Origin of the sequence: Candidatus Defluviibacterium haderslevense (assembly GCA_016712225.1) — a bacterium.
Classification (GTDB): domain Bacteria; phylum Bacteroidota; class Bacteroidia; order Chitinophagales; family Saprospiraceae; genus Vicinibacter; species Vicinibacter haderslevensis.
Genome location: JADJRL010000003.1, coordinates 2,646,271 through 3,107,643, shown reverse-complemented (window position 1 = coordinate 3,107,643; position 461,373 = coordinate 2,646,271). Strand labels below are relative to the sequence as shown.

The window sequence follows — 461,373 nt, the reverse complement described above, 5'->3', positions numbered from 1 at the left end:
TTTGTAAGTCATCATTTGCATTTGAGTGCTTTTCAAATTATGCTCCACAGACATATCAATAATATCACTCCAAATCTTAGCCTTTTCAACAGAAGCGTTGCCTTGCATAAGTTTTGTCAATGGCAATATTTGTTCATTCATTGAATTTCTCCAAGTATTATACATATCCCAGATATGCGTTGCATTTGGCATTCCTGAACCAGACATATTGGGCATTTTAAAATTTAAACCATTGGAAGGATTCAGATTCATTTCACTCATTTGCTTCATTCCTTGTAGAAATCCTTGACTCATTTGATCCATAAGTTTTTTTGCCTCGTCCGGTAAAAATTTAAAACTACTATCAATAAAACTTTTGAATTTTTCAGCATCAAACATTCTTGCAAAATGATCCATCGAAAATGTATTATTTTGAATGCTTTTTATCATTGGACTCCACAATTCAAAAAATTTACCAAAACTCTCCTTTAAACTACCCATTCCTTTAAAAGACTCGGCGGAAGTCATATTTTGGAACTGTTTATACCAATCCTGATCCTGGATATTCATAGCATCAAAATACTGTTTAGTAAATGTTCCCCACTGGTTCAAACCCTCCTTCATTTTAGATGATAAGTCTCCCATATGGGATAATGGATGTTGGTCCATCAGAGAATGGTATGGATTCCCTTTCATTAGATTAGTCCAGGAAGAAAAATCGCTGTTGGTCCAATCTTGCCATTTATTGATCCAATCATCTGTATTAGACTTAGGCTGACCTTCTTTGGTTTCATTATTGTTAAACATTTTTTTACTCCATTCCATCTGGTTATCAAACCATTGTTGAAAAAAATTTGAATTATTACTATCCATTAAAAATATTTTATTTGAAAAAATTGACATGAAATGATTGAATTCAGGCGAATTCAACAAAAATTTATATTTTGTGGCGCAAATATACGACAAAAGGAAAAAAAAGACCCATTTACTGATAAAATAAGCTTATCATGATTCAGTTAGGAGACCAATTCAAGCATCAATTCAAATTTACCCAGGAACAAGTAAATCTATTTGCCCAAGTTACCGGTGATATCAATCCATTACACATTGATCCCATAGCAGGTGCCCAGAGCCCATTTGGTCGCAATATAATTCACGGCTTTTTAGGAGGCAGTGTATTTACTAAGATATTTGGTGCCCTTTGGAAGGCAGATGGTCATATTTATATGAAACAAACCATGCAATGGCTCAAACCCATGTTTGTCGATATTGATTATGAAGCCATAATTACAGTAAAAGAAATATTTCCTGAAAAGAACCGTATTCTCTACGATTGTGCTATTTTTGACGTCCGGAACGGTGAAAAAACCTTTACCGGTGAGGCCTTACTAATGAACAAAAAAGAATACATTTGGAATCATTAACCTTATATTAAGTAACTAATTATACTACTTCTAGACAACCTACGTTCTTTTATTTATTAATTATAACAAAAAAACTTATTAGTACATATTTAATTTTGGTCTATTGTATTACTCAACACATTAAACATTAATCAAAAATCAAATAATTTGTTAATAGAAAATAGATTTTAACCTAATTTTAATGATAACCAATTTAAGTATTTTGATATATAATAGAGATCCTAGTAACTTTGCTGTATTATTGGTATTTTGGATCTTTCAACGGAAACATTTTTTTTAATCACATAAATTTAATTCAATGAAAAAGTTTTTTTTATTATTAAGCGCTTTTTGTTTTTTTGCTGCAGTTCAAGCACAAACTCCAGCAGCTACTACAGCTCCTGCGACAACTACTAAAGCGACAACTACTAAAGCGACAACTGCAACACCTGCAGATAAAGAAGTTGCTAAACCAGTTGAACACGTTTGTACTGCTGCTTGCAAAACAGGAACTCACGTATACGCTCATGGAGAAAAAGGTCATGCATGTACATCAGCATGTGCTGCTCCAAAAACAACAAAAAAAGCAGTAAAACCAACAACTAAACCTGTTGTAACTGACTCTAAAGCTGCTGCGCCTAAAGCTAAGTAATTTCAATCCAATTTTTAATCTTAATACGGTTTGTTTCAAATCGTATTAAGATTTTTTTTTGCCCTAATTTTCAAAAAAGATAAAGATTTATAGATCTTCAATTTCAATCTTATATATTTAAAATAAATTCTTTAAGATCTATTTAAATTATTTTTGCTTCCACAAAATTGAACCTTAAACACCTAAAATTAGTTTATCGTATATTCCTACACTAATACAAGGTTCATATGATTTTTTTCTTCCTACTTATTATTGTTTTAATACTTATAGATGTTTATGCCTTGCAAGGAATTAAGGTTCTTACAACCAGTTTAAATAACTCATCCTGGGCGCTATTTATCCAGTACTCATATTGGTTTATTACTTGGGGAAGTTTTATTATCTTGTTATATGGAATGTACCAATTTCGCCAAACGCATTCAATGAGTGCTATATCGAAGTGGGCATTAAACATGTTTGTCACCCTTTTTGTAACGAAAATATTTTTCATTATTATATTATTTTCTGAAGACCTCTTTAGATTAATCCAGGGCACAGTATCACAATTTTCTTCTACAAATCATTCCGATTCACCATTTTTACCATCAAGAAGATTATTCTTTAGTCAAGTTGCTTTAGGGATTGCCAGTGTGCCATTTGTAGCTTTTTTATATGGCGTCACCAAAGGTAAATACAATTATAAAGTTCACAGACAAATTTTATATTTCGACAATTTGCCGGAAACATTTGAAGGATTTACCATTACACAAATATCAGACATTCATTCGGGTAGTTTTGATGATATAGAAAGTGTAAAAAAAGGTGTTGAATTGGCAAAGGGACAACAATCTGATTTATTTGTTTTCACAGGCGATCTAGTCAACAATGTAGCAACAGAAATCGAGCCTTATCTTGATCTTTTTTCTAAAATTGAAGCACCACATGGAAAGTATTCTATCCTAGGAAATCATGATTATGGAGATTACATCTCTTGGCCCAATGATGCTGAAAAAGTAGCTAATTTGAATTTATTAAAAAAACAACATTCTAAAATGGGTTTTTCACTCTTGTTGGATGAACATATTACAATTGAAAAAAATGGTGAGAAGATCTATTTACTTGGTGTAGAAAACTGGGGAGTTGGCTTCGGCAAAAGAGGAAATTTGGAAAAATCATTAAACGGACTCAATGCTACAGATTTTAAAATTTTATTGTCACATGATCCTTCACATTGGGAGCAGGAAGTAAAGCAACATCCCAACAAAATCAATTTAACTTTATCCGGACATACTCACGGCGCCCAAATGGGAGTTGAAATTCCAGGATTCAAATGGAGTCCAGTACAATTCAGATATGCGCATTGGGCTGGTTTAAAAACAGAATTTGAACGATCTATATACATTAATCGTGGATTTGGATTTCTTGCTTTTGCAGGTCGGGTTGGAATCTGGCCAGAAATTACGGTTTTAGAATTAAAGAGAACCGCTTAAAATATTTTTTGTACTGTTTAAAATTAAAAAACCAATCTCTTTTGACTTAGTAAGTTTCCTCATGATGAATCAATTCAACAATATCTCTTCGAATTTAATTTGAATTTCTAATTACTGTATGGTAGGCATTTTTCAAGATATCTACAAATTCAGCCAAAAATGTGTTCTTACTCCGAAAGTTAAAAGGGACTCATAGTAAATACAATAGAATAAATGGGAAAGATTGAATTCAAAACAGGTATAAAACTGCACTTTTCAAGGAAAAGGCCTCAAAAGATCAGTTAACCATAAATAATTCCCCAAAAGAAATAAAAATTTTATTAAAATAACATACATATATAAAATATTTATATATATTTGTATCTTTAATATGACCTTTGCCGATGCGTCAAGATCTATTTCTTTATTTATACCCTATGCCAGATGATGTGGCTCAGTCCATGTTGATTTCAGAAACGGAGTCTCATATCCACATCAGACCACTCAATGCTAATGCAAAAAAAATATGGCTGCACAATAAACTTATCCGAAATCTTATAACCTCCAGAAAAACACTGATACTTGTAGATAGTGCAGAAGATGTAACATTAATTAAAGAACTCTTAGATCAATTCAATATTAACCATTTAAGTCTGTTTTTTAAGCATTCTCGTTCAGAAATTGAAAAACACTTAATCGAATTTTCCCCTAAAACGATTGCCGGTAAACTCGATATTGACCCTACTCATGAAATTCTTGATCAAATTGCCATTCAATATCATCACTTAGCTAAAATTTATGAAAATATCTATCATAAAACCAATCCATCTCATGAAAACTACATAGAGCAACTGTGTCGATGGATTAAACTTAATACCACCCAAATCAACTTTCGCTTATTTTCAAATGAATTGATCAGCCACCATCAATATTTGCGATTAAAAAAAGGTATCGAATCTGCAACTTCCATTCATCAAGGAAATTTACCGTTGAATCATCCTTTAAATCATCTCAATGACAAATTATTTGAACTCTTTTTACCAGAAGAAGCCTGGACTTACATTACCCATTTTATAGATTCATGGATTAAAACCGGAGAAGCCATTTTATCTCATTTAGAATTATTTTTAGATGAATGGACATTGAGTACTTTAAGTCATATTCAAGATCATTTGTTACCACTATATGATACATTGGTCCAAATTAAAATAAATCAAAAAGTTAAATATGACGCAGCTTTAAAAATAAAATATGATTATACTTTAACAAAATTTAAAAATAAAATTCTGGAATTCATCCCTCAACAACATCAACTTGCTGATTTATCATGGATGCAAACCATAGAAGAATTAAACTTATCCCAAATTCAACAAATCATTTATCAACATACGCTTTCATTACAACTAAACATTAATCCAAGTCAACTACTTTCTCAAACTCATAAGAGATCGTTTGAATTGATCTTATCCGAGGTAAATGACTGGCTGAAAGACATCAATAATATTTCGATACTTTTACAGCCTATTGCACTGAAGAGTACAACGATCCACGAGTATATAAAAGATATCAAATTTACAATTTCTAATGCAAAAGAAATATTAAATTCAAAAACTTACTTTGAAGTCTATTTTAATTGGAAGCAGCACTATCAGTCTTTTAATGAAATTGAAAAAAATATTCTAGATCAATTACGACAAACACCCTATTCTTCATGGGGACTTCAACTGGATCTTTTTTATTACAATCAAGGTATAAGTTCTAGCTTTATTCATGATTCTATATACCTCAATGATCATACAAATCGAATAAAAGAACATATCAAAAAATTTAAAAATCATTTACCAACTTATATACAATCTTTATATGAACAAAAACAATTTGAGGCTATACAAACTCTAACACAATCGAATCCAAATTTATATGAATCGGTTAAAAATAATCGAGTCAATTCAAGTTCATTACAAGAATATTATCATTCCTTACCAACGCTTGCCACACTCTTTCCAATTATTATTTTAGAACATCAACATCAGGAATATTTCCCACAACTTAATCATGTAGGTTGGGATGAAGTTTGGAACTTAAGTCATAAAGAAGACGAACTTTATGAACAAAAATTAGAAAAATCCAGCTACCATTATATTACCATAAATGAAGGATTGTCTGCTAAAGCACATTTCAATATCGCAATCAGTCAAGCACCTCCGATCAAATTAAAAAACCTATTGACAGAATTGCATCCTTCTGAAATGAATAAACACATTTTTGCACTGTCAAGTTTTATATTATCTAATGTTAATCACATCAGAATCTGGATTAATTCTAACCAACTATGTTTAAGTTTTTTGCCAAAACAAATGGAATCCATTATTCTACCTCTGACCGGTTTAGATTGGAATCTAATGCATATGGATGGCCATAACTCAATAGAGAAATTTAGTGAATTACTTATGCATAAAGGCACTCACAAATCCATTTGGATCATTGATCAATTGTTGGTTCACCATAACTTGTCTTTGCAGCAAATAGAATGGCAATGGCATCTGATTAAATGCCTCGAATATGCCGGATTTGAAATCATCCATTTTGACAGTCATCTATTTATGCAATATAAAAATTATTGGCCTCGCAACACCAACTCCTTATTCCGGTCCACTTCAAAACTATTCCATGAAATAAAAATACATGAACGGGCTTAACATTGATTTCAACAAATTTATCCCAGTATTAAAGAGAAATAGTCAACAACAAATATTTGATCCCATTCGGCGTAAATGGATACATGAAAATCCGGAAGAAATCGTCAGACAAGTTTTTATTTTATACCTCAATCAAGAGTTAAATTATAGTCTGGCCCGAATTGCAGTAGAAAAACAACTGATCTATAATCAAATGAAACGCAGATTTGATTTAGTGGTTTATAACAAATCTGCTGAACCACATATCCTTATCGAATGTAAAGCTCCTATGGTCGATTTTGGTCAATCTACCTTTGATCAGGCTGCAAGATATAACATGATTCTAAAAGCGCCCTATCTATGCATTACCAATGGGCTCTATACCTATGCAGCAGCTATTCGATTTGAAACACAAAGTTTTGACTTTATTACCGCATTACCGGAATATCCTTTCTGACTAAAAGTTAATAATATTTAAGCGAAAGTCATGCCTGAATCTCTTTTAGCAAAGTTATCACGTCAATTATGTAATTTAACTTTAAACATTAGGGAAAAAATTTCACTCACTGTTGTTTAAGATTGTGTTATAGCGTAATTTAATTAATTTTGAGATCTCCATGTCCTTTATACAAACAACTGTCATTTCGTTCAAAAAAATAATATATTCTTACTATTTTATCTGATGCCGAAACAACATCTTTTACATTTATTAAAACAGAATTATTATAGATAGAGTCTAATGATCTAATAATTTTCAAATTCTTATTAACAATCCTAAAGCTAAATCGCACATCAGATTCTTTTGAATAGTTAAATATTATTGATGAATTTGTTGGATTTGGAAATGCTGGAGAAATTTGAATATTTGAGTATTTTTCAAACCCTTTTGTCAAATTTTGAAATTGTGGAAATAAATTTTCTTCACATATTAACCAATTTGTATCATTAACCCAATCAGTTGAGTCATATAATCCAGTTTGTATTCCTAAGATGTCAGTTGATGTGTAATCAGAAAACACAGGAAAAAATGATGTGTTTCCACATATTTGATTACCTGAATCATCCACTCTACACTTAAACATGCAAATAATTAAAACAACTACTACACATATACGATTTTTTATCATTTTATAGTTTCTTGAGATATCTATAACACTTTATAGTAACCAATTAACAATTCCTATTAAATTAATCCAATAAGTATTTTGTTTTGCTTTTGATACGAATTAATTCTCCATTCCAGAAAGTACGACATCATGTTCATACTTCCTAAAATCCACAGCAGCCACATTAGAAATACCCTGCTGTTCCATGTAAACACCATACAATACATCTACTTCAGCCATGGTTAATTTATTATGAGTAATGATAATAAATTGAGAGTCAGAAGAAAATTTACGGATAATGGTGTTGAATTTTTCAATATTAATATCATCCAGCGGTGCATCTACTTCATCAAAAATACAAAATGGTGCCGGCTTTAATAAGTACAATGAAAACAATAGTGCAATCGCAGTCAAAGTCTTCTCCCCTCCAGATAATTGGTGGATGGATTTTGGTCGTTTACCCTTAGGCTTGGCCACAATATCAATATCACATTCTAAAGGATCATTCTCATCCAACAAGATTAAATCACAATCATCATCACTTGTAAATAAAGATCTGAAAACATCTTGAAAATGAACCCTGACCTGATTAAATGCCATTAAGAAATTAGCTGTCGCAGTTTCTTCAATTTCTTTAATGGTTTCTAATAAACTAACTTGAGCAGTTTGTATATCGAGACGTTGTTCTTGAATTTTATCAAACCGCGTCTTCATTTCTTCATAGGCTTCTAATGCCAATGGATTTATTTCACCATAATTGTCAAGTCGTACTTTATAATACATCGCACGATCTCTCAATTGCTCTTCCTCCATGCCTTCAGTCTCCTGATCAGGAACAAAATCATCAATATTGGTATTAAATTCAATCATGGCTTTCTCATAACTAGATTGAATTCTATAATTGAATTCTGAGCGCTGATCCTTTAGTGAATTCGTCATAGACTGAATATCACTGATGTTTCTTTGAGCTGTACGAATTTTACCTTCGTATTCAGAAATAGTATTTCGTATGGTATAATATTCTTGTTCCAAACTGGAAAGGTCTGCCTCCATATTTTTCTTGAATTCAAATCGATCTTCAAGATTTTTTTTCAACTCCATTAAATCCAAATCCAATTGTACCAATTCCGATTCCTGATTATTTAAATTTTTTAAATCATGATCCAATTGACGACTTGATTCATCAATCTGTCTGGTTTTGTATTCCAGATCTTTGGTTATATTATCCAGTGTGTTTTGCCACTTCATAACTTCCAATTTAGATTGATTAAATGCGGCTGCACTTTGGGACAATTCAAGTGATACTTTATCAAATACTTGATCAGATTGACTAATACTATTTATTAATTCTTGATAGGATGATTTCGCTTTAGACAAATCAATGGACTTTTCTTCCTGATTTTTTCTTAGTGTAATTTGCTTTTCAGTATTATCCTGAATCCTTAATTCAATTCGTTCCTTTAATTCATTAAAGTGTTGTTGTTTCGTAGAAATCTGAGCTAATCGTTGTAAATATTCTGACTCCTGCTTACGAGCAGCAACCAGTTCCTGTTGCTTATTAATGAGATCAAATTTCTTTTGTTCATTCTTTAAATAGGTCAATGCCCTATCCATATCCAACACTTCAGATTCTAAAACCTTAATATCTTGTTCTAATTTTTCAAGGTGCTTCTTACGACCCAATTTTTTGCCTTCGAACAAGCCAACCGAACCTCCTGAAATTGTGTTTTTTTGTTTAACTATGGATCCGCTTAAACTAATGACAGAAACTTCATCCGGGAATTTTATTACGTCTTCTAATTGACTATCGTGTTCCTGAATATAAACATCCTTGAGCAGGTAATTCAACAAAGGTTTATAAATCGAATCGACCTCAATTAAAGAATAAGCTGAAATACATCCGGGAATAACGACAGGTTCAGTTATTTCATTTTTAAACTTGTCGAGAATAAAGAAGTTCGCTTTTCCTTTTGCATTGCTAAACAACAGTCTGATCGCATGAACCGCTTCTGATTCAGAATGCACTACGTAATAATTGAGTGTAGATTCCAAGTACAGCTCTATCGCCGATCTATATTTCTCATCTGTATAAATCAGATCTGTTAATACAGGGACATCTTTCCGCCAATTCTGATTCAAAAAACGAATGGATTCCGGGAAACCCTCCATTTTTTCAACCATTGATTTTAATAATTCATATTCGTTTTTCTTAGCGTCTTTACGTCTGTTGATTTCACCAATTTTTTGGGTCTGCGTATCAATTTGAGAACGCAAGGTAACTAAGGTAGCTTGTCGCTCTTCCTCAGCTTTAGAAATGTCTGCTATGACAACTTGTATATCCTGAATACGTTTATTTGAATCGTCAATTTCTTGCTGTATGGATTTAAACTCATTGGTTCTTTGCTCCAATTCATCCTTATTTCTGTTGGTGTCAGCATCAAAATTTTCATATTGATTAAGTTGGATGGCGATCTCTTTTTCAAGATCGAATACTTGTTTTTCCAATTGTTGCTTTTGGGCATAATATTGGTCAACTCCAATTTTCAATCCATCATACCTCGATTGAATTTCAGTATATTCGAGTCCTAATCCGGAAGAATATGCATTTACTTTATCTACTTCAAGTGTTGTTTTTGCAATTTCTGTCTCAATCAGAAGGATATCTTGTTTTAAAACTTCAATTTTTGATTTAGCATCCATTGAAGATTTTAAAACATGTTCTTGCTGATTTTTGATGAGCAATTTTTTCTGTTCTTTGATTTGGATCTCGCTTTCTGTTAAGCGAATACTATCTAATATTTCATTAACCTTTCTTTGGAAATCTCCCAGGTTTTTTTCCTGATCGAGGTGAGATTTTTTAAACTTCTCATGATCCGCTTCAGATTGGTGTAATAATACTTCCTGATCCTGTACTTTAATTATTTCTGCTTCAATCTGGGTATTTAGACCTTGGATTTTTTCTTTTAATCGTTGTACTGAAATATGTGCTAATAACAACCCAGTAGATTTGTACTTGTCACGCATCTCGAAATACTTCTTCGTGCGCTTGGCTTGCTTCTCTAATTCGACTAAATTATTATTAATTTCAAATAATAGATCTTCAATTCTAGCTAAATCTTCATTGGTAGCCTTTAGCTTATTAATGGATTCCCGCTTTCTTGCTTTGTATTTTGATATCCCTGCTGCTTGCTCAAACATCTTCCGTCTGGCATTTTCCTTATTGGATAAAATATCCTCAACCATCCCAAGAGCGATAATGGCATACGAATCAGACCCCACACCAGTATCTAGAAATAAGGATGTGATATCTTTCAACCTGCAGGTAACATTATTTAGCCTGTATTCACTTTCTCCGCTTCTGTACAATAACCTTGAAATAGAGATATTGTGATAATCCAGAGGCAAGAGATTTTTTGTATTTTCAAAAGTCAGGGTTACCTGAGCAAGTGGAGCTTCTTTTCGTTTTTTAGTACCATTAAATATAACATCAACCATGTGCTCCAGACGCAACTCACGGCCTTTTTGTTCACCCAAAACCCAACGAATGGCATCTACTATATTGGATTTACCGGAACCATTAGGTCCAACAATACCCGTTACAGCTTCATTGAAATGAATTACTGTATCGTCAGCAAAACTTTTAAATCCTTTAATTTCGAGGTTTTTCAATCTCATAAGGGTGCAAAAATAGAGAAAAGATTTATATAAAAAATCTAAATATAAGAATATACTTCAATGGTGACTCATTGATAATCAATCATATATAAATATAATTACTATTTTAATAAGCTAATATCAGCTACTTATCCCCTATTAGAAAAAATATCAGGATCGATTAAAATTTTATAAAATACCACTTTCCTGACTTCAAAACCCACCATGAAAGGGAACATTGGATACCCCAATAGACGATTTCAGAACCCCAAGCCCAACTCAAGCCCATACTTTCAGGATATCTAATGGCTATATAAGTGATCCCTAAGTAAAAGATAGAACTGAGCACCTGAATGTTTAATCCCTTGATGGTTTCCCCGGTTCCAATTACGGCATTAAAAAAAATGGTTGAAACCGAATACATCAGCAATATGATGTAGAGTAATCTAAAATAGGGAATTGTAGCATTAAATATCATAACATCTTCACCTCCTAAAAAAGGATACAGGATGTGGTGAGAAAAAATCAAAAAAGGAAATGTCAATATAGCCGATGTTATGAATGAAATAAAAGATGAATGGTACACCTGTTTAAGAACCCGCTGTTCTTTACCCCGCCCGATTGTTTTACTTACCATAGTATTAATAGCTGCCGCAAATCCCCAACACGGTATTGAAAAAATCAAATAAACGACTCTTAGCAAATTTGAAATTGCCAATGCCCGCTCTCCAAGTTTTTCGATAAAACTAAAGAATACAAACCAACTTCCAATAGCAATAACGGATTGTATAAGAATGGGGATGCTGACACTATATATGGTTTTAATCCAAGAGAATTCGATGTGAGGAATTTTTAATAATTCGAATTGTTTTAATTCTTTGTCAAATAACATATACACTACAAAAAAAACAAACGCCGCAATTTCTGCCAATGCGCTGGCAAGACCTGCCCCAGCTATTCCCATTTCTGGTAAACCGAAATGTCCATAGACTAATGCATAACATAAGATTAAATTCATAAGTCCAAGGAAAACAGTATCCAGTAAAATAATCTTAGGCTTACTGATTCCCATGTATAATGAAACCAAGGCTAAGCCAACATACGAAAACATGATACCATAAATTCTATAATGCAGGAATGCCAAAGACTTTGCTAAAATGACTTCAGAATCTAGAAATAAACGTAAAATGGGTTCACTAAAAAATCTTAATATAAAAAACATCAGAAGACCAATCACGAATTCAAAAAATACAATTGCGTAAAAATACTTTTTGACAAAATCATTGGACCGCTCTCCATATTTTCTAGCAATTAAAATCTGACCGCCTTTCGCAAATCCATAAGAAATTGCAGCTATAACCAAATAAAAGACACTAACAAAACCAACTGCCGCAAAATCATTTTCGTCATATCGATACAAAAACAAACTGTCTGTCAATGCTATGACATTCTGTCCAGCACTACCCAACATAATGGGGACCGAAAGCAAAAGCAGGCGTTTAGCATTATGAAAAAATTCCCTCACGATTCGATAGACACTTTGTGGTATAAAGATAAACCATCATGTCCAATTGCAAAGTAATATTTTAGTCTGGATCAATTCTGATCTTTGACGATATATAATGGTCTTTTTCTAATGTTATTACCCATTCGACTGATGTATTCCCCAATGATTCCAATTGAAATTAATTGCACTCCCCCTAGGAATAAAACACAAATCATAATGGAAGCCCATCCCGGTACAAAATGCTTGGATACTAGACGAGAATACAACGCATAGAGAATTAAAAGAAAAGAAAAAAATGAAACTACAAAACCTAAATAACTGGCAACTTTCAATGGAAAATTGGAAAATGATGTAATCCCATCTAATGCAAATTTAATCATCTTAGAATAGGTGTACCCTGTAGTTCCTGAAAGTCTTTCATCCCTATCATATTCTACATACGTTTGATTAAATCCAATCCAACTAATCTGTCCTCTTAAAAATTTATCTTGTTCAGGCATGGACTTAAGCACGTCAACCACTTTTTTATGCATAATTCTAAAATCACCTGTATCCAACGGAATAGAAATATGTGTAATGCTGGTAAGTATTCGATAAAATAATTTGGCAGTTACTTTTTTTAAAAAATGTTCCCCTTTCCTGGATCTTCTTCTGGCATAGACTACCTCAAAACCTTCCTTCATCTTCTCATACATCTCTGGAATCAATTCCGGAGGATCTTGGAGATCAGCATCTATAATCACAACATACTCTGAATGTACTGCATCTATACCTGCAGTCACAGCAATTTGATGACCAAAATTTCTACTAAAATCTATATATCTTACATTTATATCATGTTCAGCCAATTGCTTGATGACTTGGATGGATTGATCTTGACTGCCGTCATTGACAAACAATAATTCATGCTCCAATTCAATACCATTCAATACTTTTTTCAATCGCTCATAAAGTACCTGAATATTGGTTTCTTCATTGTAGATGGGAATAATAACGGATATTTTACTCATAAATTATAATCATTACACAAATATAATATTAAAATGACAAACTTTAGATATGCTATTTAATGGTGCATTAAATTTAAAGAATATCCCAAATTCAAAATTATTCATTTAATTATATTCATTAAACGAAAATCCACATCTACTCCTCAATTAAGTCTACCAAAATAATTATGTCTGTGAAAAATAATTCAATTCATTCAGATAAAAATGAATAAAATATTTTAATACTCTTCAACATTTTAGATCTATTATTTTATACTTTTTTATTGTTTTATTCTCACTTATCAATTCATAAATATAATATTGTTCAATATATTGCTTTACATTGGATTGACTTGCAATAATTAAATCCCCTTTTTCTAAAAATACCCAATCCTTAAATCCTATATTTTGCCCTAAATCATTCAATTGATTTAAATAAAACAATATATGGGCATGATACCCATCATAACAAATATTATAAGCTCGGGTCTCTTCTAATTTATTAAGTGCGTGCTTTAAATAATAACTCAATTGATAGAATTCATCGTCCCAAGGATATTCTTTAGGTAAATAAACTTTGTCCACCATTTTAGTATATGGTACAAAAGACAAACTAAAAAGAAAGAGAAAACTCATCACCGGAAATAAAAAAATGGTTTTAAGTTTGGGTTCAATCAACAAATAATAAAATATTCCAAATATGCCCATAGCTATGAGCATGGCTAAAAACGGAAAAAGAGGAATTTCATACCACTCTAATTTAGTTTTAGAAATAGAAATAATTAACCAATAGGATAAACTTATAAGAGCTGAAAAATAGGTTAATTTCCTAAATAGAATATTCCTAAAGCTAATCCCAATAATAAATCCAATAGGAACTAACCAAATCCATTCTTTAAAGTGATGTTTTAATAACATATTATAATAGAAAAGAAATTCCCCTGTGTGTTCCTCCACAGTATTCATATATCTTCCACCCAATTCATTTTCCCATACTGCATTTAAATATCCAGGATTGTACATTTCTCGTAATAAATAGTATGCACCAATAGTAAACACAAAAAGAGCAATTCCCTTATATACATTTAGATCTTTGAATATAAAAAACTTTTTATCAATTAAAGTATATATGAACAAGGCTGGTAAGAATAATAATCCCTGAATACTCTTTGTCATTACGGCCAATATCAAAGCTATAAAAAAGAATATTAAATTACGTTTATTTTTTTGCTCCAGATATAAAAAATAGGACAGCGAATATACGACCAGAAACAAACACAATAATGAATCATAATCACCCGTTCTAGTACCATGAACGTTGATAAATCCATAAGATGTCACTAAGACTATACATGTAATCAATCCGAACCAAAAGTTTTTTAGATATCGTTTTGCAAAATAAGATAAGAAAAGTACGAGTAAAAACGCAGCAATAGCAGATGGCAACCTCATGGCTAACTCTGAATAACCAAATATTTTTGAACAAAGGACTTGCATCCAAATCATCAGTGGCGGTTTGGTATTCCACATATCAGGCTTACCTTCAAAATATGGAATTAACCAATTGTTGTTTTTAAGCATTTCATAGGCATTGATGCTTAATCTCGATTCATCCCAAATCCTTATGGGTAAAATATCTAAATGTATAAAGATTGGAAAAGAACAAAATAAACTTAAAATGAAAAGCTTAAAGGCAATTACAAGAATTTCACGTTTTACCTTCATTTGAAATGGTAACGCAAAATCTACAATTAAATTACAAAGAAAAATAATTTTCGAAATGGAACAGCCTAAGCCAAATTAGAAAGAAAGTTTAAACTTTAGAGGAAATTTAATAGCACTAAGTATTCAATTGGATCACTTCGTCCACTAAATCAAAATCAGCCGCATCGTTAGAAGCAATAATGATCAATCGATTCTTTCGAAATTTTAACAATAATTCCTGATACCATTGTTGGGCGAAGGTATCTAGATTAGATCTTGGTTCGTCTAGAAAAATAACCTCACTTTGTGTTAAAATAGCCAAACACAATTTAAGGCGTTGTTTCATTCCTGAAGACAAACTTTTGATGGTAGAATGTTTGTTGGGTTGCAAATAACAGAGATCTAGAAATTGCGTGGCATCCATATTATCATAGAATGATTTACACTTTAAGTGAAAGTCAAGAAGTTCAGTAATGGTTAAATATTCAAATAGGTCGGCATAGGGTGCTGCAATATTTAAATAGTGAAACCATTCTTGCTCTGATAAAACTTGTTCTTGATGAATCCATTTAATTTTACCTTGGGTAGGAACTAAAAGTCCAGACATCATTGATATCAGTGTGGTCTTCCCTGATCCGTTCTGACCACTTATTCCATATATAGTACTGGAACTACATTGTAAATTCATATTCTTAATAATCCAACGATTGGTTACAAATCGCTTGGAAAGATGTTCTATGTGGATGTTCATATCAATTATCTGCGGTGGCCCTTCATAATTCCTCGGGAAGAATTGCGGACAAACTCTAGAATTTGACGGCGTTCTTCAGAATCGGGAAGTTCGGCTTCAATCATTTTAATACCAATGCTGATATTTCTATTTTTAATAAACAGGTATCTATAGATATCGTGGATTCGATCTAATTGTTCTTTAGAAAATCCCCTACGTCGCAATCCAATGGTGTTTACGCCTTCATAAGTTAGTGGTTCTCGGGCAGCTTTGGCAAAAGGCGGTATATCTTTCATAACCAAAGATCCACCTCCAACCATGACATGAGGTCCGATTTTAACAAACTGATGTACGGCAGTCAAGCCTCCCAAAATAGCGTAATCGTGGATGTCAATGTGTCCGGCAAGTGTAACATTATTGGCCAAAATAACATGGTTTCCAACGAAACAATCATGAGCTACGTGCACATAAGCCATCAATAAGCTGTGTGAACCAACTTTTGTGGTCATTGATGCTTTGGTACCCCTATTTAAGGTACAATACTCTCTGATTATGGTGTGATCCCCTATTTCTAGCAAACTGGCCTCTCCATTAAACTTCAAATCCTGAGGCACCGCGCCTAAAACAGCACCCGGGAATATCTTACAATTATTTCCAATGCGAGTGCCATTCATTATTGAAACATAGGGTCCAATCCAACAATTTTCTCCAATAATTACATCGGATTGAATGGTGGCGAATGGTTCCACTATGGTACCATGACCTATTTTTGCTTCGGGACTAATATTTGATTGACTGAAATTCATGCATCTCTTTTGACAATTTGGGCCGTTAAATCAGCCTCACAAACCAGTTTACTTCCTACATAAGCCGTGCCAATCATTTGAACCAGTCCACGTCGGATTGGCGAAGCTAATTCCATTTTTAATATTAATGTATCTCCCGGTACAACTTTTTGTCTAAATTTCGCAATATCGACCTTAAGGAAGTATGTATCCCATAGATGTGGCTCGTCTTGCTGAGCTAAGGCAAAAACACCTCCGGTCTGAGCTAAGGCCTCTAATAGTAACATTCCGGGAAAAACAGGATTGCCAGGAAAATGTCCTTGAAATATGCTTTCATTCATGGTGACATTTTTAACACCAACGACAAATTTGTTATTGATTTCAATAATTTTATCAACCAATAAAAATGGATATCTATGAGGGAGCATTTGTTGAATCTGGGTCGAATTATAAAGCGGAGCTTTATCCGGATCATATAGTGGTATGCCCTTCAACTTGCGTTGATCCAACATCTTCTTTTTTAAAAATTTAGCGAATTCAACATTCGATTTATGACCTGACTTCTTAGTAACGATCTTACCGAGTATGGGTTTACCTAAAAGTGTTAAATCACCCAATACATCCAATAATTTATGGCGAGCCGGCTCATTCGAGAAGTGTAAAGTAAGGGTATTCAAGACACCTTCCCGTTCCACCTTGACCGAAGGTTTATTTAATTTTTTCGCCAACTGATCTAAATCATCCTGGCTCATTAATCGATCTACGATAACTATAGCATTATCCAAATTTCCCCCTTTAATGAGGTTTTGCTCCATTAATTTTTCCAATTCATGAAGAAAAACAAAGGTTCTGCATGGGGCAATTTGTTGAGCATAATCTTTTATATTGTCCAAGGATGCAAACTGCTGACCAAGATTTTTTGAATTAAAATCAATCATGGTTGTCAGTTCGAATTGGTCTGAGGGCATCGCCAAATATTCAGCTCCAGTGTCAGGATCTTGAAATGACATGGTTTCTGAAATTACAAAATAGTCCTTTTCAAAGGGTTGTTCTATGATACCACATTCCTGTAGAGCTTCAACGAACTGGATAGCACTTCCATCAAGAATTGGAATTTCTGGACCATCTAGTTCAATAAGCACATTATCTATTCCAAGCCCGGTTAAAGCGGATAACGTGTGTTCTACAGTCCATACCTGAGCCACTCCATCTTGTAATGTTGTTCCCCTGTTGGTCGCAATAACCTTGGAAACATCCGCAGGTATATAGGGCTGATCCGGCAAATCCATTCGCCTGAATTTAATCCCATGATTTTCAATTGCAGGGCGAAAAGTCATTACAACTTTAGCACCGGTATGCAAACCGACTCCTGCTATTTGGATATCTTTTTGAATGGTTTTCTGATTCATATGGTTTCATCAGGTTTTTTTGCTTGCTTCAAGTAAAGCCTCAAGTTCTTTTACTTTTAATACAAGATCGGGTAATTTCTTAAACGCTGCATAGGCTCGAAGGTACGAATAATAATCAATTGCAGGAGACCCATACCATTTGCCATTTTCTTGCTTAAGTGAACTTGCAATTCCGCTTTGGGCTTGAATCATGGTTCCATCTGCTACCTGCAAATGTCCTGCGATACCAACCTGACCACCAATCATGCATCGATTCCCGATTTTAGCACTTCCCGCTATTCCGGCTTGTGCTGCAATGACAGTATGTTCACCGATCTGAACATTATGTGCAATTTGAATTAAATTATCTAATTTGCTCCCGCGACCGATTAATGTGGAGCCCATAGTTCCTCTATCAATGGTGGTATTAGCCCCTATTTCAACATCATCTTTTAACTCAACATTACCAACCTGGGCTATCTTTTGATAATTACCATATGGATCGGGCGAAAAACCAAAACCATCACTACCTATAATTGCATTAGCATGGATGACACAACGGTCGCCAATAACGCAATCTCTATAAATTCGAACTCCAGGATAAATTACCGTGTGAGCCCCTATTTTAACATTTGGTCCAATGTACACTTGAGGATGAATAATCGTAGATTCTCCAACTAGGACATCATTTTCCAGAACGGTGAAAGCTCCAATGGATGCTTTCTGTCCCAACTGCGCTGTTGAATGAATGATTGACTGTGGATGTATACCAGAGGTAGTTTCTTTAGACTCATCGAATAAAGACAATAAATGACTTACCGTTAAATACACATTTTCAACCCTTAATAAAGCAGGAGTTATTTTAGATTTGGGAACAAAATGTTGGTCTACGATAACTACAGACGCTTTCGTTTCGTATAAAAAATGTTCATATTTAAGATTAGCTAAAAAGCAAATACTTCCCGGAACCCCTTCTTCAATTTTACTTGGTTGGGTCAATATCATAGTAGGATCCCCTTCCAATACGCCATTGACCATAATAGCCAATTCGCCAGCTGATATCTTCATGAAGCAAAAGTACAAGATTTGCTTCAAATTCCTTAACATTGCACCTACTATTCATGTGTTTTAATGCGGATTGAATTCAAAAATCAAATGCAGTAATTGATGTAAATTTGCTAAATATTCATGCTTTATGAGCAAAAAAAGACAAAACCTACCCGTTAAGCCGATAATTAGTAAACCCATCCATAAAGAAGTCCCAACTTCCTCTAAAGATAGATATTATATACTCTTCATACTTTTTATTAGTTTTTTGGTGTTGTCTCCTTCCATAAAAAATGAATTTGTGAATTGGGATGATGACCGTAATGTTTATGAGAACCCTTATGTCTCTGAATTAAACAAAAACAATGTCAAAGCCATATTTACGCATGACGTTATTGGAAATTATAACCCTTTAACCATATTGACATTCGCTATAGAAAAACACTTTACTAAAGAGTTCAAACCTCATGTTATGCATTTCAACAATCTTTTGTTGCATTTGCTTTGTGTTTTTTTGGTCTTTTATATATTTAGATCGCTAGGTCTGACCTTGCTGTTTGCATCATTAGGGGCATTACTCTTTGGAATTCATCCAATGCGGGTTGAATCTGTAGCATGGATTACGGAACGTAAAGACGTTTTGTTCGCCAGTTTTTTTCTGAGTGCCTTGTACCTGTATATCAAAAACTTAGATCAACAAAAATCTTCAAGGACGTTTTGGATTTTTATATTATTTGTTTTAGGACTTTTTGCAAAAATTCAAATGGTAGCGCTGCCTTTGTCCATGCTGGCCGTAGACTACTGGAAAAACAGACCACTAGGGTGGAATTTAATTACAGAAAAATGGTTCTATTTTATAGGTGCATTGTGTTTTGGACTTTTAGGAATATATATGTTAGACAAGCAAGGATCTCTTGAATCTGCAGCAGTCCATTCAGGAATATTGAGGCTATTTATTGGATCTTTTAGCTTCATTGTCTATCTCATAAAATGGGTTTTTCCTTACGAATTATTACCCTTATATCCTTATCCGGAGAACATAACTGTTTGGCATTATTTATCATTACCGGTAGCTTTAGCAATACTTTATATTAGTTATTGGGCCTTTAAAAAAAATTACAGGGCATTTGTTTTTGGAATGGCCTTTTTTCTGTTCAATATTGTTTTTCTGTTGCAAATTTTAGGAGCAGGACAGGGATATATAGCTGATCGGTTTACCTATATAGCCTATATTGGATTGTTTTTTATATGCTGTTACTATGTACAACAATATGTTGAAACGCATGCAACTCAAAAATCGATGGTGCTAACAGGATTTGGGTGCTATCTCGCCATTTTTGGAATCATGAGTTATAAACAATGTGGAATTTGGAAGGATAGCGGTACACTTTGGACTCGGGTTATTGAATTCTATGACAACACACCACTCCCATTTAATAATAGGGCCAATCATCTTAGAGACTTAAAACAATATGATGCTGCACTTAAAGATTATTCTAGAGCCATTGAATTAAAAGCTGGACATGCAACGTATAATAGTCGTGCCAAATTATTTTTTATTCGCAATGAAGATCAGAAAGCGATTTTGGATTACAATAAAGCCATAGAAATGAATCCTATGGCAGAATATTATGTCAACCGAGGTGCAGCAAATGCAAAATTAGGAAATTTACCCAATGCACTATCTGACTTAACGAAAGGATTAGAATTAGATCCTACTTGGAAAGTAGGATATTTAAATCGATCCATAGTTTATAACCAACAAGGTCAATACGATCTGGCACTCGGAGATTTAGATAAATATTTGAAATATGATCCTAAGAATGCAGATATCTGGTATGAAGGAGGAAGATGTCATAGAGCATTGAACAATCCAACTAAAGCCATAGAATATTATAGCCGCGCCATTCAATTCAATCCAAATTCAGGTTTGTATTATTTGGAAAGAGGAAAAACATATATAGCTCTTGGTCAACAAGCTGCTGGCAAAACGGACTTGACTAAAGCTCAACAACTTGGCGAAAAAGTTGATTTTAATTTATTACAATAATATAAAAATTATAACACCGGATCAACATTCATGTTAACACAACTCCACATAAAAAATTACGCCATTATAGATACATTGGACATCCAATGGCCACCAGATTTTATTGCTATCACCGGTGAGACCGGAGCCGGAAAATCTATAATGATTGGTGCTTTACAATTCGTATTGGGAGCGAGAACAGATGCAAAGGTGTTGCGTAATGCAGAAGAAAAATGTGTTGTAGAAGTTTGTTTTGACATTCCACTAAGCTTGCAGGAAAAAATTACTGCCAGCATTGATATCGATGATCCTAAACAAATTATCATTCGACGGGAAATTTTACCCAATGGGAAATCTAGAACTTTTATTAATGATACACCCGCATTAGTAACTGACATAAATCAAATAGCTCCCATGTTGATTTCCATTCATCAACAATTTGATCATTTAGATATTATTGATCCTATATTTCAATTAAATTCATTGGATGCATTTGCAGAATTGCAAACGGAAGTAAAAAAGTATCAAACTCAATTTAAACAATACGAACAATTAAAACGCAATAAAAAAGAACTTCAGGAACTGCATATCAAGGCACAACAAGAGCAAGATTTTTTGCAATTTCAATGGGAAGAATTACAACAAATAGATCTTAAAGAAAATGAATTCGGTACTCTTGAAGAAGAACTTAAAATAGCTTCCAAGTCCGAAGAAATTCTTAATCAAACCAACCATGCTTCGACCATCTTAAATAATGAAAAAGGCGTAATAGATTCTGTACAGGATATTTTACAATTATTAAGATCCGTTCGAATAAATCCCATTGTAAATACCTTGTACGATAGACTGGAACTGATTCAAACTGAAATAAAAGATATAGCATTAGAATTAGAATCTATATCCGAACACATTGATACCGATCCAAAGAAATTACTTGCCCTTCAACAACGATTTGATCTGATCATCCGTTTGATGAAAAAACATCGGGTTCAGTCCGATCACGAACTCATTCAATTTAAACATGAGATAGAATCCAAACTCAATTCCATTTCTCATGGTGAAGATCAAATCAATCAATTGGATGTTGAAATTAAAGCAATACACCAAGAACTAAAGTCACAAGCTTTAAATATTTCTAAGACTAGAAAACAAAAATCCTTAGAATTGGTAAAGCGAACTTCTCCATTATTAAGATTACTCGGAATGGAATTTGCCCAATTTGATATTAAATTTGAAGAGACAACGGAACTCAATCAATTAGGTATAGATGCTATCGAATTTCAATTTACATCTAATAAAGGTAGTTCACCAAAAGCTTTAAAAAATCAAGCTTCAGGAGGTGAGATCTCTAGACTTAATTTGGTCATTAAATCTTTGGTTGCCCAAAAAGCAGAATTACCTACTATGATTTTTGACGAGATAGATACCGGAGTATCTGGACAAGTTGCTTTACAAATGGGAAATATTTTAAGAGACATGTCAGTACATCATCAGGTCATAACGATTACCCATTCTCCACAAGTTGCATCCAGAGCCAAGCACCATTTCTTTGTTTACAAAGACTCCACTTCAAAACTCACAAATACCAAATTAAAAAAATTAGAAGCTGACGAACGATATGTGGAGATAGCCAAAATGCTAAGTGGTGATCCGCCGAGTTCGGCAGCATTAATCAATGCTAAAGAACTTATTCAATTATAAAAGAAATTATTTTACAACTATAAAAAAATAAAAACATGTCAAATCAATTATTAGCAGGAAAAAGAGGCATTATTTTTGGTGCATTAGATGAACAATCTATAGCATGGCACGTCGCTAAAAAGTGTGTGGAACAGGGAGCTAAAATAACATTAACCAATGCGCCTGTCGCTATGCGTTTTGGTAAAATATTTGATTTGGCTAAAGAATTAAATGTTGAAGTTATCCCAGCAGATGCGACACTGGTTGAAGATTTAGAACAACTCCTCACAAAATCTATGGAAGCCACTGGTGGTAAATTAGATTTTATACTTCACTCCATAGGGATGTCTCTTAATGTTAGAAAAGGCAGACCCTACACGGATCTTAATTATGAATTCATGCAAAAGTCATTTGACATATCTGCAATTTCATTTCATAAATTAATGCAGACGGCACTTAAATTAGATGCGATCAATGAATGGGGATCTATGTTGGCACTTACATATATTGCTTCCCAGCGTGTATTTCCAGATTATAACGAAATGGCAGAATCCAAATCATTGTTAGAATCATTTGCTAGAAGTTTTGGCTACCATTTCGGAACACTTAAACATGTACGTGTGAATACGATATCGCAATCTCCAACCATGACTACTGCCGGATCCGGAATAAAAGGATTTCAGGAATTCTTCGATTATGCGGATAAAATGAGTCCATTAGGTAATGCAAGTGCCGATGCTTGTGCGGATTATTGTGTAGTGATGTTTTCAGATCTCACCAGAATGGTGACCATGCAAAATTTATATCACGATGGTGGATTTTCATCTATGGGAATGAATCCTGCAGTTTTAAACCTTTAACATGAAATTCTTAGTCGCACTGTTTGTTATTAGTATTCATTTACCACTGTATTGCCAGCCAGTCAAAATGAAATTATTGGGTCATTGGAGAGATTCTCTGATTCCAGGATCATCGGCTCATAACAATGCTTTTAATGAAGCATGGGGCGTATGGAACAAAGGCAGAGAATATGGTATTATTGGTTCGACATTAGGCATACATTTTATTGATGTTACAGATCCTACTCATCCTAAAGAAGTGGCAAGAGTTTTAGGGGGCACGAGTAATGCAAGTGTTATTCATCGCGATTATGATGATTACCAATGTTACCTTTATGCTGTGTGTGACGAAGGTGATAAGAGCTCATTACAGATTATGGATTTTAGCCAATTGCCAGATACAGTCATTACAGTTTATGATTCTAAAAAGCTTTTGATTAGATCCCATAATATTTTTTTAGATATTCCAAAAGGAAGATTGTATTCCTGTGCAGAAAAAGCTGAGAATGGATATTATGCATTGAGTATTTATGATTTAAAGAATCCAACCAATCCTATATTATTAGGACATTTTAATCAATTTGGTGATATTAAAGCAAGCCATGTTCATGATGCGTATGTTAGAAATGACACGGCCTATTTAAATTGTGGGAATGATGGATTTGCTATTATGAATTTTAGTGATATTAATAATCCGGTTGCACTTTTTACACTCAAACCTAATGAATATAAACAATCAGGATACAATCATTCAGGATGGTTAACTCCAGATGGAAAAACTTATGTAATGGCTGATGAAAATCATGGTTCTCCTGTTAAGATTTTGGACTTAAATGATTTTTCAAATATAAAAGTAATTTCAACTTTACCCATTGAAAATGATAACATTGCCATACCGCACAATCCATTAGTTAGTTGTCAATATGCTTATGTTGCCTATTATTATGATGGTTTACAAGTTTATGATATTTCTAATCCAAAACATCCTATAAAATCATATTATTATCCGACTTCAACAGAGACTAACGATTTAAGATACAAAGGAGCGTGGGGCACTTATCCCTATTTACCTTCTGGAAATATTATCGTTGCAGATATGCAAAACGGAATGTTCGTTTTGGAAGGAATAGAAAAGCCTTGTAATGTCATCAAATCATGTGCACAAGCAGTTTCGAATCATCATATACAACACTTTGAACTTACCATAATTCCAAATCCTTCTAAAGAATATATTGAAATATCATGGGAAGCGGCATCCGAAGTCCATTCATATCAGATATTAAAAATAGATGGAACAACTGTACTTGAATCTTCAACGATTACTCAGGGAACTATAAGAAAAAAAATTGATGTATCGCATTATTTACCTGGTCTATATTTAGTTCGAGTAGTCAATAATTATGGCAGCTCAATCCACAAAATAATTATAGGAAATTAATAGAATGATCATTCGCAAAAAATCAACAATTAATTTCATAGCAATATCCATTCTGTTACTTGGCTACAGTTTCCAATTGACTGCCCAGGATCGAATTAGAGATAGTATTAAATTACGGGAAGATTCAATTGCTAAAATTCCATTAATGATGTCAGTGACCTATTCGGGTCATACTAATGATATTTCACCAATACGATCCATTGAATATTTAATTCCGCGGTATGATCCATTTGGTCAAATTACTTTAAATAATTATGGCTCACCAATCTTGTTCAATAGAGCAATATTCAAGGTAAACGAACATCTAAATCACGGTTTTGGAGGTACTTCATTTTTTCACAAGGACATTGACCATTTTCCCATTTATCATAGCAACAAATTATATTCTGAAGTAAGTGTATCAGAAGGAAAAGCTTTTGGAAAATCACAATCGGGATTGGTAAATAATCTAACAGCAGATGCATTATTTACAGGATCCTACAGGAACAATATTCATTGGACGTTAATATATAATCGAATTAACCAACTCGGCATTTATCAAAACAGTAAAAACTTGCTGAGTTCCTTTGGAACCGGTATTCAGTATTACAGCCATGACCAACGATTTGGATTCAACATTTGTTATGTCAATAATCGCGATTTGATTGGACATAATCATGGGATCATCGACAGTATCATTCCGAAACTTATTCTAGTAGATTACGGTATACGAGAATCCGTTCCAAGTTATTCCACCACTGCTTCTACAAGTATTAAGAATAGTCAATATGGTTTTCACAGTTATTATACATTTAATCACACCACTCCTTTGTTTAAACCTACGATACACTTATCTTCAGCCTATCATAGTTATGAACATCTTTTTGCGGATGGGAACATTTCCAGTTCGGGAAATTATTATCCCTACGCTTTAATTCTGGATACAGGATCTATCCATAGAATATATCATCAATATTCATGGGATTCAAAGTTAAAACTTACACTAAACAACTACTTCAGTCTATCCTATGGATATGAAACAAATCACGTTTCATTTGATTCCAGCATCACAGAAATTCCGATACATCATCTTGGGTTAGAAGGCCATTTAAAATGGTATGGCTACCACTTTAATGTTGAATATAAAAATAAAAAGCAACAGAACAAAAATGAAACGGGAATATCTTTGGAATTGGTAAAACCCTTTACATCTTTAGGTCAATTTGTAATGCGATTCAATCAATCTTCACAAATTCCTTCCTTAGTTTTTCAAAAATTTTATTTGCAGGGATTTTTGCAATGGGATAATCAGTTTAACAATGTATCGATTCAATCCTTTGACTTTAAATGGTTATCCAATATATTCTTGATTCCTAACCTTGATTTTAATATCAGTAACATAAAACATCTGATTTTTTTTAATTCACAAGCCAGACCGGTGCAATACAATGATGCACTCAGATATATTCATTTAGCAGCAAGCAAACAATTCAATGTAAAACATTTCAGCACACTACATAAAGTAGATGTTCACAGCATAACACCTAATGTTACTGGATGGTCAGCATGGCAATCCTATCATGATCTTTCCATAAATGGTTTTATCTTTAAAAAATCATTAGATGCTCGTTTTGGTGTTGCAGCTCTAATTAATGCGCCAAGCACCCAATTCAAATATCAATCCTACACAGATCAATTCTATCCTATAGGAAGCTATAACGAAACCCTAGTTCCTACAATTAATGCATTTCTGACATTACGAGTAGATGAATTTACTGCGAAAATAAATTTCGAACACATCGATTCCTTTTGGGAAAAAAATCGACCCAATTATATTTTTGGATATCCCGAATATGATTTTTTTGCAAGAATCATACTTCAATGGAAATTCATAAATTAACTATCCTATTTTTGATCTGTTGATGGGCAACTGATGTTTTTTTTGCTTGAATTCTCTTTATAATCCCAACAGATTACCATTCCAACCGATTACGCGATTACCTCTCAAACCGATCACCCGATTACCATTCAGACCGATTACCCGATTACCCCCCAAACCGATTACCATTCAAACCGATTACCTTTTCAGACTGATTACACAATTACCACTCCAACCGATCACCATTCAAACCGATTACCTCCCAACTACCCGTACAACTCCTTCAACTGCTCCTTAACCCTTGAATCTGCTAGATATTCTTCATAGCTCATATTCTTATCTAAAATACCCTTTGGTGTTAATTCAATAATGCGATTCGCAGTAGTATTATTAAATTCGTAATCGTGAGAGTAAAACATCATCATCCCTTTGAAATCAATGAGACCATTATTTAATGCAGTAATAGATTCCATATCCAGGTGATTGGTAGGATCATCTAATACTAAAAAATTTGCATTGGTCAACATCATTCTAGATAACATACAGCGAACTTTCTCGCCTCCAGAAAGTACCTTACATTTTTTAAAAACATCATCTCCAGAAAACAACATTCGTCCCAAGAATCCTCGAATATAATTTTCGTCTTTTTCTGTGGAATACTGTCTTAACCAATCTACAAGATTATCTTCATTGTCAAAAAAGGCGCTATTGTCTTTTGGAAAATAGGATGAAGTGATCGTAATTCCCCATTGAACTTCACCTGTTGATGGTGGGATATGTCCGAAGAGCATTTCAAAAAAAACAGTAATGCTCATAGGGTCTTTAGAGATCAATGCTATTTTATCACCTTTATTTACAGAGAAACTCACATCTTTAAACCAGGTGATACCCTCTTTAACATAGGACAATTGTTCTATCTTTAAAATTTGGTCTCCTGCTTCACGATCTTGTTTAAACATAATACCCGGATACCTCCTTGTAGATGGTTGGATATCATCTATGGTTAATTTTTCGAGATGTTTTTGTCTTGAAGTAGCTTGTTTGGATTTGGAAGCATTAGCACTAAATCGTGCAATAAATTCCATGAGTTCTTTACGCTTTTCTTCAATCTTTTTATTGCTATCTGATCTCTGCCTGGAAGCTAATTGACTGGTCTGATACCAGAAAGAATAGTTTCCTGCAAACAATCTTATTTTATTAAAATCAATGTCTGCAACATGAGTACACACTTGATCTAAAAAGTGCCTATCATGTGATACTACAATAACCGTATTTTTAAAATTGGCTAAAAATTGTTCAAGCCACATCACTGCATCAATACTTAAATTGTTAGTAGGCTCATCAAGGAGTAGAATATCTGGATTTCCGAATAAAGCCTGTGCTAATAATACACGAACTTTATCATTACTTTCCAAATCTTTCATATAAACATAATGTTTATCTTCTGTCACACCCATACCACTCAACAATTCAGCTGCTTCATATTCAGCATTCCAACCATTCATTTCAGCAAATTCACTTTCCAGTTCTGATGCTCGAATCCCATCAGCATCAGAAAAATTTTCTTTAGCATATATGGCGTCCTTTTCCTGAATTAATTCATATAATTTTTTATGACCCATGATGACTGTTGTCAGTGCTTGGTAATCATCAAAAGCTGATTGATTCTGATTCAAAACCGCCAAACGTTCTCCAGGACCTAAGGATACATGCCCGGTTTGTGAATCCAGTTCTCCGGATAAAATTTTAATAAAAGTCGTTTTTCCGGCTCCATTGGCACCTATAATTCCGTAACAATTCCCTGGTGTAAATTTTATATTTACATCTTCGAATAAAATTTTTTTTCCGTAACGGAGTGATACATTATCTACTGAAAGCATGAAAGGTATATTTAATGAGGGCGCAAATGTAGGACTTTTTTGGGATATGACATAAATGAATTATATCCATATTCAATCCATTAAACATTAGATGTGCGATGACTCACTAATAAATATTCAATTAAGTAAAGCTTCCTGTACTTATTGAAAAATTAAATTATAGGAAAACTGATTATATTTTGTAGTAACAGAAATTTGGAACGGCCTTAAGAGATAAGCCGTTAAAAAATGATGTAATGAAACCGTTAAAAATTCAAAACTGTATGAGCTCAACAGAATGTTAAAAAAAAAGAACAGGAAAGCGAAGTGAGCAAGTGTTGGGCCAAGCAAAAGTAACAAGGGAAATGGCGAGTTTTTTGAATTTAGGTTTCATGAAATCATTTTAGGCTTAGATCTTACAGCCTAGAATTTTTGGTTCTTTTTTTTCATGAAAAAAGAACAAAAGTTGTTAAATTAAACTTGTAATTAATCTTTTATATGAATGTCAAATAACCAAAATGATTTTTATTTCACTTATTTAATTTGCATAAGTAGTTGTGTATTAAAAAAAATTAAAATTGTAATGCTTCAATCGAGGATCTCGTTCGAAATGAGACAAATTCCATAAAGCAAACATGTCAGATATTTTGTGACTTGGACCTTTAGGCAATGGTTTGTATCTTTGTTTTGTTGGCTAAAGCCAAGTTACCAAACCACTATTTATTCAAATAATACCGAAGACCTAAATTAAGGGTATATGCTTTCGTAAAATTATCCGGATTGTCAAAAAACAATGTTGCTATGGGTTCTATTTCAAACTGTGGTAAGATAAACCACTTGTAACCGATTCCAATTTGATAATAGGCATCTGCAAAAGTGCTACGATGCACTTGATTATTATAATAATTTTTAGAAATTGACCATCTTATTATCGTTGCTTGGCTTAACAAATAGACAAAATGTTTTTCATTAATTTTTATTCCAGGTAAAAAACTTACGGGTATTCCAATGACTAAATAAGAGGATTGATTTTTGCGGAATACGCCTCGTTCAATATTTTCAAATTGAATTCCTAAACTTGAAAAAATTTGTAGTCTTTTGTAGTAGTTCGAATAATAGATTTCAGAAGTCCATCCTATTCCATTCCAATCTATATAATCTTTACCATTCTGTCCAGATAAATCCCTACCGAGTGGCAAACTTAAACTATGATTTAAACTAAAATGCTTAAATTTTGCACCTAGGGAATTCCGTAAAATGAATTCACATGCTGTAAACCTATTCCTATAGTATGTATTATTTTCAAGATCCGGAATTTGAAATTCAAAATGCTCCACAAAACGAACCTGTCTATACTTAAGCCTTAGACCAACATTAACTTGATTATTCAAGCCATATATTATGGATGGATAATAACTTAAAAATTCAGTGGAACTAGAAGCAAAAAAATCAACATTAGATCTGTAATAATTCGCAAATAGTCTAACATCACCGGATTTTTTAGGATACATTCCATAAGCAACAAATGCATCCTGGGCATTGAGTTTAATAATTAACAATAATAAAATCCCAAGATAACTACATTTCATGCTTAATGTTATATGGCCAAATTAAATGTCTGATTGCTGCTCCACTCCAGGCTCCAAGTCCTGCTGTTACACCACCTATCAAACCAGTAATATAAAATAGTGAACTCACACTCAACCCTTGAAATATTTCTCCTATCATCCCAGTCAATGGTGAAAAACTTGTCCAATGATAAAAATAGGATACTCCCAACCAAACCATATTACCTGCAATAAAACCAAAAGCAAATGCCCTAATTAAAGAAATCTTCATAAAAAATGCAGCTACTCCAGATAAGATTAACATCCAATAAAAGGGAAGATAAAATCCAGCAAGGAGCAATAGCATAACAAAAACAATTAAATTCAATGAATGCTTCATCATCTATTTTTTAAATTCATAAGTAATAAGTGGCGTGAGATCATGAATCGTGTTAGCATAATTCAACGAATTATATTTTCCCTGACTCCAATCCGACACCATGCTTCGATAATAGGGACTGCCTGGACGTCCATCCTGGCCACCTGGATAAATACCATAGGCATGAGGTCCATCTTTTGTCAACTCAACGATCATACGCCATGAAGGACCAAATGTTCTGGCATGTGCATTAATAATATCTTTGGATCCTGAAGTCGAAACAAACGGAATTCCAAATGCAGGAATTCTGGCCATATGATCTATGGACGCATGTTTGTAATCAGCCCATTTTTTAGTTAACAATAATTTATCTTGTAACTGATTTAATAAACTATCATAGGATATCCTTACTACATCTGATAAACTTTCCTTTCCGGGACTTGATAAGATATCAAAATATTTTAAATTCACTTGTTCCTTCATCAGCCTTATGGTCGTTTGATCTGAAGGCATTGCTGTGTATTTCTTTAAAGTATCCTGACTTATTTCATCCCATACCAAACGATGAAATATATCCATCCATAGATCAAAATAAACTGGAGCGACAGCGTTTGAATCATACATGTAATTCCATGATTTCAATTCATGATACACTTGTTGATTCACAATATTCATAGGGGTGGTATCCAAATATTTCAATAATGATGGCAAGGCTGTTTCCGCTCTTAAACTATATGCATTATATTGTAAAGCTTTCATATCATCCACATTCCATAATTTTTTTTCACTGAGATACCGATTGATCATGGTTCCTCTATAATCTCTAAAATCACCATCATTGTAATACACCGGAAAACCACGATCTGTTGATTTTTGATTCGCTGAAGAAACAAATCCCCGAATAGGATTTATCGTATGAGGTGTAGATGAAAGTGGAACAAAACCATGCCATGCATTTTCTTTTTTTGTGCCATCCATAACGAATCGACCCTGTTGATTTACTTTAATAGGCATCTTACCTTGAACGGTTAATGCAATATCTCCAGTCTTGCTAATAAAAGCGAAATTTTGAGCTGGATAAGGAAATTTTTGAATGGCATTTCTATAATCACCTACATTTTTTCCCTGATTCAATAAATCAAAAACATCCATTTCGCAATAGGCTGAAGGGTCCTGGATAATCCAGTGCATGGCCAAACCATATTTAGCATGCGAAATCTGATTGTAAACGACAGGACCCCAAACCGTCAAAGGCACAGTATCTAATACATCTTGTTGTCCTTTGACTTTTATTCGTTCGATGCGATATTCAGTATTCTTCCATTCATTGTTATAAAAATACGATGTCATGGATTCATCTTTCCATTTAATTTGATACCAATCCATAACATCCCAGCCACCATTGGTAATTCCCCATGCTATATCTTTATTGAATCCAATAATTACACCCGGAATACCTGGAAAAGTAACCCCATAAACATTGCGATCAGGTGTGACAATTTGTTGTTCATACCAAATACTTGGAAGACTTAAATTCAGGTGTGGATCATTACACAATATAGGATTTCCGCTAACAGATTTAGAAGGACCCACTGCCCAATTATTGGATCCAAGGCCTGGATCCTGAATGGTCCTTTGAATGGGAATAAAACCTAAGTCTTGATTCGAATTCTCTACCTGATTTATCAATGAGTCTACATTAAAATCCCATTTCGTTCCTTTGGGAATCACTGGATCAGAGAATGGATCATATTCAGGAAATAATAAATCAAAATCAGCACCAAAAAAAGTTTTTGCATTCGTCATTTCAATATCCTGATCTCGTCCACATAAAACTTCAGCCATGTTTTTATGAAACAGGGAAGATCGATATGGTGTCCATAATTCGGGTTCGAAATTCATCAATTTATATTCGATGGGCAGATCTTTGTAATCTAAATGTTGAATATAATAATTAACCCCATCGCAATAGGCTTCTACCAGTTTATACGCCTCTGGAAATTTTTTCCAAACTTCTATACTTTGTTTTGCGGATTCCGCCAAACCCTTTCTTCGTTTGTTCCTATCAAAATTCAGAGCCTTACTCCCAATGATTTCGCTGATCCTTCCCTCTGCAGCACGAGTAGAAAAGTCCATTTGCCATAAGCGATGCATGGCATGAACATACCCTTGCATAAAATAAGCATCTCCTGTGGACTGAGCAAAAATATGGGGCACCATTCGATCATCAAATAAGATACTTCCTTCTTTATGCATTTGGTTTAACACTGTATTTTGAATACTTTTAGTAGCCCTTACATTCTGCCAAAATCCTGTAAAAGGTGACATGAATTTTCCTAAAGGAGGAATGGCATTATCCCCAACAATAATTGGTTTTTGTAAAAAATAAATCCAAAGTATAGAGAGAAGAATGGGTATAAAACATTTAATGATTTTCATGAAAGGAAGTTAGCGAATAAAAAATAAATCTGTGTCTGTTGATTTGGATTCATCGTAAGAATAATGATCCAGATTGAATGATTTCACATGTTTGATGGTTGAAGCCTTCATTTGAGCCAAATGTTTGATCATTAGTCCACGGGCAACTTTAGCGGTGTATGATACAAAAATAAGCTTACCGGCTCTAAGTTCTCTAAAGTGTATATTGACTATTGGCGCGACAACATGTTTGGGTTGAATGGCATGAAAGTATTCATTGGAAGCGAGGTTGACTACAAAAGGAGCTGAATTTGCATTAATATCATCATTCAACAAATCAGTAATTTGATTGCCCCAGTATTTATATAAATTGGGTTTTCGTTTGACATTTAAAGTGGTTCCCATTTCCAATCTATAGGCTTGAATTAAATCGTTGGGTCTTAGCAGACCATATAATCCGGATAAGATGCGCACATGATCCTGACAATAATCCAATTCGTTCGATTTCATGTGATAGGCATCAATTCCGCGATATACATCACCTGAAAAAGCAAATAGAGCGGGTCTGGAATTATTAGCATCAAATGTCTGATTGAATGCCTGATTTCTAGATACATTCTCGTCCGCTAATTTAACAGAAATATCCATCAGTTTTTGAAGATCCTTGGACTTCTTTTTCTTTAACACCTCCACGATCGGCCATGACTGTTCCCACAATCTAGGAATTTCACTGGATGTAATAGGAAAAGGATCTTTGTAATTCAGATCTTTAGAGGGCGAAATCAAACAAATCATAGGCAAACTTTGTGCATAATTAAGGGATTAAAAGGAAATTTTAAAATGAAATGATAAATTAGATATATGCATAATTATTTATTGTACTAAAAAAGTCATATAATCTTAAAATTTAAACATTAAAATAATTAAAAAGTTAAACTCTTAAATTACATTCTAGATTTTTAAATATTATATTCAATTTACCAATGAAAATTGAAGATTTTATTCCATTCACTTCTAGAAAAATACAAATTATTTTACTACAATTTTAAACACAATCTCCCTGCCCTCACTAAAAGCTTTTCCAATATAAACTCCTGTTGGTAAACTGTCAAAATAAATTTCATGCTCTGATGTCTTTGGTCTTGATTCCTTACCTGAATTTACTTGCTTTCCTGTACTTGAAAAAATCTTCAATTGATTTAATCTGTTTGGACTTATAATCCGGAAAGTGCCGTTATTAGGATTGGGTAAAATTTGTATGGATGATATTATAAGATCAGAATTCAATACAGGATTACATGTTATGCTGTAGACTTTCTTGCATTGATTGGAATCAGTTATTGTAAGCATGACTATTTTCTCTGATGTTTCAAGGGTATCACTTTTGGAGCCATTGCTCCAAACATAAGTATATCTTATCGATGGATCTTCAGGAACAAAATAAAACTTACATAAGGATGCTTGAGAACCTGGCATTGATTCCAGAATTCCTTTGATTTCGGAAAACTGATTGATGTCCTTAAAGGTGCTTGATATACATCCGTTTTCATCTGTTACTTCAAGCTCATACTTTCCTGATTGTTTCACTTGTATACTTTGAGTTTGTTCGCCTGTACTCCATTTGTACCGTTTAAATGGATCAGATATCAATGCTATACTATCGTATGGGCAAAAAGCATTCGGACCTATAATTTGTGGCTTAGGATTAGACCATACAAGGACATGTATTTGATTTCGAATGATTGAGTGTTGATTACAATTCAAATACAAATCGAAGGTATAAAATCCCGCACGGTCAAAACTTACAATAATTTCATGCGCATTCAATGTATTGATGTTCGGTACGTTTGCAGAAACTTCATGTTGTTCAAAAGTATATCCTAATTTTACTAAATTAGAATCATTAAGTATCAGTTTTTGTCCTTCGCAAATAAATAAAGTATCCGTTCCTATCCAATTGGATTGGAAAATAATTGGACTATTGTTATTAACCGTAATAACATGATGTGAGCGATTCAGATTATAGTCATTGTCATTGGGTAGTTCTACTTTTTCTTTGCTCATCAAAAATCCCAAAGCATCATATCGCACTACGAGAAAATAATTTTGCTTACCAATTGCTTTTGGGAAAAAAACTCCTGCCTTAAAATTAGTATCTACCAAAACACTATCTGATCTCAACAAAGCCGCACGTCTGTCTATCATTTTTGTACTATCTAAAGGATCTCGTAATTCTACCAAAACCCATCGGATAATATCTGCCGGTATGGTACTTATTTTTTCCATTCCCTGATAGTTGAATGGGGCAGTATTGAAAGGTTGGTTTTTTTGGATCGTTGGTCTATTACCTGAAAAACACTCAGGGTCATGCGGTATTTCCATTTTCGCTACTGCAGGTGGCGGAAAACAACGACCAGGCAAATTAGCATCCATCCATGTTAGACGATTTCGAATCCAATTTTTTAATCGGTTCATTTCATCTGGATATGAACTTGCCACGTAAGCATTAAATCCTCCTGGATTGGTTCCCAATATTTTCCATTTTGTAAAATGTCTCTTTTGGGCTGCGTCTAGTGTATCAAAAGCATATTTATTTAAATATTGGAAAAGATAGCTTGTATCCCATATTGTTTTTCTTAATTCAAGATAGCGGCACTTCACCATATTGACATAATTACTATCTGCGAGTAATCTTCGCCAAATAATGGGCGTAGGTAAAGTTGCCGGGACACAACCATCATACATCCAACCATTCGTTTGTCCACCAGAACAAAAACTAGCATTTCCGAATGCAAAATTATAATCCCATACCGGGCCAGCTTTCAATTTACCTTCACTTCCATCTTCTGCTAGTTTCTCTTTATAAAAATAACTACTCGCTTTATAAGCATCTATATTTCTCGAAAATTCACTGATCAGAAAATAATCTATGAATGTATTAACTCCAAGATATTTCTTATATCCATTTACAGGATCAGCAAATTTTGAAGATGCCATCAACAATTCAACGGTATCTATAAAATTGTGTATATAATTCTGCTGGACAGGCTTAATATCCTTAGAATCCGGGTAATGATAAAGCCAGGTGATGTCTTGATTTGTAGTCGACTTTACTTTAGAAACAAAACTCAGATCTGAAGCATTATTTTTCTTATCTACCTTCATAATATATCCTCCAGTAAGGTCCAATCCTGAGGTATCTGCAGTTGTCATTTTGGAAACATCCACACGATTGGGATCCCGCTTAATCGATTCCATCATAATATAAACACCCACATACTCATTATTCAAAACCAATTCACATAATCGAGTGCGAGGGCCCCAATGTCCCATTTCATTCCAAAAATGATAGGTCATCACATTGCGCAACAAACTAATATCATTATAAGGCGCATATAATACCCAATCCTCTTCTTTGGGCATGTCCAGAATGGAGGTATCCAAATCATTACCCGTGACACTATCACGCAATTCAATACCGTACTGCTTTTGTGGATAAGATTGAGAACTATTACCTCGAATTTCTATAGCAATAAAGTTATTGTAATTATATTTTAAATCTTTAATGCTATTGGTCTTCCCGGGGCCATTGTATATAATCTTCATATGTGCCAATATTTTTGGTTCATTGGCTATGGTTTTACCTCTGGTATCTATGATACATATGGGTAAATTGGATGAGTCCAGTTTAATGGTTTGCGCCTGAATAAAAAAACAAAACAAGCTAAAAATGAAAGATAATATGGATTTCATAAGTATAAATTCAACTAAGGAATTAACAAATGTAAAGTCTTTTAGCAAAATTTTGACTTTAAATCAAAACAGATCATTGGGTTTAATAAATAATACCTATTAATCAACATTTTTGATAAAACATAGGTTAATATTCATTTCAAATTGGAATTAATTAAAAGCAAGCCATTTAAATGGAAAACATCAAAGACAAACATTAAAAAAATATGAATCTATTGTAAATTGTTAATGCAAGCTAATTGTATGCAAACTATACTTTAAATGATTGTTGAAAAATAATATTCAAAATTCGATTAATACAATTCAATACAAATAATAACCCAAAATAGTAACTTTGCCTTATGGAACCTTTACATATTAAAACACCACTTCTTACGATTCGTCACCTAAAACCATCAGATCTCGATGATTTTCATCTCTACCGTTCCAATCCTGAAGTCACAAAATATCAGGGATTTGATGTCATGACCTTAGTACAAGCAGCCGAATTTATATTGGAAAATGAATCCAAATATTTTGGTAATGCAGGTGAATGGGTACAATACGGCATTGAACATAATAACTCTGGTAAATTGGTTGGAGATTGTGCGATTAAACTCGATGTACTTGATCCAAGGATAGCAGAAATTGGTATTACCATATCTCACTTAGAACAACGAAAAGGTTATGCCAAAGAAACCTTAATAAATCTGTTGAAATTTTTATTTGATACTAAAGACATTCATCGCGTTGTTGAAATAGTAGACACTGAAAATATAGCATCCATCGAATTATTAAAAAGCATCGGTTTCAGGCAAGAAGGCCACTTTATTGAAAATATCTTCTTCAAAGGTAAATGGGGAAGTGAATACCAATATGCAATGTTAAAACGAGAATGGGATAAAAGAAATGAAGGGTAAAGTGATTAACATTATTTTGAAAAAAAAATTATACGCTGAATACTATATTACCAAACAATTTTTAATGATAGTAAATTCTAAAAATTGTCTGAACTGGGATTACTAGGATTTTGAGGATTTTTGAGATTTTTACCAAAGAACTAATTACATTAATTATAAAATATTTATTTTGCAACATGAAATTTGAAGCATTAACTGGGAGTATTATCAATTGTGCTATGGAGGTACATAATATATTAGGAAGCGGCTTTCAAGAAGTGATTTATCAAAGAGCTTTGGAAGAAGAATTTAGATTAAGAAATATTGACTTTATACGTGAATTTGAAATGGATATTAATTATAAATCTGTTTTAATAGGAACTAGAAGAGTAGATTTCTTTGTCGAAGGACAGATTAGTGTCGAATTAAAAGCAATAACGCTACTAGAAAATCTTCATCTTGCACAAGCAATGAATTATCTAGAAGCATATAATTTAGAAATAGGTCTATTAATTAATTTTGGCAACTCAAAGCTTCAATTTCATAGACTAACTAATAAAAAATATGTACCAAAATAGAGAATATATGTATTACTCTAATAAAATAATTTCTAATACATCCCATTCATCCCATAAATCCCAGTTCAGACAATTTTGTAACATGCTTTCAGATAGCTATAACAGAAATTACAATTTAGTATTTTAAAAACTTTATATGTCAATTAAACGAACGCTCCTCCGCGAATTTGAAGTCGCCTTTTCAAGAAGCGCACAACCTCTTTGGTTTAGACTTATTAAATACCTTATATTGGGAAGCCTGATTTTATGTTTTTGGAAAAGTCAATTGTTTTTAAAAATAATAGCTATAATATTTATTTTATCACTTACAGTTCATTTTTGGGTTCGTTATAAAACAAAAGCCTGGACTCAGAGTTATGGTTTATGGGATTATAAAGAAAATAAATCCAAATTAAAATAAAGTATTGAAATGAAATTGCTTTAATATCGTCCTAATGTTCAAAAATTCAAACTATACCCAACATTTAAACCTAATAATCGTAATCCATTTGTATAAAATCCATCATGAGTCAGCCTATCATTTTTTATATCATACAATTTAAATCTATCGGTCGCTTCACCACCACGTCTAAATTTATAATTCACACCTACAAATATATTTGGTGTAATATAATAACTGTAGTTTAAATTATAACACCATATGCTTCCGCCATGTTTAAAGTTTCTATCTGAATCGACAATATAGGCATAATATTCAAAATCTGTAAATATTTCACGCGTACTACTTTCTACTCTTTTTAGTGGCATACTGTTTTCAATACCAATTTCAATTCTTGATTTAATTTTAGGCATATAATATGCCAATTCCAAACCTAATGCACCATAATAAATGGTTTGATCTACTTTTAAGACTAAAACAGTAATTACCCTTGATTGCAATGGATTAAATGAATAATCATGTTTTATTTTGGTTTTCTTGATTCCAAATTTTAAGCCAATATCAAGCCTATTATTAATCAAAAACTTACGAATAATAATTTCTGGTTCATATGCTAAATAATCATGCGGATCAACAATACCAAAGATTGGTTTGTACGAAAGAGTAGTATCGGTATCGAGGCCATTAGTTTGAACTTGATAAGCATAAACAGTATTATATTCGTTTGTAGAGTATTGATAATTATGCTTTACAAATGAATAATAACCATTAAATTTTAATTCCACTTTTGAGATAACCTGACTACTAAGTAGTGTAGGTAAAAATAAATAAAATAATATTCGTACTTTCATAAATCTAAATATTCTAAAAATAATAAGTCAGTTTGTTGACTGGTCTATATTTCAAGTTAATGAATTACAAAATATAAACATTTCCTTATATTTCTACTCATTACTTTAAAAAATCAAAGGTATCATGCTTGTGCAGTTTTGTCAAGTACTTTTAAACTAACGCAGGGAACTTTTAAACGAGCGTATAAATTATGGCTCGATTTATGTCAAAATGTCATTTTATAATGGAAAAATATTTGCGAGCCGTTAATAAATACGTCTACTTTAATAAAGCCTAGTTCATCTAGCTTTATCAAACTAAACATTCTTGTATCTAACTATGAAGCTTATGAATTCACAGGCTGGCTTAAATTCTGGTATTTTTATTGTTTATAAACTAATGAAAATAAATTGATTGGTTTAGATTGATTCTTGCCTTTGATCATAACTATTTTAGATTAGAACATCTGCCAGATATTGAATTGAAGATTTTTTACCACATACTTCGATCGTTTTGCATTGGAGTCAGAGCCATCGCCGTTAGTAAATTTAAGATATTAGTTGGTATTATATGCAATCGAAGTCAGAGACTTCGACGATCGTTGTTATTAGTAAAAGTTGATCAACTTAATTTGTAAATTAGCATAAATATTAACACCTTACCAACTGTTGAAGATAATACTATCAAAGGAATAGGGAATATTGACAATGAAGAATTGCTTCAAGAAGTTTATACTCAATTAAAAGACATTCAAGAAACAAAGCAGATTATAACTTTAAATTCCGAACAAAAATTAAACATTGAGGGGGTCAGAAATGATTATAGAAATAATCTTTTTTATACAACCGACCAAGTATTTAAAGATATATTAGATGGCTAAAATAGTTGCCTGGTCTGAAAGATCAAAAAATGACTTAAAAAGGATTAAGAAGTTTTAAGACTTAAGAAACCAGTCATCTGCTTACAGCAAAAAACTATTAAAAACTTTTCGCGACGCCGCCCATTTAATTTAAAAGTCCCCTTTATTATTGATTCCCAGGATTCCGAAAATGTTAGGGGTTTTGTTATACTTGAGTATATTAAATTTTAAGAAATCATGAAAGACCAAAAACTTATAATTTTTTTTTTGGGATTGCAGACGTGATCCAAATCAACTACTAGATATATTGTCAGATAGAAAGATTTGTTCAAGGCCAGTATATTAGCTGATAGACACCAATTCAATCGCATTCATCACTCCATTCTTCAATGGATACAATTGCCCATTAACTTCTTGAAGAAAACTCACTTTCAAAACTACAAACAAAATACCTGCTCCTGTCGGCAGCTGAGTTGGATTTAGCACAACCTCACTAGGAGTTAGATCTAAAGCTAAAGTTACCACAAGACTCTTTGAAGAATTAAAAGCACCTGTCATAAAATCAATTTTGGACCAAGCAGCTTCAATGCTACAATGTGTTGCACCAGAAGGACAAACCAAATCCTGTTGAGGTAGAAAATCAGGAATGCGCACAACCCCACGTGCTATATCCACATGATAATTAGATTTGAGTACTTGACTCAATACAGATTCAATGTTAAAGTTAAATCCCTTTAAATGTGCTTTGCCTTCCACAGTAGATAACCCAACCCCTACTTTTCTACTTCCTCGCAGATTAGAGTTATCCAATTTTATTACCTGAGCTAGTTGCTTCACCATTCTGCTTACCACCAAAGCATCAGATTCTTTGGCAGTAATGTTTCGCAATGAAGTACGAATCCATTTACCCGCATGATTCAGTTCAGCGAACTCTTGATTATTTTCTCGAGTTCTAGCGAAGGCTGGATCCGTTTTTATCCGGGTCCCACTAGCTCCACCTTTTGTTCGAACGATATACCCGTATTTGCTTTTGAAAAAACTTAAATCATTGAGTTTACCTGAAATTTTAATCAGGCCGATTTGGTGTGCCATGTCTAATAATTATAATGTTAAAATATTTACAATGCTATTTGACTAAGGTCAAAAACATTTTGCTCTCATTGCTTAAACGAATTTGAATATGGAAATATTATTTTCATGGAGAGATCCCAGTTCTATAAAATATGAGAATGAGACGAGGATAATTCGTGGAAAACCCGTGAACAATTCGTGATGAAATATTCTTTAAAAGTTCGAAAAAAATTAGTTTCCTTAGTAAAATAGAATAATAGAACTATACTAAACCCTAGATTCAGAAATACGTAAATTGCCAAAAGAAGAATTAAAACATTTAGACAAAAGTTGGTTAAGAATTACTGGCCCTTATTTCGAATAAATTCTTCTAATAGACAGATAATCTAACTTTTAGAAGTATATCAATTCCTATGAATAGATTCATTGTTGAACCTACAGTAGAATTTAACAAAATAAAAATTGACATTTTATCCAATGCCATGAAATTTATTTAGAGACAAATTACCAACTTCAAATAAATATGCATTATATCTGTTTTAGAGAGGCTTGGCTTAATATTTTAGAAAAAATAGGAGGTTCTTGTCTTGAATTTGTGTTAGATTGGTATTCTGCAAATATGGACAAAATTGACGAGGCTTCAGTTGAAGGTTGTTTATTGACACAAGGCAGTGTTGAAAGACCTTGGATTCTTTAAGAAGCAGGTGTTGCTAAAGGAAAACGTGGGTAAAAAGTTATGGATTATGGAATTTTGAAGAAAATAAAGTAATGAAATGAAATTGCTTTAAAATCGTACTAATGATCAAAAATTCAAACTATACCCAATATTTAAACCTAATAATCGCAATCCATTTGTATAATATCCTTCGTGTGTAAGTTTAGTCTCTTGATTTATAAATTCTTGTAAATTAAATTTGTCTGTAGCATCACCACCACGACTAATTTTATAATTAAAACCAATAAATAAGTGAGGCGTAATAAAATAATTATAATTAATAAAGTAACAGAAAATACCCCCTCCATGCTTAAAATTTCGTGTTGGCTCCACAGTAAAAGCATAAAACCGAAAATCTGTAGTGATTGATCGAGTACTGCTTTCAATTCTTTTATGGGGCATACTATTCTCAATACCAATTTCTATTCTTGATTTAATTTTTGGTAAATAATAAGCTATTTGAAGACCTAATGAACTATAATAAATAGTTTGATCTACTTTCATAGGTACAATAGCCGTAATTCTGGCTCGTAAAGGATTAATGGCAAAATCATGCTTTATTTTAGTCCTCTTAATTCCATATTTAAAGCCGATGTCTAGTCTTTCATTAAATAGGAATTTGCGTAAAATAATTTCAGGCTCATAGGTTAAATAATTGTGTGGATCGACAATCCCATAAATCGGCTTGTAACTAAAACCTGTATCTGTTAAATTTCCATTGGTTTGAAGTTGATAGGCATATACTGTATTATATTCATTGACAGTGTATTTATAATTATGCTTTACAAATGAATAATAACCATTAAATTTTAATTCTACCTTTGAAATAATTTGACAATTGAGTACAAAGGGTAAAAATAAATAAACAAATAATGTTTTAGTTTTCATGTATTTAGATTTTTTAAAAAACACCAAGCCAGTTTGTTTGCTAGCATATTATTCAAGTTAATTAATTACAAAATATAACTGTATCCTTATATTGAATCTCTTAATCTACAAGATCAAAGATATCAGGTCTATGCGTTTTTGTCATGTACTTTTAAACTAACGCAGGGAACTTTTAAACGAACGTATAAAATATGGCTTGATTTAACGCAAATTGTTAGTTATAAAATGAACTAAAACCAAAATTCTGGCGATTGCTAACAAGTGTAATATAAAATTTTTGTATATAGTTAATTTATATTTGAGCACAACACACTCATTGGATTTATGTTATAGATTATAAACTTTACTTAAAACAGGTAAAACTTAAATTAGCTTGAAAATAAATGCAAATCAAAGATTCGTTGAAATTATATTTAAAAGGTCCCAGTTTAATAATTACTTTTACATCATGGATCCTAATGAATCAAAACCACCCAGACGTATTAGATACAAAGGCACCCACCCAAAATCATTTAAAGAAAAATATAAAGAACTTCAACCGGATCGCTACAAAGAAGATATTGACAAGGTTTTGGAAAAAGGTCGAACGCCTGCAGGAATGCATCGCTCTATATGTGTAAACGAAATTCTAAACTTTCTAAACATTACACCAGGTCAGATAGGATTAGATGCCACCTTAGGGTATGGCGGTCATAGTCTCGAAATACTCAAATGTTTGTCACCTGGAGGCCGTCTTTATGCCATTGATGTAGACCCCATTGAATTGCCCCGCACCAAAGAACGTTTAGCTTCATTAGGTTTTGGTGATGAGGTGCTCGTTATTAAGAAAATGAATTTTTCAGAGATAGAACAAATTGCTGCAGAAGCCGGACCGCTGAATTTTGTATTAGCCGATTTAGGTGTTTCTTCCATGCAAATAGATAATCCCGAAAGAGGATTCTCCTTAAAAATGGATGGACCTATGGATCTTAGATTGAATCCAAAAAGTGGACGACCTGCATCAGCATTATTAAAAAATATTTCACAACAGCAATTGGAAGACATTCTTATCCAAAATGCAGATGAACCTCATGCTGCCATCATTGCGAAAAGTATAATTGCTAAAATGGCGAAAACTAAAGGGATTGAAACTACGAATCAACTAAAAGAAGTTATTGCAGAAACACTTGGATTCCTTCCAAACAATAACAAAATAGACCAGATTAAAAAATCTTGTCAACGGTGCTTCCAAGCATTACGTATTGAAGTCAATAATGAATTTGGTGTACTAGAAAAATTTCTTGAGAAACTTCCTGCAGTGCTTGATACTGGCGGGCGTGTCGCAATTCTCACTTTTCATTCCGGTGAAGATCGTCGTGTTAAAAAATCATTCCAAAGTTTATTTCGCTTGGGAATTTATTCTGAAATTGCAGCTGATCCGATACTTCCATCCTCTCAGGAAATATACAATAATCCGCGCTCGAGATCTGCAAAATTGCGCTGGGCCATTAAAGCATAAATAAGTATTCAGTAAGTTTGGTATAGAATAAATGAGATTCAAATAGGTTATTATTTACCTGTAAATACTTTATGGTTGATATAAATTGATGCATTGCTATGCTTGATTACCTATTGAACAATACCAAGAATAATATGTTGAAATATCAAAAATATCAAACATGAAAAAGATTGGAATTGTTGGATCAGGAATTGTTGCTAAAACATTGGGTAAAGGATTTATAAAATATGGTTATGAAGTTATGCTAGGGACTAGCGATCCATCAAAACTCCAAGACTGGAAAAACATTACAGGACCAAATGCACAAATTGGTTCATTTTCAGAAACAGCTCAATTCGGCGACATCATAGTCCTTGCCGTAAAAGGAAGTAAATCTAAAAATGCATTGGAACTTATGGGTCACGACCATCTAAAAGGTAAAACTATCATAGACGCAACTAATCCAATTGCAGATGCTCCACCGACTAATGGTGTGTTGAAATTTTATACCAATCTGGATCAATCCCTAATGGAAGAATTACAACTTGAAGTGCCAGCAGCTAACTTTGTAAAAGCGTTTAATAGTGTAGGAAGTGCATTTATGGTAGATCCACATTTTGAGAGTAAACCAACTATGTTTATTTGTGGTAATAATGAAGATGCCAAAAAAGAAGTTTCATATATTCTGGATCAATTCGGTTGGGAAGCAGCAGATTTTGGAAAAGTAGAATCCGCAAGAGCTATTGAACCATTGTGTATCTTATGGTGCATACCTGGAATGTTGCAAAATCAATGGTCTCATGCTTTTAAATTACTTAAGTAATCGACAGTATACAGGACTATATGTTGAATGGACAACTTAAATATGAATGCCAATTTAATTTATTGTAATAAAAGGTAATTTTCATTACAAATTGATCATAAACATAAGTAGAATTGCGCATACTCTTTTAGAAATATATTTGTCTTTAATATGTGGTAAATGAATATCTTTAACTTAGAAATTTAATTTATGAAAAGCAATATCAACAGAAGACATTTTTTTAGCAAATGGGCAATCGGTTTAACCAGTTTAATAACATTACCTGCAATTGGAATCATAAAAGCAATGAAAGATATGAATGAACCCAATCCAAACGAAAACAAAAAAAATCCCATCAAAAACATCAAACCATTAGGATTTCAATGGGACACACAAGATCCATTTTTATTTTGCGTTCATCATGAAGACAAATTTCCAAAAGGCAATGATGTTATGGGCCCAGCCACTCCTATCGATGACAGACCATTGGGCGATGATTTTATCATTAAGGATGGTTGGAGAATGTACCATGGCAGAACAGTTCCGGGATTTCCTGAACATCCTCATCGAGGTTTTGAGACCATCACTGTAGTTCGAGAAGGTATTGTCGATCATGCCGATTCATTAGGTGCTGCAGGAAGATATGGTCATGGGGATGTTCAATGGATGACTGCAGGTAAAGGGGTCCAACATTCTGAAATGTTTCCATTGATCCATAAAGACAAAGAAAACCACATGGAATTATTCCAAATATGGTTGAACCTTCCGAAAAAAAATAAAATGGTGGATGCCCATTTCAAAATGTTATGGAGCGACACCATTCCAAAGTATATGATTACAGACCAAAATGGCAAACAAATAAAAGTTGAAGTCATGGCTGGGCATCTGGATCAATATAAAGCACCTACCCCACCACCCAATTCATGGGCTGCTGACCCAAATAATGAAGTTGCTATTTGGAATATTAAACTCGAACCCGGCGCTCAATGGACCATCCCCAAAGCATCCGCCGGAATAAACAGAACACTATACTATTACGAAGGCCAGGAAATAAATATCTCCGGCACACCAATTTCAAAATATCAAGCAGTTGAAGTCCATTCAGATTTTGATATTATAATCCACAATGGAAATACACAAGGCCGATTGTTAATTTTACAAGGTAGACCCATTAATGAACCCGTCATTCAATACGGTCCATTTGTTATGAATACCAAAGAAGAAATCAATCAAGCTTTCGAAGATTATCATAAGACCCAATTCGGCGGTTGGCCCTGGAAAAAAGGAGATCAGGTTCACGATAGAAATGCAGGTAGATTCGCATTACACGCAGACGGCACGAAAGAAGTTAAATCATAACATTTAATAGTTCTTATAAAAATGAAACACATTTTTTATTAAAATAAGGAAAAGACTTTAACAAAAAAATCTCAGGGTTTACACTGATTTAAATTCACCCCTACTTTGTCAGGGTCTTCCCTGATTTTTTATTAATTGTAATAATTAATATCCCACTTGTTAAAAGTATTCCTATTTTTGAGCATCGTACCTTTTAAAATTGAAATCATATGGTTAAATATCTATTTGGGATTTCATTTCTCCTGATATTATTTGGCAATCCATCTTATAGCCAGAAAGTAATCCTTGGCGGAAATAATGCAGCAAATGTTAAAGTTTCTTCCAGCGATCATTGGCACCCATTATTTTGGAAAGATAGTGCCAGTTCACGAAATACATTGAATGGATCTGGTCTTAATTATGAACTTTTTGACGCCAGTCGATTCTTGTGTCAGGCAACTTTGGGTGCTAACCTTCAAGAAATTCAGCGAACTTCTTTAATGAGTAAGGATGCATGGATTGAAGAACAGTTTAAAGTAAATCCAAGGTACATGTCCGTTGAACTTGATAAGGTATATAAGGAAGTTCTGGATTGGTATTATTTAAATGGAGGGGATTCAACCAACCAACCTGGCCTGTATTGGAATCAATTCCAATATGCCTGGTGGAATCTCAATATGACCAATCAGGATAAACTTAGACAGCGTGTGGCTTTTGCTTTGAGCGAGTTATTCGTTATATCTATTAATGCAGACATTGGTAGTTATGCTGTAGGATTGGCTAATTATTATGATGTATTAACCCGGAATTCTTTTGGAAATTTTAGAAATTTACTTAGAGAAGTTACCCTTCATCCTGCCATGGGTTCTTATCTCAGTCATTTGAACAATCCAAAATCCAATGAAGAAGAAAATATTCATCCCGATGAAAATTATGCACGTGAAATCATGCAGTTGTTTTCAATTGGGCTGTATGAATTAAATATTGATGGTACTTACAAATTAGATTCGCTTGGAAATCAAATTCCGACCTACGACCAAAATGATATCAAAGAATTTGCAAAAATATTTACCGGTCTTTCCTTCTCGGCTATAATGACCAACAGATGGATAGACACAGCACAATTCGGTGTTGATATTTATTTAGGGGATCTTACAAAACCTATGAGAATGTTCGATGAATATCATGAGCCGGGATCAAAATATTTGTTAAATGGTTTAGTAACTCCTGCACGTCAATCCGGAATGGCCGATATTGAAATGGCAATTGATAATTTATTCAATCATCCAAACGTAGGTCCTTTTATTTGCAAACAATTGATTCAACGTTTAATCAAATCAAATCCTACTCCTGCTTATGTGGCACGAGTAAGTCGCATTTTTAATAATGATGGAAAAAATGTACGAGGAAATATGGCAGCTGTAATCAAAGCCATATTATTAGATCCAGAAGCTCGGGATTGCGACTGGTTAAGTGACCCAAAAAATGGTCAGTTAAGAGAGCCTATATTGCGATACAGTCAGTTTGCCTCAGCGAATGAACTTGAGCAATACTATGGTAGGTTTTGGAATACAGGTTATGAATTTTTAGATAATGCAGGTCAACTTCCATTTGCGTCTCCAACAGTCTTTAATTTCTTTTCTCCTTTTTATAAACCCAACGGCCCGATCGGAGATCAAAATTTAGTTGGACCTGAATTTCAAATACACAATTCAAGAACCAGTATTGGATTTATTAATCAAGTCAATAACTGGGCTTTGTATAGTTACGTGTTTTATTCCTGGGAAAGAGATGATCCTTACACGACTTTAGTTACTACTGAATTAGAAGCATTGGCCAGAGATCCTGAAGCTTTGGTTAATCGCCTGGACGTTCTATTTACTCATGGTAATTTAAGCGATCGCACCCGATCTATTATTAAAAATTCAATGACTACTTTAACCGGAGGAGATTATCGTGAAGATCGAGTTAGACTTGCATTATATCTCATTATGATTTCACCTGATTATGCCATATTTAAATAAAATGAACATGAATCCAAAATCAAATTCGCGTAGAAAATTTATAGGGCAGATGAGTTGCGCTGCCTTAGGATATACCACATTCTATAATTCCTTTATCAACTTACAAGCGATCAATGCTTTGTGTGCATCTAATAGTGCCTTGGATCCTGGTTATAAAGCCCTTGTGTGCATTAATCTATCAGGGGGAAATGATTCCTTCAATATGTTGGTACCTACCAGCACAGAAGAATACAAAACCTATAGTAAAACAAGAGCCAATCTGGCTATTCCTAAAAATGAATTACTAAAGTTAAACACATTAAATACACCTGGCCGTGAATTTGGATTACATCCATCATTAAGTGGTTTGCAAAGTATGTTCAATAAAGGTAATGCAGCATTTATTTCCAATGTTGGTACGCTATTGGAACATACCAATAAAACCGCCATATATGATAATAAAGCGAAATTACCATTAGGACTATTATCCCATTCAGATCAGGGGATGAGTTGGCAAACAGGTATCCCACAATCCAGAGGTAATGTGGGTTGGGTTGGACGTATGGGAGATTTAATTCAGGATATGAATAAGTCTAAAGATATTTCTATGAATATTTCCTTATCAGGTAGCAATTTACTGGAAACAGGTAAAGAAATCGTAGAATATGTTTTGGATCCAACTCAGGGAAGTATCGGCATCAATGGTTACCGTCCAGATAATATGTATGATATCGTAAATATTGCGAAAACAAAAGCAATAGATAGTCTTTTGGATCATCAATATTTGGATGTCTTTCAAAAAACCTATGTAGATGTAGTTCGTAACGCTCGGGATGGAAATCTACTGTTTCAGGGCGCATTAGAAAATGGTCCTGAAATCAAAACAACATTTAGCGATAATGACTTTTCTAAGTCTTTAAATATGATCGCGCGTACGATTTCTGTTCATGAACAATTGGGATTCAAACGACAAGTATTTTATGTCAATTTTTATGGTTGGGATCATCACGATGAAGTTCTCCAAAACCAAGTGGACATGTTTAATATTGTTAATGATGGTTTGGTTGAATTTTATGCAGCTATGGAAGAACTCAATTTAACCAAACAAGTTGCGACATTTAGTATTTCAGAATTTGGTAGATCGCTTACATCCAATGGTAATGGAACTGATCATGCATGGGGCGGAAATTCATTCATCATTGGTGGTGATTTAAATGGTTCCAGAATTTTTGGTGACTACCCGGCCTTGGATTTGGAAAGTGATTTAAATATTTACGATGGTGTAGTCATTCCTACAACTTCTGTGGATCAATATTTTGGTGAACTCGCCTTGTGGATGGGCGTCATGCCTTCTGATATTTCCTATGTACTTCCTAATCTAAGTAATTTTTACAACATTAATTCAGGTAAAGCCCCTTTGGGTTTTCTTAAAATATAAAAATCGATAACCATGAAATTAATTTATATTTCTATCTTAATGATGAGCTCATACTTACTTTCTGCTCAATGTTATCCTGACCGACATTCTACCAATTGGTTTGATGGATGGGTGTCTTGTCATTCAAAAACATCACCCAATCCAAGTAATACTGCAGGTCATTGGTTGCTGTATGACCTAGGCAATCGCTACAAAATTGATAAACTTAAAATATGGAATTCAAATGATCCATCTCATTTGGATTGGGGCATGAAAGAAGTTAAAGTGGACTATTCCAAAGACAGTATTGTTTGGAAAACCATAGGTATACTGGATATAGAAAAAGCCACCGGAACCAATCGTTATGAAGGTATGGACTGGTTGAATGTAACCATTCCGGATGCTAAATTTATTTTGCTAACTGCTGTTTCTAATTTTGGAAGAGATTCATGTTATGGTCTTGCTGAAATTCGCTTCTCGGCAGAGAAATTGAACCTTACTCAAGTTAATGAAATTGCAGATCATGAAAACATTCAAACGTCAATTTCTCCGAATCCATTTACAGAACTTTTCTATGCCAATATTGCCACAACTAATCCTGAAATGCTTACCTACCAATGCACTGATATTACTGGAAAAATATATACATCTGGTTCTATTCAAATGGAAAAGTCTAATTATATTTTAAAAATAGAAACGAAAAATTGGCCTCCAGGAAGTTATGTATTATCTGTTAGAAATGGACGTGATTTAACTAAAAATTCAATCATTAAGTTATAAAATCTAGGTTGATTTATTTTATTGATTGTTTCAAAATTTTTTTTTAAAAAAAGAACCTTTGTAAGATTTACTTTGCTTTATTATTCCTTTGTGAAATGGCATAATATGAAAGTGCTTTATTCATATTCCCCATACTCACATAAGTCAAACTTAAGAATTTTAAATTTTCTTCATTTGTAGAATCTAATTCAAATGCTTTGTTTAAATACAATAACGCATTCGAGTAATCCTTAGAATTAGAATAAGCCCCTCCAATATTGATATAAGCCTTAATGAATTTTGGATCTTTTTGAATGGCTTTTTTACACATATCCACTGAAGAATTAATGTCACCTTTATTTAAATATACAGCGCCCATATTCACCATGGCTTCAATATCCTCAGGATTCATTTCAAGAAATTTTTTGTAGTCATTAATCGCATCATCATATCGCTTTATTAAAACGTATGCAGCTGCCCTATTTTTATAGCTCAATTGATAGGTAGGATCTTTAGTAATAGCAAGACTAAAATCCGCAATGGCTAAATCTGATTTATTGAATTTTCCGTATACAGATCCTCGTCCATTTAAGGATTCTAAATGATTGGGATTGATGGCTAGAGCCCGATTGTATTCATACAATGCCAGACTGTCTTTATCCTGTGCATAATAAATAGAACCTTTATTGGCGTAGACTTCCGGATCTGTTACATTATACTTAATGGACTTGTCATAATACAATAAAGCTTTATCATATTCACCTTTCAACTGATGAATATAGGCTCTATTGGTATAGGCTTTTGCACTGGGATAATTTTTTATTGCTCCGTCCCATAGAGCTGCTGTATTATTCCATGTTCTTACTTGTTGATTACTTAGATATGTAAAGAAAATGGCAATGAGCATTATACCTATAAGCAGAAACTTTTGATTTTGAACCCATCTGGAATCCAACCACCACCCTATACTAAAAAATAATCCGATGTATGGTATATAGGTATATCGATCGGCAATGATAGCACTACCAACAATAAAAAATTGCAACACTAACAATAGATTAACTGTAAAAAATAAAATTCCAAAACTAAAAGATCTATTCTCTTTCCATCCCTTCCAACACAAATAAGCTATACCTAATGTAAAAAATGGTGCAAAAAAATAAATTTTCGATAAGTTCTCATTGATTGGTGGAAAGGGGTAAAATGTAGCTAAATTAAAAGGCCAAATCATTTTAACTATATACATCATATGTCCGTACGATGCAAATAATATTCGTTTACTAATATTAAAGTAATTCGAAGTGTCCGTAGCTCCTGCAGTTTTTTGAGCATGCAAAGTCAAATAAACCATGAAGGCAGCACATAGGAAAAATGGAATTTTTTCATAAATCCATTTCATAGACCATGTTCTGCTTCTTACATAATCTAAAGTAAATAAAGCAACTGGAAAAATAATAGCAGCAGGTTTTGAAGCCAATGAAAGAATAAACCAAAGAAAGGTAATCCAATAATATTTTTTATTCCCTGTATCCAATAATTTAATATAACTCATCAAACCCATTAAGAAAAAGAGTGTATACAATACATCTTTGCGCTCGGATACCCAGGCCACAGACTCAACATGCAAAGGGTGAATCCCAAAAAACAAAGCGGTAAAAAAAGCGATGAAATAATTATCCTTAGTGAGTATACAAATGAATTTAAATACTAAAACTACATTGATCAAATGAAAGATGATATTGAATAAGTGATATGAGGAAGCATCATCTCCTGAAATAGCATAATTAATGGCTAAACTGATCATGGTGATCGGATGATAATTTCCTTGAATGGAAGTTGTAAAAAATTTACTAAAGTGATCAAAATTTCGAATGATCTCATTGTCCATGACATAATCACCATCGTCCCAGGTTACAAAATCAGCAAATAGATTTGGAAAATAAGCAACAGAAGTTAATAATAATGCAATTCCAACAAACCACCAATAGTTTTTTGAATCAATGAATGAGGATTGAACACTTGTATGGGTTTGCGGAATGAATTCACTTTTTACTTGCTTCTTTGGTTTCATATATAACAAAAAATTATGAATTATCTGATTGACCAGAACTTATTTCAAGTTTTTAATTTGGATGTTTTTTTTTAATTCAGCAATATCAATTTTTAATCCTTCTTTTCCTAGTATCGTGTTCTCAAAAATGGTTTTGCATTCTTCCAATAATGGATACAATGATTTATATCTTGATGAATAATGACCCGTCACCAAGGCTCCAACACGAGCTTTCAACGCTAAAGTTGCAGCTTGATAAGCTGTAGCATGTCCGGTAGCTTCAGCTTTATCAGCCAATTCATTTAAGTAGGTTGTTTCATGATACAGTACATCAACTTGATCAATCAAGGGTATTATTGCTTCATTGTATTTTGTATCACTACAATAGGCATAGGAACAATGCCAGGATTCAACAGATGATAAATCTTCTGCATGGTATACGGTACCTTCTTTATCTGAAATATCTTCACCTTGAGTAATTTTTTTGAATTCATGAACAGGGATAGATAACGATTCCATTTTATCCAAATTAAGTTTCCGGGTTATCATATTTAATTTGAAGAGATAACCCACAGTTGGCACGCGATGGTTTAATGGGATGGTTTGTATGACCAATTCTCCATCATCAAAAATACACTCGGTATTCAAATGATTGACTTTAATATACTTAATTTCAAAAGTCAAATGTGAATGACTATATTGTATGGAGGCATTCAGAAATTCTTCCAATCCCTCAGGTCCGACCAAAATTAAAGGTTCTTGCCTTCCTAAATGGCAGAAGGTTGTTATTAAGCCCGGCAATCCAAAAACATGGTCGCCATGCATGTGAGAAATTAAAATATACGTTATTCTGTTCCAGTGGGTTCTATGCTCGAACAATCTGTTTTGTGTAGCCTCACCACAATCGATAAGGAATAACTCTTCTTGAATATTAAGGACTTGAGCACTTGGAAATCTGTCTGCTGAGGGCATTGCAGAACTACTCCCCAAAATTAACAATTCAAAAGTTCTACTATTCTTCTTCCTCATTTAATTCCCGTTCTAGATCTTCCATGTGAACGTATTCTACGGCTTCTTCAATGGTGGGAATTATAGTAAGTATACTGTCTAACTTCGAAATTTCTATTAGTTTTTTTACACTTTCACTATTCATATTAACCAGTACAAACGCACCATAATCTTTCCAAATACGATTGGCTGTTAATATTGAACTCAATCCGCTTGAATCAATATAATCGACATCCTTTAAATCGAAAATAAGATTTCTTACACCCTCATTTCTAAAGAAAACAAACTCAGATTTCAATTGTGGGGCAATAATCGAGTTTAAATTGGCCTCTTCCAAGCTAAAAATGGAGTAGCGTTCTTGTTTGTCTATCTGATATTTCATGAAATATATTTCTAAATCAAATATTTAAAATATTACTAATTAGTTATTTATTTATTAATTTACTAACTATTTTGTTTCCAAAAACCAAAAAAGTATTAATTTTGGGAAAGCAAAAGTAATAAACTTTAAAGCGATTCTTTGAACTAATAGTATCAAAATGTACTTTATTGTTAAACTTTGCCATTAAAGACTTTGAGTTTGATTAAGTTTTTTGAACTTTATTGGATAAAAAAAATTATTATTACGAACCCTTCTAAATTTTAAAATGAATAAAAGGTTTTCTCAAAAAGTCAAAAAAGTGTTGTCCAATAGCCGCGAAGAAGCATTGCGCTTGGGCCACGATTATATCGGTACTGAACATATACTTTTAGGCATGATTGCTGAAAAGGATACCGTAGCCATTTCAGTATTAAAATCACTTAAGATTGACTTAAATCTATTAAAAGAACGCATCGAAGAGGCTATTCCGGTTAAAAAAGGTGAAGAAGCCGCTTTTCAGGTTGGGAATCTTCCCTTGAATAAACAGGCAGAAAAGGTACTAAAATTCACTTATCTTGAAGCTAAAATAAGTAAGGAGGATGAAATTTATCCTGAGCATCTACTATTGTCCATATTAAAACATCATGATAATCTAGCTTGTGTGATATTGGATCAATTTCATGTTGATTATGAAGCCTATAGATCTGAGTTAGATTATATCTCACAACACTCCAATATTGAAGACATCCCTGAAATTACATCATCGTCCAGTGATTCTGAATCTTTTGATGAAGAACAAAGCTCAAGTTCAACCTATTCTAAAAAGCCAAATACCAAGTCTACCACGCCTGTTTTGGATAATTATGGTCGTGATGTAACCCGCCTTGCAGAAGAGGGAAAATTAGACCCAATTATCGGGCGAGAAGAAGAAATTGAGCGGGTTTCTCAGATATTGAGTAGGAGAAAGAAAAATAATCCCATTTTAATTGGTGAACCGGGAGTAGGTAAAACAGCCATTGTTGAGGGATTAGCCTTAAGAATCATGCTAAAAAAAGTCTCAAGGACCCTATTCAATAAACGAATTGTTATGTTGGATTTGGCTGCACTTGTAGCGGGAACCAAGTATAGAGGACAATTCGAAGAACGAATTAAAGCCATCATGAATGAATTGGAAAAATCAAGAGACGTGATCTTGTTTATTGATGAAATTCATACCATCATTGGTGCTGGTGGCGCAACAGGTTCCTTGGATGCCTCAAATATTTTCAAACCTGCATTAGCCAGGGGTGAATTGCAGTGTATTGGCGCATCTACATTAGATGAATACAGACAACATATTGAGAAAGATGGTGCTTTAGATCGAAGATTTCAAAAAGTCATGATCAACCCACCAAGTGTGGAGGAAGCGTATCAGATTCTACACAATATCAAGTCAAAATACGAGGAATTTCATTCCGTTACCTACTCTGATGAGGCCATTAAAGCTTGTGTAAAATTGAGTGACCGATATATTTCTGATCGATTTTTACCGGATAAAGCTATAGATGTTTTGGATGAAGTTGGAGCAAGAGTCCATTTAAAAAACATCCATGTTCCCAAACATATTGAGGAAATTGAAGCACAGATAGATAGTATCAAAGAGCAAAAAAATATCGCGGTAAAAAGCCAGCAATATGAAAAAGCAGCCGATCTACGGGATATTGAATCTAAACTTCAAAAGAAACTGGAACAGGCTAAGCAAGAGTGGGATGATGAAGCTAAGTCTACCCGATTCCCGGTTAATGAAGAAGATATAGCAGAAGTAGTGGCCATGATGACGGGCATTCCTGTTAAAAAAGTAGCCCAAAGTGAAAGTATAAAATTGGTCAATATGGGTGACCAACTCAAGAAATCTATCATTGGTCAGGATGAAATCATATCTAAAATTACCAAGGCTATTCAACGGAATCGGGTTGGTTTAAAAGACCCTAAAAAGCCCATAGGTTCATTTATATTCCTGGGGCCTACGGGTGTAGGAAAAACGGAAATGGCTAAAGCTTTGTCAAGATTCTTGTTTGACTCTGAAGATGCATTGGTCCGATTAGATATGAGTGAATATATGGAAAAATTCACAGTATCACGTTTAATAGGAGCTCCTCCGGGATATGTTGGCTACGAAGAAGGTGGACAATTGACTGAGAAAGTAAGACGTAAGCCATATGCTGTAATTCTATTGGATGAAATTGAGAAAGCACATCCGGATGTATATAATATCCTTTTACAGGTTTTAGATGAAGGATTATTAACGGATGGTTTAGGACGAAAAGTAGATTTTAAAAATACGATCATAATTATGACCTCCAATATCGGAGCTCGTCAGCTTAAGGATTTTGGTCAGGGAGTAGGTTTTGCTACCCAAACGAGAATGGAACATGCCGATGATCATGCTAAAGGTGTTATCCAAAATGCACTCAAGAAAACGTTTTCACCGGAATTTCTAAATCGAATAGATGACGTCCTGGTGTTTAATAATCTTGAGAAAAAAGATATGCTACAAATTATCCAAATTGTAGTAGCCTCCCTTTTGAAAAGAATCGATCAAATGGGGTTTGAGTTAATCCTCAATGATGACGCTGTTGATTTCTTAGCTGATAAAGGTTTTGACCCACAATTTGGAGCTCGCCCTTTGCACCGTGCGGTTCAAAAATACTTAGAAGATCCACTAGCTGAATTTATCTTACAGGAAAATCCACCTGCAGGTAGTAAACTGAAAGCTGTAATGAACGAATCAAAAGACGGAATCAACATCATTCTAGCAACTAAAGTAGGTACTGCGAAAAAATCTTAGAAATCTTTTTTAGATTTATGCGACATAGCGATTAAATTTGCAGGCGTTAATAATAAAAACCATAATTTGAATATTAGAAAAAAACCATCCTACCTGGACGAATTAAGAAGCCAGTTTCGAATTAATGATCAAATCCGTAACCACTCCATAAGACTCGTTGGTGATAATTTTGATGAAATTAGTACTTTAGTTGGAAAACCCGTTGAAGCAGGTATTGTTGATACCCAGACCGCTATAAAGTGGGCTTTCGATTTGGGTATGGACTTAGTAGAAATTACAGCTAAATCCGATCCTCCGGTCTGCAAAATAACAGATTTTAACAAATTTCTTTACTTAAAACGTAAGAAAGAGAAAGAAATTAAAGCGAAAACGGCTAAAGTCGTTATTAAAGAAATACGTTTTGGCCCAAATACAGATGACCATGATTTTGAATTCAAAGTAAAACATGGAATCAAATTCCTTGAAGAAGGGGCTAAAATTAAAGCTTATGTTCAGTTTAAAGGTCGTGCTATAGTCTTCAAAGACCGTGGCGAGTTGATTTTACTGCGATTTATGAAAGAATTAGAACCCTATGGTTCCGCCGAAGAACTTCCTAGATTAGAAGGAAAAAGGATGTATGTAATCCTTACTGCAAAAAAAGGTACTGCAAAAACATAAATGAATATGCAAAAGTGTGTAAAAGATTAATTATCTTTGCGCCCTTATAAAAATAAAGCCATGCCAAAGGTAAAAACCCATTCAGGGGCAAAAAAGAGAATGAAGTTGACAGGAACTGGAAAAGTCAAGACTTTTCAAGCTAATACCTCTCACTTAATGCGTAATAAAAGCAAAAAAGCTAAGCGCCGTAATCGAACTAGCACCGTGGCACATCCATCAGAGCAAGCTCGGTTGAAAGCCTTATTAGGAATATTTTAATCATTGTTTCATCCGTTCTAGAGGTTAAGCGCTCCTTTTTATTGGAGACCCTTTAGTTCATAAACAAATCACAATATGCCTCGTTCAGTAAATGCAGTAGCATCCAGACAAAGAAGAAAAAAAATCCTCAAAGCCGCAAGAGGTTATTTTAGCGGTCGTTCTAAAGTTTATACTGTAGCTAAAAACGCCCTTGAGCGTGCTATGAAGTATGCATTTGTTCATAGACGTCAGAAAAAACGTGCCTTCAGACGCTTGTGGATTGCAAGAATAAATGCAGCAGTAAGAACTCATGATTTAAGTTATTCAAGATTCATTGATATGTTACACAAAAACAATATCAACTTAAATCGTAAAGTGTTAGCTGATCTAGCTTTACACCATCCAACGGTGTTCGCTGCAATAGTAGCTAAGGTCAAAAAATAAGACTTCTATTTATTTACGCATTGCTTCTACTGGATCCATGTTTGATGCATGATATGCCGGTACTATTCCTGCTATTATTCCAATAATAACTGAAAGTAATAGTCCGAGCATCACATTTCCAATAGACATAAACATTTCGAAATCCATGAGTTGGGTCACTAATGTGAGTATGAGCCATACCAACAGTAGTCCTGCTATCCCACCTATTATACATAGAATAATGGCTTCCAATAAATATTCTAATAAAATATAATAGCGTTTGGCGCCTATCGCCATTTTAATGCCTATTAATGGCGTTCGCTCTTTTACCGAGACAAACATAATATTGGCTACCCCGAAAGCACCAACCAACATTGCAAATAAGCCTATGATAAAACCAGCTACATTGACCACCCCAAAAACACTGGATACGATATTGGTTAACATGGTCAATTGGTTAATAGCAAAATTATCATTATCCTTTGGCTTTAAACCTCTTGAAGGCCGAAGTATACTGGCCAATTCATAACGCATTTCTTCAAGATCCGCACCGCGTTTTGCTTTGACATTCAGCATAGTCCCCCAAGTCGAATTTTGATTAATGCTGATGAGTTTACGCATAGTATTCCATGGGAAGAAGACCGCTTCATCCATTGGCATAATATTGATTAATGACTTACCCTCTTCCTTTAATATGCCCGCAATAGAGAAGTATTGTCCGAATATCTTTACCTCCTTTCCTACCCCATCATGATTGGGAAATAGAGAAGTTGCTAATTTATTTCCCAAAATAACTTGATTGCCCCCTATAAAAAATTCATGATTTGAAAAATATCGACCATCCTCAAAATCTAACTTAATGACTTGGTTATAATCCTCAGTAATTCCTGAAACGTATGCTCCTTCTACATAATTATTCCCCGCTTTTATAATTCTTCCGGGTGCAAAGACCGATAACGAGGCATATGCCGCTAATTTGGATTTTTTCTGGATAGTCGTTAAATCCTGAATACTAGGATTTGGTCGCGATAAGTATTTCCAATAATTTTTACCGGGATCTTCCTGCCAGGACATTTTATCTATATATAATACGTCATTGCCCAATTTTTCAAAACTCTCAAGAATGTTGTTTTCTAAAGAATCAACGGCTGATAAGACAGCAATGACACAAAATATTCCAATAGTAATACCCAATAAAGTTAAAAAACTCCTTAGTTTATTACCTACAAGCTGTTGTTTGGCTTGATGTAAGCTTTCTGATAAAATTCTAAAAAATACCACAATCCTTTATTAATTCACCTCAATATATGCCTGATTATTGACATGCCTTGAGATTTTACATTGATTTACAAATTTAAATGCTATTACACACAACAAAATTAGATAAATAACATTTCCATAATATTAACTGAAATAGCTTCAAAAGTACTTGCATTTGGGGTGTTCAATTGATTACTTTTGCAAAAATCTTAAGAAGAACTAATACATGCGCACAAAATTATCACAATTCGTTTATAACTTACCAAAAAACCTAATCGCACAATATCCAGCACCAGAGCGTTCTGAATCCAGGTTGATGGTTGTTAATCGCCAAACCGGAAAAATAGAACACCGAATATTTAAAGATATTATTGATTATGTTAATGATGGTGACGCCATGATTATTAACAATACTAAGGTTTTTCCAGCCCGGATGTACGGTCGAAAGGAAAAAACAGGTGCCAAAATAGAAGTTTTTTTACTCCGTGAATTGAATAAAGCTGTTGGATTATGGGATGTTTTAGTAGATCCAGCTCGTAAAATCAGAGTAGGTAATAAACTTTATTTCTTTGATAAAAACAATAAAGAAGTATTGGTAGCTGAGGTAGTTGATAATACAACCTCCAGAGGTCGAACCATTAGATTCTTACATGATGGCGACGAAGCATCATTCCAAAGCATTATCCGCAGTTTGGGCCAGACCCCACTACCTAAATATATAACACGTCCTACTGAAGCCAGTGATACGGAACGATACCAAACGGTATTCGCCAAAGAAGTTGGCGCTGTTGCTGCTCCTACAGCAGGTCTTCACTTTAGCCGTGAGCTTTACAAGATGCTTGAAATCAAAGGCGTTAATTTTGCAGAAGTGACCATGCACGTTGGTATGGGTACCTTCAGATCCATTGATGTAGAAGACCTCTCCAAACATAAAATGGAAGCTGAATATTTTAGAATAGATGAGAAAACGGCCGATTTGGTTAATAAAACCAAAGATGCTGGTAAAAATGTTATAGCCATAGGTACGACCACTATGCGTACCATTGAATCATCTGTTACTGCCTCTAAATATTTAAAACCAACTGAAGGATGGACTAATTTATTTATTTATCCACCCTATGATTTTTCAATCGCAAATATGATGGTAACTAATTTTCATTTACCTAAATCAAGTTTATTGATTATGGCGTCAGCTTATGCCGGGTATGAATTACTCATGGATGCTTATGAAATGGCCATTAAAGAGAAATACCGTTTCTATAGTTATGGAGACGCCATGTTAATTATTTAATTTAATTATTGGAACTTTTTTGTATTATTTGTATTTAGTGTTAGTATTATTAATCAAAATAAATTTTAGGAGCATATGTATTGGACGTTAGAATTAGCACATCATTTGGAGGAAGCACCATGGCCGGCAACTCGCGATGAGTTAATCGATTATGCGATTCGGAGTGGATCACCCATTGAAGTTATTGAAAATCTTCAAGAGATGGAAGATGAAGAAGAAATATATGAATCTATGGAAGATATTTGGCCGGATTTTCCTAGAAAAGATGATTTCTTATTTAATGAAGACGAATATTAAAAAATTCATCCAATTAAAAATATGACAAAATCCCATTGGTATGATTCCATTGGGATTTTTTTTTAACAAAAAAACAATTCATCAGCTTTGGATTCTAAGAAACATGTTGTTATTGCTATAGATGGTTATTCATCTTGTGGTAAAAGCACCTTGGCCAAAGATATTTCAAAAGCCTTACATATACTCTATGTAGATAGCGGTGCTATGTATAGAGCCATTACATTGCATTGCCTACAACATCATATTAATCCCGAGGATAAAGATCAAGTTATCCAACAATTAGAACTTATCAATATCCGATTGTCATCAACCTTACCTATTCAGGTTTATTTAAATAATATAGATGTAAGCGATGACATTCGAAGCTTGCATGTAGCCAGATGGGTAAGTGAAATTTCTGCGATTTCTGAAGTTAGATCTAAAATGGTTGACTTACAGCGGCAAATGGCTAATCACCAATCACTGGTCATGGATGGCCGGGATATAGGTACTGTAGTATTCCCCAATGCAGATGTTAAATTATTTATTACCGCTGATCCATATATTCGTGCTAAACGACGACAAGAAGAATTGATCCAGAAAGGAAACATAGTAAATCTTGAAGAAATCATGGATAACTTAATTCATAGGGATCATATCGATTCGACCAGAGCAGATAGTCCTTTGAAACAAGCCTCTGATGCTATTCTTATCGATAATTCGAATCTGACTATGAGTTCACAACTCGAACTTGCACTTCGTATCATTAAAGAAAAATTATCTTAGGATAAAAACAAAAAGTCATCGTCGCTAGAAATTGAATTTAATTTTATAGCGGAACTCACTTTAGAAAAATATTTATTACTAGCATTCATTACTTAGTCAACATACCTGATTTCGCACTTTAACCTCTTCTCATAAGTTGACTCAACCCATATTCCCAATTCATGATACATACACGTTTTTAATTGTTTAAAATCACCGACAATACCAAGGGGAATTCCTGTACAGTAAAGTGTATTTCTAGATGCAAAAAGGGAGTCATAAGTTATACTTGTTTCATATTTCAATACTTCATTGTTATGAGACTTGTATTGAATTATTTTTTCATATCGATTTTGTTTGATACGATGTCCGTTAATAATTGTTGTATCGAAATAGAAAGATTCCCAAGGATCGTATTGATATTTCGCAGATATAAACACATATAAAATATCAGAATTCCAAATTGGTTCTCTTCCCTCGCATAATTGATTCATCCATTCAGCGCTCCGTCGAAATTCAGGTTTAAATTCATTAGGATTATTTAAGTTTACTAAAGCGTTTTTATAAAGTTTATTGGTGTCTTGAATTATGAAATTCAGATTTTCGACCCAATACCATTCCTTTAATATTTTTATATGGTAAGTCTCAAATAATGCTTGTTCTAATTTAGAAATCAATTCAGATCTTGAATTGCAATGATTCGCAGTAAATGATAATGAAATAGGCCCTTTATCTAAATTTTCATCCATACACTTAATTTGAATTCCATACAAGGTATGTATTAAATAATACAAATATCCGGAGAACTGATAATGATTACCTGTTTGTTCAAAAAAATTATCCTTTGGGTTAGGTATATCTTGAATTTTTATATCACATAAGTTTATCGATTCAGTTTTATAAGCGACCTTTTTTAAACTACAAAATGATAAACAAAATAAAATACACGTTAAAAATATAAAAAAAATAAATTTAAAATTTAAGCCCATAAGATAATAATTGAATGATCAATATTTGTAATAAGTTCTTTACCACGAAAAATGGTTTTAAATATTGCAGGATTTTCATTTATGATATATCTATGTGCACGACCAACTAGATTTATGTAAACAACATGCCCAAAGCAAATCTAAATTCTTTAATGATTAGATATGAAAAAAATTTCAACATCTAGTCCATTTGTATCATAGAAATAAATTGTGCTTAACATCCAAGCTGTGCTCAAATTCTTCACAGAAGCTAATCTTCCACAAAATAAATTGGATTACATATTTAAATAAATCGCTATTTTTTGACATATATAATCCGTTATTCAACAAAAATTCTGCACGAACTAAATTTTAATAATATTTACCAATGTCTATTTGATTCAAATCACAAAACAACTATCTTACAACATGAATTTAAATGAACACTTTTTAAATTAATCTAATAATTACCTAAAAAATGCCTTCAATTATATGCTGATTTGAAAATCTTTGTACCTTCGGCAATTGTCGTATCCAATAATTATTAATGATCAAATATAATAAAAGATTAATATAATGTCCAATTCCTATTCAAAAAAATTAATATATGCTGTCTTGTTTTCGTTATTCTGCATTCAAGGAATAATGGCCCAGCATTCCGTCGCAAGAATGTGGAATGAAGCACAATTAGCAGCAATAAGAAAAGATTTTGGAAGACCTACTGTACAAGCTCGCAATTTGTGGCATGTTTCTCTAGCTATGTATGATGCATGGGCTGTGTTTAACCCTGATGCAGAAACATATCTTCTGGGTAAAACACTAAACGATTTTAAATGCCCTTTTAAAGGATTTCCAAAGCCCTCTAATATTAATAAAGCAACTAATGAAGCAATAAGTTACGCAGCTTATAGAGTATTACACCATAGATATAAAGGTTCACCCAATTATAATAATATTACAAAAATTCAATTTAATAAACTGTTTAACCAATTAGGTTATGATACCACGTTTACATCAACCGATTATTCCACAGGATCAGCTGCTGCCCTGGGTAATTATATTGGACAATGTGTAATAGACTATGGCCTTCAAGATGGATCAAATGAATCAGCTAAACACGCAAATCCATTGTATCAACCCATTAATCCCCCAATGGTGGTTGCCCATTCCGGTAATCCAACCATAATAGACCCTAATCGCTGGCAACCTTTGACATTAGATCTCTTTATTGACCAGAATGGAAATGTAATGACTGGAACTACACCACCTTTTTTAAGTGCTGAATGGGGGCGAGTATTACCATTTGCATTAAAATCAAGCGACAGAAAAACTTTATCTCGTGATGGTTTTGTATATTTTATTTATGATAATCCAGGTCCCCCGCCCTATTTAGATACCAACAAGATGGCGCCATCTTCAGAAGCTTTTATATGGAATTTTGAATTAGTGGCATCATGGTCCGGTCACCTGGATCCAAAAGATAGCGTAAAATGGGATATTTCACCTGCCAGCAGGGGTAATATTAAATCTTACCCACTCAAACAAGAAGATTATCCTGATTTTTATAATTTTAAAGAAGGTGGCGATCCGGGAAAAGGATATTCAAAAAATCCAAAAACTAAACGTCCTTATGTTCCCCAAATTGTTCCAAGAGGAGATTATACCAGAGCATTGGCAGAGTTTTGGGCAGATGGTCCAGATTCCGAAACGCCTCCCGGTCATTGGTATACTGTGTTCAATTATGTGTCAGATCACCCTAAGACCAAAAAGAAATTTGGTGGTAAAGGGCCCACTCTTAATGATTTGGAATGGGATATCAAAGGTTATTTTACACTAGGTGGCAGTATGCATGATGCTGCCATTACTGCGTGGAGTATAAAGGGTTATTACGATTATGTTAGACCCATTTCTGCGATTCGTAAACTAGGTACTCTGGGACAATCCTCAGATCCAAAATTGCCAAATTATCATGTCGGTGGATTAAAACTCATTCCAGGAATTGCAGAACTTGTTCTAATTGGAGATTCTCTGGCAGGAAAAAATAATGAACATGTAGGAAAAGTCAAATTATATTCCTGGAAAGGTGGCAAATTCATTACCAATCCTAAAACCCAACAAGCTGGAACAGATTGGGTATTGGCAGAAAACTGGGTACCATACCAACGGCCTACATTTGTAACACCACCTTTTGCTGCTTATATCTCAGGGCATTCTATATTCTCAAGAACTGCTGCGGAGGTTCTAACGTACTTGACCGGAGATCCATTTTTCCCCGGAGGAATGTCTGAATTTGTTATAAAGAAAAATGAATTTTTAGTATTTGAGGATGGCCCTAGTGTTAATTTAACTTTACAATGGGCCACTTATAGAGATGCATCAGATCAATGCAGTTTATCAAGAATTTGGGGTGGAATCCATCCACCTGCCGATGATATCCCAGGTCGGTTACTTGGCATAAAATTAGGAGAGGCCGGATTTAATAAAGCAAAAGAACTATTTTACAATAAAAAAGAATAGCTTATCCATTGACGCTTTTTCACAAAAAACTTTCTTTGTTAATTCTAAAAGTGTTCATGATTTACAAAGCTGCAGGATTGCAAACTAATCCCTTAGCGTAAGGTATATAAAGCTTAAATTAAAACACATTCAGTATTTCTGATTAAATACGAAAATTATGTAAAAAGGTATCGGATAAAAAAGTTCTTTCGCTAATTGTAATTCATCAATATCCCTAAATATTCTGCTTGAAAGTTTTAGTTTCCAATAAATATTTTTCCTTGATGTACAAATTCATCTCCTGATATTCTGTAAATGTAAATTCCACTAGTAGAGGCTTGAACAGTTTTATAGTATGCACCTGAATTTAACGCACCTTCATCAACTGCCCAATGATAAATTTGCTGACCATTTAAATTATAAATTTCAATGTTTTGGATATTTACTTGGTAAGGAATTTCAAGTTTTATCATTTGGCTTTCAGGAAGATATTGTAAGTTCATTTCTAATTGATTCGCTGTCGCTTCGGAATTAAAAATCGAATTCAAAAGATTGGATGATATTCCTTCTGTTTTAGTTTTTTTCTTAATTACTGAAAATTGATCTACATCCCCAGTTTTAACCAATAGGTAATTTTTTTGCATAAAGTGATCCAGATGAGGTTCAATCGTCATATTCAATTGACTTACCTCGTCCCAAGGTTGTAATGGATTTTTAAAGATATAATCCAATGGCAAAGTATAATAATGATGATAAGTTTCTCCAAGTGCTAATTGACCAGCCACAATTTTTTTGAGTAAAAGGACATCTTCAACATTAACAACTCGATCGTGATTTACATCTGCAGCCAATAACCTATATGGGTTTGTGATAGTCAAAGTTCCTGCAATTAATTTTTCAAGTGTATTGATATCTTTTGCATCTAATCCATTGATATTTGAATTTAAAGTCTCAATATGAAGGCTATATTGATGATCATTTCTTAAGTCGATAAATGCAAATTCATCTTGAGCTGATCTAATAGATTCACTGGTCCATTGATTGACCATGTCTGTAGCGCCAATTTTTATTTGCGTAACTCTTTTTTTATCCCATTCTCCCGTTAAAATACAGGACAATTGATACCTTTTAGTGATGAGACTATCTTTCCTTTTACAATCTGGAATCTGTGCACCATTATTTTGTATGGTAATCGTAGTTTTACAAAAATCCTGATTTCCTAAAGAATCCGTAACCCACATTTCTATGTCATTTAATCCTAAATCATCACAAGTGAAGGTTCTAAATCGATCATTAGGATCTGAAGAGAAGGAAAAGCGCAATTTTTGTTTTGGACATTTATGAAAACTACCTTTATTCAAGTCAGAAGCCCAAACATCCACCATTCCGGCATCTACAGTGCCGTTGTTATCTGAATCTATGGGCATTAGTTCCACAATTACACCTGTAAGACAATATGGAGTTGGTTGTAATTTATTATTGACCTGAATGGTGACCTCACATTTTATTTCTGTTCCACAACCATACTCTGCAATATAATAAAATGTTGTTTTACCATTAGGATAGAACCCACTGGCATCATTCCCTTTTTGATCAGAATATAAAGAGGTGTTATAAATACGATATGGTATATTACAAGCAGAAATAAAAGCAGCCGTGTCTATCTGTACATAGGCCCCACCGCATTCTTTAGTAGCATTTACTGTTAAATTATTTTTACAAATAATTTTAGCAGATGTATCTATAGTTATCAATTTGATGACCTGCACTGCTGAAAATATTCCGCGGGTAGGATATTTATATGGATCGTAGACGCACCAATCCAGAATTTTCCAAGTGCGAATAATTTTCATACATCCTTCATTAACAGTAAATTTTACATCTGTATAGCCAGCTATAGGTTTACTGCACTTATTCGTCTTCCAGGTAGGTTTATCGTAAGGTCTTGCTAATTTTTTGAGGTCTTCAGCAGGATTACAACTTTCTATATTGATATCCAAAGGCCATGTTATATCTGCATAACCAAATGCATTGGCATTTGATAATGTGATAACCTGGGAGCAGGTAAGCCAATGCCATTCCGGGTCCTCTACTCCCCAAGTTCGGGTAATTGTTCCAACACCGCAATCATTTATATTGTAAACTATTTTACAATCGTGAACCCATTTTTTTTCACCATTTAATATGGTGTATGCCTTCCCGTATTGTGTCAAATCAGAATAATTGTCTGTACAACTAATAGTTATATCTCCGGGACAGGTAAATGTAAAATCGTTAGGGGCTCCAAGAATTCCACTAATATTAATAAAATAGATTAGAAATAGCAAATACTTCATTATTAAGGCTTTAGAAAAGTTATAGTGGTGAATCCAATGCAAATATATGTGAAAAATATATAAATACTAATTTTATATGTAACTTTTTATACTACTTCAATAAATGATAAAAAGCTGCATGACTCAACAAGAAAATGTAAAAAATTAAGACTTGGAACTTATAATCTTATTGAACGACCCATTTACGAGTCATCTGATAGCCTCCACTTTGAATAACTACAAAATAAATTCCGGGTTCATAGTTGTCAAAAGACATAGAATAATGAATGAAATCCCCGTATTTATGATCAGAATGAATCAATCTGCCATTTGCATTATACAATTTAATCTTAAGATCCTGTTTTGAATTCAAATGCACCGAAATGATTCCGTTTTGATTGACCGGATTGGGTTTGATTTCAAATTGTGAAAATAGTTCGGCTGACTTTGTACTGGTCAATTCATTCACTTCGAATGGGCCAAAATTCTTTTCACATGAATTCGCATCAAGTACTTTAACATGATATGTTCCAGCAGCCAAATCCTGAATCGTTGATGTTGTTGCACCCGTATTCCATTCATACCGATATGGTGCATATCCTCCTGCAATATTAATTTCTATACTTCCGGTAGCACTACCTGATATGGTGTGATTGATCTTTTGATTGGCTAATAGGATGGCACTCGGTTCATCTATAGAAAATCCTTTATTGATTTGACTTCCAAGTGCATCTTGAATAGTTACAGAATAATTTCCTTTTTTCAAATTACTAATCAATGCTGTGTTAGCTCCGGTGCTCCATAAATAACTATACGGTTTTGTGCCACCCTCTAAATTCAATTTAATTTGTCCATCTTGATATCCATTACAACTTACTTGTCTGACTTCCCAGGATGATAATGAAAGCACAGCAGAATTAGTTAACACTACATTTTGACAACTTTTGTTGATTCCACATTCATTCGTTATTTCTAAACATACTTCATATTCTCCTTCCTTCGAATATAAATATATCGGATGCTGTTCTACACTAGTCGTTCCATCTCCAAAACTCCAATTCCAGGATGTTGCAATACCTTGAGATGCATCCGTAAAATTCAGTTCAAAATTATTTTTAACAAAAGTAAATTGTGCCCTGGGTTGTGTTTGCTCTTGTACTTTAATACTGTCCTCTGATTCACAATCATTCTCCGTATTTTTTACGTTCAAAATGTAATTTCCTGCTTGATTAATTAATGGTTTGAGTGTGTTGGAACCATTCAAAATATTACCGTTGATGGTTTTCCAAAAGTAATTATATTGAGACCCTTGTGATGAAATGGTACCATCCAAATTTAAGGTCATGGTAATACAACCTAGATCATTAGAACTTCCAGCTTCTGCTATCGGGTGTATTCGATCTTCAATTATCTCTACTTCTTTGGACGTGGTACAACCATTGATTTTATTTTGAATATTCAAAGTTCTAAATGCTGCTTCCTTAAGCTTTAAGGTCAAATCTTTAAGACCAGCTATTATGGATCCATCTTCACGGGTCCATTCCACATTGAAATCAGGACCTTGATCTGATTGACTTGCATCGATAGTCACTTCATCATATTTACAATTAATGTCATTGCTCTTATTTAATATAACTGTGGGGTATACCTTGTTTTCGGTAACAACTACCGTATCCTTAGAGACACATTGATTAATCGTATCTTTAACATTAAACACATAACTTCCCTTGTGAATAACTTTAATGAATTTCGAAGTATCATTCAAGGTATCATTAAGTTTTGTCCAATAATATTTAATCGCTAGGGCATTCGTTTTACCTTCCAAAATTCTATCTGGTTCATAACAATTTACATGGCCATCTCCTGTAGCTAAAACATCAGGATATTTGCGAAGATCTTTGACGATTACTGAATCTGAGTTTTCACAATGATCCACTGTATTTTCTATTTTTAAATTATAAGTCCCTGGTTTTGCAACTTTAATTGCCGTAGAATTGAAATCTCCTATAATCGCACCATTTCGGGTAGTCCAGGTATAAATGAATTCATTTCCTGAGGAGGAACCAATCGATGCATCAAAAAAGATCGTGTCTCTACCACAAATTAATGGAGTCGAAACTCCTGGTTTAACCACTGGTTTATGTGTACCATTAATGTATAAAGTCTGACTTAGTGAACAATTATTTTTATCTGTAACGGTTACCGTATACGTGCCTTGTTTTAATTTAGAAAAAACAGCATTGGATTGTTTGCCATTGCCTCGATCATAACTGTATGGAGGGACTCCTCCTGTGGCAGATGTTGCGATATAGCCATTTTGTCCATCACAAGTTTCATTAAAAGTTGAAAATTTGGCGGTTAATAAACTTGGCTCAGTGATAATATATGTTTTAACCACTGTACAAGAACTTGCATCGGTTACGGTCACTGAATAATTACCTGCAAATACATTGGAAATAATATTCGTATTATTTCCATTACTCCAATTGTAGGTATATCCCGGAGTTCCATAATTCACCCCTATTACTATTTTACCTGTACTTTCTCCAAAACATTTGACGTGGGTGATACTTTGGCTAACGATATCAACCCTTTTATTAGGGCCATTAACCGTCCAAGGTCCATAAGATTCAAAATACCCATTAAGATCAGTTACAGTTACTGAATAAGTACCTCCGGGAATATTTATAAGATCTTTTGTAACAGCACCATTGCTCCATTTATATTTTAATGATCCAAATCCACCAGTTACGTTTAAAACTACTTTTCCATCATCACCACAAGGGGAATGGGTTACCGAACCTGTGGCATTTAATGTAAAACTGTTTATTATCCAGTTGTAATAATTTTGATAGGACCGATCCCCTATTTCCCAAGTCCTGAAATCGGGCGAAATAACGTATAAAGTAGGGTAATAAGTAACATTATACTCATAAGCAACAGTCTCACCATTTCCTGGACCAAGATCGGCTTGTGGATAATTAACTCCAGAGACCCAATTTCCTTGAGTTCCCCTACCTGTACATCCACTTGGACCATAGAAACAAGGTGTATTTGTAGCAAAATCAGCTTCCATCATAACGACTGATGTCGTATAACCTAAGTTAGTTTGGACATCTCTGAGTACATGACTGCTATGGAATGACCAGCAAGGTCCACACCAAGTTGCAAAAAAATCAATACAAGCTGATTTTCCACCTGACATGGCTGCATAGAGGCTATAACCATTCCCATTAATATCCGTAATAGCAAAATCAGGAGCAGGACTACCATCCGGTAGTTGAGCCGCTAAATGATTAGAGACAAAAATCAACAATATTAAATTAAAAATGATTTTTTTCATTCTAGTGAATTTGCTATAAAGATAATAGAAAAAAAAGATATGATTAAAGATCTTTTTTTGAATTTCATATGGAAATTCATTTGAATGTATATCAATGGATGTAATGAATGTTTAAAACCAATCCACAGCATTAAACCCATTTTCTAAAATAAGTCATCACTCCATTACTTTCAAAATGGAAACCGAAGCGATACTTTTCAAAACTTAGCTTGATTGTGAGTACTCAATTTGTTCGTGCTTCATTCTAAAGCATAAATTAACTACTAATATATTGTATTACAACACAATACAAAATATTTAATAAAAATATACGACATTAGTCTAATCCTCCAAAACTACTACTTCCGCATATTCTGCATCTGCTTCATCATATTTCCCATATTTTGCCCTTTACTCATCATGAGCATCATTTTTCGCATTTCGTCAAACTGTTTGATAAATGCATTGACCTCATGAATGGTACGACCACAACCATTAGCGATTCGCGTTTTTCGCGCCATATTGAGGAGTTCTGGATTTCCACGTTCTTTGGGTGTCATGGATTGTATAATAGCTTCGACTTTCTTGAAGGCTTTATCATCAATATCTATGTCTTTTACCATTTTACCCACTCCAGGCATCATACCAAGGATACTCTTGATATCTCCCATTTTTTTTATTTGATTCAACTGTACTAAAAAGTCATTAAAATCAAATTTATTCTGGCGGATCTTGCTTTCAATTTTTTTAGCCTCCTTCTCGTCAAATTGTTCCTGAGCTTTTTCAACCAAGGAAACAATATCACCCATTCCAAGAATTCGTTGAGCCATACGATCCGGATAGAATATGTCGAGGGTTTCCATTTTCTCACCTTCTGACACAAATTTGATGGGTTTTCCAATGGTATATTTTATTGAAAGCGCGGCTCCACCTCTTGAATCTCCATCCATTTTAGTCAAAACGACCCCATCATAATTGATTCTTTCATTAAATGCAAGCGCCGTATTTACAGCATCCTGTCCAGTCATTGAGTCCACTACGAAAAGGGTTTCAGTAGGTTTTATGGTGTTTTTAATGCGTTCGATTTCAGACATCATTTCTTCATCCACAGCTGTTCTACCTGCGGTATCAATGATTACTAAATCAAGTTTATGCTCTTTGGCATAGGCAATTGCCCGAAGCGAAATATCGACCGGATCTTTACTTTCTATGTCTTTAAATATCTCTACTCCGACCTGTTCCGCAATTACCGTTAATTGATCAATAGCTGCAGGACGATATACGTCACATGCTGTTAATAGAACTTTTTTATTTTTTTTAGTTTTTAAAAACAAAGCAAGTTTACCTGAAAAAGTAGTCTTACCTGAGCCTTGAAGGCCTGATACTAAAATGACTGCCGGATTTGCATTAAGATTAAGTCCTTCAGCCTGTCCACCCATTAAATCGACCAACTCATCAAGGACAATCTTAACCATGAGTTCCCCTGGTTTGACTGACTTCAAGACATTTTTTGAACCAAGTGCCTTTTCCTTTATTTTATCTGTAAATTCCTTAGCTATTTTGTAATTTACGTCCGCACCTACAAGCGCTCTTCTGATTTCCTTAATTGATTCCGCTACATTGAGTTCAGTCAAAGTGCCCTCACCTTTGAGCCCTTTGAAGGCTAATTCTAACTTTTCACTTAAATTTTCAAACATCCTGACTTATTTTTTGTGCAAATATATTCAATTTTGAAATGGTCTAGACCAAGGATTAAACGGTTAGTTCCCTAACTTGTTGATGTTCTATTAAAAAAACTCTTTTTTGATCTACATGAAAGGAATGGGCATCAACATTTGCCATAATTACTGTAAGATTTTCCCTGATATAATAATCATGAATCAAATTCATAGCCATTAAATAATGCTCTGTATCAAATCCTAGAAAGGACTCATCCACAATCAGCAATCTTGGTTTATTGATTAAAGCACGGCAGATCTTTACCATTAGTTTCTGGCTCAAAGATAATTGGGCGACCTCTTCCTTAATGAGTGCCTTCAATCCAAGTTTTTCTAACATTTGTTCTATGAGTGCATCACTATTTAGATCTCTTATTTTATCTGCTGCCGATAAAGCAAGAGCTAAATTAGCTCTAACCGTTTTATGTTCCATTAAAGGAATGTGAGTACTAATAAAACTGCTCTTTCTTCTTAATTCAGATAAATTACTAACACTTATGGGATTAAGACTATAATCCAGCACATGAAGCAAACCTTGAATATCATTGTGAAGACCATAAAATGTATTCATTAATGTACTTTTTCCTGAATTGTTCGCTCCTACAAGGTCAACCCAATCATTCATTTGGATATCAAAATGAATATCTTTCAATATGATCGTTTCGGAATACTTTACATTTAATTTCTGTGCTGCGATTGCGCTATTAGACATATTCAATGATTAATTCACAAAGGTATTCAGATTCATAAATTAATTGAATTAAAATACAGTTTACTTAAGAATAACCAACATTGAATTTTAATATTATGTTAATTATAAATGATTTATAAATCAATTGAAATAATTACTTGCTTCCAAAAAAATAAATCAAAATTCTATAAATTCAATCTTGAATTAATTACTGATATCATCAATCCAAAAAAAAAATCAAAAAATTGGATTGCCATTTCCTTAAAGCAAATGCTTAATTGAAAATTCAAGGTTTAATCAGATAATGCTCTTTCAATGTTCTTATCTGGTATCAACCAAATTACAGATTGAGCTAATACCAGAAACAATGAAACAAAAGGATTGAGATAAGCTACAATAACTGCTGAAAAAGAACAAATCGTAGAAAAAAGTACTTTCCCTTTTTGCTTTTCCAGCGCTTGCTTCAATTCAGATTCGTCATTTACAGTATTAAATATAATTTTTTGCAAAATGGCATAAGCTATTCCACACATACAAAATACAATCGCGTAAAGCGCAACCGGATTAGGAGCAAAGTGATTCTCACCCATCCATCCCGAAGCAAATGGAATTAAAGACAACCAAAATAATAAATGAAGATTGGCCAATATAATTTTTGAATTAACCTTCCGGATTGTATGTAATAAATGGTGGTGATTTCCCCAATAGATACCGACACAGGTAAAACTGATCAAGTAACTTATACCCACAGGAATCAATTCTTTTAATTGATCCCAATCACTGCCGTGGGGCACTTTCATCTCCAGAACCATAATGGTTATGATAATGGCTAATACCCCATCGCTAAAGGCTTCCAATCTTGATTTATTCATAAATTATGATTTAACTTTATTGGCAAAGGTACATATCAATATTTACTTTAAGATATTCAAGTGAATCATGAAATCGATGCTTTCAAAACTATTTAAGGATAAAAGTCAATTTTATGTATTTTTGTAAAAATTAAGCATAAATGCAAGGTATTAAAAACCATACAATACTTATAACAATAGGTTTAGTATGCTGCTTCTTAATTTTAAATACGAATTTTATTGGGTTGAATTTACTTCACGTCAGGAAAATATATCATCAAAACTCCCAATTCAAATCCTTGCATTCGTTTACAGCACAAAAAAACATACAGGTACTCAAATTTACGATCTCTGAAATCCACAAAACCATACAATGGAAAAAACAAACAGAATTCAGGTTTAAAAATAAAATGTATGATGTCATTTATTCTGAATCAACATGTGATCTATTTATTGTATGGTGTGTTCAGGATGAAAAAGAAGATCATATCAATCATTCTATAGAAAATTGGGTCAGTACCTGCTGGAAACCCAATGAAACATTACCCATTTCAAATATTTATAGTTTTTTCAAGTTTACATTTGATGGAATTTTGTTCTCAATAAAAACCGAGCTGGAAATATCCTTTATTAATTCTAAAAATTTTCATTTTCTATATCCCCGCTACCAAATAATTAAAAACACCAGTATCCCACCACCAAAATTTTCATGTTAAATTTTATTATTAAAAACTGAATACCGATCCCGAATGGGATGGGCTATTATTACTATCATTTAAAATAAATTAAACATGAAATATAAACATATAAATAAAATCTTATTGGTTTTATTATTCTTTATTAACATTTCCATAATTTTTGCGCAATCTGAATTGGATTCATTAAATCTGGAAGAAGTTATCATTTCTGCAAACAAAGAAGCACAAAACAAAAGTCAGGTTGCACAACAATTTACCATTTTAACCAAAAAAAATATTGAAAAAATAAATGCAGCCTCAAGTGCTGATCTTATTTCATCTCAAGGCATCCATGTTCAAAAAAGCCAGCAAGGCGGAGGAAGTCCGGTTCTAAGAGGATTTGAAGCCAGTCGCGTATTACTTGTAGTAGATGGGGTTAGACTCAACAATATCATTTACAGAGCTGGTCATTTACAAAATATTATCACGCTTGATCCAAATATGTTGGAACGAGTTGAAGTTGCATACGGTCCGGCATCCACAATTTATGGAAGTGATGCACTGGGAGGTGCAATACATTTTTTTACTAAAACGCCTCAACTTTCAGACGGTGAAAAAAAATCATTACTTGGGAATGCTTATTTTAGATATGGATCAGTAAACAATGAAAGAACAACACATCTTGATGCACAAATTGGTTTTAAAAAATTAGGAATTTTATTATCCGGAACGTTTAGTCAATTTGATGATTTGAAAAGTGGTAAAAATGCGAATCCATTTTATAAAAATCCAATCGGTTTAAGACCCTACTATGCTGCAAGAATAAGTAATAGAGATACATTACTTGTAAACGATGATAAATATCTTCAAAAATTTAGTGGTTACGAACAATTGGATTTGTTAGCTAAGGTTAAATTTCAACAAAATAATAATAACATCCATTTGCTCAATGTTCAATATTCTAACAGTGGAGATGTTCCCAGGTATGATCGATTAACTGATCCAAAAGGTACTGGCCTAAATAGTTCAGAATGGTATTATGGTCCTCAATTAAGAATGTTAGGGGTTTATACTTACAAATATCTTAATCATAATAGAAAATGGCTTCAACAAGTCACTTCTAATTTGAGTGCACAAAACATCGAAGAAAGTCGACACAATCGAAATTTTGGGAATGACAAACTCAATCATAGAATTGAAAAGGTCAATGTTTTTGGCTGGAATTTAGATTTTGATAATAAATTTAATAAACATGACTTTCGTTTTGGGGTAGATATTCAATACAATACATTAAAATCTACTGCTCATCAAGAAAATATAAAGACGCAGATAACTGTTCCTCTGGATACCAGATATCCGGACGGAATCAACAATCTTTTTAATGGAGCTATTTATGTTAGTCACACTGCCAAAATTTCAGAACGTTTAAGTATAAATGATGGGATAAGGCTTGGGTACAATAAATTATCTTCCAGCTTAAATGATACTACATTTTTTAAATTTCCATTTAAAGAAATCAATCAAAGTACACCGGTTTATTCAGGAAATATTGGCCTCATTCATCAAGTGAATCAAAATTGGAGATTGAGTTTATTTGTGAATACAGGATTCAGAGTACCAAATATTGATGATTTAAGTAAGATTTTTGAATCAACCCCTGGACGGATCATTGTGCCGAATGAAAACTTAAAACCAGAAAAAACGATAACTACCGATTTCAGTATCACAAAAACAACTCCAATTGGTTTGAATTGGGAAACAGTACTTTATCATACTATGATTTATGATGCTATTATTGTTGACCAATTTAAATACAATGGTCAAGATTCCATAATTTATAATAATACGCTATCTCAAGTTGTATCTCCACAAAATAAATCAGAAGCCTATATTTACGGAATTAATACTCATTTGAAATATCCCCTTTCCGAAAATATGACATTTAACTTTGGCATGGATTATACTTTTGGACGAATAAAAACGGACAGTACTGATTATCCATTAGATCACGTTGCCCCATTTATTGGTACTTTGGGCTTAGACTATACGATTAACAAATTCAATGCAAATTTTACAACGCTCTACAATGGTTGGAAAAAATTAACGAATTACAATTTGTTAGGCGAAGATAATCTGCAGTATGCTACCAAAGATGGGACCCCTGCTTTTATAGTATTTAATATTGGAACTCAATATACTGTGAATCGATATTTAAAAATTCAGTTAGGTGTGAATAATATCCTGGATACCCAATATCGCACATTTGCGTCTGGTATCAATGGAGCTGGACGAAATGTTTATGCAACGTTGAGAATTTCATATTGATGTTAAAATAATTTTAATTTAATAAAAAAAAACTGCATCATGAATTCATGATGCAGTTTTTTTTTGATAAGAAATAATCCCTTTATCTTCTTTTTGTGGTTCTAGTTTTCTTAGTTGTTGTTACTGTAGTTTTACCATGACCTCTTTCTACTTTAGTTGTTTTTTTAGTCGTTTTAACGGTGGTATGCGTTCTTCTATGCTCAACATTTGTTCTGTACTTGGTATGCACAACAACTGAATGTCTTCTGGCAGGAACATATACCCGATGTGCCCTAACAACTCGGTGAACCGGAGCTATTCTAAAACCAACATGAACAGGTCTATGCGTGCGGAAAAATAAAATTGGGTGAGGTCTCCATGGTCTCCAATATGATGGATAAACTCGCCATCTGAAAGGTGAAATCCATGGTCTGTAGCTTGGTGCATAAATATATCTGACTGATGGCCATAACCAAACATTGACAACAGCTGGTTCTGAAGCTGATTGTTTTGTTTCATACTGTTTTGTATCAGGATTATAAAACGCATCATCATAGGGTTCGACTATTGATTGAGAACCATAAATATCTTCGTCACCCACTATTTGAACGGTTGCTGATTCCTTTCCATCTTTTTCAATTTCAATAACTGCAATGTCCTGAGATTCTGATTCACTAACAGCTACTTGCAAAACTAAAACATGAATATCTCCATCCATTTTCTCAACGACCTGGATGTAATCAATGTCCCCATCTCCATTCAAGTCCAGGTTATTCACAAAATTTCCCTCTGTATTTAATGCTTTCTCGAAGCTTTCAGGAGATTCGGATTTTTTGAATAGGTCAAGTGCGCCATTAAGATCAAAATGATCACCTGGAACTTCCATTTCAGATTCTTGAGCAGAAATCTGGAAATTGATTCCGGAGATTAATAGAAAACATAAAACAAAGAAATTTTTCATACTATAAAATTTTAATTGGTACAAGCAATAGACTTATTTGAAATTCGAAAGTTTAAAACGATTGAAATAAAAAATCTCAAAAAAAATTGAACAGATTTCATTATTTCTTAAGTTTTCCTTTAAATTTTTTCTTAAATTGTTCAAATCTTGGTATAGAAACACTCGATACATAAGGATTTTCAGGATTATGTTCGATGTAATCCTGATGGTAATCTTCAGCTTGATAAAAGACCTTTATGGGCAAAACTTCAGTTACAATTTTCTTCTTAAAGGCTTTCGAAAGTTCTAAATTTCGAATGGTTTTCTCTATAGTCAATTTTTCATCTGTATTAAAATAAAAAGCTATGGACCGATATGAAGACCCATGATCAGGCCCTTGTTGGTCTTTTGTTGTTGGATCATGGGAAGCAAAAAACACATTAACTAATGATTCAAAACTTACCTTTGATGGGTCATAATAAACCAAGACTGATTCTGCATGACCAGTATTTTCAGCAGAAACTTGTTCATAAGTTGGATTCTTTGTCGTACCTCCAGCATAACCCGAAATTACTTTTTCAACACCCACAACTGATTCAAAGATATGCTCGCTGCACCAAAAACACCCTTCAGCAAAAGCAGCAATCGCCTTCCCTTTAGGAGGTATTAATGATATAGGTTTGGTTTGGGCATCCACCGCGACATAACCAAAAAGAAATAGGCAAAAAATATATAATTTGTACATAATAAAGATAAGCAAAATTATTTAAAAAAGTTCATCCAATTAATTCACAATAAACTCCTCCCAAATGCCTCACAAATATTCCAAATAGAATTGAGTCTATGAGATTTCATTATCTGTAAAAATAATAAACAGGGACTTTAAGGTAAATCCCTGTTTAAATAATTTTTATAATGTCTATTATTTCTTTTGCCAAGCTCCTAATATGGCGCCCATCATAGTAAATAATAAAAAAGCATAAGATCCATCAATCATGGACAAATTCATCGGTGCTTGTGAAAACATATGCCCTACAAAAATTCCAATTAAACTTATCAATCCTATTGAAGCTCCAACCTGAGCGCCAGAAGATAATGTGTGTGATCCAGTCCTGTTCAATAACCAATTGATTATTAAAGCATACACTATCATAGCTATTGTATTGACAACCATTGGTGTAGGCGATTCTGACATTTCTGCTCCGTTTTTCATCATTTTCATAGTCGTCAAATCCTGTGTTATGCCATTTCCAGCCATCCATTGGGATTGAAATAACATTCCATAAAATAAAAATCCGAGTAACATACCTCCTATAGCACATGCTATAATAGCGAGCCAATTTGTTTTAGTTTCCATAAATAAATATTTTGTTGGTTAAAAAAATCGTTGACATGGAATATTCAATTAATGGTGATCTTGTGGCAAAGTATTGGATGCTGTCAAGAAATAATATAAAATCTTTTCTTGTATTTCTATAGGTTCTAAATAAACGCGCTTTTTAAATGCCTTGTAATCTATTGATGCTCCTGATTGATTTAAGACATAGGTAGACCAATCAAATAAACACCACCCAAGTCCATGTTGGATGGTTTTTTTATCAATGCTTTTCTCAAATAGGGTCTTTGTTCTAATATTTAAATAGGAAAGTGCTCTTAACACAATTTCGATATCAGCCTTTGATTCGTAATCCACTATATGACTTAATTCATGTCCTATCAATCCTACAAGAGCATTAAAAGGAACTTTTTGCAAATTAATGAATCCGTTTTGGTGCAATTTATTGATCCGAACTACATATTTTCGTTTTTGGGGATCTAAACTCATCATCGATAAAAGTTGCGGTCTAGAGTTCATTGAAGTGGAAATATTTCTATATTTAAAAGTTATAGGTGTTTGTATCAGTTCAGGATAAAATGACAAACTTACAAGAACTGCTAGCCTATACTCATGCGGAATTTCTTTATTAGTGCCATATAATCTTTCTAGGCTATCTAGTTTTGAACTGTAGTATAAACTATCCAATTGCCGCAACATGGACATTTCTTGCCCATAACTTAGTGCACCGTTTAAAAATAAAATGATTCCAATATAACAACGCATAGCTTACAGTCAAACATTAAAAACTGAGTTCAAAACTAAGAATTTATATAATTTATTTTCAACTAAATTATTATAAGGACTCCATTTGAAACAAATGAGCCCTCATTGTCGAATTATACTGCAAAATTTTTCCATATTATACTTAGCCCTAATTAAGTTTTTCCATTCCAAAATAGCCTAAATCATTGTGTTTTGTAAAAAAATAACCCATGCTACGAAAAAAATCGTAGTAAAATTTGGAATTTTGAATATCCCAACATTATCTTTGCTACGAAAATAATCGTAGTCTTATAAAAATATATGGATCAAACAAATAAAAGCCTTATCACTCCTACTGCTTCTGAACTTGAAATACTCCAAGTGTTATGGCAACATGGATCACAGACCGTACGCTTCGTTAATGATGAACTTAATAAAATCAGAAATGATGTCGGATATACCACCACCTTAAAAATAATGCAAAATATGCTCGATAAAGGGATATTAAGACGTGAGATCATTGACAGAAGTCATATTTATTCTCCCGTTATGCCAGAGAGTATGACCCAAAAACAACTACTTGAAGAATTTTTAGATTCAACATACCGCGGATCAGCTGCTTCATTAGTTATCCAGGCTTTGGGACACGGAAAGACAACACGGGAAGAATTAGAAAAAATAAAAGCCCTGATTCAAAATATTGAAAACAATAAATGATAACCAACAAGCTTCATCATCATAAAATCAAATCTTATGGAAAATTATTTGGAATTTCTTTCCCCCAATTTGAATCATGCACTAGCATGGATGGTTATCCATTCTTTATGGCAAGCTACAATCATAGCACTTATTGTTGGTATTTTTATGATTATAAATAATAAAAAATCACCACAGTTTCGATATGCCTTAGGAAATGTTGGTCTCCTACTGATAATAATAAGTTCAATAACTACCTTTCTATATTATTATTATCAATCAGTTGGAAATCCTAATGTTTCCTATATTCCCAATACATTTGATGTACAAACCAAAGCGCAATTAACCATTACCCCTGAACAAGCATCATTGTCCATTTCAAATGTTGATGAAAGTAATCTCTTCAATAAAACGGCACTAATCAATTATTTCAATCAGAATATTTATACCATAGTTCTGATATGGCTTTTTGGGATGGTGCTATTTTTGATGCGACTACTTGGTGGTATTTCCTATGTTTATTATTTAAAACACAGGTTGAATTTTCCGGTTGATGAATACTGGTCACAATTACTGAATAACATTAAGACAAAACTTAATTTTTCAAAGACTATAGAATTTGTAGAATCTGCATTAGTCAGATCCCCCATGGTCATTGGACATTTAAAACCTATTATACTATTTCCGATTGGCTCCATTAACAAATTAGAAGTGAATGAAGTCGAAGCAATCCTTGCACATGAAATTGCTCACATACTTAGGAATGACTATTTAATCAATATATTACAAACGATCCTTGAAGCTATTTTTTATTTTCACCCGGCTGTTTGGTGGTTATCATCTCAAGTTAGAATAGAAAGAGAAAATTGTTGCGATGATGTTGCCGTAAAAATTTGTGGAAACTCTTTAACCTATGCAAAATCTTTGGTACGTGTTCAGGAAATGACCTATATACAAAATCCGCAAATCGCTATGTCAGCCGGAGGTCAAAAAAGAAGTCTACTCTTTCAAAGAGTTCAAAGAATATTAAATCATAAGCAACACAAAACAACCATTTTTGATAAACTTATTTCATTTGGCGTCATACTGTCCATTATTTTATGTGTTTCATTTGTCGATAGTAAACTTAATAATAATAAAACGTATGGAGCAATTAAAAAACTTGAATCAACCATTGCACTGGATTCCACTTCAACTTATATCAAATACTATAATAATGCTGGGGAATTAGATTCATTTATCATAACCGGTAAAATCAAAGATGGCATCTATGATTTTACTGATCGTCTATATACTGCTATTCTGGAAGTTAAAAATAATTTCGTAATCTCCTTCAATATCAATGGTCTCCAGGTTGACAAAAAAGATTTTCAAAAATTTTCAGGTATCATCAATCAAATCATTTTAACAAACAATGAACAAAACAATAGTGAAGTTAATGCCACATCATCTGAACATTCAAAAACTTTGTCTTATTCATACAACCCCTATTCCAATGAAATTCAATCCTCAATTGAACATAATAGTCAAAAACGCTCAGAAAAAAATGCAAGCTGGTTTTTAGAACATGCCAAGGAATATCCAGGAAATTATATAAAAAGAAATAACGGTTCACTATTTCAATTACTTACCAATGACGGTTCATTTTATGAATTTGATGAACAAGGAACTATTGTACAAGAAATTCATCCCAATAAAAAAATAAATACACCCCAAATTGCCGATGCTTATATACCAAATATTAACTCAATTCAAATAACCTCAGATCAAATCATTGAAATGATTGATGAGCAAAAAAGTCATATTGAAGAATTGAGTGACATTGCAGCAGAACTATCACGAACACGAAATAATAATCATGAAATAAAACGAACAGAAAATGAATTGAATAGTCTGGAAAATGAATTGGAAGGGATAGAAAATGAACTAAATCAATATACAAATCAATTTTCAAATTTTAAAGACCTCGAACAATCTAAGAAATTAAATAATGAACTAAAAAAACTTGAAAAAGAATTAGATAAATCTAAAATAAAAATTAAACATAACCATAATAAATTATTACAATTAAACGCTGATAAAGAACGAGGTACCGTTTGTGGGCAAACCAATTCCTATATGTCTCCTGAATGGGTAGAATCAATTGGAAAAGAATTAAAAAAAGATAAATTGTTGCATTCAGAGTATAATTCGATTTCCATTCAACATAATTATATGCTAGTCAATAATCAAAGATTAAAAGATAAAGATTTTAAGAAATATAAAAAACTATACGAAGACATTACTGGAAACCAAATAACTTCAGGTACTAATATTACGATGTGCTTCAATGGACCGAAACTCTTAACTGAAAATATTTATCAAAATACGAATGATGTCACATATTCAAATAATGACATAGAATATAATTATCCATCTTTTATGAATGCCCTAATAATAGGTTTGAATCAAGGTGGATATATTGATTTTGGCAAACCCATACAATTTGAGCTATCGAATAAAATATTTAAGATTAATGGAAATAAATTAAATACTTCGGAATTAAATGTATACTTGAAACAAGCCACTGAAGATTCCAATAATGACGTAGCTCCTAATTTCAAATATACTTTTAACGGAATTATAAATGGCATAGATGGTTTCAATGTCAGATTGTCGGGGAAATTAAATACGGACACTAGCAAATAAAATGCGATCATAATATATAGATTATATTTACCGATATGTATTAAGGACTCAAATCTCCATTTGATTCTTTAGGTTTCAAAAAACACTTTTTAAAAAAGCTTTTTAATTAGATCATAAAAGATATCTACATGTATTTAATCAAAGGTATTATTGTATTTATAACCGTTTTATTTATAACTAAAGGCATTGGTCAATCTTATAATTCATTCGTCAAAACACCAAAAGAATATGCTATATTACGTACTAACATAGCCCCTCATATTGATGGTTTGCAAAACGATGTAATTTGGAAAACAGCCTTTGCAACGGATAGTTTCATACAATATGAACCAAAACCATTTCAATGTGCTTCATTAGATTCCAAAGTAAAACTTTGCTATGATGACAATGCCATTTATGTTTACGCTCATTTATATGATACTCCATCTAAAATTAGAAAAGAATTGAGTTCGAGAGATGCTGTTCAGTACTCAAATTCCGATTACTTCACTATAAGTTTTGACACTTACAACGATGATCAAAACGGAACAAGATTCATAATTGGAGCGAATGGGGTACAATCTGATTCAAAAATTTTTAATAATTATAGCGATTTTAATTGGAATGGAGTGTGGGAAAGCAAAGTAAAAATTGTTGAGGATGGATGGATAGCTGAATTAAAAATACCTTATTACAATCTTAGATTTCCAAAAAAAGAAAAACAAATTTGGGGCCTTCAATGTGCACGATATATCAATAGATTGGGGGAAACAGATACCTGGACACCCTTAGATCCAAAAATAAATGGCCATGTAAACCAATGGGGGAACTTGACCGGACTAGAAAAAATAAATCCGCCTATTAGAATCCACCTATCGCCTTATTTTGCAGCTAACTATCAACAAAACGAAACTGAAACCAATCAAGGAATAAAAACCAATGAACATTCTAAATCAATATCAGGTGGTCTGGACATGAAAGTTGGACTCAATGAATCATTTACTATAGATGCAACACTCATACCTAACTTTGGTCAGGTAAAATCAGATAACAAAAGATTAAATACTACGCCCTTTGAAATATATTATGAAGAAAACAGACCTTTTTTTACTGAAGGTACCGATTTATTTAATAAAGGAGATATATTCTACAGCAGAAGAATAGGAAGTGAGCCTAATAAAAAAAATAATGTTTATGAAACCTTGTCCTCTTCAGAAGTATTAGAGGCTAATCCAAATGAAACACAACTGTATAATGCAACAAAATTTTCAGGAAGAACTAATCACAAACTGGGAATCGGAATACTTAATGCTATAGTAGCACCAACCAATGCACGTATTCGAGATACACTTTCGAATCATAACAGGACATTTCAAACCTCTGCTTTAACGAACTATAATGTAGCTGTAATTGATCAAATACTAAAAAATAATTCGTCCGTAAGTTGCATTAACACCTCTACTTGGCGTAATCAAAATGAAAGGAATGCAAATGTAACAGCACTATTATTAAATATAAAAGATAAAAAAAACAAATATGAATGGTCAACTATGGGCCGAATGAGTCATGTGTTTACACCCGATCAAAAAAAATATTCTGGGTACACAGCCGATTGGTCATTAAATAAAATTAGCGGTAATTGGGTTTGGTCTATAAGTCAAGCCCTCAAAGATAAACGATGGGATCCTTCTGATCTTGGCTTCAGTCAACAAAATAATTATCTACAGGAAAATGCAAATATCTACTATAATCAATATGAACCTAAAAAAATATTTCAACAAACTAATTATTGGTTAGGCGTAAATTACATCAGCAGATTAGAACCATTTTCGTATCAAAATGTAAATTTCAATGCTGGCTTTTGGGGCAAGCTAAAAAACCAAATGACGCTTAATTATTGGTTCAATATTTCACCTAAGTCTATAGATTACTTTGAAGCTCGCCAAGAGGATAGACAATTCAAATATCCTATAAATTATAATGCTGGCATCAACTTTCAATTAGATCCAAGAAAAAAATTGTCAAGTGCTTTCTTTATTTACCTACTTCAAATTCCAAAATGGAAAAATTCCTATTACGAATTTAGTATAAGTCCAATTTATAAAATAAACAGCCACCTAAATCTCAGCCTGAATACAAGTTTTGGCTACGGAAACAATGAGTATGGGTACAATTTCACTATAAGTGATGGAAGTTTTGGCAAAAGAAACACACAAACACTAAACAATAGTATTTATATTGCCATCAATTTTACACCGAAAAGTAATCTTACCTTTGGAACTAGACATTACTGGTCTAAAATTTGGTACTACTCCTTTTATAAACTAAATGATGATGGAAGCCTGAATATTGATCCTGAATACAAGCATAATGCAGATCTTAGCCAAAATTATTTCAATCTGGATTGTATATATACTTGGGAATTTGCACCTGGAAGTTTTCTTAATCTTATATGGAAAAACAGTTTAAACCGATATCAGGAATCAAATGATATAATCAAATCTGAAAATTATATCGATAATGTTAAAGGCACATTTAGCAGCCCTCAACATAATGCAATTACCCTAAAACTAATTTACTTTATAGATTATAATCAAGCAAGAAAAGCACTTAATAAAAAACACTAGAAATAAAATTTATGTAAATCATCTCAAGACAATTTATAAGAATTAATAAACTAATGTATTTGTTACAAATCTCTTAGCTCACTAAATCAAAATAATTTTATAGAAATATTGATATAGACAACACCTAGACCGAATGAGCATTTAGCATATAATGCATAATTATAAGAAATCAATCTAATTGGAATTAAATTAAACCCAGAATTGTCAATAGGATTAATTTCTAATGACGGCCATTAGGAATATTGATAAATATATGATTGAATATCAATAACATATATAATAATTTGATTAATAAAAAAGTGTTAATTTGCGGTAAGAAAAAGTTACATTAAAACATGGATTTAAAAATTGATTTTACAGATAAAGAAATCAGCCCATGGTCTGGAGTATATCTACTAAAAAAGATGCTAGATAGAATGGAATTTGATGAGATCTTAAGTGCATTGAATTTACCAGAAACTGGATCAAATAGAGGGTATCACCCCCATCAATTAATCAAGCAATTTATTACAAGTGTTTGGTGTGGTGCAAATAAATTTGAGCATACAGAAGTCACACGTCAGGATGAAGTAATAAGGCAATTTTGGGGTTTTGATAAAATGGCTGGCCATAAATCATTTCAGCGATTTTTTCAAAATTCGATCTGAGTAAAAATCAACAAGTATTTACACCACTTTATCAATGGTTTTTTAATAAATTACAATTTGACAATTTCACACTAGATGTAGACAGTACAATACACACAAGATATGGATCTCAAGAAGGGGCCAAAAAAGGATACAATCCAAAAAAACCAGGCCGTTTGTCCCACCATCCATTAATGGCTTTTATAGCGGATTGCAAAATGGTAGCCAATTATTGGCAACGCAGCGGAGATGCCTATACTTCAAATAATATAGAATCTTTTTTAGATGATACGTTCGAAAAATTAGGAAAGAAGAAGATCGGATTATTTAGAGCTGACAGCGGCTTTTATGATAAAAAAGTATTTAACTATTTGGAGAAGAAGTCCATCAACTACATTATCGCAGCAAGAATGTATGCTCCTATCCAACATAACATTGCATCACATCATAATTGGTTAAAAATGGCCGATGGATTAGAAATAGCAGATACAAACTACAAGAGTCCAAATTGGCAAGATTCAAAAAGAATGATAATTATTCGACAGTATGTACCCACCAGGCCTAAAGCTACAGGAAGAACCCTAAGTCTATTTAAGGATGAAGGAATTTACAGGAAATATCGATACAGTTGTTTCATTACAAATTTGAATTTACCTGCTGAACAAATTTGGACACTGTATAGACAAAGAGCTGATGCAGAAAATAGAATAAAGGAATTAAAGTATGATTTTGGATCATCAAGTTTTAATGTAAATGGGTTTTACGCAACAGAAGCAGCTTTAAACTTTGTTATGATAGCTTACAATTTTATAAGTTTATTCAGGCAAGTTGTTCTTAATACAAAGGTGCACGAACAGATGAAAACCTTGCGATATAAAATATTTGCAATAGGAGGTTACATAATTCAAAAAGGAAATCAAAGAATTCTTAAACTTTCTTTAGCTATGAAAAGAAGAGAATGGTTTACAGGCCTTTGGATGAATACTAACAACTTAAAAGCTCCTTTCATTTTTGATTCCTAATGACAATTCTGGGTTAAATTAAAAAAAATAGGCCCGGAAATCACCCCGGGCCTGATAAACCAATCTCATGAAAAGATATGAAAAGACGAAGCTTCTTTAATCAACGTTATCGTGGAGAAATGAATTCTCAGCGCGGATTTCCAATTTGTTCTCTTCATCCATAAAAATACGAGTACGTGAAATATTAGTTTCTGCTGATCCATTGATACGATCTAAACGAATATTTTTTCGTTCATAGGCAGGTGTATTTTCTGCATCAGCTAAATTTTTTCCTTCTGTAAGTGGTTTACTTACGACTGCGGGTTTGGCAATACTCAATGAACCCAAATCTGAATTTCGACGCTCTTCTTTCTTTTGAGTAAAGTCCGTATCATAAAAACTCAATGTATTCTGCATAACCGGCGCAGATGATTTGGGTGAGCTTGAAAAATCATTTTCAAATTCAATAGTTGTAGCATTAGATACTACTTCAGCAACAGAAGTTGTGACTTGAGGTTGATCATCATCATTCAAATTCAAAACAATCTTGTTTGATGTAACATCATCCGCTACACGTTTTTTATAACCCTGTCCAAATCCTGTTGCAATAAGTGTAACACTAATATTATCCATTAATGATTCATCGACACATGAACCCCATATGAGGTCAGTATCGAATCCTGCTTCTTGCTGAATGTACTCCGTAATTTCACCAACTTCATCCATGGTAATTTCCGGTTCTCTTCCAGTAGTTATATTTAATAAAATATGTTTTGCACCACGAATATCATTATCTTCTAACAAAGGAGAATTTAAAGCACTTTCAATGACTTTGCGAGCTCTGTCTTCTCCGGAAGCTATTGCACTCCCCATAATAGCTACACCGCTATCCTTCATAACAAAATTCACATCTTCAAAATCCACGTTGATATAACCCGGAACTGTAATAATTTCAGCTATTCCTTTAGCTGCAGTGGCTAAAATATTATCAGCGTTAGAAAATGCTGTGGACATTGAAAGATTGCCATACATCTCACGTAACTTATTATTAGAAACAACAATTAATGAGTCTACATTTTGTTTCAATTGTTCCAATCCTTCAAAAGCTAATCGACCTCTTCTTGGACCTTCAAATTGAAATGGCAAAGTCACAATTCCAACAGTTAATATTTCTAATTCTCGAGCTACTTTTGCTATGATTGGGGCAGCACCTGTTCCGGTTCCACCACCCATTCCTGCAGTAATAAACAACATTTTAGTGTCCGGCTCAAGAAATCTCCTCAATTCTTCGATGGACTCAATGCAAGCCTGTCGACCAACTTCAGGATTATTTCCAGCTCCTCTTCCAACAGTTAATAATGGACCTAGTTGAATTTTATTTGGCACTGAACTAATATCAAGACTTTGTTGATCTGTATTACAAACGGCAAAATCAACGCCTCTTATCCCAAGATTAAACATCTGGGTTACAGCGTTAGTACCCCCGCCGCCTACTCCGATGACTTTTATTATGGACGGTTGACTCATATAATTATTATTTATATTTGTTTGTGACGTAAAGATATGCATTTATATATTATAAATAAAAATAAATTATGAAATATTTTTATATATAACTAAATTTTTTTTAAAATTCTGAATCTGGACTTGCTTCAAAAAATTCTCTTACAGAGGTATATCCTTTATTGATCGTTCTGCCAAACCAATTTTCCTTTTTTGCATATACTTTTTCATCTTCCACTACAGGTTCTTCCATGGATTCATCAAGATTGAACACATCAAGTTTGTTAAATTTTGGAGCTGCAATCTTAGGCTTAATATTTCTTAAACCTTCATATAATAATCCAATACTCGTTGCGAACATTGGATTCGAAACTTCATCCATATAATGTGAAGACAAATGTTCTGTAGGATATCCAATTCTAGCGGCTAAACCTGTTTGATACTCTGTTAATAGATCAATATTTTTTAATAATGATCCACCACCAGTCAAAACAATCCCAGCTACTAATTTTTTTTCAAATCCACTTCGGTGAATATCCCACATCACGTAATCAAATATTTCTTCCACTCGGGCTTGAATGATTCTTGCAAGATTCTTTTCAGAAATTTCTTTAGGCTCTCGTCCCATTAGTCCAGGAATGGTTATGATTCGATTATCAACAATTTCTTCAGATAACGCGGATCCAAATCTCACTTTTAATTTCTCTGCTTGCTCTAAAGTTACCGAACATCCCGCCTTGATATCTTTTGTTATCATGTTACTGCCTATAGGAATTACAGAAGTGTACCGAATGATTCCTTCATTATAAATAGTAACATCCGTAGTACCACCACCAATATCAACCATAACAACACCAGCTTCTTTTTCTTCTTTAGACAATACAGATTCCGCAGAAGCCAAGGGTTCTAATGTCATTTTTTCACTTGTCAATCCCGCCTTTTCAATACATCTCAATATATTATTCGCAGCTGAAGTATTTCCGGTAATGATGTGAAAATTTGATTGTAATCTTGACCCAGACATACCAATTGGATCAATAATTCCTTCTTCATCATCTACAGTGAATTCTTGTGGTATTACATGTAGAATTTGGTCACCGGGTGGTAATGCAATTTTATACATATCTTGAATCAGTTTATCCACATCTTCTTGGTTGATCTCTTCCTGTGGATTATTGCGATATAAAACACCCTGATGTTGGATACTTTTAATATGTTGACCCGCGATACCAACATAAACTTTTTGAATTTCTTGCTTACTCATTTTTTCTGCAAGATCAATAGCATCACTAATTGCTTTAACTGTTTTATCAATATTGGATACCACACCACGAATGACACCTTCAGAATTGACTTTACCAAATCCAAGAATTTCAATCTTATTGAGAATGTTCTTTCTTCCGACAACAACACTCACTTTGGTGGTTCCAATATCCAATGAAACTACGATGTCTGAATTTTGATGAATTTGATTTTCCATAAGAACGAATTTTAGCTATTTTAACAATTATGATTCAGTTTGGTTTTTGCGACAGACGACTTGATCTTTATTTTTTAAGTCTATAGTTTGATAAACATTCCATCCTTCGTATCGCAATCCTTCCTGATAAAAAAACTTTAGTTTATTTAATTTTTCAGAAATATTTTCATTTCCTCCAACCAATATCTTTTCATTACCAATTTTTGGGACCAAAACAAATTCTGCATTTGGCAACACATCAATTTGTTCAATCAAAGATTTTATAAATGGATCTGCATTTATTTCAGTACCAATATTAAAAACAGCACGATATGCAAAATTGGCTTTCTCTGCAATGTCTATTCCCTGCATTGGATTTTGAATTCCGGTTACAACAGGAACTCTTGCAGAATATCTATTTGAATTGGGAATTTTTCGACCTTCCACATCAATATAATATTGAGCTCCCTGGGCCTCAACGATCCTCAACAATGGATCCCGTTGATACATATCTACATGAAGATTTTCCATTGCATCGATATATACTTCAGCATGATGTACCGTTGGTTGCATTTCAAGAAAATGTTCCAACTCTGTGGCGCGTAATGCAAACACCGGCATTTTTCGCCAATCTTTTTTATAAAAAACAGAAATTAATTCCTTAATATCTTGTTCGGAAATCAATTGATTTTCTACCGACGGTTTAATGATTTGAATTTTTAAAACTTTCGATTTCAAAACCCTTTGTTCCCGAATACCATTCATCCATATTAACCCAATAATCAATAATGACATGATATGAAGTCCTATAACCAATCCTATTTTAACTCGTGCATTCATCTTACTTTAGGATTTTGATTAGGTCTGGAATCAATGTATCTAAATCACCTGCCCCTAAGGTTATTAATACATCCAATTCCATTTTTTTTAATTCATCTACCAAATTTATTTTTTGGATCATGAATTTATTTGGATTGATACATTTATCAAAGATAGTAGCGGAACTTATATCTTCAATCGGTTCTTCTCTTGCGGGATATAATTCAACTAAAATAATGCGATCCAATTGATCCAAAACATGAGCAAATTCTTGAGCAAAATCTTTGGTTCGCGAATATAAATGGGGTTGGAAAATTCCGGTAATATGACGAGATGGATAACAAGATCGTACTCCCTCAATGGCTGCTTTTAATTCTTCCGGATGATGTGCATAATCATCGATCAACACCTGATGTTGCCCTTCAAATTTCCATTCAAATCTTCTTTGAATTCCCAGAAAAGAATTTAAAGCGGTTCTGATTTGCTGTTCTTTTAAACCTAATGCTACTGCTACACGAATTGCTGCTGTTGCATTTTGAATATTGTGATTGCCGGGCATTCTTAATTTCAATTGTTTAAAATGATTTCCCAAATCATCTTGGTAATCAAAATTTATCCAACCGTTATCATTATTTGAAATGACACAAGAAACCGAGCCCAATTTAAATCCATACGTAAGTAATTGAACAGATGGATTAAGTTTGGATTTAAATAATTCTAGATCGGAAACTTGAATATGATCACTCATTAACAGCAAACCCCCTTCCTGTATCTGACTTGCAAATTCGACATAGCTTTCTACCATGTTTTCCCGACTTCCATATATATCTAAATGATCTGCATCTAAAGATCCAATGATGGCAATGTTCGGATATAATTGTAAAAAAGATCGATCATACTCATCAGCTTCTTCAATCATCCAATCGTTACCGACATCAATGTAATTACTATTATAATTTTTTGTAATTCCTCCAAGGAATGCCGTAACTGGCATTTTGGAGTCAATTAATACATGTGCTAATATAGAACTTGTCGTTGTTTTACCATGGGTTCCTGCAACTGCAATATTTTTTACGACCGATGTTATTTCTCCTAATACTTGAGAACGCTTTTTGACAGGTGTACCCAACTTAATAAAATGTTTATATATGTTCATTGATTTTGGAATAGCAGGAGTCATGACCACCAGATCTATATCTGTTGGAATCAATGTCATGTCATCTGTATAATGTATCTGCATTCCTTCTAAAATCAATTGTTTAGTTAGTATTGTTTCTGTCTTATCATATCCATAAATAAAAATACCTCGTTTATTAAAAAAACGTGCTAATGCACTCATTCCAATTCCACCTATACCCAAAAAATATATTTTCTTCAATTGATCCAACATCACTTAATTTTTCTCCACCAATTGATCAATACACTTAGCAATTTCTTTAGCCGCTTCTGGTTTTGCCAAATGCTTTAAAGCACTTTTTATTTTCTCTTGTGAAAGTTGATCATCCAATAGTGACATCACTTCTTTCCACAAACCCTGTTTTGCATCCTTATCCAAAACCATTCTTGCAGCACCCTGACTAATCATGGACTCAGCATTCTTCCGCTGATGGTCTTCTGCAACATTTGGCGAAGGCACCAGTACAGCAACGGTATGAGTCGCTGCCAATTCAGAAATGGTTAATGCACCTGCTCTAGCTATTGCAACATCAGCTATTGCATAAGCTAAATTCATACGATCAATGAATGCAAGCATTTTAACATTCTTTAGTTGCGCTATTGGAGTTAATGCAAACTCATCAATAAATTGTCGACCTACCTGCCACAAAATTTGAAGATCATCACGATGCTTTAACATTTCATATTGCTCCGCAATAACTTCATTTAAAGTTCGTGCTCCAAGACTTCCTCCAAATACACAAATCGTTTTTTTGTTTGGATCTAATCCATAATATTGAAATGCATCTAGCCGATTTACAGGAACAATAAATTCTCGTCTAACCGGATTTCCAGTGTTTACCAATTTACTCTTTTCAAAAAAGCGATCCATTTGTTCAAAAGCCACACATATGCGACTAGCCTTTGATGCCATAATTTTATTGGTAACTCCGGCATAAGAATTTTGTTCTTGAATCACAAAAGGTATATCATTCCAAGCTGACATTCTCAATATCGGACCACTTGCATACCCTCCTACTCCAACTACCACATCTGGTTTAAATGATTTCAATATTCGATTTGCTTGTAACAAAGATTTTATCAATCTATAAACTAGTGTTACATTATGCATGGTAAATTTCCTTTGAAATCCACCTATATCTAATCCAATAATTTTGTACCCGGCTTTCGGTACTTCCTTCATTTCCATCTTACCCTGTGCTCCTACAAATAATATATCTGCATCAGGATGCAATTCTTTAAAAGCATCCGCAATGGCTATGGCAGGAAAAACATGCCCACCTGTTCCGCCGCCACTAATCAATACCTTCATTAGATGAAACATTTTGATCCAAATCCACATGAGTATCTGGTTCCAACTTCAAGGCATTTATATTTTTACTTACACTGATAATCATTCCAAATGCAATGCTTGTGAATAATAATGAAGTCCCTCCCATACTGACAAATGGAAGTGTTAATCCAGTTACTGGAACAACACCTAATGATACTCCCATATTAGCAAAAGCTTGCATTACAATATTAAATCCAATACCAATGGTTAACATAGCACCAAATGCTTTTGGTGTTTTTGTAACCACACTTACACAATGACCTAATAACATTAAATAAATAACGATCAATCCAATGCCTCCCAATAAGATTCCCCATTCTTCACAAATGATGGCATAAATAAAATCTGCATAAGAATATGGAATAAAATTTCTTAACATACTATTTCCTGGTCCCTGTCCAAATAATCCACCTCTAGCAATTGCAATCTTAGCTTGTTGAACTTGATACCCTCCTTCTTCAACATAAATAAATTCATTTATCCTGGATATCCAAGTACTAACTCTTATCGAGTCGGGTAAAAATTGTCCAATAAAAATTAAAAAAGCAAACATCAGAATTCCAAATAAACCCAATATTAAAATATACTTTATGGAAACACGGCCCACAAATAACATCATAATACAACATACAAAAAGTAATGCTGAAGTCGAAAAATTAGATGGTGCTATCAAGCCACAAACAACTAACACAGGTAACATAATCGGAACAAAAGCAGTTTTAAAACTTTTGATATAATCCTGTTTTGCTGAAATAGACCTTGCAACATAACATATCAATGCAATTTTGGCAAAATCAGAAACCTGAAACGTTATATCCAAAAATGGAACTTGAATCCAGCGTTTTGCCTGATTCACATTAACACCAAAAAACATTGCCCACACCAATAGTATAACTGCAATGATCAATAAAACAGGTGCCAAACGGCTAAATTCTGAATATTGAACTTGACTTACTATCCAAGCTAATACCAAACCACCTAAAATAAATGGAACATGCTTAAATAAAAAAAACAAAGTATTATCAGAATTGTATTTTGTCAATGAAATAGAAGCACTATACACAGCCAATAAGGAACATAAAGACAATAAGATGATGATGGTCCATAAGAACCTATCACCTTTTATTCCTTCTTTTATATGTGCAAAATCAGTTATCATTAGTTTATACTTAATTTTAATTGCGCTACTTCACTTTTAAATAAATCACCCCTATGCATATAATTTGTAAACAAATCAAAACTTGCACATGCCGGAGATAGTAATACAATATCTCCTGGTTGTGCATGATGAAATGCTTCCTTAACAGCATGTTTCATATCATGTGTATCAACACTTGTGACTTCTTGTCCAAATGTATCTATTAATTTCTTGTTATCTTTTCCTAAACAAATAAGTGCTTTCACTTTTGTTTTTACTAAAGGCTGCAAAACCTCATAATCATTTCCCTTATCTTGTCCACCAGCGATCCAAACTACATTAGATTTCATTGCATCCAATGCATAATATACAGCATCTACATTAGTTGCTTTACTGTCATTTATAAAATGTACCTCATTAATTTTATCAACCCATTCCAAACGATGTGGATCGTTTTTAAAACTATTAACAGCTTCTTGAATCTGATCAATGGTTAAACCCAATTCTAACATGGCGTGACCTGAGCAACCTACATTTAATGCATTATGCTTGCCTTTTAAATTAGAATGCTCCAGCGTTAAAAAAACCTGATCCTGTTCAATAATCTGATCGCTTTCATTTAATAAAACGTCAACTGCTATTTTTTCACTTTCAATCGGATGGTCTACTAAATAATTTAATACAACAGGATCTTGACTATTATAAATAAAAACATCATCCTTACTTTGATTCATAGCAATACGAAACTTAGATTTAATATAAGGTTCGAATTGATATCCGTACCGATCTAAATGATCAGGAGTAATATTCAAAAGAATCGCAATATCTGGTTTAAATAATTCAATACCATCTAATTGAAAACTACTCAATTCAATGACATAATATGCAGCATCTCTTTCTGAAAGACTTCTTGCAAATGAATAACCTACATTTCCAACTTTTTGGACATCATATCCATTGGCATTTAAAATATGGTAACACAAATTAGTTGTAGTGGTCTTACCATTGCTACCTGTAATTCCTATAATTTTACCATTACAATATCTAAAAGCAAATTCAATTTCGGAAACGATTTTAACTCCAATTTGATTAAAATGTTTCACAGGCGCCGCATGATCCGGAATTCCGGGACTCTTAATAATTAGCGTTGGAATAATATCATAAATAATCTGATGCCCATTTTCTTCAAAGTCTATTTCTAATTCTATTAATTCATGTTTAGCAGCAGCTGATATTGGTCCCATATCACTTACAAAAACAGGCAAGCCATGTTTCCTGGCCAGCTTTGCTGCACCCATTCCACTTTCACCGCTTCCTAGTATTATGATCAATTTATCTAACTTTTAAAGTAATGATAGTAATAACCGCTAAAATCAATGACACTATCCAAAAACGCATAGCAATGGTTGATTCATGCATTCCCTTTTTCTGAAAATGGTGATGTAAAGGTGACATCAGAAAAATTCTTTTGCCCTCACCAAATTTTCCCTTGGTATACTTAAAATAGCTTACCTGAATAACTACTGATAAGGTTTCAATAATAAATACACCACACAATACGGGAATTAATAATTCCTTTCTCAATAGTATTGCTAAAACAGCAATAATTCCTCCTAATGTCAGGCTTCCCGTATCACCCATAAATACTTTCGCAGGATAAGCGTTGTACCAAAGAAAACCAACACATGATCCTAAAAATGCAGCTGCAAAAATGACCAGCTCTCCCGTGTATGGCAGATAAAAAATATTTAAATAATTTGCTATAATTGAATTACCAGATACGTATGCCAATATCGCCAATGTTGCTGCAATAATTGCAGAGACACCTGTGGCTAATCCATCAAGTCCATCTGTCAAATTTGCAGCATTCGAAACAGCGGTTACAATAAAAATTACAAATGGAATAAATAATATCCACAAAAATGAACCTGTATTATCTCCAAAAAAAGCAGTCAACCATGCATAATCAAAACTATTACCTTTAAGAAAAGGCACATTGGTCAATGACGACTTAACATAGACATATTCTATAGATTTATTTTTTACATTGTCAAAAGAAATAATTTCTTGCTCAATAGTATAATGGTATTTCAATGCTTCTGCTTTAGGCATTCGAACAACAACTTTCTCATGAAACAACATCACTACAGCAACTACAATACCTAAAACTACTTGACCTAATATCTTAAAGATAGCCTTTAGGCCTTGTTTGTTTTTTAAAAATACCTTGATGTAATCATCTGTGAAACCAATTATTCCTAACCATAATGTTGTGAATAACATGACTTGAATGTATACATTATCCAACTTAGTTAATAATAAACTTGGCACCATGATCCCAAGAATAATAATCAATCCACCCATAGTTGGTGTCCCCTCTTTTTCTTTTTGACCAGACAATCCTAAATCACGAACCGTCTCGCCAATTTGCAGCCTTTTCAAAGAACGTATGATGCGATTTCCAAACCACATCGTTATAATTAATGAAATAATTACAGCAAGTCCAGCTCGGAACGATATGTATTGAAACAATCGTCCGCCTGGAAGATGAAATAATTTTTCAGTAAATTGAAATAAATAATATAACATGCCTTTTTTGTTAAACGAAAACATTTAACAGTACAGCAGGGATTCAAGCCCGTTGGTTGAATGGGTCCTGCTGTATCTGTTAAAACCAACCTGAGAATGATAATAGAACCTACTCTATTTTCTTTTATATCTTAAACAAATATGTTTTTAACTTTTCTTTGTCATCAAATGGATACTTTTTTCCTTTGATTTCTTGATAAGATTCATGGCCTTTTCCAGCCAATAAAATAATATCATTTTGTTTACTTATCATGCAAGCTGTTTTAATAGCTTGTTCCCGATCTTCGATAATTAGATATTTTGATTTCATTGATTCATCAATTCCAGCTTCCATATCTGCAATGATTAACAATGGATCTTCATCTCTTGGATTATCAGAAGTCAATATCACCTTGTCACTTTTCTTTACTGCAATTCTTGCCATTTCTGGTCTTTTTGTTATATCGCGATTTCCGCCGCATCCTATAACTGTTATGATTTGTTGTTCGCTTTTGCGCAACACTAATATATTATCTAATACTTTTTCTACAGCATCCGGCGTATGGGCATAATCGACGATACCCACCTTACCATTTTGCTCATTTCTAATCCATTCAAATCTACCTGCGACTGATTTTTGCATAGATAATTTTTCTAAAATATCCGATTCATCTTCGCCCAGAAGTAATGCAATACTCAATACAGCTAATAAATTATATGCATTAAATTCTCCAATAAGTCTCGAATACCATTCATGAGTATTGTATTTTAAATGCAAGCCTATAAAGCTGTTTTCAATAATTTTAAATTTATAATCTGCCAGAGTACGTATGGCATAAGTATATTTAATTGCTTTTGTATTTTGTAACATGACTTCACCATGTATATCATCAATGTTAGTTAAAGCAAAAGCTGTTTTATCAAGTTTATCAAAAAATAATTTTTTAGTATTAATATAATTTGAAAATGTTTTATGATAATCTAAATGATCATGAGTAATATTTGTAAAAACGCCACCCGTAAAATACAAACCACCAATACGCCCCTGATCAATGGCGTGTGAACTTACTTCCATAAACACATGACTGCATTGTTCTTCAATCATGGCATTTAACAATTTGTATAATGAAATGATATCAGGTGTGGTGTGTGTAGAAGGTATTTCTTTATCGTGAATTCTATTAGTAACCGTTGATATTAAACCAGATTTGTATCCCAATGATTCAAATAAATGGTAGCACAATGTCGCTGTTGTTGTTTTACCATTGGTTCCTGTAATTCCGACCAATTTACATTTCTGTGAAGGATAATCAAAATAATGATTGAGTATGTCGGGTAAAATACCTTTAATACTTGTAGTCATTACATAACAAATTCCATCTATCTTCTTTGACGGTTCTGATTCACATAAAATGCAGACTGCTCCATTCTCAATGGCTTGCTCTATAAACAAATGACCATCAGAAAGCAATCCTTTTTGGGCAACAAACAATGATCCTGATTTTACAAGACGTGAATCCTGCTGAATATCAAGAATTAATATTTCCTGATTTCCATAAACAGTGATATCTGTTTGCCCCGTTAATAATTCTATTAAGCTTTTCAAAGAACGATTTTATTCTAATAATAAATCAATACTTTTTGTAATTCTTGGATCGTAGGTTCCAGTCTGTACACTTTGCCAAACTACTTTACCCACACCTTTTATTCTTGTCTCAATACCGAATTCATCCATAATAAATAAAGCATCTCTCAAACCCATACCGGTTAAATCCGGCATTTGGCCTTTCACTTTTTGTTGTGGCAAAGTGTAGACGCCATCATGATCTGAAATGGTACGGACCCAAGAACTTGTTTGTTGATTATGATACGGTAATCCAATAAATGAAAACAGTTTTTCAAAATCCTTTGCAAAGCCATGATTACCTATAGGCAAAACATTCACTGCCAATACCGGATTAGGTTGTTCATTCACCTGATAAGCTACCCGATTGATATCACGCATACAACGATCTGCAATTTTTCTAAAAACCGGAGCTGCTGCTTCACCACCATAAAAACCACCTTGAGTTGGATTGTACACTACCACAATGCAACTATAAATAGGATTTTCACTTGGAAAAAAACCACAAAAAGAAGCTTGGTAATCCTTTTTCTCAAATCCAGTTACGAAATAATTCGTTACTGCTGTTCCGGTTTTTCCGGAAATCGAATACTGCTCAGACTTTATGGCCTTTGCAGTACCAGATTCCAAAACACCTTTTAATAAAGCATTAATTTGCAACAAAGCAGATTCTGATGCTATTGAATCTACTAACACTTTGGGTCTGTAAGTAGATATTTCATTATCATCATCAACTACACTAGAAACAATTAATGGCTTCATCATTTTTCCACCGTTTGCAATTGCATTATAAAAATTAAGAATTTGCAATGGTGTCAATAACATTTCATAGCCCACGCTCATCCATGGCAGAGTAGTACCATACCATTTATCTTTAAAAGCTACAGGATTTTTAATTAATGGTTTAGGTTCACCTTCCAATGCGATTCCAGTTTTCTTAAGTAATCCAAACTTTTCATAATACTGGGCAAACTTTTTTTGTCCTTCAGTAGAACTAAACACACTCCATGCTAATTTTGATATACCAACATTTGATGACTGTTCGAACGCAAATTGAAGATCTACATTCGTGTAGCCGTGCATTTTGGAATCGTTCATCTTTTTATTGTAGAAGTAACATGAACCACCGTTAATATCTACTGGTGTTTTTAAATCGACATGACCATCATCTAATAATGCAAGCGTTGATGCTAATTTCATGGTAGAGCCTGGTTCTGTGGAAAGCCCTACGGCATAATTAAAATCTTCCACATACTCACCAGCCGGGTTTTTACCCAAATTCGCTATTGCCTTTATAGCGCCTGTTTTTACTTCCATGACAACTGCACAACCCTTATCTGCATTATGTTTCGTTAAGGCTTCTGCCAATGCTTCTTCAGCTACTTCTTGTATACCTACATTAATGGTTGTTACTATATCACTTCCTTTTTTTGCCTCAATTTGATTCACATCATCTACTGGTAAATAAATTTTATCACCAACCTTTTTCATGAGACATTGACCTTCCACACCTTTAAGAAAGGAATCAAATGAACTTTCCAAACCGATCGATTGAGCGTTCTCTCTGTTCAATCCTATGGTTCGACTGGCTAAAAATTTAAATGGTTTTTCACGTCGATCTTTTCTAATAACGATCAGTCCACCTTTATTTTGACCACCTCTAAAAATAGGAAATGATTTGAGTAATTCATACTGTTGGAAATCCAATGATCTAGCAATCAATAAGTATCGATTTTCTCGTTGTCTTTCTTTGATTAACCAATTCTTAATTTCTGCAGGAGTTTGGTCCAACATAATGTCGTTAGCTAAACAGATTGCTAAAGAGTCCACATTTTTTTTGAAGACTTCTTTAGTTAGTCCTTTCGCTTTTGTATCCATCCGTATTTCAAAGAACGGTAGGGAAATCGCCAATGGACTCCCATCATCTGCCAGAATTTTGCCTCGCTCGGCCTCAATGGAGATTAATTTAAAATACAATTCATCTGCCATTTTACGCCACTTATCCCCTTCTATATTAGAGATGATAAATGCCTTGCTTGCTAGTATTATTCCGACAAGAATAAACCCAGCCATAACGACATACACCCTAATTAAGAATTCCTTCTTCCGGTCCATAATTTTAATTCTCCACGCGCACTATTTTTTTAGGTGCTTGTTCGCGGATATATATTTCTTTTTCGGATACCTTTTTTGAAATTTGTCCTTCTGTACTATTAAACATAATTCCAGATTTCAATGTCCAGTAATCCCATTTCAATTCTTTTATTTCTTCGCTTAAAACTTGATTTATGCGAATATTTTTTTCTGCATAATGACTATTAGCAATGTATAGTAAACCGAGAATAAAAATCAAAAAGATGTACGGTAGATTTTTGTAAATCATCATCGTACCTACATTGCTGTATTTCTTTCGATCTATTTTAGGCGGTTTATTATAATCCATATTTATATTCGTTCACCAATACGCATTTTACCAGAACGCGACCTTGGGTTTATTTTTATTTCTTGTTCATCAGGCACAATTGCATCTTTTACGATTAGTTTGAATTGTTTTGTTTGCTTCCCAAACATATCGTGCGGATCTTCTTCAAGTTTTCCTTGCTTTAAGAATTGCTTCACCATTCGATCTTCCAAAGAATGATAACTGATCACTACCAATCGGCCACCCGGCTTCAAAATATCTAAAGATTGTTCTAACAATTCCTGAAGACTTTGCAATTCTTCATTTACAGCAATCCTTAATGCTTGAAATAATTGTGCTAAATATTTATTTCGTTTACCATAAATAAATGGAGCTGCCCAATCTGCAAAAAATTGACATCTGGTGAATCGAATTTGCTTGCGGTCTTTAACCAGTTGTGCTGCGATTTTTTTAGCATTGGTTACTTCACCATAATTGCCAAAAATGTTCGCTAACTCAGCTTCACTCGAATTCATAATGATGTCTTCAGCAGTGATTTCCTGGTCTTGATTCATGCGCATATCAAGTGGTGCATCCGAATGAAATGAAAAGCCTCTTTCGTAAGCATCAAAATGATAAGATGAAACACCAAGATCTGCCAAGATGCCATCGATTTTCGTTTCTCCATAATACCTTAGGTACTTCTTTAAATACCTAAAATTTGATTTTATTAAAATGAGTCTTGAATCTGGGTTTGCATTTTTCAATGCTGCTTCATCCTGATCCAAAGCATACAATTTACCATTTGAAGTCAATGATTCAAGAATGCATCGACTATGTCCTCCACCACCAAAGGTTACATCAGCATAAACACCATCCTTGTTGGTTATTAAATGGTTTACTGACTGATGCAGTAAGACAGGTTCGTGACTATATTCTGTTTCAGACATCTTTATGTCTAAACACTTCTTCAGCGAGCTTTGCAAAATCAGCTGGCTCTTCCTGAATCATTTTGAGATAAGCATCTTTAGACCAGATTTCTACCTGATTATGGTATGCCAATAAAATGATGTCTTGCGTTATTCCAGCATGTTCTAATAATGATTTAGGAATAACAATACGAGATGATGAATCAGGATCAACCTGAGTAGCACCGCGGAAGAAAAAGCGAGCGAACTCTCTGTTCTTAATATTATAAGGATTCAGCTGATTGACCTCTTTAGATTTTTCTTCCCATACACTTTGGGGATAGAGGATTAAGCATTTTTCAAAACCACGATTTAACATGAAGCTTTTGTCCAAACCACTTTCGAGTTGTTTTACGAGTGATGAAGGCAGTCTCAATCTGCTCTTTTCATCTAATTTGATCTCGTATTCTCCACTCAGTTTGTACATTCTGTGCGCTTCTTGTTGGTTTGTGGCTCAAAAATACGATAACTTTCCACTTTGCTCCACTTTTTCCCACAAATATGTAAAAAATTTACATATTATTTCCCTTGATTACTAGCGCATAAGCAAAAAAGTGATGCAGTATTCGCAAAATAGTTACAAAAAGAAGTAAAATTGTCCAAAATCATAGAATAAAGTATATATAAATAATACTCAAATATATAACATATATAAATACCACCACTTAAAGATTATAATTATATTATATATGAACAATCGTTTCAAGCTATTCGCTTGAAAACGAGTGACCAATGTGACTCGTTAGATTGTGAACTGTCTCGTCCATGACGAGACGAACAGCAGGTTTGCCCTATTTCTCAATAATGTAATTCTAAATGTCACTCGTTAGATTGTGAACTTTAGTCTCGTCCATGACGAGACGAACAGCAGGTTCAGACTACGTCTCAATAATGAAAATGTAAATCGTTAGATAGGTTGTGGTCATAGATGAAATTTTATAACCCACCTAAATCCTCCCTTGGAAAGGGAGGACTTGTTCACGTTAAATTATAATAGTTCTCATCTCTATTCTAAATGTACTTCCAGTGATTCTGAATTGTATCATCAGTTATGGGCCGAAGTGAGGTCAGACTTAACTATAAATAATGGAAATACTAAATGTCACTCGTTAGATTGTGAACTGTCTCGTACATGGATGACAGCCTAGAACCCACCTAAATCCTCCTCCACCTTTTTGAGTTGGACAAGCTTTGAAAGGGAGGACCTGTTCACGTTAATTTGAATTTGTTTACATCCATTAAATTAAGGTAAAATAGAGGCATACTTTTATAACTAATTTTAGTTCTAAATATGAAATGAAGTACTGATACACTCCCTTCCCTTTCCAGCGGAAAGGTTGGGGATGGGTTCATAATCTTGCCCTAAAATAGTTATTCAGGTTAATAATTAAAGCCTATTTCCCTGCATCGGCAGGATCATTTGTAATCTTCTCATACTTCTCCCCTTTACCGCCAAATACCGATACATGAATGTATCGCTTTGGATTTAAGCGGAGGTCTTGCAATAATAGGTCAAGGTTTTTAGAAGTGCGATCCAGATTATTATAAAGAGATGGATCTTTGATGAGTTTGGTTAGACTACCATTGCCATTTTGAACCTGATTGAGGACATTATTAAGTTCTCCTAAGGTTTTCTTTCCTTCAGCGATGGTTGTGTTTAACGTTCCAACAGCCTGATTAGCATTTCCAACCAATTTACCAGCGTCAGCATCTTTAAGTTGCTTAGTAATACCTTCGATATTGTTTAAACTAGCTCCAATTGAATTCGAATTTTTGGCTAAAGCTGTCGTCAGTTGATCAATATTCTGTAATGATTGGTTGATGTTTTTTGATGACAAACTAATCAAGGTATTCAATTGATTAGAGAGTTGTTCAAGGTGTCGCATTGTTGCATCCAAATTATTTACAATGTGCGCTACCTGTGAGTGAGAATAAGGACCTGATAATGTATCAAAGACATTTCCCAGGCTTTTCCCTAATAATTGAACATAATCTTCAAGTTCGTCTTTAGGAAGCATATTGCTAAGCATACTCTTAACTTCACTTGGGATAGTACCTCTATTCGGAATACAATCTTCTGTACAGTGATGATCAAACCACAAGTCAATAGCCTTTCCACCTAATAATCCTGTTGACACTAAAACAGCTCGAGCAGATTGAGGTAATTTGATATCGCTCTTTACATCCATAGTTACGATAACCTGGTCCGGATTCTTAGGATCCAGGGCCACTTTTATTACACTACCTACCTTAATCCCCCGGGTTAATACTGGTGCAGAGGCATCCAACATTTGGACGTTACTAAATGTAGTATAGTATATTTTAGATTTATCGAACACATTGCTACCCTTAAGATATTTATATCCTATGATTAGTACGGCCAGCGTGACAGCTGCTAGAATACCGATTTTTACTTCACTTGCGATTTTCAAAGATTTCTCAATTTGGAGTGCAAAATTACTTTAATTTTTTAAGTCAAGCCGGAATATTCCAAGATAACTCATACTAATGAGCCGATTTAATAATAAAAGCATCACTAAACCCTATTTGTTTCAATCGTTCACATTCCATGGCCGCATCGGCTTTATCATCAAAATGACCAGTAACATATTGATATAATTCACCCTTTTGTATGATATCATATTGAGGAACGAATTGCCATGCCGGATGATCTTGCACCATGGCACAGGATTTAGAGGCCGCTATTTGGATTTGATAAGTAGATTTATTGATCAATTCCTGATTTAGTGAATTGATACTATAGCCTGATGCAATTCTGTTTATTTTATTGACACCTTTGATATTTAATGCTAATGGTTTTTCTTCAAAATACCTAACTATAGCCTGGCTGATTTCCATAGCTATCTCAATTTGGCCGGCTTCTGAGGCCAAATAAATTTCCTCAGTGGGATTACTCAAATACCCTACTTCAACTAAAATACTAGGCATATTAGCTTGGTGTAAAACTAAAAAACCTGCCTGTTTAACACCACGACTGCCTCCGGGATGATTCAGCCGAAATTGTTCTTCACAATATGAAGCTAGACTAAGACTTTGGCTCAAATATTGATTCTGAAATTGACTCAATAATATATGAGCTTCAGGTGTTTCTGTATCCAACATGGGTTCATATCTGGTTGCATCCTCTTCAAAATGTATAGACTGATTTTCACGTTTGGCTACCAATAAATTCTCCTTTAATTTGTGAATACCCATAACGTAGGTTTCAGTTCCACGCGCTTTAATATTAGTAGAAGCATTACAATGAACGGAAATAAAAAGATCCGCCAGATTCTCATTGGCTATTTCAGAACGACGATGTAATGGAATAAATTCATCCTTGGTTCGGGTTTGAATAATTTCCGTTGATGGCATGGATTCCAATAATATTTGAGCTATTTTAGTACATATAGACACCGTGATATCCTTTTCAGTAGCTATTCTCCCCTTGGCCCCTGAATCATGTCCTCCATGTCCAGCATCCAAAACTATCTTTGGACCACCAATAAATTGTACTTTTGAGTCGTTATTAGCCGATCTAAGGCTGTATGGTAGTAGCAAAAAGACATAGCAATAGCATACAACTTTGGCTTGAAATTCGTAGTTTTTCATGTTTTAGCCTTATTCTGTAAACAAAGATAAACATATTAAACTAATTTATATATATATTTATAAGTATTTTTTGACATTGAGAGTATTTTTTAACATTTTTTGGATCATCTGCTTGTTAATGAGCCTTAATTTAGTGGCTCAGGATACCACTAAATCAGTTAGTCTTTTGGATTCCACTATTCTAGATTCATTACACCAGGATTCATTGCACCAGGATTCATTGGTCCTACGAGGTTTTTCGCTTTATGTTTTGTCCGCCGATTCCATTGAGATTCCCGTAGATTATGGGGCACAGGACAGTATTGTGTTTGATTATGATAAAAAACTTATTTATTTGTATGGTACAGCGTTTATTAATTACACAACAATCCAATTAAAGGCTGACTACATAGTTATTGATATGAATTCCAGCATAGCTACTGCTGAACCCAGAATAGATACATTTGGTCATAAAATTGGCGTCCCGAAATTCAAAGATGGTGATCAAACCTTTGATGCCCAAAAACTTCGCTATAATTTCAAAACCAAGAAAGGCATCATTACTGAAATCGTTACTAAGGAAAATGATATATTCATTTTAGGAAATACCACAAAATTCATTTCAAAACAAGCAGAACATTCTGAAGGGGATGATATCATTTATAACAAAAATGGCATTTTTACAACTTGCGATCAACCGATACCTCATTTTGGTATTTATAGTAATAAGCAAAAAATCATTCCAAATAAATTAATCATTATTGGACCATCAATCGTAAAAATTAAAGGTGTTCCACTTCCACCCCTGATGTTACCTTTTGGTTTTTTTCCAATCTCCAAAAATAAATCGGCTGGTCTTATCATCCCAAAAGATTATGACTATGATGATAAAAAAGGTTTTGGAATCAGAAACATAGGTTACTATTTACCCATCAATGATCATCTGGATGCGACAATTCTATCTGACATCTACTTCAAAGGTTCTTTTGGAATAAAAGTCAATTCGAATTACAAAAAAAAGTATAAATACGACGGAAATTTCGAAATCGGATACAGTCGATTCAAGGAAGAATTAAATGATTCGTATAAAACCAATATTATAAGTCCCATAAGCATAACATGGTATCATAGGCAAGCTCAAAATGCACATCCCTATCAAAACCTTGGCGGAAATATTCATATAACAACGAGCGGTTATGATCGTGCCAATACTCGGGATGCTTATAATCAGCAAAATAATATTCTCACTTCGAATTTAAATTATACCAGAACATTTCCAAATTCTCCATGGTCACTTACAGCTTCGATGAATCATTCCCAAAATCTACAAACCAAAATCATCAATATCACACTTCCCCAATTGGATATCCGAATGAGACAAATCAATCCACTAAAAAACAAAAGAAAGGTCGGTGGGTCAGATAAATGGTATGAACAAATTACATTGAATTATAACACTTCATTTAAAAACAGTGTCACAACTTTTGACTCCATATTATTTGAAAAAGAAATTTTAGACAAACTTCAATATGGTGTTAAGCATAGTCTCAGTTCCGATGTATCTTTTAAATTATTAAAATATTTCAACTTAAGTCCAAGTGTTCGGTATGATGAGGAATGGTTTTTTCGGGCACAGGAGTTGAGTTTTAATCCAGATTCCATATTCAATCCTATTCTGGATGATTCCATGAAATTAATCCGAATAGATACAATCTATGGAAAAATTGACACCCAAATTACCAAAGGATTTTATCCATTGCGAACCTTTTCTGCTAATGCAAACTTGAGTACACAATTGTTTGGTCAGATACTATCTAAGAAAGGATGGTTTAGAGGAATCAGACATCAAGTTATGCCTGCAATTAATTTTAATTTTGCGCCAAATTATCACAAAAGTCCCTATAATTATTTCAAACAAGTAGATACAGATTCCAGAGATAGTTTCAATAAATCATTGGATTACTTAATTTATACACATAGTCCTTTTGGTAGTGCCGGAGTCCCGGGTGAAAATTTTAATATCAATTTTAGTTTAAATAATAGAGTCGAATTAAAATACTATTCTAAAAAAGATTCCACTGCAAAAAAAATAGCCATCATAGAAGGCCTTGGGTTTAATGGTTCGTATAATGTATTTGCTGATTCATTCAAACTCTCTTTGATTTCAGGATCAGGTAGAAATACCTTCTTTAAAGGTCATACCAATATAACATATGGAATCAGTTTAGATCCGTATGAACATCAGATCATCAATGGAAAGGATGTTCGAAAAGACAAATATGCGATTAAAACTCAGGGCAAATTAGCCTATATTTCATTTGCAAATCTTGGCATATACAATAACATTACGATTCAACAATTAATGGCATTTTTTAAAAAGGGAAAACCCAAGGATGAGAATTTGCCTTCATTGGGTGATGTATTTAGTAATTTTTCAATACAACATAATTTACAATACTTATACACAAGGCTAAACTCCGGAAAAGATACCTTATATCAAAGTGTACATTCCATAAATCTCAATGGTTCAATCCCTTTAACTAAAAACTGGAAAGTTAATGTAGGGCAGATTGGATATGATATCTTGCGTAAAGGATTCAGCTATCCGGATTTTGGTTTAGAACGCGACTTACATTGCTGGACTATGAAGTTTCAATACTATCCTTCTGCTAAAGCTTTTTCATTCTTTATTGGAGTTAAACCGGGATCACTAGAATTTATCAAAATACCAAATAATCAGAATCTTACCGGAGGGGGTCGATAGTTCCAATGAATTATTTTTCTTTAGTAGAATATTTACAACTTAAAAACACCCCAAATAATAATAATGCGGGATCTATTTTTTGGGCATCATATTCTACGATCCAATCTCTTAAATCACGACTGTACTCATTGTACATAAATGCAATAACTTCTTCTTTGGAATTGTACAATGACCAATTGATACCTTCATTATCCACTGTATAGCTCAAAGAATAATTGGCACTGTTATTTGTTATCCGCCATTTATCAAATTGCTTAGGCCACACAGGTGCCGCATAATAGCTGATCTGATTGAATAAGTAGTCCCATTCATTAGGATTCTCCTTCCAATGCAATTTCACTGAACCTGATGATTCTCCAAAGCGAATATTCCAATGATCCCGCACTGTCTTAAAAGATTGAAAAGACTGAATGGATCCCAACTCGACATGATTGGAATCCTGTAAAACCCAATGACTAAAATCATCTGAATAAAAAGATCTTACAAATAATAGGTCTTGACTAAAACATGGTTTCAGAAAACATAAGAAAACAAAAAGGTGGATACCTTTCACATTTTAAAATGGTAAATCATCAAAGGATTCTCCACTTGTAGCAAAAGGATCTGGCGTATTACCTTCAGATACCACAGATTCTCCAGCTGTAGCTGTAGGAGCAGCCGAACCAGCTTCCACCTTCCAAGCTTGCAGATTGGTAAAATATTTTTCTTGCCATTCGCGACCTCTTAGATCAAAATGAACGGTAATTTGTTGGCCTTCCTGAAATTGATCAATGACCCCAGTACGGTCCTGAACCAATTGAAACTTAATGTATTGTGGATATTGTTCTTCCGTCATAATGACGAATTCACGGGTTGAAAAGGTCGCTGTTTTGCTTTCTACTGCGAATTTCTTGTGTAATTTTCCATTAATGCTAAAACTCATGAGTTTGGTATTTATCTGCAAAAGTAATAAAATTCCAGGGCTGAACATCCTAGTTCGTAAAAAATCGTCCTAAATTCCTTGAACTGCATATCCTTAAACTTTTTGTCAATTTGGCAAACTGAAAGATAATCAAAATACATAAATCACGTTGATGAAGTAAAGTATTACCTAAAATCATCACAATGGATATTTTTTTCAAACAAAATAAAATTTTACCCCACATTACCATCACAGACATGGTAAATAAAAATACTACCAAATCCATGATATTAATAGAAAAAAAAATTAACCAACCCATTTTTAATACAAAATGATAAAAAATCAAAATTCAACTCAATACTAATTATGAAACCTTCGAAAAATAAACCGATAGCCGTTTAATTTCAACTTTAAACAAAATTTAATTACTTAGTGAAATTCCACCTTATCATTTTTTTTTGGTTGCTTACATATTTAAGTTTTGGCCAACAAAATTTAGTTCAATATACGGACTCCATTCTGAAACTTGTTTATCATGATAGTATAATTTCAGGTGATCAAGAAGATGCACAATTAGGAAAATTAGATTCAATTATATCATTAAATTGCTTTATCAAAGACTCAAATTTGGAGGAAAGACTAAATAAATATATAGAATTTATAAATTCTATTGGTGAATTAAGTCTTTATGATTATAGGTTTTTTCCATTCGAGAGCCGTTTTGACTATACAGCACAAAACTACCATAAACTACAGTTATTATCAAATATTCCATATAATCAAATTCCTGACACGCTATCCCAAAATGGGAATTTGGAATTATTATATTACCATGAAGCAATAAGAGATACCCATTTTTTAATGAATTTATTTAGAGTAACCCAATCATATGATAATAAAATTTTTGCATATGGTAGTCTTTTGACACTGGATTCAATTCAATTTCAAGAATTTTATAATAACCATTTTTCATATATTAAAAATGATACCAATTTATTTTTACAAACAGTAGTTTATAGCAAAAAATATGGTAAGCCTTTTCCATTTCCTGATTTAGCAAAAGATATATTTGTACTATATATTGATACAACAAATAGAGTAAATAAACTTAATTATGAATATTATTTTGGTATTGGTCTAAATCCAAACATCATTCTGATGGATGAAGAGTATGAAGCCAATAGACCTCAAAGAGAGCAATTTGAAAGAGAAAAGGAGGAAGCAAATCGCATATTAGAAGAAGAGTATATGAATGTTAGAGATTCATTAAACTGGATATCATTAAAAACGAAAGTCCCACAATATTTTAATGCAATTGGTGATACTACATTATGGGATGATAATGGGGATTATCCTATGTGGACAGGAGATGATGGAATGAGATTTGATACTTTTAGTACTGAAGAAATATTTAATCGACTTGCTCAAATTAATTTTGTAGCATTGTATGATACGATTAAAAATGAAGGTGATTTGAATGCTAGTGCAACAGCTATACATATGAGAAAAATGTTGCAAATAATTGGAGACCGAAATATTTATAGAGGATATATTCCTAGTTCTTCTCAAATGTTACTATTAAATCAACTGATTGATTTATATACAGAATATTTAATGCAAGACACACTAGAATGTATGTCTAGGGAATCTATTTTGCAAATGCAACGACTTTGGAATCTTGCAGAATATAAATACATAGATTGGCCAATTCTTAATAATGAATTTTTAAACTTTCAATTTGTTAATGCTGTTCGCATTCATGCTACAGAAAGTTTAATACTAGCTATGATAGGTAGAGCGGATGCATATGAACTTGCAGGTAATCATGATTTAGCATACAGATACATAAAGCCTTTAATGTCGATATATGAAGCTAAATTTATTGAAAATATTGGTTATGCAATACCTGCAAGAAGACCTTTCAGAACATTAGAGGATTCCAATCGATGGTGCTTTGACTACATTATTCCAGCTCTACAACGATATAAATTCATAGACTAATAATATAATTAAACAACACTTAAATTCTTAGTTAAAAAATTCAATTTTCCTCCTCTCATCAATACAAAAAACCCTCCCTGCAGAGCAGAGAGGGTCACTGTAAATATAATATTAACCTTGAAGCCTAATTTATTGATTCATCATTACAAGTTTATAACTCTTGTTGAATCCTGAGGCTTCTACCCGCAGTGTGTAGACACCAGCTTGATTTAAATACTGGCGTTTAATTTTGATATATTGTTTGCCTGGATTAGCCAGTTCTGTATTCGTATAAATTAATGATCCATTGAGATCAAATATTCGATACGTATAAGTCATCGCTTTTTTAACTTCTATAGGAATCATCGTCATGTCAAAGAACGGATTTGGTATAGGTGTACCGATCACAACATCTTCTTTTTGTAATGGATTGCTATGTTCTGACCATCGAACGTTGACTTCTTCTTGTTCTGCATTATACATTTCTGCATTCAACACTTCTGAACTAATATAAATGGATTCCAACGCCTTTTGAGCAGTAGGTTGTTGCAATTCTATGTAAAACAATACTTGATCTTTATTAACATGAATTGGTTGATCTGCTGTCCATGATACCAATATGATCCCATCATTGAGATAAGTATATCCTAAATTACTCGGACGAATGGATAAAATACCTGGCTTGATATCAGCCAATTCATGAATCTTGGTATCCAAATGCAAAGTAAATTGCATCCCTTGAATGTCTAAATCATTCATAGACTTAATGGCAACCATGTGGTCATCCTGAGTTGTCGAACTATAGAATTCAACGGTCTCTTTAGTTCTTACTACTGCAGTTTTCGCACTATCCCACACTGTCTGACTAACATCACCTACTTTGATTCCAACGAAGTCCAAATACATCATATTTCCTGGTAATTGTTGGATCGAATAAACATCAGGAATGGGTTGCGACCATGGATTGTATGGATCAGGAAATTGATATGTTGCAGATACAAAACGCCATGATAAAGAATTCTTGAATTTATAATCCACTCCTAATATTAATTTCCTCAAAGTAGAAATGTCTGAAGCTGTAATGTTGTGATCATTGTTAACATCAGCAGCTAATTTTCTCCAAGGTGATTGTAAATCCTTCCTGCCTAAAATATGATTCTGTATTTGTAAAATATCATAAGTGGATACACCCTGGAGGTATTGTTTATCTTTTTTAATTTTAACTAAATAATTAGATCCGATGTATAAATCAAGAAATGTATAATTTCCATTGAATTCTGCATCAATCACTGTGCTTACTCCTTCTACAGTAAGCGATACCTCTTGTATTGGATCATTGAATGGTGTCATAATAGTTCCAGCAATATTTCCTCTTGTCAAAGTCTGCGGACATATTTTATTATTGTCTTGAACTATGATCGAAGTTCTACAATAATCTTGTAGTCCTGTAACACGATCTGTCACCCAAATTTCAACATTCCGCTGTCCTAAACTATCACAATTGTAAACTCTGTATTTATCTGATGAATCTCTTGAGAATGATAAAGTAATTGGGTTACCACAGAATTGGTAACTACCACGATCCAAATCTGAAGCCCATACTTGTATGACACCTTCTAATTTACCATCACCATTGAGATCAACACCATTTAAATTAATAGCTATACCTGTTAAACAATACGCTGTTGGAACTTTACAATTGACTATGCGAACGATTTGATAACACACTTCCCGGTTGCCACATTGATCTTCAAATACCCAAATAAATCGATGTTCTCCTAATGGTAGTTCTCCATCAAAAGTCACAGAATTACCCAATACCGTATAGGTGCTATCGATAAGACTATTATTGAATAAATCCAGTTTAAATGATGATCTCAATAATGCATCCGGTGTGCAATCATCCGATGCTTCATGAGTTAATCGCACACGTTCTCTGATACAATTATTATTAGAAATGCAAACATTCACGGTATCACAATCATCTTTAATTTTTGGTGGATTCTTATTAGATACTTTGATGATTTGTTCATGATGCCATGAATTAAATACCAGGTCTCCATTCTCATTATAATGTTGTTGGCACCAATCAATGACTTTCCATTTTCTTAATAGCTTAAAACAAAGTGATGAATCTTGTATATAATTAAATACATGATCTTCAAAACTAGAACCTGGCAATGAACAATCAACCGATAAAAAATCAGGATAATTATAACCTTTAGGAAGATTTTTTGGTTCTAAATTAGCTCCACAACTGTAGATTACGGTGTCTCTAGGCCAAATGATATCGTATTCATCTAAGGAATCTATCGGATAAACAAATATTCTCTGGCGGCAAGTATCTCTGCGGCCCATATTATCTTCGATGACAAAATTTCTTCCCAAATGTCCAATACCACATTGATTCAAATTTGTGTCAACATATTCGTGCATATGAACAATACAATTGTCATAATAGTCAGGCTTGCCGAATCGCTGTAAATCTACAGTATCAATGTGTTTACTACAAGGAATACTGTAATCGTGTGGACAGTGAATAATTGGTGGCGTTTTATCTTGAATTTCAACTTCGACCATGCATTCATTATAATTCCCTGCCTTATCCTTTACTCTGAGTTGAACCATAACTTTCTTGCCTGCATCTTCGCAACAAAATCTTACGAACGGTTGAAAGAAATTATCCTTAAATCCACAAGGTGCACCACCATCCATTCTCCTAACCAGAAAACTATCTATGTGACATTCATCATAACTGCTTTCATTAAATACTTCTGCATATACATGTACCTCATCATCACGAGTTAATGTAACAATAATACCTTGGTCACATACTACAATAGGTGCTGTTTTATCTTCAACAGTCACTGTCATTGTGCATGTATCAAAATTATCACAATAGTCATAAGCATAATACGTCAATTCATGCACTCCTTCGGGTAGTTTAGCATATCCTCCATTTGTTGTCAACAAAGTATTTCCATCATAGCGAACGACAACTCTTATGCTATCTTGACAATCATCTGATACTATTGCAGGTGGTAATAAAAATCGAGCTGAACAATCATTATAACCACTCGACGTACTTACCGTAATATTATAGGGACAGTGAAGATGCGGTGGACGACTATCAATGATTTCAATAATTTGAGGATGGGAACGTACCACAGCAGACCCGCACCACCATTCTACAACACGCCACATGCGGATAATTTTTTTCTTGCACGGATTATCGATGACAACAACATCTTCATAAGTTGTTCCTAAGTTGCAATACTGATTATTTGTTGGCCATAAGGGGAGTCCATCAATGGTTGGAACATGAGTTGTATCAGGATGTGGATGTCCATTGGCATCTAGTGGCCAAACACCATTACATTCCAAATGACAATTTGTAAAATGAACAAAATCTTTTGGATACTTTACAGAATCTATTGGAATTCTCTTAACCCAAATCGTATCTCTACAAACCGGTGATCGGTTACCATAATTATCTGTGGCAACCCATGATCGTAGGACCAATTTTAAGAAATTAGGATCACACGGGTAAGGTATAATGCCCTCATCTACCAACTGAATGGTTGGATAAGGATCACAGTAATCTATAAAATATGGTGGTGTATGTATTAATGTATCATTACAATACAAGGTATCATTTTTACATCGAATTACAGGAGCGAATTTATCTTCGACATATAATTTTCCCCAACACGAATTTCTACTTGTAGAGTCATAGATCATAACGGTAACCGTCATCCGGACATAATCTTCTGTTATGATTGGACTGGTAGGAATTAATTTCATATTATAGTCCATAACATCAACCCGATAACGTGCATCTGGACAATCCAAACCGTCTGTAAGTAACACACTGGGTTCGACTTTAGCTTCACAATTGTAACCAAGAGAAATGTTTCCCTTACCCCTACATGCTAGAGCACATTGTGCATTTAAAACATTAATGATATTACTGCCTATAAGGAAGAAGGCCAGTATAAATGGTGTCAAAAAGGACCCCGTAGGGCATAGTTTTCTTATTCCAGAACAATACGTAGTTGCCGGTTTCATAAGCATCAAGGTTAAAAGGTTAGATCAGTAAATGCATTAAAAGAATGCACTAGACAGACCAATAAAATATTACAGTACAGTTGTTTTCAGTCCGCAGAAAGAGCTTCAAATCCTCCAACGAATTGTTTTTTTGGCAAGTCTATTATCTTATGAAATATGGCTCAGGAATATGAGCGATCAGGTGGTGGGTGATCTACCAGAATAAGTATATCACGGCACAAATATATAATGAGGGTATTAATATTTCCTAATTATATATAATAAAAATTTTAATATTTTTTAATTATATATATAATATATACATTATCAATATTTTATATACATTAAATAATTAACTATAAAATTATTATAAAGAGTAAAATATCATAGGATCCAACATTATTCAAGAGCTTAACCCAACAATTCTGAAACCTTGTCGTTTATTTGAAAGTAAAAATCATTTTGGGTGAGATACAAAATGGAGCGTTAATTTTGGCCACTTTTTAAATATTAAAAACATCAAACATGCAATTAAAAATAAGTTTACTTCATACTATCTATATAATGACCTTAGGATTGATGATAACTAATAATACGCACGGTCAACAACAAAGATTCTTTGGTGGAATAAAGGCAGGAATGAATTTTGCACAAATAGATGGCGATGGGGTATTTGGGTTTAATAAATTCGCCTATAATGCAGGATTTATGGGAGGATTCAAATTAAAAAAAATAACAGAATTGCAAATAGAAATGCTTTATAGTCTAAGAGGATCACGATATGGTAGACACGATCCACCATTTACCCAATTTTCACTACACTATCTAGAAATTCCTGTTATTTTTTGTGTAAAAGATTGGTTAAATGACGAAGGAGAAACACCTTATTATAGAATGCAATTTCAGGGGGGATTTTCATTTGGAAGATTAATTAATAGTTCCAGTTATTCCGGCGATGATCAATATTTCAAAAAAAATGATTTGAGTTGGATCGGTGGAATAAACTACTATTATACCCGTAATTGGGCAGTTTCAGCACGATATACCAGTTCATTAACTCCATTATATCGATATATTAAAAATGGTCAATCGATTAAAATGATCAGTTATTTTATATCTTTGGGCCTTAATTATCGTTTTAATTAATACCAACATGTCCAGATATTTCACCTTATTATTAGTACTAAGTGCTTTAGTACTTTGTTGCAAACCTAATTCAAAAAGTGACGGTTCCAATTCATCAACAGCAACCAACAGAGCTCTGGAATTCGAGCCATTAAGTGCAGCTATTCTTAGTGATATGAATAAATCGATCACATCAATAGATATTATCTCTCTTAAAAAAGAAGTAAATGCCAGTATGAGTTTTAGTGATGCACAGGCCATACAATATGTGATCTCCTTTATTTCAGAAGAAAAGGGAATTCTAACGGCATGCAAGCCAGAAGGTCATTTGGTATTCCAAATCAACGGTGAGATTACACAAGAAGCTGATATCTATTACAATGATGGCTGTAATGCAATAGTCTGGAATAAAGGAAATAAAATTTCGAATATTAATAAGATTTCCAATGAAGGTGTGGACTTCTTTAAAAATTTCTTAAAACCTCATCCCAACGGCATCAATGATAGCACCATAAAAGCTAACACGGTGTCTCCTCAAAAATAAAAAAGACTTCATTTTTTGTGTATTGAAGGCTTTGGAACAAATTCCAAAATAGTTTCGCCTGCTTATTCATTTATGAAATAAGTCTTAATGGAATCGGTTATAATTCTCAAGTCTGATTCATTCAAATCAGGATATAAGGGCAATCTCAATATGTGTTCCTGCCAATACATCGCGTTTGGCAAATCGATAAATTCTATTCTTCGATAAAAAGGACTGTTGTGCAGGCACAAATAATGAAACCCGGCTTGAATTCCCAGCTGATTCAAATATTGCATCAATAAATTTCTATGCTCACGTTCCGGAAGTTCAATAAAAAAGGATGCCGACTTAAATGAACAAAAATCAAAAATTTTAGGTATTCGTATGTAGCCTTTTAGTTGTAATTCTGCAAGTTGATTTTCATATAATTCATAGATGCTTTTCCTTCTTTCTAAAATAATATCCATTTCTTGTAATTGGGAATATAAAACAGCTGCTTGCAATTGTGATGCACCAAAGGATGATCCCACATCTTGCCAATCATAAGAAATCGCCATACCTTTTTTAAACGCCAGACGATTCGTCCCTTTCTCTAATAATAGTTCTGCCCGTTTCCTAAAGATCGGATTATTAATGACCAATAATCCGCCTTCCCCGCAACTGATCTGCTTGGTATCGTGAAATGAAAAACAGGCCAAATCCCCTATACTACCTAATTTTTGACCAATGTATGATGATCCAAATGCTTGAGCTGCATCTTCTATTAATATTATCTCTTTGGCCTTACATATTGCAATTAATTCCTCCATATCTACTGCCATCCCAGCATAGTGCACCACAACAATAGCTTTCGTCTTTTCATTCACTAAACTAATGATAGATGCTACATCGACATTCGGATGGTCAGCTCTTGAATCTGCAAAACGCAAGGTAGCACCTTGCATGACGAATGGGTTTGCAGTGGATACAAAAGTATAGGAAGGCAATATGATCTCATCCCCATTCTGAATATCTAATAATAATGCAACCATTTCCAATGCATCCGTACAGGTATGCGTCATCAGACACCTAGATCCAAAAAAATAATTTTCAAAAAAGGACTCACACAACTGACTAAATTTTCCGCTCGATGATAGCTTTCCTGAATCTAAAACTTCCTTAAGAAACTTGATTTCATGAGTGGTTTGATAAGGCTTGCAAAGTGGTATATCGTATAACGACATGAATCATTTATTGGATACACAAAGAACGGTGATTTATAGTATAAGCTTTGAATCTTTTGCTTTAATTTTTTTAGAATTACAACAAACCAAAATAATTTTTAATAAGATCATGATAATAGTCCTACTCCATAATTATGAAGTAGGACTATTTGTCGAATGTAATTTATTTATAAAATATCACCCTTCCTCCTGCTTTATGCCAAGGGAACTAAGTTATATATAAACTATCATTAAAATAACATTTAAAATTCTTGTAATCCATGACTCTACAATCTTCCTTAACCAATTGGAATTCGAATCGTATTGTATCCACATCTCTTTCGACACCTTGATTATTTACTAAATGAAGATAATAAGCCTTCTTTATATCATATCCTATGCTATCTCTGTCCTTCACAACTAATGGGAAAAACATCTCACCACCAGTACCAATTGTATTTTCAGTTCTTATGGTATCTCCCCTTTCGTTGACCAATACAAAAGCATTATTACTATATTGACAATTTACACAAAGACCAACTACGGTTTCTTTTGTTTTCAAATCATACACATAACAGAAGAAATTTCTTTTAAATATGATAGTTTCTCCACCGCAAATTTCCCCACATTCAAAGCAGCAACTATGAAGGATGAGTACTATACCCAACAATAGAAAATATCTTATAAATATCATGGTAAATAAATCAATTTTAAATAATGCCAGACCCAGGGACAAAATACAAAAAAAGATATCTTATTCCCAACAATAAAATCTAAGGCAAGCAATCCTATCTAAAAATAGAAAGAATCCTACTCCATAAATATGAAGTAGGACTCTTTGTCATACGCAAATTATTTATAAAAAATTACCCTTCCTCCTGCTTTATGCCAAGGGAACTCAGCAATATATAAGCTATCATTAAAATAACATCTAAAATCCTTGAAATCCATTACTCTACAATCATCTTTAACCAATTGAAATGTAAATCGTATCGTATCAACATCTCTTTCAATTCCTTGATAATCTACTAAATGCAGATAGTAGGACTGTTCGATATCATATCCTATACTATCCCTGTCCTTTACAACTAATGGAATCCACATAGAGCCATCTTTTTTGATTGTATTTTCAGTTCTTATAGTATCACCTTTTTCATTACTTAATACTGAAGCTTCATTACTGTAGGGACAGTTGACGCAAAAACCAACTACAGTTTCTTTCGTTTTTGCATCGTACACGTAACAAAAGAAATTTTTTTCATATATTCTAGAATCTCCACCACAGAGTAATACACAATCCACACAACAACTATGAAGCATAATTGTAATTCCAGTTAATATTATAATTTTAATATATTTCATGATAAAATAGATTAATGGTTAATAACAATTAATCTGGAATAATTGAATTCGCTACTATTCCAATTTACATAATAAACACCGTCCTGCAGCAATGAAGCATCAACTTGAGATACAATTGTGGTTGGATTAATTTGCAATTTAATATTTCCATATTGATCTAAGATGGTAATAATATGACCTGAAAGATTAGTAATTTCTTCTGATAATGAAATGTAGAAAAAACCATTATTTGGATTTGGACTCACTATAATTTCGGGACCCAGCTTATCACAGTTTTTTACTTCGATGGACAAGGTTACACTACGAGATTGGTAACATGGGTCAGTATATATAGCAGTCAGGTTTATTGGCCCTGTCCGATCAGGTTTTACTGAAGTAAAAAATCCATAATCTGGGATTGCAGTACCATGATCGATCGACCAATCTACTTCCAATTTAGGATTTGTCTCATAATAGCCTGAAGTGTAAATAATACCATGAACTTTACAAGGAGCTTGCTTTTCTACTATAGTAAAATAAGGTGCAGGATCCCCGGAAGTTCCATGAAATATTTTCTCTATCGTTTCTGTACATCCACCATAACTAATAATTGCTTTAACTGTCAATGGTGGTTGACCAAAAATATTGGTAACTGTTGGTGTAAGCAAAGTAGGATCATTGAATATTATACCACCAAATAATCCAGACCAATAGACAGTTGCACCTGAAGGAAGGTTATCAATGGATAATACATCTCCAACGCTTAAACAATCTTTACCCGCATTACTAATGCTAAAATCAAGGCTTTTTCTTAAGCTGGCTATATATTTACCTTCATCTAAATTATTTCGAATCACTTGGATTAATATTCCATCAAATTGAGAAGTAATTTCGTCGCATTGAATTTCAAATCTTCTGATCCCATTATTTGAAGTCCGTGTAGTTTGGATTTCAGATCCAGCGCTACCATCAATATTTCTATTAAAAACCTTAACAGCATCAACAGGGTTATTACTATTTAATGCATCTTCTATCTCGAAATAATAGGAACCAATAAATTGCCGAGGAGTTACAAATAACCAATCAAAACCATCCCTGCAATAATCTTGCATAGAATGACATTGAGATTCGTTTAATCTAATTTCATGAGCTGTCAAGGCTAAATTATCAGGTTCATACCTGTCAGGATTCAGATTTTCTGCATCTAAATCCAACAATTCACTATGTTTATTTATTAAATTATACCATATAATACCTTTTTGACCAGGACTCAAGGTTGTCCTGTGGCAACCTGCTGTAATAAAATAAGACATAATATTAGTTTCATCTGGATGAAAGTTTGCACCATCTACATCTGTTTCAGTTCCATTATATGGACAATTATATTGCAGAATGTCATTTGGATCAGCAGGGGTGTCAAATAAAGCATCACCAACAGTAGCACACATCTTTCCAAATAACAAATGATTAAAATTACAATTTAATGAAAATCTTTTACTCCTACTAACAGGCTCTCTATAACATCCAAGTCCATGGTGAATATTTCTATTCGTATGTTCTAATCCAAAAAAATGACCTAATTCATGAAAGAGTGTACTCGCTCTATCTTGTGATTCGAAAATGCTCTTTTCAACAATAATAAAATCTCCAACATCATTTCCTAAATGGTCAGGGTAATAAGTACCAGCAGCGTCTCCAGTTATATCATCAACTACATAAACATTGATGGCCTCAGTGTGATGATTAGCTAAATACATAACATAGGCTTCAGTGTTATTATTAATAATTAAATTATCAGGTGATTCATACTCAATGGAACACCCACTAAAAAATTGAAAAGGCATTCCGTTTTGTTGGTAAAAATCATTTATTCTATCAATTAATTCTCGAATTAAAATTGCCGAAGGGCCTAATTCACCATGATCTACAACCCAATAAAACTGAATTGGAAGGAATAGAGGGCCATCAATTTCAGAACAGGTGTTTCCAGTTCTGGAGTTAAGAGGTATGTTTAGTTTTAAACGTTTTTGTCCTTCCACTATGAAGGAATCTAAGATCTCATTATGATCATACCACGGCAGAGTAGCCATCATAGAATCTGATGCTTGAACAGTACCACATGGTTCAAAATTCTGACTGAACAATTGAAGATTTAAAAAAATTGGACTAAGAAATACTAGAGAGAGAGAGAGAGAGAGAGAACATACGAATGTCTCTAATTGTTTTAGTAAATAAATTTACTTTACCGGGGTTTAAATAGATGCTCATATTAAATATATTTAGTTATGAATAAAATAGTTACATAATAGATAAATTTATAATGTGTTATTGAAATAAGGTAAAATGGTTACTCATTAAATGTCACCTTGTTTGTTCAAACAAGATCATAAAGCAAGATATAAATATAATTTATAAATTTCATAATTTTTTTATTTTATTTTTATAGTTTCATGATTTTTTTCTTCTGACTATTATTTTAATGATGAAATTTTTTAGACATACATGAATCTAAAAAATCACAACGCCCATTCCCACATATTTTGCATTTCTTTGTAACTCCAATGAAACAAGTTATCCAAAATCAAAGTATAGTTTATAGCATCATTAATTATTTTGGTGCCTTCATTGGTGTTTTTAGTACTTTGTATATTTATCCATCGGACCTGAATCTATATGGTCTGTATGGCTTTCTGACGAATACTGCATCATTGTTGACACCCTTTATTACATTAGGATTCGGATCAGTACTCTTGCGATATTTTCCTTATTTTGAAAATCGATCCAATGGGCATGGCGGATTCTTTTTTTTTATTTTGAGTGGATATGGTATAGGCATTTTATGTTTTAGTATTATTTTTATTGGAACGCTAACTTGGTTGAAATCCTTTTTTCCGGAGGACACTTCGGACATTTCAGAATATTTTATCTATTTGTTACCACTAACTATCCTGTATGTGATTTTTGAATTGTTTAGTACCTATTGTACAAATTATAAAAGAATCGTAATCCCGACGCTACTTTCTAATAGTATGAAGATTCTACTTCCTGTTCTATTTGTACTTGCGTTAAGACATTATATCAACACATCACAATTTATTTATGCCATTTTGGGATACTACGGCTGCATTATTGGTGTCGTGATCATGTATTTATATCATGAACGTCTATTATTCATGCGTCCTAATATTAAGATCTTTACACATCCTATGCGACATCAAATGGTTGTGTTTGCTTTGTATTCTATTCTGGGTGGTGCAAGTGCAATTATCGCTTTAAGAATAGATACTTTAATGATCAGTTCAATTTTGGGAACCGCAGCAAATGGAAGTTTTATATTAGCTGTTTTCATGTCTAATGTTTGTTACATACCAGCACTTGCTATTACTGAAATTTTGAATGCTCCGGTTGCCACCGTTTCCAAAGAAAAAGATCAAGCAGGTTTGCTATCTTATTATAAAAAATCTACAGTCAATATGTTAATTCCAACTTTGTGGCTGGCTTTGATACTTTACATAAGTTTTGATTCCTTGGCTATGATTATGCCCAACACTACAACAATAGATACCATTAAAGTGAGTCTAGGTTTATTACTCATCGCCCGAATTGTAGATGCCGGAACCGGTATAAATAGCCATATTCTCTCCTTTTCTAAATACTACAAGGTGGAATTATATTTACTGATATGTTTAGCAATATTAAATGTAATGTTCAATTGGTTTTTAATTCCCATCTATGGAATCACTGGTGCAGCACTAGGAACATGTATTTCAGTCATAGTATATAATATTGCAAAAACCTTTCTGATCTACATTACTATGAATATCCACCCTTTTGATTTCAAAATTGTACGACTTTTATTTATTGGATTGGTGTTGCTGATATTTAACTATTGTCTACCAAATCTCGAATATCCATATTTCAATATTGCATTTAAAAGCATATTGGGAAGTATCTTATTTTTTAGTGCCGTTTTTTATTATAGGATTTCTGCAGAATTAGAGCAACTGCTTTTGTCAAAATGGAAACAATGGAGTAATCGGGTTTGAATGGTAATCGGGTTTGGATGGTAATCGGGGTAATCGGTTTGAATGGTAATCGGTTTGAATGGTGATCAAGTAATCGGTTTGAATGGTGATTGGGTTGGATGGTGAAAGAAAAGTAAGAAATATTATTCAATATTAAATAGAGGTAAGGGTGATTACAAAAAAAATCTGCCCGATTTTACAACCGGACAGACCCCAATTTTATTACAATTTTATTATGAATAACCTGTTTAATTAATTTTTACGAGTTTCTTTATAATCACTTGATCACCAGATTCAATTCTAACAAAATAGCTTCCTGAATTGATGTGTTGTGTTTCAATAACATAAGCATTTATTCCTGCTAAAGCATTATAATTGGAATGGCCTACTTTTTTACCGAATACATCAATGATTGAAACATCTACTTGTTGATCTTGTTTTGAAGATAAACTGATCAATAAATTCTGGTCAAAAGGATTTGGAGAAACAACCACTTGCTCCATATTTAGAATTTGATTTCTTGGACCTTCAAGTGTTCCAGCAGCTACGATATTTACAGAATAATCTTCTACTTCTCCGTATGCGAATGTTTCACATGGTGAAGAATAACCACTATACTTTAACGAAACTCGCATTCTTGTTGATCCTGTTGAAGCACCTGCAGGTACAACAAATGTTGAAGTTAACAATCCAGTACTGGCAGAAGATCTGGATATCACTTGCTCACCTGCATCTGTAAATACATTGTTTCTATTATAATCGATCCACACTCTCCAATACAAGGTTCCTGAAGCACCCGTTGTTCCAGCTTGATAATTCATAGTTTGTGTACTACTCTTTGCAATGTTTGTGCTTAATGCAGTTCCATTATAATAACCACCATCACTTCCTGAAGTACGATCTATAGTCCCTAATTTTACTCTCTTAATCCATTCATAAGTTGAATTATTCCCTTTAGAAACACAGTATGAAGTATTCAAAGTTGTAAATGTTATAATACTAGTAAAAGCACTTGTTCCACTTGGACAAACTGCCTGAACTCTTATTGTATAACTCGTATTAGGTGATAAGCCTGTTAAATTAACAGTTGTAACTGTTACATTAGCTTGGCTCCATGTAGAAGAACTCGCCAATTTATATTGAAAATTATAAGAAGTTGCTCCACTTACTGCAGACCATGAACTTGTTGCAGAATTACTTGTGATATTAGACACAGCAAAATTCGTAGGAACACCACATGTTCCGCCAGAAGACGTTGTAAAATTTACGGTAGCAGAATTAGCACTTGAGTCTGCACCACATATCGTTTTTACACGTGTATTATATAATGTGCCAGCAGACAATCCTGTTAAATTGTATGTTGGATTAGTAGTTGTCACCGTTGTCCATGTAGTACCTGCATTTGTTTTGTATGAAAACTTATAAGAAGTGGCACCAGAAACTGAATTCCAATTTGCAGTAGCTGTAGTTTGTGTAATTCCACTAATAGCTAATCCTGTTGGAACACCACAACCTCCACCTCCACCACATGAAGTACCTAAACATGTTGCTGCAATAACTTCAGCTCTAATTTTATCTCCAGGTTGTGTTCCAAAACCATTGTTAAAATTAATACCATAACTGGTAAGATGGCAATAACTCATAATTGTTCCGCCACCTGTCGGTGGTGGGCCAGGCGCACATCCACCTTCTGTAGTATAACAATTATCTAACGCACCACCAGTCCAACCACACCATTGAGTATGATTAGATCCAATATTATGTCCCATCTCATGTGTCATCACTTCAATAGTCCATGAATAAGTTGGAACAGTACTATAAGAAGCACTAATGTTACTGTATGCATATTTGTAAGATGAACATAATGCATCAACCCACGCTACACCACCAATATTTTGTCCACCCAGAGCTGCTAGATGAGCCAAATCACCATTAAATGTACCACGATCTGTTCTAAATTTATTCAAAGCATCTATGGAACTGGTTTTGCTATATGCATCAGGTGTGGTCCAAACATAAACTTCAGAAACGGTAGTATTAATACTTTCAGCTGTATATAAAGTAGCGACGTTATTGTAAACCGATGTAATCCAGTTTGTAGTAGCAGTTACATTTCCTTTGTTTTGAAATAATGCATAGTCACATTCTATGTAAACCCGAATACAATCACCAGCAGCCATTTCAGATTTAGGTGCTGGGTCTATCAAAACATTAGATAATTCATCAGTAGAACAATTAAATGGCATGTTAACTGTAATATCTTTATCGTTGTAAATCAAGATCTCTTCTTTTGTATCTTTCATTGGATACAATACGGTGTTGCCTTCATCAGTCGAAAACATACCTATGATCTGATCATTAAACACACTTATAGCAGCTGTTGAAGAACCTTCTTTTCCTCGAACAACACCTCTATAAAACACGCCAGGATCATATTCAAAAGCTTCATTTGGAAATTCAGAAATAAATACATGGAAACCTTCTGCATAAAGATCTACACGGATTAAATCCAAAACAACTTTTTCACGATCGTTTATTGGTAATAGAAGAGACAGATATTCAGATTTGTCAGCAACCATTTGTGGCAATTGCTTAAGATCTAATTTTAAATAATTAGCCTTTGACAGATTTTTAAATGTATTTGAAGAATATACTTTATTACTTAGGCTTAATGGAGCAACCTCCTTAAATTGGGCAGCATCCATTCGTGCATCGACTACTTGCTGACCTAGCTTGTTCAGTGGTTGGGTTAGGTAGGTAAAGTAATCAATTTGCGCAACACCTTGGGCAAATAAACCTGAGGTCATCAGCAGGCAAATCCATGCCATCATATGTTTTTTAACTTGATACATAATCTAATAATTTAATATACGTGAATGAAATAGTAAGTACTTGAATGTACCGAAAAGAATATGTCTAGGGGTAAATGCTATGCAAAGATAATACAGAATAAGTAACTTACAATAGGTGAAAACCCCGAATTTTTTAAAATAAGGGTAAACATGGATGGTTTTAACTTGCATTAACATGGCACCAAAATTAAATCTTTAATAGCTTAAATTGTAATTTCATTTCACATATTGATTTAACTTATATTGTATTATCTTAATAAGATATGAATCAATAAACATAAAACACTTAACATGAGAGCTATTTATATTTAAAAAAAAGTAAATTATTTTCTAAGATCATGAATTAGGTTTCGTTATGAAAACAAATTCATCAACCTGCCCGCATACTCAGCAGGTTGGAAAAAACCGGTGATCAAGGAATATTCTTCCCACAATAATAGTCACTACTTTGATGCTGAATAAAATAGGATCTCGTATCGTATTGTACGACACCAGACGAATTTGAAGATGTATTAATTCGTAATAGAAAATCTAATGCATGATCTGGGATTATAATATTAATCCTCTTTTAATCCTCAAGTTTCTTGTAAAATGGTTTGAAAACTCAATTTGTTATACATTGAAAAATTATTTTTCTTAACCATAATGGTCAATTAATTTAAAGTTGAATTCCTCATAATCAAATTTATGATTTGGGAGGTATGAATGATAACGACAACAGAGCAAGCCTCAGGTTTGAGTTAATTGATATTGTATAGCTATTTTAGGACTAGACAACATTTTAACTTCAGTCGAGGAATAGTCGTGGATAAGCCGTGGAATAGTCGTGGATGCTTGCTGGTGAATGGTAGTTAATTTATTGGCATACAAATATTGCATAAATCGCCTAATAGACTATTAAATAAACTTCAAATTTATCCAAGTGAACCAAAATGGAATAATTACCAATAGAACTGATTCTCTTAACTTACTACATTCATTCATTTTAATTGAATACCTTTCTGACTTTGAAAAATTCAGGCTTGATACTCTTAGCTTTTAGTAAATATCCAGTAATTACATACTGAATCTACGATTAGTCCATAATGAATAAAATAAACATTAGGTAATTTGGAAAAAAATGCAAGTCATTTAGAAAAAAAAAGCGCCCTTGATAAATCAAGAAGCGCTTTTCCAAATTTTTTTATAATGATTTACTTTATTTTACTTTATTCAAAGTATTGATGATTTTCGCACCAATTAAATAAGGATCTGCATTAGATGCTGGTCGGCGATCTTCAAGATAACCTTTCCATGTTTTTGATGTATTCAAAGGAATACGAATAGATGCTCCTCTATCCATTACACCCCAACTAAATTTATCCATACTCTGAGTCTCATGCTTACCTGTTAATCTCAAATGATTATCGGAACCATATACCGCTATATGCTCTTTGTGTGATTTTTCAAAGGCTTTGAAAATTCCATCAAAGTATGCTTTACCACCTTTTTTACGCATGCGCTCATTTGAAAAATTAACATGCATTCCGGATCCATTCCAATCACCACGAACCGGCTTAGGATGTAAATCAACCGTTACTTCATATTCTTCAGTGATGCGGAATAAAAGGTATCTTGCTGCAATTAAATCATCAGCAGCCCGTTTCGCGCTTTTTCCAAAAATTTGGAATTCCCATTGACCCAATAATACTTCAGCATTTATACCTTCGATATCAATACCCGCATCGATACATGCATCTAAATGATCTTCTATGATTTGTCTGCCATCCACATTTCCATGACCTACTGCACAATAATACGGACCTTGTGGACCAGGATAACCTTCTTTTGGAAAACCCAATGGCTTGCCATCTTTCATCAATACATATTCTTGTTCGTATCCAAACCAAATTTCATCAGAATCCGATTTAATTTTTGCTCTTGAATTTGTTGAATGAGGTGTTCCATCAGGATTGTTTACTTCGCATATCACGAGATAAGCATCTTCACGATGTGGATCCACATAAATTCTTACTGGTTTTAAAATACAATCTGAAGCCCATCCTTCAGCTTGGCGCGTTGAACTTCCATCAAAAGACCAATTCGGCAGACATTCAACTGTTCCGTCAAAATCTTCTACTTTAATTAATTTAGTCTTGCTTCTTAGATTTGCTTCCGGCTTATATCCATCGAGCCAGATGTACTCCATTTTTAATTTATTTCTCATTACAATTTGGTTTTATAAAAAATGATTTGATGATTTATTGCCCTTTAAAATTCAATTTCGAAATTTGAAATCCATTTTATTTTAATTGATGGGTCAAAAGTAAGTGCAATTCAGCGCCTAAATAAATTAAAAAAATGGTTACCTTGTGGTGGTCACAATATTATTTAATTATATAAAATACTGACAACCAATAATTTATATTCAATATTTGTGTTATGCCCATTACTCAAACGGACGCACTTTTTGGTTTGATTAAAAGTCTGAATAAATCTGAAAAAAGAAATTTTAAACTTTTTGCCAACCGATTATCCAGTCATGAAGAACTAAAATTCATTCAGCTATTTGTCATTCTTGATAAGATGAAAGTCTATGATGAGACCCTCATTTTTAATAAAATCAAAAGACTAAATAAGTTACAATTAACCAATCTCAAAAGACACTTATATAGTCAAATATTAAAAAGTCTTCGGATGATTCATTCTCAAAAACACCCTGAGATAGAAATTCGAGAACAACTGGATTACGCACAGATTTTATATGACCGTGGTTTATTTATACAATCATTAAGATTGCTTGAACGAATAAAGCCACTAACGACGGTTACCAATCAGCACATATTATACCTTGAAATTCTGGAATTCGAAAAACTGATAGAGGCCCGACATATTACCCGAAGCCGCAAGGTTAAAAACAAAATGGAAAATTTGATTCAGGAATCCACAAAGGTTAATCAGACGGCATCACAAATGTCCTTGTTGTCTAACTTAATGTTAAAAATTCAGGGATTCTACATCAATTTCGGATTTGTAAAAAATGATAAAGATGTCATCCTCATAAAAGATTATTTTCAATCCAACTTACCTAATTACTCCATTTCAGAACTCAATTTTTCCAGTCAAATTAATCTAAATCTTAGTTATTTATGGTATCATTATATACTTTTGGAATTTGATCTCTGTGCAGATTATGGAATTCGATGCATTCGGTTATTTGATTCTGAACCGGTAATGATTGAAAAAGATCCTGACTTGTACATGCGTATGCTTCATTATACTTTAACTTCCTTATACTATAAGGAGGATAAAATCCAATTTAATGAATTCTATAAAAAATTAGATGCTTTTTACAAGCGGAAACATAATGGTTTTAATACAACGAGTAAACTACTTTACTATTCCTATGGCTTGAATGCCAAGATGAACTATAGTTTACTTCATCATGACTTTCAAAAATGTCTGCTTTTAATTCCGGAAATCAAAAAGGAGATTGAAAAATTCGATGATTATGTAGATCCACACAGACACATTATCTATTATTATAAAATTGCGTGGATCTACTTTATCCAAGATAAGTTATCCTTGGCATTGGATTATATAACAAAAATTGTGCGTGACAAAAACAATTACCTCAGAGACGACCTATACCTTTATGCCAGACTTATGCAATTGCTCATACACTTCGAATTAGGGCATGATGCTTTAGTAGGATCCTTGATGTTATCCATCCAACGACAGGCCCAATTATTGAATGACAATAATCAAATCATCAACCTAATTTTGAATTATATACGGCTGACAATTAAAGATCCTTCAAAGGACAATTTAGAAAATGCTTCAATTATGCATAATAAGCTAACCAAACTTAGAGTGGATCGATTTGAGAAAAGAGTCTTTATTTATTTTGATTTCGTATTTTGGGCTCAGAAAAAAGTCAACAAATTAAATGTATGATCTTATTGAGGTATTTGTTCCTAATCCAGCTTCTTTTTCTATTTAACATTGCAGTAGCTCAAATTGATCCGAATCTCCCAATTGATGAAACGGATATTATTGATGAATCTAATGCTTTAAGGATTTCTGAAGAACTTCCGATTGAAGATCATTCTGTATACCTCACCAAACATCCCATATCTATAAATCAATGTACATTGGACGAGCTTAGTCTATTACCCAATTTAAGCTCCATAGAAATTCAATTGATCTGGAATTATGTTTTGACACACAGACCACTCATTTCAATTTTGGAATTACAAAGCATTCCGAATTTTGATTTGGATAAACTTCGTAAGGTTCTACCCTACCTTCAAATACGTGACACAGAGTTTTCATTGAGACGTATCGGAGATCGTCTATTGAGTGATGGGCGAAAGCAAATCATTATAAGATGGAGTCGGGTTTTACAAAAACAACGTGGTTATTTATTATCGGATTCTTTGAACAATGCCTATTTAGGTTCACCTGATAAATTATTTCTTAGGTTTCAAAATTATAAACCCGGTTCCTTTTCTTATGGGCTGGTCGCAGAAAAAGATGCTGGAGAAAAATTATGGGATAACGCTTCTAAGACCAAAATAGATTATTTAACAGCTCATTTGTTTATTGAGAGATTATCTCCTCAACTTACTGCTTTGGCAATTGGCGATTATAAATTACGTATTGGACAAGGCTTAATACTTGACAATGTTTTTCAAAGTGCCGGAAATCAAGAATTGGGTCTTTATGTTAAATCACCTGATATACTCAAACCCTATAATTCAGTACAAGAGAATAATATGTTTCGTGGCATTGCTTCAAAGATTAAAATCAATGGTCAACTCAAAGCTTTGTTGTTTTTTTCAAAAACCAAGGTTGATGCAAATCTTGTCTTGAGTGATAATGGTAATAATGAAAATACTCCAAGCTCATTCACAAGCATTCAATATGCTGGATTGCATCGGACAAAATCGGAACTTCAAGATCGAAATGCCTTGGGATTAATGCACTCAGGTGGTTCACTTATCAAAAACTTTAACAAGGGATATGTTGGCCTAGGTGTGGTATATTCACATGTAGATTTGCAAGAAGCTAAAAATAGTGCACCATATCAGGTGTATGAACCAAGTAAGAAAAATCAATTTCATAGTTCAGTTTTTCATCAATTTCAAGTGAATAAATTGCTTTTATTCGGAGAGTTAGCCTCAGATGAAAAAGGCCATCTAGCACTACTCCAAGGCATTTTGAAAGGTCTTGGTAAATATGCTGAGTCTATTATAATTTATAGAAATTATAGTTCACAATTTTATACTAAGAACAGTCAGACGATTTCTTCCACAGGAAAAAGTCAAAACGAGCAAGGCATACTCTTTGGATTTAATTTTTTGCCAAATAAAGCCTGGAAGTATAATTTATATTACGATTCCTGGACCCACCCATGGTTGAGATATTCAAGCGATCTTCCTTCTAAGGGCAATGAATGGTCCGTCAAAATGACCTATACCAAGAGAAAGAAATGGTCTATCTATTTACAATATAAAAATAATATACACGAAGAAAATCAAAACGATTTGAATGAGAGCAGGCTCCATCAATTGACAAACCATTCAGCTAAAATTCACTGGGAACAAAAACTAAATTCCAATTGGACATGGAGATCAAGAATAGAATGGCATGGATATGGAACGAATGAACACATTGAAATGGGATATTTGATTTATCAAGATCTCATTTATAAATCATTGTCCTATCCGATTTCATCCACTTTGAGATTTTCTATTTTCGATACGGATAGCTATAATAGTAGAATATATGCTTACGAAAATGATTTGCTCTATCAGTATTATATACCTGCTTATTTTGGTCGTGGCACAAGATCATACATCAATTTGAGATATAAAACAAGATCAGATTGGTCATTTGAATTGAGATATGCTATAAGTTATTTTCCAGATCAATCATCAAATGGTTCATCAGGTGATATGATTGAAGGATCATATCGCACAGAAATTAAACTTCAATTGAGCAAATACTTCTAATTTACTTTCATATTCTTATATAATTTTTTTAAAAATGATTCTCTAAAAAAGTCTAATTCATTTTATTTTTTCAAAAATAAAAAGTCAAATCAGAGATTTATTTCAAAAAAAAATGACTTTTAACAATTATTTTGAAAAAAAATAGCTTTTTTTAGAAAAAAATATTAAAATTTATTTGCATATGTAAAAAATGTCATACCTTTGGAATGGTTATTGATATCATACTAATTTGATATTTATAATTAAAAAGTAAATATTGATTTTGTTAACTAAAAAAACTAAACATGGCAACTACAAGTAGTGCAAAAAAAACTACCGGTAAAAAAGCAACAGCTAAAAAAGCAGCTCCTAAAAAAGCAGCAACAAAAAAAGCAGCTCCTAAAAAAGCGGCAACAAAAAAAGCAGCTCCTAAAAAAGCAGCAGCTAAAAAAGCAGCTCCTAAAAAAGCAGTAGCTAAAAAAGCAGCTCCTAAAAAAGCAGCAGCTAAAAAAGCAGCTCCTAAAAAAGCAGCAGCTAAAAAAGCAGCTCCTAAAAAAGCAGCAGCTAAAAAAGCAGCTCCTAAAAAAGCAGCAGCTAAAAAAGCAGCTCCTAAAAAAGCAGCAGCTAAAAAAGCAGCTCCTAAAAAGGCAGCAGCTAAAAAAGCAGCTCCTAAAAAAGCAGCAGCTAAAAAAGCAGCTCCTAAAAAAGCAGCAGCTAAAAAAGCAGCTCCTAAAAAAGCAGCAACTAAAAAAGCAGCTCCTAAGAAAGCAGCAGCTAAAAAAGCAGCTCCTAAGAAAGCAGCAGCTAAAAAAGCAGCTCCTAGAAAAGCAGCAGCAACTAAAGCAGCAGCACCTAAAAAGGCAGCTCCTAGAAAAAAAAGTGGTTCTAGAAAAGGTAGATCTAAGGTTACAGCTCCAGAAGTAACTCCAATGGCACCAATGGGTGGTGAGACTTCAATGGAATCATAAGAAATTAAGTTTTCAATTTAAAGAACTCCGTTAGATGATATCAGCGGAGTTTTTTTTTGCCCTAAATATTACAAATTAATTCCGTGCCGTGTGTTCGAAAACTAAACCCAACATTAGATTTCATGCACCAATTTCAAATCGGCTAGTGCGATGGCGGTCATCGCTTCAATGACTACCGGAGCTCTCAAGGCAATACATACATCATGACGACCTTTAATTTCTAATGAGTTTATATTACCCGTATTCAAATCAATCGTTGATTGAGGCTTGGAAATACTACTCGTTGGTTTTATGGACACATTAAAGCTTATAGGATTTCCATTACTTATACCACCATTAATTCCACCACTGTAATTTGTCCTTGTTGTTCCATCCATTGAAATGATTTCATCATTATGCTCCGAACCAAACATTTTTGCGGCACCAAATCCAGATCCAAATTCTATACCTTTTACAGCTGGAATAGAAAAAACTAAATGGCTGATCATAGATTCAATACTGTTAAAAAAAGGTTCGCCCCAACCAATTGGAATTCCAAGCACTTGACAATTAACTAATCCTCCTACAGAATCATTTTTTTGAATTGTTGCTGCGAGTATAGCTTCAAAATCTATATGCCCACCAATTTCAATCAATTTAGCTTCAATCTTTATGGGTTGCAACAATTTCTTTGCAATAATCCCAGCACCAACTATTGCTGTAGTAAGTCTCCCGCTAAAATGTCCCCCACCCCTATAATCATTGTATCCCAAAAATTTTCTATGGGCAACAAAATCAGCGTGACCTGGTCTTGGTAAAAGTTTAGTGTCTTCATAATCTTGAGATCTCACATCTGAATTTCTAAAAAAAATATTCATGGGAGCGCCAGTGGAAAAATGCTTAAACACACCTGACAAAAATTCCGGAACATCAGATTCTACACGTTTAGTGGTCCCCAAATGACCTGCTCGCCGTCTGGATAGATCATGTTCAAATTCTTCTAAATGAATTGGTATTCCCGGAGGTAAACCATCAATGATTATTCCTACTCCAAGGCCATGTGACTCACCATAAATCTGCACTCTGAATTTTTCACCAAATGAATTCATCTTTTAACTTTTCTTAGAATTAACAACCATCTCCACATCGAATATGTTTGAATGATCTGAATTAACTTAATCATCGAAATGAAAGCTATCCTTTCAATGGTAATATTGAAGCGTAAAATATATCCTTTACAAAGAATACAAACTTTGCTTTTATAAAAAAAAATGAATCCTATATTTCATTTGATTTACAATACATTAAATAATATAATAATATATAAATAAATACAATGTAATTCATTAAGTCTATTTTAGGAATTTTGAAAAACGAGTTGGAATACATCCAGAAAAAAAATAATAGCTTATTTCTAAATACTTATCTTTACGAATTAATAGAATTATAAATATACCTTGAATTTGACAAAAGTTTAAGCAATTTTATTCAACGATTAAATAATCAATCTTATGGCAGTACTTACTGAATCTCAAAAAAACATTACCGCAACTGATGCTTTTCCTATTCTAGGAACGGACCACATTGAATTCTATGTAGGAAATGCCAAACAAGCCGCCCATTTTTATCAGACCGCTTTTGGATTTGAATTGGTAGCTTATAAAGGACCTGAAACCGGAAACCGCTCTTATTGTTCTTATGTGCTTCAACAAGATAAAATTAGATTTGTCCTTACTTCATCTCTAGAATTAGATCATGAAATTACGAAACATGTTGCATTACATGGAGACGGAGTAAAAGTTCTGGCTTTATGGGTGGATGATGCTAAAGCTTGTTTTGATACAGCGATAAGTCGAGGTGCCCAAATAGCTTTTGAGCCGATCACATTGCGCGATGAACAAGGTGAAGTAGTCATGGCATCTATCAAGACCTATGGCGATACCATTCATACTTTGGTAGAACGCAAAAATTATTCAGGACCATTTTTACCAGGTTATGTTACTAAAAAGAGTTTGTTAAAGACGAAATCTGTGGGATTAAAATATGTGGACCATTGTGTTGGAAATGTGGAGTTGGGCGCAATGAATCAATGGGTCCAGTTTTACCAAGATGTCTTAGGTTTTAAATTACTGATAACATTTGATGATAAAGATATTTCTACTAAATATACGGCATTGATGAGTAAGGTAGTTTCCAATGGCACCGGATATGTGAAATTTCCAATCAATGAACCAGCTAAAGGATTAAAAAAATCGCAAATAGATGAATATCTTGAATTCTATAAAGGAGCAGGAGTACAACATATTGCCATTGCCTGTGATAACATCATTCAAACCATCAGTGATTTGAGAGAGAATGGAGTTGAGTTTCTGTATGTTCCGGATAATTATTATGAGACTGTAATGGATCGGGTGGGACATATTAATGAAAATCTTGAAGAATTAAAGCGCCTGAACATTTTGATTGATCGGGATGAGGATGGTTACTTGCTGCAAATATTTACTAAACCACTACAAGATAGACCAACTGTTTTCTTTGAAATCATAGAACGCAAAGGTGCCAAATCATTCGGCAAAGGTAACTTCCAAGCATTATTTGAAGCCATCGAACGAGAACAGGAATTGAGGGGGAATTTATAGATTTATCCTTTTTTACTTTGGAGGATTAAGATCGTTTCTTAATTCGAAAGGCGTAGCTATCATCCAGTTTTTTTATTTCAATAATTACTAGATTGTTTTTACTAAGGTATTTTAAAAAACTTTTTGCGGATATTCTCTTTTTGCATTGATCATAATCTATATATTCTTCTTCTTTTTCATTAGAAATATCCTTGTCTTTACAAATTAAAGCGGTATCAGTTTGAATACTGTCCTTCTTCAAATCTATATGGTTGTCCTTAACCATTTTATTAAAGTCATCTTCTTTAATGAACTTAGGTTTATTTAAATGTTCAATGATTATTAACTCTGTTCTATCATCCATCGATTTTATAATAGAATTAAGCATATCATTTTTTTTTCGAAAATGATGAAATGATTGTCGAATAAGTATTTTATCAAAAATCAAATGTTCTACTCCAGTATTTGTATCATAACCATCGACCAATGACCACATGAAAGGCAGATTATACTTTTTCAAAAATTCCAGATCATTTCTCATGAAGCGCACCAAATTTGGATTTAATTCAGTTAAAACTATGGATTGATTTTGGTAAATCAATCCTAAGAGTATAGAAAAAAAACCATCACCAGCTCCGATATCTACCATTTTATCATTTGGATTCAAATGGCAGAATTTCAATTCCTCGTAAAGTGTGGTATCATATATTAGTTTGTAAGGAGCTTCATCATCAATAAATCCATTTGACATCATATTAAGAAAATGTCCATGACGATTAACAACCTCCAAATCAGTAGGAAGAAAATTAATTCCTTTTAAGTCGACACCATATTTCCTTTTAAGATTTTTGGACATTTCTAAATAATTTCCATCAACCATTTTACAATATGCATAAATTAATTCCATAAGCAATCCCGGACTCATGGCTGTGTTTATGTCATCAAGTTTAGTTGCCAATTGAAAAAATGAAGTGTCAAATAAACCTCTATTAAATAAATAAAGCTCTCTATACGTATTTAAACCTCTAATAATCTTAATGGTATTCGAATCTTGTCCATTTGAATGGGTCGTTGCTATTATAAATACTATCAGAAAATATAAATTCTGCAATTTAAATTTTAATTTTCTCATATTTAAACAAGAATTGACATCAACGAATTAATGTAACATCACCCGATTTGCTTAGCGGTTTTCCATTCTTACACACGCCTTTGAAGATATAATAGAAAACTCCCGGATTTACATCTTTACCATGTGAAGTCCCATCCCAGCTGGGATCTAGCCTATGATCAGAATAAATAAGATTACCCCATCGGCTGTAAATAAATAAATCCGTAATCTGTGCAACATCGGTATAGGATTTAAATAGATCATTGATTTGATCTCTATTTGGTGAGAATACATTGGGAATATAAGTACCACAATTGAGACTATCACAATAAGCATCAGATTCTACCAAAACATGAGTGACCAAAATACTATCGCAACCCCAAATGCTTGAAAATTTTTGTTGAAAAACTCCAGTGCTTGAATAATTAGCAAGTCCTACTTGTATCGATTCACCAGGACATATCGTGAAATCATAACTAATTAATGCAGAATCATGGACCCCTATCCTGGTCATTACAATACTGTCACATTGATTTACATTCGTAAGTGTATCCATATAAGTTCCTTCATCAATATAAGAATGTCCATTGATTTCGAACGATTCACCATAGCATAGATCAATATCCAAATCAACATGAGATCTAGGAAGTATAGCAATACTATTAGCTATTATACTGTCACAATTGGATATACTTTTCAGGGTATCTTTAAAAATACCCGCTTTGTCAAAAATATGATTTCCTACTTGAATAAAACTACCCTCGCATATGGAATAAGAATATCGCTTTTCATAAATAGGATAAACTTCCAATTGAGTTATAATTAGGCTGTCACATAAATATCGATTGGATATAAGGTCAAAATAACGTCCAGATTTGGTGTAACGGCTACTTCCAACTTCAATGAAGTTTCCATCACAAATCTTCTGATCATTTAATAGGGTATCCTTCTTATATACATTTACCTTAAGGTTTATAATACTATCACATCCATATTTAGTTTGTAAAGTGTCTTCATATATTATGGATTGATTGATGTTTTGACCATTAAAAACCAATGGATCACCTTCACAAATACTCGTATCAATAGCGAAATAATAGGAATCAGACTGTTGGATATCTGATATAATAATACTATCACATTGCGTGTGCGATTGTAATGTATCAACATAGATACCTGATTTATTATATACATTAATGCCAACTATTATGGAATCATGGGGACATAGAATTACAGGATTAGCAATGGTATATCGTGGATTGACTTTTAATTGGGTAAAATGGATACTGTCACAACAATATAAATTAGAAAATACATCCTTATAAATTCCAGTATTCGTATATCTATTTGTACCCACATCAATAAAATCACCTTCACAAATTTCAATAAATGCTGTATCTGATTTTATTTCAGTCCTATCAAAAACTTCAATACTTAGTTCAGCTGAAACACACCCAAATTCATCTTGACTTGTTAACTTATGTATACCTGGTGTTAAATTACTAAACTCACCAGAAGCTTGTAAAGAACCCTGATCCATTTTATAATAATAAAAAGGTATAGACCCAGATGCGGTTACAGTTACAAAGGTGTTCGGACTACAACAGGTAATTTCCAAGTCGGCAGAATCTTGAACCAAAGTTATGGTATTAATAAAATCAAATATTTCAACATTTCTTACGGACTCACAACCTGTGACGTCTCGAGTTGTGATGGTATAATTACCTGGTAATAAACCATCGAAGATACCTGATGACTGAAATAAACCGTTGTCCAATTTGTATTCATAAGGCGGAATTCCTTTTATGCCCGTAATCACAACTCGACCTGAATCTTTACAATTCAATGAAGACAACCATAACAGACTGTCAGATAAAATATGTTGATTAGGTTCCAAAACCAATTCAGTGGGTAGAATACAATTCCCATATTTGGTATACAAAGTAATACTACTGCCCGCTTCAAATTCGTAGAATGTGTTGGTCGAATATTGTCTTCCATCAATAGAATATTCATTCCCAATAGTGGTGCTATCTGACTTAATGTGTAAAATAATAATACTAGAACTGGAACAACTATCTACATAGGATAATGAATAATCAAGTTCTATTTCTTTTACAAAAACAGTCATGGTGTCTAAGTACTTAAAACCACAATTATCAATCAATTCAACAAAATAAGTAGTTGTAGTATCAGGACTGAATATAGGATTAAATACATCCGTATGATTTATTCCATAATTTGGACTCCAATTATATTTTGAAAATTCGGAAGGAACAGCTATCTGGATAGCTTCACCTTTACAGATTGCCTGATCTTTTAATTGATTTACGGAGGTGACATAGTTAAAACAAACTTGATGCACATTCACAGAACCTCCAGTGGCAGAAGTAAAACCAAAATATACATTTGGATCATTGTTAAAAATATTTTTTACGATATCTCCAGTATAGCTTAATCTCAAATTACAATCGACATAAACATTTAAAGTCCTGGATGGTGCATTCCATCGAATGAGGACATTATGAAATTTACAATCTTCTGCATTTCCAAAATTTGGAAAAATACCTAATGGGCCTGCTAAATTATCTGCAGATAAATGATTTACGTTACCGTTTTTAATGATTGCAATATGATCGAATCCCGGATCATTATAATTAGGATTTTGCCAGGTATCAAATTCAACTGCTAAACTAGGAGTTACTCCTTGATATCCAAGACCTCCACCTCTGACACCAATACTAGTAGATATAGGTTGAAACAAAAACGCGATACCATCTGCTCCTCCCTTATCGATACAACCTAGATTAATATCAAAATAGATGTCAAAACTCTGATTCAAATTCGTTTTATCTTCATACCAAACAGAGCCAACCTGATCAGTTTTGGCTTCGGTCAATCGGTAACACCCATTCCCCTGGTAAAGGGCATCGCCATTTGAAATAAATTTTTTCGGTGCTGTAGAAAAACAACTGTCCTCGACGATAACTGAAACGGTATCTTGACATCCATTAGCATCTGTAACCGTAATACTATATTGACCATAAACCAATAATTGAAAAAAAGGATCTGTTTGAGAAAATGCGTGATTGCTAATGTTATATGAATAAGGAAGAGTACCACCTTTTGTATTTACTAATATAGTACCATCGCTGATACAATGTGATCCTGTACTGCTTACTTTTTCTAATTCCAATTTAGTAAAGGTTTGAAATGTAGCAGTTAGCATGTTGTTTGACAAATAAAAGTCCTGATTACCATTTGGATTACCAATACTAATCTGAACGTTGTGATTACCATTTTGTACCGGAATGCATGGAATTATGACATCAAATGTTTTGTTCGGTCCTAAATTTCCAACCCAATTTAATGACTGAATAGAACCACCATCTATTTGATAATTTATAACTGCTGAGTTAATGGTATTTAATCCTTCATTTTTAATTTTTAATGTCAGGCATAATGAATCTCCACATAAGTATCCTGTTGAACTAATTTGTAGAGCTGCTATATCCCAATTCCCTAAAGGAATACATCCTTTTGAAGAAATTAGAGATTTTCTGGAAGTTTCTAAAGCAGCCACCATTCTTACTTGTTGCCCTGCCGTAAAATGAACTGGACTACACGATGAGTAATCCATATAATTTGTGTTATCATCTTGCAAATCAGGAATATCTGTAGAACAGGAATTGGTATTACATGGAGCAAAGGATGCTGAATTATCTGGTGGCGTATCACAAACCTGGTCACCATCTAATAAACAATTTGCATTTGAACAACCCCCGTTAAAAGTATGGTTGAGTGAAAAAAAATGGCCCATTTCGTGTGAGGTCACAGTTGTACCACCAACTGAAGTCCAAAAAGCAGCTTCTTGCATAATCCCATCTACACTACATGGAGCGCCAGGGAAATATGCAAATCCTGCCAGACTGCAACCAAAATTTCCATTAAATAAATTAGTAACCAACCAGATATTAATATATTGCTTACAATCCCAATTCACTAATTGCTTGATAGCAGCATCACTGTTTTGATTGGTTCCAGGAAAACAAGTTGGATCTGCAACCAAGATACTCTCTGTCCGTGTTATACCGTTTGTGGGTTTTCCGTTTGGATCTCTTTTTGCTAAGCAAAATTGTATCCCAACATCAACTCCTGTAGCACTCCTGAATGGTCCTTGATTGGCAAAAGATTGATTTAATAAATCCAAACCAGCTTCTACTTGCACATCCGTTAAATTATTCAATTGTCCAATAGCAGTACCTGGTGGTACGATCAAATGCACTACAACTGGTAAGGTGTAATTGGCTTTAGCTCTTTTCAGATTATTTGGAGTAGAATAATATGCAGTAGAGTAGTTGTAGATGTTTTGTTGATTTTGAATAAAATGAGCTTTATACTCAGGATCAGTCAACATTAGAGCAGCGTGTTTAAGATCTGTCGCGCAGTAATTAGATTGACTGTAGCTTGGAATATAATATCCAACAAAAAAGAAAAAGCAACACAAGACTTGTTTCATCTTAGTACAAATATAAAACTAATTATTATATAGCTAAGAACGCAGATAATAGATATAAGTTCCGCAACGATAATTGAGGAGAATAAAAGGCTGACTTATCCAAAATGGAAACCAGTGCTAATCTGTTTCAAAGAGGTATAGAAATTTCTTTCCAATTGGTTTGCAATAGCTCAACACAAAATACAATATTTGATTTGATTTGATTTACTATAGTCAACTTGTTACAATAATCAAGTAAAAATTCTATATGAAATAGATTGAAGCAAGCCACAATAAACTAATTATCTCTATAAAACCATATGACGTAAAAACACTCTTTTTGAGTTCGTAATAACTATAAAATACAATATTAAGTAAGATGCAAAACAAATACTATTCTAGAATTAACTAATAAAATTTAGAAACGAATCATCATTTAAAATTTTACAAATCCAACTGTATCCTTCTACCTAGCGAATGCTGTGGCTCTCTTTTCACGAATTACTGTGACCTTAACCTGACCTGGATATTGCATTTCATCTTGTATTTTTTGGGAAATCATGAATGCTAAATCATCAGCATATTGATCGGTTACTTTTTCACTTTCAACGATAACACGTAATTCACGACCAGCCTGCAGCGCATAAGCTTTCTGAACGCCTTCATAGGCCATAGCCAATTCTTCTAATTCAGTGATACGTTTTAAATAAGATTCCAAAATCTCACGACGAGCTCCTGGTCGAGCTCCTGATATTGCATCACAAGCTTGCACGATTGGAGAAATAATATTATTCATTTCTACTTCATCGTGATGTGCTCCCACTGCATTTATAATGACCTCGTGTTCATTGTATTTTTCACAAAGTTTCATACCAAACAATGCGTGAGATAATTCTGATTCTTCTTCAGCAACCTTTCCAATATCATGCAGAAGTCCGGCTCGTTTGGCCATTTTTATTTGCTTAGGATTCAAGCCTAACTCTGCAGCCATTACAGCACAAAGATTAGCCGTCTCCATAGAATGTTCTAATAAATTCTGACCATAAGAAGATCTGAAACGCATTCTACCAATCATTCTCACCAAGTATGGATCAAGTCCATGTACATCTAAATCAATGATAACTCGTTCTCCGATTTCTACTATTTGTTCATCGAGTTGTTTTTTAACTTTCGCAACAACTTCTTCAATACGAGCTGGGTGTATACGTCCATCAGCAACTAAACGTTTTAATGATAATCGGGCAATCTCTCTGCGAATAGGGTCGAAACTTGAAATTACGATTGCTTCAGGGGTATCATCTACCACGATTTCAGCACCTGTTGCTGCTTCCAGAGCACGAATATTTCTTCCTTCCCGTCCGATAATTTGACCCTTGATATCATCACTATCCAAATTGAATACAGAAACAGAATTTTCGATGGTATATTCAGCACACATTCTCTGAATGGTTTGAATCACTATTTTTTTGGCTTCTTTGTTGGCATTAACTTTAGCATTTTCCAAAACTTCTCTTTCAATGGCCATCGCTTCATTAGCAGCTTTAGCACGAACTGCTTGGAGTAATAATTCTTTAGCCTCTGACTCAGTTAATTTAGCTATTTGTTGAAGTTCTTTAATTCGCTTCTCATTAGCGCCATCAAGCTCTTCTTTTTTCTTTGCAATAATTTTAAGCTGCAATTCTAAATTTTCACGGACAGTCTTTATATCCGCTTCTCTGTTTTCAACTTCTTGCTTTAGTTGTTTAATATCTTTTTCAATGGCCTGAAGTTTCATTTCCTTTTCCTTCAGGTCGACCATCTGAGTTGATTTTTGAGTTTCAAACTCAGATTTCAAACGATTAAAATTATCCTTAGTTTCTTGAATTTTTTGCTGCTTGATGCTTTCATTTTTTGCTTCAGCGCGAGATACTATTTTTTCAGCTTTGTTTTCAGCTTCAGACATAATCCGATCTGCTGAAAGTCTGGCTTTTTCAAGTTCAAGATCAGATATCTTGTTGATTTCGTCAACTTTATGCTGATTAGATTTCTTGATTAATGTCCGGACAATAAAATAACCTACACCCGAACCACCTAATAATCCTACAATTGCTCCTATAATAGATTCCATAAAAAAGATTTATTTGGCTTGATTTCTATGGAACAATATGGGTAGAGACGTATAAACCAATGATTTGGTTAATAAAACAACATAAACTTCAGATCTTACTTATTAAATCTTTGATATGCGTATGCCATTAAAAAACACTATATTATACGATATGAATAAAACTTGCTAAACTCACTCCTCTATCCTTTTGCCCCAAGACAAAACTATAATAATTTATAGTTCAAGCCTTTATATATTAAAAAATAAAATTATATAAAACACGAACTAAGCCACTTTTAGCATTATTAAGTGTTTGGTGCAAATATAAATAAAAATTATGTAACATTTTATTCTTTAACGTCGAATAATTGCCCCTACTTTAGATTCAAATGCTTTAATTAAACGTTCCATAACCTTCTCAATTTCCTCACTCGTCATCAAATGATCCAAAGATTCAAATATAAAGCTTAAGGCATAGGATTTTTTATCTGCTCCGAGTTGATTTTCATTCTCATAAATATCAAATAAATCAATATGTTTTAAGAGATTGATATTTAGACTAAAAGCCTCCTTCTTTAATTGATCAAACGAAATGTTTTTGTCAAGTATTAATGCCAAATCCCTTGATACAGAAGGATATTTACTCACATCCTTATACGTTACTTTTTGTTGACTCTGAGTTATTTGTAACACATCGATAGAAAATTCCGCATAGAATACTGGTTTCTTGATTTGAAATGTTTGAAGTAAGTTTTGATTCAATAATCCCGCCTTGACTAGATTCTTTTGATTTTTGGACCAAACAAGATGATATGCCCAAACCTCTTCAGCCCCACCGGTATTTAATTCTACATTATGAATACCTATTGAACTCAACAATCCTTCAACCAATGACTTGATATTAAAAATGGAATTGCTTAATGGTTTCGGATTACTCCAATGGATTGCAGTTTCAAAGCCAGTCAACCAAATACCCATTTTTTGAAGTTCAATGATTTCGCTTTCTTCTCTTAAATAGGATTTACCAAACTCGAAAAATGCAAGGTCGTTTTGTTGACGATTTTGATTTAGAAGTATAGTCGATAGTCCCCCTAACGCCAGTGAAGGAGACATTACATCTAAAGATACATTAGAAGTATTATTAATATATATGAGTTGATTTTTATCCCAGATAGATGATTTTATACACATTTCTGATGACGTTAATGAGATGTTCATAATCTCATTTAAACCTCGGGCAACCAACCAATCTGAACAATATTTTCTTAAGGGATGTCCAGATAATAGTGGTATTGGAAATGACATCTTAATTTGATCTGGGACAGGAATCTGATCATAACCATAAACTCTGGCAATTTCCTCTATTAGATCAGCCGATCTGCGAACATCGGGTTTATTTGTTGGAACCTCAACAACATACTGCCCATTTCTATGATCTGTAACGGACATATCCATAGCAAATAAAATTTGTTTTAATTGCTCTCCATCAAGATTAATTCCTGTTAATGTTCTTACTTCTTCTAGACTAACTTGAATTTCTGGATTGACCATTTTTTGAGGATAGACATCTATCCAATCAGAAGCAATCTCTGCATTACAAACAGATTGAAGTAAATAAACAGCTCTTTCTAAGGCTGTCAGGGTAATATTTGGATCTGTACCTTTTTCAAAACATTTTGCTGCCTGGGTACGGATCAAGTGAAACATACTCGATGTTCTAACTTTTGAAGCGTTAAAATGAGCTGATTCTATAAAAATCGTTGAAGTTTGTTCACTTATACCGCTTCCTAAACCTCCTAAAACACCGGCAATACACATAGGTATTTTGTTTCCATCACAAATCATTAGATCAGTAGAACGCAACTTCCTTGAAATGCCATCCAATGTAATAAATTCTGTAGATTCATCTTGAGTCATTACATGGATGGTGTGTCCGGGTATTTTATCATAATCAAAAGCATGTAGTGGTTGTCCCATCTCATACATGACATAATTGGTTATGTCCACTACATTATTAACGGGTTTTTGATCCATAGCCAACAACCTTTTCTGTAGCCAATCCGGAGAAGGTCCAACTTGAATATTGGTTAGACAAACACCACTATATCTGGGACAATGGTCAGAATTAGAAACCACAACATTCATTTCTTTTAAATGATTAACTAAAGAATGTTCAGCTATTTTAGGAACTTTTAAAACCCACTGACCTTCACGATGGATTCGGTACCAGGCAAGAATATCTTTTGCTACACCAAGATGGTTGGTTGCATCTGCTCTATTTGGCGTAAGTCCTATTTCAAGAATGGTGTCAGAATTTAAACCTAGATATTCGGAAGCTTTTTGGCCTATCCTTGCATTTTTATCTAAAACTTTAACCCCATCATGGCTTTCGCCAATTCCTAATTCATCTTCAGCACAAATCATACCTTGAGACTCCTCACCTCTGATTTTTCCAAGTTTAATGGTTAAAGGATCTTTCCCAAGAGGATGTAGAGTAGTACCTACAAGAGCAACCAAAACTTTCTGCCCTTGAGCAATATTTGGAGCACCGCAGACTATCTGTAAAAGGTCTTCATTACCAACATTTACTTTAGTTAATTTTAATCGATCAGCATTAGGATGGGGCCAACACTCTAAAACTTCACCCACAAGAACTCCAGACAAACCACCCGGAATATCTTCGATAATCTCCAAACCTTCCACTTCAAGTCCGAGTGAAGTTAAAATATCTGCCACTTGTTCAGGCGTATCTTTTAAATCAATAAAATCTTTCAACCAATCGAACGATATCCGCATAATTTATAAATATAATGCAAAGACACGGAATTTTTAGTGAACTGCCAAATGGATGTCTGTTTAAGCAACAATTTCAAGCGACTACTTTAAACAATGCATCTTTCAATATTTGAAGATACATATCAATTTCACGAAGGTGTGTTCTAAAACTTAGAATTGCAATTCGGATCCAAAACACACCATCAATGGTAGTCGATGAAACAAACAATCTTCCATCTTTTAAGACATATTCAACGATCTTTTGATTTGTTTTACTTGGATCTTCATTGGGCTGAATGTATCTGTAAATACAAACCGATAAATCCGGATAAGGGCCAACCAAAAATCCCAATTCCTGGACTTTCTGATAAAAATATCTACATAATAATAGCTTCTCATCCAAACACGCTTTAAAAGGTTCAATTCCGTGTAATTTCAGCGGAACCCAAAGACGCAAACCTCTAAAATGCTTTGTCAATTCCGGAGATAAATCGGCCGGACTCAATTCCTCCTGAGAAGTTAAAGTGTCCTGCATATAAGCAGCTTTATAATAATGCGCTTTATATTGCGAAGCTACATCCTTAATCAGAACAGCACCCAAACCATAGGATAAAAATAAGCCTTTATGTGGATCGATCGCGATGGAATCAGATCGCTCGATGCCTTTAAATAGATCCTTCATTGACTTATTATCATGTGCTTTTAATTCTGACATAATAAAAAATCCACCGTATGCAGCATCCACATGATACCAAATATTATATTGCTCTGCCAGGACCGCAATTTCATTTAAAGGATCTACAGCCCCTGTATCTGTTGTACCGGCGCTTGCAACTACCAAAAAAGGAGTGAATCCAGCGTTCATATCCAATTTTATTTGTTCTTCCAATGCTTGACAGGACATTTTATAAGACTCATCCATTGGAATTAACCGAATTAAGACCTCAGACATGCCTGATATGCGGATCGCTTTATGGACACAATGGTGGACCTGTGAAGTCAGGTAGATACATTGTTTAGGAATCTGAATACAAGTAATTTGCCTTGCTTCTCTTGCAGTAACTATGGCTATTAAATTAGCAATAGAACCTCCACTTGTTAAATTTCCTAAACTGCCTGCAGGATAACCCATGAGATGGCACATCCAGCGTATCAATTCATTCTCCATTTTAACTGCCCCCGGACCACCATAAAATATTCCAGCATATTGATTGGTAACAGCAGCCAGATAATCGCCCAAAGCACCTCCATAAATTCCACCTCCTGGAATATAACCCAAATGACCTCCTGATGCTGGATTCAATCCTAGTGATAATACATCTGAGGAAAGATGATCTAATATTTCTGTAATGCTCTCTGTAGATTGGATTGGATTATTTAATTTATCTCCTACATTGATATCAACATGAAAAGCTTTTGATTCAGGTAATTGATCTATAAATTCAAAGGCAAATTGGGTAACTTTTCCAGTCCATTCAGCTCTTTGATTTGGATTGGGAGCTAATTGAATTGCAATTTTTTCTAAATCTAAAATTTGTTGTTTCATCTATCTTTCATTGAGGGTGCAAATTAATTCCTTGTGATAAAGTTATTTTGATTTTTTTTATACAATAATTTGCTAATTTTTTAAAATGACTAAACTATTTCAATAATTCAATGTATATTTAAACCTTAAGCAGTTGTTCTAATCTAGATCATTGCTCAAACAACAAATTAATACATGTTTACTAAAGAAAATATTAACGAGGCTCTTAAATATTATTTTGGATTTGAGTCCTTTAAAGGAAATCAAGAAGATATTATTTTATCATTATTGAATGGGAAAGATACATTTGTAATAATGCCAACTGGCGGAGGTAAATCAATGTGTTATCAATTACCTGCCTTAATGCTTCCCGGAACTGCGATTATTATTTCGCCACTCATTGCTTTAATGAAAAATCAGGTGGACGCGATTCGTGGGTATGGCCAAAATGATGAGATTGCACATTTCATGAATTCATCATTGAATCGATCCGAAATAAAACAAGTAAAAGAGGATATCGTAAGGTCAAAGACCAAATTATTATATGTTGCACCTGAGACCTTGCAAAAAGACGAAACTATTGAATTTTTGAATTCCGTAGATTTATCCTTTGTAGCTGTTGATGAGGCACATTGTATTTCTGAATGGGGTCATGACTTCAGACCTGATTATCGTCGTATTAGGGACATGATCAATTCAATAGATAAAAAGATACCTATAATAGCTTTAACTGCAACGGCAACACCAAAAGTCCAAATAGATATTGTTAAGAGTTTGGAAATGGTGGATCCAGATATTTATATGGAATCTTTTAATAGACCCAATTTATATTATGAGATTCGTCCTAAAATAAATAAAGAACAAACATTTAAACAAATCATACAAATTTTAAAAGCGCATCCCAAGCAATCCGGAATTATCTATGTACAAGCCAGAAAAACAACAGAAGAACTGGCACAAATTTTAACTGTTAATGGTATCAGTGCTGCCCCTTATCACGCTGGGATGGACCCTAAGTCAAGAACTCAGGTTCAGGATGACTTTCTGATGGAACAAATCGATGTTATCTGCGCAACCATAGCTTTTGGAATGGGAATTGACAAGCCAGATGTTCGAACTGTTATCCATTATGATATACCAAAATCACTTGAAAACTATTATCAGGAAACCGGAAGATCTGGTCGGGATGGTTTGATCGGTGATTGTTATGCTTTTTTTGCAAATGCAGATTTACTCAAATTAGAAAAATTCTTACGAGACAAACCAGCATCAGAAAGAGATATGGGAGCCCAATTATTAGAAGAAGTGGAAGCTTACGTCGATAGTTCTGTGTGTCGTAGAAAATTTGTACTTCACTATTTTGGAGAAGAATATGACCCTGGTATGTGTCGGGGTATGTGTGATAATTGCCGTAACCCTAAACCTAAAATTGAGGTTAAAGATGAAATGGTTTTAGGATTAAAAGCAATCGTTGCTTTAAATCAAAACTTTACTATCAAACCGATCGTGGAATTCCTGTGTGGAGTAAAAACTAAGGATGTTTTAGATTATGAACTTGATCAACATGAATTATTTGGTCAAGGCGAAGAAAAAGGAAATTTATTTTGGTATTCACTACTACGTCAAGCCATATTACTAGGTTTTGTAACAAAAGATATAGAGACTTATGGTATCCTAAAAATGAATGCCAAAGGTTTAGATTTTATTAAAAAACCTGTACCAGTAGAAATTACCATTAATCACGATTATAGTAATACAAGCTCTACAGATGATGATGCGGCTCCAACACAAGGAGTAGCTCTTGATCCACAACTCTTTAATACCCTTAAAGAAATTCGCCTGGATGTAGCCAGAAAAAACAAGGTTAAACCTTGGGTCGTATTCTTTGATCCTTCACTTGAAGAAATGGCTACCCAATATCCTATCTGCATTGACGATTTATGTAAAATATCCGGAGTCAGCCGAGGCAAAGCTGAGCGTTATGGTCAACCCTTTGTAGAATACATTAAAAAATATGTAGAAGAAAACGAAATTGATCGACCCGATGATTTTCAAATTAAACAGGTTGCTGACAAATCTAAGTACAAGGTGGAAATCATTAAATGCATAGACAAAAAAATGCCGCTTGAAGATATCGCACGAAATGTTCAAATGAACATGGAAGATTTAATGGAAGAGCTTAACATTATTGTTAGTTCAGGTACTCGGATTAATATTAATTATTACATCAAAGATTCTATTGATGAATCCATACAAGAGGAAATTTTTGATTTCTTCAATTCGGCAGATAGCGATTCTTGTGAAGATGCCTATCAAAATTTAAAAGAAGAGGACATAACCTTTGAAGAAATTCGGTTGGTGCGTTTGAAATATTTATCAGAAATGGTCAATTAAGGGTAAGTGGATCAAAAGCCAAAGCTTAAAGTATTGATTATTAATGGTCCCAATCTCAATTTATTAGGGACCCGTCTGCCTGAATTATATGGGACTTTAAGTTTTGAAGATTATTTAGAGGATCTTCGTACAGAATTTGAAGGTTGTATCCTTGATTATTTTCAATCCAATCAAGAAGGTGATCTCATTGATGCTATACAAAAATGCAAAATCAATCATGATGGCCTAATCATTAATCCAGGCGCATTTACTCATACTTCTATTGGAATTCGTGATGCTATTGAGGCCATTAATATGCCTACTGTTGAAGTTCATATTAGCAATATACTTGAACGTGAAGCTTTTAGACAAAATTCGCTCATAAGTGATGTCTGTTATTTCTCAATTATTGGCATGGGAATGAAAGGTTATCAACTGGCAGTTTTGCGTCTTAGAGAAATATTAAGTTAATTTATATATAATAAAATTTGGAAGTTTAAAAGATAGCTTTTACATTTACAAAATTATTAAATCAATTTATTCAACCAAAACGTATTTATTATGAAAAAGCAGTGTTTATTTTTAAGTCTTTTTGTGTTAAGTTTATTATCTACTTCAACTTTTGCTCAAGACCACAAAATGTGGATTGGTGTTGATTTAGGCTTTAATTCCCACAAAGTTGGTGATGCAGATAATACATCCCAATTTTCAATTGCTCCAACTTTTGGATACCACCTTAGCGAAGCTATGGCAATAGGAATAAGAGTTGGTTATGCAAGTCCTGGAAAAGATATTTCAGCTTTCGGTGTTAACCCATTTTTCAGATATGGTAAGAGCATAGGTGATAAAGCTACATTATTTGGTGAATTAGGAGTAGACTATGTTTCAGGTTCTGATAAAACAAATGCTTCAACTGAAATCAAAACAAGTGCCTTTGGAGTTGGAATTAGCCCAGGAGTAACTTATATGTTTGCTGACAATTGGGGACTAGAAGCTCATTTTGGACATTTGGGATTTGATTCTGAAAGCGAAGAAATTGGATCAGCTGATGCTGTAAAGACAACTAATTTTGGATTGGATTTAACCATGAGCTCATTATCATTTGGTTTAACTTACCACTTCTAAACATAAAATTTAAGAATATTATAAAAAACCTGTCAATTCATTTTGGCAGGTTTTTTTTTTGAATTCAAATGAAATTATTGGTCTTTCTCGTATAGGATGCCAAGGAGGAATACAACGGGCGCTAAAAGTGGGACGCAAAGAGCGCGAAGAGGGATAACGCAAAGTACGCAAAGAAGGAACGCAAAGGGGGCGCCAAGGAATATTTATATTCGGTTCAGACTAAATTCCTTTGAGTACTTTGCAAATATTCCATTGTCTAATTTCCATTTAATTCTTTGGGAACTTTGCGTCTCTTCTTTGCGTACTTAGCGTCTCTTCCTTTGCGTACTTTGCGTCTCTTCCTTTGCGTACTTTGCGTCTCTTCCTTTGCGTACTTTGCGATAATTCCTATGTGTACTTTGCGATAATTCCTTTGAGTAAATTCCTTCTAAAATTTGTAAATTAGAAAAATAATACTTGAAAGAAAAACAGAAAATATTTACAAAAGCTGAATAAAATCAGAGACCATTAACCATTCTATGGATCCCTTCCTTTAATTTAACGGTGTTAAAATTCATAAGGAGTCCTAATTTACAATTGCATAATTTTAAATAAGTGAGCACTTGGGCATAATGCACACCTGGCATATAATCTACCGCTTTAATTTCAATGATTACTTTCCTTTCAACGCGCAAGTCAAGTCTATAGCCACAATCTAATCTTACATCTTCATAAATTAATGGTATGGGTACTTGTTGCTCTACAAAAAATCCGAATTTTCTCAATTCATAAGCTAGTGTATGCTCATAAACGGATTCAAGTAATCCAGGTCCAAGTTTTGAATGCAATTCAATGGCTATGCCAATAATCGCATAAGAAATTTCATTCTCTGTCATAATGTTTGTGGGGTTAGTGTTATTTTAAAAACTATTTAGTTAGGGTAAAGAAAATAGCTTTAGGTATTATATTTTTTTTAAATCATATTTATTTTTTAGGTTTTATTCCCAGACTGCATTTTTCTGAAGTTCATTCAAATAATCATACAATAATTCCAGGCCTAGCGTACCGCCTTGTTGATAATCCATTATTTTATAAGTGATACTATTTTGTCTGGCTATTTGTAGTGCATTAGCTTTATCAGCACTGCTATCTCCAAACTTCATTTCTAATTTATCTAATTTCAAATATTGCAATAACTGTTGCAATTTTAGAAAAACACTTAATTCGCAAGTTGATTTTTGAATCCCTGGTTCCGAATTCGTATTCTTAATATTATTGATAATTATTCTTCCAGAACTGTCTATTTTTATAATATAATCCGGACAACCACCAAACTGACAGTATGAATGCAATTGAAGATATCGAAGTGGAATTTTGCTTGGCATGGAGTTATATTCTATAATTCCATTAAATTTATAAACCAGGGTATCTTTTCTAATAAAACCCATTTTATAATAATCACTAAAGATTTTAGGATATTTTACTTCGCGACCTTTTACGGTAGTTAATTTTTGTTCTGTTGCGAATTGTTTATAAATGATCAGTGGTCCATTTTTTGTTTCTTCTATGATTGGAATGTTTAAATCCCCTTCAACGATCATGGGTTGAACATGAACTAATTCAAACACATCGGCGTCTTCTTTTGCAATAATGAGATAGGTAACATTCTCCTTCTTTTGATTTCCGGTAACAAATAAATCATTGAGACCATCGTCATTAAAATCACCAACAAACCAAGAGGAATATTCTATAGAATCAAGATATAATTGATTATCATCATTTTTAACTTTGATTCCCAATTGGAAATCCTTCAAATCCTTAAATTGCTTTTTAAGAAAAATGATGACCTCTTTATCGATGGTAAAATCTTCAAAGTCCTGACTGTAAATCGGAGAAAGCAAAGCATTTAACAAAACCAGAACAATTACAAAAACTGACTTCATAATAGACTTAACGAATGAGTGTAAACGTTCCTTTGTATTTGCGGACTTCGCCGTTAAGATAAATCGCCACCATTCTATAGATATAAGTATCTGAAGGAGCAGGATTACCATCTACCATCCCATCCCATTTAGCATTTTTATCAGTAGCAGCAAAAACTTTATGACCCCAACGATTAAAAATTTCAAATTCAATATTATTAATGTTCGCTGAATTCATCATGCTGTAAACAGGATTGTAATCCTTATTGATAACATCATCGCTTGATGGAACGAATATGTTTGGAAATTGGATACAATCTAATTCAGCTAAATTATAAGTAAGTGTACTTATTTCATCACAATATTTAGTGGTTACTGTCAATGCATCACTTGGAATTGTTACATTAACAAAGGCGCCATCTCTTGGACTATTGGTTTTTCCACCAGTCCAGTTAAACATCACATATGGATTACTCAAATCTTGACTACTGTATAAAATAGGCTGGACTCTAAGTACTTTTATATCACCAACACAACCCATCTCCATTGCTGCACCTTGTTTAAAATCAAAGTATGTGCATTCACGCCTTAAACTTATTGAATCTGATTTAAGAAAAATAGAAGAATTATTTCCTTGAACTGAAACGATAGATAATTTTGCATTGATAAAAGTATCTTGTTTTAAATCGGGAACCAAGTAGGTAAAGTTAAACGGAGCAGAAATGCACTTCATATCATTTATGCGCAAATCATTAGCTAATTTGCTGTTAAAATATAATATAGAATCAGCAAGAATAACTCCAGCAAATACAATATTTTCTTCAAGAACAGAATAATCACTTGAAATACTTTTTATATAATCTAAATGATGAGATCTGGAAAAGAATGCTGTATTTCTAATTGTTAGATCGCTATTGAAACGAATAATAGCTATATCGGAAGTATCTTTTCTTAGACTATTTGCTTTTTTAGAAAAACTCATTAAATAACCATAAGAACCTTGACCTTGTTCAATAAAAGATGTAATCCTAGGTTCAAGTTTTGCATCATAAGTATAGGCTTCAGGAGAATGATTTATAGTTTTTCCCTCTTTATCAATTCTTACTATAATTATTCCATCTCCTTTAGCATCGACAAAATGGCCACTGCAAATTACTTCATTATTAGTAGCATAATCCAAACCTCTGTTAAAATGTATAAACTGAGAATCTAACTTAGCTGCGTATTGTATATCTAATTGATCATTCAATCCATAGATTAAATTAGAATCTACGGATATAACTATTTCTCCATTCCTTTTAATAATAATATCTTTTACCAACTTATTTGAATCTAATAATACTGATTTTGTTTGTTGAAAATTTCCATCTAGCAGTATTACATGTCCAGATAACTTGTTTGAGTCTGTTCCAGAATTAAACGAAATTAATCTTTGATTACCACTAACACTTATGCAAGGATTCATAAAAATAGTATCATTAGGTATTGTTGTTATTTTAGGTAATCTAACATCTCCTTTGTACGGATGAAGTTCCAGACAAAAAATGCCTGAACCTAAACTATCTTTTGTTATTGCAGTAATTAATATGGTGTCACTCAAGGAAGGATTTGTTTTATCCATTGTGGTCCTCATATTGGATAAAACATAATTCTGAACTTTAAATTTTTTGGTATATAATTGGCGGCCGCAGTGATCGTATTTAATTACAATAATTGCTGAGTCCGCGGTAGTTCCAACATTCACCCAACCAGCATCGGAAGTATAATGCACATTAATTTCTCTTAGATTAACACTATCTTTTGCATCAAAATATTGCAATGGCTGAGCTTCCAACATAGTAGAAAGACAAACCAAGAAAAAACAACTAAGTAAAAAATTAAACTTATTTAACATATTCATAATTAAGAATTATAGTAAAATCAGGCAAAGTTAAGAAGATCCACTTAAAAGAAACGTTAAAATTAGAATATTAACACCTTCTATGTGAAGTTCATATTATATTTGTTGTCCATATATAAAATTGATATAAAATGAAATATACATATGCATATATATTAATATGTATTTTTGTATTGATTCAGTTTTCAATGACTGCTCAAATCAAAAATCATGTAGAACTCCTATCTGTAGTCAAACCTCCTGAAAATTCCAGTAGCATTTGGGGTTACACATCTCCTGCAGGTGAGGAATATGGCATCCTTGGAACCAGCCAGGGTGTGAGAATCTATGCTTTATCAGATCCGACACAACCCAAAGAACTGCTCTTTATAAAAAGCAACGAATGTCTTTGGCGAGAACTCAAATCCTATGAACATTATATTTATGTGGTATCTGAATGTAACGATTCCTTACTCATCATAGATATGTCACAAGTTGATAGTATTCGCTATAAATATGTTGGAACTCTTTATAATAAGAATAATGAACCTACCCTCATGCTAACCTCACATACGATCTATATTGATGACAAGGGATACATTTATTTATGTGGCGCAAGAGATATTGGCAATGGATTCGCAATCTTAGATCCACATCAGGATCCATGGCAACCTACCATACTTTTTGATTATAAGGACGCTTACATGCATGAGGTACATGCTTATAAAGATGTTTTTTATGGTGCAGAACTTTTTAATGGCGTTTTCAGTATTTGGGATATCAAAGATCCCACTTCACCTCTTCGTTTATCAGATCAACAAACCTATAAGCATTTTACACATTCTGTTTGGGTTGAAAAAGACAGACCAATACTCTATACTGCAGATGAAACCAACAAAGCCATCGTTGAAGCTTGGGATGTTTCTGATCCAAACGACATTAAACGTACTGACTATTTCCAAGTTGAAAATGATACAGATCCATTGACGATTCCACATAATGTATTTCACCTACAGGATCACCTTTATATTTCCTGGTACACAGAAGGGGTACGAATACTTGATACCAGATTTCCGGATAATTTAGTTGAGGTGGGTTATTACGATACCTATCCAGATAAGGAAAAAGGATTTCATGGATGTTGGAGTGTATATCCTTATTTTAAATCCGGACTTATCATTGCTTCTGATATCGAATTTGGGATGTATGTAATGCGTTTTGATGGAAATCGAGCTGGATATATTCAAGGCAAAATTCGTGATCAACAGACCGGATTACCGATTTATAATGCATCCATTAAACTGAGCAATGGAACCATAAAACATCAACGTTTTAGTCAACTCAGCGGAATTTACAAAACAGGTTTAAGTGAATCCGGATTAACCCAAATTCATATTGAAAAACCAGGATATCATTCCATTGATACGGTAGTTGATTTAAAATCATCTGAAGTACTGAATTTAGATTTTTACATGCGAGAATTAAATCGGCATACTGTTCAAGTTGTCCTTCAAAATCAAATCACTAATGATCCTATTCCGAATGCTAAAATTCGTTTATGGAATGACTACTTCAGCTTTGATGCAACGACAGATCTTAATGGAGTATGCACCATTAGTAATGTCTATGAAGGCCTTTGGAATGTATTGGGAGGAACATGGGGAATGTTACATACCGGAGATAGTACCATAAATATTGAAAATGACAAAACCATAAATTTAAAAACTGAAGCAGGATATGAGGACCAATTTGTTATTGATTTTGGCTGGTCTGTAAAATCGGAAGATTCATTGGTCACATGGAAAATTGGAGATTTCAAAGAATTAGATCCTCCACCTTCAAATTATCCTACAAAAGACATTGCTGAAGATTTTGGAAATAGTTGTTACTATACAGATAATTTTAATGATGGTAGTACACTAAATCGGATCAAGAAAAATATTTATTTAAATTCTCCTGTTATGAATTTACAACCCTACGATGAAATTCAATTGAGTTATCATGCCTGGGCTTATGGAGGGTGGAATGATGCCATCAAAGAAATTTATTTACAATTAAATCAAGAGCTCATACCCCTGGAACAAATTTCTGAAAGACTAGATGGAAAATTTAATACAAAAAGCATATTCAAATTAAATCTAAAAGGCAAAAGCAGAGATAGTGTCCAATTTGTATTCCATCTATATAATAATCCGGATTCAACAGATATGGCCATTGGCTTGAAAGGTGCTCTTGATGGATTTAAATTGGTGGGTACTATATTAAATGAAACGGAAAATACAACTAGTCATCCTTTAACATTCTATCCCAATCCTATAAACAATGAATTATCAATAGTCAATACTCATGATACGAATGAGACCATTTACCTTTATAATTCAATGGGAAAATTAATTAAAAAAATAAATGTTGGACCTCACCAAAACAAAATGTTATCAATGTCCAATATGAATTCCGGGTTCATTTACGCTAATTATTATTCTAAAGAACAAAAGCAAAATGTCACCGTTAAATTATTAAAAAAATAACTTATTCATTTTAATTGGAAACTATAGTACAAAATGATCCATTTATTAATGAAATAGAACTAATTACAGATAATAATTATTTAACAGCTTGTATGTTGTTTAAAAAATAGTTGTTCTTATAATTGATATCCTACTCATTCAATAAATTATTCAAAATTACCTTTGATTTATACTTGAATCAATCTGTGATTTAATATATATTTGCAAAAAATTAAAGCATGGAATTTAGAATTGAAAAAGATACTATGGGTCAAGTCAAAGTACCGGCTCATGTATATTGGGGAGCACAAACACAACGATCAGTAGAAAATTTTAAAATTGCTGAAGATATCAATAAAATGCCACGTGAGATCATTATTGCATTCGCGTATTTAAAAAAAGCAGCTGCACTTACCAATAAAGATGCTGGGGTATTATCGCATAAAACTTGCCAACTGATTTCTGATGTATGTGATGAAATTATTGCCGGTCAATGGATGGATCAATTTCCATTAGTGGTTTGGCAAACAGGTTCAGGAACTCAATCGAATATGAATGTCAATGAAGTTATAGCTTATCGAGCACATGTAAAAGAAGGCGGTTCATTAATGGATGAGAAAAAAATCATTCATCCAAACGATGATGTTAACAAATCACAATCATCCAATGATACATTTCCGACGGCAATGCATATAGCAGCCTACAAAATATTAATAGAAACAACAATACCTGGCATTAAAAAACTAAGAGATACCCTACTCCAAAAATCAATTGAATTTAACAAAATCGTTAAAATAGGTCGTACACATTTAATGGATGCGACACCACTAACATTGGGTCAAGAAATTTCAGGCTACGTATCACAATTAAATCATGGAATCAAAGCTATAGAACATACCCTAGCCCATTTATCTGAACTTGCTTTAGGTGGAACAGCAGTTGGAACTGGGATCAACACGCCTCCGGGTTATTCCGAAAACGTTGCTCAATATATAGCATCTCTTACAGGCTTACCTTTTATAACGGCTGAAAATAAATTTGAATCACTAGCAGCACATGATGCAATAGTTGAGGCACACGGCGCATTAAAAACGGTAGCTTGCAGCCTCATGAAGATCGCCAATGATGTGCGTTTATTAGCATCAGGTCCAAGGTGTGGTATTGGCGAAATCTCTATACCGGATAATGAACCCGGATCTTCTATTATGCCGGGAAAAGTTAATCCTACACAATGCGAAGCCCTAACTATGGTTGCAGCTCAGGTACTTGGAAATGATGTAGCCATAAATGTCGGAGGATGCATGGGGCATTTTGAATTAAATGTATTCAAACCTGTGATGATATATAATTTTTTACATAGTGCAAGATTGATAGGTGATGCATGTATTTCATTCAATGATCGTTGTGCAGAAGGTATTGCACCCATCGCAGAAAACATTAAAAACAATCTGGACCACTCACTCATGCTGGTAACTTCTTTGAATACAAAGATCGGATATTACAAAGCCGCTGAAATAGCTCAGACCGCCCACAAGCAAGGAAAGACCTTAAAACAAACAGCCGTAGAATTAGGATATGTTACGGCAGAAGAATTTGATCTTTGGGTTAGACCTGAAGATATGGTTGGAAAGATCTAATTACTAGTGACATTTAAAATAATCAAAGGGCTCCAAACAATCTTCACACTTATATAATGCTTTACAAGCTGTAGAGCCAAATTGCGAAATCAACTTAGTGTGTGTTGAATTGCATAATGGGCAATGAACATTTTCCTGACTTGATTTTAACCAACTGGAACAAGAAGAATGCAAAGGTGCAGCTATTCCAAATTTTCGCAATTTTTCTTTAGTAGTATCAGACATCCAATCCGTAGTCCACGCCGGTGAATAGATTGTCGTTACTTTGATATTTGGAATGCCGTTCTTTTTGAGTAAGGCAATAATATCTTGTTCAATAATGTCCATAGCTGGACAACCAGAATAAGTTGGAGTGATGATCACTTCACAAGTATCTTCATAAAGTTTAACATCCCTGAGGATGCCCATTTCATGAATGGACACCACGGGAATTTCAGGATCACAAATGTCATCCAATAATTTAAAAATTTCGTCCTTCGTATGTATTAATTGCTTTACCATTTTGCTCCTGGATGTGCTCTTTGTAAAAATTGCATCTCACATAATATATGCCCAAGATGTTCTGTATGAATGCCATGAATACCACCTTTTACTATATTGTCAACATCAGGTATTTCTATTTTGCATGCATTAAATATTTGGTCCATATCAGATTTCCATGCAGCATAACAAGTATTTAAATCCACACTGATTCCAGATGATATTAATGCCCTATCTATCTCATTCATTTCAAACATATCGTCAACAAAACGCCATAATTCAATCATTGCATTTATTATCCTTTGCTTACTTTCTTCAGTTCCAAGACTGAGTCGAACAACCCAATCGCAACTGTGTCTATAATGATATCGCACCTCTTTAATACCTTTTGCAGCTAAGTCTGCGATTCTGTGATCTGTACTATTTAGCAAAGATGTATAAAGATGTTTTTCAAAACAACTAAAAAGCAACAGCTTTACCATGGTATTTGCATAATCACCATTGGGTTGTTCAACTAACAAGCAATTTAAATAAGCTCTTTCGCTTCTTAAAAATGCTAGATCATCTGCACATTGATTTACACCTGATAGTTCAACAGCATAATCATAAAACAGTTCTGCTTGTCCAAGTAAATCCAATGAAATATTGGTTAAGGCTAAATCTTCTTCTAGAATAGGACCTCTACTACACCATTCAGCCATTCGTTGGGCCATTATCATATTATGATCTGCCAATCTCAAAACGAATTGATACAATACTTTATTTGGTTCCATATTTAAATATTTTTGGCGCCTTCCGGAACTGTGTAAAATGTTGGGTGTCTATAAATTTTATTATCTGCCGGATCAAAGAATTCACCCTCATCATTGACTGTAGTTGAAGCAATACTATTGGCGGGAACTACCCAAATGGTTCGACCTTCACCTCTGCGGGTATATACATCACGTGCATTTTGAAGGGCCATTTTAGCATCAGAAGCATGTACACTTCCTTCGTGTTTAAAAGGACCTCCGGATTTTTGTATAAAAACTTCCCATAATGGGAGTTGATCACTATTATTTTCCATATTAATTCATTTTAATTTGTTCATTTAATTTAGCTCCATATTGAATAACAGCATCTCGAACCCATTTTCCTTCATTGTGAAATTGAATATGATGTGCCATTCTTTTGTGATTACATAAACCATTTCCTTTGACTACATTCCAAAATTCATCCCAATTGATAGGTCCTATATCCCAATGTTTAGTTTCTTCATTGAATTTTAAATCTTTATCCGGAACGGTTAATTCAATGACATGTGCTTGGTCAACCGTCTTATCAATAAATCGTTGACGCAAATCATCATTACTTGCGCGCTTTATCTTCCATCGCATAGACTCCTGTGTATGCCATGAATCTTTATCATGTGGACCAAACATCATTAATGATGGCCACCACCAACGATTCATCGCATCCTGGGCCATTTCGCGCTGTGCATCGGTTCCATTCATCATTTTAGCCATAATTTCATAACCTTGACGCTGATGAAAACTTTCCTCCTTACAAATTCTGACCATGGCTCTTGCATAAGGACCATATGAAGTTCTTTGTAAAGAAACTTGATTTACAATGGCTGCACCATCAACAAGCCATCCAATAGCTCCTATATCTGCCCAATTTAAAGTAGGATAATTAAAAATATGAGAATACTTAGCTTTACCATCATGCAATTGCTGAATCATTTCTGATCGGTCCTCACCTAAAGTTTCCGCAGCTGAATATAGATATAAGCCATGTCCACCTTCATCTTGAATTTTTGCAAGCAAAATCTTCTTTGCTCTAAGAGTTGGAGCTCTCAACACCCAATTACCTTCTGGTTGCATGCCAATGACTTCTGAATGGGCATGTTGGGTCATTTGTCTTAGAACCGTTTTTCGATATTGATCAGGCATCCAATCATTAGGTTCAATTTTTCCATCTTTCTCGATGGTTGCATTGAATTGTTCTAGTTTTTCTTCCTCTGTCATAATATACATGTTATATTCTAATAAATAAATCTAAATATTTTTTTGTTGATTGTAAATGAGCAATGCTCCAAAAATAAAAACCAAATTTTTTATAATATACTGACCAACCAAGGTTAATCCATATGGAGGATTTGTGAAAAATAATTCAGGTAAGACAAATGCAGGTGTAAGGGTACACAACATGTGAAATAACATAATGCTAATAGCTATTTTCAATTGCCAATTCACCAATAGAAGAATACCAATTGCAACTTCTAGTGCAGCTAATAATTTAACAGCTAGAACGCCTGTAAACAATTGAAATGTAATAATGGAAATGGTCTTTTCAGATAGTTCTTCAGCAGGACTGAGATGCGGAAAAAATTTCAACATTCCAAACCATACATATATAACTCCAATACTGATTCGTAAACCGTTTAAATAAAAATTAGAAAGATTCATGCATTGTAGTTTTAAAAATTAAACGATTCATTTATTTACTATTCCTATTGAAGGTTCTTTACCTAATTCAATCAATTTACTAATATGTGACCATAGTGCACTTCCAAAAGTAGATTTCAAATTATAAGGTATTCCGTATTCCTCAGCAGTTCGTTGAACGATTGGAGCTAATTTTGGGTAATGAACATGACAAATCGTAGTAAACAAATGGTGTTCAATTTGAAAATTAAGTCCTCCAACAAACCATCCAATAAACTTATTATTTCTAGCAAAATCAGAGGTAGTTCTAAGCTGATGAACGGACCATTCTTCGTTCATATTATCGGCTGGTAAAGGCTGTTCCGCACCTTCCACTACATGAGCCATTTGAAAAACAAAACTTAGAATAATACTTGCCACCCAATGCATAATGAAAAAACCAACTAATATTTGCAAAAAACTAAAGTTAGTAAAATATAGAGGTAGTCCTAAAATCAAACTTAAATAAACCACCTTTCTTAATAACATTTTAATAAACTCATTTCTTAAAGCATTACCCTTACCGACCAATCCCAATTTGTTATAATTAAACAAACGAAAAAAATCATTCAGTAACATGTTTATAGTCATAAGACCATAAAAGAAAAAAGCATATATAAATTGAAATCTGTGATATTTTTTTAATGGTTTATTTTCAGATAGACGAATAGGCCCTTTATCATCAATGTCTTCATCAAAACCAGAAATATTAGTATAGGTATGATGTAATACATTATGTTGAATTTTCCAATTAAGCACATTGCTACCTAATAAATATAAACTTCCGGACACTAAATTATTCACCCAAGGTTTATCAGAATACGCACCATGACATGCATCATGCATTACACCCATACCAACACCAGAAATACCTATACCCATAATCACAACCAACAAAAAAAGCAAACCCAAGAGACATCGGAATGCTTAACAGAATAATAAATGGAACCAGGTACAAGGCTAACATAATAATGGTCTTAATGACCATGGTAGAATTTGCTTTAGTTGAAATATTATTATTAACAAAATAATCATTTACATTTTTTTTAAGTGCAGCGGTAAAAAGTTTTTCTTGTTCGTCCTTACTTGTAAATCTAATCGTTTTCATTTAAACATTTTATATCTTAAAAATTGTATTTATTATAAAAAAAATATTAAGGTGAAAGTCTGTTTAATATCCACTTTCCATCTTCTGAAGTAAACAGTAACCGATCATTCAAACGATTCTCACGTCCCTGCCAAAATTCAATAGATGATGGTACTAATATATATCCACCCCAATGATCTGGCATTGGGATATGCGCAACTGTTTCGAATTTTTTTTGATAATAAAAAAAAGATGCATCTAATTGATCGCGGTCAGCTATTACCTCACTTTGATTCGAAGCCCATGATGCTAATTGAGAATCTCTTGGTCTGGTATCAAAATAGGCTGCAGATTCTTCTTTTGAAAGTTTGTTTACCTTACCAACAACCATTACTTGTCTTTCGAGATCTTTCCAAAAAAACAATAATGAAGCGTACTTATTTTGGTTCAAAGATTTAGCCTTATTACTATTGTAATTTGTGAAAAAAGTAAATCCATTTTGATGTGCGTCTTTTAGCAACACGATTCTACTAGATGGAATATTTTCAGCATCTACAGTGGATAATACCATAGTATTTGCCATCTTATCTCCCGCATCGTAAGCTTCCTGCAACCACAATCCAAATTGGTTAATGGGATCAGCAAGAACGGTACTTTCTAACAAAAAGTTCATTTGATATTCCTGCCGATCTGACTTTAATCTATAATTTAACTCGGGATTCACGGGATGGCCATTTAATCATTGAATAGTTTATAAAGATCATCAAAGTTAATCATTTAGCAAATTAGTTTATCAAATAATATTATAAAGTTCCTCTACGGGCTTGTTCTGCTTCAATAGATTCAAACAAAGCCTGAAAGTTGCCTTTACCAAAAGATTTTGCACCTTTTCTTTGGATGATTTCAAAAAATAAGGTTGGGCGATCTTCTACAGGTTTTGTAAATATTTGGAGCAAATAACCATCTTCATCACGATCCACCATAATACCCCATTTTTTCAATTCATTTAAATCTTCTTCAATAATACCTACACGATTTTGGACCGTATCATAATAAGTACCTGGTACATATAAAAATTCAACACCACGTTTGCGCATTTCTGAAATGGTAAAAATAATATTATCTGTTGCTACAGCAATGTGTTGACAACCAGGACCACGATAGAAATCCAAATATTCTTCGATTTGGGATTTCTTTTTACCATGTGCAGGTTCATTGATTGGAAATTTGATTCTTCCATTACCATTAGACATCACTTTACTCATGAGTGCTGTATATTCTGTTGAAATATCTTTGTCATCGAAAGTAATTAAATTAGCAAATCCCATGATGTCACCATAAAATTTAGCCCATATATTCATGCCCCCTAATTCAACATTTCCAACCATATGATCAATATATTTCAATCCGGTTGGTGTAGGTTTATATTCCGTTTCCCATTTTTCATAACCAGGCATGAATATCCCTTTATAATTTTTTCTTTCTATAAAAAGATGCACTGTTTCACCGTAGGTATGAATACCTGATTTTACCAATTCACCAAAATCATCACGCATGACGACAGGATCCATATATGGTTTTGCACCTCGTGAAGTTGTTTCTTCGAATGCTTTACGAGCATCGTCAACCCACAGGGCTATAACTTTCACTCCATCACCGTGCTTGCGAATGTGATGTGAAATGTCACTTTCAGGATCAAAAGGTGTAGTTAAAACCAATCGAATTTTATCTTGAACCAATACATAAGATACACGATCTCTTAAGCCTGTTTCTAATCCGGCATAAGCTAATTCCTGAAAACCAAAAGCAGTCTTATAAAAATGTGCCGCTTGTTTAGCATTGCCAACATAAAGTTCTACGTAATCGGTACCATTAATGGGTAAAAAATCCTGTGCTTTATCAAAAACTTTTTCACCACTATAATCATAATTTTTTACTGCAGTTAAATCTGTTGTATTCATTTTAAATCAATTTATTATTGAGAAAAACATTTATTTTTTATTTTATTTTTAAATTTATTTTTATCAGGTTTGTTTTTGTCATCATTTTTGCAAAATCAGGCAAAAATGTCGCCAAAAACCAATTCCATTTAATTTATGCGACGGATTTCATCCGTCTACAAATAGGTTACCCTTACAGGGTAATTTCCTCTTTTGCAAGATTTTTTTATAAATCATAATGCCATGATTTGTAATAATCTTTTATTTCAATGTTTAATGCTTCTTTAGTGATTTGAACTGGTTTAAACGGATCTATCATTACAGCAAGTTCGTTGGTTTCTTTTTTACCAATACTTCTTTCAATAGCTCCCGGATGTGGACCGTGTGTCAAACCAGCAGGATGAAGTGTTATTTGTCCTTTTTGAATATTATTTCGACTCATAAAATCTCCATCTACATAATACAATAATTCATCACTGTCTATATTACTATGATGATAAGGTGCCGGAATAGCATGTGGATGATAATCATACAGGCGAGGCACAAATGAACATATTACAAAATTTGTTCCTTGAAATTGTTGATGGATAGGAGGCGGCATGTGGATCCTGCCTGTAATCGGTTCAAAATTAAATATGGATATCGCATAAGGATAAGAACATCCATCATATCCGACAACATCAAAAGGATGTGTTTCATAAATATATGGATAAATCAATCCGCGTTTCTTGATATTAATTAAAAACTCACCTTTTTCATCATGGGTTTCTAAATTTGTTGGAAGTTTTAAGTCTCGCTCACAAAAAGGTGAATGTTCAAGAAATTGACCATATTGGTTTCTATATTTGGCAGGTGTTTCTATTGGACTAAACGACTCAACAAATAACAATTTATTATCTTCTGATGTAAATTCCAATTGATAGACTGTACCTCTTGGAATGATAACATAATCACCATATTCAAAATTAATCTGACCATACATGGTTTTTAGTACACCTGAACCACGATGAACAAAAATCATTTCATCTGCATCTACATTTTTAAAAAAATAATTATCAAAACTCTTTTTTGGTGAAGCAACGCCAATGTGCATGTCATCATTTACAAACAGCACTTTTCGACTTTTAATGTAATCATTTTCCGGCGTTGCGTCAAACCCCAAATAACTCCTATTCTGCAAATTATCTTCAATAGCTACCTCAGGACGTATACTGTATGGCTTTCCTTTTTCTTTAACCATAGTGGGTGGATACAAATGATAGACCAAAGATGAAATACCACCAAAACCTTCAGTTCCAAATAATTCTTCATGATATAAAGAACCATTGTCTTGTCTAAAAACGATGTGACGCTTATGAGGAATCTTTCCTACTTGTCTATATACGGGCATAAGATTATTTTAAAAATTATAGTAATGTGGTTGGACATACATATTTTGTTTTAGGGACCTGCGTTTTTGAAATTTCCGCAAATCCGCCGATCACGTCAGTAAATTGATGCCATCCTTTTTGTTTGAGAATTGAAGCGGCTATCATACTGCGGTAACCACCGGCACAATATAAAATGAATGGTTTGTCTTTAGGAAATGAGGCTAAATGGGCAGTTAATTCATTAAGAGGAATATTGAGCGCATCTACCACATGTTCAGCGTTAAATTCACTTTTCCTTCTAACATCTATGATTAATGGATTGGTGGCATATTGATCTATAAAAGTTGCAGCACTCATTCGTTGTATTTTTTCTACAGGTTTAGCTGCATTTTTCCATAGATCAAATCCGCCTTGTAAATATCCAATAGTCCCATCATATCCCACTCTTGCTAATCGGGTAATGGCTTCTTCCTCCTTCCCCGGATAGCATATTAAAACTATTTTTTGTTGAATGTCGCTGATTAATTCCCCTACCCACATGGCAAAACTCCCGTCCAGGGCTATATTTAGGCTATTGGGAATAAAACCAAGGGCAAAATCGCTTGCTGTTCGAGTATCCAAGATAAGTATAGTCGGATCATTTATTAGAGATTCAAATTCACTTAAATTAATACCCTTTAGACCTTTGTTCATGACCTGATCAAAACTTTCATATCCCTTAATATTCATTAAAACATTTTTTGGGAAATAGGCCGGTGGCGGTGCCAAACCATCTAAAACCACCTTAATAAATGCTTCTTTAGTGAGTTTTGGATCCAAGGCATAATTGACTAATTTCTGGTGGCCGAGGGTATCCGTAGTTTCTTTGCTCATATTTTTACCACAAGCGCTACCAGCTCCGTGATTTGGGTAAACGATGAGATCATCTGCCAGTGGCATAATTTTGTTGCGTAATGAATCATATAATTTACCTGCAAGAATTTCTTCTGTTAATTCTGCAATGACGTGTTGCGCCAAATCCGGACGTCCTACATCACCAATAAACAAGGTATCTCCGGAAATAATACCATGATCTTTTCCGTGTTCATCAGTAATCAGGTAAGTTGTACTTTCCAAAGTATGACCAGGGGTATGTATGGCTTTTACGGTACAAGCTCCAACACGGAATACTTGACCATCAGATGCTATGATAGCAGAAAAATTTGGTTTTGCCGTTGGCCCATAAACGATTTGAGCACCTGTTTTTGCGGCTAAGTCAATGTGTCCACTAACAAAATCTGCATGAAAATGCGTTTCAAAAACATATTTGATATGTGAATGATCTTTGGCTGCCCGGTCTATATAGGGTTGGACCTCTCTTAGTGGATCAAATAAGGCTGCCTCTCCATTGCTTTCAAGGTAGTATGCTGCGTGGGACAGACATCCTGTATAGATTTGTTCGATTTTCATATCATCTCAATGAGATCACAAAGATAATAAATAAATTATATTAAAAGACCTTTATATCTTTATATAATTTTTATACTTAGCTGTTTTTTATATAACACGCTTAATTTCAACAATTTAATAATAATATGAAAAAATAAAAAAAATAGCAGACTATCCCATTCCCCAACAAGCTATCTAAAAACAAGTCAATCGATTAAAAAAAGACGGACTATAATGGGTGCTTAATCGAAAACCAATAATATGGACTCCCTTCATCAACAAAACTTTCAATAAAATTTAGCCCTGCTTTTTTCAAAACATTTGCAGAGGCAATGTTCAGGGCATCAGTGGTCGCAAAAATTTCTTCTACTCTCAAAGTATCAAACCCATGATGTATTGAGGCTATGGCCCCTTCAGTAGCGTATCCCCTGCCCCAAAATTTACGGACCAATCGATAACCTAAATCATAATAATTAATGTGGTGATTGAATTCTTCTTTTACCAATTTTAAGCCAGTCCAACCTATAAATTGGTTCGTCTGCTTTTCAACCATTGCCCAACGCCCTATTCCGTTATCTACATACTGTTGGCGAACGAATGCTATGACCTCTCTAATGCGTTCCATATCCTTAACTGGTTGATTCCCTAGAAAACGATGCACTTCAGGATCTGAATCTAACTCAAACATTCCGAGTTCGTCTTGAGGCAACAATTCTCTTAAAATCAATCGATCTGTTTCTACAAATATTCTCATTTTGAGGGCGTTTTGAAATCAAATATATGCAAAATAAATTAATTGTAAAGCTACAGAGCTATTGAGGATTTACACATTTAAAACGATTCTTGAATGTCAATTAATTCTTAAAACAAAGCAATGCACTTTTGGACCAATAAATCGTCTTATATAAAACAATTCACTCACAGCAAAAATACAAATTAAAATCTATGGCTAATATTTTCCTTCACAGTAGTCCATTTGAATAAATAGCCTCATTTATTATATAAAACGCTACTCAAAAATAAAATAAAATCCTATAAATGCTAGAAGTATTGCAATTGAAGTTCCACCATAAAGAAAACATGAATTAATAAAATGATCATCAATTAGCATCGAAAAAACACAGCTAACAAAACCTAATACCCCACCAATACCTAGATAAATAAAACCAACTCTGGTCCTTAACATTTTAATATTTTGTTGATATTTACTAAATGCATTAGCTTTTTGAATTTCTGACAATTGAAAATCGTTCAGTAAATTCAATACCTGATCATTTGAATATCCAGATCGAATCCATAATGATATTTTATGATTAATTTCTTTCTCGAGATCCATTTGCAAATTATATTGTGTAATGAAGTAATCTGTCAAAAATAATGAAATTAAATATAAAAACAATACTAATAAAAAATTTATTTTTAAATGCTAATAAAAGATTTTTATTAGGGTAATTAATTAATCTGAATCATTGGAAAAATAAGTATCTAAAGGTACCGTGATTGCTCATTGCAATTAACTTATTCAACCTATAAAATGTGAAACATTATGGCAATGTAAACTGTTTAAACCATTCCCAATTATGCAAAGCGCCATTTAAAGGATGATTAATTCCATTGGGATATTCGTGATGTAGATTTTTTATTTCTACGATTCTAAAAGTATTAGCTGCCATACCACTGACACCATAATAATTAGCATAAACCACAGAATTGGTATCACCTAAAACCTGATAACTTTTATCATTCAACTCAAAACACCGAACATAAGGATCGATCTGAACTTTATATAAAAAGGGATATTTAGAATACACGGAATCAAATCCCATAGGTATAGAAGCATTTGAAGGAAGACCTAAATGACTCAATATTTTTCCATCCTGATTGCCAAATATTAACATTACAGGTAGCTTTCTACTTGGGATGATTGTAGTGTCTCTGGGCATAGCACCCCATCCTCCAGTAGAGGTAGAAGCGGCAAGTTCGTTGGATATTTCGAGTGCCGTTCTGGCAGCAAATTCACCTCCATTTGAAAATCCCACGGTGTAAATTCTATGTGCATCAACATTATAATTGTTTTTAAGTTGCTTGATGATTTCGCGCACAAAATGAATATCATCTGATGGTATTACGCCATTACAATAAGTGTATCCGGCCCCGATAACATTCCATTTGGTAGACGGTTTGGTTATGCCATCCTCTGTTACACAATTTGAAAGCGCAGAAGGAAAAACGGTCAGAATATTATGAGCGTCGCCTACTTCCTTCCATCCAGAAATATAATAAAATTGTTCACCCGTTTGATCAGTTCCATGAAACATAAATACGACGGGAGTTTCACGATCATGGGAATAACCAGCAGGCACATGGACAAAATAAATTCTCTCCTTTCCATCTACTTGGATTTTAAATTGATTTTTTCCAATTGAATAAGATGGTTTATCAGATTTATCTTTCGAGCAAGACCATAATAAAGATATTAAAAGCAGATTAAATAAATAAGATAGTTTCATAATTCTAACGCTTGTTAAAAATTCAAGAAAAAAATAACCCTGCAAAGTTGAGCTGACATTTTCATGAATGGATCACCCATATGGGTGATTTTTCAAGGACTAGAAATTTACTTCTTTAATATAATGGCTAATATCAAGATATCGATCGTCTGTTAATCTAAATTAAAACTAGATTTATAAAAATATAGATAAGAAATCGTTAAAAAGATTTAAACATATTTTAATTGTTGAAAATTGATCCATATCAAACAAGCAAAGAGCATTAGAGGCAACCAAAACAATTTTAATAGAAAAAAAGAACTTTGTGTTTGTTCTTGAAGTAGATTATTTCGATTTACTTTTTCAATTGAAATGTAAGATCCACCAATAATACAATTACCAAAAAAATCAGAGACCTCAGTACTCAATGGCTCCTTATAATAAATCCAAAAGTTATTCTTCTCCCATATGTAGTATTCCACTTTTTCATCTTTTATAATGTCTAAGATTCTGATGAATGCCCAAAATCTAACATGTTCAATCAAAGTAATATGAATTCCATTAATTGTATCCTTGGACATCCACAAATTTTTAATTAATGAGCGAGCAATTTCTAAGCTATTGAAATCTTCTTTGTCATTTCCATTCAAAATTACTTTCTTATAGTTTCTAAATTTATTTATATCATATGGAAAAATCTATCCAACTCATCGGCAGAAATTTTACCCATATCTATTCCCTTAATGGATTCAAAAACATTACTCGAAAATAAATAAATAAATAATACAAAATAATGGCAATAAAGTCAAACTAATTATCCCAAATGAAAATTTCAAATACCTTCTTTTTTTCATTACATATAGATCATAAACCTATTTTGAAATTATATAACTTCTGACTTATAAAAACTTTCAAATAAACTAGCTTACAATGCCTTTCCTCCTTCCAAAGTTTTAATCAAGCCTTCCATATTCTTCTTATCTTCTGGTGTAGGCGCTTGGGTGAGTGCTACTTTACCATGCTCCAAGGCTTTTTTCAAATTACCAAGAGCAGAATAGCCGCGCATCATGCCTACATTGGTTGGCCAAGCCCCGGCATGTTTTTTGAAATTCTTTTCGAATACGATCATGGCTTCCTGATATTTTTTTTGATTCAACAAACTTCTTCCGTACTGATGTAAATCAATAGCACCGCCTAACTCAATAGCTTCCGCCATCATTTTATCAGCTTCTGCTTGCTTCCCCGTTTTACCTAATAAACCAGCATGTGTAGAAAGTGCCTTGAATGTTCTAACACCACCCAAATTTGGATTGGTTGCAGAGTTAATCCAATTCAATGCTTCATCGAAATTGATATTATGATTTAAACACCAATTAGCACCCGCTTCAAGACTTGGAGGATCAAAACCCATTCCGCTGCTGAGTTGGGTTCTAATGGAAGCCAGAGTAGTTTTTGTCAATTCAACTTCTACCTTCATGGGAATGCGCCAATGTTCCCATAACAAAGCGATTTCAACTGAGTTTTCTGTTTGATTTTCAAAGACATATTCCAGTCGCTCTTTACTGTCTTTTACATCTTTATTTTGTCGAGTGGATACTCTTAGAACATCCAAATCTTTATTATAAAAATAACTTCCCCATGCTTGGGAATTTCTATTGAAAATCAAAACACAAGAATCTGGATAAACGGCAATAAAAAATCCATATTTGCCGGCAGCTAAGTTCTTGCCATTTATACTTACATCAGTGGTAAATGAAATGGTTGTGTTCTCATCTGCACCTGCACGCCATGGAGACTCCACATTCGAACCGTAGCCAAGTACTGAAAAACCATAATATACCAGATCACCCCAGACTTTGCCTTCACGGCCTTTGACACCCGGGGAATTCCAGGTCATGTCAATCTGAGTTAAACCAATGGTTCTGCCGATACTGCATTTGTAATTTGTGCCTCCATCTGGCAGTTTTAACATTTGGGCATTCACAATGAAAAAACTAAGAATACTTAGTATTAGAGTTAAAAATGAAATCAGAAGTTGTCTACTTTGGTACATTTGCAAACATTTAAATGAACGATAAATTGATCCGAGAATTAAAATTACATACATTATTACTATCAACATAAAATTAATGCAACTTTAACTAAAAATGATTAATCATAAGAGTCCGCAATCATCAAGTAATCCTCACTATGCAACAATCAAATTTTTTTAAAAAAACATTTCAAATTTTACAAAAAGACATTATTACTTTATATAAAATAAATCGTAAATTAATTCACCACTGACTATTTAATCATTTCAATTTTCTTTATCAGGTAATCTTTATTTTTCTTTAGGCGAACAAAATATATACCAGAATACAATGTTCTAGTGTCAAAATATGCAATGGTACTTCCTTGATAAATCATTTCAGATTTTAAAATTTTTCCATACCTATCCATTAATTCAATTCTTAAATTATCAGTTGAAATTCCATTTAGTTGGACCGCTAAAAACTCATTGGACGGATTAGGAAAAACCTGTAAATCAATTTCCTCTTTGCTTTGATTGGAAAAGCCTGTAGGTGAAGGAATATAAGTTGTAACCGCCTCTGTTATTGAAGTAACTTTCGCAGGAGTGCGCACACCATAGAAAGTAGGTCCAATCAAATAAGGATAAGCTGAATTCCAACCTTCATCAACGGTCGCAAAATAACAATATATCCCTTTTGGATATTCAGGTGTTACACATACTCTCCCATTATGTTCATCCAGAAAATCAGGGGTAGTAGCTGAAGTTGGAATGTATTCATAATCTTCTCTAAAATACCCCAGTGGATAGGTGGCACTTACATCAGGACCCGGTGTAACCGAGCCGCCAGTTGAAGAGGTATTTCTTTGACTTATTTTCCGGAGTTTAAAACTTGATTTCATCCGTACAACACCACCAGTTCCATCCAGATTCTTATAAGCATAGGCTCCATACACAGGGAACCCATCATACGCAAATCCAATCAACGGCGAATGCTTAGTACTATCGATGACATACAATCCATCTGAATCATATAAATTACAAACTGTACTAATCACATTTAAATCTAATTTAAAAGCACTGGGATTCTGATGGTGATGATAATTTCCCATAGCAGGATGAGCTTTCGAACAATCGAAACCCAGTCTTTCTCCCACTACAGCATCTCTATTCCACATACCATCTCCCATTCCTCCGAGGGGACCACCTTTAAGTGATTTGGTTGAGTTTTGCCAAGAAACACCATCTCTATAATCAAACATGGCTACACCATTTATAAAGATTCCAATGTTTCCTCCTGTTGTATTGATTGGTGTACCAGCATTTTTAATTGGGCTTAAGGTAAACTTAAATATTGCATTTTGCGCTGTTGCAATAGATGGATTGCCATCTAAAAATGGGCCTGTAATATAAGCCGGAATTCCATTTGTGGCGATGTAAACCGAGGTTGCTGAATATTTAACAGACTGTACATTGGCTAACACATTATCATTAATCGGTGTCGAATTACCTTTGACATAATGACGCCCCATAATGTTAGTGGAATTCTGGATCCATGCAGTTATTGCAGGATTAGTTTGTCCCATAGTATTAAAATAATGAAGAAGTACAAAACTTAATATAAAAATATGTCTCATTTCAATCCAATTAAATTATGATTTAAAAAATTATTTTAAGAACAAAGATATTATTCCTTAAGGAGTTTTATAGTTTGATTTCTAATATTTACATTCTTCAAGACGTACAATCCTTTTGGGAGATTTGAAAAATCTTGATGTATAATATCATTTCCAATAAAAACACTCTGACCCATTCCATTGATCAAATGAAATAAATCCCTTTCATATTCTGGAAATACATGTATTTGCGAAATAAAAGGATTTGGATAAGCAAACTTATTTAATGTATGAATAACTTGTATTCCTACTACTTGTTTACATAGATTACCTGTTCCTAATAAATTGGTCATTTCATTACACAAATAATAATAGTTCGCTACATCTTCATTATTCCATGATCCTTTAAGTAAATCTACATGTTCTTCTGGATCATTCTTCAAATGATAAAATTCTTGTCTTCCATCATCAAAGCGAAATAATTTGTAGTCAAAATTTCGTATGGCTTTTCCATCTCGGGAATCCGGCATAAGTCTAAATATTTCACAGAAAGACCATGGACGAATTTCAGTATTTGTATTTTTTAAAATTGGTAAGATACTTTTACTATCCACCGGCTTGTTTGGTTGAATTAGTAATGACCAATTACTCATGCCAAATAATTCAAGAACTGTAGCAAAAATATCAACTGTATTAACTAATGCATTACTTGTCCTGTTTGGATCTACAACGGATGGCCCAGCAATTATAAATGGCACATGAACTCCATATTGATAGATTGTTCCCTTGGCTCTGTCGCTATCGACAATCTGAACCGTTCTGATTTCATTCCCATTATCACCAATAAAAATAAAGTCAGTACTATCTAATCTATTCATTACTCTAAGTGAATCAATCAACCTTCCCAGTTCAGTATCCATAGCTTGCATTGCCGCTTTGAAATACGATTTTGGATTCTGCATGATATCCTGATTGGTTCCACTTAAATTAGAATATTTATGCAAATTCGCTGGTGGCAAATGATATGGTGCATGGGGTGCATTAAAAGCCAACCAAAGAAAAAAAGGATTGGCTTTTTGTAGTTTGATCCAACTGACTGCATTGTCAACATTCTCAGAAGTCGCATAATTAGTAATTGTACTTGCGATACCATTTGTATGTTTAGTCCAATTGGTATAACTCGTCAACTGGCCGATAAATCCACCTTCGTAATGGTTATAACCAAGAACATTGGGAAATTTTAGATTAGCGATAGGCATGGCTTGATGTAAGTGCCACTTTCCTATATTGGCCTTCGCAATATTTGGATTAAATATGTCCAATAACCTTGCAATTGTTATCTCTGAAGTATCCAAGGGGTTCGATCCACCTTCACCGCCGACTATTCCACCAACTTTTGTTCGAAAACTATAACGACCCGTGAGTATTCCTGCACGTGTTGATGAACAGACAGGATTTGACATAGCATTTGAAAAACGAATCCCTTTTTTTAATAAGCCACGAATATTTGGGACATCAACAGTATCTTTACCATCTTCATAAAATCCAAAATAATCTGTACCAATATCGTCAGCGATAATAAGGATTACATTGCGTTGAGATTGGACATTAAAACTAAAAACATAAATAATAAAAAAGTAAAATATTCTAGTCATAAAATATAATTTAACCATAATTAACATAAGAAGAATTAATAATTATCCCATTTATTCTGTTTGTTAATATTTAAAAAATGATATCTGGTTCTGATCATAAGATTATACTTTATTTCCAATTCTATAATAGTAAAGTCCTCTAAAAATTTGACCTTTCCCTATTTTAATCTTACCTAATTGGAAACATACTAAATTTTATTACAATCTGAAACTGATGATTACAGAATTCGAACATTTATATTTTGTAAAGATATGTAAAATTGAATCCATTTGAAGTTGAAAATTACAAATACCAGTTGCGTCTACTAATAAAACAATCAACCATTCCATTTATTGAATTTGCAATTGTATCTAGAATAATACACAAAATCTGAAAAACAACAAAAACTTCTTAATTTTCTAAAGAAGCCTACCTTTGTTATTCATAATCTTAAGAACTAAAACAAGAACTAAGCAAAATATATTATCTTTGCTCCTATGAATAATGACAAATTAAAAGAACGTTGCGGGGATCTATGTGAATTGTGCAGTCTGACAGCACCGAATCATGAATATATAGTTAATGCAGAGAAAGGATATGATATGAACAATATCGTTGCCCTTTGTGATTATTGTTATAATAGCATTGAAAATAATGATAAAAATGATACATCCCATTGGCAATGTCTGGCAGCAAGTATTTGGAGCGAGCAAACACCTGTACAAGTACTTACTTATAGATTGTTACATCTTTATAAGGACCAGGAATGGGCTAATGATATTATTAATTCTGTCGAATTAAGTGATTCTGTGATTGATGACGCGATACGCATGTATGAAATCAAAGAAGTGCATAAGGATTGTAATGGCATAGTTTTGGAAAATGGAGATAATGTCGTACTAACTCAGGTACTCAATGTAAAAGGGGCTAACTTCATGGCACCTAAAGGAACCATAGTCAAGAAAATTAAACTGGTTCCAGATAATACAAACCAAATAGAAGGAAAGGTTAATGACCAGACTATTATTATACTTACTCAGTTCGTGAAGAAAGGGTAAACTTTGTATTTATTCTAAATTAATATTTCAAACTAATAAAAAAAAGCGCAGTCCTACAAATTGCAAAACTGCGCCTTTAATACAAGACAAGTTATCCGTTAAACTTGTTGATTAAACGGATAAAATGCCTAATACTATTTCCTCATATTGGCTTTTGCATAATCATACATTCCATGAAAATCAATAACCACAACAGGTTCCTTTCCTACAACCCATGCATCATGACCCATCGGTAAATAGGATACGTCACCAGGCTTACAGTCTAAAACAGTTCCGTCATCCATCTTTATTCTGAGAATTCCGGAAACATGGTATTGAAAATGGGGCGCCTCGCAACTTTCTGTCTTTGCAATAGGTTTCACAGATTCAGACCATTTCCAACCCGGTTGAAACACGGCACGCCCTATCATGGCACCGCCAATTTTTGCTAGATCCACTTTTCCAAGTGGAAAGGTTCGCACGTCATCCGGTTTAGAAAAATCAACCTTTGCTGCTTTTTCATCGTGCATATGATTTTGAGCTTGAGCAAACTCAAATGAAAGTAAACTTCCAATATAAAACAAAGAAATAAATAATAACTTGACTTGCATAACATTAAAATAAATTGGTGATAAAATAAATAACGATGCAAATCTATTGGCGAATTAAGGTACAGGCTATGTACTTATTACGTTAAGATATGTATAAATCAGAGTACTTGCCTTAAGGCAACAGGGCTCATCCCCGATTTTTGCTTAATGAAGTGACTAAAGTGTGCTTGATCATCAAATTGCAGATCAAAAGCAATTTCTGAAATGGTTTTATCAGTGGAACCCAACTGCACCTTGGCTTCTAATAATAACATATCGTTAATGAAATCGCGAGGTGTTTTTCCGAATGTTGCCTTAACCACATCATATAAGTATTTTGAGCTTATATTTAATTCACTGGCATATTTTTGAACGGATCTGTTTTTAATAAAATCTCGCTCCAACATGTGCTTGAATGTATTTGCCAAACGTGTGGCTCTGCTACTGCTCATCATGAATTGCTTTACATAGGGTCTGTAAATTTCTCTGATTCTCAATAATAATATATGTATTAGATTGCGAAGTATGGAATCCTTTTCATTTGATGTGGACTGGTACTCAGATATGATATTCTTAAATGCTTGTTGAATCAGTAGACTGTCCTTATCATTGAGATTTATGATATGCTCGGCTTCAAAATGAAAAAATGGAAAATCTTCAGTTAAAGGTCCGTTGATTAAATTTTGAACAAATTCTGTCTTAAAGTGAATACAAAATCCCTTGCAATTTCTAATGTGCTGAGATGCATATACCATGTTCTCAGGCACGATGACTAAATCATTGGGTTTTAACCATCTATAGTCAGCTCCCAACATGACATCATGCTCCCCTTCAGTCAATAAGTAAATCAAATTAAACTGCCGTCGCAGTGCCCTTATACCTTTCACAGGATCGATGTCTTTATGCTTATCCTCCAAAGTGCCAGGCATGACCATCAAATTCAAATCAAAAAACTGTTTGTTTTGATTGACCAGATTCTCAAAGGAAGCAAGATCTTTGATCAGTAAAACATCTTCTTTATTCATAGTTTAGAGTATGAATTTTTTATGAATGAGTATTCAAATATACAAAAAAATAATTACTTTATTAAATTAGACTTAATCAAATACTCTTGAATTGGGATAATTAGTAAGACGAAATGCCTATATGTATTTAAACCTCGACTAAGGAATTCAAAAATCAATTACGTACTTTTTTCAGAATAACATTTAATAATTTACTCTTAATAACACTCATTGAAATTATTGCGGATTTTGTTATCACATAACATAAATATTCGGATTGTAAATTCATTCATGGTTTGGCAGGAATGCTTTAGAAACAAAAAGATAAAAATTGTTATTTGTAATGACCAAATGGATACCCATGCCTTGGATCAAACAAAAACGTCTTATCTGTCAAGGTCAGTAAAAAAGCCATCAAGTCCACTTTATCATTAGAACTTAAAAGCATGAGTTTTTGAAGTTGCATTGCAAGCGTTGGTTGTCGTTGGATCTCTGAAGCATAATGTTGGATCACTTCACCAAGTCGCTTGAATCGTCCATCGTGCATATAAGGATAGGTAAACTCAATATTGCGCAGTGTAGGTACTTTGAATTTCAAAGAATCAGTTGATTGATGTGTAATACTTATTCTACCAAAATCATTTAATGAAGTATCAACTGGTAATCCATTATTTTCAAACTTTAAATTTGTAAACAAAGGTTCCGTGTGACAACTGTTGCAATGCTTTTTAAATAATTTATATCCTTTAGTTTCTTGTTTAGTAAATAAGGCTTGTTTGAGAATCATGCTATCATATTTAGAATGTGAACTGACCAGTGAAACCATGAATGCAGAAATGGCTTTTAAAGTGTGCTCACCTGTAATTAAGGAATCACTGTAGACTTTAAAAAATAATTTAGGATAAATGTTCGTTTGCTGTAATTTAGACATTACATGTTCCAGGTTCTCATCCATCTCTTTAGGATGTGTGATTGGAAATAATGATTGCATGTCCAAATGATTGATAGCCCCGTCCCACATAAATGATTTTTGCCAAGCAAGATTCAACAAGGCAGGAGCATTACGCGTTCCAATCTGATCTTTAATCCCATGACTTAAGGCATGATCCACATGCGCAAAAGCATTATACTGTGAATGACAACTTGCACATGATATCGTAGAATCCCTTGAAAGAATGGGATCATAAAACAATGCTCTCCCTAATTCTATTTTTTCAACAGTTATCGGATTAGTTGAAAATGAATAAATTGGTTTTGGAAAATGTTTCGGAATTTCAATTGGATCATTGAAAGGAATACCTGAAAATGCTATACAAGCAAAAAACAACATCCATAAAATTAATCCTTGTTTCATACCTACTCAATACTAAAAGCAGTCACTATTTTTTTTGAAATTTCTACCGCATCCAATTGTGGTGACATCACATGATTGAGAATAGATAAGTCAATCTTATCCATCAATTGCTCCAAATCAAATACAATGGTACATGAACCGACTTTATTAATAGGTAATTCAATTTTTTGAAGAGTAGTAAATGGATTCATATATCCACCTATGTGAAATTGAAATTCATTGTTTCTGGTTTTGCATAATGTGCTTTTTCCTTCTAACTTAAAATTGATATAGCCGTTTTGCCAAGTCCAATACATACCTTTTGTAGGATCTAAATCTCCACCCATCGCTCCTGAAACATTCGTTGTGCTATCTATACCTAAATTAAAACTTAAATTACGGATATCACCATTTAAACTATCAGAAACAGAAACATGTAAGGAATTCCGATCTTCCATATCTATTAAATGAAAGCTGTTTTTTTCGATGAATGTATTCTCATTATTAAGATTAAATCTCAAGTTCGAAATATAGAATTTAAGAGTCTCGAATTGTATGGATTCTTGATTATTCCTAACGTACAAACTGTCCATTATCAAGTCCCGTTGATGATAAATAAATTTAAAATCTACGTTTATCGTTCTTTGAGCTGTAATTACAACTTGATTCTGAATGAATAAAAACAAAATGAATAAAAATTTAGTATAAGGCATCATGCAAATTGTAAGATATTTTCCATTCATCTAGGTTAAAACCAATATGAAATTCTATATTTTATTCAACTTAAATATATGATGAATTGATCCATTTATGTTAAGATAATAGATCCCTGAAGGAAGAGTTGATAAATTCTTTTCTTCAATACTTTGTCCAGAAAAATGAATCCTACCATAGACATCATACAATCGAAAATAATGATTTTCATTTTGTGGGTAAACAAAAATATGGTCTGTAATAGGATTTGGATAGACCTTAAAATCAATATCATCACTTAAGTCATTTACTTGTGTTGTATTCTTTATGAATCTAAAAACATCCGAAATTTCAGATTCGCAACCACCAGTATTGGTAATGATGACTTGAAATTTTCCACTTTGTGTTGGTGTATATTCCCGCTCAGTCGCTCCATTTATTTTTAAACCATTGAGATACCATTGATAAGTTGAAGCATCAGAGGACATTAACAAATCTCCAACTTTAGAAATAACAGGTTTATCGGCTAAGGTCCCTTCAATATAACATTTACTATACCGAAACGCCTGAGAAAGACCACCGTTTACATTAGTAGACCATAATACTTTTTCATTGGCATCCACTTCATAAACATATCCTGCCTTTGCCACACAAACAATCATATTCCCATTAGGTAATTGTTGAGATCCGCCCTCATTACTTGTAAAACCATTTGCAGCATGGCGATAAGTATAAGTAGTTGGTTCGAATGCTGCACCAGGAGTTTTACTGTAATTGCTATCCTCTGTGTAAGGTGGTGCAATGATATCTACTGATGATTTAGTATTTGAAACCCCTTGATTATTAAATCCAACCAATGAACCGGCACGAGGACAACCTGCAGGAACCCAATGCGCATCATGAACTACTTTAAAATTAGCGGCTCCGGATGCACCATAAGCTTGTGGATTTCCCCAACGATATAGTATGTCACCTCCTTTACCATATTTTCCACCACTATGAGATGAAGCCTCTGCCATAGTTGTGCTGTGATCTATAATATAAATTTCATTTAAATTATGCGAACTAAAGGCGATCTGATCTAACTCCGCATTATAATCCACACCATTCATGTGCAACCAATCTTTAGTAGTTTTATAATTGATATCCAAGAGTTCGGGATGATCGGAAATGGAAGGATAATAATTTTTTTTACTTGGGTCGACATTTTGAACTAAGTGATCAAAAGATTTCCATTCCCACACTACTTCCCCCGTAGTGGCTCCTGTTGGTTTGACTTCCACAATTTTGTCAGGCCACATGATAAGATTTGATTTACTACCTGCAGCTACAACCTCCGCAGCTGTTCTTAATTCATATGCAATCAATAGAACATTTCCATTAGGCATTGGGCAAATATCATGGTGCGAACAATAATTTACAGTGGAGTAAACATAATCCCAGATGACCTTTCCATTATAATCTGTTTTCTGAACCTGGCCACATTGAGGTCCTGCATTAAAATAATTACCGGCATGTTGTACCGCTCTGACAATCGTTCCACCTGGTATCAAATGAGCAGAATATCCAGTGTTACCATTCAGTTTCCAAGTATGGTAGGTATTCCCCAAGGTGTCTAATAAATAAGCATTAGTGGAATTGGTAGCCGCAATAAGCGTATATCCAGGCCACTTTTGAGCGTTTGAGGTTTGAATATAGGAAAATAAATAAAATACCAATAATAGGTCATTCCTAAAAATTGAAAATCGTTTCATATCATTTATAAATTTAATAATCTTTCCGTTAAAGCGTCAAATATAAGCCAAAGTTAAACATTACTCATTTTACATTTGATCCAATTAAATTGATCTATATCGAGATTTTATAAAGCATTTAAAGGGACATTTAAATACATACATATTTATTTAAACATGATTTTTTTACTTTAAAATCTCAATTTTCAAATCATTATTAACAACTGGTTCATGACTCCTTCCAGAGCGATACTAATTGTAAAAGCACAAAAGTTTTCAATTGTACTCATTTTATCACCAGAAATATTCTAAAAAGCAAGAATAAATTAACCAATGAAAAAAAATTACAAAAGTAATGCAACGCCATGCCATCAAAATGTATATACTTAACATACATCAATACTTAATTAAAATAATTTATTCATGAGATCTAAAAAAATAAACTTAATAAATATTTAAAAACTTACTTTAATTAATATGATCCATAAAAATGAGCATACGTAAATCTTCACTTTAAGATTAAAATATCTACACTTTAAATTTCTAGACGTTACTATAAAAGAAGAAATCAAATACAAAATTTTATTCAATATAATAAATTCAATATCATGAAAAAAATAGTACTCATCCTAATCACCAAAATCCTTTGCTGTATTGATCTCACAGGTCAATGCACACCACCCGCTGCTGATAATTGTCAAGACGCAAATGTGATTTGTAATCTTTTTGATCTAGATGGATATACATGTTCCAATGCAAATTATTCCAACCCAACAGGATGTACCCCGCTATGTCCCTCCGGAGGTGAATCACATAATACTTCATGGTGGGCATTTAATGCAGCAGCTGGACCGTTAAGTATTACTGTGACCTATAGTAATTGTACTGTAAATGGGACGGGCGTTCAGATGGGTATTTGGGGAGATTGCAGTTGTGTTGAATCATTAGCCTGCAATCCAAATTGTATTGGTCCCGGATCTTATACAATTGACATGATGTTACCCGAATCGAAAACCTATTATTTGTTTGTTGATGGGTGTTCTGGTGATGTATGCGATTTTACCATAAATATCAATGGCAATAATAATCTGCCACCGCTTGAAGATGTATCATTAATCAACAATGATCCTGATTCAACTATTTATATCTGTCAAGGTGAATACAATTATTCTTTTTTTGTAGACACTGTTGAAACGGCAAATTATATTTGGACCCTTGATCAAATAAAATTAAATAAATATCGCTCTTCAATTAAATTAGACTTCCCCAATTTAGGTGAATTTGAACTCTGTGTGAAAGCCATACGTGGCAATCCAGTTAATAATCAAATTTGTCAACAAACGGCATACCGTTGTGCAAAAATTATAGTCAATCAAGATGCTAATCAATGCCTATTGAGTTCTACTGCTTCAGGCAAAGTTTACATTGATGAAAATAATAATGGAATATACGATGCATTGGATACACCTATACTTAATAGAACTATTCATTCATTACCTAGAGACGTGTATATTTCTTCAAAATCATTTGGGTACTTTATTAAATTAGATACTCAAACAACAAATACCTTATCCATAGATGCTTTCGATCAAAATTTATGGAATATTGATCCAATCATTCATACGATTGCAACAACATCACCATCCTATTTATCCAATAGTTATGATTTTAGATTTAGCAGTAAGAACATTACAGATTTGGAATTGGCAGGAACAATAAAAGGACGACTTAGACCAGGAAATATTTTAAAAATTAAAATGCAAATCAATAATTTAGGTTCTACTAAGCCTTCCCCTTATACGGTCAAATTAGTTGCACCACAGAACTGGACCTATGAATCAGGCACACCTGTTAAGGATACTATTATTCAGGATACCATAATTTGGTTTTTCAATCAAGAAATTCCTTATTTTGGAATAAGGTCCATTGAAGCTGAATTCAAAATACCACAAAATACGCCCTTAGGTGATTCATTCAATATTTTTGGAATTGTAGAAACTTTAAATGATATCAATACCATAAACAATTCCATAAACCTTCAAGGAGTTATTGTAAACTCCCATGATCCAAATTACAAAACAGTGAATGCAAATACCCTCCCGCTTAATTATCCAAACAATCAAGAATTAATCTATACCATACATTTTCAAAACACAGGAAATGACAGTGCGTATCATGTAATGTTAGTGGATACTTTATCTCCGTTTTTAAATCCAGGCACCATTAGAATAATTAATTCAAGCCATACTAATGAATTCACCTTGTTGGGCAATAACATATTATCTATTTCATTTCCTGATATTGCCCTGGTGGATAGCTTACACAATTTTGATGCATCTTCCGGATTTATACAATTCGCTATAAAGCCACTTCCAGGTTTACCGGTTGGAACCTTTATCCAAAATACTGCATCTATTTATTTTGATCAAAATAGTCCTATTTTAACCAATTTAGTTCAGACTGAGATCTTAGGGCCTTCTGGCACTTCAATCCTTAATTCATCAACAGATATTGTTTTATTTCCAAATCCAACACAACAATATTGTACCGTTATTTCGAAGAAACTTTCAGAACAAAGTCATCTCGAATTATTTGATATCTATGGTAAAAAAATAAGTCGGATTGACATACATGAATCAGGATATACAACTATAGATCTAACGAGCTATATTCCTGGAACCTATTTAGTTTGTCTGGTATCCCTAAATAAGACTATAACCCGAAAAAAATTAATTCGATATTAGGAATATATATTTATTGCATTTTAGAGTGAGCATTTCAATAATTTATTGAAATGCTCTTTTTTATTTAATTGTCGCAAGAAATATTACTTTTGTTCCATCAAAAATACTTCTACACTGAATCCGTACACAAGAATTACCTTAGACAATGGACTTACTGTGTTGTTATTACCTGATAACAGCACCAAAATGGCATGCGTCAGTATTTTATATAAAGTGGGCTCCAGAGATGAGCAATCCCACAAAACAGGAATAGCACATTTGTTTGAACATTTGATGTTTTCCAATTGTGGCATTGATGTCAATTTTGACGAAATTATGCAAAATGCCGGCGGTGAAAGTAATGCCTTTACAACACCTGACACGACTCAATATTATAATATAGCACCTGTCCAACAATTGGAACTTATGCTTCAACTTGAAGCTTTACGTATGCAAGGTTTCAATATTGGTAAAAAGGAATTTAAAATCCAGCAAAAAGTTGTTATCGAAGAATTTAGTGAACACTATTTAAATAATCCTTATGGCATGTTTTCACATTGGATCTTTGATTTGTCTTACCAAAAACACCCCTACAAATGGCCGGTTATAGGACAAAACCAAGAAGATATTGCCAACTTAGTATATGATGATGCAGTAGCCTTTTATGATCATTATTATCATCCATCAAATGCTATCCTGGTTATAAGTGGAAATATTAATGTCGACCAAACCATTAAGTTGGTGAACTTGCATTTTGGAACAATTGGATCCAAATCCGTTATTCAAAAAAAATATCCTTCAGAAGATCTTCAAACAGAAAAACGTGAACGTACTATATTGGGAACTTATCCTGAAGAAGCACTCTACATTTCATTTCATTGTAGTAATAGAAAAAATCCAGACTTTTATGCATTAGACTTTTTAACGGATATACTTTCAGAAGGCAAATCTTCTATATTATATAGTTCTTTGAAAAAAGAAAAAATGCTATTCTCATCTATTGATTGCTATCTAACGGCAACTACAGATCCCGGACTCATTATCATGGAAGGTAAATTGAATACCGGAATCAATATTCAACAAGGCCAAGATGCTTTTTGGGAAGTGATTAATAAGCTAAAAAATCAAGAAATTTCGGATCATGATTGGCAAAAATATATGAACAAAAATGAATCCGCATATTTGTTTTCTCAGCTAGGAACCGTCAATCAAGCTTTAAATCTGTCTTATGCAGAATGGCTTGAAGATCCTGATCTCATTTATACTGAACTCGATCACTATACTCAACTCACACGTGAAGACATCCACCGGGTTCTAAATCAATACATAAATCCTCAACAAGGTAATTATTTGTATTTAAGCAATCATTGATTACTTACGGAGGTATAAATAAATGAGATTATTCTACGATCAATTTTCCGGTTGAAATCGTTTGGTTTTTTGGCCCTACTAATATATAAACATACATACCCTTTGAAACATGGGACATATTGACTTGGATCACATTCGAAAATTCAAAGATTCGTTGTTTGTAAACCTCTATTCCTGATTCGTTAATCATTTTTAATAACACAGGTTTAGTTGTTAATGATTCCATCTTAAGTATGAATTTTCCGGAATTAGGATTTGGAATAATTTGAACTGTTTCATTCAACACATCGACAGTTGACAAAGGTATTAAATAAATGGAATCCGATTTCTCACTTTCACATAGATTGGAATCTATTACACTGACCTGATACCATCCTTTTTCCTGAATAACATATTGTGGTATTAATGTTCCAGCCTTTAGTGTTCCATTCAAAAACCAACGGTAAGAAGAATATCCGGGAGATGCATTTAATGTATCTCTTTGACCGCTAATTGTTGGTTTTGGAGGTAATGGAAAAACAGTAATCTGTATTCCTAAGGATAAAGAAGATTTACATCCTGATGAATTAATGGTTTGAGTTTGATAATATCCTGATTGATTGACAAAGACTCTTTTATTTGTGAGGGACGGCACGACAACAGAGTCCTTATACCATTGATAATTAGCACCTGGAGCAGCATCACATGCTATTAAAATAGCAGAATCCGATGCACAAATTTCAGCTCTAAAAATAGGTGTAATACAAATGGAATCTTGTTTTGGTGCCTGAATAATAAATTCTTTCTGTGTCGTACAGGCTCCTACAGTAAGGGTAACTTTGTAATTTCCAGCGCCCAGATTTAATAAATTAGAAGTTGTGTCTCCGGTACTCCATAAATACCTGATATTAGGTTGACCAGAAACAATGGAGATCATTCCATCTTGTGAATTAGAACAAGTAGGCTGAACAAGAGTATCTTTATATACTATATTGCATGCTTCACAAATTTGGTATAAACTACCCTCTGCAATAGCTATCATATACAATTCTCCATTAACATCTTCACCAAATGAAGAAATCTCACTGCGTTTAAAAAAATAAGCTTGTTTATTAGAAAACATCGTATCGCCTTTGTTTTCAATTTCCCAAATTAAACCACTGCAATAATCGCCAAAAAAATATTTACCAAACAATGATGGACAATTCTTCCCTCGATAGACGTACCCACCTGTTATTGAGCAACCTTGATTGTTTTCATCCGACAAATAAACATGTGCCGGAAAAGTAAATGTACTTTTTGGTTTACAACCTGTAGTATTAAAGTTTGCATTTCCTTCATAACACCTCCAACCATAATTTTCACCACCTTTACTCGTTGCACTTTGGAAGTCAACTTCTTCCCATGTGCCCTGTCCAACATCTCCAATCCACATATCACCAGTTAAACGATCGAAACTAAATCTCCATGGATTGCGCAATCCAATGGCCCATACTTCATCTTTAACCGTGCTATCTTTTACAAATGGATTATTGGCAGGCACACTATAGTTAGCTGCAGTATCTATATCTATACGCAACATTTTCCCTAAAAGGGAATTCCCGTTCTGTGCATTATTATTTGGGTCATTAGCACTTCCACCATCTCCCATTCCAATATATAAGTATCCATCTTTACCAAACTGCAAACATCCACCATTGTGATTATTAAAGGGTTGATCAATAGTTAGAATTACTTTTTCAGATGTACTGTCTGCTTTATTCGGACTAAATGAACTTAATTTGTATCGTGCAATAACCGTTTGATTTGGTGAATTGTTATTAATATAATTTACAAAAAAATATCCATTATTTTTAAAATCTGGATGAAATGCCAATCCTAATAATCCTTGTTCATTTCCCCTGGAATTAACTTTCGAAGCAATATTCAAAAACACAGTATCTTGAATTTTTCCATTATTGAAAATTTTTATTCGGCCTGCTTTTTCAACAATAAAAATGCGTTCATCTCCAGCATGAGTCATATAAATTGGAATAGAAAGTCCTCCAACTATTTTCTTTAATGCAATGGTATTTTGAGATAACAATATCCCTTGTGTTATCAAACACATGGTAACAAATAGTATAAATTTCTTTTGTCGCATTACGGTTTTTTAGGATTTAATACAAATTAATTTTTTAACATAACGTCTACCAGAAGAATGGATTGCATTTAAAAGCAAAACACCTTCAAAGTCTGGCAGGGTAATATTGACTTCATCATATAATTTTATATCATTCAAATGAAGGGATTGCAAAGATCTTCCATCTGATGCATACAGTGTAATGGCCCAATCTCCAGTTCCATTTCGAAATCTTATGGTAATATCTCGTTGAGCCGATACTGGATTAGGAAAGACATCAAACCCTACATCTTGATCAACATCTTTTGTCAGTGTATTTAGCTTAACGAAAAATGTAAATATTTGAACACAATTATTGGCATCTGTAACCGTGACTGAATAATTTCCAGATTTCAAATTCAATATGATAGGGTCCTTTGAATTATTATTCCACAAATATTTGTAGGGTAATTTTCCACCCTTAATAAAAATACTAATAGAACCTGACCCAGATCCCTTATCGGCGACAATAATAGAATCAGAAACGAACATTCTACTATAGGACAATAGGTTTAAATTAATAATGCTATCGCATTTATTTGCACTACCATCTTCAATAGTAATTTGATAGGTACCCGGAACTGCATAATTTTTTCCAAGAAATAAATAATTAGTACCAAAACATGCTGAATCAATTTTACTCTGGTATGATCTCGGCTTAGCTTCAACTGCGATACAATCTCTTGCAGTACACCCATTAGATCCTGTTACAGTAACACAATATATTCCTCCGGTATCTATACTTAGTGTTGAATCAGCAGAACCATTGCTCCATAAATAGTGTAAAAAAGATTGATTTAAAGTAATCAGGTTATTTTCTCCGGTACAAATATTATCTGGGCCTTTTGTTACTACTAAAGGGGCTTCAGAACTATCTATATGAACACAATTTGTTCCAACACAATTGGCATCATTAGTCACAGTAACACAGACATCGCCAGTTTGCTTAATCTGTGCAATTCTTGTAGTATCTCCATTTGACCATTTATATTGTAAATGGTTCTCACCCGCGTCAAGTAAGGTATTTTGACCTGCGCAGTGATAATAATATCCTGTAATTTGAGGAACAAATTTATTGGTAAACGTCATTTTTACCTGATCCGTACCTGTACAATATTTATTGGATCCTTCAAATGCAAATACAAAAATGCCTAGAGAATCTACATTTACAGTAGTTTTAAAACTATCGATATTAATAATATTCACTTTTGAGGGTCCGGATATTAATTTCCATTTTCCGGATATAAAACTTCCACTACTCATTAATTCACCATTTAATTCACAAAATGATCTGTCAGTACCTGCAAACACAATGGGCTTCGCCCTAAAATAGACAACTTGTGGAGATGAAATGCTTAAACATGGGTGACCCAAATTAATTTTCCCTGAATTATTAGGCCGACTGATCGCGTATGAAATGTAAAACGGTATATTAAATTTAAAATTACTTGGATCATAAGGGAATAAACCTGAAGTACTGGTTTTTACAATACTGCCTATTGGATTATTGATATTTGAATAAATAATAAATACAGAAACATCTCCTGAATCCTTTATTTCATTTCCAGAATTCTTTACTGTAAAATTTTGACCTTCACATACCATCAAAGTATCATTAGGCATTGTGCCGGCACTGGAATGACAATTACAATTCTCGAACCCAGACACTTTTATAACACATTCACGTTTATCCCTAATTTCAAAATTATATGCCGTATTACATAATTGGTACTCTGATACAAATACATCATTTAATGAATCCAGAATTCCAAATCCTTTATCAATTGTATATGGTTTTGTTCCACCTGTAACATTAAATTTTACTTGATATATAGAATCTCTGCCAGATTTTTGGATATCAAAATTTGTAGTATTTAATGTTGGAAAAACTTGAAACGTTGTAAAAGATTCTGTGGTCGTATCACAATAATTAAATCCTCGAACTGAAATTTTGTAAATGCCTGATTTAATATTTTTAAGTACAATAAATGTATCTGCACTTATTTTATTCAAAGTATCATTAATACTCCACAAGTACTGTTCTGCACCTATGACTTTTGAAACACTAAATGTGTGTTCCAAAGTATCTGGACAAAAAGCACGATCACCATTTATAGTCCCTGGGGTTTTAAAATTAAACGTAGACTTTCCTGCTATAACTTTAATTTGATATTCGCAAAAGCTACCTTCACATCCATCTATAACTAATAAATATCTTTCACCCTCCTTAAATCCCTTACCACCTATAAAAAAAGGTTGATCCTGACAAATGGATTGGCAATACAACTTCTCATTTTGAGATTCCTTGCAAGTACTCCAAATACCAGCTTGCAGTCCTGAATAACTTTTGCCATCTATTATACTTTCCTGACAATTAATGGGAAATATTTCAAATATAATACTATCAACCGAGGCAACAAATGCAATCCAATTTGGATTTTCCAATCTTCCCGTTGTATCACAAATAAAATCTTTATTGTTGATGGTATCATTTTGACCAAGACTACCACAATAGTTATGCAAATCTTCAGTATTACAAAACGCAGCAGGTTCGTCACAATATTTTCCTGCAGCCGGCTTATTACATTTTTCTAATTGATTTACTACGACTCGTGTTCTTGCAATTTGCAATTCAAATCCGGGTATCAAAGGATTACCGACATTACCAGAATAATATCCTTCATCACTTTCCGAAACCTGAACCAATTGGTATGAATTCTCATTGGTAATATAAATTACTGCAGAATCTTTAAACCACTTATAATTACTATCAGTAATGGATGGATCTACATAAAGTCTAATTAAATAATTCGAACCTTTTTGAATATAAAGTATAGGGTCTATATAAATGGGTTTCTGTGGAGTAAAATCAAAATAATAATTAGGGGGTAATTTTTGCAAAGGAATTAAATCTTCGAAAGTAAATAAATTATTTTCAATCACTAAACCAAATGGAGCACTATTACCCCAAGTTCTCAAAACACTATAATCAGGAATATCTGTAAATAAATTATTTTCAATTCTTAAACTACTCAATTGAGCAGAAGTCATATCAGGTACTAATCCTGTAAACTGATTATTAAACAGCCAAACATGTTTTAATTGAATTAAATTTGACATGTTTTGAGGTAAGCCGCCACTAAAATAATTATTTTGTAAGTAAATTTCACGCAAATTAGTCATCGTTCCAATAGAACTCGGAATACTTCCTTCAAAAAAATTATTACTCAAATTCAAATATCTTAATGAAGACATTCGTGACAATTCTACCGGTATTGTACCTTTTAGATTATTATTACTGAGATTGATTTCAAATAAATTGGTATTATTGGTAAGTGACAATGGAAAGTTGCCATTCAGTAAATTATTGGTGATAGAAATTAATTTGATTGAGCTTGAATTTCCAAAACTAGCTGAAAGATTTCCAGTCAATAGGTTTTCATCCAAGTTTATTTCTTCAAGGGCTGGAATATTTCCAATGGAACTCGGAATTACACCATGCAACTTATTTTGATACAAACTTAAATATCTTAAATTCATGAGTTGGCCTAATTCCACCGGTATTTCACCATCAAGGTTATTATCACCCAATAATAAAGAACGCACACACCCAGAGGCAGGATCAAGGCTGACACCAAACCAAGTGGTCATGGGTTGATTTAGCTTCCATGTTATCGACCAAGAAGCACCGTTAGTAGCATTGTATAGTTTGACCAGGGTCAAGGAATCAGCTGATCTTGAACACATACATAAAGGGGCATTGACCTTAGCCTCTACCGGATATGAATAAACTAAAAATAAAAAAATAGCAATGACAAACTGCATTTTTATGATTTATGTTATACAATGGAATTCCTATTCGAATTGAATTCGAAATAAACATGGGATTACACTCAATATTGAAATTAAGTTTGAGTTTGCGTTTAAAGTTATGAATTTTTAAAATAAAAGAAAAAAAAATTTAAAATTAAATAATAAAATAATATATAAATTACTCTATTTTAATATTATATAAATATTTTATTGAAAAAATGAAATCTTAAAAATCCTCGAAATTCACACCATTAAGCCATTTAAGAAAGTTGGTGAATGAATTAATACCCTCAAAAAGTCTTGAAGATTTCAAAAAGAATGATCCTAAGAAATATCCTTAAAAATTAAAAAAAATTCAATTCCACAAATTCACTTCCATAGTCAAGCGAACACCAAATTTCTGTTCTACACTTGCTATAATTTGCAAGGCAAGGTCGTAAATGTTCTTTCCTGAAGCATTCCCATAATTTACTAAAACCAATGCCTGTTTTTCATGACATCCGGCATCTCCATACCTATAACCCTTCCATCCCGCTTGTTCAATGAGCCATGCGGAAGGTATTTTGACCGTATCATCATCTACCGGATACATAGGGATAGTTGGGTAATTCTTTAAAAGCAAATCGTACTTATTTTTGCTGATGGTCGTGTTTTTAAAAAAACTTCCTGCATTACCTATTATAGCAGGATCGGGTAATTTTTGTTTGCGAATTTTTGTTACAACTTCACTGATATCCTTTGCAGTCGGAGTAAATATATTTAATTGATCAAGTTCTTGCTTTAGTGCAGCATAATCAATATTTAATTTAGGAATCTTAGATAACTTTAAATGTATATGGGTAATAAAAAAAACATCTTTCAATTCATGTTTAAAAATACTATCCCTGTAACCAAATTGACATCCGACATTATTAATGGTCATTATTTTGCCTTCCGTAATGTTTACACCTTCAACACGGACCAAAACATCTTTTAATTCTACTCCATAAGCCCCTATGTTTTGTACCGGTGCAGCTCCCACTGTCCCGGGAATCAAACTTAGATTTTCAATTCCAGAATAATGATGTTCTACACTCCATTGAACCATATCATTCCAGATTTCTCCTCCACCAACTCGCAGTACAACTTCGTGATCGAGATCATGAATAAGCTCAATCCCTTTAATCTCATTTTTCAAAATGATTTTATGAATGTTATCAAGTAACAATACATTACTTCCACCTCCAAGTATGTAATATTGATCGGGCGACATTCCAAAAAACAATTCCAAATCATTCACTTGTTTAATAAAGTGAATTTCTTGACACGTAGCGTCTATATTGAAGGTGTTATATTTTTTTAATGAAATCTCTGACATGTATAATGATTTAACATTAAGTCATACTACTTAATTTTGGTTTCTTCGGCACTTTTGTTTTGGTTTTATAAAGATCAACATTAAAAATCAATCCACTATTAAATGAAAATGCATCTTGGGCAGCAGCACCGACTCTAAAATAAAGTATTACATTCAATCCACTAACACCTCCACCGACCCCTAATTCACCAACATATGTTGGAAAAAAATTTCGTTCTAAAACGTTATATTTTTTTGTCAATCCGAATAATTCAGTTCTATTGAATTGAATTCCACCACCAATAGAATATCCTAACAATTTGTTTTTGCTAAATCCACTTAATGCACCGAAATTTAATTTGGCTAACAATGGAAATGATAAAGCACCCAGCCCTTTGTATTGACCAGCATCAAATGCCAAGGGCGCTATATTGGCACTGGCTTCAGCAGAAAATGAAACATTATTCTTTCCAATGGCTAAACTATAACCAATAGGTATTGCTAAAATGACATTGCCTGAAGATCTTGAATCATCATTAATCTTAGATTCCTGAGGGTTTCTATATTTTTGATAAAAATCAAATCCAATAATCATTTTATGGCTGAATTGACCATACGTAGACACGCAGCATAAAAAAGAAATCATGATAAACAATTGCTTTCGCATAATCGTCATTTTTTTTGGAAAGATAATTGGATTCTCTATATTAAACAAAAAAAACTAAGACTCAGATTGACTTAATTGTAAGTTAACCAAATTCTTGTATATTCCATTAGGCTTATCTAATAAGAGTTCGTGAGTTCCGGATTCTGCGATGGTTCCATCTCTAAGAACATAAATGCAATCAGCTTCTCTAATGGTGGACAATCGATGTGCAATAATAATTGATGTTCTGTTTTTCATTAATTTATCCAAAGCATCCTGGACTAACTTTTCAGATTCTGCATCCAATGAGGAAGTAGCTTCATCCAAAATAAGAATAGCGGGATTACGCAAAATAGCTCGTGCTATCGCAATTCGTTGCTTTTGTCCACCACTTAATTTTATGCCTCGTTCACCAACTATCGTTTGAAAGCCATCAGGAAATGATTCAATAAAATCTAATGAATTAGATTGGTCCGCTGCTTGGAGGATTTCCGCTTCGCTTGCATCAGGCTTACCGTATAAAATATTTTCACGTATGGTCCCACCAAATAAAAGTATTTCTTGAGGAACTATAGCAATGTTTTTTCGGTAAGCAGTAATATTATAATCATTGCAGTTTTTTCCATCAATATATATAGCTCCGCCGTTACAATCATAGAACCTCATGAGCAATTGTATAATGGTTGATTTTCCAGCTCCACTGGATCCGACCAAGGCAATTCGTTGACCCTTGGTAACCGTAAAACTTATGTTATGCAATACTTCAACATCCATTCGTGAAGGATAAGAAAAACGAACTTCCCTATATTCAATACTACCTTCAATATCTATTCTAGGAATCTCAGCTATTTGTTGATCCGAATAAGGATCCATATCAATCTCCTGGCCTCTATCCAAAATATCCTGAATACGCTCCGTCGCACCTATTGATCCTGCTAAAGTCGAATATAAATTACCAATTCCTGCTATTGCGCCACCAATAATTCCGGTATAAATAATGAACGAAAATAAATCTCCGGCTTGCATTTCTCCGGCTTGAACTAAAAGGGCACCACGCCAAAGAATAAAAAACAGTCCACCGAATAATACTGTAATTATGAAAATAAAAAACAGACCACGCATCTTTGCATAATTCATGGAAATAACAACCATTTCATCAATCGCTTTAGAAAATCGATGGAGTTCAAATCGCTCATTAGTAAAGGCTTTCACGGTATGAAAAGATTGAAAACTTTCCTCCACAATGATATTGGTTTCTGCCAATCGATCCTGACGAGCTTTTGATAAAGTTCGAATATACCTTCCGAAATACATGGAACAAATAACGATCACCGGAAATGTAAGCACCATAATCAGTGATAATTTAGGAGCCATCCATGCAATAATAATAATGCCTATGACTAGCACAACAATTTGCCTGATAAACTCTGCCAGAGTTATCGAAAATGCGGATTGCAATTGTTCTACATCCGCTGTCAATCGACTGGTCAATTCCCCTACCCTGTGTTGTTCAAAATAACTTATATCCTGTGTTATTAATTTCTGGTATAAAGCTGTTCTGACATCCGCAACGCCTTTTTCACTTACTCTTGCAAAAAATATGGTTCTAAAAAAAGATAGAACTCCTTGAATAATAAGAATCACTAAAAAAATCAGACCAAATTTTTCAACTGAAATATTCCAGGTACCCTTACCAATAGCTGCATTAGCCATTTCTCCAGCTGCTCCGGGAAAAATCATAAACATAGAACTGGAAACAACCAAACACAACATCCCCAACAAAAAAGACCATTTATAGGGTTTTATAAATCTAAGTATACGGTATGCCTTTAATAAGCCCTCTTTACTGATTTTCGGTTTTTCTGCCATAAGTTAAGAGAACAGCGAATTTTGAAAAGAGTTGAAAATCTTATACAATTACGCATGATCCATTTCGATTTACAGAATTAATTACGAATTACGAAATCAATTACCAAATACGAGAATAAATTCATCAAATCACAGATCACAATTTTTAATTCATAATCGTAATTGACTTTTTTTCAAAAAAAAAAGAGCCGCTTGATGTCTCAAACAGCTCTTATATATTAAAGTAGTAGATAGTTTATAATCGTTGAAACTTTTCTTTGGCTATAATTGCACCATTATAATATAGATAAACTAAATAAGTACCTGGTCTGAGGTCTTTAGTTATTACCTGTACTTTATTTAATCCGGCTTCTAAGTCAACGAGTTGTTTTTTCATACTCACTCCATTGACATCAGCTACTACAAGTGTTACTTGAACTTTTTGATCACTTTTAATAACTACTATGGCATCATCTATTACTGGATTTGGCTCTACTTCTACTATTTCGATACTTACGGGATTAGGATTGATGCCATTGGAGATTTTAATGATTTTCTCAATTCTACATTCTTTTCCATTAAATACAGCAACTAAAACGACACGGTATTCTCCTGCTTTAGGATATTGATGTCCCGGATTTGCGTCTGATGATGAACCCCCATCTCCAAAATACCAAATAAATTTTTCAGGTTTCTCTTTAAACGTAGATTGGAACTGTGCTTCTAAACCAGAGGATTTAAATTGAAAATCAAAAGGACAAACTGAAGGATTCACACCTGTGGTAACCTTAATAATTTTTTCAATACTACATTCCACACCATTAAATACTGCCCTTAAGATAACTTTATACTCACCTTCTTTGGCATATTTGTGACTAGGATTTAAATCTGATGATGTCGTTCCATCTCCAAATGACCATTCAAATTTGTCTGGTTTGGCTGTAAAGTTGGAAGCAAAAAAGGCTTCTAATCCAGAAAATTTAAAATTAAAATCTATAGGACATGGGTTCGGTGTTACGACATCAGACACATGCAACCAATTTTTAATTTCCACTTTACAGAATTCACCTGCTATTGTTGCAGTCACTAAATATTTTCCTGGTTTAGCATAGGTGTGAACCACCTCTATTCCGCTGCCTTTTTCTCCATCGCCAAAATCCCAAGTTACTTCACCTATTTTGTAGTCACCACGAGCTGTAAACTTGAATGTATTGGATGATGTATTTGTAGTACTAGGTGCAGATTGAATCTGTATTGTTCCACAACAGTGAGCTTCTACATTTACTTTAGGTGGTTTAGGTGGATTGGTCACTACAGTCTCTACTTTAACTTCTGCTTTATAATCACCAACGCATGTTGGAGATTCTACATGAAGCACAACAACATAATTTCCTTCTTTTGCATATTTATGAGTTGTTTGAAAACCTTCCCCTACTTCGCCATCACCGAAATCCCATTTGTAGGTCGCGCCTTTAATTTCCGGTTGTGCGAAAAATTCTACAGCTTGGGATCCTTTTATTTGACTAAATTTAAAATAAACTCGACAAGGATTTCCGGAGTTAATTGCACAGATAATAAAATCCCTAAAGTCTGAACCAGCTTTAGATTCCATTTTTTGAACGATAGGTGCTCTTGAACAAGGATCAATCACAGTTATTTCAAATACAGTAGATGGTTTTTCAGGTACAGACACTAATTGTTTGTAGAATCCGTTTTTATCTGTTTTTAAAGTCCAAATTGCTTTATTATCGCCTTGGATTGTTACTGGCCATTCAGCAACAGGTTCTTTATTGGTATTGTATACCGTACCATACATTTTAAAGTCAACCAAATTGGGTTGGCTAAAAGCCATTAAAGGCAGAAGTGCAGTAAGGATAAAATGAATAAACTTTTGTTTCATAATTAACTTTTTAAAATTTAGATGAAGGTTATTATACATACATAATCCAAGATACTGGTCTTTTGTTGCTTCGCAATGTCAAAAAATCCTAGTTTTTCCAAATGTTTTTTGAAAAAAATTAAAAAAAACATATTAATGGGCAATTTCAAGAAACGTTGAGCCCTGTTTTTGACCTTTCTGATCGTATACCACAAGTTCATAAAATCCCTGACGGAGATCACATACTTCAATGGACTCTTCGCTGCATCCTGCAGAAATCCTGTGATCCTGAACACATTTTCCATTGATATCGTATAATACAATTTCATTGATTTCGCTTTCCTGAAGACCGCTGACGGTCACTGAATGAACAGCAGGATTAGGATAAACATTGATTTTTACTTGTAGGTCATCATGAACTGCATTTGGAACGTGATAGCCATTGGCGATAGCATATTCACCAGGTAATAATTGATCTATTCTTAAAAATCCCTTTCGATCGGTTTTACCCAATACTATTTTGGTATAGAATGGGTATTCATGCCACGTCTCGGTCCAATCTTTTCTATACACCAGCAAAACACTATCTTCAGAAACAAAGACTACATCGTTATCCAGACTATTCTTGTCAGCACCATTATACTCTACCCTGCCTGTCATTTTATAAGAACCTTGCGAAATAGCACTTACTTGCCAAAAATGATTCGTTGATAATTTAGTGATATTGTTTGCTAGTATACCCTCCGAAGGTCCGACCAAATGATGAACCATATTCACCCAAAGGGTATCTGAAATTTCAGAAACAGCAGGAGTCATGCTTGCATATGAAAAGTCAATACTACCTGTTTTAGTAACAAAGGAATTGCTTTGTAAACTTGCCAAATTCAAACGTTGATCTTCGTTCAATAAAATGACTTCTGGTTTGTATTGGTCCGGAATTAATAGTGTTACATTTGTTGTTGATCCACTTAATTTTTGCTTATATAATATACGATTAAAATCCTTGTCATACATACTGATTTCTACAGGTACCTCAGTATATAAATGATTGGCATGATGTTTTTTTTGTTTTATGTTTAAACTTACAAAATGCTGGCCATTACTTGTTGCTATTTCGAAAGTATCAATATAAAAAGTACAATACCCCGGATTAAATATGTAATCTTCAAAATAGTTCGTCATATCAATGCCACTTCTTCTGGTTAAGAAATCTCTGAATTCATAAGCATTCATAGACTTCCCAGTCAAACTGTCAAATACCATATGACATGTCTTGCGATATAATGAATCTCCAAGATAGCCTCTTATATTATGTATCATGGCTGCACCTTTTCTATACGTATGCGTACCATAAGTTTTCGAATAGGGCATTGGAGAAAGTGCTAAATAGGAACTATCACTAATGTGGGCTTTAGCTAAAATATCACTTAAATTAGATTTGACTACTTGAAGGAATTTATCTCGCCCATATACATATTCATGAAATAAATGCATGCTATACTCAGCAGTTCCTTCTTTGATCCACATATCTCTGGCATCATCTAAAGTGGTAAGATCACCCCACCAGTGATGTCCAAATTCATGCGCATATAGATTTTCATTCTGACCTAGATCACCTTGCAAAACAGTAGATATGGGATAGGCAACATTAGTCGGATGTTCCATGGCGCCTACCGTTGTGGCTGCAAATCCTACCCGCTCAAATCGGTAAGGGCCAAACCAGAATTCAAAGGCATCAATAGCTTTTGGTAATTTATCAAATTGAGTTACCATCTTGGCTTGATCTCCCGATTTAGATATAAGTTCTATAGGAATATTTTTAGTCAATCCTTGATGATTTGTTTTAGTAACACTATAATCTGCTACTGCAATATTGGAAAGATAGGTCGGTATTTGATCCAACATATTATAATGTCGTTCCACTTTAAAAGAATCGATTTGTGTTTCTTTAATAAAGGTTCCAACACAATAGGCTCTGGCAGGTAATTTCGAAGTAATGTAATAGTCATACATGGTTCGTTCTACGAAATTATCAAAACAAGGAAACCACACTTTACCAAAATTAGGAGGTGTAGAAGACAGACCAATACCCAAATTATAAGTGTAGTTGTCTGCAAAATAAAAACCTCCCCATACCGGATCTCTTGTAGGATTTCCATGATAATAAACATCAATAGATGCTACGATATTTTGATCTAGTGATACGCCGAAATAGGCAACAATGATATTATCTGAATATGAATAATTTATTTTAGAACCTCGAAAATATATGGAATCCACGGTCAACTCTTTTAAATCCAAAACGATCCATTTTAACTGATCTAATTTGGTTTTAAACTCAACATTAGTAAATCCTTTAATTGATTTTCCACTGTAATCACTAACATCAAGATGAATGGCATAATTTAAAATATCAAAACTGTCACTTCGACGATTTGAATTTTCCATTAACACTAATTCAGCTTCTGTTGGCTCAGACACTCCCAATGCTGCAACTGTATAATTATGGCATCCGATAGGATATAATTCCAGATTGGGTTGACTAAAAACCAAGATAGAAAATCCTGAAAAAACAAAACACAGTAAACTAGATTTCAATTTCATAATTGCTTATTAAAAAATGTAAGTTTAAAAAATAAATATCATTTTTACTCTATAGGTTTTGATAACAATCTAACAGTTAAAAAAAGCGCGATTCCAGTAAGTAAGAACGCCATAAAAAATGGTGCACCTGGAAAAAATACAAATGCGTTTACTTCAGTACAGGAATTGAATAGTTTAGTCATAATTAACGGACCAATGATAGAAGTTAAACACATTAAGGCAGTCATGCCACCCTGTAATTCACCCTGACCATTAGCAGGTACTTGATTAGCAATTAAACCTTGTATAGATGGACCACTGATTCCACTTATTGAAAAGGGAATCATAATCACGTACATAGACCACCCATTGGGCGCAAAGGCATATGCCAAATAACCTGTTGAAGCTAAGATTAGACCCAAATAAATAGATTTATTTTGTCCCAATCTTGGGATAATAATTCGGGTCAACCCACCTTGTACGATGGCCATCATTAATCCCACAAAAGCCAATGAATAGCCCACCATTTTATGATCCCATTTAAATTTATACATGGTATAAAAGGACCACGTACTTTGTAAAGAATAATGTGCAATATAGACCAATACCAATATTAACAGAAAACTTTTAAGAACTGAGTATTTGGTCAATACCCGTAAGGTTCCAATAGGATTAGCTCTACGCCAATCGAATACCCTTCTGTTTTCTTTTTTTAAGGATTCGGGCAAGATAAAGTATCCAAAAATCAAATTAACTCCTGCAAGTATGGCTGATCCGAAAAACGGAACGCGCAGCCCATAATTACCTAATATACCTCCTAACATAGGACCTATGATAAATCCTAAACCAAAAGCAGCACCTATTATCCCAAAATTCTGAGCTTTCTTGTCCGGTGTACTTAGGTCTGAAATGAATGCACTGGCAGTAGAAAAGGAAGCGCCGGTTATCCCTGCTATAATTCTACCCACAAACAGCCAGGACAAAGAAGGTGCAAAACCTTGTAAGACATAATCAAGACCAAAGAAGAAAAGTGAAATCAACAATATAGGTCTTCGTCCATATTGGTCACTCAAAGCACCCATTATTGGCGCACAAACGAACAGCATAACGGCATAACAAGCTGCCATCCAGCCTGAATACTTTGAAGCAGTGGCTAAATCAGTATTCGTCAAATTCATGATTAAATCAGGAAGAATGGGTATAATAATACCCAATCCTATGACGTCAATTAATACCGTAATAAAAATAAAAACAAATGATTTTTGCACCTTAAGAGCTAGCTAATAGGGTGCAAAATACGAAAATTTAAGGAAAACAGACTGAATGAAACCCATACATTCAATCATGGTTTAAACCCTAAACCGACCCTATCTTTACTTAGGTGCAACTTCGATATCACCTGATTTTACAGGCCCGGTTCCATATGCGATACGTGAACCATTGCGGTCGTGAATAGCAAAACCCACAATATCCGGAGTACCACTTTGTTGTGCTGATTTGTTATTAGCAATCATGACCCAATACCTACAACCAAGTGCATCAGGTTGCGTATCATCTGCACATTGACCTGTTAAATATACTGTTGGATTATGCTTTCCATAAGAATTGATCAACTCAATGCTGGTTGCTTTAAATGAACCTTTAGTTCCATCACTTAGATCAACTTTAATAAATAATGAACCCACTGGATAAAGATCAACTGATGGATCAAATTGTGCAGAAATTTTGATTGAAAACACTCCTGAACTCAATGCATCTTGTCGACTTGCAATAAAAATATCTGCGCCTCCTTTAACTTTACTTTTATCAGAAATGTGAAATGCCGGAATACTTAGACTACTCATAATTTTAATTTTTAAAAGTGAAATAATTTCACAAAACTAATTGTCATGGACGTCCGTTTCCAGAGGAAATATCCCCTTTCAATAGGGTTTAAACCCTTGAAATTAAAAATAAATTTTAAATAAAAAAAATGAAAGTATATTAATTTACATTTTAATTTTTATGATTATTTTTTAATCATTTTAATAACTTGAATTTGATTCAAATGATTTATTGTTTTAATAAAATAAATTCCATCCTGCAAGCCATCCAACACAATTTTTACCTCATTGGAATGACCTATTGCACTTTTCATTTCTTGCCCTTGGCCATTATACAAAATATAAGATTTGATTAGTTGATCACACTTTAAATAAATGAAATCATGACAGGGATTGGGATAAGATTCGATATTAATTTCATTAGCAACCGATTGAATGCCAACATGCAAAAAATAGGTTTGTCTTCTTTTTTCAATAAATGGTTTAATACCATAAGGTGTATGACCGTCTATGGCAATGTTCAATGCATCATGAAAATTTTTAATCGTGTATTGATAATCATAGGTCCTATACAAATCCAACTCAGCAGCCGGAGTAATGAAAAGGTGTAAGGAATCAATATAAGGAAAGATTCGACTCGGCAATAATATTTGATTGGCTAATGTATCCAAATACTTTACATATAGTTGATTAAACTCTGCAACTGCTAATAATTTAGAAATAAGTGGTCGTTTCTCATTAGACTTCGTATTATACCATTTCCGATGATCTCTTACCGCCCAATCCACACCGACCCAATCAATTCCAAATGTATTATCTGCATCATAACTTACAAAATTAAATTTCAAGGTAGTACTATCATGATAAAGAAAATAATTATTCTTATTGTATCCATAATCATCCCAATGACCACACATGACTTCTAATGCATAGGCTTTTAAAAAATGCTTTACATTCAATGCAGCATTTATTTCTTTGACAAATAGGTTGTCTGAACTTTTATTAATTAATGCTATCAATTGAGCCAAATCCGAGTAATTATCAGCCGTCTTATTCGTTTGTAATTCATAAGCTCTGCCTCCTGTTGTTGCCGAACTCATGATGGTTTTATAAATATTCGGATCTGTACCTTTACTTACTAAATCTGCCGGATAGGTACATTTATACAAATTGCCATTATTATCATTAAAGTTTTTCTGTAACCAATTCTTATCAATTTCTTCAAGGCAAGTATATAAACCATAATATTCATTATTGACAAACAATTTAACGAATGAAGTTCTTCGCTCCGGCAATCCAAATTGTTTCCAACAATCATAAAATAATTTTTCACGAATCAAACTGGGATCATTGACCTGTGCGTTAAAATTCAATTTTTTAACACCCTGGTATTCTGCTCCCTTGATAAATTCATTGAATGAAATTTTGAATGATTTCTTCGCAGATTTTCGGGAAGAATTTCCCCTCAACCGAAGTCCCACCGATTCCATTCTATCCCCGCCATTGGGATAATTAAAGTTCACTGCGGCCTTAAAATAATAATCTGAATAAAGTTCACTTAATAAAACATCAAAAGAGTCTTTAGGAATAGTGATCCTCACTTCAGGAATGTAGGTATTTGAAAAAATAGATAAAGATTGGGCGTCTGCTGTGTTAATACTATACAATAATGCAAAACATATTTGGAGGAATGAATTTACTTTTTTCATTTTAAAGAGCGTTAGTATTAATTACTTAATAATTATCAAATATAGATAAATTAATTCTTTTGTAAGTTTAAATCTAAACCAGTATTTTTTTTGATCCATACAATACTGTATCTATAAAATATACTACAAAAAACAAAGTCTATACATATCAAACTTACAGTTAACATAATTCCATTTCAATACTATTATCACAAATTTAAATGAGTCAGTTTTACTTTGAAATTCCTTTGGAAATTTAATTTCCAATGATTTTTAAGTAAACGCAATTGCAAATTTACCAAGAATATAATCTGTTGACAGTGATTTTAACTGAACCCTTTGTAGTGTTCATTATCTGTAGGCATTCTCTAATATGTTGCCTAAATATCCCATAAACAAAAAAGTCTCCCTTGTTTCCAAGGAAGGCTTCTGCGGATCTCGTCTCATTCTTCGACGAGAGACTCGAACCCAAATATCATCTTGCCGAGTTTTTATATAAAATTTGCCCAAAATGATTAATGGCTGAAATTATTATTATGACTTTTATTCTTTTTGTAATGAATTTTCAGAAGATTCAATGAGTTTATATAAACTCCTACGATTCCATTTCTTTATTCTTCTCTCAAATTTTAATGCTTCTGATTTATTTGGAAATTCCTTTAGAAATATAAATTCCCATGACTTTTTAGAGGAGGTAAATGTTGATTTTCCCAGGTTATGATAAATTAATCGTTCATAGGGATTCTCACTGAACCCTTTGTAAAGCTCAGCATCAGTAGCATTCTTCAAAATGTATACAAAATATCCCATAAACAAAAAAGGCCTTCTTGTTAACACAAGAAGACCATTTATGCGGATCTCGTCTCATTCTTCGACGAGAGACTCGAACCCATATCATTTTGCATAAATTATATTAAACATAAACTTTGGCCTAAATAATTAAAGGCTGAAATTATTATTATGACTTTTATTCTTTTTGTAATGAATTTTCAGAAGATTCAATGAGTTTATATAAACTCCTACGATTCCATTTCTTTATTCTTCTCTCAAATTTTAATGCCTCTGATTTATTTGGAAATTCCTTTAGAAATATAAATTCCCATGACTTTTTAGAGGAGGTAAATGTTGATTTTCCCAGGTTATGATAAATTAATCGTTCATAGGGATTCTCACTGAACCCTTTGTAAAGCTCAGCATCAGTAGCATTCTTCAAAATGTATACAAAATATCCCATAAACAAAAAAGGCCTTCTTGTTAACACAAGAAGACCATTTATGCGGACCGGACGGGACTCGAACCCGCGACCTCCGCCGTGACAGGGCGGCATTCTAACCAACTGAACTACCGATCCAAAATTCTTATATTTCATTTATCTATATAAATGAAATTTTCTGTTTACTTCCTTAATCCCGTCTCTTCGAAGCTACTGCAGAGACTAGAAACTACCGATTCAAAATTCTTATATAACATTCACCATATGGTGAATTTGTAAAATTTTGTTGTTGGTCCACCTATTTTAAAACCTTTAAATACTATTATTTAATAAGCTTTTAAATAATTCGGAGCGCAAAAGTAAGCATCTTATTTATAAAATCTAGATATTTTATAAAAAAAATTAATTCCTGGTTTTGAATACACCAAGTATCACAAAGTACTAATTTAGCTTCGTTTTAGAAAATCCCTTTTTATTACAAGCTTATAGCTTTAAACTGCTGATATTATGATATTTATGGAATTTGAAAAACCACTGGAAGTGTTGTTTGACCAGCTGGAACAAGTCAAAAAGATAGCTTTGGAAGGAAATATCGATATGTCAGATCAAATATCCGAACTCGAATTGCGAATAAAAACAAAGCGAAAGGAAATATATTCCAATCTTACAGGCTGGCAACGGGTACAATTATCCAGACATCCGGAGCGTCCTTATACCCTAAACTACACCAGCCTCATTTGTAAAAAATTTATAGAGCTCCATGGTGATCGGAACTTCAAGGATGATAAAGCTATTGTTGGCGGCCTGGCACAAATCGACAATCTTTCATGCGTAATCATTGGCCACCAAAAAGGTAATTCAACCAAACAACGGCAATTTAGAAATTTCGGAATGCCCAACCCTGAGGGATATCGCAAGGCGTTGCGACTTATGAAGCTGGCTGAACGCTTTGGATTGCCCGTCATTACTTTTATTGATACTCCAGGGGCGTTTCCAGGGATAGAAGCTGAAGAACGTGGACAGGCAGAAGCTATCGCTCGAAATCTTTTTGAAATGGCGCAGTTGAAAGTACCTATTATCTGTTATATCATTGGAGAAGGTGCTTCCGGTGGAGCATTGGGAATTGGTGTCGGAGATCGGGTTTTTATGCTCGAAAATACCTGGTATTCAGTCATTTCCCCTGAATCTTGTTCCTCGATTTTATGGAGAAGTTGGGAATTTAAAGAAACCGCAGCAGAAGCCCTTAAATTAACAGCAGATCATATGGAATCCTTTGGACTTATTGATGGGATTCTCAAAGAACCAGTCGGCGGAGCACACGCAGATCACGAGGCAATGGCCAAAACACTCAAAAAACACATCAAAGCTACCTTAGAGGAATTAATACCAATGGATCCAGATGCCAGAGTCACACTAAGGATCGAAAAATATTCTAAAATGGGTAAATTCCATGAAACAGCTCAATAAAACCATTCAGTATGCTTGATTATACTCATTTAAGTGGAACGGGTGTAGCACTTATTACACCCTTCAATAAAGATAAATCGGTCGATTATGATTCTTTGGAAAAGATAATCGAACATTGTATTCAAGGTGGCGTGGAGAGTCTCATCTCTATGGGAACTACAGGAGAAGCAGTTACTTTAAGTGCTCAAGAACAAAAAAAAATAATACATTTTACAGTAGAGAAAACAAAAGGTCGAACTCAAGTAATAGCTGGCATTGGAGGTAATAATACAGCTGAAGTCATCCGCGAAATAACAGAATTAGACACCAGCGGGATTACAGCCATTCTGTCCAGTAGCCCCTCCTACAACAAACCCTCCCAAGAAGGCATTTATCAACATTATATGGCTTTAGCCGAACATGCTCCATTACCAATAATTATTTATAATGTTCCTGGTAGAACGGCATCCAATATTTTGGCAGAAACTACATTAAGATTGGCAACTCAATCTACAATATTCGCAGGCGTTAAAGAAGCATCAGGAGACCTTGTTCAAGCTACTAAGATTATTAAAGATAAGCCCAAACATTTTCAAGTTCTATCCGGGGATGATCCTCTAGCATTACCATTAATTGGAATAGGCGGTGATGGTGTCATAAGTGTTATTGCTAATGTATTTCCCAAAGCTTTTTCAACAATGATTCGCGAAGCCAGAAAGGGTAATTACGCTATCGCCCAAAAAATAAATCTGATCTTATCCGATTTACATAAATGGTTGTACATAGATGGCAATCCTGCCGGAATCAAAGCTGCAGCTTCCATAATTGGATTGTGTGATAATGAACTCCGCTTGCCATTAGTTCCAATGGCTCATCCCAATTTTATAAAATTGGAAATGGAGTTGAAACAAATCCTGCAAGAATTAAACTAGCTCGAAATTATTCTTCATTTAAATCACCTACCAGTTTTTTTGAAGGGAAACTGGCTTCAATATTTTTCATTTTTACACTGGTGAAATTTTGATCTGATTCGAATCCATAACCTTGCACCGTTTCATCTAATCGCGTTAATCTGAAAAATTTATCAGTAATTACTTTACCATTGCGTTCATCCCATATCAATTCTGCTGTTTCTAATTTTTCTCCCCTATCATTGAACAAAACAACTTGATCTGATAGATAAGTTTTACCCTCCTGAACTACACGTATGGCATAATTTGCCTTCAATGTATTGTTTAATATATTATTGGTGTAAAAGAAAGCAGTTAGTCCTTTTGTAAATTCATCCTTAGAGTCACCCCCTGAAATATAGCGCAACATTTCTGGAGCTGTGATGCGCATTACTGTTTTTCCGGAATCACTATACGATAATGATATATTGTTGAGTAATTCCTTATTCACCAATTGTACTGCTTCCTGATCCGTTAATTCAATTCGTTTATCAGAACAACAAATAAAAAAACAAAATATGGATAGAACGAAAAGTATCCTCATCATAATAATAAAGTCACATCACCACTAACGGTCTTAATGGTGCCATCTATAAATCTAGCCTGAATTAAATAAACATATACCCCGGGATTAACTGGTTTGTTTTTTGATTTTCCGTCCCAACCAGATTTAGTGTCATTCACATTGATATTCTTAGAACTAAAAATAAGACCACCCCATCTATCATAAATTTGTAATAAATCAACTCCAGCTAATCCTTTGGAATCTATTACATTAAAAAAATCATTGATGACATCCCTGTTTGGGGAAAAAACATTGGGCACATGCACGGTATAATTCTTAATAACTTCTACAGAAATAGAATCAATACCTATACACCCATTTTGATCGGTAGCAGTCACTACATAATAACCACTATTATAGGGTCTGTCCTTAAAAAAAGAACAATCCTGACAAATGATGGAATCACGATTTCTCCATTGATAAGTATAAGTATTATTAGGTTGGGCATTAGCAGAAAATACGACCTCATCCCCCAATTCGATTTTTGAAAAATCAACACTTGGCGTTACTACTACAGGCGGCGGCTCATTGATCGTGATTTCTATAGAATTCGTACATCCATGTGCATCTTGAATATAAAGTCTATATGTTCCGGCTGCTAAATTGCTTAGATTTTTTAATGGTGCAAAATTGATCCCATCAAGGCTAAATTGATAAAACTTTTCTTTAGAATCAGCATCAATATACGGTGTTCCATCCATCCCACTGAATACGATTCGCCCATCATTGGATTGAAAACAAGTCAAATCGACAATACTGTCGATCAATAATTTCAAAGTAGGTAAATCTTCACAACATGGCTCAACATCAATTCTAAGTACCTGTGTTACTTTACATCCCAACTCAGTCTCTATGGTTAATGTTATATACTTTTCACCAAAGGAATAATAATTCACTGCATGAGGCCCGATCGACGTTGATGTAGCAGGAATGGCATCTTTTCCAAAATTCCATACCCGACTTTTTATATTTCCACTTGGAAAAAAAGAGGAATCCGTAACTGTAAATGTGGTTTCACACTTGAGACCAAACCGGGGATTAACATCAAAAGCCGCAGTTGGCCCAATAAAATCACATCCACCCCAATCCATAGAAAATCCTATACCCGAATTTGTAAAATTATTGATACAAATAGTATAAGCCCTTCCTGCAACCATATCTATATATTTCGAAAAACCATCTTCTCCAGGATTACAATTAAAATTTTCAACGGTATCATTTGCCGTCAAACTTAATCCCGTGGGGCCAGCACAAGGAGGTGCCGTAGCATTACACCGCAATAATTTTTTATCGGAACAATTGTGTATTCCACTGGGCAGTTCATAGACTGCAAAATCAATATCATCAGCCGGATTCAATGGTGTTAAAACAAAGGTCAATTTACAATCCACACTTGCTATCCATGAATACCAGGTAGACTGAGTCTCGGAAGTACTGCTACTATTTCCTTCACCTAAACAAGAGCCAGCAGCTTCATTGCAATTAACTCCACATCCACGTACACTTTGCGTAACAAAAGGCTCGTTGTTACAAATTACAGTTGCATTATTACAATCCTGTTCCACCTGCGCTGGTGGGAAATAATTATTCAGACACAATTGAAAAGTTCCTGTCGCTCCATTCACTCCATCAACTCTCAATAAATAGTCCTGCCCAACTACCAATCCTCCTTCATACAAAGCTAAAATTCCCTCTGCTTTTGAATCAATAGAACAGTTTAATTCTGCAATCGTTCCACCACAAATTCCTGAATACAATGCTGCCTGAATAGATCTCAACGTTCCACCGGGCGATGCTGGACTTGCCAGCCTGTTTGTTCCAATGATCGTTACACTTATATCCGAAGCAAATGCCTTAAAAGAAAACCAAACATCATTTGAAGTTCCTACCCAACATGTCGCTTGGGAATAACCTGAAGGGGTAGCATTGATATTATTAAATTCACCAACTTTACTACAATATTTTTGAATTTTATCGATTTTTTGAGGGGTGTTGCAATTATCGTATGATGGTTGGGTATAAGCTAAAACGGTGATTAGACAAAATAGAAGGCTTAAAAGGAACCGAAAGTTCATGCTGGATTATTTAATTCAAAAATACAATACCTTTAGAGTGATCCATTATAACTGATAAATGTGGTATGAAAGTCTCTAATCTAGCATAAATTTACGTTAATTTTATAAAAACTGACTTATTTAGCTTGAATTCTTCTGTTTCAAGCCAAAATTAGGCTTAGTTTTGCCCAAAATCCAGGCTAAGTGTTTACTATAGCAAATCTAATTACCGCATGCAATTTGTTTTTTGGCTGTGTCGCCTCTTTAATGCTCATACAAGAACATTATTGGACTGCATTTTTATGCATTTTAGGTGCGATGATTGCTGATTTCCTAGATGGATTTATTGCAAGAGCATTACATCAGGAATCTCCTCTCGGTGTGCAACTTGATTCATTAGCGGACATTGTCTCATTTGGCCTTGTTCCAGGCCTTATTTGTTATCAATTATTGATGACTCATCAGGCACAGTTTCCATGGATTCAAGGTTTTGCATGGATTAGTTTTTTGTTGCCCATTATGGCAGCATTCAGATTGGCGCGATTCAATATTGAGACCCAAGGTGCTTCCAGTACTTTTTCCGGCTTGCCTGTACCTGCTATGGCCTTGTTTTTTTGTGGCTTATTAACTGATTTCATAGCATCTACATATTGGTCCAATCTCTTAGTTCAACCTTGGTTCATTGTGTTCTACATCCTTGTATTTTCATGGTTGATGATTAGCAGACTACCCATCATCAAGTTTTACATTTCGAAACATTGGATCCAGGAACATATTATTTTAGTGATCAGTGGTTTACTATGTTTCGGTGCTGCAGTATTGATTAATCTCATGTTTATTAGTTTCATCATTGTGATACATATCATTTACAGTTTGATATATTCAAGTCGACAAAAAAAAATCATTTAAAATAAATCTTATGAAAAAATATCTTGCTAAAATTATCATCATGCCTCATAAAGAACTTCTGGATCCACAAGGCAAAACGGTAGCAAAAAATATCGGTCACATGGACATCCAGGGCATTCAAGACGTTCGCATTGGCAAACATATTGAAATGAGTCTATTAGCAGAAAACGAAGAATTAGCACAACAAACCGTAGACCTTTCCTGCAGAAAATTATTGACCAATCTGATTACAGAAACCTATAGTTTTCAAATCCAGGAATTAGCTCATTAATGCTGTATCTTGTTCCAACTCCCATTGGAAATCGCGGTGATATGACACCACGAGGGATCGAAGTGCTTTCTAAGTGCGATCTCATTCTGGCAGAAGACACCAGGGTCAGCAGACCTTTTTTAAAGTTTTTAGGAATTGACAAGCCCGTTCAAAGCTTTCATTCCAATAATGAACATAAAGTCACGGACCAAATTATTGAAAAATTGAAGTCGGGTCAAACCATCGGCATGGTGACCGATGCGGGAACTCCAGGCATTTCAGATCCTGCCTTTTTGCTGGTTCGAGCCTGCAGAAAAGAATACATTGAAGTCATAGCATTACCCGGTGCCACAGCATTTGTTCCTGCATTAGTAGCTTCGGGACTGCCCTGTGAGAAATTTTTCTTCCAAGGATTTCTGCCTCCCAAAAAAGGACGTCATACCCAATTGCTATGGTTAACTGAACTTCCGTGCACCCTAATTTTATATGAATCTCCTCATCGATTAATTAAAGGGGTGGAGGAACTCAATACTTATTTTGGTTCGGAACGATTGTGTTGTACTTCCAAAGAAATCAGCAAACTATTTGAAGCCCATTATTACGGCACGCTTGGTGAGGTATTAACAACACTCAAAGCACTACCTAAAATTCTAGGTGAATGGGTCATTTGTATTGAAGGAAAGCCGCATTAATGTATCACTTGTCAGGGTTTAGCTACATCAGGACATTTATTCAATAAAACAAACATTTGAATGATCAACCCTATAATTAAAATGATCTTATTTTATTCAATATCCAAATTCATAAGCAATCCCTTTAACTCAGCCAAATCATGATGCGCTTGTTCTTGAGTACAAATTTCTATCCCCTGATTCAAAACAAGTCTTGCCTCGTCTATATTTTCTTGCCTCATATGCAGACTGGCCAGATGGTAATAGACTCCCGTATAGTTTGGATTAAGCTGAATTAATTTTTCAAACCATATCAAAGCTTCAGGATCATCCCCTTCCCTTTCGAACTCCTTTCCTAGTGCGTACATCAAAAACGAATCTTTGGGGTCCTCATCCAACATTTTAATGAGGGTTTCTTTTCGGGTCATATGTCGTGTTTTTAAACCATATATAAAAAATAAAAAATATATCTTTGCAGCGTAAAATTACATGGAAATCTATGAATATTCTTGTTTGTATTAGCAAAACTCCGGATACTACTTCGAAAGTTTCTTTTGATGGATCGGGTCAGCATTATATAGAAGATGGGGTACAATTTATCATGAATCCCTATGATGAATGGTATGCATTGGTGCGTGCCTTGGAACTTAAAGAACAATTTGGTGGACAAGTTGATGTGATCCATGTAGGTCCGGCTACTTCTGAAATGATCATTCGCAAAGCTTTGGCAATTGGTGCAGATGCTGCATATCGTGTTGATGCCGTTGCTAAAGATGCCTATTTTACCGCGTGTCAGATTAGTGATTTTGCACAGAAAAAAAATTACGATATTCTTTTCGTTGGAAAAGAAACCATAGATCATAATGGATCAGAGGTTGGATCGTTTATTGCTGCGATGCTGGATTTACCATTAGTGTCTTATACTACCAAACTGAGCATTAATGATCGACTGGTACAGGCAACCAATGAAATAGAAGGCGGTATTGAAGTAGTTGAAGTTTCTCTCCCTATAGTCGTATCAGCAGCCAAAGGCCTTGCAGAACAAAGAATCCCTAATATGAAGGGCATTATGGATGCTAAGAAAAAGCCTTTGGAAATTATACCTGCAATAGAAGTAAACACAAACATTGAATTGGTGCGTTTCGAATTACCACCTAATAAATCTTCAGTCAGAATGATTGACCCCAACAATATTAATGAATTGCTGTCCGTTTTCAGCGATGATCTTAAAATAATCTAATCTTCGATTTATGATATTAGTCTATATAGAGCATTCAGAAGGACAGATCAAAAAGTCCAGCTTAGAAGCTTTAACTTTTGCTTATAAAATGGCCAAATCGAAATCCATGTCGGTTCATGGATTTTATATTGGAGATACAGTTCTATCTGATGAACCCGGACATTATGGCGCTACATCGGTTTTTCAATATAAGTCCAATTCCTATTTTGATTCAAACCAAATCGTTCATTTAATCCAAAACGCTCTTCTTAAAACTGGGGCAAATTATTTAGTGCTAGGTAATACCAGCCTAGGAAAAACGATTTCTGGTCAGATTGCGTATCGATTAAATTATGGACTCATATCCGGTGTAACAGATTTAGCAGGTGATCATCAGAATCGTTTTCTCTTTAAAAAGAATGTGTTCTCCGGTAAGGCATCAGCTTTCTATTCCTTTAATGAAAACAAGGGTGTCATTGCTATTATGCCAAAAAGCATTAACGCTGAAAAATCCGGCTCCGATGCTGCTCCCATTCATGTTCTTGAATTAGAAGTACCGTCATCAAAAATAAAATTAATAGAACGGAATTTGATCAAAGGAAAAACACCATTAACAGAAGCAGAAATTGTAGTGTCTGCAGGTAGAGGGATGAAAGATCCTGCCAACTGGGGAATGATCGAAGAATTAGCAGATTTACTTCATGCGGCAACTGCATGTTCAAGACCTGTTGCTGATATTGGTTGGAGGCCGCACCACGAACACGTAGGTCAAACCGGTATTGCCATTCGTCCGAATGTATATATTGCTATCGGAATTTCCGGAGCAATACAACATTTAGCAGGAGTGAACAATTCAAGAAAAATTATTGTCATCAATAAAGATCCGGAATCACCGTTTTTTAAAGCTGCAGATTATGGCGTCTGTGGTGATCTTTTTGAAGTGGTGCCTAAACTCAATGAAGCCATCAAACAATACAAAGCTGCAAAATAATTCGTTAACTATTAAAAACAATTCATCATGGCAGCAAACGATATGAAAAAGGTAGAATTAGAAATTATAGCCTTGTCACACAGTGTTACCCAAACACAGAATTATGCTGTCGTATTAGGTGAATTAAATGGCAATAGAAGGCTGCCCATAGTCATTGGTGGATTCGAAGCACAAGCCATTGCTGTGGTATTGGAACGCATGAATCCCAACAGACCATTGACTCATGATTTATTCAAGAATGCCATGTCCGCTTTCGGTGTAGACATCAAAGAAGTTGTGATCAATGATTTAGTTGATGGCATCTTTTTTTCAAAATTAATCTGTGAAAAAGATGGTGAAATCATCGAAATTGATTCACGGACTTCTGACGCACTAGCTATGGCCGTACGATTCAATTGTACTGTTTCTACTTTCGAATTTGTAATGGAACAAGCAGGCGTCATCCTTGAAGAATCCGAAGAGAGTTTAAAAAAATCCACCACCAAAAAAATAAAATCTTCCCAATCCTACGACCGCCTTTCTTCTGAAGAATTACAAACCATGTTGACCCAGGTATTAACGGATGAGGACTACGAGAAAGCTGCTAAAATTCGCGATGAATTGAATCGTAGGAAGTAGGATTTAATTCACATTATGTTCCATTTAAGATTCATTTATTAGCAGGTAGAATAAGCCCACTAGCATTCATTAATAAATTTAATTTTAATTAAATTGTATTGATTTTGTAAACATTAAGGTTTAATATTGAATCAGTGAATGAATACGGTCAGCACTGGGATTTTTGAGATGAATAGGATTTTTGGGATATTGCATTTTGGCTTGATGAATAATTCTGCAACCGCTTATCCATCTCTCTGGATGGAGGGTATCAAACCTACCCCACAGCCGTGGATACGTGTGGTATAGGTGCTTCTAACTGCCAATTTGATGCTATGCTTAGTTGTGGATGAACTATTGCAAAAACTGTACTCCAAAACAATGGTTGTTATTTTATTCAATGAGGTGCTTTTCAATATCCATTTTTTGATGTAAAATTCGGTCAATATAAATTTTTTCATTTACTATTTTGTAAACAATCATATGTGACTTTACATTTATTCTTCGATGTCCTTTTTTTACCTCATCTATTGACTTTCCAAGTTCTGAATTATTGCAAATTTCATTTATCAATTGAAAAATCTCCTTGTAATATTTGTTTGCTTGCTGTTTTGACCATTGTTGAGCCGTGTACTTCCAAATTTCATCTAAATCATTTAATGCTAGTTTACTTATTTCGAAAGTAAATCTCATTGCTTGAAATTTTTATTTAGTTTTTCAAGATGTTTGACCGGGTCAAAGTCTTTCACATAGCCACTTTTTTCACCTGCTTCAATAGCGCCCCTTAAAATATTTATTTTCTGTTCTCTTTCATCTACTAATCTAAGACCTTCTCTAATTACTTCGCTAGCAGAAGCATATCTTCCAGATTCAATACTTTTCTCTATTATTTGTTCGAAATGTTCGCCTAATGTTACCGATGTATTCTTTGCCATTTCACTGTTTTATTACAAAGATACCAATATTTGGTATTTATGCCAAGTTTTTTTAATCCTTTGTGACTTTATAATTAGGTAAAATATGATAAATAATCATTCGAAACTGTTTAAATTCGGTTTATGTATTTAGTTAAGGATTACCTTGGATTTAATTTCTTCTTTTTTAGGTTTTATACTGAACCAATGTGTGAATATTGACTGAACCCAGTCCCTAAACTGATGGATGGGATTTTTGGGATGATAAGGATTTATAGGATTCAAAATATAGACATCCATTTTGTTACTTGCTTCCTTAAATGTATCTTAACTTGTGTCATAAATGTATAACTAGGTAATCCAACTCCCTAGTTAAATACCTGATATGAAGAAGACATTACTGCTATTTATTGCGAGCATACTACTTATTGATTTCATCCATGCACAATATTTTAGCAAAATCATTGATCATGATACCTTTGGACAAAGTCAGCATTATTCAGTATTCCCCAGACAAGACTATATTTATGTAATTGGTGATTATCAAGATTCTTCTAGATCTAACCTTATTCCATTTTGGACAAAATTTGATTATAATGGAAATCGAATTGGTTTTGACACGTTATGGGATCCATTGTATGATTATAGGTTTATTGCTAATAATTTCTTTCAATTTCTCAATGAATCGGACAGTATCTGTTATTTTTCACAACATAGATTTGTTAATGATACTGGTGCTTACCTAAGTTACATATTAAAATTGAACATTCAAACTGGTAAAATTCTAAAAACTAATTCTTTTATAGATGATACCTTTGGAATAGTGATAAGTTTAAACTATGATTCGACAAAAAATACACTTATCATTGGAACATTTTCATATAATGAACAGAATAAGATTGAGATTCTTGAGCTGAATAATGAATTGAACTTAATAAATAGAATTATAATTAAAGAAATAGATAGTAAAAGAATTGCTCCATATTGGATTAAAAGATTATCAGATAGTTTGTACCAAATAGTTGGAATTAGTCATGATCTGCAAAACATTTATTCGTCTAGAATGACTCAATGGATCGTTGATAGAGATGGAAAAATTTTATCATCAAAACTTTTAAATTCAAGTGTGCCATTAAGTCGTTATATTCTGCCAGATCGGATTATTCATCAGAGGAAAGATGGAGATTTTGTAATGGCACCAGATTTTTATGTTGGCTATAAGAATAATGTAAAAATTGACAAATTATTCTCTCACCCCGTACGAGTAAGTTCAAATTTTGATACCATACGTTGGGAAGTCATGATGTATAATAAAGCAGAAACAGAAATTCCATCTCCATTACAATTTTATTGGGAATTAATTAGTACTAAGCATGATTCAGAATATATAGTGCTTGGTCAAGGTAGTTCAACATATGGAACCATGATTCTTTATAAATTTTCATATATTGGAGATAGTCTATGGTATAAACGGTATATTCCTGGTGATGCTGTTAAGGATAGCCTTGGGTGGGTGTCTGGTTCGCAAATAGCAATTAGTCCAAGAGGTGGCTTAGTTGTAGTTGGTGCATTATATGATGATAGATATAAACGAATAAGATCTTACATCATGCACTTAGATGATGATGGATGTCTAATCCCTGGATGTAATGAAGTTGTAAGTACACAAGATTTAAAGCTTGGTAAGGCAAAGCCATTTAAAATATTTCCGAATCCATTTACAGACCAATTACAGATATTATGTAGATGGCATGAAGCAGGTCCTTTGCATTTTCAGCTCATTGATCTCAATGGAAAAACAGTCTGGTCCAGCACACATTATTGTCAAAGTGAGGATCAGATATTTTGGTCTTTAGAACGTGTTCCAGCTGGTAATTATATTTTACAAATTACAGATAGAAATAATAAAATATTACAGAGTGAAAAGTTAATTAGGATTTAATTAATTTACAAGGATGCACCAATATAAATTATTTTGATCGCATTTTAGATTATTACATACTGTTGAATTCTGGTTCATCCCTAAAAATATATTTCTAATCCTTTCTATCATTTTTTTACTTCGAAATAATCAAGCTAATATTTTATCTTTTTCTCCAACACTTCACAAACTTCCTCAATCATTGCATCATCAATATCCAGATGCGTCACAAATCGCACCGATTGTTTGCCAAATGCTGATGCATTGATGCCATGTGATCTTAATTGATCAATAAAAGATAGAGGACTTAAGTCAGGTATTAAATTAAAAATGATAATGTTCGTGCTCACAGGAATAACCAAACTGACATAGTTGGTGCACTGTAATGCAGCTTCAATGACTTTAGCTCGGCGATGATCTTCCTTTAATCTTAGAATGTGATGATCTAATGCATAGGATCCTGCTGCTGCGAGTAACCCTACCTGACGCATGCCACCGCCCATCACTTTACGTATCCTACGACAATATTGAATCCATGGTTTATTTCCTATAAGTACTGAGCCAATTGGTGCCCCTAAGCCCTTAGACAAACAAATGGATATAGAATCAAATATGGGGCCTATATCCATCGCTGATTGTCCTGAAGCAACTATTGCATTAAATATTCGTGCACCATCCAAATGCAAGGTCAATTGATGTTGCTTACAAAATTCAGCTATGGATTGCATCTCAGACAATGCGTAATAATTGCCACCGGCTCGATTACATGTATTTTCTAACACCACAAGTTTGGTCCTGGGCAACCAATCGAATGGTGCTTTGACCTGATCTTGTAGCAGCTTTACAGATAATTTTCCTTGGTCACCATGTATTGGATTAACTGCTATCTGACTGTGGAAGGCATAGCCTCCGACTTCGTACTGATAGACATGAGACTGGACATCACAGATCATTTCGTCCAGCGGTTGGGTATGTGCTTTAATCGCGATCTGATTGGTCATCGTACCGGAAGGGCAAAACAGTCCTGCTTCATGTCCAAACATCTGCGCCAATCGATCTTCCAATTGTTGGACTGTGGGATCTTCATTAAATACATCATCGCCGACTTCTGCATGCATCATCGCCTCAAGCATTCCTTGGGTAGGCTTCGTCACTGTATCGCTGATTAGATTGATATTCCAACTCATTCATCCAATTTTTTATGTTTAATTTCAACAAATGTCCCCAAGATTATAGCATCTTTGTCACATCTAATTCTAAACGCAAGATATGAATAAAATCGTAAGCAGTGCAGATGAGGCCATCAGGGACATCCAGAGTAATATGACGATCATGTTAGGAGGTTTTGGCTTGTGTGGGATTCCTGAGAATTGTATAGCAGCACTCGTTCGCAAAGGTATAAGTGGTCTAACTTGTATATCGAATAATGCTGGGGTGGATCATTTTGGACTGGGCCTTTTACTCCAAAGTCGTCAGATCAAAAAAATGGTATCATCTTATGTAGGAGAAAACGATGAGTTCGAACGACAAATGTTGAGTGGAGAATTGGAAGTGGATTTAATTCCTCAGGGATCCTTAGCTGAACGCTGTCGTGCTGGAGGAGCTGGTATACCTGCATTCTTTACACCAGCTGGATATGGAACTGAGATTGCTCATGGCAAAGAAGTTCGGATCTTCAATGGCAAACCACACATACTCGAAATGGCGCTGACAGCTGACTTCGCTATAGTCAAAGCCTGGAAGGGTGATACAGAAGGCAATTTAATTTATAAAGGAACAGCCCGGAATTTCAATCCACTAATGGCTATGGCCGGTAAAATAACCATAGCTGAAGTCGAAGAACTCGTAGAACCGGGAATGCTAGATCCCAATCAAATACATACTCCGGGAATCTTCGTCCAACGCATCTTCCAGGGAGCGCATTATGAAAAAAGAATTGAACAACGAACCGTCAGACCAAGACCTTAAATTAGAAATATATGCTAGATAAAATAGGAATCGCTAAACGTATAGCACAGGAATTACATGATGGCATGTATGTGAATCTCGGTATCGGAATTCCTACCTTAGTGGCTAATTATGTTCCTCAGGGAATGAGTGTAGAATTCCAATCTGAAAATGGAATATTAGGCATGGGCCCCTTCCCTTTTGAAGGTGAAGAAGATGCCGATATGATCAATGCCGGAAAGCAAACGGTTACATTGAAACCCGGCGCATCCTTGTTTGATTCTGCCACCAGTTTTGCCATGATCCGAGGCCAACACGTTCACCTTACTGTCCTTGGAGCGATGGAAGTATCAGAACGCGGTGATATCGCCAATTGGAAAATTCCTGGCAAGATGGTCAAAGGTATGGGCGGTGCTATGGATCTTGTAGCGTCAGCAGATAATATTATAGTGGCCATGATGCATGTCAATAAAGCCGGCGAATCGAAACTTCTCAAAGAATGCTCCCTTCCTCTTACCGGAGTAGCCTGTGTCAAAAAAATAGTTACAGAATTAGCCGTATTGGAAGTAACTGAAGATGGTTTTAAATTATTGGAACGCGCACCTGGCGTTTCAGTGGAACATATTATCCAATCCACGGAAGGTAAATTAATCGTAGAGGGCGATATTCCGGAAATGAAGATAGATTAATCTGTTTATCATAATTACTCCATTGCAGTTTTAAACAAAAATCAAAGCATTTTGTTAAAAAAGACAAATTAGTCCTAATATAAAATTTTTGGGAGTAAATCAAACAACATAGATTTGAAATATCTTTATCAGGATTTATTCATTAATTGATTATCTTTGTAAAACGTCATACTTATTTTTTTATGAAATTAATAATGTCCATATTTCTAGCCATCTTGATCCTCATGCAGGGCTTTGGCAAGACGTGGATCATTCTTTCATTCAAATTAAATCAACAAACTATTTCTAAAAATATTTGTGTTCAAAGAAATATTCCTAACAACAAGTGCAAAGGTAAATGTCATCTAAAAAAGCAATTCAAAAATTCTGAAAATAAAGATCAAAATCAACTTCCGAATTTGTCTAACCAATCCCTTGCGTCAGATTATATTGTTCAACCCTTAGATTTTCATCTTAAGCTAATAAATATTCAACATCATTCGGCTAATCCAATAGTTCAAGATGAGCATTTTATCCCTAAAGCCTGTATTCTTGGCATCTTCAGACCACCCAGACCCACATTGGTATAATAAATTTATGCCGGAATGGATGCACAGTATTTTATTCTAATTTTTGTATTATAGGCTTTATAAAAGGTTTATTCCTTATACCAAGTTAATACTGAAAGCTTGTAATCTGAATTAAATTTCATGGGTGCACATTCTATAGATGATTTATTATTGAGTTTTACCCGTTTTCAGATATTTCAATTTTTTGAGATTTTTTACCAGTGTGATTATTACTTAGTTCAATATGTATTAGCTTAATGTAGACGCCCCATGGGAGTTCAGCATTCAGATTAAAGCATTCGAATGATAAACAAATTTATCTTTTAACATTAGACCCAATTGTTTTTCGCAGCAGTATTAATCCACATTTTATTTAAAATTTTATTTACTAATATACTTAAATTCATTAAAAAAAAATTAATTTATGAAAATCAAATTCCTTTTAACATTAGCATTGTGTCTCACACTGACTTCAATTATTGTATCCTGCCATCACCATGATGAAGATGATTCCAATCCACCAGTCTTATTGATCACATCCCCCTCTGATAATGCTTCACTTCCGGCAAGTTCTCACGTTCATATAACTGGAACAGTGACAGACGAAAGTCTTCATGAGATGAATATCAAAATCACAAATGACAGCAATGGCTCTGTATTATTCAATAAAGATCTTGAAGTTCATGATGCCACAAACTACACCATTAATGAATCCTATACGCCTACAAACATTACAAGCGTTACCCATGTAACTATGTTCGTCGTTGTTAGCGATCACAGTGAGCATGAAGTTAGAGATACCGTGCATTTCGTATTAAATCCTTAATCGTTTAAAAATTCAAAGCTTGCCGAAACAATGCTATACAACATTGTTTTGGCAAGTTTTAAAAGTATACTTATGAAAAAAAATTACCTTATTGCCTTCCTCTTTCTTATTGGTTTCCATATACAGCTTTCTGCCTGTGATATTTGTGGATGTGGAATTGGGGGAACTTATTTTGGAATTCTTCCACAATATCACAAACATTTTTTCGGATTGAATTATACTTACCAATCCTTTAAATCTGAACACCCAGTATATGATATTGAAGATAATAAGTATTCTTCTGAACGCTTCCAAACCTTAGAGATTAGAGGAAGATATCACATAACTAAGAAAGTTCAATTATTTGTATTTGTACCCCTTGGATTTCATGAACAAATTGACCATGGATTGAAATCTTTTGTAAGTGGCATAGGAGACGTATCAACTATTGCGAATGTAACGCTGTATAATTCTGGTGATTCTTTAAATAAAACTTGGAAAAATAATTTACAAGTGGGTGGTGGGATTAAATGGCCTACCGGAACATATAATGAATTAAATTCAGAGCAACAATTAAACCCTAACCTCCAATTAGGAACCGGATCTACTGATATTATTTTGGATTTTATCCACACCATTCGACATCGTAAAGTAGGACTGAACACAAACATCCTTTATCAATTCAACAACGTCAATTCCAATCACTTTAAATTTGGAAATAAATGTTCAGTGAATACAAATTTTTTTTATTGGAAAACGATACAATCCTATTCCCTTTTGCCAAGCATAGGTATTCACTATGAAAACAATCAATACAATAAGCACTACAAAACGGTGCTCAATACAAGTGGCGGTCAATCACTACAGACAAGTCTGGGAATAGACTTATATTTACGAAGAGTATCCATTGGAGTGAATACTCAGGTTCCCATTTACCAATCGAATCATTTAATAGATAATAACTTCAAACATAACATACATTTACTTTATAATTTTTAGATCATGAAAATATATTGGATTATCATTTTTACTTTTATTTGTAGTATTGGCGTTCAAAGTCAAAGTTTGATTTGGTCAAAAAAATCAAACCCATATTTTAATTCCATAAACAGCATAGCCTTCAATGGTGATGGCACAAAAGTAATTAGTGGCACGGATTGTCACCCCGCCGCAATAAGAATGTTTGATGTAAACACAGGCACATTATTATGGGATTATGAAGTCGGATCAAATTTTATGTGCATTATGGGGATTGGCTTTAGTTCAAATAATCATTACATTGCCTCAATTGAAGAGCTTGGAAATATACTAATTTTTGATAATACTAAGGCGATTCCCACACTCATTAATACGATCAAAACTGGCGCTAGTTATGGTTTTTCAATTGCATTTTCACCTAATGGAAAAGAATTAGCAGTAGGGTGTTCTAATGGAAAATTAAAAACCTATGATATCTCTTCGGGTCAACCTATTTCAGATATAAATGCTCATTTAAATTTTGTCAATTCAGTGGCTTATTCTTTAGATGGAACCAAAATTGTTTCTGGTGGTGCAGATGATAAAATTAAAACCTGGGATCTAACTGGTAAACTTTTAAATACCTATACGGGACATGTATCTGATGTGAATTTCGTAAAATTTACTCCTGATTCCAAATCCATCATCTCAGCCTCTAGTGATAAAAAAATAAAAATATGGGATGCCAATTCAAGTACTCTAATTCAAACCATCTCAGGACATAGAAATGCGGTTAATCAGATTGACATTTCTCCCGATGGAACAAAAATTGTTTCAGCCTCATCAGATTCAACTTGTAAAATTTGGGAATTTGCAACTGGAAAAATGATTTCAAGTTTTGGAATATCTGATAGTGGTAAAATTAATGCAGTCAGCTGGTCGCCAATTGGTGACAAAATTTGTACCGGAAATGCTATAAGTGATATGAGTCTTTGGAATGTTTCAGGTTTGCTTAAAACAGCTGAAACTCATGCTGAATTTACATTCGAAATATCTCCAAATCCCTTGAGTCGTTTGAGTCATATAGATCTTCCAAATGGCCTGATCCCTAAATATTACCGCATTATTGATGTTGTTGGTAATGAACAACAATTTACAACTGATTTAGCTTTAAAGTCAGCCATATGCGCTCTAAAACCTGGAAATTATATACTGCAAATTACTTGTCAAGATCAAAAGTCAGCTTTAAAAAGATTCACAAAAATCTAATGTTTTAAAAAATAAATATATGGAATGCCTTTTCATTTTGTGACTTATAGTTTCCAAATTAAGCATATAAAATTGTTTTTGTTGTTATGCTTCTACAACAATTGCATATTGCTTGGTCAATTTAATTCTGCCACTATACATATAAACGGGCTTACGTGCTCAGCTTGTTCCTTCGCTGTCCAAAGGTCGATTTCAAAGATAGATTTTGTGGAACGGATTGACATGGATTTGAATGAAAATATTGCAATGATTGTTTTTAAAAAAAATAAAGCAATTGACCCATCAAAATTAATACAGGGAGTAAAAAATGCAGGTTTTTCGGTTGGTAAATTAGAATTAAACTATTCAACTCAAAACACCTCACAAAGCACTAGAGATTGTTTTACAGAAGGCGGAACACGATATTTGATCGTTGATGACTCAGACACTACCTTTCAGGGCAATGTAACGTTTAAACTCATTCATAAATACATCGTACCAAAAAAAGAATATAAAAAATACAATAAACAGGCACATCAATTGAGTTATGAAACATGCAAACCCAACTTTTTGTTAAGTTTGAGATGAAGCTAATCAACACCATATCACTTGTTATATTGAGTTACATAACTGGTATGGCGCAGGAATTATTTATCCATACAGAACCTGCTAGTAATATTCCCAAAGGAGTTCTTAATGTAAGTTTACTCAATGAATCTTATAAAGAAGTGTCCATACCCAGAAACATGACAGTCATTGGACTCAACTATGGAATACATCCCAATGTATCATTTAAACTCCAGTTTTCAGCATCTAACCATCATGATAAATCTTTATCGAATAGTATTCTGAACCATTATCACAATGGGAACAAAACCATTTTTTACACCAGAAATAGAATTTATGGTACCAAATACAAGTATCAATTCAATGGACTTCATGGAACCATTAAATGGAGACTTTTTAACTCAGATCATTTACATGAACATTTCAGAATAGCAGCATTTCTTGAAGGATCATATGTACGTTCGGCTCATGATGAGACCGAACCAAGATTATTGGATGATTGCAGTGGCGTAGGTGGCGGTTTGGTTTTCACAAAACTGTATCATAAAATGGCCGCATCTTTGACTCTGCATTACATCAAACCTAGCCCATTTACAGAATTAGCAGACCAACAGACCCATACTCTTTATTATGGGGATGCTATTGGTGCCGATGTATCCTTAGGCTATCTTATCTATCCAAAAAAATATTCAAATTATGAAGAGGATAATTATAATTTGTATGTTGAATTCATCAGTAGAATGTATCAAAAGGGAAAATATCAAATCAATCATGAAGACATTTTGATACAGAGCTCATCGCTTTTTGCTGGCCATTACGTAGAAACATACTTTGGAATTCAGCGCATCATCCGATCCAACTCCCGATTAGATGTATCTATCGGAATTCCGCTTTACAATCAATCTTTCATACATTTCTACCCTATTTTTACTATTGGGTGGCGACACCAATTCTTTTTAATGAAACGTATGTAGCTTATATTCTATGATTCGATTTAACTAGTGACCATTCATATAATCGAATACACTTTTTAGAATCTATTTAGCTTTTTATTGACTGTTGCTTCGTTGAATTTGAATAGATTATAATTAATAATTTTTTGAATCCTAGATCAATTTCCATTGATTATTTTGAAATTTAATATTTATAAGACCATTATCAGAATTTAATTTGGCAATTTTATTTTATTGTAATTTTATTGCGCTTTTAAATAAAGAATGTCTTAACTTTCGAAATCTTTCCAAAGTTAAAAAACCAACCAATTATGCCAAATAATACATGTCTAAAAGGAGGATTACAACCTTACGTTCCAAGTCCGGAAAAGCCTTGGGATGAAAGAAGAATTCATCATTTGTACAATAAACTAAGTAATGGCGCACCGCTCAACTTGATTAACGCTGCTAAAGCAAACACACCTTCTAAAATAATAGACTATCTTTTTACCACAGCATTATCTCATCCTTTACCCGGTGAAATCAGATCCGGTGTAAAAACCATAGATTATAGCTATCCCTGGAAGGAACAAGACATAGCCGAAGATCCGGATGCCTATTACAAATATCTGGAATTAGTTCATATGTGGTTTAATGGCATGGTAACCGAAGGCTTACGCCATAAATTGGTTTTATTTTGGTCCAATCATTTCGTGACTACTTCTGATGCCACAGGAAATAGACCAACATGGGTATTCCAATATTATTGGATCCTTCATAATTATGCTTTAGGTAATTTTAAAGAATTTGTAAAAGCAATAGGTCTTACCCCAGCTATGCTGATCTACCTGGATGGCAGATACAACTATGCAGGTAATCCAAATGAAAATTATGCCCGCGAACTCATGGAACTATTTACAATGGGTGTGGGAAATTATACTGAAAAAGATATTGCTGAAGTAGCGAGATCTCTTACCGGATGGAATATTCTGTATTATGAAAAAGTTGCTGGCAGTGGAAATTATTTTGTTGGCCCACTTAAAGTTGGTGAATATAAAATATATCGCTACAATCATGACTGGAAGAATAAAAACATTTTCGGCAAATCGGTTGGAAATTTTGGAGGTGTAGTTCCTGCTGATGATGTTATTGCAGCGACAAAAGCAAAAACAGAATACGACTCCTTACACGATGTTATATTTGATGTTAAAAAAAGAGAAATAGCAACATTCATATGTAAAAAATTATACAAATTTTATTTGTACAATGATCCGCCAACCGACATCATTAATGGTTTGGCAGATGTATTTATTGCTTCTTCATTTGATATTACTACTGTATTAAAAACATTATTCAAGAGTGAACATTTCTTTGATGATGCAAGTATTGGTATATCCATTAAAAGTCATATTGATAATCAAATTCATTTCTTCCGTAGTTTAGACTTAGAACCCGGAAAAGATTATTATAAATATAAATGGATCAATGGCGCATTCAAAAACGAAGTTCCTGATCCAGTCAATTATCCAAATGCAGGAAATAGAGATGCCCTATCAGGTCTCTATTATCAAACAGCCAATCTTGGACAAACTTTGTTCAATCCGATCAACGTTGCCGGCTGGCCTGGACACAGAGCCTGGCTCAATGAATTTACTTTAGTCAACCGATGGCGATATAATCGGGATCAATTCGATTACTACTTGTATTATGATTGGACCAAAGAGAAATATCGTTCTTTCTTAAAGTCATTGACCAACAATTCCACAGATCCGGATTTTATTGTTAGAAAAGTGTTAGCCTATTTCATAACGATAGATATGCCAATAGAAATAGTAGAAACTGCAGTTGGTGTATTCAAAGCAACGGTTCCGGCTAACTATTTCTTAAATGGTACCTGGAATCTTGATTACAATATGGTGCCAAGACAATTTATGGATTTGATGAAATATATCATCACCTTACCTGAATACCAATTATTATAATTATTAAAGCAATTGAAATGAGCCAAGATAAAATAAAAAATAAAGAAGGTCAATATCAATCATCATTGGGTGATCGTCATAATGAAGAACATATACAATGGAATAGGCGTCAATTTTTAATGACCGGAGGGCTAGCAGGATTAGGTACTGTACTTTTAGGTGGTCTACCCATTAGTGCATCGATGGCAGCCAGCGGATTATCAGCTGCAATGAATCCGGGTGACGAAAATATCCTGGTGCTGGTCAAAATGTTTGGAGGTAATGATGGGCTAAACATGATAGTTCCACATTCAACCGCTGCAGGAAAAGACGAATATTTACAACTTCGTAAAACGATAGGATTACAATACGGCACAGATTATAACGATAAAATGTTATTATCTGGTTTTGGTCAGACCGATTTTGCAATGCCTCAAACCATGGAACCATTGATGCCACTATGGAATGAAGGCAAGATGGCTGTGCTTCAAAACGTGGGTTATGCTGATCAAAACTATTCACATTTCTCATCTATCGAACTTTGGTCTAGTGCTGCCGATAATACTTTTGATCCCAGAGTAAATTCAGGTGTCATGGGTCGATATTTGGATCAGGATTTTCCATCATTTAGAGAAACACCGCCTATTGTTCCACCAGCTTTGCGTATTGGTTATAGTTCTGATAAAATTTTTACAGGACCAGGAAACCAACAATTGGAATTGGTATTCAATGACCCAAATGAATTCTATAGATTAGCTCAGTATGGAAAATTGTATAATACCGATGGTTACGGAGATTGTCCTCAAGGTGAAGAACGAGCTTTCTTACGCCAATTAACCAATAATTCATTGCGTTATTCTCAATCCGTTACCACTGCATACAATAAGGCAAGTAACAAAATTGCATTTCCTACCAATACAACCAGCAGAATAGCAGAACAACTGGCTATTGTTTCCAGATTAATTAAAGGTCGATTAGGCACGCGAATTTACTTAGTGAATGTTGATGGATTTGACACACATTCTAATCAAAAAGATTACCATAAAAATTTATTGGGCCATGTCGCCAGCTCCATCAAAGCCTTTTATGATGACTTGAAAAAAGATAATGCACAGTCCAATGTATGTCTCATGACCTACTCAGAATTCGGCAGAACGATCAAAGAAAATGGATCTCAAGGTACAGATCACGGTAATATTTCTCCAATGATGATGTTTGGCGATGGCGTACAAGGAGGATTTAAAGGAAATCCAATTAACTTATTCGATCCTATTCTTAAAAACGATACGGTAGTTTATTTTGAAACACAAAAATGCATTGACTATAGAAGCATGTATGCTACCATTCTAAAAGATTGGATGTGTCTAGACAATGAATTGGTGGATTATTCCATGGGAAGTACATATCCCGGATTACCACTGTTTAATTCACCTTGTGGCTCAAACAAAGGCTCTAATTTGAATTCCATTTTGATAGGACATAATCCTAATCCACTTCAAAGTCGAATCATTGATATCAAATTTACTGCTTTAATCAGCAGCGAAATGATCCTTAGTATCAAATCCATTAATGGAAAAACGATTGCTACATTATTGGATAAATTTATACCAAAAGGATCCTATACGATACCATTCGATCCAGTAACATGGAATGTTCCTCCAGGGGAATACATCTATCAATTGAATGCTGCTGGAAAAACATTTATGAGACGTTTTAATATTATCTAATTTAAAAACATTCCGACATGAAATATTTCTATTCCATAATCTTCTCCATGATATCTTGTTGGTTGATTGGCCAAAATAAAATCCAATTCGAAGGATTTACAAATTGTCAACTTCCAAGCGGATGGAATGTAAAACCCTTGAATGGTAGTTATGTTTTTAACATTGTTAAAAATAATGAAACGATTCAACCCGATGGTTCATGTATGGCACAATACAAACAAACCGATCGCTTGAATACCGCCAGAAGAAAATTTCAACTTATTACTAACCCAATCCCAGTATCAGGTTCTGATCGGTATGTTTTATTATTTAGACTGAAATTCATCCGTCCAAATACTGGGTCAATACTAACCATTTCCACAAACAACGGATCAGCAACTGTGATTAATCAAACCATCTTCACAGAATATAAGGATCTAACACCTATAACCATTAAATTAACCAATGCTTCTAAAGTAACAGCATATACCGTAACCTTTGATTACGATTGTGCCACAAATGATTTTGGAACAGAAATAGCTATAGATGATGTCTTTCTGAGTATTGATAACGATGCATGCGCAAATCCAATTCGCTTAAATTTAGATCAGGATTGTACCAAAGGTCATATTTCTACTACCAATGCCCAACAAGCCAATTTAATCAACTGTACTAATGATTTTCAAGGCGCCATTTGGTATCAATATGATGCAGATTTCAGTGGCATTCTACAAGTGAATGTGAATTCACAATACAATGATGGATTATTCATTTATACTGGCCCTTGCAATGCTTTAACCAATGTCACTTGTTCAGATAAAGATGAATATGGATTCCAAGGAGAACATGAAGAACTCAATGTAGAAGCTGGCAAAACCTATTATTTTAGATTTGCTAAGAAAATCAATCATTATGGATTCGAAAATGGATTTCATTGCATTTCACTGAAAAAAATCAACCAATACACTGCTAAACCAGTACATGATTTATGCGATAATAGAACTGTACTTACTGTAAATGGAACTTGTGCAAGTACTTCAAATAAAAATGCATTGATGGAAAATAATCTTCCATCACTTAATTTGAAATCAAAAGCAGATGTATGGTACAGTTTCACAGCTGTTTCCACAAAGCCTCATGAAATCACTACGAATACAGATTTTGCTGAAGTAATTTCTGTTTATAAAGGTACTTGTGGATCTCTACAGGAAATTCAAAGTGAAGACCTGGGCAATAAAACAATAATCAAAGATCCAATTCCTGGTAAAGAATATTTTGTACAGGTATCAGGTTATTTTGCTACCATTGAAGGAAATATTTGTTTAACGGTTAAAGAACAAGTCAACACTGTTCCTGCCAACGATGAATGTCCACTTTCATCTGCAATAAACCTGAATACAACTTGTCAGGAAATTGATTTTTTCAATAATAATACTTCTTCAAAAAAACCTTCTTGTGTTGTTTATAACGCCCCGGACGTGTGGTATAAAGTTGTAGCACCAACAGAAAAAACAATAGCTCTAAAAATTCAGGCTGGATTTATTTATAATTATGGATTGTATAGTGGATCATGCAATAGTCTTGAAGAAGTAACTTGCGGTAAATCTCCAGATCCATGCGAGGGATTTATCAAAATAGAAAACCTGGTTCCCGGTAAAACTTATTATTTACAGATCCTTTCTGCTGTCAACCCTTTAAAATCTGGTGAAGGAAAACTTTGTGTCCGAATCGATGAGTTTAGTAAAACAGCTCCATTCCAAAAATTGAATCTTGATTTACATACAGATTGTCTTCATGGTGTGCTTGGACAAGTGAGTTATTCTACTTCAGGAGGTCAGGGAAATATAAAATATACCGGACCTAAAAACACTGAATTATTTTATCCAGGTACACAAGTCGATGCTTTTGTAGAAGACGAAAATGGATGTAGAGATTTTGCGTCATTAGTCGTGGGTTGTATGTCACCATCAAATTGTAAAAATTCGACTCTTGATATAGAATTTACAACAGAATGTTTGAAAGATACTATTGGACGTCAAACCGGCGAAGTTGTCGTTTCTATTAAAGGCAAAGGAGGATCAGGAGCCTATTATCTCTATGGAACTCCAGACGGGTCTAAATTAAAAGACAAAGATTCATATAAAATCATTTTGATAGATTCAGACTCTTGCTATGTTATCGAAGAAGGCCAGATCAATTGTCCTGCATTTAATTGCAGTCAATCCACTTTAAAATTGGATGTTAGTTATGACTGTATTGATACCTTGCTGAAGGCAGCACTAAAATTAGATGTATCCGGAAATTTAGGAACCTATAATTTCAGTGGAAATAATGCTGGTGATTTACTAGATCAGGGTCAAGCCTATTCTGTAAAAGTTACAGATGAAGCCGGTTGCGAACAACTTAAAACCGGAACCATTACATGTCACTTTGATTCCTGTGCTTATTCAAGACCTGAAATGGACATCAGCATTAAGTGTATCAAAGATGCAAACGGAAATGATGCAGGAAAAGGAATTTTGATCGTCAATGGCTCCAGTAAAGCCGGAGGTGTACATTATCTTGGCAATCAACCAGGTGATACTTTGGATCATTTGCAATCATATAATATAGAGCTACAGGATGCCTTTGGATGCGGAGTCCAAAAGAATGGTGTTGTCTTATGCGTTCCACTTTCCAATCAAGATGAAAAGTCTTTTGAGAGTATAACCATAAATCCGAACCCAACTTCAAGTAAATTCTATATCAATTTAAATATGAATGTTGCTGAAAACATTACCACAACTATTTATAGTATGGAAGGAAAATATATTTTATCCAAAAAACATAAATTAAATGTTGGACAAAACACGCTATCTTATGATTTAAATAAAAATTTGTCAGGTGTATATTTAATTAAATTGGAAGGAAAATCGATAAACAAATTAATTAAAATAATAAAAATCTAATTTCAAAAAATAATAGCTTAAGCCCTATTGAAATATATATTTCAATAGGGCTTTTTTATTATTCGTTAAGTGCTTTTTTAAATACCTCCAGACATCTTGCTCTCGCCATTTTATGATCTACAATAGGCAATGGATATTCGGGAGTCCCAAATTCCGGGATCCATTTTTTAATGTACTTGAATTGCGGATCAAATTTCTTTTGTTGAGCATCCGGACTAAATATTCTGAAATACGGTGCAGCATCCGTCCCGCATCCTGCAGCCCACTGCCATCCGCCATTATTACTCGCTAAATCATAATCCAATAATTTAGATTCAAAATAAGCTTCACCCCAACGCCAATCAATCAATAAATGTTTTACTAAAAAACTCGCTACCACCATCCTAACTCTATTATGCATAAAACCTGTAGCATTCAATTCCCGCATACCAGCATCGACCATTGGAAACCCGGTCCTTCCTTGACACCAGGCAGTAAATTCAGATGTATCATTTCTCCATTGAATTCGATCATAAGCCGGTTTAAATGATTCATGAACTACTCTTGGAAAAGATTGAAGTATCATCGAATAAAAATCCCGCCAAATCAATTCACTTAGAAAAGTTGCATTTAAAACTGATGCTAATCGGGCTTTTTCACGAATGCTAATTGTGCCAAAACGAAAATGAATTCCCAGACGTGATGTTCCCAATAAAAATGGAAAATCACGATTTTGTGTATAATCTCGAATTCGTTGTCGAATTATTTTTTTTGAGGGTATTGGTATTGATGAAGGAACAAACCCAAGGTCACTTAATTCAAAATATTCAATTGGACCTGTTTTCCACAAAGAGTCTAATTTTTTTTCAACAGGATATGATTTAAAATAAAATGAAGTATCTATTGTATAATCATGTTCCATTAATTTATGTAACCATTTCTTTTTGTATGGCGTAAAAACAGTGTACGAAGTTTGATCATCTTTACAAACTTCATGTTGTTCAAAAATGACCTGATCTTTGTATTGAAAAAAATCAATTTGTTTTGAAGATGCTAACTGTTTAATTTCTGAATCACGCTGAATGGCATAAGGTTCATAATCACGATTTGAAAAAATACTGCGAACTCTATAATCTGTAAGTAATTTTTCCCACGCATGTTTAGGAGTATCACAATATACCAATAAATCACTTCCAAATGTTCTTAATTGCAGTTTTAATTCAAGTATCGTTTCATAGATAAAACTAACTCTAGGATCATCCTTTGACTCCAGGGAATTCAAAATATTAGAATCAAAAATAAAAATTGGAATAACTGGAAAACCTGATTGAAGTGCATGATAAAGTCCTGCATTATCTTCTAATCTAAGGTCCCTCCGAAACCAAAACACTACATACTCCATCGCGAATTAACAATATTTTTATATTCAATGTTTAAACAGTATGTTAATTTAATTATTTATTGAGGAGCTTGAATGAAATAGTTTAATTTTGTGAAAAATAAAATATATGACTCGTATATTCATCGCTTGCATTTGTATTTTTTGTCTATTCCAATGGTCGTGTAAAAATAAAATAGGCGGGAACGATCCTATTTTAAATGAATTAGAGACCAGCTTTAATACCAGTCCAAATGAAGATAATTTTAATAAACTAATTAACAAATATTTAGAAATGATTCAGAGCGCTCCCAAGGGTTCTGATCTAAGTGAACTTTTTATTAAGGCTTCCAATATTTGTTCAAAAATGGATAAGCCGGATCAGGAGATCGTATTTATCAATAATTTAGTAAAAAACAATCCAAATCATCCTAATATAAAAGAATATATATTTAAGATGATCCAATTATTATTTAAAACAGAACGACAAACAACAGCAGAAATCATGGCACTTTGTTATGTTAAAGCATATCCCAATGATCCAAAAATTGCTGAACTAAGTTCTAAACTTCCAAAAATTAATAACCCCGAAGAATATATTTTTGAAATTGGAAAGTCCATTTTTGCGGATACAACTACGGGTTTTAATGAAAAAAACGCAATGGTCTATGTTGATGCGTGTGAAGCGTATGCCATGGTTTTACCTAAAGATGCTCAAACCCCTGAATATATTTTTAAAGCTGCAGAAACTTCAAACACCTTAAAAACTTATGAGAAATCTTTCTCACTTTACGATTGGATTATCGATAAATATCCGACTCACGAAAGAGCACCAATCAGTTTATTCATGAAGGGATTTTTATTTGATGGAACATTGAAAGATTCAGCAAATGCCAGTAAGTATTATACTGAATTTTTAACTAAATATCCTAATAACAGTTTTGCTAAGGATGCTGAATTATTAAAAAGTAATTTAGGCAAATCCGATGAACAAGTTTTGGACGAATTGATGAAAAAGAAAGCTCAATAAATTCATTTTATTTATTTTGTTCTCCGGGTTTTAATTCCTCTTTTTTTCCTGATTGATCCACTTTATCCATGGCCTCTTGGGTCTTTTGCCAGAACTCACTAAAGAAGGGTTTTATTTTATCTAAGGCAACTTTAGAGCGATAAGGAACCGACTCTAGAAAAGGATAAGTAATGGATGCAGATTTAGCTTCAGAACTTATAACTCTAACCTGATTAAGAAACCATATGAGTGAGCTATACACAATAATGGTTATGCATGCAGAAGCAAGACCACCGGCGATTTTATTGAAAATATTTAAATGTACCGTATCCAATATATTCTCTAAGCCTTTACCAATCATTCTAATGCCAATCAGAATCATTAGAAACGTTATAACAAATCCAAAAATAATAATGATTCTGGGATCTAATGTTAGAAATAATTCCAGAAAATCAATCGTCAGATATGAAAATTTTAATGTTACAAGGAGCGCTATAATTATAGATAAAATACCAAAAACACTTTTAATGATTCCCTTAACATAACCCAAATAGAAACTCGTTCCAACTAATAAACCACAGACAATATCAATTACCATTTTATAAAATTTTATTCATCTTGATTTGCAAAATTAGCTTAAAAAACATTCAGAAACATAAAAAAAGACCAAGGCCTTACCCTCTCATGATTTTCTAAAGCACTATCTTTTTAGAAAACCAAATTACCTGAACGTTCACTTATTGATATTAAATTTAGCAAAGACTCAATTTATCCTTTATAATTTGTTGCACTTTAACTAACATTTTCGAAATAAATATTAAAATTCAATAATATTTAACTTATAAAACGTCCTATTATTTTGGATTCTCCCGTTAAAGCTATAGTTTTGTTACCGTTATGGCCAACTTGAAAAAATTATTATTTATTGTGTTCTTATGGAGCCATATAAGCCATATTATAATTGGACAATCAAACATTACTTCAAATAAAAATCAGGATTTACCAAAATTACCGAAATCTTTTTTAATTGGTGAGTACGAACAGCCTTATGAATCATTGCTCAATATCTATGACAAGATGTTGGTTAGTATGTTCAATGATGATAATGAAAAAGCTTTTGCACTTTGGACTTCCATACTGATAGCAATGGAAGATTATTCCAAAGAAATGAATATAGATTTAAATGGCCTTAAATTATGGATGAACGTTTTCTTTAATACAGATGGAAGTATTCAACATATTGTATATTTTCCTAAGCCCAATTCCAAAAACATGGAATACAATACACTAACTGCTTTCTTCATAAGTTTTTGTAAAACATACCGGATGAAAGAAAATCTGAATTCCAAGTGCTTGTTAAATGCAACGGCAACCTTCCCAATTCACAAATAAGCCAAAAATGACTTATTTGCTTAAAATCAATTACTTTCTAATCAGTATTTTATTATTTATTTTTTCTTGCTCCAAAGAGGAAAACGCTTCATTTACAACTTTCCAAACTCCGACACAGGATGAACTATGTGGAATTTATTTTTGGAGTCAAATGGACGGCATTGCGGTTGGAGGGAATACATGGACACGAGCTATCAGATTGTCAACAAATGATGGCGGATTAAGCTGGAAAAAAGATTCTTTATTTGATAAACAAATTTTTTGTTTGGGATCAAACCAACTAGGACTCTTAATTGGACTCGGCATTGAATTCAATTGCTATCAATTTACCACACAACAAACCACCATTTCTAAATTAGGAAACTTTAGATTTTTTAGAGCTTTGGATGTTTATAATCCAGAGCTCATAATCGCAGCTGGTGGTGAATCATTCGGAACCGGCTATCTTGAAAAAATAAATACTAAATCTCTAACTTCTCGACAAATATTAACGATCAATAAAGAATTGGATGCAATACAATGCATTGATAGTTTAAATTGGGTTGCGGCAGGTTATGGCATTATTTTAAGATCAAGAGATGCAGGTGAACACTGGGATACTTTGGATTATTCAGGTGATCATTTTCGTGATTTGTCTTTTGTTGATTCCATCGGCTACATTATCGGAATAACCGGTACCATTTTAAAATCTGACGATGCGGGTTATACGTGGAATAAAATAAGAAAGTCACAAAGCATTTTTGTAAAAAATTTTCCTTTGCGTACTGTTTGTTTCAAAAACAAATGGGAAGGCATCATTGGAGGTGAAGATGGACTCGTATGGCGAACAAACAATGGCGGAACTTCATGGATAACATTAAATGGTCTGCCTGATTGTAATTATTTAGATAGCTTTTGGGATGGTTCTCATTTTTGGCTATGCGGATCTAATGGTGTCGTTATCAGATTAGACTAAGCCCAGATTATGCATTAAAATTTCTATTCCAAGTCAAAATACCTTCAAATACAATCACTTCCTCGATTTTTCTCCGTCACCATAGGGATGACTATGTAATTCCAACAATTCATCTTTCGATGTTCTTTCACTTAATGAACTGTCGTTCATTACTTTGATAGTAATCAAAGTTCGTTCATTCATCTTTCATCACGAAATCCTAATGCATAATCTGGGCTAATTATTTTTAGGTTTAAACTTGGAATCTTCCAATATCTTTTGTGAATCAGACATCTGAATTAATTCTTCCAAACTCAATTGGGGATGACGTTTCATGAATTCTTTAATAATATAATATCCAATATAAGCTCCTGTTTGTCCCGGAGCTTCCGATGGCATTCCTGGTGAATTAGGACTTGGATTGATATATTTATTAAACTTCAAACTTTCAGTAGAATACAACAATCGTTCTGATAAAAAATAAGTCCATATCCCAACTTTATTTTCATTGCACCAATTTAATCTTTGCTGCGGATATTCGAATAATACAGAGTCTTGAATTTGAGGTATAAGTTTTGACAGTATGAAAAGTTTTTTTCCATTATAAATGATATAATCTAAAAATTGATTTCCTGTCTCCGGTCCCAACATATCTTCAACATACACTTGCCAGGTTTTTTTTAACAAATGTTCCTTATTAAATGTCCGATTCAAATAATCTGAAAATGCTGGATTTTTTGGATCTACTAATTTATAATTGACTTCATTACCTAGAAAAAAGTCAAGTCCAATTCCTAAAACATCTTTTTTATTTTTCTCCTGATATATAAAATTTCCTACCGCATAACCACTAATTAAGGTAACGAAATCTGGTTGCTCTCTTTTAGGAAAGTAATATTTTAAATTCTTACATGTTTGGATGAGATCTTCTTCTAAAATCTTATAATCGGGAAATACTGTTTTGGATTTCTGATATACATCTCTCAGAAATGTATCCTGTAGCATTTGTTTCACCGTTTCTATATATACCGAATTCAGAGAGTCCACATCCATTTCAATGCCCATGATTCGATTAAAATAAAGAGAAGCCCATTCTGGGTATTGTTTATTGATTTGATCCAATCCAGTTTCTAAATGCAAAGTATCAAGCTGAAATAATTCATCTGCAAAATGATGAAGATTAAGTTGAACTGAAATATTACTCACATCCGGAGCTTTTTCTCGGTCATTGGAACAATTGAACCCCAGGAATATAAAAAAAAGTAAATAGAAGTACCTCATGGTGTATTTTTACAACTGCAAAGTTGGATTATTTTTTTGAAATTCTAAATACTATTAATCATGAGAAACACATTAATCCTTGGACTAATTCTCATACCATTATTGGCATACAGCCAGTTTGACAACTTAAAAGTGAGTATTTTGACAGGCCCTTCATTTGGCCGAATTGGCACAGATAATAATAAAATTAGCTCGAAAGGAATAAACTTAGGATACAAGTTACATATTCAGGGAGAATACCTATTGAATGACCGTTTCAGTATTACCATAGGCTTAGGCTTGTCTTTAAGTCAGGGAGGCAGTTTGGTATTTGACCAGGGAGGCCATTTGTGGTCTGAATCAAAACTAAGTATTTCAAAACCGGATTCACTGCCTAATGGTGTTAAATTAGGTTATAATATCAACTATTTAGAATTTCCGATAGGTTTTAAAATGAGAACCAATTCATTTGGTAAATTTAGATTTTATGCCCAAATGCCTGAGTTCTCAACAGGTATCAGAACTAAAGCAAAAGGGTCTATAGCTGGCATTGATGTTAAGAGTAGTAAAGAACAAATAAAAAAAGAAATCCAATTTTTGAATTTATCCTGGGCTCTTGGTTTAGGTACAGAATACAGTGTTTCCGAAAAACTTGATCTGATCTTTGGAGTGAGATTTTTTCAGAGTATAACAGATATTACCGATGATTCAGGACGCTACTTCGATAACTCCAAAGAAAATTCAAAAGGTATTTTGAACAGTTTGGATTTACGATTTGGTGTTTTATTTTAAATTTATCTTATGAATAACTGGAATTTACAAAAATATATACAAGATAGCCTTGAAGAGGATATAGCTCAAGGAGATATTACATCCGAGGCATGCATAAGTGATACCAGCCGTAGCCGTGCTAAATTATTAATTAAGGATGACGGAGTCCTTTCAGGTGTAGCATTCGCAAAAAGTGTATTTCATCAAGTTGATCCATCGATGGTATTTACACCCTATTTAAAAGATGGTGATTTAATAAAATACGGCCAAATCGCATTTGAAATCGAAGGTAAAACACGGGATCTTTTAAAAACAGAAAGATTAGTTCTCAATGTCATGCAGAGAATGAGTGGTATATCAACTTTAAGCTATAGATATGCTTCTGAACTCCAGGGACTATCAACCAAAATACTTGATACCAGAAAAACAACACCTTTAAACAGATATATTGAAAAATGGGCAGTTCGAATTGGCGGATGTTATAATTATAGAAACGGATTATATGATCGATATATGATTAAAGACAATCATATTGAAGCTTGTGGAAGTATTTCTAAATCAATAAAAGCGGTCTTGAAACATCAGGAAGAAACCAATCGCAAAGCCTATGAAATCACCATAGAAGTGAAAAATCTTGTTGAACTTGAAGAGGTATTGAATATTGGTAAAATCAATCGTATCATGTTTGATAATTTTGAAATACCATTGCTAAAAGAAGCCATTTTAATGACTAAAAAACGCTTTGAAACCGAAGCTTCCGGTGGAGTCAACCTAGAAACTTTAAGACAAATTGCACTCACTGGAGTAGACTTTATCTCTGTTGGTGCACTCACACATAGTGCCGGAAGCCTCGATTTAAGCTTGAAGATACATCGATAATAGATTTAAGCCGGGTAGGTAGCGATCAGGAAAACAATCAAAACCATGGTAAAAACCATTACTAGCCAAAATCGTGAATCTTTGTAAAAAACCGCTGGGGTTTGGTCTGTCTTCATACTTTCTCAGAATTTGATTTATAAAAAAATAAAATAGCCTAATTTTATTCATTTTAATGGAATAATCTTTTTACTCCATAAAATGAATCATGTTCATCATTGTTATTAAGCGATTCAGACAGACTAATAATTACGGTCTTTGTTTTTCTTGTTTCGGTATACTATTACTTATTCAAAAACGATGCCATAGCAAAAAGCTTTAATATGACTTTGTTTACAGGCTTCTTGAACGATGATGCTCAAAAAATCATAATATGATCGTTCATAAAATGTCTAAAAAAATAAATACCAAGGTGAAATTGTATCCTTGCGCACTTAGGGCCTTTCGTGAAACATGGGTTATTTTGATAGGCTTAACACGGATATTGTTTACGATTTGCATTAGATGCTGGTGTGAGGAGCGAGTATGGCAAAGCATACCCAAAGTGTGCTAATAAGTTCATTTATCCTATTGCAGACTCAATTCAGTCTCAATGTTGTCTCAATTCAAGATAAGATAACATTAGAAATAATAAATAACCTTATCAATAAATTCCTGCCCTCTTATTGCTGGACATATCACAAGAATTGGCAAGCAGTGATAATTACAAATATCGATAAAATAATTCTTATTTCCTAGTAAATTTTAAATAATACTCTGATTAACGAATTAATGTCACATCTCCTCCTTTTACTTTACTATCAGTATTGTGCAGTTCGTATTCCATTACATACACATTAACTCCTGTAATCATTTGGACCCAATTACCTAAGCCAGTAGTTGAATATATTGCAATGCAAAATATGTCTTCCTAAACCGAACTGGGTGAAGTATATAAGGTTCAGTTAGTGTTGTGGTAAGTCATGGTAAATATCTTACCTTAACAAAGTAACATCCCCATTAATTAGGAATCTTTGCCCTGCTGCATTCTCCCAATTAATTAAATAAATATATACGTTAGGCAGACATAGTCGGTTATTGACCATCCCATCCCAGCCATTACAATTCGATCCCATTCCATTCGGATAGGAGTCACAAGAGTAGACTTGCTGACCCCATCTTTCGAACACTTGTAAAGAAATTATTTTACTTTTGGAATCTGAGAATGTTATATTCCAAGTGTCATTTTTGGAATCTGCATTCGGTGAGAATATATTTGGAATAAATATTTCAGATCTTTGATTCTTAACATGAATAAATATAGAATCTATTGCTGTACATCCATTAGCATCACTTACTTCAAGATAATAAGTTCCATCTTGAATAGCCTTTATTTTTGGATTCGGACAATCAGTGCAAGATAAATATTCTGTCGGGAACCATCTGAATCTAGTCACATTCATGGCATGTAAACCGCTTAATGTATGTGTGCCTCCCCGAATTAATTCTAAGGTATCATCAAGATCTACATATAAATCTTCGTATGGAATAACTCTATATTGGATTACTGAATCACAGGATTGTATACTCGATTTATGGACAGTGAATTCGCTTGCTGTAGTATACCATAATTGCTCAATCTGGACTGAGTCTCCTATACAGAAATAGAATGTAATAACTGTGGGTTCAGGAATAGGATAGAGTTGTACTTCTGTCATATGGAATGAATCACATCCATATTGATTATTGAATTGAGTTATTAAGGTACTCGAGTCATGATACCAGATATTATCTATTTGTATAGAATCCCCATTACAGATTTTATGTATAGTGTGGGTAGCTGGTGAGACAGGATAATTAATGATGTTAATACTTACAATAGAATCACATCCATTTGAGTTTATATAAGTTCTATTTAATTGAATGGTATCTTTATACCAATGTCCGTCAATATTGATTGAATCTCCAAGGCAAATTTTATAATTTAAAATTCTTGGTTTTATTTCACTTACAAAATGAATATTTACCGTGTGAGCGGAATCGCAACCATTTTGATTATTCTGTAATGATAAAATAACGGTATCTGATTTAAACCACTTTCCTTTAAATTGAATTGAATCATTAAAGCAACTGGACAAGAATTCTTCGGTTGGATTTGATTCTGGATAATTTAGTATTTCAACTCTATGAAATGAATCACACAATGTATTAGATTGATATTTTTTACTAATTATAATTGGGCTTGAATAAAAATTACCACTATAGAATATTGAATCATCTTTACATTTAAATATTTTTTCTATGGTTTCATATTTTGGCAACTTTGAAATATGATAAAATATGATTGAGTCACATCCATTAATAGATTGCCAGTTATCTTTTATATCTGAATTATCTTTGATGTTGATTATTTCACTTGGCCTTACTATCTCAATTGAATCACCATCACATAATGTATAAAAAATATCTTGAGTTGGCAATTTCGGTTTTACATTAATTGATACTTCTATCAATGAATCACAAATTCGATTCGTTCTAATTGTATCTATAAAAATAGAATCTTCTTTGTACAACTTATTATTATATAATACAGAATCTCCATGGCATAATTGTATTATATGCTTAGTTAATAAGGCTCTATTTTCGAATACAATATTGTATTCTATTATTGAATCAATGCAATTTGAAGAAGACTTATATGATTCTATTAGCTTTTGTGCATCACTAATTTTTTTTCCTCCAATAATCGTGGTGTCTCCTTTGCAAAAATGAAGTTCAATTCTAGTCGTATCAATCACTTTGAAATTAATTTTAGTTTTAATTATTGAATCGCATTGATTGATATTTTTATAATAAGTATCATATGTAGTATCATTTCTAATCCAAAATCCATTTAGCAATATAGAATCTCCCATACATAATTGATAATTGTGAACTGGGTTGTTTTTATTTTGAACTTTAATGCATATATCTATTATTGTATCACAATAACTCGGATACTTAAAATTAATTTGAAAACATGTGTCTTTCACAAGAGAATCTAATTCGATAAGATTACTAAAAACTTCAATATTATTAATCAATACATTTGAAGAATTTGTATTAAATATAAATTTGGCGTTTCCTCCTTCACAAACTAAACTATCATATTCTAACCATTGAATAAAAGAATTACATTCGCATTTCTTGACATCAATTGTAAAAGTATCTGTTTTAAGAGCGCAATCTGTCTCATAAGCTGCCCTAATTCTGTATTTTCCAGGTTTGTAGAATTGTACATTTATGCTATCATTTCGTATACTAGTGATAACAGGCCCATTATCGAGGATACTCCATTGTGTCGGGTTATGATCACAAGGGTCACTAATTGTAAATTCCACCGTAGAATCTGGGCAAATCTTTTTGGGACCTCTTATGAATAATTTATTCGGCCACATTGATCTTCCTGGAATATAAGGTGTTCCAAATCCCCCAATACACTCACGACTAATTCCTTTAATCTGAAAGTTGCAATTTATACCTAGTTCATTGGGATTATGAATTATACTTAGACTCGTATCACCACCCCATCGTCCAAGATAAATTTTTCCATCTGGACCTAAAGCTGCTGATCCAAAAGCGTCAGTAATCCCTTGAGGTCTTATCCATTGATCAAGTAGGATAGTAGTTTTGTCACATAAATTGTTGGCATTTAATCCATTTAGGTCTAATTGCTTAACATAAATGGAACCATAGTATAATTTAGAAGCATCAGGGCTGAATTCTGAATATAAAACATCATCTTGAGTAATTTGATTACAGTATAAATTTGGCCTAAAAGCATTAATTATTACCAAGCCATTTGTAATTTCACCTGTTGAGGAATTAAAATGATATAGTTCTAGGCTTTCCAATCCTGTTGAAGGAACATATGTGGGTTCACAAAGAAACCTTCCATCTGGAGATATTTTCAATTGCCCTTGCTTTGAATTCAAGGTTACTTTAAGATTTGGTGGGAAACTATAAATAGTCTTACTAATAACAGGATTTGATAAATCAATACCCTTATCAGTTAACAACCATGCATAAAAATCTTCTCCAAATTCTTCTACTTCTTGGCCAATTATCCACCAATCTTTGCCATTACAATGCCTTGTGGCACATACACTTGAAGAAGAACCGTTTAGAAGTTTTATTGCATTTTGAATAATCTTCCCTTTGCCAGAATTAGCGTTTAGATCAACAACACTCATCCATAAACTCCGAATATCATCTCTTGAATTCTGTGAACCTTCTGGACTGATTACATATATTATACTATCATTTCCAGGAGAAGGTACCATTACAATATTGTGGACAGCACCCCATATTCCAAATGCTGGTCCCGGATTAATTATTTTCTGGTGAAATTTATTATATAAATTAATATGATCACAGTATAAAAGTAGCTCTCCATTTCTATCGCAAATAGATGCATATGCTTGATCTGATACCTTGCTATTAATTCCAAATCCTTTAATTACTTCAGGTTTTCCATTATTAAAGTCAAATCCATTTGAACCTAAGAACCAGATATTGTGCTCCTTACCTGTAGGACATGAATCTTTAACAAAATTAGGTGAATTCAATACCTGTGCAAAGCAGTTTTCAACTTGAATTTGTAGAACACAAATCAATGATACATATATTACAAATATAACTTTAAGTCTAAAATTAATTTTCAATTTAAAGTATTTTAAACAAAGATAAGACTACAAGCTTTAATTAAAAATATTCCTTTTATAACTATGCTTAAATTTAGAAATGAAAAAATCTCAGAAATAAGTGGATTTCATTAATCTTCCTTATTACAAAATTTATTTAGAACCTATGAATGCCGGGAAACCAATTAGACTTTTTAGTACAATGACATTATACATAATCAATATTTTAATTACCTAATCAAAGTCATATCCCCCCTCTCAATTTCCTATCCATAATGTGCAGTTCATATTCCAAAACATACACATAAACTCCTGAATTCATTTACACTCCATCTTATTTACCATTCCAGCCTAAATTTTTGTTCCTTGATTCAAACATGAGATTTTCCCAACGATTATAAAATTGGTTAATGTAAAACACGATCAATTTCTATTCCTTATTAATTTGGCAAAACGATACCCGATTCCTAGATTACAAAATAATCCTGTCCCTCTAGATTCAAATACAGCTGTCTTTTGTGTAACGCCTTTAAATGCATATTTAAAATATAGATTTTGATAGGATTTAAACCCATAAGCTCCTTGGATGTATAAAAACAAATCGATTCTGTGAAATAATAAAATTCCTGTCCTAAATCCTAATGATGGAACCAGATGTGTTTTGTTATAGGATATTGATGTAACTGGTTCTAGTTCAAAATATTCTGGACCATTTATTTGAAAAATTTCACTATAAATTTCAACTCCTGTTTTTTTGGAAGTTTGTATACCAACAATTACAAATGGTTTAAAATAGTACATAAATCTTTTTGGCATTACGTTGTAATTAAATCCAATGTCAAATCGAGATACATTTACTCCCGAAAACCCAACTCCTATGAGAGAATTGTCGCCATGAAGAACACTACCCTCCCTAAATTTTATATTAGTCTCTCCTTTAAACTTAATAAATGTTCCTGACAAACTAAATTTACTATTTTTCAGATAATGTTCATATGTATAATAATAAATGGCATCAGAATTCATAAAATCAGATTTACTTTCAACCATTCTTACAGACTGATATGTTGCTGTATATATAAGTCCATAGCCAACTGATAATTCTTGACATTCAGAGAAACTAATATTCAAAAAACTTATAACTATTAATCCAATAAATTTAATTATTAATTTAATCATAATAAAGACTCACTTTAATCTAACTTAGACTTACGGACACCGTTTACACCATAATTAAAAATATTATTATCAATCGTTAACATTTTTATTTTCAATAGTATTTGTGGTTTTTAAATAAGAAATATTTAATTTATTATATTAATGTACTTTAATTATTTTTTTTGAGAAGTATTTATTTCCATTATTGATTAAACTAATAAAATAAATGCCATCAGGATAATCATTAATATTAATAATATCTTGTGGCCAATTTAGTTTTTTAGTGATAAGTCTTTTTCCAAATAAATTATAAATTTCGATGACAATATTTTGCATTTCATTTTTCATTTCAAATACTATATTTTCAGAAGTTGGATTGGGGGAAATAATCATTTCATCTGTCTTATCTAAATTAGATATGGAATTAATTAATGTATCGCATAATGTGGTATCAACTCCTAAATTATAATTTGGATAGCTTGGTAAATACCAAAAATTGTAGGTTGGTAGAAGTATAACTCGTTGATGAAAATTACATAATGTCCCTTTTAAATTAGGTGATTCAATAACATGGTAATAGGTTGATGTTCCTGGAGAAGACACATAAATTTTCCCATCTGGTCCAATTTGACCACCATGGAATCTTGTATTTTTAATTGCTCCATCCCATTCTGCAACTAGTTCAATTGAGTCTTCTAATTTTGGAGTTGTAATATCTAACTGCCAACATTTACTCTGATTAAACAAATATAAGTATTTAGAGTTAGGGGAAAACTCACATTCGGATGAAGTCAAACTTTCACTGTGTAATTTAATATGATCTTTGAAAGTCAATTTACCAGTGCATCTTTGAAAATCAAAAAGGGTTAAACCAGAAATAACATTACTAATAGCAAATTTATTTCCATTTTGACTAAACTTAGTAGCACCAAGCCCTGCACTCAATGAATATGGCAAATCAAAACAATGCTTTCCATAATTTGTAAATGTATTCTCAGAAAAGAGAACAATATTTATACAATTTGAATCAATACATGGAAATAAGAGCCACCAATCCTTTCCATTTGCATGTTTTACCATTGCATTACCTAGCGCTGTGAATCTGCCTTCAATTACGATATTTGTTTTAGAAGTAATTTTACCATTACTATTTATAGAATCAAATTCAACTGAATGATAAAATATGGTTGAAGCTCCAATTGCAGTATCTTCTGGCGAAATTAAAATCTTAAAATCAGGATTAATTAGGTAATATTTTGTGTCTGTAATAGGAATAATTAATGAGCTCTGTGCTATGTTAAAACTGGACTCGTTCTCACAAAGCCTGGAATTTGGTACTAAATCCCTACCATTAATAAGTAGTTTATTATTATTGTCATAAATTTTACAACCATTTGAATAAAATATTAATTTTCCTGATTCTGTACTAATTGCAATATTTTGATCCATGTCCATATCAGAAATAATTGTTGATATAGACAAGCTATCGTTATTAAAATTAAATAAAGTATGAACATCATTAGCCCCATATCCTATTATCCAATTATTATCATATTTGTTTTGTGAAGATATTGGACTATTAGTAAGTATAAGACTCAATATACAAAGCCCTAAATAAAATTTACTGAGTTTTAAAAATACCATATTTTGTCCATTTTTCCAAATTCTTGAATTGTCTAAATTATTAGTATGAAGTATTGAGTAAACTCCATAATGAAGGTGTAAGTCACGAAATAAATTTCTTTCAACAATTATTGAATAAAAGTTACCACTTTTCAATAACCTAAACAAATAAAATATTACTAGTCAATAGCCAATTCTTTTATAATTTATATTAAAATAATATGATAAAAATACTAAAATCCAATTTTTTAAACCATTCCGACACAAGTACTTTATGTAATGACCTTGCTTGTCATCAAAATGCTGCTTTAAGAATTCAATCATTTTTATTTATTTCGAAAAAATTGATTTGATTTCTGAAATAAGTATTTCCAAATGAACAAGAGTAAAAAATAAAGTACAACTCGTAAGCAAGTATCTACGGTCGATCCACCCTCGAGGTACCACCGAGGTATCAAGCCCGGTTGCTCGACTTATAGATGTGATGGCTTAACTTGTCAATTTCATGCATCACCAAGCATTAATATACAAAAAAAAAGCTACACCATTACAGTGTAGCTTTTTTTTCTAACTTAATTCTTATCAATAAATAAGAAGCAATGTATGTATCTTTTTAGCTTCTTTTGTCATAAACACAACTCTGTAGATTCCTGCAGCAGAAAACTTAAACTCGCTCTTGTTTATTTTAACATTCGAAGTGACAGAAGTAATCTCATGACTCCACACTTCTTGTTCCAATAAATTATAAACTTTTAGATATCCTTCTTCTACTGGATTTTCAAAATAGACTTCAAACTCTCCACTATTTGGATTTGGATAAATCGTAAAATCCCAATCTGATTCAGGAATAAATTGATCAGGATCTGTAGCATCAATCTCATTCAGAAGTCTATCTTCAGAATATGATAATTTTATCTCACCTTGATTAGACCCATCAACCAAATTATGACCACAAGCAATACAAGGTCCTAAAGATTTTTTAGCAGGCATAGGATTTGTTAAAGTAGTATACAAGACACAAGTCTTCGTACAAACATTATTCGCATCAACTGTCGCGATATAAACTTTTTGTGGTTTAGTTCCGCATTTCCAACTTGCTAAAATGGAAGCAAATGGTGGTGGATATTTACAATCCGGAAGTCCATCATTGTTGTTATCCACAGAATCGTCACCCTTAGGACAAACATCGCACGCATTCCCTACTCCATCACAATCTTCATCTTCTTGATTTGGATTACTCACATTTTTACAATTATCGCAAGGATCATATATACCATCACCATCCGCATCATTTGTGATGGTAACTTTTGCTGTACAAGTTGAGCTATTACCGTTAACATCAGTAATTGTAACCGTCACATTTGTATTTTTTGTACTCGCACAATTGAATGTATTTGGAGTTACCGTTTTAATTAATATTCCACAATTGTCCTTGATTTTTGAAAGTACACTATCAGCTGTAATTGTTTTTACTTTACTTGATGGCAATATGATATTAATGTTTTTACATACAATATCCGGTGGTGTAACATCCTTAACAAATAAAGTATCTGAACACATACTCATTAAACCCGATGAATCTGTCACTGTAAGCTTAACAATTCGCCAAGGAATATCATCACAAGTATAAGTGTAGCGATTCAAAGTTTTTGTTTTTATTGCACAATTATCTGTCGAACCGTTATCTATGTCATTCGCTGTTATAGTTTTTAATCCTAAAGTATCCAGATTTATAGTTATCTTTTTGCATCTTGCAACTGGCGGTTCTCTCTCAAAAACATTAACTACTACAGTACATCTCGATACATTACCACACACATCGGTAGCCGTCCAAACTATATTATGAAGGCCTACTCGTAATTGTTCAGAATTTAATGAACTTGTGAAATTGACATTATTACTCAAAGTAACAGAATCAGAACAAGCATCTTTCGCAAATGGGTCAAATTCATTTCCAATAACAGTATAATAGCAAAGCATTGTATCTGCCTTTCTTTGGAATGTTGAACCATTTCCAGGGCAAGTAATTACAGGACCAGTAGTGTCCTTAACCGTGATAATTTGTTTACCCGTTCCTGATGATGAATTTCCGCAAAAATCTGTTACATACCATGTTCTGGTAACTTTTGTGTCATTGATACATGTACCTCCAGAAATAGAATCTGTATATTCTACTATTGGATTAGCATCACAAGGATGATTAACGTTTGTTGGATATCCTGTCAATGAAGGCAAATCTTCATATGCACAAGAATCAGCTAATCTCGTACCCTTGATTTGGAAATTATCAATATACAATTCCTTGGTTTGAGGATTAGTCCCTCCTGTGTATCGTACTCTGATAAATAACTGAGAAGGGAATGCCAATCCGTTAATTGGAGAAGTACATTGAATCCATGTTCCGGTAGTTAAAGCTGTTGAACTAAAATTAGTCCAATTAGAACCATCCGTACTGTAATCCATCAATAGCGTATTTGCACTACCCACCCCATTCTTTCTAGCTTGGACGTAAACTGAAAAATTATTAAAGAGTGGCAGATTATTTCCACCCACATTAAATCTCCAAATTCCCGGAAGCTGAGAATCATTAACCTTTAAGGCTTTTCCAGCTAAAGTATTAGGTGTGAAAGCTAAATTACCACTTATTACTCCAGTGGTAGTCATATACATGTTTGAACTGGTATCCACTTTTGAAGTAATACCTGTATACAATTTAGGCCTTAGGTTATTATATGATGTACCCGTATTGAAGTCATAATTAACTATAGTCTTCACACCAGATGGAATCACACCTGTATACAGTGTAATATTTGGAGGTAGCGTAAAGTTCGGCTTAGTTGTATCTATAACCGTAATCAACTGATTACAAACGTCAAAATTATTACACTTATCAGTTGCTGTCCATGTTCTGGTTATTGAATAATTTCCAGGACAATCACCCAGGTTCACCTGATCACTATATGTGATTACTGCTATTCCACCGCAAGCATCAGATGCTGTTGCCGTACCTGTAACAGGAGGCAAGGTTGAAACATTACAGTTTACAGTAATCGGATTCGGACATGTAATCACAGGAGGTGGGAAATTCGAAACTGTGAACATAGCTGTACAGTTCTTATTCGTCTCACACTTACTTGTTACTGTAAATGTAACCACTCTACTACCACCACATTCCGGAGGTGCTCCTGAATTATTATTGCTTAGACTAGCATTGCATCCACCTGTTGCTGATGCTGTTGCCAACCATACCGCAAATAATGAGTCAATAGAAGCCTGGCTTTGACAAGATGTAACCGTAGTATTAACCGGACATGTTAATACAACTGCCGGTGGTGCTGTCACTGAAAAAGTTGCACTACATGTAACATTTGGTTCACAAGAACTGGTTACTGTAAATACAACCGTTTTGGTTCCACCACATGAATTCGGTGCTCCGGTACTATTATTTGTCAACAATGGATTACAACCACCAGTTGTTGTAGCAGTTAATAACCAAGCATTATAAGAAGAATCAATTGAAGCCTGACTCAAACAAGATCCTTCTGTTTTATTACTTGGACAGGTTAAAGCAACTGCAGTAGTATTACTTACAGTAAAGGTAGCACTGCAAGTTATATTAGGTTCACAACTACTTGTTACCGTGAATATAACTGTTTTCGTACCACCACAAAAACTTGGAGCACCATTATTATTATTTAAGATGGTTGCGTTACAACCTCCTGATAATGATCCTGAAGCCAACCAGATGTTAAATTTATTGTCAATCTGGGCTTGAGTTTGACACGCTGATTCAGTTACGTTATTAGCGCATGTAAATACGACAGCAGGCGCGGCAGTAACCGTAAAGCTGGCCGAACAAGTTACAGAGGCTTGACAAGAACTAGAGACCGTAAATGTTACGGTTTTAGTTCCTCCAGTACAAGCATCCGGAGCACCAGTATTATCGTTACTAATCGATGCATTACAACCTCCTATAATTGTTGCTGATGCAAGCCAAGTGTTGAATTTTGCATTGATCGAAGCTTGAGTTTGACACGCAGCTTCTGTTGTATTATTAGGACAATTGATAATCAATGGTGGGTTGGAAGAAACTGTGAATGAAGCAGTACATGTTTTGTTTGGTTCGCAGCTACTTGTTACTGTAAATGTAACGGTTGTCGATCCTCCGGTACATGAATTTGGTGCACCGGTATTATTATTGGATAAACTTGGGTTACAACCACCGCTGGTAGTAACAGTTGCTAACCAAATAGAGAATTTGTTATCAATAACTGCTTGTGTTTGACATGCAGCTTCTGTTGTGTTGACAGGACATGTCAGTACAACAGGTGAACTATTTACTGTGAATGTCGCTGTACATGTTTTATTTGGTTCGCAGGAACTTGTTACAGTGAAAGTAACCGTTACTACCCCACCACACGCACTTGGAGCCCCAGTATTATTATTACTCAAAGAAGCATTACAGCCTCCACTCGTTGTTACTGTTGTCAACCATGTATTAAACTTGGTATCAATTGCAGATTGGGATTGACATGCATTTTCTGTAACATTTGCTGGGCAATTCAAAACAACAGGAGATGAATTCACTGTAAATACAGCACTACAAGTCTTATCAGGTTCACAAGAACTGGTTACTGTGAAAATAACCGTCTTCGATCCACCGCAGGCACTTGGTGCACCACTATTATTATTTGATAATAGTGGATTACATCCGCCACTCGTTGTTGTTGTTAATAGCCAAGCAGCAAATGAAGCATCTATAACCGATTGCGATTGACAAGCCACTTCCGTTTTATTGGAAGCACAATTTAACACTACAGCCGATGAAGCTGTAACTGTAAATGTTGCTGAACATGTGGTAGTTGTTGGAGCACAAGAACTTGTGTAAGTCCAGGTAACTGTAGTACTTCCACCACATCTGCTAGGCGCCATTGGTGTCGCCGGAGATGTTGTCAATAATCCATTACAGCCACCATTTGCAGTAGTTGTTAACAACCAAGCAGCGAAAGAAGCATCGATAACTGCTTGAGTCTGACATGCAGCCTCTGTTTTATTCACAGCACATGTAAAATTCACCGGAGGTGAAGGACTGACTGTGAATGTAGCTGAACAAGTGGTTGAAGTAGGTGCACATGAACTGGTGTAATTCCAGGTCACAGTAATACTTCCACCGCATTTATCAGGTGCAGTAGGATTTGCAGGGATGGTCGTAAGTAGACCATTGCAACCTCCATTCGCAGTCGTTGTGGCTAACCAAGCGGTGAATGATGCATTAATTGCCGCTTGAGTCTGGCAAGCAACTTCTGTTTTATTAACAGCACATGTAAAATTCACCGGAGGTGAAGCAGTCACTGTAAATGTAGCTGAACATGTGGTTGTTGTTGGTGCACATGAACTGGTATAAGTCCAGGTCACTGTTGTACTTCCACCACATTTATCTGGTGCTACAGGTGTAGTTGGAGATTTAGTTAACAAACCATTACAACCGCCAGTTGCTGTTGTTGTTGCCAACCATGCTGCAAAAGAAGCGTCTATTGCCGCTTGAGTTTGACATGCAGCTTCCGTTTTATTCGTAGCGCATGTTAATACAACAGCTGGTGAAGCTGTAACAGTAAAGGTAGCTGAACATGTGGTTGTTGTTGGTGCACATGAACTGGTATACGTCCACGTAACAGTAGTACTTCCCCCACATTTATCTGGAGCCACGGGTGTAGTTGGAGATTTAGTCAATAGCCCATTACAGCCGCCTGTTGCAGTAGTGGTTAACAACCATGCTGCAAACGATGCATCTATTGCTGCTTGTGTTTGACAGGCTGCCTCCGTTTTATTAGTAGCACATGTTAATACAACTGCTGGTGCTGCGGTTACAGTAAATGTAGCTGAACATGTTGTAGTTGTCGGTGCACATGAACTTGTGTAAGTCCATGTCACTGTGGTACTACCTCCGCATTTATCAGGTGCAACAGGTGTCGCAGGAGATTTAGTTAATAACCCATTACAGCCCCCACTTGCAGTAGTTGTTAACAACCAAGCTGCAAATGAAGCATCGATAGCTGCTTGTGTTTGACATGCAGCTTCCGTTTTATTCGTAGCGCAAGTGAAAACAACAGCTGGAGACGCTGTGACTGTAAATGTTGCTGAACAGGTCGTTGTTGTTGGTGCACATGAACTGGTATAGGTCCATGTCACAGTAGTACTTCCACCACAGGCATTAGGAGCAGTTGGTGTGGTAGGTGAAGTAGTCAATAAACCATTACAACCCCCGCTTGCTGTGGTGGTCAACAACCATGCAGCAAAGGATGCATCTATTGCTGCTTGAGTCTGACAAGCAGCTTCCGTTTTATTTACTGCACAATTAAAGACCACTGGTGGCGATGCAGTCACTGTGAATGTTGCGGAGCACGAAGTGGTAAATGGAGCACAAGAACTTGTATAAGTCCATGTAACTGTGGTACTACCTCCACACGCATTAGGTGCAACAGGAGTAGCTGGTGAAGTAGTTAAAGATCCATTACAGCCTCCACTTGCAGTTGTGGTTAACAACCATGCTGCAAATGATGAATTTATTGCCGCCTGAGTCTGGCACGCTGCTTCGGTTTTACTGGTAGCGCAAGTAAATACAACAGGTGGTGATGGGTTAACTGTAAAAGTAGCAGAACAGGTAGTAGTTGTTGGCGCACAAGAACTCGTATAAGTCCAAGTAACTGTAGTACTTCCACCACATTTATCTGGTGCTATCGGGGTAGCTGGTGAAGTGGTCAATAAACCATTACACCCACCGGTTGCTGTGGTTGTAGTCAACCAAGTAGCAAATGAAGCATTAATTGCTGCCTGTGTTTGGCATGCTGCTTCTGTTTTATTGGTAGCGCAAGTCAAAACAACTGGAGGTGAAGCAGTTACTGTAAAAGTCGCAGAACAAGTGGTTGTGGTTGGGGCACATGAACTGGTATAGGTCCAGGTTACCGTTGTACTTCCTCCGCATTTATCTGGTGCAATTGGATTTGTTGGTGATTTAGTTAATAGTCCATTACAACCTCCTGTTGCGGTAGTTGTGAGTAACCAAGCTGCAAAAGACGCATCAATGGCTGCTTGAGTTTGACAGGCTGCTTCAGTTTTGTTTACGGCACATGTCAATACAACTGTTGGCGCTGCGGTTACTGTGAAAGTAGCTGAACAAGTGGTACTTGTAGGTGTACATGAACTGGTGTAAGTCCATGTCACTGTAGTACTTCCACCACATTTATCTGGGGCAACAGGAGTTACTGGCGATTTAGTCAATAAGCCATTACAGCCTCCTGTCGCGGTGGTTGTTAATAACCAAGCTGCAAACGAAGCATCGATAGCCGCTTGTGTTTGGCAGGCTGCCTCTGTTTTATTTGGCGCACAAGTTAAAACTACCGGTGGTGCAGGGTCAACAGTAAACGTCGCTGTACATGTGGTCGTTGTTGGGGCACATGAACTGGTATACGTCCAAGTTACCGTCGTACTTCCACCACATTTATCTGGAGCAACCGGGTTTGTTGGAGATTTGGTTAATAAACCATTACATCCACCACTTGCAGTAGTCGTTAATAGCCATGCTGCAAAAGAAGCATCGATAGCAGCTTGCGTTTGACAGGCTGCTTCTGTCTTATTTGAAGCACATGTAAATACTACTGGTGGCGAAGGATCAACCGTGAATGTTGCTGTACAAGAAGTTGTTGTTGGAGCACACGAACTGGTATACGTCCAGGTTACCGTGGTAACTCCGCCGCATTTATCTGGTGGTGTTGGTGTTGTTGGTGAGGTTGTCAACAATCCATTACAGCCACCGCTTGCTGTCGTGGTCAACAACCATGCTGCAAAGGACGCATCGATAGCTGCTTGTGTTTGACATGCAGCTTCTGTTTTACTGGTTGCACAATTAAACACGACAGGCGGTGAAGGATTCACTGTAAATGTTGCAGTACATGATGTTGTAGTTGGTGCACATGAACTGGTATACGTCCAGGTTACCGTTGTACTTCCTCCGCAGGCGTCTGGTGCCATAGGGTTACTTGGCGATGTAGTCATCATTCCATTACAACCTCCAGTAGCAGTGGTGGTTAATAACCATGCAGCAAAGGAGGCATCGATGGCAGCTTGTGTTTGACAAGCCGCTTCTGTCTTACTTGTAGCACAGGTAAATACTACCGGTGGTGATGGGTCAACTGTGAATGTGGCTGTACACGTGGTCGTTGTTGGTGCACATGAACTTGTGTAAGTCCATGTTACGGTGGTGCTTCCACCGCATTTGTCAGGGGCAACAGGGTTACTTGGTGATGTCGTCAACATTCCATTACAGCCTCCTGTAGCCGTAGTCGTTAATAACCATGATGCAAAGGAAGCATCGATGGCTGCTTGTGTTTGACAAGCAGCTTCTGTTTTACTCGTTGCACAAGTTAAAACTACAGGTGGTGATGGGTCAACTGTAAATGTTGCTGTACATGTAGTTGAAGTAGGTGCACATGAACTGGTATACGTCCAGGTTACCGTGGTACTTCCTCCGCATTTATCCGGTGCAACCGGGTTATTTGGTGATTTAGTTAATAAGCCATTACAGCCTCCAGTAGCCGTTGTTGTTAGTAACCATGCCGCAAAAGAAGCATCGATAGCCGCTTGTGTTTGGCATGCTGCCTCCGTTTTACTGGTAGCACAGGTCAATACTACAGGTGGTGCAGGGTCAACAGTAAAGGTTGCTGTACATGTAGTTGAAGTTGGTGCACATGAACTGGTATATGTCCATGTTACGGTCGTACTTCCACCACATTTATCCGGTGCGACCGGGTTCGTTGGTGATTTTGTTAATAAACCATTACAGCCTCCTGTCGCAGTGGTTGTTAATAACCATGCAGCAAAGGATGCATCGATAGCTGCTTGTGTTTGACATGCAGCCTCCGTTTTATTTGTTGCACAGGTTAATACTACCGGTGGTGATGGATCTACGGTAAACGTTGCTGTACATGTGGTCGTTGTTGGCGCACATGAACTGGTATACGTCCAGGTTACCGTGGTAACTCCGCCACATTTATCTGGTGGTGTTGGTGTTGTCGGTGAGGTTGTCAACATTCCATTACAGCCTCCACTTGCAGTTGTAGTCAATAACCATGCTGCAAAGGAAGCATCGATTGCTCCCTGTGTTTGACATGCAGCTTCCGTCTTACTAGTTGCACAATTAAACACTACTGGTGGTGATGGATCTACGGTAAATGTCGCTGTACATGATGTTGTAGTTGGAGCACATGAACTGGTATACGTCCAGGTTACCGTTGTACTTCCTCCGCAGGCGTCTGGTGCCATAGGGTTACTTGGCGATGTAGTCATCATTCCATTACAACCTCCAGTAGCAGTGGTGGTTAATAACCATGCTGCAAATGAGGCATCGATAGCCGCTTGGGTTTGACATGCAGCTTCTGTTTTATTTGTAGCACAGGTAAATACTACCGGTGGAGATGGATCTACGGTGAATGTTGCCGTACAAGTGGTCGTTGTTGGCGCACATGAACTGGTATACGTCCAAGTTACAGTAGTACTTCCTCCACAGGCATCTGGTGCCATTGGGTTACTAGGAGATGTGGTCAACATTCCATTACAGCCTCCTGTAGCCGTGGTCGTTAACAACCATGCTGCAAAGGATGCGTCAATAGCCGCTTGTGTTTGACAAGCTGCTTCTGTTTTACTGGTCGCGCATGTGAACACTACCGGTGGTGATGGATCTACAGTGAATGTGGCTGTACATGTTGTTGTCATCGGTGTACATGAACTGGTATACGTCCAGGTTACCGTGGTACTTCCTCCGCATTTATCCGGTGCCATTGGCGTTGTTGGTGATGTTGTCAACATTCCATTACAGCCTCCAGTTGCCGTGGTGGTTAATAACCATGCCGCAAAAGAAGCATCGATAGCTACTTGTGTTTGGCATGCTGCCTCCGTTTTACTGGTAGCACAGGTCAATACTACTGGTGGTGCAGGGTCAACAGTAAAGGTTGCTGTACATGTAGTAGAAGTAGGTGCACATGAACTGGTATACGTCCAGGTTACTGTTGTACTTCCACCACATTTATCTGGAGCAACCGGGTTCGTTGGTGATTTAGTTAATAAACCATTACAGCCTCCTGTCGCAGTTGTTGTTAATAACCATGCTGCAAAAGAAGCATCGATAGCTGCTTGTGTTTGACATGCAGCCTCCGTTTTATTTGTTGCACAGGTTAATACTACCGGTGGTGATGGATCTACGGTAAACGTTGCTGTACATGTGGTCGTTGTTGGCGCACATGAACTGGTATACGTCCAGGTTACCGTGGTAACTCCTCCGCATTTATCTGGTGGTGTTGGTGTTGTTGGTGAGGTTGTCAACATTCCATTACAGCCTCCACTTGCAGTTGTGGTCAATAACCATGCAGCAAATGAGGCATCGATTGCTGCTTGTGTTTGACATGCAGCTTCTGTTTTACTTGTAGCACAATTAAACACTACTGGTGGTGATGGATCTACGGTAAATGTCGCTGTACATGATGTTGTAGTTGGAGCACATGAACTGGTGTATGTCCAGGTTACTGTGGTAACCCCTCCGCATTTATCTGGCGCCATTGGGGTCGTTGGTGATGTAGTCAACATTCCATTACATCCTCCGCTTGCAGTTGTGGTTAGCAACCATGCTGCAAACGAGGCATCGATAGCCGCTTGTGTTTGACATGCAGCTTCTGTTTTATTTGTAGCACATGTAAATACTACCGGTGGCGATGGATCTACGGTGAATGTTGCCGTACAAGTGGTCGTTGTTGGCGCACATGAACTTGTATACGTCCATGTTACAGTAGTATTTCCTCCACAGGCATTTGGTGCCATTGGGTTACTTGGTGATGTCGTCAACATACCATTACAGCCTCCTGTAGCCGTGGTAGTTAACAACCATGCTGCAAATGATGCGTCAATAGCCGCTTGTGTTTGACAAGCTGCTTCTGTTTTACTGGTCGCGCATGTGAACACTACCGGTGGTGATGGATCTACGGTGAATGTGGCTGTACATGTTGTTGTCATCGGTGTACATGAACTGGTATACGTCCAGGTTACCGTTGTACTTCCACCGCATTTATCCGGTGCCATTGGTGTCGTTGGTGATGTAGTCAACATTCCATTACAGCCTCCAGTTGCAGTGGTGGTTAATAACCATGCTGCAAAAGAAGCATCGATAGCTGCTTGTGTTTGACAGGCTGCCTCTGTTTTACTGGTAGCACAGGTCAATACTACTGGTGGTGCAGGGTCAACAGTAAAGGTTGCTGTACATGTAGTAGAAGTAGGTGCACATGAACTGGTATACGTCCAGGTTACTGTTGTACTTCCACCACATTTATCTGGTGCTACCGGGTTCGTTGGTGATTTGGTTAATAAACCATTACAGCCTCCCGTAGCTGTGGTTGTTAATAACCATGCTGCAAATGAGGCATCGATAGCTGCTTGTGTTTGACATGCAGCCTCCGTTTTATTTGTTGCACAGGTTAATACTACCGGTGGTGATGGATCTACGGTAAACGTTGCTGTACATGTGGTCGTTGTTGGCGCACATGAACTGGTATACGTCCAGGTTACCGTGGTAACTCCGCCACATTTATCTGGTGGTGTTGGTGTTGTCGGTGAGGTTGTCAACATTCCATTACAGCCTCCACTTGCAGTTGTGGTCAATAACCATGCTGCAAAGGAAGCATCGATTGCTGCCTGTGTTTGACATGCAGCTTCCGTCTTACTAGTAGCACAATTAAACACTACTGGTGGTGATGGATCTACGGTAAATGTCGCTGTACATGATGTTGTAGTTGGAGCACATGAACTGGTGTACGTCCAGGTTACTGTGGTAACCCCTCCGCATTTATCTGGTGCCATTGGGGTCGTCGGTGATGTCGTCAACATTCCATTACAGCCTCCACTTGCTGTCGTCGTCAACAACCATGCTGCAAACGAAGCATCGATAGCTGCCTGAGTTTGACATGCGGCTTCTGTTTTATTTGTAGCACAGGTAAATACTACCGGTGGCGATGGATCTACGGTGAATGTTGCCGTACAAGTGGTTGTTGTAGGCGCACATGAACTTGTATATGTCCATGTTACAGTAGTACTTCCTCCACAGGCATCTGGTGCCATTGGATTACTCGGTGATGTGGTCAACATTCCATTACAGCCTCCTGTAGCCGTAGTCGTTAATAACCATGCTGCGAAAGATGCATCGATGGCTGCTTGTGTTTGACATGCCGCTTCAGTTTTACTGGTCGCACATGTGAACACTACCGGTGGTGATGGGTCTACAGTAAATGTGGCTGTACATGTTGTTGTCATCGGTGTACATGAACTGGTATACGTCCAGGTTACCGTTGTACTTCCACCGCATTTATCCGGTGCCATTGGTGTCGTTGGTGATGTAGTCAACATTCCATTACAGCCTCCAGTTGCAGTGGTGGTTAATAACCATGCCGCAAAAGAAGCATCGATAGCTGCTTGTGTTTGGCATGCTGCCTCCGTTTTACTGGTAGCACAGGTCAATACTACAGGTGGTGCAGGGTCAACGGTAAAGGTTGCTGTACATGTAGTTGAAGTTGGTGCACATGAGCTGGTATACGTCCATGTTACCGTCGTACTTCCACCACATTTATCTGGAGCAACCGGGTTCGTTGGTGATTTAGTTAATAAACCATTACAGCCTCCTGTCGCAGTTGTTGTTAATAACCATGCTGCAAAAGAAGCATCGATAGCTGCTTGTGTTTGACATGCAGCCTCCGTTTTATTTGTTGCACAAGTTAAAACTACCGGTGGTGCAGGGTCAACAGTAAACGTCGCTGTACATGTGGTCGTTGTTGGCGCACATGAACTGGTATACGTCCAGGTTACCGTGGTAACTCCTCCGCATTTATCTGGTGGTGTTGGTGTTGTTGGTGAGGTTGTCAACATTCCATTACAGCCTCCACTTGCAGTTGTGGTCAATAACCATGCAGCAAATGAGGCATCGATTGCTGCTTGTGTTTGACATGCAGCTTCTGTTTTACTTGTAGCACAATTAAACACTACCGGTGGTGATGGATCTACGGTAAATGTCGCTGTACATGATGTTGTAGTTGGGGCACATGAACTGGTGTACGTCCAGGTTACTGTGGTAACCCCTCCGCATTTATCTGGTGCCATTGGGGTCGTCGGTGATGTCGTCAACATTCCATTACAGCCTCCACTTGCAGTGGTGGTTAACAACCATGCTGCAAACGAAGCATCGATAGCTGCCTGAGTTTGGCATGCAGCTTCTGTTTTATTTGTAGCACATGTAAATACTACCGGTGGCGATGGATCTACGGTGAATGTTGCCGTACAAGTGGTCGTTGTAGGCGCACAAGAACTAGTATATGTCCATGTTACAGTAGTACTTCCTCCACAGGCATTTGGTGCCATTGGGTTACTTGGTGATGTCGTCAACATTCCATTGCAACCGCCTGTTGCAGTGGTAGTTAATAACCATGCTGCGAAAGATGCGTCAATAGCCGCTTGAGTTTGGCATGCAGCTTCCGTTTTACTGGTAGCACATGTAAAAACAACAGCTGGAGATGCTGTAACTGTAAATGTTGCTGAACATGTAGTTGTTGTAGGGGCACATGAACTGGTATAAGTCCAGGTTACTGTGGTGCTACCGCCGCATTTATCTGGTGCTACCGGAGTAGTTGGTGATTTAGTTAATAATCCATTACAACCTCCACTAGCTGTAGTTGTAGTCAACCAAGTCGCAAATGATGCATCTATGGCAGCTTGAGTTTGGCAAGCCGCTTCTGTTTTATCTGTAGCGCAGGTAAATACTACTGCTGGAGATGCTGTAACTGTAAATGTTGCTGAACAAGTTGTAGTTGTTGGAGCACATGAGCTGGTATAGGTCCACGTTACGGTGGTGCTTCCACCACATTTATCCGGAGCCATTGGCGTTGTTGGTGATGTGGTCAAAGAACCATTACAACCTCCAGTTGCTGTGGTTGTAGTCAACCAAGTAGCAAACGAGGCGTCAATTGCTGCCTGTGTTTGGCATGCAGCTTCGGTTTTATTTGTGGCACAAGTAAATACAACAGCTGGTGATGCTGTTACTGTAAATGTAGCTGAACAGGTTGTAGTTGTTGGAGCACATGAACTGGTATAAGTCCAGGTTACTGTAGTACTTCCTCCACATTTATCTGGCGCCATAGGGGTTGTTGGCGAGGTGGTTAGAGCACCATTACAACCTCCTGAAGCAGTGGTCGTTAATAGCCATGCTGCAAAAGAGGCATCTATAGCAGCTTGTGTTTGACATGCAGCCTCTGTTTTATTAGTTGCACATGTAAATACGACTGCAGGGGATGCAGTTACTGTAAATGTCGCTGAACATGTTGTGGTTAAAGGTGCACATGAGCTAGTATAAGTCCAAGTTACTGTTGTACTTCCTCCACAAGCATTTGGTGCCATTGGTGTCGTAGGAGATGTAGTCAATGATCCATTACAACCTCCAGTAGCAGTAGTCGTTAATAACCAAGCTGCAAACGAAGCATCAATAGCTGCTTGTGTCTGACATGCAGCTTCAGTTTTATTAGTAGCGCAGGTAAATACCACTGCAGGTGAAGCAGTAACCGTAAATGTAGCAGAACAAGTCTGAACCGGTGAACAAGAGCTTGTAACTGTAAACGTTACCGTTTTAGTGCCTCCACAAATAGGTGGAGGTCCTGAATTATTATTGGTCAGTGTGGCACTACAGCCTCCTGTAAAACTGGTCCTAGCCAACCAATCATTGAATGCGGCATCAACTGCAGATTGTGTTAAGCAAGCTGCTACTGTAGTATCATTGGCACAAGTAAGAATTACAGGTGAATCGGTAACTGTAAAGCTTGCACTGCAGGTCACAGGATCTCCGCAATCACTATCTACAGTAAATGTAACCGTGACGGATCCACCACATTCTGAAGGAGCGCCCATACTATTATTGGACATAGATGCATTACAACCACCGCTGAAACTGGCGGTCATTAACCACGCATCAAAGGCGGCATCAACTTCTGCCTGACATGCAGATAAGGTCGTATCGTTAGGACAAATTAAAAATGGACCTGGTATAGGTTCAACTGAAATAAGTTGTATACAACTGCTTTCATTTCCACATGAATCTGTAGCTGTCCATTTTCTATAAATTAATTGATCTACAGGACAAGTTCTTATTACTACAGAATCTGAAAAAACAATCATTGCAATGGTATCTGAACAATTATCATAGGCTGTAGCATATCCTAAACTATCAGCACTTGTTGATTCTTCACAAGTTACGGTAACATCATCAGGACAAGTAATGATAGGTCCCGTAGTATCAATTGCCATTATTATTTGAACACCTGAATTGGAATTATCACAGTCGTCTGTAACGGTCCAGGTTCTGTGGATTATCATTTCATCTGGACAAGACCCTACAGTTATACTATCTGTGTATCTTAAAGTTGGCAAAGAATCACAATTGTCCATAACATTGGTTGGCCATCCAGTAATATCAGGGGAAGCATCATATCCGCATGAATCATAATTGACAAATGCTCTCAATTGGAAATTATCAATTCTTAATTGTTTAGGACCAGCACCCATGGCTCCTTTATAAGTGATCCGCAGGTAAAGCGAATCTGTAAGTACATTTATAGGAACTGTGGCTGTATCTTGAATCCAGGTACGATGAGCTAACATTGTGGAATCAAACCTTGTCCAGGTAATATTATCCAATGAGTATTCATACCTCATAGTATCCGCGCTTGCGCTATCTTTCATAAAGGCCTGACAATAAACCATAAAATTGGTACATAAAGGCATTGTTGGACCTCCAATGTTAAATTGCCAATGGCCAGTTAAGTGAGATGAATCGGTACAAAGTGATCTTCCGGCAATTGGATTATTGGTGAAAGCTAGATTTCCGGTAACAGTTCCAGTATCTATTTTAAACATATTAGAACTGGTATCTATTTTAGATCCAATTCCAAAATATAATCTAGGCGCTAATGCCAAATATGATCTTCCTCGGTTGAAATCATAATTGACTAAAGTATTCGTATCTGAAATAGCAGATCCTTTATATATGGTGGTATCGTTTGGAATTGTAAAGGTTGGTCTTGTGGTATCACTAATGGTTATAATTTGAACTTGATCCTCAGCTGCATTACCACAACTATCTACTAATGACCAAGTACGTGTGATTACATTTGATCCATCGCAAGGTTCTACTGAAATAGAATCACAAAATGTTGCTAACAGTCCTGTAGAACAATTATCCATTTCATCGGTAACATCTCCTGTTACAAAAGGCGATGCTTCAAAAGTGCAGCAAACAATGGATCTTACTTGAAAATTATCAATGTATAAATCACTTGTTCCTACCCCACTTCCCCCTGAGTAAGCTACTCTAACAAATAATGAATCTGGATTAGAAACATTTGGAATGGTAGCCGTATCCTGAACCCAAGTTCCCAATGTTAATGCTTTAGATCTAAAATTGGTCCAACTCGTTCCGTTGGTACTGTATTCTAACTCTAAAGTTGTAGCACTACCTGTACCATTTCTATAGGCTTGAATATAGACACCAAATTGTTTTCCTTTCGGAATACTATTGCCTTTTAAATCAAATCTCCAAAAACCTGGTGAACTAGAATTGGTGACCTTAAGTGCCCTTCCTGCATTTGCATTGACACTGTAAGCAAGGGAACCAGATGGGGTACCAATTGTCGTTAAAAATGGATTTGAACTGTTATCAACCTCTGATTCAATGTCTGTAAATAATATGGGACATAGGGTGGCATAAGAACTGCCTTTGTTAAAGTCGTAATTAGCTATGGTAGCTGTATCCGGGATATCCGGACTCTTATATATAGTAATATCCGGAGGTGCAGTGAATGTTGGAATCAGGGTATCAAGGACTGTTATTAATTGAGTTTGATCAGGTGCTTTATTCAAACAACTATCGATCAGGGACCATTTTCTATAAATTAATTTAGATCCTTCACAAGCCCCGTTTACCAGTGAATCTGCAAAGGTGGCTTCTAACTCTGAAGAACAATTATCATCTTCATTAGTGACATCACCAGTAATTGAAGTGTCAGCATTATACGTACATTCTGAATCCGTATATATGGTAATATCCATCGGAGCAGTAAACGTAGGTCTTGTGGTATCATCAATTTGAATAATCTGAGGAATGTTTACACTCGTATTATTACAAACATCAGTAACATTATAAATTCTTGAAATCACAATTGGGCAAGTTCCAGAATTGGTTTCTGTACTGGACACAATTAAATTAGCATCAGGCGTACAATCTGTAATTGTAACTCCCATATCTTCTAATTCCATTACTGTTGTAACTGGAGGAGGAAGATCTGAAATATTACATCCATTAACAAAAAGTGTATCTAACATACCAGTTACCACAGGGGCTGTATCTGTTGTAACTGTAAAAACAGCACTGCATGTTTTATTGGCTTCACAACTACTAGTTACTGTAAATGTAACCGTTTTAGAACCTCCACATCGATTTGGAGCACCGTTATTATTATTAGTTGTTGCCACATTACATCCACCTGTAGTGCTGACTGTAGCTAGCCATCTTGTAAATCTGGCATTAATAGAATCCTGTGTTTGACATGGTACTTCAGTTTGATTTATTGGACATGTCAAAACTATTGGTAAAGCAGGTGTTACTGTAAAAGTAGCACTGCAGGTTTTATTAGCTTCACATGAGCTGGTTACTGTAAAAGTAACCGTTTTGGTACCTCCAGTGCAAGCATTAGGCGCACCAGTATTGTTATTCGTTAAGACAGCATCACAACCACCGGTTTTAGTTGCTGTTGCCAACCATCGATTAAAACGAGCATCAATGGAATCCTGCCGCTGACATACAGGTTCAGTTTGATTGGTTGGGCAGGTAAGTACCACGGCTGGCGCTGCAGTAACTGTAAATGTTGCACTACACGTTAAATCTGCACCACAGGTTACATCTACTGTAAAAATTACAGTTTTAGTTCCTCCACATTTATCAGGAGCACCGGTATTATTATTCGATAATCCATTATTACATCCGCCGGTAACCGTAGCTGTAGCCAGCCATCTAGTAAATCTGGCATTAATCGAATCTTGGGTTTGGCATGAAACTTCAGTTTTATTCGTTGGACAAGTTAGCATGACAGGAGCAGCTCCTTCTACAGCAAAAGTAGCACTACAGGTTTTATTGGCTTCACAGGTGCTGGTTACTGTAAAAGTTACCGTAGCCGTTCCGCCTGTACAAGCGTCTGGGGCACCTGTATTATTATTAGTTAAGACAGCATTACAACCTCCAGATTTTGTTGCTGTTAGCAGCCATCTATTAAATCTTGCATTTATGGTATCTTGAAGTTGGCAGACCGGTTCACTAACATTTGCAGGACAAGTTAATACAACCGCCGGAGCAGTTGTAACAGTGAATGTTGCAGAACACGTTTTATTTCCTTCACAAGAGCTGGTAGCCGTAAAAGTTACTGTTTTAGTGCCTCCACATTTATCTGGGGCTCCATTATTATTGTTTGTTATGGCTACATTACATCCCCCTGAGGATGTTACTGTGGCTAACCAAGTTGTAAATTTTCCATCAATGGCTGCCTGGGTTTGACAAGAAGCCTCAGTGGTATTTGTTGGACAGGTTAGAACAACTGAAGTGGCGGCTGGAACCGTAAAAGTAGCCGAACATGTTTTATTAGCTTCACATGAACTGGTCACAGTAAAGGTTACCGTTTTAGTGCCACCGACACAAGCCAAAGGAGCTCCATTATTATTATTAGTTATTAAGGTGTTACATCCTCCTGTTACTGAAACTGTTGCAAGCCAGTTGGTAAATGCCGTATCTATTTGAGCTTGGGTATAACAAGCGGGTTTAGTAACATTGGCTGGACAAGTCAGAACTACCGTTGTACTACTAACGGTAAAAGTAGCAGAACAGGTTTGAGTTGTACCACATGTAGCAGTGGCTGTAAATGTAACTGTTTTTGTTCCCCCGCATTTATCCGGAGCTCCGGTATTATCGTTGGAGATCATTCTCGGGGAACAGCCTTGCACTATAATACCCGTAGCCAGCCAAGCATTAAATGCAGCATCAATGGCAGCCTGTGTCTGGCAAGCAGCTTCTGTTTTGTTGACTGGACACTGGATAACTAAATTTGAATCTGCTACAGTCAATGTAGAAGAACAAGTAGAAACTAGTGGTTCACATGTACTCGTATAAGTATAAGTTACGGTAACTGTGCCACCACATTTATTGGGTGGACCTGGATTAGTATGACTTAAATTACCGATACAACCACCTCCTCCGGAACCACGTGTTACCCAGTTATTATATATAGCATCAACTTGAGCTTGGGTTAGGCATCCGGGTTGTACTGAAGGTTGAGGGCAATTTAATTCCACACATCGATAATCTTCTACTTCACCATCTGTAGCAGAAAGAAAAGATCGTTCATCAACATTAATGGTTAACCCATTATCTGAAAGGTTATTGGTAGTTAACCTGATTCTCATATAATGTTCGCTCACATTACTTACGATACTTATATTACTCCAAGTTAAGGTCTTTGTACCCATAAAACCATTGGCAACAGTAACACTGGTAAATTCGGTAGCTTGAAACATACCATCTCCACTTAAATCAATCCAGGCATAAAGTGTGGCTACTTTGCCTGTGGTATTCGTAATATTAATTACGTCAACAGAAATCGTCTGGGGCCCACCAAATGCGAAAGATGGTGGAACAACTATACCATCCTCATCGTCTACACCTGTCGTATCATCTGTTCTTGCGAAAGTACTAGGAACTGCTCCAACCTCACTATCTACAAGCAAACCTATTCTTAATCGATCACAATCAATCAAGTGTTTAGGGGCTCCATAGGTAGCTGGTGCATCAGAAAAATCCTCTATAAAGATATTACTCACACCAATTGAAAAAAGGACGTGTGAATCGTTTGTTGTGTTCGTTTTGGTACTATCAAATCCATGGCCTTGTCCGGAAACAGGTACGATGACAGGTTGTACAAGACCTCCACCAGTATTTGGACTATGGGATGTTGTTCCAACGAATATATCACTACCAATAACCGATAGATGATTAGCTCCTCTGGGGTTTCCGGTATCTCCAAGATAATCTGCTTGGTTTCCTCCAACATAAGTACCATAAGTTAATGTGTTTAAATTACTTGTGAATCCAGCAAAAAACATATCCTGACCACCACCATTAAATGTGGCATCGTAAAATGGTTCAGATCCAATATTAAGCGTCGGTAATCCAGTACCTCCAACTGTACCCCAAAGTAATAAAAAGGATTCACCTGATCCATCGCAGGCATTCGAGGTAACTAGTTTGAGCCCATTACCAATATCTGCAAATCCAGATCCATAAAATGTAGCTCGATATCCAGTTGTACCACCAGAAAACACCTTGCCAAGTACTGCATCTGTATTTCCGTTTTGAGATGCATCATAAGTACCTGTTGTAACAGGAAAACCGGAACTAACATCTCCAGTAAAGTATAAGGTATCTTGAATAATCTCTACATCATTAATACGATCAGCATTATTTCCGCCTATTTGATCTAAATAGTTAAACCCTGTTCCATCTGCTTTGAGTACACCTATTACACCATCTAGGGAAGTATTTCCTCCTGCACGTTTGGCTGCAGCTGAATTGGTTTCTGTAATATCTCCAGTACCAATTGTCCCACAAAATGCAACTCTTTCATTCGAGAACAATTCCAAATCATTGATAAAATCTGTACCACCTGCACCAACAAAATTTCCCCAATACAATTGATTTATATTGTTGAACCTGGCAATATACAAATCACTCCCCCCCCCAAAAGTAGTATCAACAAAGTTTGTTCCTGAAAAATAACGTGGAGCAGTGTGGGGCAAATCTGATGTAGCAGTAAACCCAATTGTGTAGGTGGTATCCGTAGTCGCCTTTATGGTTGTAACTCCTCGTCCATCTGCACCTGTACCTCCGATGTAAGAAGCATAAATCAAAGTATCTAGGGCACGATTAAATACAGCAACAAATCCATCCGTCGAACTTCTCGTATTATCAAAAGGGGTTCCTGCCATGGGTACATCCACCTCGGTAAATCCACCAATGAATACCCTGTTTGGAGAAAGGGCCAAACAGTGTGCATTGACATCCTGTTCATTGGTTATGGTACTTGGACCATACAAAGTAAGATCCATAAGTAAGGTACCTGAACTATTCACCCTATAAACTATGGCTACGGATTCCCCCGTGTTTTGACCACCTCCATTTCCTCCACCTGTTGGCCAAGTAATGACATTACGCCATCCATCAGCTTCATAGGAAACGGTATCATTGGGATTGACATTTATGGTAATGTTTTTATTGGTTGCACCAGCACAGTAAATGACTCCGTCTAGGGTATCAATTTGGATGGCATACAAATATTCATCAAAGGTTCCAGAATCATCATCCATAAAAGTACCCCAGTTTAATGTTGGGTCAATGATCAATGGATATTGGGCATCTAATTTAGATTTTGTATGAAAAGAGATGATGTTATCTTTATTTTCTTTGAAGGTCATTTTGACGGGTATTTTACCGTTTTCTGTGACCTGATAAGATTCCGGAATATTGAATTTTACATCTGAAAATCGTAAACCAACAGTTAATCCTCCATCCTTGTCTATTTTTAAATTATCCTGCCCGGTGAACTTTAATTTGATTTGTTCATAGTCGGCACCGGGTTTCATGATCCAGTCAAATTCCAATGCACCATCTTTGGTACTATAAAGTCTTAAACCAATTCCAGGATAAATTTCTTCTAGGGTTAAATCTTTAGCTGCGTGTACTCCTGAAACCCAATTTTTAGGGTTAAGATCCTGGAAGAAATTGTATCTGGTTCCAAATGAATCTCCCAATTTCAAATTTGGTAATGGGTTTGCACCATCCATTTCTAAGGTAAAGGTGTGGAGACTTTTAAGGACATTATTGACTTCAGGTAAAGCATTAGTCAAAGAATCAAATTTGAAAGATTCATCTTCCATTTTTACGTATTCCTGAGCTATAAATCGTATTTTATTTCTTTCGATATATACTGATCCTTGTTTTCCATTGAAATAATACAGAACATTGGGGTTTTTAACCTGTCCTTTATTCTCCATGAATCGCAGGGTCTGACCATTTTCTTTAAGAGTCTTTCTGACTTGTTCCTCCATAGAAACAGGTGCCTTTTCTTGCGGAATACCCTGACTATGTAGATTGGAATTAAATGGAAACAAAAATACCAGACAAGTCAGATACTTTAGCCCATTTAAAGACCACGACAATAAGTCTTTAGTGAAAAATTTTGCGGCTGCTGAAGTGTGGTACATATAACTTTTTTTCATACTGTAAATTCTTGAATTTGAGTAGTATTTGGGAACATGCTACTCATTATTGAAATACGATTTTTATGGACTTGGGGTTGGTCGCTGCTTGAATTAATTTGCAACAGAAAAACCTTGAAATGATTAATTATTTGGTCTATTAGACCGCTCTTGACTAGAAACTGAAAAAATAAAGGGGCAATAAAGGTATGATTCAAAAAGAACTTTTTGAAAAAGAATAAGCACTTAAATGATCTCAATACCATTCAGGTTCAGTTTGGTTAATCCTAAGAAAAGCCTCAAAATTAAATATAATAAAAGAATTTAATTAATAAGCTTTTCACAATGTATTAGTTGTCTGTGAATTATAATTTATTTAACGCACAAAAAACTAAGGTCAAATATACGAAAAAAAACACCTAGGTGTCATTATTTATTAGCAAATTTCAAATTTTTGTTAAATAAATGAAATGTCGTAAGTTGTGCTAATAGTCGGTGATCGGGTAATCGGGTGATCGGTAATCGGGTAATCGGGTGATCCGGTAATCGGTGATCGGGTGATCGGGTAATCGGGTGATCGGGTAATCGGGTAATCGGTAATCGGGTAGTCGGGTAATTGGGTAATTGGGTGATCGGGTAATCGGGTAATCGGGTAATCGGGTGATCGGGTGATCAGGTAATTGGGGATTTGGTAATTGGAGGATTGGATGATCGGATAATCAGTCATCAGTCCAAGTGTATTCAAACATTACAGTTGAAAATAAGGTAATCGGGGATTTGATAAAATATTATCTTTACTTTATCAAATCGCTATCGTATGTATAAATATTTTTACTTTTTCATGTTCCAATGTTTCCTTATAAATATTGAAGGACAAGAATTACCCTCTAAGATTAATGATTATCAATTCACTACAAAAAAATTGATCGGATCTACATCAGTTAAAAACCAAAATAAAAGTAGTACTTGCTGGATTTATTCTACCCATTCTTTTTTAGAAAGTGAACTTATCAGAATGGGCAAACCACCTGTTGATTTAAGTGAAATGTTTGTTGCACGGGCAGGATATCTGGATCGGGCTGACCTGTATATGCGAAGACAAGGCAATACAGCCTTTGGACAAGGAGCTGAAAATGGGGATGTCATGAATCTCATCAAAAAATATGGCCTAACACCACAATCTGTATATTCCGGAATGCCCGTTGGACAAGACAAACCTGTTCATTTCGAAATGGAGGCTGTACTTAAAGGCATACTTGATAACATGCTGAAATTGCCTGATGGCAAATTAAGTCCAAATTGGAGAAATGTCTTCAAAGGCGCATTGGATGGATACTTCGGGGCACCACCTGAGAATTTTGTCTATGAAGGAAAAACCTATACTCCAAACAGTTTTGTTAACAGTTGCGGTATTAATCCGGATGATTATATTGCCATAACTTCATTCAATCATCACCCTTTTTACAAACCATTCATACTTGAAGTAGCAGATAACTGGGCCCAAAATTTATTTTATAATGTTCCTCTGGATGAATTAAAAACAATAACTGATCATGCACTCGAAAATGGATATTCCGTTATTTGGGCTACTGATGTTAGTGAAAAAACATTTTCAAGGGAATTTGGAATAGCTATAAATACTTCCATTCCATGGGAAGACATGGAAGTGAAGTATCGCGACTCCATTTGGAAAAAACCACAAGCAGAAAAATTAGTCACTCAGGAAGATCGTCAATATAGCTTCGATCAATTATTAACAACCGACGATCATGGTATGCATATTATTGGAAATGCAGTGGACCAAAACGGAACTTCATATTACATCGTAAAAAATTCATGGGGTACGAGCAATAAAATAACAAACGGCTACATCTATGCTTCTGACGCCTATTTCAGACATAAAACAATATCCATAATGGTTCACAAAAATGCAATCCCAAAAGCGATTCGAAGTAAGTTGGGGTTGTAATTAAATTACAAGGTAATCGGTTTGAATGGTAACCAGGTAATCGGGTTTGAATGGTAATCTGGTAATCGGTTTGAATGGTATTCAGGTAACATGGGGAAAGGTAAAAAAGGTAATCGGTTCGAATGGTAATCTGGTTATCCGTTTACAGGTAAAAAGGTAATCAGGTTGAATGGTAAATAATTCGAATAAAAGCTAAACCGATTACCATCCAAACCGTTTACCATTCTCGCGCAGGATCGATACTGGCATGAGGAGTTCTTCGTATTAACATCAATCTAAACCTCTACCACCCTCTTGTCTTAGTTGATACCAAACCTACCCTATAGTCGTGGATACTGGTGCTATGCTTGTGCCTAAGGTCATGGAAGCCTATGATTCAACTATTTGTTCAATAAGACATAAATATCCAACAATATCTTTTAAGCAGGTATTCCATAAGCTCTGATGGCCACATTTGATTTACTAGTTGGAGGATTTGGAAACCGGTGATTTTTATTTCAAATAAATCACCTTTTATCCATTTGCTCCCCAACTTTATCAATAAAAATAGTTCCCAACTTTCAAATTTAAATTCAAATTCATATTTGCTCTTTGTTATCAATATGTGTTTATTATTTCCATATTTTGGCCATGAGCTAAAAATATCTCAATATAATATTTTTTATTATTTTTACTCCACCACAAGTTAAATACTAATCGATATGGATCGGAGGAAATTTATTATTAATAGTGCGGTTGCCAGTAGTGCTATTGTGCTCAATCATCAGTCCTTACTGGCAGGACAATTAAGTAAAAAACTTCCTAAATCAGTTATTGTGATTGGTGCCGGGTTTTCTGGATTAGCAGCTGCGTATGAACTCAAAAAGAAAGGAATCGCCGTAACTATTTTAGAATCCAGAAATCGGATTGGCGGAAGGGTATTTTCACATGCACTTAATGATGCGAGTAATCAAGTGATTGAATTGGGCGCAGAATGGGTCGGCGAATCGCATGAAATTCTAAAAGGATTGTGTAAAGAATTTGACTTGAATTTATTGGATAATAGATTCGACACTCATTTGACTTACAATGGTGAATATTCTAAAGCTGCTGATTGGCATTTTAGTCAGGCTTTTGAAGATTTTTGGAACAATAAAGAATTGATATGGAATAGTTTTGCACCAGCCTCCAAAAAGAAATTAGACAAAATGGATTGGTGGCGATTTCTATCCAATCAACAATTCGAACAAAGAGATCTGATGCTTCGCGAATTAATAGACAGCACCGATTTTGGAGAAAGTATTAGACATACTTCTGCTTATGGTGCATTTGCTGAATATGCAGAAAGTAGTGAAAAGAATGAAATGGATCTTAAAATAGAAGGAGGAAATGGCAAATTGGTTACCAAATTAGCAGATGCCATAGGAATGAATCATATCCTTCTTAATCATCAAGTCACCAACATTGATCAAACTACTTCAAAAAAAGTCGTTATTAAATGTTCCAATGGTTCAACATTTGAAGCTGATAAAATAATATGTACCATTCCTACATTTGCCATTAAACAAATTCAATGGAATCCCGTCCTTCCTACACAAAAAATAGATGCGATTCATTCTTTGCAATACGCCAGAATTGGTAAATTCCCTATAGTATGTACAGAGCGGTTTTGGAAAGATGAGAGCTTTGATATGGTTACCGATACACCAGCCCATTATTTTTATCATGGCACTAAAAATCAACCCGGAACTCAAGGTGTATTGATGTGTTATGCCATCGGTGAAAAAGCTGATACATTAGCTTCAGTGCATAAGGATCAACGCGAGGAAATCATTTTAAATGCACTTAAACCGGCTTTTGGAAATGTAAAGCCCTTCATTAAAAATTCTCTAATGTATTATTGGGGTACAGATCCATTCTCCTATGGAGCCTATGCGTTTTATGGTAAAGATAAATGGTTTGATGTCATGCCTACTTTGAAACAAGCTTTTATGAATACTCATTTCGCAGGAGAACATCTCGCAGATTGGCAAGGATTCATGGAAGGTGCATTACAATCCGGGCTGGATGCAGTAAGTGAGATCATAGATTAATATTTTACTTTAAAAAATTAAACTGATATGACTTACAAAAATTATTTGTCAGTAGCTGTTTGCGCTCTGCTAATTGCATTTGGTGTTAAACCTGTTTTTGGAAATACAAAAAATAATTTAAATCAAATATTTAATACTAGTAACGACACACTAATCAAACCTAAAATACAAAACCAATCCATTCCTAAATGCCGACCTTTCAATCTAAGCTATTTGGAATTAATAGCCCGGGAAAAATTACACCAATTGAACGCACTTTCGAACACTGAATTTAAGGCTTATCAAATAGAAGGTATAGATGCTTTCTATGATCCCTTATATAAATATCATTTTGTGGATAGTGTTTGTGTAAACTCAAATGGCTCATTAATTCTAATCGCCCGAGAATACGACAATGAGAATATTATTTGGCTTTGCAATTATGATAAAAATAATATACTACTTCATACGAAACAAGTATTCTACGATAACGCAGAAGGAAATTTCCAGATAGAATCTAAACTAATTTCCAATATATTGACACTTAAAACTGATGATGTCAATGAAGGCAAGGGTCAGGAAAAATATAAAATTACAACTGAATTAAAATTGGTTAAAATCAAATAAATGAACCCTTTATTTTATGTCCTATTTTATGTTACTTTAAATCCTCTATTTCAAATGAAAGAAAATGTAAAAACATTAGATGGTGAATATCTATTCAATAAAATGGAAATGTCAGCAGGTTTTCTTTTTAAAAAGGATGGAACCTTTCTTTTTTATTTTAGCTATGGTGCATCGGATCGAAATGCAAAAGGAACATATACCATCATTGGAGATACTTTAAAACTTCACAGTGACAAAGAACCCGGAAATGATTTTACAATTGACCAGCAATCCAAAAAAAACGGACCGATAGAAATTCATGTTAAAGGCCCAAATAAAATGTTGACTTCAAGTGCGCTGTGCATTTGTTTCCATAAAGATGAGCGCATAGATTATGAAGCAGATCAAGAAGGTATTATCAGGCCGGAGGCTACGAAATGTGACAAAATATTCCTCAAACATCAATATTATCCAGATATTCCTACTTTAATAAAGGATGAAGGAAATGAAAATAATTATTTTGAAGTCACTTTAAAACAAAGCCTGCAGCAAGTAAGTTTCAAAGGTATAGATTTTGTCATTAAGGAAAATACCATATCTTGTTTGCCGAATTATTTTATGCCTTTCGACCATATCGTATTCACTAAAAGTAATTAAGACGCCTAGGCATGGAACCGAATTTTGGAAAAATCATTATTGAACATATTGAAAATATTTGGTCTCCGAATATTTCAAAAACAGATTTCAAAGAGTTCGATATGAACCATGTCAATTATGTGTATTATCCAGATTGCCAGCAACTCATAATGTGGTTACCGAATGAAGGATACAAATATCAAACATTCAAAATGATCGATTTGGATCGTTCGCAAATGATTATTGAAGATCCAGTACAAAATAGATTAAATGGGAGTATACAGATTGTTATGGATAGTTTGGAATTTCTTCCAGCACATTATTGCATTGAGGTAGATATGGTAGGAATTATTACGCATAAACTTTATTTTCAAAAACTGGAACCTAATATTGAAGTAATAGAAAAACCTTTAATTGCCCCAATAATAGAGCCCGTCTCTGATTTACTAAAAGATCGGCGAAGATATTATGATTCTGCTGGAAAATTAATTCCTGATGACATAGATTTTCGCGAATCCAAGATGAAAGAATTGTATCCAGCTCAAGATAAAAAATTAGAGATTGATGAACAAGGAAGATCAGGCACGATTCATTATATTGAAGGAAACATAAACATACCCTTTGATTATGAATTCGGAGGGGGGAATTGCATTGTCTATATTTTTATTCCCACTGAAAATCAGTGGTTTGCAGCGACAGGAATCCCACTGGAAAAAAGAAAAGAAATTATAGAATTTGTAGCCGTAACCATTAAACTTCAAAAAGTTCCTAACAGTAGTGTGATCATTACAGATCAATATATTTCTTATTACGAATCATGAGGAAATTCATTATACCAACTTTCGCAATATTAATCATTATACATCTTCCAACAATTGGTCATTGTCAATTAGTCAATGCAGAAAAATTCAGAATAAGAACCGATTCCAATGGCTGGTTTGGTGAAATCGGAATGAATGGTTCCTTTATACAATCAACAAGTAAAGTTATTCAAGCTGAAGGTAATCTTTTAGCTGAATACAAGCGAAACAAGCATTTATTTATTGCAGCAGCTTACTATGGATTCCTCAAAGGTGATGAGGTCCAACTTGTAGATGAAGCCATGTTGCATTTAAGGTACAATATCAAATGCAACAAATATTTAAGATGGGAAGCTTTTGTACAATTCCAACAAAATGAAATCCTAAATTTAAAATCTAGATTTCTACTTGGAACGGGACCACGATTTAAATTGGTGGATAATAAAAAAATCAGAATGTATGCAGCCTCGTTGATGATGTATGAACACGAAGAAGAAGTATCCCAAAACCAAATAACACATGAAAATTTCCGAAGTAGCAGTTACCTATCATTCAGCTTATTCCCCTATGAACGTACAGAATTTATAACAACGACCTATTTTCAACCCTTGGTCAATGAGTTCTATGATTATAGAATTTTAAATCAATCATCCTTAAAATATGGAATAAATAAACATTTTTTTATTTCCATAAATTATAACCACTTCTATGATCGAAGACCTCCAAACGAAACCCTAAAACAAACGTCAAAAGTGACTACAGGGATTTCCTATAAAATTAAAGTATAACTAAAAGTTTTGTATTTTTCAGAAATAATTCAATCCATAAAATGAACCTCGAAACCACCCGCCTCCTCCTCAGACCATTCAATTTAGACGATGCTCCATTCATTATAGAATTACTGAATAGTCCCGGTTGGCTGAAATATATCGGAGATCGGAATGTGAAAAACATAGAACAAGCTGAGCAATATTTGCTAAAAGGTCCTTTAAAAAGTTATCATGAGCATGGATACGGACTATCAATGGTAACATTAAAATCTGATCAAACTCCTATAGGAATGTGTGGTTTAATCAAAAGAGACCATTTGGAATTTCCTGATATTGGATTTGCCTTTTTACCTGAATACATGGGTCAGGGATATGCCTATGAAATAGCTCACGCTACCTTGGAATTTGGGATTCACACATTGAAATGTTCACCCATTTTAGCTATCACGGTATTGAATAACGATTCTTCTATAAAACTATTAAAAAAAATCGGCATGCAATTTCAAAATAATATTCATCTTCCACAAATTGAAGAAGAACTCATGCTATTTAGCACCTAATCCTATTTATTTTCCTAATTGATACTTTATCCCAAGACCTGCATGAAAGCCATATGGCTGATATCCAAAACTCAATCCCATTCTCGGTGTGATATATAATTTCCGATTGTATTGATAACTTGCATTGATGCTCCAAAGATTATTTTTATTTGGAAAATTTTCCCAGATAGATGAGTGATGCAATGAAATGAGTTCCCATTTTTTGAGACCCAAAATTTTGGGATTGATATTTAAGAATAGATTTGCAATTGAAGGCCCTACCCCAATTTGTTCACCGTTCCAAATACCAAATCCTACGGTAGCATAATCTTTATTACCAGTCCACACTTTTATGGTTGGCAATATCTTGTGATTGGTATTGACTTCGTCTTCATAGCTGAATATCGAACCGACCCGCATTCCAACCGTTGCACCAAAATATTTTGAAATTTCAAATCCAGCATACCCATGTATATTATATCTGGAATCCTGCAAGAGTTTATAGGGTGAGTCACTATAATATCGTTCCATTTGACCTTCGATACCAAGAATATAATTAGAGGTTTTTTTAACTGGAATATTGGCTTCATATCCTAAATTATAGCTTGTATAATATGGGCCATGTGCTTGTGTACTATCTAATATGGCACAATAACTGGTACATCCCTGATCCACCATTTTACAAGGGTAACGAGTACCTCTCAAATTATTATAAGTTGCATTAGCCTTAATAAAATGTTTTGTTTTTCTTCTACTAGGTTCTGATTCAACTTTTGATGTTTGACTCATCAGCACAACGGCAAATACCATCATTATAACCGGACTGATCGGAAATGTATATCTAGAATAAGATTTTACAAAACTGATAACCGTAACCATAAGCGAAATGATCAACAAACTCTTTAGAATCACAAGTTCTTCTGCTGAAAAAATATTTTGAAAAATTAAATAAAACATAGACAAAAAAAACATGAGACTGGTATTATGCATATGCCTTACAGGTTCTATTACACTTATGCCTACTTGTTGATGTTCCTTTTTGACAAATCCAAGAACCGCAATAACAAAGAAGCCTAACAATATCCACTGCAATACTTTTATTCCCAAAAACATATCCGAGAAATGATGATTCGTCACCGGATCTCGAAAAAATTCTATACAAAATCTAAATCCAAGTAGCAGTGAAATACTTAATAAAATTAAACTCCCTGGGTTGTTTAATCGCTTTTTGACAAATAGCAAAATGATTAATGTCAACAAATTACCAAAAATAAAATATAAAGGTACCGGATGAACGGGCACGCTGATCCAAGCAGACTGATCTATCAATGCATTTGATAATTGGACCTCTCTCAATAATCCGGGTCCGGCATAGGAAATTCCAAGAGCACTATCCGTACAAGTTCCGAAACAACAGCCTGCACAGAGACAAGCTAATCGTTGAAAAATCATTACTACGGGAAGAAAAAAAGCGAAAGCATCCATGATTGGAGCTCTGAAATTCAACAATTTCTTAACAACATACATACTTAATAGTCCCATAACAGATCCCCAAATCGCAGATTTAGAGGATATGATGAGCTCTTCAGAATTAAAAACTAAGGACCAATCTGCAATCGGAATGGATCCCAATTTTGATCCAAGAATTATTGCAGTAAATACAAAGGCTAAAATAAGCATCCAAGTAGATATGGGATACTTTCTGCGGTATCCTTCATAAATTAATAATAAAAATCCTATGGCCATAGCCAAAACATAAAAGCTCTGGTAATAAGGACCGGTTTGGTCTAATGGAATTACAATGGTAATTGTTTGAACTAACATAAATTTAGGGATTGGTGTTATAAAATCTATAATTCAAAAATAATAAAAAAATGGTATAACCAAATTTTTAATTAATTCTTTTTTGATGGATGTTATCCATCTACAAAGAGGTTGCTCCGCTGGAGCAAGGACGTATGCTAATCAATTACTTTAATTCTTACCATTCATTTTTTCGATGGATGATATCCATCTACAAAGAGGCTGCTCCGCTGGAGCAAGGACGTAGGCTAATCAATTATTTTAATTCTTACCATTCATTTTTTTGATGGATGTTATCCATCTACAAGGAGGTTGCTCCGCTGGAGCAAGGACGTAGGCTAATCAATTATTTTAATTCTTACCATTCATTTTTTTGATGGATGTTATCCATCTACAAAGAGGCTGCTCCGATGGACCAATGACCGACAGCATGATATTATTTCCAAACTTTATAAACCTTTATTTCACCATTTATTTCAACAAAAACTAAATACAATCCAGAAGTCAGAAGATTCCACCCTAAAATATCTTTTGCTACGCATTTTCCCTCTATGTTATATATTTTATAATTCTTAATTGAAGCTTTTTGGAGAAATGTTTCTACATTCATGCTTTCAGCTTGGAGAAATACATTACCAAAATCTCTGCTATCTATTAAATTACTTCCCTTATATAAATCACAAGATTTCCAATATCTGCCTCTCCAGATACATTCACCTTTTCTGACTTCTACGGTTAAGGTATTATAATACGGAGCCATAATATGGACATAAGAATTGGTGCTACCATTAGACCAAAGAATTTGATATGCATTGGGATCAATCAATGTTCCATTTTCTTCAAATAATGCTACGATAATATTACAAGATCCACCACAAACAGATTCACATAATGCAGGCGGAAAATTCAAATTATTTTTGACATCGTAATCATCCAAGCAACTAGATAGTATGAATTTCATTTCTGTGCATGGACCTTCACATTTGACATTAATGGTATCAATGATTCTTCGTTCACAAATTTTTGCATACTCTATAGACTTCGGAACTCCCTTGGGCCAAGTATATATTTTAGAAGTAATACTAAATATATCTGAAGGAAATAATAATACTGGATTTTTATTTTGCAAAATATATTTGGCATGTTGCGAAGATTCTTTTACATCCCAAAACAATTCGTGCAGCCTTTTAGCAGATTGAATCAGATTCCCAAATGCATCTAAAATACGGACTTCTACCATACCACTTGGCAGACAAACTTTTTTAATTTGGATAGCACAACTATCTACAAAGCAACTGGTAACTTTAATATTAACGGTATCTGTTTTGTTGCAATTGCCATATGTACTAGTAAGTATATATTGAGTATTACTTATAGGTCTTGCAACAGGATTGGGACAGGTCGAACAAGATAGTCCAACAGTAGGACGCCACATATAGGTTGCACCTGTACTACTAAAGTTGGCCAACAATACTGAATCACCCTTGCAGATCTCATGATTTTTTGTTGGAACTTTAGCAAGCAACCAAGATATGGGAATTGTTTTTTGAATAGTATCGCGGCATGATTCTTTAGATTGAACAATCAAACGTATCGTTGCAATTCCTGTGTCATTAATCTGTATTAATGGATTTTTATCCGTACTGTTGTATACATTACCATTAAGCATGATCTTCCAATTCCATGAAATAATACTGGAATAATTATCCTTTGATAAATCAGTAAGTTTAAGTAGTTGATTTAAATCACAAGGGTCGATACTTGCATCAAAATGAGCTTCAGGCAATGATTTACACAAACGAACATTAATCTGAAAGTCCCGTCGAATGACAGAAAGTAATACACCCTTGCGATATTCCTCCACACAATATGCGATCAAATATTGAGCAATAATCGGTTCTGCAAAACCAGTCATACGCCCTGTCATTGGATCCATTTGCAAAGCAGGTTTTCCACCGATCATATCCAACAAACTAAATGGTGGTTTAAATACAACTTCTACAAAGGGTGGACTACTTGGCCTTGTTGGACGAGGATTGATAGAATCTGCTCCTTCGAAAGGGGTACATAATTTATATACCAGCGAATCACCTTCAGCATCATAGGCCTTTAAATTGAAATCAATTGGATAATCTCCACAGATATATATGGGTGGATAAGAACTCAATACCAGACTTGAATTACAAACCCTTAAAGCCTCTTCCTTTATTTCTAGAGAATAGGTGGCACCAGTGCCCAGTGGATTAATAATATTAGTGATCGTAAAATTTCTGCAACATCGCTGATAGGCCAGAATATAACCGCCTGAGCGGAAGGGCAACTTGATGGTATCTCTGTATTTTGTAGTGTGCACACAGACATCACCTCCTATTAGACCACAATTCTTAAACATAAATTCATCTAAGGTGTCATTGTTATTATAATTCATTCTCAAAACACCCGAATTTCCAAGGGTCGTTAATAATAGCCCTTGTGCATCGAAGATACCAACGTTGGCAGGATCATCAAATGGCGCTTGCTGACTTCCATTAATACAATCTCTTCGAAGTGTAAGCGTAATTTCGTAATCATTATTACCTAGACACCGATAAGCCATATCACCTCCTACGATATGTGTCGCACTAACATCTATTAAATAACAAAAGACCAGTAAAATTGAAATGAAATATTTAAACATCAATAACTAATTTAAAGTAATCTACAAAAGTGCTTAAAGATATTCAATAAACTTCAAATACGAACTAAGGTGAACAACTTTAACATTTATTCATGATTTTGGTAGCATTTAAATTTGGCTTGATTTGTCTCATTTATGGCTATTATAGTATATTTAATCGATTACCTTTGCTAAATCAATTAGCCTACCGTGCCAGTAAAAATAATATTTCTTATTCTTCCAAAAGTACATCTCATGGATCTTGCAGGCCCTGATCAGGTATTTTTTGAAGGCATTGAATATGGCGCTGATCTATGCATAGAATATGTGACCATAGGTAAAAGCATAATAACATCAGCTGGTTTGCATCTAGGAACCATGAAACATTTTTCAGAAATAAAACTTACTAAAGGTGATTTTATTATTATTCCCGGAACCCAATTAAGTTATTTCCAATCCATTGCCTATAAGTCTAACACGAGCCTGCATCAGTGGATACGTAATGCATATGAACTCAAGGTCAACATTTGCTCCATTTGTAGTGGTGCATTTGCTTTGGCTCATATTGGCATACTTAAAAATAAAATGTGTACTACACATTGGAAACGGACCGGTCTTTTAAAAGAATTATATCCTGATATAGAAGTCATAGAAAACGTATTATATACTGAAGATTCGGGAATTTATACCAGTGCAGGTGTTGCATCTGGAATTGATTTAGCCTTACACATCCTCGAACAATTGTATGGGAAATATTTTGCTCATAAAGTAGCACGTGAATTGGTCATTTACAAGAGACGAAGCGGTCATCAAAAACAACAAAGTGATTTATTGGAATTTAGAAATCATATACATGCAGGCATCCATCGGGTCCAGGACAGGTTGCAAAATAATATCCATACAAAAACCAGTATAGAAGAATTGGCGGTAGTAGCACATATGAGCAGTAGAAATTTTACGAGGATTTTTAAGAAAGAAACCGGACTTACGGTACATGAGTATCTTCAACTCCTTCGACTTGAAAAAGTGAAAGAGTGGATGTTTAATCCGAATATTTCAAAAAAACAAATGGCAGAAAAATGTGGTCTCAAGAGTGAACGTCAAATCAATAGAATCATCCAACAAATCGACCAATGAGCATCATTAAAACACGATACCAAACAAGACCCATTCGATTTATTGAACTTCACGAGCATCAAGATTGGATGATTAAAATCTACAGTATATCCATAAAAAACGAACGTGTCTCGTCAACTCATATTGAACTTGCAAAACAACAACTTAATGAATGGCTTAAACTATCAAAAAATTATCCATTAACAACATACCGGATAGCAACGCTTATCATACATGAAGGTAGGGAAGGTTGTTTTGCGATATTAAATTGGTGGATTGATGACAACATGTTGCAAAATCATGTTTTCGTGGCCACTCAAGATGATCCTTTACATTTTAAATTATTCTCAGATAAAGGTATCATTACATGTGTTTGGGAACTCGCTGTAATTTGGTTCGAACGGAATGCATGGGTGGAGCATGTTCTAAAACAATCGGACCAACCAAATTTTGATGCCTATCTCAATTCCCAACTCAATGCAGATGTCTAAATTAAACTACACACTCAGATTTGCAATGCCGCAGGACATAGATGAAATCATTATTCTGTGTCAAGAACATGCTTATTATGAAAAAACAGTTTACAACCTTGAAGGAAAATCAAAACGCTTGGAACAACATCTCTTTCATAGTACACCCACCTTGTATTGTATTATTGCAGAAGGCGAACAAGGAATTTTAGCTTATACAACATATATGAAAGAATTCTCTACCTGGGAGGCCGATTATTATTTACATATGGATTGTGTTTTCGTTAGAGAGTCTGCCAGAAATCATGGCATAGGATTGGCAATGATCCAAAAAATGATTTCCCATGCTGTAGAACTCAATATTAGATTGTTGCAATGGCAAACACCGGAATTCAATACCCGAGCCATTGAGTTCTACAACAGATTAGGAGCCCAATCCAAAAAGAAATTGCGCATGTATTTAGACCTTGAACAATTTTTAAATAAAAACAACTAAATTAAAATATATGAAACGATCACAATTACCTACATTACCGGAATACTTTGACCGATACATCAACATGACCGATGATGTAGAATTACTCGATGCCATTCAAAAAAGTATTGATGAATTGGATACCATACCAATACAAAAATGGAGAGCCCTTGGTGATAAGGTTTATGCTCCGGGCAAGTGGACCATCAATGAAATCATTCAACATCTTATTGATGCAGAACGTATTTTTTCATATCGCGTACTGGCATTTTCAAGAGGTGAAACTCAAAAAATGCCATCCTTTGATGAAGATGAATATGCAAAGGCATCTAATGCCAATAATCGAACATTGGAAAGTCTGATCGATGAATTAAAAATTGTACATTTTAGTTTATATACACTATTCCATTCTTTCACACCTGCAATGCTTGAAATAATGGGGCAAGGGTTCAAAGGTTCTTATTCCATAGCCTCTATCGGATTTATGTTGCCCGGTCATCAGCGCTGGCATTTTAAATTGATCGAAGAAAGGTATATGCCTTTATTGTAAAAACTATATATCTATCCAAATCTATTTCCTTTAAGTGTAAGCTATTTGTAAAGTAATTAAATAGTTATATTATGTATTTGGCTAAAAGCAACAATCAAGTCAGAGCCGTATAGTTTGCCCCTTTTGAAAACATGATAACACTTATAAAATGATTTAGTATTAAATCGAATAGTTACATTTATTCAAAAAATATTTTCTTAGACATCATTTCTCCGTTCGCATGAACCTGAATATAAAATAGTCCCGTGCCTATTGTTTCTTTATTCAATACTATAGAATGATTGGAATGATTACTTATACGATATACCAATTGACCTGAGCTATTAAACACATTAATTTTCCAAATATCATAAGTGTTATTATTATTTAAACTAATTCGAATAAATTGGGAAGAGGGATTTGGAAAAATATCAAAGTCAATTTTATTATTTATAGAATTCATATTGACCGTTCTTTGATCTATTTTAAGCACAAATTGATCTGAAACACCAATAGAAGTATGTTTTTCAATACCCCAATCAGGATTAAGGTCACAGGTTCCCTTAAAATTACCTGTTGTGATTATATTTAAATCATGATCTAAGGTAATAGAAGAGGGAAGTCCACCATTTAATAATTCTATCGATTTTACCCAAAGAAATTGACCTAAATTATCAGTTTTGGAAATGTAGAAATCATATGGCCCTATTGATGATATTTCAAAAGTATCAACACCTGGATTGAAATCGACTGTCCCTTCAAATGTTCCAAAGCAATATGTATTTCCCAAATCATCAAGTGTTAAAAAACTACGACCTGTATTAATATCTATTGCCCAAATTAATTGACCTGTGTTATCAAATTTAGCAACAAAATTATTAAATGTAGATTTTGATTTTAAATTATAAATTCCAGTATCCGGATCAAAATCTAATGTTCCATTAAAAGTACCATTGACATATATATAACCCGAATTATCACATAATATTGAATGAGCTTCTTCAAATTCATTTCCACCAATTACCTTAACCCATTCGAATTGACCTAACGTATCAAGTTTAGAAATAAAAATATCACTGTCACCATTTGTATTTAACTCCAATGAATCATTCTTAATATTGAAATGATTAATACCTCTAAAATGACCAGTTATATAAATGTGTTCAAAGCGGTCTACTGCTATTGATTCAATCATTGCATAATCTTGTGAGCATATAGTCTTAGCCCATTTAAAACTTCCTAATAAATCTAATTTAACAATAAACCCATTATAAAAACCGCTGCAATACAATTCATTAACTCCCTTTCCTGGATCGAAATCAACTAAGCCATTAAATCGCCCAACTAAATAAACATTAAAATAATCGTCCAATGAAATTGCAGAACTTGCATCCTCATCTACTCCACCAAAAGATTTAGCCCACAAAAAGTTGCCGAACGAATCCAATTTTAATATGAAAACATCCCTGCTAAAAGCTTTAGATGTTAAATAAAGAATTCCAGCCCCAGGGTCAAAGTCTACATTCTTACGGAAATCACCTGTAATATATAGATTACCTAATAAATCAACTTTTATAGAAGAAGAAAAGTCTTCCGAAGGACCACCAATAGATTTGGCCCATTGAAAAATTCCGAGAGCATTTAATTTATAAACATATATATCGCTCCCACCTCCTTCAGAACTCAAATTAAAAATGCCTACTCCAGGATCAAAATCTATAGTCCCATAAAAATGACCAGTATTATAAATATTTCCCTCCGAATCTATTATAATTGAACTTGAAAAAATAATTCCTGTACCACCGACTGATTTTGCCCATGAAAAAGACTGAGCTTTAATCTCTAAAATAAATAATAGGATGAAAATGAACGATACAAGCTTACATTTTTTCATTTATTCATGATGACATTTAATCCATTTTTTTGTAAAATTACCATATGAGGTTTTTAGTTGAATAAAGTAAATACCATCAGGATATTGTGTTAGGTCCATTTGATATGTTTCTTTTAACTGATCAACTTTTAAAAGCTTACTACCTTGAGAATTATAAATATCTAAACGTTCAATTTTAGTATTAGCTGCTTTTATATTTAATATTCCATCAGACGGATTAGGATAAATATTAATTTTTTTATCACGGTTTTCAAATTCATTTGTACTCGTCACAACAGATTGTTTAAAAAATTCCCAAAATATCTTTGGTGCTGATAAAGGATAATTCGCACCATTAGGATATTCATGGGTCATATCTTTGATCAAGGTAAACAAATATGGTTTAGAGGTCATACCAGCTTGAGCTTCATTAAAAATGTACGTAAGGGTAATATTTGATTCTTTTTTAATAAATGTTTGAGTTAAGCCTTGACAAACTAATGCTCTATTGAGAAATACACTCAAATAGGCCAAAATGGAATCACCTCCAAATGGCAATGAAGTAAAAGGCGGGACTATATATCGATCATCTAGTGAACCTACCATAAACCATGCAGGAATTCTATTCACAGGTGTTATAGAATCTAATTCAGTGAGTGGACCACTGCATCCAGCTACAGCAGCAAACACATCACCAGCATCATTTGCTAATTTATGAATCATCACAGAACCATTCGAAAATCCAGAAGCAAAAATCATTTTGGAGTTCACTTGCAAAGTATCTTGAATTAATTGAACAATTCGTTTAAGAAACTTAACATCATCAACATAGTCTTGAGGTTTACCAGCACAGGGTATGCTTAACAGATCACCATTCACCCATTTCGTATTATGTTTTTCTATTCCATCCTCAACAAAACACCAGGACAAGGAAGATGGAAAAACCGTAATAAAATTTTCTTCCTCACCCAATTCCTTCCATCCTGAAATGTTATAAAACTTCTCTCCGTCACCACTGGTCCCATGCAACATGAAGACTACAGGATATCCTCCAGGTGGAGCCGAATGACTTGGCTGGACAATAATAACATCACGCAATTCATTATCGACCGTAATTTTTAAATCAAAACGCCTTTGACTATTAATTGAAATTAAACTCAAGCAAAAAACAATAAATAGTAGTAATTTTTTCATAAATCTTTAGTTTCTTTTATTATTATAAAATGGATAATCAAATATACATACTAATTTTAAAAATTATTTAATTAAAGTCTTTATTATTTACAAATATTTCATGGTATCACACTGGATGTCAATCACCACAATGTCCTAATAACTTATATAAATTTCAACATATTATTACTCAGAAAATACCCAGCATGAATATTAAGGTATTGATTCATGATGAGGAATGGAAATACTTTCAAGTTAAAAAATGTTACAACCAATGTTTAAAACTCAGTAAAAATAACATTCTCAGTATCCAATGAAGTAAAATAAATCTTTGATTACAACTTAACAAATCTTCCTATACCATCCTCGGTTTTTACTAAATAAACGCCACTTGATAAATGTTGAACTCGAACCGATTTACCATTTCCTGACATTAAATGCCTACCCCATTGGTCAAAAATACTCCAGTTGAGTTCTTTTTGAAATAGGACTTCATCTTTTATTGGGTTGGGATATAAAATCAATGGATTCACTTCATCGAAAGGCTCTGAAACTCCCGTAGTACCCGTGTTATCCAAAGTGTATTTTTTCATCCATTCCCAATGTCTAGTAGGAGCCCAATTGGGATAATTATGTTCTAACCCTTTTACCAATACGTATAGGAATTCTCGATTCGCATTCATTTCTATTGGCAAATAATATGCGAACACTGCGAAATTGGTATCTCCTATTATTTTATGTTCTTTTTTATAACCAAAATTATTGGTATAATTAACTGCAACACGGTAGAATTTTCCATTTCTATAATTTATTCCTGGAGTAGAAATAAGAGAATCAAAAAATATCATAGGCACTTCAGGTCCTTCATTACCAGGACCATAATCTTTATTGCCTACCTGATACAACACAGGTATTTTCCTTTTAGGAACATAGGTCGTATCGAGATAAAAAGATCCGGCACTTGCAGCTACAGCTGCTAAGACATCACTCATTTCAATAGAACATTTGGCTGCCATGGAGCCTCCATTACTAAATCCATTGAGATATACTCTTTTGGTGTCAATATTATACATGTTTATAACTTCATCCAAAGCTCTTCGTAAAAATTTGATATCATCTTTTTCAATTTCTCCAGCTTGGAATGTCCAATCCGCATCAGGTGTATGATTCCATTTGGCTATTGTTTTATATTCTCCTCCATCGATAATTTTGTGTTTTAATGAAGATGGAAATATTGCAATAAAATTTTCACTTTCCGCCAATTCTGCCCAACCAGAGGTTTCATACATTTTCTCACCATCTCCCCCAGTACCATGCAACATAAATACTAATGGTACTGATGAATTTCCATTATATTTTGTTGGAATGTGCAAAAAATACTCTCTTGTGACACCTTCAACAACAGTAGTCATCCTCAATTTTCCACTTACAAATGGGCAATGACTTCTGTTGGCTAGTACCATTTCACTACAGATTGCATTTATACTCATTACATAAATGGAAAAAATAAAGAAGGTTACAATTCTTTTCATGGTAAATAATTTTTGAATGTAAATAAATTTAATGATCTAATAATTTTACGAATTAATGATGTGACAAAAGTAATTTGTTCTTTATGATCTTTGGTAAAATTTCGATATCAATCTTTGAAAAACAACCCCAAAACACTAAAAATCACCCTTAAGGGTTATTCCTCAATATCATTATTATAGTAAATTTGAGTTTTATTTTGAATACATACAATCCAATTCGTTGAAATATATATTTCTATTCATAATTCATATCACAATTAGTGCTCATATTCTGAGTCAATCTATTTCGTTTAATAAAGTAGAGGAGCTCAATCATTATGCAGAACAATTAATGAGTAATGATCCTGATTCAGCTATAACGGTTTTTAAAAATCTTTCTTCCCAATTCGAACAGACCCACAATATTTTTTATAAATCTTGTGTATTGTATTATCAAGCCCTTACTCTTTATAAAACAAATGATCTCCATCAAACTGAATCCATTTTAAATGAAATTTCATTTGACACAAAAATGGATTCCCAAATTATATTTGAAATAAAAAAATTACAATTACTAGGGCATATAGAATATCAACAAGTACATTACGCTAAAGCAGCACAATATTATAAGAAGGCTTTGGAATGGGCCAAACAGATCAATCATAATGTAATGCGTGCCGAGTTGAACGAAAACCTTGGACAGATTTATGACAAAACAAACAATGCAGATAAAGCGATCCCTTTTTATCTCAGGTCATACAAATTAAATACACTTATTCAAAAAATTCCTTCCATACAAATGTGCGCTTTATCTTTAGGCAGACTGTATCTTTCTCAAAATAAAATGGACTCAGCATCCTATTTTATTGCTAAATCTAAAGAACTAGCTTTTGAACTTAATGATACTTCCATGATTGCTGAATCTACTATAGAGGAAGGAAATCTAAATTTACAGATCAAAAATTTTGACCGCACGAAGGCATTGATTACGCAGATTGATAAACTGCTGCATAACCAAAACAATCCAAATCTTAAAGTCAGACAATACGTTCTAGAAGGTAATTATTCATTACTAACTCAAGATGAAAATACTGCGGTAACCAAGTATAACAATGCCATAAACTATACAAAAAAAGGCTTTACCTTTTATATAGAATATTACATTTACTCTAATATGGCAGATGCCTATTTTAAAGTCGGTAACTTTCCAAAAGCATTCGAATATTTAAAATACATTACCAAACTTAAATTAGCTTACTCCAATAAAGAAAATAGTAACACCGCCAACGAAGCCAGAAAAAATTCAGAAATTCAGGTTCGAGATCGAGAAATAGAGTTTCTTCAATTACAAAATGAACTCAAACAACAAAAACTTCAAAAAGAAATAAAAACAAGAGAGCTATTAACCATAGAAAATAGATTAAAAGAGCATAGTTTACAAAGTGAGAAGTTATTAACTGCCTCCATGATACGTGAACAAACACTTCAAAATGAACAATTAAACAATGAGAAAAAATTGAATGCCGCATTGTTAAGAGAGAATGAACTTAAATTAATTAATTTAAAAGATGAAAGCAATATCAGAAAATATCTTTGGTGCATAATTGCAATACTTTCAATTCTTGGAGGTTTTATATTCCTCCTTTTCAAAAAATTGAAATCAAATCATACCCTTATCGTTAAACAAAAAAATGACTTAGAATATATTAATAAGGAAGTACATCATCGGGTCAAAAATAATCTTCAAGTTATATCCAGTTTATTAGATATCCAATCACAGTCTAATGTCGATGAAAAAGTAAAAGAAGTGCTCCAAGAAAGCAAATTGCGTGTCCAGTCAATGGCATTTATTCATCAGAATTTATATGAGGATGAAGGCATGAATTTGGTGGACATGAAGAATTATATCCAAAATTTAATAGATCATTTATACACTACCTTTCATAAAAATAGTGAACGCATTAACATTGAAACGAATGTAAGTCCAGTATTATTACACATGGATATCGTTGTCTCCGTAGGAATGATCATTAATGAGTTAGTTACGAATTCATTAAAGTATGCTTTTCTCAATAAAAAAGAAGGCACTATTAAGGTTCACCTCAGTGAACGCAACCATTTTATTACCTTTATCGTCGAGGATAATGGACAAGGCTTGCCACCTCAATTGGATGTCTTTACCATTAAATCTTTCGGTTATAAAATGATCCGGGCTTTTGTTCAAAAGCTAAAAGCGCAAATGACCATAGAAAGTGATGCAGGCACAAAAATTAGTATTGTTTTCCCAATAAAAAAAGAATCTACTCATGACAGAAATAAATCATAAACTAAGAGTAGCCATAGTAGAAGATGAACCATTGATTGCTGAGAATCTGGCTATGTATTTGAATAATATAGATTTCGAAGTTGCTGGTATTGCCTATAATTATGAAGATGCATTACAATTAATCATCAGCGAACATCCTGATATTGCATTATTAGATATCAATTTGGAGTGTGAAAAAGACGGCATCGATCTGGGTGAATATATTTTTAATCATCTTCACATTCCATTTATTTTTTTAAGTTCCTATTCCGATCGCAGCACCTTGGATCGTGCCAAAAAAATACAACCTTCCGGGTATTTAGTCAAACCTTTTAATGAAAAGTCATTGTTGACCACTTTGGAAATCGGACTGGCTAACTACGCCATGCAGGCTAATCAAGTTGTGCCAACACTTCAATTAAAACAATTAAATAAACACCTGATAAGCCCCATTTCAGACCGTGAATTTGAAGTTATATCGTTAATCTATGCTGGAAAAACCAACCAACAAATTGCACAGGAACTTTACATTTCACTGAACACCATTAAAAGACATATCAATAATGTTTACACTCGATTAGATGTCACGTCCAGATCGATGGCAATTGCCAAAATGAGGGAATTGATGCTGAAGTGATTTCTACATATTAACCGCAAACTTGATTATACTAAATCCATTATTCCATTATTTTTTATGGAACGGACCAAATTTTATTTTCTATTTATCTTATGGATTCACTTTACCATTTGATAAACTTAATAAGTTCATTTTGATGATCCTTAACTAAACTTAAAAAATAAATTCCCGCTTTGCATGAACTTAAATCAATTGTTACATCACCATCTGAATAGCTTATCCATGCTGGAATGGATTGACCATTGATATTCCACAATCGAATCAGATCAGAATTTTCTATGATATCATCCAATATACTGATTCGGATTTTTTGTTGTATGTGATCCTGATAAACAAGAACTTTGTGACCATTAATAGCTCTATCTAAATGGGTAAGACAGTCATTGAATTTTGGATCTTCGGGCAATAGACAATGACCACAACTATCTAATTTATACGGCCCATAAGCTGAACCTTTACAATCGCAAATCGATTTAAATGTTGCCGGATCAATATTGCTCGATATGACTTCTATCTCACCTAAGGATGCTGCATTCCAATGATATATACCTCCGGTTACTTTTATAAATTCAACTTGCATGGATTGAATTTTTTCTACTTGATTTAATGCTAACCGAGTCCCCATGTTTGAGAGCTTTTCATTGACATCCATGGTTGTGATCAATTGCTTAAATGAACTATCTGCGTATAATCTTACAATGCAGTGCTCAACACGAAGACGATTGGTATCCGGAATGTTATACAGTTTAATTTGCTTCACATAAATAGGTTCTAACCACTTTAATTTCAACCATTGTCCGGTCGGATCGACCCCTTCAGGAGTAAACCAATGTTGAGTGGCTGTTCTGTTTTTTTTATCGATTACATTTCCTGGTGGGTTCATACTTGATGAGGCCATAATTTTTGCTCCGGGAGCTAAATTGGTAAAAAACAATTCATCCGGCTGATCCGGAACCGGAATCACAGAATGCCCTGCATGACAACCTACACAGGTAACGTGCTGACCAGGACGTCCATAGTTGAATCCAGTAACATGTGCAGCGCCATCCATAATTCCTCCTCCCGTTCTCGGTACTTTATATCCAAGCGCCACTGAAGATCTTCCTTGTTCAAACAATGGGACATGTGCCGGCGCATTTTTTTCAAAAACACGATTGTATGCATCCACATTAATCTCATTATACAACAAAGGATAATCCAACATCTCTAATGATCCATATTGTTGATTTAAAAGTGGCGCAGCGTAAAATCTAACCGTAGACATATTTCCAACTGCAGGAGCAGCAATGATTCCATCATCAATAGGTGAATTAAAAAATATATTTCTACAATCAAATTCGAAACTCCCTTCCTTTTTTAAATCTTGGATCCCTGTTGGTGGCAAAGGATCTGCAACTTGACTTACTTTATCCAATAATATTTTTGGAAGCTTTCTCGGTTCCACTATCTGCGCATTTAATTCAGTTGTTCCCGGATGATCATAAACCAATTGAGGCGAACTACCATCAGCATTCATGATATAAATTCCATAATCCTGATTTGGATCCTTAGCCATTGAAAACAATATATTTCCGTCAGACGCAACACTAGGTTCTGCAGCATATGATCCTTTAAAAATACCATAGGATGGCGGATCCTTAATGTAGTAATCAAAGTTACCATATTGATAAACTCCAATTAAACCAACGGGCCTTTTAGCAGTTCCCCGATAATATCTTTTCAATCCTCCAAATCCGGAAGATTCAGATTGATGCTCTATCGGAAACCAATTACCAATAAAGTTTCCGTCTACATCAAAACAACCACCATATGCATTATTATTAGAAACTTCCCTATAATGTGCAGAAAAGAGTTTCATTTCCGTCCCATCCGGATTAATCTCCGTCAATAAAAAAGCATTATTGTTAAACATAAAAGATTGACCATCCAGAGTACTATCCAAATAACTTGTTAGGCCGTCTTTGTATGACCATCCATCAGTATAAACAGGGTGTTGTTTGGTCGTCATTGGATCGTATGGCCAGTAAAAGTTTCTCCACCATCTGGCGAACACAATTTTACCAGTTACAGGATCCAAGACCGGTTTGTCAGCAGCATTCTTATCACTGGTAATCCGATGCAAGCCTGTACCATTTTCATGGATCACATACAGATTAGATGTGCGGGTTACATTGTACATGCCAATACCTGGAAAACGGGTACTGCTAAAACAAATTCTACCATCAGGCAACCAAATGGGATGTGTATCATCATAACCTTTTAAAACGCCTCTTGCAAAAGGATTGAATTGATTTAAATTGAGCGGAGCTTCATCAAAACTCACTTGTGATAAATGACGTCCATCTACAGAAATAATATAAATTCTCCAGGCATTGGGTTCATCTGGCGTCATGTTATTATTTCCTAACACATAATTTCCCTTTTTTAATCCTGCAAAAACAATTTTCTTCGCATCCCAAGATAAACAAGGCGAACTAATATCTATTAATTGAAATGGATTGGATTCAGGTCGACTACCATCAATAAGCGTATCAATGGAATTGTCCGGATTGAGTATACATAAAAATGCCGGAGCCGCAACTTGATATTTTGAGAATCCTCCGATACCTGGAAGAGCATTTGCAGCCGACATATAGACACTACCACAGCATGGAATTTGTCGCGATACAAACAGGACAGATTTCGGTAATGGATTCTGCGGTAAAAAACTACTTTGTAAACTCATGGTCAACAATACACCACCTAAAAGAAACAACACCACAGTGAAATGCTTAAAATAATTCAGCATAAAAAATTATTTATCAGTTATTGAATAGGACATATAAGATTTTCATTTTTATAAATAACAAAATGCAAAATCTTGATCTGATCTATTGATGTAGATCATCACAAATAAGTACCTGTTGCTTCGTTAAAAATCAAAAAGCACTTATTTGTATATCTAATTTTATGTCATGAGATTGAAACATGGGATCCATCGGACCTAATTCAAGTCCCTCGTCTTATCATAATCAAACATGTCTTGATCACAATAAGGTTTGAAGGACTATGCAAGATATGAAACTTTCCAAAACAAAACAATATCAAATACTAATTCAACAAACTATATTTTGATCCATACTCCAACATTTGTGCTTTGAAGTCTGCTGGATATTCGATCTTTATATCCTTGATCATACCTTGTTTGTCTTTAATCGGAACCAGTCTCGGATTGATAAATCCGGCATATGGTGCTATGTTGAGATGTTCAGCTCTTTTCAATATTTCACGATGCAAATCGATATCCACTTTAACACCATAATCTTCTATGAGTTTTCTCCCGGCGGCATAATCCCCTTGTGACTTAATTCGTTGTACTTCTTTAAGAAGTTCTCCAAATAAGCCGCGAAGTTTGTTATAATCTTTGATGTCAAAATAGGTTTTACCATCACGTACTACTTTTTCTATGATGTGTTCGGATTGTCCTTTTTGAAACACCCAATTAGATATCATAAGCCGGTTACGCATATGTGCTTGTTCGATATTATTTCCCGGAATAATTCTTCTTAGTTGAAGGATCATTCCATTTTTAATATATTGATCATACTGGGTCTTTCCTACTTCCACATTTGGTATTAATCCCATCTCCACCAATTTAGGATCCATGATATAATACAAAGCAAATAGATCTGCTCTGGCTTCCTCTAGAGGTGATGCATAATTTTTCAAACTAATATGAGGGTCTGCAACACCTTCTTCCAATTGGCCTGAGGCATGTCCTAATACTTCATGTAAAGCGGTATGCATTTTACCAGCCAATTCTCCATATTTTATAGATCGGTCTTTTTCTTCCTGATCGTTGGCATATTCATCTAATAGACCACTTCCCGTAGATTGATTATTGGCATTTTCTATATTGCTAAAACTTACGGATTTCGACCCATACAATTCACCCAGCCAGTTTGAATTCGGCAAATTCTCACCAATTGGTGTTACAGGGGAAGCATCCCCGGATTCTGATACAACATTAACCATATTATAGCTAATACCTAACACTTTTGATTTTTTGTGCTTAGGGTCCATTGGTCCGTGATCTTCAAACCATTGTCCGTCCTCACTCAATTTTTTCATTTTTGCACTCAATACAAAATCATTGATATAAACGATACTTTGAAATGAACCACGCATGCTACTTGGATCGTGATAAACTTCTACAAATCCGGCATTATAATCAATATCTCCTTTGGTAGCTTGAACCCAGGCAATGTTGTAATCTCTCCATGTAGCAAGGTTTCCAGTCTTGTAATAATCAATTAATAATAACAATGCCTTTTTCTGCGGCTCATTTTCAGCTACATGGCTTGCTTTCTTGAGCCAGTAGATCATTTTATCTACAGCAGCACCATACAGTCCACCAGACTTAATAACGTGCTCGACCACTTGACCCTTGGCATTTTTTTCTAAACGACTGTTGAGCCCCCATTCTAAAGGCATTGAATCATGCTTATCAAGAATTGGTTTATAAAATTGATCCAAATCTTGTTGTGTAATTTCGGGTGCATGAAAATTCACAGCTGATGCTAATATCATATCTATACCATCCCGTTGATCCACTCGCTTAGCATCAACATTAGGGTCAAACATAACAGTCAATATTTCATTCGATAAATTGACCTTATTTTTTTTTATGACCCCTTGGAACCACGTTTTACTAAACCCTGGTATGAATTTATCTCCGGAATAATGATGGTGTATGCCGTTAGAAAACCAAACTTGTTTGGTGTACAATTCAAAGGCTTTCCAATCAGAGGTTTTATGATTTCCTTTATCATTCGCAATGATTTTTTCTAAAGCTTTTCTTATGGGAATATTAAATCTATGTTTTTGTGCCCAGTCTATATCTCTACCAGCTAATCCTGCCATACTTAGATAATACACCAACTCTTTTTGTTGAAGTGTAAGTTTGTCAAAGCCTGGCACCTGATATCGAAGTATTTTTTTATCACTGAAAGACTCTGTTTGAACCACAAATTCTTTGGACGCCTGACTTGTATTTTTCTTTTTTTCCTGAGCATGAATTCCATTGGCGAATACAAGAGTGAAACATAGGATCTGGGCTATTAACTGTTTAACTAACATTGATTTTTAGATTTAATGCCAAAGATAAATGAATAAATTGGTAACTATTTATGTGATTACCCTTTAGAGTGTTAATTTAAATGTTGTGAAATATAAAATCTGTGGTTAATAGTTATTAATAAGTGTTGTTTGCTGCTTTTCCCAATCAAAGCTGCGGTTAATATTGCCTTTTTTTTGAAATACTGTATATAACTCTAACATCTTTACACGATCTTATGAAAAGTTCTAAATTAACAAGTTTAGAGCACCTTTACTAGTTCAAGAATAATGTGATATGTGTTTAGCTTGTTCGCAAACTAAAATCAGGTAATATATAATTTTATGAGTTGTAATAGAAATTTGTTTCGGCCTTAAGGGATGAGCCGTCAAAAAATGATGTAATGAAAACGTTAAAAATTCAAAACTGTATGAGCTCAACAAAATGCTTCAAAAAGAACAGGAAAGCGAGCTGAGTAAGTGTTAGGCAAAGCAAAAGAATTATAGTTCAAAGCGAGTTTTTTGAATTTAGGTTTCATGAAATCATTTTAGGCTTAGACCTTACAGCCTAGAATTTTTGGTTCTTTTTTTTCATGAAAAAAGAACAAAAAGTTGATCATAAGAACACATAATTAAAACATCAACAAAACTTCAAAAAGACAAAATGACATTTTATAGCGTATTTATTATGCCAAAAGCAAATGGCTCTAAGGTTATTTCTTAACTAATTACAGTCAATTCCTATGACCATACATAAAATAATCCATTTATTATTGAAATACATGAAATGCTGTCACTTAAATGAATTACATTTGGTCAAATAATTTGACCCAAATAACAATGATTAATCTAAAAAATATCCAGACCGAAGTTGATGCCAGTTTTCTCTACAAAGTATTGGCAGACAATGAAAGTGATGCCAATGTTGCTGAAGTATTTCGACAAATGAGTGAGATTGAACACAGTCATGCTATTGCTTTTATGAAAGCCAACCATTTGGATCTATCAAAATTACCATTACCATCCAATCGTGCTAAAATTCTAAGAACGATTGGTAAAGTATTTGGCAATGATTACATCCTTGGTGTACTGATGGATACTGAAAAAAGCATCTCCTCCTCTGTCCTCAGTGCAAGAAAAAAAACCAACACACCAGTTTCTATTTCTGATACGGCACATGTTACCATACTTCAGAATATACTAAACAGCAGTCCTACAGTATCAGGATCCAGTCTGGCCCGTTTTGAAAAAAGACATCGATCTGTGGGCGGCAATGCATTAAGAGCTGCAGTTCTGGGTGGCAACGATGGATTGGTGTCCAATTTTAGTTTGGTCATGGGAATAGCAGGTGCAACTGGTGGACAAAAAGAAGTATTGCTCACCGGAATTGCAGGATTGTTGGCTGGAGCACTGTCTATGGCTTTGGGTGAATGGATTTCAGTCCAAAGTTCAAAAGAACTTTATGAGAACCAAATGCAATTGGAAATGGAAGAACTCGAGACCAATCCAGAGGGCGAAGAAAAAGAATTGGCACTCATCTACTTCTCCAAAGGCATACCGGAAGAACAAGCCAAGAGAATGGCCCACGAAATCATGTCAGACAAGGATCGTGCTCATGAAGTACTTATCCGCGAAGAGCTGGGCATCAATAAAGAAGACCTTCAAGGCTCTGCTATGGAAGCGGCAGTTAGTTCATTTGTTTTATTTGCCATCGGTGCGATTATTCCAGTCATCCCGTTTTTCTTTATTGGCGGAACTAAGGCTATTATTTTTAGCACCGTGCTCAGTGGATTAGGTTTATTTTTAATCGGCGCGTCGATCACATTATTTACTGGAAAAAATGTTTGGTATTCCGGATTCCGGCAAGTTGTATTCGGACTCATTGCTGCAGCTATAACTTTCGGCATTGGCAAACTTATTGGTGTATCGGTATTGGGATAATTTGACCAATATTATTTTGGGCGTGCCCCTTCGGGTCAGGCCATCCATTACAATAGTATCCTTCCTGCGTCGGCTACTATTTTCATTGCTATCCTTCACGCAAAAAAAGGCTTATACAATGGATTAATTACATTGTCTTGTTTACACTTTAATTAAATGAAAGTCTAGTTACTCGTGTTTTTGTGTTGTAATATGTAAATAGCCGTTGGTTAAAAAAATCGACCGTTTGTAGAACACTATATTTCTGTTCATCAAATATTATTTACGATTAACAAATCGGAATAAATTAGCCTTTAACATAATAATAATTTTGATTCATTATTTAACTTTTAATTTTTAAAAAGATGAACAAAATTAAATTGATGCTATTAATCCTTTCAGTTGTAATAAGGTTTAATTCAAATGCACAAAAGTACACGCCGAATTATTTACAACAACCCAATGATTTTATTGAAAAAAATTGCACTATACTGGATCCTTCTGGTTGGTTTATTTTTAATAAAAACACAAAGGTCCCATCTGATAATTTTTTAATTGATTTTAAAGAATATTTTGGAATGAGCAGAGATGATAAATTTACATTATTAACTTCTAAAACTGATGATTTTCCATTTTCAAATGATGAAAATCGATTAACTCATGATCGATACATACAGACCTACAAAGGTCTTGAAGTTGAATTTGCAGAATTTTTTATTCATTCACAAGATAACAACATCAAATTTATCAACTGTAAGTTAGTAGAACATTTAGATAAAGATGTAAATCCGGCCATTACAGAAGAACAAGCATTAGCAAATGCAATTAATACTTTAGGTCTTAATAATACTTATTCTTGGCAAATAGATGAACTAGAAAGTGAACTAAAAGATCAATTAAATGATCCTTATGCAACTTACTTTCCCACTGGCAAATTATTATTAGCAAAAAACAGTGTTGGACCAAATTATGACCCATCAGAGTTTACATTAGCATGGAAATTTAATATTTATTCAGTAGAACCTGAATTACATGTTGATATTTATATTGATGCAAAAACTGGTGATTTATTAAAGACACAATCAAAAACTTGCGAAAATGGAACTGCAGATTTATTATATTATGGCAATCAACCAATAGATACTAAATGGAGAGGTTTTCCAAATTATAATTTCGCATTGAATGCAGAGGACAATAGTAGAAATATTATTACTAAATATCAAGGCAATATCGTAACTGGTTTTAATGGATGGTCAAATGTGACTGATGGAGATGACACATGGGGTTGGGGTGATCGAATGGCTACTACACCTCATTGGTGCGCTATTCAATCTTGGGATTACTTTAAAAACAATTACAATAGAAATGGTTGTAAAGGCAATGGCAGAAACATTAATGTTTGGGCTAATTGGAATGATGCAAATGCTCAATATGTTTCAGTACCAGGAGCAGATGTCATTAAAGTGGGAACTATAACTGGAAATTATCTAGCAACATCTGATATTATAGGACATGAATTTACCCATGGCGTTACAGAGTTTACAGCTGGCCTTGTTTATTCATATGAGTCTGGAGCCTTAAATGAGTCATTTTCTGATATTTTTGGTTTCATGGTAGAACGGTTCACTCAAGGTGGAACTATTAATGACTGGGATTTAGGAGAAGATGCACTATTGCTTAGAAGAATGAATAACCCTTCTAATTCTCCAGCAGGAGCCCAACCAAGTATATATTTAGGGGCGAATTGGTTTACAGGTTCCGGTGACAATGGAGGAGTACATACTAATAGTGGGGTTCAAAATTATTGGTTCTATCTTTTATCACAAGGCTCTACAGGTGCTCCCGATGGAACTTTTAATGGCAGAACTGTAAATGGTATTGGTGTTGTAAAAGCAGCTAATATTTCATATTACAATTTGACTAACATTCTAGGTTGTAATTCTAATTATGTGGATGCAGCGAATGGTGCATATATGGCCGCTTATACAATTTATGGAAATTGTTCCATGGAGTGGGAACAAACCGTTAATGCATGGGCTGCAGTGGGAATTGGTAATCCTTTTGTTCATCTGAGTATTTCAGGTCCATCAACAATATATTATTATTATAATGGAAGTCCAAGCGGTAGTATGCCTAAAATATTTACAGCACATGGAAGTATCAATGCTAGCGGCTATAATTGGGTCTATATTGGACCTTGGCAATATGCTATATCAGGAGTATTAAATGAAAACTTTTCTATTACAAATTTTCAAGGAAATTTCACATCAGGCACGATAAATTTAATGGGTCAATGTGAAAGTATAATTAAGCCAATAAATTTCAAGTGTATAGATTGTCCAATAGTTTATAATGGACATGTAGGAGATTTAGATTTGATTATTAGTCCAAATCCAACTAAAGATTTAATCCATATAAAAGCAAATTTCATCGACCAAAAATCAGATAAACCCATTATGATTACTATAATTGATATAAATGGCAACTATATGTTTCAGCAATATTATTATCACTCTTTACCAGATCAAATAAATGTGAGTCATTTTGAATCTGGTGCTTATACAGTCATTGTCCATCAAGGAAGTAATATTCAACAGTCCAAATTTTCTAAAATATAGATTATTTTTCAGCAGTCTAGTTGATCTAGACTGCTGATTTCTTCATTAATTTAATGTATATTTGGTATTTTATATCTATAATGCGAAATGCAATAATTCCAACAATATGTAAAAACTCTTATTTGCATTTTATTTAAAAGTAGTACTTTACCAATGTGTTTAAAGTAATATAAAAAATTGATTTACCTTTGAATAATTGAAAAATTTGGGTATTGCCATTTTATCACAAACTTAACCAATATTTTGCCATATTTTTACGTGAATCAACCGATAACATTAAATAAAATCAAAATATCTGGATCTGATGAAAAAAATAAATTGGAAAGAAATCTTTAAATTCTTATCAGGAGCATTCTTTGTTACATCAGGAGCCAGTTGGTATTTTGCCTGGCATCAAATAGATCTACCCTTTATGGGAGGGACCATGTCGCACGAATTTTTAGCCATCCGGGGATGCATACATTTTGTTCTATTTTTGATAACGTTCTATTTCGGATTTATCAAAAAATAAATGCTAAAATTATTTATAAAAATAAATAACAACATAAAACACCTGGATATTTAAAAAATATAATCAAACACATAAGCAATTTAAAATCATTGAATGACTTCGTAAACTTATTATCAGGTGGCGACTTGCGATCCATAGGAAAAAGCAATTCCGTAGTCTCGCTCATTGTAAACCAACAAGACTTCGATGAATTATTTAAATTGATCTTTCTCGATGACCAATTGCTAGTCATGCGAGCCATAGATGCCATTGAAAAGATCACCCTAAAACATCCCAATTATCTAATCAAACACAAACATGAAATTCTTGATTTAAGTACTGTCGCTCATGATAAAGAACTTAAATGGCATCTGGCACAAATAATTCCTCGCCTATCCTTAACCCCTCCTGAATTGACTAAGGCCTGGAAATTATTAATGGATTGGGCTCTGGATAATAACAATTCCAGAATCGTTAGAGTTAATTCCATTCAGGGACTTTTTGAAATGCAAAAAGTGCATAGCGAATTAACCCAGGAATTTTCTAAGACATTAACCGAACTTGAAAAAAAACATATTCCTTCCATCAATGCCAGAATAAGATCTATTAAATATAAAATATAAACAATTCGATCATTGATCGTCGCAGTTTTCAACTGTGATGTTTCATTAAACCAAGGATCATCGCAGTTTGCAACTGCGATGTTTCATTCGATAATTTACTTTGCAAATAACATCTGATATTACAACAGCATCGAAGTCAGAGACTTCGACGATCGTTGTAAAAAAAATTTATATTAGTCTTATCTTTGAAACTTTAAAATAGACCCATAAAAATACAATATATAATGAAAAACAACTTATTTTTAGCCTTTGAAGGCATTGACGGTAGTGGTAAAAGTACTCAGGTCAAATTATTGGCTGACCAATTAATAAAAGCAGGACATAAAGTGTATGCCACTTTTGAACCGACCGACAGTCCTATAGGCGCCCTTATCAGAAGTATTTTCAATCATCAGCTTGAAGCAGATCACCGAGTCATTGCAGGACTTTTTGTTGCTGACCGATTAGACCATTTGCTAAATAAATCCAATGGCATATTAAAAAAACTAGAAGAAGGATATACTGTAATTACAGACCGATACTACTTTTCTTCCTATGCCTATCATGGAACACATATGGATATGGATTGGGTCATTCAAGCTAATTCATTAAGTGCCGACTTGCTTCGTCCCGACTTAAATATCTATATTGATATTTCGCCTGACCTGAGTATGGAGCGACTCAAGAAAGGCAGAACTTCAATAGAACTATATGAAACTATTGAAAACCTAAGAAATGTAAGAGAAAAATATCTGGAAGCATTTGAACAATTAAAATTCAAAGAAAAAATATTTATGACTGACGGTAATCGTTCCGCTGAATCCATTGCTGCTGATATTTGGAGTGAAATTTCGGAAACCCAAATGTCAGTACATATATGAAGCAATTGATAATTACTTTTTTTTTAAGTCTTCCATTAATTGGCTGTGTAAAAAAGAAATTTTTACCAGATATAACATTTATTAAACTTGGACGTGCTGAAATTTTATCCAAATTAGATTCATTATCACTTGGCTCTGCATTTAATTTACAAACAAATTTTCAACATGATTCATTATACATCAAAATAAATGTTCAGCCAGATGAAATTGATTCCATTTATTCAATTTGGACTCTGATAACTTTAAAAGCAAAAATTGTAGATGAGATAAAGAATACATGCATAAGCTTTATTGATTATTCTAAACATTTACCAAATGGCAATTTACCAAATGCTTATTTCGACGAACCTGCGATTTATAATGGAGGTACATTCCTGATTTACTATAAAGACGAATATGGAGCAGAACACTATTTTTCTTATGTATTAAAAGATCTTAGTCCCGAAACACAGAAACTTCATAATTTATTTATGAATTATTATCACGAAAATGGTTTAAGTAATAGTTATAAAAGAAATTTTAATATAAATTCTGATTCTATCGCCAGAATTATATGCTTAAAAAAGGAGATTAAAATAACTAATCCAATTGTACCAAAAGTTGAACCACCTCCATTAGCTAATTAAAAAAAAATATTGTTACAATCAATTTTTTATTTTTGCATCTAGTCAAAGACTTCGACCATCGTTTTATGATATGCACATAAACATCGGAGTCGGAGACTTCAACCAGTTATGTTAAGCTGCATCACAATGGTGTTTGCAAAATGAATAAACTGGATTTTTTCTTTTATAATTGACCCTATGTTACCTCCAAATAAGCTTTATTTAATCTCATAAGAGCTTGTTTTAATTTATCTAACAATTAGGCAATTAAAAAAATGCTTTGCCCATAGCTCGTAAAACAACGTTACCTGAACTCCCACAAAGTGTTTTTTGGATTTATTAATAAAAAAAAGGGTAATTTCACACCCTGCAATTTAAAAGCCAGCCTATTTTAAAATAATAAGTACATGAATACCGGTGAAATAATAATTTATCAAAATGCGGAGGGTAACATTAAAATTGATGTTAGATTGGAGGAAGAAACGGTTTGGTTAACACAATCTCAATTGTGCGATTTGTTTCAAAAATCAAAATCAACCATAAGCGAACATATAAAAAACATATTTGAAGAAGGTGAATTGGATGAAAAAGTGGTTGTTCGGAAATTCCGAATTACCACTCAACATGGTGCTATACAAGGAAAAACACAACAAAATGAGGTAAATGCCTATAATTTAGATGTCATCATTTCAGTGGGTTATCGCGTAAAATCTACTCAAGGTACTCAATTTCGAATTTGGGCAACTCAACGCTTAAAAGAGTATATCATCAAAGGTTTTGCTCTTAATGACGAGCGTTTTAAAACAGGTAGTTCTATGAATTACTTTAACGAACTGCAAACACGCATTCGTGAAATAAGATTATCAGAACGTTTTTTTTATCAAAAAATTAAAGACATCTACACTACCAGTATTGATTACAATGCTAAAGACGAAAAAACCATTGAGTTCTTTAAAATCGTACAGAACAAATTATTATGGGCCATCTCTAAAAACACAGCTGCTGAATTAATTTATAGACGTGTTGATGCCACTTTGCCATTATTAGGCATGCAATCATTCGACAAAAAACAATTAACCGCTATTCAAAAAATAGATGTTAGCATTGCTAAAAATTATTTAAACGAAGATGAAATACAATTATTAGGCTTGTTGGTTGAGCAATATTTGGCATTTGCCGAAATCATGGCACAACAACAAACTCCCATGTATATGCAAGATTGGATAGAACGACTCGGTCGTATTTTGCAACTAAACGGAAGAGAATTGCTAACACATGCCGGTAAAATAAGTCATCAAATGGCTGTAGACAAATCAACTGAACAATATCAAAAGTTTAAAGAAGGCGAGCGAAATCAACAAATTGAACAAAGCTTAAAAGAAATTGAAAACGATATTAAAAAAATGAAAAAAAATAAATGAGGCACTAATACATTTTAGGATGAAACAACAACAAAAATAATTAACTAAATTTCCATCAGACCACTGTCAGATATGATTATGACACACTACAGCTTCACCACCTTCTCACTCCTCACCATAATTCCTCTCTCTCTAATCTCCACAATGTAAACCCCTGCATTCACATCCTCCAAGTCAATCACATTACTTCCCTGATACAATCTCTTGTGTAGCACTTCTTTGCCTTGTATGTCATAAATTGTCATAAGCATTTTTGAAGGAAGGTAATCCTCTACATTGATTATTATAAGATCGTGAGCAGGATTAGGATGCATCTGAATATCAATATTGGAATCATGGGAATTTATTCCTGTAGTCCCTAATTTAATTTCTTTACAGACGATATGCTCTCCATTTATATTCTTAGCACGAAGACAAACTTGATAGACGCCATCTTTGGCATAAGTGTGAATAATCGATGAATCCCATACTGTAGTATAATACATAGCACTTCCATCGCCCCAGTCCCACCAGTATTCATCTGGTTCATACCAACTGAGGTTGGTGAATTCTATCTTCTTGTATTCACTCGTGTCCTGATCATAACGGAATTCAGCAACAGGAATGTTATTAATGCCAAGGGTATCACAAGGTGATCCGTCAATTGGTCCAAGACGGTAATTTGGATGATTGGGGATGGTTTCTTGCAACCCTGATAGACGGATCGAATGTTTTTTACTATACATGCTTTACCTAATAGATTGGGTTTATCAATAACATTGATCATTCTTCTGAAGGTCCCGGAAACATTATATATCCGACCATCCGGGCCACGCTCCATTGGACCAAATAATACATAACCTGTAAAACCTCCCCCCAATATTTCAATAAATGAATCTACGGTGTCAATTTTAATAATTTCCTTTTCTTTGCTAAATAGATCTATTTGATATAATGAATATCTACCAGATACATATAGAAATCGTGAATTTGGTGAAAAACATCCACCGAGTGCAAGAGCTGAATTGGGGATTTCATATTTTTTGAGATAGGTAAATTTACCAGAACACCGATCAAATTGTAATAGATCGATTATGGTTCCGACGCTATCTTGGTCTATTGTCACTTTAGCATAATACTTTCCATTGCTCGAAAAACATGCTTGAGTGTAACCATTATATAAAGCAGTATCAATTCTTTCAATATTAAATAAAGATATCGTTGTATCCTTAATAAGAAAATTAATCATCTCATTTCTATCAATTGAGGGTTTAACCAACCACCAGTCTCGACCATTGGCATGCCGGACAGGACACATGGCACTCATTTGAACTGTATCGTTGTAGAATATTCTAGATTTTTTTTCAGCTATACCATATTTTAAGTTAGGAGGAGTATTCACAACTCTCAAAAATAGTGGTATAGCAGCAGCACCCATACCGGTGGAAATATTTGTCTCATGTAATATTAGATATTTATTTGAATCGTAAAAAGAAGGAAGAATAGCACAGCTAGTAGGGAACAACGCTGCCCAATTACTAGGTTGGGGATCAATGTCAAATCCATTAATCATTGTTTTACCAGAAGCGTCAATGATTCGAGTACTATTCGTAGCAAAAATAAATTTACCATTTTTATCTGAAATACACGAACTTGCTCCATCGAAGTCCATATATAAAGTAGTATCTAAGTAAATCTTAGGATTCAAACTGGATGTATTAAAATCCATTCTGGAAATGCCAAAAGTGTCACCAGCTGAACTTACACCATTATCATATCCGAGTAACCAAGTGTAATCATATTTTTGAGAATACAATAAGCCAGCACTAATAAAAAACAATAATATTAAAATATATTTCATAATTATTATTTATATAAAATGACTCCATCAATAATTTGATGGAGTCATAAATTTAATTACTTTAAATCAAGAATGATAATCTTATCAGAATATAATTTCTTTTTGTGATTATAGAGTTGAATTAAATAAATTCCTGAAGGGATTGAATTATTAAGATTTAATTCAATCTGTAATTCACTATTGATTTGAACTTTCTGCCTCAACATTTGATTTCCTTCTAAATCAGTCAAAATCATTGAAATTATATTCCCTTTTTGATCTGCAGGACAATGTACTATAAAATTACCAATGGAAGGATTAGGACGAACGCTATAGCCACTTTCAGGAATATCATCTACTTCCAATATTATCGGTTGTGGAGGTGAACATAACATGTCATCATCGAATTGATTATTACCTATCATTCGCATTAATTCTCTAGCCATTAATACACCCCTGCCTCCTGTCAGAAAACATTGATTTGCTATTGGTTCTACTTGACTAATTTGAACTGAATCTAAAGTATCTATTCCATGAAGAATAGTAGCAATAAATACCTCATGAGCAGTGCGTCTATTTTGTTCAACAATACCTATAGGAATGATTTCATTATTCCATGACTGTATACTTAATAATAATTCTGATTTTTCTGCATTAATTAGATTCAATGTGCTGTCAGACTGATTGATTAAAACTAATTGTTGAAGGATCAAGTTATACTTTTGTGTAGCAATATTAGTTCTTTCTAATTCAGTATTGGCAATATTGTATATACTATCCAATTGTCGTATAGAATTTTGCATAACAGAAATTGTGGAATCAAGAGCATATATCATTTCATAATGTATACCCTTCAATGTAAGGAATTCATGAATCGCACTATCTAGCCTATAGAATTTATAAATATTCGTAGATGAATTCATCGCAAAAAATGAATCTACACTGGTATTAACTCCTAGTAAATTTGGATTAGCCTTAAGCTTGGTGAATAGATCTGTTGACATTTCAAAAACCATAGGAGAATAACTCCCAAATTGTCCTTGTGCTGTCCATATATCATTATCATTTAAATTATCATCATCTGATGGAACTGGGTTAATAGGTATTGGAAATGGTGCTGCGCATGCTATATTGTTAACCCCTTCCATTCGTAAACGAAACCATAAAGATGCATCATCAAAGCAGCCTTGATTTGGAGAAATACTTACTGGCCATTGAGGTGAGTTGCATGTGTTAATGGTGAATTGAGATTTAACTCTTTCAAGACCTGAAGAGTTGCCATTAATGGCAGCTTTAGTTGAGTAAGACCCAGACCACTGATTACCTAGATATTCTTGTATACCCAATACACTTTTATCAAAAACATATAACCCACGATCATGATTTTGAATATTATTACTTCTAAAAAGATTATTAGAGGTACAAGTACCAGCAATAGCAAATCCTTCCTTAGAATTATTGCAATCGTTTATACAATATTTATTATTAGAGGAGCCATTAATAGAAAAACCTCTTGTAATGGTTGTTGGATTCGGATTATTCCCAAATACATGATTATTAAATATTATACTAGACTTAGTACTAAATAATGATATACCTGAAAAATCACCAGTAAACCCCATGGGATCATAGATCTTCCGGACATAGCTAAATGAAAAAGTATTGTCTTGTAATCCTACAAATTCGCAATTAGTTAAAACTATTCCAAATCCATTATCATTATGATTAATAACATTGTGTTGGATTTTTGAATAAATAGTCGGCTTCGAACTTTTTTGAGTAATATGCTTTAAGCCACTGACAACTATTCCAAACTGTGAAGAATTACTAACAGAATTGACTACACTTAAAAGCGTATTTGAAGAGATTTCAAATTGATTAATTATTCTTGGTTGAGACACTTCGATTCCATTACTTGAGTAGGTAATATTATTATTGTTTGCTAAGATTACTTTAAACCCATCTTGTTCAATTATCCCATGTCCTACATGATTTATCATATTATGATTAGTAACAGCCCTATTGCATGTCTTTAAAAATATTGCCGTTTTGGCAAAATCAATATTGTTCCAATTCGCATCAATATAGGATTGTTTACCATATATTGCCATGCCATTTGGAATTGTAGCTCCTTGGGATCCAGTTAATATAGGTACCATATTGGTAAATTGAGCATTAAATACAGATACTTTACTAGTGGTAGCAAATATACCATTAGTTAGGTTGATAAAATAATTTTCAGGACCATCCTCAAAGTCCCCACCTATTTGTATTGTAGCATTTAAAGATTCTATACCCGCCTTACCTATTCCAGGGGTTGGAGCACCTCCATAATTGGGCAAGAACCCAGGACTAATAGACTCAAAAACATTTTCCTCCATAAATGATGGTGTATTCACAATTCCTCCTTCTGCATAAATACCTATTTCATCATTATAAAAATGATTGTTAAATAAATTCAAAGTGGTGTTACCGATGGAATGGATACCCTTGCGAGCATCATAAATATATGATGATTTACAATTAAAACTTGAACCATTTGGTATGGTAATGCTTTTCCACATCTGGGAACATCCTCTGAATGTAGAACCAATTGAACTTAAATTCAATCCAGGGTTTAAGTAGATTTCAGCACCTGGTTCTAGATATACATTACAATTATCAAATTGAATATTATTAATATCGATTTCTAATCTTCCAGCGATCGAAACACAAGATCCTGTCGGGATTGTATTTAGGCCATATTCGCTTAATTTAGTAAAATTTGGGTTAGTTAAATTAATTTGAGATTGATTGGGTTGACACAAATTACAAAAAGGCATAATGCACTCTATTGTTATGTCGTCAACATAAACATGATTGCCCCTATCAGGTACCGGATCAGAATTCTCTTCTGGATCAGTTATACAACGAAACCATAATTGTGTAAAATTCATAGTAGGAGTGAATGAAATCTCAATTTGTGTCCATGATCCAATATTAGTAAAAGGTAAAGGGGGGACTAAAACATCACTAAGAGGCGGGATGTCAGGAACTATAACATTTGGGTGACAATTTTGATAAGTTCCATTGGGTTTATTGGGCAATGAAATACTAGGAAGAATCCAAGCATGAGTAAATATTCCTGGTAACTTTCCTATCCATAAGTCTCTCTTTATGAAATAGGTAATTTTATAGTTTTGCCCTTGAAAAAAATTGTAGTTTAAAGCCATACCTTCTCCAATTCTTTTGGGAGCGCAATTAACTCGATATAAACTATAAACATGTGCAGCATGTGAGCCAGTATTAAACTCACCAGCTATGTCATTACATGCAGAACCATGAGTATTTATCCACTGAGGTACGCATCCATCAAAAAAAGATGTAGAAGAATAACAGGTACAATTTTCAAAGCCTTCATTAAAACAAACTTGAGATTTAAGATTTAGATTTAGAATTAAGTTAATAGAAAATATAAAAATATATTTATTATTTTCATGTAAAAAATTTTTTATTGTTAAAATAATATTAGTTTTCATAAAATTAAATTTATGGTATAAAAGAAAATATGCCCAATTCATATGAGCTATAAGAATTTGTCATTTAGGCTGTAAGGCCTTTACAGTAAGGTGTTGAAGGATCAGCTTCCTTCGGCGTTGCGCATTTCTGATGGTGTTAAATAATACAATATACTGTAATATTAAGCTTAGATTCAATTATATATTAACTAATCTAAACAAATTACTTTACGAAGATATTACAAACCATTTAAAAATGCAAATAAAATACAACATTTAACTAAAATTTCAGTGTAAACCCTTAGGTAATTGCCTAAATATTCAGGGTATTCCCTTATTGAATAAAAATAACTATTTCATTTGGATAGTAGGTATATTTGGAGTTAAAATGCAAAATAATACAACGTCCCAATTCTAGATTTTTGTAAATAATTATATACTATATCAATTTCAAGTCTAAATAAATCTTTTCAATTCGTTGTCATTCATTTCCAAATTGATGTTTTCATTAAAATGTAAAATCAAGAGTTTAACGGTAAGCTTCCATGAACTCAATAAATTTATATTAAACCAATTATCAAGTATTTTTCCAGTAACAGGAGAATATACATCACGTATCTCGTTTCAATTCCAAGGTGGTTCGATTAAGAGCATTAATTGTCATGACCCAGAATAATAACACAGTACAGTTTCAAATACAATGTGTTTCGATTAAAAGACAGATAACCAGGATCAATGCAAATTAACTACAGGGGTTTCAATTTCAATGTGGTTCGATTAAAACAAAGATTGGAGGAGTGCAATGAAGAAATAATTCATGGTTTCAATTTCAATGTGGTTCGATTAAAAAGTTTCAATACCTGAATCGTCAATATTGCTCACCCTGTTGTAGAATCTAAATAACACAGCTATTTTATTTTATAAAAAAGATTTATCAATGATCTTTGCAGTTTGCAACTGCATTGGCTTATTCAATTTTTTAGGCTTGCATCGAAGTCAGAGACTTCGACAATCGTATATTAAAAACAATTAACCGCTATTCAAAAAATAGATGTTAGCATTGCTAAAAATTATTTAAACGAAGATGAAATACAATTATTAGGCTTGTTGGTTGAGCAATATTTGGCATTTGCCGAAACCATGGCACAGCAACAAACTCCCATGTATATGCAAGATTGGATAGAACGACTCGATCGTATTTTGCAACTAAACGGAAGAGAATTGCTAACACATGCCGGTAAAATAAGTCATCAAATGGCTTTAGACAAATCAACTGAAGAATATCAAAAGTTTAAAGAAGGCGAGCGAAATCAACAAATTGAACAAAGCTTAAAAGAAATTGAAAACGATATTAAAAAAATGAAAAAAAATATATGAGGCACTAATACATTTTAGGATGAAATAACAATAAAAATAATTATACTAAATTTCCATCAGACCGCTGCCAGACATGATTTTGACACTACAGCTTCACCAACTTCTCACTCCTCAACATAATCCCTCGCTCCTTAATCTCCACAATGTAAACCCCAGCATTCATATCCTCCAAGTCAATCACATTACTTCCCTGATACAATCTCTTGTGAAGCAATTGTTTGCCTTGTATGTCATAGATTGTCATAAGCATTTTTGAAGGAAGGTAATCCTCTACATTGATTATTATAAGATCGTGAGCAGGATTAGGATGCATCTGAATATCAATATTGGAATCATGGGAATTTATTCCTGTAGTCCCTAATTTAATTTCTTTACAGACGATATGCTCTCCATTTATATTCTTAGCACGAAGACAAACTTGATAGACGCCATCTTTGGCATAAGTGTGAATAATCGATGAATCCCATACTGTAGTATAATACATAGCCCTTCCATCGCCCCAGTCCCACCAGTATTCATCTGGTTCATACCAACTGAGGTTGGTGAATTCTATCTTCTTGTATTCACTCGTGTCCTGATCATAACGGAATTCAGCAACAGGAATGTTATTAATGCCAAGGGTATCACAAGGTGATCCGTCAATTGGTCCAAGACGGTAATTTGGATGATTGGGGATGGTTTCTTGCAACCCTGATAGACGGATCGAATGTTTTTTTACTATACATGCTTTACCTAATAGATTGGGTTTATCAATAACATTGATCATTCTTCTGAAGGTCCCGGAAACATTATATATCCGACCATCCGGGCCACGCTCCATTGGACCAAATAATACATAACCTGTAAAACCTCCCCCCAATATTTCAATAAATGAATCTACGGTGTCAATTTTAATAATTTCCTTTTCTTTGCTAAATAGATCTATTTGATATAATGAATATCTACCAGATACATATAGAAATCGTGAATTTGGTGAAAAACATCCACCGAGTGCAAGAGCTGAATTGGGGATTTCATATTTTTTGAGATAGGTAAATTTACCAGAACATCGATCAAATTGTAATAGATCGATTATGGTTCCGACGCTATCTTGACCAGTTGTAACTTTAGCATAGAATTTTCCATTAGTCGAAAAACAACCTTGTGAATAACTATGGTACAATGCAGTATCTATTCTTTGCTTTTCATATAATAAAATATTGGTATCACGAATTAAAAAAGTATAAATATAATTTTCTATTAATCCAGGTTTCGCAAGCCACCAATCTCTACCATTGGCATGACGGACAGGACTCATAACAAGAGGTTGAATTGTATCGTTATAAAATATTTTAGATTTTTTATCGGCAATTCCTAAACTGTTTGGAATATTCAAATTAACAATTCTTGACAATAGTGGCTTTCCAGCTCCTGAGCCCTTCGCTAAAATAATTGATTCATGTAAAATCATATACTTATTGGTATCAGAATTTAAAGGTATTGATACGCTAGTTTGAGGATAAATCGAAGCAAAATTACTTCCGTCTGGATCAATATCGTATCCATTGATCATGGTCTTTCCAGTAGCATCAATGATTTTAACACTATTCGTAGCAAAAATAAATTTACCATTTCTATCTGACATACATGAACTTGCCCCATCGAAGTCCATATATAAAGTAGTATCTAAGAATATCTTAGGATTCAGACTTGGAGTGTTAAAATCCATTCTGGAAATGCCAAAAGTGTCACCAGCTGAACTTACACCATTATCATACCCGAGCAACCAAGTGTAATCATGTTTTTGGGCTTGTGAATGATACGCAAGCCCAAAAACCATTAAGATTAATATGAATTTCTTTAAGCGCATAATTATTTAATCAAAACTCTTGCATCATTTTTGACTGATACTAATCTTCTACTAACAACAATCATGATAAATCTGGATAAATATACGGTTATTCTGATAACAATAACATCATCTCTTTACAAACCTTTCCATCCATCGCTTCCCGGTCCGATCACGCACTATAATAAAATAAATTCCTGAATATAGTCTGCCAACATCTATTGTTTGTTCATCATTAAGTGATAAATAGCATTGGTGTAAAACCATTCTACCTTGAATATCATAAATGAACACCTCAGATTCAGAAGAATGATCTCTAAGGATTTGCAAATGTAACAGGTCTTCAGCAGGGATGGGATATATCATAAGATCATTGGATCTATAGACACCTTCTTCTTGGTCTTGAGTTCCAACATTGAGGTGAATGGCGATGGTACTATCACAAGGATAAGGATCATCTACTCTATAGTGAGGGTTATTTGGAATGGCGAATGAATTACGGGATGGTAATTTTAAGCCTCTGTTGATGAGCTGACACGCCTTCCCCTTATTATTTGGATACATGATCACGTGCAGGTATCTATTACCACCATATGTACTGATATAGATTCTGCAATCAGGTCCCAATGCCATTTGTAAATAGGTGGTAGGATAGGGTTCAAAGAAATTATCAAACACACCAACAGTGTCAATGGCTTTTGTACTATCTGATTCATGAAGATCTATTTGTAATACCTCTGTAGGATTACACACATACACAAATCTAGAATCCGGAGAAAAAGAAAGTCCTACTCCCACATTGTACGGATATTTAATATTGTAAAATCGAAAGTTACTTAATTGTCCATTCAATCGATTAAAGTTAAAAACCTGCATCCCACCATATGGACTATATAAAGCATAATGTCTGCCGTCCGGTGAAAAATATCCTTGTCCGGCACCTGATGATAATGAATCATTAATAATTCCTATATTGTTTTCGATTTTTTGAATAACTCCCTCTGATGAATAAAGAAAAGTCCAAAATTTATTAACATTGTATTGGGGGCAGATGATCCACCACTTATTAGCATCGATTGCTGATATTGCATGTAATCCATGATAAAGTGTATCTTGAATAATTAATCTATCTTTATAAATTAAAGAATCTGTTGGTATATAAATTTTTGCACTCAATAAGTATTTATATTTTATCTTAAGTCCTATTGTATCAACAACTAGATAAATGTAATTTATAGTAGAATCATCCGTAGGAATAAATAAGCCTGCTTGAACCACATTATTACTGTTAGGACAATTAATTGACCAAACTCTACTAAATCCAATGGTATCAGCCCCTTTTAAATTATTTGCGTATTTATCAGTAAGACTACAACCATTAGATAGATACATAAATTCACCAAATTTATTGGAATAGGTGTTAGATTGGAATCTAATATCAAACGATCTATCTTGAGGATAGAAATGAATAATATTATCATTAAAACTCATTATTGCTCCACCGAAATAATTCGTATCGTTATATATTCCTGTACCATAACCAAAGGCCCAATTGTAATCATAATGTTTTTGGGCTTGTGAATGATACACAAGTCCAAAAACCATTATGATTAATATGAATTTCTTAATGCACATAACTATTCTATAATCACCCTTGTCACAATCTGTGGATGATCTTGAATATGAATAACGTATACACCAGCATGAAAGTTGCTGATATCTATTTTGTTAATAGCTTTTAAATTAAACTGTTGAACTATTTTACCATTTAAGGAAGCCATAAAAAATAGTTTATTCAATTTTTTAATTTTAACATGATCGATTAAAAGTCTGTAGAATTTTTGAATGAAGTAGGTCAAAAGAGCGTTTCAATTCCTATGTGGATCGATAATCTATCAATTCAATTACTTTTCGTTACAACAGTGCTTGTTCCAATGTCGGTCGGATAATAACTTAACCAATGTAAGTACTCTTGTATTAGGGGTAAGATCACTTTGCTTTTTTTTCATACTGTATTAATGCCACTCCATCATGGATTTAATAATATCAATGATTCATTTTTTCTAGTTTAAATTAAAAATCCATAACTAATACAAAAAGCCCAAGTCATTAAGTGTTATTAGATTAAAAGTGAAACTAATGTTATTTAGATATACTTTAAAACGTAATGCAATATTTATCTTTATAACATTTGTAAGAATGTATAAATCAACTTCTTAAATCATGAACCCTATCCTATAAAAAAGTTAATAAATGGTTTACTTTCAAGTCTCCCTTTACAAGCCAATTCAGAATCAGCAAAACTATTTTAATTTTGTATCATCAAAACAGGGGAAAAATCCCCATTTATTAACTTCAATTATAAATTTTATAAATAATAAGCCCTCATGAGTTTAAAAAATTAGTATTACCTTTAATTAAATCATACAAACACTATGAACTATCATTTCCTCCATAGATCCCTATCTAAGATTTGGCATTTGATTCGATACCAGATTCCATATTTTTTTCGAAATATATATTTTTTTCGAAAAGAACTCTGGCAGTATAATAATTTTGACTACATACCAAGTCTTATGTTGTTCAAAAGATCGCTCATTGATTTGAGAATTACGAATGCCTATTATTCAGAAATACATGTCCATGGTGACTTAATTCTAAACCAAATGGATCGGGTCATAGAAATTCTTAACTACTTCTGTGAAGATCAATTCAAGGAACTGGCGGAAAAAGAATTGAATAAAAAATATACCCACATATCATTTGATTTAAAAAAATCCCTTGGCGTAATGCTAAATTCCTTAAGTGAGCAAGAAGAAGCAGATAATCATGAAATCATGAAACTTGAAAATAAAATTCAACAAGATGCATGGATTGAATTATGGAGCATCATTCAAGGTTCTCCTATTTTGCAAAAATATCTGAATGAAAATGAGGGTCATGATGATCATATTTTTGATGGCACTGACATTCGCAATTGGTGGAATTAAGCATTAAACCATTACCGATTCCTTGATTAAGCAACAATTGTTAATGGCATAGGATAGGTGCCAACTTAATTTGCTCTAATAACAATATTCTGTTTCAAGATACACCCTATTCGTGCTTGATGAATCTGTCATTAAGTCAAGCTAAATGGACTATCATTTCAGGTTCATAAGTATATGCATTAATCGCTCTACATGTCTCCCTTCTTGTCTTTCCAAATATCTACCAAGCTAATAATATTCGATACCCTAATTTATAAAATGGAAATGTGTCCTGAGAATTAGAACTATGTTATTGGTTCAACAAGTGTAAATGAACATCGAAGTCAAGGAATTCAACGATCGTTTTGTTTTAAGTTCATAAGCCTTAAAGTCTGATATTGGTAAAATACACTATCAGTACAATCTTTCACGAATTGTTCACGAATGATCCACGAATTATCCACGGCTTATCCACCATGAATCAGATTCTTGTCTTGTCCTAAAATAGCTATACAGGTTAATCAATAAATCCTAAAATGACTACACAAATAAATTTTTTAGTCCATTTGAATCGAAGTAAGGGACTTCGTCGATCGCATTAAGAAGGGGACTTAAGCATCGAAGGCAATAATCGTTGCTGTTTTCAACTTCGATGTCTCATACATTTTTTTACTCAAGCATCGAATTCATAGTCTTCGTGGATCGTTTTATGTTAAATAAATGAGCATCCTAAGTCGGAGACTTCGAGCATCAATGTTTTTTAGGCTAGAACTTGATTTAATTTCGGAATACAGAGTAATACGTCGTTTATATGGTAAGACGTTTTTTTAAGTGATCTGTGGAGCTAATATTCCTATAACCAAATGAACGAATCAGATTAAAGGAAGGCAACAAAATCCATATATTTGTTATCTTATTATAGTAAATTCAAGAATTAGCTTGATTTTATTTGACAAAAATTTTGTCTTTTTGCATCGAATTAGAAAATTATGAATGGTTTAAGATGGATTTTATGGTTGGGATGGATGATGTCGATGCAATCCTTATGCGCTCAAGTTTATATAGTGAATACCGCCGATGATACGGATGATGGTTCTTGTACTACTGGACACTGCTCTTTTCGTGAGGCTATTCATGCTGCCAATGGTGATGGTGTAGCCAGTAGGATTGAATTTAATATTCCAGGTATGGCACCGCACCAAATTATTCCCAACGGGCCCTTTCCTAATGTAACGGATCCTTTTTTGACTGTAGCCGGGGAGACCCAACCAGGCCCTTTGGGAAGTATTGTTATTAATTTTGCTTTTCGAAACTTTTCCGGAGCATCCTTTTGGAATATTTTAAGTACAGATGTTTTTATTAGTGGATTGACGTTTTCTAATTTCGGGTATAGCACAGCAGGAGATGAAGTCCTCAGAGTTGGTGATTTTGGAAGATCTGCAGATCGCTTTAGTCTTTACAATTGTGCATTTACAAATGACAATCTCATTGTAAACTTTATAGATTTGGCAAATGTCCATATTTTTAATAGCAGCAATGCATTGGTCAGAAAAAATATTTTTGGTTCCGATTATGGTAAATCTACTATAAACACTTACTTCTCTTCTTTAATGTTGAATCAAAATCTGGCACTAAAACCATGTGTAATAGATAGCAATATTTTTGTTTCTAGTCGCACGGCACTCAATGCACGAGGAGGAGACTTAAACATTTCAAAAAATATTTTTGGAGCTCTAGATACGAGTAAGGCTAATACCTTTACTAATCAAGAGACTGGCATTGCCTTTGACCTTTTTGGAAAATATTCGGTCACTGATAATTTTTTTATTTTTCATATTCACAATGCCATAACAAACAGGAATTTAGGAATAAATGATAATGGCATTAACATTTCTGGAAACCGTTTTTTTAATTTTAAGACTGCCATTTCTTTATTTGCTTCTGCTCAAATAAACAATAACTATGCAGCGAATATTCTTGGTGGATTTAATGGAAGGTTTTCAACCATTTCCAGCCCTCCTTTTTTTAATATTTCTGTTGACCTTGAAAATAATCAAACAGAGAATCTCCAAAATTTCTATGAACTATTTGGAAACTCTAACCTTATAAGATCTAAGCATAGCAAGAACAGAATTTATTGTAATGAAAATAATCCTGTTAATATAGCGCCTTTCATTGACGCCATAAAGCCTCCCGTGCCGGTCATTGTTAGTGTTAATCCCAATCTGATTAAAGGCACGGCTCGCCCTAATGATTCAATAAGTATTTATGAAAATACTCGTCGCAATTGTCCTACTGCTGATTGCAGAGGGGGTGTAGAAATTGGTCGCAGTTTGGCAGATGCAAGTGGCAACTGGATTCTTGCCCGTAATTTTACAGTCGGTGCTAGTCTATCAGCCTATGTTTGGAATAATAATAATGTTCCCTTAGTTTATTCAGAATTTTCTAATTGCTATCGTTGTACGCCAAGTGCTCCCATTCCGGTGACCGCTGCTATCTGTGAAGGAGAGACTTTTACCTTCCGATCCAGAGTATATAGTGCTTCAAAGACCAGTGATACGATCACCATACCAGGTGATGGAATAATTATTTGCGACTCCGTCTTCCATGTTAACTTAACTTTGTTAAAACCAAATCGAGTAACCCAAAATGTGAATGTTTGCTTTGATGATACCTTACGCATTGCAGGAATAAAATTGTATGCCGGAAAATTAATCGATTCTGCAGCACTTAAGAATGTTAATCAATGTGATAGTACTGTTGTATTTAAAGGGACATTGGTCGGATATCGCAGTTTAACCCAAACCATTTGCTCGAACAGCAGCCTTACCATTGGCAATACGACCTTTGATAAAAACACAACTACGGGTCGGGTGCGTTTGGCAGGTCAAGCTTCTGGAGCTTGTGATAGTATCATCGACGTAAACATAATCATCAAAGATTATGCTGAACATTTTTTAAATCTCACCAAATGCCCGGGTGAAGATACCTTACTCAATGGCAAGCTCTACAATGCAGGTAATCCTTCCGGAATTGATACCTTGAAAGGAGCTTCAACTACTGGCTGCGACAGTATCATACATGTAGACTTAAAATACCCGAATACAACAGGTACTTTTAATACAACTATCTGTATCAGTGATAGTGTGTTTATTGTCAAAGAATATTTTTCTGCGAGAAAGCCCAATGGTCAGATTGTATGCCATAATGGAGAGGCCTGTGCTTCTGTTTTTGGATGTGACAGCATTATTAATGTGACGCTTAATTTTATACCGAATGCGATAGGATCGTATCGCGCTGATATTTGTGGAGGTGATACACTCACTCTTCCCGGATTTCCAGGTGAACCATTTTTTAGCGGACATACTACCGGAACATTGAAAATGGTAAACGGTGCAAATAATGGTTGTGACAGCATTATCAATGTGTCGGTTAATATTATACCTGATGCCATAGGAACTTATCGCGCTGATATTTGCAAAGGTGATACGCTCACATTTCCTGGATTTCCAGGTGAGCCATTTTTTAGCGGCCATACCACCAGAACATTGAAAATGGTAAACGGTGCTGCTAATGGATGTGATAGTCTCATTGAGGTTAACCTGAACGTTTTACCTGATGCCATAGGATTATTCGATACCGTGTTGTGTGATAATCAAACGCTGAATTTCTATGGAAATCTGCTAGATATAAACAAACCCTCAGATACGATACAGTTAAAAAAACAGGCAACATTCGGATGCGATAGTTTCATTTTGGTACGCATACAGTTTAACAGTGAATCCGTTGGAATATATAATCCACTCCTCTGTCCTAAAGACAGTGTAAGAGTTGGAAATCAATTTTATTCTGCCAATCATCCGAGCGGCTCTGAAAGATTGCCTAATGCATCCGCAACAGGATGTGATAGCGTTGTTAAAGTCAACATAAATCTTATTCCTGACATTGTATTGGATTTCCGAACGAACGGTTTATTGTGCAACAGAGCTAATTCCGGTCAACTGATCATTGACAAAATCATTGGGGGAAATGGCACACTGCTGATATCTATTGACAATGGTACTGCTTTACCCTATCAAGCAGGGATGGTTGTTCCTGCATTGTCTCTAGGAAATCACAGTATTCGGGTTTTGGATCAAATGGGTTGTGATGCAATCAGTAATTTTACCATTAATAATGCAGCACAACTGAATCTTAGTTTACCTCAAGATACTACCATTAAAAAAGGAATCTCAGTGGATATAACAGCTAAACTCAATTTTAATCCCGGAAGTATCAGTTGGATCCCTACTGACTTTTTAAATTGTACCAATTGTCTCGATCCTGTTTCTACACCGGACCAGACCATTACCTACACATTAATCCTAACGGATGAAAATGATTGTGAAATCCAAGATCAAATTACAATAACGGTCATTGCTGAACAAACAGATGTATATTTTCCAAACGCATTTTCTCCAAATGGAGATCAGGTTAATGATTTATTTTTTCCAGTTTTCAAATTTCCCATTACAACCACGATTCAGTATTTCCAAATATATGACCGATGGGGCGAGTTGATTTTTGAGCGAAGAAACGGACTCAAGGGTGAAGTTTTTGAATGGAATGGGATGTATAACAATCATCGCGTTTTGCCGGGTGTATATGTTTACAGTATTCAATTTATGGGAGATGACCAAACCCCTCAAAATCGAACGGGTGAAGTAACCTTATTACGTTAATATAAATTTTTAGTTGCAATTTTTAAAATACAACTCCCGAACAGGAAATGCAAGAAGAATACATGAATCGAATCAATAAAGTACTGAGCTTTATTGACCATAATTTAGATGCCGATTTGTCATTACAGACTATAGCTCATATTGCCTTTTATTCACCCTTTCACCTTCATAGACTTTTTAAAGCAATTACAAATGAGACTTTGAATTCATATATTATAAGAAAACGTATAGAACGAACTGCAATGATGCTCATTCACAATAAGGAATCCAGTATAGCTGAAATTGCAAATAAATATGGTTTCAAAAATGACTCAACATTTTCAAGAACTTTTAAAAAAATATACGGTCAAAGTCCAACAGAATTTCGAAAATCAAACCAAGGCAATTTTAGCAAGATTAGTAAAGTGGATAGCAATAATGGTAAAAAGAGTTTTATTACTGAAGAATACCTTTGCAACATTATTAATCTTAAACATTGGATCAACATGAATGCAAAAATTGAAATTACCGAAATGCCAAAAATGAATTTGGCTTATGTCACACAAATTGGAGTAAATGGTATTGAGGATGCTTTTCAGAGAATTCTTAAATGGGCCACACCTAAAGAACTACTTACTAAAAACAACACCCATGTATGTAGAGTTTTTCACGACAGCTTTAAAGTTACGGATGCAGACAAAGTAAGAATGAGCATTGGTATTATTACAGACCAAGAAATAACTGTGGATGGTGAAGTTGGACTAACTACCATTGAACAAGGAAAAAATATAGTAGGACATTTTGTAATCGAACCAATAGAATTCGAAAAATCCTGGGACAGTTTATTTATTTGGATGAACGAAAATGGTTATAAAAAAGCTGACCGATATCCATTTGAAATTTATCGCAACAATATGAATGAACATCCTGAAAAAAAGTGCATTGTGGACCTTTGTATTCCAATTGAATAAAACGTAATAAGAAAAAAATGCCACTAAGAGAGCAGTAGACTAAAGCCAATTTTAGAGCGCACTTGAGCCTATTGAATTTTAATAATTTTTAGAATCATTACCAAGCTGAGGTTCTATTAAGATCCAAAAGCAGGCTTATTTGCAGAACATCTAAATCAATATCACACTATAAAACAATCAATGATTTTAACAATTTGTAAAAGCTATGTCCTGTTTAATGTATAATTTTGCACTTATTACCAATAAATTTAATTAGAATTGCATCAAAGTCAGAGACATCAACAATCGATTTGTCGAATTGGTATTTGAGCGAAGTAGCGGGCTTAGTTGTGAAATCATTAAATGGAACGAAATGTATAACAACCATCACGTTTTGCCAGGTGTATATGTCTACAATATTCAGTTTGTTGGTGACGACAATATCCCTCAAAACCGAAAGGAAGAAGTAACTTTATTGCGTTAATAACTTCGTTTAATTCAATACATTCATTGATTTTTGATCCTTTTAAGAATATGTTGATTTCCATTTATGATACATTCAAGGAAATACATTCCACTGCTGTCATCAATCATTAATTGAATGGTTGAAGTATTATAATAAGTGCTATTACTTATTTTTTTTCCTAAACAATTAAATAAATTGATTTCAATGTTAGAAGCGATTTCATTGAGTTTAATATTTAAAAGTTTATTAAAAGGATTTGGAAAAACAATTATTGGGATTTCATCCGCATCATTATTATTAACAAGAATGATTGAATAACAAAATGAAGTATCTAAGCATCCTTGATTTCTGATTTCAACAGCATAATTTCCACTTTTAGTCGGACTAAAAATCCTATTATTTTCTGCGAATATTGGCTTGTAATTGTCTTCACAATCCAACCATTGATACATTGAACCCATGGAATGCGCTGTTAAAGTATTCCCATTTTGAAATACGGCAGTATCACTTTTGGTAATGACTAAATCAAGAACTGCAATACTATCACAGCCATTCGAATTTTTAGTTTTATATACATAGGAACCGCTTTTGTCATAAGTCAGTCCATTCCAATAGTAACTATCACAATAACTAATTATCTCGGTTGAGCTTGTGTTTGTACACTGATTATATCTTGCAATAAAAAAATCGCTTTTCCCATTTGAAATAATTTTTGCTGAATCAGGGCGATTGAAATTCGAAATTAGTTCAAAAGCTCCTGTTAGATATAAATCATTTGAATTATTAATACATAATTTTGATCCGTCATCATTACCTTGTCCACCAATAGATTTAGCCCAAACAAATTCACCAGCTGAATTAAGTTTTTCTATGAAGATATCTCTATTCCCCTCAGAAGTAAACTCATAAACGTTTAGGTTTGGATCAAAATCTACTGTAGAAGAATAGAAGCCTATACAATATACACCATTTGATCGATCAACGATTATTGCATTTCCCCAATCTAATCCAAAGCCACCAATCCTTTTGGACCAAATATGATTTCCATCTGGATTAAATTTAGATATGAAGATATCTTGCAAGCCCGCTGAAATCATTGTAAAATTTAAAGGTCCTGGATCAAAATCCACTGTATCACTAAAAGGCCCAGTAATATAAAAATAATCATCGATATCAGTAGTGATTGCCCTACTTTGATCATTGTCATCAGATCCGATACTTTTAGCCCAAAGGTATGTTCCATCATTGTCATATTTTGCTATAAAAATATCACGACTTTCCTCAATAGAATTCAATTTATGGGTTCCTGTACCAGGATCAAAGTCGGTTGAACCAAAAAAGAAACCAGTAACTCCAATGTTATTTTTACTGTCTATGGTAATGGAAGTGGCTACATCTTCCTTACTTCCCCCAATACTTTTGGCCCAAATATAATTACCTAAAGAATCGAGCTTACAAATAAAAATATCATTGAGTCCATTCGAGACCAGATTGTTTACACCTACTCCTGGATTGAAGTCCACACTCATATTAAAATACCCCGTAATGAAAATATTTTTATTAGAATCAATAATTAATGCATTTCCACTCTCACCATCCGGGCCACCCATACGCTTAGCCCAAATAAGTTCACCAGAGAATTTAAATTTAGCAACAAAAACATCCCAATATTTTTCGGCAACCAGTTCCATTTTATTAGGACCTGGATCAAAGTCAACTGTTTCTGAGAACAATCCTGAAACACAGAAGTAACCTGAATTATCCAATGCAATAGAATAAGGAACATCAAGTGAGGTACCTCCAAATGTATTAACCCAAAGCAAATTTCCAAACTTATCCGTTTTAAGAATAAAAATATCTCGATCACCTGAAGAACTCCATTGGACTACTCCCGGTCCTGGATCGAAATCAACCGTTCCACTAAAATAACCTGTAGTATATACATTTCCTTCAGCATCAACAGCAATAGCCTGTCCCACATCACTTTCTGTACCTCCAATACCCTTTGCCCATTGATAAACTTGGGCTTTAACAGAAAGTATAAGCAGGAACATGAAGATTACTTGGTTTAAAATTCTCATAAATTAGATTTTATTATTAAATTGAATGGTATTAGCGCAATTAAATCAATTAAAACTTTAATCAAAAGTAAACACTTTGCAATGAGTAGTCAATGATATCTATTATGTTTTGAAATGATAGTATTACAAACAATAATTTATTAGCCTGACAATATTTTATAATTTTGCTAACTTTTATGAATTGGCACTCCATTGATATCTTTCAGAATGAATTAATTATTATTTGAGGTATAAATGAAAAATATTTTGTATCCAAAATTATTTCATGATTGATATTAAATGGTCAATAAAAACGATCAAGATTTTGTATTTTTAAAGGGTCTAAGAGGTACTATTAAAATATAAAATCAACAGAATAAATAAAGTTTACGTCAACAATGATCTTTGAAAAAAAAATTGAAATAACTCGAAACAATTTCACTCAACATTATAAGAAATGATCGTCGCAATTTTCTACCGGGATACTTTATTCAATCGTTTACTTTACAGATATTTCTGGCACCAAATTTTATTACAATTGCATCGAAGTCAGAGTCTTCAACGATTGGAATTAAGTTGTTGACTACCATTTTGGATTAATGATCCGACCTTCGCACATGTGTCACACCTGGAAGTTTAGATAAGGATTGAATGATGAGATTGATTTGATTTTTATTTGAAACAACTAGGCTCATCTTGCCTTCGAATGTGCCTTCATGACTGGCTATACTGAAAGATTTAATATTGACCCCAAGTTTGCCAGAGATATCATGGGTCAACCGTTGGATAACTCCAGGACCATCATCTATTCCTGTGATGATCAGATCAGCTGTAAACGCACTACCTAAATTATTGGACCATTCTGCTTTAAGTATGCGATAACCATAATTGACCATCAGGTTTTCTGCATTGGGACAATTGCTCCGATGAATTCGCATTCCATTGTTGGACGTGACATAAGCGAAGACGGTATCGCCTTGAACAGGATTACAACAATTAGCGAAGGTGTATTGGTAGGTATCTCCGGGTTCGCCATTGATCATCAGTCTGCCGGATGCATCGGGGATGGTATCATTTTTCTGATCATCTTCCTTGATGATTTCTTTGAATTCGGTTCTGGAATGGATTAATTTTCCGTTTTCAAAGGAGAATTTTTTTACGACATCTGCCCAAGTTATTTCCTCTTTTCCAAAGGCACAAAGCATTTCTAATTTTGTTTTATAGGGAAGTGCTTTATGTAAGATGTCGATGTTTTCATCAACAAGTAATTTGTTGTTCTTAAATTTTCGCTCAAGTATTTCTTTACCGTAATCTGCAATTACTTTTTGTTCTTCCCGCAATGCCGATCGAATTCGTGATTTTGCTTTTCCTGTGGTGACCAGTTTGAGCCAATCTTCATTGGGTTTTTGTTTGACATTGGTTATGACCTGAATTTGATCCCCGCTCTCTAACACATATCCTAGTGTAACCAATTTATTATTGATCTTAAAGGCACTGGCGCGAATACCAATATCGGTATGTATACTAAAGGCAAAATCAAGCGCTGTGGATCCCTTAGGCAATACCTTCATCTCACCTTTTGGAGTATACACATACACTTCTTCACCGTACAAATTGGATTTGAAATCATGCAGGAATTCCAGGGCATCATTGTGTTTGATTTCCAGCATGTCACGAATACTGTCGAACCAATGATCATAGATCCCATGAATATTAGTGACCCCCTTGTATTTCCAATGTGAGGCATATCCATTTTCAGAAATATCATCCATGCGCTGACTTCTGATCTGGACCTCTACATACCGGCCGTGTGGTCCGATAACAGTGGTGTGTAAGGATTCGTAACCGTTGGACTTAGGTGTGGTAATCCAGTCACGCAATCGTTCCGGAATCGGTCTATGGACATCAGTAACTATAGAATAAACTTGCCAGCACACTGATTTTTCACGTTCCTTTGGAACATCAACCACTACACGTACAGCAAACAAATCAAAGATTTCTTCGAAGTGTACTTTTTTTGTTTTTATTTTATTGGCAATGGATGATATGGATTTTGGACGTCCAAATATTTTATATTCTATATTTAAATGGTCTAAGGCAGCCTTGAGCGGTTTGATAAACTCATTGATAAATTTATTACGATCCTTTTGTGTTTCCTGAAGTCTCGAAACAATTTCATGATACAAATCAGGTTCAGTAATCTTTACACATATATCCAGAAATTCTGATTTCAGATTATATAAGCCAAGTCGGTGAGCCAGAGGTGCATAGATATATGTAGTCTCAGCAGCTATTTTAAGTTGCTTGTGTTTCGGCATGCTATCGATCGTACGGAGATTATGCAAGCGATCCGCCATTTTGATGAGGATCACCCGTACGTCGTCAACCAAGGTGCTTAATACTTTTTTAAAATTTTCAGCCTGGGGACTTTCGACATTGTATAAACCATCTAATTTGGTGAGCCCATCTACGATTTTTGCAATTTTATTTCCAAAATGTTTGTCGACCTGTTCCAGAGTAACCGGCGTATCTTCTACCACATCATGCAAGAGTGCTGCAATCACCGACTTATACCCAAGGCCCATTTCTTCATAACAGATACGGGCTACTTCAAGTGGATGTGTGATATAAGGTTCTCCAGATTTTCTTCGTTGATTTCCATGGGCTGTTAGAGCAAATTCAAAGGCCAATCTGATCTCATTCTTTTCTTCATCCGTCGGCGGGGTCTCCCTGGTAGCCCGCAATAAACGTCTATAGGCAGCCTTAATCAGTAATTGATCCGGCTCGGGCCACGCAAAGGGCGTTATCGGTAAAGATTCTAATGTTAACATGGACTATATTACAAAATTAATCAAAATCAGGCCAAGTTCCTATTAATCAACGATATTAAATTATAAATTGTTCTAAAAATCAATTTTTACATATTATAATTAATTTAAATATTAAAATATTTATCAGCCTTTTTTAAGGGTCAGAAATTTTCAAAAAAAACCACATTTTATTATGACTAAATCAACACTTCCCTTGCCTAAGCTCAAGGCTTAAAATATATCTCGGGCTTGATCGCTACTTCCTAACAGCTTGAATAATAAGCTAAATCGTACAATTTCTGAAAACACCCTCATGACGCGTTAAAAAAAATATCTAAAAATAAGGTTCAAAGTAATAATATTAATGGGTATAGCATATCTTTGCGGCGTTTCCGCGGATGTGGTGAAACTGGCAGACACGCTAGACTTAGGATCTAGTGCCGAAAGGTGTGTGGGTTCGACCCCCTCCATCCGCACTTTTTTTCCCTCTTTGGTTCATTTTTCTTGAACCATTTCAGTCCTTAACCCTTAGTATGTACTTAAGATCATAATTTATGGATATAAGCCTTCATTCAATAGCACCACAGCATGCTAATTTGCGCCTCAAATTGGAACCTAAAGATTATGAGCCCCAGATCAGTCAGGAATTAAAATCACTTCGCAAGAAAGCGAATATCAAGGGCTTTAGACCCGGTACGGTACCCGAATCGATGATCAAAAACCTTTACGGGGCAGCTGTCAGAGGAGAGGTTCTGAATAAATTGATTAATTCCGCCATTGAAGACTATCAAAAGAATGCTGATGTTCATTTCTTAGGCGATCTGTTGCCCGTAAAGGATGATGGCGAACCTTCTTTGGATCAAACGGAGTTTGTTTTTGAAGTTGGCATCGCTCCTAAAGTAGATTTACAAAAACATTTGGGCAAACTCACTGTACAACGACATAAAGTAAATATTTCAGAAAGTCGAATCGAAGAAGAAGTCAATTATATCCTAGAGCGATTTGCTGAGAATGCTGAAGTAAGTGAACCTGTATCCGAAACAGATTTGGTTGAATTAGAAGCTCAGGAGTTGTCCAATGGTCTGGTTAAGGAAGATGGTGTAAAATCTGTATTTACAGTAATCGTGGATTCTACATTAACCCCAGCATTTAAAGATCTATTGATAGGCAAAGAAGTGAATGCTTCGTTTCACGGAGATATTACTCAGGTGGAGCATGATATGGATGCTAAAGGTGTTCGTAAATATTTTCTAAAGTTACAGGATGACGATCATCGTGAATTCGAAAACCAATTTAATTTTACTATTGTAAAAATATCCAGAAAAGTAAAACCTGAATTCAATAAGGAATTATATGCTAAAATTTTTGGACCAGATACTACAGTAGATTCCGAAGAATCCATGCGGATTCACATTAAGGAAAATCTGGAACTGTATTATGAAAGTGAATGCAATAAAATTTTCGAGATAGATCTGATCAAAAACTTGCATCAGGAAATGGCACTGACCTTCCCCGATGCTTTTCTAAAAAAATGGTTGGTGCTATCTTATGAAGAGTGGCAAAAAAAAGATGAACATACACTCACGCATGATCTCATTCACTTCAAAGAAGGATTAGCCTGGCAAATGGTACGAAAAGATATCGTTGAACAAAATGATATCAAAGTAGAATATGAAGATATGATTCAGGCTGTCATCAAACAATTTAAAACCATGTACGGTGGCATAAATTTTCCGGAAGAATCATGGAGACAGGTCGCACAGAATGCTTTGAGTAAGGATAAGGACAAGGCTCAGGAATATTATCTGAATGTACTCAATGATAAATCCATAGAATGGCTTAAATCCAACATCATTGTCCTCGAAGATGAAATCAGTCTGGATGAATTCCGCGACTTAGTCAAAAAAATCCAGGAACACAATCACGATCATGAGCATCATCACCATGAAGCTCACGATCACCATGAGCATGAACATCACCACCATGAAGGTGATGACCATGATCACAAACATGAATGAACCATTATTTAATTGATAAAAAATTTTAATTATGTTTCCAAAGAATGAATTTCAAAAATATGCAAAGCAACATTTAGGAATGTCGACGATGCATTTAGAAAAATATATTAATTCGACCATACCGCATATTACAGGTTTTACGCCAACAGTTATAGAAGAACGCTCTATGAATATAGTTGGGATGGATGTCTTTTCACGATTGATGATGGATCGTATCATTTTTATGGGGGTTCCTGTCAATGATTATGTGGCTAATGTGATCCAGGCTCAATTATTGTTTTTGGATTCTGTAGATGCCAGACGTGATATTCAGATGTATCTCAATAGTCCGGGTGGATCGGTAATCGATGGCCTGGGTATTTATGATACCATGCAATACGTAAATCCTGATGTGGCCACTATTTGTACCGGTTTAGCTGCTTCTATGGGTGCCGTACTGTTATGCGCAGGGGTAAAAGGAAAGAGAACCTGTCTTAAACATAGCCGTGTCATGATTCATCAACCTTCAGGAGGGATGCAGGGACAATTCACAGATATGGAAATCTCGTATAACCTGATAAAAAGCATGAAACACGAATTGTACGAAATCATGGCCCTACATACCGGACAGACCGCAGAAAAAATTGAAGCGGATTGTGATCGTGACAATTGGATGAGTGCGGAAGAAGCAAAAGCTTATGGCTTAGTAGACGAAGTATTGACCCGAACCAAATCAACAATGAATGTCCAAAAGTAATAAAACAGCGGATGATTCATGTTCGTTTTGTGGACGCACCCGCAAGGAAGTTTTGGTATTGGTCCAAGGAGAAGACGTAGCAATCTGCGAAGGTTGTACCCTTCAAGCTAATAAAATTGTTGAAGAAGAATTAGGTGGTAGTAAAATAAAAAGTCCTAAAAAGAAAAAAACACCATTCAATAAAAGCATGACGCCAAGAAAAATCAATGAATTCTTGGATCATTATGTTATCGGTCAGGACGAGGCCAAAAAAACACTCTCAGTAGCTGTATATAATCACTATAAAAGATTATCGGAGACTTCCATCAATGAAGTAGAAATTGAAAAATCCAATGTACTTTTTATCGGCCCTACGGGTTCCGGAAAAACATTAATGGCAAAGACCTTAGCTAAGTTTTTAGAAGTGCCTTTTGCCATTGTAGATGCCACTTCATTTACGGAAGCTGGTTATGTAGGTGAAGATGTAGAAGGTATGTTGAGCCGATTACTTCAGTCTTGTAATTACGATATTGAATCTGCAGAACGCGGTATTATTTATATCGACGAGATGGATAAAATTTCCAGAAAGAGTGAAAATCCATCCATCACTAGAGATGTATCGGGCGAAGGTGTGCAACAAGCTTTATTAAAAATATTGGAAGGCGCTGATATCAATGTACCTCCAGCCGGAGGACGAAAACATCCGGAACAACAATTTCTAAAAGTCAATACTCAGAATATATTATTTATTTGCGGCGGTGCTTTCGATGGTTTGGAAAAGATAATTGCACGCAGATTAAATACAAATGTAATAGGATTTAAACAAGACCACCTGTCTACAGAACAAAAGGTAAATTTGTTGTCTAAAGTCAACCACCATGATCTTAAAAAATTCGGTATCATACCTGAATTATTGGGACGTCTTCCGGTCCTGGCGTACCTTGAAGAATTGGATCTGGACGCTTACGTAGATATCCTCACCAAACCAAAAAATGCCATTCTAAAACAATATGCTAAATTGTTATCTATCGATGGCATCGATTTAGAATTTACAAAAGATGCTTTGGATAAAATAGCTTCCATCGCACTAGAGAGTAAGTTAGGTGCCCGTGGATTGAGAACGATCTGCGAATCGATACTTAAAGATGCTATGTTTGATCTGCCATCGCACCCTAATCAGAAGAAACTACTTATAGATGTAGATTTTATAGAACATCAGATGAAGCGTCAGGCAAGTTGAGGGAGCACGATCGGATTATAAATTTCTATTAATTATTACGCCCTTTCAGGGCTGTTTGGAATCTTTGAGTTTCCCGATGGACTAACACCCATCGTTAACCTATAACGCCCTTTCAGGGCTATTAGGATTAGAGTGATTATTCAAGATGGGCTGATACCCAACGTTTGCTTATTACGCCTTTTCAGGGCTGTTTAGGTTTTTGGAGATTCTCGATAGGTTATTACCTATTGTTAACTTACCTCGCTCTTTCAGAGTTGTTCGAAGACGTTTGGTTATACATAATAGGCTAACTACCTATCGTTAGCTTATGTCGCTCTTTCAGAACTTTCCAATACGTCTGTTTAGTAAGCGCGAGTAAATTCAATATATTATACATACCAAATATGTCTAATATGTTATTAATATCCAAATCATTTACAAATCATATGTAAAAAAAACATATCAAAAATATTTATATATAGAACTTTTGTGCTATATTGCAGGGTGATTTTTCTTTTCAAACAAACAAAACAACTTTATTATGAATGCAATTACAGGACTAGGTAAGTACATTTTTGCGATTCCAATGCTCGTATTTGGACTTTTTCATTTTATGAATGCCGATGCTATGGCAGGTATGGCTCCTTTCGGAGGTGCCATTATTGTTTATCTGACGGGAGCGTGTTTAATCGCTTTTGCGCTCAGTGTTTTTATTGGAAAATATGATAAATTAGCTGCCATATTGCTAGCCATATTTTTATTGTTGACCATGTTTATGATTTTCTTAAAAGGAGTAAGTGCAAATGATCAAACGGCTACGACCATGTTTTTAAAAGACCTTGGATTGGTAGGTGGTGCGCTCATGTATGCTCATGGTTTTGCAAAAGATAATTCGATTATTGGTTAAACACACACATTAAATAAATTAAAAATTAAAGTAGGAAGCAATTCCTACTTTTTTTTTGTAACTATTTTTTAATTGCCTAGAATGGGCAACCTATTTGTAGACGGATGAAATCCGTCACGTCATGTAAATTATTATTTTTTTTGGCGAAATTTTTGCATGTTTTTTTGCAAAAATTGTGACAAAAATAAAACGCTTCTGTTATTATGATAGTAGTTATTTTTTTTGAATATTGAGTTTTATTTAAACACTATGCGGATTTTTATTGAAATATGTTTTGATGGTACGGCTTATTGTGGTTGGCAAAAACAACCCAATGCAACATCCGTTCAACAAACTCTGGAAGAGCGCTGGAGTGAACTATTTAATATTCCCGTCACTTTACTAGGCTGCGGCAGAACGGATACCGGTGTTCATGCCTCCCAATTCTATGTACATCACGATGTATTGAATGAAGATTACATTGACCGGCTGACTGTTGCCAAATTAAATGCAGTGCTACCTCCAGATATTGCAGTCAAACAACTATTCAAAGTGGAAGATCACTTTCATGCGCGTTTTGATGCTAATAAAAGAAGCTACATCTATCGATGTACATCCATTAAAAATCCATTCAATAGGCATTTTACATTTTATTATCCTTTGATCCGAGAGATGAACATCGAGGCATTACAAGAAGCAGCACAATTATTATTCTCAGTGAATTCATACCAATCATTTACAAAAACGAATTCAGGCGTAGAACACTATCAATGTCTGTTGTATCAAGCAGAATGGATGCAAACTGAAGATGGATTAGAATTTCATATTTCAGCCAATCGATTTTTGCGTGGGATGGTTCGACTAATTGTAGGAATGTGTTTCAATTATGCCCTTGGAAAAATTTCTAAATCCCAAATTCTGGAAGATATGAAACTGGGAACACAGATTCAAAAAAGTTGGAGTGTACCTGCAGAAGGTCTTACACTAGAAAAGGTAGCATATCCAATACAGCTGGATGTATTAGGCACCGATTTCAGGATATAGCGGAAATTGTTCCATATACTGATTCACTTTTTTCTTAATCGACTCGATCATGACATCATTCGATCTATGTATGACCAACTCATTGATCCATTCACTGACCTGCACAAAATCTTTTTCTTTAAATCCTCTGGAGGTCATTGCAGCGGTACCCAATCTAATTCCCGAAGTAGTTATAGGGGGTTGTGGATCGTTGGGGATCATATTTTTATTGGTCGTGATATCGGCTTTGATGAGTAAATGTTCCATTTCCTTTCCGGTAATATCTTTATTGCGCAAATCCAATAAAAACAAATGATTGTCCGTACCACCGGAAACCAAATTGTAATTTAAGGCCTGAAGTGCATGGGCGAATGCCTGCGCATTATCAATAACTTGTTTGGAATAGGTCTTAAAAGCAGGACTTAATGCCTCACCAAATGCGATGGCTTTGCTCGCGATAATATGTTCTAAAGGACCTCCCTGTGTCCCAGGAAAAACAGCACTTTGAAGCAAAGAGGACATGGGTAATAATTTTCCTTTTTTATCTTTCTTACCTATGGGATTATCAAAATCCTGGCCCATCATAATAATTCCCCCTCGTGGACCCCGCAAGGTCTTGTGTGTAGTGGAAGTAAGAATATGACAATGTTTTATAGGATCATTGAGGAGTTTGGAAGCGATCAATCCGGCAGGATGTGCAATGTCAGCCCAAAGCACGGCATTCACTTCATCAGCGATTTTTCTAAATCTTGCATAATCAAAATCTCTAGAGTAAGCTGAAGCCCCACAGATAATCAATTTGGGTCGATGGGCTAAAGCCTTATCTGCGACGTCATTCATATCGATTCGGCCATCTGCGTCGACTCCATAAGACACCACCTTGAAGTACTTACCGCTGATATTAACCGGTGAACCATGGGTCAAATGCCCTCCGTGCGCCAGATCCAAGCCCATAATGGTATCTCCAGGACTCAATAAGCTGATTTGTACGGCCATATTAGCGGATGCCCCTGAGTGTGGCTGCACATTGGCATAACTCGCCCCAAAGAGCTCGCATAAGCGATCTATGGCAATCTGTTCAATTTCATCCACCACTTCACATCCACCATAATAACGTTTTCCGGGATAACCTTCAGCATACTTGTTGGTTAACCATGAACCCATGGATTGAATGACCTGTAGACTGGCAAAATTCTCAGAAGCGATGAGTTCCACGCCGCGGCGCTGGCGATCTAATTCCTGATACATGTATCCCCGGATAAGCTGATCTTGAAGTTGCATGGGTCGATAATTTGGTCAAAAGTAAGAATTGTAATTCTAATATTTAGGAAAAGGTAATCGGTAATCAGGTTTGAGGGGTAATCGGGGTGGAATGGTAATCAGGTTTGAAGGGTAATCGGGGTGGATGGTGATCGGGTTTGAATGGTTAATCAGGTGATCGAGGAAATAGTCATCATTGGTCGGTCGTCAGTGAACAGACTGAAAAAGGTAATCATTCGCAGATTTAAAGCGACAATGTCCTTTTTTATTTAATTTGACAGATGTGATAAAAATCATTTTTTAATAAGTAACTTTGTTGATTGTCAGAACTAAATAAAAAAGGAGTTACCGCTTAAAAAATAAATTAAAATTTAAATTAATACTATGAAAACTAAAATTTATCTATTCTTATTAATGCTAATTAATTTTAACTCGAATGCTCAGTTGAGTTGGTTACAAATGCCAGATTTTCCTGGAGGAAAAAGGTGGGGAGTTGCATCGTTTTCCATAAATAATAAAGGATATATGGGCCTTGGAACAGATGCTAATAGTGTTTATTATAGCGATTGGTATGAATATGATCCCATAACTAATCAATGGACTCAACTTGCAAATGTTCCCGCAAATGGAACAGCATTTAGTGTTAGTTTTTCTATAGGATCAAAAGGTTATGTAATAGGGGGAGCATCAAATGGCAGGTACTCAAATGCTGTTTATGAATTTGATCCTGTAACCAAAACGTGGACCATTAAAACACCTATGCCAGATGGTGGCAGACAAAATGCGGCAGGATTTAGTTTAAATGGATTAGGATATGTCGGGACTGGGTCCAATGGTACAAGTTTAAATGATTTCTATGCATTTGACCCGGTAGCCAATACATGGACACCTAAAGCATCCTTCCCTGGCATTGAACGCAATGGCGCTTCTGGATTTACTGCAGGGGACAAAGGATACATAGGAATGGGTAACAACTCAAATGCTACTTTTTACCCAAATGATTTATATGAATATGATCCAAATCAAGATGTTTGGACACAAAAAGCAAACTTCCCCTTGTCCAGTGTTAATTCACCGACTACCTATTCCTCGTCAAAAGATGGCTATGTGTTGTGTGGCTATTTTTATCAGTATGCCGGTATTACTCATAATCCCATGAATATGTTTTATAAATATGCTCCATTAACAGATACATGGACGCTTTTAGGTACGTTTCCAGGTTTGCCACGTGGTTATGCTGGTGGATTTACTTTAATGAATGATATTTATATCGGAACAGGCGCTCAATCCAATGGTGGCAATCCTCGTTTTTCTGATTTCTGGAAGCTGAGTAATGGACTTTCACTTTTTGTAAAAGACCATGACAACTTACTTGACTTTGATATTTTACCAAACCCTTCATCCAAGTATATTTATATTGGTGACATCAAAGGGAAGCAGCCTAAATCTATTCGAATTTATGACTTCAGTGGAAAATTAATAAAAATACAATCCATTAAAGATGTCAAACAAGCCATCGATATATCTACTTTCAGTAGTGGATTGTATTTTATGGAATTGACAACTAAAGACGGTTATGTTCTGGATTGTCAGTTTATGAAAGAGTAAAGCATTGCTACCAATCTTGGCATTTATTCTAATTTTCAAAACCTTAATGATAGCATTTAATGAAAGTGCGTGAATTCAGATTTTTTTTCAATCAGCTTTTATTGTGATTTTATTATCGGAGGTTTTCCTTTTTATATTGCCTTAACAATTTCAAGGTATGATCTAATGAAGTATTATCTGTCCAATTCTGATGGCCGGGAATAACGTAATTGGGTTTGCCAAATTTTCTCTTAATCTTTTTTATGGTCGAAGGCCACTGTTTTGGATCAGCGTCATTGAGATTACCGAGGTCAATAGCTTCGGTACTTTTAACTAAACATCCACCATACAGAATTTTATTTTTTGGAAACCAGATGACGATGTTGTCTGGCGTGTGTCCTGCACCAGCATAATAGGTTTGAAAAGAATATTGACCCACAGTAAATACGGTATCTTCTAGCATTAAAAACGCTGCTTGTTTTTCATTTCTGGATTTACTGATTTGATCGGTTTGCAGGCTCGTATAAGTTTTAATTCCCTTTTGTTTGTAATACTCAAGTCCACCCGTTCGATCTTCGTGCGAATGAGTAGCAACACATATCACTACATTTTGATTATGCCTGATTTTAATGCTGTCGAGTAAGGGTTGAAATTGAGTGGTGTCCCAGGGTGTGTCTATGAGTACTACACCATCATGAGTTACTACATACATACCATTGGAAGGAAATGGTGTTCCCTTAAATTCCCGATACGTGGTAAACACATAAAAGTCCCCGGACAAATATGTTATGTTCAAATTATTTTTATGGGTCTGTCCGCAAAGATTAGATAAAAAAATAATGCAAAATAAAAATGTTGTAATTGTTTTCATTATAATCCGTCTTATAACATGGATTTACCAGAGGATAGTTTTTTTTAATTAATTTGTTTATTATAGTTCTCTAGGTATTATGGAATTTGCCAAAAGAGTTTATCATTATTGGTTTTAATTTTAATCCAGGTAGTATTTGTTTTTTCATCTTTATTCTCCGACTTGTCTGGGGATTGCTTATAATAATCTAAAGGAAGTAGTTGAATATAATTAAAAACTCTGCCGTTTTCTACAGTCTCCATGTTGTATTCACTTACTACCGGACATTCCAATAGGTATAGATTCTTTGCCATATAATTCATTAGGTAATATTCTTTCGTTTGAAGATTCCGATTGTTCCAATTGGCATCTGGGTTTATGATTAAAGTTTGGTTTTGGATTATCCGGGTACGCACTTCTTCAATACTCAATAATTCTCCATGTTCGTTCATTACATAAGCATTGAAGGTAGGATCTATCCAAAGCCATTTTTTAAGCGTTTCGGAATAAACGGAATTAATCACATGACAATCATTATCGATTTTCAAACTGTCTTTAGGGAGGCAAGTAACTATTCGTGATTTTATTCCTAAAGATAAATAGCATTCATTTAAAACAGTAGCAAGTCCTCTACAATTTAATCCTCTGTTGTCGCGCTTACACTCAGCTATCATACTCATTGCATTTTTGACAACCGGGTTGTTATGATTGCCGTCATGTGGAATTAAATTGTGCATCCAATGCAATAGGTTAAGTATTTTTAAAACGTCTGTACCTTTCCCAGCAATGCTGTCCAGGTTCAATGCATTACGCAAATCCTTTAAATTTTGATTTTCGCTGGATTGATAAGTAAAGCTTGGAAACAATCTGTTGTCGTTACGATTGTATTGATCTGCTTTTTTTAAAATGTACAGATAGTCGCCAATGCTCCTAAGATAATTATTGAGATCAAGAAATTCTTTCTCTTTGCGGATGCTATTTAGATCAGAGTCCTCTTGAATGTGTTGATAATTTGTATAGCCAGCGTCAATGGATTTCTTGAGATTTGCTATGGCCATCTGTTTGTTGCCCAATAACGAGTGGGTACAACTTAGATTGTAATACGCTCCACTAAGATACCTAGAAAAATTCTTTTTTTCGTTCGTTGATAATTTGTCGTATTTTGATAAAAAGTCAGTCAATAAATTATTGTAAGTATTTACGTCTCTTTGTTCGTATGCAACAATAAACAAACTGTCTTGCCTAATGGCAAACTTCTCAAACATGTCGCTCACACCTTGTCCAAATGCAATGGACGTAGTGAGCAAATAAATACATAAAAAAAGTGGTCGAAATTTCATGGGTTAATTTGATTTTTGTCCTTTTGTTTAAAGTTCGTTTTGTACTAAAAGCTAGATATTGCCAGAAACTTAATATGAAAAATATTAGATCGCTTAACTGGTAGAGCAATATGAGTTAGCTAAGCATAAATTATAACGACCAATTCTAATTCCTATTATTGTTCAAATAAATATTCTTTTTATATCCAATGAATAGTGATTTTGACAAATTTCACTACGTGTAATGGATTGGAACTTGAGGCCCTTGAATGTATCTTTTAATTTGTTGGCTAAAGCCAAGTTACCAAGCAAGTTACCAAGTAAGATACCAAGCAGGCTCCTAAGTACGTTTCCAAGTATCCTTAGGAGTGCAATATATTTTATCCCTTCAGGACTAAGAACTGAATGGGTAACATTAATCCAAATAAAAATAGTAATCTTTATTAGCATCCAATGCCTTCGTCAACTTGTTGAAATTTTCTGTTGTGGGTGATAGGTTAATATATTTGTCAATGATGGTTCTATTTCGGTAAATAATAAATGTATTTTCAACATTGGGGTTCAACTTATTGAGGTAAATTTCGCTTGCTGTGTCAGAAAAAGAGGGAACAAAAGTCAAGGCCAATTTTTTTAAATATAATTCACTGCCCAAATGTTCTAAGTCTTTTTGGCGTGTGTCCTTAGTATAGTTAAGGTCGTTGCCATATACGAAATAGGCTTTCAAGTATTTGTTTCTTTCTACACTTTGTTGTTCCAAAAAGCTCAACCATTTTTTAATGTCATTCCAATTCGGATGGCGACCAACAAAATAAATGATACCGTGATAGCGACCATATTTACACACAGGACAGGCTCTGGATCCTTGGTCGGGACCATAGGCATGATATGGGATAAAGGAAGGCTGGTCTTCACCAATTTGAAGTCCTGATTGAAATTTTGTTTTCAGGGTTTCGGGATAGTTTGGAATGTTAAGACCCAAAATAATATTGTGTACTGCGATTTGCAGGTCGTCCTTTGTATAAGATCTTAAAATACCACTGCCGCATCGATTAGGAAGTTTTTTTCGCTTTTCTGCTGTCAATAATGGATCATCGTCAAAAACAAATTCGTCAATGTAATACTCTTTATCTATGTTTGGTTCTTTTATGGAAGGATGGACATGTGCTTCAAACTTACTGTTCGGATAGGGTGCGGGCCTAACCGTGTAGATGGCATATTTTCCATAGGCATCTGATTTTACCCAACCACGAATGTAGCCATGTCGCACTACTCTTGGATCTAATGCTTGCTTGGCAGCATAAAATCCATTCACATCAGTATGATAATAATAAAGTATGACATTCGGTGCCGGAGTTATTCCATCTAACTTATAAATGGTTCCAGTGATTAAAAGTTTTTGCCCTTTTTGTGGCCATCCTGCACTGGTATCTATAGCCTTGATGTGTTCAGGTATGCCAATATACATAAACTCACCATTTTCAAATGGTCCACCCACAATGTCGACTTTGTCTGAAGCAGTTTTGGAGTTTGTTTTTGGCTGTCCAGTACAGCAAGTAAATAAAGCAGACAATATGATTAAAGGAATAATATAAGATTTAGGTTCCATCACTTTTTTTTGCAAATTTCGTTTGTGGACAGCACTAAATTAACGGATATGTTGTAAGCTGAGGTTATTTTGTGGTAAGCTGATGGGTTTTGTTAAACTGGTTTTTGAAATCCGTTGCATAATTTCTACTAAGTCGAAGTTGCACATTATTTTTCAATGTCAGATCATAATCACCATTAAGTCTGGTGGTATAACTTACTACCCTATTGATATTTACAATCGTTGATTTGTGTATCCTAACAAATTGGTTTGGATTCAATCTGAAGGAAATAGATTTCAGCGTTTCAGCATGCAGGTATTTTTTACCATCAAGATGAAGCGTAATGTACGGTGGGTTAGCAGAACAATATAAGATTTCGTCAACAGCAATATGGTGCTTTTTATTGCCTTCAGATACTATGAGCGTATTTATGTATTGGGTACTGGCACTTTCCTTTTGAGATTCAGAAACGGTTTCGTTAGGATGTGTTCTATTGGTGAAAAACTGAAATACTAACACAGGGATAGCGTACAACAACACCAAAAGATATACATACTCAGATATGGCATATCTTAATGTTTGTTGAATGGAATAAGTATGGTAATAAAACATCTTTGAAAGCATCCAAACTAAGAGGGGAAACGCCAACAGATGAATAAAGATGGGCAGTGAGATTACTGCAAATTGAAATCCAATGTGTTTTGATTTATTATAGTTAACGACAACATATTGCAAAAATAATAAGGGTGTAAACAGCCACCAAAAAGAACTGAAGATCAATGATTCTGAAAAATAGTATGCCGTATCTTTTAAGTCCGACCTTAAGAAATCTTGAGTCATCGTCAATACTATAAAAACCAAAACCATTTGTAGCAAAACATAAGCGACGCGTCTATCGAGTGTATTGAATTTTGGTATTAGTAGATTGTTCATAATTGTGGTGTGATGTTAATCGGGTTTTACATTTCAATGGTTATGATTTGTCAAGATCAAGCAAGATGGTGTTTAAACGCTAATTGTAATTAATTTATTTTTTATGTGTTTATTTCGAATTGCTCTGCATGTTGTGTATTGCGATAATAGGATCATGCTGGTGTGTTTTTTTGTTGGCTAAAGCCAAGTTACCAAGCAAACCACCAAGCAAGCCACCAAGCAAGTTACCAAGAAGGAACTAGAAGCTCCCTAGGATAAAAAAATGAGCTATTTTTTAAAGCAATATTGTATTAGATGATTTCATTCATAGAGGTGTTTTTCAATATCCATTTTCTCATGTAAAATGCTCTCTACTTCAATAATATCATTTTGTATAAGTCTATAAAATATTATATGTTTATTGCTACTTATTGCTTTTAAATCCTTTATTATATTGTCATAATTTTTACCAGTCAAAGAATCGATCAATAATTCATTTGATCTTTCAATTAGTTCACTATAGTATTTATCTGTTTGCTTTTCTGGCCAATTAATACAGGTATATTCCCAAATTTCTTTTAAGTGAGCTACTGCTTTTTTAATTGATTCCGAGTTTATTTATTTGATAACGATTAAAGACAAGAATAAACGATTCTCTCTCTTGCATTTGAGGAGAGAGTTATCATGCGACAGCATGATAAGTGAGACTTGTCCGATTTTTTATCAGAGAAGATCATTAGCATCCTTTAGGAAGTCGCTATTGGATGAAAATTTATTTGATAACTTAGGAATGATCTCGTTTTGAAAGACATCATCGAGAATCATCATTTGATAAAGTAGGTCATTTTCTATTGAAAAGATGGGTCATTTTAATAAAGATCTTGTAATCATTGACTCATTTAAATTCCTGTTTATCTAAAATAAGGAACTTCACATTAATCCAGATTTGAAAGGTCAGAAAAGTTCCCGCTTATGGAGATTCTAAGAACTCAATGCGTCAACTTAATAATCTGTCTAGCAAATTCTGGAATGTCATCATTATTTTTTGGTTCATTGTCAAGGGAAAGTTGCACCAATATGGGTTGTTCGTTTACAATCCCATAAGCAATAATCTGATACTGCATGCTACCTTCAGATTCATAACTTATTTTATAGCCTTTCATTACTTGATCAAGTATGTAAGGGTTAATCATTTCTTTATGAAAAGCTTGCTTTTGTCGCTCAAGCTGTGAAACTATGGTATCAGGTAACATCTTCATGATTCCGTCACTCATATAAAACCACTGGATAGTATAGTTGTCACATTTAAGTTGATATGATGTTTTGGCTGTGCAACCAATTGGTGTTTTATATTTGTTGTTCAAAAGTATTAAAGAGTCGTATTGTTTAGCTGCCTGCCCGTTAGCCATCTTAGCTGCTGCAAGAAAGATTAGTACTAATAGTTGTTTCATAGAACGTTATATTCTTTATTCCTAAGAAGTTAAATGTATTAATCCACAGGTCATCATAGTTCTAAATAAAGTATGTAAATATCTGAGCAATTTCTATTTAAAAATTATTGATTTAAAAATTTTGTTTTAATGGAAGCTAGAATTTTGTTTTTCGATTGAATTACTAAAATATAATTTCCACTTCTCAAATGGTTTGGGACTTCGATTGGAACTTCGATTTGACCCGCGTTATAGATTCTATTTGGAACTAATTCAGAAATGTATTTCCCTGACTCATCAAATAATCTGATACCAAATTCCAATGATTCATCCAAATTCATTTCTATAGTAGCATTATGCTGAAATGGATTTGGAAAAAATTTAGTCAGGGAAATGGTTTTATACTGATCTATGATCCCAACATTAATTTTGTTCTTCAATTTAAGTATAATCGTTTTATCATCAATGGAGTCTTCTGAAAATCCGGCAGCAATAATTTGACCTGTGGGGTATATGAAGAATGAATTGAAATGATCTGTTCTGTTTGATCTGTTGAATTGAAATACTCCATTTACTGCAAAGCTAGAGTCTATCGTTCCTTTGCTAGAAATTCCAACTATGCATGCATCCGGGTAACCTGATGTTGATATTCTACCTGACAACCGGAATGATTTGTCTGATGTTATTTTCATTGATGTAGGTGTCATACTAGAGGATCCTATTGCGTTAATTGAGATGCCCTTATTTCCGAAATTAGCATCTAAATGTCCGAGCGAATCCAATTTAGCAATGATTAATTGATCTCTATTACTTTTTGTGGTATACCCACCAATCCAAAATGCACCATCTGCTTGAATGATACTACAAGCCACATCAGTTTGATTATTAATATCAATCATTAGTTTTCCATTGACACCATAAGTTGAATCTATGGTACCATTTTCATTAATTAAAAAACAATTGATATTATAGCTTGTTGAAGTTTCAGCATAATGATTAACTAAAAGTAATATTTTATTATTATTGATTATAAGAAAGTCAGCAACATAACTTCGATCCTTTGGCCCAAAATTGAGTACCAAATATCCTGTTTGATTAAAACTTTTATCTAAATTTCCTGAATGATCTAATCGTGAAATGAGAACATCGGTATAAAAACCATCGCCTGTTGTACCAGCCACCACATACCGCCCTTTTGAGTCTTCTTTTACCTTTTTTGCCACATCTTCCTGATCATTAAAATTAATTTCCTGAATTCCATCACCACTAAATGTTTTATCATAAGTTCCATTTTCTAAAATTCTAGCTATTACCATATTCTGATTCAACAAACTTTTTGCTCCGGTAACAATAATGTTGTTATTGGCATCTTCATAAGAATCATAGATGCTATAGAATGTTGAATTGATGATGGTTCCGGTAGAATTAAAACTGCTGTCAACCAAACCGTTAACATTCAGCCTTGTAATGAAGGCTCTATCACTAGAACTAGTACTAGAACCACCAGATACATATATTTTGTTTTTAGCTGATAAAAAACACGAATTAGCTTTTTCATCGTCATTTCCAAGGTCTAGAAGTTTATATCCAATCTTGTTAAAACTTGAGTCAAGTAGACTATTTACTTGCCCGTTAATCATAAATGGCAAGGTCAACATAAAAACAGTAAGTATTCTATTCATAATTATTAAGTTTAAAATTACAAAAATAAAAGCTTAAATATCATTGTGTTTAAAAAGTTTTTGATCTGGGTGATTCATTTCAATTATCTAGGTCTGTTCAAATAATCATTGATCGTTATAAAACTTTCTTTGATTTTAGATATCGAGACGACAAAAATAATGTAAATACTTTAATTCCAAGCCATAGGAATAAAATAAATGCTGAATCCAAAGATTTTCCTTCCACTTCGTTGGGTTCCCATCCATAGCTATTTATCAACAATAATTAGCAAATTAAGGATGATAAACCTTACATCTGATTTATTCAAATAAAAAAATCCGCAAAACTGGTAAATGTAATTTCCTTTTATTTTTAACCAGGGGTTAGAATGATGATTGCAACATTCATGCAAATCAGTTCAAAACTAGTCGATCAATTTTAATCTAGTTTTAGATTACTCTTTAAAAAATACATATCATTCTAAGGGTAATGATTAAAATAATACCCGGTTGATAACTACTTGATGCCTACTGGCTTTATACTTGATAGATGGTTCATATGGAGTTCATGGGAGTTCATTGGAGTTCATTGGAGTTCATGAGCGTTCATGGAAGTTCATGCCAAATAAGGATGAGCATGCCCAATTAAGCTTTCCTAAAAGCCAGATTAAATAATTTAGGTAGTTCAGAATTTTCTTGCACTCTTTGTACAGGACTATTCCAGGTGTATTCCACGAGTTATCCACGACTAATCCGAAATTTTTCTTGTCGTGGGCGAGAGGGCCAGTATCACTGGGACGAGTCGGCTGATATTGTCTGTAAGACGAGATAATCAATCAATGACATTTTATCTGAAATCTAAGCTATAATTTATATCAAAATCGGAAAAATCCCTACGCTGGTTTAAAAGTTCCCTGCGTTCGTTTAAAAGGTCTTGACAAAAAGGGATGAGTATAATACCTTTGATATTGTAAATTAAAAGAGTAAAATGATAAGACTTAGGCTGACTGATCCTATGGTTTTTAGAACTTAGATAGTTAGATGGTATTTGATATGAAAAAAAGTGAATTATATGTAATGGTCTTTAACATTTTAGCAATTGTTAGTTTTGCTGGTTGTTTTGATCCAGAAGATTGTCCTGATAGATTTCATGTACCTGCTGAAATATTACCATATCATAGAGACTATCATATTGGTGATACAATAACATTAATTTCTAAGTTTGATCGTCATGTTCATGAAATAAAAACCGATAGAAAATATGATATGGTAAATATAGATTGGTTTCCAAACGCATTTATTCAATATCTAGATACGATTGGCTACAACAATTCTAAAATTTCAAAATATTTTAATTTAATTTTGGATAAAAATTGTGATGAATTTCTTGTAAGTTTTAATGATCATAGTGTTATAGATTGCAAGTATTTATATTTCAATGATACCTTTTCATTAATATATAAATTTATTCCAAAAAGGACTGGAAATTATTTTTTATCACAAAAATGCGCAATTGGACCAAATTTCAATGAACAAAATTTTACAGGAAAATGTAAACATGATGGTTATGATGTCATAGTAGATATGAATTCAGGAAAGGATGGAAACATAGATATATTGAAATCAAGTCAAGATTCATTATACAATACTTGGGTATTAGGTGATCCGAAAAGGAACTTCTATGATAGAGGAGGTTTTTGTTTTAGAGTCATCCCATAAATTTGTAAGAAAATACCAATTCAATGAATATAGAATTAACGCCTGTTGGACATTTGGGCTAGTAGTTACATAACTGGACTAACTAACCAGTACTCAAGGGTTTTTAGATATAATATGGAAAATAGATAACCAATTGAATTGGTATTACATTGAATTGCCTGATCAAAATATAGCGGATATGCTTCAAGCCAAACAATTTTTAATTTAATTATATTATTTGAACATACCTATGAAACTACTAGATATTACAATTGTATTTGTATTCTTTTTACCTAAATTTATATTTAGTCAAAGCTTCATCTACAACTCCCCAGCTGCAGAAGACAGCTGGGGAATTATATCGGTACTTGAGTTGCCAAATCATTACTTAATTACGAATAGTGATTATAATCTGACCAGGGATAGTGTTTACTGTAAGATGAGCAGCATTTCTAAAGATGGACATTGGATATCTGATGAGTATTTTGTCTATTCTGCCATTTCAAGATCAGAATTTTTTACAAAAATAAATCAACAGAATTATTTGACCATATTGGCTTTGGACAAAGACCCAAGCATAAATCAGTTTGTTGAAATTAATCTTGAAACTCAAGAGACACTAATTTACCCATTGAATCAACGAATAGATATTACATATAATGATATTTTAACAACTAGTGGTACGACGTATATCTTTCCAATTTTCGATACCAAAAACCAAATACCAAGACTCGTAAAAGTTAATAGAAATAATGGACAGTTAAAGTTCAGTCGTATTCTGAAAGCAGCGCCATTGGATATTAAAATGACTCTAAATAACCAGAATATTATGGTTAAAGGAGGCGGTGATATTGACATTTTTAACTTTAATTTAGATACCATTCTTGTCAGTTATTTTAGTCAATATTATGGTGATCTAGTTGGAGATATTAAACCTTTGCCTAATAAAAATAAATATATTAATTCCGGAGGACAACTCCAGGATGTTTATCATTTTGATCATCAGGATACCGTTGATTTAGGTATATGCTTATTAGATTCCAACTTAAATGTTTTAGAGAACTATACTTTTGGAAGAATCGGAGACACCGTTGATATTCCAGCTAGAACTCAAAGTATTGCAGATACGGAAGGAGGCTTCTATTTTGGAGGTACATCGAATTTCAAAGTATGGACGTATCCTTATGGATTCGAACCTTCTTGGTATATGATTATCAAAACAGATTCTACCTTAAATGTAAAATGGAAAAGGGAATTCGGTGGTGATGCATATTACTTCATGACTGGTATCATTGGTACTTCTGATGGCGGATGTTTAGCTTATGGAACAAGACAGGATACTGCTAAAGGAAACCATAATAGAGATGGTTTTATGATAAAATATGATAAAGATGGTTTGGTTACTTTTACTAAAACCATTCCTTCCGGGGTTAAAAAAAATTTAATCGTCTATCCTAATCCTGCATCGAGTCATATTACCATTAAAGGAATAGATGACTTAAATCATTACAATATAAAAATTTACAACGATGCAGGAATCCAACAAAATGGTTTTACAATTCAAAATAATAAAGACTCCGCTGTCATAAATGTATCCGATTGGTCAAGAGGAATATACATTATTAGTATGTATAACAAAAATGGAATATTAATGGCCTCGGAAAAAATATTGGTAAAATAAATTCGGGAATAAGGTTAGTTTTTGTCATCATTTTTGCAAAAATCAGGCAAAAATGCTGCCAAAAACATTATGCATTTCCATTTTACGACGGATTTTATCCGTCGCAAAAAATTCATCGTCCCTACAGGACTTGCACATGAATAGTTACGAATTAAATAATAATTACCTTACAAAAGGATAAAATCTAGTTACTCCAATGCATTCTATAGCGTAGTTTTCATTTCAGTTGGTTGACCTTCAAACTCCCAATATTTAGCTTTGTGGATATCGTTACACCATTTAGGTTATTATAGACTAAAAATATATTTTAACATCCTGTCCCAATTTCAAACCCTCATTCGTCATTAGGGTGTAATTCAATTATTAAACGCTTAAAAAACAACAAAAATGGCTACAAGCACATTAACAACCCAAGAGGTTGCAACTAGATTAGTGGAATTTTGTCGCAAAGGACAGGTTCTCGAAGCACAGGAAGAGCTTTTTGCAGATGAGGTAACAAGTTATGAACCTGCCCACTCGCCTACACCACCAGCTATTGGAAAAGATGCTGTAATGGCTAAAGGGAGACATTTTGCAGCTTCCATTGAAAAACGTCACGGCGGTTCTTTTGAAGATCCCATTGTTGCGGGTAATTACTTCAGCTTTGTATGTAAATTTGATGCTGATTTGAAAGGTATGGGTCGTGTGGTATGGGATGAGATTTGCGTTCTTGGCGTAAAAGATGGCAAAATCATATCAGAACAATTTTTCTATTAATCAACATTTAATAAAAACAAATAAAGATGAATGAATATTTAATGATTTTCAGAAGTGAACGCATGGATGGCGAAATGCCCTCACCAGAACAAATGCAAATCGTAAAGCAACAATGGCAAAAATGGATTAGTGGGATTGCAAAAAGTGGAAACTATTCAAGTACTAATCGTCTTTTGTCCGAAGGAAAAACAATTCATGGAAATGTCATTACTGATGGTCCTTATATGGAAGGCAAAGAAATGATCGGTGGCTATCTCATCGTAAAAGCCATTTCACTAGACGAAGCCCTTTCTATGGCTAAAACATGTCCGGGACTTGCTATGGGTGGCAAGGTAGAGGTGAGAACCATCATGGCTATCGATGACGATCCGAATTCGAACCAATTTTTAGACCCAAAATCTTGATACCTAGAGAAAGATGAAGGAATATCTATTTTTATTTAGAGGAGGCCTTCAGGAGTTGGAACAACAATCTCATGAACAGGCACAACAACACATGCAAAAATGGGTGCAGTGGATGCGTGATTTGCAAGAAAAAGGATGTTTACTGAATGCCCAACCCCTTGATCATAGTGGCCGCAAAATTACAGGAAGCAAAAAAATAGTTACCGATGGAGCCTTCATGGAAGGAAAGGAAATGGTGGGTGGTTATTTAATGTGCAAAGCCGATCATTATGATTCAGCCATTGAAATGGCTATGAGTTGTCCACTTTTAGACTTCGATAGCGGCATCGTTGAAATTAGACAAATTAAAGAAATGTAATTGAATAGTTCACCCCATAGCATCAATACATTAACAGACCATCTTTTCCGTCATGAATCGGGAAAGATGGTTGCTGTTTTAACCAAGATATTCGGTACAGAAAATTTAGAAACCGTCGAAGATGTGATTCAACAAACTTTTATGGATGCCATACAAGTTTGGAAACTGAAAGGCATTCCGGAAAATCCTTCTGCATGGTTGTTTCGAGTAGCAAAAAACAAAGCGATAGACATCATTAGAAAAAACAAACATTCATTGCAATATGATTTTAACGATAGCGAACGGGCTTTATTGAAATCGGAATATACACTTATGAGCACCATGGACCATTTATGGAAAGATGAAATGATCAGTGATGATATGTTGCGAATGATGTTTGCTTGTTGTCACCAAGATATTTCACAAGAAAATCAAATCACGCTTATACTTAAAACGCTATGTGGTTTTAGTACAGCTGAAATTGCAAAAGCATTTCTGACATCGGAAGACACCATTTCAAAAAGACTTTTTAGAACCAAAACATTTTTCCGCAATCAAAAAATAAAATTGGAAATTCCCTCATCTCATGAATTAAAAAATAGAACCGATGCTGTAATCAATGCCATTTATCTTTTATTCAATGAGGGATATAACTCAACACATTCAGACGAATTAATTCGGAAAGATCTAATCGATGAAGCTAAATTGTTATGTCAATTGTTATGTGATAATCCGCAAACACAACAACCGGAAACGTTTGCACTCATGGCATTGATTTGTTTTCATTCTGCGAGAAGCGACAGCAGATTAACCACAGAAGGTGAAATCATTTTGCTGCCTTACCAAGACCGCAAATTATGGAATTGGGATTTGATTAGAGAGGGAAATGATTTCATGAATAAGGCTGCTGTCGGAAATACTATTAGCACCTATCATTTAGAAGCTGCCATTGCATATGAACACTGCACGGCACCAACGTTTGAACAAACCAATTGGCCACAGATCCTAAACTATTACGAAATGCTTTGCACTATTGCTTATTCACCCATTACAGAAATGAATAGAGCAGTCGCCGTCATGCAAGTACATGGTGCACATGAAGCCTTGCAATTTCTTCAAAATATGGCTGATCATAAAAAATTAGAATCCTATTATTTGTATCACAGTTTACTTGGTGAAATTAAAACAAGGTTACATAACTCAAATGAAGCCAAACAACATTTTGAAAAAGCGATGGGACTAACCCATTCAGATGTCGAAAAGAAAATGTTGAAAGTGAAAATGGGTGCGTTGTTGAATTAGGAAAGTCCCAATACAAAATGGGTTTGATTATTACAATGATTAGAAATATCATCTAATCCATACGAATAATTAAGTCATAGTAAATCATTGCCCTATTTACAACAACCAAGAGTATTCCAACAATTTTTCGATAATTACAATCCTCCAAAATCGATTATTTTTATTTTATACAATGCCCTAATTATGATAAATAAATGGTTAGTATTATCTTTAAATTGTTAAACCAGAATCAGGTTTCTGTCCTTAAATGTTAAAAAATAAACCAAATAGATACCCACCCACACCCAAACAATAAGACCTATGATTTTCAAATTAATGGTTGCAAAGACAAATCAATTGATCAACCAATAAAAACGACCAATAACACAAAAAAATAATATGGATATTCGCAAAAATATACACCACCGTAAGTCTATTCGCCTAAAAGGATACGATTATTCCAAAGCGGGTATTTATTTTATAACGATTTGTTGTGAAAATAGAGCACATCGTTTTGGAAAAATTGCAGTTAATGAAGGGATTGATAAAGCCCAAATGATATTGAATGAATTGGGACAAATAGCATACCATGAATGGGTAAAATTGCCCGATAGGTTTCCGAATATAGAATTGGGAGAATTTCAAATAATGCCAAATCACATGCATGGCATCATAATATTAAACGACGCACCCGTAGGGGCAAGGTTTACCCTTGCCCGAAATGATGTAACATCCCAAAATGATTCAACACCCCAAAATGATTCAACATCCCATAAAAATTCATCATCCCAAAATGATTCAACACCCCAAAATGATTCAACATCCCATAAAAATTCATCATCCCAAAATGATTTTACATCCCATAATAATGTGGTTAATCAAAATAATCCAAATGTTCCAAATATTTCGTTTGCCAATAATGATTTGGGTGTTAATAATGATTTGGATGTTTATAATGAATTGGGGATCAATAATGAATTGGGTTTAGCAACCGCAAGGGTTGCGCCTACGGTATCTGACATTGTTGGGGCATACAAATCATTGGTGGCAAATGGTTGTTTGAATATATATAAATCTAAAAATGAAAAAATGGGAAAAATATGGCAACGTAATTATTATGAACACATTATACGCAACGAAAAATCATTTAATAACATTTCAAATTACATAATTAACAATCCGGAAAAATGGAATAATGATAAATTTAATATATAATGAATTCACCGAAGTAAAATGAATGAGAACTTTTATAGAATATTTTGAAATGCAAAACCCTAATAATGATTTATTTATTTCTAATACTCAATAATAAAATTAGATATTCAAAAAGAATATGCAATAAAAAAGATTCCCTACTTAATCACAATAAGTTTCTTGGTACTTTGCTGTTCATTAAATTGAATAGTACAACTATAAACCCCAACAGGGAGTTCACTAGGAAACCATTCCATTTCATGATGTCCACTTTCCTGGTATTCATTCAACAATTCACTGCAATGCATTCCAGAGGCATTGAAAATATTAATTTTAACGTGACTATTGGATGGAATTTGGTACTTAATTTTTGTGCTATTGTGAACAGGGTTGGGAACAATTTCAATCCATTCATTGGAAGATGCAGTTGGACCTGACACTGAAGTTGGCACGGCCAAAACACTTGTGTTCCATGAGTTGCCTACCCTGATTCCATCAATAAATATTCTACATCCTTCTAAACCGGTCTGGGCATAATTATTATTGATATATACAGATGCCTGACCAGTAAAATCAATACCATTATTTGTTGAACTCAATGGAATGGAAGGCTCAACATTAGGGACCCCAGTTTCAAACGCATATAAACTGGATAAGTCATTATCATTTCCGGCTATTATAGAATATTTTAATACAATAAGATATGTTTTATTAATTTCGAAAACTGAATTTGAATAATCTATAGTACCAATTTTCCGCACACCGAGATTAAAGTTTGAGGAAGGTAATCGTTTGATGTATAATGCTGTATTGAGATTAGTACCTCCAGTATTCGGATTGTACGAAATGCAATATCCCTGTGTGAAAGTAGTTGGCAAGCTGTCTAATTTAAGCATGAAAGACATATACACTGATCCTGAAGTTATTGGCTCGGTAAAATTTCTATAAACGATGTCCCCATTTCCAGAATTACTGATCAGGCAACTATTTCCCTTACCTGATCCGACATAACCCAAATACTCAAGACCAGGAGAAACAACTTTAATATTGTAATTCGTATTGATACCACTTCGACCCCACAATCCTGAATTTTCAAGACTATCTACAGGCATAAAATTAAAATCTTCCGTTAACACATTCTGAGAAAATCCATTTATGCAAAAAGCTAAAACAATGATTAGAGCCAGGTAAATATTTTTCATAAGCTATATCTTTTTAGTAACAATTGTATATATTTGAATTAATTCAAAACCAAAAAAAAGTCAATTGATCTAGTTTCTTCAATGGCGCTAATTTACACACATTATGAAACAAATTCTAATAAATTATTACTAAAAAACACTTTAGGCAGGTCAAATAATAAATTATAATAGATAAAGAGATCTTATTAGCGCTAATTTATTCTAATCAGTTTTATAAAAGATCTAACAAAAGTTATATTTTAAAAAGTTAGAATGATTATAACTTTGCATTTAGGTAACGGTCAAAATTAAAATGTTTCAAATAATCATTTTTTATTACAAAATCATTATTTTTACAAATCCCACCGATGAACTAACCAATTGTAAACCATTTAAACAGAAGTTTTATGCACTTTCCAGTTATTTTTGATGTAGCGATAGGGATCGTTGTTATTTACTTTATATCTTCCCTGATACTTTCCTTTGTGATGGAGTTTGTCATTGTCAGACGCAATTGGCGGGGCGACTTTTTGTATAACAAACTGTCCAACATGTTCTACAGCAGTCAGGGAGGTTTTTATAATATCATAGAAAAGGTTTACCGTCATCCATTGATCTCAAAAATGCAACAGTATGCTTTTAGGCGACCAGAACAAATAGATTCAGCCATTTTTTCGAAAGCTTTTGCTCAAGTATTGAAAGAAGTAGGCGAGGAATATATAAAATGCAAGCCAAAAGAAGAAGATGTAAAAGGTGCTACAAATGATGAAAAAAAACATGATCCAAATGTAGAAAAGAACGTAAATACGAATTTGGCCAATTCTCACTTAATTGAATCGTTACAATCAGCTTTAGAAAATGAAAAATACCTCGATGGGGATGGAAAACGTCTAGTGGAGTCCTTTATGATAGGTCATGAAACGGATCCTGAAAAAATCAATACTAATATCCAGGAATGGTTTATCGGATTTCAGTCCCGACTGGATTATTTATTCAAAAGAGAAGTGAAATGGTATTTGTTTTTTTATTCATTGGCCTTTTGTGTTCTGGCAAATATAGATACCATAAAGATATATCAAAAACTTACCGTGGATGAAAAAGCCAGAGGAAATATGATTGTCATGGCGGAGGGATTTACATCTGTACCTTATGATTCTATTAAAAACAGAATCTTTAACGACTTGCAGGTTTCTCTGAATAAAATGGTCGTTTTGAAGGATAGTTTGAAAAATAGCAATGGAGTAAATGTACCACCAACAGATACTTCAGGAAATCAACTAAGCCAGGTCAATGACACCATCATAATTAAAATCATTCAGGAACTGGAAGCCTCAATCCAAAAAACATATGGCGATGGCTACGAATTAATTGGTTGGACTAAAAAAGAAATAGATGAATTATTTAAAGGCAAGAATATAAAAGTTGGTGATAAAGCTGTATTTTCCAATATCATGTATGAATTGTTTTTTAAATTAATTGGAATCCTGATTTCTGCATTTGCATTGATGTATGGCGCCCCATTTTGGTATGAATACATGAGGTCAATGTTAGCCATTCGGAAAGTCATTAATCCCAATCAAATGACGACTAAGAGTTAAACAAGTAAAAGGATAGTAGTATGAAAACGTATTACAATAGTCATGTTCACATTTTTAGTAAAAAGTGTATCCCTGTTTATATTCTTGGAAACAATTTGTCCTATTTGATTAAAGCCTTAGACTGGCTTCAAATGAATCGATTCGTAATATTTATGCTAAGTGTTTTTAAGGTATTACCAATAACCAGGGAAGCGATACCAAGGCTAAAAATGTTTTTTCGGTCTTTTGCTCAAGGATCACAACATGAAGTTATTGAACACCTATTGTACCAAGAGTATGATCGATTCAGTGAATCCGGATCTTTCAAAATAGTTTTGCTTTCTATTGATTTTGATTCTCAAAATGCCGGATTAGCACCTTTAAACTATTTAAATCAAATCAATGAAATCGCGGAGTACAAAAGATTAAAACCCTATCGCGATAGAATTTTACCATTCATAGGAATTAATCCATACCACACTATTTTTATAAATCTACCTATTGAAAATTTTGTAAAAGAGTACATAGAAGTTCATCAATTTGTTGGAGTGAAATTGTATCCTGCTACCGGCTATTATCCAAACGATTCCAGAATGGACAAACTATGGGAATATTGCGAAAAAAATGATATTCCTATTATGAGTCATTGCACTTGTGGTCGGATACACTATCAGGGAGATGCAAGTGAACGATTAAGAACACCGAGTTTGTTTCCGAATATGACAGGAGACGATCAACAGGTTAATTTTACCGATACAGAAAATTTTAAAGCCTTACTAGTTAAGTATCCCAAACTAAAAATTTGTTTTGCACATTGTGGTGGGATCGTTTTTTCTAAATACAAGCAAAACGAGTTGGAACAAAAACTAATCTCCAAAAATTTTGATTCTCCACGAGTCATTGAATACAAGTGGTACAAACAAGTATTATCATGGTGTCAGAGTACTGACTATCCAAATATATATTTAGACATTTCATGGATTAACCATGACAGAAAGACTTTAGAAGATCTCAGAGATGAAGTTATAAAACATAACATCATGCATAAAGTACTCTATGGTACAGATTTTTTTGTCAATATAGATAAGACCACTGAGGAAGACGCTTACTTATTGTCTAAACAAATATTTAATATGGATATCATTGCATCGGAAAATCCTCAAAAATATTTACGGAGTTTAATTCATGATAATTTGTAAATAAACTCCTATGGCATACGATCAAATTTTTAATAATTACCAATCAAAAAAAGGCGTATCTTGGTTTTCTGCTAGTATTCTGATTCAAACCCTCATAGATTTATATACTTCTAGCAAGGCAAATGATCATAGGGAAGAAGACGCACCGTATGAAGCCTTATACTTAGATCACCTGGAAGATAACTATGAAGATGGTAGTTTTTGGATGGATTATATTTCTGATACAGGAGATGGTTTCAATGAAACATTATCCGTTCTCTATAAATGCCTTCAAGATCAAAAAATTCAAAGCCATGAATTAAGAAAAGGAAATATAGTTTTTTTTGGAGGCGATGAAGTATATCCTGTGGCCTCTTCAGAAAATTATGCCAACAAATTATTTGGTCCTCTCATGACAGCCCAAGGACTTCACAAAGTCACTAAAACAAAGAATGATACATCAGATTCAAAGTCTTCTTGTGCAGAGGATAGAGAACATTATATCCATGCTATTCCAGGAAATCATGATTGGTATGATGGACTTTTTGCCTTTAAAGAATATTTTTGTACAAATAGGCAGTATGGCTCATATTTTACTGGTCAATCCCGGTCGTATGGCGCCATAAGACTTACTAAAAATGTTTGGTTATGGATGTTGGATATTCAATTAGCAGGAAATTTTAATAAAGATCAAATTGAATATTTTAAAAATTTTTGCAATACTAAAAAAACATTTAATAAACATAATAATGAGGAAGAATGGAATGTTATATTAGGAATTGCACAACCATATTGGTTTCAAAAATCGGTAGATAAAGAAGATAAGTTGTTTACGGTTGTAGACCATTTTATTAGTGAATTATTTATTAATAATAATCCATACCTTGTCAACATAGAAAAGCCAGGAAAAAAAGGAACCAAAATTAAATACAAATTAAAAAGGTTTATTAAGCTCAAATTAATACTAACAGGAGATATTCATCATTATACCCGATTCAATTTAAAGCTCAACGAAAAACTAAATACTTATGGATCAGAAAAGAAATTTCAAGCAACCAAAAATCCACCCATTGATCCTCATTTAAACCTAATCACCTCGGGTGGAGGTGGCGCATATTCATATCCGACACATTACCTTGAAGACAAAGTAAACAATAGAGCTTTTCAGAGTAAGATCAATAATCAATCCATCCATTTGGTTAATTATTATCCTAAAGCATATGAATCACATCAAGAAATGCCGACAGCAAGTTACTCTATCATTACGGAAAACTTTTCTTTTATTCTATTTCCATTATTGATGAATATGTTGTGCTGGCTACTTTTTTATAATTACATACCACTATTTATAAATGTGCCAGTTGTATTAAAAATTAATCATTTTCCTTTAATGCTAGGATTTCATGTTTTGGGATATTACGGTTTCTCCTACCTATTAGCTAATGCCTTGGATAAATATTTTCATTATATACCAACTTACCATAAGTTTTCTTGGAATATAATGGTTATACTTTTTGCTTTAATAAATATGGGTATATTTTTATTAGGTGGCTATTTTCAGAATGCGTTTATTAGTACTTTCAAGTATCCAATAAACGATCTTTTGATCCAATTTAAGATTGGAATCTTGTTTTCAATCATTGTGTTTAGTTGTGCTTTGATAAATACTATCTTATTTGGCCTTTATTTATATTTATGCAATTCACTATTTAGACTTCATGACAATGAAGTTTTTTCAATTTCAAAGGTCAATAAATTTAAAAATTACCTTAAGATTAAAATTGATAAAGATAATATTACAGTCTTCCCAATAGGTATAGATCACATTAATAACTCATTACAAAAATCATTTGATAATAAAATATATGATAAATTGCATAAAGACCTTGATCAAACGAAAACAAAAATGATTGAGGAACCGATAGTGATATCATTGAGGTAATGATAAAAATATTAGGTTCGTGCAAATGATTTACTAATTATTAGATCAAAATTATTGATTATAGATTTTACCGTTGAACATTAATATTCTATTTATCAATCAAAATAAATTGGAATTTTATAATACTTTCTTTGATGCTTGCATTTAATTTTCTTTAAAATATATAGATGTTATTCTAAATAAAGTTATTCTCCTTTCATATTCATTCTCAAGACCTTGTCTAATTGCATCAAATATTTTCTCAAATATTTCTTTTAAAGCACAACTTTCTCCTACTAATATTTCATTACTAAATTGTTCGTTTCCAAAAAAAGTTAATCTTATTGGGTTAATTCCATTTCTTACTAAATATTCACCAATTAATTCAACTTGAATTTGGGATAACATTGCGACATCTTTTGATATAGCTTTTTCTCCCCAACGTTCAATTTCAATAGTAATATTTTTATTTAAAGTTAAAAATAACAGTAATGAATCGAGAATGGGAAAAGACCTTTCCATAATATTATCATTGATGCTATCGAATAAAATTTCCTTTGTTGCATTATATTGATCTGTACAAAAAAGACTATCTCCAAAATTAAAAATGTCTGGCAAATCAAAATTGTTGATAAAAATATATTCATCAACTTGCATATTATGCCTATCCAAAATAAATAGGGTATCCCATTCAAGTTTACTAGAATCCGTTCTATAAATTTCTACATCACCATTAATATACTCATAATAACCAGGATAATAATTAATTATAATACTGTCCTCTTTAATACAATAATTTCCTATACTTAAAGTCTTTCCAGTACAACCTGAAATACTGAATTTAACAATGCCAAGGCTATCAAAATTATAATAATGATACAGACTAAAACCTTTCCCAAATTTCCATTCACCAATTACATTAGCTTTCTGTCCAAATGTCTGAGCAGATAATGTAATTAAAGCTATCATAAATAGAATGACTTTCATATCAAAAGTGAGTTATGAAATGGGTATACACAATATTGCTGGCAGTCCAAAATACATATGAAAAACCAACGAAAATAATTTTAACATATTGCAGCAATATTTAAAATTATGATGATCTGAATCATACCTACAATGTTCCAACTTATTAACAAATATTAAATTCGTCATTAATTGAATATGTAATTCAACTAAAAACATGCTTTCATATAAGCACTTGTTAATATTATGCCGATTAATGCTGTAAAGGTCGTTTTTTAATCATCCCGCCTTTGGTATCCTTTACACTATTCATGACAACAAAGGCATCAGGTTCGATTTTTTCAATTTCAGTATTTAATTTATTGAGTTCAAGTCGGGTAATTACTGTGTAAATAATTTCAACATCACTGGTCTCACCGCGTTTTCCATAACCACTTTTGCCGGTATACACCGTTACGCCGCGACCCATTTTATTAATAATCATTTGTCTGATTTCTTCACTTTGAGAAGATACAATTGTTACACCAATATATTCATCGATACCTTCTACAATAAAGTCTAATGTTTTAGATGCAGACAAGTAAGTAATCATGGAATAAAGTGCAATCTCCACACCAAGGAAATAAGCGGCTGCACCAAAAATTAGGACATTGATAACAATAATGATATCACCAATTGTAGCACCAACTTTGCGGCTTAAAAAAATCGCAAGAACTTCTGTTCCATCAATAACAGCACCACCCCGAATAGCAAAACCTATTCCAGCACCAAGGAAGAAACCACCAAAGATGGCCACCAACAAATTATCATCAGTTACATTAGGAAAGCTAACGAAAGCCAATACAAGTGCGAGTCCAGCTATTGCCATTGCCGTTTTAATTGCAAATGGTCTACCCATAACCTGATGCGCAAGAATAATAAATGGGATATTGACACAGATGATAAGAATGTAAAGTGGAATTTTAGTTAAAGCTGAAATAAGCAGTGAAATACCTGTTGCTCCTCCATCAATAAAGTGATTGGTAAGGAGGAATCCTTTAAATCCAAATGCAGCAGAAAAGATACCTAATGTAATGAGTATAAAATTTTTGATCTGTCGTTTTAAATCAATACGATAATTTTTATTTCTATCTACATTTAATCGGGTAACATCCTGATCGGTGTATTCCTGATTTGTATCTCTTTTCTTATCTTTTGCCCTCCTCATAATTAGTGTCCAAAATGGATTAATATTAAATGATCATGGTTTGATGGTTAATCCAAAGGAACTGATCTAGGTCATAAACACCAAACTAAAGTCAAAAATAAGTAAATATTGTTGCAATTATTTGAATGATTAGCAAACTCATACAAAATGATCACATTGGATCAATCTTATTATCCTAGATGATGCAAATCAATCAAAAATTTGTCAGAAATTCATTTGACAAAAAGTATGTAGATAAAAAGGATTAATTCTGCTTGATAAATTCTATTTTATTCTAATAAACAAGGCTCATTTAATTTAAAATTTAAATTGATTTCAAGCTAAAATTATTTTTAATTATACTGAATCATAGCGAGGACTTCTGATCAAAACTAGACTAAAAATCAGGATGAAGCTCTTCGTTTCTCATCTTCGACGCCAGATTGTCTTTGTCTGGCACGTGCAACAGTTGTTTTTCCAAACCGATGTGAAAAACTTAGATTAGCCACAGTGGAATCCCAATTTCTATCGGTGTGAAATTTTTGATTGTCATAGTCTACAATGACTCTGATTTTATTGGTATGTAAAATATCTGTCACAGCAAATTTAATGACGGATAATTTGTTTTTACTTTGTTTTTGGATACCAAATGAAAGTTGGCCAAGGTCTCTAATAATGAATTGTCCCCAGGCCATTTGTGATTGATAGTAATAAGATAATTCAGTAGCCCATCCTTTGGTACCAATGGGTACATTATTTTGGAAACGAGCATACCAACTCAAACTATTGTTTCGCAAATTAGCCGAACCTAATGGACCCTGATAATCATTATAAAAAACAGTAGCATCAAAATTGGATTGTAACCATTTCTTATACTTAATTGGAAAACTTAAGGTTAGCGAATAGGCATTTACATGAGCAATATTTGCAGGAATTTGGTAAGAAATTTTTGTGCTGTCATCTTGCGAAAACACATCAGTGATTTCATTATTTGTTTTACTATAGTTGAAACTTGTGATTATTTTGTCTTTAAAGGTATGGGTAAGGTCAAAGGAATGCGTTAGGCTCGGCAATAAAGATGGATCCCCTACGACATAAGTGTACGGATCTACAAATATTCTAAATGGATGTAATTGTCTAAAAGTGGGTCTGTCAATTCTGCGACTATATGACAATGCGATGGATTGATTTTTTATTTTTTTATAAATGCATGAAAGACTTGGAAATAAATGAGTTAATTGTCTATCAAAATAATCCTCTGAATTGATTTGGTCTCCCTGTGAATTCGTGTTTTCCAAACGCAATCCGAATTGATATTCGAAACCTTTCCATTCATTTCCAATAATGGCGTAGGCAGCATTAATATTCTCCTCATAATTAAATTTACTCGAACGTGTGGAATCATATTCATTCTGATTATTGACCACATTGTAAAAGACAATATCATTTTTAGTTTTGACTAAAGTGGATTTGCCCCCCATTTCGAATTTATATGTGCCAAAAAATTGGGTGTAATCGGCCTTAGCTGAATGCACATAAATATCGCCAGCTTGATTGGCATTTAGTGCATACGAATCAAATAAGATTTGATCCGGATTAAAAAATCGATTTTCAAAATTTTGATTGGAGGAGTTTGAATAATTTCCATAATCCAAATCGACGGTTAGTTCTTGTCCTTTCTGATTAAATTCATGTTTAAAATTTACATTCAGTAAATTATTCTGTTTTTGGTCATCATAGGTATTCGCAGTATGGGTAGTATACAACAATTTATTGTAGGCATCCGTGATGGTCGAATTGGTATAACCTTCCCGATCACTTGAACTTAGTATCGTATTAGCTAATACGCCAATGATTGTTTTCGCATTAAGGTAGAAGTCCAATCCTATTTTTGCGTTGTGATTTCTAAGGGGTTGTTTTGCAAAACTGGTTTGGTCGAAAATGGATAGAACTTGATGAGCGGAATCAAAGAATTGTCTGTTGATATAGAAATTGGTAAAATTGTTGGGTTCGCTGTAATTGTAGTTTCCGTAAAGATTCCATTTTTTGTTCCTATAGTTGGCATTTATACCTCCGCTGGGTTTAAAATATACACCTTGACCTAAGTTAACATTCACACTACCATTAAACCCTTCATTTTTATCTTTTTTAAGTCGAATATCAATGATTCCTGCATTTCCTTCCGCATCATATTTGGATGAAGGCTGTGTAATGATTTCAATTCGTGAAATGGTACTTCCGGAAATACTTTTTAAATAACTGGTAAGATCTGCGCCTGAAAGATTTGTGGGCCTTCCGTCGATCATCACGATGACACCTTGTTTCCCTAAAATCTGGATGGCTATATCCTGATTAACCAGTACACCTGGAGCTTTTTCAATCAGTTCTAAAGCCGTATTTCCAGCACTTGAAATACTACTTTCAACATTCATAACCATGCGATCCAATTTTCTTTCAAGGAATGGTTTTTTATGCGTAATATCAATGGCGTTTAAGTTGATACTTGATGGAGTTAATATAATGTCCGGCAAGTTTAGGGCATTGTTTTGTTCCTTCAATTCCACTTTTGTAGAAAAATGCGATGAGTAACCGATTAGGTTAATATGTAAATGATAAGCTCCCGATTTGATTCCTTGAAATAAATAGGTTCCTTGATCATCCGAAAACGCAGCCTTTGCTAAACTGGAATCGCTGGCAAACAAAAGTTGGACAGCAGCAAAAGAGATGGGTTTTCCATCATTTGATTTTACTTGGCCGGCTATAGAAGACAGTGATTGGGCATGGGTGTAAGAAATAGTAGTAATTAGAAGAAAACACAATAAATGATTTTTGATACTTATCATTTTGAAGATTTGAATAGTGATACAGAATTAATAAAATCAGTTAGTTTTTACTGATTAATAGCACAAATATACGAAGTCTTTCGTATATAATTTGTCAAATCCTGCTAATTTTGATTGGTAAATATCAGAATGGTAGTTGAAGTCCCATTACAATTTTAAGATTGATAATAAACAGTAAAGGTTTTTCCAAAATTCCAATGGCTAGTCAAATCAAAATACACCATTAAAGCTTTTGGAAACTTGTGTTAAAATCTCAAAATACGTGTTTAAAAACTAGAGCAAGCTACTATGTAACTAGATAAGATGAGTAAACTGAAATTATGTATTAGATGATAAAGTTCTTAACACATAATTTCAGTTTACGATGAAACATTTATAATAAGCTATATTGGTTTTGGATTTAATTTTTAAAAACTTTACTATGATAGTTTGGTCCAAACCCATTATTTATTTCATTTTTATAAATCTGTTCTTTTTCGTAAAATGCTATGTTTCTTGCTGTATCCAAAGTAAATAACAAAACCAATAGCTAGCCATACGAACAATCTCAACCAGGTATCCAATGGCAAGAACACCATCATGAATAAGCAAGTAATGATTCCTAAAATAGGAATTAATGGTACCCATGGAGTTCTAAAGGCCCTTGGAGCATCCGGTTGAGTTTTACGCATGACCAATACACCTACACAAACTAAAATAAAGGCAAACAAAGTACCAATACTTGTCATTTCACCCACAACTCGTGCAGGAATAAATGCCGCGAAAAGGCTTACAAAAATCATAAACAAGAAATTGTTTTTTGATGGTGTTCTAAACACCGGATGCACATATGAAAATATTTTAGGTATTAGTCCATCTTGTGACATACTAAAAAATACTCTGGATTGTCCCATTAACATAACCAAAATAACGGACGCATAACCACCTAATATAGCAATTATAATAGCTCGATTAAGCCAAGGATAGTCAGGAATCAAACTACCATCAGCACCGACAGTACCCATATGATCTATGGCAACGGCAACCGGTGCTATTCCGTCTTTACCTGCAAAAGAAGTATAATGAGTAACACCCGTCATAACATGTGCAAAAAGAATGTATAAGACCGTACATATAATTAAAGATCCCAATATCCCTATTGGCATATCTTTACCCGGATTCTTAGCTTCTTGTGCTGCAGTACTCACCGCATCAAAACCTATGTATGCAAAGAATACTATAGCAGCTGCCCGTATAATTCCACTGAACCCGAATTCACCAAAAGTTCCAGTGTTATCAGGGATATAAGGAACATAATTGGAATAATTAATATATCCCCAACCAAGGAGTATGAAAATTAAAACTACAGTTACTTTTACAACTACTATAAAGGTATTGAATTTAGCAGATTCATGAGTACCCTTGATCAATAACAAACTGGTCAAAATAACGATAAACACAGCAGGCAAATTAATCATTCCACCATCCCATGGACCAACCATATATTTTTCAGGAAGATGGATATCAAATCCTTCAAGGAATTTACCAAAATACCTACTCCAACTAATACTCACAGTAGCAGCTCCAACCGCATATTCCAATACCAAGTCCCATCCAATAATCCATGCGATAAATTCTCCCATAGTAGCATAAGAATAGGTGTAAGCACTACCAGCAACCGGAATCATAGAAGCAAATTCGGCATAACATAAGCCTGCAAATGCGCAGCCAAGTCCGGCAATAATAAATGAAATCGTGATGGCTGGACCAGCATTAGCGGCAGCAGCACCACCTGTTATAGAAAATAATCCTGCCCCAATTATGGCACCAATACCAAGAAATATAAGATTTCTGGGACCTAGGGTCCTCTTCAATGAAACTCCGTCATCTGCGGCTTGTTTCATTAATTCATGAAGCGGTTTTTTGATAAATAATGACATATTGTTTTGTTTTTGTTTTGCTTGAAAGGTACAAGGTAGAAAATATGTTTGAATCCAAGGTAAGACCTTATAAAAAATGTATCCTCGTCTAAATATTCTGAAACTTGAATAAAATTCATACCTTTCGATTCAGTAAAAACGAAGAATGACAAAGAAACTATCATTAACCGATGGAATCATGCTGGTAGCAGGTTCCATGATTGGTTCAGGAATATTTATTGTAAGCGCTGATATTGCTCGAAATGTTGGGAGTGGCGGTTATTTATTGCTCACCTGGGTACTAGCCGGATTTATGACCATTATGGCTGCCCTGAGTTATGGCGAACTTTCCGGTATGTTTCCAAAAGCCGGGGGACAGTATATCTATTTAAAAGAAGCTTATAATCCATTGATTGGATTCCTCTATGGCTGGACTTTATTTACAGTGATACAAACCGGAACCATTGCCGCTGTAGGTGTAGCGTTTGCAAAATTTACCGGAGTTTTTATACCATTTTTTAGTGAGAAAAATTACTTACTCGATTTCGGTTATATTAAAATTACTGGAGCACAATTGTTAGCCATATCGAGTATCGTATTATTGACTTGGTTTAATAGTCGGGGCATTCAGCAAGGGAGTTTACTCCAACGCATATTTACGACCACTAAACTCATAGCTTTATTTGGACTTATCATTATTGGTTTTGCATTTTTTAAATCTGATGTGTGGTCATTAAACTGGAATAGTTTTTTTGCATCTGCAAAAACTGCAATGAATGCAGATGGCCAATGGTCGGTCACAAGTCTGAGCGGTATCACATTAATTAGTGCAATAGGCATATCGATGGTAGGAACCTTATTCTCCAGTGATGCGTGGAATAACGTAACATTTGTATCCGGTGAAATGGAAAACCCAGCAAAAAATGTTGCTAAAAGTATGGTCATTGGTACTTTAATCGTTACCCTAATTTATCTTTTGGCCAACATCGTTTACTTAGGTTTACTTCCTGTGGTTGGGTCACCAGATGGAGCGAATGTGTTGGATCGCGGATTACAGTTTGCATTAAATGATCGGGTGGGAACAGCTGCTTCGTATCAAATATTTGGATCGGTTGCTGTATTCTTAATGGCCGGATTAATTATGATCTCTACTTTCGGTTGTAACAATGGTCTCATATTATCCGGGGCAAGAGTATTTCAAGAAATGGCTAAAGATGGTTTGTTTTTTAAAAAAGCTGCGATACTCAATAGTCAAAGTGTACCAGGAAAAGCGTTGTGGTTTCAGTGTCTTTGGACTTGTGCATTGTGTTTATCGGGAACTTACGGGGATCTCTTAGACTATGTTGTTTTTGCGGTGTTGATTTTTTATATATTGACTGTCGGTGGTGTTATTTTATTACGCATCAACAAACCGGATATGGTTCGACCATATAAAACATTTGGGTATCCATTTGTACCCATTATTTATATCGTTCTAGCGTTAACGGTATGCATCATTTTACTCATTTACAAACCTAGTTTTACCTGGCCAGGATTGATGATCGTACTTGCAGGAATACCAGTCTACTATTTAATTCACAATGCCAATAAATCAAAGACAGTTTGATAAAAAAATCTCTAATATTAAATAAAAAAATTTGGTAACTATTCAGGCAACAAATAATAAAGTTTGTTTTTGTCATCATTTTTGCAAAAATCAGGCAAAAATGTACCGTTGTTACAAACGGCACAAGCCGACAAAAACATTAAATATTTAATATAGACAACGGATTTTATCCGTCGCAAAAAATAGTTCGCCCCTACAGGGCTAAGACTTGGATAGTTACCAAAATTGTTACATTATTTTATCAATGAAAAGGGTAAAAAAAATACTTAAATCGATTATACTTTTATTTTCAAAAATTGAATTGTTTAAATTTATTTTTGGCATTGAACATGTAGTTAGACGATTGCGAACTTGCAGACCATTTCTCATTGCTCCAATACTAAAAAACAATGGCGCTCATATCGGCAATGACATAAACTTTAAAGGGAATTATACTTTTGACAATGTGTATGAAGACGAATCGTCCAAAGGCGATTTCTCTAACTTAACGATTGGTAATAAATGTGTCATCGGCAAAAATGTATTTTTTGATTTGACAGATCAAATTATTTTAGGAGATGACGTAGGTATTGGAGCGCAATCCATGCTTATGACGCACATGGATATTGGACGTATGCCTATGTCGGAATATTATCCACGACAAAAGGCCCCAATAAAAATTGGATCGGGAACTTTTCTAGGCGCACACGTCATTATACTTCATGGTGTTGAATTGGGAACATGTTGTGTTGTTGCAGCCGGAACGGTTATTACTAAAAGTTTTCCGGATTATAGTTTGATAGCTGGTGTGCCTGGTAAATTGGTAAGGAATCTTAATGAAAACACAAAAGTTCAACTATAATTTCAAAACTTCTTGCCTTATTCAAGAAAAATGGGACTATTCTTGGCTTGTTCTCAAACTAAATTCTTGTAACATGTAATTTTAATGAGTTGTCATAGAAATTTGGATCAGCCTTATGATGAACGAGCCAAATGACATAGAGATGTCATTTGGTGAAGTGAACCTTTATAATTAGCGTAGTTTACGAAGCTAATTATAAAGGCTTGGAGCTAGCTGCAAAAAAAATAAAGTGCAAAATTCAAAACTGTATGAGCTCAACAGTATGCAAAACAAAAGAACAGAAAAGCGGGGTGGGCAAGTGTACCGCCAAACAAAAGAAACAAGGCCAATGGCGAGTTTTTTGAATTTAGGTTTCATGTAATCATTTTAGGCTTAGACCTTACAGCCCTGCCTGCGTGGCTAGCCAGGCAGGCTAGAATTTTTGGTTCTTTTTTTTCATGAAAAAAGAACAAAAAGTTATCCATAGAAACAAGTTTTAAAACTTGGTAGTTTCCTCGTATTTTCACTAAGTAACCCTAGATTCTAACTTGAAAATAAAATCAATAAATCATATTTTTTTACAAATGTCCTTACCTCCCACCCTTCTTAATATAATCAATGATTAATAATCTAATATCTCTTCTGATATCACTTAAATCATCAGGTTTGGCTCGATTTATATTTTGCAAATCTGGATTTTTAGCCGAAAAAAATTCTAAACCAGATTCATTTCCTGTCAATAAAAATTCATTAACCGCAACGTGATACATTCGTTTGGGTTCAATTTCTTTACCATTAATCAACCAGATGTATTTAGGAGTTCTTTCTATGTTGGCCCATTGTAAAAAACCGCCTTTTGATTTATTGTTCCATCCGGCTTCTAAGACCTTGGATAACAGACTTCCCGGCATATCCAATTCAACAATACCACCACCATACGGCAGAGCTCGCAAAATATCATATTGGGATAATTGTTTTTCGATCATATCATCCATGCGAATGCCTCCAGAATTAAAAAAAGCGCATTCACTTTTTGGTGCAGCACGCAACATAGCTCTGGCAATCATTTGACCAAAATAGGTGGGTTTATTTCTTGTAGATGTCTCTTTTACATCTATTGGCGTCGGTAATGTCATTAATAATTGTTCTGGATCAAATCCCATCTCACGCATGACTTTATTTTCAATGCCTTTCCATTCCTGTACAATTTGATCCACTTCCCCATCTAATGCAACGGAAGCATCCAATGCAATTAATTCTGATTCGATCTGTACTTGTTTTGTTTTGGTATTGTATTTAAATCGATGTGCATAAGCTGTTCTGGCGTTAGCATCTGCCTTAGTAATTCTGCAGGTGGGCAACACAATATTCATGTGATCGTGTTCATGCCCACCCATGATTAATTTGATGTCCGGATATTGCTTTGCTAATTGAGTGTCTTCTTCTTTGGATAAATGACTTAGTGCAAGGATGATGTCAACCTTATTCTGTTTTAAGTCATAATATGAAGGTGCAATTGAAACAAACTTATTTATATCAATATAATCAGGCTTATTAGAATCAATGCAAGGTGCAACAATTCCTACACGAACTTCTTTTCCCTGAGCGTTCTTAAAAGTTAAAATTTTATATTCAGGAATATTGATCTTTTGGCCATTCACCACTTTATAAAATGGAATTAATTTATTATCCTCCTTTAATTTAACATTCGAAGAAACCCAATCAAAATTCGATTCATTGATTCTGGCTTTCAAAGTCTTTACATCAAAATCAAATTCGTGATTTCCAAAAGTGACCAGGTCGATACCTATTTTGTTAAATACCTGAATGATTTGTTTACCCTTTATGGATTCACCATTCCACTTTAAGGTACCCAATAAAGAAGGACTGATAAAGTCTCCAGCCAGAACCGTATATAATTGGGGATCTTCTGCAAGTAGTTTTTTTCGAATCGTAGCCATTTTAGCAGCACCACCTATTGTACCATTCTCGAGAGGTGCGATATCATAGAAATCATTAAATTGCAAAAAAGTAAATGATATTTCATTTTTGTTTTTTGCTGACGTACTGTCAGATTTCTTATGTAAACTTCCACATTGGATGAAAGTAAATAATCCTAAGAGTATAAATAAATGAGTAAGTAATTTCATGTAATTATTGTCATTTTAATTAACCAAAATTAGTACGGTTAGTTTTTGTCATCATTTTTGCAAAAATCAGGCAAAAATGTCGCCAAAAACTTTATAAATTTTCTTTATACGACGGATTTTATCCGCCGCAGCAACATTGATCGTCTTTACAGGACTCAGAATTAAATTGTTACCAAATATAAATCATTTCATCTAGAATAATAAAAAATAAACTATCAATAAAACTCTTTTAAATCAATAATTCATTTAAATCATATAACTAAACCAGCAATAGCAGCCGTTAAAAAACAAGCCACAGAACCACCAATCAATGCTTTTATTCCCAATTGAGCAAGTGTAGATTTTTGATTTGGCGCCAAAGCTCCAATTCCACCAATTTGGATACCTATGGAAGCAAAATTGGAAAAACCACAAAGCGCATAAGTACAAATAATTAAACCTCGTTCAGACATCAGGCCATTAATTTTCAATCCGCCCATAGTCGCATAAGCATAGAATTCATTCAAAATTGTTTTTTCACCCAACAACTGACCAGCATACATCATATCTACCGATGGCACACCTAAAAGCCAAGCTAAAGGAGCACAAATACTTCCCAGGATAAATTGTAATGAAAAACTGGTATACTTTCCAGCAGTCAAAGTGTTAACATATTCATTTAAGCCAAACCAATTTCCTAATGAATGTTGCAGTGTGTAATTCACCATATAAATAAGTGCCGTAAATACAATCAACATGGCTCCAACATTTACAGCTAATTTTAACCCATCAGAAGTACCATTTGCTATAGCTTCTAGCATATTAGCACCAATCTTTTCTTTTGAAACCTCTATATCATGATTGATATGTTCCGGATGCACTTCAGGGAGAATCATTTTAGTGGCTACTATAGCGGCAGGCGCAGACATGATAGATGCAGACAATAAATGTGTGGCATAAAGTTGTTGTTGAACGGGATCGGTTCCACCTAGAAAGCCAACATATGCGGCAAGAACTCCACCAGCAATAGTCGCCATCCCGCCCACCATAACACACAATATTTCAGAACGGGTCATTTTAGCTAAATAAGGCTTAATTAATAAAGGGGATTCTGTTTGTCCCAGAAAAATATTCCCTGCTGTAGATAGACTTTCAGCACCGCTTAATCTCATAGACCGATTCATCACCCATGCTATACCATATACTATTTTCTGAAGTATTCCCAAATAATACATCAATGATGTAAATGCAGAAAAAAATAAAACAGTGGGCAAAACCTGAAACGCAAAAATATACCCATGGGTTGGAATATTATCTATCATTTCTTTTCCGAAGAGGAAGCGACTACCCTCTTTAGTAAAATCCAAAAACACAACAAATATACTTGCAATGCCTTCAAACATACTCTTAACCATAGGGACTTTTAGGACAAGTAATGCAAAAATAAACTGCAGCAACAGACCGGTACCAACTAATTTCCAATCGATCCGCTTTCTATGTTCACTAACCGCATAACAAATGATCAGTAATACCAATACACCCAGCAAGCCTCTTAAACTATCCAATACCATGATTATTTTTTAAAATGAGCATGAAAAGTAGAATATTTTGCTGACTTTTACGAAATTTTTTAAAACTAAAGATTTTATTCATGTTCATTGGGGTATCAGGAGGTAGCGGATCAGGCAAAACGGCTTTTATAAAAGCACTTAGAGCATTATTTAATGAATCGGAATTGGGTTTGATCTCTGAAGACAACTATTACAAAGCCAAAGAATTACAAAAATTAGATGCTGCAGGGGTCATCAACTTCGACATTCCTGAAGCCATAGATCATGATCGATTTATCCAGGACCTCAACAAGCTGAACAATGATCAGGAAGTTCGGTTTTTGGAATACGCTTTTAATAATTCTCATTCAGAAGATCGGTGGATCACCATAGTACCTGCAGACATTTATATCGTAGAGGGTTTATTCATTTTTCACAATCAGGATGTCAACAAGATGCTCGACCTCAAAATCCTCATTCATGCTAACGAAGCTATAAAAATCAAACGAAGAATCAACCGAGATAAAAATGAACGGAACTATGATCTCGAAGATGTGCTCTACCGTTATGAGCACCACGTAGCTCCATCCTATGCCAAATACATTGAACCATACATAGAAGGTATCGATATTATCATCAATAACAATACTTCATTCGCCAAAGGTGTTGATCTGCTGAGTGCTTATATCCGATCAAAACTGGATGCAAAAAAATCGAAATCATGACCCTACTTCAAACGATCATCATAGCTATTATTGAAGGTATAACAGAATTTCTACCCATTTCATCCACAGGTCACATGATACTCGCAGATTCACTCATGAATATTGAAGATCCTGCATTCGTCAAAACATTTGAAATAGCGATTCAGCTCGGAGCGATCAGTGCTATTGTCATTCAATATGCTGATAAGTTGTTTAAAAGTATTGATATATATATCAAACTTTTTATTGCTTTTATACCAACAGCTATCATAGGTTTTCTTGCTTACAAGATCATTAAATTATATTTATTTAATCCCCTAGTAGTAGCCATAGCGCTTATCTTAGGAGGTATAATCATAATTGTTATTGATCGTAAGATGATAGAGAAAAAATCAAGCTACATCCATTTAGAAAACATAAGTTATACCAATGCCTTCTTTGTTGGACTGATCCAATGCTTATCCATGATTCCAGGTGTTTCACGTGCAGCAGCTACCATCATCGGAGGTGTGTATAATGGATTTGATAAAAAACAAGCGACTGAATTTTCATTTCTTCTAGCTATACCTACCATGCTTGCCGCTACAGGTTATGAATTATTAAAGACACCCGTTGTATTCACACAAGATCATGTCTTTAAATTAGGCATTGGAGCTATAGTTGCTTTTATTACAGCCTGGATAGCTGTTAAACTTTTTTTGAAAATTATTGATCAGTATGGTTTTAAGTTCTTTGGGTATTATAGGATAGTTTTGGGAGTGATATTTTTGTTGATTGTGGTATTATAGATTTAATTTACATATTGTATAGTTCGTAGGTCAGTCTAATAAACATGATAATATTTAAGAAAATAAATATCAATATTTAAGAATTTAATGATTGATTTTATTTTGTCACTTTATCCCAAGTTAATAAACAATATTTAAAAGAAAATAAAATTACAATCGTTAAATAAAATAAAATGTTAAATTGTCAAAAATCACTATTCCAATTGCCCGATGATATTCATTATATGAACAACGCTTTTATGTCGCCATTTATGAAACAAGTGGAAGAAGCGGGAATCGAGGCTATTCGAAAAAGAAGAAATCCCAGTGTGCTAAAATCATCTGATTACTTCACAATTACAGAGCCACTGCGACTTCATTTTGGCAACATCATACATTCAGATCCTAAATATATTGCTGTCATCCCTTCTGCTGCATATGGATTACAAAATGCGGTCTCTAATCTTCCAATCGACACTGGCAGTTATGCTCTTTCTGTAACCGGTGAATTTCCCAGTGATTTGTACACCATTCAAAAATGGTGCAATAAGCATTCTAAAAAACTAAATATCATCTCTCCGCCACAAGAATTTGAAGATCGAGGAAAAAAATGGAATGCCAATATTATTGAAGCCATAAACGATGATACTGCTGTAGTTATCATGTCTACTATTCATTGGCAAGATGGAACACAATTCGATTTAAAAGCCATTGGGCAAAAATGCAAAGAACATCAAGCCATATTAATCGTTGATGGAACACAATCCGTGGGCGTACTTCCCATTGATGTTCATGAATGTCAAATCGATGCATTAATATGTGCAGGATACAAATGGTTGCTCGGTCCTTATTCTTTAGGCCTTGCATATTACAGTGATTTTTTTGATACCGGAATTCCCATGGAAGAATCATGGATGAACAAAATCAATGCTCAGAATTTCGCACAATTAACTGCAGATGATGAGTATGCTATTGGTGCACAAAGATACAATATGGGTGAATCGAGTCAGTTTATTCAAGCCCCCATGTTAGCTCAATCCTTGCGACAAATTGTTGAATGGAATCCAGTCCATATTCAAGAATATTGCCGCCAATTGATGCAACCATTAATACCTGTCATAAAATCTAAAGGTCTTTGGATAGAAGATGAGTCTTACAGAACCAACCATCTATTCGGTATATTGGATCCAGAACAAAATAATTCAGAACAAATATTTGAAGGCTTTCAAAAAAATAAGATATTCACTTCACTTCGAGGTCGAGTAGTAAGAATATCTTGTTATCTATACAACACAGAACAAGATATAGAAATACTTTGTAAAACCATTTCAAATTTATAATGGCGGAATCATCGTGAGAAACTCAAAAAATGTTTTTATTTATTTTCTATTATTTTTAAATAATTTATGATGCTAGTATACAATGTAACGGTCAAAGTGGATCATCAAATAGCTGATGAGTGGTTGGAGTGGATGCGTACTATTCATATTCCCAATGTACTGGCCACAGGAGCTTTCAACAAATGCAGATTATCCAAACTGGATATGAAAGAAGATGATGGTGTGACCTATGTATTTCAATATGATTGTTTTTCGGAAGATGATTTGAATCGTTATATGATTCATGATGCCCCGGCTTTACAAAAAGAGGTGATTGATAAATATGCTACTCGCTTTGTTGCATTTCGCACCATACTCAATGTAGTGGAAGAAATCTATCGACATGATCAGCAATCATAGTGGACCATTAAGAATCATTTAGTATCCATTTGAAATATTAATTTATATTAAAATCATTTTCAAAATATCACGCTTCTACTTTCCTAAATAATACATACTTTAGCGACTCAAATTAAAAAAATGAATCGTAGACAATTTCTTAAAAACACATCTTTGACCGGAGTTGGCATAGGAGTTACATCACATATAAAAGCATTCGCTCCTGTACATAAAAGTACAGTAAACCTGGGCATGATTGCAGTAGGCTTCAGAGGACAAGCACATCTTGAAGAATTCTTACAGAGAGATGATGTGAATATATTAGCCATAGCAGATCCAAGTGAACGAATGATCAATGATGCCTTATCATTGTTTCGAAAATTCAATAAAAAGGAACCTGCCATATATAGAAATGGAAATTATGATTACCAACAATTATTGAAACGAGATGATATAGATGCTGTGATGATATCCTCACCATGGGAATGGCACATTACACAAGGAGTAGATGCACTAAAAGCCGGAAAAATAGTTGGTATGGAAGTATGTGGTGGGATGTCTATCAAAGATTGTTGGAATATTGTAGATACTTCTGAAAAAACCAAACTTCCTGTCATGATGATGGAAAATGTGTGTTACCGTCGGGATGTTATGGCCATATTGAATATGGTACGAAAAGGAATGTTCGGTGAATTAATTCATGGACAGGGAGGTTATGAACACGATCTGCGAGGTGTTTTATTCAATGATGGAAAGACTGCATACAATAGTGGTGTGGAATTTGGTGATAAAGGATACAGTGAAGCGCAGTGGCGGACCAATCATTATGTAAAACGCAATGGTGAATTGTATCCTACTCATGGCTTAGGTCCAGTAGCAGTCATGATGGATATCAATCGAGGAAATCGCATGACCAAATTATCTTCTGTATCAAGTAAGGCACGAGGATTACATAAATATATACTTGATCATGAAAAAGGTGGCCCCAATCACCCTAATGCAAAAGTGGAATTTAAACAAGGCGATATCGTTAATACACAAATTCAATGTGCGAATGGCGAGAGTATATTATTAACGCATGATACCTCATTAGCGCGTCCCTACAATCTGGGTTTTAGAATTCAAGGCACAAGAGGCTTATGGCAAGATTTCGGATGGGGCGATCCCAATCAAGGTCATATATACTTGGAACAAGAAATGAAGCATTCTCATCGATGGGATAATTCCGAACAATGGATTAAAGATTATGATCATCCATTATGGAAAAGATATGAATCTAAAGCTGAAGGTTCGGGACATGGCGGTATGGATTTTTTTGTGGATCATGCTTTTATTGAATGTATTAAACGCGGTGTTGATTTTCCTCTTGACGTATATGATTTAGCATCGTGGTATGCGATTACACCACTTAGTGAACAATCCATCAAAGAAGGAGGTGCAGTTATGAAAATTCCGGATTTCACCAGAGGGCAATTTAAGAAAAGAAAATCTGTGTTTGGATTTGGGGATGAATATTAGATTGATATTTATTCTTAAAAAAGAAGTTGATCAAACATCCAATCATTTAAGAAAATCTAAAACTCAACCTATTTGAATTTAATTCGTTATTACTAATAGTAATTTCTAATTACTGATAAAAAATATATCTTAATTTAACATTCAAGCCCTTAATTATGAGAAATAATTTTTTCTTCAAAATATCATTACTGGTATTTTTATTTATAAGCTTTAAGCTTAAGGCACAACTCTATCTAAATTCCAACAAGAGTTTAACTTTATTGAATGAGAGCAATTTATCACATACAACAATTGTGGACTTTAACGAAAAGCTTTATACCGGAACTTTCTTTTTAGATAGTAACCAATTGATCATCCCTTCAGATTTTAATAATATATGGGTATATAATACCAATGGTTTGTTTATTGAAAAAGTACATTCAAACATCCAAAACTTGCAAGCTGCACATGACCTTATAATTCAAAAGGCAGAATCTTTTATTTATTTCAGTATTCAAAATAGATTATTGAAGTCGGACTTAGAATTCAATCATCAAGAAGTATTGATTTCTTCAACAAATGAAATATATGGCCTGGCTGTACACGAAGAAAGCAAAAGAATATTCTATTCTGAACCTGACAATAAAAAGATCTTTAGTGCTAACTTAGATGGATCAGATTTAAAAGAACTTATTTACATTAATTCAGGTTTGGCATCAATTAAAGGAATCGATATTGATCCAATCAATAATAAATTGTATTGGGCTAATACGGGTCAAGGTAAAATTCAAAGGGCAAATTTAGATGGAACTGGAATCGAAGATATAATAAAAAATATAACTCAACCACAGGACGTCATTATTGAAGCCAATACAGGAAATATATACTGGACTGAAAGAGGTCAAATTGCTTCTTCAAATACCAACGGATCAAATGTGAAGATTCTTGTCGATTCAACTATTTATTCTTCAGGATTCTTATTGTTAGATTCTATTCAACATTATTTATATTGGTCTGATCCATTAAAAGGAAGCATAGAAAAATATGATATTATAGCTAATAAAAGAATAGGACTCATATCAAACTATCATCCTATATACGACAAACAAGTAGCTTATGATGGCTTAAATGAAATTCTATATATCTTATCAGAAGGCTTTTTAGTTAAACATAATCCGGACGGAAGTAATGCAGATAAAATATCCGCTAACGCTCCTAGCAACCATACCAATCTAAACATTATGTGCTTAGATGTATTAAATAAACGGGTATACTATTTCGACATTAATGGAAAATTATTGTATCGAAATTATGAAGGAAGTAACGAGCAAGAAATCGTCAAATCACCAGATATTGGAAGATTTAGTGCTTCGGATTTAATATTTGATGGCAGGAATGATAAATTTTATTTTAGAGATGAAAGAAAAATGTATTCAATGAATACGAATGGGTCCGATCTAAAGTTAATTTTAAATAATAATAATACAAATATTAAATTAGTAAACTTAGATCCAATTAATAATAAATTATATTTCTACGATGAAACATTCGTTTACAAAATGAATACCGATGGTTCCGGTGTAGAGCCTATTATAAAGGCAGCTATCACTGCAATGACTGTAGATCCAATAAAAGAAAGAATATTAATTGCTAAATCTACCGAATTATATTATACTGATCTTGAAGGCAATAATGAAATATTATTTACCAATGACACGGAATTGAAAAGCATGGTTTATTCATCTGAACGTTCCTACCTTCATCTACCTACCAAAAACATCTCGAGTACCATCGCTACAGATGGCATTATTCTAAGCTGGATTATGGATGATTCATTTAATGGATTTAGTCCAGGTTTGCTGGCTGGTGAATTCACTATTGAAAAGAAAAATAGTAATAATGAGTGGATTTCCATCGGTACAATTAATTATATCCAAGGCATAAAAAATTACCAGTTTGAAGATAAAAATCTGATTTCAGGAAAATACATCTATAGAATCAATTATCTATCGAGTGTGAATAAACTCCAATCCATTTCAAGTAATATAGTAGTAGACTATGTTAGTTCTGTTGATGAAATAACTGAACCAGCATTGATCTATTATAACCCTATAGATAAAAATTTGACATATCGTAATCTGAAAGGTCAAATCATGATTTATGATCTTCAGGGAAAAGAAATTTTGGTTCACCAAGTGACTTCTGATAAAGGAACTATCCGGTTATCTCAACTCTTTGCTGGTCTGTATCATGTCCTTTACAATACTTCAGATGGATTTAAACATATTCGTATTTTTGTTGAGAATTAAATGGATTAAAGAAAAAATTGCTTATTGATTTAAAGAATTATCTTGGGATGAAAGTTACAAGAATAGATTTTCCTTTTGATGTTTATGATTTAGCTTCATGGTATTCGATTACACCAATTAGTGAACAATCGATCAAAGAAGGAGGTGCTGTGATGAAAATTCCTGATTTCACCAGAGGACAATTAAAGAAAAGAAAATCTGTGTTTGGATTTGGGGATGAATATTAAATTTATTCATTTTTCCACTCACGCCATTCAAAAACTACTCTAAATCCAGTCCATGCATTAGGATATATAACAGTAGTGGTATCTTCCTTTAAAATAATTTCACGTTTATCAACCCAACCGCCACCACAACTTAAATTATTTTCGTTTAGCCACTCTCCAACATTTCCTCTTAAATTATTAATAGCATTTTTATTCCTGTCTTTAACTTTTTTAGAAATCACCACAAAAGGAATTTCATTTGTATAGCAAGGAGTGATATCAGATTGAATGTCATTAGGTGTCCACTTAAGTTTTTTAATACCGTATGATTTATTTCGACTAGAATTATTCAATGTGCATTGTTTGGAAAAAGTTAAAATATCAGAACGTTCAGTAAGATTAGGTAATCTAAAAGAAGGATATTGTTTAATATCTTTCGAAGGAATCATATTATGGTATGTCCCCGATAAATAGGATTCGATAGTGAAAAAACTATCTTTTGACTGATTGGGATTCATGCTTAAAAATCCTTCTTGAATCAGTAATGACTCGAAATATCTATCGGAAAGCCATTTGCAATATTCCTTGGCCTGTTGTTGAGAAATACCAACCACCGGGCAGTCATCATATTTTGGATAGACAAAATATTGTTCTGATAAATTTAGAAAACAATGAGGAAATCCATTCCAAATGCGCGTATCTGGAAGACTGGATAAATATTTCAAAGAATTTTTTCCATAAAATTTCCCCATCCAATATACATACTCCCTATAATTAATATTACTTATCTCTGTTTGACCACAATAAAAATTATCTCTAATATAAATCACATTTGGTGGTACGTTTAAAACAAAATTATTTATTTCACTTGTATGTGTTTGGCTAAATGCATTGAATGAAAAAAACAATAATCCTATACTAATGATTAGAAAAAATATTTTAAAACGCATAGCAAGAATGTTTATCCAACAAATATAATACTAATAAAGTAAATAAAAAAAGGAGCTGTTCAAACAAACAGCTCCTCTAACAAAACCTTCAATTACGATATTCAAATTAGCGCTTCCATGGGAGTTGCATAACTTTTCGTGCGCATAGAATTCCGCAAAAATTACCACCGTCATAATCCATTCGGTAATGAACTCCTAATGGCAATCTACTAAAAGCATTTTCATTGGCTAGATCTCTTAAGCTATTGAAGCTTCGTGGTGCACCTAAAAAATCTGTGCTTTGTTGGTGACAAAAATCAGTGAATGGATAAGCTCCACCAACAAATGATTCCAATATTCCAACTCCAGCGAAAGCAAACGTGGAGTGACCTGAAGGATAGGCAGGGAATGGAGGTGTAAATCCAAGCCAAGGAATAGTGAATTTTGGGTCAATATTTCTTTGGATATAAGTAATGGGTCTTTCAATATTAAACTTGTATTTATTATACCAAGCATTAACAGCAGCATCGTTTTCAGCCATACCTAATTGTGCATAAAGTACACATGTTTTTTCTAGATTAAAATTTTCCTTTTCTACAATTTGATCAGCAATAGCTATCATTCTACCCGGAGGACTAAATGTCCATCCTACACGATCATCACTCCAGAATTCTGCTTGGTGTTCCAAATCTCCTTTAAGATTTTTTCGAGCTTCGTTGGTTATTACATAGGTTTCGTATGCTTGGGCATATATTTGAGAATTTACATCTGAACTACAATCAAAAGGTGTAGCTAATGCATCAAGATCATTTGAAGTCAATGCAAATCTTCTTACCTTTCCCCATTGAGAATATAATCCGCGAGTGGCCACACCCGGATCAGTTGGTACCCATTCACATCCCACTGCGTTAACAGGAACTGGAAACGGATTCAAATGCCCATTGTGTCCTACTGGATCTGAAGTTGAATAACTCCAAATAGCGGCAGCCACTTCCCGTCCGTGGGCTTCAGAATTATTTAGCGTAGGTTCAACAATACTATTCTGAAAACCAACGCGCAATTCTAATTCCTTATCTGAAATAATATTCATAAAAGATTCATTGCTAAGGACATTTCCTGACTTATCCTTAAAAGTAACCGTTTCAAAAAATTTTCTCATCAAATAAGCATAAGATGCATTGATCACTTCAGGCCAATACAAATTATTTTTAACGGCTGGCATACTTTTAATTCCTAAACGGTATTGTAATGATTGGTAATCTGGCATACCTCCCAAACAAGCTTCGTATGCGCTAAGACCCATATAAGCCAATGCTCTTGGGGCAGGTCCTGGTCTATAAAAGGAGGCATAACGATCCAATTCTAAAAAAACATTTACCCATTCATGGTATATATCATTTTGCTGAGAGGTCATCAGGGCTGTTTGCTCAACAAATGATTCAGATTTATTACAAGACATCGTTATACCGAATATGAAAACGATGGCCAAAAACAATAATCGCATTGACAATTTCATAAAATAATGTTTTAGTTTAGTAATTTAATATTTAAAGACCTTTTTATCTTTATAAGGCAAATCTATAACCTTCATTCTGAATTTGGAAACATTTTAATTTAATTTTTAAAAAATTAAATTATTTTTCAAAATTAAATTGGTTTTAACAATAATCACAATTGTATGATCCATTTTGATTCACAACATACCATAATAAGATACAGGTTTTTTTCTAGCAAGCTAATTTCTTACCACAACATGAACAAGATCCGACTTTAAATCTTCGACACGCACTCTCCTATAATCATTACCCACATCGCCAAGGGTCTCACAATGATTTAAAAAATGCTGTATATAATAAATACCCTTGTATTTTTTATTCCCCAAATAATGAACCATACTAATTAATTCATCCAACTCTAGTAAAGTAGAATGAAAAGTAGTTCTGACTTCAAAAGGAATTGAAGCTGAAAGCAATATATTCAATGATTTCTCAAACTTAGTAAATAAATCAGATTGGGTTACATGATAAAAATTTTTAGCCAATGCCTTAAAATCCAATGCTACATAATCAACAAGGTTAGCAGACAATAATTTTTCAAGCACTTTTGGATTGGATCCGTTGGTATCGACTTTAACTAACATATTTCGCTTTTTTATATCCTCAACAAAAGGAATTACATCAGCATGCATGGTGCATTCCCCTCCACTTAAAACAACACCATCTAATAAATTTTTTCTGGACTCGATAAAAGGCAAGACATCTTCATATCTAAAATGCCCCTTCCCCTTTACAATATCAATATTATAACAATATTTACACCGCATATTACAACCGGCAAACCAAATAATACAAGCCGTCTTATCTGGATAATCTAATAAAGTAAAAGGTGTAATATGATAAATAGGCTTACTCACACCACTTTTTTTCAACAAATGGAATACGCTCTTTGTGTTCCCCTTTTTTACCCGTATTAAAACTTTCTATAGGTCTGTGATAACCCATCACTCTAGTGAAAACGAGGCATTTGCTACGTTTTTCTTCATTCAAATCTAAAAGTGTTTGTTGTTGATTATTATCCATTTTTTTGAGTTTTTAAATCGGTTAATAGACTATTTAATAATATATCATCACAAGCAGGACAATAGGAATGTTCTCCTGAAAGATAACCATGCGTTTTACAAACACTAAATACTGGTGTCACGGTTATGTATGGCAATCTAAAATTTGAAATTACCTTTCGAACGAGATTACGACAAGCCTCTGGGGAGCTTACTTTTTCTCGCATGTATAGATGTAAAACTGTCCCGCCGGTATACTTACATTGCATTTCATCCTGGAGCATTAATGCTTCAAATGGATCATCTGTGTGATTGACTGGAATCTGCGAACTATTGGTGTAATAAACATTTTCATTGTGTCCTGCTTGCAAAATATCTGGGTATCTTTTTTTATCTTCTTTAGCAAATCGATAAGTTGTCCCCTCTGCAGGTGTAGCTTCTAAATTATATAAATTTCCAGATTCCTCTTGAAATGATGTAATACGTTTTCTAATATGATCGAGTACTTGAATTGAAAACTCATAACCTTCATGATGAATGATATTATATTTATCATCGGAAAAATTGCGAATCATTTCATTGATACCATTAACCCCTATTGTTGAAAAATGATTTCTTAAATGTGGCAAATAGCGCTTAGTATAAGGGTATAATCCACGATCAAAAAGTTCTTGAATAAATAATCTCTTTTTTTCTAAACTAGATTTTGCAAAATCCAACAATTGATCAAGTCGATTTATTAACCCTTCTTTATCACCTTTAAATAAATATCCCAATCGCGCCATATTTATGGTAACCACTCCAATACTTCCAGTCATCTCTGCACTACCAAATAGGCCATTTCCACGTTTTAATAATTCGCGAAGGTCTAATTGTAATCTACAACACATACTTCTAATGGCATTAGGTTTATATGCATTTGGATTTTCCAATTTATTTCCTTGTTGATCATAGGTATATTGACTGCCAATAAAATTTTGAAAATAAGAGGAGCCAACTTTTGCTGTGTTTTCAAACAATAGATCCGTATTCTCGCCATACCAATCAAAATCTTCCGTGATATTAACAGTAGGAATTGGAAATGTAAACGGTTGACCATTCGAATCGCCCTCAGTCATTACGGTATAATATGCCTTGTTAATGATATTCATTTCCTTCTGAAAGTGTTTATAAGACAAATCAGTTAAATGATCTACACCAATTGCTTTGGCTTTGATCATTAAATCGTTTGATTTAATATTTTCAAAAAGATGACGATTATTTTTAGTTGGAATTTGCTCTTTTAAATCTTCAGGAACTACCCAATCTAAAGTAATATTCGTAAAAGGCGATTGACCCCATCTCGCTGGCACATTTAAATTGTAAACAAAACTTCTGATAGCTTTTAGAACTTCATCAAAAGAAAGATTATCCTTGAAAACATAAGGCGCCAAATACGTATCAAATGAACTAAAGGCTTGAGCTCCTGCCCATTCACTTTGTAATATTCCTAAAAAATTAGCCATTTGCCCTAAGGCCTCTCTGAAGTGTGAAGGAGGTTTACTTTCAACGCGACCTCTAACACCATTAAATCCATCATTCAACAATATGCGCAAACTCCATCCAGCGCAATAACCCGTAAGACAATCGAGATCATGAATATGTAAATCTGCATTGCGATGAGCGAATCCCTCTTCCTTTGAATAAACTTTATCCAACCAATAATTAGCAATCACTTTTCCTGCTACGTTATTGATCAATCCAGCACTGGAATAGGAAGTATTTGCATTTGCATTAATTCTCCAGTCTTTTTGAAAAACATACTCTTCAATGGTTTGAGAACAATCAATATAGGTGGTATCTTGATTTAAACCACCAACGTGTTCACGTTGCATTTTACGAGTATGACGATGCAACATGAACGCGCGCATGGTTTCAAAGTGATGTTTATCAAACAACTCTTTTTCTATAATATCCTGAATATCTTCAACTGCCCAAATAGACTTTTCTTCTAACTTTTTAAACACTGCATTTAATACATGAATGTCAGTCTTTTGCTTTTGTCCTTGAAAAGCTTTTTGGATCGCATCCTCAATTTTAAAAGATAAATAAGGATGGTATGCACCATTTCTTTTAATTACTAATTTTATCATTCAAACTATTTATATTTATTCATATAAATGAATAAGCAAAAAATTAAATATTACATGATAATAACTTTATCGCAAAAGTTTTCAATATTATACATTAACTACTTCTTCATTTACACTTACATCTGCTAATTGAGGCGTGATCACTTCATCCATCAATTGAATATCATAGGTCTTGGACTTCAATGAATTAATACGAGATACAATGAACCAAGTTAAAGGAATAACCCCACCAAAGAAAAATACTGAAGCACCAATCCCTCTTAACCATGTCAAAGACTTAAACACGCCGAAATCCATAAATTCTGAAGATCTTCCATACCAAAGACCTTGTTCTACAACTGCTTTAAACTGTATCGATCCTGCTGGAAAAAGATCCAAAACAACCATTAACATAAGACCTGCATTGATAGACCAAAAAGAAAAATTAACTACTTTGTCATTCCATCGATGATCCTTTATAATTAGTCTTGATGCAAAAAGCAAAGCAGCTATTGAAATATTACCATACACGCCCATTAATGCTGCGTGAGCATGATTAACCGTAAGATATGTGCCATGTTCAAAATAATTCATAATAGGCAGATTAATAATAATACCAAGTACCCCTGCACCAAAAAAATTCCAAAAATTCACAGCAATTAAAAATTTGAACACTGCTGGAAAACCAAAACCTTGTAACTCACTATGTGCAACATCACCTACTGCCATAGTAGGCATATTTTTAAAACGCCATGCTTCAACAGTCAATAAAATTAATGGTACAAACTGCAGTGTAGAAAATACACTTCCCAATGCCATTGTTGCTACTGGTTTTGCATTCCAATAAAAATTATGTGAAATACCTAATAATCCAGTGCCTAAAAATAATATAGTGGCGAAATAAACTACTCTAATAGCCGCTTGCCTACTTACTAAGCCCATCAATACCATTAAGTAACTGACAATAACGGTTATGAACACTTCAAAAAAAGCTTCAACCCACATATGCACCACCATCCATCTCCAAAAATCTGCAATCACAAAATTCGTTTCTGGTTTTGCAACAAAGCCTGATAAAAAAAGTAACGGGATTCCTATTACAGAATACATAATCCAGTTGGGAAGATTCCATGGTTCACCTTTAACAAATGCTGGTTTAATCCCTTTATAAACAATAATGCCCCATAGTATAAAAATACCCATCAATAATACTTGATATGCTTTACCAAAATCAACAAATTCCCAACCTTGATGACCCAACCAATAATTCATTTTTCCCATTAATCCTAATGGACCCATAACCATACCTAATAAAGAACCTCCAACTAAAACAAATAATAAAACAAATAAAATATTAATGTTACGAAGTTGTCCAGGTAATTCCTTTTTAGAAAGTATGGGCAATATAAAAATAGATGAAGCAATCCAACAAGTTGAAATCCAATATAAGGATAACATTAAATGCCAACTTCTAGAAATGGTAACAGGTACATCATCCGTAATATGAATGCCAATATAGCCCAACCAATTTAAAAAATCATTGATTGTTATCAGACCACTAGAAACTTGTAAAAAGAATAATAAAATTGCAACAAAGAAAAATTTGAATGTTGCTCTTTGAGTAGGTGTTGGTTTAAAGGCCGCTACTCTAGCAATTGTAAACAAATCTCTTTTAGGCGGTTTGAAAAATTTATTAGGTAGTTGATTGTATTGACCAATGAAATATAGGACAATTCCACACATTAAAACAAAAGCCAATAAACCCAAAACACTCCATAAAATAACCGGAGAAGTTGGTGTATTACCAGCACCTGGGTCGTAGGGCCAATTGTGTGTATAACTAAAATTGGTACCAGGTCTTTCTGTTACACAAACCCATGCACCCCAGAAAAAAAACGAACCCAAATCAGCCGTTTCTTGTCTGCTTTTTATATAATCTTTAGGAGGGAAACCAGAACCTGTATTCTTATCAATGAATATATCGGTATAATATTTTTGAACTTCAGCTAATGCATAAGACTGAGCCGCAGACAAAGCAACAATATTCTCCGCCTTATCGTAATGATTTTGCTTTAATTCTAATTTAACTTGCTCTTTAATTTGGCTGATATCACTTGCTGTTGGGTCTTTACCAGTTTTTGATTTAAATTCCTCAACATAAAAACGATTCATAGCTAAAGTCATCTCATGCAATGCTTCCGCAGTAAAATCAGGACCTCGTTGAGCACCATCTCCAAAGAAACTACCGTATTCCATCAATGCATAATTATGAAATACTTCTTGACCCCGTTCAATGGTTTTTTGATCCATAACAACTCGCCCATTTTGATCTTTAAAACCCGTCATTGGCGGCGCATCAACATAAGTTTGATAGCCGATCATGCCGACACCTAATATACTAATAATCAAAATAAATATAAGCGGCCCTCGCCAATTTTTGGTATTCATAATATAGCTCATGTTCTTAGTAGCGGTAGTTCCACTTTGTTCATGTTGTCCATTTTGTCCATTTGATTCCATAACAATTGATTTTTCTTGTAAGAATAAATTTGATTTTATTTAAGACTAATTTATCTTAAATATAGTTAAAAAAAAGGATTCACATTTATAATCTCATTTTTCCTTTTTGAATGTTTTCAGCCAAAAAAGCCAATGAAGTTTTCCTAAACTCAATCTCTAAAGATCCCTTAACCTCTTTCCAAAAATTGTGTACCGGACAAGGTTCCTTCGAACCACAACCGGGAAGTCCCAATAAACATTTTGAAAAAAAATCTTGTCCCTCCAAAATATGTACCAAATCGATTAAAAATATTTGATCCATTGGCTTCTTCAATAAAACCCCTCCGTGTGGTCCCCTATGTGATTCCAAAATTCCATTCTGAGTCAAAACCTGAAACGTTTTCGTCAGAAAATGAAAAGAAATATCCAACTCCGTGGAAATCTCTCCAATATTCACATAACGATCCCCGTCACTCTTGGTAGCTACATAAATCAAAGCCCTTAAACCATAAATTGTTGCCTTGGATAATACTTTCAAATTCGATAATATTTAAGACTATTTTGACCCAAATATAAAAACAATTTTCATTTTCCAAACATTTTTTAAAATATTTTTACAAATGAATACTTTAAACTCTTCCTAAAATGAAGTAAAAAAGCTATAAATTTAATGATCATCTATTAATATCCTATTGACAATCTATTAGTTAAACAATCATTAAACTTGAAACTATGTATCTAATTCAACATGCTATTTTTTATTCACCATACTAAAAAATTCTTTATTTTAAAGTCATAAATTCATAATAATTGGAAACCAAATTCAAAAATAAGTTCATATTTATAATCCGAATATGTTCAAAACTCAATAATCAAAAATATCAGATTCACAATAATATTAGGTTATGCTTTCAATCTATAATGGATATACTACATATTATAACTTGATCTGCATCAAGTATGATATAAAAATAAAATCAGACCTTTTAAGACACTTTACTCTTATAATATGATTCCAATCATAATTCAGGTCGTTATATCACTATACCTTTGCATTATAACAAAATATTCATCCTCTATAAAATACAGATAAAAATGAAAATAGAAGAAACATTAACCATTGCAGATATCGTATCTAAGAATATAAAATCAGCCCATGTGTTTAAAAAATTTGGTATAGATTTTTGTTGCGGTGGTGGCATTTCCATTGAAAAGGCATGTGAAAATAAAAACATAAACATCAATGAACTTTTACAAGAATTAAAAAACATAGATGACTTTTTAGTTCCTTCACAAAATTACAATCTCTGGGAATTGGATTTTCTCATTGATTACATTATTAATAATCATCACACCTATGTTAAAAATTCCTTGACATTAATCGATGAATATGCCTCAAAAGTATCTAAGGTTCACGGAACATCCTATCCTGAGGTAGTACAAATTGAAAATATATTCAAGCATGTCGCTGAAGAACTGAAATCGCATATGGCTAAAGAAGAGATGGTCCTCTTTCCATATATTAAAAATTGCGTTGTCGCAGATAAGAATCATTCTCAAAAACCCATTCCTCCATTTGGACCAATACTGAATCCAATTCATATGATGCAACAAGAACATGAACAAGTAGGAAACATGCTAAAAGAAATAGATCAATTAAGTAACCATTACAATCCACCCATTGGTGCTTGCAACACTTTTAAAGCATTATATGCCAAACTTGATGAATTCGAACAAGACTTACATATTCATGTTCACCTTGAAAATAATATACTTTTTCCGAAAGCAACTTTACTCGAAATTTCATTAACTCAAAAATTTTAAAATACAGTTATAACCTATTTAGTTTATTCATATAAATAAACTTTTAAATATTATTTGATTAACACAAATAATAGCTTCAATCAAAGATGCAAATAAATCAATCATAAATAAAATAATAACTTATTTTAAATTGAAATCAATGGCATAGGATGTACCTTTGACCATAATATATGACTCAATAATAGCTAATAAAAACTTTTTATTCGACCTATTTGATTGTAGTTTTTAATACGTTTTAATAATTATTTATCCCATATCATTTATGAAAACCATTATAGAACCCTTCAAAATCAAATCCGTAGAACCCATTTTTTTCAATACTGAAAAACAACGAAAAGAGATTTTAGAACAAGCCTTTTATAATCCATTTCTAATCCATTCTACTGATGTCATCATTGATCTATTAACAGATAGCGGTACTAGCGCAATGAGCAGTAATCAATGGGCTGGTATTATGCAAGGCGATGAATCTTATGCTGGTAGTCCGAGTTTTTTCAGATTTGAAGAAACAGTACAAAAAATCACCGGAATGCCTTTGGTCATCCCTACACATCAGGGCCGAGCTGCCGAAAAAATTCTTTTTAGTATACTTGGGGGTCCAGGAAAATATTTTGTTAGTAATACTTTGTTTGATACCACAAGAGCCAACATTGAATATTCGGGGGCCATCGGTGTAGACTTATTATGTGAAGAGGGAAAACATCCATCCATTCCTGCTCCATTCAAAGGCAACATGGATGTAGTTGCACTAAAAAAATTCATCGAAGAGAAAGGTGCTTCGAATATTCCGCTCGTGATGATAACCGTCACGAACAATTCAGGAGGTGGACAACCCGTTAGCATGCAAAATATTAAAGATGTAAAAGCAATATGCACCAGCTATAATATTCCGCTTTATATTGATGCTTGTCGGTTCGCTGAAAACTCCTATTTTATTAAATTAAGAGAAGCTGAATACGCTCATAAATCCATTCCAGAAATTGCACATGAATTGTTCTCTTATGCAGATGGATGCACCATGAGCGCCAAAAAAGATGCGTTTGCAAATATAGGCGGTTTTCTGGCTATGCATAATAAAGATCTAGCCATGCAATGTAGAAACCTCTTAGTGATTACAGAAGGCTTCCCAACATACGGTGGACTGGCTGGTAGAGATCTGGAAGCTATTGCTATAGGACTAAATGAAGTCATGGATGAAAACTATCTGCAATACCGAATTAGAAGTATAGAATACCTGACTCAAAAATTAATGGCGGCAGGAGTACCTGTTATGCAACCAGCAGGAGGACATGCTGTATATTTAGATGCGAAAGCCATGTTACCACATATCCCAGTAGACCAATATCCAGGTCAAGCTCTAGTAGGGGCATTATATTTAGAAGGTGGGGTAAGGGGTGTAGAAATTGGTTCTCTGATGTTCGGAAAATACGACGCCTTACATAAACTAATTCCAGCACCTTTAGAACTCGTTCGATTAGCCATTCCAAGAAGAGTATACACCCAAAGTCATATTGATTATGTATCTGAAGTCATCATTGAAGTATTTAAAAAGCGCGATACCATTCATGGACTTCAAATTACGGAAGAGGCACCATTACTCCGACATTTTACTGCTAAATTAAAGCCAATTTAAAAAAAATAAATATCATGAAACATATCAAACATAGTTGGGCAGAACCCTACAAAATTAAAATGGTTGAATTGCTCAAGATGACTACTCCATCTCAGAGAAAAAAAGCAATGAAAGAAGCCGGATATAATACTTTTTTATTAAAGTCCGAAGATGTATACATAGATTTACTAACGGATAGTGGGACCTCAGCAATGAGTGATCGACAATGGGCTGGAATGATGATGGGAGATGAAGCTTATGCTGGTAGTCGAAATTTTTATCACCTGGAAGAAGTGGTCAAAGATGTTTATGGCTATAAATATTTAATTCCAACACATCAAGGCCGCGGTGCTGAAAACATCCTTTCGAAAATCCTAATTAAAAAAGGTGACATCATTCCCGGCAATATGTATTTTACCACAACTCGCCTACATCAGGAATTAGCAGGCGGCACATTCCAAGATATCATTATCGATGAAGCCCATGATTCAGAAAATGAATTTCCCTTCAAAGGCAATGTGGATCTTAATAAACTTGAAGCATTAATAAAAAAACACGGCGCTAAGAAAATTCCCTATGTAAGTATGGCTACCAGTGTAAATATGGCTGGCGGTCAACCCATCAGTATGAAAAATTTAAAAGAACTACGAGCGCTGACCAAAAAACACAAGATCCGTATTATCCATGACATGACCAGAGTCGCTGAAAATGCTTATTTTATTCAGCAAAAAGAAAAAGGATATGAACATAAAACAATAAAAGAAATAGTCAAAGAAATATGTTCCTATACTGATGGGGCTACGATGAGTGCTAAGAAAGATGCACTGGTCAACATTGGTGGTTTCCTCGCAGTAAACGAATGGGATATTTTTGAAGAAGCGCGCAATATGGTAGTTGTTTATGAAGGCCTTCATACCTATGGCGGACTTGCTGGAAGAGATATGGAAGCAATGGCCATTGGCATTGGTGAAAGTGTAAGTGATGAACACATAAAAGCTAGAGTCGGCCAAGTCATTTATCTAGGTGAGAAAATGTTACAATATGACATTCCTATTGTAAAACCCATTGGTGGCCATGGCATATTTGTAGATGCAAAAAAATTCTTACCACATATCAAACAAGAACAATTTCCTGCTCAAACATTAGCAGCTGAAATTTATTTAGATTCAGGCGTTAGAACTATGGAAAGAGGTATTGTTTCTGCAGGTCGAAAGGCAAATGGCGATAACTATTTTCCAAAATTAGAGTTGGTAAGATTTACCATTCCACGTCGAGTGTACACTCAAGCTCACATGGATGTCATCGCAGAATCTGCAGCAAGGGTTTATGAAAAAAGACAAAAACTTAATGGTATGAAAATGGTTTATGAACCTAAGTATCTAAGATTCTTTCAAGCTAAATTTGAAAAAATATAAACTTTGGCATGATATAAATCACATTAGAGTGTAAATGGTTAGATAATTCCGACAAATGTGGTTAAACTATTAAATCCACTAAATACTCATTTCGTATTTAGAATATAAAACACTCAATTCAAATTCAATGTCAATAAGCGCGTTTACAAATTCAATACGTTTCAATTCAAATTTATCAGAAAGTTGATGATAATAGGCAATGCCATTTTTTAAATTTTGATAAAAATTTGTAAGGTATTTACTTCTTTTAGCGCGCAAATCTGGTAAAATTTCTTCTTCCAATTGTTCTTTTAAGTAAGCCTTATATAAATTTAATTCATTGATAAACATATTAGCTCTCTTAGCATTAGTAATAATATTTTGTCTACCATAAATATGATCAACCATGGTTTGCAAAGAAACCACTTTCGAAAAATGTACAATATTTGGACCGGGACATATGGTTACAGCATTTAGTTTTTTAACGAATGTATGTTTGTACTTTATTGCAGCAGAATTACATAAACCAATACACAAACATTCTTTATCAGTCACATCCTTGACTTGTTTATTATATTCAATGGTTGGTAATTGTAAGGATTGGATTTGTTTGATTTTTAACTTTTGATATTTATGAGAAGCTACGCAAATAGGTTCAGTAGAAAATTCTGTATTAAAAGCTAAATGCTTTTCAGTACAAGGACTTCCAGGTTTTCCTTTATTTATTCGCATTAACTTTTCTCTTTCTGAAGTAGTTCCTTTTAAATTATAAAAACGAACACCTAATGGTGAATTATTACTTAAAACCAAATCCTGTTCCATTGAAGAACTCAATAAATCAAGGGTAGATTCATCAACAGTTGTTGCTTCAGGAACCAATAAAAATGGAGTCCCCCAACCAGTACTCTCTATATGATAATACTGATGTAAAAAAGCATCTTCTCCAGAAGTGCCTATCCCACCTTGTGCTGAGAAAATTATAGGAGGTGGGTTAGTCAATTTTATACCAGATTTACTTTCTTGTACTGGATTATATAATTCAAATAGTGATAAAATAAGTTCTTGTTTTTTTTGTTTGAATTCCTCTAATATAGGCCCCATAAGATAACCATCAGTTGCAAAAGCATGACCACCACAATTCAACCCAGACTCAATCCTAAATTCACTTATCCAAATACCCTTCTTAGCCAAATATTTGCCTTGTATTAATGCCGATCGATAATCACTAACTTTAACTATTATTTTCTTCGTAAAACTTCCATTCTCATTAATATCAAACGCTCTACAAGTTTCAAGAAAATTATACAATCTGGGATTCATGCCCGCAGAAAACACCACAGAAGAATTGAAAAGATCACTATCCGCATACGCCTTCAAAGCTGAAACCGCATCCGATCCATCTTCTATTAAAACACCTAAGGCATTATATTGTTCTCTGTCGACTTTTGTCATGATATTTACATCAATACTTCCCGGTTGAATTTGAGTTCGCAAATAGTCTTCAAGAGTACTTTTTTCTTGTAAATTTGTGGTATTTAACATTTGTAAGTATATTTTTTTCACCATACTGTCATCAGGAAGCATTTCAAAATATTTTACAATTTCGGAACCCGATTCAAAAGTAGCATTTCTAAGCTTTGTCACTTGATCCAGTACTATTCTATTAACTAGGTTCAAATAATCTGTAATACGTTTACTGCGATAATTACATTCGTGTCTTGGAATTGGGATATATTCTAATCCTATCATTGGATAATAATGAGCTCGCATCATTTCAATCAATTGATCTTCGATAATTGACATTACAGAAGATATACCATACCGGGCTACCTTAATAGGCGTATCGATACTATAAGCCAACCCTAAAACAGGTATATGAAATTTATGCAATGGAATCTTATTCATAAGTGCATTAGTTTAAAAAAATATATGAGTAAAATCTCTCTAGGAATTAGAAAATTAATTTAAATAATTTTGCAAATATATAATTAATTTAAGACTTTTTTGTCTTTTATAATTATCTAATAAAATTAATCCACTAAAATGACCTAATATTTCCATTTAACGGATCCAAATTAAAACTATTGATAATATGAATGATAAATTTACAAATTCAACATGCAACAATTTAAATACCTAATAGACCTATTTTAGAATCATTAATATTTAATAACTATCACTGCTTAAACTATTAAAATTTTAAACCTTTTAATCATGATACAGGATTATAACTTATTAATATTAGATCAAACTTTATATTACCTTTGCCGTCATCTTTGAAAGGTATATTTAAAACGATGTCAGAAAAACGGTCTATAGAATTAATGTCTCCGGCAGGGTCTTTCGAATCTTTAATGGCTGCCATAAAAGCTGGTTGCAATTCAGTATATTTTGGTGTAGAACAACTGAATATGCGTGCCCGATCAAGTATTAATTTTACCTTGGAAGACTTAAAAAAAATCGCAGAAATAGGAAAGGAACACCATGTGAAAACCTATTTGACACTCAATACAATCCTATATGATCACGATATCAATCTAATGAAAAGCATAGAAGATGCCGCAAAAACAAATGGAATTTCAGCCATCATAGCATCCGACCATGCCGTTATGAATTATGCTAAAAAAATTGGAATGGAAATTCATATTTCTACACAAGCGAATGTTTCCAATATTGATACCGTAGAATTTTATGCTCATTTTGCAGATGTTATCGTATTAGCACGTGAATTAAGTCTGATGCAAGTAGCAGATATTAGTCGCGAAATAAAAAGAAGAAATATTACTGGACCCAAAGGAAATTTAATTGAATTAGAAATTTTCGCTCATGGTGCCTTATGCATGGCGGTTTCCGGTAAATGCTACCTAAGTCTACATTCACATTACGCATCCGCGAATCGAGGAGCTTGCATTCAAAATTGCAGAAGAAGCTATATTGTAACAGACAAAGAAGAAGGCATTGAATTTGAAATAGACAATGAAATGATTATGTCGGCAAAAGATTTATGCACCATAGATTTTATAGATCAAATTATTGATGCAGGAGTTCGTGTTTTGAAACTCGAAGGAAGGGGTCGAGCTGTTGATTATGTATATACCGTAACAAAATGCTATAATGAAGCCATTAATTCCCATTTAAATGGAAGTTTCAGCAAAGAAAAAATAGAAGCCTGGAAAAAAGAATTAGCTACAGTTTATAATCGGGGTTTTTGGGACGGGTATTATCTCGGTAAAAAAATGGGTGAATGGAGCAATGAGAATGGTTCCAAAGCAACTAAAAAGAAAATATATGTAGCTAAAGCTGTCAAATACTTTGACAAAATAGGTGTCGGGGAATTCGTTTGTGAATCGCATAGTTTACGGATAGGCGATGAAGTGATCATTACCGGACCTACAACAGGATATATTCAATCTAAAATAGAAGACATTAGAGTGAATAAAATATCCGTAGCCAAATCACAAAAAGGGGATTCCTTTTCTATAAAAATAAACGAAAAAATTAGACCATCTGACAAGCTTTACAAACTTGTAAGTGAAACCATATGATTCGAATAACACAACAAAGAGAAAAATGTATAGGATGCAACGCATGTGTTGAAGCATCTCGAAATCGATGGCGTATTTCAAAAAAAGATGGAAAATGTACATTAATTGGAGCCATAAACAAAAAAGGATTTTATTCAGTGTTAGTTACTGAAGATGAACTCAAAGAAAACATCATAGCCGCTCAAAACTGTCCTGTTAATATTATCAAAATTACCCCTATACAAAACTAAAAATAATGCCTCATAAAAAAATTAGAATTACTAAAAAGTTTTCCTTTGATATGGCCCATGCACTGTATGGTTATGATGGACCTTGTAAAAATATTCATGGACATACCTATCATTTAAGTATTACTTTGATTGGAAATCCCATAGAGGATATTAAAAAAACCAAATTGGGTATGGTGATTGATTTTGGAGATCTGAAAGAAATTGTAAACAAACATATTATACATGTTTTTGATCACGCACTTGTACTCAATCAAGAAGCACCCTATTCGAAATCTGAAGTCATATCCAACGAATTTGAAAAAGTTATTTTAGTACCTTTTCAGCCAACTTGTGAGAACTTATTATTGCATTTTGTTGATATATTGATAGACAAATTTAGTATTTCTACGCCGTTAGTAAATATCAGACTTGAAGAAACTCTTTCATCGTATGCTGAATGGTTTATTGAAGATAATCAATAGTTATACTGCATGACCTATTTGTAATACATTAGGATTTATTAAAAATATTCGGTTTCATATGCTTTTTCAATAGATTATGATACAAGCAAAAACAAATAAAATTAAACATCTATATAAATAAAAACATCATATATAAGTAAATTTCTTTAACATGTGAGGAACTATTTATGATACATTAGATGTCTCTTTTTCTTCCCTTTAGCAATTCTTTCTTTTCTTAATAATGCAGCATCAAATTGTATTTTATCTTCCTTGGTTACTGGATTAACAGAAATAATTGGCGTGGCTTTCCCCAAATCGTCGAGTGCAACAAAAGTGAAATAGGCTTTGCTTACCAAGTATTTCTTTTCTGAGGTCACCTTCCGAGCAAAAGCGTGCACATAAATTTCCATAGACGTATTAAATGCTCTGGTTATTCTTGCCAAAATCGTAATGATATCACCAATTTTGGCGGCTGAATAAAAATCAACATGATTAATCGAAGCCGTTACACAAATTTTTCCGCAATGGGTTTGTGCACAAACTGCAGCACCTATATCCATCCATTCAACCAACCTTCCTCCTTGCAAAATATCCATTGGATTAGCATCATTAGGACAAACTACTTCGGTTTTGATCGTAAATGAACTAGATGGTGATTTAAAATCTTTTATCTTTCCCATTTCAATATATTCTCTAAAATATAAATCTAAAGAGCTATGATTTATACTTTTTTAGAAACCAAAACCTAAATGAAGACCCCCTAATTGTGTATAACCAGAATTTTTAGCTGGTCCGAATCTTCCTGGAGCAACCAATTCAACAAAAAAAACAGAACCTTCATTAATTCTAAATGCTTTATTGATCAAGGGTGTAAAGCCAAATTGTTTTTCCCCACTTTCAAATGCCAATCTGAATCCCAATGTCCATCCTTGTTTTAGTGGATAAAGTATTCCTGGATGATATAATAAATGAACATTATAAGGTGTTTCCGTGGTCAGATAAGGCTTAATTACGGGCACAAACTCGAGATCAATAATGGCTTTTCCAGGAGTCTTCAAACTAATGCCAAATGGAAAACCAATCGTGTAAAAATCATATTTGTCTAAATAAATAACATCACCTTTATTAATGGCAAATGCAATTTGAACCACCCCAAAGTGATACCCCAATACTTTAGGCGAAGAAATTTTTTCCGCAACACTAGTGTCTTGCGAATGAATCTGATTTAAAAAAAATACGAATAATCCTAAAATGAATAGTTGCACTTTTAACATAATTTCAAATTTTTTAGATGAATATTGAATATAACTTTATTTAAGACAAAATTATCTTAATTATGTTTACGAAGTATCTTTTTTATTAAAAATATTTTCTAAAATAATAAAATAAAAAAGTCGGGATACGACAAAAGTGTACCCCGACTCAATGAATCAAACACCTTTACTTGTTCATGGTTTTGGAATGGTAAAGAATACAAATGAAGTTTCATCGCAACTATATTTAGCCGCTTTCCCAGCTTCAAAATAATCCACACGAGTTAATGTACTACATGCCGCAGAACCATAAGCACTAAAAACCAAATTACTTCCTTCTGAAGAAGTTAGGGGCAGATTTTTTCCATCCAATGAAATGACCACACCTTTTGTTATACCTTCAAGTGTCCATAATTCAATATTAAAAGAATTAATTAATGTTCTATTTGAATTACAATTAGCAGTGTATTTGGCGAAAACGGTACCATGGCGTCCATCTATATCAAAGTCTTTTTGATAATCAACTTTATAAGTTGTACCTAACCATTTTCCAGCAAATTGACCTTGCATGGTTTTTAATCCAAAACTAGCTCCTAGTGTACCATCATCATTAAGCTGTTTCAACCAGTAACCAAAACCAGCTTTAGGTTCTTTTTTAATCACCGGCATTTTGAAATCCAAATAACCCCAATCGCTTCCATTCGCAGTACCAAGTATTTCAAGTGGTAGTAAATTTTCTCCAGGCACCAATGGAATATTAAGATAACCTTTCTTATCTGTTAAAACAGAAGTATCACCATTCGTTTTAAGCAATTTCATAGCAGTGAGGTCTCCGGGATAACGTGCTCCACATTGAAAACATCTTGCAGCAATAGTAATTGTATCGGATTCTATACTCAAAGTATCAGATAGATCTACCCACTCTTTCCCATTGTAATAAATAAGTTGGGAAGGCGGAAAAAAATATGGAGGCTTAGACCCAATTGTTCCTGCCAACATTGCAGCATAATGTTCTGCAATACCTTCTGAAGATATTAGTGCAGATTTGGCAAAAAATTGAATCTTCTCATAAAGGACCGTTGGCGTATTTGCATTTTGTTTAGACTCATAAGGCAAAAAGTTGCCATTGGATAATGAAATAAAATGTGAATTTCTATCAGGAAAATTAGGATCTGCTACAGACATTACATTATAATTTGTTCTATAAATTATCATTGCATGTGCTCCACCTGCACTACTTCTTATATCAACATATTGGGGCTTTTTAGTCAAACGAATGGAATAAGCAAATCCTAAATATTGCAAACTGTCAAAAGAAATCAAATTTTTTGGACCTTGATTATTAAATTTACTTTTAAAAATACCAGCCGGACTCATAGCAAGTAGCCATGAAGCAGCATAATCTACGTGTACGGCAGAAGCAAATCGATATCCATTAACATTATCTTGCCATATAATTCCTGGCATTGGATCAAATCGCCCATTCAGTGGAGCTTCATGAAGGTTTAATTTATGAATAGTATAATACCACATTGCAGCTAAAGACTGACCCGCACAATGTCCTCCTGGAGCAATATACGAACCTTCATTTGGAAACTCCCAGTCATCTACACCTGGACGAAAACCAGATTCCTGAAGTTCAAATAATTTGTCCTTGTTCATTGAACTCACTAATATATCAGCCCAAATTTTAGCTCGTGTAGCTGCACTTCCCATACCTTCATTTAAATGTTTTCCCGAAAAGTGTCTAGTAGCAAGTATTACATAACTATCCGTAATTGAAATGACCGGAATCCCCTCTAATTCACCTGTCTCTTCATTATAATAGAAACCCATCGCAAAATGATCCTTAGGTACAACACACGGGATAGTTATGGTGAGTATGGAATCTGCATAACCTCCTCCATTATTGATGCGTATCATTGGTGTAATAGGGTTAAAGTCAGGACCAAAGGTGTGACTTTTAATTTCGGCAACAGAAATAACAAAATCTTTGCCGGAGGGATAAGCGCCATTAGGTATCTCAATGGACATTCCATTTATTAAACCACCCTGGATGTTCAACAACTTACCCGAAGATCCTACTTGCTCATTCAATACTTCTGTAAATGCTCCGGTTTCAATTTTACCACTGCCGGGATTGGGTGTATTCTCGTCTTTGCTACAACTTGCCGAAAATAATATGACCAAGATCAAGAGATGTCCAAAACGCATATTCATTCTTAAACTTAACTTACGGAACTCCTTATAAAAATTTGTTTTCATTTTATTAAATTTTAAACTTTTTCAATCATAAACCCCCTAAACATAAAAACACTTCTATTCAGATTAGTATTTTTCAAATTGAATATATCCCAACACCCATTCATTAGTACCGATGGTGGTTTTGTATTCTCCGATATTGTCATCATACCATGTGGATGTATAATCCATATAACCTTTTATGGTAATGGTACCAACACAGTTAGAATTTCCATATGTTCCATTTCCAGTAGCCTGACCGGCAGGTGGATTAAAATTATTTGTAGACCAGCTTAATCTTGGAGTTCCGGAATAGGTTATAATTTCCTTAGGATCCACTGTGCTTGTAATTTGTAATGGAGATAGAGAAAACGAACTCGTGAAATTGACTAAAAATGAATCAATGCTAGCAAATTTCACATTTACAATTTTACTGTTTTCATTGGCAACAATCTGTTCTACTTTATTTCCGTTTTTCCCCTCAACCGCTCCTGACAGATTAAAATTTATATCATAGAACCAATCTCTGTTAGATTTTCTTTGAAGCCAATTGAAATTAAAGGAAGAACTGGCATTGCTGATTTGCACAGGAGCAGTTGCTTCGCCTAGGATCTGACCGGTCCTGTCGTCCATTACCCTTACCTGGATAGTATATTCTCCGGCTTGCTTATAAGCATGTTGCACTTTGTTGTCAAAGTACTTTGTTGTTTCCGGCGTATTATCCCCAAAATTCCAAATGAATTTTGCCTGTGAATAGGAGCCTTGTAGTTCTGCCGTGATATCCAGTGACCGGTCTGTAACTCCAATTATCGGATCCGGATGGATCTTGATTTTGTATTTATTATGTATGATTAGAGATTTAAAATCTATGTAACGCGCATTGGAATCACCCAAGGTGGAAGAGTTTCCGAAGATGGCAAAAGGAACAACAGTTCTTCCCGGGTTGCGATAAATTGCAAACGAACGAGGATATTTACTGCCTGGTCTTCTTACTAATTGATTTTTCTCATTGACAAAATATATGACAGCACTTTGGTCATAATATCCGGAGGGATATTTGCAGGATACACACCGGCATGCAATTTCGATGGAATCCAGATCCACATCCAGGCTATCTCTGATGTCAACCCAGCCCATGGATTCATTCCAATACACGAGTTGAATCGCTGGAAAAGTGGCATCGGGCTTGCCCGCATCTCCGATGGTCCCATTCAGTACCTGCTTGTAAAGTTCGGCTACACCTTCGATTGAAATATGGGCAGAGGCACCGATGTAATTAATACGCGGATAAAACTCTTGAGGTAGATTGGCATTTGGATTTGATGGATAAGGCTTGAATTTTCCATTAGACAGTTCAATTTTATGATCATAGCTTCCTGGAAAATTGGGATCAGCCACAATTAAAGTATTGGCATTGCTTTGATACACAATCATGGCATGGCCGCCAGAATCATTTCTAATAGAAACATATTGCGGTTTCTTATTTAATTTTATAGCGTAAGCGAACGAAAGGTAAGTAAGACTATCTTTTGATATTCGTTTTCCGGAAGGATGATCATAGAATGTTGTCATTGCCTTATCTCGATTATCCCAATCTATACTTTTTTGCACAACAGAGGCAAACCGATAGCCATTTCTGTTGTCGTAAGTCACAGGATCCTGTAATGTGCTGAATCTATTCCATAAGGGGGCTTGGTTTAGTTTTACTTTTTGAGTGGCATAATACCACATCGCTGTGATGCACTGACCTGCACAATGACCTCCAGGTTCAATATAAGAGCCATAATTGATAAACTCCCAATCGTCAACACCAGGTTTAAAGCCTGATTCGAGATTTCCAAATAACGAGGATATTTCCGTGGAGCTTATTAGGATATCTGCGAATTTATTTGCCCTTGTAGAAAGATTGCCATTCACATGATAAAGGGGTTCGGAAGAAAAATGCCTTGTAGAAAGGATGACATTGCTATCATTTATGGCCACCACCGGAATGCCCTCCAGTTCGCCCGTCTCCTCGTTGTAATAAAAACCCATGGCAAAATGACCCTGGGGTACGACGCAAGGGATGGTCACGGTTAATATTGAATCTGCATAGCCGCCACCATTGTTAATTCGAATCAATGGCGTAATTGGATTTAAATCAGGCCCAAAAGTGTGATTTAGAATATCTGCACTGCTAATCGTAAAATCCTTGTTCGTAGTATATGACCCAGGAGGAATCTCAATGGTCATTCCACCTAATACTCCTCCATTCACAGCAATCGTTGAACCACCTGTACCTACAGCAACCTGGGTGATTTCAATAAATGAGCCGGTTTCAATTTTCCTATTAACAGGGTTTGAAAAATCATCCTTGTTACATCCTACAAGTAAAATAATTAGGATGATTGATTGAAACCAATTTAAGTTATTTTTTATCATTTTAAATACTACTTAATTGATGAGATAAATTAAAATAAAACTTACTACAAGAAACCCACATTATCAATTAACACTTTCTTATAAAAGTCAATATTAAAAGTATAAAAGAAACCCACTTATACAATTCTACATTAATTATTGTGTATCTAATATTGCAACAAGCATTATTGGGTGCAAGAATCGTCAATAAATGTAGATGCTTCAGAATATTCGCAATGAAAATAAGAAATGTCAAGTGCTAAATTAACGATTAACTTACCTATAAAAACTGCATTTGGACCACCATCAGCAACTAATTTACCATTAATATCACCATTAAATTTTACACTTTGCAATACTTGGTTAGGATCAAAAAGTCGAGTAAGTAAACCGTTCAAATTAGCAATTTCCTTCGCCCTTAAATTAATATTTATTGGACTTGGTGAGCCAAGAAATTTGGTCACTTCATAAGAGCTAAGGTCTAAAAAGTTACTATACGATTGTCCCTCAGGTGCAAACACATTCATAGAATACTCTACAAATGGTGCATTCTTTGGATTAGCGTCAGGTTCAATTTTTAATTTTATTGATTTCAACGTTACTTTAACTTTCTGTGCATAGAAAGGAATATTTAATGCTTTTTGAATATCAGATTTCGATATTACGCTCTCCCAATTTTTCTGATCAAAGGTATTTATGGTCAAACTCAAAGGAATAATTCTTGTCTCAGATTCGTAAACTTTAATATAATCTGCACAACCAAAGAATGTAGTAATAATAATAAATGATAGAAGTAAATTGGTAAAATAATTTAATGTTTTCATTTTTATTTTTTTTATGTTTTATGATTAGAATTTTAATATGATTCCTGATTCAGCCATTGGAAATTTTGCATAACTAATTCCTAAATTAAACCGAAAGACCTTACCCAATTTTACACCACCACCTAATCCAATAAAAAGTGGAAAATCATTTTTGTTTTTAAACTCAATTTTATTCCCTCCTTCTTCCGCATCAGGGGTATATGTCACATCCATATTTCCTAACTGATAAGCAATACGACCATAATAATAAAAGTGCTTTAAATCTCTTCCCCCATCAAGACTAATCAAATGATTGGTTAAAATGACTCTATTTCCCAATTTTATACTTTGGAAGGAATATCCAGCATTTACATTATAATTAATAAGATTAAAATAGTGCCCAATATCATGCCTTAATGCTGCTCCAATTAATTGGAGCTTGCCAAAATCTTCTCCAAAATTAATGGCTAAAAATCTTAAATTAAGCTCCGAATTCAATACTCCACCAATCGTAATTTGAGGCAAAGCAAACGGAACCCACTTGGCATTAATTCCTGCAGGAAATGTGTACGTTAATCCATTGCTATCTGTGACAGTTGTGACTTCTGCTGGACCCAAAATAGTAGAAACCTTGGTCTTCTGCTCCGGTGAAAAAGGATCTTCCGTAGTAGCCGAAAAGGTCTTTAGATTATCTGTGACCCATGCTGCAGATCCGACTATACCTATTTTGACATAAAAATGACTGTCGATTTTTGGTTCTGTGATTAGTCCTGTGTTGAACACTCCAGTTAAAATATCAGAAACGGGTTGGACATAGCCGTCCTTGTTCTTGCCCAAATAATTATCTAAATAGTCATCAATGTTCTGAGCAGAAAGCAACATTTGAGACATTGTCAAAAAAAACACGATCAAAAATCTATTTTTCATAATCAAATTTTCTCCAAACTTAATTTTTAAATAGAATATTTAAAATGACTAAAAACATGATTTAAAATGATTTGTATCAGGTGTTAAATATAGATTTAGTTCTACATTAGAGGGCCTGCTTTTTAATGAGTTGAAATAAAGATTTTTATTCATACTATAACTAATAAACGATCTAAATACTTCTTAAGAAATATTCAGAATTTGAATCAGTTCCATTAAAAGTCTATAGCCTTAACCTAGGGAAACATTACTAAGATTACCAGAAATAAAATCTTCAATGCTAAAATTAATGCATACATTAATTTTTTACCTCAATTGGCATAATGACGGTAAATAATGTATCACATTTTGTTAAAATTCACAAGAAAACAATAAATTATTTAAGGTACTCATTTTAAATTACCAGCAATCCGCAATAAAGTATTCTGCCAACAATTGAATAGCACCTAACCATTAAACTTATAGCATGAATTTTCTTATATAAAATTTCATTTCACTGAAATAAATGAAGCTTAACTAAGCAGTAAAACATTATAATGCGTCTTTCAGTTTATTATAATTTAAATCCTCTTATCCTAAAAACCTCTTTTGTGCTTTGGCATTGTATGAAATACAAACCTCCTTTTAAATTAAATAATTCTGGTAAGGCAATGGAATTAAAGCCTTCCTTAACCATAATATTTTTGCTCATAACCCTCCATCCTTCATTAGAATAAACAGTCACTTGAACTTTGGAATCATAAGATGAAAAAATATTCAATTGGGTAATTTGAATAAAGGGATTTGGAGACAAACTCAAAACCATGTTGTTTACTCCATCAGGATTAAAATTCGAGACCACCTTATCTTCACTAACTCTTATTTGAGATGTACATTTGGTTTTATTACCAGCATGATCATAAACCCATATGTCAACATCTATGATTTTGCCGGTATCCTGAATATCAAATTGAAGTGAATTGATAGTTGCAATAGAATCAAAACTTATTGATCTTATACCACAATTGTCTGTCGATCCATCATCAAATTGATTCGCATTAATCTTAATGGTTTGACTAGAATCCAAATTTAATTCGACAATTTCGGATTTGCATTTTGCAGTTGGCGGTTCCAAATCCTTGATGCATTGAATATGAATTCTCTGATTAAATGTATAAATACGTCCGTTATCCCAATTAATAAAAGTCCATATTCGTTCTACAATTTTTGTCGATAAACATAGGGTATCTATCACACTTACCAATGAATCCACATAGTTATAGGCAAAAAATGTACAATCGTTGTCATATAGTTTTTTGGGTAAAACATATTTTGCCGTAGGATTTCCATTTCTATCCGTCTCCCAATTATCACCACAATCAAAAATAGGATTTTCAACTCCATCAAATTTTGGAAAATAAACCGTACTATCAAAGACTGGCCGCTTATATAAAATGGTATTTGAAAAATTAAATGAGATATTATCGGTTCTGGTAATCCTGAATCGAAGGGTTTCAATATGTTCATAAATATTATCCTTTGGCAGTTTAGTACTTTTTATATCAGTTATTTTAATTTTAACGATTCCACATCTGGACCAGCCACTTACTAAATACTCACCATTTACGAATATAACTTTTGCGGTATCCGGTATCTCAAAACCTTGCAATTTAAATGTTCCATAACGCGCACATTCACTTATAAATAATGTATCTAATTGTTTAGGCACTAAATCTTCTATACAATCCACAAAATTGAGTTGCAAATCACCAAAACAAAAATGCTGATTACTTAAATCTGCAACATGGAATCTTAAATACCTTGGAAGCTGGTCGGACAAACTATCTAGTGGTGTCAACACACCATTTTGCACCCAAGAAACTTGATATTGCCGATCTTCACAATATCCAATGTCCAATAAGTCCCTAGCTGTAATCTTTAGTTTACTTCCTCGCTCAATAGTAATGTATAAATTCGATTTTGCAACCAATATATCGCAAGCCACCAATGATCTACTTTCAATGAAAGTTCCCATATAGAATAGGATGAACCATAAGCTTTGCTTGACTGGGTAAAAATTCAAAACATAATTAAAAAATGCTACTTCAACAATCTTGGATTTCATAAATTAAAAAATTAAAAACAACAAAATAAATTACAAAATTCAGGTTTCAGGAATTTGCATAATCCATCTATCATGAACTATACTAAATCACCTAATTCTAAATATTAACAAATGTTGATTTATCCGAGATGCAATACTAACCTATCATTTTATTACAAACAATATGTCACTTACAAAATTAATGAAATACCATCATAATACATCAACCAAGGAAGGATTTATATGGATTATTTCACATTAATCATGTAATATCAAACAATTAATGAAAAAATACCCTTTTTTGACAATATATCAGCCTATAGACTCCATAAATTTTACAATCGTTATAATAAAAGATTTTTTAGCTTTGACCAAATTTATAAAAATGAGTATGCGATTCAATTATTATTCTCTTCTTTTATTAGTGCAATTTCTGATTGCGAATCACGCTGCAATCGCCCAAGTGAATGCAGGTCTATTTCGTTTTCCGGATGTTTCCTCCACCCAAATCGTTTTTAGTTATGCCAATGATCTATGGCTAGTCCCAAAACAAGGTGGAAATGCCCTAAAAATAAGCTCACCTGTAGGTATGGAAGTGTTTCCTAAGTTTTCACCTGATGGACAAAAAATTGCTTTTTCAGCAAATTATGATGGCAATGCAGATGTCTATTTACAATCCATAATGGGTGGTGTCCCAACTCGGCTCACCCAGCATGGTAAAAGTGATCGGATGGTGGATTGGCATCCTAATGGTCAACACATTTTATTTGCATCCAATCGAGAGAGTGAAAAAGATCGATTCAACCAATTGTATACCATATCAATTCAGGGTGGTTTTCCTACCAAATTGCCCTTTGCTTATGGTGAATTCGGAAGTTATTCATCCGATGGACAGCAGATGGCTATGGTTATCAAATCAGAAATTTTTAGAACCTGGAAACGGTATCGCGGTGGTGATGTAGCAGATATATATCTATTTAATTTAAAAGATAGTTCGTCTCAAAATATTTCAACTTCAATTGATGCAAGCGAAGAACTTCCAATGTGGCACGAAAACAATATTTATTTTTTGTCAGACAATGGACCTGAAAAAAGAATGAACCTGTGGAGATACGATCTGAAATTGAAATCCCGCACACAACTTACCATGTTTAAAGATGATGACATTCATTTTCCATCACAAGGACCTGAAGATATTGTTTTTGAAGCATCCGGCAAACTATACCTTTATTCACTTAAATCCAATCAATTAACTGAAGTTAAAGTCAATATCATCACAGATAAAATCAGATTAAAACCTTCCTTAGAAAATGTAGATAAATTAATTGAATTTGCTGCAATAAGTCCTGATGGCAATCGCACCTTGATAGAAGCTCGGGGAGAGATCTTTTCATTGCCCGCAGAAAATGGTTCTGTAATTAATTTAACTCAATCATCGGGCTCTGCACAACGTTTCCCTAAATGGTCTCCAGATGGTAAAACAATCGCTTATTGGAGTGACCAATCTGGTGAATATGAATTATGGACTATGAATGCTACAGATCCAAGTTCAAAGAAAAAAATGACGAATTACGGTCCCGGATATCGATACCAATTGTTTTGGTCACCTGATAGTAAAAAATTGGCCTTCATAGATCAGACTATGCAAATTAGAATTTTCGATATCACTACCGGAGCGAGCATCAATGTCGACAAAGGACTTCGAATGACCCATGGAAGTTTAATGGGCTTTAACCCCAGTTGGTCACCGGACAGCAGATGGTTGACTTACAACAGAGATCTTGAAAATTATCACAATGCTGTATTTGTTTTTGATGTAAATCAACAAAAACTTCACCAAATAACAAGCGGATATTATGAATGTAGTTCGCCCGTATTTGATAGCGAAGGAAAATATATTTACTTGTTTACGAATCAACTTTTTCAACCATCTTATAGTGATATAGATAATACATTTATTTATACCAATTCAACTCAGATCGCTGCAATAAGTCTTCTTAAAAAAACGCCTTCACTCTTGAGTCCAAAGAATGATACCGTGGTCATTAAATCTGAACCTGAAACAATTGCAAAAGCTAAAGAGACCAAAAATAAGAAAGCAAAAGAAAATAAAGAAAATAAAGAAAAGAAAGACAGCACTGCACAAAAAATAATTCCGGTAGAAATAGATTTTGATCAGATTGAATCACGCATGGTTGTACTTCCAATTGCTAATGGGAATTTTGGTAATATAACTTCAAGCACCGGAAAAATAATATACTTAAAAGTTCCAAACACTGGATCACCAAATAGTGCAAAAATGTCAATTGCCTATTATGATATCGAAAAGAGGGAAGAAAAAAATATTTTAGATGATGCAAATGGTTTTATATTAAGTGCAGATGGTAAAAAAATACTTGCTTTTAAAGGTGAAGCCATGGCCATAATTAAACCAGAAGAAAATCAAAAATGGGAAAAACCATTACGCATAGGTGAAATGTCTATGATGGTTGATCCAGCTCAAGAATGGAAACAAATTTTAACAGATGTATGGCGCTTGGAGCGAGATTTTTTCTATGATGGACAAATGCATGGCGTTAATTGGAATCTCATAAAAGAACGTTATTTAAAAATGTTAGAAGTAGCAACCACAAGAGAAGATGTGAATTTTATTATTGGTGAAATGATAGCTGAACTTAATGCCTCTCATACCTATCGTGGTGGTGGACCAGAAGAACGTGCTGCACAAAAAAATGTAGGCTATTTAGGTATCAATTGGGAAGCTGAAGGTCAATTTTATAAAATTAAGCATATTATTAAACCAGGATCTTGGGATGCTGAAATCAAATCTCCTTTAGCAGCACCGGGCTTGGTAATTAAAGAAGGAGATTACATTCTTGCAGTTAATGGCATCCCTTTATCAACGCAATTAGAACCCACTGCAAGTTTTCAAGGATTAGGAAATAAAACGGTAGAACTCACATACAATACAAGCCCAAGTTGGACTAATGCAAAAAAAATCATGGTTCAAACCATAGATAATGAAGCTCGATTGCGCCATTTAGCCTGGATAGAATCTAAGCGAAAACGCGTTGAAGAAGCATCTAATGGAACTGTAGGTTATATCTATGTTCCAAGCACTGGAACTGATGGACAAAGTGAACTCATTAGACAATTCTCTGCCCAATGGGATAAAAAAGCGTTGATCATTGATGAACGTTTTAATAATGGTGGACAAATTCCAGACCGTTTTGTTGAAATCCTAAATCGCGAACCACTTGCATTTTTTGCGACCAGAGATGGTCAACCATGGCCTTGGCCTCCCTATGCTCACTTCGGACCAAAAGTAATGCTCATCAATGGATGGAGTGGTTCAGGTGGTGACGCATTTCCGGATTATTTCAGAAAAAAACATCTGGGCCCATTGATTGGAACTCGAACCTGGGGAGGATTAATAGGTATTAGTGGCGTGCCGAGTTTGATTGATGGTGGTTCAATTACTGCACCATCTTTCAGGATGTATAATTCGGATGGCACATGGTTCAAAGAAGGGCACGGTGTCGATCCGGATATCGAAGTTATGGAAGATCTTACAGCTTTAAGTAGAGGCATAGACAATCAATTGGAACGTGCGATATTAGAAACCAAAGAACTCATTAAGAAAAAAGAATTTGTAAGACCACAAAGACCACCTGCAGAAGTTAGGTAAGTGACATTATAATCGCGTAAGTTTCATACAGTTTTTTTTTGACTGGGCTTCGAAAGAAATGGATCGTGCCTCTGGCACTCAAGAACTTGATTTTTTTTAACAACGGATTGAAATCCGTTGTTAAAAAAATGGATCGAGGCTACGCCTCTTTTTCGTACTGTAATTCCTTTGCGTCCTTAGCTATTTTAATGACTCGAGTTTTTGTAAATCATCAATTATTAGGTTTGTCTCAAAATGGATCGTGCCTCTGGCACTCATGAAACTTATTGGTTAATAACAACGGATTGAAATCCGTTGTTATTAAAATAGATCGAGGCTACGCCTCTAAATTTCACCGTAAATCCTAAAGCTATGGACGTGCCACATTTTGGATTTACGCATTATCTAACTCACTAGAGCCGTAGGCTCGAAACATTTTTTACTAACGGATTTCAATCCGTTAGTAAAAAGCATCCGGCTAAGCTGAGTGCTGTAGGCACGACACATTTATTGCGTGATGGGCACCCTACATTTTTTGTTGCCATAGACACAACACATTTTTTATATCAAGTCTTCAAATAGATATTGCTCATCATACTCAACTTGGTATTCCTTTAATAACTCTAAATACTCCTCTTTAAATTTTTTGGATCTATGATGCTCTTCTTGATTCTGTATATATTTAAACACTCTTTCAATATCTATTTGGCTGTAAGAAAACACACCAAAGCCTGTCTGCCATTCAAATCGCTCACGGGTAAGAGAATGATCATTAATGTATTTTGATGATTTCGCTTTCACTATTTTCATTAACTCTGAAACAGAAATAGCAGGTTTCAAACCTACAAAACAATGCACATGATCTTCTACACCGTTTACTATTATTGTTTTGCAATTGGTTTCGTTAATTAAATTTCCCATAACCCCAAAAACCTGACTTCTCCAAGCTTTATCAAGAAGCGCTTTTCGATATTTTACTGCAAAAACGATTTGTACGTAAATTTGTGAATATGTGTTAGCCATATAATTAGATTAATTAATTAAAAATGCGCCGTGCCTATGGCACTCGGGAACTTTATTAGTTAATAACAACGGATTAAAATCCGTTGTTATTATGATGAAACGAGGCTATGCCTCTCATTCACACCAAAAAAAAATTGGTTTTACCTTCGGTCCTAATGAAATTACTTCGTGACATACAAAACTAATTAAATTCCGTTGTTATTAAAATAGAACGAGGCTACGCCTCTTTTCGTTCAGCAACTTTCAAGAGCTCTAGGGGCATTATATATTTACTAACTTTATGAGTTAATAACATTAGATAAAAATCCTTTGTAAAAAATATAGAACGAGGCTATGCCTCCATTTTGTACTGTAACTCATAATAAACCAAAGTTCAACACATTTATTTCTAACACATTACATACCAATTTCCTACTCCTAAGAGCCGTAGGTTCGAAACATTTTTTACTCACGGATTTTAATCCTGAGTAATCCTAAACCCAAATAACAGAGTGTCATAGGCACAAACATATCTCACTCCCCAGAGCTGTAGGCTCGACTCATTTTCTACTAACGGATTTCAATCCGTTAGTCACTCTACCCTACTCCACCTTCACCCTCGAAGCCTCGCTTTCCGAAGCTGCCTTACGATTACCGCCATTCTTAACTTTGGAATTTCCAAATTGGTAACTAAAACTCAACCTCATATTTCTGTTAAGTTCCCGTTGGAAAAAATTGACATTTACATCATTGAAATTAATATTAGCACGAGTGTTTTGAGAATCCAAAATATCATTAAAACTAAAACTCAATTTTCCTCTTTTATTCCAAAATGTTTTGGATGCTCCAAAATCTAAACTCCCAATATGATCAATAACCAAAAATTCTTCAAGAAATTTGGTAAAATAAAAACCACCCACTTCAAGCTTAAAATCCTTAGGCAATTGGAAATTAAGTTCCCAGTAGGCCAACCAACTCCATTGATTCGCTTCATACTTTAAACCTTGATAAGTCGCATCATAACTATTATAAATGGCTTGATTACCGCCATATCCATCTAACCATTTTCCAAGTTTAATCGGAAAATTCAATTGAATTTCCAATCTCCTTTGATTGGCCAAATTCTCTGCGGTCGTATAGGTTTTTGTACCTTCTATCTGAGGTGCATTTTCTATTATAACATCATTCGTTACCGCATAACTAATGCCCGCTACTGGTTGACCGTCATAGGTGAAATTCAATTGTGCGGTGTTGCTTATTTCAGGTAATAATTTTGGATTACCACGTGTGTAAGTTAATGAATCTATAAAATTAATAAATGGATTTTGTTGTTGGAATCCAGGACGATTTAGTCTTCTGGAAAAAGAAGTTTGTATGCCCATATTTTTATTGATATGATACAATGCACTTGCACTTGGAAACCATTGCAGATAATTTCTATCCAAAACTAAAGAATCCAAAGTTGTACCAGAAACATTAGTATTCTCCATTCGAACCCCTGCATTAAAATCAAACTTTTTCAAACTCTTACTTAAATTTATATATGCTCCCAAAATATTTTCTTTGTATAAAAAATCATTGGACTCTGTATTGGATTTAATTCCATTTCGAAAAAAATTCAATCGATTATCGACACTGGCAAAACTTGATTTAATGCCGGTTTCAAATTTAAACGTAGAATCAAAAGGATGTATATAATCACTTTTTACAACCCAAATATCTACCGGCTGTTTGACAACTTGTTCTGAAAGTGATCTGTTAGATATTTGCTCTGTTGGATAAATCGTTAGATCATTGGATGTATTTGTATTGAATTGATTATAATCTAAATCCAGGGTAATACTACGTCCTGTTTTAGGATTAAATTCATGCTTGCCATTCAGATTTGTATAAAATCCACTTCTCTTATTATCACTTACATTTTCAGTAATAAAAGCATCAATTAAATGGTCTGAAAGATCAAAAACGTTGGTTCTGTTATAACTATTTCCATCGCCTTCCCGACTCCATGCCCGCGCTATAAAACCAATAGTTGTTTTTTTAGTAGCATAATAGTCTGCACCTATTCTAATATTTCGGAATTGATAATCCTTGTTATCTAAACTTTTACTCTTATACACATCATTTCCTATGAACCGATCTACAATAAATACTTCAAATGTTTTTCCTTGATTGAAACTAGCATTTCCAAAAAGATTGTATTTTCCTTTTCGATAGACTACATTGACAGAAGGATTTATACGATAGTAATTTTGTATTCCTTGATCCACATCACTTTGATTCACTTGATATCCACCAACAGCCAATGCCGCTGTTGCTTTAAATCCCAAATCAGCATTTCTTTTCAAAATAACATTCAATATAGGTCCTCCTGCAGCATCAAACTGGGCACCAGGTTGTGTAATCAACTCTATGCGATCTATTTGATCTCCGGGCATGTCTCTTAGGACAGCATTCATATCAGTGTATGGTGAAGGTTTACTATCAATCCACACTTGGACGTTTTGGCTACCACCCAATGTCACTTTATCTTGGATGATAATGACTCCAGGAACTTTTTTAAGTATTTCCATGGCAGTACCACCAGCTGCAATGGCACTATTCGAAACATTCACGATTAACCGGTCTGCCTTCTGTTCAAGAAAAGGGCGTTTAGCAATAAAAACTGCTTCATCCAACACAATAGATTTCTCCTGGAGCATAATATCGACTGTTGCCGTCTTGCTCTCAGATTTAATGTCAATGATGGTACTATAAACGGGTTCATATCCCAAATAAGACGCCAAAATCATGTATTTACCTGGGTCTACATTTTCAATCATGTATTCACCTTGATCATTGGTCAGATTTCCTTTTATTAATGCTGAATCCTGTTCATGAAGTAGGGTTATAGAACAGAAAGAAATGCTATTACCGGATATGTCCTTAACTTGTCCTTTTATGGTTACTTGTGCATAATTTTCTGCTAAACATAAAATGGACAAGATGAAACTAAAAAAATACTTCATTGAAAATAATTTATTGGATTTATTTAAAAAAAAAGGGTTGGCAAAAAAATATTTTATAAATGATTCAAAATCATATCAAAGTGAAATGGCCGCGAAAAATCCATTAAATAAAATTTCCTATGCCAAGCGAAACTAGGGCCAGAAATCAAGGACTTATCCACAATGTTGAGACCATTCATAATCAAAAATATTAAGCCATATAACGATCAATTTAGACACAATATTATATCTTATTAAACGAATATATGAAATAAATTCTATAGATAGAGCACGATAACCATTCCAGAGCAACATTGTTCTTTAGATCCCAAAAAAAATTTGCATAAAAAAATCATCTAAAAGCTATTTAAGCAAATGCAAATCCGACCCAATTAGATCTAATCATCATAAAAAGGTAATAATATAAACAACAACTAATTGTATATTTACCCTACTAAATTTAAATCTACCCTAATGACTTACATAAAATTATCAGGTATTCCGCTCCTATTCATGAGCCTCTTCTGTTCAGCACAGACCATACATTTTCCTGATGCTCAATTTGAGAATGCTCTACTAAATACCTTATGTGTTGATACTGACTTTGATGGCAATGGTGATAAAAACGCTGATTTAAATGATGATGGTGAGATAGAAATCAATGAGGCCCAACAAATAATTAATTTAAAAATCGATTCTCAAAACATTGAATCACTTGAAGGCATTGAACATTTTATCAATTTAGAAAATCTTGATTGCTCCTCCAATTCATTGAAAAAATTAAATCTTTATAAATTAGTTAAGCTGGAAGAATTGAATTGTTCTGACAATTTGATAAAAAAGTTAAATATTAATGGTCTTATTGCACTGGAAAAATTAACTTGTGATAAGAATAAATTACGAAAATTAAATATACAATGCTTAACACATTTACGAGAATTTGATTGTTCAAATAATCTAATACAAAAACTTAATTTAGACGGTTTAAATAATTTACAAATCTTCGAATGCAATTTCAATAGAATCTCAAAATTAGCTATTTCCAACTTACCCAATTTAAAACAAATTCACCTCATTTATAATCAATTAAAAAGCTTGGAAGTAAATAATTTACCAAATTTATTCAGTTTAGGGTGTGGTGGAAATGAACTATCTGAATTAAAAATTGAAGATTTTCCCAAATTGTTTATATTGACTTGCAGCAACAATAAAATTAAAAATTTATCATTAGCAAATATTGGAAATTTAGAAGTATTGGTTTGTAATAATAATGAAATTGAAAATATTAATTTGCAATATTTTCCAAAATTACATTATATAGACTGTCATTATAATAATATTAAATTTCTTGATTTACAAAATAATCCTAAATTGAAAGATTTAAATTGCTATGGAAATGAATTAGAAAACATTGATTTAGAACATGTAACTCAATTAACTTCATTGAATTGTAGCTATAATTATATTAAATTCCTGAATTTACAGAATAATTTAGGTTTAAGCAACTTGAATTGTTCAAATAATGAAATCAATAAACTTGATCTAAAAAATTTATCGTCATTATTTAGTTTAAATTGCTCGAGCAATAGAATAGAAAATCTTGAACTGCAATTTGTTCCAGTATTGGAAAAATTATCTTGTTCTTTTAACAAAATGACTGAACTTGATTTACAATATATTCCAAATTTAGATAGCTTGGATTGTTCAATCAATGAAATTAAAAATCTTGATTTAGAAAAAACAATTAATTTAATTGATTTGAATTGCTCTCATAATAAAATCCAAAATCTAGAATTGCAACAAACGCCAAATTTGGTTGAAATTAACTGTTCTAATAATTATATTAAAAATATTAATTTAAAATACCTTCCAAAATTAAATATTTTGAATTGCTCGTATAATCAGATTGAATACATTGACCTTCAATATATATTAAGACTTTCCTATCTGGATTGTTCTTATAACCAGTTAACTAGTTTAAACCTTTCCAAAGTAATGAAATACGGAAAAACTTATTATGTTGGCAATCCATTAATAACTCCTCCAATCAGGTAGTAATTTTTTATGCTAATCTTTTTTCGAATTAGATACTTTCTTATTCTGTAGCTCCCACAAATATCGCCTTCGGAGGCTCCGGCACATTTCGTTCCATTCTCCTCCTTCTAAGTTCCAAAGCCAAACTTTCTCCTCCCTTACGCATGGCCCAATGATGATTTGCTGAGAATATGGGTCTTAATAACCAACTCAAATGCCGAATCAATTTTTTATCAGCGCGTATGTTCCAATCATATTTCACATTACAATAACCCTTCTCGTTCACATCCCCAATCGTCCAAATGCCCTTTCCCACAAAATCGCCCATAGCTTCGATACTAAATCCAGTAGGAAAATGTGATTCAATGACTTTGAATTTCCACTTAAGTAAATAAGGTAACCACCCTTTAGTAAGTAATTCTACTTCCTTTCCTACCCCACCAGCTGCACCGGGCTTAGTAACTGTTACCTTTAAATATACACTAGGCCACCACTCACAAAGTCGTTCTACGTCCTCCAGGATTCGATAGATTTCTTCAGGTCGTCCTTTTAAGCTCCAATTCGTTATAAAATGATAATTACTCATGATCGTTTTTCTTTTTAGGAATAAATACGAAACAACTTACATTTTGGATGAGCAGTCAAGAAACATTTTCTCTATATTTGAGCTCGAAATATTGTTGTATTATACTAAATGACTTGATCATGTTTTCAGAAGAGGCCTTTATAAAAAGCCTGCAGGATGGAAAACCAAATGCCTATGCCGAACTCTATGACAGGTATGGCGCAACCTTGTTTCAAGTCATTCTAAAAATAGTCAAATCAAATGAGGATGCTGAAAATCTTCTTCAGGACACCTTCGTAAAAATTTGGAGAAATATAAGCACTTATGATGCCTCCAAAGGTAGGCTGTTTACCTGGTTTGTGACCATAGCAAGACACTTAGCCATTGATTTTTGTAGAAGTAAATATTTTACCAAGAAAAATATGATCCAAAATGAGGATAGTCTCGTAGATAACCAAAGCCTCAGTGTGGAAATGTTTGAACTGGACTATTTAGGAATAAATGATAAAGTCAATAGCCTGGAAGATAAATTAAAACAGATTATTGATCTTCAATTTTATTACGGATACACGCAAACCCAAATATCAGAAGAATTTAATATTCCGCTGGGTACCGTTAAAAGTAGAACCCGTACTGCATTACTGCAATTAAGAACCAAATTAAGCGACTAATTATGGATAAAAATAATATAATAAATTCAGGACAATTGGAAGCTTATTGTTTGGGACAATTATCCATTGAAGAAGCACAAATAATATCTGAATTAGCAGAACATGATCCTGATATCAAAAATGAATTAGATCAGATCATGAGCACTTTGGAATCCTACCCTGATAAACTTACTCCTAATCCGCAATTAAAAACCAAAGTCCTGGATTTTCTCAGTCAACATTTAAAACACGAAGAAATCGACCTTTCTAATCCACCGCTACTAAATAAATATAGCGATGTAAATTCCTGGTCAAAAGCAGTCCAAAATTTTAGCTATCACGATGATGCTTCAAATCTCCAAGTAGAAAATATTTTCCTTTCCAAAAATAAAGAACTTAACTTGATTTGGTTACACCAAGAAATCGTAGAGGATGCCCATGAAAATGATCAATTCAAAGAAAGTTTCCTTATACTTGAAGGTGCATGCGAATGTGATTTTGAAGGTATCATCGTACGTTTTAAAGCAGGCGACTATTTTGAGGTTCCATCTAATACTAAACACACTATCAGAAATATTTCAGGGCCTGGACTTTGTGTCAAAGGATTGGTACAGCGGATTTCGGCTTAACAAAAATTTATATATTCATTAAAATCTTTTCAACCAAGTTGTTTAACTTACAGGTTTAGGCAGAATCTATATTACATGTAATTGAATATTTTAACTATACCTAATGATTGGCAGCTTCCCTTGCATTAAGTTCTCTTTCGATATTTCTAATTTCTTTTTTTAAAGGATGCAATCCATAACTTTTCCTTAATTCATCCACTTTTCTACCGTTTTCAATTGGAAATAGGTATACTTTTTTTCCTATAATCTTATATTGAGTACCGAATTTTTGTTTTTTGCCATTTAACCAAGCTATTCTATCTTCTATGAATGGAAGAAAATATTTATCAAGTTCCCCTTTGTCAACTGCATCTTTTATATAGAAATAATACTTTTCCATCGTTTCCTTTGGTGCATGTTGAATAATAAAAAATGCATAATACGACATTTGTTGGCCCACAATTGAATTACCTGGATAATTATAAATCTTTATTATAGAATCTACAATTACCATATGCAATGAATCGTGTAAATAAATTTCCCTTCTTCTTTCTTGTATTTGTTGAGAAGATATTTTTCCCTCTAAATTAAAATCCTCATTTCTATCTTTTTGATCCTCAAAGTATAGTTTTTGTAACAAATTTCTTACTGAAACATTATATGTGCTTTTTAAACTATCACATGTAAAGCAAAAATAATTATAAGTATCAATATATTTGGCACCATAATATTTTTTATAAAATCCCAATCGTCTACTTGTGTCATTTTCCAAACTATTCCAACAAATGGAATAACCATAATGAAATAGAGCAAGTTTCATAAATTTTAATACAGTGTCTGGCGGCGCATTAAGATTTTTATAGCATGAGTTTATGTTCCAAGCATCAAACTGGTCTCTAACATCATTATAAGATTTAATCCTTTTTAGTAATCCTATATTAGCTTTATATACTTCATTTGTCACTCCTGGTAATTGATCAGGAACCCAGCCCTGACCTAAAATAGGAGCACTAAATAAAAATAAAATAATTTTAATCATAGAATTATATTTAATTATATTAAATTATTTTCTTAAAATTTTATCATTTCATATAAATGTAAAATTATTCGAATTTGGTTAATTCTCGCTTAATTTCCTTGTACAATAATATTAATGAAATATGAAGTATAATATACTGTAAAAATTTGAATATTTTAAATTTCCATTTAAATTATAAAATTAGGATCCTTACAATTCTATATTAAAGATTCTAAAATTATCAATATTAAGATTATTTAACACATACATATTCCATTTATGCATGGCCACAATATTTGTTCCACGCTCAACTTCCTTAAAATATCGTTTTCGGTTAAGATTCAACTTTGCAACTGTCAAATCATATAATTCATCAATTTCAACAAATGATTTATTAGACTTATTTATTTCCTCAAGTAATTTTAACCGTTCAATCTCAACAAGATCAAAATATATATTAATAAAACAAAGCGTTGTTGTATCAATTGGCATTTTGTAATAACTGCCATATGGTGAAAAAATAGTAGCCGTGTTTAAAACCAAAGAATCATTTATTATATTTTTATCCAAAAATATTTGAATATTAAAATTATATAAATCGCTCTTTACAAACCCATTAACTGAACTACTTGGATTATCATTCACAATAAATTTGTTAAGTGCAACTCGATTTCTACTCCATGTAACAAAAGGAAATTGCAGCACAGCTAATCCTCCCATATTTTTTTGATCAAATAAACGAGGATTCTTAATTACTGTACTATCATTAAAATAATTACTAATATAATCGACCCTATCATTCAATTTAAATTCAATATTATTATTCCAAAAAGTTGAATCATAAGGAATACCATTTATTTTCAAATAATCACTATAAGCAAAATCAGTCTCTCCAAAATCAAATCTTGGCAATTCAAATACATCAGTATAATTATAAGCGTATAAAACTGCATTAGTGCTAATATTAGTATTGGCAATAAACCGAGTTTGAATATTAGCTTTGTATTTTAAACTAATATACTTAAAATACAATATACCATCTTTTTCTTCATAAGTTCTTGTTATTTCCAAATCAAGGCGATTCATTTTATTGTCAGGGGACAAGGAATGAACTGGAAAATTGGAATACATTGTCCTCTTAAATGTTATATTAATTGGGTTATTTGTTTTAGTATGGATCAAAACTTGACCAGCAAATAGATTGTTCGTTGTATCTTTTGGTTTAAAACCAATTATAATATGTGGAAGACTGTCATTATCATTTCTATCTACAAGAAAAAGGTGGTACAATTTTTTCAATTTCTTCTCAGATAACTGAAATGGATTTAATGGAAATCTTAAATCCTCTTTTGACAAAATATTAGATAAAATTACTTTTGAAGTCTCAGTAGAAATAAAAAGTCCACGATCAATTGGTCTTAGCCCCACTCGACCAGTCTTAATGTTTAAATCATCCAATTCACAACCACTAAAATTGGCATTATAATAACATTCCATTAATTCAGTTAGTGATTCATCTTTGTATGTTTCTAGTTCGCAATAAACCTTTGATTTCTGCACGAGTTTGTTTTTAATAAACTTTGTTCTACACCTATTAAAAATTTCATACAGATAACGATCATCTGATGTAATACTAATCTCATCAAGCATAATTGCATTCTGCTCTAAAAATATAATAGAATTATTTACAAATGTATCCGTACTAATAAATTTCATAGAATACCCAATATATGAAATTAAAATGAGCTTACTATTTGAAATATCATTCAGTCTGAAATATCCATTCTTATTAGAAATTGTACCAATACTCGAATTACTAATTCTAATATTAGCATAGGCCAATGGAATCTTTGTTTCAGCGTCTAATACATATCCCTCGAACAATTCTGTTTGGCAAAAAATACAATTTGTCACAACTATAAAAAATAGATTTACAATAATCCAAAACTTCATATTATGAACATCAAGTTAGAGCATAAATTATCTTATTGCAATTAGTTTCTACCGCAAGATAATAAGATATTTGATACCAAAGAAACTTAAAATGAAATATTCTTCATTTAATGTATCGATAGAATATAAAAAAGCAATATACCCTATCGACTCCAATTCATAACCTTAAAATTATCGATTGCAAAAACAGAGCGTTTATTATTTCTATTTGACAGCCAAGTTGTCTCATCTTGAGGTTTAAATGGGATATAATTTGAAATTAAATCATTTGATCCCTTACCTATACAAACGTATTTATACTTACTCTTAGATATAAAAGTAAAAGTATATGTCTTCCAATCTTGATGGTCAATTATATTTGGATTCTTAATTTGAGGCTCTAATTGTCCGCGCATAACTCGTTTAAAATCATTCTTTTCCAAACAAAAATAAACTTCAATCCCATTTGATAAATGATTAGAACCTAGTGACATCAATATATCAAATTCAACCGAGATAGAATCACCTATATCGGTTGGCTTCAAAAGCTTTGTCATTAGGTATCCTCGCTTTCTATGCAATGTATCACCAGAAAATAATCCTAATGTTTCAATTACAATAAAACATTTTCCGTTATTCTTAATTTGGTCTGATAAAGCCTTTAGAGAGTTACTCTTATGATAAAACTCATGTGATACTGCAGGGACAATATGATTGGTTTGACTACGAATCCAGCCCTTAATGTATTTTTCAAAATTATAACTTTCTTGACTAATGATTGGGGCTTTCAATTTTGTTGGTTCAAAACCAGAATTTGATATTAAATTGGTTTGGCCTAATAAATTTGAATTTACAATTAAAAAAATAATTAGAATTAAATATAAGATCTTTTTATCCAAATCATAGATTTGAAAAATAATTTTAACTTCATTCTGTGTCATATTTAATAATATTACTTATTTAATTGGAATTCAAAGCTCAAAGCAAATATACTTAGAAATAATAATTAATAATAAACCAAATATCGCAATATAGAATTAACTATAAAATTCTCATTTTGAAATATAATAAGTATCATTATTATTTGGGTATTAAGCCTATTTCAATTCTATTTTCATTAATCTTTACTCTATTAGATGACGTTAATGGAAAGTAAGTTATAGTATTATCTTCTGCATATTTTGGAGATTGATTATGATGCACACACCATTCATCATAAATTAATGCATAACTTGGAGATGAAATATAATTTTGACTTAAAGCCTTATAAATCAATGCTAAGAATTCTTTTCCTTGAATCTTTTCCCTTGAGGCATGAAATAGTAAAATAAATAATTCTGGCTCCAAATCAAATAAATTATATTTATTATTTATACAAAAATTTAATAAATCCAAGAATTCAAAATTTATTTTTAGTGTAATATCTTTAAATGTACTACTTTTAAAATCATATATACGAATGAATTGATCAGCTAATAAAAACATTAAAAAATTCTTTCTGATTTCTGTATTTTTCTTAGTTGCGTTTTTTACAAAAATTTCACATAAAATAGGCTGTGAATATATATATTGAGAAAGAGTTTCATTATTTAATTTAGAAAGTGCACTTTCTGAACTGTTAAGTAAAAATTCATTAATATATTTATTCATTAAGTTCGAATCTCTCGTTAATGTAGCAAAATTAAAAAATTCATTAAAATCACTTAGGCATGGCTTAAAATTGTAATAGACAGAACTGTCAAAGTTTGAAATAGCTCCTAAAGTATCTTTTAATAATAAATTATTTTTAGCAAGTTCAAATTTATAGCGACCATCGAATTGTGCATCAACTATTGTGTAAAAATTAAAAATTAAGAAAAAAAGAATAGCTATTCTGACTAGGAAAATAGTTCCAAAATAACTCACATTAATCCCGGCCCTGAATTTTACAATCTTCCGTTTGTCTGCTTTCAATTTTGTAAATAGTATGTTTGCACAAGATAATTAGAAATTTGATAACAAAGTTGCAAAATTGATAATAAATATAATAGAGATAATTCCTTCAAATCGATTTATACAGGCAACATCAACTGTTAAATCCATTTTAGAGTTTCTGACTTCCCAGCGAAAACTAACTAAACGAATTTTGATTATAAATCAAAATGAGGGATATTCCTCCATCAAGTAATGATTTTTTCGATATTAATGACAAAGATTATATCCTTTTAGTCCCACTGCCTGACTCCGTAATTAAGACAAGTTTACCTCCCTTCAATAATCAGAACACTTTCAACGAGTTCATCTAAGCGGACTTGTCCGACTAGTTCATTTAGGTGTTCCTGACGAGGTCAACCGGGTAGGCTGTTAATCTAGGCTTAAACATGATGCATAGTCATTTTAGGATTTATTTATTAACCTGTATAGCTATTTTAGGACAAGACATAGGAATGAAATATGAGAGGATAATCCGTGGAATAGTCGTGGAATAGTCGTGGAATATCCCTGGGGGAGTAGAGGATACTTACAAGAGCGATTATACTCTATTATTTAACTAGTTTGATCCCATATTAAGAAATGGGTTAATAAATTAATAAATAGCCTCTTGACTAATAATTTTAATGTGCTTTTTAAAATATTGTCTCAATTCTGTCTACCAATTCTTCGATTGCCAAACTATCAATTCTTCCACCTGAAAAAGCATCTATAATTATAGCATTAGTATCAACAATAAATGTTGTAGGGAATCCCCATTCAATTTTAAAAATGTCCTTTACTAAATTCTCACCGTCTCCTATTTGCTCAAAAGCCCAAGTATGTTTTTGTAAAAATGTATCAATATCTTTAGCATGGTCTAAACAAATTCCTAAATAATTCACCTTTTCCCTTCCATATTTTTCAACAATTTTATTAAATCCAGGAATCTCAGCAATACATGGTGCACATCCACTAAACCAAAAATTTAATATTGTAATTTTTCCTTTAAAATAATTAATATCGATTGACTTACCAAAAATAGTTTGTGCTTGAAATTCTGGCATTTGATATCCAACTAAACATAAAGGTTTACCATAAAATTGAATTAAACTTTTGTCTCCTTTGTTTATTAATTCATTAATCATAGTACATTTCGCTATACCTGTTGAATAATCATTTGTTGATTTATCGTTACAAGATATAAAAAATATAATTACTAAAATTATTGCAAAAGGAATTTTATATTTTATCATCAATTTAATTCAGAATGATAAATAATTTTAAATAAAATTTAATTATCCAGTCACAATATAAACTCATCATCATAATTATCAACTTTAGAAAAATGTTAAATTCTATTCAACAATAACATGACCAACTTGAACACCATTCCGACCACCTTCAATCCTCAATAAATAAATCCCTCTTAATGCATCACCCATATTAATAATACACTGGTCCGCTCCCATAATGATTTGCGCATTCACCACTCTTCCAAAAACATCATAGACACTAAGTTTTGGATTATTCATACCATTTAAATCAACTTTAAATATGCCGTAATTCGGATTGGGATATATCAATATTTGTTGCTTCTCTGATTTGGGATTAGAATTACTAGTTGGCACGGAAGAACATGCATTGATAGCCGCATTCAAAGCATTGATATCACAACCAATATCTTTCCCATCAGTACCTACATTCTTGTAAATACTGTTGGAAGCAAGACGATAATCTCCATTTGCAAAATTCACAAAATTAATATTCGATACATTTGCTGGGAAATAATTACTTGCAGAAAAACCTGCAGCCTTACCTCCTACAAAAACATTTTTCTCCCATCCTCCGAAAGTAGTTCCTTGAAATCCATCGAACCATTGAGAAATATTGTTGGTCAAGATAATATTACTGACCGTTCCATAGGCAAATAATATATTGTTGGCTGTGTGCAACATCGTATTATGATCAAAACACAAATCATCCAAAGCTGTAGCTTGAAACAATCTTCCGGTTTTATCTGTCGCACCCCACTTGCCACCAATGTCTTCGAATAGATTATTTTCGAATTTAATCCTATGTTCTCCCTTGCCTTCACTACCATAAAACGAAACCCCACAATTGGTATGTCGGATGATGTTGTTTCTAAACGTAATATCCTGAATGGTTGCCCAAGGCATAGCACCGTTCTCATCACGAGTAGTCAGTAATATCGCACACCCAAACTGTGGACCACCTGCTACATTTGGATCTGATGGCCAGCAGTTCTCAATAATATTTCCTTCCAACAACATTCGCTGTCCACTTTTTATTTCAAATACATTTTTTACACCCCAGGTCTTACCTCCGAAACTCGGATCTGCTGGATTCCAAGACACACGCTTGGTCATGGTATTACATTTAATTTCTACATCTGATGGTACCAAATTAGAAATGGCACTCACAGCACCACCAAATAATATATTGATATGCGATGCTTCCAAATAATTGTTGGCAATTTTTAAGGGACCCGCTCCATTAAAACAAGTTATCGTTTTAGATTCAAAAGTTGATAACACCGATTCAGCATGAATATTATCAATGCGTGAATCGATAATGGCTCCATTTGTACAATTTAGCGCCACACCAACTTTCAAATTGCCAGTGCTGTTCCCATGTATATAACATCGATCAATAATCAGGTTATTAGGTAAATCGGATAATTTATTTTCCGATCCACTTCCAAAACTGACCAAAGTAAATTGATCATTGACACTTGTCGGTAATCCAATTTCTAAACCAATTAATCTATAATTATATGCACCTGCTACTGTTGCAAATGCTGACACTTGACCTGCAGAAAGCACTTTAGCCATATTTACAGCATCTGTAGGCGTAATACGCGTTCCCGGTGCTGGCAAGGCACTTTCCTTGGATGATCTAATATATATCCACCCTGAGCCTGTTTTCTTTCTTAAAATAAAATTACCTGTAAATGTTGCTCCTGCTTGCAATTCAATAATATCTCCAAGATTGGCCTGATCGATGGCAGCTTGAAGATTGCCGCCGGAATTGACTGTTATCGTCTTTCCAGATGGAAGGGCGTATGTCGTATTCACAAATGCTTGAGGTAATGTAGGCTTGCAAGTTTGGGCGATTACATCATATTGATTTAGAAAATAAAATAGACTTAGGATACTAATTGAGAATAGACATTTCATTTTAGCATTTTTAATTATTGATGTAAGATAATACTAATATTACAAAACAACCAAAATGAATATGAAATAAAAAAATTCGACCAAAATTCTATACTAATTTACTAAATAGAAATTTGACTGGCCTTAAGGGGTAAGCCGTTAAAAAATGATGGAATGAAACCGTCAAAAATTCAAAACTGTATGAGCTCAACATAAAGTCAAAAAAAGAACAAAAATGCGAACTGGGCAAGTGTTAAGCTAAACAAAAGAAATATGGCCTAAAGCGAGTTTTTTGAATTTAGGTTTCATGCAATCATTTTAGGCTTAGACCTTACAGCCTTGAATTTTTGGTTCTTTTTTTTCAAGAAAAATGAACATAAAGTTACAAATAGAACGGGTAATAAAATTTTTAGTAAAAAGTTAAACAACCAAAATATTTTTTTCCGAATACTCAGATTTTATTATGTAAGAAATTCTAAAAAAATTACTCTCTAGTCTATGCTATATTAATTTCATAGCTAACCTTTCCACATACATCAACATTAATATTATAAAATGATTTTCAAAATCAATACTAATAATCATTGACTAATAATAATCTTCGCAATTTCATCTCGCATTTCTTTAAAAACTGGTCTCAACGGCGTATCTCCATCAGTACCATAATTAACAATTAATGACATCGTCGCATGATGTTCCGGAAAATAATAAAGATCCGCACTGTAACTTAAATCCCTGCCCCTATGACCCCATGCATAATCTTTCAGTGGATCTCCGATATCAATAAAATCTTTAAAACAAGCGACACCTAATAATTTTCTAGTTGAAACCAATGGATGAAAAACCAACATCTCATCCAATGATTTTTGAGTTAGTAATGTCTTTTTTACAAATAAGGCATCAATGAATAAATACATATCCCACACGGTACTATACATGCCTCCATAACCATTTCCACTTCCGGTATTCCATTGGGTTAGATTAATCAAATTCCCATCATTGTACAGATTGTAATAGCCTTGTGCGACTTTCTGACTTGGCAAGGGATCATGCCAAAAATAATAAGTATCTTTCAATCCCAGTACATCAATAAATTCTTCATGCATAATCTGCGCATGAGGCTTATGTGTCGCAGCTTCTATGATCATACTCAACAAGGTATAATTGCTGTTGCTGTAACCCGAATTTTCTGCAGGATTAAATTTAAAAGCTGCATCTTTATGATATAAAAACTTTAACAAATCATCTGCATTCCATTTCTTAGTTGGATGATTCAGGACCTGAAGATAAAATCCCGGATCATCTATGATATCATAAATGCCGCTCGTGTGATTCAATAAATTTCGAATGGTAAGCGGTTCATTGCCATTGGATATTTTATTTAATATATCTTTAGAAATAAATTTACTGATGGGATCATCCAAGGACAAAATACCCTTCTCTTGAAGTCGCATCATCGCTACGCCCAACTCAAATTTTGTTACACTCGCAATTTTAGAAATATGACATGGCTGCATTTTGATACCTTCCTTGATATCCGCCATTCCAGCAGCACCTACATAAAATCCACTATCATTTTTTACTAATAATATGACACCTGGTAATCCAAGTTTCACATATTTATCAATAATGGATTGATAGATTGTACTTTTGGGATTGGTCTTGTAAATGATTTCTTTCTCTAATGTACAATCCAGAGTTGCCGGTCTGTCAATATCCGTTTTACTGCAAGAAAAACATGTAATGATGATCAACATCATCGAAGCAAATTGAACATTCAGGTTATGACGTTTCATAGCGTGCAATATTTTTATTGAATATTAAATTGAATTCCCAAGGACAAAGCTCCATTAGGCAAAATAGGAACATAACTTTTTACAAAAGGCATTTGCAATCTGAAATCATAATTTAAAAATATCCGACGCATTCGATTTTCTTTACCTAAATCATATCCAACACCTATACCCGCACCTGCTATAAATTGTGGTTTGCCAATTCCTTTCTTTTCTTTATATGTTCCATCAGATTGCAATTCAACCCGATCCGTTAAGTAAAAAGCATGCAAATAACCAGCTTGCAATAATCCTTCCACAGAAAAATGTTTGATCTTCTTTCGATATCCTGCCTGGGTGTTTAAAATCAAAGCCGAATAAAGAAACCGATGATAAAAAAAACCAATTCCAGCATTTTGAAACCACTTGGATTTTGGTCCATCCTTCCATCCAAATTCGTAACCAAGCATAATTCCAGGATGTATAGGTTGATTGAACGTAGCAGTAATTGAAGCAGGAGGCAACAAAGTGGCATTATTAAATACACTTATTGAAAGTGGTTTAGCCTTCCAAGCTTGGCCAACCAACAAGAATGGGACCAACAATAAGAATATTATTCCATGATGCTTGATTCTCATATTCCAAATTTAAATTGGTCAAATATAATCATCAATATGGAAATACTTAGCTAATAAATGCTAATAAGCTTAATAATATATCAATACTTGCTAGGCTTATTGTTCCAGATCAGCAGAAGTTCCATAGGTAGCTGGTAACGGGACATTCAATAATCTTAAATAAACCGTCAATTGTCCTCTGTGGTGATACAAATGATTCATACACCATGAACGTACTACATTAGCTTTTGGCATGGTAAAATAGATCATTTCACCATTGCGCATCGTCCAGGGCTTTTCAAATTCTGACTCCGGCGTTTCATTCAATATTTTTTCTGCCTGTTCAACCAATCTATCGTGCAGATCCAATAGTTCTTCTGTAGAGTTCAAAGTTTTTGGTGTAAAATCACCTTTTGAAAAATCGAGCTCATCTAAAATTAAACATTCTTTCCACCAACCGCTAATTTCTGCTACGTGTCTAGCCAATCGACCTAAGGACATGGATTTCTCATGTGGTTTAAAATCAGATTTTTCAAATGGAACAAGGGCCAATAGATTTCTTGTACTGGCAGCTTCTTGTTTAAGTTCTGCTAATATGGTTTGATTTAAGTTCATATATTTTTATTTAATGGGCTGCAAATAAAAGAAAATTAAACCATATTATAATATAAAAATCCTAAGAAAACATTTCATTTCCTTAGGATTTATTCGAATTTGATGCACGAATGTGCTTTACACTTCTAGAATTTTTCTAACTGTTTTTAATCATTTACTATTTCAACTCGTTTAACCATTGTGCTTCCATCTGATAGAAATATCCTTACGAAATAAATACCATTGGTTAACCTTGAAGCATGAACTGGTATGCTTTGTTTGCCGTTTACCAATTGAACAGCTGTACTATAATTTATTTTTCCCATCAAGTCAATTATTTGTACTGTAGCCATAGTATTTTGACGACTTTGCATTGCTATAGTAAATGCTCCTGAATTCGGATTGGGATTGATCTCAAATGATATTGGACTTATTGTAGGGTCATTTGATGATGATAATTTTTCAATTGTATTTAATGTTGTATTTGTTGAAATAGGCGTATTAAAATCAAAATAAATATCTGCACTATTTCTAATTTTTGTTAATTCAGATAAATTGCGATTTGTATTCACTGTAAATGTGAAGAAACCATTGCTTAAATCTTCACTAAATGATTTTGGATATAGGTTAATATTATCGAATGTAAATAATATTTTTCCTTTTTCATTTATCGAAACTTGAACTGGATGAGAGTTATATACTGGTTTCAAACTTCTCCAATTTAAATTTGGATCTAGCTTGACTTCTACCTCAACTTTTCTGGCATAATAAGTTCCTTCATTTTGAAAATGAACCATGTATTCTAATATGGTATCAGTCTTTGAAATAAATCCTTCTGAGCCCTTTCCTTGAGGTAATACTTCCATGAAATTTGGGTCATATGAACCTACAACGATATCCTTAAATAAGTTTTTATTGTTCCAAGGTGAATAGTCATTGAGCCAATTACTAATGGGTGCTTCATATGCGCATTCTGCATCAAACCATAATTCCGTATTTAATGGAATATTAGCAGGTACTTGATAAGTTATCTGAAAAAGTTTTGCATTGCCCTCTTGGACAGGTCCCAGATTAGTAACTTTATAAGCACCGGCTTTAACATCTGGGATAAAATGTCCACTTGGACTAAATTGAGCATCACTCAATTGATAATCGGTACCATAATTTGCTATCACATCATTCTCAGGTATTGTTCCATCATTTGATATTATCATTTTCTGTGAATATTCAAATCCAGGTATGGGGCATTTGGCTGGCCATGTACTGATATGTATATCCCTCAAAGGATTGCTTTCGTTCGCAAAATCATAGTTGAGTGTACAGCCACTTGATGCTGTTGTATTAATGATTAAATTATTGTTTTGACATGAAGACAAAGGATATTGGTATTGTATCCTTTCACTTAATGTGTATGATCCCGATGGCACTCTAAATGCGTAATCCCCATTGGCATCTGTATAGGTGTATCCAAATTGCGAAAGATGCATTTGAATATTTGATATCCCGGATTCTCCCGGATCTTTGATGCAATTATTATTTACATCGTGAAATACATTTCCTTGAATGGTGCAATAACAAAAATCCGTTCCTGCATTATAATTTACATAAACATATGAATAAGCAGTGCATCCTAAAGCATCTGTTACAAATAAATAATAATAGCCTTGGGTTAAATTATTATTATTAACTGTTGTTACGCCATTTGACCAATTAAATTTGTACGGTGGTGTTCCACCAGTAACATTGGTAATGATCGATCCATCATTCGAAAAAATACATGAAGTTGGAGTTGTAGCGTGAGAAATTTGAATTGGCGATTCTGAATTCACAGAAAGATACTTTGTAACTTGACATCCATTGGCATCTGTTATCGTCACATCGTAAGACCCAGCAGAAAGATGATTGATGGTTGATGTATTTGATAAATTACTCCATTGGTATTGATAAGGCGCTGTGCCCCCAATAACAGTTGTTGCTATTGAACCATTTGCCGCAAGACATGTTGCATTTTGAATATTAAAACTAGGTGTGATTTGAAATTGTGGTAATATCCGAACAGTTCCTATTCTTTTGCAGAAGTTTGCATCAGTCACAATAAATCCATAATCTCCCGGTGGAACATTTTGTAATTGTACACCGGTTTGTTTTGGGAACGTATTCCAAACTATATCATATGGCGCTAGTCCACCTTGAATACCTAATGTAGCTGAGCCACTTGGAGAAGTACAAGAGCTAACGGTCTGATTTAATATTTTAACTTGCACTGGAGAAAAATTTTCTATTCTACCATATCCAATCCCGGAACATCCATCAGCATCAATTACATTGACATAATAGAATCCCTCTGACATATTTTTTATTTCTTGGGTTAATTGACCATTATTCCAAGCATATGAATAGGGCGGTTTTCCACCTGAACCAAATGCAATGAGACTTCCATCATTATTACTGCACGTTGTATTGGTAGGCACTGTGTTGGCATTTATAATTTTCGATTGACGGATATAAAAACTTTGTCGATTGTTGCACCCTTGAGCATCAGTTACCGTAACTTTATAATTACCAGCTATCAAAGATTGTACAGCGTTAGCCGTGGATTGATTAAACCATTTGTAAGTGAATGGCGCCAATCCTCCTGATAAATTACTTATCGTTGCTGTACCATTTGTGCAATTTGCTTCTGTTGTTAGAACCGTATAAGTAAACCCGGGATCATTATACACATAAACAGAAGATGAATCATCTAATTGACTCCATACGCAACCATTTGCATCTGTAATTTCTGCAGTATAAGAACCACTTTGCAACCCAATCGGATTCATGCTTCCAACAACCATGTCGCTTTCATCTTTCCATATATAAGTGTATGGAGCCACACCACCAATAACAGTCGCAGTAACAATGCTCAACTCAGGACATTTTTTACGAATCACATTAAAGTCTACCTTAAAGGGTAAATCGCTTTGAAAAAATCCAGAACCATTGTAATTGTTGTTGATATCATATGTAATTGCATTAATACTTCCACCTTTGTAGAAAAAAAAGGTATCTGTTGTATTTGTAACTTTATGAATTTCTGGTGTTGAGTAATAGCCCCATTGAATCGTAGTTTGGATAAGTGGATTCAAGCCATGAGCAACAACAATGCCATCCGCATTGCATGGAGCTTTAAACAAGCTAATCGAAAAGTTGCCTTGAGCTACTAAGTCGAAGCATAAAAAAATGCTGAGTAATGTTAACAAATTTGTTTTCATGATTTCTAATATTTACTGAATGAATAATAAATTGAACTTATCATTAAGTTCATTTAACCATCATATCCTTAAAAAGTATCTCGCGTTGCAGAAAAAACGAAAAAATGTTTTGAAGCTTGGATTATAAGCCTAGAAGAAGGGTTTCTTAGTTTAATTTAATCATAAATCAAACTTGAAGTTGGACTTGAAGGAAGTAGAATAAAATTACAGATTAGTTAATTCGGTTTTATCCTTTGAGCTAGAATGTATGTAATTAATTACATCAATACGAATTCTAATTAAATTGAATCCTTAGTAACAAGCGGTGTTTTCCAAAATGTACCAATTCCTAACCACACTGCAATCGTAAGCCCACCCATCAACATTTTAGTATTATTGTCTGTTTCATTCATGTTAAATAACGAAGTAACTAAACAATGTAATCCTCCGGTCGTAAAATACGATTTGGACTCCTCTGCAAATTTACCGATCAAAAAAGCGCTTAGCAAACAAAGCAGCAGAAACCCCGTCCATCCAAAAGGATCGTTAAATGGAAAATGCCATGCCCACCACATAACACCTAATACTGTAAATCGAATGTAAATACTTAAAGGTCTGAGTGCATCTTGAAGGTATCCTCGCCAAAATATTTCTTCACATGTGGAATACACTAATATGATCATCACAAATGTAAATGCATATATATGTTTGTCCCATCCCATGGTATTATCAATTCCAAAAATAGTAAGCACAATCAAGGGTACAAGTGCAATCAGTGTATTCTTGTAGGTGTGATTGCCAAAAAAATCAATACTTTTTTGATGCAAGACATCAAACTTAAAGGCAACTAAAGCAGCAATTAAAGTCCCCAAACAAGCTGGCAGAAACGTTAATTGAGCGATTATCGTACCTCCTGTAAATTCAAGGTAATATGGATTAGCAATACTACTATTAAAAGGTAATGCAATGACTACAGCTATCATGTAATAGAGAAATATCCCTTTCCAATTAATTTGATCAGCACCTTTAAACAATTGATTATTCATGAATTACAAATATTAATTTGGGTTTGTGGTAATTTAAAACTCACGCTATATCATAATGCACAAATATAAATGATCTACTACTCCTTTTTACGAATATAAAATTCATATCAGAATTATCCAATAGACTTCATTTACCAATAAAGCAAAGAATCCCTCTTTGATCTCAAGTATTGATTAAAAAAAGATTTTTTTTAAAAAATGATTTATATTTGAGACCTTAAATTTGACCAAATTGATAAAATCTTTCCGACTTCTTGCATTTATAATTTTTTGTAACACACTATTCGGACAGGTTTACACCTCAAATAGTTCAGGTCCAATTCTTGATGATGGCACAAGTATAACAGAATTTCCAATTGACATAAAAGATTTAAGTCCCGATCAAATCGATTCAAGCTTTGGATTAATCAAAATTTGCATCAACCTAAATCATCCATCCATGGATCAATTGGAATTATGGCTTACGTCTCCTGGAGGTCAAAAAGTATTATTAACCACAGGACTTGGGGGATCCGATTTTCAGGGATGCTTAGACATGAAATCTAACAATTTTATCGCTAATAATTGGGGACCATATACAGATACTTACAGACCCATTAGAAATTTTGGTCATTTGAATTCTAAAGTCTCTGGTAATGGTACCTGGCGTTTATTAATAAAAGATCGTTATCCGAGCCAATCAGGAATACTTAATTCGTGGTCTTTAAGTTTTGGAATGACGCCACCTAAACCTTCTAAGCCCTACCTACAAAGTAAACTTCCCATCATTAGAATCAATACTTTGGGTGAAAATATATTGGACGATCCTAAAAGAATTGTCGATTTTGAATTGGTTGATAATCCCATTCAAGGCTTTAATGGATTTCATGATTCCGCAATTCTAAAAGCAAAAATCGGTATTGAATTAAGAGGATCAAGCAGTCAATGGTTTCCTAAAAAGTCCTACGGTTTTGAATTTGTTGATTCGTTGGGAATTGAAACCAAAATAGGATTACTAGGAATGCCGGAAGAAAGTGATTGGATACTAAGTGCAAATTTCACGGATAAAAGCTTTATGAATAATGTATTGGCGTATGATCTCTATCGCGATTTGGGTCGATACGCAAGTCGGGTCCGTTATGTAGATTTAGTCATTAATGATGAACATCAAGGTCTTTACGTTTTAATGGAAAAAATAAAACAAGATAAAAATCGAGTAGACATTTCTAAACTTACACTTGAAGATACTTCAGGTGTGCAACTCACAGGAGGTTATATATTTAAAATCGATAAAGGAACAGGAGGCAATGGTGCCGGTTGGATTTCCAATTTTCCACCTAACATTCATCCCTTCAATCAAATCATTTATTATCAATATCATTATCCAACAGATGATAAAATGAATGATCAACAAAAAAAATACATTACTCAATTTGTTGATTCTTTTGAACAAACATTATACTACGATACGCTAATCCAAAAAGATAAGGGTTGGAGAAAATATGCAGATGAAGCATCTTTCATACACTATTTCTTATTGAATGAATTAAGTAGAAACACAGATGGTTATAGACTCAGTACCTATTTGTATAAAACCAGGGATGATAAAGGCGGAAAACTAACCATAGGACCACCCTGGGATTATGATATAGCATTTGGAAATATCAATTATTGTTCAGGTGAACAGACTTCCGGCTGGGCTATAGATTTTGGAAACGTCTGTCCTGGAGATAATTGGCAGTTACCTTTTTGGTGGGATAAATTATTAAGTGATTCGCTTTTTATTAATAATTTACAATGTGAATATTCAAAACTCCGCGCTACAAGTTGGAGTAATAAAGCCTTAGAAAATCGAATCAACAATTATGAACTTGAAATCCAAGATGCTGCCGAAAAAAATTTTGATTTGTGGTCCATACTTGGTTTATATATTTGGCCAAATCCTTATCCATTTCCATCTACTTTCCATAATAATGTCAACAGTCTAAAAAGGTGGCTGATTAAAAGATTGGAGTGGATGGATAACAATATGCCGGGGCTTTGCATTCTTACCAATATAAGTGACAAGAACAATAAAACAATCGAGGAAGATTACACGATCTATCCAAATCCTTGTAATGATGAAATCAATATTAAAATTTCCAATTTGAAATCATCTGCAAAAAAAATAAACATTTATAATATGCAAGGATTTGTTGCTACTTCTGTTAATGCTAATGGTGGGGATAATTTTTATATATCTTCGAAAAACTTGCCTTCAGGCATTTATTTATCTAAGATCATTTGTGAAAATGGTTCTTCTTTTCAAAAAACATTTTCCATATTACATTAATACAACAAGCCATTTCCTAAATAAAAAAACTTTCTAAAGCTGGTTATTAGTCTTTGATTTAAGATTCAAGTGAATTTTACATGCAAGCATTTAGAATTTATATTGACCAAATAATTAAGTCATTATTGCTTAACCAAGACGTGAGTTAAGATCGTAGAAGCAGTACCACCGATACTCTGAATTAAACCAATACGAACGTCCTTCTTTAATTGATTATCGCCGCCAAGACCTGTTAATTGCATATAGGCTTCTACTGCTTGATAGACGCCGGAAGCTCCGATCGGATGTCCTCGTGCTTTAAGTCCACCAAAAGTTGCTATAGGTATACTTCCATTTGGTGTAATCTCTTCCTCTACAGCAAGTTTCCAACCCTCACCTTTTTTTGCAAATCCCAAGGCTTCAAGTGTCAACGTTGCAATGATAGAATAGGCATCATGCAATTCGAAAAAATCAATATCATCAATACTTATTCCTGCCACATCCAATGCTTTCAATCCAGAACGTTTGATACCAGCAGCTTCCAATGGATCTACTCTATTAGCAATACCCACAAAATCAGTAGCAGAAGTGGAAGCTGTTATTTTGACCTGTGGTCTGTTGTTGTGATTCAATGGTGGATACTTAGACAAAATAACTGCAGCACTCCCATCACAAATGGGTGAAGCATCATAAATTCTCAAAGACTCACTTATAAATTTTGCATTGACATAATCTTCAATAGTAATTTCTTTGTGAAGTAACGCATTCGGATTCTTGTTAGCATTGTGATGTGCATTTACACCAAACATGGCAAAGAGATCGGGCGAAATTTTATAAGTGTCCAAATAACTTTGCATGAGTCCTGCATTTAATGTTAGAAATGAAGCTCCTTGTCCACCTTCAATTTCCCAATCCGAAGCCGTAGCTATCGAATCTGTTATAAAGGTTTTATCATGATGACTCATCTTTTCTAATCCACACACTACCACAGTATCGCACATCCCACTCATAATGGCCATATATCCGTTACGGAGAGCTGCACCACCAGAGCCACACGCCGCCTCCAGTGTTACTGCTTCTGTCCCATTCAATCCCGCAGCTCCCGCTACAATAGAACCTAATTGCTGTTGGTGTGAAATTAATCCGGAGAGCATATTTCCGATATAGATCGCATCCACTTGTTCGATTCCCGCATCATTCATAGCATCCCGGATCGCTTTTGCTCCCATTTCACGAATACTAAGTGCTGATTGCTTCTCAACCTTAAGTTGTGCAGCGCCAATGATGTAAACTCCTGGTTTTTGAAAATTATCTGTCAAGATCATTTACTGTTTATGCAAATATAATCAATATGAAACAAGCTATGATAATTTATTAAACAAATATCTTAACTTGCTACTTTCACCCATATATCCTTACTTTTCAAATTCACACAGTGGCAATTCTTAGTTGGCAAATAGGTAAGCGTTCCTAAACTTAAATAATATCAAAAAGCACATAACATGGACATTGCAATACCATCCTAATAATGTTATAATAAAAATAAAACTATCACTTTGATTCATAAAATAAATATCCAATATTGAATCCATATAATCCCCTTCACAATTATTAAAATATTAAAACCACTAATTTAAAATTAAAAAAATATGGTGTTTATGAACTTTAATAAATATAACTGCGTTAAAAAACTAAATAAACCATGGAATAATTCAATTTTTTTATACTTATAAAAATTAAAATTATGAAAATTTATTTAAGTATTGCATGTTTGACAATATTTTTGACAACTGCATCAAATGCTCAATATGTTAACTTGGGTATCAAAGGAGGATTCAATCTTTATACTATTAAAAGTGACAACAATGCACTATCAAAATTGAAACCCGGATTCAATATTGGCTACCTGGGTCATATTCATTTCACAAAACATTTTGCATTACAACCTGAATTATGGTTCTCAACTCAAGGTTATAAATATAATCTGAGTTCTGGAGATGAAGGCACCTTAAAATTAAATTATCTAAATCTACCTGTGCTCTTCCAATTTATGTTTAATAGAGGATTTAGACTTCAAGCCGGACCGCAACTGGGTCTTCTTGTGTTCGCTAAATCAAAAAACAATAATAACAGTATAAACTCTAAAGATAACTTTAATACAATAGATTTTGCAATAACTACAGGCTTTAGTTATGTAAATCCACCAACAGGATTTGGTGGCGATTTAAGATATAATTTTGGAGTTAGTAATATTAATAAATATGGAACAGTCAAATCCATTAATAGTGGCTTGCAATTGGGAATATTTTATTTATTAAAACACAGAAGTTAATTATCCTTTACTTTGAATAAATAATAGGTCTGCAATAATGTAGACCTATTTTTTTAATTAAACATTTAAAATCTTATTTTCTATTTAACTTGTAATATCAAACAAAATAGTACTGATACTAAATCAAAAGCCTAAATATTACAAAAGTAAAAGTTACACTTAAATAAAAATATTTTCCTAAGTTAGTATTAAGTTCAAGAATTTTAATATCATGAATCCAGTCCTCAATAACATTTGTTAATCAAAAATACATTTACGCTTTACATGCTATAAATGAACCACCATTTTTGAATTAATTTGCATTTGTTTAGTGATCTAATATTGAACTATTAAAAGGGTAGAAATGATATATTTCAAAAAAATATGATAATTCTACGATAACCATCCTTACAAATCAATCGATTGGATATACAATCCTCATTTCTGATTTAAATTACTTTTCTTTACTTAAATGATATACAGAAGAATCCCATTAAACTATAAGTAAAAATATAACTGTGTGATTAAAATCATAAAATCAATACAACAATAAACCAATAATAAATTACATAATTCAAATATTTTCTAATATCATTCACACATTAATAAATAAAAATAAAATAAACTTGAATTAAATTAATAAATAGGCAATAGCAATGAACCTATATAAAACAACATACGTTACTTGACAAAATATACAACCATATCATTTATTTAAATATAAAAAAATACAAATTATGAAATTTTACTTAACTATTGCATGCTTCATATTCATATTGATAACTGCAACAAATGCTCAACATGTTAACTTAGGTATTAAAGGAGGACTTAACCTTTATACAATTAACAGCGACAACAATTCAGAATCAAAATTAAAAGCTGGATTCAATGTAGGATTATTAGGACATATACATATTAAAAGTCATTTTGCAATACAACCTGAATTGGTGTTCTCTACTCAAGGCTATAGATACAATCTAAGTTCCGGAGGTAAAGAATCCTTAAACCTAAATTATATCAACGTACCTGTGTTATTTCAATATATGTTTAATAATGGACTTAGACTTCAAGCTGGACCTCAACTAGGTATACTTGTATGGGCTCATTCAAAAAACAACAATAACAGCATTAACACTAAGGACAATTTTAACATTTTGGATCTGAGTCTAGCAGCTGGAGTTAGCTATGTACATCCACCATCTGGTTTTGGTGTGGATGCAAGATATAACTTTGGCGTTAGCAACATTAACAAATATGGAACTGTTAAATCAAATAATAGTGGTTTACAGTTAGGCTTATTCTATTTACTCAAACATAGAAATTAAAATATCCCACATCTAAAATCATAAAGGGTTGACTATATAGTTGATCCTTTTTTTTTAAAAATATTTACAACTTAAACCATCTCTAAAATTCAAAAACAGGTAAAACTGAAATTAATACTTTTTGAATAAAATTTAAATGCCTTCAAACAAAAAATTAGGGAATGAAACTCACCCAACTCATTATAATACTTTCAAGCTAACAACTTAGCCCAAAATAATTAAGTTCAAATCATAAGCTACACACAAAAAAAATTAATCAAAAAAAGTAACTTTTCCGTTTTCTAAGTTGTAATAAGCCCCAACAATTTTAACTTGATTCTTCTTAACTAATTCTTCTATTACTGGACTCCGTTTAAGTATATCATCAATAGTTCGCTTGACACTATTTTTTGAAGTCTCATCTAACATAAGTTTTTTATCTTCGTTCTGGACAATAGCAGGTTTAATTTGATTGACCAGTTGAGTTAAATGGCCCAATTCAACATCATCTACGGCTCCCTTTACAGCACCACAATGATTATGACCGATAACAACTATTAGTTTACTCCCCTTAACTTTTGTAGCAAATTCCATACTCCCCAAAATATTTTGATCTTCAATATTTCCAGCATTTCTTGCTACAAATATATTTCCAATTCCTTGATCAAAAATAATTTCGGGTGGGATTCTACTATCCAGACAAGATAATATTAAAGAATGTGGATGTTGATCACTTTTAGTATGTTCGATTTGACTCTTATAATCTGTATTAATAGGTTTGTTTTGTAGAAATCGCTTATTTCCATCCTTAAGTTCTAAAATGGCCTCATCAGGTGTGTTTATAGTAAGGGTTTCATGCTTTGAATTCGAACTGCTGGCATGTGTCTTATGTGTTCCACATTTCATAAAACTACTACATATTAGTAGGATTATGCAAATTTTTGTTAGTTTTTTCATTACAATAAATTATCTATTTTATAATATGTGACTCTTTGTCATATTAATGATTACATTTCAATCCCTCAAAATAAATAAAGCTCAACTAAGTAATTTAATGTGTGGGACTAAAATTTAAACAATCAAAAATAAACTAGAATGGTTTGCTTGACTAGGTTTGCTTAAATCGTTTTGCCCCTCATTCAAATGTGAAAGTAATCAATATAACTTAATTGATTACCCCATAATCTATAATTAATAAAATAGAGTTTGCTTTTAATAAACCCAAAAAAAAATTAAAGAAAAAATTCTAGAAATAAGAGCATATTTCAACTTTAAGAATATCTTCTTTCAATCGAATCAACCATTTATGGCCATTGACAAGTGAAAAACCAATAGTTTGATGCTCTTTTATGTAGCTTTACTTCTTAATAATTGTCTGATTGCAGCCAAATGCGAAAGCAATACGAGTGGAACAACACAAGAAGGTAACCCATTAAATGGCGCATGCAAAACAGCTATATTGGGTTGATCAAAAGCGAGTTGCTGAAATGGAAATGGGGCAGAAAGAACCGCATGAACAACAATATTGAATAGAAGTCCTAAACAAATGAAATTCCAAATCAATAATAACCTTGTATTGAATTGTTTTTTGACAAAACCAAGGTAATAAATTATAGGAGCTGTCAATCCAGATACTATGTCATAATTCCTTCCTTCAAAAGTCATCAATTCAGGAACTGCCTTATATACATATAATCCATACAATACGAGCTCAACAGGAATTCTAACTATATGCAACATCGTAAGTATTCTTAAATTCAACCCATCAATAAATAATCTGCCATTCGTAGTTGAGAATAATACTCCAATAAAAATAAAAGGAGGCAAGATTAATAACAAGAACCTAGGTGGAAAACCTTCAGTTATGGTATAAAATCCAGTTGTTCCAATGATGAATTGCAAAATCAACCATGATAGTAAAATGATCAAGGTGAATTTTGATTGATTAGCGGCCCAATAAAATATTCCAATCGTAAATAAGGTCGTTAGTCCAAAAAAAATATTTAAATAATTTGGAATTTGTTCCATAATTCATGATTTTATAAAAAATATATTCCACCCATTGACTTGGTAATTATTGATATTATTTGGCTTCTATTTGCAACAATTAAGTAATTGGTTAAAAAAAATGAAATTCATCTTATATAATTCATACTATTTATCCTTCACCCACCCTTTAGACTTAAACACAGCCCAAATGGCCATAGCATGTCCATGTCCCAACTGATAATTTTCTTTTAGCCATAGCACAAGTTCAGTTGCTTTCATATCAGATCTGAGTATTCCTTCCTGATCCATTTGATTTTTAAAATCTTCAGGTGTTTTACCCGTTTTGGTTTTAATATTATCGATATAAGCTTGAAATGACATGATTCAATAGATTTTTATAAATAAATTATTTTGTTGTTTCTTGTATCCACTTTTTAACTATATCAGTTAAGTTGACTTTGCCTTGCTCGATTTCTCCTGCATTTCGAAAAGTCGCAACTGCCCGATCACTCGTCTTCCAAATCAATAATCCAGAATCATCTTCTATTATTCTATTCTTTGGCAGTTCCTGTACTTTTGCGCCCCGATGAAAAATGAGTTGTATTTGTTTAGGAGGCTGAACTCTCATGGTAATACGATCTTCATTATTTATGCAATAATTAGGTCCGTTCCATTTAATATTCTCGGTAATCCTTACATCTGAGTTCAAAATGAATTCACGCAAATTCTCAATTTCCATTCTTAATGGGTGATTTAACTCATCAAGAAATGTACTTACTTCAGCGCTTTTATGTTTCACAATTTATTTTTAACAGATTTTAATACATTCATATCTATTGGAACTAATTCATGAATATCCATTTGGATGTACAAATACTTTTTTGGTTTTGCAAAATGGTTAGCAAATATATACCATTATCGATTCCATCAATATTTATTCCAGCTTCTTGCCCAAATAAATTCCTAATCAATTTGATCGGCTGACCTAAATAATTATAAAAAATCAAAGTAGCATCATTCATTTCAAAAGATGTATTCAATATTGCTTCTGAATTTAAACTTAGTTTGTGAATTGACATTAGACCTTTATCGGATTTCATTTTATTTGTAGTAGCAGAGACAACTGGGCAAATATTTTTTGATTGCACAGGGATAAATGAATTCACTGTAGTAAAGGACCCATAACCCAATTGACCATAATTATTCCTGCCACAAGCCCAGATGGTTCCATCTTCATGCAACAAAAGTGTATGCTCTCTGGTCGCTGTAGCATATATTATTTTTCCAGATCCCCATGAATTAATGACTTGCACAGGAACTGATCGATCTACTTTAGTGCCATCACCCAATTGTCCATCATTGTTTCCCCCACTATTTAATCCACTGGACCAAACAGATCCATCTCTTTTTACAAATACAGAATGTATTCCACCTGCATCAGCTTGGATGATATCTGACAAACCAATAATTTGAATTGCCACATTCTTGTCAATAGTACTACCATCTCCTAATTGACCGTAATTATTTCTACCGGCAGAAAATACACTTCCATCCTTTTTTACAAAAAGAGAATGCCATTCACCCGCAGAAATATGAACGATTTCCGTTAATCCTGTAATTAGAACCGGGCGATTCTTTGACGCGTTAGAACTATTTCCAAATTGCCCAAATCCATTATGTCCACATGCCCATACGGTGCCATCACTTTTTAAAAATAAAGAAAATTCTGCTCCAGCAGCCACTTGAACTATATCGCTCAATCCCATTATTTGAACAGGAACATTTTTAGAAACGTTTGTTCCATCTCCTAATTGTCCTGAACCATTTAATCCACAAGCCCATACGGTACCGTCATTTTTTAAAAAAAGGGAATGTTCTCCGCCACCCGCAGCCTGAATCACTTCATTTAAACCAATAACTTGGACTGCAAAACTCTTGTCGATATTGGTGCCATCACCAAGTGGACCATTATTATTCCGCCCAGATGCCCAAACGGTTCCATCACTTTTTACAAAAATCGAATGAAATAATCCTCCAGCTACCTGTTTGACTTGGGATAAATTAACAACCGAGACACCCGAATGCTGCTCCATAATATTACCATTGCCCAATTGACCATAACCATTATAGCCCCATGACTTTACTGTACTATCTGAACACAACACTATGGAATGTCGGCCGCCGGTTGCAATAACTTGGGCTTTTATTGATAACAAAACACAAAATGAATAAATGCAAATAAATATTAAGCAAGATTTTATTTTCATACCTACAAATATATTGCAAAAATCCCAAATCATGCATTAGGTTTCGTTATGAAAATAAAAAGATCAACTTGCCCGCGTGCACAACAGGCGAGAGAAAAAGGTTGTTCGCGGAATAATTTTTCCCCAATTTTCTGGAATAATTAAATAAATAATTCTTATTTAATTCAATACTAGCACTAGTATAAAAAGTGATTGTCTCGTTATAGAATTGGATTTCGCGAAGAGGTTATAAGCAGACAATATTTTATTATCAATTTGAACTATCATTTTGAATTGGTTTTTTTAGGTGTCAGACTCCGCTATAGAAAAAATTGAGTACCTGATCGTGTTTTATTTCTGCGCGCTACAATGATTTTATATCCTTGTGCTAAAACCAACGGAATCAATGCGGCCAAAATGGATACTAACCACACCTTTGCCGGTAGTATAGTTAAACCTAACACTAAACGCATCTGAGGTATAGCATAAACCACCGCCATAAGCCCAGTGCAAATTAAAAAAGCTATCCATACAAATTTATTTTTTGTTATTTCATTCACTAATAATTTTGAGTGTATAGATGACATATTGAACACATGAAAGAGTTGCGCAAATGCAAGTGTGATAAACGCTACATTGTTTGCAATTTTGGCATCTGTAGAAATAGTTTGTTTGCAATAAATTACGGCAGCAATTACTGCAAAGGTTATGGCACCAGCATATAAAGAAATTGCAATCCAATTTCTGTTAGAAACTATTGGATCTTTCGGGTCTTTTGGTGGCTTGTCCATAATGGTGTTATCCCCTTTGCCTAATCCTAGAGCCAATGCCGGAAATATATCTGTAACCATATTTAAGAACAATATCTGTAAAGCAAGTAGCGTAGAGGCTGGTGCAATAAAACCCAAGGTAGTCACAATAAATATTTCACTCAAATTACAAGAGACGAGGTAGATTACGAATTTTTGTATGTTCTGAAATATCTCTCTGCCATGCGATACAGCCTTGGCAATGGATATAAACGAATCGTCCTTTAAAACTATGCTGGCAGTTTCTTTAGCTACCTGAGTACCCCTCATTCCCATAGCAATTCCAATATCTGATATTTTAAGTGCGGGTGCATCATTTACGCCATCACCAGTCATAGACACTATGTTGCCTGCATTTTGATAGATTTCTACTATCTCTAATTTTTGTTTTGGTGTGGCTCGAGCAAATACCGAGGTAGAAAGTATTCTTTCAATCCATTCCTCGGACAGTGATTCCATTGGAGGTATATCCATTCCGGTTATTACATTCTGTTCTAACTCATCTACTAATCCTACTTTTCTGGCAATGTTAAGCGCCGTTAAAGGATGGTCACCTGTAATCATTACAATTCTAATTCCCGCCTTTTTGCATGTAAGAATAGCTTCTTTAATATCCAATCGCGGTGGATCTAAAAAACCAATCATGGCTACGTAAACAAGTGAATTTAAAAAATCATCTTGGTTTAATTCCGCTTCCGCTCTATAAGCAAAAGCTAATACACGCAGACCATCAGCAGCCATTTTCTCAGATTCCTCGAGTATCTTTTTTCGTTCTGCTTCACTCAGATCTATTGTGGTGGTACCTATTTGCAACTTATTGCATTTCTCCAATAAATGCTCTACGGAGCCTTTTGCAGCAACAAATTTACCGTTTGCATTTTTGTGCAACGTCCCCATGATCTTGGTTTCAGAACTAAAAGGCATCTCACCAATTCTTTCATATGGTAACTTTAATTCTTCATAAGATGTACCCGATGCATTAGCGAGATGAATAAGTGCAATTTCTATTGGGTCGCCCAACAGTTTCGTTTTATCATTACTATCTTTAGCAGAAGCATTATTACATAGCGCACCTATTAATCTCAACTTTTGAAATGCTTCCTCACTTTTTTCAACTTTTCCTTTATCAAAAGTCAGTACATTATCTTTAATTTCAACCTTGAGTATTTCTTCGGGAAAACAAAAGGTATCTACATATATTTTGTTTTCTGTTAAAGTACCCGTTTTATCAGTCAATATCACATTGGTGCTTCCTAAAGTTTCTACAGCCGATAATTTTTTAACAATGACATTGCGCTTCGCCATCAAAAGCATACCATAGGCCAATGCTACAGTGGCTACTATAGGCAGGCCTTCAGGAAATGCAGCAACCGCCAAAGCGATAGAAGTCTCTATTATCAATACCCATTCTTTTCCTTGAATAAATCCTGTGATTGCAAAAACAGATGTCATCCCTAATGTAATCCATATCAGCTTTTTACTGAGAACATGAATTTTTTTATCCAGTGGTGTCTCTTCTTCTTTTGAATGTTCTACTAGGGCTGTGATGGTTCCTAATTGAGTATGCATTGCTGTTCCAATAATGACGGCTTTACCATTTCCATTCGTTACTGAAGTACCTTTAAACACCATGTTAACCTGGTCTCCAAGTACAGTATCTTTCGGAAGTTTTTCTGGATTTTTTTCTGACGGAAGTGACTCTCCTGTGAGAGAAGATTCATCGCACTGCAACTGATTGGATTCTGTAAGGTGCGCATCACCAGGAATCACATCACCAGCCTCTAATGAAATCATATCACCCGGTACCATTTTTTCAGATGGTATCTCTTGAATTTTTCCATCACGAATAACTTTTGAAAGTATCACATCCATTTCTTTCAGGGTATTCATTGAGTTGCGAGCCTGCAACTCCATTAGAAATCCGATGAGGGCATTAATGAAAATAACTACCAGGATAGCAATAGCTTCAATAAAATTATGAAAGTAGATCGTAACAACTACGGCAAAAAGCAACAAATAAACAATTGGACTTTTGAATTGCAGAAGTATCATTAACAAAATACTTTTCTGTTTTTGTGTTTGATAAATATTTGCACCAAACTCAATGGTCCGTTTTTCTGCTTCAATTTGACTTAATCCTGATGTAGCATCCGTTTGAAACTCTTGAAGAATTTCTTCAACAGAAAAAGTATGGGGATCTGATAATGGGTATTTGATTTTCATCTGTACTAATTAAGTGGCTTAATGTGTCTATGCTAGTGACTAATGGTTTTGGCATAGACGATAAACCGCCAAATCATTGGGCTCTAAAATTAGAGAATTCATTGATCTCTAATGATAAAACCAAAAGAGCACGATTAAGTTTCATGTTGGATTGCATTACATGCTATTGCACCTAATCAATTCCCTTTTTCCTTTAATTTATATGCAATTTCTTGCCCAATTTTCATCCCCCATTGTTGACCAACCTCCATAGATTCTTGCATAATCATAGACAAGTTTTTTGCATATTTTTTTCCAACTGGGGTTTGGTAAAATATGATCATTTCTTCTAGATCCACTTGAGTCATGTATTTTTGATAAACTGGCGCAAGCATTTCAACAAGTTTATCTATTGATGTATTTGAAAATTCTTTCTCAAACTCTTCCCAAACACTCGCTTCAACAAAAGGTGATTGTTCTTTAAATATTACAAACATTTGTTTAATTGCATACTGGTATGACTCCTCGGTTCCTGAAAGAGTAAACATCTTTTTTAATGTCTTGGTATAATCAGCATCAGTTTGTCCAAAAGAAAGTGCACTAAATGTAAGCGAGAATGCTAATGTTAAAATAAAATTTTTCATTTAATTAAGTTTAAACTGTGTATTAAAAATAGTATTGTTTTTTTGATGTTCAATAAATGCTTTTAGTTTCCTGCTTTATCCTGCAAAATACTAACTACTTGTTTTGGAATTTCGGAAGAAAAATCTATAGAGGAATAAGCATTGTTACTTTCATTTGTAGCAATTGGAAAATTAATAAAAGTTTTTCCATCGTAGTAACAGACCCCGCCACTAGTCCCAAACCAAAGTTTGCTTTTGTTATCTTCATAAATGCAAGAAACATCATTACTATTTAAACCGTCTTTCTCTGTAAAATTAGTAAAGGATTTTTCCTGCCCGATTGCGTCATTCAGGCGAGCATCGTAACGATACACCCCTCTGCCTGAAGCTGCAAACCAAATGTTTCCATTTTTATCTTTCAATGCAACAGAAACAATATCACTTTCTGGGTCAGAAGCAATAGAATTTCCAAGTGTTTTTGTTGTGTCTTGCCCTTTGCAGGAAACGATAAAAAGGAATAACAGAAAAAGCGAATAATTTTTCTTCATTTTCTAAAGCTGTTGAACTGTAAATCTCATTATGTTACACATTTTTTTTGTCTGTTTGTTTCTTGCAGTCGTTCAAAGTTTGTGGTGTCACCAAGCATGAAGCATAACTCAAAGACAAGTTGAACAAAGCTGGCAAATGAAACAGAGATAAGTGTAAGTCTTTCATACTTTATTTCCTAATGAGTGCTATTTTTAAAGTAATATTCTTTTGAAAACCTAAAAATAATACATAGCTATTTAAATTTTCAATAATTAATTTAAAAATACTGTTGGTATCTATTTTTCCAGCTATTTTCAGTTGGCCGTTCTTATAAAGAGTCATGAAGTAACCTTAACTACCATCAGCAGATCCATACTTATCTTGATCAACAAGAAACATGAACTGGCATATCAGCATCCTAATTTGTTAAGCTTTTATAAATATATTAGTTCTAAATTTAATAAGCCAGGACTGCCTTTTGTATGTATACAACTTAATCTTATAGTCGACTTATTTTCAATCCATTATCAGATAATAGTTCTATTGAAAAATCCTATTGATATCTTTATGTAATACTGCTATTTTGTAATTTAGTTTGTTAGGTTTTATTAAGATTTTCTTATTCATTGTATCCATCCCTGCTGATTAATATTATAATTAAAAATACTCTATTTTTCTTTCAGAAACAGATATCTGTGTATCATTTAGAAATAAGGTTTGTTTTATCCAGTTTAAGCTTGAGTCAAATTCGTAACGAAAAGTTTTCTTTTTTTTCAAAATGTTTTCATCGGCTTTGTATATACTAATTTCAATAATATTTCCATGATCATCATATTGATACGTTTCTCTACTGTTTACTAATCCATTGGCGTCACAAATTTTACTTTCAATTATTTTACCGTTTACATCATATTTCCATGTATATATCCATTTAAGTGTTTCTTCAGAATAATACTTCTTCTCTTCTATCTTCCGTCCATTGAGGTCATAACTGTAATTTAATTTAGAATAACCGCTTCCATCAGCTCTATATATTTTCACTTCAATATTATTTCCATTTTCATCATACAAATAAGTAGATTTTCCATCAAACTTTCCATCATTATCAATTCCAGCTACTTCTATAAGTCTATTATTATCATCGTAGGAATAACTGGCTACCGTATAATCAGATTGATTAGAATAGAAAGTTGTAGTTTCCACTATTTTTTCATCTAGTCCATATTCAAAAACTGTTCTCCGAGTCAGGCTTGCATTGACGTCGAAATTTCTTTGCTCAATTATATTCCCCGCGGTATTGAAGACATATACAATACTGTCTTTAGAACCCTCTGACTCATAATTTTTGCCGATTACTTTTGGCCTGTAATAAACTTCGTGAAGCGTTTTAACGCGGCCCTTCAAGTTTAATTCCGACCAAGAATTGATGTCTTGACTTGTAGTGGTCGAGGATGCAAATAGTAACGTGATTACCACAGAACTTATAAATATACTCATTTGGATAATTTGAAATTAAGGATAGAAATAAGGTTTTTTTTATTTGAGTTTAATAATTTATTTGAGTCGATTAAAATGAATTTGGACTAGATGCAAAACCGCTAAATAATTAACAGTCAAAACTAAAAAATTAATTTGTCATGACCGGAAAAAATTAAAAGAGAATGATTTCTGATGCTTGGCGGTGTAGAGTTTATGCCGTGTTATGCGTCGTTTTTATTCATATTCGGCATTAATTTCATTCCCTTTTACTCGGATTGTTTGACCACTTTCAAATTTAAATATGATATCATCGCTTGGCAATGACAATTCCTGATCGCCAACGCATTCGTTTTCCTCTCGTTCATCCGAAGGGTAATATGATAAATCACTTAAACAGGATTCATCTGAGATTGAACTTGGGTCTTCATTTGGAAGTACCAAAAGGTATTCTACATCGCAAATTGTTATACAGAACATTGATGGATTATCAATTGGAACCCAATCATGTTTATGCTTATCCAGATTAATTCTAATGTTTTAGTTTTATTATCAAAACCAGTGAAGTCAAAGATATTATGCACATCTAAATGTTTATTATCAATTTTGATTGCATAGTTCTGATATAATATAAAATTCGTTTTCAATAGTTGATAATTGATATGGCGCATCACATTCTCTTGGTAGCAGAAGGCTGGGAGTTCAAGGAACGAAAGCTTGGATAAAGATAGTAAAGATGAATAGAAATCCAAATGATAGAAAAGCTACAAAGCCCAGCTTGCTGCCGCAAAGTGTTGGCAGTAGTCTTATTTCATTGTCAACCATTTTTTTGTTTCAATAAATTCAAAGTAAGGATTGCTTTGAAATAAATGTCTAAGTATAGGAATGTGGTCAGAACCTATTAGCAAAAAAATTGCTTTTTCTTTAAAATTTAATTGATTAATAATTTTTGAATATATAAAAACATTTCTTTTATACCAATTTGCTGTCAGCTCAGCACCAACTAAAGTGCTATCATTGTCTGTCGAATAGAAGTCGTTACTACCAATTAAGGGATAGTTTGCAACATAACTTCCATGTGAAGTAAACATCACTGGGTCACTATTTATCCAAATTATATATTCTAAAAGTGTGCTTTTTTTCATCAATGAATCTTCATTAATGGTATTGTCAAATCTTACTACACTCCCTATTTTCTTACCTTCTAAGACACTTGTCTGATTATTGTTGTTTGCATACTCTCTTACTTTTCTGTAGTCACTACCGTAATTGCTTGGATGGTCACAAGAATACAATTTTGTATGCCCAAGGTTTCTTCCAACTCTAAAGGCAACCTGAAAAAGTTCATTTTTCCGCTTTAATTCTCCATTCAATAAGAATATTCTAAAAAGACTATCAGTCTTATTTTGATTTTCGAATTCTGGTTGCCTTTCAACGAATACTTTGTCTGGTTTTTGTTTTCCAATTATACTACAAAGTTGAATTATGCTTTTTTGGTGTTTCTCTTCCAATACATTATACATAGAATCGGTTTGTGCAAAATGAAAAGTTCCAAGAAGATAAACTTTAATTCTAGTTGGCTTTACTTGAGCATTGGATTCGCACAATATTGTCAAAGCTAATAAAGTGAAAATAAATTTACTTTTCATATTTCTAAATTTAAAAAATCTAATTGAAGTGTCGAAAAATTACTGCCAACGGCAGAGTGTGAAAATACCTAAATCCAATGAGGTTAGAATGCAATAATAGAAAATTTCTCAGATAGGTATACAAATAAATTAAACTTATTAGGGAGTTTTTTCACAACCTGACGGTTTCGGGCTTTGCGTTCGGGCGGGTTTCGGAGCACAAAGCTTCAATTTATTACTGAAGTTCAACAGAAGCATAAAGCTCCAGGTTTGCAGGTCTGCCCGCCTGACGAAAAACCCGTGTTAGCTGCAGATTAATTGTCGCCTTCCCATATTCGCCCAGTTCTACCTTTGATAATTGTCACTTTATAACCTTTCTCAACTGCTGTTTTGCAAAGCTTTTTTCTAAGTTGTCTCGGATGAAAAGATTTTCTTATTGCTCTCATATTTGTCGACCTACGATAAACTTTAGCAATAGAGAGTCCTTTATAACAAGTCGATGCGCAACGCATTCCGAAAAACGCATAGTCAAAACTTGCTTTGTTTGCATTTCGTTCATAATAATCTTTGATGCTATTAAACTCTTCCGAAGTCAATGGAATACTCACAATAGTCATTTTAGTTCCATTTTTAAACTTTAGAAATTCAGTCACGTTTTCCTTTTCCATAATACCTTTTTTGTTGAAAGGATGAGGAAACACTCTTATTCTTTTTGATTTGAAATTAAAACCATAAACATCATTGTCGATTTGCGTAACTATATGGCCGCCTCTAAGTCCACCTACCGTTTTGTATTCGTTTCTCTGTCCCTTTGTGGGTATACTTCCGTGCAGGAATAAAACCTTAATCGTGTCGACCTTGCTTTGTGAATAAGTCAAAGTTGAAATTAATAAGATTACAAATGTCAAAAGTGTTTTTGTCATACGGAAAGTTCCGTTTAATTTGCAGCTAACATTTCGCTATACGTATGTTTTTCTCAGAACTTGCGTTTATTTTAAATAAATCAACAGATAAAATAATAACTATATTACTCTTATCATCTTATTGCTAGCATTAACCAACGCACAACATTCCTACCAACTCCCACTCGCACCACCACCACCTCCGGATCCTCCACCGAATCCTCCAAAGCCACCACCACTGCCCCAATCACTTCCGCCTCCCGATCCACCACTAAACCATCCACCACCTGAACTTCCCCAGCCTCCGGAATCCCATGTGTGGGCTCCTCTTCGGGTTAGTATGGTAGAACCGTTGCCTTGTGACATTCGCGCTATTTTAAGCAGCATGATTAGGAAGAAAAAAATGAGGATAATCAGTAATATCAGCAGCCATAATGGTATTTGTTTCCCTTCATGGGTATTGACATATTCGCCTCTTGCAGCGAGGATGATATCATCGGTGGCCTTATCCAAACCTTCATAAGATTGGCCTTTTCTAAATGCAGGAATAATATCGTTTTCAATGATGGTTTTACAGATGATATCAGGTAGGGCACCTTCTAATCCATAACCGGTTGCTATATTCACTTTGCGATCTTCACGGGCTACGGTGATCAATACCCCATTATTATTTTTTTGTGTTCCAATTCCCCACTCACGCAATACTTTCAATCCAAATTCAGAAATATCATACGGCTGAACTGATGCCACGATGAGTATCGTAATTTGATTGGTGGTGCTGTCATTATAGGCTACTAATTTGCGCTCCAATGCATCTATTTCAGATGGATTTAATAGACCGGTATAATCATTCACCAACCTCGGAGGTGAAGGTCGCGTTGGAATATCTTGTCCTTTTATATCGTATGACATACCAGTCAATACGCTCACCAAAAAAACTAGAAAGAAAATTTTTAAAGGTCTCAAATTCATAAATTATTTTATGGCATCGTGTCCGAATATAATATCTTCGGGAAGTTCATTTTTATCATCACACTCATATGGAAAATGTTCTGATAAAGCTATTCCTAATTCATTAATACATTGTATCAATCCATCTCTCATATAATCTTCCCGGAAATGTTTTCCTAAATCATCACATAGTCGATTCCAATATGACAAGCCGACTCTTTCATGGATTCCCTGATCGCCATACAACGCAAAAGTTTTGTTCTTCAATGCAATATAAATTAATACCGCATTGCGATGAACCGTTGCTTCCATTTTAAGATGGTAGAATACAATTTCTGCTTTTTCAAGCGGACCAAGAACATCTTCATGGTGATCTATGAAAATGCGAATCTCACCACTCGTCTTTTTTTCAGCATGACGTATAGCCTCCTTTATTTCTTCCTGTTCTTTTGCAGAAAAAAAATCAGATTTGAGTTTAGAAAATAACTTCACAGAATGATATTAAAATTTAACTTCAGGAGCCTTATCATTTCCTTCTTGAGACTTAAAGTAATCTCGGGATTTAAATCCAAACAACTTAGAAAAGAAGATGCCAGGAAAGGTGCCAACTGAAGTATTGTAACTCTGAACTTCATTGTTGAAGTCATTTCTTGCTACGTTGATTCTGTTTTCAGTACCTTCCAATTGTGCTTGAAGATTTCTAAATCCTTCATTAGCTTTTAGGCTTGGATATTGTTCTGAGACCATCATCAATCGACCTAATGCTTGACTCAATTGTCCTTGAGCAGCTTGGAATTCCTGAAGTTTCTCAGCAGTTAAATCCTTGGGATCAATTTTGATTTGGGTTGCTTTAGCTCTTGCTTCGATGACACCGGTTAATGTGGATTGCTCAAATGTTGCCTCACCTTTGACCGTACTCACTAAATTCGGTATTAAGTCCGCTCTTCTTTGATAAGATGATTCTACGATGGCCCATTTGCTGTTGACGCCCTCATTTTTCTTAATCATTCCGTTGTAACTGTTACAACCCACAAAAAAGATAATGACCCCTAAAATAACATAAATAATTGAAGATTTCATATTTGGTTTTTAATTAATTATTCAAAATAAGATGGTAAAACTGGCAAAATATATGCTCTCAACAAAATATATGTTCAAATAATTCAAAAAAACCAAAAAATTTAATTTCTTCTTCAATGGTCAAGTCTTTTGGCTTGATTATGAAAAACTTATAACTTTTGGCACCTTCGTCACTCAAAGCTACCTTTTGAAATCTTCCCAAACTTTACACATTCTTTTGTCAATACATTCAAATCTCTAGATAATCAGACCAGAATATCATTATATAAATGCCTTACAATTCATATACTCAATGCGGTCTTTTGGCTCTTTAAGCTTAGCATTTAAAAAATTGTTCTGGCTGTAATTAATGTCCATCCGATATAAAAATCTTACCCATCCCAACTCTCCTGTGTTCCTTAATATCTAATACATGATAGACATAAATTCCAGTATTAAATATGTTGTTTTCAAATTGTTGCCCCTTTGTTACACTTTGACCTTCTAAATTAAAAATTTCAACTGACATATCCTCATTCAAACCCGAAAAACTAAATTGATTGCCATAGCGCACCAATTGAAACGTCTTATCTTGAAATTCATTTTGTAAACCTGTCACACCTAACTTCTCATAACAACCAATATCGAATTGTCCACCAATCGGCCTTGCATTCTTTTCAAGGTCTTGATTAACAATTGAGGCTACTTCTGATGTTCCCTTGTTTATTGCAACTGAATTTACAGCAAGATGATAATCATTCGTCATTAAATTATTAAATACAGCAGCATTATCTTTAACTAAAATAGAATGTGCATCGTGGCCCAACTTTTGCCATGCTGCAAAATTAATAAAACTACTCCCTTGATCTAATGTGAATTTATCATTCACCAAATTGTAATCCCCAAAATAATGGGTACATCCGGATTCTAAATCTATACTGCCTTTAGCAGAAAAACTAAGTAAAATATTATTCTTGATAAATAAACTATCACTATCTATAGCTAAGATACACCATTGAGATGCTGAAGGAACGATAACCGTGTTGTTGTAAACTTTTACATCATTGCATCCAGTAGCTGCATCGCCCAGAAAAAAAGTCATCCCATTGCCACCACCTGATAATCCATTATTATAAATCAGGTTATTATAAACTTTAGAATAATAAATCCCCTGAAGATTCAATCCAATCCGATTATTATAACATATATTATTATATATGTTTACATCTATGGAAATACCTGGTGACCCACTGCTTAAATCAGGATTCAATTGTATGCCCGCAGCTTTGTTTCCATAACAAATATTATTTCTAACAATCACCCGATCACTATTATTGGAGACATATATGCCATGCTCGCCATGCGATCGTCTGCAAATATTATTTTCGGCTAAAAAATCATCGGTATAACCTGTAAATATTCCCCTATAACAACTATCCACCTCACAATTCCTAATCGTAATATGATTGGCCAAAACCGCTCGAATACCATCTTCGCCACTACCTACCGGATCGGAAATTCCATAGACTTTGAATCCATTCATTTCTATGTAATCATTGCCCTCAATATTGCAACCGTCGAATCCACGACCACAAGATTGATTGATAATCACTTTGGAACCCATTGCAATGTATACGATAGGCTTACTCACTGTTCCACTTGCTTTATAAAAATGATCAAAACCTTTATAAAGTCCATCATACACCAAAACACTATCTCCCGCCTGTACTTTATTAGTTGCCGTCTGTATAGTCTTGAACGCCGTGTTTATACTCAATCCATTATTTGTATCTTTTCCATCCGTTTTAACATGATAAGTAATAGCAAATAAATTTACACTTATAAATGAACTTAAAAAAAATATTGAATATAATTTTTTCATAAATTTTGTTTTAAATAAATCGCAATATAATTATAATTGTAAACTAAATCATTTTTAATTTTTTTTACAAAAAAAAAATGATTGCAATTGAATAGTCTTGAAGCATGTAATAAAATTAAAAAATTAAGTTCTTAGAACCTTTTTACCTCTTTGGTTTAAAGATCAACTTAACTATACTATAATACATAAATAATATATTAATCAAAAAGCGATAATGCTGATAACCACAGTTGATATTTAGGTATCTATATTTGGGCGATTTATACTCTTGCATATTAAAATTTATTATCACACTTTAAAATAAATAAATCAAAACTTTATAAAACTTTATAAAACATTCAATTAATAGACTAATTTTGGACTATGGTATACTGCGACATAAATTACTGTTTGCTATTTTGTAGTGTTATCTAATAGTTTTATAAATGAACCGATTTTTACATATAGTTATTTTTACATTCTTGCTTTCACCTGCATTTGGCCAAAATAAAAAAGCCCTCATTGTCGCCATTTCCGATTACCCAAAAGCAAGTGGATTTAGAGGAATTAATTCCAACAATGATATCCCCATCATCCAAAGTGCTTTGATTAAATTAGGCTTCTCTGAAAAAAATATTAGTATTATTAAAAATGAAGGTGCAACTAAAAAACTCATACTTAATGCCCTTCAAAATGATTTTTTAAAAACGCTTAATATAGGGGATATTGCTTATTTTCATTTTTCAGGTCATGGCCAACAAGTCCAGGATCTCAATGCTGACGAATTGGATGGATATGATGAGGCTCTAGTCCCGTTTGATGCTTCTTCAGATTTTATTCCAGGAGTCTATGAAGGCGAGAACCACATCACCGATGATGAATTAAATCTAGCCTATAATAAAATCCGAACTAAACTTGGTCCTAAAGGCCATTTCATGTTAACTATTGATGCATGTCATTCTGGAACATCCACACGCGCTATTGGATGTGCACGCGGCACAGATATAGCCATGGCCCCAGAAGCGTACCGCCAGAAGACTGATCGAAGCAAACACGATATGAATCAATCGGAAACTAAACCTGAAGATGAATCACAAATGGCTTCAATGATTGCATTTTTTGGTTCTATGGCAAATCAACTCAACTATGAAATTCAAGGTGAAGATGGTAAAAACTATGGTGCATTGAGTTATGCTTTTAGTAAAGCCATACATGCATTAAAACCAGAATCAAGCTACCAACAACTTTTTGATAGAATTAAGTTGATTATTGGAATGCACATTAATAATCAAATTCCTGAAGCTTCAGGTATTTTAGCACAACCTGTCTTAGGAGGCAGATATCTCGGAACGCCTAATTATTTTCGGGTTAAAGAATGGCAAGATCAAAACACCATCACTCTGGATGGAGGATTTTTAAATGGTATTACTCCAGGAACAGTAATGGGTTTTTATCAACCTGAAAGCAGAGATATAAAAAATGTCAAACCAATAGCTATTGGCACAGTAAAGGTATCTGGCTCCAGCACTTGCATAGTTGAAATACCAGATGGCATTTCACAAGCATTATGTGAGTCATCTTGGGTGATGGTAAAAGAAGAAAATTTTGGAGATCTAACCATTAAAATACAATTAAAAGGAACGCTTAATTCCTTGGATCCTGACCTTTTTAAACAATTATTTAAGCTTCCTTATTTAAAGAAAGTGGATCACAATCCAGATCTTATTCTAATTGAAGATTCAAAAAAAATATTCTTAATTGCAAAAAACGATATTGAAATAGTTGCACTTTCAAAATCATCTTCTGCTAATGATCTCATGTATTCCTTAAAATCTGCCATTACACAATTTGGCCAATCGCAGTATTTAAGAAAATTAACTCAGGAAAACGAACAGATTGCAGTAGAATTTAAGTTGATCCTAATAGCCAGAAATGGAATCAAAGTTAGTGAATCTTTCGCCCAAGACAGCATGAAAGATGCGGCTGGTAATTTGATAATCCGTGTGGGAGACGAAGTCAAAATTATGGTAAAAAATACTGGGACCAAACCTTGTTATTATACTTTACTTGACATTCAACCAGACAATAAAACAAATGTACTATTACCCAAATCAAATGATTCACCTTCCGATTATTATATTAATCCTGGAGCCAGTATTGTCGTACCTACATCCTTCCGTCTTAACGAACCTTTAGGGCAGGAATTATTTAAATTAATCGCTACCAAAAATCCAATCAATCTCCGTCCTTTAGATCAAAGAAGAGGCATGGATGATCTTCAAGAAAAAGATCCCTTTGAACTTCTTATCAATCAGACTTATTACAAAGATGAATCTCTAGGCACTCGAGGACCTACATCAAATGTTCCTGCAGGTCAAGTCAATATTTATTCCTTGCCTTTCATTATTAAAAAATAATATTTTAGAAAAATTATTTTATTTTCTTAGGAAAATATGTTTTCATTAATGCTTTCCATCGTACCGCGTCCTTCCTCAATGATGTCAGTGTAACATCTACTTGCAACATATCATAAAATGAAATACCATTTTTTAGAGCAATTTCTAGATAAGTATATCCATCCTCTATTTGCTCTTGACTACTAAAGATACTTGCCAAACTATAAGGCGATCCCGGGTCGTTTGGATTAATTTGCAATGCTTTTTTTAAATAAACAATTGCCTCAGTTTGTCGACTGATTTGCATCAATAGCGTTCCCATATTCAAACATAGTTCCGCATTCATTGTATCTATTTCAATGCCTTTTAAGAAACTTTGCTCCGCTACTTCAAACTTCATATTTTGAAATTGCATGACTCCCATATTCAAATAATTGACAGCTGATAAAGAGTCCGTTTTCAAGGCTCGTTCACAAGCTGCTATCGCCCTTTCCATTTGTCCTGAAGCCAGAAATAAACTAGCAAGACCTGTGTAGGCTAATCCAAAGTTGGAATCTAATTCAATGGCTTTATTATATTGTACTTCTGCATCATCGAATTGATATAAACTTGCATAATATAAGCCCAAATTATAATAATTAATTGCATTATTTGGATCTGATACAATTTCTTGTTTATAATATGCTTCTGATTGCTGCCCAACCGTTTTTTGATTAGCAATTTTTTCAGAAGGCATGTGGGTTGCATTTTCCTGAGCGTAACTAACTTTAACCAAAAAAGTAAATATTAAAATTAAAATTTGGTTTTTCATTTTGTATCATTAATTTAATGCAAGTTAAATCAAAATAATTTGCAATTCGTAATTTATTATTTATTTCTACATTAATTACTTTATATCTAAAACACATCCGTCGCTGGTTGGCTGTCAATGGCCAATTAAAACTATTTCATTATTTCCGGAAAATATTTTTTCATCAGTGCATTCCATTTTTCCTTTTGATTTCGCAAAAGCAATAAATCATCATCGTTTTCCAACTGCTCAATATTATTCCATCCTTGCTCCAAAGCTAGATTCAAATAGGTAAACGCCTTATCTACTTGATTGAATTTGCTGTATAAACACGCAAGACAATTCAATGCATAATTATCAGTTGGATCAATTTTATATGCTAATTGAAAAAATACCTCTGATTCCTTTAACCGACCTGTTATGTAATAAAGATATCCAAGGTCATTAATAGAACGTTTATGTAATGAATCTAGTTGAATAGCTTTATTCAAAACAATTTCTGCTACATTGAATTGTTGATTTATTAAATACAATGATCCTAAACCATTATAAGCATCTGCACTAGGGTCAAGTTCAATGGCTTTTTTCAAATTATTTTCTGCCTCAATAAACCGTTTGGTTTCCTTTTGCAACGAACCTAAATTTAAATATGCAATTGCAAGATTTGGATCAAGTTGAATTGCTGTTTTCAAATTTTTTTCTGCCTCATTAAACCGTTTGGTTTCCTTTTGAATAAACCCAAGATTTGAAAAAGCAACAGCAAGACTTGAATCAAGTTGGATGGCTTTAATAAAATATTGCTCCGCTTGCTTATATTTCTTAGTTTTAACATAAAAAAAACCTAAATTTTGAAAATTAATTGCACTTGAATCAATTTTGAGTGCTTTAACATAATATGTTTCAGATTTGGCAAATTGATTTACATTTAAATATAAAGTTGCAAGTGATGTAATTGCAAACTCATTCATTGAGTCTAATTGAAGTACGATCCTAAACATTTCTTCAGATTCAACAAATCTTTTTCTTTCCATATATATATATCCGAGGTTTCTATAAGGGTATACAAACTGTGGAGCCGTCAATACAGCTTTTTTATAATACACTTCCGCTTTTAAATATTCATTTTGATCTTCGTAATAAACACCTCTGCCATTTAAAATGATAGCTGAATTTGAATCAATTTGGTTAGCTAATTCAAAATATTGATCAGCAGCTTCGAATTGTTTGAATGATTTGTCCATGATTATGGCCATTGACAAATAAGGAAGAAGCCAGTTTGGCTGTAGATCCATAGCACGTTTTGAATAATATTTTGTAGAATCCAATTTATTAAAAATTCGACCATACACATTACTTAATTGCCAATAAGGCAATGGAAAATCTTCTTGTAATAGAATAGCCTTATTAAAATATTCTATGGATCGAAGTCCTATATTTTTATTAAAATTGACATTTGATAATTGTAATAAATATCCTTTAAAAAAATTCATTCTTGCCATTAAAATGAAGTACAAGTAGTGTTTTTCCCCAAGCAATTCTGCAGATCTCTCTAAATACTTAGGAAATAGTTCATATTTATTTGCTTGCAATTTTACAGACATACCATATATAGTTGGATCAGAAATTAATAACCTATTCAATACTTGTTGGGCATCATCCTGAAGGGCTGCGGCATAGTTTCTTTTCATGATTCCTCTGAGTGGAGCAAGTACATCCAATTGTTCTAGCTGAACATAGTACTTTTCCGCACAATCGTTTTCAGGATATAAAAATCGCTTTTGAGCTACAGCCTGTTTGAAAGCTTTATACATGAATTGAATGTTTGTATCAGCCTTGGACAAAATTTCTTCTTCAAAACCTCGACTTTCTATTGAAGCAAATACAGACATATCTAAGCTTTTATTTTTTCTTAAATCTGCAAGGATATTTGAATTTACATTCGCCATACGGTCCGTTTTGTTGCCTAACAAAATGGGAACTTGGCTTTGAGGAGCAGCTTCAGCTGTGACATGATCTTCGAGATATCGGTCTATTTCCCCAAGAGTAACTTGTCCGTCATTATTTCGGTCAGCAAGTCCATATAATCCATCTACCAAATGATAACTAAAGACACCGCGCCCGCCACCCCATTGTGGTCCTTCCAGACTGAATTCATTGGGTTGACATGACAGGATCTTTACTTCATTGGCATATTGTTTTGCAAGATTAGAAGTAGTAAGTTGAGCTCCCCCAATCTGGCTTCCTGCTAGTTTTCCTGCATGGCAAGCATCGGTTATGACCACTACTTTTGCCTGATTTTGTATTGAAAGTGTGGATACTACTTCCTGCAAAAAAGACAAGGAATAGGTTCCTCCACCCATATAAACACGAGATGGAGCATCCCAACAAAGTAGAAAACCTGGCTGCGTTAATTTTTTTCCTTCCACATCGCCGTGACCTGAGAAATAAATGATAACCAGATCATCTTTTTTCGCTTTTTCAATAATGGCATCCAAAGCTTCTGCTATACGCCCTGCTGTAGCCTGAGTGTTGGTCAATAATTGAAGATTGTCACTATGGACTGATCCTCCGGCCTTGGATCTAAGAAAGTTTGCAAAGGCTTCCGCATCTTTATCTGCAAAACGCAAATCAGGAATTCCTGGATCCTGATAATCGGAAATGCCAACGACAACTGCATAGGTATTATTAGCCAATATTTGTTGATTACTAATTGTTTGAGGGCTTATTCCTTTTTCTGTCTTCGATTTTGGAATATCTTGTTGTGCTCCAACAGCAGCAACAATTAAAGCAAATACTAAAATTAAAATCTTGTTTTTCATTTAATGTTTTATAGTGATAATTTTTTTCTCCGCAATTCGCAATTGAAATTTTGTTATTATTTTTGCAATTCGTAATTGTTCTCCTGGCTATTGTATTTAATTTTTAACTTTATCTGGAAAGTATTTTTTCATAAGTGCATTCCATCGCACGGTTTGGGCGCGTAGTAATGCCATATCTGGGTCAACCACCATCCATGCATAATCGTCGTAGCCAAGTTTGATGGATTGTTCGAATGCTTCAAAAGCTTCATCCATTTTATTTTGATGACTATAGATAAAGGACCTCCAATAAGTTAAATTAACTTCAGGATTTGTCTTTTGAGCAGAAAGAAAGGACGCTACCTTGAATTCCTCTTCCGCTTCATTATACCTACCCATTTTTGTCAACACAGTCCCTAAAGAAATGTGCGATGTATAATTAGAGGAATCTGAAAGTATAGATTGTTTTGAAATAATCAAAGCTTCCTCTAATCGCCCGGTTTCTAGGTAAAGTTTAACCAACAACTTTTGAGAACAAGGCAAACAATTGGATGTGGAACCAGTCGCGAGAATTTTATTTAATAGAACTTCAGCTTCAGTGAAACGATTTTGAAAAAAATAATACGCTCCTTCTGCTTCCCAATAAAGTGGTGAAGTGGAATCAATCTTTGCTGCTAAGTCGAGATATTCCTTAGACTTTACAAAATCAGACAACATTTCGGAATAAACTACTGAAAGCTTAACATAGGGAAGTATCCAAGTGGGCGAATTCACTGTTGCTCTACGAGCATAGTATTCCGCAGAATCGGCCACTGCTAAACCAAATCCGTAAAACCATTCCATTCCCAAGAGAGCGAGCGGCATGTCAGGATCCCATGATAGGGCTTCCTGAAATTTTGAACCAGCCTTCTGAAGCATTTCTTGCGTAAATTCGCCACCAAAAATTAATGGAAATCCTTCGAAATAAGCTTTTCGGGCTTGTAAGGTTCGGTAGAGATAATGGTTTTCCCCTAACAACTCAGCAGCACGTGCTAATTGGCGAGGAAAGTCATCATAACGGGTAATTTTGGTT

General features: G+C 33.9%; 329 protein-coding genes, 2 tRNA genes and 3 pseudogenes (2 of these 334 cut by a window edge). 142 read left to right on the top strand and 192 right to left on the bottom strand.

Annotation, left to right across the window (positions count from 1 at the left end; all coding sequences use genetic code 11):
- Positions 1-852, bottom strand: the 5' portion of a protein-coding gene (locus IPK88_12075) for a hypothetical protein (protein MBK8244155.1). It extends 477 nt beyond the left edge of the window; the window shows 852 of its 1,329 coding nt (coding positions 1-852); its start codon is at positions 850-852; its stop codon lies off the left edge, out of view.
- Between the two features lie 134 nt (positions 853-986).
- On the opposite strand from IPK88_12075, the gene IPK88_12070 reads away from it, so the two are divergent.
- From IPK88_12070 to IPK88_12050, 5 genes are all read left to right on the top strand, one after another.
- Positions 987-1,403 (top strand): MaoC family dehydratase, encoded by a 417-nt coding sequence (locus IPK88_12070; GenBank protein ID MBK8244154.1) that lies wholly within the window; start codon positions 987-989, stop codon positions 1,401-1,403.
- A 298-nt stretch (positions 1,404-1,701) separates the two neighbouring features.
- Positions 1,702-2,034: a hypothetical protein gene (locus IPK88_12065; protein MBK8244153.1), complete on the top strand. Its 333-nt coding sequence runs from the start codon at positions 1,702-1,704 to the stop codon at positions 2,032-2,034.
- 227 nt (positions 2,035-2,261) lie between these two features.
- A complete protein-coding gene (locus tag IPK88_12060; protein MBK8244152.1) occupies positions 2,262-3,503 on the top strand; it encodes a metallophosphoesterase in 1,242 nt (413 codons plus the stop codon).
- Between the two features lie 383 nt (positions 3,504-3,886).
- Complete coding sequence (locus IPK88_12055) at positions 3,887-6,181, top strand: hypothetical protein (protein MBK8244151.1); 2,295 nt, start codon at positions 3,887-3,889, stop codon at positions 6,179-6,181.
- Complete coding sequence (locus IPK88_12050) at positions 6,168-6,617, top strand: type I restriction enzyme HsdR N-terminal domain-containing protein (GenBank protein MBK8244150.1); 450 nt, start codon at positions 6,168-6,170, stop codon at positions 6,615-6,617. The genes IPK88_12055 and IPK88_12050 overlap by 14 nt, the downstream gene beginning before the upstream one ends.
- Positions 6,618-6,756: 139 nt before the next feature.
- Here the strand turns inward: IPK88_12050 and IPK88_12045 are convergent, their stop codons facing one another.
- The 9 genes from IPK88_12045 to lpxD all read right to left on the bottom strand — a co-directional run bounded on the left by IPK88_12045 (position 6,757) and on the right by lpxD (position 19,091).
- Positions 6,757-7,242, bottom strand: coding sequence for a hypothetical protein (locus IPK88_12045; protein ID MBK8244149.1), 486 nt, complete (start codon positions 7,240-7,242; stop codon positions 6,757-6,759).
- Positions 7,243-7,386: 144 nt separating this feature from the next.
- Positions 7,387-10,941, bottom strand: coding sequence for a chromosome segregation protein SMC (gene smc / locus IPK88_12040; protein ID MBK8244148.1), 3,555 nt, complete (start codon positions 10,939-10,941; stop codon positions 7,387-7,389).
- Positions 10,942-11,101: 160 nt separating this feature from the next.
- Positions 11,102-12,445 carry an MATE family efflux transporter gene (locus IPK88_12035; protein ID MBK8244147.1) on the bottom strand — a complete coding sequence of 448 codons (1,344 nt, stop codon included), beginning with the start codon at positions 12,443-12,445 and terminating at the stop codon, positions 11,102-11,104.
- Positions 12,446-12,516: 71 nt separating this feature from the next.
- Positions 12,517-13,437 carry a glycosyltransferase family 2 protein gene (locus tag IPK88_12030; GenBank protein MBK8244146.1) on the bottom strand — a complete coding sequence of 307 codons (921 nt, stop codon included), beginning with the start codon at positions 13,435-13,437 and terminating at the stop codon, positions 12,517-12,519.
- Positions 13,438-13,665: 228 nt separating this feature from the next.
- Positions 13,666-15,141 carry a glycosyltransferase family 39 protein gene (locus IPK88_12025; protein ID MBK8244145.1) on the bottom strand — a complete coding sequence of 492 codons (1,476 nt, stop codon included), beginning with the start codon at positions 15,139-15,141 and terminating at the stop codon, positions 13,666-13,668.
- 115 nt (positions 15,142-15,256) lie between these two features.
- Positions 15,257-15,871: an ABC transporter ATP-binding protein gene (locus IPK88_12020; protein MBK8244144.1), complete on the bottom strand. Its 615-nt coding sequence runs from the start codon at positions 15,869-15,871 to the stop codon at positions 15,257-15,259.
- A gap of 5 nt (positions 15,872-15,876) precedes the next feature.
- Entirely contained in the window at positions 15,877-16,656 is a 780-nt protein-coding gene (lpxA, locus tag IPK88_12015; protein ID MBK8244143.1) for an acyl-ACP--UDP-N-acetylglucosamine O-acyltransferase, read from the bottom strand.
- Positions 16,653-18,044 (bottom strand): bifunctional UDP-3-O-[3-hydroxymyristoyl] N-acetylglucosamine deacetylase/3-hydroxyacyl-ACP dehydratase, encoded by a 1,392-nt coding sequence (locus IPK88_12010; GenBank protein MBK8244142.1) that lies wholly within the window; start codon positions 18,042-18,044, stop codon positions 16,653-16,655. Before IPK88_12010 ends, lpxA begins: the two co-directional genes overlap by 4 nt.
- A gap of 9 nt (positions 18,045-18,053) precedes the next feature.
- On the bottom strand, positions 18,054-19,091 hold the full coding sequence (lpxD, locus tag IPK88_12005; protein MBK8244141.1) for a UDP-3-O-(3-hydroxymyristoyl)glucosamine N-acyltransferase: 1,038 nt from the start codon (positions 19,089-19,091) through the stop codon (positions 18,054-18,056).
- 127 nt (positions 19,092-19,218) lie between these two features.
- Between lpxD and IPK88_12000 the strand changes: the two genes are divergently transcribed.
- Genes IPK88_12000 through IPK88_11975 form a run of 6 tightly spaced genes read left to right on the top strand, consistent with a single transcriptional unit; the run spans position 19,219 to position 27,212 of the window.
- Positions 19,219-21,120: a tetratricopeptide repeat protein gene (locus IPK88_12000; protein MBK8244140.1), complete on the top strand. Its 1,902-nt coding sequence runs from the start codon at positions 19,219-19,221 to the stop codon at positions 21,118-21,120.
- A gap of 30 nt (positions 21,121-21,150) precedes the next feature.
- On the top strand, positions 21,151-22,800 hold the full coding sequence (recN, locus tag IPK88_11995) for a DNA repair protein RecN (protein MBK8244139.1): 1,650 nt from the start codon (positions 21,151-21,153) through the stop codon (positions 22,798-22,800).
- Positions 22,801-22,835: 35 nt separating this feature from the next.
- The gene (locus IPK88_11990) at positions 22,836-23,639 is read left to right on the top strand and encodes an SDR family oxidoreductase (GenBank protein ID MBK8244138.1); all 804 of its coding nucleotides are present in this window, start codon (positions 22,836-22,838) and stop codon (positions 23,637-23,639) included.
- Position 23,640: 1 nt separating this feature from the next.
- Positions 23,641-25,056: a choice-of-anchor B family protein gene (locus IPK88_11985; protein MBK8244137.1), complete on the top strand. Its 1,416-nt coding sequence runs from the start codon at positions 23,641-23,643 to the stop codon at positions 25,054-25,056.
- A 4-nt stretch (positions 25,057-25,060) separates the two neighbouring features.
- Entirely contained in the window at positions 25,061-26,935 is a 1,875-nt protein-coding gene (locus tag IPK88_11980; protein ID MBK8244136.1) for a hypothetical protein, read from the top strand.
- Positions 26,936-26,981: 46 nt separating this feature from the next.
- A complete protein-coding gene (locus IPK88_11975) occupies positions 26,982-27,212 on the top strand; it encodes a hypothetical protein (GenBank protein ID MBK8244135.1) in 231 nt (76 codons plus the stop codon).
- Here IPK88_11975 and IPK88_11970 read toward each other — a convergent pair.
- From IPK88_11970 to IPK88_11945, 6 genes are all read right to left on the bottom strand, one after another.
- Entirely contained in the window at positions 27,181-28,794 is a 1,614-nt protein-coding gene (locus tag IPK88_11970; protein MBK8244134.1) for an ATP-binding cassette domain-containing protein, read from the bottom strand. The genes IPK88_11975 and IPK88_11970 overlap by 32 nt on opposite strands.
- A 695-nt stretch (positions 28,795-29,489) precedes the next feature.
- Positions 29,490-30,362: a hypothetical protein gene (locus tag IPK88_11965; protein ID MBK8244133.1), complete on the bottom strand. Its 873-nt coding sequence runs from the start codon at positions 30,360-30,362 to the stop codon at positions 29,490-29,492.
- Positions 30,352-30,687: a hypothetical protein gene (locus IPK88_11960; GenBank protein ID MBK8244132.1), complete on the bottom strand. Its 336-nt coding sequence runs from the start codon at positions 30,685-30,687 to the stop codon at positions 30,352-30,354. The genes IPK88_11965 and IPK88_11960 overlap by 11 nt, the downstream gene beginning before the upstream one ends.
- A gap of 36 nt (positions 30,688-30,723) precedes the next feature.
- Entirely contained in the window at positions 30,724-33,138 is a 2,415-nt protein-coding gene (locus IPK88_11955; protein ID MBK8244131.1) for a penicillin acylase family protein, read from the bottom strand.
- Positions 33,139-33,147: 9 nt separating this feature from the next.
- A complete protein-coding gene (gene yaaA, locus IPK88_11950) occupies positions 33,148-33,912 on the bottom strand; it encodes a peroxide stress protein YaaA (GenBank protein ID MBK8244130.1) in 765 nt (254 codons plus the stop codon).
- Between the two features lie 234 nt (positions 33,913-34,146).
- Entirely contained in the window at positions 34,147-36,870 is a 2,724-nt protein-coding gene (locus IPK88_11945) for a CotH kinase family protein (protein ID MBK8244129.1), read from the bottom strand.
- 341 nt (positions 36,871-37,211) lie between these two features.
- Here IPK88_11945 and IPK88_11940 point away from each other — a divergent pair, with 341 nt between their 5' ends.
- The 3 genes from IPK88_11940 to IPK88_11930 all read left to right on the top strand — a co-directional run bounded on the left by IPK88_11940 (position 37,212) and on the right by IPK88_11930 (position 38,726).
- Positions 37,212-37,769, top strand: a complete 558-nt coding sequence (locus tag IPK88_11940; GenBank protein MBK8244128.1) for a GNAT family N-acetyltransferase — start codon at positions 37,212-37,214, stop codon at positions 37,767-37,769.
- 176 nt (positions 37,770-37,945) lie between these two features.
- The gene (locus tag IPK88_11935; GenBank protein MBK8244127.1) at positions 37,946-38,326 is read left to right on the top strand and encodes a GxxExxY protein; all 381 of its coding nucleotides are present in this window, start codon (positions 37,946-37,948) and stop codon (positions 38,324-38,326) included.
- A gap of 136 nt (positions 38,327-38,462) precedes the next feature.
- Positions 38,463-38,726 carry a hypothetical protein gene (locus tag IPK88_11930; GenBank protein MBK8244126.1) on the top strand — a complete coding sequence of 88 codons (264 nt, stop codon included), beginning with the start codon at positions 38,463-38,465 and terminating at the stop codon, positions 38,724-38,726.
- A 38-nt stretch (positions 38,727-38,764) separates the two neighbouring features.
- Here the strand turns inward: IPK88_11930 and IPK88_11925 are convergent, their stop codons facing one another.
- Together IPK88_11925 and IPK88_11920 are read right to left on the bottom strand one after the other, a co-directional pair.
- The gene (locus IPK88_11925; GenBank protein ID MBK8244125.1) at positions 38,765-39,556 is read right to left on the bottom strand and encodes a hypothetical protein; all 792 of its coding nucleotides are present in this window, start codon (positions 39,554-39,556) and stop codon (positions 38,765-38,767) included.
- A gap of 1,181 nt (positions 39,557-40,737) precedes the next feature.
- Positions 40,738-41,487, bottom strand: coding sequence for a hypothetical protein (locus IPK88_11920; protein MBK8244124.1), 750 nt, complete (start codon positions 41,485-41,487; stop codon positions 40,738-40,740).
- Between the two features lie 502 nt (positions 41,488-41,989).
- Between IPK88_11920 and IPK88_11915 the strand changes: the two genes are divergently transcribed.
- Positions 41,990-42,163 carry a hypothetical protein gene (locus IPK88_11915; protein ID MBK8244123.1) on the top strand — a complete coding sequence of 58 codons (174 nt, stop codon included), beginning with the start codon at positions 41,990-41,992 and terminating at the stop codon, positions 42,161-42,163.
- A 105-nt stretch (positions 42,164-42,268) separates the two neighbouring features.
- Here IPK88_11915 and IPK88_11910 read toward each other — a convergent pair whose 3' ends face one another.
- On the bottom strand, positions 42,269-43,069 hold the full coding sequence (locus IPK88_11910) for a hypothetical protein (protein MBK8244122.1): 801 nt from the start codon (positions 43,067-43,069) through the stop codon (positions 42,269-42,271).
- A gap of 448 nt (positions 43,070-43,517) precedes the next feature.
- On the opposite strand from IPK88_11910, the gene rsmH (IPK88_11905) reads away from it, so the two are divergent.
- The 6 genes from rsmH (IPK88_11905) to IPK88_11880 all read left to right on the top strand — a co-directional run bounded on the left by rsmH (IPK88_11905) (position 43,518) and on the right by IPK88_11880 (position 50,886).
- Entirely contained in the window at positions 43,518-44,567 is a 1,050-nt protein-coding gene (gene rsmH, locus IPK88_11905) for a 16S rRNA (cytosine(1402)-N(4))-methyltransferase RsmH (protein ID MBK8244121.1), read from the top strand.
- Positions 44,568-44,727: 160 nt separating this feature from the next.
- The gene (locus IPK88_11900) at positions 44,728-45,369 is read left to right on the top strand and encodes an NAD(P)-binding domain-containing protein (GenBank protein ID MBK8244120.1); all 642 of its coding nucleotides are present in this window, start codon (positions 44,728-44,730) and stop codon (positions 45,367-45,369) included.
- A gap of 294 nt (positions 45,370-45,663) precedes the next feature.
- The gene (locus IPK88_11895; GenBank protein MBK8244119.1) at positions 45,664-46,707 is read left to right on the top strand and encodes a pirin family protein; all 1,044 of its coding nucleotides are present in this window, start codon (positions 45,664-45,666) and stop codon (positions 46,705-46,707) included.
- A 209-nt stretch (positions 46,708-46,916) separates the two neighbouring features.
- Positions 46,917-48,710 (top strand): DUF1800 domain-containing protein, encoded by a 1,794-nt coding sequence (locus IPK88_11890; GenBank protein ID MBK8244118.1) that lies wholly within the window; start codon positions 46,917-46,919, stop codon positions 48,708-48,710.
- Position 48,711: 1 nt separating this feature from the next.
- Positions 48,712-50,127, top strand: a complete 1,416-nt coding sequence (locus IPK88_11885) for a DUF1501 domain-containing protein (GenBank protein MBK8244117.1) — start codon at positions 48,712-48,714, stop codon at positions 50,125-50,127.
- A gap of 12 nt (positions 50,128-50,139) precedes the next feature.
- Positions 50,140-50,886, top strand: coding sequence for a discoidin domain-containing protein (locus IPK88_11880; protein MBK8244116.1), 747 nt, complete (start codon positions 50,140-50,142; stop codon positions 50,884-50,886).
- Between the two features lie 67 nt (positions 50,887-50,953).
- Here the strand turns inward: IPK88_11880 and IPK88_11875 are convergent, their stop codons facing one another.
- From IPK88_11875 to IPK88_11865, 3 genes are read right to left on the bottom strand one after another with little or no spacing between them, the layout of a single operon-like run.
- A complete protein-coding gene (locus IPK88_11875; GenBank protein ID MBK8244115.1) occupies positions 50,954-52,936 on the bottom strand; it encodes a tetratricopeptide repeat protein in 1,983 nt (660 codons plus the stop codon).
- A gap of 39 nt (positions 52,937-52,975) precedes the next feature.
- The gene (locus IPK88_11870) at positions 52,976-53,944 is read right to left on the bottom strand and encodes a ribonuclease Z (GenBank protein MBK8244114.1); all 969 of its coding nucleotides are present in this window, start codon (positions 53,942-53,944) and stop codon (positions 52,976-52,978) included.
- Positions 53,928-54,305, bottom strand: coding sequence for an STAS domain-containing protein (locus IPK88_11865; protein MBK8244113.1), 378 nt, complete (start codon positions 54,303-54,305; stop codon positions 53,928-53,930). The genes IPK88_11870 and IPK88_11865 overlap by 17 nt, the downstream gene beginning before the upstream one ends.
- A gap of 265 nt (positions 54,306-54,570) precedes the next feature.
- Here IPK88_11865 and IPK88_11860 point away from each other — a divergent pair, with 265 nt between their 5' ends.
- The 4 genes from IPK88_11860 (at position 54,571) to rplT (ending at position 58,449) form a co-directional block, all read left to right on the top strand.
- The gene (locus tag IPK88_11860; protein ID MBK8244112.1) at positions 54,571-57,111 is read left to right on the top strand and encodes an ATP-dependent Clp protease ATP-binding subunit; all 2,541 of its coding nucleotides are present in this window, start codon (positions 54,571-54,573) and stop codon (positions 57,109-57,111) included.
- Between the two features lie 72 nt (positions 57,112-57,183).
- A complete protein-coding gene (locus IPK88_11855) occupies positions 57,184-57,768 on the top strand; it encodes a translation initiation factor IF-3 (GenBank protein ID MBK8244111.1) in 585 nt (194 codons plus the stop codon).
- Positions 57,769-57,828: 60 nt separating this feature from the next.
- Positions 57,829-58,026 (top strand): 50S ribosomal protein L35, encoded by a 198-nt coding sequence (rpmI, locus tag IPK88_11850; protein ID MBK8244110.1) that lies wholly within the window; start codon positions 57,829-57,831, stop codon positions 58,024-58,026.
- Positions 58,027-58,101: 75 nt separating this feature from the next.
- A complete protein-coding gene (gene rplT / locus IPK88_11845; GenBank protein MBK8244109.1) occupies positions 58,102-58,449 on the top strand; it encodes a 50S ribosomal protein L20 in 348 nt (115 codons plus the stop codon).
- A 9-nt stretch (positions 58,450-58,458) separates the two neighbouring features.
- Here the strand turns inward: rplT and IPK88_11840 are convergent, their stop codons facing one another.
- The gene (locus IPK88_11840) at positions 58,459-59,709 is read right to left on the bottom strand and encodes an ABC transporter permease (protein ID MBK8244108.1); all 1,251 of its coding nucleotides are present in this window, start codon (positions 59,707-59,709) and stop codon (positions 58,459-58,461) included.
- Positions 59,710-59,914: 205 nt separating this feature from the next.
- Here IPK88_11840 and queA point away from each other — a divergent pair, with 205 nt between their 5' ends.
- The 3 genes from queA to IPK88_11825 all read left to right on the top strand — a co-directional run bounded on the left by queA (position 59,915) and on the right by IPK88_11825 (position 62,041).
- Positions 59,915-60,979 carry a tRNA preQ1(34) S-adenosylmethionine ribosyltransferase-isomerase QueA gene (gene queA, locus IPK88_11835; protein ID MBK8244107.1) on the top strand — a complete coding sequence of 355 codons (1,065 nt, stop codon included), beginning with the start codon at positions 59,915-59,917 and terminating at the stop codon, positions 60,977-60,979.
- 75 nt (positions 60,980-61,054) lie between these two features.
- A complete protein-coding gene (locus tag IPK88_11830) occupies positions 61,055-61,276 on the top strand; it encodes a DUF2795 domain-containing protein (GenBank protein MBK8244106.1) in 222 nt (73 codons plus the stop codon).
- An 87-nt stretch (positions 61,277-61,363) separates the two neighbouring features.
- Positions 61,364-62,041: a (d)CMP kinase gene (locus IPK88_11825; GenBank protein ID MBK8244105.1), complete on the top strand. Its 678-nt coding sequence runs from the start codon at positions 61,364-61,366 to the stop codon at positions 62,039-62,041.
- Between the two features lie 92 nt (positions 62,042-62,133).
- On the opposite strand, the gene IPK88_11820 is transcribed toward IPK88_11825, so the two are convergent.
- Positions 62,134-62,769, bottom strand: coding sequence for a hypothetical protein (locus IPK88_11820; GenBank protein MBK8244104.1), 636 nt, complete (start codon positions 62,767-62,769; stop codon positions 62,134-62,136).
- Positions 62,770-63,633: 864 nt separating this feature from the next.
- Here IPK88_11820 and IPK88_11815 point away from each other — a divergent pair.
- On the top strand, positions 63,634-65,505 hold the full coding sequence (locus IPK88_11815; protein ID MBK8244103.1) for a vanadium-dependent haloperoxidase: 1,872 nt from the start codon (positions 63,634-63,636) through the stop codon (positions 65,503-65,505).
- A gap of 236 nt (positions 65,506-65,741) precedes the next feature.
- On the opposite strand, the gene IPK88_11810 is transcribed toward IPK88_11815, so the two are convergent.
- The 5 genes from IPK88_11810 to IPK88_11790 all read right to left on the bottom strand — a co-directional run bounded on the left by IPK88_11810 (position 65,742) and on the right by IPK88_11790 (position 74,402).
- Complete coding sequence (locus IPK88_11810) at positions 65,742-67,820, bottom strand: T9SS type A sorting domain-containing protein (GenBank protein MBK8244102.1); 2,079 nt, start codon at positions 67,818-67,820, stop codon at positions 65,742-65,744.
- Between the two features lie 166 nt (positions 67,821-67,986).
- On the bottom strand, positions 67,987-71,142 hold the full coding sequence (locus IPK88_11805; GenBank protein MBK8244101.1) for a PKD domain-containing protein: 3,156 nt from the start codon (positions 71,140-71,142) through the stop codon (positions 67,987-67,989).
- A 338-nt stretch (positions 71,143-71,480) separates the two neighbouring features.
- Complete coding sequence (gene ffh / locus IPK88_11800) at positions 71,481-72,818, bottom strand: signal recognition particle protein (protein MBK8244100.1); 1,338 nt, start codon at positions 72,816-72,818, stop codon at positions 71,481-71,483.
- A 55-nt stretch (positions 72,819-72,873) separates the two neighbouring features.
- Positions 72,874-73,551 (bottom strand): ATP-binding cassette domain-containing protein, encoded by a 678-nt coding sequence (locus tag IPK88_11795; GenBank protein ID MBK8244099.1) that lies wholly within the window; start codon positions 73,549-73,551, stop codon positions 72,874-72,876.
- A gap of 272 nt (positions 73,552-73,823) precedes the next feature.
- Complete coding sequence (locus tag IPK88_11790) at positions 73,824-74,402, bottom strand: DUF1211 domain-containing protein (protein MBK8244098.1); 579 nt, start codon at positions 74,400-74,402, stop codon at positions 73,824-73,826.
- Positions 74,403-74,680: 278 nt separating this feature from the next.
- On the opposite strand from IPK88_11790, the gene IPK88_11785 reads away from it, so the two are divergent.
- Both IPK88_11785 and IPK88_11780 read left to right on the top strand, forming a co-directional pair.
- The gene (locus IPK88_11785; GenBank protein ID MBK8244097.1) at positions 74,681-75,097 is read left to right on the top strand and encodes a hypothetical protein; all 417 of its coding nucleotides are present in this window, start codon (positions 74,681-74,683) and stop codon (positions 75,095-75,097) included.
- Positions 75,098-75,172: 75 nt separating this feature from the next.
- Entirely contained in the window at positions 75,173-77,383 is a 2,211-nt protein-coding gene (locus IPK88_11780) for a TonB-dependent receptor (GenBank protein ID MBK8244096.1), read from the top strand.
- Positions 77,384-77,465: 82 nt separating this feature from the next.
- Here the strand turns inward: IPK88_11780 and IPK88_11775 are convergent, their stop codons facing one another.
- The 4 genes from IPK88_11775 to IPK88_11760 form a co-directional block, all read right to left on the bottom strand.
- On the bottom strand, positions 77,466-78,323 hold the full coding sequence (locus tag IPK88_11775; protein ID MBK8244095.1) for a hypothetical protein: 858 nt from the start codon (positions 78,321-78,323) through the stop codon (positions 77,466-77,468).
- 100 nt (positions 78,324-78,423) lie between these two features.
- Complete coding sequence (gene msrA, locus IPK88_11770; GenBank protein ID MBK8244094.1) at positions 78,424-79,047, bottom strand: peptide-methionine (S)-S-oxide reductase MsrA; 624 nt, start codon at positions 79,045-79,047, stop codon at positions 78,424-78,426.
- A 177-nt stretch (positions 79,048-79,224) separates the two neighbouring features.
- Entirely contained in the window at positions 79,225-79,659 is a 435-nt protein-coding gene (locus tag IPK88_11765) for a DUF1761 domain-containing protein (GenBank protein MBK8244093.1), read from the bottom strand.
- Between the two features lie 48 nt (positions 79,660-79,707).
- Positions 79,708-80,403 carry a hypothetical protein gene (locus IPK88_11760; protein ID MBK8244092.1) on the bottom strand — a complete coding sequence of 232 codons (696 nt, stop codon included), beginning with the start codon at positions 80,401-80,403 and terminating at the stop codon, positions 79,708-79,710.
- A 300-nt stretch (positions 80,404-80,703) separates the two neighbouring features.
- On the opposite strand from IPK88_11760, the gene IPK88_11755 reads away from it, so the two are divergent.
- The 5 genes from IPK88_11755 to IPK88_11735 all read left to right on the top strand — a co-directional run bounded on the left by IPK88_11755 (position 80,704) and on the right by IPK88_11735 (position 88,020).
- Positions 80,704-81,099 (top strand): BlaI/MecI/CopY family transcriptional regulator, encoded by a 396-nt coding sequence (locus IPK88_11755; GenBank protein ID MBK8244091.1) that lies wholly within the window; start codon positions 80,704-80,706, stop codon positions 81,097-81,099.
- A gap of 36 nt (positions 81,100-81,135) precedes the next feature.
- Positions 81,136-83,766 (top strand): M48 family metalloprotease, encoded by a 2,631-nt coding sequence (locus IPK88_11750; protein MBK8244090.1) that lies wholly within the window; start codon positions 81,136-81,138, stop codon positions 83,764-83,766.
- A 128-nt stretch (positions 83,767-83,894) separates the two neighbouring features.
- Complete coding sequence (locus IPK88_11745; protein ID MBK8244089.1) at positions 83,895-86,372, top strand: carbohydrate binding family 9 domain-containing protein; 2,478 nt, start codon at positions 83,895-83,897, stop codon at positions 86,370-86,372.
- Between the two features lie 335 nt (positions 86,373-86,707).
- Complete coding sequence (locus IPK88_11740; protein MBK8244088.1) at positions 86,708-87,019, top strand: transposase; 312 nt, start codon at positions 86,708-86,710, stop codon at positions 87,017-87,019.
- Positions 86,986-88,020 carry an IS1380 family transposase gene (locus IPK88_11735; protein ID MBK8244087.1) on the top strand — a complete coding sequence of 345 codons (1,035 nt, stop codon included), beginning with the start codon at positions 86,986-86,988 and terminating at the stop codon, positions 88,018-88,020. Before IPK88_11740 ends, IPK88_11735 begins: the two co-directional genes overlap by 34 nt.
- Positions 88,021-88,116: 96 nt before the next feature.
- Here the strand turns inward: IPK88_11735 and ftsZ are convergent, their stop codons facing one another.
- The 15 genes from ftsZ to IPK88_11660 form a co-directional block, all read right to left on the bottom strand.
- On the bottom strand, positions 88,117-89,526 hold the full coding sequence (ftsZ, locus tag IPK88_11730) for a cell division protein FtsZ (GenBank protein ID MBK8244086.1): 1,410 nt from the start codon (positions 89,524-89,526) through the stop codon (positions 88,117-88,119).
- Between the two features lie 100 nt (positions 89,527-89,626).
- Positions 89,627-90,982, bottom strand: coding sequence for a cell division protein FtsA (gene ftsA / locus IPK88_11725; GenBank protein MBK8244085.1), 1,356 nt, complete (start codon positions 90,980-90,982; stop codon positions 89,627-89,629).
- Between the two features lie 27 nt (positions 90,983-91,009).
- Positions 91,010-91,801, bottom strand: a complete 792-nt coding sequence (locus IPK88_11720; protein MBK8244084.1) for a hypothetical protein — start codon at positions 91,799-91,801, stop codon at positions 91,010-91,012.
- Position 91,802: 1 nt separating this feature from the next.
- Positions 91,803-93,173, bottom strand: a complete 1,371-nt coding sequence (locus IPK88_11715; GenBank protein MBK8244083.1) for a UDP-N-acetylmuramate--L-alanine ligase — start codon at positions 93,171-93,173, stop codon at positions 91,803-91,805.
- Positions 93,174-94,280: an undecaprenyldiphospho-muramoylpentapeptide beta-N-acetylglucosaminyltransferase gene (gene murG / locus IPK88_11710; protein ID MBK8244082.1), complete on the bottom strand. Its 1,107-nt coding sequence runs from the start codon at positions 94,278-94,280 to the stop codon at positions 93,174-93,176.
- Positions 94,252-95,448, bottom strand: a complete 1,197-nt coding sequence (locus IPK88_11705) for an FtsW/RodA/SpoVE family cell cycle protein (protein MBK8244081.1) — start codon at positions 95,446-95,448, stop codon at positions 94,252-94,254. Before IPK88_11705 ends, murG begins: the two co-directional genes overlap by 29 nt.
- Positions 95,448-96,725, bottom strand: coding sequence for a UDP-N-acetylmuramoyl-L-alanine--D-glutamate ligase (gene murD, locus IPK88_11700; protein MBK8244080.1), 1,278 nt, complete (start codon positions 96,723-96,725; stop codon positions 95,448-95,450). The genes IPK88_11705 and murD overlap by 1 nt, the downstream gene beginning before the upstream one ends.
- A 34-nt stretch (positions 96,726-96,759) precedes the next feature.
- Positions 96,760-98,016, bottom strand: a complete 1,257-nt coding sequence (locus tag IPK88_11695; protein ID MBK8244079.1) for a phospho-N-acetylmuramoyl-pentapeptide-transferase — start codon at positions 98,014-98,016, stop codon at positions 96,760-96,762.
- Positions 98,017-98,140: 124 nt separating this feature from the next.
- Positions 98,141-99,601 carry a UDP-N-acetylmuramoyl-L-alanyl-D-glutamate--2,6-diaminopimelate ligase gene (locus tag IPK88_11690; GenBank protein ID MBK8244078.1) on the bottom strand — a complete coding sequence of 487 codons (1,461 nt, stop codon included), beginning with the start codon at positions 99,599-99,601 and terminating at the stop codon, positions 98,141-98,143.
- 9 nt (positions 99,602-99,610) lie between these two features.
- On the bottom strand, positions 99,611-101,734 hold the full coding sequence (locus IPK88_11685) for a transpeptidase family protein (protein MBK8244077.1): 2,124 nt from the start codon (positions 101,732-101,734) through the stop codon (positions 99,611-99,613).
- Positions 101,735-101,738: 4 nt separating this feature from the next.
- Positions 101,739-102,062, bottom strand: a complete 324-nt coding sequence (locus IPK88_11680; protein MBK8244076.1) for a hypothetical protein — start codon at positions 102,060-102,062, stop codon at positions 101,739-101,741.
- Positions 102,063-102,064: 2 nt separating this feature from the next.
- A complete protein-coding gene (gene rsmH / locus IPK88_11675) occupies positions 102,065-102,970 on the bottom strand; it encodes a 16S rRNA (cytosine(1402)-N(4))-methyltransferase RsmH (GenBank protein ID MBK8244075.1) in 906 nt (301 codons plus the stop codon).
- Positions 102,963-103,415, bottom strand: coding sequence for a division/cell wall cluster transcriptional repressor MraZ (gene mraZ / locus IPK88_11670; GenBank protein ID MBK8244074.1), 453 nt, complete (start codon positions 103,413-103,415; stop codon positions 102,963-102,965). The genes rsmH (IPK88_11675) and mraZ overlap by 8 nt, the downstream gene beginning before the upstream one ends.
- 967 nt (positions 103,416-104,382) lie before the next feature.
- Positions 104,383-105,420 (bottom strand): MCE family protein, encoded by a 1,038-nt coding sequence (locus tag IPK88_11665; protein MBK8244073.1) that lies wholly within the window; start codon positions 105,418-105,420, stop codon positions 104,383-104,385.
- A gap of 73 nt (positions 105,421-105,493) precedes the next feature.
- Positions 105,494-106,600 carry an N-acetylmuramoyl-L-alanine amidase gene (locus IPK88_11660; GenBank protein ID MBK8244072.1) on the bottom strand — a complete coding sequence of 369 codons (1,107 nt, stop codon included), beginning with the start codon at positions 106,598-106,600 and terminating at the stop codon, positions 105,494-105,496.
- A 118-nt stretch (positions 106,601-106,718) separates the two neighbouring features.
- On the opposite strand from IPK88_11660, the gene IPK88_11655 reads away from it, so the two are divergent.
- Positions 106,719-109,343, top strand: a complete 2,625-nt coding sequence (locus IPK88_11655; GenBank protein MBK8244071.1) for an LPS-assembly protein LptD — start codon at positions 106,719-106,721, stop codon at positions 109,341-109,343.
- 10 nt (positions 109,344-109,353) lie between these two features.
- On the opposite strand, the gene IPK88_11650 is transcribed toward IPK88_11655, so the two are convergent.
- Together IPK88_11650 and IPK88_11645 are read right to left on the bottom strand one after the other, a co-directional pair.
- Entirely contained in the window at positions 109,354-109,896 is a 543-nt protein-coding gene (locus tag IPK88_11650; protein MBK8244070.1) for a hypothetical protein, read from the bottom strand.
- Between the two features lie 3 nt (positions 109,897-109,899).
- Entirely contained in the window at positions 109,900-110,265 is a 366-nt protein-coding gene (locus tag IPK88_11645) for a DUF3127 domain-containing protein (protein ID MBK8244069.1), read from the bottom strand.
- Between the two features lie 411 nt (positions 110,266-110,676).
- On the opposite strand from IPK88_11645, the gene IPK88_11640 reads away from it, so the two are divergent.
- A complete protein-coding gene (locus tag IPK88_11640) occupies positions 110,677-112,245 on the top strand; it encodes a hypothetical protein (GenBank protein ID MBK8244068.1) in 1,569 nt (522 codons plus the stop codon).
- A gap of 129 nt (positions 112,246-112,374) precedes the next feature.
- On the opposite strand, the gene IPK88_11635 is transcribed toward IPK88_11640, so the two are convergent.
- Positions 112,375-116,292 (bottom strand): HYR domain-containing protein, encoded by a 3,918-nt coding sequence (locus IPK88_11635; GenBank protein ID MBK8244067.1) that lies wholly within the window; start codon positions 116,290-116,292, stop codon positions 112,375-112,377.
- Positions 116,293-116,796: 504 nt separating this feature from the next.
- Here IPK88_11635 and IPK88_11630 point away from each other — a divergent pair.
- Entirely contained in the window at positions 116,797-117,417 is a 621-nt protein-coding gene (locus tag IPK88_11630) for a PorT family protein (GenBank protein ID MBK8244066.1), read from the top strand.
- A gap of 7 nt (positions 117,418-117,424) precedes the next feature.
- Positions 117,425-117,940 carry a hypothetical protein gene (locus IPK88_11625; GenBank protein MBK8244065.1) on the top strand — a complete coding sequence of 172 codons (516 nt, stop codon included), beginning with the start codon at positions 117,425-117,427 and terminating at the stop codon, positions 117,938-117,940.
- Between the two features lie 62 nt (positions 117,941-118,002).
- Here IPK88_11625 and rffA read toward each other — a convergent pair whose 3' ends face one another.
- The 4 genes from rffA to IPK88_11605 form a co-directional block, all read right to left on the bottom strand.
- Positions 118,003-119,142 carry a dTDP-4-amino-4,6-dideoxygalactose transaminase gene (gene rffA / locus IPK88_11620; GenBank protein ID MBK8244064.1) on the bottom strand — a complete coding sequence of 380 codons (1,140 nt, stop codon included), beginning with the start codon at positions 119,140-119,142 and terminating at the stop codon, positions 118,003-118,005.
- Positions 119,143-119,350: 208 nt separating this feature from the next.
- Positions 119,351-119,815 (bottom strand): hypothetical protein, encoded by a 465-nt coding sequence (locus tag IPK88_11615; GenBank protein MBK8244063.1) that lies wholly within the window; start codon positions 119,813-119,815, stop codon positions 119,351-119,353.
- Positions 119,816-119,973: 158 nt separating this feature from the next.
- Positions 119,974-120,483, bottom strand: coding sequence for a hypothetical protein (locus tag IPK88_11610; protein MBK8244062.1), 510 nt, complete (start codon positions 120,481-120,483; stop codon positions 119,974-119,976).
- A gap of 11 nt (positions 120,484-120,494) precedes the next feature.
- Positions 120,495-122,606: a hypothetical protein gene (locus IPK88_11605; protein ID MBK8244061.1), complete on the bottom strand. Its 2,112-nt coding sequence runs from the start codon at positions 122,604-122,606 to the stop codon at positions 120,495-120,497.
- Positions 122,607-123,023: 417 nt separating this feature from the next.
- Between IPK88_11605 and IPK88_11600 the strand changes: the two genes are divergently transcribed.
- On the top strand, positions 123,024-124,508 hold the full coding sequence (locus tag IPK88_11600; protein ID MBK8244060.1) for a polysaccharide biosynthesis C-terminal domain-containing protein: 1,485 nt from the start codon (positions 123,024-123,026) through the stop codon (positions 124,506-124,508).
- Between the two features lie 227 nt (positions 124,509-124,735).
- On the opposite strand, the gene IPK88_11595 is transcribed toward IPK88_11600, so the two are convergent.
- Positions 124,736-127,339, bottom strand: a complete 2,604-nt coding sequence (locus tag IPK88_11595; GenBank protein ID MBK8244059.1) for a fibronectin type III domain-containing protein — start codon at positions 127,337-127,339, stop codon at positions 124,736-124,738.
- A 1,198-nt stretch (positions 127,340-128,537) separates the two neighbouring features.
- Positions 128,538-129,545: a glutamine synthetase beta-grasp domain-containing protein gene (locus IPK88_11590; GenBank protein MBK8244058.1), complete on the bottom strand. Its 1,008-nt coding sequence runs from the start codon at positions 129,543-129,545 to the stop codon at positions 128,538-128,540.
- A gap of 215 nt (positions 129,546-129,760) precedes the next feature.
- Between IPK88_11590 and IPK88_11585 the strand changes: the two genes are divergently transcribed.
- From IPK88_11585 to IPK88_11575, 3 genes are all read left to right on the top strand, one after another.
- Positions 129,761-131,275 carry a hypothetical protein gene (locus IPK88_11585; protein ID MBK8244057.1) on the top strand — a complete coding sequence of 505 codons (1,515 nt, stop codon included), beginning with the start codon at positions 129,761-129,763 and terminating at the stop codon, positions 131,273-131,275.
- Positions 131,272-133,335, top strand: coding sequence for a hypothetical protein (locus tag IPK88_11580; GenBank protein ID MBK8244056.1), 2,064 nt, complete (start codon positions 131,272-131,274; stop codon positions 133,333-133,335). Before IPK88_11585 ends, IPK88_11580 begins: the two co-directional genes overlap by 4 nt.
- A gap of 284 nt (positions 133,336-133,619) precedes the next feature.
- Positions 133,620-134,282: a hypothetical protein gene (locus tag IPK88_11575; GenBank protein MBK8244055.1), complete on the top strand. Its 663-nt coding sequence runs from the start codon at positions 133,620-133,622 to the stop codon at positions 134,280-134,282.
- 113 nt (positions 134,283-134,395) lie between these two features.
- On the opposite strand, the gene IPK88_11570 is transcribed toward IPK88_11575, so the two are convergent.
- The gene (locus IPK88_11570; GenBank protein MBK8244054.1) at positions 134,396-135,370 is read right to left on the bottom strand and encodes a chorismate synthase; all 975 of its coding nucleotides are present in this window, start codon (positions 135,368-135,370) and stop codon (positions 134,396-134,398) included.
- A gap of 402 nt (positions 135,371-135,772) precedes the next feature.
- Between IPK88_11570 and hppD (IPK88_11565) the strand changes: the two genes are divergently transcribed.
- A complete protein-coding gene (gene hppD / locus IPK88_11565; GenBank protein ID MBK8244053.1) occupies positions 135,773-136,900 on the top strand; it encodes a 4-hydroxyphenylpyruvate dioxygenase in 1,128 nt (375 codons plus the stop codon).
- A 25-nt stretch (positions 136,901-136,925) separates the two neighbouring features.
- On the opposite strand, the gene IPK88_11560 is transcribed toward hppD (IPK88_11565), so the two are convergent.
- The 5 genes from IPK88_11560 to IPK88_11540 form a co-directional block, all read right to left on the bottom strand.
- On the bottom strand, positions 136,926-138,011 hold the full coding sequence (locus tag IPK88_11560) for a class I SAM-dependent methyltransferase (GenBank protein MBK8244052.1): 1,086 nt from the start codon (positions 138,009-138,011) through the stop codon (positions 136,926-136,928).
- A gap of 19 nt (positions 138,012-138,030) precedes the next feature.
- Positions 138,031-142,509 carry a gliding motility-associated C-terminal domain-containing protein gene (locus tag IPK88_11555; GenBank protein ID MBK8244051.1) on the bottom strand — a complete coding sequence of 1,493 codons (4,479 nt, stop codon included), beginning with the start codon at positions 142,507-142,509 and terminating at the stop codon, positions 138,031-138,033.
- A 445-nt stretch (positions 142,510-142,954) separates the two neighbouring features.
- Entirely contained in the window at positions 142,955-144,595 is a 1,641-nt protein-coding gene (gene rny, locus IPK88_11550; GenBank protein MBK8244050.1) for a ribonuclease Y, read from the bottom strand.
- 333 nt (positions 144,596-144,928) lie between these two features.
- Positions 144,929-147,370: a phenylalanine--tRNA ligase subunit beta gene (locus IPK88_11545; GenBank protein ID MBK8244049.1), complete on the bottom strand. Its 2,442-nt coding sequence runs from the start codon at positions 147,368-147,370 to the stop codon at positions 144,929-144,931.
- 73 nt (positions 147,371-147,443) lie between these two features.
- Entirely contained in the window at positions 147,444-148,895 is a 1,452-nt protein-coding gene (locus tag IPK88_11540; protein ID MBK8244048.1) for an aminotransferase class V-fold PLP-dependent enzyme, read from the bottom strand.
- Positions 148,896-149,069: 174 nt separating this feature from the next.
- Here IPK88_11540 and IPK88_11535 point away from each other — a divergent pair, with 174 nt between their 5' ends.
- The 3 genes from IPK88_11535 to IPK88_11525 all read left to right on the top strand — a co-directional run bounded on the left by IPK88_11535 (position 149,070) and on the right by IPK88_11525 (position 152,372).
- The gene (locus IPK88_11535) at positions 149,070-151,268 is read left to right on the top strand and encodes an ATP-dependent DNA helicase RecQ (protein ID MBK8244047.1); all 2,199 of its coding nucleotides are present in this window, start codon (positions 149,070-149,072) and stop codon (positions 151,266-151,268) included.
- Positions 151,269-151,274: 6 nt separating this feature from the next.
- On the top strand, positions 151,275-151,718 hold the full coding sequence (gene aroQ / locus IPK88_11530; GenBank protein MBK8244046.1) for a type II 3-dehydroquinate dehydratase: 444 nt from the start codon (positions 151,275-151,277) through the stop codon (positions 151,716-151,718).
- Positions 151,719-151,808: 90 nt separating this feature from the next.
- On the top strand, positions 151,809-152,372 hold the full coding sequence (locus tag IPK88_11525; GenBank protein MBK8244045.1) for a porin family protein: 564 nt from the start codon (positions 151,809-151,811) through the stop codon (positions 152,370-152,372).
- 497 nt (positions 152,373-152,869) lie between these two features.
- Here the strand turns inward: IPK88_11525 and IPK88_11520 are convergent, their stop codons facing one another.
- From IPK88_11520 to IPK88_11510, 3 genes are all read right to left on the bottom strand, one after another.
- Positions 152,870-153,247, bottom strand: coding sequence for a GxxExxY protein (locus IPK88_11520; protein MBK8244044.1), 378 nt, complete (start codon positions 153,245-153,247; stop codon positions 152,870-152,872).
- 102 nt (positions 153,248-153,349) lie between these two features.
- Positions 153,350-154,294: a hypothetical protein gene (locus tag IPK88_11515; protein MBK8244043.1), complete on the bottom strand. Its 945-nt coding sequence runs from the start codon at positions 154,292-154,294 to the stop codon at positions 153,350-153,352.
- Between the two features lie 7 nt (positions 154,295-154,301).
- Entirely contained in the window at positions 154,302-156,173 is a 1,872-nt protein-coding gene (locus tag IPK88_11510) for a gliding motility-associated C-terminal domain-containing protein (protein MBK8244042.1), read from the bottom strand.
- 131 nt (positions 156,174-156,304) lie between these two features.
- Between IPK88_11510 and IPK88_11505 the strand changes: the two genes are divergently transcribed.
- Both IPK88_11505 and fumC read left to right on the top strand, forming a co-directional pair.
- Positions 156,305-158,680, top strand: a complete 2,376-nt coding sequence (locus tag IPK88_11505; GenBank protein ID MBK8244041.1) for a choice-of-anchor B family protein — start codon at positions 156,305-156,307, stop codon at positions 158,678-158,680.
- Between the two features lie 218 nt (positions 158,681-158,898).
- Positions 158,899-160,296, top strand: a complete 1,398-nt coding sequence (gene fumC / locus IPK88_11500; protein MBK8244040.1) for a class II fumarate hydratase — start codon at positions 158,899-158,901, stop codon at positions 160,294-160,296.
- Positions 160,297-160,299: 3 nt separating this feature from the next.
- On the opposite strand, the gene paaJ is transcribed toward fumC, so the two are convergent.
- From paaJ to IPK88_11415, 17 genes and pseudogenes are all read right to left on the bottom strand, one after another.
- Entirely contained in the window at positions 160,300-160,797 is a 498-nt protein-coding gene (gene paaJ / locus IPK88_11495) for a phenylacetate-CoA oxygenase subunit PaaJ (protein ID MBK8244039.1), read from the bottom strand.
- Positions 160,791-161,549: a phenylacetate-CoA oxygenase subunit PaaC gene (gene paaC / locus IPK88_11490; protein ID MBK8244038.1), complete on the bottom strand. Its 759-nt coding sequence runs from the start codon at positions 161,547-161,549 to the stop codon at positions 160,791-160,793. Before paaC ends, paaJ begins: the two co-directional genes overlap by 7 nt.
- A 2-nt stretch (positions 161,550-161,551) precedes the next feature.
- The gene (paaB, locus tag IPK88_11485) at positions 161,552-161,842 is read right to left on the bottom strand and encodes a 1,2-phenylacetyl-CoA epoxidase subunit B (protein MBK8244037.1); all 291 of its coding nucleotides are present in this window, start codon (positions 161,840-161,842) and stop codon (positions 161,552-161,554) included.
- Position 161,843: 1 nt separating this feature from the next.
- The gene (paaA, locus tag IPK88_11480) at positions 161,844-162,785 is read right to left on the bottom strand and encodes a 1,2-phenylacetyl-CoA epoxidase subunit A (GenBank protein ID MBK8244036.1); all 942 of its coding nucleotides are present in this window, start codon (positions 162,783-162,785) and stop codon (positions 161,844-161,846) included.
- A gap of 30 nt (positions 162,786-162,815) precedes the next feature.
- On the bottom strand, positions 162,816-163,226 hold the full coding sequence (locus tag IPK88_11475; GenBank protein ID MBK8244035.1) for a doxx family protein: 411 nt from the start codon (positions 163,224-163,226) through the stop codon (positions 162,816-162,818).
- A gap of 27 nt (positions 163,227-163,253) precedes the next feature.
- Positions 163,254-164,352: pseudogene (locus IPK88_11470) on the bottom strand (acyl-CoA desaturase).
- Between the two features lie 46 nt (positions 164,353-164,398).
- Entirely contained in the window at positions 164,399-165,004 is a 606-nt protein-coding gene (gene pdxH, locus IPK88_11465; GenBank protein MBK8244034.1) for a pyridoxamine 5'-phosphate oxidase, read from the bottom strand.
- Positions 165,005-165,134: 130 nt separating this feature from the next.
- On the bottom strand, positions 165,135-166,292 hold the full coding sequence (hppD, locus tag IPK88_11460) for a 4-hydroxyphenylpyruvate dioxygenase (GenBank protein ID MBK8244033.1): 1,158 nt from the start codon (positions 166,290-166,292) through the stop codon (positions 165,135-165,137).
- A 205-nt stretch (positions 166,293-166,497) separates the two neighbouring features.
- A complete protein-coding gene (locus IPK88_11455; GenBank protein ID MBK8244032.1) occupies positions 166,498-167,661 on the bottom strand; it encodes a homogentisate 1,2-dioxygenase in 1,164 nt (387 codons plus the stop codon).
- 16 nt (positions 167,662-167,677) lie between these two features.
- On the bottom strand, positions 167,678-169,090 hold the full coding sequence (locus IPK88_11450; protein ID MBK8244031.1) for an MBL fold metallo-hydrolase: 1,413 nt from the start codon (positions 169,088-169,090) through the stop codon (positions 167,678-167,680).
- A 208-nt stretch (positions 169,091-169,298) separates the two neighbouring features.
- A complete protein-coding gene (locus tag IPK88_11445) occupies positions 169,299-169,823 on the bottom strand; it encodes a GNAT family N-acetyltransferase (GenBank protein ID MBK8244030.1) in 525 nt (174 codons plus the stop codon).
- Positions 169,824-170,078: 255 nt separating this feature from the next.
- Complete coding sequence (locus IPK88_11440; protein ID MBK8244029.1) at positions 170,079-170,441, bottom strand: hypothetical protein; 363 nt, start codon at positions 170,439-170,441, stop codon at positions 170,079-170,081.
- A 172-nt stretch (positions 170,442-170,613) separates the two neighbouring features.
- On the bottom strand, positions 170,614-171,579 hold the full coding sequence (locus IPK88_11435) for a dienelactone hydrolase family protein (GenBank protein ID MBK8244028.1): 966 nt from the start codon (positions 171,577-171,579) through the stop codon (positions 170,614-170,616).
- 209 nt (positions 171,580-171,788) lie between these two features.
- A complete protein-coding gene (locus IPK88_11430; GenBank protein ID MBK8244027.1) occupies positions 171,789-172,139 on the bottom strand; it encodes a hypothetical protein in 351 nt (116 codons plus the stop codon).
- Between the two features lie 344 nt (positions 172,140-172,483).
- Entirely contained in the window at positions 172,484-173,611 is a 1,128-nt protein-coding gene (locus IPK88_11425; protein ID MBK8244026.1) for a DUF2911 domain-containing protein, read from the bottom strand.
- Positions 173,612-173,844: 233 nt separating this feature from the next.
- On the bottom strand, positions 173,845-175,206 hold the full coding sequence (locus tag IPK88_11420; protein MBK8244025.1) for a YHYH protein: 1,362 nt from the start codon (positions 175,204-175,206) through the stop codon (positions 173,845-173,847).
- A gap of 50 nt (positions 175,207-175,256) precedes the next feature.
- Positions 175,257-176,840 carry a sulfatase-like hydrolase/transferase gene (locus IPK88_11415; protein MBK8244024.1) on the bottom strand — a complete coding sequence of 528 codons (1,584 nt, stop codon included), beginning with the start codon at positions 176,838-176,840 and terminating at the stop codon, positions 175,257-175,259.
- 582 nt (positions 176,841-177,422) lie between these two features.
- Between IPK88_11415 and IPK88_11410 the strand changes: the two genes are divergently transcribed.
- Positions 177,423-177,878: an alkylphosphonate utilization protein gene (locus IPK88_11410; GenBank protein ID MBK8244023.1), complete on the top strand. Its 456-nt coding sequence runs from the start codon at positions 177,423-177,425 to the stop codon at positions 177,876-177,878.
- A 134-nt stretch (positions 177,879-178,012) separates the two neighbouring features.
- Here the strand turns inward: IPK88_11410 and IPK88_11405 are convergent, their stop codons facing one another.
- The 5 genes from IPK88_11405 to IPK88_11385 all read right to left on the bottom strand — a co-directional run bounded on the left by IPK88_11405 (position 178,013) and on the right by IPK88_11385 (position 183,231).
- Entirely contained in the window at positions 178,013-178,387 is a 375-nt protein-coding gene (locus tag IPK88_11405; GenBank protein ID MBK8244022.1) for a cupin domain-containing protein, read from the bottom strand.
- 179 nt (positions 178,388-178,566) lie between these two features.
- Complete coding sequence (locus IPK88_11400) at positions 178,567-179,472, bottom strand: AraC family transcriptional regulator (GenBank protein ID MBK8244021.1); 906 nt, start codon at positions 179,470-179,472, stop codon at positions 178,567-178,569.
- A gap of 313 nt (positions 179,473-179,785) precedes the next feature.
- Positions 179,786-180,805, bottom strand: coding sequence for a c-type cytochrome (locus IPK88_11395; GenBank protein MBK8244020.1), 1,020 nt, complete (start codon positions 180,803-180,805; stop codon positions 179,786-179,788).
- 2 nt (positions 180,806-180,807) lie between these two features.
- On the bottom strand, positions 180,808-181,470 hold the full coding sequence (locus IPK88_11390; protein ID MBK8244019.1) for a hypothetical protein: 663 nt from the start codon (positions 181,468-181,470) through the stop codon (positions 180,808-180,810).
- 81 nt (positions 181,471-181,551) lie between these two features.
- The gene (locus IPK88_11385) at positions 181,552-183,231 is read right to left on the bottom strand and encodes an aryl-sulfate sulfotransferase (GenBank protein ID MBK8244018.1); all 1,680 of its coding nucleotides are present in this window, start codon (positions 183,229-183,231) and stop codon (positions 181,552-181,554) included.
- Positions 183,232-183,818: 587 nt separating this feature from the next.
- Here IPK88_11385 and IPK88_11380 point away from each other — a divergent pair.
- Together IPK88_11380 and IPK88_11375 are read left to right on the top strand one after the other, a co-directional pair.
- A complete protein-coding gene (locus tag IPK88_11380; GenBank protein ID MBK8244017.1) occupies positions 183,819-185,954 on the top strand; it encodes a T9SS type A sorting domain-containing protein in 2,136 nt (711 codons plus the stop codon).
- A gap of 45 nt (positions 185,955-185,999) precedes the next feature.
- Positions 186,000-187,304 (top strand): insulinase family protein, encoded by a 1,305-nt coding sequence (locus IPK88_11375; GenBank protein MBK8244016.1) that lies wholly within the window; start codon positions 186,000-186,002, stop codon positions 187,302-187,304.
- 28 nt (positions 187,305-187,332) lie between these two features.
- On the opposite strand, the gene IPK88_11370 is transcribed toward IPK88_11375, so the two are convergent.
- The 13 genes from IPK88_11370 to IPK88_11310 form a co-directional block, all read right to left on the bottom strand.
- On the bottom strand, positions 187,333-189,426 hold the full coding sequence (locus tag IPK88_11370) for a PQQ-dependent sugar dehydrogenase (protein ID MBK8244015.1): 2,094 nt from the start codon (positions 189,424-189,426) through the stop codon (positions 187,333-187,335).
- A 9-nt stretch (positions 189,427-189,435) separates the two neighbouring features.
- Positions 189,436-193,269, bottom strand: a complete 3,834-nt coding sequence (locus IPK88_11365) for a hypothetical protein (protein ID MBK8244014.1) — start codon at positions 193,267-193,269, stop codon at positions 189,436-189,438.
- Positions 193,270-193,612: 343 nt separating this feature from the next.
- Positions 193,613-194,614 carry a UDP-N-acetylmuramate dehydrogenase gene (gene murB / locus IPK88_11360; GenBank protein ID MBK8244013.1) on the bottom strand — a complete coding sequence of 334 codons (1,002 nt, stop codon included), beginning with the start codon at positions 194,612-194,614 and terminating at the stop codon, positions 193,613-193,615.
- Positions 194,615-194,630: 16 nt separating this feature from the next.
- Positions 194,631-195,260, bottom strand: a complete 630-nt coding sequence (locus tag IPK88_11355; GenBank protein MBK8244012.1) for a hypothetical protein — start codon at positions 195,258-195,260, stop codon at positions 194,631-194,633.
- 54 nt (positions 195,261-195,314) lie between these two features.
- Positions 195,315-197,108, bottom strand: a complete 1,794-nt coding sequence (locus IPK88_11350; GenBank protein ID MBK8244011.1) for an ABC transporter ATP-binding protein — start codon at positions 197,106-197,108, stop codon at positions 195,315-195,317.
- 235 nt (positions 197,109-197,343) lie between these two features.
- Positions 197,344-198,987, bottom strand: a complete 1,644-nt coding sequence (locus IPK88_11345) for a PKD domain-containing protein (GenBank protein ID MBK8244010.1) — start codon at positions 198,985-198,987, stop codon at positions 197,344-197,346.
- A gap of 132 nt (positions 198,988-199,119) precedes the next feature.
- Complete coding sequence (locus IPK88_11340; protein MBK8244009.1) at positions 199,120-201,570, bottom strand: T9SS type A sorting domain-containing protein; 2,451 nt, start codon at positions 201,568-201,570, stop codon at positions 199,120-199,122.
- A gap of 44 nt (positions 201,571-201,614) precedes the next feature.
- Entirely contained in the window at positions 201,615-202,817 is a 1,203-nt protein-coding gene (locus tag IPK88_11335) for a TCR/Tet family MFS transporter (protein MBK8244008.1), read from the bottom strand.
- Positions 202,818-202,922: 105 nt separating this feature from the next.
- Complete coding sequence (locus IPK88_11330; GenBank protein MBK8244007.1) at positions 202,923-203,393, bottom strand: hypothetical protein; 471 nt, start codon at positions 203,391-203,393, stop codon at positions 202,923-202,925.
- A 164-nt stretch (positions 203,394-203,557) separates the two neighbouring features.
- On the bottom strand, positions 203,558-205,081 hold the full coding sequence (locus IPK88_11325; protein MBK8244006.1) for a CotH kinase family protein: 1,524 nt from the start codon (positions 205,079-205,081) through the stop codon (positions 203,558-203,560).
- A gap of 522 nt (positions 205,082-205,603) precedes the next feature.
- Positions 205,604-205,897 (bottom strand): GIY-YIG nuclease family protein, encoded by a 294-nt coding sequence (locus tag IPK88_11320; GenBank protein ID MBK8244005.1) that lies wholly within the window; start codon positions 205,895-205,897, stop codon positions 205,604-205,606.
- A gap of 130 nt (positions 205,898-206,027) precedes the next feature.
- Positions 206,028-206,321, bottom strand: a complete 294-nt coding sequence (locus IPK88_11315; protein MBK8244004.1) for a GIY-YIG nuclease family protein — start codon at positions 206,319-206,321, stop codon at positions 206,028-206,030.
- 16 nt (positions 206,322-206,337) lie between these two features.
- Positions 206,338-206,411, bottom strand: a tRNA-Asp gene (locus tag IPK88_11310).
- A 369-nt stretch (positions 206,412-206,780) separates the two neighbouring features.
- Here IPK88_11310 and IPK88_11305 point away from each other — a divergent pair.
- Positions 206,781-207,740, top strand: coding sequence for an acetyl-CoA carboxylase carboxyltransferase subunit alpha (locus tag IPK88_11305; protein ID MBK8244003.1), 960 nt, complete (start codon positions 206,781-206,783; stop codon positions 207,738-207,740).
- Between the two features lie 11 nt (positions 207,741-207,751).
- Entirely contained in the window at positions 207,752-208,651 is a 900-nt protein-coding gene (locus tag IPK88_11300; GenBank protein MBK8244002.1) for a 4-hydroxy-tetrahydrodipicolinate synthase, read from the top strand.
- Between the two features lie 7 nt (positions 208,652-208,658).
- Here IPK88_11300 and lptC read toward each other — a convergent pair whose 3' ends face one another.
- Positions 208,659-209,216 carry an LPS export ABC transporter periplasmic protein LptC gene (lptC, locus tag IPK88_11295; GenBank protein MBK8244001.1) on the bottom strand — a complete coding sequence of 186 codons (558 nt, stop codon included), beginning with the start codon at positions 209,214-209,216 and terminating at the stop codon, positions 208,659-208,661.
- Positions 209,213-211,309, bottom strand: coding sequence for a gliding motility-associated C-terminal domain-containing protein (locus IPK88_11290; protein MBK8244000.1), 2,097 nt, complete (start codon positions 211,307-211,309; stop codon positions 209,213-209,215). The genes lptC and IPK88_11290 overlap by 4 nt, the downstream gene beginning before the upstream one ends.
- 183 nt (positions 211,310-211,492) lie before the next feature.
- On the opposite strand from IPK88_11290, the gene IPK88_11285 reads away from it, so the two are divergent.
- From IPK88_11285 to rsmI, 3 genes are read left to right on the top strand one after another with little or no spacing between them, the layout of a single operon-like run.
- Positions 211,493-212,197 (top strand): CDP-alcohol phosphatidyltransferase family protein, encoded by a 705-nt coding sequence (locus IPK88_11285; protein MBK8243999.1) that lies wholly within the window; start codon positions 211,493-211,495, stop codon positions 212,195-212,197.
- Positions 212,198-212,207: 10 nt separating this feature from the next.
- Complete coding sequence (gene purS / locus IPK88_11280) at positions 212,208-212,468, top strand: phosphoribosylformylglycinamidine synthase subunit PurS (GenBank protein ID MBK8243998.1); 261 nt, start codon at positions 212,208-212,210, stop codon at positions 212,466-212,468.
- Complete coding sequence (gene rsmI / locus IPK88_11275) at positions 212,468-213,139, top strand: 16S rRNA (cytidine(1402)-2'-O)-methyltransferase (protein MBK8243997.1); 672 nt, start codon at positions 212,468-212,470, stop codon at positions 213,137-213,139. Before purS ends, rsmI begins: the two co-directional genes overlap by 1 nt.
- Before the next feature lie 92 nt (positions 213,140-213,231).
- On the opposite strand, the gene IPK88_11270 is transcribed toward rsmI, so the two are convergent.
- Positions 213,232-213,546 (bottom strand): tetratricopeptide repeat protein, encoded by a 315-nt coding sequence (locus IPK88_11270; GenBank protein MBK8243996.1) that lies wholly within the window; start codon positions 213,544-213,546, stop codon positions 213,232-213,234.
- 71 nt (positions 213,547-213,617) lie between these two features.
- On the opposite strand from IPK88_11270, the gene IPK88_11265 reads away from it, so the two are divergent.
- The 3 genes from IPK88_11265 to IPK88_11255 are packed head-to-tail and all read left to right on the top strand — an operon-like array spanning position 213,618 to position 215,946.
- Complete coding sequence (locus IPK88_11265; protein MBK8243995.1) at positions 213,618-214,358, top strand: electron transfer flavoprotein subunit beta/FixA family protein; 741 nt, start codon at positions 213,618-213,620, stop codon at positions 214,356-214,358.
- Positions 214,359-214,368: 10 nt separating this feature from the next.
- A complete protein-coding gene (locus tag IPK88_11260; protein MBK8243994.1) occupies positions 214,369-215,328 on the top strand; it encodes an electron transfer flavoprotein subunit alpha/FixB family protein in 960 nt (319 codons plus the stop codon).
- Positions 215,329-215,370: 42 nt separating this feature from the next.
- Entirely contained in the window at positions 215,371-215,946 is a 576-nt protein-coding gene (locus IPK88_11255; GenBank protein ID MBK8243993.1) for a bifunctional nuclease family protein, read from the top strand.
- A 372-nt stretch (positions 215,947-216,318) separates the two neighbouring features.
- On the opposite strand, the gene IPK88_11250 is transcribed toward IPK88_11255, so the two are convergent.
- Both IPK88_11250 and IPK88_11245 read right to left on the bottom strand, forming a co-directional pair.
- Positions 216,319-216,618, bottom strand: coding sequence for a type II toxin-antitoxin system RelE/ParE family toxin (locus IPK88_11250; protein MBK8243992.1), 300 nt, complete (start codon positions 216,616-216,618; stop codon positions 216,319-216,321).
- Positions 216,615-216,860, bottom strand: coding sequence for a type II toxin-antitoxin system ParD family antitoxin (locus IPK88_11245; protein MBK8243991.1), 246 nt, complete (start codon positions 216,858-216,860; stop codon positions 216,615-216,617). The genes IPK88_11250 and IPK88_11245 overlap by 4 nt, the downstream gene beginning before the upstream one ends.
- Before the next feature lie 364 nt (positions 216,861-217,224).
- On the opposite strand from IPK88_11245, the gene IPK88_11240 reads away from it, so the two are divergent.
- Positions 217,225-218,781 carry a T9SS type A sorting domain-containing protein gene (locus IPK88_11240; GenBank protein MBK8243990.1) on the top strand — a complete coding sequence of 519 codons (1,557 nt, stop codon included), beginning with the start codon at positions 217,225-217,227 and terminating at the stop codon, positions 218,779-218,781.
- A 134-nt stretch (positions 218,782-218,915) separates the two neighbouring features.
- Here IPK88_11240 and IPK88_11235 read toward each other — a convergent pair whose 3' ends face one another.
- On the bottom strand, positions 218,916-219,947 hold the full coding sequence (locus tag IPK88_11235) for an aminotransferase class I/II-fold pyridoxal phosphate-dependent enzyme (GenBank protein ID MBK8243989.1): 1,032 nt from the start codon (positions 219,945-219,947) through the stop codon (positions 218,916-218,918).
- Positions 219,948-220,029: 82 nt separating this feature from the next.
- Here IPK88_11235 and IPK88_11230 point away from each other — a divergent pair, with 82 nt between their 5' ends.
- From IPK88_11230 to IPK88_11180, 11 genes are all read left to right on the top strand, one after another.
- Positions 220,030-220,728, top strand: coding sequence for a CoA transferase subunit A (locus tag IPK88_11230; GenBank protein MBK8243988.1), 699 nt, complete (start codon positions 220,030-220,032; stop codon positions 220,726-220,728).
- Positions 220,729-220,739: 11 nt separating this feature from the next.
- Complete coding sequence (locus tag IPK88_11225) at positions 220,740-221,396, top strand: CoA transferase subunit B (GenBank protein ID MBK8243987.1); 657 nt, start codon at positions 220,740-220,742, stop codon at positions 221,394-221,396.
- A gap of 182 nt (positions 221,397-221,578) precedes the next feature.
- A complete protein-coding gene (locus tag IPK88_11220) occupies positions 221,579-221,965 on the top strand; it encodes a hypothetical protein (GenBank protein MBK8243986.1) in 387 nt (128 codons plus the stop codon).
- 403 nt (positions 221,966-222,368) lie between these two features.
- Complete coding sequence (locus IPK88_11215) at positions 222,369-222,770, top strand: hypothetical protein (protein MBK8243985.1); 402 nt, start codon at positions 222,369-222,371, stop codon at positions 222,768-222,770.
- A gap of 72 nt (positions 222,771-222,842) precedes the next feature.
- The gene (locus IPK88_11210; GenBank protein MBK8243984.1) at positions 222,843-223,748 is read left to right on the top strand and encodes a hypothetical protein; all 906 of its coding nucleotides are present in this window, start codon (positions 222,843-222,845) and stop codon (positions 223,746-223,748) included.
- A gap of 3 nt (positions 223,749-223,751) precedes the next feature.
- Positions 223,752-224,975 (top strand): WD40 repeat domain-containing protein, encoded by a 1,224-nt coding sequence (locus IPK88_11205; protein ID MBK8243983.1) that lies wholly within the window; start codon positions 223,752-223,754, stop codon positions 224,973-224,975.
- 24 nt (positions 224,976-224,999) lie between these two features.
- On the top strand, positions 225,000-225,542 hold the full coding sequence (locus IPK88_11200; GenBank protein ID MBK8243982.1) for a heavy-metal-associated domain-containing protein: 543 nt from the start codon (positions 225,000-225,002) through the stop codon (positions 225,540-225,542).
- Positions 225,509-226,495, top strand: a complete 987-nt coding sequence (locus IPK88_11195; GenBank protein ID MBK8243981.1) for a hypothetical protein — start codon at positions 225,509-225,511, stop codon at positions 226,493-226,495. The genes IPK88_11200 and IPK88_11195 overlap by 34 nt, the downstream gene beginning before the upstream one ends.
- A 290-nt stretch (positions 226,496-226,785) precedes the next feature.
- On the top strand, positions 226,786-228,435 hold the full coding sequence (locus IPK88_11190) for a DUF1800 domain-containing protein (protein MBK8243980.1): 1,650 nt from the start codon (positions 226,786-226,788) through the stop codon (positions 228,433-228,435).
- Between the two features lie 17 nt (positions 228,436-228,452).
- The gene (locus IPK88_11185; protein ID MBK8243979.1) at positions 228,453-230,141 is read left to right on the top strand and encodes a DUF1501 domain-containing protein; all 1,689 of its coding nucleotides are present in this window, start codon (positions 228,453-228,455) and stop codon (positions 230,139-230,141) included.
- 17 nt (positions 230,142-230,158) lie between these two features.
- Positions 230,159-233,068 (top strand): T9SS type A sorting domain-containing protein, encoded by a 2,910-nt coding sequence (locus IPK88_11180; protein ID MBK8243978.1) that lies wholly within the window; start codon positions 230,159-230,161, stop codon positions 233,066-233,068.
- A 58-nt stretch (positions 233,069-233,126) separates the two neighbouring features.
- Here IPK88_11180 and IPK88_11175 read toward each other — a convergent pair whose 3' ends face one another.
- Positions 233,127-234,449: a deoxyribodipyrimidine photo-lyase gene (locus IPK88_11175; protein ID MBK8243977.1), complete on the bottom strand. Its 1,323-nt coding sequence runs from the start codon at positions 234,447-234,449 to the stop codon at positions 233,127-233,129.
- A 106-nt stretch (positions 234,450-234,555) separates the two neighbouring features.
- On the opposite strand from IPK88_11175, the gene IPK88_11170 reads away from it, so the two are divergent.
- Positions 234,556-235,455, top strand: coding sequence for a hypothetical protein (locus IPK88_11170; GenBank protein MBK8243976.1), 900 nt, complete (start codon positions 234,556-234,558; stop codon positions 235,453-235,455).
- 7 nt (positions 235,456-235,462) lie between these two features.
- Here the strand turns inward: IPK88_11170 and IPK88_11165 are convergent, their stop codons facing one another.
- Positions 235,463-236,032, bottom strand: coding sequence for a CvpA family protein (locus tag IPK88_11165; protein MBK8243975.1), 570 nt, complete (start codon positions 236,030-236,032; stop codon positions 235,463-235,465).
- Positions 236,033-236,340: 308 nt separating this feature from the next.
- Here IPK88_11165 and IPK88_11160 point away from each other — a divergent pair, with 308 nt between their 5' ends.
- Both IPK88_11160 and IPK88_11155 read left to right on the top strand, forming a co-directional pair.
- A complete protein-coding gene (locus IPK88_11160) occupies positions 236,341-236,826 on the top strand; it encodes a hypothetical protein (GenBank protein ID MBK8243974.1) in 486 nt (161 codons plus the stop codon).
- A gap of 7 nt (positions 236,827-236,833) precedes the next feature.
- A complete protein-coding gene (locus IPK88_11155; GenBank protein MBK8243973.1) occupies positions 236,834-237,781 on the top strand; it encodes a hypothetical protein in 948 nt (315 codons plus the stop codon).
- Between the two features lie 216 nt (positions 237,782-237,997).
- On the opposite strand, the gene IPK88_11150 is transcribed toward IPK88_11155, so the two are convergent.
- The gene (locus IPK88_11150; GenBank protein ID MBK8243972.1) at positions 237,998-239,041 is read right to left on the bottom strand and encodes a hypothetical protein; all 1,044 of its coding nucleotides are present in this window, start codon (positions 239,039-239,041) and stop codon (positions 237,998-238,000) included.
- 60 nt (positions 239,042-239,101) lie between these two features.
- On the opposite strand from IPK88_11150, the gene IPK88_11145 reads away from it, so the two are divergent.
- Entirely contained in the window at positions 239,102-239,812 is a 711-nt protein-coding gene (locus tag IPK88_11145) for an outer membrane beta-barrel protein (protein ID MBK8243971.1), read from the top strand.
- Positions 239,813-239,821: 9 nt separating this feature from the next.
- Positions 239,822-240,670, top strand: coding sequence for a carboxylating nicotinate-nucleotide diphosphorylase (nadC, locus tag IPK88_11140; GenBank protein MBK8243970.1), 849 nt, complete (start codon positions 239,822-239,824; stop codon positions 240,668-240,670).
- Positions 240,671-241,641: 971 nt separating this feature from the next.
- Here nadC and IPK88_11135 read toward each other — a convergent pair.
- From IPK88_11135 to IPK88_11120, 4 genes are all read right to left on the bottom strand, one after another.
- Positions 241,642-245,349: a gliding motility-associated C-terminal domain-containing protein gene (locus IPK88_11135; protein MBK8243969.1), complete on the bottom strand. Its 3,708-nt coding sequence runs from the start codon at positions 245,347-245,349 to the stop codon at positions 241,642-241,644.
- A gap of 402 nt (positions 245,350-245,751) precedes the next feature.
- Positions 245,752-246,507, bottom strand: coding sequence for a hypothetical protein (locus tag IPK88_11130; protein ID MBK8243968.1), 756 nt, complete (start codon positions 246,505-246,507; stop codon positions 245,752-245,754).
- A 138-nt stretch (positions 246,508-246,645) separates the two neighbouring features.
- Positions 246,646-248,130, bottom strand: a complete 1,485-nt coding sequence (locus IPK88_11125; protein ID MBK8243967.1) for a T9SS type A sorting domain-containing protein — start codon at positions 248,128-248,130, stop codon at positions 246,646-246,648.
- Positions 248,131-248,691: 561 nt separating this feature from the next.
- The gene (locus IPK88_11120) at positions 248,692-270,555 is read right to left on the bottom strand and encodes a hypothetical protein (GenBank protein ID MBK8243966.1); all 21,864 of its coding nucleotides are present in this window, start codon (positions 270,553-270,555) and stop codon (positions 248,692-248,694) included.
- A 796-nt stretch (positions 270,556-271,351) separates the two neighbouring features.
- Between IPK88_11120 and IPK88_11115 the strand changes: the two genes are divergently transcribed.
- From IPK88_11115 to IPK88_11085, 7 genes are all read left to right on the top strand, one after another.
- Positions 271,352-272,503, top strand: coding sequence for an aminopeptidase (locus tag IPK88_11115; protein ID MBK8243965.1), 1,152 nt, complete (start codon positions 271,352-271,354; stop codon positions 272,501-272,503).
- Between the two features lie 701 nt (positions 272,504-273,204).
- A complete protein-coding gene (locus IPK88_11110) occupies positions 273,205-274,575 on the top strand; it encodes an FAD-dependent oxidoreductase (GenBank protein MBK8243964.1) in 1,371 nt (456 codons plus the stop codon).
- A 27-nt stretch (positions 274,576-274,602) separates the two neighbouring features.
- Entirely contained in the window at positions 274,603-275,181 is a 579-nt protein-coding gene (locus IPK88_11105; protein MBK8243963.1) for a hypothetical protein, read from the top strand.
- On the top strand, positions 275,182-275,817 hold the full coding sequence (locus IPK88_11100; GenBank protein ID MBK8243962.1) for a hypothetical protein: 636 nt from the start codon (positions 275,182-275,184) through the stop codon (positions 275,815-275,817). It begins immediately after the preceding gene.
- An 11-nt stretch (positions 275,818-275,828) separates the two neighbouring features.
- Positions 275,829-276,617: a hypothetical protein gene (locus tag IPK88_11095; protein MBK8243961.1), complete on the top strand. Its 789-nt coding sequence runs from the start codon at positions 275,829-275,831 to the stop codon at positions 276,615-276,617.
- Positions 276,614-277,384 (top strand): DUF481 domain-containing protein, encoded by a 771-nt coding sequence (locus tag IPK88_11090; protein MBK8243960.1) that lies wholly within the window; start codon positions 276,614-276,616, stop codon positions 277,382-277,384. The genes IPK88_11095 and IPK88_11090 overlap by 4 nt, the downstream gene beginning before the upstream one ends.
- Positions 277,385-277,425: 41 nt before the next feature.
- Positions 277,426-277,926, top strand: coding sequence for a GNAT family N-acetyltransferase (locus IPK88_11085; GenBank protein MBK8243959.1), 501 nt, complete (start codon positions 277,426-277,428; stop codon positions 277,924-277,926).
- Positions 277,927-277,932: 6 nt separating this feature from the next.
- On the opposite strand, the gene IPK88_11080 is transcribed toward IPK88_11085, so the two are convergent.
- Positions 277,933-279,729, bottom strand: a complete 1,797-nt coding sequence (locus tag IPK88_11080) for a prolipoprotein diacylglyceryl transferase (protein ID MBK8243958.1) — start codon at positions 279,727-279,729, stop codon at positions 277,933-277,935.
- A 415-nt stretch (positions 279,730-280,144) separates the two neighbouring features.
- Positions 280,145-282,385 (bottom strand): hypothetical protein, encoded by a 2,241-nt coding sequence (locus tag IPK88_11075; protein MBK8243957.1) that lies wholly within the window; start codon positions 282,383-282,385, stop codon positions 280,145-280,147.
- Positions 282,386-282,574: 189 nt separating this feature from the next.
- Between IPK88_11075 and IPK88_11070 the strand changes: the two genes are divergently transcribed.
- From IPK88_11070 to IPK88_11055, 4 genes are read left to right on the top strand one after another with little or no spacing between them, the layout of a single operon-like run.
- The gene (locus IPK88_11070) at positions 282,575-283,501 is read left to right on the top strand and encodes a DJ-1/PfpI family protein (protein MBK8243956.1); all 927 of its coding nucleotides are present in this window, start codon (positions 282,575-282,577) and stop codon (positions 283,499-283,501) included.
- Positions 283,498-283,971, top strand: a complete 474-nt coding sequence (locus IPK88_11065; protein ID MBK8243955.1) for a hypothetical protein — start codon at positions 283,498-283,500, stop codon at positions 283,969-283,971. The genes IPK88_11070 and IPK88_11065 overlap by 4 nt, the downstream gene beginning before the upstream one ends.
- Positions 283,964-284,446: a GNAT family N-acetyltransferase gene (locus IPK88_11060; GenBank protein MBK8243954.1), complete on the top strand. Its 483-nt coding sequence runs from the start codon at positions 283,964-283,966 to the stop codon at positions 284,444-284,446. The genes IPK88_11065 and IPK88_11060 overlap by 8 nt, the downstream gene beginning before the upstream one ends.
- 10 nt (positions 284,447-284,456) lie before the next feature.
- Entirely contained in the window at positions 284,457-284,975 is a 519-nt protein-coding gene (locus tag IPK88_11055; protein ID MBK8243953.1) for a DinB family protein, read from the top strand.
- A gap of 178 nt (positions 284,976-285,153) precedes the next feature.
- Here IPK88_11055 and IPK88_11050 read toward each other — a convergent pair whose 3' ends face one another.
- The 3 genes from IPK88_11050 to IPK88_11040 all read right to left on the bottom strand — a co-directional run bounded on the left by IPK88_11050 (position 285,154) and on the right by IPK88_11040 (position 289,532).
- Positions 285,154-286,848 carry a T9SS type A sorting domain-containing protein gene (locus IPK88_11050; protein MBK8243952.1) on the bottom strand — a complete coding sequence of 565 codons (1,695 nt, stop codon included), beginning with the start codon at positions 286,846-286,848 and terminating at the stop codon, positions 285,154-285,156.
- Positions 286,849-288,021: a T9SS type A sorting domain-containing protein gene (locus IPK88_11045; protein ID MBK8243951.1), complete on the bottom strand. Its 1,173-nt coding sequence runs from the start codon at positions 288,019-288,021 to the stop codon at positions 286,849-286,851.
- Between the two features lie 314 nt (positions 288,022-288,335).
- Positions 288,336-289,532 (bottom strand): T9SS type A sorting domain-containing protein, encoded by a 1,197-nt coding sequence (locus tag IPK88_11040; protein MBK8243950.1) that lies wholly within the window; start codon positions 289,530-289,532, stop codon positions 288,336-288,338.
- Between the two features lie 220 nt (positions 289,533-289,752).
- Here IPK88_11040 and IPK88_11035 point away from each other — a divergent pair, with 220 nt between their 5' ends.
- Both IPK88_11035 and IPK88_11030 read left to right on the top strand, forming a co-directional pair.
- Positions 289,753-291,837 carry a tetratricopeptide repeat protein gene (locus IPK88_11035; protein ID MBK8243949.1) on the top strand — a complete coding sequence of 695 codons (2,085 nt, stop codon included), beginning with the start codon at positions 289,753-289,755 and terminating at the stop codon, positions 291,835-291,837.
- The gene (locus IPK88_11030) at positions 291,818-292,453 is read left to right on the top strand and encodes a response regulator transcription factor (GenBank protein MBK8243948.1); all 636 of its coding nucleotides are present in this window, start codon (positions 291,818-291,820) and stop codon (positions 292,451-292,453) included. The genes IPK88_11035 and IPK88_11030 overlap by 20 nt, the downstream gene beginning before the upstream one ends.
- Positions 292,454-292,556: 103 nt before the next feature.
- On the opposite strand, the gene IPK88_11025 is transcribed toward IPK88_11030, so the two are convergent.
- Together IPK88_11025 and IPK88_11020 are read right to left on the bottom strand one after the other, a co-directional pair.
- The gene (locus IPK88_11025) at positions 292,557-295,241 is read right to left on the bottom strand and encodes a hypothetical protein (GenBank protein ID MBK8243947.1); all 2,685 of its coding nucleotides are present in this window, start codon (positions 295,239-295,241) and stop codon (positions 292,557-292,559) included.
- Positions 295,242-295,543: 302 nt separating this feature from the next.
- The gene (locus tag IPK88_11020; GenBank protein MBK8243946.1) at positions 295,544-297,571 is read right to left on the bottom strand and encodes a dihydrofolate reductase; all 2,028 of its coding nucleotides are present in this window, start codon (positions 297,569-297,571) and stop codon (positions 295,544-295,546) included.
- An 816-nt stretch (positions 297,572-298,387) separates the two neighbouring features.
- On the opposite strand from IPK88_11020, the gene IPK88_11015 reads away from it, so the two are divergent.
- The 7 genes from IPK88_11015 to IPK88_10985 all read left to right on the top strand — a co-directional run bounded on the left by IPK88_11015 (position 298,388) and on the right by IPK88_10985 (position 306,084).
- Positions 298,388-299,488 (top strand): VIT1/CCC1 transporter family protein, encoded by a 1,101-nt coding sequence (locus IPK88_11015; GenBank protein MBK8243945.1) that lies wholly within the window; start codon positions 298,388-298,390, stop codon positions 299,486-299,488.
- A 344-nt stretch (positions 299,489-299,832) separates the two neighbouring features.
- Complete coding sequence (locus IPK88_11010; protein ID MBK8243944.1) at positions 299,833-302,085, top strand: M4 family metallopeptidase; 2,253 nt, start codon at positions 299,833-299,835, stop codon at positions 302,083-302,085.
- Positions 302,086-302,389: 304 nt separating this feature from the next.
- Entirely contained in the window at positions 302,390-302,596 is a 207-nt protein-coding gene (locus IPK88_11005) for a hypothetical protein (GenBank protein MBK8243943.1), read from the top strand.
- A gap of 89 nt (positions 302,597-302,685) precedes the next feature.
- Positions 302,686-303,198, top strand: coding sequence for a hypothetical protein (locus IPK88_11000; GenBank protein ID MBK8243942.1), 513 nt, complete (start codon positions 302,686-302,688; stop codon positions 303,196-303,198).
- Between the two features lie 224 nt (positions 303,199-303,422).
- Positions 303,423-304,058: a dTMP kinase gene (gene tmk, locus IPK88_10995; GenBank protein MBK8243941.1), complete on the top strand. Its 636-nt coding sequence runs from the start codon at positions 303,423-303,425 to the stop codon at positions 304,056-304,058.
- Positions 304,055-304,684, top strand: coding sequence for a hypothetical protein (locus tag IPK88_10990; protein MBK8243940.1), 630 nt, complete (start codon positions 304,055-304,057; stop codon positions 304,682-304,684). The genes tmk and IPK88_10990 overlap by 4 nt, the downstream gene beginning before the upstream one ends.
- Positions 304,685-305,070: 386 nt before the next feature.
- Positions 305,071-306,084, top strand: coding sequence for a virulence RhuM family protein (locus IPK88_10985; GenBank protein ID MBK8243939.1), 1,014 nt, complete (start codon positions 305,071-305,073; stop codon positions 306,082-306,084).
- An 86-nt stretch (positions 306,085-306,170) separates the two neighbouring features.
- On the opposite strand, the gene IPK88_10980 is transcribed toward IPK88_10985, so the two are convergent.
- Positions 306,171-306,773, bottom strand: a complete 603-nt coding sequence (locus tag IPK88_10980) for a T9SS type A sorting domain-containing protein (protein ID MBK8243938.1) — start codon at positions 306,771-306,773, stop codon at positions 306,171-306,173.
- Between the two features lie 1,207 nt (positions 306,774-307,980).
- Positions 307,981-311,421 carry a T9SS type A sorting domain-containing protein gene (locus IPK88_10975; GenBank protein ID MBK8243937.1) on the bottom strand — a complete coding sequence of 1,147 codons (3,441 nt, stop codon included), beginning with the start codon at positions 311,419-311,421 and terminating at the stop codon, positions 307,981-307,983.
- Between the two features lie 1,011 nt (positions 311,422-312,432).
- Between IPK88_10975 and IPK88_10970 the strand changes: the two are divergent.
- Positions 312,433-312,777 (top strand): annotated as a pseudogene (locus IPK88_10970) (virulence RhuM family protein).
- An 85-nt stretch (positions 312,778-312,862) separates the two neighbouring features.
- Here the strand turns inward: IPK88_10970 and IPK88_10965 are convergent.
- The 3 genes from IPK88_10965 to IPK88_10955 all read right to left on the bottom strand — a co-directional run bounded on the left by IPK88_10965 (position 312,863) and on the right by IPK88_10955 (position 316,386).
- Entirely contained in the window at positions 312,863-314,626 is a 1,764-nt protein-coding gene (locus tag IPK88_10965) for a T9SS type A sorting domain-containing protein (GenBank protein MBK8243936.1), read from the bottom strand.
- 108 nt (positions 314,627-314,734) lie between these two features.
- Positions 314,735-316,210, bottom strand: a complete 1,476-nt coding sequence (locus tag IPK88_10960) for a T9SS type A sorting domain-containing protein (GenBank protein ID MBK8243935.1) — start codon at positions 316,208-316,210, stop codon at positions 314,735-314,737.
- A gap of 32 nt (positions 316,211-316,242) precedes the next feature.
- A complete protein-coding gene (locus tag IPK88_10955; GenBank protein ID MBK8243934.1) occupies positions 316,243-316,386 on the bottom strand; it encodes a T9SS type A sorting domain-containing protein in 144 nt (47 codons plus the stop codon).
- A 795-nt stretch (positions 316,387-317,181) separates the two neighbouring features.
- Between IPK88_10955 and IPK88_10950 the strand changes: the two genes are divergently transcribed.
- The 3 genes from IPK88_10950 to IPK88_10940 all read left to right on the top strand — a co-directional run bounded on the left by IPK88_10950 (position 317,182) and on the right by IPK88_10940 (position 323,245).
- The gene (locus IPK88_10950; GenBank protein MBK8243933.1) at positions 317,182-317,595 is read left to right on the top strand and encodes a hypothetical protein; all 414 of its coding nucleotides are present in this window, start codon (positions 317,182-317,184) and stop codon (positions 317,593-317,595) included.
- Between the two features lie 968 nt (positions 317,596-318,563).
- Positions 318,564-322,295 (top strand): gliding motility-associated C-terminal domain-containing protein, encoded by a 3,732-nt coding sequence (locus IPK88_10945; protein MBK8243932.1) that lies wholly within the window; start codon positions 318,564-318,566, stop codon positions 322,293-322,295.
- 47 nt (positions 322,296-322,342) lie between these two features.
- A complete protein-coding gene (locus tag IPK88_10940; protein ID MBK8243931.1) occupies positions 322,343-323,245 on the top strand; it encodes an AraC family transcriptional regulator in 903 nt (300 codons plus the stop codon).
- Positions 323,246-323,731: 486 nt separating this feature from the next.
- On the opposite strand, the gene IPK88_10935 is transcribed toward IPK88_10940, so the two are convergent.
- Both IPK88_10935 and IPK88_10930 read right to left on the bottom strand, forming a co-directional pair.
- Entirely contained in the window at positions 323,732-325,771 is a 2,040-nt protein-coding gene (locus IPK88_10935) for an SBBP repeat-containing protein (protein ID MBK8243930.1), read from the bottom strand.
- Positions 325,772-326,346: 575 nt separating this feature from the next.
- Positions 326,347-328,581, bottom strand: a complete 2,235-nt coding sequence (locus IPK88_10930) for a bifunctional (p)ppGpp synthetase/guanosine-3',5'-bis(diphosphate) 3'-pyrophosphohydrolase (GenBank protein MBK8243929.1) — start codon at positions 328,579-328,581, stop codon at positions 326,347-326,349.
- Positions 328,582-328,954: 373 nt separating this feature from the next.
- Here IPK88_10930 and IPK88_10925 point away from each other — a divergent pair.
- The 6 genes from IPK88_10925 (at position 328,955) to truA (ending at position 334,442) form a co-directional block, all read left to right on the top strand.
- Positions 328,955-329,036, top strand: a tRNA-Leu gene (locus IPK88_10925).
- Positions 329,037-329,114: 78 nt separating this feature from the next.
- A complete protein-coding gene (locus IPK88_10920; GenBank protein MBK8243928.1) occupies positions 329,115-330,578 on the top strand; it encodes a hypothetical protein in 1,464 nt (487 codons plus the stop codon).
- Positions 330,579-330,609: 31 nt separating this feature from the next.
- Positions 330,610-331,314 carry an ATP-dependent Clp protease proteolytic subunit gene (locus tag IPK88_10915; protein MBK8243927.1) on the top strand — a complete coding sequence of 235 codons (705 nt, stop codon included), beginning with the start codon at positions 330,610-330,612 and terminating at the stop codon, positions 331,312-331,314.
- Entirely contained in the window at positions 331,301-332,533 is a 1,233-nt protein-coding gene (gene clpX / locus IPK88_10910) for an ATP-dependent Clp protease ATP-binding subunit ClpX (GenBank protein ID MBK8243926.1), read from the top strand. Before IPK88_10915 ends, clpX begins: the two co-directional genes overlap by 14 nt.
- 529 nt (positions 332,534-333,062) lie before the next feature.
- A complete protein-coding gene (locus IPK88_10905; protein MBK8243925.1) occupies positions 333,063-333,419 on the top strand; it encodes a DoxX family protein in 357 nt (118 codons plus the stop codon).
- 249 nt (positions 333,420-333,668) lie between these two features.
- Positions 333,669-334,442 carry a tRNA pseudouridine(38-40) synthase TruA gene (gene truA / locus IPK88_10900; GenBank protein ID MBK8243924.1) on the top strand — a complete coding sequence of 258 codons (774 nt, stop codon included), beginning with the start codon at positions 333,669-333,671 and terminating at the stop codon, positions 334,440-334,442.
- On the opposite strand, the gene IPK88_10895 is transcribed toward truA, so the two are convergent.
- A complete protein-coding gene (locus IPK88_10895; GenBank protein MBK8243923.1) occupies positions 334,419-335,702 on the bottom strand; it encodes a serine hydroxymethyltransferase in 1,284 nt (427 codons plus the stop codon). The genes truA and IPK88_10895 overlap by 24 nt on opposite strands.
- A gap of 363 nt (positions 335,703-336,065) precedes the next feature.
- Between IPK88_10895 and IPK88_10890 the strand changes: the two genes are divergently transcribed.
- Positions 336,066-337,289: a T9SS type A sorting domain-containing protein gene (locus tag IPK88_10890; protein MBK8243922.1), complete on the top strand. Its 1,224-nt coding sequence runs from the start codon at positions 336,066-336,068 to the stop codon at positions 337,287-337,289.
- 112 nt (positions 337,290-337,401) lie between these two features.
- On the opposite strand, the gene bla is transcribed toward IPK88_10890, so the two are convergent.
- From bla to IPK88_10855, 7 genes are all read right to left on the bottom strand, one after another.
- Entirely contained in the window at positions 337,402-338,139 is a 738-nt protein-coding gene (gene bla / locus IPK88_10885) for a BlaB/IND/MUS family subclass B1 metallo-beta-lactamase (GenBank protein MBK8243921.1), read from the bottom strand.
- Positions 338,140-338,216: 77 nt separating this feature from the next.
- A complete protein-coding gene (locus tag IPK88_10880; GenBank protein ID MBK8243920.1) occupies positions 338,217-339,458 on the bottom strand; it encodes a transglutaminase domain-containing protein in 1,242 nt (413 codons plus the stop codon).
- 394 nt (positions 339,459-339,852) lie between these two features.
- Positions 339,853-341,043, bottom strand: a complete 1,191-nt coding sequence (locus IPK88_10875) for an intradiol ring-cleavage dioxygenase (GenBank protein ID MBK8243919.1) — start codon at positions 341,041-341,043, stop codon at positions 339,853-339,855.
- A gap of 64 nt (positions 341,044-341,107) precedes the next feature.
- Positions 341,108-341,956: a LytTR family transcriptional regulator gene (locus IPK88_10870; protein ID MBK8243918.1), complete on the bottom strand. Its 849-nt coding sequence runs from the start codon at positions 341,954-341,956 to the stop codon at positions 341,108-341,110.
- 300 nt (positions 341,957-342,256) lie between these two features.
- Entirely contained in the window at positions 342,257-342,553 is a 297-nt protein-coding gene (locus IPK88_10865) for a type II toxin-antitoxin system RelE/ParE family toxin (protein ID MBK8243917.1), read from the bottom strand.
- A gap of 371 nt (positions 342,554-342,924) precedes the next feature.
- Complete coding sequence (locus IPK88_10860; GenBank protein MBK8243916.1) at positions 342,925-343,386, bottom strand: hypothetical protein; 462 nt, start codon at positions 343,384-343,386, stop codon at positions 342,925-342,927.
- A 104-nt stretch (positions 343,387-343,490) separates the two neighbouring features.
- A complete protein-coding gene (locus IPK88_10855) occupies positions 343,491-345,047 on the bottom strand; it encodes a hypothetical protein (protein ID MBK8243915.1) in 1,557 nt (518 codons plus the stop codon).
- A 1,032-nt stretch (positions 345,048-346,079) separates the two neighbouring features.
- Between IPK88_10855 and IPK88_10850 the strand changes: the two genes are divergently transcribed.
- From IPK88_10850 to IPK88_10820, 7 genes and pseudogenes are all read left to right on the top strand, one after another.
- On the top strand, positions 346,080-346,745 hold the full coding sequence (locus tag IPK88_10850; protein ID MBK8243914.1) for a hypothetical protein: 666 nt from the start codon (positions 346,080-346,082) through the stop codon (positions 346,743-346,745).
- Between the two features lie 229 nt (positions 346,746-346,974).
- Complete coding sequence (locus IPK88_10845) at positions 346,975-348,405, top strand: T9SS type A sorting domain-containing protein (protein ID MBK8243913.1); 1,431 nt, start codon at positions 346,975-346,977, stop codon at positions 348,403-348,405.
- 387 nt (positions 348,406-348,792) lie between these two features.
- Complete coding sequence (locus IPK88_10840; GenBank protein ID MBK8243912.1) at positions 348,793-349,161, top strand: nuclear transport factor 2 family protein; 369 nt, start codon at positions 348,793-348,795, stop codon at positions 349,159-349,161.
- A 26-nt stretch (positions 349,162-349,187) separates the two neighbouring features.
- Entirely contained in the window at positions 349,188-349,565 is a 378-nt protein-coding gene (locus IPK88_10835; GenBank protein ID MBK8243911.1) for a transcription initiation protein, read from the top strand.
- 13 nt (positions 349,566-349,578) lie between these two features.
- Positions 349,579-349,923, top strand: coding sequence for a hypothetical protein (locus IPK88_10830; GenBank protein ID MBK8243910.1), 345 nt, complete (start codon positions 349,579-349,581; stop codon positions 349,921-349,923).
- The gene (locus IPK88_10825; protein MBK8243909.1) at positions 349,924-351,204 is read left to right on the top strand and encodes a sigma-70 family RNA polymerase sigma factor; all 1,281 of its coding nucleotides are present in this window, start codon (positions 349,924-349,926) and stop codon (positions 351,202-351,204) included.
- A 981-nt stretch (positions 351,205-352,185) separates the two neighbouring features.
- Positions 352,186-352,398 (top strand): annotated as a pseudogene (locus IPK88_10820) (hypothetical protein).
- Positions 352,399-352,535: 137 nt separating this feature from the next.
- On the opposite strand, the gene IPK88_10815 reads toward IPK88_10820, so the two are convergent.
- Positions 352,536-353,579: a T9SS type A sorting domain-containing protein gene (locus IPK88_10815; GenBank protein ID MBK8243908.1), complete on the bottom strand. Its 1,044-nt coding sequence runs from the start codon at positions 353,577-353,579 to the stop codon at positions 352,536-352,538.
- 386 nt (positions 353,580-353,965) lie between these two features.
- On the opposite strand from IPK88_10815, the gene IPK88_10810 reads away from it, so the two are divergent.
- Genes IPK88_10810 through IPK88_10800 form a run of 3 tightly spaced genes read left to right on the top strand, consistent with a single transcriptional unit; the run spans position 353,966 to position 358,255 of the window.
- A complete protein-coding gene (locus IPK88_10810) occupies positions 353,966-355,156 on the top strand; it encodes a hypothetical protein (GenBank protein MBK8243907.1) in 1,191 nt (396 codons plus the stop codon).
- Positions 355,157-355,176: 20 nt separating this feature from the next.
- Positions 355,177-356,334 carry an amidohydrolase family protein gene (locus tag IPK88_10805; GenBank protein MBK8243906.1) on the top strand — a complete coding sequence of 386 codons (1,158 nt, stop codon included), beginning with the start codon at positions 355,177-355,179 and terminating at the stop codon, positions 356,332-356,334.
- 10 nt (positions 356,335-356,344) lie between these two features.
- Positions 356,345-358,255 carry a hypothetical protein gene (locus IPK88_10800; GenBank protein MBK8243905.1) on the top strand — a complete coding sequence of 637 codons (1,911 nt, stop codon included), beginning with the start codon at positions 356,345-356,347 and terminating at the stop codon, positions 358,253-358,255.
- Positions 358,256-358,399: 144 nt separating this feature from the next.
- Here the strand turns inward: IPK88_10800 and IPK88_10795 are convergent, their stop codons facing one another.
- From IPK88_10795 to IPK88_10780, 4 genes are all read right to left on the bottom strand, one after another.
- On the bottom strand, positions 358,400-359,221 hold the full coding sequence (locus IPK88_10795) for a hypothetical protein (protein ID MBK8243904.1): 822 nt from the start codon (positions 359,219-359,221) through the stop codon (positions 358,400-358,402).
- A gap of 232 nt (positions 359,222-359,453) precedes the next feature.
- A complete protein-coding gene (locus tag IPK88_10790) occupies positions 359,454-360,407 on the bottom strand; it encodes a YitT family protein (protein MBK8243903.1) in 954 nt (317 codons plus the stop codon).
- 383 nt (positions 360,408-360,790) lie between these two features.
- On the bottom strand, positions 360,791-363,229 hold the full coding sequence (locus tag IPK88_10785; GenBank protein ID MBK8243902.1) for a TonB-dependent receptor: 2,439 nt from the start codon (positions 363,227-363,229) through the stop codon (positions 360,791-360,793).
- 458 nt (positions 363,230-363,687) lie between these two features.
- Entirely contained in the window at positions 363,688-365,148 is a 1,461-nt protein-coding gene (locus IPK88_10780) for an amino acid permease (protein ID MBK8243901.1), read from the bottom strand.
- A gap of 145 nt (positions 365,149-365,293) precedes the next feature.
- Here IPK88_10780 and IPK88_10775 point away from each other — a divergent pair, with 145 nt between their 5' ends.
- A complete protein-coding gene (locus IPK88_10775) occupies positions 365,294-366,733 on the top strand; it encodes an amino acid permease (protein MBK8243900.1) in 1,440 nt (479 codons plus the stop codon).
- A gap of 244 nt (positions 366,734-366,977) precedes the next feature.
- Positions 366,978-367,574, top strand: coding sequence for an acyltransferase (locus IPK88_10770; protein ID MBK8243899.1), 597 nt, complete (start codon positions 366,978-366,980; stop codon positions 367,572-367,574).
- Between the two features lie 569 nt (positions 367,575-368,143).
- On the opposite strand, the gene IPK88_10765 is transcribed toward IPK88_10770, so the two are convergent.
- Entirely contained in the window at positions 368,144-369,703 is a 1,560-nt protein-coding gene (locus IPK88_10765) for a bifunctional metallophosphatase/5'-nucleotidase (GenBank protein ID MBK8243898.1), read from the bottom strand.
- Positions 369,704-369,954: 251 nt separating this feature from the next.
- Positions 369,955-371,253 carry a Na+ dependent nucleoside transporter gene (locus IPK88_10760; GenBank protein ID MBK8243897.1) on the bottom strand — a complete coding sequence of 433 codons (1,299 nt, stop codon included), beginning with the start codon at positions 371,251-371,253 and terminating at the stop codon, positions 369,955-369,957.
- Between the two features lie 80 nt (positions 371,254-371,333).
- Between IPK88_10760 and IPK88_10755 the strand changes: the two genes are divergently transcribed.
- The 7 genes from IPK88_10755 (at position 371,334) to IPK88_10725 (ending at position 378,454) form a co-directional block, all read left to right on the top strand.
- A complete protein-coding gene (locus IPK88_10755; GenBank protein ID MBK8243896.1) occupies positions 371,334-371,957 on the top strand; it encodes a uridine kinase in 624 nt (207 codons plus the stop codon).
- Positions 371,954-372,724: an undecaprenyl-diphosphate phosphatase gene (locus IPK88_10750; GenBank protein MBK8243895.1), complete on the top strand. Its 771-nt coding sequence runs from the start codon at positions 371,954-371,956 to the stop codon at positions 372,722-372,724. The genes IPK88_10755 and IPK88_10750 overlap by 4 nt, the downstream gene beginning before the upstream one ends.
- A gap of 239 nt (positions 372,725-372,963) precedes the next feature.
- Positions 372,964-374,043 (top strand): aminotransferase class V-fold PLP-dependent enzyme, encoded by a 1,080-nt coding sequence (locus tag IPK88_10745; GenBank protein MBK8243894.1) that lies wholly within the window; start codon positions 372,964-372,966, stop codon positions 374,041-374,043.
- A gap of 66 nt (positions 374,044-374,109) precedes the next feature.
- Entirely contained in the window at positions 374,110-374,442 is a 333-nt protein-coding gene (locus tag IPK88_10740; protein MBK8243893.1) for a DUF4286 family protein, read from the top strand.
- A 120-nt stretch (positions 374,443-374,562) separates the two neighbouring features.
- Positions 374,563-375,939 (top strand): Gfo/Idh/MocA family oxidoreductase, encoded by a 1,377-nt coding sequence (locus tag IPK88_10735; GenBank protein MBK8243892.1) that lies wholly within the window; start codon positions 374,563-374,565, stop codon positions 375,937-375,939.
- A gap of 155 nt (positions 375,940-376,094) precedes the next feature.
- Positions 376,095-378,227: a T9SS type A sorting domain-containing protein gene (locus tag IPK88_10730; GenBank protein MBK8243891.1), complete on the top strand. Its 2,133-nt coding sequence runs from the start codon at positions 376,095-376,097 to the stop codon at positions 378,225-378,227.
- Between the two features lie 47 nt (positions 378,228-378,274).
- Positions 378,275-378,454, top strand: a complete 180-nt coding sequence (locus IPK88_10725; GenBank protein MBK8243890.1) for a hypothetical protein — start codon at positions 378,275-378,277, stop codon at positions 378,452-378,454.
- 2 nt (positions 378,455-378,456) lie between these two features.
- On the opposite strand, the gene IPK88_10720 is transcribed toward IPK88_10725, so the two are convergent.
- The 7 genes from IPK88_10720 to IPK88_10690 all read right to left on the bottom strand — a co-directional run bounded on the left by IPK88_10720 (position 378,457) and on the right by IPK88_10690 (position 387,067).
- Positions 378,457-379,383, bottom strand: a complete 927-nt coding sequence (locus tag IPK88_10720) for an SUMF1/EgtB/PvdO family nonheme iron enzyme (GenBank protein MBK8243889.1) — start codon at positions 379,381-379,383, stop codon at positions 378,457-378,459.
- 106 nt (positions 379,384-379,489) lie between these two features.
- On the bottom strand, positions 379,490-380,878 hold the full coding sequence (locus IPK88_10715; protein MBK8243888.1) for a vanadium-dependent haloperoxidase: 1,389 nt from the start codon (positions 380,876-380,878) through the stop codon (positions 379,490-379,492).
- 219 nt (positions 380,879-381,097) lie between these two features.
- A complete protein-coding gene (locus tag IPK88_10710; GenBank protein ID MBK8243887.1) occupies positions 381,098-381,775 on the bottom strand; it encodes an anaerobic ribonucleoside-triphosphate reductase activating protein in 678 nt (225 codons plus the stop codon).
- Entirely contained in the window at positions 381,768-381,941 is a 174-nt protein-coding gene (locus IPK88_10705; GenBank protein ID MBK8243886.1) for a hypothetical protein, read from the bottom strand. The genes IPK88_10710 and IPK88_10705 overlap by 8 nt, the downstream gene beginning before the upstream one ends.
- On the bottom strand, positions 381,934-384,051 hold the full coding sequence (locus IPK88_10700; protein MBK8243885.1) for a ribonucleoside triphosphate reductase: 2,118 nt from the start codon (positions 384,049-384,051) through the stop codon (positions 381,934-381,936). The genes IPK88_10705 and IPK88_10700 overlap by 8 nt, the downstream gene beginning before the upstream one ends.
- Before the next feature lie 87 nt (positions 384,052-384,138).
- Entirely contained in the window at positions 384,139-386,550 is a 2,412-nt protein-coding gene (locus IPK88_10695; protein MBK8243884.1) for a cbb3-type cytochrome c oxidase subunit I, read from the bottom strand.
- A gap of 85 nt (positions 386,551-386,635) precedes the next feature.
- The gene (locus IPK88_10690) at positions 386,636-387,067 is read right to left on the bottom strand and encodes an Rrf2 family transcriptional regulator (GenBank protein MBK8243883.1); all 432 of its coding nucleotides are present in this window, start codon (positions 387,065-387,067) and stop codon (positions 386,636-386,638) included.
- 557 nt (positions 387,068-387,624) lie between these two features.
- On the opposite strand from IPK88_10690, the gene ric reads away from it, so the two are divergent.
- The 3 genes from ric (at position 387,625) to IPK88_10675 (ending at position 391,380) form a co-directional block, all read left to right on the top strand.
- On the top strand, positions 387,625-388,353 hold the full coding sequence (gene ric, locus IPK88_10685; GenBank protein ID MBK8243882.1) for an iron-sulfur cluster repair di-iron protein: 729 nt from the start codon (positions 387,625-387,627) through the stop codon (positions 388,351-388,353).
- A 262-nt stretch (positions 388,354-388,615) separates the two neighbouring features.
- Positions 388,616-389,986, top strand: a complete 1,371-nt coding sequence (locus IPK88_10680) for a tryptophanase (GenBank protein ID MBK8243881.1) — start codon at positions 388,616-388,618, stop codon at positions 389,984-389,986.
- 14 nt (positions 389,987-390,000) lie between these two features.
- The gene (locus IPK88_10675; protein MBK8243880.1) at positions 390,001-391,380 is read left to right on the top strand and encodes a tyrosine phenol-lyase; all 1,380 of its coding nucleotides are present in this window, start codon (positions 390,001-390,003) and stop codon (positions 391,378-391,380) included.
- Positions 391,381-391,458: 78 nt separating this feature from the next.
- Here the strand turns inward: IPK88_10675 and IPK88_10670 are convergent, their stop codons facing one another.
- Positions 391,459-393,264, bottom strand: coding sequence for a hypothetical protein (locus IPK88_10670; protein ID MBK8243879.1), 1,806 nt, complete (start codon positions 393,262-393,264; stop codon positions 391,459-391,461).
- 392 nt (positions 393,265-393,656) lie between these two features.
- Between IPK88_10670 and IPK88_10665 the strand changes: the two genes are divergently transcribed.
- From IPK88_10665 to IPK88_10655, 3 genes are read left to right on the top strand one after another with little or no spacing between them, the layout of a single operon-like run.
- Complete coding sequence (locus tag IPK88_10665) at positions 393,657-394,904, top strand: U32 family peptidase (GenBank protein ID MBK8243878.1); 1,248 nt, start codon at positions 393,657-393,659, stop codon at positions 394,902-394,904.
- Entirely contained in the window at positions 394,901-395,134 is a 234-nt protein-coding gene (locus IPK88_10660) for a ferredoxin (protein MBK8243877.1), read from the top strand. Before IPK88_10665 ends, IPK88_10660 begins: the two co-directional genes overlap by 4 nt.
- 5 nt (positions 395,135-395,139) lie before the next feature.
- Positions 395,140-395,595: a 6-carboxytetrahydropterin synthase gene (locus tag IPK88_10655; protein MBK8243876.1), complete on the top strand. Its 456-nt coding sequence runs from the start codon at positions 395,140-395,142 to the stop codon at positions 395,593-395,595.
- 161 nt (positions 395,596-395,756) lie between these two features.
- On the opposite strand, the gene IPK88_10650 is transcribed toward IPK88_10655, so the two are convergent.
- The 7 genes from IPK88_10650 to IPK88_10620 form a co-directional block, all read right to left on the bottom strand.
- Positions 395,757-396,257 (bottom strand): acyl-CoA thioesterase, encoded by a 501-nt coding sequence (locus tag IPK88_10650; protein ID MBK8243875.1) that lies wholly within the window; start codon positions 396,255-396,257, stop codon positions 395,757-395,759.
- A gap of 51 nt (positions 396,258-396,308) precedes the next feature.
- Complete coding sequence (locus IPK88_10645; GenBank protein MBK8243874.1) at positions 396,309-396,851, bottom strand: hypothetical protein; 543 nt, start codon at positions 396,849-396,851, stop codon at positions 396,309-396,311.
- Positions 396,852-397,025: 174 nt separating this feature from the next.
- On the bottom strand, positions 397,026-399,095 hold the full coding sequence (locus IPK88_10640) for a hypothetical protein (protein ID MBK8243873.1): 2,070 nt from the start codon (positions 399,093-399,095) through the stop codon (positions 397,026-397,028).
- Positions 399,096-399,158: 63 nt separating this feature from the next.
- Positions 399,159-401,492: a PKD domain-containing protein gene (locus IPK88_10635; protein MBK8243872.1), complete on the bottom strand. Its 2,334-nt coding sequence runs from the start codon at positions 401,490-401,492 to the stop codon at positions 399,159-399,161.
- A 164-nt stretch (positions 401,493-401,656) separates the two neighbouring features.
- Entirely contained in the window at positions 401,657-402,295 is a 639-nt protein-coding gene (locus tag IPK88_10630; GenBank protein MBK8243871.1) for a hypothetical protein, read from the bottom strand.
- A gap of 24 nt (positions 402,296-402,319) precedes the next feature.
- Positions 402,320-403,201, bottom strand: a complete 882-nt coding sequence (locus IPK88_10625) for a hypothetical protein (protein MBK8243870.1) — start codon at positions 403,199-403,201, stop codon at positions 402,320-402,322.
- Positions 403,202-403,754: 553 nt separating this feature from the next.
- On the bottom strand, positions 403,755-405,305 hold the full coding sequence (locus tag IPK88_10620) for a hypothetical protein (protein MBK8243869.1): 1,551 nt from the start codon (positions 405,303-405,305) through the stop codon (positions 403,755-403,757).
- A gap of 370 nt (positions 405,306-405,675) precedes the next feature.
- Here IPK88_10620 and IPK88_10615 point away from each other — a divergent pair, with 370 nt between their 5' ends.
- Positions 405,676-408,972, top strand: a complete 3,297-nt coding sequence (locus tag IPK88_10615; protein MBK8243868.1) for a PD40 domain-containing protein — start codon at positions 405,676-405,678, stop codon at positions 408,970-408,972.
- A 540-nt stretch (positions 408,973-409,512) separates the two neighbouring features.
- Here IPK88_10615 and tnpA read toward each other — a convergent pair.
- Positions 409,513-409,974, bottom strand: a complete 462-nt coding sequence (gene tnpA / locus IPK88_10610) for an IS200/IS605 family transposase (GenBank protein ID MBK8243867.1) — start codon at positions 409,972-409,974, stop codon at positions 409,513-409,515.
- Between the two features lie 581 nt (positions 409,975-410,555).
- Entirely contained in the window at positions 410,556-412,961 is a 2,406-nt protein-coding gene (locus IPK88_10605) for a TonB-dependent receptor (GenBank protein ID MBK8243866.1), read from the bottom strand.
- Between the two features lie 453 nt (positions 412,962-413,414).
- Here IPK88_10605 and IPK88_10600 point away from each other — a divergent pair, with 453 nt between their 5' ends.
- The gene (locus tag IPK88_10600; protein MBK8243865.1) at positions 413,415-414,995 is read left to right on the top strand and encodes a hypothetical protein; all 1,581 of its coding nucleotides are present in this window, start codon (positions 413,415-413,417) and stop codon (positions 414,993-414,995) included.
- Positions 414,996-415,035: 40 nt separating this feature from the next.
- Here IPK88_10600 and IPK88_10595 read toward each other — a convergent pair whose 3' ends face one another.
- Positions 415,036-415,560 (bottom strand): polyketide cyclase, encoded by a 525-nt coding sequence (locus tag IPK88_10595; protein MBK8243864.1) that lies wholly within the window; start codon positions 415,558-415,560, stop codon positions 415,036-415,038.
- Between the two features lie 119 nt (positions 415,561-415,679).
- Here IPK88_10595 and IPK88_10590 point away from each other — a divergent pair, with 119 nt between their 5' ends.
- The gene (locus tag IPK88_10590) at positions 415,680-416,210 is read left to right on the top strand and encodes a sigma-70 family RNA polymerase sigma factor (GenBank protein MBK8243863.1); all 531 of its coding nucleotides are present in this window, start codon (positions 415,680-415,682) and stop codon (positions 416,208-416,210) included.
- Positions 416,211-416,212: 2 nt separating this feature from the next.
- Entirely contained in the window at positions 416,213-416,818 is a 606-nt protein-coding gene (locus IPK88_10585; GenBank protein MBK8243862.1) for a cupin domain-containing protein, read from the top strand.
- A gap of 100 nt (positions 416,819-416,918) precedes the next feature.
- Here the strand turns inward: IPK88_10585 and IPK88_10580 are convergent, their stop codons facing one another.
- From IPK88_10580 to IPK88_10530, 11 genes are all read right to left on the bottom strand, one after another.
- The gene (locus IPK88_10580; GenBank protein ID MBK8243861.1) at positions 416,919-417,836 is read right to left on the bottom strand and encodes a hypothetical protein; all 918 of its coding nucleotides are present in this window, start codon (positions 417,834-417,836) and stop codon (positions 416,919-416,921) included.
- A gap of 189 nt (positions 417,837-418,025) precedes the next feature.
- Positions 418,026-419,768 carry a carboxypeptidase-like regulatory domain-containing protein gene (locus tag IPK88_10575; protein MBK8243860.1) on the bottom strand — a complete coding sequence of 581 codons (1,743 nt, stop codon included), beginning with the start codon at positions 419,766-419,768 and terminating at the stop codon, positions 418,026-418,028.
- A 143-nt stretch (positions 419,769-419,911) separates the two neighbouring features.
- A complete protein-coding gene (locus IPK88_10570) occupies positions 419,912-420,688 on the bottom strand; it encodes a hypothetical protein (protein MBK8243859.1) in 777 nt (258 codons plus the stop codon).
- A 139-nt stretch (positions 420,689-420,827) separates the two neighbouring features.
- Entirely contained in the window at positions 420,828-421,700 is an 873-nt protein-coding gene (locus tag IPK88_10565; protein MBK8243858.1) for a hypothetical protein, read from the bottom strand.
- A 653-nt stretch (positions 421,701-422,353) separates the two neighbouring features.
- A complete protein-coding gene (locus IPK88_10560) occupies positions 422,354-422,953 on the bottom strand; it encodes a TlpA family protein disulfide reductase (GenBank protein MBK8243857.1) in 600 nt (199 codons plus the stop codon).
- Between the two features lie 102 nt (positions 422,954-423,055).
- A complete protein-coding gene (locus IPK88_10555) occupies positions 423,056-424,897 on the bottom strand; it encodes a T9SS type A sorting domain-containing protein (GenBank protein MBK8243856.1) in 1,842 nt (613 codons plus the stop codon).
- Between the two features lie 560 nt (positions 424,898-425,457).
- Positions 425,458-426,672 carry a serine hydrolase gene (locus IPK88_10550; GenBank protein MBK8243855.1) on the bottom strand — a complete coding sequence of 405 codons (1,215 nt, stop codon included), beginning with the start codon at positions 426,670-426,672 and terminating at the stop codon, positions 425,458-425,460.
- A 14-nt stretch (positions 426,673-426,686) separates the two neighbouring features.
- The gene (locus IPK88_10545; GenBank protein MBK8243854.1) at positions 426,687-427,286 is read right to left on the bottom strand and encodes a hypothetical protein; all 600 of its coding nucleotides are present in this window, start codon (positions 427,284-427,286) and stop codon (positions 426,687-426,689) included.
- Between the two features lie 96 nt (positions 427,287-427,382).
- A complete protein-coding gene (locus tag IPK88_10540; GenBank protein ID MBK8243853.1) occupies positions 427,383-427,880 on the bottom strand; it encodes a DUF664 domain-containing protein in 498 nt (165 codons plus the stop codon).
- Positions 427,881-428,026: 146 nt separating this feature from the next.
- Complete coding sequence (locus IPK88_10535; GenBank protein ID MBK8243852.1) at positions 428,027-431,113, bottom strand: T9SS type A sorting domain-containing protein; 3,087 nt, start codon at positions 431,111-431,113, stop codon at positions 428,027-428,029.
- Positions 431,114-431,391: 278 nt separating this feature from the next.
- The gene (locus tag IPK88_10530; protein MBK8243851.1) at positions 431,392-432,138 is read right to left on the bottom strand and encodes a CPBP family intramembrane metalloprotease; all 747 of its coding nucleotides are present in this window, start codon (positions 432,136-432,138) and stop codon (positions 431,392-431,394) included.
- A gap of 232 nt (positions 432,139-432,370) precedes the next feature.
- Between IPK88_10530 and IPK88_10525 the strand changes: the two genes are divergently transcribed.
- On the top strand, positions 432,371-434,449 hold the full coding sequence (locus IPK88_10525) for a CotH kinase family protein (GenBank protein ID MBK8243850.1): 2,079 nt from the start codon (positions 432,371-432,373) through the stop codon (positions 434,447-434,449).
- Positions 434,450-434,571: 122 nt separating this feature from the next.
- On the opposite strand, the gene IPK88_10520 is transcribed toward IPK88_10525, so the two are convergent.
- Positions 434,572-435,753 (bottom strand): thiolase domain-containing protein, encoded by a 1,182-nt coding sequence (locus IPK88_10520; GenBank protein ID MBK8243849.1) that lies wholly within the window; start codon positions 435,751-435,753, stop codon positions 434,572-434,574.
- Between the two features lie 419 nt (positions 435,754-436,172).
- On the opposite strand from IPK88_10520, the gene IPK88_10515 reads away from it, so the two are divergent.
- Together IPK88_10515 and IPK88_10510 are read left to right on the top strand one after the other, a co-directional pair.
- Positions 436,173-436,760: a PorT family protein gene (locus IPK88_10515; GenBank protein ID MBK8243848.1), complete on the top strand. Its 588-nt coding sequence runs from the start codon at positions 436,173-436,175 to the stop codon at positions 436,758-436,760.
- Between the two features lie 716 nt (positions 436,761-437,476).
- A complete protein-coding gene (locus IPK88_10510) occupies positions 437,477-438,064 on the top strand; it encodes a PorT family protein (GenBank protein MBK8243847.1) in 588 nt (195 codons plus the stop codon).
- Positions 438,065-438,316: 252 nt separating this feature from the next.
- On the opposite strand, the gene IPK88_10505 is transcribed toward IPK88_10510, so the two are convergent.
- From IPK88_10505 to IPK88_10430, 16 genes are all read right to left on the bottom strand, one after another.
- On the bottom strand, positions 438,317-438,949 hold the full coding sequence (locus IPK88_10505) for a carbonic anhydrase (protein MBK8243846.1): 633 nt from the start codon (positions 438,947-438,949) through the stop codon (positions 438,317-438,319).
- A gap of 441 nt (positions 438,950-439,390) precedes the next feature.
- Complete coding sequence (locus tag IPK88_10500; protein MBK8243845.1) at positions 439,391-440,071, bottom strand: hypothetical protein; 681 nt, start codon at positions 440,069-440,071, stop codon at positions 439,391-439,393.
- 126 nt (positions 440,072-440,197) lie between these two features.
- The gene (locus tag IPK88_10495) at positions 440,198-440,413 is read right to left on the bottom strand and encodes a DUF4287 domain-containing protein (GenBank protein MBK8243844.1); all 216 of its coding nucleotides are present in this window, start codon (positions 440,411-440,413) and stop codon (positions 440,198-440,200) included.
- A 25-nt stretch (positions 440,414-440,438) separates the two neighbouring features.
- The gene (locus IPK88_10490) at positions 440,439-440,771 is read right to left on the bottom strand and encodes a DUF1801 domain-containing protein (protein ID MBK8243843.1); all 333 of its coding nucleotides are present in this window, start codon (positions 440,769-440,771) and stop codon (positions 440,439-440,441) included.
- 103 nt (positions 440,772-440,874) lie between these two features.
- Positions 440,875-442,248, bottom strand: coding sequence for a hypothetical protein (locus IPK88_10485; GenBank protein ID MBK8243842.1), 1,374 nt, complete (start codon positions 442,246-442,248; stop codon positions 440,875-440,877).
- 350 nt (positions 442,249-442,598) lie between these two features.
- Positions 442,599-445,310, bottom strand: a complete 2,712-nt coding sequence (locus IPK88_10480; GenBank protein MBK8243841.1) for a cation-translocating P-type ATPase — start codon at positions 445,308-445,310, stop codon at positions 442,599-442,601.
- Positions 445,311-445,486: 176 nt separating this feature from the next.
- The gene (locus tag IPK88_10475) at positions 445,487-445,933 is read right to left on the bottom strand and encodes a DUF2059 domain-containing protein (GenBank protein ID MBK8243840.1); all 447 of its coding nucleotides are present in this window, start codon (positions 445,931-445,933) and stop codon (positions 445,487-445,489) included.
- Between the two features lie 62 nt (positions 445,934-445,995).
- Positions 445,996-446,460, bottom strand: a complete 465-nt coding sequence (locus IPK88_10470; protein ID MBK8243839.1) for a hypothetical protein — start codon at positions 446,458-446,460, stop codon at positions 445,996-445,998.
- Positions 446,461-447,097: 637 nt separating this feature from the next.
- A complete protein-coding gene (locus IPK88_10465) occupies positions 447,098-447,937 on the bottom strand; it encodes a hypothetical protein (GenBank protein ID MBK8243838.1) in 840 nt (279 codons plus the stop codon).
- A 216-nt stretch (positions 447,938-448,153) separates the two neighbouring features.
- A complete protein-coding gene (locus IPK88_10460; protein MBK8243837.1) occupies positions 448,154-448,396 on the bottom strand; it encodes a hypothetical protein in 243 nt (80 codons plus the stop codon).
- Between the two features lie 326 nt (positions 448,397-448,722).
- Positions 448,723-449,565: a hypothetical protein gene (locus IPK88_10455; GenBank protein MBK8243836.1), complete on the bottom strand. Its 843-nt coding sequence runs from the start codon at positions 449,563-449,565 to the stop codon at positions 448,723-448,725.
- Positions 449,566-449,858: 293 nt separating this feature from the next.
- A complete protein-coding gene (locus IPK88_10450; protein MBK8243835.1) occupies positions 449,859-450,467 on the bottom strand; it encodes a hypothetical protein in 609 nt (202 codons plus the stop codon).
- A 150-nt stretch (positions 450,468-450,617) separates the two neighbouring features.
- Positions 450,618-451,418, bottom strand: coding sequence for a TPM domain-containing protein (locus IPK88_10445; protein ID MBK8243834.1), 801 nt, complete (start codon positions 451,416-451,418; stop codon positions 450,618-450,620).
- Between the two features lie 3 nt (positions 451,419-451,421).
- Entirely contained in the window at positions 451,422-451,889 is a 468-nt protein-coding gene (locus IPK88_10440; GenBank protein MBK8243833.1) for a TPM domain-containing protein, read from the bottom strand.
- 9 nt (positions 451,890-451,898) lie between these two features.
- Complete coding sequence (locus IPK88_10435; GenBank protein MBK8243832.1) at positions 451,899-452,477, bottom strand: LemA family protein; 579 nt, start codon at positions 452,475-452,477, stop codon at positions 451,899-451,901.
- 346 nt (positions 452,478-452,823) lie between these two features.
- Positions 452,824-454,338 carry a right-handed parallel beta-helix repeat-containing protein gene (locus IPK88_10430; protein ID MBK8243831.1) on the bottom strand — a complete coding sequence of 505 codons (1,515 nt, stop codon included), beginning with the start codon at positions 454,336-454,338 and terminating at the stop codon, positions 452,824-452,826.
- A 425-nt stretch (positions 454,339-454,763) separates the two neighbouring features.
- On the opposite strand from IPK88_10430, the gene IPK88_10425 reads away from it, so the two are divergent.
- Positions 454,764-456,734: a caspase family protein gene (locus IPK88_10425; protein ID MBK8243830.1), complete on the top strand. Its 1,971-nt coding sequence runs from the start codon at positions 454,764-454,766 to the stop codon at positions 456,732-456,734.
- Positions 456,735-456,747: 13 nt separating this feature from the next.
- Here IPK88_10425 and IPK88_10420 read toward each other — a convergent pair whose 3' ends face one another.
- The 3 genes from IPK88_10420 to IPK88_10410 form a co-directional block, all read right to left on the bottom strand.
- On the bottom strand, positions 456,748-457,524 hold the full coding sequence (locus IPK88_10420; protein ID MBK8243829.1) for a tetratricopeptide repeat protein: 777 nt from the start codon (positions 457,522-457,524) through the stop codon (positions 456,748-456,750).
- A gap of 131 nt (positions 457,525-457,655) precedes the next feature.
- Positions 457,656-460,322: a caspase family protein gene (locus IPK88_10415; protein MBK8243828.1), complete on the bottom strand. Its 2,667-nt coding sequence runs from the start codon at positions 460,320-460,322 to the stop codon at positions 457,656-457,658.
- A 96-nt stretch (positions 460,323-460,418) separates the two neighbouring features.
- On the bottom strand, positions 460,419-461,373 hold the 3' end of the coding sequence (locus IPK88_10410; protein MBK8243827.1) for a caspase family protein. It continues 1,232 nt past the right edge of the window; the window shows 955 of its 2,187 coding nt (coding positions 1,233-2,187); its start codon lies beyond the right edge, outside the window; it ends in the stop codon at positions 460,419-460,421.

Coding starts and splice junctions, on each gene's coding strand:
- IPK88_12070 (MBK8244154.1), top strand. CDS start 987: ATGATTCAGTTAGGAGACCAATTCAAGCATCAATTCAAATTTACCCAG.
- IPK88_12065 (MBK8244153.1), top strand. CDS start 1,702: ATGAAAAAGTTTTTTTTATTATTAAGCGCTTTTTGTTTTTTTGCTGCA.
- IPK88_12060 (MBK8244152.1), top strand. CDS start 2,262: ATGATTTTTTTCTTCCTACTTATTATTGTTTTAATACTTATAGATGTT.
- IPK88_12055 (MBK8244151.1), top strand. CDS start 3,887: ATGCGTCAAGATCTATTTCTTTATTTATACCCTATGCCAGATGATGTG.
- IPK88_12050 (MBK8244150.1), top strand. CDS start 6,168: ATGAACGGGCTTAACATTGATTTCAACAAATTTATCCCAGTATTAAAG.
- IPK88_12045 (MBK8244149.1), bottom strand. CDS start 7,242: ATGTTTAAGTGTAGAGTGGATGATTCAGGTAATCAAATATGTGGAAAC.
- smc (MBK8244148.1), bottom strand. CDS start 10,941: ATGAGATTGAAAAACCTCGAAATTAAAGGATTTAAAAGTTTTGCTGAC.
- IPK88_12030 (MBK8244146.1), bottom strand. CDS start 13,437: ATGAGTAAAATATCCGTTATTATTCCCATCTACAATGAAGAAACCAAT.
- IPK88_12025 (MBK8244145.1), bottom strand. CDS start 15,141: ATGAAGGTAAAACGTGAAATTCTTGTAATTGCCTTTAAGCTTTTCATT.
- IPK88_12020 (MBK8244144.1), bottom strand. CDS start 15,871: ATGAACATCCACATAGAACATCTTTCCAAGCGATTTGTAACCAATCGT.
- lpxA (MBK8244143.1), bottom strand. CDS start 16,656: ATGAATTTCAGTCAATCAAATATTAGTCCCGAAGCAAAAATAGGTCAT.
- IPK88_12010 (MBK8244142.1), bottom strand. CDS start 18,044: ATGAATCAGAAAACCATTCAAAAAGATATCCAAATAGCAGGAGTCGGT.
- lpxD (MBK8244141.1), bottom strand. CDS start 19,091: ATGAAGATATCAGCTGGCGAATTGGCTATTATGGTCAATGGCGTATTG.
- IPK88_12000 (MBK8244140.1), top strand. CDS start 19,219: ATGAGCAAAAAAAGACAAAACCTACCCGTTAAGCCGATAATTAGTAAA.
- recN (MBK8244139.1), top strand. CDS start 21,151: ATGTTAACACAACTCCACATAAAAAATTACGCCATTATAGATACATTG.
- IPK88_11990 (MBK8244138.1), top strand. CDS start 22,836: ATGTCAAATCAATTATTAGCAGGAAAAAGAGGCATTATTTTTGGTGCA.
- IPK88_11985 (MBK8244137.1), top strand. CDS start 23,641: ATGAAATTCTTAGTCGCACTGTTTGTTATTAGTATTCATTTACCACTG.
- IPK88_11980 (MBK8244136.1), top strand. CDS start 25,061: ATGATCATTCGCAAAAAATCAACAATTAATTTCATAGCAATATCCATT.
- IPK88_11970 (MBK8244134.1), bottom strand. CDS start 28,794: ATGCTTTCAGTAGATAATGTATCACTCCGTTACGGAAAAAAAATTTTA.
- IPK88_11965 (MBK8244133.1), bottom strand. CDS start 30,362: ATGAAATGTAGTTATCTTGGGATTTTATTATTGTTAATTATTAAACTC.
- IPK88_11960 (MBK8244132.1), bottom strand. CDS start 30,687: ATGCTATTGCTCCTTGCTGGATTTTATCTTCCCTTTTATTGGATGTTA.
- IPK88_11955 (MBK8244131.1), bottom strand. CDS start 33,138: ATGAAAATCATTAAATGTTTTATACCCATTCTTCTCTCTATACTTTGG.
- yaaA (MBK8244130.1), bottom strand. CDS start 33,912: ATGATTTGTTTGATTTCGCCCTCTAAAGATCTGAATTACAAAGATCCT.
- IPK88_11945 (MBK8244129.1), bottom strand. CDS start 36,870: ATGAAATCCATATTATCTTTCATTTTTAGCTTGTTTTGTTTTTTTATT.
- IPK88_11940 (MBK8244128.1), top strand. CDS start 37,212: ATGGAACCTTTACATATTAAAACACCACTTCTTACGATTCGTCACCTA.
- IPK88_11935 (MBK8244127.1), top strand. CDS start 37,946: ATGAAATTTGAAGCATTAACTGGGAGTATTATCAATTGTGCTATGGAG.
- IPK88_11930 (MBK8244126.1), top strand. CDS start 38,463: ATGTCAATTAAACGAACGCTCCTCCGCGAATTTGAAGTCGCCTTTTCA.
- IPK88_11925 (MBK8244125.1), bottom strand. CDS start 39,556: ATGAAAGTACGAATATTATTTTATTTATTTTTACCTACACTACTTAGT.
- IPK88_11920 (MBK8244124.1), bottom strand. CDS start 41,487: ATGGCACACCAAATCGGCCTGATTAAAATTTCAGGTAAACTCAATGAT.
- IPK88_11915 (MBK8244123.1), top strand. CDS start 41,990: ATGCATTATATCTGTTTTAGAGAGGCTTGGCTTAATATTTTAGAAAAA.
- IPK88_11910 (MBK8244122.1), bottom strand. CDS start 43,069: ATGAAAACTAAAACATTATTTGTTTATTTATTTTTACCCTTTGTACTC.
- rsmH (MBK8244121.1), top strand. CDS start 43,518: ATGGATCCTAATGAATCAAAACCACCCAGACGTATTAGATACAAAGGC.
- IPK88_11900 (MBK8244120.1), top strand. CDS start 44,728: ATGAAAAAGATTGGAATTGTTGGATCAGGAATTGTTGCTAAAACATTG.
- IPK88_11895 (MBK8244119.1), top strand. CDS start 45,664: ATGAATGAACCCAATCCAAACGAAAACAAAAAAAATCCCATCAAAAAC.
- IPK88_11890 (MBK8244118.1), top strand. CDS start 46,917: ATGGTTAAATATCTATTTGGGATTTCATTTCTCCTGATATTATTTGGC.
- IPK88_11885 (MBK8244117.1), top strand. CDS start 48,712: ATGAACATGAATCCAAAATCAAATTCGCGTAGAAAATTTATAGGGCAG.
- IPK88_11880 (MBK8244116.1), top strand. CDS start 50,140: ATGAAATTAATTTATATTTCTATCTTAATGATGAGCTCATACTTACTT.
- IPK88_11875 (MBK8244115.1), bottom strand. CDS start 52,936: ATGAAACCAAAGAAGCAAGTAAAAAGTGAATTCATTCCGCAAACCCAT.
- IPK88_11870 (MBK8244114.1), bottom strand. CDS start 53,944: ATGAGGAAGAAGAATAGTAGAACTTTTGAATTGTTAATTTTGGGGAGT.
- IPK88_11865 (MBK8244113.1), bottom strand. CDS start 54,305: ATGAAATATCAGATAGACAAACAAGAACGCTACTCCATTTTTAGCTTG.
- IPK88_11860 (MBK8244112.1), top strand. CDS start 54,571: ATGAATAAAAGGTTTTCTCAAAAAGTCAAAAAAGTGTTGTCCAATAGC.
- rpmI (MBK8244110.1), top strand. CDS start 57,829: ATGCCAAAGGTAAAAACCCATTCAGGGGCAAAAAAGAGAATGAAGTTG.
- rplT (MBK8244109.1), top strand. CDS start 58,102: ATGCCTCGTTCAGTAAATGCAGTAGCATCCAGACAAAGAAGAAAAAAA.
- queA (MBK8244107.1), top strand. CDS start 59,915: ATGCGCACAAAATTATCACAATTCGTTTATAACTTACCAAAAAACCTA.
- IPK88_11830 (MBK8244106.1), top strand. CDS start 61,055: ATGTATTGGACGTTAGAATTAGCACATCATTTGGAGGAAGCACCATGG.
- IPK88_11820 (MBK8244104.1), bottom strand. CDS start 62,769: ATGGATGAAAATTTAGATAAAGGGCCTATTTCATTATCATTTACTGCG.
- IPK88_11815 (MBK8244103.1), top strand. CDS start 63,634: ATGGCCCAGCATTCCGTCGCAAGAATGTGGAATGAAGCACAATTAGCA.
- IPK88_11810 (MBK8244102.1), bottom strand. CDS start 67,820: ATGAAGTATTTGCTATTTCTAATCTATTTTATTAATATTAGTGGAATT.
- IPK88_11805 (MBK8244101.1), bottom strand. CDS start 71,142: ATGAAAAAAATCATTTTTAATTTAATATTGTTGATTTTTGTCTCTAAT.
- ffh (MBK8244100.1), bottom strand. CDS start 72,818: ATGTTTGAAAATTTAAGTGAAAAGTTAGAATTAGCCTTCAAAGGGCTC.
- IPK88_11795 (MBK8244099.1), bottom strand. CDS start 73,551: ATGTCTAATAGCGCAATCGCAGCACAGAAATTAAATGTAAAGTATTCC.
- IPK88_11790 (MBK8244098.1), bottom strand. CDS start 74,402: ATGAATAAATCAAGATTGGAAGCCTTTAGCGATGGGGTATTAGCCATT.
- IPK88_11780 (MBK8244096.1), top strand. CDS start 75,173: ATGAAATATAAACATATAAATAAAATCTTATTGGTTTTATTATTCTTT.
- IPK88_11775 (MBK8244095.1), bottom strand. CDS start 78,323: ATGAAAAATTTCTTTGTTTTATGTTTTCTATTAATCTCCGGAATCAAT.
- msrA (MBK8244094.1), bottom strand. CDS start 79,047: ATGTACAAATTATATATTTTTTGCCTATTTCTTTTTGGTTATGTCGCG.
- IPK88_11765 (MBK8244093.1), bottom strand. CDS start 79,659: ATGGAAACTAAAACAAATTGGCTCGCTATTATAGCATGTGCTATAGGA.
- IPK88_11760 (MBK8244092.1), bottom strand. CDS start 80,403: ATGCGTTGTTATATTGGAATCATTTTATTTTTAAACGGTGCACTAAGT.
- IPK88_11755 (MBK8244091.1), top strand. CDS start 80,704: ATGGATCAAACAAATAAAAGCCTTATCACTCCTACTGCTTCTGAACTT.
- IPK88_11750 (MBK8244090.1), top strand. CDS start 81,136: ATGGAAAATTATTTGGAATTTCTTTCCCCCAATTTGAATCATGCACTA.
- IPK88_11745 (MBK8244089.1), top strand. CDS start 83,895: ATGTATTTAATCAAAGGTATTATTGTATTTATAACCGTTTTATTTATA.
- IPK88_11740 (MBK8244088.1), top strand. CDS start 86,708: ATGGATTTAAAAATTGATTTTACAGATAAAGAAATCAGCCCATGGTCT.
- ftsZ (MBK8244086.1), bottom strand. CDS start 89,526: ATGAGTCAACCGTCCATAATAAAAGTCATCGGAGTAGGCGGCGGGGGT.
- ftsA (MBK8244085.1), bottom strand. CDS start 90,982: ATGGAAAATCAAATTCATCAAAATTCAGACATCGTAGTTTCATTGGAT.
- IPK88_11720 (MBK8244084.1), bottom strand. CDS start 91,801: ATGAATGCACGAGTTAAAATAGGATTGGTTATAGGACTTCATATCATG.
- murG (MBK8244082.1), bottom strand. CDS start 94,280: ATGTTTCATCTAATGAAGGTATTGATTAGTGGCGGCGGAACAGGTGGG.
- IPK88_11705 (MBK8244081.1), bottom strand. CDS start 95,448: ATGATAACTGATTTTGCACATATAAAAGAAGGAATAAAAGGTGATAGG.
- murD (MBK8244080.1), bottom strand. CDS start 96,725: ATGGGTGCAGCAAAGCTGGCCAGGAAACATGGCTTGCCTGTTTTTGTA.
- IPK88_11695 (MBK8244079.1), bottom strand. CDS start 98,016: ATGTTATATTATTTATTTCAATTTACTGAAAAATTATTTCATCTTCCA.
- IPK88_11685 (MBK8244077.1), bottom strand. CDS start 101,734: ATGGACCGGAAGAAGGAATTCTTAATTAGGGTGTATGTCGTTATGGCT.
- IPK88_11680 (MBK8244076.1), bottom strand. CDS start 102,062: ATGGATTATAATAAACCGCCTAAAATAGATCGAAAGAAATACAGCAAT.
- rsmH (MBK8244075.1), bottom strand. CDS start 102,970: ATGTCTGAAACAGAATATAGTCACGAACCTGTCTTACTGCATCAGTCA.
- mraZ (MBK8244074.1), bottom strand. CDS start 103,415: ATGTACAAACTGAGTGGAGAATACGAGATCAAATTAGATGAAAAGAGC.
- IPK88_11660 (MBK8244072.1), bottom strand. CDS start 106,600: ATGAAAAACTACGAATTTCAAGCCAAAGTTGTATGCTATTGCTATGTC.
- IPK88_11655 (MBK8244071.1), top strand. CDS start 106,719: ATGAGCCTTAATTTAGTGGCTCAGGATACCACTAAATCAGTTAGTCTT.
- IPK88_11645 (MBK8244069.1), bottom strand. CDS start 110,265: ATGAGTTTTAGCATTAATGGAAAATTACACAAGAAATTCGCAGTAGAA.
- IPK88_11635 (MBK8244067.1), bottom strand. CDS start 116,292: ATGAAACCGGCAACTACGTATTGTTCTGGAATAAGAAAACTATGCCCT.
- IPK88_11630 (MBK8244066.1), top strand. CDS start 116,797: ATGCAATTAAAAATAAGTTTACTTCATACTATCTATATAATGACCTTA.
- IPK88_11625 (MBK8244065.1), top strand. CDS start 117,425: ATGTCCAGATATTTCACCTTATTATTAGTACTAAGTGCTTTAGTACTT.
- rffA (MBK8244064.1), bottom strand. CDS start 119,142: ATGTCGTTATACGATATACCACTTTGCAAGCCTTATCAAACCACTCAT.
- IPK88_11615 (MBK8244063.1), bottom strand. CDS start 119,815: ATGATATTTATAAGATATTTTCTATTGTTGGGTATAGTACTCATCCTT.
- IPK88_11610 (MBK8244062.1), bottom strand. CDS start 120,483: ATGAAATATATTAAAATTATAATATTAACTGGAATTACAATTATGCTT.
- IPK88_11600 (MBK8244060.1), top strand. CDS start 123,024: ATGAAACAAGTTATCCAAAATCAAAGTATAGTTTATAGCATCATTAAT.
- IPK88_11595 (MBK8244059.1), bottom strand. CDS start 127,339: ATGTATCAAGTTAAAAAACATATGATGGCATGGATTTGCCTGCTGATG.
- IPK88_11590 (MBK8244058.1), bottom strand. CDS start 129,545: ATGAGAAATAAATTAAAAATGGAGTACATCTGGCTCGATGGATATAAG.
- IPK88_11585 (MBK8244057.1), top strand. CDS start 129,761: ATGCCCATTACTCAAACGGACGCACTTTTTGGTTTGATTAAAAGTCTG.
- IPK88_11580 (MBK8244056.1), top strand. CDS start 131,272: ATGATCTTATTGAGGTATTTGTTCCTAATCCAGCTTCTTTTTCTATTT.
- IPK88_11575 (MBK8244055.1), top strand. CDS start 133,620: ATGGCAACTACAAGTAGTGCAAAAAAAACTACCGGTAAAAAAGCAACA.
- IPK88_11570 (MBK8244054.1), bottom strand. CDS start 135,370: ATGAATTCATTTGGTGAAAAATTCAGAGTGCAGATTTATGGTGAGTCA.
- hppD (MBK8244053.1), top strand. CDS start 135,773: ATGGCAGTACTTACTGAATCTCAAAAAAACATTACCGCAACTGATGCT.
- IPK88_11560 (MBK8244052.1), bottom strand. CDS start 138,011: ATGAGAAAATTAAAATTTAAATTGCAGAATTTATATTTTCTGATAGTA.
- IPK88_11555 (MBK8244051.1), bottom strand. CDS start 142,509: ATGAAACAAGTCTTGTGTTGCTTTTTCTTTTTTGTTGGATATTATATT.
- rny (MBK8244050.1), bottom strand. CDS start 144,595: ATGGAATCTATTATAGGAGCAATTGTAGGATTATTAGGTGGTTCGGGT.
- IPK88_11545 (MBK8244049.1), bottom strand. CDS start 147,370: ATGCGGATATCGTTCGATTGGTTGAAAGATTTTATTGATTTAAAAGAT.
- IPK88_11540 (MBK8244048.1), bottom strand. CDS start 148,895: ATGAAACAACAAATTTTAGATTTAGAAAAAATTGCAATTCAATTAGCT.
- IPK88_11535 (MBK8244047.1), top strand. CDS start 149,070: ATGTTTACTAAAGAAAATATTAACGAGGCTCTTAAATATTATTTTGGA.
- IPK88_11525 (MBK8244045.1), top strand. CDS start 151,809: ATGAAAAAGCAGTGTTTATTTTTAAGTCTTTTTGTGTTAAGTTTATTA.
- IPK88_11520 (MBK8244044.1), bottom strand. CDS start 153,247: ATGACAGAGAATGAAATTTCTTATGCGATTATTGGCATAGCCATTGAA.
- IPK88_11515 (MBK8244043.1), bottom strand. CDS start 154,294: ATGAAGTCAGTTTTTGTAATTGTTCTGGTTTTGTTAAATGCTTTGCTT.
- IPK88_11510 (MBK8244042.1), bottom strand. CDS start 156,173: ATGAATATGTTAAATAAGTTTAATTTTTTACTTAGTTGTTTTTTCTTG.
- IPK88_11505 (MBK8244041.1), top strand. CDS start 156,305: ATGAAATATACATATGCATATATATTAATATGTATTTTTGTATTGATT.
- fumC (MBK8244040.1), top strand. CDS start 158,899: ATGGAATTTAGAATTGAAAAAGATACTATGGGTCAAGTCAAAGTACCG.
- paaJ (MBK8244039.1), bottom strand. CDS start 160,797: ATGGTAAAGCAATTAATACATACGAAGGACGAAATTTTTAAATTATTG.
- paaC (MBK8244038.1), bottom strand. CDS start 161,549: ATGGAACCAAATAAAGTATTGTATCAATTCGTTTTGAGATTGGCAGAT.
- paaB (MBK8244037.1), bottom strand. CDS start 161,842: ATGGAAAATAATAGTGATCAACTCCCATTATGGGAAGTTTTTATACAA.
- paaA (MBK8244036.1), bottom strand. CDS start 162,785: ATGACAGAGGAAGAAAAACTAGAACAATTCAATGCAACCATCGAGAAA.
- IPK88_11475 (MBK8244035.1), bottom strand. CDS start 163,226: ATGAATCTTTCTAATTTTTATTTAAACGGTTTACGAATCAGTATTGGA.
- pdxH (MBK8244034.1), bottom strand. CDS start 165,004: ATGAACTTTTTGTTAGAAAGTACCGTTCTTGCTGATCCCATTAACCAA.
- hppD (MBK8244033.1), bottom strand. CDS start 166,292: ATGAATACAACAGATTTAACTGCAGTAAAAAATTATGATTATAGTGGT.
- IPK88_11455 (MBK8244032.1), bottom strand. CDS start 167,661: ATGCCCGTATATAGACAAGTAGGAAAGATTCCTCATAAGCGTCACATC.
- IPK88_11450 (MBK8244031.1), bottom strand. CDS start 169,090: ATGAAAATCGAACAAATCTATACAGGATGTCTGTCCCACGCAGCATAC.
- IPK88_11445 (MBK8244030.1), bottom strand. CDS start 169,823: ATGAGAATATTTGTAGAAACAGATCGATTGATTTTAAGAGAATTGTTG.
- IPK88_11435 (MBK8244028.1), bottom strand. CDS start 171,579: ATGAAACTATCTTATTTATTTAATCTGCTTTTAATATCTTTATTATGG.
- IPK88_11430 (MBK8244027.1), bottom strand. CDS start 172,139: ATGTCCAAGGATACAATTAATGGAATTCATATTACTTTGATTGAACAT.
- IPK88_11425 (MBK8244026.1), bottom strand. CDS start 173,611: ATGTACCAAAGTAGACAACTTCTGATTTCATTTTTAACTCTAATACTA.
- IPK88_11420 (MBK8244025.1), bottom strand. CDS start 175,206: ATGAGACATATTTTTATATTAAGTTTTGTACTTCTTCATTATTTTAAT.
- IPK88_11415 (MBK8244024.1), bottom strand. CDS start 176,840: ATGACTAGAATATTTTACTTTTTTATTATTTATGTTTTTAGTTTTAAT.
- IPK88_11410 (MBK8244023.1), top strand. CDS start 177,423: ATGAACAATATCGTTGCCCTTTGTGATTATTGTTATAATAGCATTGAA.
- IPK88_11405 (MBK8244022.1), bottom strand. CDS start 178,387: ATGCACGATGAAAAAGCAGCAAAGGTTGATTTTTCTAAACCGGATGAC.
- IPK88_11400 (MBK8244021.1), bottom strand. CDS start 179,472: ATGAATAAAGAAGATGTTTTACTGATCAAAGATCTTGCTTCCTTTGAG.
- IPK88_11395 (MBK8244020.1), bottom strand. CDS start 180,805: ATGAAACAAGGATTAATTTTATGGATGTTGTTTTTTGCTTGTATAGCA.
- IPK88_11385 (MBK8244018.1), bottom strand. CDS start 183,231: ATGAAACGATTTTCAATTTTTAGGAATGACCTATTATTGGTATTTTAT.
- IPK88_11380 (MBK8244017.1), top strand. CDS start 183,819: ATGAAAAAAATAGTACTCATCCTAATCACCAAAATCCTTTGCTGTATT.
- IPK88_11370 (MBK8244015.1), bottom strand. CDS start 189,426: ATGCGACAAAAGAAATTTATACTATTTGTTACCATGTGTTTGATAACA.
- IPK88_11365 (MBK8244014.1), bottom strand. CDS start 193,269: ATGCAGTTTGTCATTGCTATTTTTTTATTTTTAGTTTATTCATATCCG.
- murB (MBK8244013.1), bottom strand. CDS start 194,614: ATGTCAGAGATTTCATTAAAAAAATATAACACCTTCAATATAGACGCT.
- IPK88_11355 (MBK8244012.1), bottom strand. CDS start 195,260: ATGCGAAAGCAATTGTTTATCATGATTTCTTTTTTATGCTGCGTGTCT.
- IPK88_11350 (MBK8244011.1), bottom strand. CDS start 197,108: ATGGCAGAAAAACCGAAAATCAGTAAAGAGGGCTTATTAAAGGCATAC.
- IPK88_11345 (MBK8244010.1), bottom strand. CDS start 198,987: ATGAAACAAAAGTTTATTCATTTTATCCTTACTGCACTTCTGCCTTTA.
- IPK88_11340 (MBK8244009.1), bottom strand. CDS start 201,570: ATGAAATTGAAATCTAGTTTACTGTGTTTTGTTTTTTCAGGATTTTCT.
- IPK88_11330 (MBK8244007.1), bottom strand. CDS start 203,393: ATGAGTAGTCTAAGTATTCCGGCATTTCACATTTCTGATAAAAGTAAA.
- IPK88_11325 (MBK8244006.1), bottom strand. CDS start 205,081: ATGAAAAAAGTAAATTCATTCCTCCAAATATGTTTTGCATTATTGTAT.
- IPK88_11305 (MBK8244003.1), top strand. CDS start 206,781: ATGATATTTATGGAATTTGAAAAACCACTGGAAGTGTTGTTTGACCAG.
- IPK88_11300 (MBK8244002.1), top strand. CDS start 207,752: ATGCTTGATTATACTCATTTAAGTGGAACGGGTGTAGCACTTATTACA.
- lptC (MBK8244001.1), bottom strand. CDS start 209,216: ATGATGAGGATACTTTTCGTTCTATCCATATTTTGTTTTTTTATTTGT.
- IPK88_11290 (MBK8244000.1), bottom strand. CDS start 211,309: ATGAACTTTCGGTTCCTTTTAAGCCTTCTATTTTGTCTAATCACCGTT.
- purS (MBK8243998.1), top strand. CDS start 212,208: ATGAAAAAATATCTTGCTAAAATTATCATCATGCCTCATAAAGAACTT.
- rsmI (MBK8243997.1), top strand. CDS start 212,468: ATGCTGTATCTTGTTCCAACTCCCATTGGAAATCGCGGTGATATGACA.
- IPK88_11270 (MBK8243996.1), bottom strand. CDS start 213,546: ATGACCCGAAAAGAAACCCTCATTAAAATGTTGGATGAGGACCCCAAA.
- IPK88_11265 (MBK8243995.1), top strand. CDS start 213,618: ATGAATATTCTTGTTTGTATTAGCAAAACTCCGGATACTACTTCGAAA.
- IPK88_11260 (MBK8243994.1), top strand. CDS start 214,369: ATGATATTAGTCTATATAGAGCATTCAGAAGGACAGATCAAAAAGTCC.
- IPK88_11255 (MBK8243993.1), top strand. CDS start 215,371: ATGAAAAAGGTAGAATTAGAAATTATAGCCTTGTCACACAGTGTTACC.
- IPK88_11250 (MBK8243992.1), bottom strand. CDS start 216,618: ATGAGATTTACTTTCGAAATAAGTAAACTAGCATTAAATGATTTAGAT.
- IPK88_11245 (MBK8243991.1), bottom strand. CDS start 216,860: ATGGCAAAGAATACATCGGTAACATTAGGCGAACATTTCGAACAAATA.
- IPK88_11240 (MBK8243990.1), top strand. CDS start 217,225: ATGAAGAAGACATTACTGCTATTTATTGCGAGCATACTACTTATTGAT.
- IPK88_11235 (MBK8243989.1), bottom strand. CDS start 219,947: ATGAGTTGGAATATCAATCTAATCAGCGATACAGTGACGAAGCCTACC.
- IPK88_11230 (MBK8243988.1), top strand. CDS start 220,030: ATGAATAAAATCGTAAGCAGTGCAGATGAGGCCATCAGGGACATCCAG.
- IPK88_11225 (MBK8243987.1), top strand. CDS start 220,740: ATGCTAGATAAAATAGGAATCGCTAAACGTATAGCACAGGAATTACAT.
- IPK88_11220 (MBK8243986.1), top strand. CDS start 221,579: ATGAAATTAATAATGTCCATATTTCTAGCCATCTTGATCCTCATGCAG.
- IPK88_11215 (MBK8243985.1), top strand. CDS start 222,369: ATGAAAATCAAATTCCTTTTAACATTAGCATTGTGTCTCACACTGACT.
- IPK88_11210 (MBK8243984.1), top strand. CDS start 222,843: ATGAAAAAAAATTACCTTATTGCCTTCCTCTTTCTTATTGGTTTCCAT.
- IPK88_11205 (MBK8243983.1), top strand. CDS start 223,752: ATGAAAATATATTGGATTATCATTTTTACTTTTATTTGTAGTATTGGC.
- IPK88_11200 (MBK8243982.1), top strand. CDS start 225,000: ATGCCTTTTCATTTTGTGACTTATAGTTTCCAAATTAAGCATATAAAA.
- IPK88_11195 (MBK8243981.1), top strand. CDS start 225,509: ATGCAAACCCAACTTTTTGTTAAGTTTGAGATGAAGCTAATCAACACC.
- IPK88_11190 (MBK8243980.1), top strand. CDS start 226,786: ATGCCAAATAATACATGTCTAAAAGGAGGATTACAACCTTACGTTCCA.
- IPK88_11185 (MBK8243979.1), top strand. CDS start 228,453: ATGAGCCAAGATAAAATAAAAAATAAAGAAGGTCAATATCAATCATCA.
- IPK88_11180 (MBK8243978.1), top strand. CDS start 230,159: ATGAAATATTTCTATTCCATAATCTTCTCCATGATATCTTGTTGGTTG.
- IPK88_11175 (MBK8243977.1), bottom strand. CDS start 234,449: ATGGAGTATGTAGTGTTTTGGTTTCGGAGGGACCTTAGATTAGAAGAT.
- IPK88_11170 (MBK8243976.1), top strand. CDS start 234,556: ATGACTCGTATATTCATCGCTTGCATTTGTATTTTTTGTCTATTCCAA.
- IPK88_11165 (MBK8243975.1), bottom strand. CDS start 236,032: ATGGTAATTGATATTGTCTGTGGTTTATTAGTTGGAACGAGTTTCTAT.
- IPK88_11155 (MBK8243973.1), top strand. CDS start 236,834: ATGACTTATTTGCTTAAAATCAATTACTTTCTAATCAGTATTTTATTA.
- IPK88_11150 (MBK8243972.1), bottom strand. CDS start 239,041: ATGAGGTACTTCTATTTACTTTTTTTTATATTCCTGGGGTTCAATTGT.
- IPK88_11145 (MBK8243971.1), top strand. CDS start 239,102: ATGAGAAACACATTAATCCTTGGACTAATTCTCATACCATTATTGGCA.
- nadC (MBK8243970.1), top strand. CDS start 239,822: ATGAATAACTGGAATTTACAAAAATATATACAAGATAGCCTTGAAGAG.
- IPK88_11130 (MBK8243968.1), bottom strand. CDS start 246,507: ATGATTAAATTAATAATTAAATTTATTGGATTAATAGTTATAAGTTTT.
- IPK88_11125 (MBK8243967.1), bottom strand. CDS start 248,130: ATGGTATTTTTAAAACTCAGTAAATTTTATTTAGGGCTTTGTATATTG.
- IPK88_11120 (MBK8243966.1), bottom strand. CDS start 270,555: ATGAAAAAAAGTTATATGTACCACACTTCAGCAGCCGCAAAATTTTTC.
- IPK88_11115 (MBK8243965.1), top strand. CDS start 271,352: ATGTATAAATATTTTTACTTTTTCATGTTCCAATGTTTCCTTATAAAT.
- IPK88_11110 (MBK8243964.1), top strand. CDS start 273,205: ATGGATCGGAGGAAATTTATTATTAATAGTGCGGTTGCCAGTAGTGCT.
- IPK88_11105 (MBK8243963.1), top strand. CDS start 274,603: ATGACTTACAAAAATTATTTGTCAGTAGCTGTTTGCGCTCTGCTAATT.
- IPK88_11100 (MBK8243962.1), top strand. CDS start 275,182: ATGAACCCTTTATTTTATGTCCTATTTTATGTTACTTTAAATCCTCTA.
- IPK88_11095 (MBK8243961.1), top strand. CDS start 275,829: ATGGAACCGAATTTTGGAAAAATCATTATTGAACATATTGAAAATATT.
- IPK88_11090 (MBK8243960.1), top strand. CDS start 276,614: ATGAGGAAATTCATTATACCAACTTTCGCAATATTAATCATTATACAT.
- IPK88_11085 (MBK8243959.1), top strand. CDS start 277,426: ATGAACCTCGAAACCACCCGCCTCCTCCTCAGACCATTCAATTTAGAC.
- IPK88_11080 (MBK8243958.1), bottom strand. CDS start 279,729: ATGTTAGTTCAAACAATTACCATTGTAATTCCATTAGACCAAACCGGT.
- IPK88_11075 (MBK8243957.1), bottom strand. CDS start 282,385: ATGTTTAAATATTTCATTTCAATTTTACTGGTCTTTTGTTATTTAATA.
- IPK88_11065 (MBK8243955.1), top strand. CDS start 283,498: ATGAGCATCATTAAAACACGATACCAAACAAGACCCATTCGATTTATT.
- IPK88_11060 (MBK8243954.1), top strand. CDS start 283,964: ATGTCTAAATTAAACTACACACTCAGATTTGCAATGCCGCAGGACATA.
- IPK88_11055 (MBK8243953.1), top strand. CDS start 284,457: ATGAAACGATCACAATTACCTACATTACCGGAATACTTTGACCGATAC.
- IPK88_11050 (MBK8243952.1), bottom strand. CDS start 286,848: ATGAAAAAATGTAAGCTTGTATCGTTCATTTTCATCCTATTATTTATT.
- IPK88_11045 (MBK8243951.1), bottom strand. CDS start 288,021: ATGAAAAAATTACTACTATTTATTGTTTTTTGCTTGAGTTTAATTTCA.
- IPK88_11040 (MBK8243950.1), bottom strand. CDS start 289,532: ATGAAAAGAATTGTAACCTTCTTTATTTTTTCCATTTATGTAATGAGT.
- IPK88_11030 (MBK8243948.1), top strand. CDS start 291,818: ATGACAGAAATAAATCATAAACTAAGAGTAGCCATAGTAGAAGATGAA.
- IPK88_11025 (MBK8243947.1), bottom strand. CDS start 295,241: ATGCTGAATTATTTTAAGCATTTCACTGTGGTGTTGTTTCTTTTAGGT.
- IPK88_11020 (MBK8243946.1), bottom strand. CDS start 297,571: ATGTTAGTTAAACAGTTAATAGCCCAGATCCTATGTTTCACTCTTGTA.
- IPK88_11015 (MBK8243945.1), top strand. CDS start 298,388: ATGATTAATCTAAAAAATATCCAGACCGAAGTTGATGCCAGTTTTCTC.
- IPK88_11010 (MBK8243944.1), top strand. CDS start 299,833: ATGAACAAAATTAAATTGATGCTATTAATCCTTTCAGTTGTAATAAGG.
- IPK88_11005 (MBK8243943.1), top strand. CDS start 302,390: ATGAAAAAAATAAATTGGAAAGAAATCTTTAAATTCTTATCAGGAGCA.
- tmk (MBK8243941.1), top strand. CDS start 303,423: ATGAAAAACAACTTATTTTTAGCCTTTGAAGGCATTGACGGTAGTGGT.
- IPK88_10990 (MBK8243940.1), top strand. CDS start 304,055: ATGAAGCAATTGATAATTACTTTTTTTTTAAGTCTTCCATTAATTGGC.
- IPK88_10985 (MBK8243939.1), top strand. CDS start 305,071: ATGAATACCGGTGAAATAATAATTTATCAAAATGCGGAGGGTAACATT.
- IPK88_10975 (MBK8243937.1), bottom strand. CDS start 311,421: ATGAAAACTAATATTATTTTAACAATAAAAAATTTTTTACATGAAAAT.
- IPK88_10965 (MBK8243936.1), bottom strand. CDS start 314,626: ATGCGCTTAAAGAAATTCATATTAATCTTAATGGTTTTTGGGCTTGCG.
- IPK88_10960 (MBK8243935.1), bottom strand. CDS start 316,210: ATGGTTTTTGGACTTGTGTATCATTCACAAGCCCAAAAACATTATGAT.
- IPK88_10955 (MBK8243934.1), bottom strand. CDS start 316,386: ATGGCTTCCTTAAATGGTAAAATAGTTCAACAGTTTAATTTAAAAGCT.
- IPK88_10950 (MBK8243933.1), top strand. CDS start 317,182: ATGTTGTTCAAAAGATCGCTCATTGATTTGAGAATTACGAATGCCTAT.
- IPK88_10945 (MBK8243932.1), top strand. CDS start 318,564: ATGAATGGTTTAAGATGGATTTTATGGTTGGGATGGATGATGTCGATG.
- IPK88_10940 (MBK8243931.1), top strand. CDS start 322,343: ATGCAAGAAGAATACATGAATCGAATCAATAAAGTACTGAGCTTTATT.
- IPK88_10935 (MBK8243930.1), bottom strand. CDS start 325,771: ATGAGAATTTTAAACCAAGTAATCTTCATGTTCCTGCTTATACTTTCT.
- IPK88_10930 (MBK8243929.1), bottom strand. CDS start 328,581: ATGTTAACATTAGAATCTTTACCGATAACGCCCTTTGCGTGGCCCGAG.
- IPK88_10920 (MBK8243928.1), top strand. CDS start 329,115: ATGGATATAAGCCTTCATTCAATAGCACCACAGCATGCTAATTTGCGC.
- IPK88_10915 (MBK8243927.1), top strand. CDS start 330,610: ATGTTTCCAAAGAATGAATTTCAAAAATATGCAAAGCAACATTTAGGA.
- clpX (MBK8243926.1), top strand. CDS start 331,301: ATGTCCAAAAGTAATAAAACAGCGGATGATTCATGTTCGTTTTGTGGA.
- truA (MBK8243924.1), top strand. CDS start 333,669: ATGCGGATTTTTATTGAAATATGTTTTGATGGTACGGCTTATTGTGGT.
- IPK88_10895 (MBK8243923.1), bottom strand. CDS start 335,702: ATGCAACTTCAAGATCAGCTTATCCGGGGATACATGTATCAGGAATTA.
- IPK88_10890 (MBK8243922.1), top strand. CDS start 336,066: ATGAAAACTAAAATTTATCTATTCTTATTAATGCTAATTAATTTTAAC.
- bla (MBK8243921.1), bottom strand. CDS start 338,139: ATGAAAACAATTACAACATTTTTATTTTGCATTATTTTTTTATCTAAT.
- IPK88_10880 (MBK8243920.1), bottom strand. CDS start 339,458: ATGAAATTTCGACCACTTTTTTTATGTATTTATTTGCTCACTACGTCC.
- IPK88_10875 (MBK8243919.1), bottom strand. CDS start 341,043: ATGGAACCTAAATCTTATATTATTCCTTTAATCATATTGTCTGCTTTA.
- IPK88_10870 (MBK8243918.1), bottom strand. CDS start 341,956: ATGAACAATCTACTAATACCAAAATTCAATACACTCGATAGACGCGTC.
- IPK88_10860 (MBK8243916.1), bottom strand. CDS start 343,386: ATGAAACAACTATTAGTACTAATCTTTCTTGCAGCAGCTAAGATGGCT.
- IPK88_10855 (MBK8243915.1), bottom strand. CDS start 345,047: ATGAATAGAATACTTACTGTTTTTATGTTGACCTTGCCATTTATGATT.
- IPK88_10850 (MBK8243914.1), top strand. CDS start 346,080: ATGAAAAAAAGTGAATTATATGTAATGGTCTTTAACATTTTAGCAATT.
- IPK88_10845 (MBK8243913.1), top strand. CDS start 346,975: ATGAAACTACTAGATATTACAATTGTATTTGTATTCTTTTTACCTAAA.
- IPK88_10840 (MBK8243912.1), top strand. CDS start 348,793: ATGGCTACAAGCACATTAACAACCCAAGAGGTTGCAACTAGATTAGTG.
- IPK88_10835 (MBK8243911.1), top strand. CDS start 349,188: ATGAATGAATATTTAATGATTTTCAGAAGTGAACGCATGGATGGCGAA.
- IPK88_10830 (MBK8243910.1), top strand. CDS start 349,579: ATGAAGGAATATCTATTTTTATTTAGAGGAGGCCTTCAGGAGTTGGAA.
- IPK88_10815 (MBK8243908.1), bottom strand. CDS start 353,579: ATGAAAAATATTTACCTGGCTCTAATCATTGTTTTAGCTTTTTGCATA.
- IPK88_10810 (MBK8243907.1), top strand. CDS start 353,966: ATGCACTTTCCAGTTATTTTTGATGTAGCGATAGGGATCGTTGTTATT.
- IPK88_10805 (MBK8243906.1), top strand. CDS start 355,177: ATGAAAACGTATTACAATAGTCATGTTCACATTTTTAGTAAAAAGTGT.
- IPK88_10800 (MBK8243905.1), top strand. CDS start 356,345: ATGGCATACGATCAAATTTTTAATAATTACCAATCAAAAAAAGGCGTA.
- IPK88_10795 (MBK8243904.1), bottom strand. CDS start 359,221: ATGAAAGTCATTCTATTTATGATAGCTTTAATTACATTATCTGCTCAG.
- IPK88_10790 (MBK8243903.1), bottom strand. CDS start 360,407: ATGAGGAGGGCAAAAGATAAGAAAAGAGATACAAATCAGGAATACACC.
- IPK88_10785 (MBK8243902.1), bottom strand. CDS start 363,229: ATGATAAGTATCAAAAATCATTTATTGTGTTTTCTTCTAATTACTACT.
- IPK88_10780 (MBK8243901.1), bottom strand. CDS start 365,148: ATGTCATTATTTATCAAAAAACCGCTTCATGAATTAATGAAACAAGCC.
- IPK88_10775 (MBK8243900.1), top strand. CDS start 365,294: ATGACAAAGAAACTATCATTAACCGATGGAATCATGCTGGTAGCAGGT.
- IPK88_10770 (MBK8243899.1), top strand. CDS start 366,978: ATGAAAAGGGTAAAAAAAATACTTAAATCGATTATACTTTTATTTTCA.
- IPK88_10765 (MBK8243898.1), bottom strand. CDS start 369,703: ATGAAATTACTTACTCATTTATTTATACTCTTAGGATTATTTACTTTC.
- IPK88_10760 (MBK8243897.1), bottom strand. CDS start 371,253: ATGGTATTGGATAGTTTAAGAGGCTTGCTGGGTGTATTGGTATTACTG.
- IPK88_10755 (MBK8243896.1), top strand. CDS start 371,334: ATGTTCATTGGGGTATCAGGAGGTAGCGGATCAGGCAAAACGGCTTTT.
- IPK88_10750 (MBK8243895.1), top strand. CDS start 371,954: ATGACCCTACTTCAAACGATCATCATAGCTATTATTGAAGGTATAACA.
- IPK88_10745 (MBK8243894.1), top strand. CDS start 372,964: ATGTCGCCATTTATGAAACAAGTGGAAGAAGCGGGAATCGAGGCTATT.
- IPK88_10740 (MBK8243893.1), top strand. CDS start 374,110: ATGATGCTAGTATACAATGTAACGGTCAAAGTGGATCATCAAATAGCT.
- IPK88_10735 (MBK8243892.1), top strand. CDS start 374,563: ATGAATCGTAGACAATTTCTTAAAAACACATCTTTGACCGGAGTTGGC.
- IPK88_10730 (MBK8243891.1), top strand. CDS start 376,095: ATGAGAAATAATTTTTTCTTCAAAATATCATTACTGGTATTTTTATTT.
- IPK88_10725 (MBK8243890.1), top strand. CDS start 378,275: ATGAAAGTTACAAGAATAGATTTTCCTTTTGATGTTTATGATTTAGCT.
- IPK88_10720 (MBK8243889.1), bottom strand. CDS start 379,383: ATGCGTTTTAAAATATTTTTTCTAATCATTAGTATAGGATTATTGTTT.
- IPK88_10715 (MBK8243888.1), bottom strand. CDS start 380,878: ATGAAATTGTCAATGCGATTATTGTTTTTGGCCATCGTTTTCATATTC.
- IPK88_10705 (MBK8243886.1), bottom strand. CDS start 381,941: ATGGATAATAATCAACAACAAACACTTTTAGATTTGAATGAAGAAAAA.
- IPK88_10700 (MBK8243885.1), bottom strand. CDS start 384,051: ATGATAAAATTAGTAATTAAAAGAAATGGTGCATACCATCCTTATTTA.
- IPK88_10695 (MBK8243884.1), bottom strand. CDS start 386,550: ATGGAATCAAATGGACAAAATGGACAACATGAACAAAGTGGAACTACC.
- ric (MBK8243882.1), top strand. CDS start 387,625: ATGAAAATAGAAGAAACATTAACCATTGCAGATATCGTATCTAAGAAT.
- IPK88_10680 (MBK8243881.1), top strand. CDS start 388,616: ATGAAAACCATTATAGAACCCTTCAAAATCAAATCCGTAGAACCCATT.
- IPK88_10675 (MBK8243880.1), top strand. CDS start 390,001: ATGAAACATATCAAACATAGTTGGGCAGAACCCTACAAAATTAAAATG.
- IPK88_10670 (MBK8243879.1), bottom strand. CDS start 393,264: ATGAATAAGATTCCATTGCATAAATTTCATATACCTGTTTTAGGGTTG.
- IPK88_10665 (MBK8243878.1), top strand. CDS start 393,657: ATGTCAGAAAAACGGTCTATAGAATTAATGTCTCCGGCAGGGTCTTTC.
- IPK88_10660 (MBK8243877.1), top strand. CDS start 394,901: ATGATTCGAATAACACAACAAAGAGAAAAATGTATAGGATGCAACGCA.
- IPK88_10655 (MBK8243876.1), top strand. CDS start 395,140: ATGCCTCATAAAAAAATTAGAATTACTAAAAAGTTTTCCTTTGATATG.
- IPK88_10650 (MBK8243875.1), bottom strand. CDS start 396,257: ATGGGAAAGATAAAAGATTTTAAATCACCATCTAGTTCATTTACGATC.
- IPK88_10645 (MBK8243874.1), bottom strand. CDS start 396,851: ATGTTAAAAGTGCAACTATTCATTTTAGGATTATTCGTATTTTTTTTA.
- IPK88_10640 (MBK8243873.1), bottom strand. CDS start 399,095: ATGAAAACAAATTTTTATAAGGAGTTCCGTAAGTTAAGTTTAAGAATG.
- IPK88_10635 (MBK8243872.1), bottom strand. CDS start 401,492: ATGATAAAAAATAACTTAAATTGGTTTCAATCAATCATCCTAATTATT.
- IPK88_10630 (MBK8243871.1), bottom strand. CDS start 402,295: ATGAAAACATTAAATTATTTTACCAATTTACTTCTATCATTTATTATT.
- IPK88_10625 (MBK8243870.1), bottom strand. CDS start 403,201: ATGAAAAATAGATTTTTGATCGTGTTTTTTTTGACAATGTCTCAAATG.
- IPK88_10620 (MBK8243869.1), bottom strand. CDS start 405,305: ATGAAATCCAAGATTGTTGAAGTAGCATTTTTTAATTATGTTTTGAAT.
- IPK88_10615 (MBK8243868.1), top strand. CDS start 405,676: ATGCGATTCAATTATTATTCTCTTCTTTTATTAGTGCAATTTCTGATT.
- tnpA (MBK8243867.1), bottom strand. CDS start 409,974: ATGGCTAACACATATTCACAAATTTACGTACAAATCGTTTTTGCAGTA.
- IPK88_10605 (MBK8243866.1), bottom strand. CDS start 412,961: ATGAAGTATTTTTTTAGTTTCATCTTGTCCATTTTATGTTTAGCAGAA.
- IPK88_10600 (MBK8243865.1), top strand. CDS start 413,415: ATGACTTACATAAAATTATCAGGTATTCCGCTCCTATTCATGAGCCTC.
- IPK88_10595 (MBK8243864.1), bottom strand. CDS start 415,560: ATGAGTAATTATCATTTTATAACGAATTGGAGCTTAAAAGGACGACCT.
- IPK88_10590 (MBK8243863.1), top strand. CDS start 415,680: ATGTTTTCAGAAGAGGCCTTTATAAAAAGCCTGCAGGATGGAAAACCA.
- IPK88_10585 (MBK8243862.1), top strand. CDS start 416,213: ATGGATAAAAATAATATAATAAATTCAGGACAATTGGAAGCTTATTGT.
- IPK88_10580 (MBK8243861.1), bottom strand. CDS start 417,836: ATGATTAAAATTATTTTATTTTTATTTAGTGCTCCTATTTTAGGTCAG.
- IPK88_10575 (MBK8243860.1), bottom strand. CDS start 419,768: ATGAAGTTTTGGATTATTGTAAATCTATTTTTTATAGTTGTGACAAAT.
- IPK88_10570 (MBK8243859.1), bottom strand. CDS start 420,688: ATGACACAGAATGAAGTTAAAATTATTTTTCAAATCTATGATTTGGAT.
- IPK88_10560 (MBK8243857.1), bottom strand. CDS start 422,953: ATGATAAAATATAAAATTCCTTTTGCAATAATTTTAGTAATTATATTT.
- IPK88_10555 (MBK8243856.1), bottom strand. CDS start 424,897: ATGAAATGTCTATTCTCAATTAGTATCCTAAGTCTATTTTATTTTCTA.
- IPK88_10550 (MBK8243855.1), bottom strand. CDS start 426,672: ATGAAACGTCATAACCTGAATGTTCAATTTGCTTCGATGATGTTGATC.
- IPK88_10545 (MBK8243854.1), bottom strand. CDS start 427,286: ATGAGAATCAAGCATCATGGAATAATATTCTTATTGTTGGTCCCATTC.
- IPK88_10540 (MBK8243853.1), bottom strand. CDS start 427,880: ATGAACTTAAATCAAACCATATTAGCAGAACTTAAACAAGAAGCTGCC.
- IPK88_10535 (MBK8243852.1), bottom strand. CDS start 431,113: ATGAAAACAAATTTGTTAACATTACTCAGCATTTTTTTATGCTTCGAC.
- IPK88_10530 (MBK8243851.1), bottom strand. CDS start 432,138: ATGAATAATCAATTGTTTAAAGGTGCTGATCAAATTAATTGGAAAGGG.
- IPK88_10520 (MBK8243849.1), bottom strand. CDS start 435,753: ATGATCTTGACAGATAATTTTCAAAAACCAGGAGTTTACATCATTGGC.
- IPK88_10515 (MBK8243848.1), top strand. CDS start 436,173: ATGAAAATTTATTTAAGTATTGCATGTTTGACAATATTTTTGACAACT.
- IPK88_10510 (MBK8243847.1), top strand. CDS start 437,477: ATGAAATTTTACTTAACTATTGCATGCTTCATATTCATATTGATAACT.
- IPK88_10505 (MBK8243846.1), bottom strand. CDS start 438,949: ATGAAATGTGGAACACATAAGACACATGCCAGCAGTTCGAATTCAAAG.
- IPK88_10500 (MBK8243845.1), bottom strand. CDS start 440,071: ATGGAACAAATTCCAAATTATTTAAATATTTTTTTTGGACTAACGACC.
- IPK88_10495 (MBK8243844.1), bottom strand. CDS start 440,413: ATGTCATTTCAAGCTTATATCGATAATATTAAAACCAAAACGGGTAAA.
- IPK88_10490 (MBK8243843.1), bottom strand. CDS start 440,771: ATGGAAATTGAGAATTTGCGTGAATTCATTTTGAACTCAGATGTAAGG.
- IPK88_10480 (MBK8243841.1), bottom strand. CDS start 445,310: ATGAAAATCAAATACCCATTATCAGATCCCCATACTTTTTCTGTTGAA.
- IPK88_10475 (MBK8243840.1), bottom strand. CDS start 445,933: ATGAAAAATTTTATTTTAACATTAGCATTCTCGCTTACATTTAGTGCA.
- IPK88_10470 (MBK8243839.1), bottom strand. CDS start 446,460: ATGAAGAAAAATTATTCGCTTTTTCTGTTATTCCTTTTTATCGTTTCC.
- IPK88_10465 (MBK8243838.1), bottom strand. CDS start 447,937: ATGAGTATATTTATAAGTTCTGTGGTAATCACGTTACTATTTGCATCC.
- IPK88_10460 (MBK8243837.1), bottom strand. CDS start 448,396: ATGTTCTGTATAACAATTTGCGATGTAGAATACCTTTTGGTACTTCCA.
- IPK88_10455 (MBK8243836.1), bottom strand. CDS start 449,565: ATGAAAAGTAAATTTATTTTCACTTTATTAGCTTTGACAATATTGTGC.
- IPK88_10450 (MBK8243835.1), bottom strand. CDS start 450,467: ATGACAAAAACACTTTTGACATTTGTAATCTTATTAATTTCAACTTTG.
- IPK88_10445 (MBK8243834.1), bottom strand. CDS start 451,418: ATGAATTTGAGACCTTTAAAAATTTTCTTTCTAGTTTTTTTGGTGAGC.
- IPK88_10435 (MBK8243832.1), bottom strand. CDS start 452,477: ATGAAATCTTCAATTATTTATGTTATTTTAGGGGTCATTATCTTTTTT.
- IPK88_10430 (MBK8243831.1), bottom strand. CDS start 454,338: ATGAAAAAATTATATTCAATATTTTTTTTAAGTTCATTTATAAGTGTA.
- IPK88_10425 (MBK8243830.1), top strand. CDS start 454,764: ATGAACCGATTTTTACATATAGTTATTTTTACATTCTTGCTTTCACCT.
- IPK88_10420 (MBK8243829.1), bottom strand. CDS start 457,524: ATGAAAAACCAAATTTTAATTTTAATATTTACTTTTTTGGTTAAAGTT.
- IPK88_10415 (MBK8243828.1), bottom strand. CDS start 460,322: ATGAAAAACAAGATTTTAATTTTAGTATTTGCTTTAATTGTTGCTGCT.